The organism is Micromonospora sp. WMMA1949 (assembly GCF_027460145.1).
Lineage (GTDB): Bacteria > Actinomycetota > Actinomycetes > Mycobacteriales > Micromonosporaceae > Micromonospora.
In genome coordinates, this window is the sequence record NZ_JAPZBG010000001.1 from 4,967,621 (window position 1) to 5,428,993 (window position 461,373).

Sequence of the window (461,373 nt, forward strand, 5' to 3'; positions counted from 1 at the left end):
CCTGGGATCGTTCAGCAATTGCTTCACCTCCAGCGTCGGCCTGTCACCCGGCCGTTTCCGGCGTCTGTCGCAGATCGACGGCATCGAGCTGCCGGGCGCGTTGCCGACCCCGCACGGTCCCTCGGGCGCGGTCGCGGGGACGATCAGCCTGCCGGAGGGGCACGGGAACGCGCGCGTGTATCTGGGCGCCTTCCGGACGCAGACCGTGAAGCACCCGGCGGCCGCCGCGGTGATCGTCGACGTTCCCGGTGGCCGGCCGGCGTGCTACCGCCTGCCGCACGTTCCCGAGGGCACCTGGATCGTGCACGCGGTGGCGGTGGCCGACGGCGCCGGACTCGACGCGCGGCGGCCGCACGCCCCACTGGTCGGAATGCACCCGTCGGTGACGGTGACCGCAGGTGGAGTGACCAGCGCCGCGGTCCGTCTGCGTCGCCGCCGGCCGATCGACCCGCCGGTGCTGCTCGCCCTGCCCGACCTGGTGCCGCCGCCTGCGCCGGCACCGCTCACCGGGTGCCCGGCCGTCACGGCACGCCAGGCGCCGGCCGCGTGGCAGGAGGATCGACGTGGGCTGGCGCTGGCCGCGCCCCGTCCCGGGTTGTCGTAGCGTGCCCCGTCGGCACGAACACGGCGTAAGGTGCCGCTTTCAACTGCGAATATTGATGCAGTTGAACGTCACCGAGCCGGGACGGCGGTGCTCCCGGCCGGTCGGGACACGGCCCTCCCTCAGCGGAGAGGGCTCGCGCCGATCCGGCACCTCATCGAACCATGCTCGGCGCGGCCCGGTCCGTCAAGCCCGCGGCTTCCTCTGTCGGCGATCGAGTCCGGCAACCCGGGGGGCAACGTGGAGGATGCCGGCCGATCGCGGGCCACTGCACTATGGCCGAGACACAGACGGATTGCCCCATCGGGACTGTCTCTCCGCGGCCCGTCGCACAGCGGTGGGGAAAGGGCTGGGGCCACCACTGCCCAGCGGCCTTCGCATCGTCGGCACCGCCGCAAGCGGAACACGCGAGCCAGAAAGTGGTGATCGACCGTGACCTCAGCCGTACTGCTCAGACCTCGCTCCGGCACCGCCCTCACGGAACGGCTGGCGCGTTCGGCGGCAGCGACCGAGGGCGCCGGCATCAAGACGGCCGACGTGCCGGGCTGGCTGGCCGCCGAGACGGTGGCCTGCGGTACCAGGGTGCGCCGGATTCCCTTCGCTGAGCTGGACGGGTGGTCGTTCAGTCCGACCGGCGGGAACCTGCGACACCGCAGCGGACGCTTCTTCTCCGTCGAAGGCCTGCATGTCGCCCGGCCGGACATCGGCACCGAGTGGCAGCAGCCGATCATCGTGCAACCGGAGGTCGGCATCCTCGGCATTCTGGCCAAGGAGTTCGACGGGACGCTGCACTTCCTCATGCAGGCGAAGGTGGAGCCGGGCAACCCCAACCTGGTCCAGCTGTCGCCCACCGTGCAGGCGACACGTAGCAACTACACGAAGGCTCACGGCGGGGCGGCGGTGAAGTACCTGGAGTACTTTCTCCGTCCCGATCCCCGGATGGTGATCACCGACGTGCTGCAGTCGGAGCACGGTGCGTGGTTCTACCGCAAGCGCAACCGCAACATGATCGTCGAGGTCGAGGACGACGTGCCGGTCGACGAGAACTTCCGGTGGCTCACCCTGGGTCAGCTCGGACGGCTTCTCCAGCACGACAACGTCGTGAACATGGATGCGCGGACCGTGCTGGCTAGCGCACCGGTGATGTATCCCGAGCACCAGGCCCTCTCGTCCGACGTCGAGTTGCACTCCTGGATCACCGGTAAGCGGGCACTCCACGAGGTCCGGGCCCGCCGTATCCCCCTGACCGAGGTGGCGGGCTGGGTCCGGGACGAGTACACCATCCACCGGGAGGACCAGAGGTTCTTCCAGGTGCTGGCCGTCGCCGTGGAGGGAGCCAACCGGGAGGTCCCGAGTTGGAGTCAGCCGCTGTTCGAACCGGTGGCCCAGGGCGTCGTGGCCTTCGCGTACCGCGCGTTCGCCGGCGTACCGCACCTGCTCGTTCATGCCCGGGTCGAAGGCGGATTCCTCGACACCATGGAACTCGCGCCGACCGTTCAGTGCGTCCCGGCGAACTACCTCCACCTGCTGGCCTCGCAACGTCCGCCGTTCCTCGACGTGATGCTGGAGGCACCCCAGGACCGGATCCGGTACGCCGCGATCCACTCCGAGGAGGGCGGACGGTTCCTCAACGCCGAGAGCCGCTACCTGGTCGTCGCCACCGACGAGTCGACGACGCCGGCCGAGCCGCCGCCCGGCTACCACTGGATCACTCCGGGCCAGCTCGGATGGCTCGCAGGTCACAGCCGCTACGTCAACGTCCAGGCGAGGACGCTGCTCGCCGTCCTCACCAGTCGTGCCGTCGACATCGGTCAGGGCTGCTCGTGAACCGGCCCGCAACGGGTCGTACCGGTCGGTGAGGCAGAGCCGCGACTGGCTCTGCCTCACCGACCGGTACCGCCGTGTCTCAGCGGGCGGCGACAGGACCCTTGCCGTCGCCCACCTGCCGGATGGTCCGGCGCATCGACTCCCTGTCGTTGGCGCGCGGGAAGTCGTCCTCCGGCACCTTCACCCCGAGGAACGCGCACAGGGGCTCCCATCCCTGCTTGACGTCGTAGACGAGAAGGTTGTCCGGCTCGACGGAGTTGACGACCTCCTCGTTGTGCCTGCGGAAGACCTCGATGGCGTGGTCCTTGTCGGCGAACCGTCCACCGAACAGGCCGTCCCACACCATCGTGCTCACGAGGCGGTGCACCCGGGCCGGCATGGAACCGGCCGGCGGGCGGTTCTCACTGTTCCGCACGGCGAACTGGTACAGCGTGTCGTGGGTGCTGCGGTACCACTCCTCGCCGTCACGGATGGTGAGAACGACCTTGGCCTCCGGGAAGGCCCGCACGATCTGCTTGTAGTAGATGGAGCTGGGGCCGTCGACAGCTGAGGTGAAGCCGTCGAAGAGGGCCGGCCAGTCGGGCTGCTGCCCGTCACAGACGACCTTCTCCCACTGGCCCAGGCGGTGCGGATCGCTGACGACCTCGAACATGTGGTAGCAGGGCCCGTAACCGAGACGTTCCAACGCGACCTTCAGCGACGTGGTGCCGGTCCTGCCCAACCCGGTGTTGATGAGCCGCAACAAAGGAGTTCCCTTCTTCAGTGGTTCGGGTGCCGTGGCTCAGCGCCAGTCACCCGGCGCCTGCCGGGTGGACACGTTGACGCAGTTCCACATGTTGACGAGGCCGATGTGCAGGATCAGCGCACCGAGTTCCGGCTCGGTGAAGTGCCGGGCGGCGTCGTTCCAGACGGCGTCCGGCACCGGGTCCTCCTTGTCGTTGAGGCGCGTCGCGGCCTCGGCGAGCGCCAGGGCGGCGCGTTCGGATTCGGTGAAACAGTCGGCGTCGTGCCAGGCGTCCACCTTGTGCAGACGTTGATCGATCTGGGCCGCAGCGTCCGGATCGGTGGGCAGGATGTTGACCCGGCCGTTGATCTGGCTGACGCGCATGCGGACCAGATCGAGCGTCCGCACCGGCACGCCGATCTGGTTGATCGCCTTGGCGAGGTCGAGCAGCGGCAGCAGGGCGTCCGGCACGACCAGTGAAGGGTTGTTCATCCGCGGTGCCATGGCATTCTCCTGGGGATGGGGGCGGCTCTTTCGGGGAACGGGGAGAGAGATCCGGATCGCCCGGTGCGTCACGGATGCGAGGCGCGAGCGGGGAGCCGGCCTTCACGCTCTCGTGACGAGGCGGATCGGCCCTTGCGGGCGGCGCCGACGAGCGCATGGTGCAGCCGTTCGTCGTCGTCCTGCCCGGCTTCCCACTGCACCCCGAGGACGAACGGATGCGCTGCCGCCTCCACCACCTCGGCGACACCGTCCGGCGCCTCGGCCGTCACCGTGAGGCCCGTGCCGACCCGGTCGATTCCCTGATGGTGGTGGCAGCGAGCCTCGGGGACGTCGTTGCCCAGCACGCCGTCGATCGCGCTGCCGGCATGCAGGTCCAGGCGGGTCCGGCCGAGGGTGAAGGTCTCGGTCTCGGGACTGTGCCCGTCGTGGCCGACGAGTTCCGGCAGGTGCTGGTGCAGCGTGCCTCCGTGCAGCACGTTCAGGAGCTGCATGCCGCGGCAGATGGCCAGGACGGGCAGGCCGGCGTCGAGCGCGGCCTCGATCAGGGCCAGCTCGACCCGGTCCGCCTCCGGGCTGCCGCACCGGGTCCGGGGATGACGTTCCTGTCCGTACAGCGCCGGATCCACGTCGGGGCCGCCCGGCACCAGCAGTCCGTCGAGCTGGGGCACCGTGCGCTCGGCGCCGGACACCAGCGGCACCAGCAGCGGGATGCCGTCCGCCGAGGCGAGCATGTCCACGTGGGACTGGAGCGCGAGGCTGACGGTTGTCTGGAGGCCCTGCACGGTCACCGGAACCGTTCGTGCGCTGATTCCGATCACGGGACGCGCGGGGCCTTCCCGCCTCTGCGCATAATTGTTGAAGGATGAGTTCATGGACACCCTCATAACTTCCGGAAATCGCCGTTCCAGGCGGTTCCGCCGCACGGGACGATGGTGCGGCGAATGAGGTGGGGAATCATCGGACGATGGCGGGCCGGCGACCATCGCGGCCGACCGTACAACGGTTCCTCGGCCACTCGCAACCATCGCCGGCGGCTTCGCGGGAACGCTACGAAATGGGCCGTCGCCCGGTGGCGACCGAGCCGGACCGCCGTCGTCGCCGATCGTTCAACTGAGGCGGCACGCGGGCGGAAACCGCTGTTCAGCGGCGTGCTCGGCTCACCGCGGCGCCGTGGCGTCCATCGGTCCTTGACCGGGACTAAAGAGGCTTTCGTCAAACTGCGAGGCGTCCGTGCGGGTCCGGCGTAGCGGTTCGATGTCCGTCGCGACACCAGCGCGTCACGACCGGTACAGTCATCTTCCGGAAGGACGGCAATGGCAACAATCGAGGTCCCGGTTCTCATCGTCGGCGGCGGTGGATGCGGCTTGTCCGCATCTGTCTTCCTCTCCGACCACGGCGTAGGTCATCTGCTGGTGGAACGGCACTCGGAGACATCGAGAATGCCGAAGGCGCATTATCTGAACCAGCGCACCATGAGCATCTTCCGTCAGCACGGGCTCGACGGCGAGGTGGCCGAACTCGGGGCGTCGATCGAGGAGTTCGGAAAGCTCCGGTGGCTGACGTCGCTCGGCGGCGACCGGCCGCTCGACGGCATCGTCGTCCAGGAGATGGACGCCTTCGGCGGCGGTGAGCTGCGCGAGACCTACGAGGTGGCCGGGCCGGTCATGCCGGTCAAGCTGCCCCAGGTCCGGCTGGAGCCGATCCTGCGCCGGCACGCCGAGCAACGCAATCCGGGCCGGATTCTGTTCAGTCACGAGCTGGTCGGCTTCGCCGAGAAGGGCGACCGGGTCGTGGCCGAGGTCCGCAACGTCGACACCGGTGAGGTCACCACCGTCGTGGCGCGCTACCTCGTCGCGGCCGACGGCGGCCGCACGGTGGGCGCCGCGCTCGGCGTACGGATGGAAGGTCTTCCCGGTTTTCTCCAGGTCACGACCGCGTACTTCACCGCGGACCTGTCGCCGTGGTGGCAGGAGGGCACGCTCCTCACCCACTTCCTCAACCCCTACGACCCCGATCTGTCCAGCAACCTCATCGAGATGGGACCGACCTGGGGCAAGCACTGCGAGGAGTGGGTCCTGCACTTCCCGCCGGGCGACCCGGAGCGCTTCCCGCCGGAGACGATCGTGCCCAAGATCCGCGAGGTCCTCGGACTGCCCGAGCTGGAACTCACGCTGCACCACGTGACGAACTGGGCCGTGGAGTCCCTGGTCGCCGACCGCTACCGGGTGGGCCGGGTGCTGCTCGCCGGCGATGCCGTGCACCGGCAGCCGCCCACCGTCGGCCTGGGGCTGAACACCGGGATCCAGGACGCGCACAACCTCGCGTGGAAGCTCGCCGCGGTGCTCGGCGGCGGGGCGAACGACAGGCTGCTGGACACGTACGAGGCGGAGCGGCACCCGATCGGGCGGCACAACGTCGACTGGGCGGTGTCCGCGGCCCTGCACCACCACGCGATCCTCGAGGCCATCGGCCTCGGGCAGCACACGCCGCAGCCGCGCCGCGACAGGTCGTTCGCCGCGCTCGTCGACCCGTCTCCGCTCGCCGTCGCGGCGCGCGCCCGGTCGGCGGAGATCTTCGCCACCCACCGGGGTGGGTGCCAGGCGCACGACGTGGAGATCGGCTTCGCGTACGAGGAGGGAGCGGTCATCCCCGACGGCAGCCAGCCGCCGCCGCGGGAGCCCCTGCGGGACGTGTACCACCCGACGACGCGGCCCGGCCACGTGCTGCCGCACGCGTGGATCGAAGGTGGCGGCCGCGTCCTGTCCACCCAGGACCTCACCGGCACGTCGACCGGCTTCGTGCTCATCACCGGCCCGCAGGCGGCACCCTGGCAGGAGGCGGCCGCGGAGGTTGCCACCAAGTTCTCCGTCCCGATCGTCACCGCGTCGATCGGGGCCGGCGGGGAGTACGTGGGGACCGACGGCCGGTGGCAGGATGTCCGGGAGATCACGGATGAGGGCGCGATCCTGGTACGGCCCGACAACCACGTCGCGTGGCGCAGCATGGGCGCCGCCACGGATCCCGTCGGGGACCTGGCCGGTGCGATCGGGCGCCTCCTCGACAGCCAGCCGGGGCCGGCGCTCAGCTGACCTCTCTCTCTGCCACGCCCGGACCATCGGTCCGGGCGTGGGTCGTTGTGCCGGCCGACGTCAGCGAGCAGTGCGCACACAACCGGGCCGGGGTGGCAACCGCCACCCCGGCCCGGCCGGGGACTTCGGAGGAACGATCAGGAGGAGGCCGCTGTCGCGGCGGTCCTCGGGAGCACGGCGAGCACCTGGTCGACGGCCTTGCGCGCGTCGGCGATGCACGTGCCGACGCCGACCCCGTCGTACGCGGCGCCACACACGGCGAGCCCGCGATGAGCGGTCAGCGCGGCACGCAGCCGGGCCGTCCGGTCCAGATGACCGACTGTGTACTGCGGCAGTGCGCTGTCCCACCTGGTCACCCGCGTCGCCACCGGGGCACCCACGGCGCCCGTGGCCTCGGCCACCTCGGCGGCGGCCAGCGACGCGAGGTCGGCGTCGTCGCGCTGCAGCAGCGTCTCGTCGCCGACCCGTCCGATCGAGCACCGGAGGATCTCCACCTCGCCCGCCAGATGCGGCCACTTCACCGTCGAGAAGGTCACCTCGTTCACCGCCCGCCCGTCCACCGCCGGCACGCGGTACCCGCAGAACCCGCGTGCGGCGAGACCGCCGGGGAACGCTCCGCGCGGGTAGGCCAGCGTGACGATCCCGACGCTCGCGTACGGGATCTCCGCGAGCTCGGCGGCGGCCGGGGCGACACCGGGTACCCCGGCCAGGAGCCGGCCGGCGGGCCCGGCCGGGGCGGCGACGATCACCGCGTCCGCGGTCAGATGTTCCGTCCCGGCGGCGGAGGAGACGGTGAGCCGCCAGCCGTGTTCGCCGGGGGAGAGGGCGGTGACCTCCGCGCCGGTCCGCAAGGTCGCTGCCGTCGAGTCGGCGCGCACCGCCGCGGCCAGCACCGTGGCCAGGTTCCCGAGGCTGCCGGTCAGGGTGCCGATGCCGGTCGGAGGCTCCTGCCCGTCCGGGGGCGGCGGCGGGATGAGCGAGGCCGCCGCCCTGGTCAGTGACGGGTGCTTCCGGGACGCGTTGGCCAGGGGAGCCAGCATGGCCTCGAAGGACAGCTCGTCGGAGCGGCCGGCGCACACGTCGCTGAGGAAGGGATCGACGAGACGGTCCAGCACCTCGCGGCCGAGTCGCTCCGAGACGTACGCCGCGACGGAAACGTCGCCGTTCCGCTCGGTCGGGGGCAGATCGACGTCCCTGCGGGCCCGGGCCACGCCCTCCGCGGAGACGATGCCGGAGCGGGCGAGCGCGTCCATGTCCGACGGCACGCCCATGAACTGGCCGGCGGGCAGCGACCGGAGTGCGCCCCTCGTCCAGATCGCCGTGGCGGTGGCGCCGGCCAGGACCAGCTGGTCGCCGAGACCGGCTGCGGTGAGCAACCGGGTTGTCTTGGGACGCCGCGCGTACAGCCCCTCGGCCCCCTCGTCGACGGTGACACCGGCCACCTCGGACGCGGCCAGCTTCCCGCCGAGCCGCGACGACGCCTCGAGGAGGGTGATCCGTACCGATGCCTCGCGAAGGTAGAAGGCTGCGGTCAAACCCGCGACGCCGCCTCCCACGATGACCACGTGTGGCACCCCGTCTGCCCGTTCCGGTTGGTTGTCCACCATGTCGCCTGCTCTTTCGTCGGTGCGATGTCCGTGGCAGTTTCGCCGAGGCCCGGTGAATCCCGGTCGAGCGCGGGTGGACCCGGCGGTGTGCGGTGTGAACCGCGGCCGTTACTGTCCGGCTTCCTGCTTCCGCTTCAGCTGCTCGGCGAACAGGCTCCACTCCTTGCTGATGCTGTCCGCGATGGGAGCGATCACGCTCAGCCAGTGCGGCGGGATCGAGCCGGCGACGTCGCGCCACCGATCCGGGGCGCCCGCGTGCCATGCCATCCAGCGGATGAACGCCCGGCCGCCCTCGGTGTACCGGATCGACGGGTCGGTGGCCAGTTTCTCCGCCACCCCGGCCCAGGTGAGTGGGGCGTCCGAGCAGCCCTTGCGTCGTACCACCGCGCGGGGAGCCGCCGGCGAGGCGGCGGTCGCTGTCGCGGCTCTGTCGTCCGGCTCCCCGTCCGGGCGGTCCGCGGGCTGGCGGTGCCCGTTACGCTCGGGGCTGATGCCACGGCGGAGCCGGGCGCTCACGTCGTGCACGGTGCCGAGGGAGACGTCCGCCTCCCGGGCGACCTGCCGGAGCGGGGCGTTCGGGTGTGCGCTGAGGTACTCGGCGGCGCGCCGCCGGCCCTCCGCGGCGGTGACCGGGCGCCGCCTCCCGTCCCGGCCGATCCGCTTGCTCCCGGGATCGACGGCGCCCGCCGACCGGGCGCGCAGCGACGCGATGGTCTTCGCGCTCAGCCCGGTGATGCCGGCCAGGGCGCGATCGGACCAGTCGGGATGCTGGGCCAGGACCCGATCGGCGCCGGCCAGGCGGTCGGCCCGGGACAGGGGAAGCCCGTGGGCGATGTTGGCCTTCATCGCCAGGACGAGTGCCTCGGAGGCGGTGCAGTCCAGGAAGCGGGCCTTGATGACCTGGTCGCCGCGGAGCCGGGCGGCTTCCAGCCGGTGCAGGCCGTCGATGACGCACCAGCCGTCCTCCTGGACGAGGATCGGCGGAAGCTCCGCGGTGCCGGCCGCGTCGACGAGCAGTTGCACGTGGGCGGGGTTCGTCCCGCCCTGACGCAGACGAAGGTTGGGTGACAGCGCGTTGACGGGAACGTCCCGCGCCGGGAGCCTCTCGAAGTTCCTCAGATCGAATCCGTCCCCGTCAGTGGACCCGTCGTCGTCCGACACGGCGAGCGCGAGGCTCTCCCTAGCCAGAGCAGCCTGCCCGTTGCGGCGAGACATCCGGTGCGACCCCCCTCTGTTGCGGTTTGCGACGAGGTTGGCAGAGGGATCTTTAGCCGCAGTCGAGACGGGGTGGACAGGGCTAGCCGTCGGCCGGTCGTACCCCGGTGCTGGTGAGGGCGCTGCCGAACCAGTGGGTGAGGGTGTCGGTGAGGGTGTCGGTGCTGCCGGGTGAGGTCCAGGCGACGTAGCCGTCGGGTCGGATGAGGACGGTGTCGAGTGGGGTGTCGGGTTGGTGGGTCCAGGTTCCGGTGACGGTGTCGACGCGGTCGTGCCAGTGGTGGGTGGGTGGTGTGGTGGTGTCGGTGGTGACGAGGACGGCGCGGGCGGGGTGGAGGAGGTCGGCGATGCGGGTGTGGGTGCCGTCGGGCAGGGTGAGTTGGTCATCGGGTGGCATGCGTCGGCCGAGCAGGGGGTGGTCGCCGGGGCCGGTGTCGTAGCGGATGCCCAGCCCGCTGAGCATCCCGGCGAGATGTCCGGCCGAGTCCCGGTAGGTGGCCAGCTCGGCGAGCACACCGCGGACCGGGTCCATCTCCTCGCCGGTGAGCCGCAGCTCGATGGCGGCCCGGGCGTTGCGGGCCAGCTGCCGCCCGATCGGGAGGCGCTCGGTCTGGTAGGTGTCGAGCAGGCCGTCCGGCGCCCAGCCCCGCACCGCCGCCGCCAGCTTCCAACCGAGGTTCACCGCGTCCTGGACGCCCACGCTCAAACCCTGCGCCATTGCCGGTGGCTGCACGTGAGCGGCGTCGCCGGCCAGGAACACCCGGCCACGCCGGTACTCCGCGGCGACGCGCGAGGCGTCGGTGAAGCAGCTGATCCAGCGACACCGTCCGTGGTGGATGGACTCACCGGTGAGCCGCTGCCACGCGTCGGCGAGTTCCCGGTAGCTCAGCGAGTCGCGGTCCTTCGGGCGCATGCCCCGCTCGTGCACGACGACGCGGGTGACACCGTTCTCCAGGTCCATCGCCATCACCATGCTGCCGCCGGGCAGGTTCTCGCCGATGCGCCGGCGGCGGGTGTCGATCCCGGTGACGTCGGCGGTGTAGAACCCGCGGGTGGGTTCCGGGCCGGTGAAGTCGATGCCGGCGAACCGGCGGACGGCGCTGCGTCCGCCGTCGCAGCCCACCAGGTACCGAGCGGCGTCCCGGCCGCTGCCCTCCGGACCGTCGAAGGTGACGACGACGCCGTCCGCGCTCTCCTCGAAGCCCGTGACCTCGTATCCACGGCGCACCGGCACCCCGAGTTCGGCCACCCAGCCTTCCAGCATCCGCTCGGTGCGGAACTGGGAGATTCCCCGGAAGCCGGCGTGATTCTCCGGCAGCAGGCCGAGGTCGAGGGGCACGCCACCGAAGTGGCTGTCCGCCGGCTCCGTCGCGCCCAGCCTGCCCAGCAGCCCACGCTGGTCGAAGCACTCGGCCGTACGCCGGGTGAAGCTGGCGCCGCGCGACTCCGTCGGCCGCTCGGGCAGCTTCTCGTAGACGACGACATCGGCTCCGCCGAGGCGCAGTTCGCCGGCCATCATCAGACCGACGGGGCCGGCCCCGACCACGATCACGTCCCGGGTCATCGCGCTGCTCCGATCCGGCCGGCGTCGACGCTGCCGAACCAGTGGGTGAGGGTGTCGGTGAGGGTGTCGGTGCTGCCGGGTGAGGTCCAGGCGACGTAGCCGTCGGGTCGGATGAGGACGGTGTCGAGTGGGGTGTCGGGTTGGTGGGTCCAGGTTCCGGTGACGGTGTCGACGCGGTCGTGCCAGTGGTGGGTGGGTGGTGTGGTGGTGTCGGTGGTGACGAGGACGGCGCGGGCGGGGTGGAGGAGGTCGGCGATGCGGGTGTGGGTGCCGTCGGGCAGGGTGAGTTGGTCATCGGGTGGCATGCGTCGGCCGAGCAGGGGGTGGTCGCCGGGGCCGGTGTCGTAGCGGATGCCCAGCCCGCTGCCCAGACCGATGAGGTGTGCCGCCGCCGCCTTCGCGGTGGCCAGGTCGGACAGCACGCGACGCAGGGGTTCCACGCCGTCGTCGCCGAGGTACAGCATCGACGCGGCCTTGGCGTTGCTGATCAGCTGCCGTCCGATCGGGTGGCGTTCGGCCTGGTAGGTGTCGAGCAGGCCGTCCGGCGCCCAGCCCCGTACCGCCGCCGCCAGCTTCCAGCCCAGGTTCACCGCGTCCAGCAGGCCGGCGCTGAGCCCCCAGGCGGCAAGCGGTGGCATCTCGTGCGCGGCGTCGCCGGCGAGGAAGATCCGGCCGTGCCGGTACTCGTCGGCCACCGCTGAGGCGTTGCCGCTGGCCCACAACCACGGTGCCGCGCCGTGGTGGATGGATTCGCCGGTGAGCCGCTGCCACGCGTCGGCGACCTCGGTGAACGTCAGTGCCGCCGGATCGGGGTGCGGGCGCAGCGCCCGGTCGTGGATCACGATGCGGTAGCGGCCCTGGCCGACCGGAGTGCACACCACCATGTTGCCGCCGGGAAGGCGTTCACCGATCGGTCGCGGCCGCAGCGCCACCCCGGTGACCTCCGCGGTGTACATGCCCCGGGTGGCCGGCGTCGCGTCGGCCCCGATACCGGCCAGCGCACGGACGGTGCTTCCCGCGCCGTCGCACCCGACCAGGTAGGCGGCGGTCTCCTCGACGCGTCCCGCGGGCTCGTCGAAGGTCGCCACGACCCCGTGCTCCGTCTGCCGCAGGCCGACCAGCTCGTGGCGCCGGCGGACCGGTACGCCGAGTTCGTTCAGCCACCCCGCCAGCATCTCCTCGGTCCGGGACTGAGGCAGGCCCAGCACACCACTGTGGTCGTCGTCGAGCATGTCGAGAGCGATCCGCACGCCCCCGAAGTGGCCCATCGGGCCCCACCGGAAGGCGCCGAGCCGGGGGAGCAGACCGCGTTGGTCCAGCGACTCGGCGGCGCGCCTGTTGAAGCCGAGCGCGCGGGACTCACCGGTGGGCGCGGCGAGCCGGTCGTAGACGCGGACTCTCGCCCCACCCAGGTGCAGTTCGCCGGCGAGCATCAGGCCGACCGGGCCCGCGCCCACCACGATCACATCAGTTTGCATTGTTTCGGACCTCCACGCGCCGCGGCCAGAGAATCGCGACGCCAAAGTACACATCATTTCCGCGCGGCTCAACGTCGAACCATCGAAACGTGCTCAATTGTTCGACCGTGCATTCCTCCTGGTTGAACCGGTGGCCGCGCAGAGCAATTTCAGAGATGCCGGATGTCGTGCTGCCGATCAGGATGGACACAAAAGCACGAGGGAAGGATTCCAGACGTGCCGGTCGGCAGAATCGCGCTCATCACGGGCGCGAACAAGGGCATCGGGTACGAGATCGCACGCCAGATGGGGGAGCGGGGATACGTCGTCCTCGTCGGAGCCCGGGACGAGGTCCGCGGCAAGCAGGCGGTCGAGTCGCTGTCGGCCGGGGGCGTCGAGGCCGTCCGGCTGCGGATCGACGTGACGGACGAGACCTCCGTCGTCGACGCCGCGGCCGAGATCGAGCGGCGCTACGGCCGCCTGGACGTGCTGGTGAACAACGCCGGGATCGCCGGCGGCTCCACCGGTGCCCCCAGCACGGTGAGCGCGGCCGATCTCCGTCAGGTGTACGAGACGAACGTCCTCGGTGTCGTGTCGGTGACGAACGCGATGCTCCCGCTGCTGCGCCGCGCCGAGGCCGCGCGAATCGTCAACATGTCCAGCCACCTGGGCTCCCTCACCCTGAACTCGGCACCGGACTCGCCGTTCGCCGGCCTCAACATGGTCGCGTACCAGTCGTCGAAGACCGCGCTGAACGCCGTCACTGTCGCGTACGCCAAGGAGCTGCGGGACACGCCGATCAAGGTGAACGCGGCGAGCCCCGGAGTGGTGGCGACGGACCTCAACCACCACCGCGGAAACCGGACTCCGGCTCAGGGGGCGGCGATCGCGGTCCGGCTGGCGACGCTCGACGACACGGGACCGTCGGGCGCCTGCCTGGCGGAGGAAGGCGTCGTTCCCTGGTGACAGGCCCGGGGCGACGGATCGACGACTTGACGACAAGGGGGACAGGGATCGTGGCGGTAGATGGGCCGATTCTGGTGCTGGGCGGTACCGGCCGGCAGGGTGGTGCGACCGCTCGCGAGCTGCTGAGGCGAGGGCGGGTGGTGCACGCCCTGGTCCGCGACCCGCAGGCTCCCGCGGCGCGGGCGCTGGCCGACGCGGGCGCCGTGCTGGTGCACGGCGACTTCGACGACGAGGCCTCGTTGCGGGCGGCGATGACCGGCGTGCACGGGGTGTTCAGCGTCCAGACGTTCCGGACGCCCGGCGGGGTGGCCACCGAGGAGCGGCAGGGCAAGGCGGTGGCCGACGCGGCCGCCCGGACCGGCGTGGCACACCTCGTCTACAGCTCCGTCGGCGGCGCGGAACGGTCCAGCGGTGTCGACCACTTCGAGAGCAAGTGGCACGTCGAGCAGCACATCCAGAAGCTCGGTGTCCCGGCGACCGTCCTGCGGCCGACGATGTTCCACGAGGTCTTCCTGGACACCGGTCCCCGCCTCGTGGACGGCCGGCTGGTCCTCGGCCTGTGGCTGCGGCCCGACGTCCCGCTGCAGCTCATCGCGACCAGCGACATCGCCGGGTTCGCCGCGGACGCCTTCGAGGATCCGGACACCTGGCTGGGCCGGCAGGTGGAGATCGCCGGTGACGAACTCACCGGGCCGCAGATGGCCGAGGCGTTCGCGCGCGTGGCGGGCATTCCGGCGCGCTACCAGGAGCTGCCCATCGAACAGCTCCGAGCCGTTCGCCCGGACCTGGCGGCCATGTTCGACTTCTTCAACGACAGGGGCTACCGCGCCGACCTGCCGGCACTCCGGCGCATCCGGCAGGACCTGGTCAGCCTGGAGGACTTCCTGCGTACCAGCTGGACCGCCCCTGTGGCGGCCTGACCAGCCGGCGCGACAAATGTGCCCGCCCTCCCGATCCGGGGAGGGCGGGCACATCGCGCGGATCAGGTGACGACCGGGCCGCTGGTGCGGCTGCGCTTGAGCTCGAAAAACCCGTCGGTCCGGGCCAGCGCGAGCACGCCGTCCCAGAGCCGGAGCGCGGCGTCGCCACGCGGGACCGGTGACACCACCGGGCCGAAGAACGCGACGTCCCCCACCGCGATGACCGGTGTGCCCACGTCGGTGCCGACCCGGCTGATGCCGTCGTCGTGCGAGGCTCGAACGGCCTCGTCGAACTCGTCGGACCCGGCCGCCGCGGCCACCCCGGGATCCATGCCGGCGGCGACCAGCGCCGCCTCGTAGGTGGCCCGGTCCCGGGACGCCCGGTCGACGTGGAACCGGGTACCCAGTTCGGTGTAGAGCCGTCCCAGCGACTCCGGCCCGTACCGCTGCTCGGCGGCGACGCAGACCCGCACCGCCTCCAGCGAGGACCGCAGACCCGTCCGGTACCGCTCGGGCAGGTCGTCGCGCCCCTCGTTGAGCACCGCCAGACTCATGACGTGCCAGCACGGCCTGACCGGACGGTGTTCGGCGACTTCGAGAATCCACCGAGAGGTGATCCACGCCCATGGACACGTCGGGTCGAACCAGAAGTCCACAGTGGTACCGACACCGTCCGGCATCGCCGGCCTCCTCGCAGTGCTTGTGATCGGAACTCGTACGACTCGCGAGTGCGGCCGGCGGATCAGCCGAGCGGCTCCCAGTGGTAGAAGCGGGTGGCCATGGCGTCCGCGGGGGAGCGCCAGGTCGCCGGGTCGTACGGCTCGATGAACGGCTTCAGGTCCTCGCTGATCCTGATGAACCGGGGGTCGGTGCGGGCCTCGATGATCCGCTCGCCGCCGTACTCGCCGTCGAAGTCCTGCAGGTGGAAGTACAACCCTCGATAGCTGAAGAGCTCACGACGCCGGGTGCCCATGCGCTGTGGCATGTCGGTCCGGTCGAACGCGCCGAACAGTTCGGCCACCTCGGTCGACGACTGCGGTTGCATCCGACCGACGATCAGGGTGCTGTGCATGTCAAGCTCACCGCCTTCGTTGCGGGATCGGGGGTGGACGCGATCAGTAGTTCCCGAGGCCACCACAGACGTTCATCGCCTGCGCGGTCACCGGGGCGGCGGCATCACTGACCAGATAACCGACGAGGCCGGCGACCTCCTCGGGGGTGGAGTACCGGCCGAGGGGGATCTTCGCCTCGAACCGCTCGAGGATCGCCGCCTCGGTCGTCTCGAAGTGCGCGGCGTAGCCCTGCCGTACCCGCTGGGCCATGGGCGTCTCGACGTAGCCGGGACAGACGGCGTTCACCGTGACCCCGGTCTTCGCCAGTTCCAGTCCCAGCGCCTTCGTGAAGCCGACGACACCGTGCTTGGACGCGGAGTACGGGGCGCCCAGCACCACACCCTGCTTGCCGCCGGTCGACGCGATGTTGATGATCCGTCCCCAGCCGCGGTCGAGCGACCCGCCCGACCGGAGCACCTCCCGGGTCACCCGGAAGACGCCGTTCAGGTTGGTCTCGATGACGTCGTACCAGAGTTCGTCACTGATGTCGCTGGTCACCCCGCCGCCGCTGCGGCCGGCGCTGTTGACCAGGACGTCGACACGCCCGTACCTGCGCACGGCGGCAGCCACCAGCTGTTCGACGTCCTCACCGCGCCGGACGTCGGCGGTCACGCCGTCGGCGTCGTGACCGGCCGCGCGTAGCTTGCCGACCGTCTCCTCGACGGATTCGGGGTTCCGCGCACAGACGAAGACCTTGAGGCCGTCACGGGCGAGTCTTTCCGCCACCGCAAGGCCGATTCCGCTGGTTCCACCGGTGATCAGCGCAACTCGCTGTCCGTTGTCCGTCATTCGACCCGCCCCTCACCAATATCGTGTCGCGGCAGTATCTCAGCAATTTCAGAAATCTCACTCGAGCCTCGGTGGAAGCATTTGTTTCAACCGCTCCGGCTCTCCAGTTGAACGACCTCGGCGGAGCTTGCGATCGGAAAAGGCACCGATCTATCGTCTGGCAACCCCGCAATTTCCCATTCCTGGAGGAGAATCATGTCCGCATTGCCTACCGTGCCCGCAGTGCGGGACAACTCGGCGGCCTACGCGCTGCTCGATCTGATCCAGGGTTCGGTGATCACCCAGGCGATCTCCGTGGCAGCCAAGCTCGGCGTCGCCGACGTTCTCGCCGACGGGCCCCTGCCGGCCGAGGAGATCGCCAAGCGCGTCGGATCCGACAGCGAGGCGACGTACCGGCTGCTGCGTACTCTCTCCGGTTGCTCGGTGTTCGCGCTTCGGGCCGACGGCCGGTTCGAGCTCACGCCGATGGGTGACGCGCTGCGCGAGGGCGCCCCGGACTCGATGCGCGGCATCGCCATGCTGATGGGGCACCCGCTGCTCTGGGAGGAGTGGGCGCACCTCATCGAGTCGGTCCGCACCGGCGAGGCCAACATGCCCAAGCTGCGCGGCATGGGCGCCTACGAGTTCCTCATGTCGAACCCCGCGTACGCCGCCGAGTTCTTCCAGGGCATGGGCAGCATGTCCGACTCGGAGACCGACCCGGTCCTCGCGGCGTACGACTTCTCGAGCTTCGGCACCATCGTGGACGTCGTCGGCGGGCGCGGCCGGCTCCTGGCCGGCATCCTCGCCGGGGCAACCAAGACCCGGGGCATCCTGTACGACAACGAGGTCGCGACCGCTGACGCGCCGGCGACGCTCGAGGCCGCAGGCGTCGCCGACCGGGTCACGATCGAGAACGGTTCCCACTTCGACAAGCTGCCGGCCGGGGCCGACGCCTACGTGCTCAAGCACATCCTGCACGACTTCCCGGAGCAGGCATGCCTGCAGCTGCTGCAGAACGTCCGGGAGGCGATCGCTCCCGGCGGCCGGATGCTCGTGATCGAGTACGTGCTCGAGGAGAACAACAAGCGCCACATCGGAAACATCATCGACCTGTGGCTGCTGCTCCTCCTCGGCGCGAAGGAGCGCACCCTGCCGCAGTACACCGAGCTCTTCGCCAAGGCGGGCATGAAGGTCACCAGGGTGATCCCCACCGCCTCGCCGGTCTCGATCATCGAAGCCACTCCCGCCTGAGCCGCGGCGGGCACGCCCCGGCTGCGGGACTCCCACGAGAAGCGAGGTCAGATCATGGATACGGATGTCATCGTCATCGGTGCTGGTCCCACGGGACTGATGCTCGCTGCCGAACTTCGCCTCGGTGGCGCGGAGGTCACCGTCTTCGAACGGCGGAGCGAGCGGAGCTGGGAGTCACGCGGCATCGGCTTCACGGCGCGCGCGGCGGAGGTGTTCCAGCAGCGCGGCCTCCTCGAGAGGCTGGAGAACACCGAGATCACCCGGCAGGGGCACTTCGGCGGCATCCCGCTCGACTTCGGGGTGCTCGAGGACTCGCACTTCGGCGTGCGCGGCGCACCCCAGTTCGTGGTGGAGGAGATGCTGGAGAAGCGGGCGCTGGAACTCGGTGTGACTCTGCACCGCGGGCACGAGCTCACCGACCTGGCCGATTCGGGAGACGGCGTCACGGTGACCGTGCAGGGTCCCGACGGCCGTGCCGAGTACTCGGCCCGGTACCTCGTCGGGTGTGACGGCGGCCGGAGCACGGTGCGGAAGCTGGCCGCCTTCGACTTCCCGGGCCGGGACGCGACGTGCGAGATGTACCTGGCGGACGTCACCGGCTGTGACATCCGGCCCCGGATGATCGGCGAACTGCTCCCGAACGGCATGGTCATGGCGGGCCCGCTCGGCGAGGGCTACTTCCGCATCATCGTCTGCGAGACCGGTACGCCGCCGGACCGCAACCGCCAGGTCACCTTCGCCGACGTGGCGGACGCCTGGCAGCGGCTTACCGGCGACTCCATCCACGGCGGCGAGGCGCGATGGGTCAGCCGCTTCACCGACGCCACGCGGCAGGTCACCGAGTACCGGCGGGGCCGCGTCCTGCTGGCCGGCGACGCCGCGCACATCCACCTCCCCGCCGGCGGCCAGGGGATGAGCATCGGCCTGCAGGACGCGGTGAACCTCGGCTGGAAGCTCGCGGCCGCGGTCCGGGGGACGGGGGACGACGCCCTTCTCGACACGTATCACAGCGAGCGGCACCCGGTGGGCGCCCGGGTCCTGCGCAACACGCGGGCCCAGGGGACCCTGAACCTCAGCGGCAAGGCGACGGAGCCGCTGCGGGCCGTCGTGGCGGAGCTCATCGCGCTGCCCGTGGTGGCGCGACACCTGTCCGGCATGGTGAGCGGACTCGACATCCGGTACGACGTCGGCGCGGAGGGCCACCCGCTCCTCGGCGCGCGGATCCCGGACCGGGACGTGGACCTCGCGGACGGCGGCACCGACCGGATCGCGCGGCTGCTGCACACCGCGCGCGGCGTGCTGATCACCGCCGACGGCTCCGGGGAGACCAGCCGTCGCGCCGCGCCCTGGTCCGACCGGGTCGACGTGGTACGCGTCCGCAGCGTGCCGGTCGGGTCGCGCGAGGACGGGGCCGCGCCGGAATCGGTGCTGGTCCGCCCGGACGGGCACGTCGCCTGGGTCGCGCCGGACGGAGGCGACCTCGACGAGGCGCTGCGGCGCTGGTTCGGCGCGCCCCGGCCGGCCGGCGACACGGCGGACTCCCCGCAGCTCGCGTCCGCCCGATAGACGTCCCGTCGCCAGAGGAGGCAAACGTGACCACCGATACGGTCCACGAGACGGAGCACCTGATCGTCGTCGACGCTCCCGCCGAGCGGGTCTACGCCCTGATCGAGGATGTCGGCACCTGGCCGGAGGTGTTCCCGCCGACCGTGCACGCCGAGTGTCTCGAACGCGACGGCGACACCGAGCTGATCAGGATCTGGGCGACCGCCAACGGCGTCGCCAAGACGTGGACGTCCCGCCGCCGACACGACCCCGACCGCCTGAGCGTGTCGTTCCGGCAGGAGCGGTCGCAGCATCCGGTCGGCGGCATGGGCGGGGCGTGGGTGATCGAGCCGATCACCGACGCCACCTGCCGGGTACGGCTGCTGCACGACTTCTTCCCGGCCAGCGACGAGCCCGCCGACCTCGAGTGGATCAAGCAGGCGGTGGACCGCAACAGCGCGTCGGAGCTGCAGGCGCTGAAGTCCAGCGCCGAGCCGGCGGAGCCGGGCCAGTGCTTCACCTTCGCCGACACCGTGACGGTCGAGGGCAGCGCCGAGGACGTCTACGACTTCCTCAACAACGCCCAGCTGTGGCCGCAGCGGCTCCCGCACGTCGCCCGGGTCTCGCTCGAGGAGGATTCGCCGGGCCTCCAGGTGCTCGAGATGGACACCCGGACCAAGGACGGGTCGGTGCACACGACGCGCTCCGTCCGCGTGTGTGAACCCCACCGCAGCATCGTGTACAAGCAGACCGTCACGCCCGCACTGATGACGCTGCACACCGGCCGCTGGCTCATCGAGCCGCAGGGCGCCGGCCAGGTGGCGGTCACCTCGCGGCACACGGTCCGGATCAACACCGCGCGGATCACCGAGCTCCTGGGCCCGGAGGCCGATCTGGCCACGGCGCAGCAGCTGGTCCGCAACGCCCTCAGTGCCAACAGCCTGACGACCCTGCGGGCCGCGAAGGCGTACGCCGAGGGCGGCGGCGGCAGGCACCCGGTCCCGTGACCGTCTCCCCGGTCGTCGTCGTCGGTGCCGGCCCGGTCGGACTCATGCTGGCCTGCGAACTCGGACGGGCTCGCGTGCCGGTCGTCGTCGTGGAGCGTCTCGCCACGCCGATGACCGAGTCGCGGGCCAGCCAGCTCTCCACGTTGACCGCGGAGTTGCTGCACGAGCGCGGGTTCGACGAGCTGCTCGACGAGGCGGTGCACGAGCCGCGCGCGCACTTCGCGGGTCTCGCGTTCGACCTGTCGCAGCTGGACAGCGACTACCGGGGCGGCTGGAAGGTGCCCCAGTACCGGACCGAGGCCGTCCTCGGGCGGCAGGCCGAACGCCTCGGCGTGACAGTGCTGCGGGCGCAGGAGCTGACCGGGCTCACCGAGCGGCCGGACCACGTGGTGTGCCGGCTCCGGGGACCAGACGGTGATCGGACCGTCAGGGCCCGCTTCGTGGTCGGGTGCGACGGGGCGCACAGCACCGTACGCCGGCTGCACGGGTTCCCGGCGTCGGTCACGCCGGCGACGAAGGAGCTGCTGCGGGCGGACGTGACGGGTGTCCGGATCCGCGACCGCAGGTTCGAGCGGCTGGACGGCGGGTTCGCGGTGGCGGCGACCCGCGACGGTGTGACACGGGTGATGGTGCACCCGCGCGGCCGGCCGGTGACCCGGCGCAGCGGTCCTCCCGATTTCGGCGAGGTGATCCGGGCCTGGCGGGACGTCACCGGCGAGGACCTGTCCGGCGGGACCGCCGTCTGGCTCGACGCGTTCGACAACTCCAGAGGCCAGGCCGACGCGTACCGGCGTGGCCGGGTCCTGCTGGCCGGCGACGCCGCCCACTGGCACATGCCGATCGGCGGTCAGGCTCTCAACGTCGGGCTCCAGGACGCGGTCAACCTGGGCTGGAAGCTGGCCGCGACAGTGCACGGCCGGGCCGCTCCGGGGCTGCTGGACAGCTACCACGACGAGCGGCACCCCGTCGCGGCGCGCGTGCTCGACCACGTGGCGGCGCAGGAGATGTTGCTGCTGGGCGGCGCCGAGATCGATCCGCTGCGCGCGGTCCTCGCCGAACTCGTCGCACTCGGCCAGGTCCGCGCCCACCTGGCGGAGACGGCCGCCAACGTCGGCGACCGTTACGGCCCGCCGACATCGCCGCTGGTGGGGCGGCGGGTGGTGAACCTGCGGCTGCGCACGGACTCGGGACCGCTTCCGGTGGCGAACCCCGGGCCGGTCGTGGTCCGGCTCGCCCCCGGCCCGGACGCCGTCCGCCGCACTGTTCCCACGGTCCACGCACGTCCCGACAAGGGTTCCCTTCCGGGAACCACCGCCCTCCTCCTGCGGCCCGACGGCTACATCGCGTGGGCCGGCGACGACGAGGACGGCCTGAACCGGGCGATCGACAAGCTGCTACTCGCGGAAGGTAGGACGGACAATGCCAGAGTTTGACGCGGACGTCATCATCGTGGGGGCCGGCCCCACCGGGCTCATGCTCGCCGGGGAGCTTCGCCTGGCCGGCGTCGAGGCCCTCGTCCTGGACCGGCTCGCCGAGCCGACGAAGCAGTCCCGTGCGCTCGGCTTCTCGGCGCGCACCATCGAGGAGTTCGACCAGCGCGGGCTCCTGCCCCGCTTCGGCGAGCTGCAGACCATCCCCTTCGGTCACTTCGGCGGGCTCCCGCTGGACTACCGCGTCGTCGAGGGCGGCTCGTACGGCGCCCGGGGCAAGCCGCAGTCCCTCACCGAGGGCGTGCTGACCGGCTGGGCCGCCGAGCAGGGCGCCGCCGTCCTCCGCAGCCACGACGTGACAGGTGTGCGGGAGACCGACGACGGCGTCGAGCTGGACGTGGTCACCCCCGAGGGCCGCAAGCAGCTGCGTGCCCGCTACCTGGCCGGGTGCGACGGCGGCCGCAGCACCGTCCGCAAGCTGGTCGGCGTGGACTTCCCCGGCACCGACGCCACGATCGAGATGTGGTTCGCCGACGTGGCCGGCTGTGAACTGCGGCCCCGTTTCTCCGGCGAGCGGGTGCCGGGCGGGATGGTCATGGTGCTGCCGCTGGGCCCGGGGGTCAACCGCGTCGTCGTCTACGAGCGCGGCATGACCCGGCAGGGCGACGGCGCCCCGAGCTTCGCCGAGGTCGCCGCCGCGTGGAACCGGCTGACCGGCGAGGACATCAGCGGCGGGAAGCCGTTGTGGACGAGCTGGACGACCGACGCGAGCCGGCAGGCGGCGGAGTACCGGCGCGGACGTGTGTTCCTGCTCGGCGACGCCGCCCACATCCACCTGCCGGTGGGCGCGCAGGGGATGAGCGCGGGGGTCGGCGACGCCGTGAACCTCGGATGGAAGCTGGGCGCCGTGATCAACGGTCACGCCCCGGACGACCTGCTGGACACCTACCACGACGAGCGGCACCCGGTGGGCGCCCGGATCCTGACCAACACCCTCGCGCAGCGCATCCTGTACCTGGGCGGCGACGAGATGGACCCGATGCGGGCCGTCATGACGGAGCTGCTCGCGTACGAGGAGGTCCAGAAGCTGCTGGTGGGCATGGTCACCGGCCTGGACATCCGCTACGACGTCGGAGCGGGCAGCCACCCGCTGCTCGGCCGGCGGCTGCCCGACGTCGAGCTCACCGGCGACTTCGGCCCTTCCGGCACGACGCGCGCGTTCGAACTCCTGCACTCCGGCCGGGCCGTCGTCCTGGACCTGGCCGACGACGCGAAGCTGCGCGCCGCGGCCGAGCCGTGGAAGGACCGGGTCGACGTGGTGACCCCGGCGTCGCGGCCGTCCGGCGCGCTGGCCGACGTCGACGCCGTGCTGGTCCGCCCGGACGGCTATGTCGCGTGGGTCCGTCCCGACGCGGCGGACGGCACCGAGCTGCCCGACGCCCTGGCCCGGTGGTTCGGCCGAGCCTAGCCCTCTCGCGGCGGGCGCCGCCGCGATCACGTCCATCAGAGGATGCGAGGAGAAGCATGCCCTTCATCGACCCCGAGAACGGCTACCTGACGGTCATCAACCTGTTCAAGACCGACACCCCGGAGCGTGTGCACCGGCTCGTCGGCGAGATGCGGGCGATCGTCGACGTCGCCGACTACCCCGGCTGGATCTCGAGCACCGTGCACCAGGGGCAGGAGCGGCCCGGCACCGCCAACTTCATCCAGTGGCGAGGCAACCAGGACCTGGAGTCGCGGTACGCCGGCGACGAGTTCAAGCACCGGACGGTTCCGGTGTTCCACGAGATCGCCACGTACATCCGGCTGATGCAGACGGAGGTCGAGCTGAGTCAGCGCCACCCGGCACTGGGTGACGTCACGGAGATCTCACCGGACCGCGACGACTACACGGTCATCGAGATCCTCGGGGTGGCGCCCGCCGACCAGAGTGAGCTGATCCGCGTCCAGGGCGCCATGCACGAGTGGCTGGTGGACGTGCCGGGATACCGCTCCCAGACCGTCCTGCGCGGCATCCGGTCGCGCGGCGTCGGCGGCACCGACGGGGGTCTGACGGCCGTGGGCCAGGAGAAGGACTTCGTGGTGGTCTACTCGCAGTGGGACGGCAAGGAGTCCTACGACGCGTTCCGCGCCCTGCCCTCGGCGGATCAGCCCGCCGCGCGCCGCGCGTCGCTGGACAAGCGGGACTCGCTGGCGACCTCCGCCGAGTGGAACACCTACCGCGTCGTGCACTCCCGGTCCGCGGCGCAGACCACGCCCGCCTGACCCGGTCCACACACCGCCGGCGGCCCCTGGCGTTCTCGCCAGGGGCCGCTGACGGTTGCGGTGTCGTCCTATCGTGCGGTGATCGTCTCCCAGTGCCACCGGCTGTCGAACGCGGTGACGTCGAGGCCGGCGCCGTCGGCGACCAGCCGGGCGGCGCTGGTCGTCGCCCGGGCGATGAAGCCCGACGTGCGATGCGTGGCCAGCAGGTCCTGCTCGTCGAACGGCTTCCCTTCGCTGCGCAGCAGGCGCAGGTCGACGAAGCCGGTGAAGGTACGTCCCAGCACGACGACGGGCTGTGGACTGCGGATGCTGAAGCGCACCTTGGCGGCGACGTGGCCGTGATGGTGCTGATCGGAGTGGTAGGCGATGTCCGGCATCGTGGGCGGCACGAAGTAGTCCCGGTCCACCACCGCCGGCACCTTCGGCAGGTTGCCGACCAGGAAGTGCCACGAGTTGTACTGCATGCGCGCGGCGATGGACCACGCGGTGTCGGCCAGGTGGGCGGGGGAGTCCCCGAAGTACCGGCGGGCCTGCGGCGTGGGAACCACGCAGCAGAAGAAGTGCGGGATGTCCCACGCCGTGATCGTGGACCAGCTCTCCTCCCGGAGTGACGCGACGAGCCGGGTCAGCGAGCGCATGCCGCGGCTCATCGCGAAGTCGGCGTCGAACACCGTGGTCGCCGCGCACACCGTCTCGTACACCAGGGACTCCAGCCCCGTGCCGAAGTCGCCGTGCGGCTCGACCAGCCAGCCGGGTGACGCGTCGATGCCGGCACCGAGTTCCCCGAGTGTCGCTCCGGAGACGGGGAGCCGGTCACGCAGGCGGGCGCAGAGGTCCGCCTCGGCTCGTTCCACCCTGGCGGTGGCGGGTCCGGCGATCCGCTCGACCTTGTGCATCAACGGTCCGTGGATCTCCCGGTAGAGCTGAACCCGCCCGGCGATCTCGCGTCGGCGCCGCGCGACCGCCACCGCGAGCGCGTCGAGGGCCGCCACCCCGGCCGACGCGGCGGCCGGCACCGGGTCCCCGCCGGGGACCGCGTTGTACGCGACCCGCGTGCGTTCCAGGAGGTGGGCCACGTGGTCGAGCGTCAGCTGGGTGCCGTTGGCCTCCTCGATCCGGCCGTACCCGGCCGACCGGACCAGCAGCGTGAGGCAGACCACCATCAGGACATCGCTGTCCGACCACAGCTCCAGCGGTACGGCGACCAGGCTGCTCAACGCGCAGTCGGGGTGCCCGGGCCACAGCGTCTTGCCGGTCAGGGTGTTGTGGTCGCGGAAGTTGGTGTACTGCCGGTCGCCGCAGTAGAACACCACCGGCGCGGTCCGGCGGACCGCCTCGGTGAGCTCCTCCAGCACCTTCTCCCGGCCGTCCGGGCCGGCGTCGGCCAGCCAGCGGCGGCAGTCGGCGACCGAGTCGCGCAGGCGCTCGTCGGCTTCGGCGAGCCGCGTCCGGTAGTCCGCCAGGTCCTGCGCGGACCAGGGTACGCGCAGCACACCGCCGACGAGGTCGTCGGTACTGGTGAGCGGACCCCTCGACGGCACCCGGACGACCACCCGGCCGCCCGTGGTCAGCCCGACCTCGCCGAGGAAGGCCGCCTCGCTGCCACCGGCCGGCTGCGGCGCCACGCCGCCGCCGTCGTCGCGCCACGAGCGGCCGAACAGGATCCGCAGCGCGCACTCCTCTGCGGCGGGCAGGGCCCGGAGCTGGATGTCCGCCGGGACGTGCCCGTCGAGGGTGAGCAGCGTGTCCAGGGCCGCCGCCAGGTCCGGTTCGGTGGCCGCGCGCTGCCAGACCCGCTTCAGCAGACCGGGAAAACCGGCGTCCCCGGCGACCGGATAGTCGGGCCGGGCCGCGGCTCCGGCCTGCCGCCCGAGCCGGCTGGGCCGGCGGCTCTGCCGTGCCTTGGCCAGAGCGGCTCTGCGGGAGAGCCCGCTATCGGGCTCGACCGGCAAGGTCATGCTGCCCCTCCGCGGTGAGGTCGATGTGGTTCCAGAGGCTGTCGTCGGTGGCCGTCCACTGCTCGTCCACATAGATGCAGTCGACCGGGCAGACCATCACGCACACCGGGCACCCGGAGCACAGCTCCGGGATGATCACGACGTCCAGCCCCCGGTCGAAGATCGCCCCGAACTCGGGCGGGCAGCTGCGCAGGCACGTGTCGCACGTGATGCACTCGGAAGCCTCGATGCGGCGTGGCGGCTTCTTCCAGTCCTCGTTCCTGGTCCGCTGGGCGATCCGGGCGGCGCGCGCGGCGTCCGCTCCGGCAGCGGTCTCCTTTGCCCACGGCATGTCCTGTCCTCACCTCGTCTTCCTGGTGTCACCCGGGCACGCCGGCGGCCGCCCGGTACGAAGCGCACGGCCGATCAGCGGGAGCGCTCGGAGATCTCCGCGAGGATGCCGTCCCAGAGCCGGACCCGGGCCGCCAGCGCGGTGTTGATGGTGTCCTCGCACTGCTCCCACTTGCCGTTGTCGTCCCCGCACAGGTCGGCGAGCATCTGCATCGCCATCGGCGTGTGCTCCTCGCTGTCCACCTGGATGTGCCGCCGCAGGTAGTCGACGAAGGTGGAGAGCACGCCGACGCCGGCGTCGAGCGCGGCCACCTGGTCGAACATGTCGGGAATCAGGTCCTCGCGGCCGAACGCGAACGCGGCGGCCTGACAGTGCACGGGCGCGCCCTCGATGATCGTCCAGGTCGTACCGATGAACTCGGCCGAAGGCCCGGGCACGCCGGCCTTCTGGGCGGCGGCCCGCACCGGCTCGCCGGCGCGCAGCAGACCGATGAACTCGTCGATCCGGGTGGTGTCGGCGCCCGCCTGACGCATGCCGTTGACGTACAGCTCGAAGTGGCTGATGAAGCCGTCGCCGAGTTCGTCGCTCTCCTCGACGAGGGTGATGTCGTTGATGAGCCGGCTGCTGCCGGGATGCCCGGACGGCACCCAGGGCACCTCGACGCAGGTGAGCTGCCGCTGCAGCGACTTGAGCAGGGACATGAAGTCCCAGACCGCGAAGACGTGGTGCTCCATGAAGGTGACCACCGCGTCGACGGTGTTCAGCTGACCGTAGAGCGGGTGCCCGATCACCTTCTGCCGGGCGGGCTCGACGGCGTCCTTGAGCTTGTCGATGGCGGGGGTGGACCCTCCCCAGTCGTACCGTGACATGACCGTTCTCCTTTCGAGCGGGTGGGGCCGGCGTGGTCAGAAGACACCGAAGTACTCGCGGTGCTCCCATTCGGTGACGTGGTCGGCGGGCGGGTGTTCCGTCGCGCACCAGGCGCGGAAGCGGGACGCCTCGCTCTCCTTGAGCTTCGTCAGACAGGTCTTCAGCGGCGTGCCGAGCAGCTCCTCGGCTCGGCTGCTCGCCCGGAACGCGTCGATCGCCTCGTCCAGCGACGTCGGCAGCCCGTCGGGCTCACCGCCGCCCGGGGCGGCGCCGGCGTCCAGCCCGGCCAGGCCCGCGTACAGCTGCGAGGCGATGACCAGGTACGGATTCGCGCACGGTTCCCCGACCCGGTTCTCGACGTGCGTCGAGCTGCCGCCGCTCAGCACCCGGACCATGGCGCTGCGGTCCTCCTCGCGCCAGTCGGCGGCGGTGGGGGAGAGCGTGAACCGCGGCGCCAGCCGGTGGTAGCCGTTCACGGTCGGGACGGACAGCAGGCACAGCTCCCGCGCGTGGGCCAGCAGGCCCTGCACGTAGGCCTCGCCCGCGGGGGAGAGCGGACCCGCCGTGCCGGCGTCCGGCGCGAACAGGTTGCGGCTCGTCGCCGTGCTCGTCACCGACTGGTGCAGGTGCCAGCCGCTCGGGTCGAACCCGTCCAGCCGGGGCAGCGTCATGAACGACGCGTGGTAGCCGCGGCGCCTGCACTCCTGCTTGATCTGGGTGCGGAACAGCAGCATCGCGTCCGCCGCGTCCAGCGCCAGCATCGGGTCGAACGTCGTCTCGAGCTGCCCCGGACCGGACTCGTGCTCGATCGTGCGCAGCGGCAGGCCGAGTGCCATGAGCATCGCGGCCAACGGGTCGGCGACGTCGGCCACCGCGTCGTAGTAGCTGTCGAGGTTGAACTGGTACCCGGGGTTGACGGCCTCCACCGACGGGGCCGGGCCCTGCCGGCCGAATCCGTTGCCCTCGTTGCCCACCGGCCCGGCGGTCCGGCGCGTCAGGTACCACTCGACCTCGAGCCCGATCACCGGCACGAGGTGCCGGTCGGCGTACATGGCGCACACCCGGCGCAGGACCTCGCGGGACGCCAGCGGGTGCGGCGTGCCGTCGCGCAGGTATTCGTTGCCGAGGACCCAGGCGGTCCGTTGCTCGCGCACCGGCAGCACCTGGAACGTGCGCGGATCCGGGACCAGCACGAAGTCGCCCGCGCCGAGCAGCTCGCCGACGCCGACGCCGGAGTCGGCGAGGAAGTCCACGGCGACGGCATGGCCGGTGTCGAAGAGGAACGGTCCCGGACTGAAGTCCATGCCGTTGCGCAGCACCGTGCGGAAGACGTTCACCGGTACGGTCTTGGACCGGGCCAGGCCGTGCGGGTCGCAGAAGACGACCCGGACGAGATCCACGTCGTCGAGCTGCGCCTCGACCTTCTCGGCCGCGGCAGCCTGCTCGTCGTCCCACAGGCCGAACTCGGTCACGAACGAGGGGCGCCCGACGCCGCTGCCGTCGCCGAGCAGGGACCATCGCCTGGACATCGTCATCGTCCTCCTTGACTCTCGCAGCCGGACGGCAGCATCGTGTGGGCCAGTTCCGACTCGACCCGGGCGGCCAGCCGGAGCACCAGGTCGTCGTCGCCGGGCCGTCCCACGAGTTGCAGCCCGACCGGCAACCCGCGGGACGTCAGGCCGGCCGGCAGGGACAGCGCCGGCTGACCGGTGATGTTGAACGGGTACGTCGCCGGCGACCACGCGAGCCACAGCAGATCGGCCGGGTCGGCGGCCCAGGGCGGGGCGACGGCGTCGGCGTCGAACGGCTCGATCGGGACGGTCGCCATGGCCAGCAGGTCGTAGCGTTCCATCACGGCGGCGAGCGTCGCCCGCAGCGTCATCCGCACCTCCTCGGCCCGCATCACGGCCGCGCCGGTCAGCGACCGCCCGTACCGCACGACCGCCAGCCGGCCCTCGTCGCAGAGGTGCTCGTCCTCCGGCGCCGTACCGTCGGCCTCGGCGGCGGCGACGACATCCACCAGGGCCGCGTACGGGTCGGCGAACGGGACCTCGATGCGCTCGACGCGGTGGCCCAGGCCGGTCAGCACCGACGGGACGGCGTCGGTCACGCCGCGGACCTCGTCGGACGTTCCCGGGAACTCCAGCCAGCCGATCCGCAGCGACGCGGGCGCCGCCCGGGACGCCAAGGGGCCCGTGGACGAGTCCGGGTCCCGCTGGTCCGGCCCGGTCAGCACGGCCATCAGCTCGGCGACGTCGGCGACGCTGCGGGCCAGCGGTCCCACGTGCGCCAGGCGGTCGGCGCACGGCGGTACGTAGGGGATCCGGGCGAAGGACGGCTTGAACCCGACCACACCGCAGAACGCCGCGGGGATACGCACCGAGCCGGCCCCGTCCGTGCCGATCGACGCGGCGCACAGGCCCGCCGCCACCGCGGCGGCGGATCCGCCGCTCGAACCGCCGGCGGTCCGGTCCGGTGCCCAGGGGTTCCGCGTCGGCCCGGCGAGCCGGTTCACCGTGCTGGCGCTCCACCCGTACTCCGACGTCGTCGTCTTGCCCACGACGATCGCACCCGCCGCGCGCAGGCGCGCCACGGCGGGCGCGTCCGCCGCCGCCCGGCGGTTGGGCAGGAGCGAGCCCCGGCGGGTGGGAAGGTCTCGTGTCTGGATCAGGTCCTTGACGGAGACCGGGACGCCGAGCAGCGGCCGTTCCCGGAAGGCCGCCTCGCCGACGGTGCGGATCATCCGGTCGGCCGCGTCCGCCTCGCGCAGCGCGCCGTCGCCCGCCACCGCGACGAACGCCCCGATTTCCGGGTCGGTGTCGCGAATGGCGTCCAGGACGTTCCGTACGTGCGCCGCGACCGTCGAACGGCCCGTGAGAAACAGTTGTCTCGTCTCGTGGATGCTGCCGCAGACCGGCTGCCTGATACTGGAACCCGTGAATACCGGCACCGCACCACTACAGGTCATCGACGCGTATTCGTGCAAGTGTTCGCGTGCCGGTGGGAGCCGGTCGGAGCAATCGCGGAGAAGAAATGCCTCATCCTTCGGGGTGGGCTCTGTTCAACTGCTGAAAAATGGTCTACCAGGCGAAAGCACGCACGGATAAAACAGAAAACACGGCTGTACAGCACATCGACGGAATGACTATTCTGCACAGTCATGATTCCCCGTTATTCTCTGCCCGAGATGGCGGACATCTGGTCGGACCAGGCGCGCTACGCGACATGGACCGAGGTGGAGGTCCTGGCCACGCAGGCGCAGGCGATTCTGGGACGCGTACCGGAGAGCGCCCTCAACGACATCCGGAGCGCCCGTGTGCCTTCGGTGGCCCAGGTGGTCGCGCACGAGCGCGAGCGCGACCACGAGATCCTCGCCTTCCTCGCGGCCCTCTGCGAGGGCATCCCGGAGGACTCCGCCCGGTGGGTGCACCTCGGGATGACCAGCTACGACCTCGTCGACACCGCCCAGGGCTCCACCATGGCCCGGGCCTGCGACCTGCTGCTCGGTGCGGCGGTGCGGCTCCGCGCGGTACTGGCGGACCAGGCGGTCGCGCACTGGCACACGGTGTGCATCGGACGGACCCACGGGATGCACGCCGAGCCCACCACGCTGGGCCACAAGTTCGCCGGTTTCGCCTTCGCGATCGACCGGTCCGTGCGGCGGCTGCGGGCGGCACGCTCGGAGGTCGCGGTCGGGACGATCTCCGGGTCCGTCGGGACCTACGCGCTCATCGACCCGTTCGTCGAGGAGTACGTCTGCGCCGAGCTGGGCCTCGGCGTGGAACCCGCGCCGACCCAGGTCGTGGCGCGCGACCGGCACGCGCAACTCCTGCACGTGATCGCCCTCCTCGGCGGATGCGTCGAGCAGATCGCCACCGAGGTCCGCCTGCTCTCACGTACCGAGATCCGTGAGGTGGAGGAGCCCCGGCCGGCCGCCTACCAGGGGTCGAGCGCCATGCCGCACAAGCGCAACCCCACGAGCAGCGAGCGACTGGTGGGACTGGCGCGCCTGCTGCGCGGATACTCGGGGACGATGCTGGAGAACGTGGCGCTGTGGCACGAGCGGGACCTGTCGCACTCCTCGGTGGAGCGGGTCGTCCTGCCGGACGCGATGATCGTCGCGCACTACCAGGTGAGCGCGGCGACGGCGCTGGTGGCGGGGCTCCAGGTCTTTCCCGACCGCATGCGGGCGGCCGTCGACCTCACCAACGGCCTGGTCTACAGTTCCGCGGTCCTGGCCGACCTGCTGGAGCGCGGCACCGAGCGGGAACGTGCCTACCGGGCGGTTCAAGCCGCCGCCGACGGAGCCGGCTCCGGCGACGCCGACTTCGGGACCCTGCTCCGTGCCCAGGGGGTCGACGTCGGCCCGCTTCGGCCGGACCGTTTCCTCGTCCACCACGATGTCGTCCTCAAGCGATTGGAAAGCCTCCGTGAACTGGAAGATTGAACGCGAGACGGGCGCCGACCTGGATATGGAAGCGGTCCTGGGCGTCTACCGGTCCTCCGGGCTGGGCGAGCGCCGGCCCATTGCTGACGTCGCGCGAATGGCCACCATGGTGAGATCGGCGAACCTGATCGTGACCTGCCGAATCGAGGGTGAGCTGGTGGGCATCGCGAGGAGTGTTTCCGACTTCTCGTACGTGACCTACCTCTCGGACATCGCCGTCGCGCGTTCCCATCAGCGCTCCGGTATCGGCAAGGCCCTCATCGAGGCGACCCGGAACGAGGCGCCGATGGCCAAGATCGTGCTCCTGTCGGCGCCCGCCGCGAGCGACTACTACCCGCACATCGGTTTCACCCGGCACGATTCCGCCTGGGTGCTCAATCCGTAGCAAGGCAGGCCCGCGGTGCCGGACCCGCACGGCGAAACGGCCGGTGCGGGTACCGGCGTGCCGCGGGCCGGGCGCGTGATCCGCGCCCGGCTCGACCGGTGGCGGTCCCGTCAGCGGGTCTCGGCGGGAAGCTGGGCGTCGCGGCTGATCAGCATCGCGTAGTGGCCCCCCAGCGCCAGCAGCTCGTCGTGGGTACCGCGCTCGACGATCGTGCCGGCGTCCAACACGATGATCTCGTCGGCGTCCCGGATCGTCGACAGCCGGTGGGCGATCGTGACTGTGGTGCGGCCGGCGCTCGCCGCCTCGATGGCCTGGTGCACGGCCTGCTCGGTCTGGTTGTCCAAGGCGCTCGTGGCTTCGTCCAGCACGAGAATCGGCGGGTCGCGCAGGACCGCGCGGGCGATCGCCAGGCGCTGCCGCTCCCCGCCGGAGAACCGGAATCCGCGTTCGCCCACCACCGTGTCGTAGCCGTCGGGAAGAGACATCAGGTGGTCGTGGATGTGTGCGATCTTCGCGGCCGCGACGAGTTCGTCGTCGGTCGCCCCGGGCCGGGCGAACCGCAGGTTCTCGGCGACCGAGGTGTGGAACAGGTAGGTCTCCTGGAAGACCATCCCGACCGCCCCGGCGAGCGAGTCGGCGGACATGTCCCGCACGTCGACGCCGTCGATGGTCACCCGCCCGGACGTCACGTCGTACAGCCGCGGAATCAGGTAACTGAGGGTGGTCTTGCCGGATCCGGTCTCGCCGACGATGGCGAGCTTGCGCCCGGCGGGAACGGTGATGTCTATGGCGTTGAGCGTGGGCCGGGCGGCGCCCGGGTACGCGAAGCAGACCCCCTGCATCCGCAGTTCGCCGCGCGGCTTCACCGTGGTGGCGTGCCGGGGCTCGCTGATCTCCACCGGCAGGTCGAGGTACTCGAAGATCCGGTTGAACAGTTCGAGCGAGGTCTGCAGCTCCACGGCGACATCCAGCAGGGACACCGCCGGTCGCAGCAGGTTCTGTTGCAGCGTGGTGAAGGCGACCAACGTACCGATGGAGATCGCCATGCTGTCGCCCCGGCCGCTCTGCCCCGCCACCCAGTAGATCACCGCCGGCATCGACGCCATGACGACCCACGTCGTCGCCTGGCTCCACCGGCCCGCCGTCTGCGAGCGGATCTCCAGATCCGACAGGGTCCGGGACTCGGCGGTGAAGGCGTCGGTCAGCGAGCGGGAGCGTCCCATCGTCCGGGCCAGCAGCACGCCACTGACGGACAACGACTCCTGCACGATCGCGGCGATCGTCGCGTACTGGCGTTGCCGCTCCCGGGTGATGCGGCGCCGCTGGTTGCCCACCCGGCGGCCCACCCACACGAAGAACGGCACCATCACCAGCGACACGATGGTGAGACGCCAGTCGAGGATGGCCATCGCGACGACGGTGGCCACCACGACTGTCACGTCGGACACCAGGGTCGTCGCGGACGTGGTCACGGTGGCCTGCATGTCGCCGATGTCGTTGGTGATCCGCGACTGCACCTCGCCGGCGCGGGTCCGCGTGTAGAAGGCCAGCGGCATGCGCTGCAGGTGCGCGTAGACAGCCGATCGCAGGTCGTGCATGACCTGCTCGCCGACCTTCGTCGACACGTACGTCTGCCAGACGACGAAGGAGCTGTTCGCGACCGAGGCGAGGATCATGCCGAGGGCGAGGACGGTCAGCAGGCCCGTCCGTCCCTGGGGCAGGGCCACGTCCAGGATCTCGCGGATCAGGAACGGGTTGACGAGGAAGACCGCTGAGGTGGCGCAGACGAGAGCGGCGACGAGCAGCAGGCTCCATCCGTACGGGCGGAAGAGCCGGAGGATGCGCCGCAACGGCACATGGGGGTCAGCGGTGGTCACCAGGCCTCCTCAGCCGACGTGCGTCAGGCGCGGCGCGCCACCGGAGGAGTCGTCGCGCCCTCGGGCGCGACGGGGCGGCATGCTCCGGACGAGAACCATATGTCGTGCAAGCCCGCGGATCGCGGCGTCGGACGGCAGTGCGCACAGCCGGGGATCCGCTACCGCAGGCGCTGCTCCAGGGCCGCCCACTCGGCGCGTTCGGCCGCTGTCAGCGGCTCGTCCATGTGCATCGTCACGAATCCCGTCGGCACGCCGGCCCACATGGCTCCCGACCAGATCAGGCCCATCTTGAGGTGATGCAGCATGGAACGCAGCCCGGCCGGCAGCCGTGGGGTCTTCATGATGGGCTCTCCTCATGCGAGTCGATGGACGAGGGCGGCGCCGCCGCGCGACCGCTCCCCATCAGGGCTGCCGCTCGGCGGTCCGGGTGAGGGCGACGTAGACGTATCCGTCCTCCACCCGCACGGGGTAGGTGCCGATCGGCCGGGTCGCGGGTGGGTTGGTGGGCTCACCGGTCCGCAGGTCGAAGCAGGATCCGTGCAGCCAGCACTCGATCGTGCCGTCGTACACCTCGCCCTCGGAGAGCGAGACCTCGGCGTGCGAGCACAGGTCGTGGATCGCGTACACCTGCCCGCCGCTGCGGGCCAGGGCCACCGTGGTGCCCTCGATCTCCAGCGCGATCGCGCCCTCATCCGGGACGTCTGCCACCGGACACGCCTTGACGAAATCCATCGAGTCAGCCCTCTCCCGATCGCACCCGGACGGAAACGACCATCGCCACCTTGCGCCCGGGCCCTCAGGCAGGAACGGAGGGCGGGTCGAACCGCGCTGGAGGCGCCGCCGCCGGGGGCGGCGCGGGCTCGTTCGGGTGGTCCCTCGGGCGGCGGAGGAGCCCTCGTGGAACCGACGGAAAGGGACCAGAAGCGTCAGGAATCAAGAAGCACTGGTCGCGCGGCGGCCGCTAGCGTTTGCGGTATGAACATCACAATTCACTCAAGCTTCCTGCCGCACGAGGATGCGGACGCGTCGGTCACCTTCTATCGCGACGTGCTGGGGTTCGAGATCCGCAACGACGTGGGCTACGACGGCATGCGCTGGGTCACCGTGGGGCCGGCCGACCAGCCGCAGACGTCGATCGTGCTGCAGCCGCCGGCCGCCGACCCCGGCATCACCGACGAGGAGCGGCGCACCATCCAGGAGATGATGGCCAAGGGCACGTACGCCGGTGTGCTCCTGTCCGCTCCCGACCTCGACGGGGTCTTCGAGCGCGTCCAGGCCAGCGGGGCCGACGTGGTGCAGGAGCCGATCGAACAGGACTACGGCGTGCGGGACTGCGCGTTCCGCGACCCGGCCGGCAATTTGATCAGGATTCAGCAGGCACGCTGAGCCCCACCCTGGTTCTCTTCGTCAATCAGGGCCGGGAACCGGTCCCGGCCCGCATCGTCATCTCAGCCAGAGGAGGTCGTCACATGCTGTTGCCCGACGTGATCACGATCGGGGCGACGGACCCGCAAGCCGCCCATGCCTTCTACAAGTCCGTGTTCCTGCCCACCGGGGTCGAGCACCGGGACGAGCGGGTCGAGCTCGACCTGCACGGTGTCGCACAGCTGGCCGTGTGCCCGTCCGAGGCGCTGGCCGCGGAGGCGAACGTGGAGCCCAAGGCGCCCGGTTATCGCGGCTACGTCCTCACCTACATCGTCGACCAGCCCAGCGAGGTGAGGAGCATTCTCGACGCCGCCGCCCAGCACGGCGCGAGCGTCCTCAAGCCCGCGAAGAAGGCCATGTTCGCCGGCTTCTCCGGTGTGTTCCAGGCACCGGACGGCGCGGTGTGGAAGCTCGCGTCGTCCGAGAAGAAGGACACCGGCCCGGCGCAGGAGACGCCCGTGCCGAGCGAGGTCGGCGTGCTGCTCGGGGTGGCCGACACGAAGGCGTCCACGGCCTTCTACCAGGCCCTGGGCATGACCGTCGACCGCGACTACGGCAGCAAGTACATCGACTTCAAGCCGACCTCGGGCGGCTGCCGGCTGGGCCTGATGGACGGCGGCATGCTGGCGAAGGACGCCGGGGTCAAGGAGAGCGGCGGCGCTGGCTTCCGCGCGGCGGCCTTCGAGCGGGTCGCGGCGTCGCGCGACGAGGTCGACAGCCTTCTGGCCGCGGTGACTCCGGCCGGCGGCCACGTCGCCGCAGCCGGCGCGGAGACCTCGCCGGGGGTCTACTCGGGATACTTCGTCGACCCGGACGGCTTCCTGTGGAGGGCGACCAGCGCATAGCAGAGCGGGCCTCTGGCCGGGATGTCTCCCGGCCAGAGGCCCGGTGCCGTGCTCAGCCGTCAGCCGTCAGCCGGATCCGGCAACGGATTGGCGTTGCAGTGGGCGTCGACGCCGGCGACCGAGTTCGGCCGGGTGCCGTCCCTCAGGTAGGCGATGACGTGGTTGTTCAGGCACGCGTTGGCGTTGGCGGTGAGGGACGCGCCGTGGAAGACGCCGCCACGCTCCAGGACCAGCCGGGAGTTCGGGAACAACCGGTGTACCTCGACGGCGCCCTGCACCGGCGTGAGGGCGTCGTGTTCCGCCTGGATCAGCAGCATGTTCACGTTCCGGTCGCCGACCTTCGTCGGCTTGCCCGCCGGCACCGGCCAGAAGGCGCACGGCGCGTTGTACCACCCGTTGTTCCAGGTCATGAACTTGGTGCCCCTGCGGTGCTGCTGGGAGAGATCGGTCCGCCACTGGTTCCAGTTCCGGGGCCAGGGACCGTCGACGCACTGCACGGCGCGGTACATCGCGTGGGTGTTCTGGGCGGGGAAGTCGGGCTCGAGGAAGTTGTCCCGAAGCCCGGACGGGTCCCCGCGCAGCACCCAGTCGGCCAGCACCCCGGCGTGGTAGGTCCAGATGTAGCTGCGATACACGTTCACCGAGAAGATGTCGCTGTACTCGGCCGGCCCGATCTTGCCGTCGATCGGCGCCTTGCGGAGCATCGCCATGCCCTTGTAGTAGTTCGCCTCGACCTGTGCCGGCGTTCGTCCGAGGTGGTAGTACGAGTCGTGCTCGGCGATCCAGGCGAAGTAGATCTGGGCCCGCTTCTCGAAGGCTTCGTTCGTCTCCAGCAGGGATTTGTACCCGACGCTGCTCGGCCGCACCACGCTGTCCAGGACCATGCGCCGTACCCGGTTCGGGAACAGGGAGGCGTAGACGGAGCCGACGTAGGTGCCGTGGGAGTAGCCCAGGTAATTGATTTTCTCCTGGCCGAGGGCGATCCGCATGAGGTCCATGTCGCGGGCGGTGTCCGCCGTCCGGAAGTACTTGAGCGTGTCACCGTACTTCTGCCCGCAGCTCTCGGCGAATGTGCGCGCCCGGTTCACCCACACCGCTTCTTCGGCGTTGCCGGCCGGAACGTAGTCGGGCCGGGCCCCGCCCGGGTAGAGGTACGTGGGATCGCAGCTGATCGACGGCTCGCTCGCGCCGACGCCGCGCGGGTCGAAGCCGATCCAGTCGTACGTGGAGCCCACGGAGGTCAGCAGGCCGGTGGAGCCGTCCGCGAAGCGGGTCGGCAGATCCCGTCCGATGGTGCCCGGCCACTGGCCCCGGTTCAACAGGACGACGCCCTGGTACTGCGATTCGGGCGAGGTGTGCTTGGCCCGGGTCAGGGCCAGAGTGATCTTCTGGCCGTTCGGCCGGGAGTGGTCGAGTGGAACCTCGAGGGAACCGCACTCGAGCCCCACGAGATAGTCGTCCATCAGAGGGTCGTCGTCCGGACAAGGTGACCAGGCGATTCCGGCAATCGGCCGGTCGGCCGGCCGGGCCGCCGCCGCGGAGGGGACCACGGTGACCTGTGCCGTCAGACCCAGCGCAACCGCCGCCGCGCCGGCTAACAGTTTTCTCATCCATTCCCCCATTGCTCGAAAGCGAATGCATTCACAGATGCGTGGCCGCTGATTCGACAGGGCTCGACGCGCTTTGTCAAACCAGCTTCACAGGTCGAATCAATGAGTTCGTGCGGCGGCGATTCGGCGGGGGAATGCGGCACGTAACGCTGCAACAGCGCCTATTCGGGTCTTACCTCGCCAGTCCGGCCATTCGAATCGTCCCAGGCTGACGCCGGTGCGGAGGGAAGCGCTGTCGGAGGTCGTGGTGCGGCCATCGATCGGTCGGCCGACGGCGGGGTGCCCGGCCGGCCGACATGGCTGGCGGAAAATGCACAGTGATGGCGACGAGGAGCGGTTCGGCCTGCCGACCCGGTCGGTCGATCATGCGGATCGGGTCGATTCTTCAGTCCTTACGGCACGGGCGTCCGGAGGCGGTGACGGCCGAGGGGAATTCAAATAACTCGATGCCGGCGGATTCGGTCCACACGAAGGGACCCGGCCGAGGGCGACTGCCCCGGCCGGGTCCCTGTCGGACCGGTCACCCGGTGACCAGCGACTCCATCCGTCGGACCACATCGGCCGGCGTCGGGAGCGCGGCGATCTCGGCGGCCAGGGCTCGCGCCCGCCGGGAGTACCGCGGGTCGGCGAGGATCTCCCGGCTGTCCGCGGCCATGGCGTCAGCCAGGTCATGGCTCCCCTCCGGCAGCTCCGACCGGATCGTCCGCGCCGCGCCTGCGGCCGACAGGACGCCGGCGATCGCCCTGGTGTGCGTGTTCGGGGGAGTGATCAGCTGGGGGACCCCCGCCGTCATGATGGTCATCGCGGTGGTCGCCCCGCCGTGGTGCACCGTCAGGTCGCAGGTGGGGACGACGACGTCCAGCGGGATCCAGCCGACGCGGACGTCGTCCGTGTCCGCCCCGAACTCCGCGGCGACCTCCGCGTGCGCCGCGATCACCACCTCGGCTCCCGCGGAGGTGAGCTGCCGCACCAGGTGGTGCAGCGCGCTGCCGGCGAGCATGCGGTGGTGCGTCCCGGAGGTGATCAGCACCCGGGGCCGGTCCGTCGGCCGGGTGTACATCCATCGTTCGAGGCGGCGCTGAGGATTCGTCGCGACGAAACCCATGGGCTGCGCCCGCGCCGACGGCGACGGCCCGAGGGACGGCGGAGTGACGTCGATCAGCATCGCGGGATCCGGGAGCCCGCCCAGGCCCAGGTCCTTCAGCTGCGGCGCCAGCTCCTCCTCGGCCGCCGGATCGATCTCCGTCATCGGGATCTGGAGGTACTCGGCGTGCCGGACGAAGGGGACGCCCAGCCGGGTGGCGAGCAGGCCCGCCGCGTAGCTCATCGAACTCCCGAGGACCACGTCGGGAGCCCAGTCCTCCGCGAGGTCCCGCAGGGTGGGCGTCGCGGCGGCGGCCATCCTGGCCAGGCCGCGGCCGGCGACCACCATCTCGTCCGTCGAGCCGACGCCGGTCAGGAAGTGCCGGATCGGCTCCGGCATGATCGACACTCCGGGTACGCCGATGCCCTCCACCGCATCGATCAGCGGTTCGTTCGTGGCCACCAGGAGCTCGTGCCCCGCGTTGCGCACCGCCTTCGCCAGAGCGGCGGTCGCGTAGACGGTGACGTGGCTGCCGGTGGTGAGGAACAGGAATCTCATGCTCGGTCGCCGGCCTTCCGCGCGGGGCCGCCGGCCTCCGGGCGGCACTCGACCACGAACTGGCCGGACGGCGTGCGCCCGTACGCGGTGACCGCCAGGCCGGCCCGCGCCGCCAGGGTACGGAACTCGTCCAGCGTGCGGGGCTTGCCGCCGGTCTGCACCATCATCATCAGCCCGGCCCGGGCAGCCTCCCGCCCGGGGGAGACGCCACCGACCACGACGACGCGACCCCGTGGGGCTGCGGCCTCGGCGCACCGGGTGAGCAGGGCGGCGGCCTCCTCGTCGGGCCAGTCCAGCAGCAGGCGCTTGAGCAGGTACACGTCCGCTCCGGGCGGGAGCGGGTCGAAAAAGCTCTGCCCGCTGACCCCGGCCCGGTCGGCGACCCCGGCGGCGGCGAAGACCTCCGCGGCTCGGGCGACCGCACGGGGCAGGTCGACCAGGGTGCCGTGCACGTGCGGCCGGACCCGCAGGATCTCGGCCAGCGTCTCGCCGGTACCGCCGCCCACGTCGACGACGTGGTGGACGTCCGCCCAGTCGTCCTCGACGAGAACGGCGGGATCCGAGGCGTCGCCGGCCCGATGGCCCATCATGGCGTCGTAGCTCTCCGCGATCTCGGGATGAGCCTCGAGGTCCTCCCAGAACGAGCGTCCGAAGACGGTCTCGTAGCCCGGGCGGCCGGTGCGGACGGTCGCGAGCAGCCCGCTCCAGGCGGCGGCGCTGCGACCGCCGTGGCCGTCGAGGGTGAGCCCGCGCAGCGGACCGGGCTCCAGCAGGGTGCGGGCCGCCTCGTTCAACGCGAACTCGCCCTCGGCCGGCTCCTCGAAGACGCCCTTGCCCACCAGATGGCGCAGGACCCGCGCGAGCGCGTCGCGATCGCAGTCCGTCTTCCGGGCGAGCTCCCCGATCGTCGTGACGCCGGCTGCCACGTGCTCGGCGATGCCCAGTGTCACCACCACCCGCAGGCTCCACGGGGTCGCCAGATCACTGAGCGAATCGACATCCACCTTCTCCGACATTTGCCACCTCCAGTGGTCGACGCGGCTCGACAGCCCACGGCTGGGCCGCCTGGAATTCGCTGCCGGAATTTCCCCACCGGCCCTGGCCGAAGTCGGCCCACTGCCACGCCTGCGGGCGGGCGGCACCGGAGCGCCTCACGATAGCGGCATTCATCGATCCGCACAGCTCGTTCAGAACTGCGCGCGATGGTTCCGGATGCCGTTCGACCGGCGAGAACGTTCAGTTGAACACGGCCGACCGCAATCGCGAGGTTGTGGCGGGATCGGCCAGATGCCAAGCTCCGTCGAGGTCGAGTACGTCGGCGCTCACCGAGCGATTAAATCGGCATTTCCGGCTCCTCTCCTCTGGCGAAAGACGAATCGACATGGCAGACACGTACCAAGCCAGCCGGCAATGGGAACGCATCAGCAGGCACTGGGTGACCGAGGAAGCGGCCGTCGACCTCGCGAATTTCAAGTCGGGGCGGCCGAACCACAAGATCTCGCTGTGGAATCCCGAGGTGAACGGCGTCCGGTACCTGAAGACGCTCGTCCACAACCTGGCGACAGCGCTCGGGCCGGCCGACTGGGAGCGGCTGCGCAGGACCACCCACCGGGACGTGGGCAACCCCATCGCCGTCCGCGTGGGCGGCGAGAGCATCTGCCTCGACTATCTGCAGGCCACCCTCGAACTCGGTTTCATCGAGCAGAGCGTCGACCTGGCGGGTGCGAGCGTCCTCGAGATCGGTGCGGGCTACGGACGAACGTGTCACACCCTGCTGTCGAACCACGACATCGCCGCCTACTGCATCGTGGACCTGCGCAGCACCATGCACCTCAGCCGGCGGTATCTCCGGGAGGTCCTCGACGACGCCCGGTTCGCCAAGATCCGTTTCGTCCCGGTGGAGGACGAGGACGTGAACGCGGCGCTGCGCGAGAGCGAGTTCGATCTGTGCATCAACATCGACTCGTTCGCCGAGATGGCCCCGGAGACCGCACGGAGCTACCTCGACCTCATCGGCGAGCGGGGCACGGCCCTGTACGTGAAGAACCCGGTCGGCAAGTACTGGGACCAGAGCCTGGACGGGCACGTCGAGGGCGACGACGCCCTGCGCCGGGCGATGGAGACCGGCCTGCTGCGCGAGGTGCTCGACATCCACGACGACCGGGCGGTGCGCGCTGCCGTCCCGGAGTTCATCGCTGCCTACCGGCCCGGTGACGACTGGCGCTGCGTCGCCGACGCCTGGGCCGTGCCGTGGAGCTTCTACTGGCAGGCGATCTACCGCCGGGGGAGGCCGAGCACCGGCCCGCAGCGGTGACCGTGCCGGGGGACGGAAGCAGGCGAGTACCGAAGGTCGGAGGAACAGTGGGTCCACTGGTGAGCGTGCTGGGTGCGTCCGGATACCTGGGATCGGTCGTCACCGCCCGCCTCTCGCAGCTCCCGATCCGGCTGCGTGCCGTGTCGCGCCGGGTCAGCCCGATCCCGGACGAGGTGGTGGCCGACGTGGAGATCCGTACCGCCGACCTCACCGACCCGCGATGTCTCGCCGACGCCGTCGCGGACGCCGACGTGATCCTTCACCTCGGTAAGCACAGCGGCGGATGGCGTGACGCGGACACGCCGGAGGGCGATCGGGTGAACGTCGGCGTCGCGCGCGACCTCGTCGACATCCTCGGCCGGCGACGGCCGGCAGCGGCGCCTCCGGTGGTGGTGTTCGCCGCGACGACCTCGCAGGTCGGCCGTCCGCCCGAGCACCCTATGAACGGCAGCGAGCCGGACCGCCCGGAGACGGCGTACGACCGTCAGAAGCTCCGGGCCGAGGGCATCCTCAAGGCCGCGACCGAGGCGTCGGTGATCCGGGGCGTGAGCCTGCGGCTGCCGACGGTCTTCGGCCAGAGCGGGTTGTCCCGCGTACCCGACGTCGGCGTGGTCTCCGCGATGGCGCGTCAGGCGATCGCCGGCCGGCCGTTGACCATGTGGCACGACGGAACGGTCAAGCGCGACCTGGTGTACGTCGAGGACGCGGCGGACGCCTTCCTGGCAGCCATGCGGCGACCTGACGAACTGGCCGGCCGGCACTGGCTGGTGGGCACCGGCCGGCACGACACGGTCGGCTCGGTGTTCCGTGTGATCGCGGCGTCGGTCGCCGCGCACACGGGTCGGCCGCCGGTGCCGGTGACGTCCGTGCCGCCGCCCGCGCACGCGCCTGTGATCGATTTTCTGAGCGTCACGATTGATCCCGCACCCTTCCAGCTCGCTTCCGGCTGGCGGGCGCGGACGGCGCTCGACGATGCCGTGGACCGCACTGTCGCCGCTCTGCTGGATCGCGGTGAAGCTACCGGAGAGGAGCCCCATGTACGGACGTGACGTGGCCGAGATCCATGACGACCTCAACGAGAGCCGGGGAAAGGACTACCGGACCGAAGCGGAGTACATCACCGAGGTGGTCCGTAGCCGGTTCCCCGGAGCGCGTTCCCTGCTCGACATCGGGTGCGGCGCGGGCGGCCACCTCGTGCACTTCGCCGAGTTCTTCGACACCGTCGGAGGGATCGAGCTGTCGGAGGACATGCTGGCCGTGGCCCGGGGCAAGCTGCCCGGTGCCGGGCTGCACCAGGGCGACATGCGGGGGTTCGACCTCGGCCGCGAGTACGACGCCGTGGTGTGCCTGTTCGGGTCCGTCGGCCACACCCATGACGAGGACGAACTGCGGCAGACGCTGCGCTGCTTCGGGCGGCATCTCTCCGCCGGTGGCGTCGTCGTGGTCGAGCCGTGGTGGTTCCTGGAGAAGTCGGTGGACGGATTCATCTCCGGTGACGTCGTCCGGAGCGGCCGGTCGACCATCGCGCGGATGTCGCACACCGCGCGTTCCGGGCACCGGTCGACAATGGACGTGCACTTCCTGGTGGCCGACCCGGAGACCGGGGTGCGGCACTTCGCCGAGACGTACACCCACACGTTGTTCAGCCGGGCCCAGTACGAGGCGGCCTTCGCCGCGGCCGGCTTCGACGCCGACTACATCGAGGACGTCCAGGGCGGCCGGGGACTCTTCGTCGCCGTCGCCGCCGAGGAGCGGCCGTGACGATCCGGGTGTGGGACTACCTCGCCGAGTACGAGAGTGAGCGTCCGGACGTCCTCGACGCGGTGGAGACGGTGTTCCGGTCCGGCCAGCTGGTGCTCGGCGCGAGCGTCCAGGGCTTCGAGGAGGCGTTCGCCGCCTACCACGGCGTCCCGCACTGCGTCAGCGTGGACAACGGGACGAACGCCATCAAGCTGGGTCTGCAGGCGCTCGGCGTGGGACCCGGAGACGAGGTCGTCACCGTGTCCAACACCGCCGCACCGACCGTCGTGGCGATCGACGCGGTGGGCGCCACGCCGGTGTTCGTCGACATCCGGGCGGACGACTACCTGATGGACACCACGCAGGTGGAGGCGGTCCTCACCGAACGGACCCGCTGCCTGCTTCCGGTTCACCTGTACGGACAGTGCGTCGACATGCGGCCGCTGCGCGAGGTCGCCGACCGCCACGGCCTGCTGATCCTGGAGGACTGCGCCCAGGCGCACGGGGCACGCCACGGCGGTGTGCTCGCCGGCACGATGGGCGACGCCGCGGCGTTCTCGTTCTATCCGACGAAGGTGCTCGGCGCGTACGGTGACGGTGGCGCGACGATCACCGCGGACGACGCGGTGGCGGCCAACCTGCGGCGCCTGCGGTACTACGGCATGGAGAGCCGCTACTACGTGGTGCAGACGCCGGGGCACAACAGCCGGCTGGACGAGGTGCAGGCCGAGATCCTGCGTCGCAAGCTCACACGTCTCGACCGGTACATCGCGGACCGGCGCGCGGTGGCGCAGCGGTACGCGGAGGGCCTCAGGGACACCGACCTGGTCCTGCCCCGGGTGGCCGACGGGAACGACCACGTGTACTACCTCTACGTGGTGCGGCACCCCCGCCGGGACGAGATCCTGACGCGGCTGCGCGGCTACGGGATCGAGCTGAACGTCAGCTACCCCTGGCCGGTGCACACCATGACCGGGTTCGCCCACCTCGGCTACCGGGAGGGCTCGCTTCCGGTCACCGAGGCGCTGGCCGGGCAGATCTTCTCGCTGCCGATGTATCCGTCTCTCCCGGTCGACGTCCAGGAGAAGACGATCAGTGCCCTCCGAGACATCCTCAAGACGCTGTGAACGGCCGGTTCTAGGGAGATCAGGTGAAGGTCGAAGAGCTCGCGGTCACCGGTGCGTTCGTGTTCACGCCCGACGTCTACCCCGACCATCGTGGATCGTTCGTGTCGCCGTTCCAGCAACGGGCCTTCGCCTCGGCGAAGGGTGCGCCGTTCCTCCCCGTCACGCAGACGAATCACAGCGTCTCCCGCCGGGGCGTCGTGCGGGGCATCCACTACACCGTCACCCCGCCGGGCACGACGAAGTACGTCTACTGTGCGGCGGGTGAGGCCATCGACATCGTGGTCGACATCCGGGTCGGCTCGCCGACGTACGGCAAGTGGGACGCCGTGCGGGTGAACCCGCGGGACTTCCGCGCGGTGTATTTCCCGGTCGGGGTCGGGCACGCCTTCGTGGCGCTGGCCGACGACACGGTCATGTCGTACATGCTGACCAGCGCCTACGTGCCCGAGTACGAAAAGGCGATCTCCGTGTTCGACCCGGACCTGGGGCTGCCGATTCCCGGGGACATCGAGCCGATCGTCTCCGAGCGGGACAGCGTGGGCCCGCGGCTGGCGGAGGCGGCCGAGGCGGGCCTGCTACCGGACTACCAGGAGTGCCGGGCCATCGAGGAGCGGCTGCTCCGCTCCGCCTCGTGAGCCGCGCCGGGGCGTGGCGGAACCGCACCCGCGGGCCGGGTCCGCCCCACGACGAGCCGGCCCGGTGACCGGAGGTCCGGTCGCCGGGGTCCCGGCGCCGCCGCGCACCCGTTCGCCCCGCTCGCTGCCCACCCGGTTCCGGTGAAAGGACGCACCGCATGCCATCTGTGGTTCGCATGGGAGTCCTGGGGTGCGCGAGCATCGCGCTCCGCCGGGTCCTGCCGGCGATGATCGAGGCGGACGGCATGGAGCTGCGGGCCGTCGCGAGCCGTGATCCCGCCAAGGCGCACGCGATCGCCGAGCGTTTCGGCTGCGTGGCCGCCGAGGGGTACGACGACCTGCTGGACCGGCCCGACATCGACGCGGTCTACATCCCGCTGCCCACCGGCCTGCACGCGTACTGGGCGAGCCGCGCCCTCGCCGCCGGCAAGCACGTGCTCTCGGAGAAGCCGCTCACCAGTGACCACGCCACCGCCCGTGACCTCGTGAACCAGGCGAAGGGCGCGGGTCTGTGGCTGATCGAGAACTACATGTTCCTCCACCACCGCCAGCACGACATGGTCCGTGACCTCGTCGCGCAGGGCAGGATCGGCGAGCCCCGCGTCTTCACCGCGAGCTTCGGCATCCCCCCGCTCGACGCGGCGAACTGGCGGTACCACGTCGAGCTCGGTGGTGGGGCGCTGCTCGACGTGGGCGTCTACCCACTGCGCGCCGCCACCTACTTCCTCGGCGCCGACCTGGAGGTCGTCGGGTCGGTGCTGCGCATCCATCCGGTCCGGGGCGTCGACGTGGCCGGGCATGCCCTGCTCAGTACCCCGTCGGGCGTGACGGCCGAGCTGTCCTTCGGTTTCGAGCACGCGTACCGGTCCTGCTACTCGCTCTGGGGCGACCGGGCCCGCCTCACCCTGGACCGGGCCTTCACACCGCCGGTGACCCGGCAACCAGTGGTCCGGATCGAAGCGGAGGACCACGCCGAGGAGGTCGTTCTCCCCGCCGACCACCAGTTCAAGAACATCGCGGAGTTCTTCGCCCGGTCCCTGCTCGACGGCGGGGACTACACGCCGCACGCCGAAGCGATCTGCCAGCAGGCCGAGCTCGTCGACAAGGTGCGGTCCAGCGCGATCCGCATCACCGAGCCTCGCCGGGTGCAGTGGAGCGGGATCGCCGGATGACAGGGCCGGCGGTCCTCGACGGAGAGGAACCGCCGGCCCGCGCCGGACGTCCGGTCACCGGGACGGTCGCGCCCCGCCGGTTCTCGACGCCATGAACTCCGCGACCGTCGCCACGAACGTCGCCTTGTCGGCGTCCGGCAGGCGGAAGTACGGCGCGAGGACCTCGGACAACCCCGGCCGGACGAACGTCATCGGCTGGTCGCGCCGGTGCAGCGGTTCGATCACGCACACGTCCCCGGGCCCGGTGCCGCGGTACGCCATGTCCGTGGCGACCGTGAACCACTGCTGTTCCCCGGCGATCGTTCCGCGCGCGCGGGCCACCGACTGTTCCTTCAGGCAGCGCGGAGCATGACTGGCGGCGGCGATCTGCAGCACCGTGTCGACGCCGTGCGCGGCGAAGATGCCGGCGGCCGCCTCGATCTCGGCGACCGTGTTGTGCACCGGCTGCGTGATGACGATGTCGTGCAGGGCCTGGCGGAACGCCGCGCGCTCCGCGTCCGACAACCGGTCGAGCAGGGGCTTCAGGCGGCTGAACTCGTCCAGCCTGGAGAGGTTGTCCAGAAAGAACCTCTTGGTGTACTCGCCCTCACCGACGCCGTCCCGCCGGGAGAAGCCGCCGCCGATGACGATGCAGGCGAGTTCGTGATCGCCGCCCAGTGTCAGGACGGCTCGCGCCAGCGTGCCCAGGTCACCCAGACGGTCGTCCTCGGGCACGCCGACGACCAGTTCCGCCCACCCGTCGGTGGCCAGATGGCGGCTGTGCAGGAGCACTCCCACTCTCGTCGTCAACACGGAACTCCTCCCGGTGGGGGCACGACGGAGGCTCGCCCGATCCGGGCGGCGAGAAGGGTGAGGGCCGGCGGCTAGCCGGCGGCGGCCAGCTGCTCGATTGTGCCGACCATCTCGGCCGTCGTGGGCAGCTTACCGATCTCGGTGGCCAGGACCCGCGCGCGCTCGGCGAACCGGCGGTCCGAGAGGATCTGCCGGCAGGCCGCGGCGACGGCGTCGACCGCTTCCCGGTACGCCTCCTGGCCGGCCTGGCGGGGGGCCGGCGGCACGGCGAGGGCGGCACCGAAGTCGCCCAGGGCCTTCGCGATGGTCCTCGAGTAGTCGTTGTCCGGGGTGATCAGCTGCGGCACGCCGGCGTTCATGAGCGTCATCGCGGTGGCCGCGCCGCCGTGGTGCACCGCGAGGTCGCAGGTGGGAGCGACGACGTCGAGCGGCACCCAGCCGATGCGCACGTCGGAGAACTGTGCGCCGAACTCCTCGGCGGCGCGGTCCGGTGCCGCGATCACGACCTCCGCCCCGGCTGCCGTCAGCTGGTCGACCAGCTGACGCATGACGCCGGTGTGCGAGTGCAGCATGAGATTGCGCGTTCCCGCGGTGACCAGCACTCGTGGGCGCCCTGCGGGCCGGGTGTACATCCACGGGTCGAGTCGGCCCTGGCGGTTCCTCGGGATCCAGCGCATCGGTCGTGCGCCCGGGGTGGGCGACGGCCGCAGGCACGGCGGGCAGACGTCGATGAACAGGTCGGCCTCCGGCGGCCCGGTGAGGCCGAGACGCTCCAGGTCGGGCTCGATTCCCGGCTCCGGCCGCAGCGGGACGATGTCCCAGTAGTGGCGTACGTACAGCGCCTTCAGATGGGTGGCGAGGATGCCGGGGACGTGCGACAGGCCACCGACGACCACATCGGCCGGCCACTGCCGGGTCAGCTCCAGCAGCGCCTGCAGCCTGGCCGCGGGCATCCCCGGATGAGGTGAGGGGACCACCGGCAGTCCGATCGCCGTCGCCGTCTCCAGCAGCGGCTCGTCGGCGGTCACGAGGATCTCGTGCCCGGCGCTCCGGGCCGCCGTCGCGAGCGGGGCGATGGAGAACACGGTGGACTGGCTACCGCCTACGGTGAACAGGAATTTCATCGTGATCCGTCTTCTTCTCGACGACTGCGGACAGGTGCACCACGACGGACCGGCGTCCTCGCGGCGCGTTCGGGCACGTGCGGGGGTCCACGCGAGACGCGCGGGCGGCGGCGGACCGGCCCGGGAGCCGCGGCCGCCGGACGACGCGCAGGCGGGGCCGGGGCGACAGCGCGGCGGCCGGGGCCGGACGCCTCACGTCCCGCTCCCGGATGTGGAGGGCGGAGCCGCGCGGCGACGCAGCCGGTCGGTGAGTTCCGGCCCGTGGGAGATCGCGAGCCGCACGATGTGACAGATCCGGTCGATGTCCGTGGGGGAGACGGCCGGGCCGGTCGGCAGGGCGACCACCTGCTCGGCCAGGCGCTCGGTGTGCGGCAGCGAGGTCGGACGCTCCGAGCGGTAGGGCTCGAGCTGGTGGCAGGCGGGCGAGAAGTAGCGCCGCGCCCCGGCGTTCTCCGCCGTCAGCACCTCGATCATCAGGTCGCGGTGGATGCCGGTGACCGCTTCGTCGATCTTGAGGATCACGTACTGCCAGTTGGGATCCTCCTGCTCGTCGAAGTCGACTACGGAGAGCCCGCCCACCCCGCGCAACGCGGAGCGGTAGTGCGCGTGGTTGGCGCGATTGTGCCGTACGATCTCGCCGAAGGCGTCCAGCGAGGTCAGTCCCATGGCCGCGGAGGCCTCGGTCATCTTGGCGTTGGTGCCGATGCCCACGCTGCGGCCGTCGGCGGTGATGCCGAAGGTCCGCAGGACGCGGAGCTCCTGGGCCAGCCCGTCGTCGTCGGTGACGACGGCGCCGCCCTCGAAGCAGTTGACCACCTTCGTGGCGTGGAAGCTGAACACCTCGGCGGAGCCGAAGCCGCCCACGCGCCGGCCCTGGAAGCTGGACCCCAGCGCGTGTGCCGCGTCGAAGGTGAGCGTGAGGCCGTGCCGCGCGGCCACCTTCTCCAGCTCGTCGGCCCGGCCGGGGCGGCCCCACAGGTGGACGCCGACGATGCCGGAGGTCCGCGGCGTGACGGCCGCCTCCACCTGCTCCGGGTCGAGGCATCCGGTGACCGGATCGACGTCGCAGAAGACCGGTGTCAGGCCCAGCACCCGGGCGGCGTGCGGCGTGGCCACATAGGTCATCGCGGGCATGACGACCTCACCCGACAGCCCGGTGGCCATGTAGAGCAGTTGCAGCGCCAGGGTGCCGTTGCACGTCGCCACGCAGTGCCGGACGCCCGCCAGGTCCGCGATGCGCTCCTCGAACTCGCGGACCAGCGCGCCGTTGGTGAGCCATTCGTTGTCCATCGCCGTGTTCAGCCTGTCGAACAGACGCGACCGATCGCCGACGCTGGGCGTTCCCACCTGCAGGAACCGTGAGAACTCCGGGGTCCCGCCGAGCGCAGCGAGATCAGCGAGTGTGTCTTTCACGCGCGGGCCTCCATCATGCCGTGCGACGTGCCATGGGCCGGCGGTGTGCCGGAACGACAGCGTCCCGGACGGTGCTCGCACCTCGGTTGAGCGCAACTGGGGTGACGCCCGCCGGGGCTATCAGGCGGAACCGCTCCACCGCCCTTCCAGTGGACCTCCACCATGGGTCGGCCGTGCCCGGCGACGCTCGGAAACATGAAACTTCTCGTGACCGGGGGAGCCGGCTTCGTCGGCTCCGAGTACGTACGCAGCATGCTCGGCGGCGCCTACGAGGGTTACGAGAACGCGGAGATCACCGTCCTCGACAAGCTCACGTACGCGGGCAGTCTGACGAACATCCCGGTGGACGATCCGCGGCTCACCTTTGTCCGAGGCGACATCGTCGACCGCGAGCTGCTTCTCGACCTGCTGCCGGGACACGACGCGGTCGTCCACTTCGCGGCCGAGAGCCACGTGGACCGGTCGCTGCTCGACGCCTCGCCGTTCACGACGACGAATGTGCTGGGGACCCAGACGCTGCTGGACTGCTGCCTCCGGACAGGCATCAGCCGGGTGGTGCAGGTCTCGACCGACGAGGTGTACGGCACCATCGCCCACGGGTCGTGGACGGAGGATCACCCGCTCCTGCCGAATTCCCCGTACGCCGCCTCGAAAGCGGCGGCCGACCTGCTCGCGCGCTCGTACCACCGTTCGCACGGGCTGCCGGTGGTGATCACCCGCTGCTCGAACAACTACGGGCCGTACCAGCACGTCGAGAAGATGATCCCGCGCTTCGTCACCAACCTGCTCAGCGGCCGGCCGGTGCCCCTCTACGGCGACGGCCGCAACGTCCGGGAGTGGCTGCACGTCGCGGACCACTGCCGGGGCGTGCAGCTGGCGTTGGGGAAGGGTCGTGACGGCGAGGTCTACCACCTGGGCAGCGGCACCGAGCTGACCAACCGGGACCTGACCGCCGAGCTCCTGCGCCTGTGCGGGGCGGACTGGGACGCGGTGCGGCCGGTCGCCGACCGCAAGGGGCACGACCTCCGGTACTCCCTCGACGACAGCAAGGCCCGCCGCGAGCTCGGCTACGCCCCGCAGGTGCCCTTCGAGTCGGGCCTCGCCGAGGTCGTCGCCTGGTACCGGACCAACAGCGACCGGTGGGCCGACGAGTCGGAGCGGCACGACACGCAAGCCGCACCAGAGCCGGCAATGCCCGGTCCGGACACAGAGGAACAGGGGTCGATGAACATGAAGGCTGTCGGGACGACCGCGGCGGTGTCGCGGTGAGTGTTCGCAAAGTGGTGATCACCGGTCTCGGCGTCGTGGCGCCCGGCGGCGTGGGTACCAAGGCGTTCTGGCAACTGATCACCGCCGGTCGCACCGCGACCAGGCCGATCACCGCCTTCGACGCGTCCGCCTTCCGGTCCCGGATCGCTGCCGAGGTGGACTTCGAACCGGCTCAGGCCGAGCTGTCCCACCGGGAGATCAGCCGGCTGGACCGGGCGGCGCAGTTCGCCCTGGTCGCCACCAGGGAGGCGATGGCCGACAGCGGTCTGGAGACGGACCGGTCCGATCCCACCCGTGTCGGCGTGAGCCTCGGCACCGCCGTGGGTGCCACGTGCAACCTCGAGTCGGAGTACCTCGCTCTCAGCGACACCGGGCGGGAGTGGGTGCTCGACCACCACTACGCCGGCCCGCACCTGTACGACTACTTCATGCCCGGCTCCATGGCGGCGGAGGTCGCCTGGGACGTCAACGCCCAGGGCCCGGTCGCGGTGATCTCCGCGGGGTGCACCTCCGGACTGGACGCGGTCGGCCACGCGGTGGATCTGATCCGGGAGGGCGCGGTCGACGCGATGGTGACCGGTGGCACCGACGCGCCTATCTCACCGATCACCGTCGCCTGCTTCGACGCCATCCGGGCGACCTCGTCGAGCAACGACGACGCGGCCCACGCGCTACGCCCCTTCGACCGCACCCGCAACGGCTTCGTGCTGGGAGAGGGGGCCGCCGTGCTCGTCCTCGAGAGCGAGGAGCACGCCCGCGCCCGCGGTGCCCGGATCTACGCCGAGGTCACCGGATTCGCCTCCCGCAGCAACGCGTACCACATGACCGGCCTGCGGCCCGACGGCGCCGAGATGGCCGCGGCGATCACCGCCGCGCTGGCGGAGAGCAGGCTGTCACCGGAGGACGTCGACTACGTCAACGCGCATGGCACGGCGACGCAGCAGAACGACAGGCACGAGACGGCCGCGCTCAAGCGGGCGCTCGGCCACCACGCCTACTCGACACCGGTCAGTTCCATCAAGTCGATGGTGGGCCACTCCCTCGGTGCGATCGGCTCGATCGAGATCGCCGCCTGCGCGCTCGCCCTGGACCAGGGCGTGATCCCGCCGACCGCGAACCTCCACGAGCCGGACCCCGAGCTGGACCTGGACTACGTCCCGCTGCACGCGCGGGAGCAGAGGCTCGACACCGTCGTCAGCGTCGGCAGCGGCTTCGGAGGCTTCCAGAGCGCCATCGTGCTCGCCCGTCCCGGGCGGGGTGCGGCATGACCGCGGCGGTGATCACCGGGATCGGCGTCGCGGCGCCGAACGGCTTCGGGACCGAGAACTTCTGGGCCGCGACGTTGCGTGGCGAGTCCGCCATCCGCCCGGTCCGGCGCTTCGACGTGAGCGGGTACCCGGCCCGGCTGGGCGGCGAACTCGACGGATTCGATCCCGCCGACCACATTCCCAGCCGGCTTCTCCCGCAGACCGACCGGATGACCCAGTTCGCGCTGGCCGCGTCGGCCTGGGCGCTCGCCGACGCCCGCGTGGAACCCGGCGCCTACGAGGCGACCGAGACCGGCGTGGCGATGGCCGGGGCGTTCGGCGGCTTCGAGTACGGCCAGCGCGAGCTGGAGAACCTGTGGCGGTCCGGTCCCGAGCACGTCAGCGTGTACATGTCGTTCGCCTGGTTCTACGCCGTCAACACGGGGCAGACGTCGATCCGGCACGGCATGAGAGGCCCCGCCGGCGTCATCGTCAGCGACCAGGCGGGCGGGCTCGACGCGGTCGCGCAGGCCCGGCGGAACATCCGCAAGGGGTCCCGGCTCATGCTCTCCGGGGGCTTCGAGAGCTCCTTCTGCCCGTACGGCTGGGTGGCCCGGATGAGCGGCGGCACGCTGAGCACCGGCGACGATCCGCGAACCGCGTACGTGCCCTTCGACGTCGGCGCCCGTGGGTACGTCCCCGGTGAGGGTGGTGCCGTCCTGGTGGTCGAGGACGCCGCCGGCGCCCGCCGCCGGGGCGCGCACATCCACGGGGAGATCGCCGGGTACGCGGCGACGTTCGACGCCGCCGCGCGCCACGGTGGTGCGCGGGGACTGCGCCGCGCCGTGGAAGGCGCCCTGGCGGACGCGCAGATGACGGCCGCGGACATCGGCGTGGTCTTCGCCGACGGCTCCGGAACGCCGGACGAGGACCACGCCGAGGCCGAGGCGATCGCCGCCGTGTTCGGTCCGGGCGCGGTTCCCGTCACCGTCCCGAAGACCATGACCGGACGGATGAGCTCCGGCGGCGCGTCCGCCGACCTCGCGTGCGCCCTGCTCGCCATGCGCGACGGGCTCATTCCGCCGACGGTCAACGTGCGCACGGTCGCGGCCGGCGCGCAGATCGACCTCGTCACCGGCGGGCCCCGCCGGTGGGAACCCGGGGCCGCGCTGGTGATCGCCCGGGGCAGGGGCGGATTCAACTCCGCGATGGTGCTCCGGCGCGGCACCGCGTCCCCGGACGTCACCGCGGAAGCGACGAGCAACGACAGTGACATTCGAACCGGATCAGGAGGGGAGTAGTCGTGCAGCGGATAACTCTGCCGGACCTTGAGGAGATCATGCGCAGGTGCGCCGGGGACGACGAGTCGACGTCCTCGTTCCAGCAGGCTCCGGACCAGGCGTTCACCGACCTCGGATACGACTCGCTCGCGTTGCTCGAGACGCAGAGTGTCATCAAGCGGGACTACGGCGTCGAGATCTCCGAGCAGGCCCTGAGCGAGGCCACCACGCCGCGGCAGCTGGTGGACCTCGTGAACCGATGGCTGACCGCGGCCTGACCGGCGCCGGGGCGCCGGCCGGCCGGGACACGCCGGCCGAGGGCCCGCCGCAACCGCCACCTGCCCTGCTGATGCCGGGTCAGGGTTCCCAGTACCAGGGCATGGGCACGGGGCTGTACCGGGATGTCTCCGCCTTCGCGGCGATCATCGACGAGGTGTTCGAGCTCATGGGGAGGGCCGGGGAGCAGCTACGTTCCGACTGGCTCGCCGCCTCCCCGGAGCTTCCGGTCGACCATGCCAGCCGTTCGCAGCCGCTGCTGTTCGCCATCGACTACGCGCTCGGCAGGCTGCTGCTGGACCGCGGGCTGCGGCCGGCGGTCCTGCTGGGACACAGTGTCGGCGAGATGGCCGCCGCCACCCTCGCCGGCATCTTCGACCTGCCCGGCGCGACCCGCATCGTCGGGCAGCGGGTCGGCCAGTTCACCCTGGTGCCGCCGGGCGGAATGGCCGCCGTGGCGGCGTCCCGGGCCGAGGTCGAGCCGTACCTGCGGCCGGGTGTCGACGTCGGGGCGGTCAACACGCCCCGGCAGACGGTGATCGCCGGTGCGGACGAGCCGCTGCGGACCATAGTGGACGCCCTGCGCCAGGCCGGCTACACCTGTGCTGCGGTGCCGTCGACGGTTCCCTTCCACAGCGAGTGGCTGCGGCCGGCGGTCGACCCGGCCTGCTCCCTGCTGGCGAGCCTGCCGGCGAACCCGCCCCGGATCCCCGTGGTGTCCGGGTACACCGCCGGCTACCTGACCGAGGCCGAGGTGAAGGATCCACGGTACTGGGCCGAGCACCCGGTGAACCCGGTGCTGTTCTGGCCCGCCCTGGCGAGACTGGCGGAGGCCGGGCCCCACCTGCTGGTCGAGTGCGGCCCCGGCACCAGCCTGACCACCTTCGCCCGCCGGCACCCGGACGTCCGTTCCGGGCGGTGCGAGGTGCTGTCGCTGATCGGGCCGGCGGCGTCGGGCCCGGCCCGGGAGGCCGAGCACCTCGCCGCCGCGGCGGCCCGGCTGGGAGTCTCGCTGCCCTGATCCGCGGTGCCGCCCCCGGGTCAACCGCTGCTCGACCGGACCTGGTGAGGCCGGTGCCAGGCTGCGCAAGCACGATCCACCCAGGCGGTGGCCGTCCCCTAGGACCGCGGAGATGACATGGAGACCAACCAGCACGCCCTGTTTCCCCAGGTCGGTCGTCCGGCGCTGGTTCGACGCCCGGGTGACTGGCTCGAACGCGTCGAGCTGATCACCCCCGCGATGTGCGGCCCCAACTCGCTGTTCATCGGCCAGCTCGGCGACTGGACCTGGGACGCGGTCGGCGCCGCCTGCCACATCGATCCGTACTCCGCGGTGGATCCCGAGGGCAACCCCGTCTACCTGTCCTTCGCCTACTTCCGGGTCAAGGCCTGCAGCGATCTGTCCGTCGAGCAACTGACCTTCGGCGACCGGCTCCGCGTACGGTCGAAGGTGCTGTCCTGCGGCGGTGACTCGTTGCTCACCGTGCACCAGGTCAGCCGCTATCACGGGGACGCCGGTACGGAGGCCGCGTACGGCGACGGCCTCGCCATGGATGACTTCTTCCGCTACGACTCGCCCGGATGTGTGCACGTCGAGACGTTCAACCGCTGGATCCAGCGTTCCGGCGACGGCACGAACCACGGATTGCGGCGGGCGACGCCCATCGGCTTCCAGTCGCACCACCTGGACCCGATCGCCGACGAGCACACCCCCCGTCGCGTCGTGTCGATGGCGCGCCGGGCAGCCGGCTTCCGGAGCGAGGGGGAGCCGCCGCCGGAGGCCGGGCTCACGCTGACCTACCAGGTGAGCGCCAGTCGCGACCTCAACGGCGTCGGTCTGCTGTACTTCGCGTCGTACTTCTCGATCGTCGACTGGGCGGTCCTGACGTTGTGGCGCAGTCTCGGCCGGTCGTCCGACAGCTTCCTGCGCCGGCGGGTGCCGGACCGGCAGGTCTGCCTGTTCGCCAACGCGAACGCCGACGACGTCCTCGACGTCGCGGTCACGACATTCCCCGACGCCGGGGGTGAGGACGTGGTCGACGTGACGGTGCGCCGGCAGGACGGCAGCCTGCTCGCCGTGGCGCGTCAGCGCATCACCCAGAACCGGGCGGGATGAGCACGGCGCCCCGCCACCGGGCGGGGCGTCACGCCGGCTCCAGGCGGCTGTTGATGAACTCGACGAGTTCCCGGGGGGTCCGGACGAGGCCCAGGTCGTCCTCGGAGATCGGCACACCGTAGTCACGCTTGATGCGGCTGTGCGTCTCGAGCAGGGCGAGCGAGTCGTACCCCAGCTCGTCGAAGGGTTGGTCCGGGGCGTGCTCGAAGGACCGCCAGTCTCCGTCCCAGACGTACTGGCGCATGAGGTTCTCGAGCTCCCGCAACGTGATCGGCTGCACGACTGGCTCCTTGTCCTCGCAGATCGGGGCGCCGTCCGCCGCGCGGCCCCGCCACACGCGCTCGGCGCGGCGTCGCACCGCCGGACGTCTGGTCGAGTGTGCCGCCGTCCCCCGGAGGGCCGCTCAAATGTGAATGGAACACGAAAGGGGGAATCGCGAGAGCGTCGGCTGGACGGGCCGATCGAGTTTCGGCACGATAACCGCGTGCTCCCGCAGCAGCAGACGCCCGAGGAGGCCGCCGCCACGGCGCGCCTGCGCCGTCTCGCGCGGCTGCGCCGGGTGCGTGACCGGATCGACCGGGAGTACGCGCAGCCCCTGGACGTGCAGGCGCTGGCGCGCGGGGTGGCCATGTCGGCCGGTTATCTCAGCCGCGAGTTCCGGCTGGCGTACGGGGAGTCGCCGTACGCGTACCTGCTGACCCGGCGGGTGGAACGCGCGATGACCCTGCTGCGCCGCGGTGACATGACCGTCACGGAGGTCTGCTTCGCGGTCGGGTGTGCTTCTCTGGGCACGTTCAGCAGCCGGTTCACCGAGCTGGTCGGGGTGCCGCCCAGTGCGTACCGGCGTGCGGCGTCGCAGGCGACGGCCGGGATGCCGTCGTGCGTGTCGAAGCAGGTCACCCGGCCGATCCGGACCCGGGAGGAGCGGCAACCGGCCTGACGACGCGAGCTTGCCTTGAGCGCTGCGTGAGCGTTGCGGACGAAACTTCTGCCGCATCGCCAACAGAGGAGCCTCATCGTGGTTCTCGCCGCCGGTCCGACCCGGATCCAGGACAGTGACCGCCGGGATCCGGTGGTCCGTCTCCGCCAGCTGTTCGACCCGGGCACCCTCCGGCTCGTCCACGGGGACGACGACACCGGCGTCGCGGTCGTCCGCGGCCGCGTGGCCGGCGGACCGGTGATCGCGTACTGCACCGACGCCCGGATCATGGGCGGCGCCCTGGGCGCGGACGGCTGCCGCCGCGTCGTGGCCGCCATCCAGGCGGCGGTGGTCGAGCACTGTCCGGTCGTCGGGGTCTGGCACTCCGGCGGTGCCCGTCTGTCCGAGGGCGTGGCGGCACTCGACGGCGTCGGCCGGATGTTCGCCGCGATGGTGCACGCGTCCGGCCGCGTTCCGCAGATCTCCGTCGTGCTCGGCCCCGCCGCCGGTGGTGCGGCCTACGGCCCGGCGCTGACCGACGTGGTGGTGATGTCGTCCGAGGCGCGGGTGTTCGTCACCGGTCCCGAGGTGGTCCGCCGCGTCACCGGGGAGCAGGTCGACATGGAGAGCCTCGGCGGTCCGGACACCCACGGCCGCCGCTCCGGCGTCGCCCATGTGGTCGTCCCCACCGAGAGCGACGCGTTCGCGCGGGCGCGTGCCCTGACGACGCTGCTCGGGCAGCAGGGGACGTACGACGTGGCTGCCGTGCGGACGCCGTCGAACCTGTCGGCGCTGCTGCCGGAGAACCCCAATCGCGCCTACGACGTGCGTCCCCTGGTCCGGGCGATCCTCGATCCGGCGGAGGAGCACGGTTTCCTGGAGTTGCAGCCCCGCTGGGCGCCGAACGTCGTGGTCGGGCTGGGACGCCTGGCCGGTCGCACGATCGGGGTCGTGGCCAACAACCCGCTGCGCAAGGGCGGATGCCTGGATGCGCTCGGCGCGGAGAAGGCGGCCATGTTCGTCCGGCGGTGCGACTCCTTCGGCGTGCCCCTTCTCGTGCTCGTCGACGTGCCCGGTTACCTGCCCGGCCTCGACCAGGAGTGGACCGGTGTGGTGCGCCGTGGCGCGAAGCTGTTGCACGCGTTCGCCGAGGCGGTGGTGCCCCGGGTCACCCTCGTGACCCGGAAGTCCTACGGCGGCGCGTACATCGCGATGAACTCCCGCGCGCTGGGTGCGAGCGCGGTCCTGGCCTGGCCGCAGGCGGAACTGGCGGTGATGGGCGCGGAGGCCGCGGTGGCCGTCCTGCACCGCCGCACCCTGGCCGCCGCACCCGACGACGAGCGCGAGGCCCTGCGGACGCAGCTGATCAAGGAGTACGAGCAGGACTCGGGCGGGGTGCGACGCGCCCTGTCCATCGGTGTCGTCGACGAGGTCATCGATCCCTCGCTCACCCGGTCGAAGGTGGTGACGGCGCTGATCGCGGCACCGGCCCGCCGGGGAGCGCACAAGAACATCCCGCTGTGACCGCGCGGACCGTGACGCCCACGTACGGACCGACCCACAGCCACAGCTTGCGAGGAGGACTCGAGTGAAGGGCATCATCCTGGCCGGCGGTTCGGGAACGCGCCTGCACCCGGTGACGCTGGCGATGTCGAAGCAGCTCCTACCCGTCTACAACAAGCCGATGATCTACTACCCGCTCTCGGTGCTCATGCTCGCCGACATCCGGGACATCCTGATCATCTCCACCCCGCGTGACCTGCCGCTCTTCGAACGGCTCCTCGGCGACGGGTCGCAGTTCGGGCTGTCGTTGACCTACGCTCCCCAGCCGGCTCCCCGGGGTCTGGCCGACGCCTTCATCATCGGCGCGGAGCACGTCGGCGACGATCCGGTCGCCCTGATCCTCGGCGACAACATCTTCCACGGCTACGGCTTCTCCGAGGTGCTGCAGGCGGAGAGCCGCGACATCGACGGCTGCGTCCTCTTCGGCTATCCGGTGACCGACCCCGAGCGGTACGGCGTGGGCGAGACCGACGCGACGGGCCGGCTCATCTCCATCGAGGAGAAGCCGGAGAAGCCGCGGTCCAACCGCGCCATCACCGGGTTGTACTTCTACGACAACGACGTGGTGGACATCGCCAAGAACGTCCGCCCGTCCGCGCGCGGCGAAATCGAGATCACCAGGGTCAACCAGGTCTACCTGGAGCGCGGCAAGGCCCGGCTGGTCGACCTCGGGCGGGGCCTGGCCTGGTTGGACGCCGGCACCTACGACTCACTGCTGCAGGCCGGGCACTACCTGCAGACCCTGGAGCAGCGGCAGGGGATCCACATCGCCTGCCTGGAGGAGGTCGCCCTGCGGATGGGCTTCATCGACGCCGACGCCTGCCTCAGCCTCGGCGCCCAGCTGGCCCACACCGAGTACGGCAGGTACGTCATGAACGTGGCGGCGGGAGCCCGCTGACGGGAGTGCCGGACGGCCCGGCCGGTGCGATCCGGCCGGGCCGTCCGGCGGGTGACGCCGTCACACCACCTCGAACTGCGCCATCTGGCCGAGCTGCGAGTGCCGCAGGTAGTGGCAGTGGTAGACGTAGCGCCCCTTGAACCCGGTGAACGTGGCCTGGATGCGCACGGTGGAACCGGGCGGCACCGCGACGGTGTCCTTCAGGCCCGCCTCGCCCGGCGCCGGCGGGACGCCGTCGCGGTCCAGCACCCGGAACTGTACGAGGTGCAGATGCAGGCTGTGGTCGATCGGGAAGTCCACGTCCACGTTGGTGACCCGCCAGATCTCGGTCGTGCCGATCGGGATGCGGGCGTCGACGCGGGCGGCGTCGAAGACCTCGCCGTTGATGGTGAACGTCGCCTGGCCGGGCCGGCGGCTCAGCGTCACGTCGCGGACCGTGGTGGCCCGGGGCAGCGGCGGCAGCGGCCGGAGCTTCGCCGGGAGCCGGCTGTTGTCGGCGGCCGCGCCGACCACGTCGAACGCGAGCACCGGACCGGTGGTGTCCGCCAGGACCAGGCGGCTGCCGACCGGTGACCGGCGGAAGTCCACGACGATCTCGGCGCGCTCGCCCGGCGACAGGGCCAGTTCGGTACGGGGCACCGGCGCGGGAAGCAGGCCGCCGTCGGTGGCGACCTGGATCATGTCGGCGCCGGTCAGGCTCAGCTGGAAGTTCCGCTGGATGGCGCCGTTGAGCAGCCGCAGGCGGTATCGGCGGGCGGCCACCCGCAGGACCGGCTGTGGTTTGCCGTTCGCCAGGGTGGTCTGCTGGACGAAGGGATCCGCCGGGTCGAACGCCAGTGTGCCGTCGGCCGCGATCCGGGCGTCCCGCAACATGATCGGGATGTCGTACCGGCCCGTCGGCAACCCGAATCGCCGCTCGGCGTCGTCGTCGATCAGGTAGAACCCGTGCAGGCCGCGGTAGACGTGCTCGGCTTCCATGTGGTGGCTGTGGTCGTGGTACCACAGCGTCGCGCCCTGCTGCCGGTTCGGATAGTGGTAGGTGCGCAGGCGCCCCGGCTCGACCACGTCCATCGGGTGCCCGTCACTGGCCGCGGCGACCGATGCGCCGTGCAGGTGCACGTTCGTCGGGTGGTGCAGGCCGTTGTTCAGCCGGACGATCGCCGGCCGGCCGCGCCGGGCGCGGATGGTCGGGCCGACGAACCGGCCGTTGTAGCCGAGCACCGGTGTCCTCACCCCGGGCAGGATCTCCGTCGTGGTGGACCGGACCGACAGGTCGTAGACGTCGGTGCCGCCCACCACCGCGCTCGGGCGCAGTACCGGAGGAACCGGAAGCGGGACGGTGAAGGGGACGGGCGGGGTGCTGGGGTCGCCGGTGCCGCCGCCCGGGTGCGGGCCGTGTCCGGCATGGATCGCGGCGCTGCTCTCGTTGCAGGCCGAGAGGAGAGTCCCTCCCGCGGCCAGGCCCGCGAGACGGATGAGGTGTCGTCTGTCCATGTCTGCTCCCTGTGCCGTCGGGCGTGTGGCCCGCTGACCGACTGATCCCGCCGGTCCGGCCCGCCGGCGGTCGTGGCCCGAGCGGCCGGCCCCATGCAAGCAAGGGACGCTCGGCGCGTGCTCGGGCTGCGCTGGTTGTCGGAGCCACCGGCCGCGCCGTCGTCGAGCAGGACGGCGCTCCGGTCCGTCAGCGGCGGTGCAGCGCGAAGACGAAGCTGAGGGCGCGGCGTGGCGCGGCCGAGGTGTTCGGTGCCGAGCGGTGCACCATCAGCCCGTCGAAGACCGCACCGGCGCCGGGATCGAGTGGGGCGTGCACGGGCGTGCCGAGCGTCGCCACAGTGGCCGGCTCGACGTGCGGTTCCACCGCGCGCTCGCGCGGCGGATCCCCGTCGGCGCGCTCCGGGTCGCCGACGTGCGGGAGCACGCCGAGCCGGTGCGATCCCGGCACGAACTGCAGGCAGCCGTTCTCGGTGGTGGCGGGGTCGACGGCGATCCAGGCCGTGACGACGTTGGCGTACCGGTCGTGGAAGCCGTCCGGCGCGAACGCCATGTCCTGGTGCCACGGCTTCTCCGAGCCGACCTTCGCCGGTTTCGCCCAGAGGAAGGTGTTCACCACGTCCACGTCGGTGCCGGTCGCCGGCACGATGTGGGTCTTCGCCACGGTTTCGGCGATCCCCGTCAGCTCGGGGCAGTGCCGGTGGGCGCCGTCCACCGAGCGCAGGACGCCGGATGCCGGGGGCAGGCCCTGCTGCCAGGCCACCCAGCCGCCGACGTCCGGCGCCTCGAGAACGAAGCCGTCTCCGCTCGACCGGCGGCGGCCGGCCATGTCCTCCAGGCGGGCCACGCAGGCGCGCATGACGTCCAGGTCTGTCTCGTCGACGATGCCGTCGACAACGGCGTACCCGTTGATCCGCAGGTCGTCTCTCACGCTGGGCCCCTTCCGTTCGGTCGGAGTGCGAGCGCGGCACGTACGGTGACCGCCTCGATGTCGTCGTCGGTGTGCTGCCGGTGCACCACGAGCCGCACCGTGTCGTCCCCGACCGGCAGCACGAGCACCCCGTTCTCGGCGAGCCGGGTCGCGGTCACCTCGGCCGGGGTCCCCACGCGCCGGAGGAACACCATGTTCGTGGGCCGGTCGACCTCCACCACGTCGACGCCGTCGATCCCGCCCAGTCCTTTGCGCAGCCGGTCGGCCCGCTCGTGGTCGCGGGCCAGCTCGTGCCGCCGGCCGAGGGCGACCAGCCCGGCCGCGGCCAGCACCCCCGCCTGGTGCATCGTCCCGCCGAGCATCTGCCGCAGCTCGCGGGCTTCCGCGATCGCGCTCGCCGGGCCCGCGAGCAGGGCACCGGCCGGGGCGCCCAGGCCTTTGCTCAATGACAGGGCCACGGTGTCGGCCGGCGCGGCGAGATCGGCCAGCGACGACCCGGTGGCGACGGCGGCGTTCGTCAGCCGGGCGCCGTCGAGGTGCACCCGCGCACCACCGGCGCGGCCGGCCCGGGCCGACGTGGCCAGCTCGGCCGGGGTCTGTGCGTGCCCGCCGGCGAGGTTGGCGGTGTTCTCCAGCCAGAGCAGCGTACGGCCGGCCGGCCCGGGCAGTGCCGCCGTGACGTCCGCGGGGCTGAGGTGCCCCGCCGGGTCGGCCAGGGTGACCAGGCGGGCCCGGGCGAGGCGGCGTGCGCCGTCGTTCTCCAGCGTGACCACGTGGGCCCGGCGCCCGACGACCAGCACGCCCCCGTCGGTGCCCAGCCACAGCAGGACGGCGAGCAGGTTGCTCATGGTCGTGCTCGGTGTGAAGACGGCGGCGTCGGTGCCCAGAAGCCCGGCGGCGGTCTCCTCCAGCTCGGCCACCGTGGGATCGTCACCGTAGCTGTCGTCGCCGACCGCGGCGACGCTCATCGCCTTGCGCATCGCGTCGTCCGGCACGGTCCGGGTGTCGCTGCGCAGGTCGACGGGCGTCATTCGTGTCTCACGAACATCGCGCGGGTCGCCGTGTAGCCGTCGCGGGAATGGACTCCGAGTTCCCGGCCGTACCCGGACATCGCGAGTCCGCCGACGCTGACGTGCTCCTCGGTGTCGCCGTAGGTGTTCACCCAGACCATTCCCGCCCGCAGCCGCCGGGCGGACCGGTGTGCCCGGCCGAGGTCGCGGGTCCAGACGGAAGCGGCCAGCCCGTACCCGGTGTCGTTCGCCAGTGCCAGCGCCTCGGCCTCGGTGTCGAAGCCGGTCACCGTGAGAACCGGACCGAACACCTCCTTCCGGGCGGCGGCCGCTCCGGCCGGCACCGACTCCAGGATCACCGGCGCGACGTAGAAGCCCGCCGAGCCGGCGGGAATGTCGGCCGTCACCGTCGCCCGCGCGCCGGCGGCGACCGCCTCGCCGACGAGCCGCCGGACGCGGTCGCGGCCGGCGGCGTTCACCAGCGGGCCGAGCTGGGTGCCGGGGGCGAGCGGGGGACCGACCCGCAGCCGACTGAGTTCGGTCACCGCGGCCACGAACCGTTCCCGGACCCGGTGGTCGACGATCAACCGGCTCGCGGCGACGCACATCTGCCCGGTGTTGCCGGTGTACCCGTCGACCAGGGCGCGGGCCGCCGCGTCGAGGTCCGCGTCGGCGAACACCACGAACGGGCTCTTTCCGCCGAGCTCCAGCAGGATCGGCTTGATCCCGCACTCCGCGCGGATGAGGGCACCGGTCGCCGTCGATCCGGTGAACGACACCAGCGCCACGTCGGGGTGGGCGCAGAGGTGACGGCCGACGGCCGCCCCGCCCGTGACCACACCGAGCGCACCGGCGGGAAGGCCCGCGCCCGCGGCGATCTCGGCCAGCCGCAGCAGGGACAGCGGGGTGTCGTCGGCCGGCTTGACCACGACGGTGTTGCCGTGTGCGAGCGCCGCGGCGACCTTCCAGACCGCGAGCAGCAACGGGTAGTTCGACGGTGCGATCGCCGCGCAGACGCCGAGCGGAACCCGGTCGGTGATCGACAGGGTGCCCGCGCCGACCGGATTCACCTCGCCCGAGGGCTGCATCGCCAGCCCGGCGAAGTACCGCAGGGTACGCACGGCGAACCCGACCTCGCCCTGGGACCGGCCCGGTGGCTTGCCTCCGTTGAGCGTCTCCAGGGTCGCCAGCTCCGCGGCGTTGCGCTCGACGGCGTCCGCCAGGGCGAGCAGGGCGTCCTGCCGCTCCCGCGGGTGGGTCTGAGACCAGTGCCCGAACGCCTTGGCCGCGTGGGCGACAGCGAGGTCGACGTCGTCGGGGGAGGCGTCGGTCAACTCGGCCAGCGTCGTACCGTCGGCGGGGTCCACGAGCGTCCGCGCGGATCCGCGTCCGGGCGTCAGGTCGCCGCCGACCGCGACCCCGCCGAGTCGCTCCCGCAGCGGTGCGGGCAGGGCAGTCATCGCGTCAGCTCCCGGATCGCGCCGAGGAACGCGTCCCGGTCGAGGTGCACGGAGGTGCCGGCGAGGACCATCAGCTCCAGCGCGCCGGTGGCGAGGACGGCGTGGAAAGGGCCGTGGCGGGCGTCGATCCAGGCCAGTTGCACCGGTACGCCGTCCACGTCGACCTGGTCGAAGGTCCCCGGGTGCTTGTCCGGCTTCGCCGGCACCGATATGCCGCCCTGCTGCGGACGCTGGGCGATGACCCGGATCTCGCGGCCGCGCAGGCGGCCGCCGGAGTAGACGACCTCGGTCTCCTCCCGCCCGTCCGGGCGGGTGAAGGTGCCGACGCTGTCGACGGGGAGCCCGGCCAGGGTGTCCGGCAGACCGAGCGGCGCGGCGACGTCCGGCCGCCAAGCACGGCGATGGTCACTGGGCCGGTGGAAGGCCCACAGTCCGACCGGCACCCGTACCGCGCTCGCCTCCGGCTGGCGTGCCCAGTAGCTCAGTTCGGCCAGTGGCGTCGCGGCGATCTGCCGCGCCGCGTCGTCGTCCACCGGAGCGAGGGACCGGTAGACGGCGGCGATCTCGGCGTCCTCGAACTGCCCGTCGAGAACGGACAGCTCCACAGTGGTGCGGCCCAGCCTTGCCGACGCCGCCGCGTTGCCGATGTAGTCCACCCCCAGCCACAGGACGTGCTCGTCGTCGAGAGGCACCGCACGGGTCTCGCTCTGCCACAGACAGGGGTGGTCGAGGGCGGGGAACGCCCAGTCGTACAGGAACTGCTTGACCCGCAGCCGGCGGGTGCCGTCGGTGAGCTCGAAGCGGTGGGCCGCCGGGTTGTTCGCCGACCACGGGGTGCGCCCGGCGGTCGGGCGGGACGGTACGCCGGGCGGGGCCTCCTTGCGCAGCGTGCCCGGCGTGCTGCGCAGGCCGGGCACCGGCTCGTCCGGCCACCAGAGGATGAAGTTGCACCACGGCTGGGCGGCGTCAGGATCCAGCGACGGTGGCCACTGGTCCAGATCCTCCGCCGAGGCCAACGTCCGGTGTCGCCACGTCATGGTCTCCACTCCCGTGGGTCGGTCCCCCGTCCGCGCGGGGGAGTTGGCGCAGCCACATCTGGCTGGAATACAGGAACAGCAGTTCACCGGTTCCGGCGGCGGCGAGCAACTCACCGCTCAGCGGGGCGTCGGCCGGCAGGCCCACCGATTCGACGAGGCCACGCAGCCGGGCCAGGAAGGCGGTGTCACGCGGCGCCGGGAAGCCCTTCTTGGGCCGGTGCAGGACACTCGGCGGAAGGTACGGCGCCAGCGCCTGTTTGAGGAACGGCTTGGAACCGCCGAGCCCGCCCCGGTTCTTCCGCCACTCCGGCATCGAGAACGCCAGACCGGCCAGCGTCACGTCCTGGAAGACCGGCCGGTCCTCCAGCGAGTACGCCGACGAGCAGGCGTCGACCATCTCGTTGACGTACACCAGGAACCGCCGCATCAGGTGGTACCGGCCGCGCTTGTGCGGATCGAGGGTGGCCAGCTCGCGATACGGCCGCAGGGTACGACTCCAGACCCGGTCGGTGATGTCCTCCTCGGACACACCGACGTGCCGGCACAGCTCGTCGACCATCCGGTGCCACAGCGGTCGCTCGTCGCGGTAGAGCCGGGTGCGCAGGTAGTGCTCACCGTGGGTGTCGGGAGGGCGCGTCGGGTCGACGATCGGGAAGTAGGTGCCCTCCTGGTAGCCCCACAACTCGTCGGAGCCGTGCCCGGAGAACACCACCACCCGGCCGTCGGCGGCGATTCGCTGGTAGGTCCGGAGCAACGCCAGCTCGGCGCCGTGCAGGAACGGCCGTTGCAGGTGCCGGACGGCGACCGCGGTCAGGCCCTCGACGTCGGCGACGGCGACATCGCAGTGGACCGGCTCCACGCCGGCCGCCCGGGCGACCTCCAGAGCGTACGGCAGGTCCTCGTTCTGGCCCGCCTCGGTTCCCTCGTAGCGCACCACGTAGGGGGTGACGTCGCTGTGCAGGGCCCGCAGCGCGCCGAAGGCGGCGGAGGAGTCGACGCCGCCGCTGACCACCGCCGCCATCGGCACGTCGGCGGGGCGCCGGATGTCCACCGCGCGCCGGAACGCCTCGGCGACCTCGTCGACGGTCACCTCCCGTTCCGCCGGCGCCGGCATCCAGTAGCGCCGGTGGCTGACCCGGTCGCCGTCGATGACCATCAGGTGGCCCGGCTCGACGGAGTGGATCCCGGCGAGCCAGGTGCCGTCGTCGATCGCGTCCATCCGGACGTACGCCCGGTGGAGGAACGCCGTCCAGTCCACCCGGGGTTCCACCAGGCCGCCGGCGAGCAGCGTGGCCACCTCCGAGGCGAACAGGATCCCCCCGGCGACCCGGCACCAGACCAGCGGCTTGACGCCGAAGTGGTCCCGGGCGAGGACCGTCCGGCCGGTCCGCCGGTCGTACCAGGCCGCCGCGAACATGCCGTCCAGCTCGCCGACCACGGTCGGCGGGCCGGCGTGGACGGCCTGCAGGAACTGCTCGGTGTCGCACCGGCTGCGCGCCGGCCAGCCGCTGATCCGGGTCCGGCTGGCGTACAACTCGCCGTTGTAGGCCAGCGCCACCTCGCCGTCGGGGCTGACCATCGGCTGATGCCCCGACGGGCTGCGGTCCCGCACGGCCAGCCGGGTGGCCGCGAGCAGGACCCGGCCGTCGTCGGAGAGGTGCAGCCCGCTGTCGTCCGGCCCGCGGTGGTGCATGGCCCCGACGAGGCGGCGTCCCAGCCGGTCGAGCCACCATGCCGGCCGTGGGCCGTCCAGGCTGACGAAGCCGGCGATGCCGCACATCACGCGCTCCACTTCGCGCCGCAGGCGGCCAGCGACCGCTCCAGGCGGTGGTCGATGCCCTGATGCCCGTACGGGTGCTCGTCGTACTCGTGCGGCACCGAGGCGGCCGTCAGCTCGGCGTGCAGCGCCCGGGCGCCCCACTGCATGCCGTACTCGTCCTGCTCGCCGACGTCCAGGTAGAGCGTCTCCAGCGTGGCGAGCGCGGGGGCGGCGCCCGCGACCAGCCGGACCGGGTCCCGGTCGAGCCAGGTCTGCCACACGGCGTCCCGGAACCGTCCGGTGCGGGGGTCGCAGGGGAACCCGTCGGCGATGTCCGGCAGGACCTCCGGCGCGTAGCAGACGCCCATCGCGACGATGCTCATCGCCTCCATGAACGCACCGTCGACGGTGCCGGCGTACCCGGCTCGGCTGAGCGCGGCGATGCCGCCGCGGGCCCGCAGTGTGTTCAGGGCGCGGACCAGCAGCGACAGGTACGTGTGCTCGAACCCGCAGTCCGGCGTGTGCGCGGCGACGTGGCCGAAGACGCCGGGGCGCTGGATAGCGGCCATGAGGGCGCCGTATCCGCCGCTGGACTTGCCGACCACCGCCCGGCCGCCTGCCTCGGCGACGGTGGGCAGCCGCTCGTCGACCAGGGCGACCACCTCGTCGACGAGGTATCGCTGGTACGGACCGCACATGGCGGAGTCGAGGTACTGCGATCCGCCGTAGCGGGTGGCACAGTCGGGAAGCACGACGTGCACCGGCGGCAGCACCCCCTGCGCCACCAGCCGGGACAACCGGTCGGGAAGGCTCTCACCGAGCGGACGAACGCCCAGCAGGTCCCGGCCGCGCGAGCCGAAGCCGGCCAGCAGGTACACCACGGGCAGTGCCCGCCGCGGTGGATCCGCCGGGCTGAGGACGACCACCTCCCGCCGGCTCGGGTCGCCCAGCCGATTCCCGCGTAACACCGAGCTGTCATGGGTGAAGGCGTCGACCCGATACCTCATCGGCGCTGCTCCAGCAGAGCCCGGTCCACGTGCCGTACGTACCAGACGGGGTTGTGGAACACGGCGGAGAGCAGTGCGTTGTCACTGGTCCAGAGTCCGTACGAGCTGCCCATCAGCAGGTCCGCGTCGAACAGCGCCTGCAGCGTGCTGCCGGCGATCGCGGTGTGCGCGCCCCCGTCGCCCGCCTCGCTCGGCAGCGGCCGGACCCGCTCGCCGGTGAAGTCGAGGACGAAGCCACGCGCCTTGCCGCCGTCCTCGTACACCGTGATCGTCTGGTCGGCCCCACCGTCGATCTCCCGGTACCAGAAGTCGGTCCCGACCAGGTGGTCCATCAACCGCTGCACGAGCCGCTCGGTCGGTTCCCGCTGGCGTCCGACCTGATCCGTCTCCGGGTCGAACGCCGGCACGCCGGCCGCCGGGTCGAGGGTGACGGCGGCCGAGACGGCGGCGAAGTCGAAGTCCCCGGTGGACATCACACTGCCGTCGTGCGACACGTCGAGGATCTGACCGGGACCCCACAACGCCCCGGGACGCCCGACGGACTCCAGGTGCCGCAGCGCCTGCCAGGGGGTGAACGGGAACAGGGCGGTGTTGCACCACGCGAAGCTGTCGCGCACCCGCCAGCCGAAGGACGACGGGATCGTCAGGCCGGCGCCGACCACGTCGGTCCAGCGGTCGAAGTTGGCCGCGGAGCGCGCGACGAGGTCGTCCGGCGCGCCGACCTGCCGGCGCTGGGTGAGCACCCCCGGCGGAGCCAGGCTGTGCGCCGGGATCAGCGCGACGTCGACCGCCGGGGCGTCGGGCCGGGCGAAGAAGCTCTCCGTGTCGGGATGCAGCACCGAGTCACCGGCGATCATCACGGTGGCGTCGGGCGTCTCGAACAGCAGGCTCATCTCCGGGAACGGCACCCGGGAGGCCAGGGTTCGCAGCCGCGTCCGGCCGAGGTTGATGACGTCACCCGGCCGGACACCATGGCTCCGGCTGTACCCGAGGCGTCGCTGGGTCCAGGCGATGGCCTGGTGACCGAGGCCCGAGTAGGACAGCAACGGAAGACCGTCGCCGCGCGGCCACACCGTGACGGTGTCCGGCGCGCGCAGCGGCGCCTCGTCGAAGTCGACCTCACGCGCCTCGGCGAGCCGCACCAGGCTGGGGAAGTGGTGGTGGTCGTAGTGGTGGTGACTGAAGACGATGTAGTCGACTTCCTCGTCGAGCATCGACAGCAATTCCGGTGGCTGTGCCGGGAAATGCTCCCAGAATCGGTCGAGTTCAGGAGTCAGCCACGGATCGACGAGAATTCTTTCGGTGCCGGTTTCGATGAGAACGGTGGCGTGGCCGAAACTCGTCAGCCTCATCTCACCCTGCCGCCGGGTAGACGCAGCGGAAACCGATCTCGTTGTGCTTGTCGGTCAGCAGGTCCTTACCCCGGTAGTAGGTCGTGAGGCACACCGGCGGCGAGGTCCACGTGCCACCACGCAAGCTGTAGAACGCGTCTCGCCGATTCATGAACTCGACCGGCTGCCGGCCCTTGAAGAACGGGTCCAGGTCGGCCTTCGTGAAGAAGTTCGTCCGGGTCATCTCCCACACGTTCCCGGCCATGTGGAGCAGCCCGTACGGGCTGGCGCCCTCGGGCAGGCTGTCCGCCGGCATCACCGGCTCCGCGGGCGTCGACGGCCCGACAGTGACCAGCACGCTCTCCAGACTGCGCAGGTCGTGCACCGAGGTGCCGAACGACCGCTCGACGTAGTTGGCCCGGCTCGGATCCCAGTCGTTGCCCCACGGGTACCGCCGGCCGTCCGCGCCCCGGGCGGCCTTCTCCCACTCGTCTTCGCTCGGCAGTCGTCCGCCGGCCCAGCGGGCGAAGGCCCACGCGTCGTACCAGTCCATCCCGGTCGCCGGGTGCTCGGGCCGGTTGAAGCGGGGGTCCCGGCGGTGCGCCGAGGCGTGGTCGGGCCGGGGCGGCTGGTCCGGGTGGTCGAACTCGGTGGTTCCCGCGGTCTCCTCGACGAACCGGTTGTAACGCTCGTTCGTCACCGCGGTCCGGTCGATGTAGAAGGCGGGCAGGTCCACGACCCGCAGCGGGTTGTCCTGGTCGTTCATCTGGAACGGCCCGGGCACCGTTCCGGTCGCCCCGGCGATGAACGGACCGGCCGGCACCAGCACCGCGTCCGCCAGCTGGGCGGACCGCTTCTTGACGGCCGCCACCCGGTTGAGGACGTCGGCGAAGTGCTGGTCTTCCAGCCGCCGCAGCTCATCGGGATCCTCGCTGCCGAAGATCGCGATCAGGGCCCGTTTGGTCAGTGCCGCGCCACAGCCGACCGGCTTGCGCAGGTAGGCGGGGCGGGTGAAGTTGCTCGGCCAGCCGGAGATGCCGATCAGGTCGCGGGCCGCCAGCGCGATCCGGTGCTCACCGGCCACGGTGATGGCGGTGAAGGCGACGCTGTCGACAGTGTCGTGGGTGGCCGCGGCGATGGCCCGCTGGGCGGCCTCGCGATCGGCGAAGCTCGCGCCGAGGATGCGGACGCAGGCGGCGCGTACCGGCCACTCGGGATGGGTGGCGGAGAGCTCGCAGAGACGGTCCAGGTCGGCATGCCGCTCGAGGTCGGCGGTCACCTGCTGGATGGCCAGCCAGTACTGATCGTCTGCCGTGCCGTCGAAGACGGCAGGATCACTCGTGACGGTCATGGACCCTTCCCTTCCTGATCACGTGGTGGGTGCCCGGCCACCCTGGGGAGGTGGCCGGGCTGCGATCGATCAGCGATCGCGCGGGGGCACGGACGTCACCACTTGGTGACCTCCTCGTCCTCGCGGGTCTCGATGAAACGGTCGTCCGACATGTCAGCACCTCCTCCCGGGGGAGAACCGGAAATCGGATCCGCGGTTGCGGCCCGAAACTCGAGGATCAGCCCGGATGGCGAATTGCTGGTGTCGGGAACGGTGCGGATGTGCCACCGGGGATGCGACCGAATGCGGTCCTATTCCCGTCGGTGGACCCGGGCCTGCGATGTCGACGAGTCTATGGAGGGCCCGCGAGGATCACTCAAGCGCGACTCGAGGCGCCGCCCCGTGGGGACAAGAATGGCGTCTCTATTGCAGAACGGTTCATTCATTCCTGCCGTGTGACGGCGGTTCGGTTCCCTTTGTGCGCCTGGTGCGGGACCTGGTCCGGGTCCGCCGCCGGGGCCGGGCGGCCCGATCCCTGGGCCGGCGGTCTCCACATCAGGGTGCCGAGCGTGACGCCGACGGTGAGCACGACGACCAGTACGGTCGCGGTCACGGTGCTGGTCAGGTCCGCGGTCAGTCCGATGCCCATCGTCGACACCACGACCCCGAGGGGCAGCAGCGTGGCCCGCAACGTGGCCACCGTCGCCACCTCCTGCTCGGTGGCGGTCGCCACGACCAGGTTGTTGTACTGGACGAAGGCCACCTCGAAGAACAGCAGGAAGAACGCGTACGCGGTCAACGTCGGAATCTCGGCCCCGGCGAGGACCGCGGTGAGCAGGAAGGGCAGCGGCACCAGCGTCCAGATGAACGACGGCAGGCGATGGGCGTGACGCTGGACGGGAAGCGCCACGAACGAGCCCGCGAAGACGGCGAAGGCGGACACCGTGACAAAGGCGGCCACCAGGTCCGTGCCGCCTCCGAGCACGTCCCGGGGCACGGCGTTGACCGCGATGGTGTGGTAGCCCTGCAGGCACGCGACGAGGACGAACAGGACGAACAGGCGCCGCAGGTGGGGGTTGGCCAGGCGCAGCCGCGGTGGGCCGTCACCGCCCGCCGCCGGCGCGGGCACGGCCCCGGGGAGCGTGACGGCGAGCGCCGCCGAGAGCAGCAGGCTCGCCGCGTTCAGGGCCAGGATGGTCCGTACGCCCAGCGCCGGGTCGGCCAGCCCGGTGAGGACAGCGCCGATACTCGTTCCGCCCAGCTTGCCGATCTCGGCCAGGGTGTTGACCCGGCCGAGCCGGTCGGCCGGGATGGTCAGCTTGATCAGGACCGTCGCCGAGGACCGGGTCACCGCCTCCCCGAACCCCCGGACCATCAGTGCGACAGCGGCCACGAGGAAGAACGGGTTCCCGGACAGGGGCGTGGCGACGACGGCGAGCGTCAGCACCAGACTGGCGACCTCGGCGACGAGGATCAGGCGGGCCGGCGCGCGACCGGCGAGGAGCCGGTTGAGCGGCCGGACGAGGATCAGCGCCGGCAACCACGGCGCGGCGAGCACCAGGGCGGCCAGGAGGGTGGACCCGGTCACCTCGCTGACCTCGGTCGACAGGCGCAGGAGGACGAAGAAGCTGCCGGCGGTGTTCAGGAGCAACAGGGTCGGCACCACCGCGCCGACTCGATGCCTCAGGAGATCAGACACATGAATCCCTTACGGACAGTTGTGACTCGGAGGCGGGGCGTCGGCACTATGCTCGCCGCATGTCGCTCGATATCCCGGTAACCGGCGATGCCGAACGCGTCGTCGTCGTGGACGCGTACCTGCCCGTCCGTCCGCTGGTCACCGCGCTGCGCGATCGTGGCTACGCGTGCGTGCGGGTGCTCAGCACACCCGACGTACCGGAGGTGTACGCCGACGCGCCGTCGATCGCCGAGGACTTCGTGGCCGACATCGTGCACACCGGTGACTTCGACGCCACAGTGGCGGCGGTCGCCGCGCACGCCCCGGTCGCGGTCATGGCGGGCGGGGAGATCGGGGTGGAGTTCACGGACCAGCTGGCCGAGGCGCTCGGTCTGCTCACGAACGGCACCGCGACGAGCGCCGCCCGGCGGGACAAGTACCTGATGGTGGAGACGGTCCGAGCAGCCGGGTTGCGCGCCGCGGAGCAGGTCCGGGCCACCGACGAGGAGACGCTGCGCGAGTGGCACACCAAGCACGGCGGCCGGGTCGTGGTCAAGCCGTTGAGCAGCGCCGGCGGTGACGGCGTCTCCTTCTGCGACGACCCGGAGGAGTCGGTGGCCGCCTTCCGGCGGCTGGTCGGCAGCCGGAACATCTTCTCCGCCACGAACACCGGCGTGGTGGCCCAGGAGTATCTGGGCGGGCCGGAGTACATGGTGAACACGGTGAGCCGCGACGGCCGGCACTACGTGACGGACGTCTGGCGTACCACGCGGGTTCAGGCCAACGGGATGATCGACCTGGCCGATGCCCTCTGCCTGGTCGACTCGGGCAGCGAGGTGGTGCGGGCGTTGTCCCGCTATGCGTTCGGCGTGCTGGACGCGGTCGGCATCCGGCACGGCGCGGCCCACGTGGAGATCCGGCTGACCCCGTCCGGCCCCTGCCTGGTGGAGGTCGGCGCGCGTCTGCCCGGCGGCGGCATCGCCGTGCAGGCGGCCCGGGCCATCGGAGAGTCGCAGATGGACCTGGCGATCTCGGCGTACCTCGAGCCGGAGAGGTTCCTGGCGAAGGTCGGCACCGAGTACCAGGTGTCGCGCTTCTGTGCGATCGTCGGGATGGTCTCCCCGGTGGAGGGGGTGCTGCGCGCCTATCGTGGCCTCGACGAGATCCGCGCGTTGGAGGGTTTCGACAGCCTCACGTGTCTCGTCGCCCCGGGCGAGCGCATCAGCCGGACGGTGAACGACCTCGGCTACCCCGTGCTGGTGATCCTGTTCCACGAGAGCGAAGAGGTGGTGCAGACCGCCCTCAACAGCGTCCGGCTCATCAACGGCACGGGCTTCTACGAACTGGAGCCGAACTGAGCGGCAGCACCACCGGAGGCCGGCATCAGCCACGACTGGCCCGTCGGTGATGAACAGGATTCCTCCTCCTCGTGGCTGCGGGGCGCTCGCCCACCAGTCCGGCCACGGCGGAACCCCACGGCCGGGCCGGCCACGGCAGGCGGGGAACGGCCATGAGATGAGCAGTATCCCGAGCCCCGTGGGTCACGTCAACGACCGTCGATCACCCGTCCACTGTGGTGGCGCGCCGGGCTCCACCCGTTCCCGACCGAAACGCTGATCCGGTCTCCTACCGTCGGTGCCCACGATCGAGTCGTCCGTGTCGGTGTGCCGGCCCGGGCCCATCCCTACCGGAGGTCACGTGGCTTCCCGCCTGTTCACGTCCGAGTCGGTCACGGAGGGCCACCCGGACAAGATCGCCGATCAGATCAGCGACGGCATCCTCGACGCGCTGCTCGCCCAGGACCCGCACAGCCGGGTCGCCGTGGAAACCCTCATCACCACCGGTCAGGTTCACGTGGCCGGCGAGGTCACCACCAAGGCGTACGCCGACATTCCGACGATCGTCCGGGAGACCATCCTCGGGATCGGGTACGACTCGTCGAAGAAGGGTTTCGACGGGGCGTCCTGCGGAGTGAACATCGCGATCGGCGCCCAGTCCCCGGACATCGCGCAGGGCGTGGACAACGCCGTCGAGTCCCGCACCGGCGCGTCGGCGCACGCGCTGGACGCCCAGGGCGCGGGGGACCAGGGCATGATGTTCGGTTTCGCGTGCTCGGAGACGCCGGAGCTGATGCCGCTGCCGATCGCCCTGGCCCATCGGCTGGCCCGGCGGCTGTCCGGGGTACGCAAGGACGGGACGATTCCGTACCTGCGGCCGGACGGCAAGACGCAGGTGACCATCGAGTACGAGGGCCTGCGGCCGGTGCGGTTGAACACGGTGGTCGTGTCGTCGCAGCACGCGGCCGGCATCTCGCTGGAGTCGCTGCTCACCCCGGACATCCGCGACCACGTGATCGCGCCGGAGCTGGAGGGCCTCGGCCTTCAGACCGAGGGCTACCGGCTGCTGGTGAACCCGACGGGCCGGTTCGAGATCGGTGGGCCGATGGGTGACGCCGGTCTGACCGGCCGGAAGATCATCGTGGACACCTACGGCGGGTACGCCCGGCACGGTGGCGGCGCGTTCTCCGGCAAGGACCCGTCGAAGGTCGACCGGTCGGCGGCGTACGCGATGCGGTGGGTGGCGAAGAACGTCGTAGCCGCCGGGCTCGCGGAGCGGTGCGAGGCGCAGGTCGCGTACGCGATCGGCAAGGCGCACCCGGTGAGCCTGTTCATCGAGACGTTCGGCACCGAGACCGTGCCGGTCGAGGCGATCGAGAGGGCCGTTTCCGAGGTGTTCGACCTGCGGCCGGCCGCGATCATCCGGGACCTCGACCTCAAGCGCCCGATCTACGCGCAGACCGCCTCCTACGGGCACTTCGGCCGCGAGCTGCCGGACCTGACCTGGGAGAGCACCGACCGGGCCGGCGACCTGAAGGCGGCGGTGTGAGCGTCAACGAGGGCGACTACAAGGTGGCGGATCTGTCGCTTGCCGAGTTCGGGCGTAAGGAGATCCGGCTCGCCGAGCATGAGATGCCCGGTCTGATGGCGATTCGGCGTGAGTTCGCCGAGGTTCAGCCGTTGGCCGGTGCCCGTATCACTGGTTCGTTGCACATGACGGTGCAGACCGCTGTTCTGATCGAGACTCTGGTCGCGTTGGGCGCGCAGGTCCGGTGGGCGTCGTGCAACATTTTCTCCACCCAGGACCACGCGGCCGCGGCGATCGTGGTCGGCCCGGAGGGCACCCCGGAGGCGCCGGCGGGTGTGCCGGTGTACGCCTGGAAGGGTGAGACGCTGCCGGAGTACTGGTGGTGCACCGAAAAGGCTCTGACGTGGCCCGACGACTCGGCTGGCGGGGCCGGCGGAGCCGGCGGTGGCCCGAACATGATCCTCGATGACGGCGGTGACGCGACTCTGCTGGTGCATAAGGGCGTCGAGTTCGAGAAGGCGGGTGTCGTGCCGCCGGTGGAGTCGGCTGATTCGGAGGAGTACGCGGTCATCCTCGAGCTGCTGCACCGGTCGTTGGCCGAGGACGGTCAGCGGTGGACCCGGATCGCCGCGGGGATCAAGGGTGTGACCGAGGAGACGACCACGGGTGTGCACCGGCTCTACGAGATGCACCGCGCCGGGGCGTTGTTGTTCCCGGCGATCAACGTCAACGACTCGGTGACGAAGAGCAAGTTCGACAACAAGTACGGCTGCCGGCACTCGCTGATCGACGGCATCAACCGGGCCACCGATGTGCTGATCGGCGGGAAGATGGCCGTGGTGATGGGTTACGGCGATGTGGGTAAGGGCTGCGCGGAGTCGCTGCGCGGGCAGGGCGCCCGGGTGGTGGTGACGGAGGTCGACCCGATCTGCGCGTTGCAGGCGGCGATGGACGGCTACCAGGTCGCCACCCTGGATGACGTGGTGGAGCAGGCGGACATCTTCATCACCGCGACGGGCTGCTTCGATGTGATCACCAACGAGCACATGGCGCGGATGAAGCACCAGGCGATCGTGGGTAACATCGGGCACTTCGACAACGAGATCGACATGGCCGGTCTGGCCAAGCGCAGCGATGTGACGCGGGAGAACATCAAGCCGCAGGTCGACGTGTGGCGTTTCGACGACGGCCACGCGATCATCGTGTTGTCCGAGGGTCGTCTGCTGAACCTGGGCAACGCCACCGGTCACCCGAGCTTCGTGATGTCGAACTCGTTCGCCAACCAGACGATCGCCCAGATCGAGCTGTTCACCAAGACCGACGAGTACCCGATCGGTGTCTACGTGCTGCCCAAGCACCTGGACGAGAAGGTCGCCCGGCTGCACCTGGACGCCCTCGGCGCCAAGCTGACCACGCTGACCAAGGAACAGGCCTCCTACCTGGGCGTCTCCCCGGAAGGCCCGTTCAAGCCCGACCACTACCGCTACTGAGCGCGGCCCGAGATCGACGGGCGGCGGCGTCAGGACGGGTCGGCGCGTTCGGCGCTCGCGTCGGCCGCCCGCGCCGGAGTGGACGGGGCAGTGCCGGGCACCGGCCCGGTCCGGGCGGCCAGCGAACCCAGCAGGCGCAGGTTGTCGTGCGACGGGCTGCCCGGATCGGTGGTGTAGATGAACAACGTCTGGTCCGGGTCGCCGGGCAGGGCGAGGGCCTCGTAGCGAAGGGTGATCGGCCCGACCGCCGGGTGGTTCATCCGCTTGGTGCCGTGCGTGCGCTCGTGCACGTGGCGGCCGTTCCACCAGGTACGGAACTCGGCACTCTTGATGGTCAGCTCGCCGACCAACTCGCTGAGCTGCGGATCGTCGGGATGGCGGCCGGCGTAGAGGCGCAGCGTGCCGACCACGTCGGCCGCCACCGTCGGCCAGTCCAGGAAGGCGTCGCGGGCGTCCGGGTCAAGGAAGATCCACCGTACGTAGTTGCGGTGCCTCGGCGGCAGGAGCGTCCAGTCGGTGAGGAGCGCACGGGCGAGGGCGTTCGAGGCGAGCACGTCGGTGCGGCGCCCGAGGATGAGCGCGGGGTGCTCGGTCATCGAGGCGAGCAACTGGTGCATCGCCGCGCGTACCCGTTGGGCCGGCATCTGCCGGTCGCTGCGCCTCGCCGGCCGCGCGAGGTCGGCGAGGTGGGCGCGGGCGGCGGCGTCGAGCTGGAAGACCCGCGCCAGGGCGTCGACCACGGCGGGCGACGGGCTGGTGTGCCGGCCCTGTTCGAGCCGGGTGTAGTAGTCGACGCTCACGCCGGCGAGCATCGCCACCTCCTCGCGGCGCAGTCCGCGGACGCGGCGTCCCTGCGTCTCCGCGGCGATGCCGGACGCCTCCGGAGTCAGATCGGCCCGGCACTGACGAAGGAACCGGCCGAGGTCTGAGTGTCCCGCCATGCCCCAATGATCCGCCGCGAGGTCGTCCGGCGACACCGCCCGGGTGGGTACGCCGTTCCCCGGCAGCGCTGGGCCTGCCACGCCGTGTTCGCGGCCCTCCGTCGTCCGCAGCATGGGAGGTGTTCCCAGCCGGGGACGGCACGACATCGACACGTAGGAGCTCTCATGTCCTTCCCGACCGCCGGTCCGGCCACCTGGTTCGTCACCGGCACGTCCCGCGGTATCGGTCTGGAACTGGTCCGGCAGCTGCTGGAGCGGGGCGACAACGTCGCGGCGACGACCCGCTCGGCCGAGCGCCTCGGTGCGGCCCTCGGAGCCGTCGACCGCGAGCGGCTGCTTCCCCTCGAACTCGACCTGACCGACGAGGCGGCGGTGGCAGCGGCCGTCCGCGCCGCCACCGGCCGCTTCGGCGGGCTCGACGTCGTGGTCAACAACGCCGGGTACGGCTTCCTCGGCGCGGTCGAGGAAGCCGCCGACGCCGAGGTCCGGGCGATGTTCGAGGTGCAGATCTTCGGCGTCTGGAACGTGCTTCGCGCGGCCCTGCCCGGCATGCGCGCGGCCCGCAGCGGCCACGTCATCAACGTCTCCTCGATCCTGGGCCTGACCGCCTTCCCCGGCTGGGGCCTCTACTGCGCGGCGAAGTACGCCCTGGAGGGCCTGTCGGACTCCCTGGCGGCCGAGGTCGCGCACCTCGGCATCAAGGTCACCGTCGTGGAGCCCGGGTACACGCGTACCGACTTCCTGCGGCCGTCCTCCCTCGGCCTGCCGGCCGGCACCATCGACGGCTACCAGGCGATCCGCGAGATGACCGAGGCGCACCTGGCCATGCCCGGCACCCAGCTCGGCGACCCGGTCAAGGCGGCGGCCGCCATCATCGAGGTGGCCGTCCGCGGCGACGCCCCGCTGCACCAGGTGCTCGGTTCCGACTCCTACGACCTCGCGAAGGCCCGCGTGGCGGCGCTGCTCAGCGACATCGAAGCCGGCCGCGAGTTGGCGCTCACCACGGACGTCGACCAGGCCTGACCGCGATCGGGGCGCCCTCGCGCACGCGTCGGCCCGTCTCCCGAGGTGGAGGCGGGCCGCCCGGCGATCCGGACGATGTCGGGGCCCGTGGCTATCCTTTCGCGGTGCCGTACGCCGACCTCAGCTTCGCGCAGTGGAACGACCTCTCCGAGGGTGCCGCCGGCCGGTTGACCCGGGACATCGCCGCGCGGCACGAGCTGACGGTGGTCGGCCTGCGGGACACCGCGTACGCGGGGCGGTCGCACCGGACGGCGCTGTTCGACCGCGGCGGCATGCGGTTCGCCCTCGTACCCGGCGGCCGGCCGGCGCTCGGCTACGACGCGGGCCGGTTCCGGCCCGCCGCGCACCAGGCCGCCGACTACGCCGACAGCGCCGCCGAGATCGGGCTTCCGCCGCTGCCCGAGTTCGTCGACGCGATGACGTCGCCGGTACGCGACGTCGACATGCCGGCGATGCTGGTCGCGGTGGACGCCTTCGACCCGTGCGAGGTTCCGCTGGCGCCGGACGACCCTCGGGTGCGGGAGTTGGTCGCGTCGGCCGGGAACCGGTTCGGCGGGGTGCGCACCTTCCGGTCGGGTGACGGGCTCTCCGTGGAGTTCGACCGGGCGACCGGGCAGGTGGTGCGCGCCCGGGCGATCCGCGAGGTCTCGTACGACGAGGCGATGGCCGGCCTCGCCAGCCTCGGCGTGCGGACGACCACTCCGGACGAGTGGGAGTGGGCGTGTGGTGCCGGTGCGACGACGTTGTTCCGCTGGGGTGACGACTGCCCCGGCGACGGCTATCCGTACGACCACAGAACCGGCCCGCACCGGCGGGAGAACCTCTGGGGACTGGCGATCGGGCAGGATCCCTACCGGCACGAGGCGACGACCGAGCGCACCGTGGTGTGCGGTGGCGACGGCGGCGGTGCCACCTGCGGCGGGAGCGGCTTCTTCCTGGGCTGGCTCACCCTGGCGACCGCGTACCGCGACGAGGACTTCGGCCGGTGGTTCGCCTCCGACGACGGCTACGCCGACGAGATCCTGACCCGGCCGGTCGTCGAGCTGAGCTGAGGCCCGGATGGCGACCGGACCCGCGGGATTCGATCGTCCGCTGCTGTTCCTGGACGTCGACGGGACGCTCCTGCCCTTCGGCGGCTCCGCCGGGCCGTCGGAGGCCGGCGCCAACCCGCTGCTGGCCGGTCTGGAAGCCGGCCACGGCCCCCGGCTCGCCGCGTTGCCGTGCGATCTCGTGTGGGCCACCACCTGGATACACGACGCCAACGAGGTGCTCGCGCCGCGGCTCGGCCTGCCTCCGCTGCCCGTCGTCGACTGGCCGGACGACGACGAGGACGACGGTGGCCGACTGCACTGGAAGACGCGGCGGCTCGTCGAATGGGCCGCGGGACGCCGGTTCGTCTGGCTGGACGACGAGATCACCGACGCCGACCGGAGGTGGGTGGCGGGGAACCACGACGCGCCGGCGCTCCTGCACCGCGTCGAGGCGCGCCGCGGCCTCACCGACGCGGACCACCGGCTCGTCGCGCGATGGCTGAGCGGATAGACCGGTCATCCTGTCCCCAGCCCGCCTGTCATGCTCGAACCGATGACCACCGAGCGTCCCCACGGCCCGCGTCGCCGCCTCCCACGCGTCCTGCTGATCGTCGGCGCCCTCGCGGTGCTCGTCGCCGGCGCGGCGGTCGTGGTACCGCTGGTACGGCCACCGGGCCCACGACCGGACTTCCAGCTCCCGGTGGCCTGCGGCGAGACGTGGCGGCTGTCCACCTATCCGGGGCACGACGACTACGACGTCGACCTGTTCCCGACCTCCGGGGACGCGTGGGGACGCCCGGTGCTCGCCTCCGCCGCCGGCACCGTCACCGTCGCGGGGATCAACGGCTCGCTGGGCGGTCGTACCCCGGACGATCCCGACGGGCCGCGCGGTCGTGGCGGCGGCTACTGGGTCAAGATCGACCACGGTGGCAAGTGGGAGACGCAGTACCTGCACCTGCTCGAACCGCCGTCGGTGAAGGCCGGTCAGCGGGTGGCCCGGGGCGAGCGGATCGGGCGGGTCGGCAGCACCGGGAACTCCGGCGCACCGCACCTGCACTACGAGCAGCGCCGCGGCTGGGAGAAGGTGGAGGCCCACTTCGACGGCGTGCCGTCCGGGATCACGTCCGACGACCGCGAGTACTCGGTGCGGCTGACGAGCGCGAACTGCGACCCGGCGCGCCCGTGACCGGACGTCAGCGTGCGTCAGTAGCGGTCCGGGCGCGGCGGGCCTTCCCGATCAGGCCGAGGTGGGTGTGCTCGAACCCCTCGCCCGTCTTGAGCCCGTAGCCCAGCGCGCGGTCGACGGCGATGTGGAACGCCCACGCGACGGCCAGGACGCCGAGCCAGTCGATCCGTTCGCCGGACGCGGCCGCCGCCACGGCCACCGCGCCGAGCGCCGCCGGTAGCGCGTACGAGTGCGCCAGGTTGTAGCAGGCGGCGCCGACGCGCGGCCCGCGCAGGTAGCCGAGCATGGACAGGTCGAACACGAGGAACAGGGCGAGCAGCGACCACCACGGGTATCCGGCCGCGACGGTCACGACGACGGCGAGGACGGCGACGACGGCGGCCTCGACGCGCTGCGTCACGACCGGGTTGAGCTGCGGCATCTCCCACCTCGATGTCAGTGCGGGGACCGGCCGGCTCACGCCGCGACCGGCCCGGACAGCGTACGCAGGCGGCGGCCGGCCGGTGCGTCGAGGTCACGGACGTACCACGGGGACGCCACGGGCGGTTACCATCCCGAGTCATGGCCAGGTACGTCGCTCTGCTGCGGGGCGTGAACATCGGTGGCGCCAGTTCCATGGTGATGGCGGAGCTGAAGGAGGTCTTCGTCTCCTGCGGCTTCGACCGGGTGGCGACCTACATCCAGAGCGGCAACGTGGTGTTCGGCTGCCCGGAGACCGACGAGGCCGCGATCCTGGCCCAGATCGGCCGGGCCGTCACGCGGCGGTGGGGCCGGGACGTACCTGTGGTGCTGCGCAGCCTGGCCGAACTCGACGCGATGATCGCCGCGAATCCGTACCTCGACGTGCAGACCGATCTGACGAAGTTGCTCGTCACGATGCTCAGCAGCGACCCGGGGGCGGACAAGCAGGCGGCGCTCGCGTCCCCGCCCGGCGAGACCGGGACGCTGACGCTTGTCGGCCGGGACGTGTTCGTGCACGTTCCGGACGGGTACGGGCGCAGCAAGCTCGGCAACGCCTTCGTGGAGAAGAAGACGGGTGTGGTCGGGACGACCCGCAACTGGCGCTCGGTGCTGAAGTTGCGTGAGATGGCGGCGGCCTGACCCGGCCCGGGACACGACGGGTCGTTGCCGAGGTGACGGTGCAGTTCCGGGTGCTGGGCCCGCCGGAGGTCGTCCGGAACGGCCGGGTGGTGCCCCTCGGCGGGCCGAAGCAGCAGGCACTGCTGGCCCTGTTCCTGCTGCGGCCGAACCGGTTCGTCGCCGCCGACTGGCTGGTCGACGCGCTCTGGGACTCGCGACCGCCGGCCAGCGCCCGGACGACGCTGCGGACGTACGTCGCGGGGCTGCGCCGGGTGGTGGAAGCGGAACGGCCGCACGGCGAGCCGGCCCGCGTCCTGCGTAGCCACCCGCGAGGGTACGAACTGCGGGTCGCCGCCGACGCCGTGGATGCGATCCGGTTCGGTGCCCTGGTGGACCGGGCGGCTGACGCGCTCGCGGCCGGAGCGCCGGCAGCCGCCGAACAGTGCTACACCGAGGCGCTGGCGTTGTGGCGCGGTGAACCGCTGGCGGGCGTGGCCGACCTGGCCGCGGTGCGTCCGGAGGCGACCCGGCTGGCGGAGCTGCGGTTGAGCGCCGAGGAGGGACGGTTGACCGCCGCCGTCGCGGCCGGACGGCATGCCACGCTGCTGCCGGAGCTGCGCCGTTTCGTGTCGGCGAACCCGCTGCGCGAGGGCGCCCGGGCGCAGCTGATGCTGGCGCTGTACCGCTCGGGGCGGCAGACCGAGGCGCTCGCCGTCTTCGACGAGGGGCGCCGGATCCTGTCCGGCGAGTACGGGATCGACCCCGGTGAGCAGATCCGGGCGGTGCACCGGCTGATCCTGGACCAGGCCGTACCGCCGGATCGCGGCAGCCCCGCGGACGCGGGCGGCCCGGCGGCGGCCGGGACACCGCCGCAGCGGGACGGCGGACCGCTCGTGGGGCGGGACGCCGAGTTGGAGCGGCTGCGGGCGGCACTGGACGCGGCCACCGGGCACGGCGGGCGGGTGCTGACGCTGGTGGGGGAGGCCGGCATCGGCAAGACCAGCCTCGCCGCGGCGCTCGGCGAGCGGGCCGCCGCGACGGGCGTCCCGGTGGTCTGGGGTCGCTGTCCGGACGTCGGGCAGGCGCCGCCGTTCTGGCTGTGGAGCCGGGTGGTGCGCGCGCTGGTGGCGATGCCGCAGACCCGCGCCACCGGCTCGGCGGGCCGGCTGGACGGGTTCGCCGCGGGCACGCCGGGCGGACCGACGGACGGTCGCGGTCCGGACCCCACGGCGCGGTTCCAGGTGTACGAGGCGGTGGCGGACCTGGTGCACGGGGCGGCCCGGCAGCACGGACTGCTGATCGTCCTGGACGACCTGCACGCGGCCGACCCGGACTCGTTGCTGTTGTTGCGCTTCCTCGCCACCGCCCTGCCGGCGTCCCGGGCGCTGGTGGTCGCCACGCTGCGGCCGTACGACCAGGATCCGGCCCTGGTGGCGACGGTGGCCGAGCTGGCCCGCGGGCCGGGCTTCGGTCAGGTCCGGCTCGCCGGGCTGGACGCCGCGGCGGTCGCCGACCTGGTCCGGGACCGGACCGGCGTGGCGCCGCCGGAGCCGGTGGTGACCCGGCTCGTGACCCGTACCGGCGGGAATCCGTTCTTCCTCACCGAGCTGCTGCGCTCGCGGACCGACGCGGGCTCCGCCGGGGAGCTGCCACCGAGCATCCGCGACACGGTACGGCTGCGGCTCGACGGGCTGCCCGGTCCCACCCGGCGCTGCCTCGACCTGCTCAGCGTGGCCGGGCACGAGCTGGACCTGGCGGTGCTGGCGGCGGCGCTGCACCGCACCGCCGAGGCGGTCGCCGAGGACCTCGCCCCGGCGTACCCGGCGGCGCTGGTGGTCGAGACCGGGCCGGGCGCGCTCGCGTTCCGCCATCCGCTGATCGCCGAGGTCACCTACGCCGAGCTGGTCCCGCCGCGCCGGGCCGCGCTGCACGCCCGTCTGGCCGCCGCGTACGAGCGGACGGCCGGCACCGCACCGGCGGAGCTGGCGCACCACTACGGCGAGGCGGTCGGGCTCGGCCACGGCGAGGACCACCTGCGGTGGTCGCTGCGGGCCGCCGACGACGCCACCCGTCGGGTCGCCTACGAGGACGCGCTGGGCCACCTCGAACGCGCTGCGCGCCGGCTGGCCCCGGCCGCCCGCGCCACGCCCGGCGCGGCGCGCACCGAGCTGACCGTCCAGTTGCACCGGGCGGCCCTGCTCCAGATGACAGTGGGCGTCGGCAGCGACGCCGTCGACCGGGTCTGCGCCCGGGCCCGGGAGCTGCTGACGCTCGTCGGGCCGGACGCGGACATCCGCCACGCGCTCTGGGCGCTCGGTGAGCTGGCCGCCAACCGGGCCGAGTTCGCGATCTGCGCCGACCTCGCCGGACGGCTCGTCCGCGCACCCGACGACGGCAGCGGACTGATCGCCGTGGCCGGTGAGTACCTGCTGGGTGCGGTCGGCTACTTCACCGGCCGCCAGGGCGAGGGCGAACGGCGGCTCACCGCCGGGATCGACCGGCTGCGTACCGTCGACCGGGCGCTGCTGCGCCGCGAGGTCGGCCGGCGTCCGGTGCTGGCCTGCCACAACTTCCGGGCGCTCGTGCGCTCGATGCGCGGCGACCCGGCCGGCGCCCGGTCGGACATCGCGGCGGCCGAGGCCCTCGCCGAGGAGCTCGACGACCCGTACGGCCGGGCCAACGCGGCGCTCTACGCCGCCTGGCTGGCGATGCAGGAGCACGACGTCGCCGCGGCCGACGCGGCGGGACGGTGGTGCCGGGACATCGGCCGGGCCACCGGGCTGCCGCACATGACGGCGACCGGCGCGTACTTCCTCCACTGGGCCGCGGCGCGCGGCGGCGACCACGGCCGGCTCGACGCGATGCGCGCCGCCGCTGACGATTTCTACCGTCCCGGACTGCGGTCCACCCGGACCATCACGTGCGCCGCGATGGCCGAGGCGTACCTGACCGCCGGCCGCCCGGAGACCGCTGCCGCGCTGGCCGAGGAAGGGCTGGCCGTGGCGGACCGGACCGGCGAGCGCGTCGTCGTCGCGGAGCTGCACCGGATCCGCGGTGTCGCGCGCGGTGACCGCGCGGAGTGGGATCTCGGCGCCCGGATCGCCGCCGAGCAGGGCGCCAGGCTGCTGCTGCCCCGCTTCGCGGTCTTCTGACCGGTGTGGAGGCCCACCTCCACGCCTTCTCCACACCCCTTCCACGCCGCTGCGGTGCCCTGGTCGGTGTGGGACGGCCGGAGCCGTCCGGGACCACGTTCCGAAGGGGCACCACAATGGAATCAGTTCAGCCGCCGGATTCTCAGGCGGTCCAGGAGGTCGAGGTCGCCGTCATCGGCTGCGGGCCGGTGGGCGCGCTCACCGCCAACCTGCTCGGCGCCCGCGGCGTCACCACGCTGGTCGTGGAGCGCAGCGCGACACCGCACGGCCAGCCGCGGGCCTTCTCCTGCGACGACGAGGCGCTGCGCATCTACCAGGAGGCCGGCCTGCTCGACGAGATACGCGACGCGACGATCGCGCCGCCACTGGTCGAGTACGTCAACCGCGCCGGCCGGGTCTTCGCCCGCATGAAGCTGTCCGAGACCGACTTCGGTTACGGGCACGCGCCGCTGCGCTTCTTCGACCAGCCGCGACTGGAACACACGCTGCGCACCGGGCTGGACCGCTTCCCGCACGTCCAGCTCGCACTCGGCACCGAGCTGGTCGGCCTGACCCAGGACGACGACGGCGTGACGGTGCTGCTGTCCGACGTGGCCACCGGGCAGCGGCGGGCCGTCCGCGCCCGGTACGTGCTCGGCTGCGACGGCGCCCGCAGCGCCACCCGCGCCGCCATCCGGATCCCGCTGTCCGGGGCGAGCTACGCCGAACCGTGGCTGGCCGTCTCCGGCGACGTGCCGCCCGACGCGGTACGGGTGCCCGACACCACGTTCGTCTGCGACTGGCAGCGCCCGGCGTTCGTCTCTCCGGGCGCGGCCGGCAGCTACCGGATGGAGTTCATGCTGCGCCCGGGCGAGACCGAGGCCGAGATGCAGCGGCCGGAGACCATCGCCGCGCTCGTCTCGCCGTACGTCGACCCGGACCGGTTCACCGTCACCCGGGCGGTGGTCTACACCTTCCACCACCTCGTCGCGCAGCGGTGGCGGGAGGGGCGGGTGTTCCTGCTCGGCGACGCGGCCCACCAGATGCCCCCGTTCATGGGCCAGGGCCTGTGCAGCGGCCTGCGCGACGCGGCGAACCTGTCGTGGAAGCTGTCGCTGGTGCTGTCCGGCGCCGCCGGCACCGAGATGCTCGACACGTACGAGACGGAGCGGCGCCCGCACACTGTGGAGATGGCGCGGACGAGCGTCCGGCTGGGGCACGTCTTCCTGGCCCGCAACCGGGTCGCCGCCGGGCTGCGCGACGCCGCGCTGCGGGCGGTCCAGACGATCCCCCGGGTACGGCGGTTCGTGGAGCGGTTCGAGTTCAAGCCGGTCCCGGCGTACCGGCGGGGCCTGATGGCCGGCGGGCGGCGCGCCGGCGTGGTCGGGACGATGTTCCCCCAGCCGCGCGTCCTCGTCCCGGGCGCCCCCGGCGATCGCCTGCTCGACGAGGCGCTCGGCGACGGCTTCGTCGTGCTCGGCCGCGCCGGCGTGGACAACCCGCTCGAAGTGTGGCGGCCGGGGCTGCCGGTGCGGTTCGTCGCGGTCCATCCGTCCGGTACGCCGCTGGCCGACCTGCCGGACGTGTCCGGGGACGGTGGGTACGACCGGATCGACGTCGTCGACGCCGACGGGGTGCTCTGCGCCTGGCTGCGGCGGCACGGCGCCGACCTGGTGGTGCTGCGGCCGGACCGGTTCGTGTTCGCGCTGGTGCGGCCCGGCGGCGTCGAGCAGGCCGCCCAGGACCTGTCGGCCGCCCTCGGCGTGCCGCGGGACGGGCGGGACGACGACCGTCCTCGCTCACTGGGCGGAGCGCACCCCACAAGATGTTGATGCTCGCCTATGGTTGACGGTGTGGCGGACGACGTACGGGGCGCCGCACCTGACGGCGAGCCGGTAGAGGCGGTACGGCAGCTCCTGCTCGGCGAGATCCGGGACCGCAACAGCGCCGACGAGACCGGCCGGCTGCTGGGGTCGCCGCCCGAGGCGCGGTTGGCCGCGACTCACCAGATTCTCGCCGACCTGATGGACACGGCCGCGGACCACGAGTCCATCCACGGGGTGGGCACCTTCCTGGGCGGCTGTCAGGCGGCGCTCGCACGGTTGAGCCAGGCCGCGGATCCCCACGACCCGCCGGTGGCGGCGCTGCTGGCCTTCCTCTGCCTCAACGTCACCCTCCTCGACCGGCGCTTCGAGCCGCCGGAGCGCGCCAAGCAGGACGCCTCGGACGAATACTGCCGCGAACTGTTCCGGACCACGCCGGTGTCGGCGGCGATCCGGGCCCTCTACCGGCCGGGCGGGCGTCCGGGCGCGAGGCGGCCGATCTCCGAGATCGATCTGCGCCGGTGGCGCGAGATCGACTTCGACTCGCTCGTGTACCACCGCGCGGGGACCACCTCGTTCATCCTCAGGGCCACCACGCTCGAACCGGTTGACGAGTCCGGTCTGCATCCCGAGTTGGTACTCAAGTGCGTGCTCTTTCCGTGGAGCAAGCTGACGTCGGTGGCGCAGGCCACCGACGAGTACGCGGTCCGGTACGGCGCCGGCAACACACCGAGCGTAGTCGTGCACCCGCTCGCGTCGACCGACCAGTGGGTGCTGATGCCCTACCAGGAGGGCGAGACACTGGGCGACCACCTCATCGCCTTCGAGAGTTCCGGGCCGTCGCCGGGCGCCCGGGTCGCCAAGGCCCGCCAGGTCGGGCTTCTGCTCGCCGAGGCGCTGCACAAGCTGGCGCGGTCGGAGCCGGTCGACGTGAACCATCGGGAACGACAGCACCTGGATCTGTCGCCCGGGAACATCATCCTGTCCGACGGCCGGGTCCACTTCATCGATCTCGGTGTCAACCACCTGTACAGCCGCCAGGTCGGCATCGCCGAGCACGACGACGCCGTCTACATCGCGCCCGAGGTGAAGAACCGCGGCCAGTCCGAGGTGGCCGACGTCTACTCGTTGGGAATCATCCTCATCCAGGTGATGGTCGGCAGCGCTGCGCGCGACGGGCGGGTGCCGGACCGCGTCTACGCGATCAGCCCCACCATCGCCCGGATGCTCGACGACTTCATCGAGGAGCAGCCGAAGGACCGGTTGCTGCTCCTGCCGGACCGGCCGTTCCGGTTCGACGACCTGCACCGGCTGATGGTTCTCACCTTCGACCTGGCGGCGCAGGAGTCCGAGACCAGCCGGTCGGCGCTGCGACGCTGGGTCGCCCGGCTCGCGCCCGCCTCCCGGGAGGTCCGGACGCAGTACCGGCAGTTCCGGGTGGCCCGGGCGGCGAAGGTCACGCACGACACGTACCTGATGGGGTTCGCGCTCGTCGCGACCGCCTGCTGGTGGTTCATCTGCGCCAAGACGGCTTTGTGGAAGGTCGACGACGTGTTGACCTTCTCGGCCAAGCCGCTGCCTCCGGCCGACCTGAGAGCGGCCGTGATCATCGGGTTCGGCCAGGCGCTGGTCGGGGCGAAGTACTACCAGAGCGTGCTGGCGCGGCTCACCGCGCGGCACATTCCCGGCGCCCTGGCCCGCTGCACGGAGGTCGCGGTACGGGCGATGTGCGTCGTCGCGCTGCCGACCGTGCTGCTGTCGGTGTTCTGGAAACCCACCCTGTGGGCATGGGGCTGCGCGGCCGGGGCGGTGGCTGTCGCCGTCACGAATCTCCTGCTCCTGCTGCTCAGCCGACGGATCCTGCGGGCTGGGGAGGCCAGCGGGCTGTCGACAGTGCCGCCCGCCGGCGACGGGGTGGCGCGGGGCTTCGAACAATGGTGGTGGTCCATGTTGCTCTACGCGGCCGTCATTTGCGTCATCGCGGCCGGTCTCCAAGCCGGCTTCCTGCACGACCGCGACGCGTACGTCTTCGGTCTGGTCGTGATCAGCGTCGGCATCCACTACCTGTCGAAGTTCGTCACCGCCGGGTACGAGGTGCGCGGGGGTCTGTCGCGCGCGCTGTCGGTGGGGGAGCGTCTGTCCGTCCTGCACCGGGCCGATCCGTCCCGGGTCCGGAACTGGCCGCCCCGGCTCGTCGCACCCCGGCACCCCGCCGACTCGGCGATCGGGTGACGACCCGCGCCGGGCCGGCGGAGCGCCGGGACCCGCGTCATACCACGTCGGACACCCGGGTCAGGTTGGTGCGCTGCCAGTCGTGGTCGCCGAGCGAGCGGGACAGCAACTGGATGTTGCCGTTCGCCGCCGTGTAGGTGATCTGGAGCCGGCCCCCGGCCGGCCACACCGACAGCAGGCTGCGGCCGACCGGCGGCATGCCGTCGATCTGCACCCGCTCGGCCTGCCACGTGTCACCGTCGCCGGTCAGCTCCCACAGCCCGCCGTCGACGTCGGCGACGACCACCAGCCAGGTGTCGGCCGCGCCGTCCGGGCCGGGGAGCCGCTGCACCGCCGACGAGACGCACTCGGGCAGGCCGAGCTCGGCCGTCAGCGACCGGGTGTGCCAGGCGCCGTCGTCGCCGACGGCGTACATCCGGACGTCCTGCCGGTGGTCGACGCCGAACACCCGGTGCCGCTCGCCGGCCCGGTGCTCGCCCCACAGCGGCAACATGGTCAGCGGCAACGGGTTCTCCGCCTGGGTGGCCCAGGTCAGCGACATCTGCCCCCAGCCCTCGGGGCCCTCCCACAGCATCCGCAGGTGCTCCTCGGCGTCCCGGTAGACGATCACGTCGAGGCCGGTGACGCCGTCGACGTACCCGAAGGGGGTGCCGTCCGGCACGGCCGCGCCCTCCACCGACACGTCCTGCCAGACCCAGCCCTGCCCGGGGGCCTGGGACAGCCGGATCACCCGGCCGTCGGTCGCGCCGTACACCACCCGCTGGGTGTCGCCGTTGCGGTAGGCGTGGGTGCCGTAGCGCACGGCGGGCGGGCCGCCGCTGTCCTGCGTCAGGTCACCCCACCACCACTGGCCCTGGTCGTACCAGATCTGGTGGACGTGGCCGCCCTCGCCCGGGTAGACGTACGAGGGCACGCCGTCGTGGGCGAAGAACGCCGACGGGGCGATCCCGCGGGCCATCCGGGGCGCGCCCACGTCCGCGGTGAGCCGCGTCCACGTCCACCCGTCGCCCTCGGGGTAGTGCACCACGAGGTGCCGCTCACAGTCGGAGTAGGCGACGTGGTCCACAGCGGGCAGCACCCGGATGCCGACGCCGTCGGTGAACGGCAGCCGCCCGTACATGGCGAACAGGCCGTTGCGGTCGTCGGACTTGGGCACCCGGTACCAGCTCGCGTTGCGGTGCATCACGTTGCCGCTCTTGCCGTGGTTGAGCCCGAACGCGTGGCCGATCTCGTGCGTGGCGACGTGCCGGAAGTCGGGTCCGTGCAGGTCGACGTCGAAGTACCCGTGCGCATCCCAGTTGATCTTCCGGTTGAAGATGACCGGGAGCTGACCGGCCGCGTCGGGCCAGCCCGGGGCGGCCGACCACTTGGTCACCGCGTACACGGTCCGGAACCAGCCGGTGTCGTGGAAGACCGGATCGTCGCCGACGGAGAAGACGATGTCGGCCTGCGCCGGGTCGAAGACGCGGGTGAACTCGAACGGCCCGTTCCAGTTCTCACCCAGCACCTCGCGCCACACCTCGAGCGACACCTGGATCAGTTCGTGCTTGAGCGCGTCGGTGAAGTCGTCCCGGGCGTACGGCATCGTCATGTCACCGAGGTGGTAGGTCAGGTTCGTGTGCCGGAAGTGCCCGCCCTGAAGGACGAAACCGGCGGTGCCCGGCCGGTCCGGGGTGCCGCAGCCGGGCGCGGTCAGGTGGGCGGCGGTGACGGCGTCGGGCCGCCCGGTCACCGGCAGTTCGTGGAACGTCTGGTACGCCCGGATCGCGGCGCCCAGCCCGGTGGCCGGCGCGAAGCCCGCCTCGGTGAGCAGCGTGGCCACCGCGTCCAGGGGCAGGTCCGCGACGTCCGGCCGGATCAGCGACACCGTGCCGTCCGCCACGTCGCCCACGTACGCCGTGCCGTCGCCGGTGACCGCCACCGCGTACGGGCCGTGGCCGGTGGTGATCGGATCGAGCGTGCGCGGCGCGTACGGGTTGGTGGTGTCGACGAGCTGGACGCCCTTGTCCGTCGCCAGCCAGGCCCGGGACAGTCCCGGTACGGCCGCGAGATCGCGGACGCCGGCCGCGCTTCCCACCGCGCCGAGGCGCCGGCCGGTGTCCGGGTCGTGCACGCCGAACAGCGGGTGCACGGTGCCGCCACCGAGCGAGCCGAGGTAGACCATGCCGTCGTGCGCGACGGCCAGCTCGCCCGGCTGGAGGTGGGCGGGTTCGATCGGCGCCACGGTGAGCGTCCCGTCCGGGCGCAGCACGGCGAGCGCGTCGTCGGCCGGCACGAGGCCCTTGACGTACAGCGCCGCGTAGACGGTGCCGTCCGGGGCCACCGCGAGGCGGTTCGGCGCCGACGGCAGCGACACGAAGCGCCGCTGGGTGGTGTCCGCCAGCTCGATGACCTGCAGGCGTTTGTGCGCCCAGTCGGCGACGTACAGCAGGTCGGCCACCGGGTCCACGGCGATCGCGATCAGCCCGAAGCCGATCGGGATGTCGGTGACCGTTCCGGTGGCCAGGTCGCACCGGGAGACGCTGTAGCTCTGCACCCCCCGGTTCATCACGTACGCCTGCCCGCGTCCGGGGTGCCAGGCCACCGCGCGGGGCTCGTGGCCGACCGGCAGGGACGGCCGGACCGGGGCGAGGGTACGGGGGTCGAGGACGTGCAGCCGGCCGGCGCCGGACGCGGGGTAGTGGGCGACGAGCAGCGCCGTGCCGGTGTCGGTGATGGCGTGCACCGAGCCGGGGTCCCCGGGGGTGCCGAGGGCGACCTGGAGCTGAGGTGGTGGGGCGGGAGTGGGAGTGGTCATGACGTCCTCCACTGGACGTGAGTGCTTCGCCACCCACCGTAGGGCCGTGCGTCTGACCAGCGGATTCTTCGTCGTTGATCCGGCAGCGTCGATGTCCGGGCCCTTGCCGAGATCCCTTCACGAGCGTAGGAAGAACACCACCGTCCGATGTCGAAGGAGACGCCCGTGCCCACCCCCAGACGGCTCCGTCTCGCCGTGTCCGCGTTGGTGGCCGCGTCGGCAGTGCTGCTCGGCTCCGGCGCCGCCGCGGCGCCGTCCGCACCGCCCGCGCCGGCCGGTCAGCGGTCCTGCGACCCGATCGATCCGGCGGCCTGCCTGCTGCCGTTCCCCAACGACTACTTCACCGTGCCGGACCGCAGCACCCCGACCGGCAAGCGGGTCCGGTTCGCGGCCTCCGCGATGCCCGCCAACGTGCTCGGCGTGCCGATCGACCCGGCGGAGTGGAACCGGCAGGACGGATTCAGCCCCGGCTCGCCGATCCTGGCACGCGTGCCCGGCCTCGACGTCACGCGGACCCGGATCGCGCCGGTCACCGACGTGGGCCGCTCGCTGGCGCCGGACGCGCCGATCGTGCTGCTCGACGCCCGCACCGGCAAACGTACGCCGTACTGGGCCGAACTGGACGCGCACGCCGCGGGCAGCCCGGACCGGCAGGTGCTGATCATCCGGCCGGCGGTGGCGCTGACCGAGGGCACCCGGTACGTCGTCGGCCTGCGCGGCATGCGCGACGGCGACGGCGCGCTCATCCCGGCGCCGAAGGCGTTCCGCTCCTACGTCACCGGCGCCGGCCTGGACCGGCGTGACCCGCGCGCGCCGCAGATGAAGCGGATCCTCGCCGACCTGACCCGGGCCGGCGTCAAGCGGCACAGCCTCTACCTGGCCTGGGACTTCACGGTCGCGAGCCGGCACGGCCTGACCGGGCGGATGCTGGCGGTCCGGGACGGGGCGTTCGCCGCGCTCGGGCGCCGCGCCCCCGTGTTCACCGTCTCTCAGGTCACCGACTACGCGCCCGAACAGGACCCGCTGATCGCCCGGCAGGTGACCGGCACCGTCGCCGTGCCGTCCTACCTGACCGGTGACGGCGGACCGGGTTCCCGGCTGCACTACGGGCCGCCCGGCGGCGACGGCACCCCGCCGACGCCGAACGCGCTGCCCACACCGTCCGGCGCGACGGTGGCGGCCGACTTCGTCTGCAACATCCCGCGCAGCGCCTCCGCCGCGAAACCGGCCCATCTGTCGCTCTACGGCCACGGGCTGCTCGGCCGGCCGACCGAGATCAACGCGGGCAACGTCAAGACCATGTCGCAGACGTACGACTTCACCTTCTGCGCGACGAGCTGGATCGGCATGGCGGCCGCCGACGTCCCGTACGTCGCCGGTGCCTTCACCGACCTCAGCGCCTTCCCCGCGGTGGCCGACCGGCTCCAGCAGAGCTTCCTGAACTTCCTGTTCCTGGGCCGGACGATGATCCACCGCAGCGGCTTCGCCGCCCACCCGGCGTTCCGCGACGCCGCCGGGCGGCCGCTGATCGACGTGAAGGGCGGACTGCACTACGACGGCAACAGCCAGGGCGGCATCAACGGCGGCGCGCTGACCGCCATCGCCCAGGACTGGACCCGGTCGGTGCTCGGCGTGCCCGCGATGAACTACTCGACGCTGTTGCAGCGCAGCGTCGACTTCGCTCCGTTCCAGACCGTCCTGGACGGCTACTACCCCGACAAGGTGGACCAGCAGCTGATCTTCGCGCTGCTCCAGATGCTGTGGGACCGGTCCGAGGCCAACGGGTACGCCCAGCACATGACCGACCGGCCGCTGCCGCGTACCCCGGCGCACCGGGTGCTGATGCACGTCGCCTTCGCCGACCAGCAGGTCTCGACGGTCGCGGCGGAGGTGCAGGCCCGCACCATCGGCGCCCGCCTGCACACCCCGGCGCTCGCCGACGGCTGGTCGCCGGACGTGCGGCCGTTCCGGGGCATCGCGCCGATCCGCCGGTACCCGTACGCCGGCTCGGCCATGGTGGTGTGGAACAGCGGTGCCGCGTTCGCGCCGCCGCCGACGAACCTCGCCCCCGCCGGGCCGGAGTACGGCGAGGACTCGCACGAGTTCCCGCGCGCCCAGGCCGGCGCCCAGCGGCAGAAGGCGGTGTTCCTGCTCACCGGCAAGGTGATCGACGTCTGCGCGGGCGGCCCCTGCCCGTGACGTAGCGCTACGGGGCACGGCCGGCGCGCGGGCGCCGCGCCGGCCGTGCGCCCCGCTGTCGCCCGGCCCCGGGTCGGTACGCAACTCCGCCGCCGACCGGCTCGTTGGGGCCACGAGGGGCGGGCGGAGGAGGGCGATGGCGGCCGGACGGGGTGCGGAACTGCTGCGCCCACCGTCGAGTGCGGGCCGGGCCACGCTCCTGGAACTGTTCTTCGACCTGGCCTTCGTGGTGGCCCTCGCCCGGGCGGCGAGCGCGACGCCGAGGCGTGAGCCGTCGCCCGGGGGAGAACGATCGGTCTTGACGGCGGGTCGCCGCAGGGTCATGCTTGTGCGAGACAGAACGTTCGTTCTACCCGGGTGGCCCCGACGGCCGCCGAGAGGAAGTCATGACCTCCGTTACCGCCCCCCGAATCCCGGCCACGGCAGCCGGCCTGCGGCGGCTGTACGTCGTCCGGTTCGTCTTCGCCGCCGTCTGGGCCGCCGTGACGCTCCCGCTCGCCGGGCACCTCGACCCCGTGACGGTGGCGCTGCTGGTGATCTACCCGCTGTTCGACGTGGCCGCCGCCGTGGCCGACATCAGGGTCTCGCGGGCCACCGGATCGCCGGCCCTGCTGTACGTGAACGTCGCGGTCAGCCTGCTGGCCGCCGCCGGCCTGGCCGTCGCCGGGGCGTCCGGCGTCCCCGCGGTGCTGCGGGTGTGGGGCGCCTGGGCGGTCGTGGCCGGCCTCGTCCAGTTGGTCGTGGCCGTGCCGCGCCGCCGGCGGCGGCCAGTGGCCGATGATCCTCAGCGGCGGCATCTCGGTCCTCGCCGGGGTGTCGTTCCTCGCCGCCGCCTCCGGGCCGGATCCGGCCCTGGCGGGCGCGATCGGTTACGCCGTCCCCGGCGCCGTCTTCTTCCTCGTCTCGGCCGTCCGCCTCGGCCGTGCGGCGCGGGCGGGCGCGTCGCCCGAGAGGGGCTGAGCACCGGATCCGGCCGGACCGCGCTCGGTGTTGACGCGCAGGAGCCCTTCGACCCCGCGCAGGAACGTCTCCGACACCAGCGCGGGGTCGAAGAGGCATCCGGCCGCCATGGCGCCGTCGCGGAGCATGACGAAGTGGCGCGCGGCGGCGTCCGCCGTCGCCTCGTGGACCTGCGCCATCTGGGCGGTGAGCGTGTCCAGGAACCATTGGCGGTGGGCGATGATCTCCCGGTGCACCGGATGCTCGTCGTCCGGGTATTCCGCCGCGGCGTTCAGGAATGCGCATCCGCGGAATCCGGGGGAGCGGATGCCCGCGGCGATTCCCTCGGCGACGGCGAGCAGGCGATCGGCCGGTCCTGGATGGCCCGCGATCGCCGCCTCCACGGCGGTGCGGTCCATTTCGTGCACCCGGCGCAGATAGGCGAGAATGAGCTCGTCCTTGCCGGGGAAGTGCCGGTAAAAGGTGGCGCGGGTGACTTTCGCCTCGGCGATGATCCGGTCGACCCCGACGGAATGGATGCCCTCGGCGTAGAAGACCCGGGTCGCGGTGTCGAGAAGCCGGAGTCGTGCCTCCGAGGGCCGGGTGCCAGAGCTCTCACGCGCCATGAGCCCATGCTAACGAACAGAACGTTCGGTCCGGGACTGACCCGCCGACGGCCCTGGGCGGTACGGCTCCCAGCATTCTCTCAGCCGGGTGTTCGTGGGAATCGGTTGCGCGATTCGCGGCCGTCCGATACGCCCCGGAGCCATTCTCCGACGTTTCCGCAATCCGCTGACAGCGATTCCGCGCTTGCCCGATATTGGAGACTCCACCGGGACTGCCGAAAGGAATGTCAGATGGGCGCCGCAGCCATGCCGGAGACCGGAATGCCGACTGTCGTGCTCGTTCACGGGGCATTCGTGGACGGGTCGAGCTGGAACGACGTGATCGCCGATCTCCAGCGCCGGGGCTACCCGGTCGTCGCCCTCGCGAACCCGTTGCGCAGCGTGCAGCGGGACGCCGCCTACCTGCGCTCCCTCGTGGACAGCCTGCCCGGACCGGTGGTGCTGGCGGGCCACTCGTACGGCGGCGCTGTCATCACCGAGGCCGCGGAGGGCGCCGCCAACGTCCGGGCCCTGGTGTACGTCGCCAGCTTCAGCCCGGACGTCGGCGAATCGGTGGCCGACGTGAACGCGAAGTTCCCCGGCAGCCGGCTCGCGGACAACGTCCATGCTGTGCCGATCCCCGCCCAGGACGGCAGCGCGGACATGGACCAGTACGTCAAGCAGGAGACCTACCCGGACTTCTTCGCCCCCGACGTCCCCCGGGAGAAGGCGGCGGTGATGGCTGCCACGCAGCGCCCGACGGCGGCGAACACGCTGACCGACAGCGTGACGCGGGCTGCCTGGAAGAGCATCCCGTCCTGGACGCTGGTGACCACACAGGACCTGGCGATCCCGCCGGATCTGCAGCGCTTCATGGCCCAGCGGGCCGGGTCCACGACGGTCGAGGTCGACGCGTCGCACGCGGTGACGGTCTCGCAGCCGGGCGCCGTCGCGGATTTCATCGACACCGCGGCCCGAGCCACCGCGCAGTAGTCTCCGGCGGCCGGGCACACCAATGTCCTAGGACGGTCTAGCGGGTGTGCCGGCCGTCACGGTGGGGCGCCGTGTGCGCTCAGAGCAGCACCTCGACCGGCGCCGGATGGCCGAGAAAGTGCACCGGGCTGGCGGTCGGCCCGTACGCCCCGGACTGGTGCACCACCACCAGGTCGCCGACCTCGCACCGGGGCAGCTCCACCCGCCGGCCGAGCGTGTCCAGCGGCGTGCACAGCGGTCCGACCACGGTGACGGTCTCCCGCTCGTCGGCCGGCTTCGCGGTCACCGCCGACACCGGGTAGTTGCGACGTACCACCTGGCCGAAGTTGCCGGAGGCGGCGAGATGGTGGTGCATGCCGCCGTCGACCACCAGGAACGTCTCGCCGCGGGAGTGCTTGCGCTCGACCACTCGGCTGACGAAGACGCCCGCCTCGCCGACCAGGTACCGCCCCAGCTCCAGCACGACGGCCGTGTCCGGGTGGCGGCGGCGCCACCGCTCCACCTCCACGGCCAGGTGCCGGCCGTACGCGGCCAGGTCCAGCGCCTCGTCGCGGGGGAAGTACGGGATGCCGAGCCCGCCGCCGATGTTGACGTGGGCGAGGTCCAGCCGGTGCTCGCGTACCAGCCGGTCGGCCAGCGCGAACGTCTGGCTGACTCCGGTGGTCAGCGCGTCCAGGCGCAGGTTCTGCGACCCGGCGAAGATGTGCAGCCCGCACAGCCCGCGCCGGCCCGGTCCGCGCAGCACCTCGCCGACCGCCTCGGCGTCGATGCCGAACTGGGTCGCGCCGCCGCCCATCGTCATCCCGGAACCGGAGAGCTGGAAGTCCGGGTTGACCCGCAGCGCGAACCGGGCGGACCGTCCGACGGCCGTCTCGATCCGGCGCAGCCGGGCCAGCTCGTCGCCGGACTCGACGTTGACGACCACACCGGCGGCGATCGCGGCGGCCAGCTCGGGGTCACGCTTGCCCGGCCCGGCGAAGCTGATCTGCTCCCGGTCGACGGCGGTGCCGAGCGCGGTGAGCAGCTCACCGTGGCTGGCCACGTCGAGCCCGTCGACGAGCGGCGCGAGGCGCTGCACCAGGGCCGGCATCGGGTTGGCCTTGATCGCGTAGTGCAGCAGCACGCCGCCGGGCAGGGCGGCCCGCAGCTCGGCGACCCGGCGGCGGACCGCGGCGAAGTCGTACAGGTAGAAGGGGGTGCGGCCGGCGATGTCGGCGGCGAGGTTCAGGTCCATCAGGGCTCCACGCGGTAGAGGGTGAGGTCACGCAGCAGGTCCATGTCGTGGCCGAAGGCGGCCCGGTCGGCACCGAAGACCATGAACTCGGCCGACGGCGGCTCGACGATGTGCGCGCTGGCGCGCGCGACGGTCTCGCCGACCGACACGTGCACCCGCACGGTGTGCTCGCTGCGCAGCGCGGGCACGTCGACGGCGATGACCCGGCCGGCGCGACGGGGGGTGATCACCCAGGCCCCCAGCTCGCCGGTCGGCCGGGGCCGCACCGCGTACGGCTCGCCGGCCCGCAGCAGGTAGTGCGCGAGATCGATGTCGACGCCGTGGGTGCGCAGGTAGACGGCGCGCATCTCGCCGCCGGGCGGCCGGGCCGCGACCTCCAGGAAGACCAGCTCGCCGTCGGGCGTGCCGAACACCTCCATGTGCACGCCGCCGTCCGGTGGCCGCAGCGCGGCGAGTGCCCGGTGGCCGAACTCGGACACCCGCACGGCCGCCGGGTCGTCGGCGGGCAGCGTCCACACGCCGAGCGACCGCCCGGCGGCGAACTCCATGCAGGGGTTGAGGTTGGCGCAGACGTTGCTCCACACCACCCGGCCGTCCTGCACGAGGGCGTCGAAGTTGTAGAGCGTGCCGGAGACGAACTCGTCCACCTCGTAGCTGTTGCGGTCCTTGGGGGAGGACGCCCAGCTCGCCCAGGCGCGCAGCGCCGCCGGGCCGTCCAGCCGCCGCACGTCCATGCTGGCGTACCTGTCGACCGGCTTGACCACCATCGGGAAGCCGATCTCCGCGGCGATCCGCTCGCAGTAGCCGCGCGGGTCCGCGGCGTGCTCGTCCCGGTCGAAGCGCAGGTGCCGTGGCAGCCGCAGTCCGCTGCCCGCGAGCGCGGCCTTGCTGGCCATCTTGTCCACGAACGGCAGCAGGCGCGCGGCCGGCCAGCCGCCCGCGCCGAAGTGCTCGGCGAGCCGCGCGCAGAGCAGCTCGCAGGACTCGTCGTTGGTGAGGAACCGGAGCTGCTCCGGGCGGGGGCGGGGCAGCTCCCGGTCCAGCAACGCCACCAGGTCGGTCGTCTCCATGTCGTCGGGCACGACGACGCGGGCGTACGCGGCGCGCTGCTCGTCGGTGAGCCGGCGCGCGTAGTGCGGGCTGGAGACCAGCCAGAGTTCCGCGTCCGCCAGCCGGCCCAGATCGGCCAGGCCGGAGCGGATCACGTTGTCGTTGATGAGAACGACGTACAGCTTCTTCACGCGACTCTCCTCGCGGGTCAGTGTTCGAGCAGGACGGCGCCGAACGTGCCGCCGACCCCGACGGACGCCATCAGCGCCAGGTCACCCGGGCGCAGCCGGGGCCGGACGGTGTCCAGGTTCAGGAAGATGTCGGCGCCGAAGCAGTGGCCGTACCGGGGGACGTTGTCGAGCACGATCCGCTCGGCCGGTACGCCGATCACCCCGGCCGCCGCCCGCCACACGTTGACGTTGACGTTGTGCGGCAACAGGACGGTCAGCTCGTCGGGCCGGCGCCCGGCCCGCCGCAGTGTCCGGTCGACCACGTCGCCGAGGTGCTCCTGGAACCGGCGTTCGTATTCCTGGCGGCTCGGCGCGCCGGGCTCGGTGTAGATGCCGCCGGCGTAGCGGCCGTGCGTGGCGACCGCGTGGGCGAGCACCCGGTCGCGGGGTCCGTCCCGGCGCAGCAGCACCGCGCACGCCACGTCCCCGGCGATGCCGGTGTCCAGCACCCGCAGGTCCGGGCTGTCGGCGGTCTCGCCGATCAGCAGGACGCCGACCGCGTCGCCGGGCCGCCCGGCGAGCAGCCGGTCCATCAGGTCCAGCGCGGTGATGCTGGAGACGCACTTGTTGGACTGGGTGCCGAAGCACAGCGGGTCGCCGCCGAGCTGCCGGGCGACCAGCCGGGGCAGGCCGGCGCCGACCGGTCCGATGTACGGGCCGGTGTGCGCGTGCACCACGACCGCCACCCGCTCCGGCGTCACCCGTGCCTCGTCGAGCAGCCGCGCGACGGCGTCCAGGAGCATCGGGAACTCCTGCCCGGCGGCGGCCACCGGGATCCGGTCGTAGCCGTAGAGCCGGCCGTACACCCGGGCGCGGGCCGGGCTGAGGCCGAGCAGCGCGTGGTCGTCGGTGACCGACAGCCGCCGTTCCGGTTCCACGCGTACCACCGCGTCAATCGCGATCATCGGGTGTCCTCCGGGCGGGCGGCGCGGCGACGACGCGGCGGCCGGTGACCGGGCTGCACGACAGCACCCGGGCCGGCACCCGGACCAGGCGGGTGGCCCGGTAGCGGCGCAGCAGCTCGCGCCACTGCTCCGGATCACGGTCGTCGAGCGCGGCGAGCCGGTCGAGCTTGCGGTACTGGAGGAACCCGCGCGGGCGGGCCTGCGGGCGGGCCCGGCGGATGTACCCCCAGGCGTCCCACATCAGCGGTTCCCAGCCGGCGAGGGCGGCCAGGTCGTACAGGAACAGGTTGCGGGCCTGCCAGCGGCCGGCGTCGGCGTTCAGCATCAGGCCGCTGAGCCGCAGCGCCGCGCGTTCGCCCTCCTGGGCCCGGCGCCAGGCGCGGGCGCCGGTGAGGAACACCGACTCCGGTACGTCGTCGCGGTAGTGGTCGGGCAGCTGGAAGGTGTCCCGGGCGGTCCGGTACATCCGGCCGTCGGCGTACCGCCACCGGCCCTCGGCGGACGACCAGTACTCGACCACCACGTGGTCGTGCATCGGCCGGTAGGGCACGTACAGGTGGTGGGCGGTGCCGTACCGCAGCCGGGCCGGCACCCCCTGCTCGCGCAGCACGGCGCAGAGCAGCAGGCTGGCGTCGCGGCAGACGCCCAGCCAGCGGCGGTGCAGCGGCCGGGCCCGGGTCAGCGGCGCCGGATCGAGGGCGAGCACCCGGTCGAGCATCCGCCGGGTGGTCCGCAGGTCGACCTCGGCGAGCCGGTCTCCTCCGGGCTGCCAGCCGGCCGCCGGCGGGTCCAGCTCGTAGTGGGCGAACAGCCCGCCGATGACCTCCACGAGGGCCGGCACGTCGGCGGGCAGCCGGCGCAGCGCCTCGGCGTGCGGCCCGGGTTCGGTCATCGGGGTGTGCCGGCGGTAGGTGGCGAGCATCCGGTCCAGCCCGGCGGCGGGCGTACGCACGGCGGCGGTCACAGTCCCTCCTCGAGCCGGCGCCGCAGGTGCGGGTAGTCCACCTTGAGGCTGCGGTTCTGCGGCAGCGGACCGACGTGGATCTGGCTCGGCCACAGGTGCTCGGGCAGTTCCCGGCTGATCCGCCGGCGCATCTCGGGCACCGGTGTCGCGGTGTCCGCGACGAACGCGACGAGCCCCTGGACGAGGCCGCCGGGCGCCACCGGCCAGCCGACCACCGCCACGGCCTCGGTGCCGAGCACCTGCCGCAGCAGGGTCTCCACCTCCAGCCGTTCCACCCGGTGGCCGCGGACCTGCATCTGGTCGTCGCGGCGGCCCTTGAACACCAGCCCCCAGCGCGGGTCGTGGGCGACCAGGTCGCCGGTGCGGTACCAGCGTCCGGGCGCGTCCGGCAGCTCGACGAACCGGGCCGCGGTCTGCTCCGGGTCGCCGTGGTAGCCCGGGACGAGCTGGCTGCCGCGCAGCAGCAACTCGCCGGTCTGCCCGTCGGCCACCCCGGCCAGGTCGGCGCCGACGACGCGGACCTCCTGCCGGGGGTACGGCCACCCGATCGGTACGACGTCCGGCAGGTCCTGGTCCGGCCGCCAGCCGAAGGAGGTCACCGCGATGGTGCACTCGGTCGGTCCGTACACGTTGAACAGCTCCCCGTCGGGGTTGGCGGCGTGCCACGCCTGCGCGAGCCGCCGGGGCAGCGGTTCCCCGCAGAACAGCGTGCGGCGCAGGCTGGGCAGTGCACCCGGTCGGAGCAGGCCGAGGTCGAGCAGGCTGACCCCGGTGGTGGGCACGGACAGCCAGAACGTCAGCGCGTGCTCCCGGACCAGCGCGGGAAGCTTGTAGACGGCCTGGTCCGGCAGCGCGTACACGGCCGCGCCGACGGTCCACGGCAGCACGATGTCGTGCACCGACAGGTCGAACGTGAAGTTGTTGACCTGGGCGAACCGGTCGTCGCAGGTCGGGCCGAACAGCTCGATCGCGCCGTCCAGGTACGCGGTGAGATTGTCCAGCGTGACAAGGACCGCCTTGGGCACCCCGGTGCTGCCGGAGGTGAACATCAGGTACGCCCCGCCCTGCGGCCGCCGGGGCTCGCCCTCCCACCGCGGTCCGGGGCCGTGGTCGAGCACCGGCGCCGGCGGCGCCATCATGGTCCGCAGCCGGTCGTCCTGGTCCGGGTCGCCGCTGTCCAGGACCGCCACCACCTGTCCGTCGAGCCGCTTGAGCACCTTCTCGCAGTAGGCGGGCGGCGAGGTCGGGCACATCGGCACGAACGCCTTGCCGGCCAGCAGGCTCGCCAGGATCGCCACGTACCGGGTCAGGTTCCGGCCGCAGTACACCAGGCAGAACGGCTCGTCCCGCTCGTCGAGCCGGCCGGCCAGGGCGTCGGCGCGGGCGAACAACTCCCGGTACGTGTACGCGCGGTCCTCGACCCAGAGCGCCGTACGCTCCGGGTGCCGGCCGGCGGCGGCCAGCAGCCGGTCGCGCAGTTCGGCGCGGTATCCGATGGTCATGTCTGACTCCCGTATTCGAGCACCACGGCGGCGAAGACCGCGCCGAGCCCGACCGTGGCGAGCATCAGCCGGTCACCGGGCCGCAGCAGGCCCGCGCGGTCGGCGGCGGCGAGGTTGAGGAAGATGTCGGCGCCGAAGCAGTGCGCCGTGTGCGGCACCTGGTCCAGGTAGACCGACTCGATCGGAATGCCGGCGCGCGCCGCTACCTGCTTCCAGGAGAACGTGTTGACGTTGTGCGGCAGCACCAGGCGGACGTCCGGCCAGGTCAGCCCGGCGTCGTCGAGCGCGCGGCGCATCACGTCGGCGAGTCGCGCCGGATACTCGGCCTCGAACTCGGCGTTTGCCGCCTCGTCCTGCCACTGGCAGGCGGCGTGCCGGCCGTACGTGTCGATCCGGGCGGCGAGGACGCGGTGACCGGGGTCGCGGCGGCTGAACAGGCAGGCGACCCCGGCGTCGCCGGTGACCGAGCTGTTCGGGATCACCTGCATGATCGGGGTGAAGGCGACGTCGGCGGTGACCACGATCGCCGCGTCGGTGGCCGAGCCCCGGGCCAGCAGGCGGTCGACCACCCGCATGGCGGACACCGTCGACGCGCAGTTGTTCGTCGTCATCCCGAACGACTGCGCCCGGTCCAGTCCGAGCCGGCGGCAGATCCGGGCCAGGCCGGCGCGGCCCACCACGTCCTGGTGGGTGCCGGTGTGCGCGTGCACCAGCCAGCGGACCCGGCCGGCGTCCACACCGGATTCCTTGAGCAGGTTCGCCACCGTCTCCTCGACCAGGGCGGCGGTGTCGCCGGACCACACCGGTACCCGGTCGAGGCCGTAGATCCGGTGGAACACGGCCAGCTCGGCGCGCGGCATGTCGTACCGGTCGGCGAGGGTGAAGAGGCTGGGCCGGTGGTCCGGCACGACGGCCTGCACGGCGGTCAGTTTCAGCACGGCGCACCGGCCGGGGCGAGGGCCGCTGCGGGCACCGGGTGCCGGCGCAGCAGCTCGGGCTTGTCCACCTTGCCGTTGCTGTTGCGCGGCAGGGCGGCGAGCACCTCGTAGCGGGTGGGCCGCTGCCAGGTCTCCAGGCCGGACCGGCAGGCCGCCCGCAGCGCGGACGCGTCGACGGCGGCCGGGTCGGCGGCGACGAACGCGGCGATGTCGTGGTCGCCGTCGTCGAGGGCGGTGCAGACCACGCTCGCCTCGGTGACGCCCGGCACGGCCCGCAGGACCTCCTCGACGTCGCGGGGGATCAGCTTGCGTCCCCGGACCTTGATCACCTCGTCGATCCGGCCCTTGAAGAAGAAGTGCCCGTCCTCGTCGAGGTAGCCGTAGTCGCCGGTGTAGAGGCAGCGGCCACTGCGTACCGGGTGCTCGCGGATCTTGCGGGCGGTCTCGTCCGGCAGCCCCCAGTAGCCCTGCATGACGGTGCCGCCGCGCACCACGAGCTGCCCCACCTGGTAGGGCGGGCAGGGCCGGTCCTGTTCGTCCACCACCAGGATCTGGGTGTTCGGGATGGCCCTGCCGACGCTGCCCGGCTTGGCGTCGAGCAGCTCCGGCGGCAGATAGGTGCAGCGCTTGCACTCGGTGACGCCGTACATCGAGTAGATGTCCGCGTCGGGGAACAGCCGGCGGATCGCGGCGATGTGCCGGGGCAGCAGCGCGGCGCCGGTGTTGGTCAGGCAGCGGACGCTGCTGACGTCCGGCATGCCGAAGCGGCTGAACTGCTCCACCAGCTCGAACAGCACCGGCACCCCGGGCACGACGGTGCAGCGGTAGCGGGCGATGTCCTTGATGACCTGCAACGGCAGGCTCATGTCCCGCTCCAGGACCAGCGTCGCGCCCTGCGAGAACGCCATGATCATCTGGTAGAGCCCGTAGTCGAAGGCGAGCGGCAGGGCGCAGAGGAACACGTCCTCCGGGCCGTTGCGCAGGTACTCGTTGAGCGAGTCCAGCGCGGTCAGCATGTTCGCGTGGCTGAGCATCACGCCCTTGGCGTCGCCGGTGGAGCCGGACGTGTAGACCAGCGCGGCCAGGTCCTCGCTGATCACGTCCACCGGTGCCGGCGTACCGGCGAAGACGGTGTCCTCGGCGCCGACCGGCAGCACCGCCCGGACCGACGCCGGCAGGCCCAGGCCGGTCAGGGAACGCGCCGTCGGCTCCAGGGCGAGCAGGACGGTGGCGGCACAGTCGGCCAGCACGTGGCGGATCCGCTCGGGCCGCTGCTCGTGGCTGACCACCACCGCGACCCCGCCGGCGGCCAGCGCCGCCCAGAAGGCGGTCACCGTCTCGACCCGGTTCCCGGCGCAGATCACCACCCGGTCGCCGGGCCGTACACCGTCGGCCTGGAGGCGGCCGGCCAGGCCGGCCACCCGTGCGGCCAGGTCGCGGTAGGTCAGCCGGTGCCCTCCGGCGATCAGGGCGAGCTTGTCGGGATGGCGGTCCACGGTGGCGGTGAGGACGTCGTACAGGGTTCGGCGCATCGTGTTTCCTTCAGCTCGTGGGGATGGCGCTGACCCGATCGCCGAGGCGGCGGGCGCGGAGCAGCTCGTGGACGACGAAGCCGACGGCCGGCAGGTGGGCCACGGCCAGCGCGAGGTAGACGTGGGACACCGGATGCCCGGCGCGGGCCAGCCCGGCGGCCAGGGCGAGCTGGAGAGCGGTGAGCGTGGCGTTCACGACCAGCGCCCGGACACCGTTCCCGGTCTCCTCCAGGAAGATCGACAGGGTGAGCAGCGGACCGGCGACCAGATAGGCCGGTGCCAGGTACCCGAGGTAGTCGGCGGCGGCCCGGGCCACCGCCGGATCACCGGTGAGCAACCCGGTCGCGGGCCCGCGGACCAGCCAGACCAGGGCTGCCACGACCGCGAACACCGCCGCCGACAGCCCGACGGCGGCGACGACCGACGGCCCGACCCGCCCGCCCCGGCGTTGCGCGGCGAGCCGGTTGACGGTGATGCCGACGCCGACGCCGAGTGCGATGGCCGGCAGGAGCACGAGGTTCTGCACCCGGTACGCCACGCCGTACCCGGCCACTGTCAGCGGGGAGTAACCGGCGAGGATCCGGGTCAGCGCCAGCCCGCTGCCGAACAGCAGCAGGTAGCCCAGGCTCACCGGCACGCTGATCCGGCAGACCTCCCGCCAGGACCGGCGGACCGGTGCGCGCAGCCCGATCCGGGCCCAGGGCCGCACCCCGCACCGGGCCAGCCGGCGGGACGCCCAGACCGCGGTGGCGGCCGCGGTGGTGGCGGTGGCCACCGGCAGGGCGAACACGCCGAGCCAGCCGACGAGCACGGCGGTGAGCACCACCCCGGAGCCGAGGCTCACCAGGGTGCCGACGGTCACCGCGCGGACCTGCCGCAGCCCGTAGAGGCTCGACATCAGCGCCACACTCACCGCCAGCACCGCGCCGCTGAGCGTGTTGAGCTGGACGAACGCGTACACCAGGGTGCGCGAGCCGGCGGGCACCGCGTACAGGTCGAGAAAGAGCGGATGCGCCACCAGGAACAGCAGCGCCACGCCGAGGTTGACCGCCACGCCGAGCACGAGCACGGTCCGCTGCCGCCGGGCGTACGTGTCGAGGTCGCCGCTGCCCGACGCCTGGGCGGCGAACGCCACCGACGCGACACGCAGGCTCTCGTTCACCGAGTTCTGCAACAGGATCATCGGCAGCACCAGCGCCAGCGGGTACAGGTGGGCCGGGTCGTGCCGGCCGATCACCGCGGTGTTCAGCAGCGGCGCCACCAGGCTCGCCAGCGACGCGAGCAGCACCGGAAGGGCGATCGCCAGCACCGGAGCGAGCACCGGCGGCGCCGCGCTGTCCCCGGCCGGGCGCGACTGGTCGACGGCCGTCATACCGGCACCTCCTGGCGCAGGTAGCCGGCGTGCACGTTGGCGAGCTGGATGGGCGTGGTGCCCTCCATGAACTCGTACGCCACCACGTCGGTCAGGGACCGGGCGAGCCACGGGTGGTCGACGAGCGCCGCCACCGGCAGCTCCCGGGCGAGGACCTCGGCGACCTCCTCGGCCGCCGCGGTGGCCCGCTGCTTCGCCAGCGACACCAGCGCGCCGCGCAGCGGCTCCTCGTCGACCTCGCGGGCGGCGGCGGCGTTCAGCTCGCGCGACCGCTCCAGCATCTGGTCGAACCGGTCCAGCTCGGCACGGGCGGCGCCGACGTGGTCCCGGACGTAGTCGACGAGGGCCTGGGCGTGGCCGAGCGCCATCGCCGCCACCCCGGGCCGGAAGCGGTGGAACGTCTTGAGCATGCCCATCATGCCGCGCTCGGTGGCCTTGAGGTGGCTGCCGAGGACCGCCTCCGGCGGCACCCGCAGCCCGTCGACGCGCAGTTCGGACAGCTGCGCGCCGGGCAGGGCGAACATCGGGAGGACGCGTCGTCGTACCGCGCCGGACTCGATCAGCTCCGGCGTCAGCAGCACCGCCACCAGGTCCAGCGGGCCGTCGCCGGTGCGCGCGAGGACGGTGCCGACGGGCGCCACCGCCCCGTTGCCGAACAGCAGCTTCTCCCCGGTCAGCCGGCCGTCGCGCAGCGTGGTGTCCAGGTGGGCGGCGTCGGAGCCGCGTCCGGGCTCGGTGACCGCGAAGAACGTGCGGCACCGGGTGGTGGACACCAGCTCCCGGAACCAGGCTCGTTGCCGGGGCGTGCCCAGCGCGTCCAGCAGCACGCCGGACAGTGACGGGCCGGGGGTGGTGAGCAGGAAGCTCGCGCTGCCGTAGCTGAGCGCCTCGAACATCGCGGCCCGCCGCCGGGTGTCCGCCGTGAACTCGGCCTCGATCTTCTGCGCGACGGCCGGGTGGTCGAGGTGCCGCAGCACCAGGTCGGGGTCGTCCGGCACGGCCGGCGAGTTCTCGCGGTACCAGTCGGCCGCGGCGAGCCACTCCGGGCCGTAGCGGGCGGCGAAGCGGTCGGGATTCAGTCGGAACACGGGGCACCGTCCAGGTAGATCCGGTTGGCGTAGAGCAGGGCGGTGCGCATCTGCGCCATCTGCCCGGTGAGGACGGACCGGCCGCCGGCCATCCGGATCAGGTCGCGGGCCAGACCGTCGACCTCCCGGACCCACCAGGCCCGGCCGGCCGGCACGGCGAGCGCGGCGGCCGCGTCGGCCTGGCGCAGGGCGGCGGCCCGGGCCACCAGCCCGGCCATCTGGTAGGCCACCACCGGGTGGGCGCTGAGCCGCTGACCGGCCGAACGCCGGCCGGCGAGGAACCGCCGGCACCAGCGGACCGCCTCGCCGAGCGCGTCCCGCTCGGCGTCGGCGAGGGCCTGCCGGAACAGCCGCAGGGCCGGCGCGTCGGCCGGTCCGCCGGCCGCCCGGTACCGCAGCACCACCAGGTCCGCGCGGGTCAGCAGCTCATGGGGTACGACGGTGAGCCGTTCCGCCCCGAGGACGGCACCCGTGGTCAGGTCGAACGCCTCCACCGTCGCCGCGTCCCGGTCGGCGAGCACCAGTCCGGCGTACCCGGCCGCCGGGCCGCATCCGGCCGGCAGCGCGCCGGTCTCGCGGGCCCGGGCCACGACGGCGCCGACGGTGAACCGGACCGCGACCGGGTCGGCGCCCGGCTCCCCGGCGGCGGCCGTCCCGGCGGGCCGGGTGGGCAGTCGCAGCACGTTCGTCACGGCGTCACCGCCCGGGTCAGCACCACGGCGGCGGACAGGCTCTCCACGTCCTCCTCGACGTAGGCGACGTATCCGCCGGCCGGGGTGGTGGACTCGGCGCCGAGCCAGCGGAACAGCCCGGTGCAACTGCGCTCCGGCGGCACGAACTCGACCCGGCACGGCCACGAGTCCGGCCCGTACGCGTAGGCCCACCGCCGGTAGAGGAACGTGGCCCGGTTGACCCGCACTGTCAGCTCCGCCGGGTCCACGTCGTACTCCGCGCACCAGCGCGCGACCAGGCGGGACAGGTCCCCGTCGTCGCCCAGCACCGCCGGCTCGCCGAGCGCCGTAACGGTCAGGATCTCCGTCCCGGCCGGCCGGCGGCCGATCCGGACCGCCCCGGCGGTGGACCGGCTCGGGCCGGGGAAGTGGGCGCCCACCGGGGCCGGGACGGTTGTCTGCTCGACGCTGAGCAGCAGGCCGTCGCGGTCCGCCGGACCGGCCCGCAGGAAGTCGCAGAGCACCAGCAACGCGAGCGCCGGGGAGATGCTGCCCTGGTCGACCAGGTCGAACGAGGTGCAGTCGAGGCGGTGCCGGTGGTGCAGGTACGGGCCGAACGCGGACACGTCCGGGTCGAACTCCGGCGTCCAGTAGCTGGTGACGAGCACACCGAGGTCGCGGAAGAGACCGGGTCCGGTGCGCTCGGCCAGCGCGTCGGCCAGGTCGACGAACGTGTACTGGTCGCCCCGGGTGAGTGTGGCCTCGTCGAGGACCACGCCGGCCATCCGGTGCAGGTCCGCCTGGTACTCGACGAAGCGCGGCCGGGGCGGGTGCCGGTCGTCGCGGGTGGGCAGCACCGCGTGGTGCGCCGCCTGTACGTAGAGGCCGGTCATCGGTCAGGCGATCTTCGCGGCGCTCAGCTGCGTGCGGACGTACTCGTAGATGCTGCCGATGGTCTGGAAGTGCTCGGCCTCCAGCGTCGTCGCGTCCACGAAGAACCCGTCGACCGCGTCCTCCAGCGCCATGAGGAACGTCAACGACGTCATCGAGTCGATCCCGAGGTCCTCGCGGAGCTGGGTGTCGAGATCCATGTCGAGGACGGCGTCGTTGTGCGTCACGTCGGCGAGCACGCGCTTGACGGTGTCGATGAGCTCGGATTCCTGAACGGGCACGGAGATGCTCCTTCGTTCGGGTCGGAGACGGCCGGAACCGGCCCGCGAGCGGGCGGGCAATCGCCCGGACGGGCGCACGGTTGTCCACCGACGATGGTGATTCGGTGTGGAAAGGATTACGGGGATCGAGAAAGGCCGCCGGAAAGTGTCCTCCGGTTGCGGTCGGCGGAAGAAACTTTGCCGAACGACGATCCGGGGTGTCAATGCCTTTCCGACTCGCCGGGTGACGGCAGTACGACTGAGTGTGTCGGTCGGAAATGCGGCACCACGGCGATTCGTACGGGTGCCGCCGATTCGCCTTTCCGGTGTTCCCGGCCGACCCGGCCCGGATCGGCGATGTCGGACCTGGCCGTCCGTACCTGATCCGCGGTTTCTGTCCACCTTGCCGGGACGGACCGGCCGGCGGCCCAGCTCACCCGCGTGGACGTGTGGTGGTGGCATGTCTTCCCGGCCGGTGCGTGCCTCGTGGCTGCTACGTCATGAGGGCGTGAGGCGCTACCCGGTAGCCGACAGTCGTATCCGGCGGCGATCGCGTGTGACGAACCTCAACAACCGCCCTTCCGATGCGCTTTCGGCTGATCGCCGGGGGTCGAAAGGGCAATTCGGAGTGGGCTTTTCGCCCGGCTGTCGGAATCCGCATTGACCGCCGCGCGGTCCGCACGCACCTCGCTTTTGCGAGAATGTGTCGCGGTGGGAATTGCGTAACGCCGGGGCATGCGGGGGCGGCGTCGGCTCGGTAGACGGAAGCGGGTCGCGGTGACGCCGCGCCCGGATGATCCGGCGTCCCGTCGAGGGCGGGGGACCCGCGATGCTAGCCTGCCCGTCTGAAATGGACAGTCTTCTCGACCGGGTTCAAGAGTGGATCGATGACGGATGGTTCGCACGCCCGGCGTTCGCCGCACCACGCGACGTCCGGGACCACGCCCGTGACCGGCAACCGGGGCGGTCGCGGGTGACCCGGACCGTACGCGCAGCCGCCCGGGCCGCGCTCGCCGCCGTCGTCGCGTCGGCGGTGCTCGCGCTGACGCCGCTCCCGTCGGTGGCCCGCGCCGACGGCGAACCGGTCAAGTACTACACGGTCGAAGCCGCCCACCAGGGCGAGCCGGAGAACCTCACCGCGATCGCGGAGCGGTTCCTGGGCGACGGGTCCCGGGCCGCCGAGCTGTTCGCCCTCAACACCGGGCGGATCCAGCCGGACGGCGGCACACTCACCGACGGCTCCCGGCTGCGGGCCGGCTGGGTGCTCGTGCTGCCCTGGGACGCGCACGGCGGCGAGGTACGCCTCGGCGTCCCGCCGGCCGCGAAGCCGGCACCCGGCGCGTCCACGCCGGACGGGCGGCGACCCGCCGCCGCCGACGACGCGGCCGTCCGGGCGCCGAAGGGATGCCGCCCCGCCGCGACCTCGGGCACGCAGTCGCCGTGGGCCGGGCCGCGGGTCGCCGCCGACCGGGCGTGGCCGCACAGCCGGGGCCGGGACCAGCTCGTGGCCGTCGTCGACTCCGGTGTCGCCGGCAACCTGCCCCCGCTCGCCGGCCGCGTGACGACGGGCGTCGACCGGGCGACCGGCGGCGCCCGCGGGGACACCGACTGTCTCGGCACCGGTACGGCGATGGCCGCGCTGATCGTGGCCCGGCCGGCGAAGGGGTCGGCGGTGGCCGGGGTCGCGCCGGACGCGGCGGTGATGCCGATCCGGGTGGCGGGCCGGACCGCCGGCGCCTCGGCCGCGGCGAGCGTCGCGGGCATCCGCGCGGCAGTGGACTCCGGCGCCTCCGTCATCGCGATCGGGCCGCACGTGGACCTCGGCCGGGCCGAGGTGGTGACGGCCGTCAACGAGGCGGTCGACGAGGGCGTGGCGGTCGTGGTGGGCGCCGCCGATGAGCAGACGCCGGAGGACCCGGACGTGCTGCTGCGCGACGCGGTCCTGCGCGCCGGCGGGATCGGGCCGGACGGAGCCGCCGCCGGCAGCTACCGGGCCGGAGGCGTGGACGTGGTCGCACCCGGCGTCGACGTGGCGAGTCTCGGCATCACCGGCACGCGACCGGTCAGCGGCACCGGCACGCACCTCGCCGTCGCGTACGTGGCGGGCCAGGTGGCGCTGATCCGGTCGGCGTACCCCGATCTCGACCCGGCGCAGGTCCGCAACCGGGTGCTGAAGACCGCGAAGACGACCGGCGGTGTCGCACCGGAGATCGACCTGACCGCCTCCGTCACCGCCGTGCTGCCCGAGGAGGCGCCCCGCGAGCAGGCGGCCGAACGGACGTCCGGCTCCACCGGGATCGGCCGCCGGGGGGTGCTGCTCGCGCTCGCCGGGCTGGCGGCGCTCGCCGCCGTCCTGCTGGGCCTGCGCGCCCGCAGGTCGGCGCGGACGGGTGCGGACCGGCCGGAGGCGGTACCCGCCGGGGCCGTGACGGCATCTCCGTCCGCCCGCATCGTCATGGCGAACAGCGCCGCTGTGCCGGCCGCTCCCGCCGCCGATCCGGTCGTCACCGCCTCTCCCGACGCCGCTCCGGTCGGCGCCGCTCCGGGTGATGCCGATCCGGGCAGCGCCGCTTCGGATGGCACCGCTCCGGGTGACACCGGGCCGGCCGTGACGGCGGCGGTGGCGGAGCTGAGCCGTGACCCCGCGCTGCGGCACCTGGCCGCCGACGAGGCGGGGATGGCCTACCTGGCGGAGACTCGGCCGGAGGCGCGGGAGAAGGCACTCATCGGCCTGGTGCCGGGCATGGACGACGAGACGGTGGCCGCGTTGCCGGCCATGGTGACGGCGCTGCCCGGCACCGACGAGCAGGAGCAGTCGCTCACCGGCGTCCTGGTGGACGTCCGGCGGCACCTGCGCGGCGACCCGCTCGCGCTGGACCGGGCGCTGGTGCGGGCCGGGAAGGTCCGGTGGCAGTCCCAGTACGAGCTGGCCGAGCACGTCACGTCGTACGCGCGGCAGCACCCCGAGCTGGCCCGGCTCGCCACCGCGATCGCCGAGACCCGCTGGTCGAGCGGCACCGGCGAGCCGGCGCGGGGACACTGATCAGAGCAGTACGAGTTCCTGGGCCAGCATGTCGGTCCAGGTGCGCCGGGTGAAGTTGCAGCCGGTGTGCGCGACGAACTGCTCCAGGGTGCGTACCGGCCCGATGCCGAGCCGGTCCACCGGCGGCGTGTGCAGCATGTAGAGCACCCGCCGGCGGCTCAGCTCCTCGTAGCGGGCCCAGTCGGACTCGACGTGGTCGCTCCAGTGCCGCGGCCTGTCCTGCCGGATGTAGTAGTGCCAGGTCAGCACCTCGGTGGGGTGGAACAGGTCGTAGCCCCACGTGTAGGCGCGCAGCGCCAGGGTGATCTCCTCGCCGTGGAAGTAGATGCCCGGGTCGTAGGGCACCTCGGTGACGAACGAGCCGGGTGCGAAGAGGAACCCGGCGGCCAGGAACAGCGCCGGCTTGGGCGGTACGCCGGGCGCGGCCCCCTCGATCAAGCGCTGACCGAAGACCGGTACGCCGACATTCGTCCAGTCGCTGACGACGATCTCGGCGGGTGCGCCCGCGCCGGTGAACTCGTGATCGGGCTCGTAGCTCGGCGGGTACGCGGTCAGGACCGGCTTCGCCGCCCCCGTCTCCCGCGCCATCCGGATCATCCGTACGTCCCAGTCCGGCGCGAACCGGGTGTGGCTGTCCACCTGCAACAGCCACTCCTCGCCGCGGTACCGCTGGAACGTCCGGTCCCGGGCCCAGCAGGCGCCCCGGCTGTCGCGGGCGTCGTACTCCTGCACGTCCACCTGGGGCAGACCCTGGATGGCGGAGATGTCCTCGTCGCCGAGGTGCTGCCAGCACACCGCGATCCGGACGTCCTCCGGGTGCGCCGCCTTGGCCAGGCAGTCCAGCACCGTCGGCACCAGTTCCCGGTCCCGGTACGACGCGATCGCCACGAAGATCGTCATGCGCCCGCCTCCGCCGCCGCCGTCTCCGCCGGGACGAGGGCGTACGACTGGAACAGCAGCGCCAGCGCGCGGTGCTCGTCGGCCGGATCGGTGACCGGGAGCCGGTCGCCGCGCGACCGGATGTGGGCCAGGAGATCCGGCTCGGGCGCCAGGCCGTACGCCCGCAGGTAGTAGGTGACGGACTCGGGCCAGAGCCAGCGCCCGTCGGTGCGGTAGGTCATCGGCACGACCCGGCCCCGCGCGGGCTCCACCACGTCGGGCCCGCGCCCGGTGGTGGCGAGCACCGGCGTGCCCGCGTCGAGGTACGCCGCCGCCCACGCGAGATCCTCGCCGGACAGCCGTTCGCGGTCCGGCGCGAAGCGTGCCCGGTCGTCGTCCACCTCGTCGAACACGCGGGCGATCCGCAGCGGCCCGGTGTCCCGGCCGACCCAGAGCAGCGCGCCGCGGTGGCGGGCCGCCGCCGGGTACGGCGGAAGCTTCTCGCCGGAGCGGTACACCTCGACCAGCGGGGCCGAGATCCCGGCCGCGGCGAGCGCCCGCATCACCGCCGCCGCCGTCTCCGCCTGCGGCCCGTTGGCCTCCAGCACGTACACCGGCGCGGGCGGGATCACCGCGGCGGCCCACTCCGGGGCGATCCGCCATCCGCGCCACAGCGCCACCGCGCCGGGCTGGTGCCGCGCGGCGGCGACGGCGACCCGGTCGGTGTCGTCCATCAGGCCGTCGCGGCCGGTGAGGTCGGCCAGCGGCGGCACCCGTCCACCGAAGACACGCGGATTCGGTACGGCCGACGCGAACGTGAACGGCAGGTCGACCGGTCCGGGCGGCTCGGGAAGGGACACCGTGCCGGTGTCGGCGAGCCGCATCCGCGCGTCGGCGAGCGTCGCGTCCGGTACCCGGCCACCGAGGTGCAGCAGCGCGGTGTGCAGCTCGTCCTGCTCCGTCATGGCGGCCTCCTCGCGTCCTCGTCGGCGGTCGTCGGCGCATTCGACCACGCCGGCGCACGGGAGTGCCGCGCGGCGTCGGGGCTCGTGCCCGAAGGACACCGCGACCCGAGGCGTTCGTGCACGCGGTCAGAGCGCCCCCGCGCGTACCAGGGCGGCCAGGGCCCGGTGGACGGCTACCGCGCCGGCCGGCGCCGGCGGGTCGGCCCGGCACCGCCGCAGGTGCCGGAGCAGGCCCTCGTCGGCCAGCGCGCCCTCGTCGAGCAGCCGGTCCGCCAGGCCGGCCGGCCAGACCCAGGCGCCGTCGGTACGCAGGTGCGCGGTCAGGGCGGGCGCGGACCGCAGGTGGGTGACGAACGGCGCGACCTCGTCGTCGTCGACCGGCAGCCGCGCGTCCCCGTCCGTGGCCAGGCGCACCTCGCCGGGCGGCTGCGGCGCCCAGATCAGCGCCGACCGGGACCGGGCCGCCCACTGGTACGCGGGCAGCGGCAGGTCGGGCCGGTAGACCTCGACCGGCGTGGCGTGACCGGCGTCGGCGAGCGCACCCTGCCCCCGGTCGGCGATCGCGGCCAGCTCGTCGTCGGGCACCGTCGCCTCGACCAGGTAGATCCGCACCGCGTCCGGGGTGCCGGCCGGTCCGGGTGTGATCCGCCAGCAGCGCCACACCCCGGCGGTGTGCGCCGGATCCAGCACGTCGAGCAGCGCCCGGTCGAGGTCGTCCACGGTGCCGCCGGCGGTCTCGTCCACCACCGGCGGCGCGTTCGTCGCGTACCGCGGCAGGTCGGCCGGGGGGAACGGGACGAACCGGGCTGCCGGGTCGGCGTCCACGTCCTGGTCCGCCGCCGGGTCGGGCAGCAGCGGCGTCTCCGGGGGCAGCAGGGCGGTCAGCGCGGCGATCTCGGCCGCGGACTGCGGGAACGCACCGAGCAGCCGGGCCGCGCAGGCGCCGTGGTGGCCGTCGGCGAGCAGGGTACGCAGGCTGGCGACCTCCTCGTCCGGGATGCGGCCCGCGGCGCGCAGGCAGAGCAGGTGCAGCTGTCCGGTGCTCATCGCGTCGCCGCCGTCTCGCGCAGGAAGGCTGCGGCCAGCCGGGCGGGTGCCGAGCCACCGGGGTTGACCAGAGCGTCGCGCTCACCGGCCACAGCGGCCAGTTCCGCCAGGTCCAGCGGCCGCCAGCCGGGGGCCGGCACCCGCTCCCGGTGCGGCTCGCCGGTGGCGACCACCACGCACCGCTCGTCGTCGGGGGCGGGTACGACGAGGGGCCGCCCGTCGCCGTTCACCGCCAGGTGCAGGGTGGACGCGCGCAGCACCGCCCCCAGGTGCGCCGGCGGCGCGGCACCGGCGGCGATCAGGCGCAGCAGCGCGTCGACCGGGTCGGCGGGGGAGTCCGGGAAGTGCGGGCGGTAGTCCGGGTTGCTCCGGAACTCGCCCACCTCCCCGTCCTCGCCCACCTCCCCGTCCTCGCCGACCTGCCAGACCCCGAGGACCGCCTCGAACGGTGCGTCGTCGTTCTCGCCGGCCGGCCACGCCGGGTCGAGCAGGAACAGGAACTCCTCGTCGGTCATCCCACAGTGTCCTCGTCGGTGACGTGCAGCGCGGACCAGACGATCGCGGCGGCCAGCCGTACCGGCTCGGGACCGCCCGGGTCGACCAGGACGTCGATGCCGTCCGGGAGCAGCTCGGCCAGCTCGGCCGCCTCGACCCGGCGCCACTCGGGCGCGAAGGTGCGGTCGCGCTCGTCGGCCGAGGTGGCCACGACCACGCACCGCACGTCGTCGAAGGAGCGGACGACGAGAGGACGGCCGTCGCCGTTCATCGCGAGGTCGAGCGGGGAGCCGCGCAGCGCGGACTGCACCTGCTCGACCGTGGCGTCACCGCGCATCATCCCGCGCAGCAGCGCGTCGAGCGGCTCGGCGTCGGTGGTCATGGCTCTCCTCCAGGTGGCGGCGGCCCGCCGCGACGGTACGGTCGCGGCGGGCCGCCCGTCCGGGCTCAGGCGAACGGGTCCGGCGCGGCCGGTACCGGCACCGCCGGCAGCCCCTCCCGCGCGGCGTACTCGTTGAGCCAGCGCTCCAGCGGCGGGCCGGACGGCGCCACCCAGGGCTCGGCGCCGTTCTTGGGCACCACCAGCGGGCCCACCGCGAGCGTGTCCATGATGCTGCCGGTCTCGATGGCCCGGACCGTGTTGAACGGATACACCCAGCACCACTCGTACTCGGTCGGCGCATCCGGGGCGAGCAGCGTCAGCGGCTGCGCCGGGTTCTCCAGCCGGCGCAGCGCGTCCTGCGCCCGGGTGCGGGCGACGTCGGCGTTCATCGGGTAGTCCTTCTCTGTCGTGTGTCGTCTGACGGGGTGCCCGCCCCGGCCGCCGTGACGGCCGGGGCGGGCGGCGGGTCACCGCCGGGGTACCGGCGCGGTGCGCGGTTCCGGCAGAGGGCCACCGGACGAGGCGGACGCCGTGGCGCCGTTCACCGTCCCGGTGACCACCGGGCCGGAGGCGTCGCCGGTGCGCCGCTCCACCACCCGGCCGAGCAGGTCGTACGTGTAGCGCGTGACCTCGCCGGCCGCGTCGGTGTGCTCGACGAGCTGCCCGGCGGCGTCGTAGACGTACCGCTGGGTGCGGCCGTCGAAGTCGGTCTCGGACACCAACCGCCCGTTCGGGTCGTACGCGTAGGTCCGCGTCGCGCCCGCCGGGTTGGTGACCGAGACCAGCCGCAGCTCGGTGTCGTACGCGTACTCGGTGCGGTTGCCCTCGTCGTCGATCTCGGCCGTGACGAGGTCGAACGCGCCGTACTCGCGGATCGTCCGGCGACCCGTGGCGTCCACCCACTCGACCAGGTTGCCCTCGCCGTCGTAGAGGAACTCCTCGACCGAGCCGTCCGGGTTCTCCCGCCAGGCCAGGTCGCCCTCCAGCGTCCAGCCGAACTCGGTGAGACCGGTGTCGTCCCGCATGCTGAACAGGCGGCCGAGCGCGTCGTAGACGTACTCCGTCTCGCCCTTGCCGGTGCGCACCGAGGTGATCTGCCGGGCCGCGTCGCGGACGACGGCGGTCGGGCCGACGTGGGTGGTGACGCCCCGGCCGTCGGCGGCCGGCTGCTCGTACCGGACCACCTCACCGGAGGCGTCCACCTCGGCGATCAGCAGGCCGTCCGGCCCGAACTGGCGGTTGCGGGTGCTCCCGTCGAAGTCGGTCCAGGACACCGCGCGACCGAGTTCGTCGTACGTGGTGGTGGACCGGCTGCCGTCGGGCCGGGTGACCGAGACCAGCCGCCCGAGGGCGTCGTACTCACTGGACGTAATGCGGCCCAGCGGGTCGGTGGTGGACCGCAGGCGGTACGCCTCGTCCCACTCGTTGCGCGTGGTCGCGCCGAGCGCGTCGGTCTCCGCGACCACCTGGAAGCGGTCGTTGAGTTCGTAGACGCGCACCGCGCCGAGCGAGTCGGTCACCACGGTGCGGCCCGGCTCGTAGTCGAACCGGTAGCGCAGGTAGCCGCCCTTGCCGTCGGTGGCCACGCAGCGGCCGGCCTCGTCGTAGGTGTACGTGTACCACTCGCCGTTGCGGTCCTCCCAGCGCACCAGCCGCCCGTCGGCGTACGTGAAGCGCTCGGGGTCGCCCGAGGAGTTCGTCACCTCGACCAGGTTGAGGTCGCCGTCGTAGCCGAACTGCGACGCCGCCATCAGGTCACCCGACGCGTTCGGCAGCGAGACCATCGTGATCAGCCCGGTGGACGAGGTGATCGCGATCACCGCGCCGGTCGACGACAGCACCTGCGTCGGCGTACCCCGGCGGTCGCGCTGGATCGTCCAGCTGACACCGCCGTCGGTGACGTCGGTGAGCAGCGACTCGGTGCGCGACGCCGCGGCGAACAGCAGCCTGCGGCCGGACGCCGGATCGGTCAGCAGCCAGCCGCCACCCACCAGCCGGCGCAGCGGCAGCGTCCGGCCGGTCTCCGGCTGCGCCACCGCGCCCTCGGCGGGCAGCGGGTACGTGAGCAGCGAACCGTCGGCGGCCAGGTAGCGGACCTGCTCGCCGTCGACGACGATCCGCTGGTCGAGCGTGGAGGCCCAGGCCCGGCCGAACGACCGGCCCCACCGGTAGTCGGAGCGGTAGGTCCGCTCCAGGGTGAGCCCCGGCAGGACCGCGTCGGTGTGGGTGAGGATCATCCGGCCGGTGGTGACGTCGATCGGGTCACCCACGGTGGGCGTCTGCGCGGTGGTCTTCGCCACCGCCTCCGGCGCCACACCGGCGAACGTCTCGGTGGTCGGCGAGAAGTCCGCCATGTCGACGTCGCTGTCGGCGTCGCGGACGGAGGTCATGTCCACGTCGCTGTCCACGTCCCGGACGGAGGTCATGTCCACGTCGGAGTCGGCGTCGCGCACCGATGCCATGTCGACGTCGCTGCCGGGAGCCGGGTCGCTGGTCCGGATGACGAACACCGAGCCGTCGGGGGAGATCGCCGGGAGCGTGGCGAGCCCGGGGACCTGGGCGTCCTCGAAGGTGACCCGGCCCTGCCCGTCCTTCGACACGTTGATGACGTGTCCGACGGTTCCCGGGCCACCGGGCCGCAGGCCGACGATCGCGGTGGTGCCGTTCGGCATGGCGCCGAGGGCCTCCATCAGGCCGCGGATGCTGCCGACCTCGTCCACACTCCGGCCGGGGTGCCGCTTCATGACCTCGCCGATCTCCATCGGCTGGGTCTGCGCCGGCACCTGGGTGACCGCACCGGTCTGCCGGTACGCGTCGACGGCCAGGGTGAGCGGCACGCAGTCGACGTTGGCGGCGACGCTGCCGGCGTCCCGGTGGTCGTTGATCCAGCGCAGGTGCGCGCGGTCGGCGGCGTTCAGCGTGGCCAGGTCGGCGTCGGTGTTGGCGGTGTCGCCGTGCACGTTCGCGGCCAGCACCCGCAGCGTCGAGCCGTCGTTCAACGTGTACCCGTACGACAGCTGGTCCCGGAACGAGTCGAGAATCCGGGCCTGCGCAACCGGGTCGCCCTGCACCGCCGTCAACTGGTCGGCGAGCGGCGTACGGAACTGGTCGGTGACCGGCGCGGTGGCACCCCGGACGTCGGTGGTGCCGGTCTGCGGGCCCTGGAAGCCGAACTGGTGGCGGCCACGGCGACCGCCGCCGCCGCGGCGCTCCGGGCTTCGTGACCGGTGGCCGCGCTGCCGGCTCGGCCCGGCCTGGGCGTTCGAGGAACTCGCCGGCGGAGGCCTCTCGGTGATCTCGACCATGTTGTAGTACGAGCCGGTCCGGGTGACCCCGTCGGGCCGTTGCGGCGGCATGATGCTGGCCACCGGAGGCCGGTCCTCGCGCGGCACGAACTCGTCGCTGGCGTATCCCCGCGCCGCCGGGGGGAACCACGGCGGGATGTTCTGCCACATGGCGGCGACGTCCGCGTCGTTCGTCGCGTTGGCGAGGTGGTCCAGCGCGATCGGCAGCGTGCTGACCTCGGACTCGTAACCTCTGGCGTTCTCCGCGAAGAGCACGATCCGGGCGAAGTCCTGCCCGGCCACGGAGTCGATCTGGCCGTGGGTGATCTCGCCGCGCAGGAAACTGGCGATCTGACGTGCGGTCTCCCGGCCACCGTCGGCCTCGGTGGCGATCTGGTCACCGAGACCCTGGTGGGTCCTCGTCACGCCCCGGCGCCTGGTCGTGGCGGTGTTGTAGTAGTTGAGCCCGCCGACGAGCGGTTCGTTGAGGTGGCCGATCGCGTTCGACCGGAAGCCGGTGCGAGGCTGCGTCCCGATGTACGGCTGAACCGCCTCGCGGATCTCGTGGTAGGTCTGGTGCGCGGTGGAGTTCTCGTCGTCCAGCGCGGTCCTCGGCGCGGGCGCGACGTCGTCGAACCACTGGCGGGCCTGATATCCCACGGCGCCGGCCGCGGTGGTGACCGGCGGCGGCGACGGGGTGTCCCGCATGACGGTCTCGTACCCCAGGAACTGCCCGTACTCGTCCTCGACTCTGACCTGCAACTGGTACGGCATGCCGTAGAGCGCGGTCGGCGGTGGCGGCGCCGCGGTCGTGGGCAGGCTGCTCGGCGTCTGGTCGGACGGCGTGGCGAGCGTCTGCTCCACAGTGGCCAGCGGGTGCGGCGTCGTCGGGGCGGGCGTGCAACTGGTCAGGCCCAGCGGGTCCGCCACGGTGAGCGGGTCGGTGACGTACGCGGTCGGGTTCGGGCCGCCGGACAGACCGAGCGGGTCGGGGCTGACGTACCGGCCGGTGGCCGGGTCGTAGTAGCGGAACCGGTTGTAGTGCAGGCCGGTCTCGGCGTCGACGTACTGGCCGGGGAACGCCAGCGGCGTCGCGGTGCGGTCCGCGCCGCGCCCCCACAGGTCACCTCGCGACCACCAGCGCAGCCCGCCGCCCGGCTCGACCAGGTGGGTCGGGGTGCCGATGGTGTCGGTGACCACCGCGCGGACGGCGCCGTCGTCGGTCTGCGCGACCGGAACCGGCGCGTCCGGACGGTAGTCCCACGTGGTCGTGGTGGTGCCGGCGGCGTGGCGGTGCGTCTGCTCCAGCATCAGGTCGCCGGACCAGGCGAAGGAGACCTCCTCCAGCACCTGGTCGCCGTCGCCCAGGCGCTGCTTGGCGATGCGCCGGCCGAAGCCGTCGTAGCGGTACCGCCAGCGGTCGCCGCCGGGGGTGACGGCCAGGACCATCCGGTCCTCGGCGTCCCACTCGAACCGCCACGCGCCCGCCTCGTCGACCCGGCCGGTGAGGCGGCCCTTCGCGTCGTACGAGAACGTCGCGTCGTCGGAGCGCACGAGCATCGTGCCGGTGAACTCCCAGCGCCCGCCGCCGGCGCCGACCAGGTTGCCGGCCTCGTCGTAGTCGTACCGCTGCGGCGCGTCCCCGTCGACGGCCCGGATGCGGCCGGTGTCGTCGGCCGTGAACGCCAGGTCGCCGGCGAGCGAGTCGGCGATCGCGGTGACGCGGTCGGCGGCGTCGTACGTGTAGCGCCGCTCGGCGCCGTCGGCGATGTGCTGCCCGGTGAGCCGGCCGGCCGCGTCGAACGTCTGCCGCAGCGCGACCAGGCCGTCGATGGTCCGGCCGATCTCCCGGCCGGCGTCGTCGTGGCGGAAGCCGACCAGGTGCTCCCCGGCGGTCAGGCTCTCCGGGCGGCCGGCGGCGTCGAACGTCCAGCGGCTCGACCGGCCCGACGGCGTGGTGCGCGTCTCGACCGCGCCGGAGGTGGTGTACGAGGTGTGCACCGTCCGGCCGTTGATCGTCTCGGACAGCACCCGGCCCTCGGCGTCGCGGGTGAACCGCACCTGCGCGTCCGGGCTGAGCACGGCTGCCACGTGGCCGTCGGCGTCGTACTCGACGCGGGTGACGGCGTCGCCGACCCGGCGTTCGACCACCCGGCCCAGCGCGTCCCAGCGGTAGCGGGTGACGGTGCCGGCGGCGTCCGTGTGCGCGACCAGCCGGCCCGCGGCGTCGTGCTCGTAGCGCTGGGTGCGGCCGTCGAAGTCGGTCTGCCCGCACAGGCGGCCGGCCGCGTCGTACTCATAGCGCCACGTCTGACCCGCCGGGTTCGTCACCGCGGTCAGCCGTAGTTCCGTGTCGTACGTGAACTCGGTGCGGTTCCCCGCCTGATCCACCCGTGCCGTGGGCAGATCGAAGGGGCCGTACTCGAAGCTCACCGCCCTTCCTGATGCGTCGATGACGTCCACCAGATTCCCTTCACCGTCGTAGAACCACCGTTGCGTGGAGCCGTCCGGGCGGATCCGCCACGCGAGATCCCCCTCGGCGGTCCAGCCGTACGTCGTGACCGCGCCGTCCGGGCGCCGGGTCGCCCGGACCCGTCCGAGCGCGTCGAACTCGATGTCGCCCGCGGGCGCGGGCCGGCGCGGCGGGACCGGGCGGGTCGAGCCGTCCGGGAGCGTGAGCGTGCGCGCCTCGTGGTCGAACCGCAGGACGCGGCCGAGCGGGTCGGTGCGCGCCAGCAGCCGGTCCGCCGCGTCCCACTCCTGCCGGACGGTTCCGCCCAGCGGGTCGACGATCGCGGTGACCCGGCGGCGCTCGTCGAACTCGTACCGGGTCACCTGGCCCAGTGAGTTCGTCACGTGCGTGACGCCGTCGTCGTACCGCAGGCAGTAGCGCAGGACGTCACCGCCGCCGCCGGCCCGCACGCAGCGGCCCGCCTCGTCGTAGTCGTAGCCGAACCACTCGCCGTTGCGGTCCTGCCAGCGCACGAGCCGGCCCGCGTCGTCGTAGCGCAGCCGCGTCTCGTGGCCGGAGGAGTTGCGGACCTCCACCAGGCGCCGCCTGTCGTCGTAGCCGAAGGTGGGCAGGTGCACCGCGTCGCCGGCGGTGCCGTCGGCGGTGCGGACGTGCGCGCCGATCACCAGCCCGCCCGCCAGGTGCGGCACCACCACCAGGCCGGACGCGGAGAGCAGGAGTTCGGGCGTGCCGTCGCCGGAGCGTTCGACGCGCCACGCGGCGCCGTCGGTGACCACGTCGGTGAGCCAGGAGTCGCCGTCCGCGTCGGCCGGCGCGAACAGCAGCGACCGGCCCGGCTCGGTGAGCAGCCAGCCGCCGCCGGCCAGCCGGCGCAGCGGCCCGCCCGGGCCGACGACCGGCAGCGTCTCGTCGCCCTCGGCCGGCATCGGGTACGTCTGGATCGAGCCGTCGGCGGCCAGGAACCGGGCGTACGTGCCGTCGGTGACGACGCGCTGGTCCAGCGTGGACGCCCACGTCGGGCCGAAGCAGCGGCCCCACCGGTAGTCGGAGCGGTGGGTCCGTTCCACTGTGAGCCCGGGGAGCCGGGCGTCGACCTCGGTGTAGACGACCCGGCCGGTGGTGACGTCGACCGGGTCGCCGACCACCGGCGCCCGCGCGGTGGGCGTGGCCACCTCGGCGGCGGGCACCTCCACCGGCGGGGCCGGGGCCGGTGGCGGGGCCACCTGCTCCTCGTGCGCGTGGTAGGCGTCCCACCAGGCGTTCTCGGCGTCCGTCAGGGCCTGCTCGGCCTCGGCGACGGCGTCCGCGTTCGCGTCCGTCCGGGAGGCCAGCCCGTCCAGGCGGCCCGCCGCCTCCGACATCTTCTTCGCCGCGTCGGCGACGGCGAGCGCGGACGCGCGCAGACCCGGGGGGAGGTCCCGGCCGGTGACGTCCCGGGCCGCCGCCTCGTCCAGCCGTACGACGAAGCCGCCGGGCACCCGGACCTCCGTGCCGGCCCGGTGCTTGCCGGCGGTGTCGCGGGACCGCGCGACGAAACGGAACTCGACGTCGTACTCGACCGCGGCGGTGAGCGTGTCGTCCGGGTCGGTGCGCCGGGCCGGCTTGCCGGTCGTGCTGACGGCGACCTTGCCCTCGTCCTTGACCTGGGCGCCCGGGTCGGTCCGGTAGAGCTGCTGCTCGATCAGCGTGGCCGCGTTGACGGCGGCGAAGTCCTGCCGTTCGCCCACCTTGCTCGCGCCGCCGGGATGACCGGTGCCGCCGACGACGAGCGGCCCGGCCGTCTTCACCGCGAACGAACTGCCGCTGGTCTGCTCGTACTCGGTGTCGGCGGTGCGTTTCGCCGCGCCGCCGATCTTCACCGTGGCGTCCGCGCGCAGGAGCTTCGGGCGGGCCACCAGGCGGGCGTCGAGGAACAGGTCGCGGCCCAGCCCGGCCGGCATCGGCAGGGGGAACGCGCCGTCGAGCATCGCCGGCAGCGCCTTGATCCGGCTCACCGTCAGGGTGCTGCGCAGCGCCGTGTCGACGTCTCGGCCGGGTGTGGCTCCGGAGGCGACGAGCGCCTCCCGGGCCGCCGCGTGCAGGCCGGGCAGGTCGACCAGGACGTCCTCGACGGCGAAGCGGCCCGGCTCGGGCAGCCGGTCGAAGCCGGACTCCTCGCGCCACCGCCGCCGGCCCTCGTCGGTGGTCTGTTCGGCGGGAACCGGTGTGACCGGGCCGGACGTGGCCAGCGTCCGGCCCTCGGTCGCCGAGTACGTGGTGACGTCGTGGATCGCGTCGATCGACACCCCGCCCTCGGGCAGCCCGCGCCCGGTGACGGTGAGGGTCAGGCGGACCGGCCCGCGGTACGTGGGCACCGGGCCGGAGACGGTCAGCGACTGCTCGTACGTGCGGCCGGTGCGCTCGACCGCCTTGGTGGCCTGGTTGCCGAGGGCGGCGGTGCCGGCCAGGCCGGCGGCGACGGTGCCGGAGGCCGGGCCGTGCCCGGTGGTGCGGGTGGCGTCGTTCTCGACCCGGTCGGTCTCGGTGCCCTGTGCCCGGCCGGTCAGCGTGACCTGCGCCGCGGTCCGCGAGGTGGTGCGGGTCCGTGCCTCGCCGACGACAGTGCGGTCGGTGACGGACATCTCGTCGACCAGGTCGATGCCGGTGAAGCTCGGCGTGCCGGCCGGCTCGGCGGTCAGCGTCACGTGGTACGTCGAGCCCCGGAACCGCCGTTCCAGCCGTACCGTCTCGCTCCGGCCGCCGTTGAGGGCGTCGGCCAGGTGCACGTGGGCGGCACCGAGGAACGCGCTGCTGCCGAGCCCCCGGATCGGGTCGTCCGGGCCGCCGTCGCGGGTGGCCGGCAGGATCGCCTGGGCGAGGTCCTCGCTCGACGCCCGGGCCAGGGCACGCCGCAGGTGCGGGATGCGGTCGGTGAGGTCGATGTGGGTGGTGACGCCGCCGATGCCGAGCGACCGTTGCGGTCCGGCCCGGAACTCGCGTGGTGCCGGGGTGGGTGGCGTGCCGGGGCCGGCCGCGTCCTCGTTCTGCCGCTGCTGAGCCTCGCGTACCAGGTCGCGCTCCCGCTGCTGGTGCTCGGCCTGCTCGGCCCGCTCCCGCTCGTGGACCGCCCGCAGCGCGTCGGTGGCCGCCTCGTGCGCCGCCGCCAGGTCCTCGCGTTCGCGCCGGTGACGTACCTGAAGATCGGCCAGGTAGCGGTCGGCGAGCTGCCGGCCCGCCTGGCCGACGCGGCGGTCCCGGCGGACCCGGTCCACGTAGGCCCGGACGTCACGCAGGTCGGCGTGCTGCCGCCGCAGCAGGTTCCCGCGTTCGGTGGCCTGCTCGCGCGCCATCCGGGCGTCCTGCTCGCGCTGCTCGGCGCGGAGCGTCTCGGCGTTCTCGGCGTGCCGCAGTTGCAGCCGCACGTCGGCGGTGCCGTGCCGGCGGGCGCGGTCGCGGTCCTGGAGTCGCTTCAGTTCCGCCGGGGTCATCCGCATGACGACCGCGCCGGGCAGGGTGAGTCGCCGGCCGGCCCGCCGGGCCGGTGCGCCCGGCCAGCGGCCCAGCGGACGCAGGTTGCTGTCGTGGCGGGCCTCGGCGACCACCTCGGCCTCGACGTCCACCCGCACCAGCAGCTCGCGTTCGGCCCGGCCGCCGCCCAGGCGCAGCTTGGCGATCCCGGAGACGCTGCGCTCGCTGATCCGGCCCCACGCCCGCCGCCACGGCGTGACGGACAGGATGACCGCGCCCCCGGGCCGGCCGGTGCTGCCACCGTGGTCGGCGACCGGCCCGCTGCCCGACGCGACGCCGGTGGCGGAGACGCTCAGTTCGACGGCGCGCGTGTCGGTGGTCTTCCGGGCGGTGCCGCTGGCGAAGGTCCGCTTGATCCGGGCGAACTCGGCGCCGTCGAGCACCGTCGGGTTGGTCGGGCGCAGCCGTACCCGCACGTCGGCGCGGGCGTCAGCGGCCCGGCGGCCGTGCCACAGGTTGCTCAGCGCCAGCGGGCGGCTGAACAACTCGGCGTCGCCGGTGAGGCGCTCGGGCGACAGTTCGTCGGCGACGACTGTGGAGATCAGGCCGTCCTCGACGGCGTAGACGTCGTCCCGGCCGGCCTCGCGCAGTGTCTCGACCACCGCCTCCTGCAGCCGGTCGGCGCCGACGAACGACTCCACCCGGCGTCCGTCGAGGTCGTGCGGACCGCGGGTCATCCGGTTCAGCGGAGGCGGATACGCGATGGTCTCGACGTCGCGGGGGGCCGGGCTGGGCTCCGCGTCGGGACGCCGCCGGGAGACCCGTGACTCCGGGACGAGCATGCGCACGTCGAGGCGGTGCCGGCGGGGACGCAGCTCGGACGAGGCGACGACAGTCGGCACGTCCCGGCCGTACGCCCCGAGGGACAACTGCCGTCCCGCCTGGTTGACCCGTACGGTGGACGTGGCGGTGACGGTGAGGTCGAGGGTGGCGGCGAACTCGCGCAGCCGTACCCCGGTGGGCTTGCCCTCGTCGTCCAGCGCCGGTCCGTGGTCGCTCTCGGTGGACTGCCCCCCGGTGACGGCGTTCTCGTCGGTGGTGCCCCAGGTGAGCGCGGCGCGCGGCCCGCCGAGCAGCGTCGAGGCGGCCTGGCCGAGCGGGCCCAGGACGCGCGGTTCCAGGCTCACCTCGGCCGACCGGCTGTCGTCGCGGGCGCTGGTCACCGTGGACCGGGCGGTCCGCTTGTCTCCGGTGCCGATCGTGTCGTGGTCGAGCAGGTCGCCGTCGGACATCTCGCCGAGGCTGCCCCGGACGGTCACCACCGTGACGTGGTCGTGGAACGTGCCGGTGCGGATCAGCGGGATCTTCAGCCCGGGGCCGACGATCCGGTCCGCCAGGTGGCGGAGCTGGTCGGGGGAGAGTTGCGTCCGCAGGTCGGTGTCCCGGTTCAGGGCCGCCTGAAGCTCGGGGGTCAGCCCGTCGGCGAGCTGCGCGTCACCGAAGTGCCGCAGCATCTCCTCGCGGCTGGCCAGGCGGAACCGGTCGTGACCGGGCATCGACCGCACCGCCTCGGCGACGGTCTCGTACAGGCTCCGGTCGCCGACCCTCGTCAGGTACGCGCCGCCGAACGACTCGCCCCGCTCGATGCGCGCCGGCGCGAAGTGGGTCCGGCCGCTGCCGTGCCGCCCCCGCCATTCCCGGCGGTCCGGGTCGAGGGCGGTGCCGGGCAGCCGGTCCCGGGTGGTCCACTGGAGCGCGTCGACGGACCCGGACAGCATTCGCGGCGCGCGGCCCAGGACGCGCACCTGGACGCCGTACTCGACCCGGTACCGCACGCCTGGCGCGGTGCCGGTCACCGTCTGCTTGCCGCCGGTCCGCTCGGTGATCGTCCGGGTGGCGCCACGTTCCCGGCCGCCGCCGAGCCGCGGCCCGACGACCAGGCTCAGCGGCGCCGCGTCCACTCCGGCGCCGGCGAGGCCCCACAGCCCCCACTGTCGCTTGGTGGTGGCGCCGCCGGTGCTCTCGGCGGCGAGCGCCGACGTGTCGACGTGCGTGAGCCCGTCGACGCTCTCCACCTCCTCGACGTGCCGGGCGACCAGGCGGACCTCGACCTGCCGGGCGCGGCCCGGGAAGAAGCGCCGCCAGCCGGTGCGCGCGGCGCGCGGCAGGGAACCCGACCGGACCCAGCCGTCGTGGACGTTCGCCGGGTCGGTGACCACCATCTTCGGCAGGCTGCCGGAGAACGTCGCCTCGCTGAGCAGCTTCTGCATCACCGGGCGGCCGGGCGCGCCGATCCGGACGAGGTCGGCCATGCCGTCCTCGGCGAGGATCGCCTCCACCTGGTCGAAGAACGTGGCGCCCGGATCGGCGGGCCGGTTCCGGACGCTCTCCACACCGAACCGGGAGGGCACGGGCCCGCCGGGCGTGCGGTCCGCGGCAACCGGCGCTGTCGCGTCTGGCGTCCGCAACCCCGTGTGTACGGCGAGAGCGACGCGGCCCGAGGCCTCGACCGGTTCGACGGCGGGACGGCCGGGGCGCACGAGCCGGGCGACGAACCGGATCGGCACCGTCACCTCGGTGAGCCCGGTGACCTTGACCGTGGTGGTGGACGTGTACGTGTCCTTGTGGTCGGCGGAGTGCTCGGTGGCGGGCATCGTCGGCACCGATCCGCCGACGCCGACGACGACACCGGGTATCGCGGTGACCGTCACCTTCGGCTCGACCCGCCGGTCCCGGTTGTGGCGCAGCTTGTGGGTGAGGTCCTCCCGCGTCTTGGCGGTGACCTTGCGCGGGTCGTCGTGCACCCGGTCCACCGTCAGCGCGTCCCAGTCGAGGACGGCGGTGACCCGCAGCTCGGCGGGTTGCCCGTCGATCGTCACCGGGTACGGGCGGCCCTCGCCGAGGAACTGGTCCACGTCGTCGCGGCTGTCCGCCTCCACGGCGGCGACCACGTCGCCGGACAGGCCGGGGTCGAGGTTCCGCAGCGCCGCGCCGAGCGCCGCGTTCTCGGTGGCGCGCAACTGTTCGGCGAGGCCGAGGGTGCGGCTGTCCCGCAGGTACGACGGCAGGCTCCGGCGTACCTCGTCGGGCGACGGCGGCGTCGCGCTGGTCTCGGTGGCCGACGACGCGCCGGACCCGCCCGTGGTGTCCTCCCGGGCTGGGGTCTCCTCAGCGGAGCCCGCTTCCGCGCTGGCCGCTTCCGCGCTGGTCTCCTCCGCGGGGCGCCCGGGGGCGGTGGTCTCGCCCGTGGTGTCCTCGGCGGTGGTGGTCCCGTCCACGGTCGTGCCGTCGTCGCCGTGGTCGCTGTCGCCGTGGTCGCTGTCGCCGTGGTCGCCGTCGCTGTCCCGGGCGCCGCTGCCGTCGTCGAGGCCACCGAACCCGCCGAAGTCGCCGTCGCCGAAAAGGTCGAAGCCGCCGGACTCGCTGTCGCTGTCGCCGTCGGTGTCGCTCACCGGGGCCGGCTGCGGTGACTCCAGGCGTGCGTACGTGACGTGGCCCGACTCGTCGATCGTGCGGAGCAGCTCCAGCCGGGTCCGCGGCCGGGCGCCGACCACAGGATGGTCGCGCGGCGGGCCGGCCGGGTCGTCGTACACGAGCAGGTGCACCTGGGTGCCGCGGGCGGCGGCCAACTCGACGACGTCGTGCGCGTTGGCGATGCGCTGCCGTTCGGTGTCGTCGACCGGCGTCCGGCGGCTGCGCGGCCCGGGGTCGGGGGCGAGGGCGGCCCGGACGAAATGGCCGTTGTCGTACGGGTTGCGCTGCCGCATCTGTGCGGCGACGTCGAGGCTCATCGTGTCCCGCCCGGCGTGCAGCGTGCTGATCCGCAGGGCGTCCGCGTCGCTGCCGGGCAGAGCGGCGGCGATCGCGTCGTAGAGGGAGCCGGGTTGCCGGTCGAGGCCGCCGCGATCGGCGATGGTGGCGGCGGCGGCGAACTCCTGCTGGATGGTCCCGGAGTCGTCCGACGTCGCGACGAGGTGCGCGGCGGCGAGGCGCTGGCTGTCGGGCAGGCCCACGGTCCGGGCCGGCCGCGTCGGGTCCAGGTCCGGGTCGACCTCGGGTGTGACGTCCGGCGCCGGGGCGGTGCCCGGCGCCGGTAGCGAGACGGCGGTGACGTACCGGTTGTGCGGTTGCGCGCCGAGCTGCCGCAGCTGGCGCGGCGTGAGCGTCTGCTGCCACGTCCACGACGGGCCGGGCACCATGTCGGTCGGCGCGGCGAACGGCTTCGGGGCGGCGACGGCGGGCTTGCGCAGCTCCGCCCGGTACTCCTTGAAGCCGGTGCCCTCGGTGTAGAACAGCTGCCGGTTGACGTTCGTGGGCACGGCGTGCGACTGCGGCAGGAAGTTGCCGACGGCGAAGTCGGCGGCGAGCCGGGACAGGTCGGTGGGCGTGGCGGCGCCCACGAAGTCCGTCATGAACGCCAGGTCCCGGTCGGGATGCCTGTTGTTCTGCGACTCGACCTGGACGTCGACGGCGAGGACGTCCGCGGGGAGGTCGGCCGGCGTCGCCGCGCCGTGGGCGACGGCCAGTTCCGCGCCGTACGCCTGGTGCAGGCTCTCGGCCAGCAGGAGGAACTCCGCGCCCGCCTCGCCGAACCGGACCTCGGGCCGGCCCAGGACGAGCAGGCCGTCGACGAACAGGTTCGGCTCCGGCGAGTACGGGAGCATCGGGTGGACGGTCGCCTGCCGGTCCCGGGACCGCATGTCCTCGTTCACGGCGGTGGTGAAGTCCCGGACGAAGGCGTCCCGGCCGGCCTGCGTGTCGAGCTTGGCGAGCCCGTCCTGGACAGCCGTCAGCTTCTGCTCCTCGATCTCGCGGTCCTTGCGCGAGTCCGCGTCGCCCTGCGCGGTGAGGTCGTCGATCCTCGCCCGGTGGTCGCGTGCGCGTCGTTCCAGCCGCTCCCGGGTACGCCGGACCAACTCCTCGGTGTCGCCGACACGGTAGCCACCGGAGATCATCAAGGGGCGGGCCGGTGGCTCGTCCCGCGGCCCGGTCTCGTCGGGCTCGAAACGGGTCCGGCTGTCGATCCGGTCGAAGACGTGGGTGCCGTCGGGGGTCGTCCGGGCGCCCGTGTCGAAGTCCTGGATCGACACGTACGGGTAGCGCCGGGACTCGCCGTCCGGGCCGCCCTGCGCGAGACCCTGGATCGCGGCGACCGTGTCGGGGTCGCGGAGCACCTGGTTGCGGGTCCGGCCGTACGGGAACTTGCCGTTCTTCGTACCGACCGCGTAGCCGTTGACCGCGACCGGCACGTCGAGGTCCGCCGCGAGCCGGGCCGCCCGGGCGACCGCGTCCCGGAAGGCGGTGTCGGGCACCTCGGCGGTGGTGTTGACGCCGAAGACGAACGCGACTGTGGTGCCCGGGGCCAGGCCCTCGGTGACGGCGCGGACCACGTCGGGGATCTGGTCGACGTCGTCGGCGGGCAGCATCGAGTTGACGACGAACCCGATCGGCGCCCCGTCGTCCTTGAGGTCGGCCGTCTCCTGCCGGTAGTTGCCGGGGCCGACCTCGCGGGTGTGCCGGGTCAGCGCGTCGAACCGGGCGTTGCGGCCGCCGGGCACCCGCACCGGCTCGAACCGGACCGGTGCGGTCCGGGGCGGCAACCCGCCGCGGTCGGGCGAGAGCACGTCGTGCTGCTGGCCGGCGATCCGCTCGACACCGCGCGCCAGCAGCCGCGGATCGTTGCCGGGCTGCGGCGTGGTGGTCGCCATCACCGAGTTGTCGCCCTGGACGAAGGGCCGGTCCAGGACGCGGCCCGTCACCGGGTACTCGTCCCGCAGGCCGAGGAAGTGCCCGACCTCGTGTGCCAGGTCGAGGTCGGAGGAGTGCGTCGACCAGGCGGTCTGGGTGGTCGGCGACGGCGTGCCGTGCAGCGTGACGGTGGCGTGCGCCTCGCTGGGCCGGGCCGCGAACTCCACTGTGACGTTGAGCTGGTCGCCGCCGATCCGGTAGCCCTGGTTGTAGATCCGGTCGACCGCGTCGCGTACCCGGGACTCGACCTCCGGCCGGGCGGCCGCCGCCGTCGCGTCCCGGGCGTCCAGGAACACCTTGACCGTGAAGTCCTGCACCTTGCGGTCGCCGAGGTCCAGCACCCGATGGTCGTACGCGATGCGGTTGTCGACCGCGTCGAGGCGCGGACGGGGGCGGTCGACCGCCGGAACGGTCAGGCCGGCCTGCTCGTACGAGCGCGCGACCACGTCGGGCACCCGGGTGTCGGGATGGGGTCCGCCGTCGATGACGTCGTACGCGCTGGTGTTCGCGACCCGCCTGGGTGCGGTGTCGCGCTGCTCGGCGCGTGCCCGGGCGATCTCGTCGCGGGTCTTCGGTACGTCGAACCGGGGCGGCGGGGTCCCCACCGCGCGGGGTGCCGTGTCGACGGGGGGCGCGCCCGGCGCGGCCTCGGCGCGCGGGCGGACGTCCGGACCCAGTGCCTCCGGTGTGGACGGCACGCCGACACCAGGGTCAGTGGCCGGGGAGGTCACCGCGACCGGACCGTCGACCGAGATGCCGTCGACGGGCGCCGACGGTGGCGGGGGCGCCTCCGTCGTGCCGGCGGCGTCGCGCGGGGGAGCGGTCGGCTGGCCGGTGGTCGTCGAGGTCGTGCCCGTGGCCGATGTGCCGGTGGCCGTCGGCGTGCCGGTGCTCGCCGCGCCGGTGGCCGTCGGTGTGCCGGTGTTCGCCGTGCCGATGGTCGGCGCGGTGGCCGTCGGTACGGCTGGGCCGGGCGTGCCGGTGCCCGGGGTGAGGGTTGCCGGTGTGCCGGGCGTGGCGGTGGGCGGCGTGGCGGTCGTCGGTGTGCCGGTGGACGGTGAGGAGCCGGCCGGGCCAGGCGCCGGGCCGGCGGCGGCGGTGGCGGGCGGGGTCACGGGTGCCGGGGTGTCGCGAGCGGCCGGTCCGTTGCTGGACGTCGGAGTGTCGAAACCGGGAAGACCGCCGCCGTACGGTGCCGTGACGTCGGCGGCCCGGGCCGGGGCGCCGGTCGTGGGCGCGCCGGTGCTCGCCGGGATGCCGTTCGGCGTGCCCGTCGTGTCGGCGCGCGGTGCCGTGGCCTCGCCGCCCGCGGTCGGGCCCGGACCCGAGGCGGGAGCGCCGACCGCCCGTGGGTCGGCACCGACGCCCGCAGGGGCCGTGCCGTGCCCGCTCGGGTTCTGACCGCCATCGCCGTTCGTGCTTGCGCTGCCGTTCGGGCTCGCGCTGGCGTTCGGGCTTGCGCTGGCGTTCGGGCTTGCGCTGGCGTTCGTCGTGCCGCCCGGCGACCCGTCGCGGACCTGACCGCCGCCGGTCTGACCGTCCGAGGTCGGGCCGCTCGCGGTGTCACCGCTCGACACCGGGCCACCGGCAGTCTGGCCCGCCGAGGCCGGGCCGCCTGTGGTGTGCCCGCCCGAGGCCGGACCGCTTCCGGTCTGCCCGCCTGAGGTCTGGCCGCCCGAGTTCTGGCCACCCGGGGTGTGCACGCCGGGCGCCTGGCCGCCGGAGGCCTGCCCGCCTGTGGCCTGCCCGCCTGTGGCCTGCCCGCCTGTGGCCTGCCCGCCTGTGGCCTGCCCGCCTGTGGCCTGCCCGCCTGTGGTCTGTCCGCCCGAGGGCTGACTGCCCGGCGACTGACTGCCCGAGGGCTGGCCCCCGGAAGTCGGGTCGCCCGGACCGGTACCCCCGGCACTGCCCGAGCCGGCGCCCAGGTGGCCCGGGCCCCGGTCGCCGGAGCCCGGCTGCGCCGGCCCCTGGTTTCCGGCGCTGCTCTGGCCCGGTCCCGGACCTGCCACGTCCGGGCCGCCCGAGGGCTGCGGACCGGGGCCGCCGCTCCGACTCCCCGGGCCGGTGGGTGGCGGCACGGCCGGTCCGTCCACGGCCGTGGGTGGCGGCGTGGGCGGGGTGGTCGTGAGGTTGTTCGTCTCGATCGTGGGCGGTGGCGCCGTGGCGGCGGCGCCCGGACCGTAGCTCTGGCCGACCACTGTGGCGTAGTGGTGGGCCATTCCGCCGATCATCGACGAGGTCATGGTGGCCCACGGGTTGAAGCCGCCACCGCCGACCATCATGGTGAACAGGCCCTCGAACAGCGTCTCGGCGAGCGCCGACAGCCCTTCCCGCGACAGCACGTTGTTGTTGATCTTCGGGAAGAACTTGCCGCCGATCATCTGCACGCCGCTGACGCCGGCCCCGATGAAGGCGCCGCCGGCGAACGCGATCGCCAGGTCCTTGTAGTCGAGGGACTTGCGGTTGCCCTCGATGATCTGGGTGACCTGGGCGGCGGCGCTCTGCCAGAGTTCCTCCAGACCCTCCTGGAACGCCTCCCAGGCCAGCCGCATCAGCATGTTCCGCAGTCGCTGGCGGAACAGGCCGATCAGCGCGCCGACGATCTCCTGCCCGATCCGGATCAGAGCGGGCACCGCCGCCGCGCCGAAGCCGGAGGCCAGCGCGATGGCGATCTCCACGACCTGGGTGAAGGCCGCGATGACGATGTTGTACTGGGTGTTCTCCGAGTCCAGCGCGAAGTTGTAGGCCGAGCCGCCCAGCGCCAGCGCGATGTTGCCGCCCGCCGGCACGTTCTTGGTGATCCCGACCTGGTACTGCTGGAACGCGTCCATCGCCGGGCCGGACAGGCTCCCGGCCAGCCCGTAGCCGAGGTTGGCGGTGGCGCCCATCCCGTTGAGGATGGTGCTGCTGAGCGCGTACAGCTCGTCGCCCATGGCCCGCAGCGCGGCGGGGTCGGCCTTCGGGTACTCCTCGCCGACGGCGACGAGGATCAGGTCGTACGCCCACTGCCACTGCGGGTCGTTGGGGATGTGGAAGTCGGGCATGTCCTACCGGGGCGCGAGGTGGGTGGCTCAGGCGCCGGGGATGATCGGCGTGGGCGTGCCGTCGGGCGCGTAGCTCAGGTACAGCGGCTGGTAGCCGGGCGCGGTCGGGTCCACGGCCGGGTTCTCCCTGACGACGAAGAACCGGCCTTGCCCGGGATCGATCGCCCGGCCGTCCGGCGTGGTCACGGGTGTGCCGGCAAGTGGGGTGATCGAGTCGTAGAGGTTCGCGTCCACCCGGGTGGTGCCGTCCTCGAACGGGTTGAGCGCGATCAGCCGGTACCCCTCGGGCAGCGGCCGGCCGCCGACGTGCGCGGTCGCGTACTCCGGACCCGTGAAGTAGGACGAGATCGCCGGGTGGGCGGCGATGAGCGGGGTCGGCGCCTCGGCGGGCTCCAGCGGCAGCATCGGGGTGCCCTGCTGCTGCGGAAGGAGCCGGGCCCGTTCGCCGACCGGTTCGCCGACCGCCAGGCGGCGGGACAACAGATGTTGCCGGCGCGGCTCACCCTCCGCGGCGGGCTCCAGCGCCGGGTTCGTGACCGCCGCCCGCGTCGTGTACGGGGGGCGGTCCACGTCGTCGAAGTCCTTCGCCATCTTCCGGCTGACGTCCAGGGCGGCCTCGTCGGCCTCCCGGTACGCCCGGCCACTCTCGGTGAGGCCCTGGGCGGTGTAGCGCAGGGTGCCCTTGACGCCGCCGATGATCGCTTCGAGGTTGTCCATGCCCTCGAGGAACTTCGTGGAGAACTGCTCGCCCATGTCGTCGTCGCCCCAGGCGTTGGCGTACCGGGCGCGCAGGGCGGTCAGCTGGGCGAGGTAGGACTCGTAGAGCAGGACGTGCGCCTCGTACGCCTTGCCCAGCCCTTCCACGCCGTCCGGGTCGACCCACAGGCGCCCGCCGGGGTTGTTGCTGATCATTCGGGCCCCCGGGTCAGGAGTTCCCGCACGCTCGTGACCATGCGGGGCTCCTTGGGCAGGAACGCGTCGGCCCCGGCCTGGCCCCGGACCAGCTTGTGGGCGTCGAGGCCGTCCGGCAGCACCGGCGCCAGCACCTCGGCCGCCTGGTTCATGACCTGTTCCTTGGCGTCGGCGTAGGTGTCCAGGATGAGCCGGGTCAGGTCGGCGGTGGTGAGCCGCTTGTGGGCGCCGGAGGGGAACTGGATGTCGGTCAGCACGCCGTTCTGCCCGACGGTCACGCTCACCTCGCGCCGCGGTGACGTCGCGGTGGCCGAGAGGGCGCTCATCCGGGCCTGCATCTCGGCGAGGCTGTTGCGCTGTCGCTCGTACTCCTGGAACAGGCCTTCGATGCGCTCGCTGTAGTTCACGACGGACCACTCCCTCGACGTCGCCGTCCAGTGAAGACGCCGCCGCGGTCGCGCCGGAACTCCGGCCGGGGATCAGTGCATGAAAGTGCAACCACTCTTCCCGGGCTGTCGGCCGGTGCCGCCCGTTCCGGGGGCGCTGCCGTGCAATGTTGGGTGACGTTCGGACATGGTGGCGCAACCGGGTTGCCGCCGGGCACGGCCGCGGATCAACACTCTTCCCTGCCACCTTTCCCTGACACGAGGAGTCCGACCGTGACGATGCCGATCGTCAGCACCACCGAAGAGGGTATGCAGCGGGCTGCCCAGGAGTTCTCCGACAAGGCCACCGAATTCACCGGCCAGCTGCGCGCGGTCAACGGGCAGATGGCCATCCTGATCTCCTCCTGGACCGGCCAGGCGTCGCAGGGATTCAACCAGGCCATGGACAACTGGGAGAACGCCTTCCAGCGGGTGATCAACGAGCTGCTCAACATGCTCGAGGTCATGGGTGTCACCACCAAGGGCTACCAGACGGCCGAGGACGAGGCGTCGAGCGTGGCCAACTCCTTCGGCGCGGCCCTGCCGGGCATCTGAGCCGCACCCCGACCCCCGATCTCCCGAGAGGACCGACATGTCCAACTACACCTTCGACTTCGTGCAGGCAGACGCCGTGCTGACCGACATGAACCGCATCAACGGCCAGATCCAGTCGTCGCTGGAGGCGATGGAGCAGACGGTCGAGGCCAGCCTCGCCCAGTGGACCGGTGCCGCCCAGGAGCAGTACAAGGTCTCGAAGCTGGCCTGGAACCAGGCGGCCGACTCGATGGTCGCCTACCTGGAGCAGGCCCGCCAGACTCTGCTGCAGATCTCCGACAACTACGGCACCACCGAGCAGCGTCACGCCATGATCTGGAACGACGTCCGCGGCGGCTGACCCGCCGGACGGCCGCCGCGGACGCGGCGTGGCGGCCGGCGTCGTCCGTCCCCGGCCCGGTGCGCCAGACGACCCGGGCCGCTGGGGTCTGTGCCATCGTTCCGCCGTCGACACCCGAGTGGAGTGAGCTCCTTGGCCCGCATTGACTGGGGATACCCCAACGACAAAGCCATCAGCGCGATGAACGCCTACGGCATGGGCGACGCCGTGATCGGGAAGCCGGAGGGGACCACCCAGGCGGCGTACGACTCCTGGATGGCCTACTACCACGAGCACGGCAGGAACAGCCGGTACGGCACGGGTGTGAACCTGGAGGGGTGGAAGAACCAGGTCCGCGCCGAGCATCCGGAGTGGATCGAGGCCCGCGAGTGGTACGACAAGAACATCCTCGACACCGACGGCTGGAAGAACCTCGTCAAGACGTACAAGGACCGGATCACCGACCCGTCGAACGTGAAGCCGCCCGCGTTCACCGACCAGTCCGACTGGATCGACGAGTCGAAGACCCCGACGAACTCGGGCTTCAAACCGCCGGCGATCGACCCGACGTTCAAGGGTGACACCGCCTCGACCAGTGGCGTGGCGGTCAACACCGCCGCCCTGAAGTGGTTCGCGGAGGACGTGCTGGGCAGCATCACCGGCGCCGGGAACATCCTGCTCACCACGGCCGACAAGCTGAGCGCGATCGACCCGCGGCCCGGCGCCTTCGCCCGGGCCGAGGTGCTGCGGCAGGCGATCGTCGGGGCGACGGCCCAGGACGGCGGCGTCAAGGGCGACATGAAGGACATGCTCGTCAACATGAACACCGCCCTGCTCGCGGTGCAGACCGCCCTGCTGAAGATGGCCGCGGAGTACGAGAACCTCGAAGAGCTCAACGCGCTCACCACCGACAAGCTCAGCGAGATCATGGGTGACTCCTTCAATGGCCTGGACAACCTGAAGACCTACGGCCAGAAGGTCGTCAAGACCGACGGAAACTGACGCGGGCGAACAGGTCTCGCCGCTCGCGAAGAGGGACAGGGCATGGGCAACGGTCTCGGTGACAGCAAGCTCGACGGGTGGAACGACCCCGCGGAGGAGGCGGCCACCTTCCCACCGAAGACGGTCCCCGTCAGCGACCTGTACGACTACCAGACCTGGGCGAACGAGACCCGGGGCTGGCGGAAGCTCGAGGCCGCGGTGAACGGCGGCGCCGCGCTGACCACCCAGAGCGGGCGGGACCACGCCGAAACGCTGGTGAGTGTCCGGTCCGTCGTCGAGACCGCGCAGGCCTTCCAGGCGACCCAGGACCTGCTGATCTGGCTCGAACAGACCATCCGTACCGCTGTCACCTCGATGGTCGGCGACGACAAGGCGTGGAAGGGGCCGGCGGCCAACGGGTTCCGCGACAAGATGAACTACTACGCCGACCTGCTCGGCAAGCAGGCAGAGCACCTGGCCGGAGGCGCGGTTCCGGACTCCACCACGGTGTCCAACGACATCAACTCGTCGACGAACGTCACCTCGCTTCCGTCGCAGCTCTACGACGCCGCCAACCACCTCTCCTGGGCCCAGCAGACGATCGCCTACCTGGACGGCGCCTGGGCGACGATCGCCTCCCAGAACGGCGTCGGCAGCGGCGACGGCCCGGTGCCGATCAGCGGCACCGAGTACGAGAAGCCGATGGCCCGGCAGATGGCCGATGTCGTCCACACGGTCGCCGAGAAGTACCGGATGACCACCGACAAGGCGGCGACGTCCACGGTCAGCATGCCCACGCCCAGCATCAACGTGCCGACGGGCCCGCCGATCCCGTCGCCGACCTTCACGACGCCGACGTTCACGACCCCGCCGGGGCTCACCCCGCCGGGCTTCACCACGCCGCACATCGGCGGCATCACCACGCCGGCCGTCAGCGCGCCGTCGAACATCACGGTGCCCACGATCACCCCGCCGAACCTGGCCGGCATCGGTGGCCCGGGTCCCGGCCAGGGGCCGGGAGGAATCACCCCGCCGTCGTTCTCGGGTCCCGGTGAGATCGGTGGCCCCACGCCCGGCGGCGGGGGCGGTGGCAGCGGGCTGCCCGGCTTCGACGCCCCGGGCATCAACGGGCCGGGGGGAGCCGGTTTCCCGGGCGGTGGCGGCCTACCGGGTGGTGGCGGACTACCGGGCGGCTTCGTCCCTGGTGTCGTACCGCCGGGCATCAAGCCGCCGGGCTCGGCCAACCTCGGCGGGGGTGCGGGCGGCGCCGGTTCGGTCAAGCCGCCGTCGTTCTCCGGACCGGGCACCGTGGGCGGACTGAAACCCGGGGCGGGCGTGGGCGGCATCGGCACCCCCGGCGGCGGGTTCACCGCGCCCGGTGTCCCGGGCTTCGGCCCGCCCGGCGGCGCGAGTCCCGGTGCGGGCGGCAGTCCCGGGCTGCCGGAGAAGCCGGACGCGAACGGGCTGCTCGGCAACAGCGACGACTTCGTCCCCGGCGCCGTCGACGGTGTGGACATCCCGGCCGCCCCCGGCGGCGCCGTGCCCGGCGGCGGCGGCTTCCAGTCGCCGATGATGCCGGGCATGCCCGGCGCGGGCGCTCCCGGTGCCGGTGCCGGCGGCGGATCCGGTGTCCCCGAGGCCCCGGACGCCAAGGGCCTGGTGGAGGGCGACGAGGCGGACTGGCGGTCACCCGGGTTCGACGGCGTGCCGGTCCCCGGCGCGCCGGCCGGCGCCTCGTCCGGCGGCGCCGGGCTCGGTGCGGGCATGCCGCCCATGCCCGGCATGCCGGGGCCCGCGGGCGGCGCGAACAATCCCGGCGGGGCCGAGTCGCCCGACGCCCGGGGACTCGTCAGCGGCGACCCGGAGACCTGGGGACCGGTGGGCGTGGACGCGGGTGTACCGGACGGGTCGGGCGGTGCGCCGGCCGGTGGTGACGGGCTCGGCGTCGACGGCCCACAGATCCCCGCCGCCCCGCCCGTGGTTCCGGGCGTCGACTCGCCGGTGGCGACGCCGACCGGCCCCGCCATGCCGATGATGCCCGGAGCGCCGGGTGCGCCGGGTGCCGGTGCGGGCACGCCCGGCGGCGGTGTCCCGGACGCTCCCGACGCCTCCGGGCTGATCCAGGCCGACCTCGACGACTGGCGTCCGTCGACCCCCGATACCGGCACACCGCACGCGCCGACGGGGGCGGACACCGGCGGCGCCGGGCTGGGGGAGCCGACCCACTCCGCGCCTGCCGTGTCGCCGAGCACCGGTGCGACGCCGCCGACGGCCGGTGTGGTGCCGCCGATGGCCGGCCCGCCGGGCAGCAACGCACCCGCCGGCACCACACCCCGGACCGCGCCCGACGCGTCCGGCCTGATCCGGACGGACGGGGCCGACTGGACTCCGGCCGGACCGGGGGACGGCGGGCCGGAGACGGGCGGCGGCACGGCGGCCGGTGGCGCGGGACTCGACGGCTCCGCGCCGGTCACCGGCGTGCCCGGCTCGCAACCGGGCCCGGACGGTCCGCCCGCCGGCCCGGATCCGGGCGTGCCGGAGGCCGCCGCCGAGGAACCGGCCGCGCCGGAGGTTCCGGCCGCGCCCGTGTCCGGCATCGGCGGTACGTCGCCGGGTGCGCCCGTACCCGAGGTGATCGCACCGCCGACGGCGGTGGAGGTGCCGACCGTGGTCGACCTGTCCCCGGCGGTGGAACCGCCGCCGCGGGCCGAGCAGCCCGCGGCCGTCGCACCACCCACGGCTGTTGCGCCACCAACGGCTGTTGCGCCGCCTCCAGCCGTCGCGTCGCCTCCGGCGGAGCCGGTGATCGGCGGTGTCGTGGCGGCTCCGGTGATCGTGGGCCAGCCGGGCCTGCCCGGCCAGCCGGGCCTGCCCGGCCAGCCGGGCCTGCCCGCCCAACCCGGCCCGGTGGCGAACCCACCCGCCCAGGCAGCCGCGCCGAACCAGCCGGCACAGCCGAACCCGTCCGCGCAGGCGAACCAGCCGGCGTCGCCGGGAGGCGGCAGTCCGGAGGGGACGCACCGGAAGGCCGGCGTGGCCGCGGTCGTGGCCGAGGGCGAGGTGGCGGTCGCGGTCCCCGGCGCGCTCGGTCTGGCCGGTGCCGCCGCCGTGGCCGGACTCGCCGGTTCCGGACCGCAGACGTCCGGCCGCGCGACGGCCGGCGCGGACCCCGACGACCCGGCCCGGGCCGGCACGGTCCGGCGTCCCTCCGACCGCGACGACGACAGCGAACCCGGCGCCGGCCGGGAGCCCGCCGCCGGGCTGCGCGAGGACGACGCCGTCTGGGGCGGCGGCCGTACCGCGCCGGCGGCCGACGACCACGTTCCTCTCGTCCGCCCGGACGACGATCCGGACGACACGACGGGCTGGGACGACCTCAGCGACGCGGACTGGCTGACCGGCACGTCCACCGACGACGGCAGGGAAGGGTGACCATGTCGGAGACACCGCAGCGCCCGCGCGCCGTGTGGCGGCGGGTCGCGCCCGCGAAGGCGCCACGGCCGGCCGACGGCACGTTGGACTTCTTCAGCGTCGACCTGGAGAAGATGCGCCGCTGCGGCGAGCCCGGCGTCAGCGACGCGGAGTTCACCGCGTCGCTCGCCGAGGAGGAGAAGGAGGCGTCCGCCCGCGCCGAGGCGTTCTGGGCCGAGCAGGCGCGGCTCCGCAAGGACGAGGAGGAGCGGGCGAAGAAGGAGAAGAAACGCCAGGCCGAGGAGGACGACGACGTCAAGGTGGCCGAGCGCTACCGCAACGACCGCTACGCGGTGAAGCTGCTGCGCCAGGAGCGCACCGTCTGGGGCGGCGACGGCGCCGACGCGGGGACGCTCGGATGAGTACGGTCACCGTCAAGCGCCCGCCCCGCGCGGCGGGCCCGGAGGCGCCGGAAGGCTCGATCGAGCTGCAGGAGCCGCCGCTGATGGCGGAGGAGGCCCCGCTCGACTTCCGCTCGTTCGCGATGGTCGTGCCGATGGGCCTCGGCATGGGCGCGATGCTCGCCATGTTCGGCCTCTACAACCGCACCCCGATCATGTACGTGATGGGCGGCGCGATGGCCGGCGGCATGCTGCTCATGGGCGTGATGCAGATCGGCCGGGCGGCCGCCGAGCGCAAACGCAAGATGCGCGGCGAGCGGCGCGACTTCCTGCGCTACATCGGGCAGCTGCGCAAGCAGGCCCGCGAGGCCGCCGACCAGCAACGCCGGCACGTGCTGTGGAACAACCCGCAGCCGGGCTGGCTGTGGTCGATCGCGATGGGCAGCCGGCTGTGGGAACGCCGGCCCAGCCACGACGACTTCGGCCGGGTCCGCATCGGTCTCGGCCGGCAGACCGCGATGCTGAAGTTCAACCCGCCGTCCACCAAACCGATCGAGGACCTCGAACCGCTGTCGTCGATCTCGCTGCGGCGGTTCTCCGAGGCGTACCGGACGGTGTCCGGCATCCCCACCTCGGTCGGCCTGCCGAGCTTCACCAGCGTCGAGTTCGAGGGCGCGATCGACCCGGCGATCGACCTGGCCCGCGCCATGGTGGCGCAGCTGGCCACCTTCCACGCCCCGGACGAGCTGCGGATCGCGGTCCTCGCCGCCGAGGTGCACCGGGGCCCGTGGGAGTGGGTCAAGTGGCTGCCGCACAACGCGCACCCCACCGCGTACGACGCGGCCGGCCCGGTCCGGATGTTCGCCGGCAGCCACGACGCGCTGATGGACCTGCTGGGCCCCGAGATCACCGACCGGGGCGACCACGACCGGGCCGTCAAGCCGACCACCGGCGAGCCGTTCCTGGTGATCGTCGCGCACCTGGTGGACCTGCCGGACAGCTCCCGCCTGCTCGGCGCGGGCATCCGCAACGTGGTGCTGCTCGATCTCACCGGCGCGATGCCCGGCGGCCCCAAGGTGCTGCGGCTGACAGTCACCGACGACACCGTGGAGTTCCCGGCCGGCGCCACGACCGGGACGGCCCGGCGCGACGGTCTGGACCAGACCGAGTGCGAGGCCCTCGCCCGGATCATCGCGCCGAAGCGGACCAGCGGCACGCTCGATGTCTCCGACGAGCCGCTGGACACCAGCTTCGAGCTGACCACGCTGCTGGGCATCCGCGACGCGATGACCTTCGACGTGCAGGCCCTGTGGCGGACCCGGACGCCGCAGCGCAACCGCCTCATGGTGCCGATCGGCGTCACCGAGGAGGGTGAGGTCATCGAGCTGGACCTGAAGGAGTCCGCGCAGGGCGGCATGGGACCGCACGGCCTGCTCATCGGCGCCACCGGCTCGGGCAAGTCGGAGCTGCTGCGTACCCTCGTCTGCGGCCTGGCCGCGACGCACAGCTCGGAGATCCTCAACCTGGTGCTCGTCGACTTCAAGGGCGGCGCCACCTTCCTCGGCATGGACAAGCTGCCGCACACCTCGGCGGTGATCACCAACCTGGCCGACGAGCTGCCGCTCGTCGACCGGATGCAGGACGCGCTCAACGGCGAGATGACCCGGCGGCAGGAGATGCTGCGCGCCAGCGGCTACGCCTCGCTGTTCGACTACGAGAAGGCGCGCGGCAACGGCGCCCAGCTCGTGCCCTTCCCGGTGCTGCTGATCATCGTGGACGAGTTCAGCGAGTTGCTGTCCAGCAAGAGCGAGTTCATGGACCTGTTCGTGTCCATCGGCCGGCTCGGCCGGTCGCTCGGCGTGCACCTGCTGCTCGCCTCCCAGCGCCTGGACGAGGGCCGGATCAACCGGGTCGAGGGGCACCTGTCGTACCGGCTGGCGCTGCGCACGTTCTCCTCGATGGAGTCGCGGTCGGTGATCGGCGTGGGCGCCGCGTACGAGCTGCCGCCCGAGCCGGGCAACGGCTACCTCAAGGTGGACACCACGAACCTGGTGCGGTTCAAGGCGGCGTACGTCTCCGGCGCGTACACCGGAAGTGGACGCCGCGGCGGCGTCGCGGACGCCGGGGACGAGCCCACCGCGGACGTGGTGCCGTTCACCACCCGTCAGGTGGCGGTGCGCCACGACCCCGGGCCGGAGCGCCCTGCCGAGCAGGTCGAGGAGCCCGCCGCCGACGCGAACGGGCCGAGCCTGGTCGAGGTGCTGCTGGACCGGCTCGCCGGTTCGGGCCCGCCGGCCCGTCAGGTCTGGCTGCCGCCGCTGTCCAGCGCGCCGAGCCTGGACTCGCTCATGCCGAGCGTGCTGCCCGACCCGGTACGCGGCATGACCATCGACGACCCGGCCGTCCAGGGCGGCCTGCGGGTTCCGGTGGGTGTGGTGGACCGGCCCGCCGAGCAGCTCCGTGAGCTGCTGGTGGTCGACCTCGGCGGCGCCGACGGCCACGTCGGCATCGCGGGCGCCCCGCAGAGCGGCAAGTCGACGCTGCTGCGCAGCCTGATCCTGGCGCTGTCGCTGGCGAACACGCCACGCGAGGTGCAGTTCTACGGCCTCGACTTCGGCGGCGGTGGCCTCGCCTCGATCGCCGGTCTGCCGCACGTCGGCTCGATCGCCACCCGGATGGAACGCGACCGCGTCGTCCGGACGGTCGAGGAGGTCCTCCAGGTCATGGAGAAGCGCGAGGCCGAGTTCGCGCGGCACGGCCTCGACTCCATGTCCAGCTACCTCGCCAAGGTCGCGGACGGGGTGATCGACGACGGCTTCGGGCACGTCTTCCTGGTCATCGACGGCTGGTACACGATGAAGCAGGACTTCCAGGAGCTGGAGCAGAAGTTCCAGGAGCTCGCCTCGCGCGGCCTGTCCTTCGGCGTGCACGTGATCGTCACCGCGACCCGCTGGTCGGAGCTGCGTACCTGGATGCGGGACCTGCTGGGCACGAAGCTGGAGCTGCGGCTCGGCGACGCGATGGAGTCCGAGCACGGCTCCCGCAAGGCCGCCACCGTCCCCAACCAGGTCGGCCGCGGCCTCACCGACGGCGCGCTGCACTTCCTGGCCGCGCTGCCCCGGATGGACGGCAGCTCCGAGGTGAGCGACCTGGCCGAGGCGACCAAGTCGGTGGTCGAGGAGATCGGCACGTTCTGGCCCGGCCCGACCGCCCCACCGGTACGGATGCTCCCGGCGCACCTGATGGTCGAGACACTGCCGCCGCCCGAGTCCGACTTCAAGTTCGTCATCGGCCAGGACGAGCAGCGTCTCGCCCCGGTCTGGCACGACTTCATGACCACCCCGCACATGCTGGTCCTCGGCGACAGCGAGACCGGCAAGACCAACCTGCTCCGGCTCGTCCTGCGGTCCATCCAGCAGCACTACCCGCCGGAGCGGGCGAAGGTCGTGCTCGGCGACTCGCGCCGCGACCTGGACACCGCGATCGGCGCCGCGTACCAGGTGGGCTTCGCGTTCACCGGCGACAAGATGCACGAGCTGGCCGGCCAGGCGTCGGTCTCGATGAACCGGCGGATGCCCGGCGCGGACGTGTCGTCCGAGCGGATGCGCAAGCGCGACTGGTGGGAGGGGCCGGAGCTGTTCGTCATCGTCGACGACTACGACCTGATGACCAAGAGCACCGGGATGGGCTCGACGCTCGACCCGCTCCTGCCGTTGCTGGCCCAGGGCGCCTACATCGGCCTGCACGTGATCGTCGCGCGGAGCACCTCCGGCGCGATGCGGGCCATGATGGACCCGGTGATCCGGCGGATGTGGGAGCTGGGCACGCCCGCGACGCTCTTCTCCTACCCCAAGGAGGAGGGCAAGTTCCTCGGCGAGGCGAAGCCCCGCCAACTGCCGCCCGGACGCGCCCAGCTCGTCACCCGGCGCGGCGTACGCCTGATGCAGACCGGTTTCGTGTCGGACACGGCCCGATGAGAGAGGCTCGCTGGTGACCGCAGCGCTCAACGATCAACTGTGCCGCATCACGGTGATCGGCCCGGCGCGCCGGGCCGATCTGGCCGTGCCGGTACGGATGCCGGTGGCGAACCTGATGCCGTTGCTGGTGCGGCACACCACCGACCTGGCCCGGGTGCCCGACGGCGAGGTGCCCGACGAGTCGTTCGTGCTGCAACGCCTCGGCCAGGCGCCGTTCGAGCTGTCGGGCACGCCGGAGAGCCTGGACTGGCTGGAGGGGGAGGAACTGCACCTGCGCCCGGCGCAGGACCCGCTGCCCGAACTGGACTTCGACGACCTGGCCGAGGGCGTCGCCACGGTGGTCAACCGGCGCGCCGACAGGTGGCAGCCGGAGTACCGCCGGGTGCTGTTCCTCGTGCTCTGCACGGTGGCGATGGGCCTGATCGCCGCCGTACTCGTGGACCGGGGCCCGGTGCTGCCCCAGGTGATCGCCGGCGCGGTGCTCGCAGCCGGCCTGTTCACCGCGTCGGTCGTCAGCGCCCGCCAGCAGACCGACGGCGCGATCCCGCTGCTGTTCGGCGGCGGCGCGGCGTTCTTCGCGGCGGTCGCCGCGTCCAGCGCCGTCGACGGCGACCCGGACGGCGTGGCCTGGAACGCCGGCGCCGGGCTGGCCGCCGCCGTCGCGGTCGTCGCGGTGACCGTGTTCCTGCTGATCGCACAGCGCACCGTCACACCGGTCATGCCGTTCGCACCGCTGCTGATCGTCGCGCTGACCGCCGCGGTGGTGGTGCTCGTGCTGCTGGCCGGCGACGGCTTCGCGCTCACCGCGCCGAAGGTCTCCGCCGTGGCCGTGTCGGTGATCCTGGTGCTGATCGTGATCGCGCCCCGGGCAGCGGTGAAACTGGCCCGGCTGCGCGGGCCACAACTGCCCAAGACCGGCGCCGACATGTCGTACGACATCGAGCCGGAGGACTCCGACCTGGTCAAGTCGCGCGCCGACGAGGCGGACACCTACCTGACCGCCTGCATGACCGCCTCCGCCCTGGTCCTGCCGGTGCTGATGCACCACACCATGCGGGTGCCGGGCTGGTCCGGGTGGACGCTCGTGCTCGTGACATCGAGTGCAATCCTGTTGCGCTCGCGTACCTTCTTCGGGCTCTGGCAGCGGATCGCCCTGGTGGCGGCCGGTACCGTCGGCTACCTCATGGTGGCCCTGATGTTCTCCGACAAGCTCGCCCCGACCGGCCGGTACGTCCTGCTCGGCGGGCTCGTCGCCCTTCTGGTGCCGCTGGTGATGGCCGCGCTGCGGCCGTGGCCGCGGCGCATGCTGCCGTTCTGGGAGTACACCGCCGGTGGGCTGGACGTCGCCACCGGCCTGGCCGTGCTGCCGGTGCTCGCCCAGGTGCTGGGGCTCTACGCCTGGGCCCGCGGACTCTTCGGGTAGCCGGCGGTGCAGACCCAGCGCGACCACGTCCACGCCCACCAGTTCATGATGGGCCGGCTGAGTTCCGCCCTGGTTCAGGGCGACCCGTCCACGGCGGAGATACCCGGGCAGCGCGCCGTCACCGGCCTGGCCTTCGGCGTGCTCATCAGCGTCCTGGTCGTGGCCGGGTTCGCCGTCTACGGCTGGATCGTCCCGGGCGGCAGCAAGGCGTACACCCGCAGCGGCGTGATCCTCGTGGAGAAGGAGAGCGGCAACCGGTACGTCTACCTCGACGGCGTGCTGCGCCCGACGCCGAACCTGACCTCGGCCATGCTGATCCAGGGCGGCGGCGCCACCGTCAAGCTCATCTCGAAGGAGTCGATCAAGGACGTCCCGCGCGGACCGTCGATCGGCATCGACGGCGCCCCGCAGTCGGTCGCCACCGGGTCGATGGTCGCCGGTCCGTGGCTGGCCTGCCTGCCCGGCTCGGTCACCGACGAACCCGGCGACCGGCTCGGCCTCAACCTCGACCCGCGCGCCGAATCCGTCCCGCTGCCGGCCGACCGCTTCGCCGTCGTGCGCGGCGCCGACGGGCCGGCCTACCTGGTGACCGCCGGCCGCAAGCACCGGATCGCCGACCCCGCGGTGCTCGCCGCGCTCGGCGCCACCACCACCCGCAAGGTGCCCGCCCCGGGCGACTGGCTCGACTTCCTGCCCGACGGGCCGGACCTGGCACCGGCCACCATCCCCGGCGCGGGCCGCTCCGGCCGGGTCGGCGACAGGACGTACCCGGTCGGCACGCTGTTCCGCCAGCGGCCCGACACCGGCGCGGAGCAGTTCCTGGTGCTGCGCCGCGACGGCCTCGCGCCGCTGAGCCGGACCGAGTTCCTGCTGGCCACCGCCACCTCCGGAAAGGAGCCGGTGGAGCTGAGCGCCGCCGCCCTCGCCGCGGCCCGGATGTCGGCCGACCGGTCGCTGCTCACCCGGCTGCCCGACCTGACCGGCCTCACCCCGCAGGAACCCGGCCCGTACGCGCTCTGCCTGCGTCAGAGCGCGGTGGACGGGACGCGGTTCGACAGCACCGCGGTGCTCGTCCCGCTGGCCCGCTCCGGCGTCCGCCCCGACGGCCGCACGACGGTGCTCACCGCGCCCGGCAGCGGCATGGCGGTGCTCCCGGCACCGGTCGGCACCGGCGCGGCGCAGCCCCTGCCCACCTACATCGCGGAGGACGGAAAGGCGTACCCGATCGGCGACCAGGACGCGGTGCGGGCACTGAAGCTCGACCGGGTCGTGAACGTTCCCTTCCCGAGAGAACTGCTGGCGCTGATGCCCCAGGGGCCGGTGCTGAGCACGAGGGCCGTCGCGGCCGCAGAAGTGGGGTAGGTCGATCATGGCAACCCGGATCCGGGACCTGTTCGGTGGCGGCAAGGACCGTCCGGAGGGCGTCGTCCAGCACACCGTCGGCAACGCCCTCGTGGTGCACGCCGACGACGCCATCAGTCCCGAGGCCCAGTCGCTCGCCCTGTCCATGATCGAGGACGCGGAGAACGACGTGGTCGTGCTCGACCTCGGCGACGGGATGCCGATCAGCGCCTGGGAGTCGATGGCCGGGGTGCTGCCGCGCCGCCGCCGCGGCATCCGGCTCATCGCCTGCGGCCGGCACGGCAACTCCGCGGCGATGGCCGGTCAGTGGCTGGCCGAACGTCTCAACCGCACCGTCATCGCCCCGGACGGCGACCTGGTACGCGGCTCGGCCGGCACGCTGTTCGTCCACTCCGTCCCGGGCAGCGGCTGGGTGCGGTTCCGGCCCGGCCGCCCGCCGGCCTGGGACGCCAAGCGCTACCCGACGCCGCGGTGGGACCGGGCCGCGATCGACACCCGGCCGTCCAGCGCCACCGCCGAGATCGAACCGATCCCGGCCGGGGTCTGGATCCACAGCAACCGGGACCCGCAGGTGGTCGACCCGCAACGGCAACGGCTCACCGCGTACGTCCCCTGCCAGCCGGAGACCATGACCGTGCTGCTGGGGTGCCCCGGCACGCCGTCGCTGTCGCTCGACGACGTGGTGCGCTTCTGGCGCGGACTCGACGAGGAGAACCGGCAGCGGGTGCGCTTCGTGCAGTTCGGGGAGGTCCGCATCCCCGAGGGCGAGGCGTTCGGCCAGGCGCTCGCGGATCTGCTGAACACCGAGGTCACCTGCTACACCGGCGTGCCGATCGGCAGCCCGCACCGCTACGAGATCCGTACCGTCCTGCCGGACGGCGCGTTCGGCTGGGCGCCGTACGCGCTCGAACTGTCGTACTCGCCCCGTGCGCACCCCAACTCGCGGGCCCGCCGGCCCACAGTGCTCAGCCACCGCCCTCCGCTGACCGGCGCCGAGGAGGTCGCGCCCCGGGTCTACTGGTTCGCCCCCGGCGCTGTGGTCGAGGTGGTGCAGACCGGCCTCTGGGTACGCTCCACGGCCGAGCCGAAGAACGCCGAGCAGGTCCGGTCCGCGATGCTCGACGCGCGCAGCGGCACGCTCGTGTTCGACGACACCGTCCACTCCAGCACCCACCGGATGCGGGAACTGGCGCTCGACCTGGCCGCCCGGGTCGACGGCATGACCGGCACGGGCCGGGCGCTGGTGCCGGCGTCGGTGCTGGTGCCCGGCGCCAAACCGGCCAGCCGGGCGGAGATGGTCGTCGACCTCGAGGCCGAGATGCGCGCGGCGGGCACCGTCGCGCCGGTGCCCGTGTACGCGGAGACCGCCCCGCCCGCTCCGGTCGCGCCGCCCGCGGCCGACAGTGTGGTGGTCGCCGTGCCCGCCCCGGTCACCGGGCCCGCCGTCGGCGCGCCGGACGAGACGCGCGCCGCCGCGCCCCCGCTGCCGCCGCCCCCGGTGGCGCCGCTGGTGTCCGAGCTTCCGGCCCCACCCGCGGTCCCGCTGGTGCCGGGACCGCCGGATCCGCCCGCGGCGCGGGTCGTGCCCGAGCTTCCGGCTCCGCCCGCCGTGCCGCTGATCTCCGACCTGCCGGCCCCGCCCGCGATCCCGCTCCCGTCGGCGTCGCCTGCGGTCTCGGCCCCGCCGGCGTCGCAGTCCTCGCCGGCCTCGCCTGCGATCCCGCTCCCGTCGGCGCCGCCGGTCGTGGCCGTACCGCCCGTGGTGCCGCTCGCATCCGAGCAGCCCGCGTCGCCCGCGTCCGGGCTGCCGGCCCCGCCTGCCGTGCCGCTCGTGTCCGAGCTTCCGGAACCGCCCGCCGCACCGCTCGAGCCGGCGCCGCCCGTCGAACCCGCGCAGCCCGTCGAACCCGCCATGGTGGCCGCACCGACGCCGCCGGTCGGCGCCGTCGAGCCGGTGGCCCCCGCCGGCGAGCCGGCACCGCCGACCATGCCCGCCGGCTTCGGTCATGCGCTCGCGACCCCGCCGGTCGCCGCCGGACCGGTGGTGCCTCCTGCGCCGGCACCCGTCGTGGCAGTCGACCTGCCGCCCGCCCCGACCGGTCCGGCGGACGTGCCCCGAACGGTGGACGTGCCCGAGACGGAGAAGACCGAGGAGACCGCCGGGACGGCGAAGACCGTCGAGCCGTCCGAGGCCGACGAGCCGTCGGAGGTGGCCGCCGAGGCGCGGGTGCAGCCGGTGCCGTCGGCCGGCGCGGGCGCGCTGCTGTCGGAGAAGAAGGGGCTGGTCGACGAGCGCGCCTGGCTGCGCCGCACGCTCAGCCGCGAGTTCGACGTGATGGCCAGCTCGGTGTCCCGGATCATGTCCGAGCACCCGGGCATGCAGGGCTCCGGTGTGTCCACCGAGGACGTCCTCGCCGACTCGGTCGCCCTGCGGCTCTACCTGACCGGCCGTGGGCCGGGCGTCGACGCCGGCCTGCGCTCCGGCCGCAAGGGGCCGCACGTGCCGTTCGCGCGCTGCGTGGTCGCCGGGGTATCCCGGATGCCGTCGTTCCGGGGAACCACCGTCTACCGGTTGTCCCCGACCGCCGGGGAGTGGGCGCTGTACCAGGACCGGCGACTGGTCACCGACTGGAGCTTCGTCAACGCGCTCACCCAGCCGTGCGCGTCCGAGGACGGCGACACCGACGTGCTGATCTGGTCGATGACCGCCCGCCGGACCAGCCTGCTGGAGCCCGAGGGCGACGAGCGCGTCGAGGACCGGGTGCTGTTCCTGCCCGGCACGAACTTCAAGGTGCTGGACCTGCGCCGGCCGGCGGCGGGCGAGCGCGGCGCGGTCCTGCTTCGGGAGATCGGCGCCAACGAGATCGACGACACCGGCCGGGTCGACTCCAATCGGGTGTCGCTCGACGACCTGGCGATCACGTCGCTGCGGCGCAGCGTCGAGCGCTGGGCCACGGCCGAGCCCCGGGTACGCATCGGCGCGGCGGCCCGCGGTCGCCTGCGGGTGCTGCCCGGCCTGGACCGGAAGGGATGACGCGGTGAGTCGGCAGGTTCTTGTGGTGGGCGACCGGAAGCCCGGTTCCTATCCGACGATCGGTTCCGCGCTGTCCCGGGCCGAGCCCGGCGCCACGATCGACGTGCACCCCGGGCGGTACGTCGAGAAGCTCGTGGTCGGTGACCGGGTGACGATCAGCGCGGCCCAGCCCGGCACGGTCGAGGTGCACGTGGAGGAGGGCAGCGTCCTCGTCGTGCGCGGCGAGGGCGCCCAGCTGCGCGGCATCACGCTCAGCAGCGCCGACACCACGCTGGCGGCCGTCGACGTGTACGCGGGCGAGGTGGCGCTGGACGACTGCCGGGTCGGCGGCGCCTCCTGGGTGACGCTGCTGGCCCGTATGCAGGGCACCGTCGCGCTGCGCGGCTGCGACGTGACCAGCTCGGCCGGCGCGGGCGTGGTGGTGATGTCGGCCGGGTCGAGCACGATCGAGGACACCGACGTCCACGACGTCGCCACCAGCAGCGTCGTGGTCGGGGAGCAGAGCGCCCTGACGCTGCGCCGCTGCCGCCTGCGGACGGCGGGCGCGAACAGCGTGTGCGCCGGCGGCGACGCCCGGCTCACGATCGAGCAGTGCGAGATCACCGGGGCCGGCAAGCCCGCCCTGGTGGTCGAGCAGCGCGCCTGGGCCCGCATCCGGGGCCTGTCCGTCACCGGCAGCGGCAACGTCGACGTCTTCGTCCGTGGCGAGGCCGACGTGCAGATCAGCGACTCGACGTTCACCGGCGCCGCGGTGCAGTCGGCGCACATCGCCGAGGGCGCGTCGCCGTCGTTCCGCAACTGCACGTTCGGCGGTGCCGGGCACACCGCGATCCAGGTGCTCGGCGGCGGCCGGCCGACCTTCACCGACTGCACCGTCCAGGACGCGCCCGTCGGGGTCGCCGTCAGCGGTGGCTCACCCCGGTTCCTCGGCCTGACGGTGCGGGGCACCCGCGACAACGTCGCCGTGCTCGCCGGTGAGTCGGCTGTCGTGCTCCAGCGGCTGCGCGCCGAGATCACCACCGGCGACGGGGTGCTGGTCCAGGAGGGCGCCTCGCTGGAGGGCACCGATGTGGTGGTGGACGCGGGCGAGGCGACAGCGCTCGCGCTGACCGGGCCCGCGCGGGGCGTCGTCCACGAGGCCCGCCTCACCGGCACGGGCGCGGCCTGCGTGCGGGTGGGTGCCGGCGCCGACCTGACGCTGCGCGCGGCCCTGCTGCGCGGTTCCGGCGTGCTGGCCGAGGGCGCGCTCCAGCTGGGGGACAGCGAGATCGTCGGCGCGGCCCGCGACGGCCTGCGGGTCACCGGTTCGGCGAGCGTCACGCAGACCCGGGTGCGGGACGCCCGGGCCGACGGGATCGTCTTCGAGGCGGGCTCTCGGGGCTCGGTGAGCGACGGGGAGGTGCTGGGCAGCGGCGCGGCCGGCATCGGCGTGGACACCGTGGAGCCGGTCGCGCTCACCCGGTGCGTGGTGCGCGACAGCGGCGGCGAGGACGTCCGCCGTGCGCCCGGCGCCACGGTGACCACCGAGGCGTTGACGGTGGGCCGCCCGCAGGCCACCCCGGCGCCCGCCGGCCCGCCGGCCGCCGCGCCGGTCCCGGTGGCCGGCGACGAGGGTACGGCGGTGGAGAACGGCGCGGACGAGCTGAGCGAGCCGCTTCGCGAGCTGAACGGGCTAATCGGTCTGCGCGGTGTGAAGCAGGAGGTCACCGCGCTGATCAACCTGATCAAGATGTCGCAGGTCCGGCTCCAGATGGGCCTGCCGATGCCGCCGATGAGCCGGCACCTGGTCTTCGCCGGCCCGCCCGGCACCGGCAAGACCACCGTGGCCCGCCTGTACGGCTCGGTGCTCAAGGAACTGGGCATCCTGTCCAAGGGCCATATGGTCGAGGCGGCGCGGGCCGACCTGGTGGGCCAGTACATCGGCTCCACCGCGATCAAGACCACCGAGCTGGTCACCAAGGCGCTCGGCGGCGTGCTCTTCATCGACGAGGCGTACACGCTGTCCAGCGGCTCGGGCGGCTCCGGGCCGGACTTCGGCCAGGAGGCCATCGACGCCCTGATGAAGATGATGGAGGACCACCGCGACGAGCTGGTGGTGATCGTCGCGGGCTACTCCGAGCTGATGGAGCAGTTCCTCGCCTCCAACCCCGGTATGGCGTCCCGCTTCACCCGCACCATCGAGTTCCCCAACTACTCCGTCGAGGAACTCGTCACCATCACCTCGAACCTGGTCAGCAAGCACTACTACGAGCTGACCGACGACGCGGTGGAGGCGCTCACCGCGTACTTCACGCGGGTGCCGAAGAACGCGACGTTCGGCAACGGCCGGGTGGCCCGCAAACTGTTCGAGGCGCTGATCAACAACCAGGCGTCGCGGCTGGCGACCACGCCGCCCACGAAGGACAGCGAGCTCAACCGGCTCACCGCCGCCGACGTCGAACCCGAGCTGGCGCTGCTGGAGGACCTGCCGGTCGAGCAGGGCGAGCAACCCGACGCGGCGACCGACCCGACCGGCGCGATCAACGCGGCTCGCAGCTGGAAGCGGATCTGCGGCCTGGTCGGCGGGCAGCGGGTGAAGGAGGCGGCCGGGCAGACGCTGTTGCAGCTCTGCGAGGGACGCAACCGCCGGCGCGGGCCCGGCCGCACGGGCAACGTGCTGCTCGGCGGCCGGGCCGGGAGCGGCCGCAGCGAGTACGTCCGGCTGTACACCGCCTGCCTGTCCGAACTGGGCCTCGTGCCGGTCGGCCAGCTGGTGCGGGTGAGCACGAGCCGGGAACTGGCGCCGCAGTGGCCCGGCCAGGCCGGGAGCCTGGTGGACGCGGCCCTCGACGACGCGGCCGGCGGTGTGCTCCAGCTCGACTACGTCGACGACGGCTCCGGCGTGGCGCCGGAGATCGCCGAGGCGCTCGCCGGCCGGATGCGCTCCCGGCTCGGCGACCCGGTGGTGGTGCTGACCGGCGACGAGGCGGCGCTGGCGAGCCTGCGGGCCGCGGTGCCGGCGGTGAACGAGGTGTTCGGCCAGCAGTGGTCGGTGCCCGAGTTCAGCACCGACGAGCTGGCCACGATCGTGCTGCGGCACCTGGTACGGCGGGGCCACGAGGTGCCCGACGACGTCCGGGCGGCGCTGACGCAGATGGCCGCGCGGTTGCCCGAGCGCACCGTCCACGCCGCCCACCAGTTCTCGCTGGCCCTGACCCGGCGCACCGGCTCCCGTACCCTCGCGCTCGCAGACCTGGCCGCTCCCGGCCCGGCGGTGGGCGAGCGGCTCGGCGGCCTGGCCGCCGTCGGCTGACCGTCCGCCCCGAACAGAAAGGCCCGGCATGCAGCCCGAGTCCACGCCGATCCCACCGTCGTTCCAGGAGTTCATGGAGAACGCGCAGCGCCTGGAGGACCAGATGCGCAACGCGCAGTCGGAGCTGGAGCGGGCGATCGTCACCGGCCGCTCGCAGGACGCCACCGTCGTGGTCATGGCCAGCGGCCTCGGCAAGGTCCAGACCGTCCGGGTCGACCCCCGGGTGTACGAGCAGCGTGACGCAGCGTCGCTGCAGACCGCGATCATGGAGGCGATCCAAGCCGCTGCCGCGAACGCCGGGAAGCTCGCGACGGAGAAGATGGGCCCCGTCGAAATCAATCTTCACTGACTGAAAAAAGTCTGACCAGCGGTTACGTGCCGATCTTCACGGTTCGCGGCAGGCGCGGAGGCGAGTGTGGAGATTTCCTGAAGGACTCTCCATGAGACTGTCAGCCCCTACTGACAGTGATGGAGATGGCTGTGGAGCAAGTTGCCGTCTTTGTGCACGCGCCCGACCCGCTGACCCACACCGGCCTGACCGCCCACCTCCGGTCGCGCTCCGACATCACGCTGCTGGACAGCGCGGACCGGACGCGGGCGCAGGTGCTCGTCGTGGCCGCGGAACGGCTCACCACCGACGTGATCGCCATGCTGCGCCTCGCGGCGACCGAGATCGGCGCGCCGGTGGTCCTGATCACCACGGAGGTCACCGAGCAGGAACTGCTGACCGCCGTGGAGTGCCGGGTCGTGGCCGTCCTGCCGCGCGCGGCGGTCACCGCCGAACGCCTCGTGCACAGCGTCCGGGCGGCCGCCTCCGGCGGCGGCGTGCTGCCCCCGAACCTGGTGGGTGAGCTGCTCAAACACATCGAACGGCTCCAGCGCGACGTGCTCAACCCGAACGGTCTCAACGCCTCCGGCCTGACCGCCCGCGAGATCGACGTGCTCCGGCTGATGGCCGAGGGCTTCGACACCAACGAGATCGCCGACGAACTGCGCTACTCCGAACGCACGGTGAAGAACGTCATCTACGGCCTCAACCACCGGCTGAAGCTGCGCAACCGCTCGCACGCGGTGGCCTACGCCCTGCGCTCCGGCATGATCTGAGGTGATCACGCGCCACACCGTCGGCAACGCCCTGGTGCTGCACGCCCGCGAGCGGATCAGCACCGAGGCCCGTACGGTGGCGCTCTCGGTGGACGTGGATCCCGACAACGACATCGTGATCCTCGACCTGCAGCACGAGCTGCCGTTCGACATCTGGGACACCGTCGCCACCGAGCTGCGCCGCCAGCGCCTGCGCCGGGGCATCCGGCTGGTGGTCTGCGGCGCCCGCCCGGAGACCGGGGCGCTCGCCGGCCAGTGGCTCTCCGACCGGCTCGGCCGCCCGGTGATCGCCCCCTTCGGACGGATGATCCCGGGCGCGGCGGGACTGCTGTTCGTGCACGCCACGGATCTGGGCGGCTGGGTCTGCTACCGGCGCGGCCACACGCCGGTCTGGCAGTCGAAGCGCTATCCCGTACCGGCGTGGGACGGTGCCGCCGTCGACCACCTGACGGTCAGCTCGACCTGCGCCGCCGAGCCGCTACCCGGCGGCGTCTGGCTCCGGGAGAGCCGCGACGACGCCGCCGTCGCCGTACACGGAAGCCACCTCACCTCGACGATGCCGTGCCTGCCGGACGCGATGCCGGTCCTGGTGGGCTGCCCCGGGACGGCTCCGCTGCGCCTCGACGACATCGCCCGGTTCTGGCGCGGTCTGGCGCCCGAGGGCCGAGACCACGCCCGCTTCGTCCAGTACGGCCCGGTCGCGCTGCCCGACGGTGAGGAGTTCGGGCAGGCGCTGGCCGACCTGCTGCGTTGCCCGGTGCGTGTCTTCACCGGCGTGCCCACCGGCCGCCCGGGCGGTCCGGCCCTGTTCACGGTCGGCACCGACGGGCGGCCCGGCTGGCAGGTCTTCGCCGAGGAACTGGCCTACCGGCCCCGGGAGACGCTCGGGGCGAAAGCGGTGACGCCGCGCATCCTGCGGCACCGCGCACCGCCGGAACTCGGCGAGCCGGTCGGCCCCCGCGTCTACCAGTACGCCCACGACGCGGTGGTCGAGGTGATCCCGTCCGGCCTCTGGCTGCGCGCCCCGCAGCCGCCCCGGCACGCCGACCGGATCCGCGCCGTCCCGATGGACCCGAACCGCGTCCGGCTGGTCGTGGACGACCCGGCGCCGGCGGTGGCCGAGCGCCACCGGGAACTGGCCGGTGACCTGGCGGAGCGGCTGGACCCGGAGACCCGCAGGCGCGTGGCGGTGCAGCCGTCCTCGCTCGTGGCGCCGGGACGCCCGGGGCTCTCCGCCCGCGGGATCGAGGCCGGCACGTACCGGCACACGACGACTCCCGCCGCCGATCTGCCTCCCGCGCCGTCGGTGCCGGTGCCCGTCCCGAAACCGGTACCCGTCACCGTGGCCGGCCCGTCCGTGCCGGCGACCGAGGGGGCGGCCGACGGCGGCGCCGCTCTCGCGAGTGCCGCCTCCGCCGCCCCGCCGGACGGAGCCGGACCGGACATCGCCCGGATTCCCGGTGCCGGACCGGACCGGGACGTGCTTCGCGGGGCGGGGCTGGACGTTGCCGGGCTCCCCGAGGTCGCGTCGGGCGTGGCCGGGCTGCACGGGGCCGGGCCGGGCGTCGCCGGGATCGACGACGCGGGGCCGGACGCGGACGCGCCGGCTGTGGCGGCGACCGACGTGGCCGGGCCGGTGCCCGGCGGCGGCGCGGGCTGGGCGACCAGCCCGACGATGACGCTGCCGGTGCACCGCCCCACGCCGGCGCCCGTCCGCTTTCAGCGCACCCCCGGCGACGACGCGCGGGGCGTGCGCCCCGGCCCCGACCTGGACGAGGAGCGCACCTGGTTCCGGCGCGCGTTCCGCCGCGAGATCGCCGCCGTCTCCGCCGACGTGTCGGACGTGCTCGCCGCGCATCCGGCGCTCGCCGGCGGCGTCGACGCGGTGGAGTACGCGACAGCCGTCCGCCTCTACCTCTCCGCCGCGGGCGACGGTCTCGACCAGGCGCTGCGCTCGGCCGAGCCGGGCGGTCACGTGCCGTTCGCCAGGTGCGTGTCGGCGGGCGTACGCCGGTTGCCGGTGCACCGCGGCGTCGCGTACGCCCGGGCCGAGCTGACCACGGCGGACCTGCGGCGGATCGCGCAGCGGCGGGTGCTCACCGACTGGGGGTTCACCAACGCGCTCGCCGAGCCGCCCGCCGACCTGCCGGGCACCGTCGAGGTGCTGATCTGGTCGGCCACCGCGCGTCGCACGGCGGCGTTCGAGACCGGCGACGGCGTGCCGGCCCGGGTCCTGTTCCTTCCCGGTACGGCGTTCACGGTGCTCCAGGTGCAGGAGCCGGAGGCCGGCGCCCCCGCCCGGCTGCTGTTGCGGGAACTGGCGGTGGAGGAGCCGCCGGTCGACGGGCGGGTACGCTTCGACGCCCTCGCCCTGGCCGCCCTGTGCCAGCACCTCGCGCGCAGCGCCGGCCCGGGTACGCCGGTCCCGGCCGCCGCCGCACGCCGGTTCCTGGGCGTCCCCGGGCTGCGCTGAGGCCGCTACCGGTCCGGGCCGTCGAGGAGAGCGGCGAGCGTCGTCCGGTGCGCGGCCGGCACCCGGTGGCTCGCCAGGGCCCGGCGCACCAGCTCGCGGGCCGGTTCCGGGGCCTGCCGGTACAGCTCGGCGCCGTGCGCGACCAGCCATCGCACCAGCCACTCGTCCACCTCGGGCGGCCCGGCGAGCAGGTGGTCGGCGACCCGGGCGGCGGCGCCGCCGTCGTCCGCGAGCGCCTGCGCCGCGTGCCGGCGCAGGGTCGGCCGCAGCGCGGCGGGGATGCTGCCCGCGAGGGCCCGCCGCAGCACCGGTTGCCGGAATGCCAGCTCGCCGCCCGCGTCCACGAGGACGTCGGCGGCGAGCGCCTCCTCCAGGTCGGCCATCAGGTCGAACGGCGTCCGTCCGGTGACCGCCGCGACCTCGGCGACGGCGAACCGGTCGCCCAGCAGGGCGGCGTAGCGCAGCGCCTCCCGGGCACCGGGGGAGAGGTGGTCCAGGCTGGCCCGCACGGTGTCCAGAAGCGCGCGCGGCATGCCGTCGGCCCGCGCGTCGACCTCGGCGAGCCCGTCGACCACCCGTACCCCGTCCTCCGCCACGAGGCCGGTGACCAGCTCCCGGGCGTACAGCGGGTTGCCGGCGGCCAGCGGCGCCAGCGACCGCAGCGTCGCGCCGGGTGGTACGCCCACCGTCCTACCGAAGATCTGCTCGATGTCCGACGGGGGCAGGGGAGCCAGCCGGATCAGGTGCCCGTCGCGGGTGCTCACGCCGCGCCGCAGCCGGGCCAGGTCGGCGCGGCCGGGCTCGGGCCGGGCGGTCGCGACGAGCAGCAGCGGCAGCCACCGGGTCAGCGCGGCGAGCCGCTCCCAGGCCAGCAGGCTCACCTCGTCGGCCCACTGGAGATGGTCGACGGCCAGCACCAGCGGGCCTGCCGCGGTCAGCTCGCGGACGTGGTCGAGCACCCGGTCGACGGCCGCCGGCGGGTCGTCGTGCGCCGCGTCCTCCAGGCGCAGCGCCCGCCGCATCACGTGCAGCGGGATGCGGCCGCTGAGCTCCTCGGCGACGCCCCGCGCGACCCGGTGGCCCATCGCCCGCGCCTCGTGCAGTGCCGCGTCGAGCAGCGCCGACTTGCCGATGCCCGGCTCGCCCTCGATCCACACGATCGTGCTGCGGCCCTCGCCCAGCGCGCCCAGCAGGCCGCGCAGCAGCGCCAGCTCGCCGTCGCGCCCGACCAGGCGGCCCCGCCACGGTACGGCGGGCGCGGCCACCGCGTCCGGCGCCACGGGTACGGCCGGTGCGGCCGGTGCCGGCTCGGCGAGGATCTGTACCTGCAGCTCGCGCAGGGCCGGGCCGGGCTCGACCCCGAGTTCGTCCACGAGCACCCGGCGCGCCGTGTGGAAGACGTCGAGCGCCTCGGTGCCCCGGCCGGCCCGGTGCAGCGCGCGCATCAGCAGCTCGTGGAACGGCTCGTGCAGCGGGTGGTCGCGCACCAGGGCGGTCAGGTCGGCGATCAGCGTGTCGTCCCCGCCGCCGGCCAGGACCAGCCGGGCCCGCCGCTCCGCCGCGCCGATCCGCAGCTCGGTCAGGCGGTGCCGGTCGAGGTCGGCGAAGAGTCCGGTGACGTTCGCGTACGCCTCGCCCCGCCAGAGCGCGAGTGCCTCGTCGAGCAGTGCCACCGCCTGACCGGGCCGCCCGGCGGCGGCCTGCGCCCCGGCCGCCTCGCACAGCGTCTCGAACCGGTCGGCGTCCAGGGCACCCGGTTCGAGGCGCAGCGTGTATCCGGCCCGGCCGGAGCGCAGCAGCCCACCGGCCGCGCCGAGGCTGCGCCGCAGCCCGGAGACGTAGGTGTAGATGTTGCCCGCCGCGGCGCTCGGCGCCGACTCGCCCCACAGCGCCCGGATCAGCTCGGTGCGGGTGACCGGGCGGTTGGCGTTCGCGGCCAGCATCGCGAACAGGGCACGCCGCCGGGCCGGCCCGAGGTCGATTTCGGACTCGCCGTTCCAGGCCCGTACCGGGCCCAGCACGGTGACGCGCAGTCTCCTCACCGGTGCCCGACGACCGCCGGTCCGACGCTCGGGGACGGTCCGCCCGGGTCGGCGATCCGGTTCATCTCGGCGCGCGTCGCGGCGTCCGCGGTGTGCGCCGACACCCAGCTCGCCTCGGCGCCGGCGGGCAGCCCGCAGCGGTGCAGCACCCGGGCCAGGTGCGCGGTGAGCAGCTCGCGGGACGGCGCGGACAGGCCGGGCGAGGCGACGGCGTGCCGCAGCACCGCGATCGCGGGCGCGGGGGCGACGACGCTCAGCTGCGCGGCGTGCGCGGTCAGCCAGTCCTGCACCCACGTGTCGACAGGCACCGGACCGGCCAGCAGCTGGCCCGCGACCCGGCCGAGGTCGGCGCCGGCCTCGGCGAGCCGCTGGGCGAACTGCCTGTGCATCAGCACCCGCAGCGCGGTCGGGATCGCGCCGCGCAGGACCCGGCGGACGACCGGATGCCGGAACCGCAGGCGGCGCCCGTCCTCGACGAGGACCCCGGCGGCCAGCGCCTCCTCCACCGCGGGTACGAGCTCCGGCGCCGACCTGCCGGTGACCGCGGCCAGGTCGGCCACCAGGTAGTTGTCGCCGAGGAAGGCGATCGCCCGGAGCAACTGGCGGGTGTCGTCGGCGAGTGGTTGCAGGTGCCGGGAGACGGCGTCGGTCAGGTCCGGTCCGGGCGTGTCTGCGGTCCGTCCGTCCCGGTCGGCGAGCACGAGATGACGCAGGTAGTACGGGTTCCCGGCGGCCGCCGCGACGAAGGAGCGGGTGGCACCCGGGTTCGGGCCGGGCGGGCGGGACCAGGCGCGTACCAGGCCGGCGGCCGTTTCGTCGTCCAGCGGGCCGAGTTCGACGAGCGTGGTGCCGTCGCGGGGCAGCACCCGGCGCAGGAGCCGCACCTCGTATCCGGCCGGGACCGGGCGCGCGGCGGAGACGAGCAGCAGCGGCAGCCGCGTGGTGAGCTTGTGCAGCGCGTGCCAGACCAGAAGCGACATGTCGTCGGCCCACTGGAGGTCGTCCAGGACCAGCAGCAGCGGCCGCTCGGCGCACCGCGCGACCACGAACCGCTGGATCGTGTCGATCACGGTCATGGTCGGCGGCGCCCCACCGGTGCAGGCCTGCAGCGAGGCGGGCAGGCCGTCCGCGTCGTTGCCCAGGGAGAGGCACTCCAGCACGATGCTCAACGGCATCCGGTACGCCAGCTCGTCGCCGACCGCCCAGCCGACCTGTACGCCGAGCGGGGCGGCGCCGCTCAGCCCCTCGGCCAGCAGCGCCGACTTCCCGATGCCCGCCTCGCCGCTGATCCAGACGCTGCCACCGCGCCCTCCCGCGAGGCCGGTGACCGCCGTGCGCAGCCGGTCCAGCGCGGCGGCGCGGCCCCGGAAGCCGGGGTGCCGGTGCGGTACCGGACTGCGCACCGGTGCGGGAGCCGCGCCCAGCAACTGGTCGTGGATCTGCCGGACGGCGGCGGCGGGTTCGGTGCCCGACTCCTCCACCAGGCGGTCCCGCAGCGTGGCGTAGAGCGCGAGCGCCTCGGCGGCACGGCCCTGCGCGGCGAGCGCCCGCATCGCCAGCGCGTACAGGCTCTCTCGGGCCCGGTGGCGGCCGGCGAGCGCGAGCAGGCGGTCGACGACCTCGGCGCCGCGCCCGAGGCCCAGCATCAGCTCGGCCTGGCGTTCCACTGTGGTCAGGTACAGCTCGCCGAGCCGGATCCGGTGGCCGGCCGCCCGCGGTCCCGGTACGCCGACGAGCGCCTCGTCGCCCCGCCACTGCGCCAGCGCGGCGTCCAGCGCCGCCAGTTCACCGGCGGTGTCCCCGGCGGCGCGTGGCGCGCGGCTGCGGTCGCGCAGCCGCTCGAAGCGGTGCACGTCGACGGCGTCGGCGTCGAGGTGCAGCCGGTAGCTGCCGCCCTCGGAGGTGAGCACCCGGCCGGAGGACCACCGGTCCCGGTCCGGTTCGAGCATCCGGCGCAGGGCGGAGACGTACGTGTAGAGGTTGCCGGTTGCGCTGGCCGGTGGACGGTCACCCCAGACGGCGGTGATCAGCTCGTCCCGGGACAGGCCCCGCTCCGGGGTGAGCGCCAGCGCGCTGAAGACGGCCCGGCGCTGCGCCGAGCGCAGCGGCAGCTCCCGCCCGGCGTACGTGATCCGGAGATTGCCCAGCAAGCGGATGTCGAAGCCACTGCACTGTGCCGTCATGCCGTCCTCGTGGTGACCGGATACCTGCCTCGGTGACAACCGTTCGGCGGAACCCTAGCCCAACCATCTACCATGTCAACTTCGTGTGGATGGCGAAAAGGCTTACGGCGCAGGGCTTTCGAGTGCGTGCGGGGCTCGTCCCGAACCGCTACCGGTCGCGCCAGCAGGCAGTCTTCGCGAGGCCGGTCCGCACCGTCCACGACGGACCGGAGAGTGCCGGGCGTCCCCGGCGAGACGATACTCACCTCGGTGGGGCCGGCGTCCGGCGCCGGCCCCACCGCTGTGGTTCAGCTACCGGTGCAGGTGGCGGTGGCGCCGCCGCCGGTCCCGGTGCCCTGGAATCCGAAGGTGGTGCTCTGTCCCGCACCCAGGCGTCCGTTGTAGCTCTGGTTGGACACGGTGACGGTGCCGCTGGTGCCGCTGGGCACGCCGTTCCAGAGTGAGCTGATCGCGGCGCCGTCCGGCAGGGCGAGCGTCACCCGCCAGCCGGTCAGCGCGGCGCTCCCGGCGGTCACCGTCACGTTGGCGACGAAGCCACCGTTCCACTGGTCCTGGACGGTGTAGACGGCGGTGCAGGAGGCCCCGCCCGGCGGCGGAGTGGTCGGCGGGGGCGTGGTCGGCGGCGGGGTCGTGGGCGGCGGGGTCGTGGGCGGGGGAGTGGTGGGCGGCGGGCCGTCCAGCGTCAGGTTCTTCTGCTGGACGCTCCACTGGCTGCGGCACAGACCGCAGTCCGGGCCGACGAAGTTGGCGCCGGCGCTGACGTCGCCCTTCAGGCGCCACTTGAGGTAGAGCACCGCGACCCGGCCGAACTCGCCGCCGTTGGGCTGGTCGTACGTGCCGCCGTGCCCGACGTTCAGGTTGCCCATGAAGGCGGGCAGCCCGGACGGCAGCTTGCCCCAGTCGTCCATGGCGTTCGGGTAGGCGATGTCGCTGGGCCCGCCGACGAAGTACGCGATCGGCTTGGTGAGTCGCCGCAACTGGTAGTCGTCGGCGTCGTTGAGCAGGCCGCTGCTGAAGATGCCGGTGGTGGTGACGCGCGGGTCGTTCGAGACCGCGTACGCCTCCAGGCCACCGCAGGAGAACCCGGCCACGGCGATCTTCGTGGTGTCGATCCGGTTGTAGTACTTGCTGCCCGAGCGGGAGTTCTCCGCCACCGCCCAGTCGATCGACTGGGTGAGCATCTGGGAGTTCGTGGAGCCGGAGCCGTTCGGCGCGCCGTTGGCGATGGCGAGGAAGCCGTGCGAGGCGATCTCGCGCAGGAAGTTGCCCTGCGACAGCCCGTTGGCCGAGCACGCGCCGTTGCCCCAGACCAGGACGGGAAGGCGTTCGGACGGGAGCGTCTGGGGCCGGAAGATGGTGTGGTTGGGCAGGCTCGACGAGGTCTCGTAGTCGGCGGGGTAGGGGCCCGAGCCGCCGATCGCGGCGCCGGCCGGTGTCGCGCCGAGCGCCACGACCACTGTGGCGAGCGGGACGAGGGCGGCGGCCAGGCCCGCGTAGATCTTCGATCGTCTTCTCATGCGCCCTCCAGGGGACGTCGTGACGGCGCTCCCCGGATGGTGGTGGTGGCGGTGTGTCGGCCACGTCGGTGTGGCGCCGCCGCGATGCGTCCCCGCGGGGGGACCGGCGGGAGCTTTGCAGTTAATATCACCGCCGTAGCGGAATGTGTCAATACACGCTGGTCGATGTCTCCCGCCGGTCTCGCCGCCGCGGCCCTGACCGTCCCGCTGTTCGCCGCGCCCGCCGCCGCCGAGCCGGCGTCGATCCCGAACCCCGACACGGGTCTGGTCTTCTACTCCAGCAATCCGCTCGCCGTGGTCGCCCGGCAGGCCGCGCCGGACGGCTACGGCGCGGCGGCCGCCGAGTCGGCGTCGGCTTCCTTCGTATCGGCGCCGGCGGCCTCCGGGTGGGCGGCGTCGTGCGCGGCCATCTCATCCTGCCGGGCGGGCTCCTCGCGCAGGATCGCGGCGTGCAGCCACGCGTCGGGGATGGCGAAACCGTCCACGAGCGTGCGCATGAACGGTCGCAGCTCCTTGAGCAGCCCGTTCACCACGCCGGTGATCGCCTTCGAGCGGGCCGGGGTGAGCCGGCCGTGCTCCAGCAGCCAGCCCTTGTTGGCCTCGATGACGCTCAGCGCGTACAGGTCGCAGACCCGGGACAGCAGCTCCTTGACCGCCGGGTCGGCGGTGGCGTCGATGCCGGCGACGAACGCCTCCAGGGTCACCCGGTCGACGTGGGCGGCGGCGACGGCGAGGACGTGGTCCTGCACGTCGTTGAAGATGTCGAACGGGCGGTCCTTCTTGGTGGAGGCGCCGCCGCGCAGCCGGCGGACCGCGCTGTCGAGCAGGTGCTCCTCGCGGTCCTCGAACACCTTGAGCTGCCAGCCCCGGTCGGTGACGGCGACCTCCTCGTCGCGGCCGGGCACCGCGCCGACCAGCCGCGCGATCAGCGCCCGCGCGGCGGTGCGCTCCAGCACCATCTCGCGTACCTGCTCGGCGACGAACGACGCGCGCCCCCAGCCGTCGAGCGAGCCGAACTCGTCCCGGTAGCCGGTCAGCAGCCCCTTGGCGACCAGCTGCAGCAGCACCGTGTTGTCGCCCTCGAACGTGGTGAACACGTCGGTGTCGGCCTTGAGGCTGGGCAGCCGGTTCTCGGACAGGTAGCCGGCGCCGCCGCACGCCTCCCGGCAGGTCTGGATGGTGCGCGTCGCGTGCCAGGTCTGCGCCGCCTTCAGCCCGGCGGCCCGGGACTCCAGCTCCCGCTGCCGGTGCTCGTCGACCGGCCCGGCGCCGCCCTGGATCTCGTCGAGCGCGGCGACCAGCTCGGTCTGGGCGAAGTGCAGCGCGTACGTGGTGGCCAGCGCGGGCAGCAGCTTGCGCTGGTGGGCCAGGTAGTCGTTGAGCAGCACCTCACCGTCGCCGTCGGCGTCGGCGAACTGACGGCGGATGTCGCCGTAGCGCACCGCGATGGCGAGCGCCGCCTTGGTGGCCGCCGACGCGGCGCCGCCCACGCTGACCCGGCCCCGCACCAGCGTGCCGAGCATGGTGAAGAAGCGGCGGGAGTCGTTCTCGATCGGGCTGGAGTACGTGCCGTCCTCGGCCACCTGCGCGTACCGGTCCAGCAGCATGTCCCGGGGTACGCGTACGTGGTCGAAGCTGAGCCGCCCGTTGTCCACACCGAGCAGCCCGGCCTTGGGCCCGGCGTCGCCGATGGTCACCCCGGGCATCGGGTTGCCGTGCCCGTCGCGGATCGGCACCAGCCACGCGTGCACCCCGTGGCGGTGCCCGTCGATGATCAACTGGGCGAAGACCACAGCCATCCGCCCGTCTCGGGCCGCGTTGCCGATGTAGTCCTTGCGCGCCGCCTCGTGCGGCGTGTGCAGGTCGAAGGTCTGCGTCCGCGGGTCGTACACGCAGGTGGTGCGCAGCTGCTGCACGTCCGAGCCGTGGCCGGTCTCGGTCATCGCGAAGCAGCCGAAGATCCGGCCGGAGACGATGTCCCGGAGGTAGGCGTCGTGGTGCCGCTCGGTGCCGAGGGCGGCGACCGCGCCGCCGAACAGGCCCCACTGCACGCCGGCCTTCACCATGAGTGACAGGTCGACCTGCGCCAGCATCTCGGTGGCGACGATCGAGGCGCCGATGTCGGACCGGCCGCCGTACTCGGCGGGGAAGCCCGCGGCGATGCCCAGATCGACCGGGAGTTCGCCGAGCAGCCGGGTGATCCGCTCCCGCGCCTGGTCGCCGGTCTCCCCGTAGACCGGGAGAAACCGCTCGTCGAGGTGTTTGCGGTGAGCCTGGCGGACCTCGGCCCACGGTCCGTCGAGCGTCTCCTGAAGGCGGGCGATGTCGATGCGGCGGGACGCGTGATCGAGCATGGTCGCTCCTCGGGGCAGCGGGGCACGTGGGCGCACTCTCGGCCTGATCAACATTACCGGCGGTCACCATGGCCCGCTGGCGGAGCCCGTGGTGAGCCGTGCCACCCGGCTCGGCCACCCGAGACGCTGAGGTTAGGCTGTCCTCACTTCGATCCCTGGAGGCGTCCCCTCGTGTCCCCGCATCCCGCCGGCAGCGCCGTCACGGCCCGGTACGTGCTCCGTCAGGCGTTGCGCCGCCAGCGGCGACCGGTGCTGATCGGCGTGACGCTGCTCGGCCTGCACCAGGTCGCCGAGGCGCTCGTGCCGGTGGCGATCGGCGTCATCATCGACCGCGCCGTGGTGACCGGCGACCCGTGGGCGCTGGCGTACTCGGTCGCCGGCCTCGCGGCCCTGTTCGCCGTGCTCGCGTTCGCCTACCGCAACGGCGCCCGTCAGGCGTTCGCCGCCGTGGAGCGCGAGGCGCACCTGCTGCGGGTGGAGATCGCCGAGCGCGCGCTCGACCCGCGCGGGCACCGCTCCGGCCTGCGCGACGGTGAACTGCTCTCGGTCGCCGCCTCCGACGCCGAACTCGCCGCGTACGTGGTGCGGGTGGCCGGATTCGGCGTCGCCGCGGTGACCGCGTTGACCGTGGCGGCGACCGCCCTGCTGGTCATCGACATCCCCCTCGGGCTCGGCGTGCTCGTCGGCGTACCGGTGCTCGTGCTGGTGCTGCAACGGATGGCGCCGCTGCTGTCCCGCCGCAGTACCTCCCAGCAGGAGGCCCTCGCCGAGACCACCGCGCTCGCCGTCGACCTCGTGTCCGGCCTGCGGGTGCTGCGCGGCATCGGCGCCCAGCACCACGCCGCCGGCCGGTACGCCGCCGCCAGCCGCCACGCCCTCGCCGTGACGTTGCGCGCCGCCAACACCAAGGGGCTGCACCTCGGGCTCACCACCGCCGCCAACGGACTGTTCCTCGCGGCGGTAGCCGGTGTCGCCGGCTGGCTCGCCCTGCGCGGCCGGCTCACCATCGGAGAGCTGGTGACGGTGGTCGGCCTCGCGCAGTTCGTGGCCGAGCCGGTGCAGACCATGGGCTGGTGCGTGCAGCTGTTCGCGATGGCACGCGCCTCCGCCGCCCGGGTGGCGCGCGTGCTCGGCGCCGAGCCGCTCACCCGGCCCGGAGACGCGCCGGCCCCGGCGGACCCGGACGGGCCACGGCTGGCCCTCGACGACGTCGGGCACGCCGGACTGGACGGGGTGAACCTGCGTGTCGACCCCGGCGAACTGGTCGGTGTGCTCGCGTACGACCCGGCCGACGCCGAGGCGCTGGTGGCGCTGCTGTCCGGGCGGGTGCCGCCGGACGCGCGCCGGGGCACCGTACGTGTCGACGGCGTACCCGCCGACGAGCTGCACGTCGACGCGCTGCGCGGCACCGTGCTCGTCGAGCCGCACGACGTGACGCTCTTCGAGGGCACCATGGCCGACAACCTCGCCGCCGGCGCCCCCGCCGACCAGGCGCGGCTGCACGCCGCCGTCCGCGCGGCCGCGGCCCAGGACGTGGTGGACGCGCACCCCGGCGGCCTGGACCACCGCATCGTCGAGCGCGGCGCGAACCTCTCCGGCGGGCAGCGCCAGCGGCTCGGGCTGGCCCGGGCGCTGCACGCCGACCCGCCCGTGCTGGTGCTGCACGACCCCACCACCGCCGTCGACGCGGCCACCGAGGCGCAGCTCGCCGACGGACTGGCGCAGGCGCGCCGGGTCACGCCCCGGGGCACCCTGCTGATCACCAGCAGCCCGGCCCTGCTGCGGATCACCGACAGGGTGGTGGTGATCGCCGACGGCCGGGTGGCCGCCGAGGGACCGCACGAGCGCCTGCTCGCCTCCGACGTCCGCTACCGCGAGGAGACACTGCGGTGACAGCTGACCCGCGCACCGCCGACCGGCCGCTGCTGCCGATCGCGTCCGCCCGGCAGACCTGGGCCACGCTCGGCGCCCAGTTCCGCGCCCGGCCCGGCCTCAGCGCCGCCGCGGCGACGGTGCTCGTCGCCGCCGCGGCGGGCGGCCTGGTCGCGCCCTTCGTGCTCGGCCGCCTGGTCGACGACGTCATCGCCGACGCCCCGGTCTCCCGGATCGCCGGCCGGGTGGCGGTGATCGCCGCCGCCGCCGTGCTCACCGGCCTGCTCACCGCGCTCGGCGCCGCGCTGGCGTCCCGGCTCGGCGAGACGGTGCTGGCCCGGCTGCGCGAGCGCGTCCTCGATCGGGCGCTGCACCTGCCGTCCGCGACGCTGGAACGGGCCGGCACCGGTGACCTGCTGGCACGCGTCGGCGACGACGTGGCGGTGGTGACGAACGTGATCGCGGTGAGCGGCCCGTCGTTCGTCGGCGCGCTGCTGTCGGTCGTGCTCACCGTGTTCGGGCTGGTCGCGCTGGACTGGCGGCTCGGCCTCGCCGGGCTGGTCGCCGCGCCCGCGTACGCGCTGGCACTGCGGTGGTACCTGCGGCGCTCGATGCCGTACTACGCCCGCGAGCGGGTCGCCACCGGTGAGCGGACGCAGGCGATGGCCGGTGCGCTGCGCGGCGCGGCGACGGTGCGCGCGTACCGGACCGAGGACGCGCACGTGGCAGCCATCGCCGAGCGGTCCGGCCTGGCCCGCGACCTGTCGCTGGACATCTTCAACCTGCACACCCGCTTCGGGCTGCGGATCAACAGGTCGGAGTTCCTCGGCCTGGCCGCGGTGCTCGTCGCCGGTTTCTTCCTGGTCCGCGACGACCTGGTCACCGTCGGCGCGGCGACCACCGCCGCGCTCTACTTCCACCGGCTGTTCAACCCGATCGGCCTGCTGCTGATGGAGTCCGACTCGGTGCTGCAGGCCGGCGCGAGCCTCGCCCGCCTGGTCGGCGTGGCGGAGCTGCCCGACACCGCGCCGCCCGCCGCGTCCGGCCCGGCCGCCCGGCCCGCCGGCACCCGCGGCCCGGCGGCGCTGGACGTCACCGTGCGCCGGCACCACTACGACGACGGGCCGCTGGTGCTGGCCGACGTCGAGCTGCGCCTGGCACCGGGGGAGCGGGTCGCGCTCGTCGGCGCCAGCGGCGCCGGCAAGAGCACGCTCGCCGGCATCGCCGCCGGGATCATCGCGCCCACCGACGGGTCGGTACGCCTGGACGGCGCGCCGCTGACCGGGGCGGACGAGACCACCTCCCGGCGCGACGTGGCACTGGTCAGCCAGGAGGTGCACGTCTTCGCCGGCCCGCTCGCCGAGGACCTGCGCCTGGCCGCCCCGGACGCGACCGACGTCGAACTGCTCGACGCGCTGGACCGGGTCGGCGCCACCACCTGGCTGCGTACCCTGCCGGAGGGCCTGGCCACACCGGTGGGCGAGGGCGGTCACCGCCTCACCGCCGCGCAGGCCCAGCAGGTCGCCCTGGCCCGGCTGGTGCTCACCGCGCCCGCCGTGGCCGTCCTGGACGAGGCGACCGCCGAGGCCGGCAGCGCCGGTGCCCGCGACCTGGACCGGGCGGCCCGCGCGGCCACGGAGGGACGGACGACGCTGATCGTGGCGCACCGGCTCAGCCAGGCGGTCGACGCGGACCGGATCGTGGTGCTCGACCACGGCCGCGTCGTGGAGCAGGGCACGCACGAGGAGCTGCTGGCCGCCGACGGCCGGTACGGCCACCTGTGGCGCTCCTGGCGCGTCCCGGTATGATCACCGACCGCTCCACGGCCCAGGCGAGGTGCCCATGACCGACCTGCCGACCCGCTTCGTGCTGTTCCCCGGGCGGCACCACCTGCTGACCCGGTTCCAGGCTGACTACCTGAGCCGGCTCGCGGGCGACGAGGCCACAGTGGTCTGGGCGGTGACGTCGGCCAACCACGAGAACACCAGGCGCAACCCGGTCGCGTACCACAGGCGGGAGGCCGCGATCGAGCGGTTCAGCGTGCTGACCGGGTTGCGCTCGCTGGCCGTGCCGATCTTCGACACCGCGTACACCGACGCGTTCGCCGAGGTCACGCTGAAGTCCATCGCGGTGGCCACCGGAATCGAACTCACGCCCGCGGACACCGTGGTGGCCTGCTCCACGCCGGAGGTCGCCAAGCTGTACGAGCGGCTCGGCTTCGCGATCGCGCAGGTCGAAGCCGACCCGGACCTGCCCGGGACGCCCGAGCGGCCGTGGGACGTGCTGCTGCGCCTGGCCGCGGGCGACGACACCTGGCGGTCGCTCACCCACCCGGCGACGATCGACGTGTTCGAGCGCTACCGCCTGGTCGAGGCGATCCGGTCGGTGGTCAACGACCCGCTGGTCGGAGACGAGGGCGGCCTCACCGTGACCCGCGACTACCGGACCTACGTCGAGGCGTTCGCCTCGGCCGCGCACCGCAAGTGGGACTCGGTGCGCCGGTACGTGCAGCCCGGGCGCATCGTGGACATCGGCTGCGGCGCGGGCGCGGTCCTGGAACTGGCCGACCGGGAGCCCGCGCTGCGGGAGAGCGACCTGATCGGGGTGGAGGTGGCCCGCCACCTCTACCAGGAGTGCCTGCACAAGAAGGCGCAGGGCGTGTTCCGCAACGCCAACGTCTACTTCTTCCACCGCAACGTCCTCGGCGGCGCGGTGTTCAAGGACCGGTCGGTGGACACCACGCTCACCTTCGCGCTGACCCACGAGATCTGGTCGTACGGGCGGCAGCGGTCCTCGCTGCTCCAGTTCGCCCGCCGCATCCACGACCACACGGTGCCCGGCGGCGTCTGGATCAACAGCGACGTGTGCGGACCGGACGAGCCGGACCGGCAGGTGATCCTGCGGCTGTCCACCGACGACGGGGACAACCCGGCCGCGCCCCGCCGGGATCTCGCCGGCCTGACCTCGGCCGAGGTCCGGCGGTACGTCTCGGGCCTGTCGACGCGGGCGCGGCTGGACCAGTTCGCCGTGGACTTCGCGTTCGGCGTCGCGTACGAGCCGCTCGCCGACGGCGCGGTACGCATCGGCCTGGGCGCGGCGATGGACTTTCTGACCCGCAAGGACTACACGGACAACTGGCTGTCGGAGACGAAGGAGCAGTTCTGCGGGCTGAGCTTCGCCGACTGGACGGTCCTGCTGGCCGAGGTGGGCTTCGAGATCGGCCCCGTGTCGGCGCCGGTCCGCAACGACTGGGTGATCGACAACCGGATCGCACCCGTCGCGTCCCTCACCGACCTCGACGGCCGGCCGCTGGACTGGCCCACCACCCACGTCCTCACCGTCGCCCACCGCCCGCGCAACGCCTGACCCGTGGGCGCCCACCGGACCGGCGGGCGCCCACGGGATGCGGCTCAGTGGCTCAGCGCGATCCGTACCGCCAGGACGATCAGGATCAGCCCGGTCAGCCGTTCGATCACCAGCAGCACCGACGGCCGGGTCAGCCAGGGCTGCAACCGGTCGATGAGCAGGATGTAACAGGCCCACCAGAGTACGGCCAGGCCGATGAACGTGGCGGCCAGCACCGCCGTGCGGGCCGCCGCACCGTCGCCCGCCTTGACGAACTGCGGCACGAACGAGACGTAGAAGACGACCACCTTGACGTTCAGCAGCTGGCTGGTGACGCCCATGACGAACGAGCGGCGGGCCACGTGCGGCTCGTCGGCGGCCGCCGCCTCCCGGACCGGCGCGGCGGCCGGACCGGTGTCCGCCTCCGGCCCGGGGCCGCCCGCGCCGACCGGTACCGGCTGCGCGGCGGGTGCCGCCCGTCGCGGCCGGGTGGCCCAGAGGATGGTGCCGCCCAGGTAGAGCAGGTACAGCGCACCGGCGACGCGCAGCACCGTATAGAGCGTCGGTGAGGACACCAGCAGGGCGGACAGGCCGGCCGTGGCGAGCGAGGCGTGCACCAGGGCGGCGGCGAACAGCCCGGCCAGCACCACGAATCCGGCCCGCCGCCCGTACCGCACGGTCTGCCGGGTGACCAGGGCGAAGTCGACGCCCGGCACGATGATGATGAGCAGACTCGCCGCGACGAAGCTGACGATCTGGATGTCAGACACGCTGCTCCTCCCGCGCCTCGACGTGGGCCGGGGCGGCCTCCTCGATGACCGAGACGCCGCTGTCGCGGCGTGGCCCGTGCCGGCGCCACTGCTCGCGCAGCCGGATCCGGCCGTCCGGCAGCCGCTCGGGCCGCGACTCGCACTCGCCGACCACGATGCTGCCGTCGGTGAGCACCTCCACGTACGCGAAACGCACCACGCCCTGCGCGTCGCAGGTGCCGGCGAGCCGGCCGTGCCGGACCGGGCCGCCGGAGATCTCCGCCCAGACCAGGTCGCCGCGCTGGTGGTAGTGCCCCCGCAGCGGATCGGCGTCACGGGCGTGGTCGACGGAGACGAAGATCCGGTCGTCGTAGTCGAATGACGTCATCGCGCTCACGCCCATCGGGTGCTCAGGTAGTCGTCGCGGAACCGGCAGACCGTGCGGCCGGCGATCGAGTTGAGGATCATCGCGCTGCGGATCGGCAGGATGCTCAGGTTGGAGTCGACGAGCCCCTGGACGTACCGCCCCCGGTTCAGCACGAAGATCTTGTGGTCGTCGGCGTGCTTCCAGCGGATCGAGTAGTCCGACTCGATGACCGGCTCACCGCGCTCGTCCAGGTCGATCAGCGCGGTCAGCTCCGGATCGAAGGGCAGCGGCGCCTGCCGGCGTCCCGCCGCGACGATCACGTTCACCGCCCGGTGCCGTTCCTCGCCGCTGCCGGCGGTCAGGCACTCCAGCTCGACCTCCCCGTCGAGCTGCCGGGCGCCGGTCACGGTACGGCTCGGCATGATCGTGACCGGGAACCGGCCGGTACGCAGCCGCTCCTCGTAGTTGTGCTGGTAGATGCCGCGCAACGTGCCCGGGGAGATCCCGTCGCTGGTCAGGATCTGACCGGAGACGAGCCGTTCCCGCACGTCCCGGGAGAGGGTGAGGAACGCCTCCTGGTAGGCGGGCCGGTACAGGTCGTTGGCCGACGGGGAGTCCTCCAGCGGGGCGAACCACGACCGCCGCCCGATCCATTTGATGTCGCGGCATCCGCGGGCGAGCAGCGCAGCGACGCACTCCGCGCTGGTCTGGCCGCTGCCGATCACGATCCACGGCAGGTCCGGCTCGTCCGGCACCGTCGCGAGGCGCTGGTGCAGTTCATCGGCGACGAACAGGTGGCGCGGGTCGAGCGCGTCCAGGAACTCCGGTACGAAGGCGACGGTCCCGCTGCCGAGCACCAGGTGCCGGGAGCGGGCGACCTCCGCACCGCCGCTGCGGCTGACCAGCGCGCCGTCGAACTCGACCCGGTCGACGCGGGTGCCGTACGTGATGCGCGGCAGCTGACCCGCCGCCCACACCAGGTACTGCTGGTACTCGATCCGGGGGATGGTGTCGAACCCGGCGCCGAGCAGGGCGTACACCCGCCCGGTGGTGACCAGGTAGTTGAGGAACGACAGCGGGTGGGTCGGGTCGTAGAGCGAGACCAGGTCCTTGACCCAGCCGGTCTGCATGCGGACGCCGCTGTGCAGCATCCCGTCGTGCCAGCCCGGCCGGTCGCGGGCCTCGAACAGCGCGATGTCGTGCGGCGCGAGGGTGTCGTACATCGCCGCGAGGCTCAGGTTCGCCGGCCCGGCGCCGATTCCCACTGTGTGAAAGGTCTGCGTCATGAGTCTGCCTCTGTCTGGCCGTGGGGGACAGGGATCGCGGTTCGGGTGTTCAGCAGGGCGGTGGCGGCGAGCCGGCTGGCGGCCAGGACCGTCTTGGCGGCGCCGCCGCTGCCGCCGGTGAAGGTGTGCACGGCACCGGTCACGTGGCGCAGCGCCAGGCCGGCGGGTTCGCTGTAGCAGTCGGCGGCGCTCACCGGCGACCCGGCCGGCCGCGGGTCGAGCCCGGGCAGCCGCCGCGCCGCCACGGTCAGGACCCTTGCCGCCAGTGCGGCGTCCGGTTCCGGGGCCGGCGGGTCGACGTCCCACCTGTTGCTGGGCAGCCCGAGGAGGAGGCGTCCCGGACCAGCCGGCCGGCCGTAGAGGCCGCTCGACTCGTCCACGAAGCACGGCAGGTCGTCGCGCCCGGTGGCGTAGCGGGCGTACTGGATGTGCTTGGTCCGCAGCGTGGCCGGCATCCCGGCGGCGCGCAGCAGGCGCGGGGTCCAGGCCCCGGCGGCCACGACGACGAGGTCGCCGGTGAGCCGGCGGCCGTCGACCAGCTCGACCACCCCGTCGCCGAGGCGGGCCACCGGTGTCGGCTCGGTCCGGCCCAGGCCACGCAGGACGGTCCGGCGCAGCCGATCCGGCTCCAGGTAGCCGGCCCGGCCCTCCCAGATCCCCACCGTGCCGTCCGGGAGCCCGGCGAAACCGAACCGGCGGGCGACCTCGTCCCCGGTCAGCGTCTCGGCGCCGTCCACGCCGGCCGCCGACGCGGCGTCGAGGAGGTAGAGCGAGCCGGTCCGCCGCCACCCGGCTGCGGTCGCGAGGGACGAGTCGGCCAGCAGTTCGGCGAGGCTCGCGGCGGCGAGGGCCCGGGCGGCCGGGTCGGGCTCGAAGGCCCGCACCAGCCCGCCGGAGGCGGCCGTCGCGTCGGCGGGCCGCCCGTGCGGACCGCCGTCGTGCGGACCGATCAGGACCGCGTCGGCGCCCGCGTCCCGCAGCCGCCGGGCGAGCAGGACGCCGCTGATGCCCGCGCCGACGACGAGCACGCGCGGCTCACCCATCAAAGCCCGCCGGTTCCGCGCCGCCGACGACGCCGAGCAGCCGGGCCGCCCGCTGCGGCGCACCGGGGTACGCGGCCAGCGCCGCCCGCACCGCGGTGGCCGGGTCGAAGTGCTCCGGCCGCAGCGCCTGCTCGCCGCGCGTCAGTTCGGTGTCGGCCAGGACGCCGTCCAGGCCGGGGACGGTGCCGGCCAGTGTCGCGGCGTACCGGGCGGCGAACGCCTCGTACGCCTCCGGCCGGAAGTCCGACTCGTAGCTGTCCGGCCGGTCCCAGCTCAGGAACGCCCGGACCACCGCCGGGTCCTCGGTGGACAGGAACTCGTGCGCCCAGATCGCGTGCTCGCGGCTGGTGGAGAACTTGGCGCCGGTGAGGCGGTAGAACTCGTTGACCACCAGACCGGTCGGCCGGTCGGGCAGCCCGGCGGCCAGGTGCACCGCCGGGATGAGCAGCGCGTAGTAGAACGCGTTGTCGACCCCGAGGAAGATCCACTGCTCGTCCACGTCCCGCCACGCGTCCAGGTACCCGGCCAGCGTGTCCGCGTCCGGCCGCAGGTGGCGGGCGGGCAGCACCAGGTTGGCCAGGGCCATCTCGGCCCAGACGTCGATGCGCAGGCCGTCGTCCCACTCGATGCCCCAGTCCGTCGGGTACGCCAGCGGCACCTCCGGCAGCCCGCCGTCGAGGTACGACGCGACGAGACGCCGCAGCCGGGGCGGCAGCACCGCGCGGGACCAGAACTCGGCGAGTCGTTCCCGGTGGTCGTCGAGCCGGAGCACCGGGATCGTGTGCGTGACCGGCTCGGGTGCCGCGTCGCAGCAGGTCGACCGCGCGTCGACGAGGTTCGCGGCGGTGCAGAAGCCACCGCACCCCTCGCAGGTGCCGCCGTTCGCGCCCGCGCCGCAGACCGGGCAGCGCCCGGCGACCCGGACGTGGTGCAGGGTCCGACCGCAGGCCGCGCAGGCACGCAGCGACACCGGGGCGACCTCCACCACCTTTGCCTCGACCAGCTCGGTGAGCAGGCCGGCCACCGCCCGGCGGTAGCCCTCGTCGGCCAGCGGGTCGGCCATGACGTCGTACCGGATGCGGGCGGCGCGCAGCGCGGCGTGGATCGACGACCCGTATCGGGCGACGGTGTCCGCGGGGGTCTCGCCCAGCGCCTGCGCCCGGGCGAGCACGTAGTTCTGGTGCGCGTCCAGCCCGCACTGGGTCAGCACCGGCCGGCCGGCGGCGCGCAGCGCGCGGGCCGCGATGTCCCCGGCGACGTACGGACCGCTGAGGTGCCCGAGGTGCAGCGGCCCGTTCGGCGTCGGTGGCGGCGTCACCACCAGCACCACGCCGGAGGCGGCGTCAGTCACGGCCGGCTCCGTCGTCCGCGCGGGGCTGCGCCGCCTCGTCGGGCCGGGGCATCCAGTAGATGCTGAGGATGGTGAGCGGCTGCTCCGGCGAGGGGTTGTGGATGACGTGCCGTTGCTCGGGTTCGAGCAGGATCACCCCGCCGGTCGGCACCTCGACCTTCTCGCCGCCCGCCTCGTAGATGGCCGTGCCGCGGGTCACCACGGCGAACTCGACCTCGGGGTGGATGTCCTCGCTGCTGCTGCCACCGGGCGGGATCACGCACCACATGGCGTCGAACGGCAACGGGCCGAGATCGCGGTACTGGGTCCAGCGGCCGATCCGGATGCCGTACTCGTCGGTGAGTTCGGCGGTGTCGCTGACGTACCTTCGCATGTTCGTCCTCCTGGTCGGCGCGCTGCCCTCCGGGCCCACGCCGGACGGTTCTGAGGTTTGCGGAGAGTGACCGGAAGTGCTGCTTCTGCGACGCTGCACCGATGCCGGGAACGGCCCGTCTCGTCGACCGTCGATTCGACTCCGGTCGATAGCGTCGGACCCACTGTGGACTTAACCTCGCTTGGCCAACAGGAGCTTCACCGGCAGATCACCGGCAATGTCGCTGCTGACTGCCCGCTCAGCGGTCGCGGCGTCGGTGGTCCACGGTCACGAATCCACCAGAACCGGTACGGAGACGACGCTGTGATCGGCTACATGGATACGCTGGGTCATGAAATCGCTACCGCGCGGCGGCTGGCCAACCTCACCCAGGAGGAGCTGGCCGCCCGCACCGGGCTGAGCGTCCGGAGCATCCGCAACCTGGAGTCGTCGCGGGTGACACGTCCGCGGCCCGCGACCGTCCGGCTGCTCCGCGAGGTCCTCGGCCTGCCCGCCCACCCGGCGCCGTCGGCCCGGATCCGGCCCATGCAACTGCCGCTGGAGGTTCCCGGCTTCACCGGCCGTTCGACACAACTGCGGCAACTCGACCGGCTGCTCGACGGCGGGCCGAGGCGGATGTCGAACGTGGTGGTGTGCGTCCTGTCCGGCCGGTCCGGGATCGGCAAGACGGCGCTGGCGCTGCGCTGGGCGCACCGGTCGGCCGCCCGGTTCGCCGACGGGGTGCTGCACGTCCAGCTCGGCGGCAGCGACCCGGGCGGCCCGGCGGTGGCACCGGCGGAGGCACTCGGCGGTCTCATCGAGGCGCTCGACGTACCCGGTGGGGTCCCGTGCGGCCCGGCGGCGCGCACCGGCCTCTACCGCAGCGCGCTGGCCGGGCGCCGGATGCTCATCGTGCTCGACGACGCCCGCGACGCCGACCAGGTGCGGCCGCTGCTCCCCGGCGTACCCGGCTGCATGGTGGTGGTGACCAGCCGGAAACGCCTCACCGGTCTGGTCGTCGGCGAGGCCGCGTGCCCGGTCGTGGTCGACGAGCTGGCCGCCGGCGAGGCGTGGGACCTGCTGGCGGCCCGCCTCGGCGAGCGTCGCCTCACGGCCGAACGCGGGGCGGTACGGGAGATCATCGCGCACTGCGCGGGCGTGCCCCGGGCGCTGGCGGTGGTGGCCGCCCGCGCGGCGGTCCAGCCCCGGCTGCCGCTGGCGGAGGTGGCCCGTCAACTGCGGTAGGGGACCGGCGGATCGGGACGGTCGCGTGGCGGCGCGGCCGCCCCGGCGGTCAGGGGCGGTCGGCGCGGGTGCCGGCGCGCGCGGCGACGTGTGCCGGCACCGTCGCCTCCGGCGGCAGCGCCGGGTCGGTGAGCGGCTGTTCCCAGCGCGCGACCAGCGGAAGCTCGCCGGCCCAGAGCCCGAGGGCGGCGTCCGGGCTGTCGCCGTCGTCCGGCGGGCCGCTGCGCGTCTTCACCGACGCCTCGGCCAGCGGCAGCGCCAGCAGCGCGGTGGCCGCCAGTTCCCGCCGGTTCGGCCGGCGGGCGTGGTCCCACTGGCCGGGGGCGACGTGCTCGGTGAGCAGCCGCAGGCCGTGCAGCTTCTCCTCGGCGTCGGTCACCCACCGGGGCCGGCCGTAGATCATCGCGCTGCGGTAGTTGATCCCGTGCTCGAACACCGAGCGCGCCAGGACCAGGCCGTCCACCACTGTGACTGTCACGCAGACGTCGGTGTCGGTGGTGAGGCTCCGGCTGGCCACCGAGCCGTGCAGGTAGAGGTGCCGGTCGTCGAAACCGTAGACGGTCGGCACCACCATCGGAGCGTCGTCGACGAGCACGCCGAGGTGGCAGACGAAGGCGGCCCGGAGCACGTCGAACAGGGCGGCGCGGTCGCGGCGCCCCTTCTCCTTCATCCGGCGCAGGGTGGTGCGCGGTGTCGCGGACAACCGCCCGTCGGTATCGGTCATGGCTGATCTCCTGTCGGCCCCGCCGTTTCTACCGGGTCGGGGCGCGGTCCTCAAGGACCGTGGGGACGCTCCTATGGCGCGTCAAGTGGCTGGGGTGGGCTTTCGAGGCGTCGGTAGAGGTCTCTTGCGATGTATCGCTTGAGGCAGCGTTTGATCTCTCGGTCGGTTTTGCCTTGGGCGCGGCGGCGGTCGGCGTAGGCGCGGGTGGGTTCGTCGTAGCGCAGTCGGGACAGGGCGACGGTGTGCAGGGCGCGGTTGAGTTGCCGGTCGCCTGAGCGGTTGAGCCGGTAGCGGATGGTTTTGCCGGATGAAGCAGGGATCGGGACGGCGCCGGCGAGCATGGCGAACGCGGCGTCGTTGCGGCAGCGTCCGGGGTGGGACCAGGCGGTCAGGACGGTGGCGGCGACGATGGGTCCGACGCCAGTGAGGTCGAGCAGGTCGGGGCGCCAGGAGCGCACGATCATGCGGATGGCTGTCTCGTGGCTGGCTGCCTCCGTTTCCAAGGTCCGAATGCGTCGGGCGAGATCACGTAACACTGCCAGCGCGGTGGCGGCCTCGATGTCGCCACCGGCCGTGGTCGGTCGCAGCCGGCCAGCCGTGGTGATCATCGTTCGGGTGCGCTGCCCGCGAAAGCGGGTTCGCACCGCTTCGGGAGCGGTGATGACCATCGCGTGCAGCTGCCGCTGGGCGGCGGTGGCAGCCTCGACGGCCGCCCGGCGGGCGGTCAGCCGCATCTGCAGCGCTGCCCGCTGAGGCCCGGTCTTGGGCTGCGTCAGCCGGGTGCGGGCCAGGGCATCACGGGCGGCGCGTTCGGCGTCGATCGGGTCGGACTTCGCCCCGGCCCGGCGAGTCGGCCGCTTGGGGCGGTCCAGCTCGACAACCAGCTCACCGGCATCGGCCAGATAACGGTGAAGGCCGGCGCCGTAGCCGCCGGTGCCCTCCAGCGCCCAGGCCCGCAACCCTGACTGCTCATCGGCCAGGGCTACCAGCTCGGCGTAGCCGTCCGGGTCGGTGTTCACCCTGACCCGTGCCAGCACGGCACCGGTGCGGGCATCGAGGACCGCGGCGGTGTGGGTGTCTTTGTGCGTGTCGACGCCGATGACGACCTCGACCAGATCTGCCAGCATGGACATGCGTTCTCTCCTCACCGTGGGGGACGCGAGGTCCGGTCCGGCGCGGAGATGGCAGGACTGTGATGAGACACGCCAGCCGCTAACTGGCGGTCAAGCTCCTGATCAGGCCAAACGTCTCCCGCCGGGCCGGCGCTGGCAGCAGCAGACGGACAAGTCCCGCCAAGGGCACAAAGCCAGTCAGACGAAGGGTCACGCCTGCCACTGCCAGCCATCAGCTCATCACTACTGAACCGACCCCGCCATGCTCACAGTCAGCCGAGCAGCGTCCGCAGCGCCTCGGCCAGGCCGGAACCGGCGGTGACCGGGCGGGCGAAGGACAACCGGGTGTCGGCGTGACCGTCCGGCCGCTCCGTGCGCAGCACGATGCCCTCGGCGTCGAGCGCGACCGGGACGATCCGCGTCGCACCGGCGGCGTCGACGAGCGCGCCGAGCCGGTCGAGGACGTCGCGGTGGCACCGCGTCAGGTGCGCGAGGTGGGCCGCCTCGTCGGCGGCGATCGGATCCGGGCGGGCGGCACGGTACGTGTCGAGGTCCACCACGACGGGTTCGGTGGCCCGGTCGAGGACGATCTCGTCCGGCTCTATCGTCCACAGCGCCACCGGTGGCAGGTCGAGCAGCGACATCACGGTGGCCGGGTCGCAGGCGTCGAGCGCGGCCGGGTCGAAGCGGCGGGCGGTGCCCAGGATCCGCAGCCGGTCCCGCACCCGCGAGCGTACGGCGACCGGAGCGAGGTGGGTCACGTCGAGGCGTACCGCGCCGGTGTGGCCGCGCGCGGCGACGAGCAGGCCGCCGGTGCGGCTCATCGCGTCGACAGCGAGGACGACCGTGCCGTCGGGGAGGACGGCGTGGGCGGAGAGGAGGTCGGCGGTGGTGTCGCCGATCGTGAGCCGCAGCGAGGAGGCAGCGGTCAGCACGCACCGGGCGGTGACGGCGTCGCGGGGCGTGGAGGTGGCCGTACTGCCCGCCGACGGCCCGGCGGCGACCGGGACGACACCGGCCGCCGGGGCCGGGCGCCCCGCGGGGTGCAACGCCATGTCTGTCTCCTCGGCCGGGAAGGGGTGAAGTCGGCCCAGGTCAGACGGTAGTAGGTAAGGCTTACCTGCGCAACGGCGGGTCGGGTGCCGAAGACGCGGTACGGGTCACGACGGTGACTGTCGTGACCCGTACGGGCGTGGTGTCCGGGTTGTCAGGCGGGCTGGTAGGTGAGGCAGTCGCTGACCGTGGCGCCCGGACCGACCGTGATCGACTCGGCGGTGCAGGCGAGGTTGGTGTTGAACACGCACTCGGCCCGCGCGCACGCGCCAACCGCGCCGGTGACCTCCTTCATCCCGCCGCTGAGCGACGACTCGACGAACGTCGCGCAGGAGGCCGCGTCGGCGGTCGCCGCCACGGTGATCGCGGGAGCGTGACAGCCGCTGTCGTTGAAGCTGCACGCGGTGGCGGCGCATTCACGGACCGGCGGAGACTGCAACAGGGTCTTCATGGTGCCTCCAAGTCATGCGGGCCGGCGGACGGAAAGGCCGGCCTCGTGGTGCTCGAATGCCATCTCGTATTTGCCGTGCGGCCCGGTGCTCAAACCCGTCGGCCGCCAGTGAGGATCATGCTCACCTTAACAACAGAATGCGCGGTAGGCAGCCGTACGGAGCCGTTTACACGCCGAATTTCGTAGGGCGAAGATAAGGCTAACCTTTGTTAGGTGAGTCTTTCTTGACTCGCCGCCACGGCGAGTGCCGGCGCGCGTCAGCCACCCGTCCGACCCGGATTGAACTGCGCGGACGCCGCTGTCGCTCCGCTCGCGGTCGGTGCGCCGGTGACGGAGTGAGCGAGCGCGTGACGACGGCGATTCCGCCCACGGCCGGCGCCATTCGGGTCGCCGCCGGAATGAGCCCGGGAAATCAACGCAACGGCCGGGATTCGGGCCGGCCCGGTGGTCGGAATGCGAATCCGGTGGCCGGAGGCGCAGGCTCCGCATTCGCGATGTCCTCCGGGCGGGGGTCCCCCGTCGGCGTGGTCGTGGCACCCTGGGCGGATTGCAGGCCCGGCGGACGCGGGGCGGGACGGGTGGAGGCGGCGTGATCGAGGGGTGGCACGGCTGGTTCGGCACGATCAACGGGGTCGTGCTGCTCACGGTGGCCGCGTTGCCGGCGGCCGCGCTCGTGGTGTGGGTCCTGGCCCGGCGGCGCGGCGGCACGCGGCCGGCGTGGCGGCGGTCGCTGGCCGAGGTGGGCATCGTCTACGGGACCGTGCCGTGGGTCTGGATGATCATGTTGCCCGGGGACGGCGCCGGTGTGGTTCCCGGCCGGGTGAGCCTGGTGCCGCTGCGGGACCTGCTGACCGTTCTCGCGAGCGGGCCGCTGACGGTGACCGTCCAGATCGTCGGCAACCTGCTGGTGTTCGCGGCGCTCGGGTTCCTCGCCCCGACGCGGTTCGCGGCGCTGGCGTCGGTACCGCGGATCCTGGCGCTCGCGGCCGGCTGCTCGGTCCTGGTCGAGGTGGCGCAGTACGTCCTGCGGCTGGACCGGGTGTCCTCGGTGGACGACGTCCTGCTCAACACCGCCGGCGCCGGACTGGCCGCGCTGGCGTCGCGCCGCTGGTGGCGCGAGCCTGCCGGGGTGCAACCGGCCGCGACCGGTCCCGGGGCCGGCCCGCTGAGCGGGGCGCGGCCCGAGTAGCCGGGACGCACGATGGGCCGGGACGCACGATGGGCCGGACCTGCCGGCCCGGCCCATCGCGTGCGTCAGGTCGACGCGATCAGTGCCCGCTCAGCAGATCTTCTTCGCCAGAGCGGTGGTGGCGCCGCCGTGCTCGTACGAGACGAGCAGGGAGGTGCCGGCCGGGAGCGACCCGCTCAGCGGCAGGACGAGCGTGCCGTCCTTCCGCAGGCCGGCCTGGGTCTGCGCCACGACCTGGTTGCCGTCCCAGAGGAAGGCCCGGGCGGTGCCGGCCTTCTTCACCTGGAGCTGGACGGACACCTTGCTCGCGCTGCGGGTGACCTTCTTGATCTTCACGGTGTTGTCCGCCAGCTTGGCGTAACCACCCGGTGCGACCCCGTCCGACACGGACTGCAGCAGGGTCTGCGGCGAGTCCACGCTCAGCGCCGCGGTGTCGGGCATGATCGGAGCCTTCGGCGCCGACGGCTTCGCCGGCAGGTCCGGCAGCAGCGCGTTGCCCCAGCGCCACGGGTCGGCCCGCACGCCGCTCCAGGTCGACCAGCCGACCCGGGTCTGCGAGCTGAGGTCCTGCGTGTCCGAGTCGTTGACCAGGATGTTCAGGCCCATCCGGCTCGGGTCGATGGTGTCCGGCAGCACGCTGAACGGAATCTTGACCTCGATCCGGTACCCGGTGTACGGGTTGCTGGTCACCACGGAGGCGATCTCCACACCCGGCGCGGTCTCCGGGCCGCCTTGGTGGTTGTCCCGCTCCCGGGCGAAGCACGGCGGGTTCCCGTTGGCCGGGTCGTTCGTGGCCGGGAAGAGCGCCATGTTGAACACCGTGGACGTGTTCGCCGAGTTGCCGCGCGGGTCGATGCCGAACTCGATGTTGTCGTTGCGCCGCGGACGCTTGCAGTCCTCCGGCGGCAGGACGGTGCCGAGCACGTCATCGGTGATGTTGAAGATGGCGTACAGGGCGTCGTCGGTGTGGGTGAGCTGGGCGGTGCCGGAGATGTCCGACGCCGGGGCGGCGGTGCCCTCCCAGCGGGTGGAGATGTCGATGACCTCGCCGGTGTACTCGTGGTCGTGACCGTGACCGTCCACCGTCGGCGCGGTGGCGGCCTTCGGGATCGTGGTGGTCGGCACCAGGTTGAACGCGCCCGGCTCGTTCGCGCTGCCACCGGTGTAGCTGGTCTCGATCTGCACCCGGTAGGCGCCGTTGTCCGGGGCCCGGTTGGCCGTCGGCAGCGACGTGTCGGTGTTGGTGACGGTGAACGTCACCGAGGTGGTGGCGCCCGGCTGGAGCCCGCTGTACGGCACCTGCTGCTCGGCCACCGAGAAGCCGGCGGGGACGTTCAGCTTGACCGCGCCGGACTCGACCCGGGTGCCGTGGTTGGTCAGGTTGACCTTGACACTGCGGGTGCCGCCACTGGAGATGTTCAGCAGGGACTCGATGAGGGCGTCGAGCTGCTGGGTCTTGTTGCGTACGGTCCAGGCGCGGAAGTCGGCGATCTCCTCCAGCGGCTCCAGGGTGCCGCGCACCGGAGCGGTGCCCTGCACGCGGGCGCTGCTGGTGCCGCTGCCGTCCTTCTTGCTGGTCAGCGTGGCGTCGAGCTTGAAGCGGGTGCCCACCTCGACCTGCGCGGGCGGGGTGACCGTGAAGGTCTTCACGACCTCCTTGCCCGGCGTGAGCGTGCCGACGTTGCCGTTACCGGTCACCGTCCAGCCGGCGGGGACGTCCAGGGTGACCTTGGCGCCCGGGATGGCCTTCTCGGCGTAGAGGACGGTGTCCACCTTGATGGGCTGGCCGCCGACGGCCTCCCAGGTGCGCGGACGCACGTGGACCTCGGTGCCCAGCGGCAGGCCGCCCGGGGCACGCAGGGTGGCACCCTGCAGCGCGCCGGTGCCGGCGCCCACGTTCGGGTCCGGGTACGGGGTGCGGGTGTCGATCAGCGTCAGCCGGTTGCAGCCGATGGCGTCCGGGTTGGTCGTCGGGAAGGAGCTGTTGCCCCAGCCCTGCGACACGTACTCCCGGCGGGCCCAGGTCTGGACCGTGTTCCACCGGTTGCCGTCGTGGCGCGCCGACTCGTAGCCCTGCCAGGTGCCGAAGATGACGTTGCTGGCCTCGGCCGGCGTGAACGTGGTCTCGCAGGCGGGGCCGTTGGTGCCGGTGGTGCCGCTGCCACCGGTCTGGAAGATGCGGGAGACCCGCCAGGGCTCGAGCCCTTCCTTCTTGATCTGCTCCGGGAACGCCTTCGGGTCGGCCGCCGCGTAGAAGGCCTCCACGGCCAGCATGGCCGCCTTCTGGTGGTTGCCGTGGTTGCCCTGGGTCGCCGAGGGGTTCATCGTGAGGATGACCTCGGGCTTGGTGGTCCGCAGGACCCGCACGATCCGGGACAGCGTCTCCTGGTGGCCCCAGACCTCCTCGGTCAGGGGAGCGCTGGCGGTGTACCAGAAGTCCAGCGCGTCCAGGTTGTAGATGTGCTCGATGCCGGCCCAGCCGACGGCCTTGCGCTCCTCGGCCTCCCGCAGGATGCCGAGTTCCGGGCCCTCCTCGAGACCGGTGGCGTTGCCACCGCCCTCGCCGCGGGTGGTGGTGATGACGCCGGCCTTCATGCCGTGATACTCGTTCCAGTATCCGAGCATGCCGAGCTGGCCGGCCTCGTCGTCCGGGTGGGCGCCGATGAACATGATGTCCAGGTCGACCGGCTTGTCGGACTTCTTGGCCTGGGGCTTCGGTGCTGCTTGCTGGGGGTTGGCCTGGGCCGGAGTGGCCAGGCCCAACGACAGCAGACCGCACATGGCGATCGCTGCGCTGGTGCGCCATCTCATGGGCATACCTCTTCGTCTCGAAGCGAGAGTGCTGCGGCTGGGGACGGTCGGCCCGGCACGGGCCGGCTGACACGTGGCTCGTGCCGGGCCGTGATGCAGACAGCTGTCCACTGAGGACCGTCAGGTCCTCGGGGGTCGTGGTGCTCGACAACGGGATGGTGGTGCTCGCGCACCGTCACGGGGGTGAGCGGTTCGCACGGTGGTGACGTCGGTCCACCAGAAGGCCTTCGGGCCGTAACCTAGGGATCTTGCGGAGGCGTCGTCAATAGGCTCGGACGACTTTCTTCCTTATCCGAATAAACAATCGCCCCTGCTCAGCGCGATCACGGGGAGGTCGACAGTGACCTGTGGACAGTCTATGTCCCGGTTTGGGACCCCGATGTGGACCACAGGGCTCGTTTTTGCCTGCCATGTCGGGCTGGCCCCGGCCCGCCCCGCTTGTCGGCCGCAGAACTTTCCCTGGTCGGCGGACCGAGATCATCTCGTTACTTGACGGCAGAATTTTTTCTCACTAGGAAGAAAGTGTGTCTGACAAAGCCCCGACCAGCCCGGTCAGCCGTGAGCGGTCCCGTGAGATCAAGCGTCTCTCGGTGATCTTGGCCGCCCGGCAGGCCCGGCGGCTGTCCCGCGTGGACCTGGCCGAGATGACCGGCCTCTCGGCGGCCACGGTGACCGCGCTCGTGCGGGAACTCGTCGCCGAGGGCTACCTCATCGAACGTGGCCCCGGCGCGCCCACCACCGGCCGGCCCCGGGAGATGCTCGAGTTCAACCCCCGCGCCGAGCTCGTCGCGGCGGTGTCGCTGGAGCCGCCCCGGATCAGCTGCGAGATCGCCGACAGCGAGGGCGCGGTCATCGCGCACCGCGTCGCGCGGCTCGGCGCGAACGTGGTGGACACCGTCTGCGAGTTCGTCCTCGACCTGGTCGGCGACAACCTGCCCTCGCTGCGCGGCGTCGCGATCGCGGTGCCCGGCGTGTCCAGCAACGGCGCGGTACGCCTCGCGCCGTCGGTCGGACTGGTCGAGGCGTGGCCGATCGGCGAATCCGTGCAGCGGCGGCTCGGCGTACCGGTGGTCGTCGACAACGACGTCAACCTCATGGCTGCCGGCGAGTGCGTCGCCGGCGCCGGCGCGGACGTGGCGAACCTGCTGCTCATCCACGTGGCCGACGGCATCGGCGCGGGTCTCGTGCTCGACGGCAAGGTCCGCCGCGGTGCCAGCGGCGCCGCGGGCGAGGTCGGCTTCCTGCCGCTGGGCGGCACCGCCGAGCGCCGCTACCGCGGCGTCGGCGAGTTCGAGGCCCGGTGGTCGGTCAACGCCGTCGCGGAGCGGGTCGTCGCGCTCAACCCCGGCCGCCGGCCCGAGTCGCCGGTACGGGAGCTGAGCCGGCTCGCCGCGACGTCGGAGCCCGCCCGCGCCTACCTCGACGAGGTCCTCGGCGCCTGGGCCGGGCTCATCCTCTCCTGCGCCTGCGTGGTCGACCCGGGGCTGGTGCTGCTCAGCGGCGCCGCCGCGGAACTCGACGACGCGGCCCTCGACCAGCTCCAGAATCTCGTCTCCGCGCGGACCCCGGCACCCACCGAGGTGCGCCGGGCCACCCTCGGCGACCAGGCCGTGCTGCACGGAGCGATCAGCTACGCGCTCTCGGCCGCGGTGCCCCGACCCTCGCTTCCCTGACCGAAACCGCCCCCGACGCCCCCGACCCCGACACCCCCCACCCGCACCCACCACCCACCTCACCGACGCCGTCGCGGCGACCGCGTCCGTACCCACGGACGGCCGGTCGCGGCGCGATGCGTCGCGCCCCGCTCCGGGCGCGACGCGCTGATCTTTCTTCCCGCTTCCGATAGTTCCCCCGCACAGTGGAGGTACCAATGAAACGTCGTTTGGCCCTGGCCGTCGCGTTCAGCGCGCTGCTGGCCGTCAGCGCATGCGGCAGCAGCGACGACGACAAGGACGCCGGCTCCTCCGGCTCCGCGTCGGCCGAGAAGGTCGTCATCTACAGCGCCCGTGACAAGTCGGTCACCGACTACGTCGTCGAGCAGTTCACGACCAAGAACCCCGAGTACAAGGGCAAGGTCGAGGTGCTCAACATGGGCGCCCAGGAGGTGCTCGAGCGGGTCCGCGCCGAGAAGGCCAACCCGCAGGCGTCGGTCTGGTGGGGCGGCACCCAGCAGGGCCTCGCGGCCGGCGCGTCCGAGGGCCTGCTGGAGTCCTGGCAGCCGTCGTTCGCCTCGAAGATCGACGCGCGGTACAAGGACGCCGAGGGCCGCTGGTTCGGCGAGATCCTGCTGCCCGAGGTCATCATGTACAACAACAAGGCGCTGACCCCGGAGACCGCGCCGAAGGACTGGGACGACCTGGTCGACCCGAAGTGGAAAGACAAGATCATCATCCGGGACGTGGCCGCCTCCGGCACCATGCGCTCGATCTACGCCTCGATGATCCAGCGCTACACCCCGGACGGGTCGAACCCGCAGCCCGGCTACGACTGGCTGCGCAAGCTCGACGCCAACACCGTCGAGTACGCCGCCAACCCCAGCGACCTGTACCTGAAGATGTCGCGTGAGCAGGGTGTGGTCAGCGCCTGGAACCTCCAGGACATCCTGCTGCAGGCCAACGAGAAGATGCCGTTCGGCTACGTGATGCCGGCCTCGGGCGCCCCGGTGCTCGTCGACGGCGTGGCCGCGGTCAAGGGCGGCAACAGCGAGGGCGCGAAGAAGTTCCTCGAGTTCCTGTTCGACGACTCGCTGCGGGCCAGCCTGGCCAAGGACTACTTCCAGATCCCCGCTGTCGACATCGCCGAGAAGCCCGAGTGGCTGACCAAGCTCGACCTCAAGCCGATGAACGTCGACTGGGACGTGATCGGCAAGAACGAGACCGCCTGGATCACCCACTGGAACGCCCAGATCAAGGGCAAGGGCTAAGACGCTCGGAACCGGGTCGTGCTCCGGCACGGCCCGGCTTCGTCCTGGAAGGACCCACGAAATGATCGATGTCCGACTGACGGCGGTCAGTAAGCGCTTCGCCAAGTCGAGCGACTCCGCGGCGGTCGATGACGTCACCGTCACCATCGGCGCCGGCGAGTTCTTCACGCTGCTCGGACCGAGCGGTTGTGGCAAGACGACGACGCTGCGCATGGTGGCCGGCTTCTACTTCCCGACCTCCGGTCACATCCACTTCGGCGACGACGACGTCACGCACTGGACGCCCAACAAGCGGGACACCGGCATGGTGTTCCAGAACTACGCGCTGTTCCCGCACATGACAGTGGCGCAGAACGTCGCGTACGGGCTCAAGGTCCGCCGGGTCTCCCGCGCCGACCAGGCCCGCCGGGTGGAGGAGGCGCTCGCCCAGGTGCACCTCGCCGGGTACGGCGACCGGCGCATCGACGCGCTCTCCGGCGGCCAGCAGCAGCGCGTCGCGCTGGCGCGGGCCCTGGTGATCCGTCCCCGCACCATGCTGCTCGACGAGCCGCTGTCCAACCTCGACGCGAAGCTGCGCGAGGAGACCCGCGCCGAGATCCGGCGCATCCAGCGGGAGAGCGGCACCACCTCGATCTACGTCACGCACGACCAGGCCGAGGCGATGGCGATGTCGGACCGGATCGCGGTCATGGAGTCCGGCCGGGTCCAGCAGGTCGGCACCCCGCACGAGGTCTACTACCAGCCCGCGAACGCGTTCGTGGCCCGGTTCATCGGACGCAGCAACGTGCTGAGCCTGCCGGTGACCGGCGCGACGGAGCAGCGCGTCCAGGTACGCCTGCCCGGCGGCGCCACGATCGAGGTGGGTGCCCCCACCGGACACGGCCTCACCGAGGGCGACACCGCACTGGTCTCGGCCCGCCCCGAGCACATCGCGCTCGGCGGCGACGACGACACGGCGGCCATGCGCGGCCGGGTCAGCCACGTCGAGTTCACCGGCATGGCCACCCACGTCACCGTCGACGTCGACGGCGACGAGGTGATGGCCGCCCTGGTCGACGCGCCCGCCGGGATGGCGCTCGGCGACGTCGTGGGCCTGCGGCTCGTACCGGAGCGGCTCTGGGTGGTCAAGCCGTGACCGCGGCGACCCCGACCGCCCCCGGCTGGGCGGCGGCCCTCGGCCGGCGCCTGGCCGGCGGGGCGAACTCCCGATGGTTCCCCTACCTGCTGGTGCTGCCGCTGGTCCTGGTGCTGTGGGGCTTCGTCGTGCAGCCGATGTTCGCCACCTTCCGGGAGAGCGTCAGCGCCAACGGCACCGACAACTACCTCCAGTTCCTCTCCTCCTCCGGGGTGGCCCGCGAGTCGCTGTTCACCTCGCTGTTCATCTCCGCGGCGAGCGTGCTGCTCTGCGGCATCGTCGGCGTGGCGATGGCGTTCCTGCTCAAGCGGTTCCACTTCCGCGGCCGGCGGCTCATCGAGGCGTTCATCCTGGTGCCGGCGGCCCTGCCGCCGCTGATCGGCGCCGTGTCGTTCCAGCTGCTCTACAGCAACATCGGCATCGTGCCGCGCGGCCTGCAGGCGCTGCTCGGCACCGACAAGCCGGTCCTGGCCTTCGACGGCATCGCCGGTGTGCTCGTGGTGCACACGTTCACCATGTACCCGTTCTTCTACCTGGCCGCCTCCGCGGCGCTGGCCGGAATGGACCCGTCGGTCGAGGAGGCGGCGTACAACCTCGGCGCGGGCCGGGTACGCGTGTGGCGCACCGTCCTGCTGCCGATGCTCACCCCCGCGTTGATCTCGGCGTCGCTGCTGGTCTTCATGACGTCGCTGGCGTCCTACACCGCGCCACTGCTGTTCAACGTCAGCCAGACCATGACGATGCAGATCTACATCAACCGCACCAACGGCGACCTGCCGATGGCCTCGGCGTACGCCTCGGTGCTCGGCATCGTCTCGATCATCTTCCTGCTGGCCATGCGCTGGTACGAGGGGCGGCGCAACTACCAGTCGCAGTCCAAGGGCGTCTCGGCGGTGCGGCGGGAGATCACCAACCCGATCGGCCGCTGGCTCGCCCCGCTCGCCTCGGTGCTGGCCACGCTGGTCCTGCTCGCCCCGGTCGGCGCGATCGCGCTGGTCGCGTTCTCCGCGGACCGGTCCTGGACCACCGAGGTGCTGCCGCCGACGTACACGTTCGAGAACTTCGTGACCATCTTCACCGACCCCAAGGCGTTCCAGCCGATCCTCAACTCGGTGCAGATGAGCCTGCTCGCGGTCGTCGGCTGCGTGGTGATCGGTGTGCTCATCGCGTACGCGGTGCGGCGGCTGACGTTCGTCGGACGCGGCCTGCTCGACGTGGCCGTGATGATCGCCTGGGCGCTGCCCGGCACGGTCGTGGCGATCAACCTGATCTCGGCGTTCAGCACCGGCAACGCGTTCAGCTTCGGGCAGGTCCTGGTCGGCACGTTCTGGATCCTGCCGCTGGCCTACTTCGTGCGGTTCCTGCCGATCGTGTTCCGGTCCAGCTCGGCGACGCTGGCGCTGATCGACCCGTCGCTGGAGGACGCCGCGCGCAACCTCGGCGCGTCCTGGCTGCGCGCGTTCTACACGATCACCGTGCGGCTGATGCTGCCCGGTGTGCTCGCCGGCGCGCTGCTGGCGTTCGTGCACGGCGTCGGCGAGTTCGTCGCCTCGGTGCTCATCTACACCTCGTCGACGGTGCCGATCTCGGTGGCCATCAACAACCGCATGTACAGCTTCGAGCTGGGCACCGCGGCCGCCTACGGCATGCTCCAGGTGCTGCTCATCTTCGTGGTGATGTGGTTCTCCGGACGGCTGGAGAGCAGCCGGACCGCGACCCGGAGGGCCGAGCAGTGGACGAACTGATCGAGCGGTGGCGGACCGGGGGAGGGCTGCTCCCGGTCACCCGGGTGCCCGGGCACGCGTTCGCGGCCGTGACCGAGGCGGCCGACCTGGCGGTGCTGCCGGTCGGGGCGGTCGAGTGGCACGGTCCGCACCTGCCGATCGGCACGGACCTGATCCTGGCCGAGGGCTTCGCCGGGGAACTGGCCACCGGGTCCGCCCGGGCCGTGCTCTACCCGGCCGCGCCGTACGCCGCCTGCCCGGGCCAGACCCGGCCGTGGCCGGGCACCGTGGCGCTGCGGCCGGAGATCGCCGTCGGCTACCTCGCCGACGTGCTCGGCGGCATCGTCGAGGCGGGCTTCCCCCGGGTGCTCGTGGTCAACGGGCACGACGCCAACATGTCCACCGTCCGTGCGGCGATGGAGTGGGTGTCCGGCCGGCAGCGGGCCAGCATGATGCTGGTCAACTGGTTCCAGCTCCTCGGCCCGGACGAGACCGCCGACATGTTCGGCGAGCTGCCGGCCCGGGGGCACGGCGGCGCGTACGAGAGTTCCGCGGTGCTCGGCTTCGACCCGGCCGCGGTGCGCCTGGACGCGGCGCCGGACCTGCCGCCGAAGCCGAAACTTCCCACCCCGTACCCGTACGTGCTCGTCGAGTCCCGGCCCGACCCCTGGCAGGGCTGGTCGGGCCACATCTCGCTGGCCGGCGAGGAGGCCGGCGACCGGATCCGCGTCACCGCCGGCGCACGCCTGCGTGAGCTGGTCGAGGCGTGGCTCGCCGCGCCGCTGCCCGGGCCACCCGGCGCCGACGGCGAGGACCAGACGACCGGATGAACCACGTGCGGCACGCCGCACGACAACGCACCACCTCGGGAGGCCACCATGAGCTCGTCACTGACCGTCTACCAACAGCACCATCTCCGCGTCGTGTTCGACCACCACGTCGCAAACCTCTACCCGGCGATGGTCACGGCCAGCAAGGCCCACGTCGTCATGCTCGCCGAGCAGGGACTGATCTCCGACGAGGCCGCCGCGACGATGCTGCGCGGCCTGGTCGCCCTCACCGGTGACCGGCCCGAGGAACTGGAGTACGACGGCAGCGTCGAGGACGTCTACTACACGCTGGAGAAGCGGCTCGCCGCCGCGGCCGGCATCGAGGTGTCGCAGCTGAGCGTGCAACTCGCGCGCAGCCGCAACGACCTCGACGCCGGCGTCTTCCGGATGGTGCTGCGCGACCAGCTGCTCCAGGTGCTCGACGCCCTGCTGGCCACCGGCCGTACCGTGCTGGACCGCGCGGACCGGCACGCCGACGTGGTGATCATCGGGTACACGCACCGCCGCCCGGCCCAGCCGACAAGCATCGGGCACGTCTTCGCCGGCTACGCCGAGGCGCTCGCCGGCGAGGCGGCCGCGTACGCCGACCTGCTGGACGAGATGAACCGCTCGCCGCTGGGCTCGTGCGCCTTCGCGGGCACCGACCTGGACATCTCGCCCCGCCGGCTGGCCGACCTGCTCGGCTTCGACCAGCTCATCGTCAACTCGTACGAGGCGGTGGCCGGCGCCGACCACCTGGTCCGGGTCGCCACGCTCAACGCGCAGGCGCTCGCCACCGGCGCCCGGCTCGCCCGCACGCTGATGGACTGGCTGAGCTGGGGCTGGGTGGTCACGCCCGGCGAGTTCACCCAGGGCAGCAGCATCATGCCGCAGAAGCGCAACCCGGTGGTGCTGGAACACCTCGTCTCGATGGCCGGCGCCGCCGCGGCCGACGCCGCGAGTGTGCTCAACAACGTCGGCGCCGCCTGGTGGGAGGACTCGAACAACGCCACCACCGACGTGCAGGCCCGGCTCTGGGACGGCGACGACCGGGCGTACCGGTTCTTCTCCCTGCTCGGCGGCCTGATCGCGAAGCTGGACCCGCAGCGCCCGCCGTCCGGCGAGGAGATCGTCGCCTCCGGCGCGACCACCACCGCCGCGGCCGACGCGCTGGCCCGCCACGGCGTGCCGTTCCGGGGCGCCCACTCGCTGCTCGGCCGGCTGGTCCGCGGCGGCGCACCCGCCGGCTGGACCGAGGAGTCGGTCCGGTCCACCGCCGCCGACCTCGGTCTGGCGCTCGACGACGCCGCGGTACGGGACCTGCTGGCCGCCGCGGTCCGCCCCGAACTCGTGCTGCGCCGCGCCCAAGCCGACGGCCCCGGCGAGGCGGCCGTCCGGGACCAGGTCGGACGACTGTCTACAATGCTCGACGCGGTGCAGGAGCGGGCGCAGACGTTGCGCGAGCGGCTGACCCGTGCCGACGCGGCTCTCGCCGAGGCGGTCGCGGCGAGGGTAGGCCCGTGACAGGGCGGCAGACGCAGCTGGCCGTGGTCGCGGACGTCGTGTCGCGGCGACCACGTGATCTGGACCGACGGCCCGAAGGGCGATCTGACATCACCATGGAACGACCGGCAATTCCGCGCCTGCTCGGCATCGACTTCGGCGGCACCAAGATGGCCATCGGCGTGGGCGACACCGACGGCCGGCTGCTCGTCTCCGAGCGGCTGCCCACCAATGCCGAGCAGGGCGCGCAGCAGGCCCTCACCCGGGCGCTGGACCGGGCGCGCGAACTCGCCGAGCAGACCGGCGGCACGCTGGTCGCGGCCGGCGTCGCCTCGCCCGGCGTCGTCCACGACGACGGCATCGAACTGGCGCCGAACGTGCCCGGCTGGGAGCAGCTGCGGCTGGCCGACGCGGTCCGCGCCCACCTGAACCTGGCGCACGTGCGGGTCACGAACGACCTGAAGGCCGCCGCCTATGCCGAGCTGCGGCTCGGTGCGCTGCGCGACGCCGATCCGGGGCTCGTCGTCGGGCTGGGGACCGGGGTGGCCGCGGCGGTCACCGTCAACGGCGAGGTGCTTCCGGGCCGCCACGGCGCGTCCGGCGAGATCGCCTACGGACTGACCGATCTCAGCTGGCCGCCGCGCCTGGAACCGATGCTGGAGGCGACGTTCTCCGGCCGGGCCCTGGACGAGCTGGCGCAGCGGCTCGGCGTGGACGGCCGGGCGGCCGGCCTGTGCGCGGCGGCGGAGCAGCCCGGCCCGGTACGCGAGCAGCTCCGCCTGCGCGTCGACGAACTGGCCCGCCAGCTGGTCACCTGCTGCCTGCTGCTCGACCCGCAGCGGATCGTGCTGGTCGGCAGCGTCGCGGGCAACGACCTGGTGCGGGAGTTGCTGACCGAGCGGCTCACGCACACGCTGCCGTACCCGCCGGAGGTCGTGCTGTCGGACTTCGCGCAGGACGCCGCGCTGCTCGGCGCGCTCGCCCTGGCGACCGAGGCGCAGCCCGCGGTGGTCTGACCGCGACCACCGGGAGACGCCGCCGGGCGGGGCGCACGCAGCGCCCCGCCCGGTCCGGTTCCCGGCCGGCTCACCTGCGGAAGGCAGCCACCGCCTCCTGGATCGCCGGCCCGGTCGCCGAGGACGCCTGCGCCCACGACTCGAACTCCAGGGCGGCGGCGAAGTCGGCCGTCTCCGCGGTGCGCACCGACGTCTTGATGTCGCGGGCCAGCGCCGGGTCCAGCGCCGCCCACCGCCGGGCGCGCTCGTGCGCGGCGGCCAGCGGGTCGTCGGCGAGCGTCGCGGCGAGCCCGACGCGTACCGCCTCGGGTCCGTCCACGCTCCCGCCGTCGAGCAGCAGTTGCAGGGCGCGTTCCGGGCCCAGCGCCCGGGTGAGGAACCAGGTGCAGCCCCCGCCGGGGTGCAGGCCGAGCTTCGTGAACGAGGCGATCAGCTTCGCCTTCGGCCCGACGATCCGGGTGTCGCAGGCGAGCGCCAGGTTCAGCCCGGCGCCCACCGCCGGTCCCTGCACGGCGGCGATCGTCGGGATCGGCAGCGCCCGTACCCGCAGGAAGCTGTCGTACACGCGGTGCAGGTCGGCGCGGATCTCCGCGACGCCACGGCCGGGCTCGCCGAACAGGGCGGGCAGGTCGGCGCCCGCGCAGAACGCCGTGCCGGCGCCGGTGACCACGAGCGTCCGGGCGTGCCGGTCGGCCGCCACCTCACTGATCGCGTCGCCGAGCGCGTCGCGCATCTCGGCGCCGATGGCGTTGCGCCGGTCCGGGTCGTTGAGCGTGAGCGTCCAGCGCCCGTCCTCGTTGTGCAGTTCCACGGTGCTCATGACTTCGCCTCCTGCTCGGTCAGCCAGGACCAGACGGCCGCGCTGCCGCGCGGCACCAGCGCCGCGCCGAGCGAGGCGGCCCAGAACTGCTGGGTGCCGTTCTCGTCCCGCCAGGACCAGAGCCTGCGGGTGGACAGATGCAGCGGGTGCTCGCGGGTCACGCCCATCGCCCCGTGCAGTTGGTGTGCGCCGCGCGCCACCAGCGTCGCGGCCCGCCCGGTGAGCACCCGCGCGGCGGCGACCCGCAGCGGGTCCGGGCCGGTCAGCGCGGCGTCCAGCGCGGTGCCGGCCAGCAGCGTGTGCGCCGTCATCCGGGCCAGTGTCTGCCCGACCGCCTGGAACGCCAGCAGCGGCCGGCCGAACTGCTCCCGCGTCGTCACGTGCTGCCGGGTGTGCTCCACGGCGGCCTCGAGCGCGCCGGTCAGCGCGGCGGCGGTCAGCAGCGCCGCCTCGGCGCGTACCGTCGCGGCGGGCGCGACGCCGGTGAGCCGAACGCCGTCGGTGACCGGCACGTCGAGCGTCACGTCGTCGCGCGGCTCGGCGGCCAGGTTGCGGCCGGGCGTGACCCGGACGCCGGGGTGGTCGGCGGGTACCGCGAACGCCTCGTCGGCCGCGTACACCAGCAGCGTGCGCGCGGCGGCGGCCCACGGCACGCGGGCGGCCGTGCCGCGCAGCCGCCCGCCGGTCACCGCGATCCCGTCGCCGGTGACCACCGTGGCGACGCCGTCGGGCAGGCCACGGCCGGCGGTGGCGAGCTGCCGGGCGGCCAGCACGGTCTCGGCCAGTGGCAGGGAGACGCCGTGGCGGCCCAGCCCACGCACGAGCGCCACCAGGTCGGTGAGGGTGCCGCCGGAGCCGCCCGCGCCCTCCGGCACCGACACGCCGGTCCAGCCCAGCCCGTGCACTGTGGACCAGAGCGCGGGCAGGCCGTCCGGGTCGCCGCCGTGCCCGCCGAGCACGTCGTCGGCCAGCTCCCGCAGCTCGTCGCCGCCGTGCCGGGCCGCCCGGGCGGCGCCCTTGGCGATGATGGTGCGCAACACCTCGGTGGTGCCGCCGCGGATGGAGAAGCCCGGCGCGGCCAGCAGGCCCTGGGCGAGCAGCCCGGCCGGTCCGTCGCCGTCGGGGTCGGGCTCGACGTCGAGCACGGTACGGGCGATCTCGTTGACGTCGGCCTCGAACTCGGTGCCCAGGTCCTTCAGCACCGCCGCCGCGTGCACCGGGGCCTGCCCGGCGTCCAGCTCACCGGCGATCCGCCAGGCCAGCCCGCGCAGCCCGGCCAGCCGGGCCAGCGCCGTACCCAGCGCGGCGTCCGCGTCGCGCCGTGCGGCGCACGCGTCGACGGTGGCGGCCAGCAGCGGGTACGTGCTGAGCACCCGTTCCATCCCGCCGCGTTCGAAGGACAACTGCTCGGTGACCTGCGTCCAGCCGTTGCCGGCGGTGCCCAGCACGTGGTCGCCGGGCACCGGCACGTCGTCGAAGACGACCTCGTTGAAGTGGTGCTCGCCGCGCAGGTCGACGATCGGCCGGACGGTCACGCCGGGCGCGGACATGTCCACGATCAGCTCGGTCAGCCCGTCGTGCCGGTCGTCGCCGGTGCCGGTGCGGCACAGCACGTAGGCGTGCGTGGACCGGTGGGCGTGGCTGGTCCAGATCTTGCCGCCGGTGAGCCGCCAGCCGTCGCCGTCCGGGCGGGCCGTGGTACGCACCGAGGCGAGGTCGCTGCCGGACTCGGTCTCGCTCATGCCGAGGCAGAACGTCACCTCCCCGGCGGCGATCGCCGGCAGGTACCGCTCGCGCAGCGCGGGGGAGCCGTACCGCAGGACGGCCGGGCCGATCTGCCGGTCCGCGATCCAGTGCGCGGCCACCGGCGCCCCGGCGCGCAGCAGTTCCTCGGTGACCACCAGCCGCGCCCGGTTCGAGCGGGCCTGCCCGCCGTACTCGCGCGGCCAGGTCAGGCCGATCCAGCCCCGCTCCGCCAGCGCGCGGCTGAACTCCGTGTCGTACGAGCGCAGCCACGCGTCGCACACCGGCCGGAACCGGTCGCCGTCGCGCCACTCGCCGACCAGCTCCCGCACCTGCCGGCGCAGCTCACCGAGATCGTCGTCAGTCATCCTCTGTCCGTTCCCTTCGCCACTGAGTAGCCGCGCTCGGCGGCCCGCCGCAGCACGCCGACGGCCGCGGCGCGCTCGGTCGCCGCGACCGGCGGCCGGGGGACCGCGTCGTCGACGGGTACGCCGAGCGCGGTCAGGTGGGCGCGCAGCACGTCGCCGTCCGCGGTGACCTCCTCCAGCCGCGGATCCGCGCCGAGCCGCACCACGCCCCACCGGGTGTGCAGCCGCACCAGCGCGTCCGGTGCGGGCGCGGCGGTCACGTGCTCGACCGCGCGCACGATCCGGCGCGGGTCACGGGCGCCGTGCAGCAGCACCAGTTCCCGCGCCGCCGCCGCGATGTCGGCGGCGCCACCGCCACCGGGGAGCCGTACCGTGGGCCGCTCCCGGGGGCCCAGGTACGACGAGTTGATCCGGCCGCGCAGGTCGACGTTGCCGGCGTCGAGCACCACCCGGTCGAACCGGTGGCGCATCGCCAGCAGCACGTCGGCGGTGCCGCCCAGCCAGCCGAACCCGCCGGCGTACGCCGGGTAGTCGGTGGTGCTCGTGGGCACGTCGGCGCCGGCCCGGTGCGCGCTGGCGCCGGCCTCGAAGACCTGGCTGAACGGTTCGCCGGGCAGCGCGTACGCGCACTGGCCGGCCAGCACCGGCCAGTGGAAGCCGGTGAACACCCAGCCGCCGCGCCGGAACTCCCGCGCCGCCCGGACCAGGAAGTCCGCGGTGCTCACCGCACCTCCTCGGCCAGCCACCGCCGGAAACCGTCGGCGGTGGCCGAGCAGCGGGTGTACCGCTCGTACGCCCGCACGTCGCGCGGGTACCGGCCGACCGCGCCGTCGGGGCGTACCGCGCCGGGGTGTTCGACCACCGCGTCGACGAGCAGCCCGGGGATGCTGATCCCGGCGGCGCGTACCGTCTCGGCGTCGGTGACCTCCTCGGCGACGAGCACCGTGCGGCGGGCCGCCTGGGCGGCGACGAGCACCTCACCCAGCGGGCCCCGGATCACCCCGTTGCCGTCGGCGTCGGCCAGGTCGACGTGGACGAACGCCACATCGGGCCGCTCGGCCCGGACCACCCGCGCCGGCCCGAACGCCGAGTCCACCCGGGACAGCCGGCCCCGGCTCCAGTCCTCGTCCACGTAGCCGGTGCCGGGCAGGTCCGGCACCGGCATGAACGGCACCCGCCAGGCGCCCGCGGTGAGCGCGGCGGTGAGCAGCCCGAGGCTCAGCTCGTGCAGCGTCACGCGGGTGTCGCCGTCCTGCGCGGCCCGCCGGAAGTTCCAGGCCGGCGCCGGGCCGACCGGGCTCCAGCAGTGGCCGTACGTGGCCGAGCGCAGCACCCCCGCGCCGAGCAGCTGGTCCATCAGCAGCCCGCCGGAGGCGATCACCACGTCCACGTCCCGGATCCGCTGCCGGATCATCTCGTGCCCGACGGCGAACAGTTGCGCGCCGAAGTTGCCCAGGTAGACCCGCCGGCCGGGGCGTACGTGCTCGGCCACGACGTCGGCGAGGGCGCGGCTCACCGGTACGCCTCCGCCAGCATGTGCAGCCCCGGGCCCAGGTGCGCGCCGCCGTCGAGCTGGACGAGCTGGCCGGTCATCATGGCGGCGGCCGGGCCGGCCAGGAACGCCACCAGCTCGGCGACCTCCTCGGCGCGGGTCGGGCGGCGCAGCGGCGTGGCCCGGTCCACCAGGTTGTCCCGCACGTGCCGGTCCGCCTCCGCGTCGAGCGCGGCGGTGAGCACCGTACCCGGCCCGAGGCAGTTGAGCCGGATGCCGTCGGCGGCCCACTCCAGGGCCAGCGTGCGGGTCAGCCCGAGCACGCCGGCGCGGGCCGCGACGGCGTGCGCCATGCCCTGCCCGCCGCGTTCCACACCGGACAGCGACATGTTCACCACCGCACCGCGGCTGCGCCGCAGGTACGGGTACGCGGCGGTGGTGAGTTGGAAGACGCTGGTGAGGTTCAGGTCGACCACCGCGGCCCAGCCGCGCGCCGAGATTCGCGCGGCGGGGGCGAAGAACTGCCCGCCGGCGTTGTTCACCAGCAGGTCGATCCCGTGGGCGTCGCCCACCTCGGCGACGGTGGCGGCAGCACGGGCGTGGTCGCGGACGTCGCAGACCGCGTACGCGTATCGGCCGTCCCCGCCGTTGGCCAGCTCTCCGGTGGCGGCGAGCGTGTCGGCGTGCCGCCCCAGCCCGGTCACGTGGGCGCCCAGCTCGACCAGGCGTACCGCCACCGCCCGGCCGATGCCGCTGCCGGCGCCGGTGACCACCGCGTGCCGTCCGGCGAGCACACCCGGGCGCAGCACGCGCACGTCGCTGTCGTCCTCGCGCGTCACCGGGCGGCCCTCGCCTCGCCGATCGCCTGCCGCCGCAGCAGTTGCGCCGGCCGGTAGCGGGGGTCGCCGAACGCGTCGGCCATCGACCGCAGGGCCTCGTACACCGTCCCCGCCCCGGCGGACCGCAGCGTCTCGAACGGCCCGCGCGGATGGTTCATCGCCAGGCGCAACGCCACGTCCACGTCCTCGGCGGTGGCGGTGCCCTCCTCGACCACCATGGCCGCCTCGTTCACCAGGCAGTGGGCGAGCCGGTCGCCGACCAGGCCGGGCAGCGCCGGCACCCGCACCGACGGCGCGCCGAGGTGATCCAGCAGCCGGTCGACGAAGCCGGGCACGGTGATGCCCGCCACCGGGTCCTCGACGACCTCGGCGAACACGGCGTCGTCGGCGCGCCGGTGCAGCCGGATCCAGCCGACCTCCGGGGGAAGCACGTCGGCCCAGCCGGCGTCCGAGCTGTCCAGCACCACGTTCTGCCGGGCCGCCAGCCCGGCCAGCTCCGACACCCGCTGCGGGGTCGGCGCGCCGAGGCTGACCACGGGGGCCGCCGGGCCGTTCGGTTGCCCCGGCTGCCGGACCACCCGGGCGTTGGCGTCGCGTGGCGGCTCGGTGGCGTAGTCGTAGAAGCCGCGGCCGGCCGCCTTGCCGGTCAGGCCGGCCCGGACCAGGCCGCGCACCTGGGGGATGGGCCGGTACCGGGGGTCGCCGAACTCGCGCAGCGCGGTCTCCGAGGAGGCCAGGTGGGTGTGCAGCCCGGTGAAGTCGAGCAGTTGCAGCGGTCCCATCGGGTGCCCGAGCGCGCCCCGGGCGACCGCGTCCACCACCGCCGCCTCGACGCCCTGCGCGAGGAGGAGCTGCGCCTCGTAGTACAGCGGGCGGCAGACCCGGTTGACGATGAAGTTCGGCGAGTCCCGGCACACCACAGCGGTCTTGCCGAGCGACTCCACGAGCGCCAGCGCCCGCCGTACCGTCGCCTCGGCGGTGGCCGCGCCGACGATCACCTCCACCAGGCGCATCCGGGTGGGCGGATTGAAGAAGTGCAGGCCGAGCAGACGTTCCGGGGCGCCGAACGCGCGGCCCATCTCGTTGACGCTCAGCGACGAGGTGTTGGAGGCGACGAGCAGGTCCGGCCCGCCGGCCGCGGCGACCCGGGCGAGCAGGTCGCGCTTGGCGTCCATGTCCTCCACGATCGCCTCGATCAGAACGTCCGCGCCGGCGAGCGCGGTCTCGACGTCGGCGGCGGCCTCGAGGTCGCCGGTCGCGCCGTCGGCGCGGATCCGCTCCAGGCCCGCGCGGCCCAGCTCGGCGGTGGCGTCGACGACCCGGACGGTGAGCCCCGCCGCGGCGAGGACCTGCGCGATGCCCCGGCCCATCGGACCGAGGCCGACCACGACGGCGATCACCGGGTCACCCGCTCGATCACGGCGGCGATGCCCTGCCCGCCGCCGACGCACAGGCTCGCCACGCCGTACCGGCCGTCGCGGCGGGCCAGCTCGTGCAGCAGCGAGACGACCAGCCGGGCGCCGCTCTGGCCGGTCGGGTGACCGAGGGCGATCCCGCCGCCGTTGACGTTCACCCGCTCCTCGTCCAGGCCCAGCGCGCGCACGTTCTGCACGATCTGCGCGCCGAACGCCTCGTTGATCTCGAACAGGTCGATGTCGCCGACGGTCAGCCCGGCCCGGCGCAGGGCCATCGGGATCGCCTCGGCCGGCCCGACGCCCATCATCGTGGGATCCACGCCGACCGCCGCGAACCCGGCGATCCGGCCCAGTGGGGTCAGCCCGTACCGCCGTACCGCCTCGCCGCTCGCCACCACGACCGCCGCGGCGCCGTCGGCCATCTGGCTCGCGTTGCCCGCCGTGACCGTGCCGCCGTCGGTGAACGACGGACGCAGCCGGGCGAGCCGGTCCGGTGTGGTGTCGGGGCGTACCGTCTCGTCGCGGTCCAGCTCGTCCAGCGGCAGCACCTCCCGCGCCATCGCGCCGGACTCCCAGGCCCGGGCCAGCCGCTGGTGGCTGCGCGCCGACCAGGCGTCCTGGTCGGCGCGGGACACCCCGAACTCGCGGGCCACCTTCTCCGCCGTCTCGCCCATGCTCATGCCGCAGATCGGGTCGGTGCCGCCGTCGCGCCAGCCGTCCTGGAGCAGGACGTCGCCGCGCCGCACCCCGTCCCAGCGCAGCGTGTACGGCGCCAGGTACGGCATCGTGCTCATGCTCTCCGCGGCCACCGCCAGCGCCACGTCGGCCTCGCCGGACCGCACCGACCGGTGCGCGAGCTGCACCGCCTTGAGGCCGGAGGCGCACGCCATGTTGATCGTCTGTGCCGGCACCGGCACCGGTACGCCCGCCGCGAGCGAGACCTGCCGACCCGGGTTCGGGCCGTTGCCCGCCTGGCGGCAGTTGGCGACCACCGTCTCGTCCACCGCCTCGGCGGGCACCCCGGCCCGCGCCAGCGCCTCGGCGCCGGCCAGCCCGCCCAGGCGCACCACCCGTACGTCGCGCAGCGCGCCGCCGTACCGGCCGTGCGGGGTACGCACAGCGCCGACCAGGAACGCTTGCCTGTCCATCACGGAACCTTCCGCTCGGCGCGTACGACGCGCTTGCTCTTGTGGGTGCTGCGCGGCAGCGTGCCCTCGGCAACGGTCTCCACCACCGCCCGCACGGTCAGCTCGGCGCGCACGGCGTGCGCCAGCTCGCGGGCCACCCGCTGGTCGTCGCCGGTCACCTCGACGCGCAGCTTGATGCCGGTGAGGTAGCCGGTCGCCGGGTCGGTGACGTCGTCGTCGAGGACGATCAGGTACTCGCCGCAGGTGCCGGGGGTGGCGCGGACCACCTGCTCGACCGCGGACGGGAACAGGTTCACCCCGCGTACCACGAGCATGTCGTCGGCCCGGCCGACGACGCCGCCGGGCAGCCGGGCGAGCGTGCGCCCGCACGGGCAGGCCGTGCTGTCGCGGACCACCACGTCGCCGGTGGCCCACCGCACCAGCGGCGTCGCCCGCTTGTCCAGGTGGGTGAGCACCAGCAGGCCGGGGGTGCCGTCGGCCACCGGCTCGTGGGTGTACGGGTCGAGCACCTCGGCGTACGCGAAGTCCTCGGCCAGGTGGCCGCCGGCCTGTTCCTCGCACTCCCAGGCGATCGGCTGGAACTCCAGGCTGCCGTAGCCGTCGAAGCACTTCGCGCCCCACCGCTGCTCGATGTGCGCGCGGGTGGCCGGCACTCCGGCGCCCGGTTCGCCACCGACCTGGATCCGCCGCACCGGCGAGTCACGCAGCGGTGTGCCGGCACGTTCCGCGGTCTCGGCCAGGTGCAGCATGAACGACGGTGTCCCGCCGACGGCCGTGGTGCCGTACCGGAAGATGGTGTCGATCTGACGCTGGGTGTCGCCGGACCCGGCGGGCAGCAGCGTCACGCCGATGCGCTGGTAGCCGGCTGTCGCACCGAGCCCGCCGACGAACCAGGCGTAGCTGAACAGGCACTGGTACACGTCGGTGTCCCGGACGCCCTGGCTGTACGCGGCCCGCGCGTACAGGTCGGCCCAGCGGTCCAGGTCGTGCGCGGTCCACAGCACCGGGGTCGGGTTCGAGGTGGTGCCGGAGGAGAAGTGCACCCGGCGGCGGTCGGCCACCGGCGCGGCGACGGCGCTGCCCCACGGCGGGTGGGCGGCCAGGTCGGCCACGTAGTCGGCCTTGCCGACCAGCGGCAGGCGGCGCAGGTCGGCCAGGTCCCGGACGTCGCCCGGGTGGAAGCCGAGCGCGTCCCACCGGGTGCGGTAGAAGTCGCTGGCGGCGTACACATAGGACAGCTGTGCCTTCAGGCGGGTGAGCTGGTACGCGGCCAGCCGCTCGCGCGGCCACGTCTCGGCCTCGTGCCAGTGGCGCGCGGAGAACGGCCCGGTCATCGCGGGCTCCGGCGCAGCCCGCCGACGATGAAGTCCGCGTACTCGTCGGCGAGCCGCTGGCGGGTGTTGTAGTCGCCGCGCTGCGGGTCGTACCAGAGGCTGATCCAGTTCAGCGCGCCGAGCAGCGGCTTGGTGGCCAGCCGGCTGTCCACCTCGCGGAACACCCCGGCCTCGCGGCCCTCGTCGATGACGTCGGCGAAAATCTGCTCGTACCGGTCGCGCATGGCGATCACGGTCTCCAGGGCCTGCTGCTGCGCCGGCGCCTCGCCGAGGCGGCGCATCTCGACCGCGCGCATCGCCACCCGCTGGAACGAGTTGCGGGTCATCATCAGCCCGGCGTGGTGGTGCGCCATCCGCCAGAGCCGGGTGGCCGGGTCGAGACCACCGTTGCCGGCGATCGGCTCGATGCCGTCGATCAGCTCCTGCATCCCGGTGGTGACGATGTCCAGGAAGACGTCCGCCTTGGCGCGGTAGTAGTGGTAGACGCGCCCCTTGGTGGCGCCCATCTCGCGGGCGATGTCGTCGATGGTGGTGGCCGCGTACCCGTTGCGGGTGAACGCGGTGGCGGCCGCCTCCAGGATGTCCCGCCGGCCGGGGGCGGGCGGGCGCGTGGTGGTCTCGTCGTCGGCGCTCATGCGGCGGTCTCCGGTGCGGTGTCGGGTACGACGGCGAGCGGGCGGATCGGTGACCCGGTGCCGCCCCGGATGGACAGCGGGGCGGCGATGAAGAAGAAGTCCCAGACCTCCTCGGCGGCCAGCGGCGCGAGGTTCATCGCCTCCATGATCGGCACGCCGTGGTCGACGAGCAGGTGGCAGTGCACCGCCAGCGCGGGGCTGGGCATGTGCTCGAACGCGATGGTGTCCGCGCCGGCCGCCACCACGCCGTGGTCGGTGAGCCAGCGCGCGCCGCTGACGTCCACGCCGGGTGCGCCGGTGGCGACACCGAGGTACGCGGCGTTGTCCGTCCACTTCTCGTCCCAGCCGGTGCGCACCAGCACCACGGCACCGGGGCGGGGGCGGGGCCGGTCGGCGAACCAGCGCTCGAACAGCTCCGCGCCGACGCCGTCGGCGGGCGTCAGCGGCCGGCCGAGCGCTACTGTCGCGTCCACCAGGTGACCGGGCGCCAGCATGGGCGGCAGGTCGTGCACGGACACGTCCGGCACCCCGCCGGCGTACGACTGGCTCGCCGTGACGTCCACGCCGCCGTACACCTTGCCGAGCCGGGAGACGTGCGCGAGCCCGTCGACGTGGGTGCCCACGTGCCCGCCCGTGGTGATCATCTCGGCGGCGGCGGAGACGCCGTCCGGGTACATGATCTCGCCGTGCCGCTTGGTCAGCGTGAAGCTGTACGGCGGGTGGTTCGGGTGGTGCGGGATGCCGGTGTACATCTGCTGCGCCAGGTCGAACACCCGGCTGGCGCCGGACGCGGGCCAGTCGACGCTCAGCCGCCAGGGCGCGCTCATGCCGCCACCGAAGCCTTGATCGCCCGGCCCAGCACCAGCCGCTGGATCTCCGAGGTGCCCTCGTAGATCTCCAGGATCCGCTGGTCCCGGTAGAGCCGCTCGGCCGGGCAGGGCTTGCAGAAGCCGTCCCCGCCGAACACCTGCACGGCGGTGTCGACCGCCCGGTGCGCGACCTCGCTGGCGTACAGCTTGGCCATCGCGCCGAGGATGCCGACGTCGCCGCCCTCCTGGTGCGTCCGGGCCGCCTCGAAGGTGATCATCCGGGCGGCGGTGATGCCGGTGGCGACGTCCGCCAGCGGGAACGAGATGCCCTGGTTGTCGATGATCGGCCGGCCGAACGTCTCCCGCCGGACCGCCTCCCGCGACGCGACGTCGAAGCCGGCCAGGGCGACGCCGAGCGACTGGGCCGCGACGCTGATCCGCCCGGCGGACAGCGTCTGCATGGCCAGCCGCATTCCCCGGTTGAGGTCGCCGAGCACGTCGCCGTCGGGCACCCAGGTGTCCAGCTTGAGGTTGCTGGTGAGCGTCCCGCGGATGCCCATCTTGTCCTCGTACCTGTCGATGACCACGCCGTCGGCGTCCTTGTCCACCAGGAACGCGGTGATGCCGCGGGTGCCGGCCTGCGGGTCGGTGAGCGCGAAGACCACGTAGTACCGGGACGCGCCGCCGTTGCCGATGTAGATCTTCTCGCCGCGCAGCCGCCAGCCCGCTCCCTCGCGTTCGGCTGTGGTGCGGATGCGGGCGGCGTCGCTGCCGGCGCCCTCCTCGGTCAGCGCGAAGCTGATCGCCTCGCCCCGGGCCAGACCGCCGAGGTAGCGCTCGCGCTGCGCGGGCGTGCCGGCCAGCACCAGAGGGGTGGCGCCCAGCGCGTACGCGGTGAGGATCGCGCCGGTCGACGGGCAGGCGCGGGAGACCTCCTCGATGACCGCGCAGGCGGTGACGAACGACGCGCCCCGCCCGCCGTGCTCGCGCTCCACGAGCAGCCCGGCCAGCCCTTCGTCGACGAGCACCCGCACGCTCTCCCACGGGTAGCGCTGCTCCCTGTCGAGTTCCTCGGCCAGCGGCGCGAAGTGGCGCGCCGCCACGTCCCGGGCGAGGTCGCGCCAGTGGCGTCCCTCGTCGTCCAGGCGTGGCTCCCAGATCACGGACACGTGGTGCCTCCCGGTTCTCCGGCGCGGGCCGGTCGTTGCGCGCCGCGCCATACCGTTGCGTATGTCGAGATGTCTAGGCGGTGCTCGTTGTCGGTGTCAAGCGGATCCCGGATGCTGTTTCCCCTTGTGTGCGCGGCTTTCGGCGATGGTGGCTCGGATCTTGACGACATACCGATGGGTATGTTCGCCTGGTGCGGACGACAGGGAGGTGATCCGTGGAACCCGTCGGTTACGCGGTACACGACGCGGTGGCGGTCGCCACCATCGACCGGCCGCAGACCCGCAACGCGCTCAGCGCCGACGTCCTGCGCGCGCTCGCCGCGGCCATGGACCGGGCCGAGGCCGACCCGGAGGTACGGGTGCTGGTGCTGACCGGCGGCCCGCGGCTGTTCGCCTCGGGCGCGGACATCCGCGAGCTGCGCCGGACGTCCCCGGCCGACTACCTGCTCTCCGAGCGGCTGGAGTGCTGGAACCGGTTCGCCCGCTTCGGCAAGCCGGCCGTCGCCGCGGTCGCCGGATACGTCCTGGGTGGCGGGTGCGAGCTGGCCATGACGTGTGACGCGGTGGTCGCCGCCGACTCCGCCGTGTTCGGCCAGCCGGAGATCAACCTCGGCATCATCCCGGGCGCCGGCGGCACCCAGCGCTGGGCCCGCGTCGCCGGCCGGTTCCGGGCCGCCGAACTGGTGCTCGGCGGCCGCCTGGTGGACGCCTGGACCGCGCAGCGGATGGGCCTGGTCAGCCAGGTGGTACCTGCCGAACGGGTGGTCGAGGCGGGGATCGTGCTCGCCGCCTCGATCGCCGCCCGCAGCCCGGTCGCGGCCCGGCTCGGCAAGCAGGCGCTGCGGACCGCCGAGGAGGTCGGCCTGACCGCCGGCCTCGCCCACGAGCGTTCGCTGCTGCTGACGCTGCTGTCCACCGACGACCACATCGAGGGCATCGACGCGTTCCTGGAGAAGCGTCCGGCCCGATTCACCGGCCGATAGGAGAGAGACGTGACGCAGGTACACGAGGCCACCGACCCGGGCGCGGGCGAACGGCTCGGCCCGGCCGCCCGCGCCGCCCTGCTCGACGCGCTCAAGCGGCACGCCCGTACGCCGGGGGAGCCCCTGCTGATCCGCGTCCAGGGTGACGCGTGGCGGCACGAGCCGGACGACCTGGCCCAGCCGGTGGTGAGCGGGCAGTTGCACGAGCTGGTGCTGCGGGTGCACGCCGCGCCCGGCCCGGTGATCGTCCACGTCGACGGCGCCGTACGCGGCCTCGGGCTCGGCCTGGCGCTCGCCGCGGACCTGCGCGTCGCCGCGCCCACCGCCACGTTCGGCACCGGCTCGCCCGCGGCGTTCCTGGCCGGCGGTGCCGGACGGCTGCTCGCCGGTGTCGCCGGCACCGGCGTGCTGGCGCACCTGGCCTGGACCGGCGCCACGCTCGACGCCGAGGAGGCGCTGCGGCACGGCCTGGTCGGCTCGGTGTCCGCCGACCCGGACGCCGGGGCCGTGCTCGCCGCGCGGGTCGGCGCGATCGGCGCGGGCACGGCGTCCGCGCTGGCCCGCGCGCTGCGCGGCCGGGACCGGCCGGAGCTGACCGGCGCGCTGGACTACGAGTCCTGGCTGGCCGGCGTCGGGTGAGCCGGGGCGGGGGACCGCCGCTGCGGCGGTCCCCCGGGCCCGGTGCCGGAGCATCAGGCCACGGCCTCCAGGCCGGCGCGCGCGACCTCCATGTCCTGCGTGTAGTGCCCGCCGCTGACCCCGATGCCGCCGATCACCGCGCCGTCGGCGGTGATCGGGTAGCCGCCGCCGAAGACGACGAGCCGGTCGATGCCGGTGGTCGCGCCGGTGGCCAGGGGCGCGTCGTCCTTGATGAAGTCGTACCAGCCGTCGGTGGGCATGCCGAAGCCCGCCGCCGTGTACGCCTTGTCCTGCGCGACCTGCACCGACAGCAGCGCGGCGCCGTCCATCCGGGCGAACGCCTTCAGCACGCCGCTCTCGTCGACGACGGCGATGACGCAGGGCAGCGTCATCTGCTCGGCCTTGGCGATCGCGGCGGCGAGGATCCGCTGGGCGGCGCCGATCGTGACCGACGTCTTGGTGAAGTTGTCCATGAGGGGGTTCCTTCCGTGGTGGTGGGTGGGGTGGGACAGGGCTCAGACGACGCCCGCGGCGCGCAGGCGGGAGATCTCGTCGCCGTCGAGCCCGGCGACGTCGCGGAGCACCTCGTCGGTGTGCTCGCCCAGCTCGGGCCCGACGCGGCGGATGCCGCCGGGCGTCGCGGTCAGCTTCGGCACGACGTTCTGCATCGGGAACTCGCCGAGGTCCGGGTGCTCCAGCCGGACGATCGCCTCCCGGGCGGCGAAGTGCGGGTCGGTGAGCATCTCCTTGGCGGTGTAGATCCGGCCGGCGGGGACACCGTGGCGGTGCAGCAGCTCCAGCAGCTCGTCCCCGGCGTACCCGGCGCACCACTTGGCGATCAGCTCGTCCAGTTCGCGCTGGTGCCGGCCGCGGCCGGTGTGGCCGGCGAACCGCGGGTCGGCGGCCAGTTCCGGTTGCGCCATCGCCTCGGCCAGCCGCCGGAACACGGTGTCCTGGTTGGCCGCGATCACGACCATGCCGCCGTCGGAGGCGACGTAGACGTTGCTCGGCGCGATGTTCGGCAGGATCGAGCCGGTGCGTTCCCGGATGTAGCCGCCGATCGCGTACTCCGGCACCAGCGACTCCATCAGCGCGAGCACCGACTCGTAGATGGCGCTGTCGACGATCTGGCCCCGGCCGGTCGCCTCGGCCACCCGCAGCGCGCCCATCGCGCCGACGGCGGCGAACGTGCCGGCCAGCGAGTCGCCGATGCTGATGCCGACCCGGCTGGGCAGCGAGTCGGGATCACCCGTGGTGTAGCGGATGCCGCCCATCGCCTCACCGATCGAGCCGTACCCGGCGCGTTCGGCGTACGGTCCGGACTGCCCGTACGCCGACACCCGTACGATCACCAGCCGCGGGTTGATGTCCCACAGCACGTCCGGGCCGACGCCCCAGCGCTCCAGCGTGCCGGGCCGGAAGTTCTCCACCAGGACGTCGGCCTCGGCGGCGAGCCGGCGGAGCACCTCCTGCCCCTCCGGGACGCGCAGGTTGAGGGTGACCGAGCGCTTGTTTCGCCCGAGCACCGGGAACCACAGCGACTTGCCGTACGGGCGCTCGCGTCCCCACTCGCGCATCGGGTCGCCCCGGCCCGGCTCCTCCAGTTTGATCACGTCGGCGCCGAGGTCGCCGAGGATCTGGCCGCAGAACGGCCCGGCCAGCAGGACCCCGGCTTCGATCACGCGCAAGCCGGACAGTGGGCCGCGGGCATAGTCGTTCATGTCGTCCCTGTTCTCTCGTCGGTCGTTCCGGTGGTGCGGGTGGAGGTCAGGCCGGCACGGTGTGCGGCCGGGCCTCCGGCTCGGGTTCCGGCGCCGGGGAGTGCCGCTGCGTACGCTGGCGGATCCAGCCGAGCGACACCGCGCCGAGCAGCGTGACGCCGAGCAGGATGTCGCCCAGCGGCAACGGCATGCCGCGCAGCCGGAAGATGTTCAGCACGATGCTCAGCGAGAGCAGGCTCAGGAACGCCGTGATCGGGTTCCCGTGCCCGCCGCCGGCCAGCCGGAACCCGGCGATCAGCAGCGCGCCGTAGACGTACAGTTCGGTGCCCTCGCCGAGGGTGACGGCCGAGGCGCCGGTGCGCATCACCTGGATGCAGCCGGCGACCGCCGCGGCGGTGCTGGTCAGCACGAACAGCGCCAGCTGGACCCGGCCGGCCCGGATGCCGGCGCGGGCGGCGACCACCTCGTCGCCGCCGGTGGCGCGCAGGTGGGTTCCCCAGCGGGACCGGCGGACCAGCGCGCCGCACACCAGGGCGAGCCCCAGCACCACCAGGACCGGCACCGGCAGCGGCCCGATCGTGGTCTTCAGCGCGGTGCTGAGTTCCGGGGTGTACGCGGCCACCGAGCTGCCGTCGCTGATCACCTTCGCCAGGCCGCGGGCGGCGACGAGCATGCCCAGCGTGGCGATCAGTGGCCAGACGCCGAACACCAGCGCGAGGCCGCCGTTCGTGAGTCCGGCCAGCAGCCCGGTGCCGAGCGCGGCGAGCACGCCGATCTGCCACGAGCCGGAGGCGGTGTAGACGGTGGCGTAGACGACCGCGCCGAGGCCGAGGACCGAGCCGACGCTGAGGTCGGCGACGCCGCCGGTCATCGCCAGGCTCGCCGCGAGCAGGACGATCGCCGGGGCGAGCATGTCGCCGAGCATGCTGGAGATGTTGGCGCGGGTGGCGAAGTCGGGCGCGAAGCTCAGCGCGGCGGTCACGGCGACCACGAACAGCAGCACGCTCGTGGTGGACGGGCGGCTGAGCAGGGTGGCCCATCCGGGCCGGGTACCCGTTGTCGTCATGGGGTGCTCCTGACGCTGTTGACGGCGAGCGCGACCGCGAGCACGACTCCCTCGACGACCGGCTGCCAGCTGGACGAGACCCCCCAGGTGACGATCGCCGTGGGCAGCGTGTTGAGCAGCAGCAGCGCGACGGCGACGCCGACGAAGCTGCCCCGGCCGCCGGTGAGCGCCATCCCGCCGAGCAGCAGGATCGAGATCACCCGGAACTCGGTGCCGGGGGTCAGCGTGGACTGGACGATGTCGCCCTGGGACGCGAGGACCAGCCCGGCGAGGCCGGCGATCAGGCCGCAGAACACCAGCGCGCCGGCCTGGATCCGGTCCGGCCGCAGGCCGCGCACGAGCGCGGCCTGCCGGTTGCCGCCGACCGCGACGAGGTGCCGGCCCAGGCGGGTCCGGCCGGCCACGAACGCGACGGCGGCGAGCAGCACCAGCATGATCCAGAAGACCCGCGGTACGCCGAACAGGTCGCCGGCGACGTGCCGGCGCAGGAAGCTGTCGCGCGGGATCGGCACGAACTCGATGAACAGCCGGGTGGTGCCGCTGACCAGGAACATCGTGCCGAGCGTGGCGACGATGGGGTGGATGCGCACGCGCACGATCAGCGCCGCGTTGACGACGCCGATCAGCGTGCCGAACACCAGCACCGCGACAAGCACCAGGGCGAACGACGCGCCGTCGGTCAGCAGCTGGGCGGCGATCAGCGCGGCGGCCACCGCCGTCACGCCGACGGACAGGTCGAACTCGGCGCCGCTGAGCATCACCAGGCTGACGCCGACGACCAGGATGCCGATGAACGCCATGTTGAAGGCCACGGCGATGACGGTCTGGTGGGACAGGAAGGCCGGCGACTTCACGGCGGTGGCCAGCACCAGCGCCACCCAGAGCGCGGCCAGGGCGAGTGTGGCGCCGTGGCGGCGGAGCACGGGAAGACCCGTGCTCCGCCGGACGGCTGCCTGCGGGGCAGACACGGACATGGTCAGGTGCTCACTTGCCGAGCCCGTACGTCTCGGTACCCGCGGGACAGTACTGCTCGGCGGCAGACTTGGCCGGGGCGTCCTTGGCGTAGAGCGCGTCGATCCGCTCCTTGAGCGGCGGGATGGACGACACGGCGTCCTTCGGGAACGCGCAGACCGGGTTGAACAGCGCGTTCGGGTCCTTCGGCGAGTCGACCACGGGGATCTTCTCGCCGCCGACCATCCGGTCGAGGATCGTGTAGATCTGCTTGGCGTAGCCCTCGTACCAGAACGCGGTCGAGCCGCCGAGTCCCGGCGTGTCGACCCCGAACAGCATGAGATCGGCGCCGAGGCCGTAGCCGTAGATCTCACCGGCGCGGCTGAGCTGCTCCGCGGCGTTGATGGTGCCGATGATCATGTTGTCGTTGCCGCCGAGCGCGAGGATCTTCTTCGCGTCGGGCTTGGAGACCAGGATGTCGCGGGCGACGCCCTGGGCACCGTCCGGCGTGGTCGGCGAGTTGCGCCGGGTGATGACGCCGTCGATGTCCGGGCACACCTCCTTGAGTCCCTTGAGGATGCCCTCGGTGCGCAGCAGCGCCACGTCACCGGACTCCTCGTTCTCCAGCACCGTCACGAGGTCCGGCTTGCAGTCCCACTTCTCCTTCGCGTACGTCCCGCCGGCCCGGCCGGACAGCCGTCCCGACTCGACGTTGTTGATCCCGAAGAAGTGCGCGCCCGGGTGGGCGATGTCGATCGCGATGACCGGGATCCCGGCCTTGTTGAAGATGTCCATGATCTGCGGCGCGACCTTGCCGTCACCCTGGAACTCCACCACGTGGGTGACGCCGCGGGAGACCATGGTCTCGGCGTTCGCCACCGCGGTCGGCCCGTCCCGGTCGTTGTTGAGCACGAGAATCTCCCACCCGCGCTTCTCGGCCTCCTTGCGCATGCCGACGTCGATGGCCCCCAGCACGGGGCTGGCCGGCTCGGCGAAGTTGGCGAACCCGATCCGGACCTCCTTGGCCTCCATGGCCTTGCCCTCCGTGGGGGCCGCCGGGGCCGCCCCCTCGGTGGAACATGCCGCCGTCATGCCCAGCGCGACGACGAGCGCGGCGCTCGCGAACGATCTGCGTCTCACTCTGATCCCTTCTCTCGGGCTTGCTTCGGCCGGTGCGGCCGGTGTCAGGACTCGGTCACCGGTGTGGCGGGCGCGGCACCGGTGATCAGGGCGACGATGTCGCCGGAGGACGCCTCGGCGGTGGTCAGCTCGCCGACGGTGCGTCCCTGTCGCATGACCGTGACCCGGTCGGCGACGCGGAAGACGTGTTCGAGGTTGTGCGAGATCATCAGCACCGCGATGTCCTGCTGCTTGAGCGCGGTGATGATCTCCAGGACGTGCCCGGACTCGGTGACGCCGAGCGCCGCGGTCGGCTCGTCGAGCATCACGATGTTGCGGCCCCACATGGTGGCCCGAGCGACGGCGAGCGCCTGGCGCTGTCCGCCGGACATCGAGGACACGTGCGAGGACAGCGAGGGCAGCCGGGCGCCGATGCGGTCGACGGCCTTCTGCGTCCGCTCCGCCATCGCGCGGCGGTCCACCAGGCGCAGCAGCCGGGACATCGGGCCGCGGCCCAGCGGTTCCCGGCCCAGGAAGACGTTCTCCGCCGCGCTCATCGAGTCGATCAGCGACAGGTCCTGGTAGACGGTCTCGATGCCGGCGTCGAGCGCGTCGGCGGGGCCGGCGAAGCGGCGGGGCGCGCCGTCGACCAGGATCTCGCCGCGATCCGGCGTGACCACGCCGGCGAGCGTCTTCACCAGCGTCGACTTGCCGGCGCCGTTGTCGCCCATCAGCGCCATGACCTCACCCCGTCGCAAGGTCAGTGACGCGTCGCGCAGGGCCCGTACGGCGCCGAAGCTGCGGGCGATGCCGCGCGCCTGCAGGACCGGTGTGGTGGTGGGGGGTGGGACGTCGTCCCGGCGGCGCTCGACGTCCCCGGGACGAGGGACTGCCGCTGCCTGCTCTGTCATGGCGAGAGAGTCAAGCAATGTATGCAATCACTGTCAAGGATTCGCGGCGAACCAATGGTTCCGGTGCTCGCCGCCGGGTCTCATTCGACCCGACGTGTCGAGAAAATCGGGAAAACCACGAGGTGGCGACGCCGGTCGTGGCGTGTGCCGACGGCTCGAGTGGACGACGAGGGCATCTTGACCGCTCCGATCTGCGCCCCTATGTTGTGTACATTCTCGGGCCGATGGTGGCCGCGATCACATACCGCGCACTGCCGCGACGGGCGGCCGGCGCGGTGACCGGCCGCGCCCGTCCACCGCTCGTCACGCTCCCGTCGACAGGAGAACGGAGTTGACATGATCAATGGGATGGTCGTGGTGGACGGTGTCGTCCACGGGTACGACTTCCGGCCCGCGAACCGGGCGCCGCACTGCTCCCAGGCCGCGTACGACGGCATGGTGAACGCGCTGTACCGCATCGGCCACACCTCGGTCGAGTCGCCGGCGCCCGGCTACCTGATGACGCGGGACGAGTTCACCGCCGGCTGGACCGCCGAGGAGCTGGCGGACATCGTGTTCGTGGAGAGCGCCGTCGACGTGATGATCTACCACGGCGTGGAGATCGACGGCTTCTTCGACGGCGGCGCCTCGCCGTACGAGCTGGGCCGCGAGCTGAAGCGGCGGTACCCGGACCGGGTGCTGCTGTTCGCGCCGGTGGACCCGCTGCGCGGCCCCGCCGAGCTGGACCTGATGCAGCAGCGCGCCGAAGAGGACGACATCGACGGGTTCAAGTTCTATCCGACCAACGGGCTGATCGACCCGGAGGTGAACTCCTCGAAGCTGATGCTGCTGGACGACTGCGAGCTGGCGTTCCCCTACCTGCAGAAGGCGCTCGACCTCGGCGTCCGGCACATCGGCGCGCACAAGGCGGTGCCGGCCGGAGCCGGTCCGCGGGTGCTCAACCACGTCGACGACGTGACCTGCGCGGCGATCGCCTTCCCGGACCTGACGTTCGAGGTGGTGCACAGCGGCTGGGCGTTCCTGGAGGACTGCGCGCTGCAACTGCGGACGCACCCGAACATCTGGGCGACCATCGAGTCGGTGTCGAACATGATCGTGCGCAAGCCGCGCCGGTTCGCCGAGATCGTCGGCATGCTCATGATGCACGGCGGTACGGATCGCATCATGTTCGCCACCGGCGTGCCGTCCGCGCACCCGCAGCCGATCATCGAGGCGCTGACGACGTTCGAGATGCCCCGGGACCTGGTCGAGGGGTGGGGCTTCCCCGAGTTCACCCCGGACGTGCTCGCCAAGCTGATGGGCGGCAACGCGCTGCGCCTGCACGGCCTGGACGAGAGCGCGGCGCGCGCGGCGGTGGCGGGTGACGACCTGGCCCGGCGCCGCGAGGACTACCTCGCGCACGCGCCCCGCCCGTGGGCACTCCACCGGGAACGGCTGGCGGCATGAGCGGCGCGGACCCGGTCGCCGCCGACCTGCGGTCACGCCTGCTGACCGCGTGCAACACCGTGTACGACCCCTGCGGGCTGGGCGTCGGCCGGCGGGTGGGCATCGTCGACATGGGGCTGGTACGCGACGTGCGGGCGTACCGCGAGCCGGACGGCCGGCTGCGGGTGACACTCGACCTGATCACCACCGGTCCGTTCTGCATGTACACGCCGTTCTTCGAGCAGAGCGTGCGCCGGGAGATCGGACGGGTGGCGCCGGAGGTCGACGACGTCGAGGTCGAGTGGGGCGACAGCACCGACTGGTCCGAGGCGCTGATGACCGAGCACGGCCGCGCGATCCTGCGCATCGGGCGTTCCGCAGCACCCGTCCGCTGACGCGTACCCCGAGAGCTTCACGTCGGAAAAATACAATTTCTCCGCCCGGTCGGGGCGAACGCGCCTCCCTCGTGGGCTGGCGAAACGCTCGCCAACAGGGCTTATGTTTCGGCATTGTGAACTATTGACTGTCGATGTTGATCGTGTTGGACTGCGATTGCATGCAACCCGAAGCGCCCGTCACGCGCCGGGTTTGTTCTCGCCCCTCCCTGCGCCGACTCATCGACGTGCTTCTTTTCGACGCCTGCCACCCACCGAGGGAGTAGCACCGTGACACACACTTTCGGAGCCCGCCGGCTCCGCGCCGCCGCCGCCGCGTTCGGGGTGGCCGCCCTTCTGCTCACCACCGCCGCCTGCGGATCGGGTGAGGACAGCGCGGCCTCCGACACGCCCGCCGCGGTCAACGACGAGTACACCGAGATGGCCCGCAAGCTGATCGCCGCCGGCACCGGCGGGATGCTCTACTTCGAGGGCAAGGAAGCCGACATCACCCTCGACAAGATCAAAATCTACGAGGAGTGGTCCGGGCCGACGACCTCGGTGAAGCCGCCGGCGAACGGCAAGCTCAACATCATCGTCTGCAAGATCGGCACCTCCTGCGAGGAGGTCGGCAAGCGGGCCACCGCCATCGCCGAGAAGCTCGGCTGGAGCGCCGAGATCCTGGACGGCCAGGGCACCCCGGAGGGCTACCAGAAGGCACTGGCCACCGCCGCCGCCAACAAGCCTACCGCCGTCATCACCGTCGCCATCCCGGAGAACCAGGTCGCCGACGGCATCGCCGAGCTGCAGAAGGCGAAGATCCCGGTGGTGGGCGTCTCCGCCGTCGCCGAGGGCGGCGCGGTCGGCTACGACGCGCACGTGTCCAGCCGGGAGACGTTCCAGGCGGTGCTGGCCACGGCGAAGGCCGTCGCCGACTCCAACGGCAAGGCCAAAGTCGTCTTCCTCTGGGACGTCGGCTACCCGCACCTGGTCGAGGCGCTCAACGCCAGCAAGCGCGTGCTCGCCGGCTGCACCGGCTGCGAGCTGCTGGAGGTCCGCGAGCGCACGCTGGCGCAGGCGGTCGACCCGATCGAGATGCAGAACATCACCACCTCGCTGATCCAGAAGCACGGCGACAACCTGCAGTACATCCTCACGCCGTACGGCAACGGCGTGGAGTCCGTCATCGCCGCCATCCGGGCCGCCGGGCGCAACGACATCAAGGTGCTGTCCAAGAACGCCGAGCCGGAGCGGCTGGGCAGCGTGGCCGCCGGTGACCAGCTCGCCGACTTCGGCGCCATCCGCGGCTGGAACGCCTACGCCGCCATCGACCAGGTCGGCCGGCTCGCCGCCGGTCAGCCCGCGCTGCCCGACGCCGAGCAGGGCATCCCGGCCACCGTCTTCGACAAGTCGAACGCGCCCAAGGACGGCGCTGTCGACTGGAACAGCTACGTGAACTACGCCGAGCGCTACGAGAAGATGTGGAGCGAGGCCCGATGAGTGCCGCCCCGGTGCTGGAGGCGGTGGGCGTCAGCAAGTCCTACGGCCGGGTACGCGCCGTCACCGACGTCTCCTTCGACGTACGCCCGGGCGAGATCCTGGGCGTCGTCGGGGACAACGGCGCCGGCAAGTCCACGCTGATGAGCATGGTCAGCGGCGCGCTGGCGCCGGACTCCGGCCGCCTGCGGGTGGCCGGCCGGGACCTGACGCCGCACACCATCGGCGCGGCCCGTACCGCCGGAATCGAGATGATCTACCAGGACCTCGGGCTCTCCGACAACCTGAGCATCGTCGAGAACGTCTTCCTCGGCCGCGAGTGGACCGGCGGCGTACGCGGCCTGCCCGTGCTGCGCAAGCGGGCGATGCGCGAGCGCACCCGGGCGGTGCTGGAGGAGCTCGGCATCGACCTGCACGACATGAACGTGCTGGTCGAAGGGCTCTCCGGCGGGCAGCGGCAGATGGTCGCCATCGCCCGCGCGCTGGTCACCGAGAACGAGCCGCGCGTCATGGTGATGGACGAGCCGACGGCCGCGCTCGGCACCACCGAGTCCGACGGCGTCAACGCGCTGATCCGCCGGCTGCGCGACCGCGGCTACGCGGTCATCGTGATCAGCCACCGGATCCCGGAGATCCTGTCGATGGCCGACCGGCTGCTGGTGATGAAGGGCGGCCGCAACGTCTACCACGGCCCCACCGAGGGGCTCGACGTCGAGCGGTGCGTGCAGCTGATCGTCGCCGGCACGCTCGCCACGGCGGGGGAGGCGGTCCGATGACCGCCGCCACCACGAAGACGCCCCCGGGCGGCGGCCGCGCCGTCGTCAAGCAGAGCGCCGACCGGTCCCGTGCCGGGGCCGGGGAGCGCGCGGTCGAGGGGGTGAGCCGGTTCGGGCTGCTCGGCATGCTCGCCCTGGTGATCGCGGTCTTCTCCGTGCTCACCCCGGACACCTACTTCACCACCACGAACTTCCGGCTGATCCTGGTCAACCAGACCGTGACGGTGATCGTGGCGATGGCCGCCACGCTGCCGTTGCTGGCGCACTACCTGGACGCGTCGGTCGGCCCGATGCTGGGCCTGGCGCAGGGCGTGAGCATCTGGCTGATCGCGGTGCAGGGCGTACCGATCTGGCTGGCCCTGGTGGCGGTGCTCGCCGTCGGCGTCGCCGTGGGCCTGCTCAACAGCCTGCTGGTGCTGAAGTTCGGCATGAGTTCGATCATCGCGACCCTCGCCGTGGGCAGCCTGCTGATGGGTCTGCTCTACATGGTCACCGGTGGCCGGGTGCTGTACCAGAACGTGCCGCCGGCGTTCACCGAGATCGCCCGTGGCGACCTGGGCGGCATCCCGCTGCCGCTGATCTACCTCGTGGTGCTGGTGCTGGCGCTGGAGTTCATCGTCGTCTGGACACCGTTCGGGCAGCGGCTCTACGCGATGGACGGCAACCTGCGCGGCGCCGCCCGGGCCGGCATCGACGTCCGCAGCTACACCATCCGCGCGTTCGTCGGCGCGGCGGTGCTCGCCTCGCTCGCCGGGGTGCTGCTGGCCTCGCGGATCGGCTCGGCCCAGCCCACGGTCGGCGAGCAGTTCCTGCTGCCGGCCTTCGCCGCCGCCTTCCTCGGCGCCGCCGCGCTGCGACCCGGCCGGGTCAACATCCTCGGCACCGTGATCGCCGCGTACTTCATCACCTTCACCATCGCCGGCCTGCAACACCTCGGCGCCGCGACCTGGATCGAGCGCGTCTTCAACGGCCTCGCCGTCATCGCCGGCGTCTCGGTCGCCGCCTGGTCGGTACGGCGCCGCCGCCAGCTCGCGGTCCGGCACGTCGAACGCCTGGAGCACGACACCACCCCGAAGGGACGCCCCACCCCATGAAGAACGGCTTCTTCGTCCTCGACAACGCCATCCACATGTACAAGCTCACCGACGAGAACATCGACTTCAACCACGGCGGGAAGAAGTCGACGAACGCGCTCGTCGAGTACGCCCGCAAGTACTCCGCACCGGGCTACCCGTACGACGACATCTCCGGCCGCGAACTGTCCGTCGAGGACGCGTACCGGCTGATGTTCGAGGAGTCCGACACCGACATGGCGATGGCCCAGACGGTGCCCAGCCACGGCGGCTGGAAGCTGGGTTTCTCACCGGCGGAGAACAACTACAAGCTCAAGGAGGCGTACCCGGACCGGGTGCTGTTCTGCGGCGGCGTCGACCCGATCACCCACGGCCGCTACGGCGCGGTGACCGAGATGATCCGGCAGATCGAGGAGTGGGGCGCCACCAGCTTCAAGTTCTACCAGGCGCACTCCGGCGGCCTGTCCTGGAAGATCGACGACCGGCAGGTCGCGTACCCGCTGTGGGAGACCGCCCTGGAGCACGGCGTGACGAACGTGCAGTTCCACAAGGGGCTGGCGTTCAACACCCAGCACATCGCCGACCTGGCGCCGTACGACCTGGAACGCGCGGCGCAGGACTTCCCCGAGATGACGTTCATCGTGCACCACCTCGGTGAGCCGTTCATCAACGAGACGATCAACATCGCCGCCCGGTACGAGAACATCCACCTCGCGCTCACCGCCTGGATCAACCAGTACCCGGTCGCGCCCCGCGCCGCGCTGCACGCCATCGGCAAGTGCCTGCTGCACGTCGGCCCGGACCGGCTGCTGTGGGGCTCCGAGGCGTTCGTCTGGCCGAAGGTGCAGGCGTACATCGACCTGTTCGCCGAGATGCAGATGCCGGAGGACCTCCAGGACGGCTACGGCTACCCGGAGCTGACCGACGAGATCAAGGAGAAGATCTTCGGCCTGAACTTCGCCCGGGTGCTCGGCATCGACGTGAAGGCCAAGAAGAAGGAGCTGTACGGCAAGAGCGGCAAGAAGTCCGCGAAGAAGGGCCGCAAGGATGGGCGCTGACAAGACGGCGAAGGCCGCCGACCGCGCGCTCGACGGCAAGGTACGCCAGCTCGTCGAGGCGCACGGCGGCGGCGTCACCGTCGACGTGGACGCCGACGGCGACGCCCGGGTGACGTTCCACGGCCGCTGCGCGGCCTGCCCGTCGGCGCCGGTCACCATGGGCTCGCTGGTCCGCCCGGCGCTGCTGAAGATCGAGGGCATCCGCTCGGTGACCCGGGCGGGCGCGGTCTCCCGCTTCGCCGAGGCGCGCATCGAGAAGATGTTCGGACTGTCGGAGCCGGCCGGATGACCGGCGCCTTTCCCGACGGGCCGCTGACCGGCGTACGCGTGGTGGAGGCCGGCGTGCTGCTGGCCGGACCGTTCTGCGCGCAGCTGCTCGGTGACTTCGGCGCCGAGGTGATCAAGGTCGAGCAGCCGGACGGCGGCGACCCGATGCGGCAGTGGGGGCGGGAGAAGCCGCACGGCAAGTCGCTGTGGTTCCCGGTGGTGGCCCGCAACAAGAAGTCGGTCACCTGCAACCTGCGGGTGCCGGAGGGGCAGCAGCTCATGCGCGACCTGCTCGCCGGCGCCGACGTGTTCGTGGAGAACTTCCGCCCGGGCACGCTGGAACGCTGGGGGCTCGCGCCGGAGGAGCTGCACCGGATCAACCCGCGGCTGGTCGTCGTGCGGGTCACCGCGTTCGGGCAGGACGGCCCGTACGCGTCCCGCGCCGGCTACGGCTCGATCGGCGAGGCGATGGGCGGGATCCGGCACGTCACCGGCGACCCGTCCACGCCGCCGAGCCGCATCGGCGTCAGCCTCGGCGACTCGCTGGCCGGCACGTTCGCCGCGCTCGGCGCCATGATGGCGTTGCGGGTGGCGGGCAGCACCGGCCAGGGCCAGGTGGTGGACAGCGCAATCTACGAGTCGGTGCTGGCGCTGATGGAGTCGCTGGTGCCGGAGTACGCGCTCACCGGCTACGTCAGGGAGCGGACCGGCTCGATCCTGCCCAACGTGGCACCGAGCAACGCGTACCCGACGCGCGACGGCGCCACCGTCCTGATCGCCGCGAACCAGGACACGGTGTTCCGCCGCCTGGCGGCGGCGATGGGCCGCCCGGACCTGGCCGACGACCCCCGGTACGCCACCCACGCCGCCCGCGGCGCGCACCAGGCCGAACTCGACGACCTGATCGCGGCGTGGACCGTCACGTTCGAGCCGGCCGCGCTGCTGCGGCTGCTGCATCTGAGCGGCGTACCGGCCGGGTCGGTCTACACCGCCCGGGAGATGCTGGCCGACGAGCACTTCGCCGCGCGCGAGGCGATCGTCGAACTCGACCACCCGGAGATGGGCGCGTTCCCGATGCAGAACGTCGCGCCCCGGCTGTCCCGCACCCCGGGCCGGCTGCGTTCGGTGGGCCCCCGGCTGGGCGAGCACACCGACGAGGTCCTGCGCCAGGTCCTGTGCCTGGCCGACGACCGGATCACCGAACTGCGCGCCGCCGGCGCGATCTGAGGAGGCAGTCATGGCGAAGAACCCGCACGTGGTGAAGAAGCGCTCGATCTCCGCGCCGGCCGCGCGGGCGATGGTGGCCGCCGCCGTCGCCCGCGCCGAGGAGATGGGCTTCGCGGTCACCGTCGCGGTGTGCGACGAGAGCGGCGTGCTCAAGGCGTACGAGCGGATGGACGGCGCGCCGCTGGTGAGCGTCCAGCTGGCGCAGGACAAGGCGTACACGGCCGTCGGTTTCGGCCTCAGCAGCGACGGCTGGTACGACTTCATCAAGGACGACGGCCCGCTGGCCATGGGCGCCCCGCCCGCGATCGACCGGCTGGTGACCTTCGGCGGTGGCTATCCGGTGAAGGTCGACGACGTGCTGGTCGGCGGCATCGGGGTCAGCGGCGGCCACTACACGCAGGACATGGAGGTCGCGCAGGCCGGACTGAAGGCGCTGTCTTGAACGTCGAGATCGTCGAGGTCGGCCCCCGGGACGGCCTGCAGAACCACCCGGCGGAGCTGACCACCGGGCAGAAGGCCGAACTGGTACGCCGGGCGGTCGCGGCGGGAAGCCGGCGGGTCGAGGTGACGAGCTTCGTCAACCCGGCGAAGGTGCCGAAGCTCGCCGACGCCGACGCGCTGATGGCACTGGTCCGTGACGAGCCGGGCCTGGCCGCGATCGGCCTGGTGATGAACGGGCGCGGACTGGACCGGGCGGTCGCCGCAGGCGTCACCGAGGTCAACTTCGTGGTGGTCGCCACCGACACGTTCTGCCGGCGCAACCAGGGCACGACCACCGCGGAGGCGGTCGCGGAGGTGCGGCGGCTGCTGCCCCGGGCCCGGGAACAGGGGCTGCGCGCGTCGGTCACGGTCGGGGCCGCGTTCGGCTGCCCGTTCGAGGGGGAGACGCCGCCGGAGCGCGTGCTGCGCGTCGTCGACGACCTGGCACCGGTGGCGCCGGACGAGGTGGCGCTCGCCGACACCATCGGCGTGGCCGTGCCGTCCCAGGTGGAGCGGCTGTTCACGGCCGTGCGCGAGCGCACCGGCGCGAGCCTGCGCGGGCACTTCCACAACACCCGCAACCTGGGCCTGGCCAACGTCCTGGCCGCCGTCGGGGCCGGGGCGCGGGCGATCGACGCCAGCGTCGGCGGCATCGGCGGCTGCCCGTTCGCGCCGGCCGCCACCGGCAACGTGGCCACCGAAGACGTGGTGTACGCGCTGGAACGCTCCGGGACCCGGACCGGGGTGTCGCAGGAGGCGGCCATCGGCAACGCCAGGTGGCTGGGCGAGGTGTTCGGCGCCGAGCTGCCGGGCATGCTGAGCCGGGCCGGTGGGTTCCCGTGACCGGGCCGCTGGCCGGACTGCGGGTGCTGGACCTGACCAGCACGTTCTCCGGTCCGTACTGCACGCTGATGCTGGCCGACCTGGGCGCCGAGGTGATCAAGGTGGAGCCGCCGGGCGGCGACATCGCCCGCCAGCTCGGCGCCGCCCGCACCCCCGGCATGGCGGCGGTGTTCCTCAACATGAACCGGGGCAAGAAGAGCGTCCTGCTGGACCTCAAGGCGCCCGCCGACCGGGCCGCGTTCGACCGGCTCGTCCCGACGGTGGACGTGCTGGTGCACAACATGCGCCCGGCCGCCGTGGCCCGGCTCGCGCTCACCTACGACGACGTACGCGCGCTGCACCCGGCGATCGTCTACTGTGCGATCCCGGGGTTCCGGAGCACCGGCCGGCACGCCGACCGGCCCGCGTACGACGACGTGATCCAGGGCGCCTCCGGGATCGCCCGGCTGCAGAGCGTCAACCAGGACCAGCCCGGGTACGTCGTCACCCCGCTCGCCGACAAGATCACCGGACTCACCGCGTCCACCGCCGTGCTCGCCGCGTTGCGGCACCGCGACGCCACCGGCGAGGGGCAGCGCGTCGAGGTGCCGATGTTCGACACGATGGTCGCCTTCGGCCTGCTCGAACAGCTCGACGGCTGGACGTTCGACCCGCCCACCGGGCCGCCGCTCTACCCGCGTACCGCCGCGCCGAACCGCCGTCCGTACGCCACCGCCGACGGGCACCTGTGCGTGCTGATCTACACCGGCCGGCAGTGGGAACGGTTCCTCACCCTGGTCGGGCGCGCCGACCTGCTGCGCCACCCCGACTACGACACCGTCGGCAAGCGGATCGCCAACGCCGACGGGCTCTACCGGGTGGTCGCCGACGTGCTGCGCGGGCGTACCACCGCCGAGTGGCTGGCGGAGCTGTCGGCGATCGACGTGCCGTGCGCGCCGCTGGCGGGCTACGAGGAGATCCTGCGCGAGGAGGAACGGGCCGAAACGGGTCTGGTGTCGATCGTCGAGCACCCGGTGGCCGGGCGGCTGCGCAGCATCGCCCCGCCGATCGTCATGTCGGCCTCGCCGCTGCCGGCCGGTCGGCTCGCGCCGACGCTCGGCGAGCACACCGACGAGGTGCTCGCCGGCACTGAGGGGAGCAGCGGATGAGGGGCAGGGTCGCCGTCGTCACCGGCGCCGGATCGGGGATCGGGCTCGCCGTCGCCCGGCGGCTGGCCGACGAGGGCGCCGAGGTGGTCTCCGCCGACCTGGACGTGTCCGCGTGCGTGGGCGTCCCGGTCACCGCCGACCTGGGCACCCCGGCCGGCGTCGCCGCCGTCGTGCGGGAGGTGACCAGCCGGTACGGCGGCGCGGACGTGCTCGTCAACAACGTGGCGCTCGCGCCGTACCGGGACGCCTTCACCGACATCGACGACGCGGCCTGGCAGCGCACCTGGGACGTCAACGTGATGTCCTGCGTGCGGCTGTGCCGCGCGCTCGTGCCGCTCATGGTCGAGCGGGGCGGCGGCAGCGTGGTCACCATCGGCTCCGAGGCGGCGCGGCACCCGAAGCCGCACATGCTCGACTACGCGGTCAGCAAGGCCGCGCTGCTCAGCCTCGCCAAGGGCCTGGCCCTGGAGTACGGCTCCCGGGGCGTGCGGGTGAACACCGTCGCGCCCGGCCCGACGCGGACCGCGACCATGGACGCCTACCTGGAGTCGGTCGCGCTCCGGCTGGGCATCGACGTCTCCGCCGCCGCCGACCACGTGGTGCACGAGCTGCGCCGGCTGCCGCTGGGCCGGATGAACGAGCCGGAGGACGTCGCCGAGGTGGTGCTGTTCCTCGCCGGGGACCGGGCCCGGCAGGTGACCGGTTCGGAGTACGCCGTCAACGGCGGTTCCACCGCGTCGATGTAGGTTCACCATCGGTGAACAGAGGGGGACGCATGGGCCGGGCCACGCAGTCGGCGTACGAGTCGATCAAGACGCGCATCCTCGGCGGGGCGTACGAGCCGGGGAAGAAGCTGTCCGAGGAGGATCTCGCCGCCGCGGTGGGGGTGAGCCGCACCCCCGTACGGGAGGCGCTGCGCCGGCTGCACGCCGAGGGCCTGGTGGACTGGGAGGCCAACCGGGGCGCCACCGTACCGGCCTGGCGCGAGCAGGACCTGGAGGAGATCTTCGAGCTGCGCGCCCTGCTGGAGGGGTACGGCGCCGAGCTGGCCGCGACCCGGATCACGCCGGAGGAGATCGCCCGGCTGCGCGAGCTGTGCGCCGAGATGGAGGGCTACGCGGCCGGTCAGCGGCGGGACCGGGCGGACCGGATCGCGGTCTGCAACGCGCAGTTCCACGAGATCATCCTGGGCGCCGGGCGGAACCGCCGGTTGAGCGCGCTGCTCGGGGCGGTGGTGCAGACGCCGCTGGTGAACCGCACGTTCCGCCGGTACGACGAGGCGGCGATGGCGCGCAGCATGTCGCACCACCGGGAGCTGATCGACGCGTTCGAGGCACGCGACCGGGCCTGGGCCGGCTCGGTGATGCGGGCGCACATCCTGGCCGCGCGCGCCACCCTCGGCACGCCCTGACCCACGCCGGGCCGGGACACGTCGTAACCCTCGACGGTCCCGGCCCGGCGGCACGGGTCATTCGGCGGACGCCTCGGCGCGGCGCACCACCTCGGTGGCGGCACGCACCACCGCCCGGTCCAGCAACCGCCCGTCGGCGTCGGTGGCCACCCCGGAGCCGCCACGTTCGGCCCGCTCCAGCGCCGCCAGCACGGCCCGGGCGGAGGCCACCTCCTCGGCGGTCGGGGTGAACACCTCGTTGATGGTCGCGACCTGCCCGGGGTGGATGGCGCTGCGGGCCCGGAAGCCCTGCCGCAGCAGCGCCCGGGTGGTCCGCTCCAGCCGTTCCGGGTCGCGCAGCGTCGTCTCCACCGGCCCCACCGCGGGGGCGATGCCGGCGGCCGCCGACGCGACGACGACCTGGGAGCGGATCGGGGCGAACTCCGCCCGGTCCGGCCCGGGCTGCAACCCCAGCTCACCGGCGAGGTCCGCCTCGCCGAGGCCGAGCCGCAGCACCCGGGGCGCTTCGGCCACCCGCGGCGCGGTGAGCACGCCCCGGGCGGTCTCGATCAGCGCCACCACCCGGAACGCCGGGGCGTCCGGACCGAGCCGCCGCTGTACCCGGGTCAGCGCGGCGTCGACCTCGGCGAGCAGCTCCGGCTCGGCCTTCGGCACCCACACCCCGGCCGCGGCGGGGGAGAGGACCTCGACGTCCGCCTCGACCTGGTCGCTGTTGATCCGCACCCACAGCTCGGGTGCGGACGGCGCGGCGGCGCCCAGGAACCCGGCGACCGTCTCCCGGGCCTGCGCCTTGCGGGCCGGCGTGACCGCGTCCTCCAGGTCGAGCACGAGCGCGTCCGCGCCCCGCCCGGCCGCCTTGTCCAGCAGGTCCGCCCGGTCGCCCGGCACGTACAGGTAACTGCGCGCCACCGCCGCCATGTCGTTCCCCCTACCGCTGCGGGCGGGCGAGGTAGCGGCCGGCCGGCTCGCCGGTGACCTTGCCGTCGACGAGCACGTGCTGCCCGCGGACGAAGGTGTCGGTGACCCGGGCGGTCAGCTCGAAGCCCTCGAACGGCGTGTACTCCTGCGTCGACTCGGAGTCCTCCGCGCGCACCGTCCAGGTCGAGTTCGGGTCGACCAGGCAGATGTCGGCGTCGTAGCCCTGCAGCAGCGCGCCCTTGTTGCGCAGGCCGAAGCGCTGCGCCGGGTTCCACGAGGTCAGCTCCGCCACCCGCTGGTACGACAGACCGCGCCGGTTGCCCTCGGTGACCAGGCCGGGCAGCAGATACTCGGCGCCGCCGAAGCCGGACTTGGCGACGAAGATGTCGTCGCGCGGCTCACCGAACTTGACCTCGTCCTTGCAGCAGGCGTGGTCGCTGACCACCCAGTCGATCTTGCCGTCCAGGACGTACCCCCAGAGCGCCTCGACGTCGGCGCGCGGGCGCAGCGGCGGGTTGACCTTGCCGCCAAGGCCGTGCGCGGTGTCGATGTCGGCCACCAGGTGACCGATGGTCACCTCGCGACGGAAGTCGATGTGCGGGAACGCCCGCGCCATCCGCAGCGCCGCGTCGACAGCCTTCTCCGAGGTCAGGTGCAGCAGGTTGATCTTCGGCAGCCCGGTCTCGTGCGCCAGGTACGACGCGATCGACACGGCCAGTCCCTCGGAGTGCGGCGGCCGCGACGCGTGGTACGCCTCCAGCCCGCGCAGCGTGCCGTCCTGCTCGACCTGCTTGGTGTACGCGCTCATGATCTCGGCGGTCTCGCAGTGCAGCGACAGCGAGATCTCGTCGGCCAGCTCGGGGAAACGCTCCCGGGCCGCCTGGACGCCGCGCATCACGAACTCGAAGTGGGCGTAGTCGTACCGCTCGCCCTCCGGGATCATCAGGAACGAGTTCTGGTCGGTGGACCGGCCGTGCAGGCCGTGGCTGCCGTAGAACATGAAGATCTTGAACGAGGTGACCCCGTGCTCCTCCACCAGCGACGGCACCTCACCGATGTGCTCCCGCGACATCGGCGCCAGGTGGAAGCCGTAGTCGATGTAGGAGCGGCCCTCGGTCGCGGCCAGCACCTCGGGGAAGAAGTCCGCGTAGCGGCCACCGCGGTTGAGGTAGTACTGCCCGGTGCGCATGTAGTTCAGCGCCGTGGTGACGCCGCCCTGCACCGACGCGCGGCTCTCCGAGGCGGCGTCCTCGCTCAGCGGGTTGTAGATGCCCCAGTGCTGGTGGGCGTCGACCACGCCGGGGAAGGCGAGCCGGCCGCCGCCGTCGACGACCTGGGCGGCCTCCGCCCGGTCGATCTGCGGGGCGACGCGGCTGATCCGCCCGTCGGTGACGCCGATCTCCATCAGCTCGGGTTCGGGCCGGTCGTGCCGGACCACGCGGACGTTCGTCAGCAGCAGGTCGTAGGTGCTCATGGTGTTGCTCCTCGTGCTCGGTTCAGCGGCGGTTGATCAGGCCCATCAGGCCGTGGACGTCGGGGGCCCGGTCCAGCCGGTGGACCTCCTCGGTGATGCGGTCGGCGGTCGCCTCCGGCAGGGCGGCGGCGTTGGTGCGGAACTTGACCGCCAGTTCGGCGTCGCTGAGCGGACGCTGCGGCCCGCCCCGGTTGGCGAGCACCTCCTGCACCCATTCCCGCCCGTCGCGGGTGACCACCCGCAGCACGGCCGGGAACTGGTGCGGGAAGATCGCGTCGCACCGCTCGTCGCCCACCACGTCGACGCGCGCCATCAGCTCCCGCCGCTGCGGGTCGTGTGCCAGGGCGTCGGTGAAGTCGGCGAGGTCCACGCCGAGACCGCCGCCGCCGATCAGGCCGGCGACGACCGCGTACGGGCCGCTGAACTGCGCCTCGTAACCGGTCTGCGGTGCGCGCTTGCGCTCGATGGGCTGGCCGATGGTGCGTACCGTCGGCGTCGGCACGCCGAGCGTGATCGACTCGATCTTGTCCAGCGGCAGCCCGCGCTCGCGCAGCGCGATCGCCGCGTCGATGGCCGCGTGGGTGAAGTGGTTCGCCGGGTACGGCTTGAAGAAGATGCCCGGTACGGCCCAGTCGGTGCCGAGCCCGCGGACGATCTCGTCGCCGTCGAACTCGCCGCGCAGGAACGCCTGGAAGAAGCCGAAGCGCCCCTCCAGCACGGTCGGCGGCCCGGTCACGCCGTGCCGGGCCAGCTGCGCGGCGCTGACCGCCGCGTGCGCGGCCCAGCCGCAGTGGATCCGCTTGACCGTGCCGCCGTTGCGGTTGGACTCGATCAGCCCGGCTGCCATCGAGGCGGACACCCCGAGCGCGTCGAGCGCGCCGTCGGCGTCCAGCTTCAGCAGCCGGGCCGCGGCGACCGCGCCGCCGAGCGTGCCGCAGATCGAGGTGGCGTGCTGCCCGTGCTCGAAGAAGACGGAGTTGCCGGCGGCCGGGTCGTAGCCGGCCATGCCGAGCCGGACGCACACCTCCAGCCCGACGGCGATGGCCGCGACGGTCTCCTGCCCGGACGCCCCGGACGCCTCGGCGGCGGCCAGCGCGGCCGGCACCACCGACGCGCTGGGGTGCAGCACCGACGGCAGGTGCGTGTCGTCGTAGTCGAGCGAGTGCGCCAGCACGCCGTTGGCGAACGCGGCCAGCGCCGCCGGCGCCTTCTCGTCCAGGCCGACGACGGTTGCCTGGCCCCGGCCGCCCTGTTCGGCGACGTAGGCGAGGGCCGCCTGGCTGGTCGGCAGCGGCCGGGCCGCCACGCAGAGCCCGAGCACGTCCAGGACGCGGGCCCGGACGCTGGCGACCACCGCGTCGGGCAGCGTCTCGGCGGCGGTGTCGGCGGCGAAGGCGGCCAGGTGGCGACCCAGTGTCGGTTCAGCCACGGCTGATCACCGCCAGCGGGCGCACCGGGGAGCCGGTGGCGCCGTACAGCGGCAGCGGCGCCATCACGAAGGTGAACTCGTGCACCCCGTCGCGGGCCAGCTCCTCCAGCGCCATCGTCTCGATCAGGTAGATGCCGTGCTCCACCAGCAGGATCCGGTGCGCCGGCAGCGAGCTGTGGCCCTTGCCCGGGTGCAGGCACTCGAAGGCGATGGTGTCCGCGCCGGCGGCGTGCACCTGACGCTGCGCCAGCCAGGTCGCGCCGTCCGCGCCGACCCCCGGTACGCCGGAGTCCTTGCCGATGTACTGGTTGCGGTCCTCGTGGTCGAACAGCCGGCCCCACCCGCTGCGGATGAGCACCACGTCGCCGGCGCCCACCGGCGTGCCCTGCCGGGACTCCGCGGCGTCCAGGTCGGCCGGGGTGATCTCGTAACCGGGCTCGCAGGCCTCCACGCCCAGCGCGGCGGGCACGTCCAGCAGCACGCCCCGGCGGACCATCGGCGCGACGGTGTGCACGCCCAGCTCGTCGAACCGGCCGCCGACCTGCGCTTCGGCGGCGTCGGCGCCGCCGTGCAGCCGGCCGTCCTGGGAGACGTGCGCGAGCGCGTCGACGTGCGTGCCGACGTGCGTGCCCATCACCAGCAGGTCGTTGGCGGCGGAGCCGCCGTCGGCGCGCACCATGTCGCCGTGGCGGCGGGGCAGGGTGAGCCCGAACGCCGGGTGGTTCGGCGACTGCGGCATGCCGACGGTCAGCCGCCGGCCCAGGTCGTAGATCGTGACACCGGCCTGCACGGCGTCGAGCAGGCGGTCGGCGGTTCTGGCAGTGGTGCCCACGGGGTTCCTCGCGTTTCGGCTGTCGGCGTCGTCAGGCGACGACGCCACGGGCTTTCAGGTCGGCGATCTCGGCCGGGTCGCAGCCGAGTTCCTCGACGAGCAGGGCGTCGGTGTCGGCGCCGGGGGAGCGGCCGGTGAACCGGATCCGGCCCGGCGTCTCCGACATCCGCCACATGACGTTGTGCATCCGCATCGGGCCGAGGTCCGGATCGTCGACCGTGGTGATCATCTCGGTGGCCTGGACGTGCGGGTCCTCGACGATGTCCTTGGCGCTGTAGACCGGTGCGACGGCGGCGCCGGCCTCGGCGAACGCCGCGGCCACCTCGTCGCGGGTCCGCTCGGCGATCCACGACCCCACGTACTCGTCGAGCAGGTCCGCGTGCGCCACCCGGCCGACACCGGTACGGAACCACGGCTCGTCGATCACCTCGGGGTGGCCCACCAGCCGCAGCACCCGCTCGGCGATGGCCTGGGCGCTGGTGGAGATGGCCACCCACGACCCGTCCTTGGTCTGGTACGTGTTGCGCGGCGCGTTGTTCGTCGAGCGGTTGCCCTGCCGCTGCTCCACCACGCCGAGCTGGTCGTAGACAGTGGGACCGGGACCGACAGCGGTCATGATCGGCTCAAGCAGGCTCATGTCGACGACCTGGCCCCGGCCGCCGGAGCGCTCCCGGTGCCACAGCGCCATCATCACCGCCGACGAGGTGGCGATGCCGCAGATGCTGTCGGCCAGCCCGAACGCGGGCAGCGTGGGCGGGCCGTCGGCCGTACCGGTCAGGTGGGCGAACCCGCTCATCGCCTCGGCCAGCGTGCCGAACCCGGCGCGGGAGGCGTACGGGCCGGTCTGCCCGAAGCCGGTGATCCGGGCGATCACCAGACCGGGGTTGACCCGGTGCAGTTCCTCCGGGCCGACGCCCCAGCGCTCCAGCGTGCCCGGCCGGAAGTTCTCCACCAGCACGTCGGCGCGCTCGGCCAGCCGCAGCAGCAGCGCCGCGCCCTCCGGCGCGGACAGGTTCAGCCCGACCAGCCGCTTGTTGCGGGAGATCTCCTTCCACCACAGGGGATGGCCGTCCTTGGCCTTGCCGTGGCCGCGCATGCTGTCACCCATGGTCGGGTGCTCGATCTTGATCACGTCGGCGCCGTAGTCGCCGAGGATCTGACAGCACAGCGGCCCGGCGAGGATCGTCGAGACGTCCAGCACCCGCAGGCCCGTCAGCGGTCCGTCACTCACCTGTTCCACCTCCCCAGTTCTGTTCCTGACCCGTCCGGCCGGCGACACGCTGCGCCGGCGGCCGGAAACCCAGTTCGGCGGAGATCTCCGCCGCCGCCGCGGCGACCAGTGCCCCGTGCGCCGCGCACACCTCCGGGGTGAACCGGTTCTGCGGCCCGCACAGCGAGATCGAGCCGAAGACCTGCCCGGTCGCGTAGCGCACCGGAGCGGCCACGCTTCCCGCGCCGTTCTGCCGTTCGCCCATGCTCACCGCGTACCCCTGGCGCCGGACCCGGCCCAGTTCGGCCCGCAGCTTCGCGGTGGAGGTGATCGTGACCGGGGTGATCGCGTCCAGCGGATGGTGGCCGAGGTAGTCGTCGACCTCGGCGTCCGGCAGCGCCGCCAGGATCGCCTTCGACGACGACCCGGAGTGCAGCGGGTGGCTGGTGCCCAGGGACACCGACATCCGGACCTCGTGCGGCGAGAGCACCTGGTCGATGTAGACGCGCGACCAGCCCTGCCGTACCGACAACGTGGCGGTCTCGCCGCTGTCGCGGACCAGCCGGACCAGGTACCGGCGCGCGATGTCCGGCACGTCCAGGGCGCGCAGCGCGGCCAGGCCCACGGCGAGCGCGCCGGTGCCGAGCCGGTACCGCTTGGTCTCCTCGTTGAAGGTGAGGAAGTTGTCGGCCACCAGTTCCTTGAGGATCCGGTGCGCGACCGCCTTCGGCAGACCCAGTTCCCGCGCGATCGTCGACACGCCGAGGGTCTCCGGGGCCCGTTCGGCGATGATGTTGACGATGTCGAGGGCGCGTCCCAGACCGGAGCGGGTCCGGCCGGCGGTGCTCTCGACAACCGCTGTCGTGATCATCTCTCATCCTCCACAGTCGACGTGCGTGCGCGGGGTCGCCGGGCGTCAGGCGGGCGCGACGGGGGTCTTCCCGGGTGGCAGGCCGCCGGCCTGCCGGGGTCGCTCCCGCGCGATGACGAGCGCCACCGAGGCGAGCACCACGGCACCGGCGAGCACCTGTCGTCCGGACAACGATTCATCCAGCACCATCATGCCGAGCAGGACCGCCACCACCGGGTTGACGTACGCGTAGGTGGACGCGAGCTGGATCGGCGCGTTGCGCAGCAGCCACGTGTAGACGCTGAAGCCGACCACCGTGCACACCAGCATCAGGTAGGTCCACGCCAGCCAGGACCGGCCGGTCACGCCGGCCGGGTCGAACCGTCCCAGCTCACCGCTGACCACGCTCGCCACCGCCACCGCGACGCCGCCGACGAGCATCTGCCAGCCGGTGCCGACCAGGTGATCGGCCGGCATGTGCAGCCGCTGCGACAGCGTCGAGCCCAGCGCCCAGACCATCGTGGAGACCACCAGCAGCAGCATCCCGCCGAGGTGCCATCCCTTCGTCGGCACCGAGAACAGCAGCGCCAGCCCGGCCACACCGCCCAGTACGCCCACCGCCGCGAGTGCCGACGGCCGTGGGCCGACCGCCAGCCGCAGCACCAGCACCCACAGCGGCATGCCGGCCACCACCAGCGACGTCAGCCCGGTCGGCACGTACTGCTGGCCCAGGGCGAGCAGCGCGCTGCCGGCACCGACCATCAGCAGCCCGCTGGCGCCCACCCCGCCCCACTGCCGCCGGGGCAGCAGCAGCCCGGCCGGTCCCCGGCGCAGCGCCGCCACCGCGAACAGCAGCAGCGCCGCGGCCAGGAACCGGGCCGAGGTGGCGACCAGCGGCGGGATGCTGTCCAGGGCCACCCGATTGCCCAGGTAGGTCGAGCCCCAGATCAGGTAGACCGCGCCGAGCCCGACGGCCAGGGCCATCGGGCCGGCGGGCCGCGGCGGATCCGCCGGGTGGCGGACCGCTGCGGGCTCGGTCAGGTCAGCGGTGGCCATCGACCCGGATCGCCACCGCGGTGTTGCCCCGCAGGGCGTTCGAGTAGGGACACATCTGGTCGGCCAGCTCCACCGCGCGTTCCAGGTCGGCCTGCGGGCACTGCGGCGCGGACACGTCCAGCACCACCGCGATCGCGTACCGGCCGTCCTCGGTCTGCCCGAGGGAGACCGAGGCGGTCACCGTCGTCGGGCCGGGCTTGACGCCGGCCTGCCGGGCGGCGACGGCGAGCGCGCTGTCGAAGCAGGCCGCGTAGCCGGCCGCGAACAGCTCCTCCGGGTCGGTGCCGGGCGCGTCCGGACCCCGCTGCGCGGGGCGGGTCAGGTCGACCCGCAGCGACCCGGTCAGCGACCGGGCGCTGCCGCCCCGGCCGCCGGAGACCTCGACGGCGGCGGTGTAGAGCGTGTTCGCCGGTACGACCTTCGCCTCGGTGACCGGGGTGCCGGCGCTCACGCCGCCACCTCCCGTCCCAGGTCGGCGTGCACCTGCGCGGCGACCGCGTCGGCGAACGCCTCCGGCTGCTCGTCGGCCACGAAGTCGGTGCCGCCGGGGATGGTGACCAGCTCGGCGCCGGGCAGCGCGGCCCGCACCTGCGGCGTCATCCGGTCCAGCAGGTCGTCGGCGCCGTGCAGCAGCACGATGGGCAGCGCGTCCAGGGCGGCGGTGTCCACGTGGTGGTCGAACACCGCCCGGTACGCGGTGGCGTAGTCCGGACCGGTCAGCAGGTACTCGGTGACCTGGCGGTCCGCCTCCTCCGGGGTCAGGCGCGGGTACAGGCCGTACACCCGGTCCCAGATGACCTTCAGGTGCCCGCCGTCGCGGTCCGGGGAGTAGCCGGGCGCGTACGACCGCTTCTTCTCCGCCCGCTCCTGCTCGTCGTAGAGCGGGATGCCCTGCAGGATCAGCCGGTGCACCCGCTGCGGCGCCGACATCAGCGCCTGGGCGCCGACGATCGCGCCGGTGTGCTGCCCGAGCAGGTGCACCCGGGACAGCCCGAGGGCGTCGGCGAACTGCCACACCCCGGCCGCGTACTCCGGGATGGACCACGGGCGCGGCGGCGCGTCGGACATGCCGAACCCCGGCGTGTCCGGGGCGATCACCCGCAGGCCGCGGCGGGCCAGCGGCTCGATCACCGCGTCGTAGGTGGCCGAGGAGAGCGGGGACTGGTGCAGCATCAGCAGCACCGGGGCGTCGGCGTCGCCGCCGTGCCGGTAATGCACCTGGCCCCACGGTACGTCGACGTAGGCGCGGCGGGCCACGCCGCGGGCCCGGGTCACTCCGTCACCGCCAGGGCCGCCATGACCTCGATGACGTGCTTGATGCCGGCCTTGTAGTCGTCCAGCCGGATGTTCTCGTTCGGGCCGTCCACACCGGAGTCGGCGCGGGACACGCCGACGCCGACGATCGGCCGGTCGGCGATCACGCCCTGGTTGCCGATCCACTGCGTGTACGGCTCGATGACCGGCTCGGTCCCGTACACCCGGCGGGCCGCGTCGGCGACCAGCGCGACGAACGGGTCGCGGTGGTCGGTGAGGTTGGGCCGGCTGGTCGCCATCACCTCGATGCGCAGGTCACCGAAGCCGGTCGCGGCCAGGTGGTCGCGGATGCAGCCGAGCACCCGGTCCGGGTCCTGTCCGGGCACCAGCCGGATCTCCAGCTTGGCCGAGGCGGTCGACGGGATGCCGAGCGTCACGTCGTCGCGCATGTCGCCGCCGGCGAAGCCCGCGACGGTGAGCGTCGGCACGGTACGGATGGCGACCGCGGCGGCCTGGTCGTCCAGGTCACCGGTGAAGCGGTCGACCTGCGCCCGCTTGCGCAGGAAGTCCCCGTCGAACGCGACCTTCTCCAGCAGCGCCCGCTCCTCGTCCGTCGGCGGCCGGGCGTCGTCGGCGAAACCGGGGATCGTCACGGTGCCGTCGGGCTGCTGCAGCTGCGCCAGGGCGGCGGCCAGCCGGGCCGTGGCGGCCGGCAGCAGCGCGGTGTTCTGGCTGGTCAGGTCGCGCGGCAGGGTCTGCGCGGTGAGGCGCAGGTAGAGCACGCCCTTCTCGGCGAGCTTGAGCAGCAGCCGGTCCTCGCCGTCGAGCCAGGAGTTCTCCCACAGCGCCGCGTCGCTGGCGAGCCGGTCGGCGTGCGCCTGCACGAACGAGCCCAGACCCGGGCTGTGCAGCCACTTCTTGCCCTCGAAGATGATCCGGTTCGTCACCGGCGGGGTCAGCCCGGCCAGCTTCCAGGCCGCCGCCGCGTGGATGCGGGACATGACGACGCCCTTGTCGTCGGCCACGCCCCGGGCGTACAGCCGGCCGTCGTGGATCTCCGCCGCGTACGGCGGGCTGATCCAGTCGGCGTCGTCACCGGCCGGCTCGACCTCCACGTCGTAGTGGGTGAAGTGCAGCAGCGCCTTGTCACCCTCGCCCGGCACCTCGGCCAGCACGTACGGGTACGACTGCTCCCACGGGATGATCTCGGCTTCGCCGCCCCAGCGGCGGACCGACCCGGCGATGAACTCGGCGGTGGCCTCCATCTGCTCCGGCTCCTGGCGGCGGCTGCGGATGCGGCACAGCTGCTGGAGCTCCTCGACGAACTCGTCGAAGTGCTTGTCGACGGCCGCCAGAGCGGCCGCGGTATCCGGTTTGGGCATGGTGGTCCTCACAGAAGGGGTCGGAGAGGGGGAAGTTCAGTGGATGGTGACGCCGCCGTCGACGAAGATCGTCTGCCCGGTGGTCATGGCGGCGGCGTCACTGAGCAGGTAGGCGACCGCGTTCGCGACGTCCTGCGGCAGCGCCATCCGGCCCAGCGGGATCGAGGCCATCTTGTCGGCCAGGTACGCGTCGTCGCCGCGTACGTCGGCGGTCATGTCGGTGGGCACGATCGTGGGTCCGACGGCGTTGACCCGGATCCGGTCCGGCGCCCACTCCAGCGCCAGCACGCGCGCCATGTGCATCACGCCGGCCTTGCTGACGCAGTACCCGAGCGTGTTCAGCACCGCGATGTGCCCGTTCGTGGAGCCGATGTTCACCACCGCGCCGCCGGCCTGCCGCAGCGCCGGGTACGCGGCCTGGCACATCCGGAAGGTGCCGGTCAGGTTGACGTCCAGGACGGTGGTGAAGTCCTCCTCGGACATCGTCGCCGCCGGTCCGCGCCGGACGATCCCGGCGTTGTTCACCAGCAGGTCCAGCCGGCCGTGGGCGTCCAGGACCTCGGCCACCAGGCCGGCGCAGGAGGCGGCCGACCGGACGTCGACCCGGTGCCGGGTGTGCGGGCCGCCGGTCAGCTCGGCCTCGGTCCAGTCGTCGAGCAGGTCGGCCTGGGCCACCGTCGCGCCGCGCTGCGCCAGGGTCGCGGCGATGCGGGCGCCGATGCCGCGGGCCGCACCGGTGACCACTGCCACCCGCCCGTCGAACCGGTTCGGATCGGTGTTCATGTCTCGTGTCCTGCCTTTCCCGTCCGGCCACCGGCCGGGCGGGCGTGAACCACGCCCGGCCGGTGCTCCGCACGCGTGACGACGGTCCCGTCAGCTGTCGTCACGCGCCGATCACCTTCGTGTCCTCGGCCCAGAAGGCCAGCCGCTTCTGCAGCAGCCGGATCACGAAGTGCGCCACCAGACCCATCACCGACAGCACCACCAGGACGGCGAACATGCCGGCGATGTCGAAGTTGTAGTTGGTCTGCAGCAGCAGGTAGCCCAGGCCCTCCTTGGCGCCGATGAACTCGCCGACGACCGCGCCGAGGATGGCGAAGACGATGCCGATGTCCAGGCCGGCGAAGATGAACGGCAGCGCGCTGGGCAGCCGGACCATCCGGAAGATCTGGGTCTTGCTCGCGCCGAACACGGTCAGCATCTGGATCTTGTCGGCGTCGGCCGCCCGCAGGCCCTCGATGACGTTGACGAGCATCGGGAAGAACGAGATCACCGCGGCCATGACCACCTTGCTGGTCAGGCCGAAGCCGAACCAGACCACGAACAGCGGGGCCAAGGCGACCTTCGGCACGGTCTGGAAGGCCACGATGTACGGCATCAGGGTGGCTTCCACGATCTTGATCTGGGAGATGAACGTGCCGAGGACCAGCGCGGCCCCGACACCGATCACGAACCCGAGCAGCGCCTCCTGGGTGGTCACCCAGAAGTGGCCCCAGAACTGGTCGTCGCCGAGCTGCTGCCACAGCGACTCGACCACGCTCGACGGCAGCGGCAGGACGTACTCGTCGACGCCGATGAGCTGGACGCCGTACTCCCAGGCCAGGACGACCACGACGAAGACCGTCGGGACCAGCCAGAGCTGGGGCTTCTCGCGGAGGTCGAACTTGCGCCGGGCGGGCTTGGCGGGCCGGGCGGACGGCGCCGGTGGCTGGGCCGGCTCGCGGACCAGGTTGCTTGTTGCCATGGCTGTCCCTCGTCAGTCGATAACGCCGGCGGCGTTGAAGTGTCGGCGGATCCGCTCCACGTAGACCCCGGCCCGGTCGGACGACATGACGCCGAGGTCACGTGGCCGCTCCAGGTCGATGTCCAGGACCTCCGCGATGCGGCCCGGCCGGGGGCTGAGCACGACCACCCGGTCGGAGAGGAAGACCGCCTCCGGGATGGAGTGCGTGACCAGCACGATCGTCTGGTTGCTCTCCTGCCAGATGCGCAGCAGCTCCACGTTCATGTACTCGCGGGTCATCGCGTCGAGCGCGCCGAACGGCTCGTCCATCAGCAGAACCGCCGGGTCGTGCACCAGGGCCCGGCAGATGCCGGCCCGCTGCTGCATGCCGCCGCTGAGCTCATGCGGATACTTCTGCTCGAAGCCGTTGAGACCGACCATGTCGAGCAGTTGCTGGGCGCGTTCCCGGTGCCGGCGGGGATCCAGTCGCTGGATCTCCGCCGGCACCATCACGTTGTCGAAGATGGTGCGCCACGGCAGCAGCGTCGGTGCCTGGAACACCATCCCGACCTCGGGAAGGGGCTTCGTCACGTCCCGCCCGGCGATCCGTACCGCGCCGCCGGACTTCGGGCTGAGCCCGGCGAGGATCTTCAGCAAAGTGGTCTTGCCGCACCCGGACGGTCCCACGACCGAGATGAACTCGCCGCGACGTACCGTCAGGTTGATGTCGCTCAGCGCCTGGGTCGGTGCCGACTTACGGGGCCGGTACTCCTTGTCCAGCCCGTCGATCTCGATCCAGGAGTCTTCCGACACCGATGCCGGAGCCTGCGTCTGCGCCCGGCGGGCCGTCGCCTTGATGGCCATCGAAATCCCTTCCGCTGTCCGCTGCCTAGGCGGTGTAGTTCGCGGCCTTGCTCAGCACCGCGGCCTTGTCGAAGTTGTTCGCGCCGGAGAGCAGGCTCGGGTCCCAGAGCTTCTTCAGGTCGACGTCACCGGTGATCTGCCCGGCCTCCTTGGTGTACGCCTGGGTCTTCGCCCACTCCTCGTCGCTGATCGCGCCCCAGTCGCCGAACTGCTCCGGGTCGCCGCTGGCCGGGGTGGCCGTCTTCAGCCAGGCGGCGAGGCTCTCGGTGTCGGCCTTGAGGCGCTCGTCGGCGGACTTGCCGGCGAGGATCTGCGGGAAGACCTTGTAGCCGATCTTCATGGCGGCCTCGGGGTTCTTGGCCGAGAAGAGCATCGCCTTGTACGCCGCGCGCAGGAACCGCTCGTACGAGTCCTTCTTGGCGTCGAAGTCACGGGCGCCGACGCTGAAGGTCAGCGACCGGATGCCGCTGAACACGTCCGGGTTGGTCAGGTACTTCAGCTCGGTGCCGGCGTTCTCGATGACCGCGTACGCCTGGGTGTAGAGCGCCAGCATGTCGACCTTGCCGTCGTTGAGCGCGGCGGCGGCCTGCGCGCCGACGCCCACCGGCAGCAGCTCGACGTCCTTGGCCGGGTCGAGACCGGCGGCCTTGACGTAGGCGCGGGCGTACGGGGCCGAGCCGGAGGCCAGGCTGATCACGCCGATCTTCTTGCCGCGCAGGTCCGCGCCGCCGGTGATCGGGGAGTCCGGCTTGACCGCCATCACCCACGGCCAGTTCTGCACCAGGCCGCCGACGGCCTTGATCGGCACGTTCTTCTCCACCGCGCCGAGCGCCGAGCCGGCGTCGGCGGGGGTGATGTCACCGCTGCCGGACGCGACCGCCTGGAGGGCGGCGACCGAGCCGTCGGCGTTGATCGTCTCGACGGTCAGCTTCTCCTCGGCGAAGTAGCCGAGTTCCTTGGCGACCGCGTAGACGGCCACCTCCTCCTTCGGGCCGATCACGGCGGAGGCGATGGCCATGGTCAGCTTCGCCTCCTTGCCCTCGCCGCTGGCCTCGTCGTCGGAGCCGCCGCCGCACGCGGCCAGGACCAGCGTGGCGGCCAGCGCCGCCGGGAGCAGAGCCCACTTTCGTTTCATATGTACACACCTCGTCGTGAGTCGGGGGAGACCGCCTCCGCCGCCGTGACGGCGGAGGCGGGGGAATCAGCTGTCGCGCTGTTGCGCGACCAGGGCCAATCAGGCGTCGCGCAGCGACGCGACCAGGGCCAGATCGTTGTAGACGTGCTGCTCGACGATCAGTTCGCCGTCGAGCACGAACACATCCGCGTAGCGGATGTCCTCGAACGGAGTGCCGTCGAGCCATTCCCCGTACAGCCGCCCGAGCGAGGTCACCGTGACCCGCCCGTCGGTGTCACCCACCAGGTAGCGGTCCCGGTGCTTGCGCACCCACCGGTAGGTACCGGTGGACGCGGCCGCCATCTCCCGCAGCGAGGAGTACTCCCGGCCGCCCGGGAAGACCAACCGGGCCTGCGCGGCGAGAAAGCGTCCTGCTTCGTCCAGCTCGCGGTCCTCGCACAGTTGCAGGTACCTGTCGATCAGACCGGGCGCGTCCGGTGTGCCCATCAGCCGGTCTTCTCGCTCAGGGCCGCCTCCCACTGGTCCCGCAGCGGGTGCTCCGCGGGGCCGTGCTCGGTGAGGATGCGCATCAGGCGGGCCAGCAGCGCGTCCCGCTCCCGGTCGAGGACCTGCTGCTCCTCCTCGGTGGAGACGAACTCGTCGACGGCGCCCGCGGTGAGCGCGCCGGAGCGCGTCAGCAGCGCCTCGACGACGCGTACGCGCTGGCGGGTCACGTGCAGCTCGGTGGAGAGCTGCAGCACCAGGTCGAGCAGCTTGCCGACCTTGGGGTCTCCGAAGTAGTCGAACTCGGTGCTCATCACGCCTCCGGCTTGGTCGCGGCCAGTACGGCCCAGGGGAAGTGCCACTCGGGACGGTCGCCCCAGCCCTGCGGCTGGACGCCGTTGCGGCGCTCGTCGAACGGGGTCCACGACACGTCGGTCAGACCGGCCTCGGCGCAGACCTCGATCAGGTCCGAGCCGAACAGGTCGTGGAAGAACGGCTCGTTGTTGCGCTCGGCGTGCTCGTAGACGGTGGCGTCGCGCAGCGGGTCGCCGGTCAGCATGAACTCGAGGAAGCGCAGCGAGCCGCCCGGCTTGAGCAGGCGCGCGGCCTCCACGATCGTTTCCCGGATCGCGGCGGCCGGCATCTCGTGCAGCACCATCGTGCCGGTGACCACGTCGCAGCTGTCCGACTCGATGCCGGTGGCCCGGCCGTCGGCCTGCCGGTAGTCGATCGCGAGTCCGGTCGCCTCGGCCTCGGCGTGGGCCAGGCGCAGACCGGGTGCGGCCAGGTCCACGCCGATCACCTGCGCGGTCGGGTACTTGGCCGGCAGCGGGCGGGTGCTCTTGCCGAAACCGCACCCGATGTCGACGATCCGGGTCGCCGCGGGCAGCTCGGGCAGCGCGGTCTGGGCGAACAGCGTGTGGAACTTGTAGCCGTCGTTGTCGCGCAGCATGACGATGCGCGCGCCGAACTCGTACACGTAGGCCGACATGTCGTCGGAGAAGAAGCTGCCGGGCTGGATGTGGATGTCGTAGTCGGTGTACCAGTCGGGCAGTTCCAGGTCGGGGTTCAGCTCCAGCGAGCCCTTCGGCTGCTCGGGCAGCGAGGTGAGCTGGTCGGTCAGCTCCTCGCGGCGGCTGAGCACCGCGTCGCCGGCGACCTTCCACAGCATCTTCTGCTGCACCCGCTCCAGGTGGCTGAACCACGGGTAGAGCGGAAGACCACGCAGCACCTGACCGGCGTCGGCGATCGTCGTGGCCGACGCCCCGGTGGCGCCGTACTCGTCGCGCAGCGCCGGGTAGACGGTGTCCGCCCATCGCTTGCGCAGGCCGAGGACGAAGTCCACGGCGGAACGCTCATCCAGGGTGAGGCGCTCCTCGATGTCCAGCATGCTTGTCTCCTCTACAGGTGGGGGAGGTCCGGTCCGCGGTGCACCGCGACCGGGGTGGACGGGTCAGTGGGCGTACCGCACGCGCTGGGCGGACGCGGTGTCGTAGGCGCCGAGGAACGCGCCGGCCATCCGTCCCTCGTAGACGGCCTCGAAGGCGGTGCGGGGGGCGTTCGCGTCGCCGACGACGTGGATGCGGGGGCCGTCGGGCAGCGCGTCGAGCTGCCGGTACAACTCGTCCGCGGCCTGCGCCGAACCGCCGTCGACGACTGTGGTGACGTCCTCGACGATCGTGTCGCCGCCGGCGAGCGGGCCGCCGAGGGCCACCGTCGTGGCGCCCGCGGCGCGGGCGGTCCGCATCGGGTGGACCGCGATCCCCAGGTCCGCGAAGCGCTTGAGCAGCGCCAGCCGCGAGTACGTGGTGATCTTGGCGCTGACCGTGGCGGTGGGGGACACGACGTGGACGCGGGCGCCCCGGCGGGCTAGCGCCTCCGCGACCGACGCCGCCGACCAGGTGCCCTCGTCGTCCAGCACGACGACGGCACCGGCGGGCCGGTAGCCGGGGTCGGCCAGGTTGTCGACGGCCTGCCAGATGTCGATCACCGGCGGGCCGCCGGGCAGTTCCCGGCGGGCGGGCCGGGAGCCGGTGGCGAGGACGACGTCCTGGTAGCCACCGGCCAGCACGTCGTCGACGCCGGCGCGCCGGCCGAGCCGGACCGGGATGCCGGCGGCCTCGACGTCGCGGGCCAGGTCGCGGGTGAGCAGCCCGAGCCGCTCCCGTCCGGGTACGCGCGCGGCCACCTCCACCTGTCCGCCGAGGTGGTCCCGTGCCTCCACGACGGTCACCCGGTGCCCGGCCCGGTGCGCGGAGAGGGCGGCCTCGAGGCCGGCCGGTCCGCCGCCGACGACCAGGACGTTCCGTGCGCCGGACGGCCCGGGCAGTTCCGGCCAGGCGTCGGCCCACTCCTGCTCCGCGCCGACCTCCGGGTTCACCACGCAGGAGATCGGCAGGCTGGTCTCCAGCCGCCCGATGCAGCCCTGGTTGCAGGCCAGGCAGGCGCGCACCTCGTGCTGGCGGCCCTGCTCGGCCTTGCGGACCAGGTGCGGGTCGGCGATGTGCGGGCGGGCCAGGCCGACCAGGTCGGCCTCGCCCGCGGCGACGAGTTCGGCCGCCTCCGGCAGGCTGTCCAGCCGGCACACGGCGAGCACCGGCAGGTCCGGGAACTCCTGCTTGAACAGCGCCGCGTGGTGCCGGAACGGGGCGTGGCCGAAGCTCATGTCCGCCATCTGCGTCGCCAGCGACCAGCTGCCGTGGTAGGCGGAGTGGCTGACGTGCACGTAGGCGAGGGGGAACTCGGCGCGCAGCTTTCCGACGATCTCCAGCACCGCGGCCGGGTCGAGCCCGCCGGGCAGGAACTCGTCGGCGCTGACCCGCAGCCCGACGGGCAGGTCGGGGGCGGCGGCCAGCACCGCCGTCAGCACCTCGCGGGTCAGGCGCATCCGGTTGTCGAGGCTGCCGCCGTACGCGTCGTCGCGGGTGTTCGTGTGCGGTGAGAGGAACTGCTGGAGCAGGTGGCCGTGGCCGGCGTGCACCTCGAGGCCGTCGAAGCCGGCCTCGCGCATCCGCCGCCCGGCGGCGGCGAACGCGGCGACGACTGTCGCGATGTCCCGGCGTCCCATCGCGTGCGGGACGTGCGAGCCGGCCGCCCACGGCACCGGCGACGAGGACCAGGCGGCGGTGCGGGTCGCGTCGCCGTTGGCCTGCCGCCCGGCGTGCATGATCTGGGCGAACATGCGGGCGCCGTGCTCGTGCACGGCCTCGGTCACCGCCGCGTACGCCGGGATCGACGAGTCGTCGAAGCTGCCGAGGCTGATGCTGCGGCCCGCGCTGGTGGGGTGCACGCGGATCGCCTCGGTGATGATCAGGCCGGCTCCGCCGCGCGCCCGCTCCGCGTGGTAGGCGACGTGGCGGCGGGTGGGCACATTGTTCAGTCCGAAGTTGGTGGTGTGGCCGGGGACGAAGACCCGGTTCCGCAATGTGAGACGACCGAGCCGGGTGGGGGAGAGAAGGGCGAGGAGCTTGTCGTCGGGCATGCTCGGACTTCCTGTTTCGGGCCGCACTCGGCGAGGCCGAGGGCGTTCGGATGAACCGTACGCCGTTCGATTGAGTGGAACGGTAGGGCCGAGTTCAACATGCCGTCAACGGGTTACTGGTCAGTAATTTAGGCCGCCGAACCGCCTCTGAGCTGCTGTTCCACTAGGCGGAACGCTGACCGATGATGACCGTCGATGGCGCGGTCGATCGTTCGGATGCTCCTGATCGGACGACGGTGTCGGCCGCCGATCGACTGTCGGCGGTTCCTGCCCATCATTCGGACGGCCCGCCGGACCGTGCCGGTGGCCGTCCCGGGCGGCGGCGGTGCGTCCTCTCGGGCGGCGACACCGCGCCGGGTGCGCGGCGGCCCGGGCCGCCGCCGGGTTGCGCACGTGAGGTGCGGCGCCGGCGACGACCCGGGCCGTCGTTCGGTCTGCGGATGTGGTGGTGGACGGGACGCCGTCGGGCGTCCCGGTCGCGCGTGGTCAGCCGGTGTGCGGGCGCAGGTACGGCGTGAGCAACTCGCGGGCGAGCCCGGTGGCGGCCGGAAGGTCGAGACCGTTCTCGATCATCCGGCTGAGCGCGTAGACGACCGACTGGACGAGCTCCGCCATCCGGTCCGGGTCGCTCGCCCCGTGTTCGGTCAGCGCGGCGCGCAACGGCGCCTCGAGGCTGTCGTGCAGCAGCCGGCTGGACGTCGCCAGCACCTCGCTGTTGCCGGCCGACGCCAGCGCCCGGGCCAGCGCGTGGTCGCCCCGGGCAACCAGTTGCAGGTTGGCCTCGACGTACGCCAGGATCCGCGCGCCCGGCGTGCGGGCCTCGGCCATCTGCTCCTCGACGAAGGCCGACCACCGGGGGAAGGTGTCGGCGACCAGCACGTCGAACATGTCGGTGCGGGACTTGAAGTACGAGTACGCGCTGGACCGGGCCAGCCCGGCGTGCCGGGCCACGTCGGCCAGGCTCGGGATCTGCTCCGGATGCTCGGAGAGCAGGGCGCGGGCGGCGTCGAGCAACGCCGCCCGCTGTGCGGCCCGGTGTTCCGCGACGGTCGAGGCTTGGATCTTCGGCACCGCGACCTCCCCGTGTCTCCCGCCGTCCGTGTCCGGTCCGCGTCGCTCCCTGGTCGTCGGTCAGCTGCTGGTGGCGAGCTTGCCGTCGATCATCTCGTAGATGGTGTCACAGTATTGCAGGACGTCGTGATCGTGAGTGACCATCACGACGGCCACCGAGCGCTCCCGCGCCTCCTGGGCGAGCAGCTGGACGATGTCGTGGCTGCGGGCCCGGTCCAGCGCCGCGGTCGGCTCGTCCACCAGCAGGACCGACGGCTCGGTCATCAGCGCCCGGGCGATGCCGACGCGCTGGCGTTCGCCGCCGGAGAGCTGGTGCGGACGCCGGTCGGCCTTACCGGACAGGCCGACGTGCGCGAGCATCTCCAGCGGGTCGCGCCCGGACCGTTCCCGCCGCCCGCCCAGCCGCAGCGGCAGGCGCAGCTGGTCGGCGGCGGTCAGCGCGGGCAGCAGGTTGCCCGACTGGAACACGAATCCCACGTGCCGGCGGCGCAGCTCGGTGCGCGTCCGGCGGCTGGACACGGTCATGTCGTGCCCGGCCACGGTGACGGTGCCCTCGTCGGGGCGGGCCAGCCCGCCGGCGACCGCCAGCAGGCTGGACTTGCCCGCGCCGGACGGCCCGACGATCGCGGCCAGTTCGCCCCGGGCGACGGTCAGGTCAACCGCGTCCAGCGCGTGCACCGTCTCCGCGCCGTCGCCGTGCCGCAGGTGCACGCCGCGCATGACCAGGCCGAGGTCGTCCCGGGCGGTGCCCGGTGCCGAGGGGGACGGGGTGGTCCGGCTGCTCATCGGTTGCCTCCCAGGGCGGTCGCCGGGTCGATGGACGTGAGGCGGACGACGGCGGCTGCCGCGCCGACCAGGCCGAGCACGAGCAGTCCGGCCGCGGCGGCGGCGATGCTCTGCGGGTGCAGCGCGAACGGAACGTTGCCGCCGGAGATCAGCGCGCCGAGGCCCAGGCCGATCCCCATGCCGACGGCGATGGCGACGGCCAGCAGGATCAGCGCCTGGGTGAGGGCGTCACGCAGCACCCACCGGGTCGAGGCGCCGAGCGCCCGCAGCACCGCGACCTCCTGCTTGCGCTGGATCGCCCAGACCGCGAAGAACGCGCCGGCCACCAGCGCCGAGATCGCGTAGAGGAAGCCCTGGATCAGCTGGAGCGTGGTCGTCTCGGCGGTGTAGCCCGGCGAGGCGCCGTAGGACTCCTCGAGCGTCATGCTCTCGGTGCCCGCAGCCTTGTCGCCCGCGGCGAGGTCCACCGAGTCGCCGTCGGCCGCGCGGACCGCGACGGCGGTGATCTCCTGAGCCGCCTGGGCCGGCACCTGCGCGCCGGCCGGGGTGCCGGACTTGATCGCCTGCCACGTGGCCAGCGGCACGTACGCCACGTCGACGTGGCCGAAGGTGTCCTGCTGCTCGGTGACGCCGACGACGCGCAGCCGCGTACCCAGCCGGTCCACCGTCACGGTGTCGCCGACGCGCAGGCCCGCGTCGATCGCGGTGGGGCTCACCACGATCCCGTCGGCCGGACCGAGCCGGTCGCCCTCGCTGGCGGCGGGCGACAGGAACGAGTCGGTCTCGACGCCGAACAGCGCCAGGTCGACCTCGGTGCCACCGTCGGTACGCCCGTTGATGAGCGTGTTGCCGAACGGGGTCGCCTCCGCCACGCCCGGCTGGTCGCGCCAGGTGTCCACCGCCGAGGCGTCCACCACGCTGCGCGAGAACGCCGAGTCGTGCTGCACGCCGTGCGCGAACGCGAACGAGGTGACCGGCAGGTTCTGCAGGCCGGAGACGCCGTCACGGACCAGCCCGACGGACAGGCCGGACAGCATCACCATCAGCACCGAGATCAGTGCGATCACGGCCCCCATCAGGGCGAATCGCAGCCGCGCGAACCCCAGCTCGCGAATGGCCAGGAACATCAGCCGCCACCTCTCAAACTTGTCGACACCATGTCGCCATGTTAACAACGCGGTGTCGGTAAGATGGTGGTGGTTGTCTACCCGGTCGCATTCCGTGACGGGGCCGGTGATGCGCGGCCTGCCGCGCCGGCGTCAGGCGGCGACCGGGCCCGCGGCGGCGCGGCGTGCGCGCCGGCCGAGGGCGGTCACCGCGACCACGATGATCGGGGCGAGTGTGAGGTGACAGACCGCCAGCGTGATCGTGCTGGTGGTGTCGAGGTCGGCGGGCAGCGTCATGGTGGCGATCGTGAGGACCGCGAGCGCCGGGCCGATGATCAGCGCCGCCCGGACCGCCCACGCGAATCGGGGCGCCAGCACGGCGACGGCGGTGAGCCCGAGCGCCAGCGGCAGCGCGCTGAAGCCCGCGACGGTCACCGCGTCGACCTCGACCCGCCGGTCGTCGGCGGTGAACAGGAAGCTGCCGCCGGCCGCGCGGCCGATCGCGTACACGATGAGGTTGACGACCACCGCGACGGCGGTGGCGAGCGCGACGACGGCGGTACGGGACAGGTCAGCCACGGGAGATCTCCTCCGTCTGCTCTCGGATCAGGTACGCCTCGATGCGGGCGAACGCCCCCACCCAGACCTCGCCGGCGAAGAAGTCGCGCAGTTGCGGGGCCGGGAAGCCGCTCTGCACCACGGTCATCAGCGTGCCGCCGTCGCGCGCCTCGAACGTCACCTCGATGCGCGTGGTCATGGTGGTGCCGTCCGGACCGCTGCCGATCGACTCGGTGACCAGCCGGTGCGGCCGGTCGATCTCCAGGAACGTCTGCGTCTCCCGGAACAGCGCGTCGGGCGAGGGACCCCAGACCGCGGTCTGCGTCCCGCCGACCCGCAGGTCGACGTCGATCTCCACGATGCCGGGCTCCTCGTCGAGGATGCCGAACCAGATTTTCTGCTTCCCGGCGTCGGTGTAGGCGTCGAAAACCTGCTCAGGTGTGCCCGGGAGGTGTCGTGTCACGCGCAGGTCGAGTGTCATGGTCGCGGTCCTCCGTGGTGAGTGTGAGGTAGGCGTCGAGCCCGTCGAGGCGGCGCGCCCAGAGCCGTTGGTAGAAGGCGATCCAGGCCATGGCCGAGTCCAGCGGGGCCTCGCTGAGCCGGCACTGCCGGGACCGGCCGACCTTGCGCGTCACCACGAGACCCGCGTCCTCCAGCGCGCGGACGTGCTTGCGCATGCCGGTGAGGCTCATCCCGGTGGGCTCGGTGAGCTCGCTGAGGGTGGCCGGGCCGGTGCCGAGGCGGATCAGGATGGCGCGTCGTGTCGGGTCGGCCAGGCTGGCGAACACCCGGTCGAGCGTCTGTTGCTGAACCACGTGGTTCACCGTACGACACTGAACCATTCGGTTCAACGTTATCCGGAGGCCGGCGTGGCGTACGCGCGAAACGGCCCCGCGACCTCGAGGATCGCGGGGCCGTCTCCGGCGCCGTGGGAAGGAACGCCGGAGTGTGGGGTGCCGGTCAGGCGAGCGTGCAGGACGCGCCGTTGAGGCTGAACGCGCTGGGCCGGGCGGTGTTGCCGGTGTGCGTGGCCTGGAAGCCGATGGTGGTCGAGCCGCCGGCCGGGATGGCCGCGTTGTAGGAGACGTTACGCGCCGTCACCTGGCCCGAGGAGGGGGAGTACGAGGCGTTCCAGCCGGAGGTGATGGTCTGGCCGCCGGGCAGCGTGAACGCCAGCGACCAGCCGTTCACCGCGGCGGTGCCGGTGTTGCTGATGGTGATGTTCTCGGTCAGGCCGTTGTTCCAGGCGTTCAGCTCGATGCGCACCGAGCAGGCGCCGGTGCCGGGCGGCGGGGTGGTCGGTCCCGGCGGCGGCGTGGTCGGGCCGGGCGGGGGAGTGGTCGGTCCCGGCGGGGGCGTGGTGGGGCCGGGCGGGGGAGTGGTCGGTCCCGGCGTGGTGGTGAGGCCGAAGAAGGCCACGGCGGCCGCGGCCATGCCGGCGGACGGCAGGCTGTGCCCGGCGCCCTGGATGCTGTACGCCTCGACCTGGACAGTGCCGGAGGTGTCGGCGTAGCGGCGCCGGTTCCAGCCGGACTGCGGCGTGTCGGTGGACGTGGGCGTCTGGCTCAGGCCGAACACGTTCGTCCACTGCTCGATCGTCTCCTGGAGCAGCGAGTACGGCACCAGCGTGTCGTTGGTGCCGTGCCACAACTGCACCCGGGGCCGGGGCCCGGTGTAACCGGGGTACGCCTGGCGGACCGCGTCACCCCACTGCTGCGGGGTGCGGTTCATGTTCCCGCCGGTGCACTGGCTGGAGCCGGGCGGATAGTCGGCGGCGCCGGCGAAGCAGTTGAACGGAACGCCCATGAACGCCGCGCCGGCCTTGAAGACGTCCGGGTAGAGCGCCAGCATGTGGTTGGTCATCATGCCGCCGGACGAACTGCCGGTGGCGTACACCCGGTCCGGGTCGGCGCCGTACTGCTGCTGGACGTAGCGGACCATCGAGATGAGCGACACCGGGTCGCTGCCGCCGCCGCGCCGCTTGGCCGCGTCGGACCAGGTGTCGAAGCAGTTGCCGAAGCCGGCCTGCTGGGTGGCGCTGGGGTAGATGACGATGAAGCCGTACCGGTCGGCCAGCCCGGCGAACTCACTGCCGGAGTAGAAGCCGGGGCCGGAGCCGCCGCAGCCGTGCATGGCCACCACTGTGGCCGGCCGGGCCGGGCGGGCGTCCGGCACGTAGACGTGCATGCGCATCCGGCCGGGGTTGTCGCCGAAGCTGGTCACCTCGGTCAGCGACGCCGCGTACGCGGGTTGGACGGTGGGGATCACCAGGCCGGCCGCCGCCAGCGACGCGGCCAGGGCCACCACCATCTTGGCTCTGATTCTCACGGAATCTCCTTCGATCGCCCTGTGCGGGCGGTGACGGGCGGGTGCGCGCCGCGTCGGCGGCCCGGACCGCCGCGGTGTCGCGTCTCGCCCACTGACGTGTCTCGCCCGGCCTGGCTCCGTCGTGTGGCACATAGTGTTCCCGCCGGGCGCCGAAGTGTCAATCGATGCGCTCCGATGGGCTGCGGCGGCGTTCGTCTACAGTCGGTGCACCGTCCCTGAGCCGAGCCCGGAGCGCGTGTGGCAAACCCGTTCGACATCGAGGAGATCTACCCGGACGAGGGGCCCGCGGCGCGGCTGCCCCGACGGCAGGCCGGCACGTCGCCGCAGAGCGTCGCGGTGACCGTGCTCGCCGACTACACGCTGCGTACCCGATCCGCCCTGCCGTCCGCGGCGATCGTCGCCCTGCTCGGCGAGGCCGGGGTGACCAGCGCCGGAGCCCGTACCGCGATCAGCCGGCTGGCCCGCCGTGGGGTGCTGGAGGGCAGCCGGCAGGGCCGCAACAGCTTCTACCGGCTCAGCCGCGCCGCCGCCGAGTACCTGTCCGCCGGCGGGAACTGGATCATCGCCTCCACGACCGACGTCCAGACGTGGGACGGGTGCTGGACCATCGTGGCCTTCTCGCTGCCGCAGGACCACGGCGCGCAACGCCGGGCGCTGCGCGGCCAGTTGCGCTGGCTCGGCTTCGCGCCGCTCTACGACGGACTGTGGATCTCGCCGTACGAGCTCGCCGCGCCGGGGCGGGCCCGGCTCGCCCCGCTCGCCCTCGGCGCGGTCACGGTGTTCCGGGGGCGGCAGGACGCGCTGGACGCGATCGGCCAGCGCGCCCCCGTCGACGCCTGGGACGTCGACGCGATCAGCGGGCACTACGAGGCGTTCCTGCGCCGGTGGACCCCGCTGGTGTCGCGGCTCGGCTCGGTCGACGGTGCCGCCGCCGTGCGGGCCCGTACCGAGGTGATGGACACGTACCGGCGGTTCCCCACGCTCGACCCGCGGCTGCCGCTGGAACTGCTCCCGGCCGGGTGGCCGCGCCGGGCGGCCCGGGACGTGTTCGCGGCCGTCTACGACGGCCTGGCCGAGGCCGCCGAGACGCACGTCCGGGCGGTCGTCGCGCGGTTCGCCGACCCGGTGCCGCCCGGCATCCGGGCGCACACCACCGCCGACATGCTCGCCGGCGTGGGCGAGGACGGGTGCGGCGCCGCGGGCTGACCGCGACCGTCACCCGCCGACGGCGCAGCGGCGCTCGACCGTGTACGGCCCGGTGCCGGCCAGTGCGACAGCCAGCGCGACCCCGGCGGGCGCGGGCAGGTCGGCGAGCCGGTGCGGGCCGGCCGGCCGGACGCACTCGACCGTGTCACCCCGGTGCACCGGCATGCCGAGGTTGGGCCACAGCGGGCCCCCGGCCGCTTTGACGGCGGCCTCCTTGCGGGCCCACAGCCGGGTGAACCGCAGCGCCCGGTCGGCGTGGCCGGCCCCGGCGGCGACGTGCCGTGCCTCCTGCGGATGGAAGAGACGCACGGACGCGGCCACCGGGTCCCCGCCCGGCGCGACGTGCTGGATGTCCACCCCCACCGGCCGGTCCTCGCTCAACGCGACCGCCACGAGATCGCCGGAGTAGGACAGGCTCGTGTGCAGGCCGGCCCACGGGCCGGTCAGCGCCGGTTTGCCGTACCGGCCGGGCCGCCAGGCCAGCGCCGCCGGTGACGCGCCGGTGGCCTGCCCGGCCAGCAGACGCAGCGCGCCGTGTGCCACGGTGAACCGGTCCCGCAGCGTCTCGGCGCCCAGCCGTGCCGCCCGGCGCCGCTCGTCCGCGTCGAGCACCGCCCGGTAGCGGGCCAGCTCGTCCGCCGGCACCGCGGCGGCGACGATCCAGACCCGGACGGTGTCCCGCATGGACGGCAGCGTAACCGCGCCCGTCACGCCGGCACCCGCCTGCGGCGCCGCGGGCTGACCGGCGAAGATCGACGGTTGGCGGAGCCGTGCCAGAATCTGGCCGTGTCCTACCTCCCCTCGCAGCCGTATCCGCCGATGCCGGGCGGCGTCAGCCCGCTGATCGCCTACCCGCACCCGATCTCCCCGCCGCCGGGCTGCGGGGTGCTCGTCGTCTCGGTGAACCGCGGGCCGTACCTGATTCCCGTGCCGGTGACCAGCCGCTTCAAGATCGACCGCCAGGTGGTCGCGATCCCCGGCGAGGGGACGTGGCACGTCGCGGTGCCGGCCGGCACGCACGACGTCCGGTACACCGACTTCCTGGGTGTCCCGATCGTCACCACGGCGCTCGCGGTGCAGCCGGGCGCCGCGCACCACCTCGCGTTCCGCTTCGGCGGGTGGCGCAACCGGGTCTACGACGGGTACGGCACCGACGTCACCCGGTTCGGCCTGTGGTCCAACTACAGCATCATGCTGATCGTGCTGGCCGTCTTCGGCCTGGCCTGCTGCGGGGTGTTCGGGCTGGCCCTGGGCTCGAACCCCTGATCCGTCCGGCCGGCGGGCCTGGTCGCGCGGTCAGCGCAGCGACCAGGTCTGCTTCACGTTGAACACACAGGTCCAGGCGTTCAGCGGAGCACCCGCCGCGTGCCCGTCGACGTCCAGGCAGCGGTCGGTCGCCCGGTTGAACAGCGACCGCCGGCCCTGGCTCTCGATCCACTCCCACTTCTGCGCCGGGTTGCCGCTGCACCACGCGGTCTGCACCGGCACGCCGTCGCGCTTCTCGCCCCAGGCCACGTCCAGGCAGAGGCCGCCGTCGACCCGGACGCTGCCGTCGGACGCGAACGTCCACCACTGGGAACGCTCCTCCCGGCAGGTCCGCAGCACGACGCGTACGCCGTCCCCGCTGCCGCCGCTCGCGCACAGACCGGTCTCCTTGCCGACGAGTTGCTTCGCGCCGGCCGGACGGACCGGTGCGGACGGCTTCTCCGACCGGTCCGGCTCGCCGGACGCCAGTGGCGGCGTGGACGGCCGCGCGGCCGACGAGGCCGTCGGCTTCGGCGAGCGCGTGGTGGCCGGGGGCGAGCCGGAACTCGCCGGCGTGCCGCGCAACCGGCCGTCGAGGGCGTAGAAGTCGGTGAACTCCCGGACCGTGCGCAGGAACGCCTGCGTGCCGGCGTCGAAGTCGCCGCCGGTGTGGCGCACGGCGTCGGTCCCGTTGCGGTACGCCGCCAGCGCCAGCAGATCCGGGTCGCCGTCGAGCGCGGCCAGTTCCCGTCGCAGCGCGCAGAGCGCGGCCCCGGTCGCCGGTACGGCCGCCTGCGGCTCCCACGGCGAGGCGCCGGACGGGCCGTACGCACGCCACAGCTCCGGCCGGAACTGGGCGATGCCCTTGCGACCACCGTCGCCGAGCAGGTTCGGGTCGAAGCCGGACAGGGTCATCAGCTGCGCGGCCACCGCGGCCGGCGGCACCTGCGGGCACACCGAGCCGGCCCGTACCACCAGGCGGACGTACGCGGCGGGGACCGCCTTGGGCTGCCGGCGCTCGCCCTCGGCACCGGCCGCGACGGCGTCGGTGAAGCCGTCCTGCCGCCCGTAGTAGGCGGCGTACCGGTTCACCTCGTCGACGTACGGGACCGCCGCCGAGGGCACCCCTGCGGCGCCGCGGACCTCGTCGAATCCGGTGTGGAAGGCAGCGAGCGACAGCCGCCACGGGTCGCCGGGGACTTCCGCCGTGCGCAGTTGCCCGGCCAGGTCGCACATGTGGTGGGCCAGCGCGAGGATGTTGGCGGCGGCGTCCGTGCGCGGCGCGTCCGGCCACGGCGCCCAGGTCCGCCATCGCTCGTCGTCCAGTCCGGCCAGGCCCCGGCCGCCGGACGCGGTCCGCTCGGCCCGTCCGTCCAGACCCGACTCGGTCATCAGCTGCCCGGCCAGCCGCGCCGGGGTCAGCGTGGGGCACGACCGGGCCGCGGTCCGGATGGCGGCGAGCTGCTCGGCGGAGACGGTCCGGCCGGCCGACTCACCGTCGCGGGCGGTGGCGACGCTCCCGCTGAGGGCGGCGACCACCAGGCTGAGCGCCGCCAGTCCGGCGGCACCGGCGGCGACGACTCCGCGCGGGATCCGGCGCGGGCGGGTGTCCGGGCCGGGGACATCGGGTGTCACAGGGCGGTCCTTCCGGTGATGACGTACGCCGGACGGGTGCGCGACGTCCTCGGTTCACCCGGCCGGAGCCGGGTCCGACTCCGGTCCGGCCGCCATTGAACCGATCGACCGGCGAGCAGTCAAATGTGGACGGTCCGGCCGGGACCGCCCGTGCGGGCGGAGCGGCGGTGCCGGTGTTGATCCGGAACGGGACCGAAAAGTTTCGGAATCTCGTTGCCTCCGTCGGCGACAGTGCACCGGTGGCCGAGCCGTCCACGCTGATCGGAGGCCCTTTCCGGCAGCCGTAACGCCCGTTTAGGGCCCCGCTGCGGTTACCACAACATTTCCGGAACTTGTTGACAGGATGAACCGGGGCTCCAATACTGTGGCCATCGGCGCATCTCGATTGACGTCGATGTCCGACCACCACCGTGGCGCGGCTGTCGCCCCGGTCCCGCCGTCCGCGGGCGGGCGAGCACCCGCGGCTCGCGCCACCCGGTTGGCCGCCCGCCAGCCGTCACAGGGAGGAAACCCGTCCATGAAAGACGCCCCCGTCCGCACGGGCATCCGCAGGCGCGGACGCCTCAGGATGGTCCTCGGCGGCGCCTGTGCCGTGGCGCTGATCACCGCCGGGGCGACGGCGGTCACGTCAGCTCCGGCTTACGCCCAGACCGTCACGTCGAACTCGACCGGCACGCACAACGGCTACTTCTATTCCTTCTGGAAAGACAGTGGCAACGTCTCCATGACCATGGGCAACGGTGGTCAGTACAGCACCCAGTGGAGCAACATCAACAACTTCGTGGCCGGCAAGGGCTGGAACCCGGGCTCACGCCGGACGGTCAGCTACTCCGGCAGCTTCAACCCGTCCGGCAACGCGTACCTGACGCTCTACGGCTGGACGCGCAACCCGCTCGTCGAGTACTACATCGTCGACAGCTGGGGCAGCTGGCGCCCGCCGGGCAGCGGCTACATGGGCTCGGTGACCACCGACGGCGGCACGTACGACGTCTACCGCACCCAGCGCGTCAACGCCCCCTCGATCGAGGGCACCCGGACGTTCTACCAGTACTGGAGCGTCCGCCAGCAGAAGCGCGTCGGCGGCACCATCACCTCCGGCAATCACTTCGACGCCTGGTCGCGCTACGGCATGAACCTCGGCACCCACGACTACCAGATCATGGCCACCGAGGGCTTCCAGAGCAGCGGCAACTCCAACATCACGGTCGGCGGCACCAGCGGTGGCAACCCGACCACCCCGCCGCCGAACAACGGTGGCTGCACGGTCAGCGTCAGCCGGGCCGAGGAGTGGGGCGACCGGTTCAACGTGACCTTCTCGGTCAGCGGCACGAGCAACTGGGTGGTCAGCATCCAGACCCAGGGCGGGCAGAGCCTGCAGAACAGCTGGAACGCGTCGGTCAGCGGCACCAGCGGCACGCTCACCGCACGTCCGAACGGCAACGGCAACAACTTCGGCATCACGCTCTACAAGAACGGCAACAGCAACACACCGACGGCGACCTGTTCCGCCGCCTGAGCCCTTTTCCGGGGAGGGGGTGCCGCGCCTGGCGCGGCACCCCCGTTTCGTGTGCCCGGACGGTCATGATGTGACGGCCGACACACCTGGGCGAAAACTTGATTGATTCCAGAAGACCGGACTAAGGTCGTCGCATGACGGCCGACTTCGAGACGCAGCTCCGGGCGGTCTCGTTGCGGGTGACCCGGCCCCGCCTGGCGGTGCTGGCCGCGCTGCGCGACCATCCGCACGTCGACACCGACACGGTGATCGCCCTGGTCCGCGCCGAGCAGCCCACCGTGTCCCACCAGGCGGTTTACGATGTGCTCCGGGCACTCACCGACGCCGGGCTGATCCGGCGCATCCAGCCGGCCGGCGCGACGGCCCGCTACGAGTCGCGGGTGGGAGACAACCACCACCACGTCGTGTGCCGTTCCTGCGGCGCCATCGCCGACGTCGAGTGCGCCGTCGGCCGCGCCCCCTGTCTCACCGCCTCCGACGACCACGGCTTCGTGGTGGACGAGGCGGAGGTCGTCTACTGGGGCACCTGCCCCGGCTGTGCGGCCGACCGTACCGCCCAGCGATCCGCCAGTTCGGAAGGAAACAGATGAGCGACACCCAGGACAACCGGCCCGTCAGCCCGCAGGGCGTGGACGCCAAGGAGGCGGCCGGCTGCCCGGTCGCGCACGACTCCGTGACCGCGCACGGCAGCGAGAGCGAGAACCCGGCGATCGACTCGCCGACCCCGAAGACCGGCGGTCGTCCGCGCAGCAACCGCGACTGGTGGCCCAACCAGCTCGATCTGTCGGTGCTGCACGCCCACTCGCACAAGGGCAACCCGCTGGGCCCGGAGTTCAGCTACGCCAAGGAGTTCGCCAAGCTCGACGTCGAGGCGCTCAAGCGGGACATCACCGAGGTGCTCACCACCTCGCAGGACTGGTGGCCGGCCGACTTCGGTCACTACGGCGGCCTGATGATCCGGATGAGCTGGCACGCCGCGGGCACCTACCGCATCGAGGACGGCCGCGGTGGCGCCGGTGACGGCGGGCAGCGGTTCGCCCCGCTGAACAGCTGGCCGGACAACGCCAACCTGGACAAGGCCCGCCGCCTGCTCTGGCCGGTCAAGCAGAAGTACGGCCAGAAGATCTCCTGGGCCGACCTGCTGGTGCTCGCCGGCAACGTGGCCCTGGAGTCGATGGGCTTCAAGACCTTCGGCTTCGGCTTCGGCCGGGAGGACGTCTGGGAGCCGGAGGAGATCTTCTGGGGTCCCGAGGACGCCTGGCTGGGCGACGAGCGCTACGCCTCTGAGAAGGAGATGGTGGCCGGCGTCGGCGCGACCGAGATGGGTCTGATCTACGTCAACCCGGAGGGCCCGCGCGGCAACGCCGACCCGCTCGCGGCGGCGCACTTCATCCGTGAGACGTTCCGCCGGATGGCGATGAACGACGAGGAGACCGTCGCGCTGATCGCCGGCGGCCACACGTTCGGCAAGACCCACGGCGCGGGCCCCGCCGACGCGCACGTCGGCCCCGAGCCGGAGGCGGCGCCGCTGGAGGCGCAGGGCCTGGGCTGGCTGAGCACCTATGGCGAGGGCAAGGGCGGCGACACGATCACCAGCGGTCTCGAGGTGACCTGGACCGACAAGCCGACGCAGTGGAGCAACCGGTTCTTCGAGATCCTCTTCGGCTACGAGTGGGAGCTGACCACCAGCCCCGGTGGCGCCAAGCAGTGGGTCGCCAAGGACGCCGAGGCGATCATCCCGGATGCCCACGACCCGTCGAAGAAGCACAAGCCCACGATGCTCACGACCGACCTGTCGCTGCGCGTCGACCCGGCGTACGAGAAGATCTCCCGCCGCTTCCTGGAGAACCCGGACGAGTTCGCCCTGGCGTTCGCCAAGGCCTGGTACAAGCTGCTGCACCGTGACATGGGCCCGGTCAGCCGCTTCCTCGGTCCGTGGGTGCCGGAGGCCCAGCTCTGGCAGGACCCGGTGCCGGCCGTCGCGCACGAGCTGGTGAACGACGCCGACGTCGCCGCGCTCAAGGCGAAGGTGCTGGAGTCCGGCCTCACCACCGCCCAGCTGGTCTCCACCGCGTGGGCCTCGGCCGCGAGCTACCGCTCCACCGACAAGCGCGGTGGCGCCAACGGCGCGCGCATCCGGCTGGAGCCGCAGCGCAACTGGGAGGTCAACCAGCCGGAGCAGCTCGCCACCGTGCTGAGCACCCTCGAGGGCATCCAGCAGGAGTTCAACGCCGCCGGCGGCGCCCAGATCTCGCTCGCGGACCTGATCGTGCTGGCCGGCTCGGCCGCGGTCGAGCAGGCGGCGCGGGACGCCGGCGTCGAGGTGACGGTGCCGTTCCACCCGGGTCGTACCGACGCCACGCAGGAGCAGACCGACGTCGAGTCGTTCCGGGTGATGGAGCCGCGCGCCGACGGTTTCCGCAACTACCTGCGGCCGGGCGAGAAGACCCAGCCGGAGGTGCTGCTCGTCGACCGCGCGTACATGCTGAACCTGACCGCGCCGGAGATGACCGTCCTGGTCGGCGGCCTGCGCGCGCTCGGCAACAACGTCGGCGGCGCCGCGCACGGCGTGCTCACCGACCGGCCCGGCGTGCTCACCAACGACTTCTTCGTCAACCTGCTCTCCCCGGGCACCCGGTGGAAGGCGGCGGAGTCCGAGGAGCACGTGTACGAGATCCGGGACCTGGCGACCGACCAGGTGAAGTGGACCGCCACCGCGGTCGACCTCATCTTCGGCTCCAACTCGCAGCTGCGGGCGCTGGCCGAGGTCTACGCCAGCGACGACGCGCGGGAGAAGTTCGTCCGCGACTTCGTCGCCGCCTGGACGAAGGTCATGGAGCTGGACCGCTTCGACCTGGCCTGATCCGCCGTACCTCCCCGGGCCCCGGTCCGTCGCGCCGCGACGGGCCGGGGCCCGCCCCGTTCGCGGGCCGGGCCGTTCCGGTCAGCCGTGCAGCGTACGGCTCGGTGGGATGCCGAACACGGACCGGTAGTGGGCGGTGAACCTGCTGTGGCTCAGGAAGCCCCATCGGGTGGCGATCCGGCTGACGGTCTCGCGCCTCGGGTCGCCCATTCGCAGCTCCTGGTGTGCCCGTTCCAGCCGGATTCGCCGCAGGTGGGCCGCCGGTGTGCTGTCCAGATGGCGCCGGAAGGCCAGTTGCAGGGATCGCAGGGACACGGCGGCGGCGACTGCCACGTCCGCCGGGCTGATGTCCCGGTGTGCGTTCTCCTCCATGAAGGCGATGGCCCGGCGGAGCGTCGACGCCGAGGCGTCGCGCCGGTCCTGGCGCCCCGGGTCGGTCAGGGCGGTGTTGGGGAAGACGGCGAGCGCGGCCGCCGCGAGGATGCGCGCCGCCGTGCCGAGCACCAGCGGGTGGCGGCTCGCCTCGGGATTGCCCAGCACGGCGTGGCGGACGTAGCGGGCCGTCGACCGCCAGTGCTCGGCCAGGACCGGCGAGGCCGGCTGGAGGCCGGTGAACCGGACCGGCACGGGCCGCCGCCCGGGAACGGGGGAGACGACCTGGTGGAGCAGGTCCGCGTCCAACTGGACCAGGAGCACCTCGCCGCGGCGCCACCGGAGCCGGTACGGATGGCCCGGGTGCGCGTTCAGGAATACGTCGCCGGGGCCGAAGGAATGCGGTTCGCCGTCGACGACGCGGCTCACCATGCTGCTCGCGCTCTGGCAGACGACAACGGAATCGAGCTGCTCGACGTCGATGCGCAGATCGCCGGACTGCGCGACCCGGTCCATCCGGAAGGCGCCGGCGTTGAGCCGGCGGTGACTGAGCCGGTACCCGCCATTGCCGCGCAGGCGCATGCCTCGCGTGCCGTAGGCCTCGGTGAGGTAATGGTGAATGAGGTCGGGCCGACGGCTCCGGAAGTGATGACTGACGATGGGGCTGTGCCTCACGTCGTCCCCCTGCCGTATTCGTCCGGGGAGTGGAGCGGAAGTTGTCACCGCGGGGAGCGAAGGAATCTCACCTCTCCGAATGCTATTGCCCGATGGGATTCCTGCATATCCCGAATCCCATCAATGGCTTTTGCGCTAAGCGATCAATGGCATGCCTTCCGTGCGCTTACGGGACTAGCCCGGCGTCCGCCGGTGCGGAAAAGTCGACGCCGGCTTGCTGCGGTGGTCGAGGGGGCGCAGGTGGACATGGCGAATGCACGGGAGGTGGCCCGGAAGGCGGCGGCGGCGTCGCTCCGGCAGCTCACAGCGGATCATCGGGTGGCCGGTCGGCTCCGGGGACACGAGCCGACCCTGGCAACGGCGGTGCGGGAGACGATCGAGGAGGCCCTGGGGCATCCGTCCGACGCCGACGGCGGTGCGCTGCACGAGTTCTGCCGTCGGCGGAAGTGGACGCTGGACGAGTTCGACGCGTTGGGGCATCACCTGCTCACCGCCGTGCTGGCCCAGCGTGTGGGGGTGGAGGCGCTGGTGCGGGTCGGCGCGGCGCTGACCCGGGTCCGCCGGCGACTCGCGGGGCCGGCTGCCCTCACCGCACCGGCCCGCCCGGACCGGCGGAGCCGCAACAGCGCGTCCCGCCGTTACGCCCCGCCCGCGCACCTGCCGCTCGCGCCGAGCTGGCAGTGCAGCGGCTGCGCCGCCGCCTGGCCGTGTCCCACCAAGCAGAGTCAGCTGCTCGTCGAGTTCGGCGGTACGACAGCGGGGCTCGCCGTCTATCTCGGCGCCTGCCTCGTCGCCGCCACCAAGGACCTTCCGGCCCTGCCGCCCGCCCAGGCCAGGGCTCGCTTCCTGGGGTGGCTGCCGCGCCGGCGCTTCTGACCCGGCCGCCGGTCGCGCCCGCAAACGTTGGAAAATTTGTTCGGAAGTTGCGGTCGTCCCGCGCAGCGGGTCCGCTCGTCCCGAGCGGCGGGAACTGCCCTCGGCGCTCGATCGCAGGTCCAGCGTGGATCGTCGCTGGTGGAGCGGATTATGGGTCCGTTCGTGTTGCCTGCGGGTTTCAAAAACTTTGCCGCAAGCTCTTGCAAAGACTTTCATGGATGGCGCATGGTGTTCGCTACCCGGGACGGCCGCCCCACCCCCGCTCACCCTTTCGAACCCACGGAAGAGGTCCCCCGACCATGCCATCCGCCAGGCCACACCCCCGTGGCCGCGCCGGTCGCCTGCTGCTCGCCGCCGCGCTCGTCGCGGCCGGCGGCACAGTGGCCGTCGCCGCTGCCACCACCGCCCCCACCCCCGCCCGCGCCGCCGTCGTCCTCAACGACAGCGAGGTGACCGCCAACCTCTGGGAATGGAACTGGGCCTCGGTCGCCGCCGCCTGCACCGACCACCTCGGACCGGCCGGCTACGGCGCGGTGCAGGTGGCACCGCCGCAGGAGTCGGTGCAGCTGCCCACCAGCGCCGACGGCGCGTACCCCTGGTACGAGGTGTACCAGCCGGTGTCGTACAAGCTGGACAGCCGGTTCGGCAACCGTCAGCAGTTCGCCGCCATGGTCACCGCGTGCCACAACGCCGGTGTGCGCGTCTACGTCGACGCGGTGGTCAACCACATGGCCGGCACCAACAACCCCGCCGGTACGCGCGGCTACGCCGGCACCGAGTTCTCCGGCTACAGCTACCCGGCCGTGCCGTACGGCGCCGGGGACTTCCACCGCCCCGGGGACAACTGCCCGACCGGCGGCGCGATCAGCGACTGGAACAACGAGTCCCAGGTGACCAGCTGCGAGCTGCTGTCGCTGTCGGACCTCTACACCGAGAAGGAGGCGGTCCGCAACAAGATCGCGGCGTACCTCAACGATCTGATCGGGCTCGGTGTGGACGGCTTCCGGGTCGACGCGGTCAAGCACATCCGCAAGGACGACTTCGCGGCCATTCTCGGCAAGCTGAACAACACCGTCGCCGAGGGCCGGCGGCCCTACGTCGCGCAGGAGATCTTCGACGGGGCGAGCAACCCGGCGTTGCAGGCGCGCGCGTACATCGGCAACGGCGACGTGCTCGACTTCGCGTACGCCAAGGGCATCCGCTCGGCGTTCCAGGGCTCGATCTCGGCGCTGGCGAACGTGCCGAACTGGAACCTCGACGCGCCCGGCGCCAACGTCTTCTCCATGGTCACCAACCACGACCTGGAGCGCGACGGTGTGGTGCTGTCGTACAAGAACGGCACCGACTACGTGCTGGCCAACTACTTCGCGCTGGCCTACCCGCACGGCAAGCCGTCGGTATACGACAGCTTCACCTGGTCCAACCGCAACCAGTCCCCGCCGCACGACGGCACCGGACGGGTCACCGACACGGTCTGCGGCGCCGCCTGGACGTGCCTGAGCCGCACCACCGGCGTCAAGGGCATGGTCGGCTGGGCCAACGCCGCCCGCCCGGTGAAGACCGTATCGGACTTCACCACAGTGAACAGCAACGTGATCGGCTTCCACCGGGGCGACCGGGCGTGGATCGGCATCAACGACTCCGGCTCCGCCACCACCGCCACCTTCGTCACCGGGCTGGCCGACGGCCGGTACTGCGACGTCATCTCCGGCGCCGCCACCGGCAGCGGCTGCACCGGCGGTACGGTGACCGTGTCCGGCGGCCGGGCCACCGTGACCATCCCGGCCAACGACGCGGTCGCCGTCCACGTGAACGCCCGGCCGGGCGCGAGCCCGTCCCCGAGCGCCTCCCCGACGGTCTCGCCGAGCGCCTCTCCGACGGTCTCGCCGAGCGCGTCGCCCACGGTCAGCCCGAGCGACCGGATCGCCACCACGTTCACCGTCACCGCGAACCTGGCCGCCGGGCAGGACGTCCGCGTCGTCGGCAACGTACCCGCGCTGGGGTCGTGGACGCCCGCGAACGGCGTCACGCTCGCCGCGCAGGGCGGCGGCGTCTACCGCGCCACCGTCGACCTGCCCCGGTCGACGGCCGTGGAGTACAAGTTCGTCAAGCTGACCGCCGCGGGCGCCGCCACCTGGGAGTCCGGCGCGAACCGGACCCTCACCACCCCGGCCGGCGGCACGTACGCGGTGACCGAGACGTTCCGCGGCGACACCGTCACCACGGCGGTCGCCACCACCTTCTCCGTCACCGCGACCACCGTCTACGGGCAGAACGTGTTCGTCGTCGGCAACATCCCGGCGCTCGGTGGCTGGAACCCGGCCGCCGCCGTCGCGCTCTCGCCGGCCGCGTACCCGGTCTGGCGGGCCACCGTCGACCTGCCGCCGAACACGGCGGTCGAGTACAAATACGTCAGGAAGAACCCGGACGGCTCGGTGACCTGGGAGTCCGGCGCGAACCGGACGCTCACCACGCCGGCCGGCGGCACCCGTGCCGTCACCGACACCTGGCGCTGACGATCGTGCGGCCCGTCCCCGTCACCCCCGGGGACGGGCCGCATCCGGTCCGGCCCGCACCCGGACCCGGCCGGACTCCGCCCCGGCGGCGGGCCCGCCCCGGCGAGGTGCGCCGACGGTCGTCCCCAGCGCGACGCTCAGGCACACCACGGCGGCGACCACCAGCGGCGGACGGCCGCCCACGGCGACCGCCGCCGACCCGAGCGGGATGGCCGGCGTGATCGGGCCGAACATCGCCGTGTTCGCCGTCCCGGCCACCCGCCCGAGCATCGCCTGCGGCGTGTACGCCTGCACGGCGGTGACCGCCGCCACGAGCGTCCAGGGCAGACCCACGCCGGCCACCACCGAGGCGGCCACGGTGCCCGGCCACCACGGCAGGCAGCGCCCGAGACAGCCGGCGGCGAACAGGACCGCACCCGCGGCACCGACCGCGATCTCACCACGGCGACGGACGAGCCGGCCGACGACCAGCCCGGCGACCAGCGACCCGGCGCCCTGCGCGCTCGCCAGCACGCCGAGGAACGTCGACGGCATGGCCAGGCCGGTCACCACCACGTCGTACAGCGCCGCGGTGGTGAAGCCGGACATCGCGATGGACACCGCCGCGAGCGCCACGGGTACGCGTACCGCCCGCCGGGCCAGGAGCGCGGCGAGGCCGTCCCGCACTCCCGCCGGACGTGCGGCCGGGGGAGCGGGGACGGCCCGCGTCAGGCGCAACGCGCCGTACAGGGCGGCCGCGAGCACCGGTACGACGGCGGCGAGCACCGCGACGACGTGCCCGCCCCGCCACGCGTACAGGCCCGCCCCGGCCAGCGGCGCCACCAGCTTCATGCCCTCCTGCGCGCTCGACCGCCAGCCGTTGACGTCGGCCAGGCGGGCCGGGGGGGAGCGCGGCGGGCAGCAGCGCGGTCTCGCCCGCGTGGACGAGCACGTAGCCGACGCCGTACGCGAGCGACACGGCGTAGATCAGCCACGCGTCGCCGGGGCCGCGAACCGCCAGCAGGCTCAGCAGCGCGGCGGCGAGCGCGAGGTCGACGCCGATCACCAGGGAACGCCGGGGCACCCGGTCGAGCAGGCCGCCGAGCCACGGGCCGGCCAGGGTCGGGGCGTAGACGCACATGCCGGCCAGGGCGGCGAGGCCGGTGGAGCCGGTCAGGTCCAGGATCCAGATGCCGGACACCAGGGCCATGGCGCTGCCGCCGAGGCCGGACAGCAGCGAGACGGCCACGAACAGGAAGGCGTTGCGGCGCATGGGTCCCCCGAGAGTTGAGCCTGGAGGACTCATCCTCGGGATGTGAGCCTGGGCGGGGCAAGGCTTCGAACGTGCGTCAATGCCCCGTTGACAGCGCTGTCGCGATCCGCCGGGCGGCGTCGCGTACCGGAGCGGGCAGCCTGCGACCGGCCCCGGCCAGGTCGTCGGCGAGGTGCGCGGCCAGCGCGTACAGCGGCCCGGCGGTGGCGTCGAGGGCGAGCGCGCAGGTGCGGCGCGTCAACGCCGCGCGGGGGAAGCGGCCGTCCCACGAACGGTCCGCCTCGATCCAGCGGTGCAGGTCGGCGACGGCGGCCCGGAGCGCCGGCACGTCGGGGGAGCCGGCCGGGTCGAGCCGGGTCAGGCGGACCCGCCGGGCCGCCACGAGGCGCTGCCGACGCTGCTCGGCGGCCTGCCGGCTGCGCAGGCCCAGCGCCCGCGCGATCTCGGCCCAGGTGGCGCCGTCATGCCGGGCCCGGTCGATCAGATCCAGTTCCCGGTCCTCAAGCCGGACCCGCGCCGCGGCGATCTCGGACAGGCCGGCCAGGGCCACCCGTCAACGCTACATTGACAACCGGGCCCGAAGTCTCAGTCCTCCGAGACGCCCGGGCCCACCTCGCCACGCGCCAGGTGCTCGGCGTTGCGGTCGGCCTCACTCTCCGCGTTCTCCGCGCCGGCGCCCGGGTCCCGGGTACGCCGCCCCTCGGCGTCCTGGAAGACCTGCCCGCGCTCGAGCGCGCCCTCCTGCTGCCGCTGGAACTGCTCCGGATCAGTCATGACCGTCAGGTGCCCCGGCCGCCGCGCGGCAAACCGGTCCGTCAGCGCGGCGGCGCCACGTAGAGGGCGGTCCGGCAGCCGGTCTCGCCCGGCTCCAGCCAGATCCGGTCGTACCCGGGGGACTCGATCTTCCCGGCCGGTGTGCGGACGAGCAGCAGGCAGTCCCGTTCGGCCGGTACGCCGACGGCGGCGACGAGCGCGCCCTCGTGCACCGTCGTGTCGACGGTGATCCAGTCCTGCGGGAAGGCGGCCCGCACCGCGCCCGCCAGCGTCTCCGGGGTGGCGGTGCGCAGCACGGCGGTGAGCCGCTGCCGCCCGTCCTCGGGCACCCTCGGCACCGGCGCCGCCGTCGGTGGCGAGGGCGCGGCGCCGCTCGGACAGTCGATCTCGTGGTACGTCGTGTAGCGGTAGAGCGTGAACTCGTAGCGGTAGCAGCGAGTGGCCTCACCGGCGGTGTTGCTCGCGCCGCCGATCGACACCGGCGGCCGTTCCGGCACCGTCACCACGAACCGCACGTCGACGGTGGCCCGCTCGTCCCCGGCGGTGCGGCCGGACCACGCCAGCGCCTCCCGCCGGACCGTACCGCCGCCCGACGCGGCGTCCGTCGGCTCCTGGACGATCTCGGCCGCCGCGATCGACCCGGCGTCCCGCACCCGGTTGCGGTGCCCCAGCTGCGTGTTGAGCTGCTTCGCCTCCACCGCCGCGGTGTCGCGCGCCAGCGCGTCGCCGCTCTCCTCTCCGAGTCCCCTCCCGCACCCCGCCGACGCGAGCAGGAGCACCGCGAGCGTCCACCGCACCCACCGGTGACGGGACGGAGGTCTCGGCCCGGTGGCGCTGCGTGTCCGGTTCACCGCGCGGACGTTACCGGCGAGCCGGGCGCCGCGCTGCCCCGTAACGCCGGGGGGCCGTTGGTCCCGGGTCCGACAGGCCCTCGGCCCTGCGACCCACGTAGGGTCGCGCGGCATGCTGGGACTGCCCGGCGCGGGCGGCGACGACATGGAGGACGATGTGGTGATCAACGGCGGGCCCGCTGCGGCGACGACGCCCACCGAGATCTCTCCTGCCCCCGCGACCGGGCTCGGCTCGGCCGAGGCGGCCGCCCGGCTGCGCGCCGACGGGCCGAACACCGTGGCCGCCCCGCGCAAGCGAGGGCTGGCCGGCCGGGTGTTCCGCCAGCTCACCGACCCGCTGGTGGCGCTCCTGCTGGCCGCCGCCGTGGTGACCACACTGCTGCGCGACTACCCGGACACCGCGGTGATCGTGCTGGTCGTCCTGATCAACACGGCGATCGGCGTGGTGCAGGAGGTCCGCGCCGACCGAGCCGTCGCCGCGCTGGACCGGCTCGCCGCACCCACCGCGCGTGTGGTCCGCGACGGCCGTGACCTCGTGCTGCCCGCCGCCGACCTCGTTCGCGGCGACCTGGTCCGGCTGGAGGCCGGCGACGTGGTGCCCGCCGACCTGGACCTCACCGACGCGGTACGCCTCAGCCTGGACGAGTCGGCGTTGACCGGCGAGTCGGTGCCGGTGACCCGGGTCGCGGGGGAGGAGGCGAATGCGGGCACCGTGGTCACCACCGGCCGCGCCACCGGGACCGTGGCGCGTACCGGCGCGGCGAGCGCGCTGGGCCGGATCAGCGCCCTGGTCGCGGCGACCCGCCCCGCGCCCACGCCGCTGCAGCGTCGCCTGTCCTCGCTCGGCCGGGTGCTCGGCCTGACCGCCGTGGTGCTCTCCGGGCTGGTCTTCGCGATCGGCGTGCTCGACGGGCAGCCGGTGACGCAGATGGCGGTCACCGCCGTCAGCCTCGTGGTGGCGGCCGTGCCGGAGTCGCTGCCCGCCGTCGTCACGCTGGCGCTCGCCCTGGGCGCGCGCCGGATGGCCGGCAGCCGCGCCATTCCCCGCCGGTTGCACGCGGTGGAGACCCTCGGGTCGGTCACCGTGATCGCCTCCGACAAGACCGGCACCCTCACCGAGGGCCGGATGGCGGTGCAGCACGCGGTCGTCCCCGGCCGCGACCGCTACGCCGTCACCGGCACCGGCTACGCGCCCGACGGCGAGGTGCACCACCGGGGCGAGCCGGTGAGCGCGCCGGACGAGCTGCGCGCCCTCGCCCGCGCCGGGCTGCTCTGCAACGACGCCACGGTGACGCCGCCGACCGACGAGCGGCCGGAGTGGACAGCGATTGGTGATCCGCTGGAGGCGGCGCTCGTCACGTTCGCCGCCCGGTGCGGCCTGGATCCGGAGGCCACCCGCGACGCCTGGCCCCGGGTGGCGGAGGCGCCCTTCGACCAGGACCTGCGCCGGATGACCACGGTGCACCGCCGCTGCGACGGGCGCTACCTGGTCGTCTGCAAGGGCGCGCCGGAGAACCTGCTGGCCGCGCCGCTGGTCGACGCCGACGCCGGGGAACTGGCCGAGCTGACCGACGCCGCGCACCGGCTCGCCGCCGAAGGGCTGCGGGTGCTGGCGGTGGCCTCGGCCGTGGTGCACACCCTGCCGGACCCGGCCCGGCCGGCCGGCCTGCGCCCGCTGGGCCTGGTCGCGGTCGGCGACCCGCTGCGCGCGGCGGCGCCCGGCATCGCCGCGGGCTTCGAGGAAGCAGGCATCCGGCTGGTCCTCATCACCGGCGACCACCCGGCGACGGCCGCCGCGATCGGCGGGCGGCTCGGGCTCTGGCGCGACGGCGACCCGCTCGCCAACGGCGACGACGGCGACCCGGGCCGCGCCCACCCCGAGACCCGGGTGTACGCGCGGACCCAACCGGAACAGAAGCTCGACATCATCGCCGGCCTCCAGACCCGGGGGCACGTGGTGGCGATGACCGGCGACGGCGTCAACGACGCCCCCGCGTTGCGCCGCGCGGACATCGGGGTGGCGATGGGCGGCGGCACCGAGGTGGCCCGGCAGGCCTCCGACCTGGTGCTCGTCGACGACGACCTGACCACTGTGGCGACCGCCATCGGCGAGGGCCGCCGGATCTACGACAACATCCGCCGGTTCCTGCGCTACGCGCTCGCGGGTGGTGTGGCCGAGATCGCGGTGATGCTGCTCGGCCCGCTGTTCGGCCTGCCGGTGCCGCTGCTGCCGGCGCAGATCCTCTGGATCAACCTGCTCACCCACGGTGTTCCCGGTGTGGCGCTCGGCGCGGAGCCGGCCGAGCCGGGCACGCTGCGCCGGCCGCCCCGCTCCCCGCAGGAGTCGGTGCTCGGCGCCGGCCTGGGCCGGGACGTGCTGGTCACCGGCGCGCTGATCGCGGCGGCGACGCTCGGCGCGGGCGTGTGGGCCGCCGCGTCGGACCGGCCGTGGCAGTCCGTGGTGTTCGTGGTGCTCGGCCTGGCCCAGCTCGGTGTGGCGCTGGCGGTCCGCGCGATCCGTACCCCGGGCTCCCGTGAGCGCAACCTCGCGCTGCCGGTGGCGGTCGCGATCTCCGCGGCCCTCCAGATGGCCGGCGTGCTGCTGCCGCCGCTGCGCGAGCTGCTCGGCACGTCCCCGCTCAGCGCGCTCGACCTGCTCGCGTGCGCCGCGATCGGCGTGCTGCCCGGGCTGGTGCTGCGGCTGACCCGTCGCTTCCGCGGGACCAACGGCCCTTCGGCCGGGACCTCGGACCCTGCCGGGCCGGCCGCCTGACGGGCAGGCTGAGCACGAGTGAAGGAGGACGACATGACGATCCACTCGCAGGCACCCGTCGTGGTGGGCGTGGACGGCTCCGCCGCCTCGCTGGACGCGGTCCGGGTGGCCGCCCGCGAGGCCGCCGCCCGGAACCGGCCGCTGCAGGTCGTCCACGCGTTCATCTGGCCGCTGACCCGCGCGCCGCTCACCCCGGCCCCGGGGGCGCCCGCCGGCGCCGGCCTGCGCAACCAGGCCGAACGGTGCGTCGCCGAGGCGGTCGCCGAGGCCGGCAAGGTCGCGCCGGACGTACCGGTCACCGGCGTGGTGGTCGACGGCGCCGCGGCGGCGGTGCTGGTCGCCGAGTCCCGCGAGGCGGCGCTGATCGTGCTCGGCCACCGAGGCCTGGGCGGGTTCGCCGGCCTGCTGATCGGCTCGGTCACGCTCCAGGTGTCGGCCCGCGCGCACTGCCCGGTCCTGGTGACGCGCGGCGAGGCGCGCGCCGACGGGCCCGTCGTGGTCGGTGTGGACGGCTCCGAGCTGTCCACCGCGGCGGTCGGATTCGCGTACGAGGAGGCCGCCCGCCGGGACGCGCCGCTGATCGTGGTGCACGCCTGGCTGTACCCCACGCCGATCGGCCCCGGCGACATCCTGCCCCTGGTGTACGACCCGGAGGCGCTCGCCGAGGAGTCCCGGCGGGTCGTCGCCGAGTCGGTCGCCGGCTGGGCCGAGCGCTACCCGGACGTGCCGGTACGGCAGCGGTCGCTGCGCGGTGCCCCGGCCCGGGTGCTGGTGGAGGAGTCGAAGGACGCCCAGCTGGTGGTGGTCGGCGCGCACGGCCGCGGCGCGCTGGGCGGGCTGCTGCTCGGCTCGGTCAGCCACGCGGTGCTGCACCACGCCCACTCGCCGCTGGTGATCGTGCGCAACGCCTGACCCCGCGAACGCGCCCGGTCCCGCGACAGCGCCTGACGCCGCTACGGCGTCAGGCGCTGTGGACCGTGGTGAGGTCGGCCAGCCCGGAGATGGTCAGCAGCGGCTCCAGCAGCGGACCGGCGATCAGCGCGATCCGGTCGGCGTGCGGGAACAGCGCGGCCAGCCCGGCGCTGTCCAGGTACTCCACCTTCGTCAGATCCACGACCAGCGGTTCGCCGTCGGGCCGGACGGCTTCGGCGAGCGCGTCGGCGAAGGCGGACGCGTTGCTCATGTCGATCTCACCGACGGCGGCCAGCACGCGGCCGCCGTCGGGTCGGTCGCTCGTGGTGAGCGTCAGGGACGTGCTCATGGCCTGATCCTCGCCTGCATGTCGACTGTGGTGCCGGTGGCCCCCGGGGTGACGCTGATGCTGTCCATCAGCGCGCGCATGAGCACGAGCCCCCGGCCGCGGTGCGGGTCGGACGGCTGGTCGCGGTGCCGCCAGTGGCCGCTGTCGGTGACGCTCAAGCGCAGGTCCCCGGCGGTGGCGGCGGCACGCAGGCGGATCCGGCCGCCCGGATCGTCGCGGTGCCCGTGCTCGATGGCGTTGGCGCATGCCTCCCCGGCCGCCACCAGGATGTTGTAGGCGTGGGCCGGGGCCAGCCCGCAGCGGTCCAGCCATCCCCGCAGCGCGCTGCGGACCTCGGCCAGCCGGGTCGACTCCGCGGGGAACTCCAGCTCCAGCGGCCCGGGGTGGCGGTAGAGCAGCAGGGCCACGTCGTCGTGGTAGCCGCCGTCGGGAGCGAGCCGGTCCATGATCTCGGTCGCCAGGACCTCGACCGGCGCGTGGTGTCCCTGCTGGATGGCGTCGGTGGCGCGGGCGATGCCGGCGGTGATCGGCTGGCGGCGGCGTTCCACCAGGCCGTCGGTGTAGAGCATCAGGGTGGCGCGCGGCTGCACTGTCGCCTCCGCCTCCGGGCGCTCCTCCCCGGGACGGACGGCGAGCGGCCGGGACCGGCCGTGCCGCAGGAGTTCCGGAGTGCCGTCCGCGCGGACCACGATGGCCGGCGGGTGGCCGGCGCTGGAGTAGCGCATCAGGCCGGTGGCCGGGTCGAGGACGCCGCAGAAGACGGTGGCGCAGGACGCGCCCGGCAGCAGCGCGGCGAAGCGGTCCAGGGCCACCAGCGTCCGGGCCGGGCTCGGGTCCTGCAACAGCAGGGCACGGCAGGCGCTGCGCAGCTGCCCCATCACCGTGGCGGCCTGCAGGCCGTGCCCCACGCAGTCGCCGACCACGATGCCGATGCGCCCGTCCGGCAGCTCCACTGTGTCGTACCAGTCGCCGCCGACCTTGAGCGGCATCGCGGCGGGGGAGTACCGCACGGCGAAACCGGCGGGCAGTTGCGCCGGACCGAGGATCGCCCGTTGCAGGGCCAGCGCGGTCTCCCGCTGCTGGTCGATCTGGTGCACCCGGTGCAGCCCCTGACCGATGTGGCCGGCCAGCAGCGCCAGCAGGGTCTGGTCCTGTTCGGTGAACGGCCGCTTCTCGCCCAGGTCGATCCAGACCGCCATCGTGCCGTGCGGGTGCTCGACGGCGATGCCGGCGCCGTGCGTACGCGCCGCCACCGGGGTCAGCAGCGGAGTGTCCCGCAGCGCGAGCAACGCCTGCCGGCGCTCCGGCGGCAACGTGTCCCAGCGCGCCTCCGGGTCGGTGGCGGTTACGGCGGGGGTGGGCTGGTCACCGAAGACGGCGGTGAGCACGCCGGCGGCCCGCCACAGCTTGCGCAACTCGTCCAGCACCCCGGACAGCGCGTCGGTGAGGTCGTCCGCCTGGGACAGCCGCATGCTGAGCCCGGCCAGGGCAGTCTCCCGCTGCACCGCGTAGTGCTCGGCGGTGACGTCACGGAACGTGCCGACGATCATCCGCCGGCCGCTGTCCGGGTCGTCGACCTGGTTGAACGCGGCCGAGATCCAGATCCGGTGCCCGTCGCGGTGGGTCACCGGCACGGTGTACGTGCCCCGGGTCTGCCCCACGAGCGTCGAGAACGCGGCCGCCACCTGGCGGTGCGCGTCGGGCTCGGCCTCCCGGTCCGGCCACCACGGGTGCACCGCCGGGTAGGGCAGGCCCTCGGTCCCGTAGCCGAGGATGCCGGTGAACGCCGCGTTGATCTCGACCACCGCGCCGTCCTCGTCGCAGACGAAGAACGCCTCCTGCAACGAGTCGACGAGCGCGGTACGCCAGCGGGCGTGGTGGTTGCGCAGCCGGGCCAGTTCCACGTTCGCGCGGACGCGGGCCAGCAGTTCGGCGGCCGGGAACGGCTTGACCAGGTAGTCGTCGGCGCCTGCCTCCAGCCCTTCGATCGAGGCCTCCTGCCCGGCGCGGGCGGACAGCAGCAGCACCGGGGTGCCGGCCGTACGCTGGTCGGCGCGCAGCGCGGCCACCAGTTGCAGGCCGTCGAGCCGGGGCATCATCACGTCGCTGACCACCAGGTCGGGGGTCTGCGCGCGGGCGGCGTCCAGCGCGGCCTGCCCGTCGGTTACCGCCCGCACCTCGTGCCCGGCCGAGCGCAGCAGCCGGGTGAGGTACTCACGCATGTCGGCGTTGTCGTCGGCCACCAGGACGCGGGCCGCCGCCCCGCCGGGCACCGGCTGGACCGGTTCGCCGGCCGGGTCGTCCCCGCCGACGGCGGCTTCCGGGTCGGCGGGCAGCCAGCGCAGCGCCTCCTGCACGAACGGCTCGGCCGACGCCGGCGTCCGGCCGGTGCCCGCCGGAGCGAGCGCGTCGGCGGGAAGGTGCCCGGTGCCGAACGGCAGCCGGATCGTGAAGGTGGTGCCCCGGCCCACCGTGCTCTCGGCGTCGATCTGGCCGCCGTGGAGCGTGACCAGCTCCTTTACCAGGGCGAGGCCGATCCCGCTGCCCTCGCCGGAGCGGGAGCGGGCGTTCTCGATGCGGTGGAACCGCTCGAACAGGCGCGGCATCTCGTCGGCGGGTACGCCGATGCCGGTGTCGGAGATCCGCAGCACCGCCGTGTCGCCCTCGCCGCGCAACTCGACCCGGATGGTGCCCTCGAAGGTGAACTTCAACGCGTTGCTGAGCAGGTTCAGCACCACCTTCTCCCACATGCCGCGGTCCAGGTACGCGGGCTCGGGCAGGGGCGGGCAGTCGACCTCGAAGGACAGACCGGCCCGTTCGATCGCCGACCGGAAGACGCTGGCCAGGTCGGCGGTCACCGCGGCCAGGTCCACCGGCTCGTAGCGGGCCTGCATCCGCCCGGCCTCGATCCGGGAGAAGTCGAGCAGGCTGTTGACCAGCTTGCCCAGGCGCAGCCCGTTGCGGCGGATGACGTCCAGCTCGGCGCGGACCTGCTCGTCGGCGTCCGGCAACCGGCCGCGCAGCTCGTCCAGCGGTCCCATGATCAACGTCAGCGGGGTGCGGAACTCGTGGCTGATGTTGGAGAAGAACGCGGTCTTCGCGCGGTCCAGCTCGGCGAGTTCCTCGGCCCGGCGCTGCTGCGCCTGGTAGCTGCGGGCGCTAGCAATGCCGGTCGCCAGGTGCCCGGCGGTCAGCTCCACAAAGCCGTGGTACCCGTCGTCCAGCGCCCGGTAGCGGTTCAGCCCGGCGACCAGGAACCCGTACGGCGCACCGCCCTGCTGCCGCAGCGGCACCAGCAGCGCCTCGGCCGGCGCGGCGGGCCAGACGCCCGCCGGCAGGTCCGCGAAGGCCGGGCCGTCGAGCGTGACCCGCACCGACTCGCCCTCGCCGACGGCGCCGGCCGGCCACGGGGCAGCGGGGTCGTCGAGGGACAGCGTGGCCGGGGCCGCCGGGTGCCCGGCCGCCAACCCGGTCGCCTCCACCAGCCGGGCGCCGCCGTCGCCGTCGTACAGGTAGGTGAGCGTGAACGGCAGGTCCCGCGGGTTGCGGGCCAGCTGGCGGCTGACGAAGGCGAGCGTCTCCCGCTCGGTGCGGATGACGCTCGGGTCCGACCCGAGGTCGCGCAGCGTGGCCATCCGCCGCTCACCGATGACCCGCTCGGTGTCCTCGCTGACCACGCAGAGCATCCCGACCAGGCTGCCGTCGTCGGCGCGCAGCGGGCTGTAGGAGAACGTGTGGTACGTCTCCTCGCGGTAGCCGGCCCGCTCCAGGAACAGCAGCAGACCCTCGTCCCAGGTCGCCTCGCCGGTGCGCAGCACGGTGTCCACGCGGGGGCCGATGTCGTCCCAGATCTCCGCCCACACCTCGTTCGCCGGGCGTCCCAGCGCCCACGGGTACTTGCGGCCGAGCGTGTCCCGCCGGTAGGCGGCGTTGCAGAAGAAGGTGAGCTGCGGCCCCCAGGCCATCCACATCGGGAACCGGGAGGACAGCAGGATCCGCACCGCGGTCCGCAGGCTCTGCGGCCAGGTGTCCGGCGGGCCCAGGGGGTGCGCCGACCAGTCGATCCGCGCCAGGTCCGGCCCGATCTCACCGTCGACGGCGAAGACGTCGGCGCGCGTACGCGGGTCGGTGTCAGCGCCGCTCATCGCCCGAGTCTCCCCCACCCCGTCCGGTCCCGCTCGTTCAGGCCGGCGTCGCGGCCTCGTGGTCGCTTCTTGCCCCGTCGCGCCCCCGGCACTCCACCCGGGGCGGGGAGATCTGACTCACGTGAGCGCAGCGGGCCAGGGCAGGGGGTTGTGGTGCGGCAAAACGAAAGACTGCGGCAAAACGAAAGGCAAGGAGACCGATCTCCTCGCCACTACAAACGTATATCGCACCCCGGGTCTTGCCGCAAGGCCCCGGTGATGCCGCAGAATCAACGGCCGATGCGGATTGAGCTGCGAAAACGGGGGCACGGCATGACCGGACGGTACGTGTGGCAACTGCACGAGGTGGACGAGACGCGGATCGCCGCCGTCGGCGGCAAGGGCGCGCACCTGGGCGCGTTGACGCGGATCGACGGGGTGCGCGTACCCGGTGGTTTCTGCGTCGCGACCGACGCCTTCCGGCTGGTGGCGCGGACGCCGGCCCTCGCCGGACCGCTGGACCGGCTCGCCCGCGCGGACGCGGACGACCCGGCGGCGCTCCGGACGGCCGCCGCCGAGGTCCGCCGCGCCGTCGAGCGGACCGCGCTGCCGGGTGAGGTCGCGGCGGCGGTCACCGGCGCGCTGTCGGAGTTCGGCGCGGACGCCGCGTACGCCGTGCGGTCGAGCGCCACCGCCGAGGACCTGCCGACCGCGTCGTTCGCGGGCCAGCAGGACACCTACCTGAACGTGGTGGGCGCGGCCGAGGTGCTGCGGCACGTCAGCCGCTGCTGGGCCTCGCTGTTCACCGAGCGGGCGGTGACCTACCGGCGGAGGCACGGCATCGAGGACCGGGCCGTGGACATGGCGGTGGTGGTGCAGCTGATGGTCGTCCCGGACGCGGCCGGGATCATGTTCACCGCCGACCCGGTCAGCGGGGACCGGACGGTGGTCTCGGTCGAGGCCGGCTTCGGTCTCGGTGAGGCACTGGTCTCCGGCCTGGTGAACCCGGACGTCTTCACGGTCCGCGACGGCTCGGTGGTCGGCCGGACGATCGGCAAGAAGGCGCGGGCGGTGCGCGCGGTGCCCGGCGGCGGCACCCGGGAGACGCCCGTCGACCCGGCGCGGCAGGCGTCTCCCGCGCTGACCGACGCGCAGGCGGTACGACTCGCCGCGCTGGGGCGGCGGATCGAGGCGCGCTTCGGGTGCCCGCAGGACATCGAGTGGGCGCTGACCGGCGACGACGTCCACATCCTGCAGAGCCGGCCGATCACCACGCTGTTCCCGGTGCCGGCAGCCGCCGCCGACGGGCGGTTCCACGTCTACCTGTCCGTGGGCCACCAGCAGATGATGACCGACGCCATGAGGCCGCTGGGCCTGTCGATGTGGCGGCGCACCGCCATGGCGCCGATGCACGAGGCGGGCGGCCGGCTGTTCGTCGACGCCACGCCGCACCTGTCCACCCCGGCGGGCCGGACCGCGTTCCTGGGCATGATCGGCCGGGCCGACCCACTCACCCGGGACGCGCTGGAGACGGTCCTCGCCCGGGACGTGGTGCCGGCCGCGCCGGACCCCGCACCGGCCGCGCCGGACCCCGCACCGGCCGGCCCGCCCGCGAGCGGGCCGCCGCCCTCGATCGACACCGACCCGGCGATCGTCACCGCGCTGGTCGAGCGCAGCCGGGAGTCGGTCGCCGCCCTGCGCCGCGACATCCGGGGCCGGTCCGGGTCCGGGCTGTTCGACTTCCTGGACGAGGCGTTCGCCGAGCACAAGCGGGTGCTCACCGATCCGGTGAGCGCTCAGGTGATCATGGCGGGGATGCAGGCCGCCTGGTGGCTCAACGACAAGCTGGGGGAGTGGCTCGGCGAACGCGACGCGGCCGACACGCTTACGCTGTCCGCGCCCGGCAACGTCACCGCCGAGATGGGGCTGGCGCTGCTCGACGTGGCCGACGTGATCCGCGCGTACCCCGAGGTGGTGGTGTTCCTGCGGGACGGCGCCGACGACGGGTTCCTGGACGAACTGCCGAAGCTGCCGGGCGGCGTCGAGGCACGCGCGGCCGTCGAGGGCTACCTCGACCGGTACGGCATGCGCTGCGTCGGCGAGATCGACATCACCCGGCCACGGTGGAGCGAGCGCCCGGCCACGCTCGTGCCGCTGATCCTCGACCACGTCCGTACCTTCGCCCCGGGCGCCGCCGCGCGCCGCTTCGCCGACGGCCGGGAGCGGGCGCGGGCGAAGGCCCGGGAGGTGCTCGACCGCCTGCGCGCCCTGCCGGACGGCGAGCGCAAGGCCGCCGAGACGCAGGCGATGATCGATCGGGTACGGACGTTCGCCGGCTACCGGGAGTACCCGAAGTACGACATCGTCAGCCGTTACGCCGTGTACAAGCAGGCGCTCATGGTGGAGGCCGACCGGCTGGCCCGCGCCGGTGTGCTCGCCGATCCGGAGGACGTCTTCTACCTCACCTTCGACGAGTTCCGCGAGGTCGCGGCCACCGGCCGGGCCGACGCCGCGCTGATCCGCGGACGCCGGGACGAGTTCCGGGCGCATCAGGCGCTCACCCCGCCCCGGGTGCTCACCTCGGACGGCGAGGCGCTGAACGGCTCGTACCGGCGCGCCGACGTGCCGCCGGGCGCCCTGACCGGGCTGGCGGTCTCGGCCGGCGTCGTCGAGGGGCGGGCGCGGGTGGTGACGGACCTGACCGGTGCCGACCTTCAGCCGGGCGACATCCTCGTCACCGCGCACACCGATCCGAGCTGGACGCCGCTGTTCGTGGCCGTCGCGGGCCTGGTGACGGAGGTGGGCGGACTGATGACGCACGGCGCGGTGATCGCCCGCGAGTACGGCCTGCCCGCCGTGGTGGCGGTGCCGGACGCGACCCGGCTGATCCCCGACGGCGGGCGGATCCGCGTGCACGGCACCGACGGGTACGTCGAGCTGCTGTCCTGACCGGCGCGGCATGCTCGATGATGGACGTGCGACGAGCGGGGAGGCGTGATGCGGATCGGGGAGTTGTCGGCGCGTACCGGGGTCAGCGCCCGGTCCATCCGGTACTACGAGCAGCAGGGCCTGCTCGCCGCCGTGCGCACCGCGAGCGGGCAGCGGGTCTTCGCCGAATCGGCGGTGGACCGGGTCCGGCTCATCCAGCGGCTGTTCGACGCCGGGCTGAGCAGCCGCCGGATGGCCGAGCTGCTGCCCTGCGTGACCGATCCGGAGATCCGTACCTCGTGGCTGACCGACCGGCTGCGCGAGGAACGGGCCCGGATGACCGCCGAGATGGCACGGCTCGCGCACGCCGTCGCGGTGCTCGACGACGTGGTGTCCGACATGAGCGTGACCGAGGACACCCGGGATCCGGCCGCCTGAGCGCTTGCCCTTGACACCGGTGTCAACTTCTAGCTTCGGGTCATGAACACGACCCTGGACACCGCATCGTTGGTGGCGCCGCTGCTGGAACCCGCCACCGTCGCCGGACTGCCGCTGCCGTCCCGTTTCGTGATGGCGCCGATGACCCGTAACCGCGCGCCGGGTGGCGTGCCGACGCCGGAGATGGCCGAGTACTACCGGCGCCGTGCCGCGGCCGGCGTCGGCCTGATCGTCACCGAGGGAGTGCTGGTGGACCACCCCAGCGCCGGCCACGAGGACACCGTGCCGCGGATGACTCCCGGCGCGGCCGAGGCCGGCTGGCGCGGCGTGGTCGAGGCCGTGCACGCCGCCGGCGGCCGGATCGCCGCGCAGCTGTGGCACCTGGGCAGCCTGCGCGAACCGGTGGACGGCGCTCCGGCGTGGACCCCCTCGGGGGTACGCGAGCCGGGCCGCCCGGCGCCGCGCGCGATGACCGCCGCCGACGTCGACGTGCTGCTGGCGGCGTACGCGGACGCGGCCCGGGTGGCGGTCCGGGCCGGGTTCGACGCGGTCGAGATCCACGCCGCGCACGGCTACCTGCTCGACGAGTTCCTGTGGCCGTACACGAATCGCCGGACCGACGTGTTCGGTGGCTCCCCGGCGCGCCGGGCGGCGTTCCCGGCCGCGGTGGTGCGCGCGGTCCGCGCGCAGGTGCCGGTGGGCCGCCCGGTGATCGTGCGGTTCTCCCAGTTCAAGGAGCGGGCGTTCGACGCGCGGATCGCGGACACCCCGGCCGAGCTGGGGCAGATCCTCACCGCGTTCGCCGAGGCCGGCGCGGACGTCCTGCACGCCTCGCAGCGTCGCTTCTGGCAGCCGGCGTTCGCCGGCTCGGCGCTGAACCTGGCCGGCTGGGCGAAGCGCCTCACCGGCCTGCCGTCGATCACCGTGGGCTCGGTCGGACTGCGGCGTGAGTTCCTGCGCCCGGACGGCCCGGAGTCGGTGGCGGGCCTGGCCGCGCGGCTGGCGGACGGGGAGTTCGACCTGGTCGCTCTCGGCCGGGCGCTGCTGGGCAACCCGGCCTGGGTGCGGCACGCCGCCGCGGGGCGGCCGGACGAGATCGTCGACTACCGGAAGGCGCACGAGGACGTCTATCCCTAGCCGGAAAGGGTTGACGCCGGGGGATGTTATCGCTCACAGTCGATGGCAGGGCATGAGCGCCGCAAGGCTCACCGGGCGAGCCGCGCTGGTCGTACCCCGACACCGCCACCGGACGCGGAGTCGGGACGTCGCACCACCACCATCGCGTGACCCCCGGAAGAGGAATCCGCATGAGACGAACGAGAGCCTTGCTCACCACCGGCATCCTGGCCGGCGCGCTCGCCGCCGGGATGGCGGTGGCCCTGGCGCCGACCGCGAGCGCCGGCACCACGCTGCGCGCGGCGGCGGCCGAGAAGGGCCGATACTTCGGCGCCGCGGTCGCCACCAACAAGCTGTCCGACAACACGTACGCCACGGTGCTGAACCGCGAGTTCAACTCCGTGGTGGCCGAGAACGAGATGAAGTGGGACGCCACCGAGCCGCAGCAGGGGCGGTTCACCTACACCGGCGGCGACCGGCTGGTCAGCCACGCCCGGGCGAACGGGATGTCGGTGCGCGGGCACGCGTTGCTCTGGCACCAGCAGCAGCCGTCGTGGGCGCAGGGTCTGTCCGGCAGCGCGCTGCGCAACGCCGCGATCAACCACGTCACCCAGGTCGCCACCCACTTCCGCGGGCAGATCTACGCCTGGGACGTGGTGAACGAGGCGTTCGCCGACGGCGGCAGCGGCGGTCGCCGCGACTCGAACCTGCAGCGCACCGGCAACGACTGGATCGAGGCCGCGTTCCGCGCGGCCCGTGCCGCGGACCCGGGCGCGAAGCTCTGCTACAACGACTACAACACCGACGGCATCAACGCGAAGTCGACGGGCATCTACAACATGGTGCGCGACTTCAAGTCGCGTGGCGTGCCGATCGACTGCGTCGGCTTCCAGTCGCACCTGGGCACCACGCTTCCCGGTGACTACCAGGCCAACCTCCAGCGCTTCGCCGACCTGGGCGTGGAGGTGCAGATCACCGAGCTGGACGTGATGACCGGCGGCAACCAGGCGAACATCTACGCCGCCGTCACCCGGGCCTGCCTGGCGGTGTCGCGCTGCACCGGCATCACGGTGTGGGGCGTGCGGGACTGCGACTCGTGGCGCGGCTCGGACAACGCGCTGCTGTTCGACTGCTCCGGCAACAAGAAGGCGGCGTACAACGCGGTGCTCGACGCGCTGAACTCCGGCACCAACAACCCGCCGCCGACCACCACCCCGCCGCCGAACAACCCGACCACCCCGCCGCCCAACAATCCGACCACGCCACCGCCCGGCCAGGGCGGGTGCACGGCCTCGGTGACGCTGAACTCCTGGACCGGTGGCTTCGTCGCCAACGTGAAGGTGACAGCGGGCTCGTCGGGCACCCGGGGATGGACCGTCACCATGACGCTGCCGGCCGGCGCGAGCGTCACCAACACCTGGAGCGCCACCGCGAGCGGCAACAGCGGCACGGTGCGGTTCACGAACGTCGACTACAACGGCCAGCTCGGCGCCGGCCAGAGCGCCGAGTTCGGGTTCCAGGGCAACGGAAGCGGATCGGGCATGACGCCCACCTGCTCCGCCTCCTGAGCGCAGGCGTCGCCGGGGCGGCACGACGTGCCGCCCCGGCGACGTCCGGTCGCGTCCTACCTGGAGCGCCGTCTCTGTTACAAGAAAGAGACATGCACATTTCGCGCGATTGGTTGACGGGGCAACTTGTGAGCGTTAACACTCGCCGTGACGGTTACCTGTGTCACAGGGGCCCACGGAGGGGAGAGGACGCTCGTGCGCAGACGAATCCTGGCCGCAGTCAGCGGCGCCGCGCTCGCGATCAGCCTGGCCGCGTGCAGCGGCGAGGGCGCCGGAGGCGGCTCGGACACCAGCTCCGCCAAGCCCGGCGACCTGACGATCGGCGTCTCGATGCCGACCCAGACCTCGGAACGGTGGATCGCCGACGGCAACTCGGTGAAGGAGAAGTTGCAGGCCAAGGGCTACAAGGTCGACCTGCAGTACGCCGGGGACGACATCCCGACCCAGTCGCAGCAGATCGACCAGATGATCACCCAGGGCGCGGACGTGCTGGTCATCGCCCCGATCGACGGCACCGCGCTCAGCGGCCAGCTCCAGGCCGCCGCCGCCGCGAACATCCCGGTCATCTCCTACGACCGGCTCATCCGCAACAGCCCCAACGTCAGCTTCTACGTCAGCTTCGACAACTACAAGGTGGGCGTGGCGCAGGCCAACGCGCTCCTGGTCGGCCTCGGGCTGCTCACCAAGGACGGCGCCAAGGGCACCGCCACGGGTCCGTTCAACGTGGAGCTGTTCGCCGGCTCGCTCGACGACAACAACGCCGGGTTCTTCTTCAACGGCGCGATGGACACGCTAAAGCCGTACTTCGACGCGGGGACGCTGAAGGTCAAGTCGGGGCAGACCAAGATCGAGCAGGCCGCCATCCTGCGCTGGCAGCAGGAGACCGCGCAGAAGCGGATGGAGGACCTGCTCACCTCCAGCTACAACGACGGCAGCAAGGTCGACGGCGTGCTGTCGCCCTTCGACGGCCTGTCCCGGGGCATCATCACCGCCCTGCAGAACGCCGGTTACCGCGGCGGCGCCAAGAAGATGCCGGTGGTGACCGGTCAGGACGCCGAGGTCGCGTCGGTCAAGCTCATCAACGACGGCGTGCAGAGCTCGACCGTGTTCAAGGACACCCGGCTGCTGGCCGAGCAGGCGGTGATCGCCGCCGAGGCGTTCCTGCGCAAGGAGGAGCCGAAGGCCAACGAGACCAAGGCGTACAACAATGGCGTCAAGGTCGTGCCCGCCTTCCTGCTGCCGGTGCAGACCGTCTACAAGGAAGACATCAAGTCCGTCCTCATCGACTCCGGCTACCTGACCGAGCAGGAGGTGGCCGCCGGCCGGGCCGGCTGACCCGCGGCGACGGGCCCGGCGGCCACCCGCGCCACCGGGCCCGACCGCTCCGGACACCACGACCACGAGCAGGACGGATACATGAGCGATCACATCCTCGAGATGCGTGGCATCACGAAGACCTTCCCCGGGGTGACCGCGCTCCAGGACGTCTCGCTCGCCGTACGGCGCGGCGAGATCCACGCGATCTGCGGTGAGAACGGCGCCGGGAAGTCCACCCTGATGAAAGTGCTGTCCGGGGTCTACCCGGCGGGCAGCTACGACGGCCAGATCGTCTTCGACGGCGAGCCGGTCGGCTTCCGGGGCATCCAGGACAGCGAAGCGCGCGGCATCGTCATCATCCACCAGGAACTCGCGCTGGTGCCGTACCTGTCGATCGCCGAGAACATCTTCCTCGGCAACGAGCGCCGCGGCCGCGGCGGGCTCATCGACTGGCACCGCACCAACGCGGAGGCCGCGGCGCTGCTGCGGTCGGTCGGGCTGCACGAGAACCCGGTCACCCCCGTCATCCAGCTCGGCGTCGGCAAGCAGCAACTCGTGGAGATCGCCAAGGCGCTGTCCAAGAAGGTGCGGCTGCTGATCCTCGACGAGCCGACCGCGGCCCTGAACGACGTCGACTCGGCGCACCTGCTGGACCTGATGCGCCGGCTGCGTGACCAGGGCATCACCTGCATCATGATCTCGCACAAGCTCGGCGAGATCACCGCCGTCGCCGACTCGACCACGGTCATCCGCGACGGCCGTACCGTCGAGACGCTGGACATGTCCGACGGCGCCGTCACCCAGGACCGGATCATCCGCGGCATGGTCGGGCGCGACCTGGCCGCCTTCTACCCGACCCGCAGCGTGACGCCCGGCGACGAGGTGCTGCGCATCGAGGACTGGTCGGTGCGCCATCCGACCCAGGACCGCCTGGTCGTCGACCGGGCGTCGCTGCACGTGCGGGCCGGGGAGGTCGTCGGCATCGCCGGGCTGATGGGCGCCGGACGCACCGAGCTGGCGATGAGCGTCTTCGGCCGGGCGTACGGCCGGGACATCCGCGGCCGGATCTTCGTCCGGGGCCGCGAGGTACGGACGCGCACGGTGGCCGAGGCCATCGCGAACGGCATCGCGTACGCCACCGAGGACCGCAAGCACTACGGCCTCAACCTCATCGACGACGTCCGGGGCAACATCTCGGCCGCCGCGCTCGACAAGCTCGCCCGCAACGGCTGGATCGACGGCAACCGGGAGATCCAGGTCGCCGAGCGGGGACGGCGCGACATGAACATCAAGGCGCCGACGGTGATGTCGGTGGTGGGCAAGCTCTCCGGCGGCAACCAGCAGAAGGTCGTGCTGGCGAAGTGGCTGTTCACCGACCCGGACGTGCTGATCCTCGACGAGCCGACGAGGGGCATCGACGTCGGCGCGAAGTTCGAGATCTACACGATCGTCAACCGGCTGGTGGCCGAGGGCAAGGCGGTGGTCCTCATCTCCTCCGAACTGCCCGAGCTGCTCGGCATGTGCGACCGCGTATACACCCTCGCGGCCGGCCGGATCACCGGGGAGATGCCGGTGAGCGAGGCCACCCAGGAGAACCTGATGGAACTCATGACCAAGGACAGGGATCTCGTCCGATGACCAGCACCAAGCCTCCCCCCGCCACGAAGATCGCCACCCCGGACACCGGCGCGGCGGCGACCCTGCACACCGGCACCAGCGATCCGCGCACGCTGATCCTCGGCAACCTGCGGCAGAGCGGCATCTACATCGCTCTGGTAGTGATCGTCGCGCTGTTCGCGGTCCTCACCGACGGCGTCTCGCTCAGCCCCGGCAACCTCACCAACATCGTGCTCCAGTACTCGTACATCCTGGTGCTCGCGATCGGCATGGTCATCGTGATCATCGGCGGGCACATCGACCTGTCCGTGGGATCGGTGGTGGCGCTCACCGGAGCGGTCTCCGCGGTGCTCGTCATCCGCGAGGGCATGCCCTGGTGGGCCGGCGTGCTGGCCGCGCTCGCGGTGGGCGTCGCGGTCGGCGCGTGGCACGGGCTCTGGGTCGCGTACGCCGGGATCCCGGCCTTCATCGTCACCCTGGCCGGCATGCTCCTGTTCCGCGGCCTCACGCTGCGGGTGCTGGACAACATCTCGCTGTCGCCGTTCCCCGAGGAGTACCAGCGGGTCGCCGCCGGTTTCCTCAACGGACTGCTGGGCGGTGAGGGCTACGACGCCTTCACGCTGTTCATCGGCGCGTTCGCCGTCGTCGGGTACGCGGTGGCCGTGTTCCGGACCCGGGTCGCCCGGGTGCGCCACGAGCAGCCGGTGGAGTCGTTCCCGCTGTTCGTCCTGCGGATCGTGGTGGTCGGCGCCGTGGTCATGTGGTTCGCCTGGCAGCTCGCCAACGCCCGCGGCCTGCCGATCGTGCTCATCGTGCTGGCCGTTCTGGTGCTGATCTACGGCCTGCTCACCCGCCGTACCGTGTTCGGCCGGCAGGTGTACGCGATCGGCGGCAACCTGCCCGCGGCGATGCTGTCCGGCGTGCGGGTGAAGCGGGTCAACTTCTGGATCTTCGTCAACATGGGCTTCCTGTCCGCCGTGGCGGGCGTGATCTACTCGTCCCGGTCCAACGGCGCCCAGCCGGCCGCCGGCAACATGTTCGAGCTGGACGCGATCGCGGCGGCCTTCATCGGCGGCGCGGCGGTCACCGGCGGGGTCGGCACCGTGGTCGGCGCCATGGTGGGTGGCCTGATCATGGCGGTGATGAGCAACGGGATGCAGCTCATGGGCATCGACCAGTCCGTCCAGTCGGTGGTGAAGGGTCTCGTCCTGCTCGTGGCGGTGGCGTTCGACATCTGGAACAAGCGCCGGGCGGCCGGCGCCCGGTGACGGCCGGCCGGACGCTCGCCCCTTCGTCCGGCCGACCGCCGTTCACCGGCCGCAGCCGCTCACGCCCGGCTCCACCGCTGGTTGGTGTTGCCGTGGCAGGTCCAGACGATCACCCGGGTGCCGTTGGCGGTACCCGCGTTGTCGACGTCCAGGCACAGCGACGGGAAGCGCACGTTGCTCACCGTGCCGTTGCCGTTGATGGTCCACTGCTGGTTGGTGCCGCCGTTGCAGTCCCAGATCTGTACCCGGGTCCCGGCCGTCGCGCTGGTCGGCACGTCCAGGCACTTGCCGAGCACCTGCAACGCCTGCCCGTTGGCGGTGAACTGCTGGTTGGCGTTGCCGTGGCAGTCCCAGATCAGCGTTCCGGTGCCGTTGGCGGTGCCGGCGTTGTCGACGTCGAGGCATCGGCCGGACGACTCGCTGCGCAGCCGGAACGTGGTGGGGACCGGCGGCGGGGTGGTGGTGCCGCCTCCGCTGACCCGGTAGACCACCGTGCCGTGCGCGGGCACGCTGGCGGAGATCGTGCCGGTGCTGGTGAAGGTGGCGTCGGTCCACGCGTCGCGCAACGTGAACGAGCTGCCGCTCTTGCCGATCGCGGCCGCCGTGGTGGAGACGGTGGTGGTCGAGCCGCCCTGGTTGAACAGCGCCACCGCCACGTCGCCGTTGGCCAGCGGCTTGGCCAGCACCCGCCGGGTGCCGTCGAAGGAGACCTGGACCGCCTGGCGGCCGAGCGTGTCCTGGTTGATGGCGACCAGGTTGGCGTTGCGCAGGATGGCCAGGGTGGCCGCGCTCGCCGAGCGTACGTCGTTGCCCATCATCAGCGGCGCGGCCAGCATGGACCAGAGCGCGAAGTGGCTGCGCATCTCGGTGTCGTTCATGCCGCCGTTGCCGACCTCGAGCATGTCCGGGTCGTTGAACCCGCCGGGCGCGGCGTATCCGGCCAGCGGCACCGTGACGTCGACGATGTTCTGGATGCCCATCGGATACCCGTTGGTCTGGCCGGTGTTCCACGCGTTGGTGATGTCCTCGGTGGTCCGCCAGAGGTTCGCCACGTCGCTCCAGTTGCGCAGCGGCCCGGTCTTGGCGTGGTAGCTGTTGGGGTTGATGCTGTAGACGATCGGCCGGCCGGTGGACGCCAGCGCGTCGCGCATGATGCCGAACCGCGCCACCTGGTCGTTTATCGTCCCGGTGCCGGAGCACCAGTCGTACTTGAGGTAGTCCACGCCCCAGGCGGCGAACTGCCGCGCGTCCTGGTACTCGTGGTTGAGGCTGCCGGTGGCGCCGGGGAACGTGCCGCCGACCTGGGCGCAGGTCTTGTCCAGTGGCACCTGGTAGATGCCGAACAGCAGGCCCCGGGCGTGCAGGTAGTCACCGAGCGCCTTCATCCCGCTGGGGAACCGCTGGGGGTGCGCCTGGAGGTTGCCCTGCGCGTCCCGGTTCGGGTTGAACCAGCAGTCGTCCACGACGACGTACTTGTAGCCGAGGTCGCGCAGGCCGTTGGCGACGATCGCGTCGGCGGTCTGGCGGATGAGGGTCTCGTTGATGTTGCAGCCGAAGGTGTTCCAGGTGTTCCACCCCATCGGCGGGGTGCGGGCGACGCCGTTGTCCAGCGCCCGGGCCGGGCGTGGGGCCATGGCCTGGTCGGTGACGGTGGCGGCGAGCGCCACCGCCGCGACGCCCAGGACGGCCAGCGTCCGTCGGGTCCATTTGCGCACGGGTCCTCCTCGGTGGCCGGGCGCCGTCCGTGCCGGTGCCCGGAAGGGAGCGGCCCGCCGGTCGCACGGCGTCGCCCGTGGTCCACGGGGACGGACGCGGCACGGCAGTTCCAGCGGCCGGTCGGTGCCGGCGGGCGCTCGTGGGTGGTGGGGGTTCCGGCGGTCGACGGGGTCGCCGTCCGTCGCCGCCCGGCTGCGGCGCCGGGGTTTCCCGGACAGCGGCGCCACAGTGTGGGGATGGCGAAATGTTATCGCTGACATCAAACACTGTAAATAGGCTGACGACCCCCGGGCGGCCCGCGGCCGCCGGTCGCCGCGGGCGTCGCGGGGAGAAAAAGAGCCGCTGAGCGGCCCTCTGAGCGGCTCGGCGGCGGTGTCTGGACGCCTGGGCCCGGGGCGGCGGGAGCGCCGAGAGAATTTCCGGAAGTTCCATCGATTGTTGTCGTTAACAGGTCGCCGGCCCGCAGTCCGGCCGCGCCGTCGGCGTGGATCTCCCGGCCGGCGGCAGGGCCGGTCCGCGCGGGGCGGCGGACGCCGGTTCCGGGTGCCGCCGCTCGTTACGCAGCTGTTGCCCGGAGGTGTCTTGACGGATGTATATGTGAGCGCTAACACTAACCCCGTGACACGGCGGAGGTGCAAATGAGCGAAGTGGACGCGTCGGATCGGTACGTGATCGGGGTCGATTTCGGCACACTGTCCGGGCGGGCGCTCGTGGTCCGGGTCCGTGACGGCGCCGAACTCGGTACGGCGGTGCACGAATACCGGCGCGGGGTCATCGAGACCGCGCTTCCCGACGGCGGCCCGGCTCTGCCCCCGGACTGGGCCCTCCAGGACCCGGACGACTACCGCGACGTGCTGCGCCACGCGGTGCCGGCCGCGCTCGCCGAGGCCGGCGTGGACCCGTCCCGGGTGGTGGGCATCGGCACCGACTTCACCGCCTGCACCGTGCTCCCGACCCTCGCCGACGGCACGCCGCTGTGCGAGATCCCGGACCTGCGCGACCGGCCGCACGCCTGGGTGAAGCTCTGGAAGCACCACGCCGCGCAGCCGCACGCCGACCGGATCAACGCGCTGGCGGCCGAACGCGGCGAGTCGTGGCTCGGCCGCTACGGCGGCAAGATCTCCGCGGAGTGGCAGTTCGCCAAGGGCCTGCAGATCCTGGAGGAGGATCCGGAGGTCTACCGGCGCGCCGAGCGTTTCGTCGAGGCCGCCGACTGGATCGTCTGGCAGCTGTGCGGCGCCGAGACGCGCAACGTCTGCACCGCCGGCTACAAGGGCATCCGGCAGGACGGCCGGTACCCGTCGCCGGACTACCTGGCCGCGCTCGCCCCCGGCTTCGCCGACTTCGTGACCAAGCTGGACGGTCCGCTGCTGCCGCTGGGCGCGCGGGCCGGCACCCTCAGCGCCCGCGCCGCCGCCTGGACCGGTCTGCCCGAGGGCATCGCGGTCGCGGTCGGCAACGTCGACGCGCACGTCACCGCCGCCGCGGCCCAGGCGCTGCGGCCGGGCCGGCTGGTCGCCATCATGGGCACCTCCACCTGCCACGTGCTCAACGGCACCCACCCGGCCGAGGTGCCGGGCATGTGCGGCGTGGTCGACGGCGGCATCAGCCCCGGCGCCTGGGGCTTCGAGGCCGGGCAGAGCGGCGTGGGGGACATCTTCGGCTGGTTCGTGCGGCACGCCGCCCCGGCCGGGTTCGACTCGCACGAGCGGCTCACCGAGGCCGCCGCCGCCCAGCCGGTCGGCGCGCACGGCCTGGTGGCGCTGGACTGGTGGAACGGCAACCGGTCCCTGCTGGTCAACCACGACCTGAGCGGGATGATCGTCGGGCTGACGCTCGCCACCCGGCCGCCGGACGTCTACCGGGCGCTGCTGGAGTCCACCGCGTACGGCACCCGGATGATCGTCGAGGCGTTCGCGCAGGCCGGGGTGCCGGTCGACGACCTGGTGGTGGCCGGTGGGCTCACCTCCAACCGGCTGCTCATGCAGATCTACGCCGACGTGACGAACCGGCCGCTGAGCATCATCGGCTCCGCCCAGGGCCCGGCGCTCGGCTCGGCCATCCACGCGGCGGTGGCCGCCGGGACGTACCCGACGATCCACGAGGCGTCCGCCGCGATGGGACGCATCGACGAGGCCGTCTACCGGCCCGTCCCGGAGAACGTGCGGGCCTACGACGCCCTCTACGCCGAGTACCGCGCCCTGCACGACCACTTCGGTCGCGGCGCGAACGACGTCATGCTCCGCCTGCGGGCGATCCGCAACGCGGCAGCCGACGCCGCCGCGGACCGCACCGCCGCGACCCTGGAGGTGGTCGGATGAACAGCCAGGTGACCGCGCTGCGCGAAACCGTGGCCCGCCTGCACCGCGAACTGACGCGCTACGACCTGGTGGCCTGGACCGCCGGCAACGTGTCGGCCCGCGTACCCGGTCAGGACCTGATGGTCATCAAGCCGAGTGGTGTCGACTACGACGACCTGACCGCCGAGGCCATGGTGGTCTGCGACCTCAACGGCGCGGTGGTCGACGGCGACGGCGCCCCCTCCAGCGACACCGCCGCGCACGCCTACGTGTACCGCGCGATGCCCGAGGTCGGCGGCGTCGTGCACACCCACAGTGGATACGCCACCGCCTGGGCGGCCCGCGGTGAGGCGATCCCGTGCTGGCTGACCGCGCAGGCCGACGAGTTCGGCGGGGAGATCCCGATCGGGCCGTTCGCGCTGATCGGCGGCGACGACATCGGCAAGGGCATCGTCAGCACGCTGGCCGGGCACCGCTCGCCCGCGGTGCTCATGCGCAACCACGGCGTCTTCACCATCGGCCGCGACGCGCGGGCGGCGGTCAAGGCCGCGGTGATGTGCGAGGACGTCGCCCGGACCGCACACCTGGCCCGGGCGCTCGGCCAGCCGGTGCCGATCGCGCCGGCCGACATCGACTCGCTCTACGACCGCTACCAGAACGTCTACGGCCAACGTCCGCCGGCGCCCTGACCCCGGACCGGGCGCCGCGCATCCACCCCACCACCACACCCGGCCGCACCGGCTCCCCGCCGCGCGTCCGGAACTTCCAACCCCGGAGGAGAACCGATGAGTACCAGGAGCACGGCCCGCAGGGCCATCGCCGCGCTCGCCGGCGTGCTGCTCGCCGGCAGCATGGCGGCCTGCGGCAACAGCGACACCGGCGGTGACGCCGGTGGCGGCAACGACAAGATAGTCCTGGGTTTCTCCCAGGTGGGCGCCGAGAGCGGCTGGCGCACCGCGAACACCACCTCGATCAAGGAAGCGGCCGCCGAGGCCGGGATCGAGCTGAAGTTCGACGACGCGCAGCAGAAGCAGGAAAACCAGATCAAGGCGATCCGCAACTTCATCCAGCAGAAGGTCGACGTGATCGCCTTCTCGCCGGTGGTGGAGTCGGGCTGGGACACCGTGCTCAAGGAGGCCAAGGACGCGAAGATCCCGGTCATCCTGACCGACCGCGCGGTCGACTCGGCCGACAAGTCGCTCTACAAGACGTTCCTCGGCTCGGACTTCGTCAAGGAGGGCCGCCTCGCCGGCGAGTGGCTGGTGGAGCAGAAGAAGGCGGCGTCCGGCCCGGTCACCATCGTGGAGCTGCAGGGCACGACCGGCTCGGCGCCGGCCAACGACCGGAAGAAGGGCTTCGCCGAGGCGATCGCCGCCAACCCGAACCTGAAGATCGTCGCCTCGCAGTCCGGTGACTTCACCCGCGCCGGTGGCAAGCAGGTCATGGAGCAGTTCCTCAAGGCCAACCCGAAGATCGACGTGCTGTTCGCGCACAACGACGACATGGGCCTGGGCGCGCTCGAGGCGATCACCGCGGCGGGCAAGACGCCCGGCAAGGACATCACCATCATCACCGTCGACGCGGTGAAGGACGGCATGCAGGCCCTCGCGGACGGCAAGTTCAACTTCATCGCCGAGTGCAGCCCGCTGCTCGGCCCGCAGCTGATGGAGCTGGTCAAGAAGGTCAAGGCCGGCGAGGAGGTGCCCGCCCGGATCGAGACCGAGGAGACCACGTTCACCCAGGAGCAGGCCAAGGAGGCACTGCCCAACCGCAAGTACTGAGTCACCCGGGGGTCGCCGTCGCAACCGACGGCGGCCCCCGCACCACCACCGCAAAAGAAGAGGTCCGATGGGATGACGGGTAGCCGTCCGGTCCTGACCATGACCGGTATCAGCAAGACCTTCCCCGGGGTCCGCGCGCTGCACGACGTGGACTTCCGGCTGTTCCCGGGCGAGGTCCACGCCCTGATGGGCGAGAACGGCGCCGGCAAGTCCACCCTGATCAAGGTGCTGACCGGCGTCTACGGGACCGACGCGGGCGTCGTCACGCTCGGCGGCGAGCAGGTCTCGTTCAGCGGCCCGATGCAGGCCGCCGCGGCCGGTGTCAGCACCGTGTACCAGGAGGTCAACCTCTGCACCAACCTGTCGGTGGCGGAGAACGTCTTCATCGGCCGGGAGCCTCGCCGGTTCGGTGCGGTGCGCTGGGGCGAGATGCGCCGCCGGGCCCGTGGCCTGCTGGCCCGCCTCGACCTGGACCTCGACGTGAGCGCGCCGCTCGGCTCGTACTCGCTTGCGGTGCAGCAGATGGTCGCCATCGCCCGGGCGATCGACGTGCAGGCCCGGGTGCTGATCCTGGACGAACCGACGTCCAGCCTGGACGCCGGCGAGGTCGCCCAGCTGTTCCGGATCATGCGGCAGCTGCGCGACGAGGGGATCGCGATCCTGTTCGTCACCCACTTCCTCGACCAGGTCTACGGCATCGCCGACCGGATCACGGTGCTGCGCAACGGCCGGCTCGTGGGGGAGTACCGCACCGAGGAGCTGCCGCAGTTCAGCCTGGTCGAGAAGATGATCGGGCAGGAGCTGGACGTGCTGGAGCGGCTCGACGAGCAGCAGAAGCGCGCCACCGTCGACACCGCGGACAAGGCCCCGCTCGCGGACGCCGCCGAACTGGGCCGGCGCGGCGCGGTCGCCCCGTTCAGCCTGCGCATCCACGCCGGTGAGGTGGTCGGCCTGGCCGGCCTGCTCGGCTCCGGCCGTACCGAGGTGGCGCGGCTGATCTTCGGCGCGGACCGGGCCGACCACGGCCAGGTCCGGCTCGACGGCGGCCGGACGCCGGTGCGCAACCCGATCCAGGCCATCGGCCAGGGCGTCGGGTTCTGCTCGGAGAACCGCCGGGCCGAGGGCATCGTCCCGGAACTCACGGTCCGGGAGAACATGATCCTGGCGATGCAGGCCGCGCGCGGTTGGCTGCGGCCGATCCCGCGCCGCCGCCAGGACGAGCTGGTCCGCAGGTACGTCGAGGCGCTGAGCATCCGTCCGGCCAACCCGGAACTGCCGGTGCGCAACCTGTCCGGCGGCAACCAGCAGAAGGTGCTGCTGGCCCGCTGGCTGATCACCGAGCCCCGCCTGCTGATCCTCGACGAGCCGACCCGCGGTATCGACGTCGGCGCCAAGGCCGAGATCCAGAAGCTGGTGGTGCAGCTCTCCGACGGCGGCATGGCGGTGCTGTTCATCTCCGCCGAGCTGGAGGAGGTGCTGCGCCTGAGCCACCGGGTCGCGGTCATGCGCGACCGCGAGATGGTCGCCCAGCTCGACAACGACGACACGCTCGACGCCGACCGCGTCATGCGCACCATCGCCAGTGGAACACCCCGGGAGGAGGTGACCCGATGACCGCCGTCGCCGACCGCCTCCGCCCGCTGACCGGCCACCGCCTGTTCTGGCCGGCGCTCGTGCTCGTGGTCATGATCGCCGCGAACACCGTCTACCGTCCCGGCTTCCTCGCCGTCGAGGTCAAGAGCGGCCACCTGTACGGCACGCCCATCGACATCCTCCGGCTGAGCGCGCCGCTGATCCTGGTCGCGCTCGGGATGACGCTGGTCATCGCCACCGGCGGCATCGACCTGTCGGTCGGCTCGCTCTGCGCGATCAGCGGCGCGATCGCCTGCCTGCACATCAGCGGGGCAGCCGACCAGAACAGCCCGGCCACGGTGGCCACCGCGCTGGCCCTGGCGTTCGGCGCCGCGCTCGTGCTCGGCGCCTGGAACGGGATACTCGTGGCGGTCATCGGCATCCAGCCGATCATCGCCACGCTCATCCTCATGGTCGCCGGGCGGGGCATCGCCCAGCTGGTCACCGAGGGCCAGATCATCACGATCAACTCCGGTCCGTACCGGGCGATCGGGCTCGGGCACTTCCTGACGCTGCCGCTGGCCATCCTGATCGCGCTCGCCGCCGCGCTGCTCGTGGCCGCGTTCACCCGGCGGACCGCGCTCGGCCTGATCGTCGAGTCGGTCGGCGGCAACGCCGAGGCCAGCCGGCTCGCCGGCATCCGGTCGCGGCGCATCGTCTTCCTGGTCTACGTGATCAGCGCCGTCTGCGCCGCGCTCGCCGGTTTCATGGTCACCGCGAACGTCTCCAGCGCCGACGGCAACGCCGCCGGCCTGTGGATCGAACTCGACGCGATCCTGGCGGTCGTGATCGGCGGCACCTCGCTGGCCGGCGGCCGGTTCTCCCTCGGCGGCACCGTCCTCGGCGCGCTGATCATCCAGACCCTGACCACCACGGTGTACGCGATGAACATCTCGCCGCAGACGTCGCTGCTGTTCAAGGCGGTCGTCGTCATCGCCGTCTGCCTCGTGCAGGCCCCGGCGTTCCGGGCCCGGCTGCGCCGGCGACGGCGCGGTGCCGAACCCGGCCCGGCGGCCCCGCAGCGGGAGAAGGAGCAGGTACCGGCATGAGCAGCACGTCGTTGACCACCGGCCGCTCCTGGCGGCCCAGCCTGCCCCGGCGGCACGTGCCGGTGCTGGCCACGCTCGCCCTGCTGCTGGTCATGTACGGCATCGGCGTGTCCCAGTACCGCGCCTTCTCCAACGTCCAGGTCGTCTTCAACGTCTTCATCGACAACGGCTTCCTGCTCGTCGTCGCGGTGGGCATGACGTTCGTGATCCTGACCGGCGGCATCGACCTGTCCGTCGGCTCGGTGGTGGCGATGACCGCGATGGTGTCGGCGTCGTTGCTGCGCGACGGCCTGCCCGCGGCCCTGGTGCTGGTGATCGCGCTGCTGATCGGCCCGACGCTCGGTTTCCTGATGGGCTGCGCGATCCACTTCTTTGAGATCCAGCCGTTCATCGTGACACTCGCCGGGATGTTCTTCGCCCGGGGCATGTGCACGTTCATCAGCGACTCCTCGATCTCCATCACCGACGGTTTCTGGACCTCGATGTCGCAGCAGCGCATCGGTGACCCGGCCGGCAACTTCGTGTCGATCAGCGTGCTGATCGCGTTCGCGGTGGTGCTGATCGCGGCGTACGTGCTGGCGTACACCAGGTTCGGCCGCAACGTGTACGCGGTCGGCGGCAACGCGCAGTCGGCGCTGCTGATGGGCCTGCCGGTGGCGCGGACCCGGATCGCCGTCTACACGATCAGCGGGCTCTGCTCGGCGATCGGCGGGATTCTGCTGTCGTTCTACACGCTCTCCGGCGCGCCGCTGATCGCCGTCGGGATGGAACTGGACGTGATCGCCGCCGTCGTGATCGGTGGCACCGTGCTCACCGGCGGTTCCGGGTACGTCTTCGGCACCGTGCTCGGCGTGCTGGTGCTGGGCGTGATCCAGACCCTGATCACGTTCGACGGCAGCCTCAACTCCTGGTGGACCAAGATCGTGATCGGCGGCCTGCTCTTCGCGTTCATCCTCCTCCAGCGCCTCATCGGCATCCGGTTCAAGTGACGGTTCCTAGCGCGGAAGGCAACAACATGGCAACTCACCCCCAGCCCGAGGTCTGGTTCCTCACCGGCAGCCAGGGCCTCTACGGCGAGGACACCCTGCGGCAGGTCGCCGAGCAGTCCCGGCAGATCGCCGCGCGCCTGGACGAGTCGCCGGACATCCCCGTACGCGTGGTCTGGAAGCCGGTCCTCACCTCCAGCGCGGACATCCTGGCCGTGTGCCGGGACGCCGCGGTGCAGGGCGCGGTCGGGGTGATCGCCTGGATGCACACGTTCTCCCCGGCGAAGATGTGGATCTCCGGGCTGGACGCGCTGCGGACGCCGCTGCTGCACCTGCACACGCAGGCGAACGTGGCGCTGCCGTGGGACGAGATCGACATGGACTTCATGAACCTCAACCAGGCCGCGCACGGCGACCGGGAGTTCGGGTTCGTCCAGACCCGGCTCGGTGTCGCCCGCAAGACCGTCGCCGGCCACGTCACCGACCCGCGGGTCGTCGGCCGGGTCGCGGCCTGGGCCCGGGCCGCCGTCGGCTGGTCGGCGCTGCGGACGCTGCGGCTGGCGCGCTTCGGCGACAACATGCGCGACGTAGCGGTCACCGAGGGGGACAAGGTCGAGGCGGAGCTGCGCTTCGGCGTCTCGGTGAACACCTACGGCGTCAACGACCTGGTCGCGGCCGTCGACCAGGTGGCGGACGCGCAGGTGGACGACCTGGTCAAGGAGTACGACGACACCTTCCGAGTGGCGCCGGAGCTGCGGCCCGGCGGGGACCGGCACGACTCGCTGCGGTACGCGGCACGTCAGGAGCTGGGCCTGCGCGCGTTTCTGGAGGCCGGCGGGTTCCGGGCGTTCACCACGAACTTCGAGGACCTCGGCGGGCTGCGCCAGCTTCCCGGGATCGCGGTGCAGCGCCTGATGGCCGACGGCTACGGCTTCGGCGGCGAGGGCGACTGGAAGACCTCGGTGCTGGTGCACACGCTCAAGGCGATGGCCGTCGGCGTGCCGGGCGGCACCTCGTTCATGGAGGACTACACGTACGACCTGACGTTCGGCCAGGAGCTGATCCTCGGCGCGCACATGCTGGAGGTGTGCCCGAGCATCGCCGCCGACGTGCCGAGCGCAGAGGTGCACCCGCTGAGTATCGGCGGGCGGGAGGACCCGGTCCGCCTGGTCTTCGACGCGGCGCCCGGCCCGGCCGTCGTGCTGGGCATGGCGGACATGGGGGAGCGGTTCCGGCTGGTCGCCAACACGGTGGACGTGGTGCCGCCGCCGCACCCGCTGCGCCGCCTGCCGGTGGCGCGCGCGGTCTGGCGTCCGCAGCCCGACCTGGCCGGCTCGGCGGAGGCGTGGATCACCGCGGGTGCCCCGCACCACACCGTGCTGTCCCAGGCCGTCGGCGTGGAGGAACTGCGCGACCTGGCCGCGATGGCCCGGACCGAGCTGGTGGTCATCGACGCCGAGACGCGCCCGCACCGCTTCGCCGACGAGCTGCGCTGGAACCAGGCGTACTACCGGCTCGCCCGGGGTTTCTGAACCCGTTCGCCGCCCGCCACGCCGACCCGCGCGGCGGGCGGCGTGTTACGCCTTGACGAACGCCATGTTATCGCTCACAGTCGATGGATAGGGTCACCGGCACCGCTCGCGGGCCGTTCCGGGCGCGATCTGCGCCGCAGTTGCCAGGGATCCGACTCCCGCCTGGGTGGGCATCGCTGTTAGCGATAACGCCGACGTCGTCGGCCGTGCCGCCGTGCCCGGGCTCCGGTCGACGAAGGAGGATCGTGGTGACGGCTCGACTGTCCCGTGGACGTGGGCGCCTGTCCCGGCTGCTGGCCGGGGTGGTGGCGCTGCTGGTCGGTGGCGTGGTGGTGGGCGCCGTGCCCGCGCCGGTGTCCGCCGCCACAGTGGACACCAGCGCGTACTACGTGCTGGTGAACCGCAACAGCGGCAAGGCGCTGGACCTGTACAACCAGGCGACGAACGACGGTGCGCGGATCACCCAGTGGACGCGCAACGACGGCGCCTGGCAGCAGTGGCAGTTCGTGGACTCCGGTGGCGGCTACTACCGGCTGCGGTCCCGGCACTCCGGCAAGGTGCTCGACGTGACCGGCGCGTCCACCGCCAACGGCGCGGCGGTGGTGCAGTGGACGGACCACGGCGGCACCAACCAGCAGTTCCGGCTGGCCGACTCCGACAGCGGGTACGTCCGGCTGATCAACCGCAACTCGAACAAGGTGATGGAGGTGCAGAACGCCTCCACCGCCGACGGCGGCAACATCGTCCAGTACGACGACTGGAACGGCGCGAACCAGCAGTGGCAGCTCGTCCGCGTCGGCGACAACCCGGGCACCCCGGGCGGTAACTTCACCAATCCGGCCGTCTGGCAGGACTTCGCCGACGTCGACATCATCCGGGTCGGCGACGTCTACTACATGTCGGCCTCCACCATGCACTACTCGCCCGGCGCGCCGGTGCTGCGCTCCTGGGACCTGGTGAACTGGGAGTTCGCCGGGCACTCCGTGCCGCGGCTGGACTTCGGCTCCAAGTACGACCTCAGCGCCAACGAGCACGCGTACGTGGACGGCATCTGGGCGTCGACGCTGAACTACCGGCCGAGCAACCGCACGTTCTACTGGGCCGGGTGCATCGACTTCGCGCAGACCCACATCTACACCGCCGGCGCCGTCGACGGCGCGTGGAGCCGGCTCGCCACCATCCCCAACTGCTACTACGACGCCGGCATGCTGATCGACGACAACGACACCATGTACGTCGCGTACGGCAACGGCACGATCAGCGTGGCTCAACTGTCCGCGGACGGGCGCAGCCAGGTGCGGGCCCAGCAGGTCTACCAGACGCCGTCGAGCATCGGCACGCTGGAGGGCGCGCGCTTCTACAAGCGCAACGGCGCGTACTACATCTGGCTGACCCGGCCGGCCAACGGCCAGTACGTGCTGAAGTCCACGAACGGCCCGTTCGGCCCGTACGAGCAGCGGCAGGTGCTGCTCAACATGCCCGGCCCGATCTCCGGTGGCGGCGTGCCGCACCAGGGCGGGCTCGTGCAGACGCAGACCGGCGCCTGGTACTACATGGCCTTCACCGACGCCTACCCGGGCGGGCGGATGCCGACGCTGGCGCCGATCACCTGGACCTCCGACGGCTGGCCGCAGGTGCAGACCGTCAACGGGGCCTGGGGCGCGAGCTACCCGAACCCGCTGCCGACCCGCCCGGTCAAGCCGCTCACCGGCACCGACACGTTCTCCGGCACCACGCTCGGCGTGCAGTACGAGTGGAACCACAACCCGGACAACAGCAGGTGGTCGGTGAACAACGGCCTGCGCCTGCAGACCGCCAGCGTCACGAACGACCTGTACCGGGCCCGCAACACGCTCACCCACCGCATCCAGGGTCCGACCTCCACCGGCACCATCGAGCTGGACTACTCGACCATGCGCGACGGTGACCGGGCCGGCCTGGCGATGCTGCGGGACAGCTCGGCCTGGATCGGCGTACGGCGGGACAACGGCACCACCCGGGTGGTGATGACGAACGGCCTGACCATGGGCTCGAACAACTGGAACACCACGAGCACCGGTACGGAGATCGCCAGTGCGGCGGTGTCCGGCGGGCGGATCTGGCTGCGGGCCAACGCCGACATCCGGCCCGGCTCGGGGCGACAGGCGCGCTTCTCGTACAGCACCGACGGGGTCAACTTCGTGTCGCTGGGCAACGCACTGACGCTGAACAACGCGTGGCAGTTCTTCATGGGATACCGGTTCGGCTTCTTCAACTACGCCACCCAATCGCTCGGCGGCGCGGTGACGGTGCGGCAGTTCTCGCTGACGACGCCGTGACAACGGTCACCATTCGCGACCGTTGACACATCTTCAATAGCCCGGGGTGCGGCCCGGCAATCGCCGGAAATGCCGCACCCCGGGTCCAATTCCACCCGCTCCGAGCTGCCTGTTCGTGCCACTGCGTAACGGAAGGGAATGAGCCGCCTGTCGATTCCGCGATATCGGCGCGCCACGGTGGGAACGGTCGATCGGCGGTACCGATACCGCTGGGACGGCTGGCGTAGACTGTCGCCACCCGGGCCGGTCCGGCGAGATCGACCGGGCATGGCCGCGGGCAGTGGCGAAAGTGAGGTGGCCGTGCGCGGTCCTGCGATGACGGATGTGGCTCGCCTCGCCGGAGTCTCGCACCAGACGGTCTCCCGGGTCCTCAACGGGCATCCCAACGTGCGTGAGCAGACCCGGCTGCGGGTGCAGGCCGCCATCACCGAACTCGGCTACCGGCCCAACCGCGCGGCCCGCGCGCTGGTCACCGGCCGGTCGCAGGTGATCGGCGTGGTCGCGCAGAACACCACGCTCTACGGTCCGGCGTCGCTGCTGGCCGCGCTGGAGCAGACCGCCGCGGAGGCCGGTTTCGCGGTGAGCATCGGCAGCGTCCGCGACCTCGACCACCGCTCCATCTCGGCGGCGGTGGAGCGGCACCTGGCGCACCGGGTCGCCGGCATCGTGGTGATCGCACCGGTCGAGTCCGCCGGGGAAGCGCTGGAACGGCTGCCCCAGGACGTGCCCCTGGTCACCGTCGACGGCGATCCGCGGCGACCCATCCCACTGGTCACCGTGGACCAGGTCGCCGGCGCCAAGGCAGCCACCGAGCACCTCCTCGCCGCCGGGCACCGCACCGTCTGGCACGTGTCCGGCCCGTCGGACTGGTTCGACAGCGCCGGCCGGATAGAGGGGTGGCGCGAGGCGCTGCGGCAGGCCGGCGCCGAGATCCCGCCACTGGTCCCGGCCGACTGGTCGGCGGCGGCGGGCTACCGATGCGGGCAGATGCTCGCCCGGATGCCCGAGGTCACTGCCGTCTTCACCGCCAACGACCATCTGGCGCTGGGCGTGCTGCGGGCGCTGTACGAGCACGGCCGCCGGGTGCCCGACGACATCAGCGTGGTCGGCTTCGACGACGTGCCCGAGGCGGCGTACTTCATCCCGCCGCTGACCACGGTGCGGCCGGACTTCGGCGCGGTCGCCGCGGCGAGTCTCGACCTGCTCCTGGCCCAGATCGAGTCGTCGAGCGTCGGGCCGTTGCGGCAGACGATCGCGCCGACGCTGGTCCCGCGCAGCAGCGTGGGCCCGCCGCCCCTGCGCTGAGGCGGCCGGGCCCGCCCGGTCGTCAGCGATCCGGGCGACGATCGCGCGCCCGGCGCGCGACGAGCAGCACGACCCCGGCGACCACGACCAGACCGGCGACCGCCCCGCCGGCCAGCAGCGCGACCTGCGGGCCGTCGTCACCGGACCGTGCACCGGAGGCATCCGGTTCCCCCGTGTTCGCCGGGCTGCCCGACGCGTTGTCCGCGCCGGTCGACGCGGGAGCCGGCGAGACGGGAGCCGACGGTCCGGGCGCGGCCGGATCGGCGACGGTGAAGCGGTACGACCCCTGGACCGGGTGGCCGTCGCGGGACACCACCCGGTACGCGACCGTGTAGGTGCCGTTGCCCAGCGGCTCGTCGATCGTCACCGTTCCGGTGGCACCGTTCACCGCCGGTGCGGAGGTGGGGACCTTGCGCTGACCGGCATCGCTGACCGTGATCGTGGTGAAGGAGGGGTTCAGTCCCTGCATGAACCGCAGCGTGACCTGCGTCGGCGCGCTGGTGAGCCGGGCGTCGCGCGCCGGGGTGGCCTCCTGCAGCGAGTTGTGTGCCGCCGCGGGCGTGGCCGGTACCAGCAGCATCGTGGTGAGGACCGCGGCGAGCAGCGCGGTGACGGAACGGGTACGCATGACGCGCCTTCCTGTGGTGGTCAGCCGAGCAGTTGCCGGCCGATCCAGCCGCCCTCGGGGCAGCCGGGCGGTACGGCGAACACGGCGGAGCCGATCGGGGTGGTCCACTCGTTGAGCAGGTCGCGCTCGGCCAGCCGCCGTTGGACGGGCAGGAACTGCCGGGCGATGTCGGCCTGGTACGAGGCGAAGACGAGCCCGCTGTCCGCGTTCCCCTCCGGGGTCGGCACGCCGTCGTAGTTGTAGGGCCGGCGCAGGATCTTCTGCCGGTCGTCGGTGACGCGGGCCCGGGTCAGGTGCGAGAAGTCGGGGATGACAGTGAGCCCGTCCGGGCCGAGCGCGGCGAAGTCCGGCTCGTCGTGTTCGGCCCGGCCGGTCAGCGGCGCGCCGGTGTCGAGGCGCCGCCCGACGGCGAGTTCCCGGTCGGTGCGGCCCAGCAGGTCCCAGGTCTCCAGGTTCATGCTGATCCGCCGCACCACGAGCGTGGTCGAGTCCCGCAGCCAGTCCGGTCCGTCGGTCACCCACACCGCGGTGTCCGCGGGCGTGCCCGGCTTCGGGTTGGCGGTGCCGTCGAGTTGCCCGAACAGGTTGCGCTGGGTACGCCCCGGCTCGGCGCCGGCCGCCCGGCGGAAGCCCTGCTGCACCCAGCGGACGACGGCGAACGGACGGCTGTCCTTGACCAGGACCCGCTGGGCGTGGGCGACGGTGAGCGGGTCGTCGGCGCAGATCTGCAGCAGCAGGTCGCCGCCGGACCAGCGGGGCTGCAGCCGGTCGATGCCGAACGCGGGCAGGTCGGCGACCGAGGCGGGCCGCCGGTCGTCGAGCCCGGCGGCGGCGTAGAGCCCGGGACCGAAGCCGAACGTGACTGTCAGCCGGGCCGGCAGCAGGCTCAGTTCCGGTTCAGTGTCGGCCAGTGCCGGGCGGCCCTGGGTGAGCCGGGCCGCGTCGTCGGAGAGCAGCCGCAGCATCCGCCCGAGCGCCGCCCGATCGGTGCCGGGCCGCAGCGTGAACGCGACGAACGCCGCGTGCGCCTGCGGGTCGGTGGTGACACCGGACTGCCGGGTGCCGTGGAACGGCTCGACCGCGTCGCCCACCTGGGCCACCGGGACGGCGTCGCCGGGGCGTACCGCCGGGGTGCCGGACCGGGCGGCGGCGAGGGCGCCGGCGCCGGCCAGCGCGCCCCCGGTGGCCATCGCGCCGCCGGTGAGCAGGCCGCGCCGGCTGACCCGGCGCGCGGGTGCGCCGGCGCCGGTCATGACGCGGGGCTCGCGCCGTGCCCGGGGGCGTAGCTCTCCTGGGCGCCGGTGAACGGCTTCGCCACCGCGGTGAACGTCTGGGTCCGGCCGTCGGCGAAGGTCAGCGTGATGTCGAGCTGGTCGCCGGGGCGCACCGGGCGGGTCAGGTCCATCAGCATGAGGTGGTCGCCGCCGGGTTCCAGGGCGGCCTGCGACCGGGCGGCCACCACGACGCCGCCCTGCTTCTGCCGCATCGCCATCTTCCCGTCGGTCATGGCCATCTCGTGGATCTCGGCCCGGGACACGTCGGTGGTCACCCCGGTGATCGTGACGTCGGTGTCGCCGTCGTTGGCGAGCGTGGCGAACGCCGCGGTCATGCCCTTGTCGGCGGCCTTCACCCACGGGTCGCGGACGGTGAGCACGCCCGCCGCCGCGCTCGCCGGGGCCGAGGCCGACGCCGAGCCGGACGCCGACGGGGCGGCGGACGGCGTGTCCGCGGACCCGCAGGCGGTGACCGACGCGGCGAGCACGGCGGCGCCGATCAGGGCCGCCGGGCGCAGGAACCGGCGGCTGGTGGTGCTGGGCATGACGTCGTCCCCTCGATGATCCGGTGTTCGTACCGTTTGTCGGCGGGGTACGGCGGAAAGTTCCGGCCGGGGTGGTCGGTCACGTCACACCCCGGCCCGGTGGACCGGGCCGACCGGGGATCGGCGGTGCGCCCGGAAGGCATAATGGTTCCGGGTGTCAGTGGCGCGCCGGGCACGGCCGGGCCGGACGAGGGTGCCGGGCGGGCGCCCGGACGAGGGAGGCGACGGTGAGCCAGGTGACGACCGGGGCGACCCGCAACACCCGTCAGCGCGCCGAGGTGCTGGCGCTGCTGCGGGAGCTGGACGGCTTCCACAGCGCGCAGCAGCTGCACCAGATGCTTCTCCAGCGGCAGGCGAAGGTCGGCCTCACCACGGTGTACCGGACGCTGCAGATGCTCGTCGACAACGGCGAGATCGACTCGGCCCGGCTACCCGGTGGCGAGCACCTCTACCGCCGCTGCAGCCAGAGCCGCCATCACCACCACCTGGTCTGCCGCCGCTGCGGCCGGGCCGTGGAGGTGGCCGGCCCGGCCGTGGAGCGGTGGGCCGACCAGGTCGCCGCGCAGCACGGGTTCACCGACGTCGGGCACACCCTGGAGATCTTCGGCACCTGCGACCGCTGCGCCGCCTGACCCGCCGGGCGCCGTCAGCAGTTGCGCAGCGTGGGGGACTGGTTGAGCACCTGACCCCGGCTGGAGGTGAACCGGCGGTACGCCTCGGAGCCGGCCGCGCCGCGGCGGAACGCCGCCACCCGGTGGCAGTTCTGGAACGCCAGCGTCACCCCGAAGTGCCGTTCCAGACCGGCGCGGATCGCGTCGCTGGCCAGCGCGCGCAGCAGTTGCCCGCGCTCGGCGTCGCCGGGCGGGGGCACGACGTTGTCGGCGAACTCGGCGTCGGACGCGGCCAGGTCGGCGGCCACCCGGCTGACCGTCTCCCAGGCGTACGGCAGGGAGTCACGGACGCAGGCGACGAACGCCTCCTCGTCCACGGGACCGGTCTCGGCGGCGTGCAGCAGGGCGGGCGGAACGGTGAGCGACATGGGTCCTCCGTCATCGCTAACGAACACGGTTTCCATTACCGATTGAGCACACCATGCCACCGAGGGTCCGTCAAGGACCGGCGCACGCGAAACGGCGGGCGGACCCGAAGGCCCGCCCGCCGCCCGGCGGTGCGATGTGTCAGCGCAGGTGCGCCTCGATCGCCTCGATGACGCGGGGACGCAGCTCGGCGGCACGGATCACCGCGTCGACCGAGCCGACCTCGACCGCGCGCTGGATGCTGTGCACCCGGTCGAACTCGGCGGCCACCTCGCCCAGCTTCTCCGCCCGCACCGAGGCGCGCAGCTCGTCCAGCTCGGCGGTGAGCGTCGCCCGCTCGGTGCCGGCCGCGGCGGTGACCCGGGCCTCCAGGTCGCGTACCCGGGCGTCGGCGGCGGTGCGGGCGGCGACCTCGCCGGCGAACACCACGGCGGCGGCGGGCGCGCCACCGAGCACCGAGGCGAACGACCCCTCGATCGCCAGCACCGTCATGTCCGGGTTGAGCGCCTTGGAGAAGACCACGAACGCGCCGCCGTGGTAGCGCGAGATCACGCAGAACACGATCGGGCCGCGGAAGTTCACGATCGCCCGGCCGATCTCCGCGCCGTACTCCAGTTGCAGCTTGCGCATCGACTCGGGTGAGCCGTCGAAGCCGGACAGGTTGGCGAGCACGACCAGCGGCCGGTTGCCGCTTGCCGCGTTGATCGCCCGCGCGGCCTTCTTCGACGAACGCGGGAACAGCGTGCCCGCGGTGTACGTGTCCGGGCCGTCGGTGGGCGGGAAGCCGTGCCGGGGCACCGAGCGCGACTCGATGCCGAGCAGGCACACCGGGATGCCGCCGAGGTGCACGTCCTGCACCACCGCCGTCTCCGCGTCGGCCATGCCGGCCCACCGCTCCAGCACCGGGTGGTCCTGGTCGGCGAGGGCCCGCATCACGGTACGGATGTCGAACGGCTTCTTGCGGTCCGGGTTGGCGGTGGCGGAGAAGATCTCGCCCACAGTGGCGAAGTCGCTGCCGGCCACCGCGTGCGGGTAACCGCAGATGTCCCGGTCCACCGGGTCCATCGTGACGGCCCGGCGCGGGGCGTGCTCGCCGGGCGCGACGTACGTGTGGTCGTAGTGCGCCATCAGCACGTCCCGTGCGGCCGGCAGGTCCGGCGCCCAGTACTGCGCCTGCCCGTTCGGCCCCATCACCCGGTCGTAGCCGCCGATGCCGAAGTTGTCCTCGGCGGAGACGCCGCCGGAGAAGTCGAGCGACTGCTTGCCGGTGAGCACCATCGCCGAATCCGGCGTCATGACCAGCACGCCCTTGGTGTGCATGAGCATCGTCGCCTCGGCGTTCCAGTACGGCTGCGCGCCGACGTTGATGCCCGCGACCACGATGTTGATCTCGCCGCCGTCCTGGGTGAACTCGACGATGCGCTTGAGCGCCGCGGCCACCCAGTCCATGTTCTCCGTGCCGGAGGTCATCGAGATCCTGGCGCCGGCGCTCAACGCGTACCACTCCAGCGGCACGCCCATCCGCTGCGCCAGGTCCAGCGCGGCGATCACCCGCCGGCACTCCGGCTCGGACAGCGCGCCCAGCGCCTTGGTCGGGTCGCCGAGCAGCACCACCCGGGTCACGCCCTGCGGGTGCCGCGGCGTCGGGGTGGTCACCACGCCGGCCACGATCGCCGCGGTGTTGCGGCCCTTCGGCCGGTCCACCGGCACCAGCTGGTGGTCGGCGTCCAGGTCGTGCTCGACGAAGTCACCGAGCAGACCGGTCAGCTCGTACGGGTAGACCGTGTTGCGGCCGGCCGCGCGCAGCACCTTCAGCCGGTAGTCGTCCAGCGGCTCGACCGGCTCGACCGGCGGCTCGCCCACCGTCAGCTGCGCGTGCCCGCTCACGTCGAAGGTGATCCGCACGCCCACCTTGGTCAGCTCGCCGGTACGCCGGTCGCGCTGCCGCGCGATGAACAGGATCTCCTCCAGCTCGGCGCCCACAGTGGTCGGGCGTACCCGCCCGGCGATCAGCTCCATCTCCTCGCGGGTCAGCTCGCTCGGCGGCCACACGTAGATGACGATCCGGTTGGTCGGGAACCGCGACTTCGACGGCCGCCTCGACTGCGCCCGGCGGATCGAGTCGATGCAGGCCGCCACCGTGTCCTCGGTGGTCGGCAGCGCCACCAGCCGGCCGTCCTGTTCCCGCAGCTCGGTCAGGTCACGCACCTGCGCGAACGCGACCAGCCGCTGGTCGGACGGGTTCTGCCGGGCGACCGCCTGGAACAGGTAGACCTCCTCGTCCAGCGACGGCAGCCGGGTCAGGTCGAACTCGCGCAGCCGTTCCAGGTGCATCCGCTGCGCGATGTACGGGTGCAGGCCGCGGATCAGCCGCTCCTCGACCATCCCGCCGCCCTCGGCGGGGCGGAACGTGACGTGGTGGTGCATCACCGCGCCCGCGCGCCCGGCGACGGTGGTGGTGAGGCGGCGCACCTGCTGCGGCAGCGGGTGCGCGTTGACGACCTCCAGCAGCGCGGCGGCGGTGGCGCCCAGGTCCTCGGGCTGGTTCTCCCAGGCCAGGTAGACGTCCGCGTCGACGGCCTCGCAGTCCCGGGCCACCTGGGCCAGCCCGCGCAGCGCGTCGCCGAGGGCGTCGAAGCGTACGGCGGCCGAGACCACGCTCGACCCGTCGCGCCCGGCCACCACGAACGTGCAGCCGCCGGCGGCGCGGGTGCTGACCTCGGTGAGCGCCTTGTTGCCGTAGTACCGGCGGGTCAGCACCTCCAGCATGGCCGCGTTGTCCAGGTCGTTGCGGACCAGGCGCTGGCCGAGCAGCCGCACCAGCGGCTCGGTGCTGCGGACCATCTCGGCGATCCGTTCGGCGCGGTCCGGCGAGTCCGGCTGCGCGTCGAGGTGTCGCAGGTGGGTGCGGACCTGGGCGTAGACCCGGGCCCGGTTGCGGCGCAGCAGCGGCTGGGCGAACCAGGCGAACACCACGCCGCGGGCCAGGTCGGCGACCACCGGGAAGCGGACCTGGGTGGCCGCGACGAGCCGCTCCAGCGTGAGACCGGCCGGCTCGCGCAGCGCCTCGTCCGGCGGCGGCTCGCGCAGCCAGGAGCGCAGCAGCGCGGCGATCACCGTGGCGTCCGCGGCGGCCCGCTGCTGGGCCAGGAAGATCCGGAAGACCGCGGCCTCCAGGTCGGGGGAGCGGTCCAGCTCGGTGACGCCGTAGTGGGCGAGCGCCTTGGCCAGGCGGGTCCGGAACGACTCCGGGGAACCGGCCCGCTCGACGTCGAGGCTCTGCAGGTAGGTGTGGAAGTACTCGCGGGCGCTGTGCACGTGCCCGCCCGGCCCGTCGTCGCCGCCGGGCCGGTTACGGCTCAGCTCGGCCAGGTCGGCGAAGACGTTCACCAGTTCCAGTTCCTCGGCCAGCGGCCGGTGCCCGGCCTCGGTGGCCGCGCGCCGCGCGTCCAGGTAGTCGTCGAGCACGCGGCGCTCGTCGTGCGGGTCGACGTCGTAGCCGAGCAGAAGCGAGCACAGGTCCTCCTGGCCGCGTTCGGCCCGCGACCGCGCCGGCACGTCGGCGGGCGCGGTGGGCAGGTCCAGCTCGACCGCCGGTCCGGCCGGGCCGGCGGCCGCCTCGTCGCCGGACTCCGCGAGCGGTTCCAGGCGCAGCAGCGGTGCCCCGGCCTCCACCTGGGTGCCGACCGCCACCGACGACTCCTTGAGGCGGGCCCGGAACGGTGCCCGCAGCACCGTCTCCATCTTCATCGCCTCCAGCACCAGCACCGGCGCGCCGGCCTCGACCTCCGCGCCGACCGCGAGTGGCGTGGCGACCACCAGCGCCGGCATGGGCGAGCGCAGCACGCCGCCCTCGTCGCGGCTGATCCGGTGCGTCACGCCGTCCACCTCGACCAGATGGACCGGGCCGTGGGTGTCGGTGAGCAGGCGGAACCGGGCGCCGTTCACCGCGATCTGGCCGGTGTGCCGGTCGAAGCGGTCCAACTCGACGTCGGCGGTGCGCACGTCGCCGCCGGCCTCGACGCCGACCCGGAACCGGTGCGCGCCGACTCGGGCCACCCGCATCCGGTAGGTCACGCCGCGCAACTTCAGGTCCAGCGGCCGGCCGCTGCGGTGCTGCACCTGCGGGCGTCCACCGGCCGCCGTGGACAGCAGACGCTGCCGTTCGGCGGTCTCGTCCTCCTCGTACGCCTCGATCGCGGCGGCGGCGAGCGCCACGGCGGAGTGCCGGTGCGCGACCAGCCGGCCCTCGCCGCGTACCCGGTCGATCCAGCCGGTGTCCGCGCTGGCGTCGATCACCTCGGGCTGGTCGAGCAGGTCGAGCACGAAGCTCTTGTTCGTCGCGCCGCCGGCGATGACCACTGTGGTGTTCGCCATCGCCCGGCGCAGGCGGCCCAGCGCCTCGTCCCGGTCCCGGCCGTACGCGATGATCTTGGCGATCATGGAGTCGAAGTCGGCCGGGATGGTGTCGCCCTCGCTGACGCCGGTGTCGACCCGGATGCCGGGCCCGGCGGGCAGGTCCAGCCGGGTGATCCGGCCGGGGGAGGGGGCGAAGTCGCGGTCCGGGTCCTCGGCGTTGAGCCGCGCCTCGATCGCGTGCCCGCGCTCGACCGGCGGCTCACCGGTGAGCTGGCCGCCGCCGGCCACATGCAGCTGCGCCTTGACCAGATCGAACCCGGTGGTCGACTCGGTGATCGGGTGCTCGACCTGCAGGCGCGTGTTGACCTCCAGGAACGCGAACAGCCGGTCGCCCGGGTGGTAGAGGAACTCGACAGTGGCCGCGCCCCGGTAGCCGACGGCGACCGCCAGCCGCTCGGCCGACGCCTTCAGTTCCGCGGTCTGCTCCGGGCTCAGCACCGGCGACGCGGACTCCTCGATCACCTTCTGGTTGCGCCGCTGCACCGAGCAGTCCCGCACGCCGAGCGCCCACGCGGTGCCCTGACCGTCGGCGATCACCTGGACCTCGACGTGGCGGGCGCCGGTGACCAGGCGCTCCAGGAAGACCACGCCGCTGCCGAACGCCCGCGCCGCCTCCTGGCTGGTGCGCTCGTAGGCGTCGGCCAGCTCGGCGTCGCTGCGGATCACCCGGATGCCGCGCCCGCCGCCACCGGCTGTGGCCTTGAGCATCAGCGGGTAGCCGATCGAGGCCGCCGCGCGCAGCGCGTCCTCGAGGCTCTCCACCGCGCCGCGGCTCCACGGCGCGACCGGCACGCCGACCTCCTCGGCGATCAGCTTCGCGCCGATCTTGTCGCCGAGCTTGCGCATGGCATCAGGGCTCGGCCCGACGAACGTCACGCCGATCTTCTCGCACAGCTCGGCGAACGCCGGGTCCTCCGCCACGAAACCCCAGCCCACCCACGCGGCGTCCGCGCCGGTCTCGACCAGCGCGCGCTCCAGGGTCTTCAGGTCGAGGTACGGGCGGGCGGACGCGGGGCCGAGGTCGTAGGCGATGTCCGCCTCGCGGACGAACGTGGCGGTACGGTCGACGTCGGTGTACAGCGCGACGGTCTCGATCCGGCTGCCGGTCTCCGCGGCCAGTTCCCGGACCGCGTGGATGAGCCGCATCGCGGCCTCACCACGGTTGACGATGGCGACACGGGTGAACACGTGACCGTCCCCTTCGGTTGACCCACTCCTGCGCGCCGGGCGCGGCGATGCCCCCGGCTTGCCTCACCCTTCCGGCTGTGCGCGGGCGGCGCCATGTCGTAACGGCCGAAGCCTGAGCGGGGACCGTTGTAGGAATCGAACAAAAGTTTTTAGCCAGCCACTCACTACCAGCCGGTACGCGATACGGCGCCGGACCCGTGCGGGTCCGGCGCCGTGACGTGCCTGCGGTGCGGGCTCAGCCCGGGATGTCCCGGGGGTCGCGCTCGCGGGGGTACGTGTTCTTCTCGCCGATCGTGCCGTCCTGCTTCTTGATCACGTGCTCGGTGCCGCGGTCGGCCGCCATCTCCCGGCCGGCCGCTTCGGCCTCCGCCTTGGTGTCGTGGCGGCTGCTCGCGCGCTCGTTGCCCTCCGGGCGGTTCTTCCACTGCCCGTCCTGCTGGTAGGTGTCGATGTCGCCCTTCGCCATGCCGTCGTCTCCCTCGTTCGCGTGTCCGATGACAAATGTCTGCCCACGGGCGCGGTGCGTTAATCCTGCGGTAGCTCAGCCGTTTGCCGGAACAGCAAGCTTCCTTGCTGTCCGGTCCGGGGCGACGCACGATGGCGGGGCCGGTCGGCAGACGACCGGCGGCGAGGAGGCAGATATGACGGGGCACCACCACCACGAGCACCCGGCGGACACCGACCCGGCCCGGTTCTGGGACGAGCGGTACGGCCAGCGCGACCGGATCTGGAGCGGCCGGGTCAATCCGGTCCTGGCAGAGGTGGCCGGCACGCTGCCCCCGGGCACCGCGCTCGACCTGGGCAGCGGTGAGGGCGGCGACGCGGTGTGGCTCGCGTCGCACGGCTGGCGGGTCACCGCCGTGGACATCTCGTCAGTCGCGCTGGACCGCCTCGCCGTGGAGGCCGAGCGGGCCGGGGTGGCCGACCGGATCACCACCGTCCGGCACGACCTCACCCAGGGCTTCCCGCCCGGCCGGTACGACCTGGTGTCCGCGCAGTTCTTCCAGTCGCCGCTGGTCCTGCCCCGGGAGGAGGTGCTGCCCCCGGCGGCCGAGGCGGTCGCGCCCGGCGGCCGGCTGCTCGTCGTCGAACACGGCGCGCCGCCGCCCTGGGCCGGGCCCGACACCGGCCACCACCGGTTCGCCGAACCGGAGGAGATCCTGGCCGCGATGAGCCTCGACCCGGACGCCTGGGACACCGAGCGGCTGGGCGCGGCGCGCCGTACGGCCACCGGCCCGGACGGCCAGACCGGCGAGCTGATCGACCACGTGGTGCTGGTGCGGCGCCGCTGACCGCGCGGCGGGACAGGAGCGCCGTCGGGCACCTTGTTGCACTATGTTGGCAACAGCAATGATGCGGCAACAAAAGTGGAGGATCGATGTCGCTCTACACCCTGCCCGACATGCCCTACGACTACGGCGCCCTGGAGCCCGCCATGTCCGGCGAGATCCTGGAACTGCACCACAGCAAGCACCACGCGGCGTACGTCAAGGGCGCCAACGACGGGCTGGAGCAGCTCGCGGAGGCGCGTGCGAAGGGCGACTTCGGCCGGCTGGTCGGGCTGGAGAAGACGTTCGCGTTCAACCTGTCCGGGCACGTGCTGCACACCATCTTCTGGGGGAACCTGTCGCCGGACGGCGGTGACCGCCCGGACGGCGAGCTGGCCGCGGCGATCGACGAGCACTTCGGCTCGTTCGACGCGTTCGCCGGCCAGCTGTCGGCGGCCACGAAGAGCGTGCAGGGCTCCGGGTGGGGCGTACTCGCCTGGGAGCCGCTGGGACAGCGATTGATCGTCGAGCAGGTCTACGACCACCACGGCAACGTCGGCCAGGGCACCACGCCGCTGCTGGTCTTCGACGCCTGGGAGCACGCCTACTACCTGCAGTACCGCAACGTGCGTCCGGACTATGTGGACCGGCTGTGGAACCTGGTGAACTGGTCGGACGTGATCGCACGCTTCGACGCCGCCCGCGCCGCGACGCCGAAGATCTGATCCGGTGAGCGGGCCCACCCCCGAGGCGGCGGAACTGGTGCAGCGCGCCGCCGGGGTGATCGCGGCCAAGCACCGGGGTGACCTCGCCGGTGCCGAGGATCTGCTCGCCGCGTTCCCCGGCGAGCAGGCCCGGACCCTCGGCTTCTACCTGCTCGCCGACCTGGCTCTCGGCCTGGTGCGGGCGAGCAGTGGGCAGAGCATGGACGACCTCGTCCGGGAGTTGTCCCTGCTGATCGCGGCCACCGCCGGCCGCCCGCCCGCCCCGAGCTGATCCCGGTGCCCGTGGGTCACCCGCCCACGGGCACCGACCCGGCCGCCCGCGCGGGCGGCCGGGTCAGCAGCAGCACCAGCAGCCCGGTCGCGCACAGCGCGGTGCTCATGCCGTACGCCCATCGGTAGCCGACCTGCGCGGAGAGCCCGAGCAGCGGCCCGGCGAGCATCGCGCCGATCGGAAACGTGTTGGTGAACAGCGTGGTGGCCCGGCCCGGCTCGCCCGGCAGCAGATCCTGCACGTAGGCGATGCCGACGCCGGACACGGCGGCGATGAACAGCGCGTTCACCGGCTGCGTGAACAGCAGGACCGGCACGCTCGGCGCCAGCGCGGCGGTCGCGTAGTAGGCGACCCCGCAGGCGCCGCCGACCAGGACCAGCAGTCGCAGCCGGACCCGCGCGGTCAGCGCGCCCAGCCCGAGCATCAGCGGGATCTCCAGCGCCGCGCACAGGCCCAGCACCAGCCCGGCGCGGGAGGGGTCGCCGTTCAGTTCGGTGTCGATGAACAGCGGCAGCGCCTGCACGCCGACCGTCAGCGGGCACTGGAGCAGGACGAACGCGAGCACCGTCAGCGCCAGCCGCAGCCGGGACGCGCCGGGCGGGCCGGCCGCGGCGCCGTCCGGGTCACCCGCGACCGGCCGCGCCGGCAGCGGCAGCTCCTCCAGCCGGAACGCGGCCACCAGCGCGGCCAGCGCGTACATGACGGCGGCCATGCCGTAGACCAGGCGGAAGCCGCCGACGTCGAGCAGCACCGCGGCCAGCGCCGGCCCGGCCACCCAGGCCAGCGAGAACACGGTACGCATGAGGCTGACGCCGAACGCGGCCCGCGCCGGATCGTCCCTGTCGAACAGCGCCCGGGTGTACGCGAACGACTGCGGGAACAGCGAGTTCGCCAGCGCGGTGGCGGTGGCGGTCAGCCCCAGCAGGATCCAGTAGTCGCGGACGTACGCGGTCAGGCCCGCGCCCACCACGCCGGCCAGCGCGGCGCCGACCAGCAGCGCGCGCCGGATCGGCAGGCGGTCCGACAGCCGGCCGATCAGCGCGGAGGCGACCACCCCGGACAGCGGGGCGACGACCAGGAACACGGTCACCCGTACCGGACTGGCGTGGACCTCCCGGTCGAGGAACAGCGACAGGAACGGCAGCACCACGGCGGTGGACAGACCGACGGTCAGGAAGACCACACCCAGCGGGAGCAGCCGGAATCGGCCGGCGCGCACCGCCGGCCTGGTGTCCACAGCCATGCGGCGGACTGTACGCCGCGGCGGCGCGGCGGCCGACCGGGTTTCCCACCGTCCGGGTCAGCCGACGGCGGTGGGGGAGGGCGGCGCGCTGCCGCCCTGCGGCGCCTCCGCCGTCATCAGCCGGACGATCTCCGCCCGGTCGGCGGCCGACGGCATCCCCCACTCCGGCCGGTAGCCGAACGCCCGGTCCAGCGGGATCGACGAGGTGCGGCCGTCGAGGATCTCCACCGCGTCGGTGCCGATCAGTCCGGGGTGCTCGACGCCGCACGCCTCGGCCACCTTGACCAGGTCGCGGCGCAGCGTACGGATGTAGTTCGCGGCCCGCACCGACTTGCGGGCCGGGTCCAGGCCCCGGGCCAGCCAGGCGTTCTGCGTGGCGACGCCGGTCGGGCAGGTGTCGGTGTGGCACTTCTGCGCCTGGATGCAGCCGATCGCCAGCATCGCCTCCCGCCCGACGTTGACCATGTCGGCGCCGAGCGCGAACGCCACCACCGCGTTGTCCGGCAGGCCGAGCTTGCCCGCGCCGACGAACACCACGCTCTCGTGCAGGTCGCGCTCGGCGAACGTCCGGTAGACCCGGGAGAAGCCCTGCTGGAAGGGCAGCGAGACCGAGTCGCTGAAGATCAGCGGTGCCGCGCCGGTCCCGCCCTCGCCGCCGTCGACGGTCACGAAGTCCACCCCGCGGCCGGTGTCGCGCATCAGCGTGGTCAGCTCCTCCCAGAACCCCAGGTCGCCGACGGCGGACTTGATGCCGACCGGCAGGCCGGTCTCGGCGGCGAGCAGTTCCACCCAGTCCAGCAGGCTGTCGCAGTCGGAGAACTCGGCGTGCCGGGACGGGCTGACGCAGTCGCGTCCGGCCGGGATGCCCCGGGTGGCGGCGATCTCGGCGGACACCTTCGCCGCCGGCAGCAGCCCGCCGAGGCTCGGCTTGGCGCCCTGACTGAGCTTGATCTCCAGCGCGCGGACCGGTGCCGACGCCACCAGGTCCTTGAGCCGCTCCAGGCTGAACCGGCCCTGCTCGTCCCGGCAGCCGAAATACGCGGTGCCGAGCTGGAAGACCAGCTCACCGCCGTTGCGGTGGTACGGCGACAGCCCGCCCTCACCGGTGTTGTGCAGGCATCCGGCCAGCGCGGCGCCCCGGTTGAGCGCCTCGACCGCGTTGCCGGACAGGGAACCGAAGCTCATCCCGGAGATGTTCACCACCGACTGGGGGCGGAACGCGTGCGCCCGGCCGCGCGCCGCGCCGAGCACCTTGGCGCAGGGCAGCGTCACGTCGTGCCCGGCGGTCGGCGCCGACGGCGGGACCGTCCGGCCGAACGTGCGGTGCTTGATGATCGGATAGCCGGAGGTGTGCTCAATGTCGTTGTCGGTGCCGAACCCGAAGTAGTTGTTCTCCTGCTTGGCCGAGGCGTACACCCAGCGCCGCTGGTCGCGGGTGAACGGCCGTTCCTCGTCGTTGCCGGCCACGATGTACTGCCGCAGCTCCGGTCCGATCGACTCGATCAGGTACCGGGCCCGGCCCAGCACGGGGAAGTTGCGGCGCAGCGCGTGGTCGCGTTGCAGCAGGTCCCGCGCCGCCAGCGCGGCGACGGCGGCGACGGCTGCGGGTACGGATCTTCTCGCCCAGCTCATCCCGCCACTCTTTCCGGCCCGGCACCCGGTCAAACGCCTGATGGAACCCGGCCGCCCCGGGCGGTGTCATGAGAGCGGACGACGGTGGAGGCTGCCCTGGACGACGACGACCTCGTCACCCGCGTACGCGCCGGCGACCGGGAGGCGTACGACGCCCTGGTCGCCCGGCACACCGCGTCCGCGTACCGGACGGCGGTGCTGCTCGGCGCCGGGCCGGACGCCGAGGACGTGGTCCAGGAGGCGTTCGTCAAGGCGTACCGGAAACTGTCCCGCTACCGGGCCGAGGCGTCGTTCCGGTCCTGGCTGCTCGCGATCGTCGCCAACGAGACCCGGAACCTGCACCGGACGCGTACCCGGCGGGACGGGCTGACGCTGCGCGCGGCGGCGGTGGACCCGGTCGCGGCGGTCACCGCCGAGGACGGGCTCGACGCGGTGCTGGCGGCCGAGCGCCGGGCCGCGCTGGTGGCGGCGCTGCGCCGGCTGCCCGCCCGGGACCGCGAGGTGATCGTCTGCCGCTATCTGCTCGACCTCGGCGAGGAGGAGACGGTGACGGTGCTGGGGGTGGCCCGGGGAACCGTGAAGTCCCGGACCCACCGGGCGCTGACGAAGCTGCGCGCCCTGCTGGACCGGGAGGTGGCACACCGTGGATGACCTGGAACGGGAGCTGCGGGAGCTGACCGGCTGGCTGGAGCCGGCGCGGACGCCGGACGTCACCGCGCGGGTCCGCGCCCGGCTCGACGCGCCCGCACCTCGTCGCCGCCGGCGGTACGTGCTGGCCGCCGCGCTCGCCGCCCTGCTCGTGGCGGTGCTGCCGCCGGGGCGGGCCGCGCTCGCCGACGCGGTGACCGGGCTGCTGCGGTTCTCCGGGGTCGTCGTCGACAGCGCACCCGCGCCGCCCCCGACGGGTACGCCGTCGCCGCTGCCCGCGCAGCACGAGGTAGCCCTCGCCGAGGCGCAGCGGCAGGTCCGCTTCCCGATCCGGGTGCCGGCCCGGCTCGGCGCACCGGAACGGGTGCTCGTCGCCGATCCGGACGGCACCGGCGCGCACCGGGTCGCGAGCCTGCTCTACCGGGGCGGGACGGTCCGGCTGGACGCCTTCGACGGTTCGCTCGACATTGTGTTCCACAAGCGGTCCCTCGGTGCGGACGTGACGCTCACCCACGTCGGCGGCGAGTTCGCCATCTGGGTCGGGGGTCCGCACGCGCTCGCGTACGTGGACCGCTCGGGCACGGAACGGGTCGCCACCGCGCGGTTGTCCGCCGCCACGCTGATCTGGGAGCGGGCCGGGGTGAGCTACCGGCTGGAGGGCGACCTGACCCGTGAGCAGGCGCTGGACGTCGCGTCCTCGGTCCAGTGAGCGGCGGGAACCTCGGGGCGCCGGGCGGTGTCCTGGTGACGAGAGTCGTCGACGGGGGAGGCCGGATGTCCGTTCCGAGAAGAGTTCTGCTGGTGCCGGTGCTGCTGCTGGCCGGGTGCACCGGCCCGGCCACGCAACCGGCCGGCGGGCCGGCCACGGGCACCGTGCCCGCCACCGGACCGTCCACGCCGGCGACCTGTGCCGAGCGGGTGGAGACCGGCCGGCTGCCGGACTGGGCGGACGCCGGGTTCACCGGCGACACCCGGATCCGGCACGTCTTCGGCACCCGGGGCGACATCGTGGCGATCCTGTTCGCGTACCCGCTGGTGCACGCGCGCGGCGACGGCGCGAACAACAAGATCCTCTGGGTGTCCCGCCCCGAGCCCGGCCGGTCCGAGCCGGCGCCGCGGACGCCGCTGGTGATCACCGCGACGCGGGACGGGACGGACACCCCGGTCGTCCGGGAGGTGGCGGGCGGGCCCGGGCCGTCCATCGTCGACCTGCCGGCCGCCGGGTGCTGGCGGCTGCGGCTGGACTGGTCCGGCCGCAGCGACACGATGGATCTGGTCTACCGGCCGTCGTCCCGCTGACCGGCATGGCCGCTGCCGGTCCGGGTAACGCTGCGTCATGGCGAAGTACACCGAGCCGGAACTGCGGGAGCGCCTCAAGGCGGAGATCCGCGCCTCCGACAAGGGCGGACGGCCGGGGCAGTGGTCGGCCCGCAAGTCGCAGCTGCTGACGAACGAGTACAAGAAGGCCGGCGGGGGATTCGAGGGCCCGAAGGACGCACGGCAGCGCTCGCTGCAACGCTGGGGTGGCGAGAAGTGGCAGACCCGCAGCGGCGACACACGCGCCCGCAACGGCGGCGAAACCCGCCGCTACCTGCCCAAACGGGCGTGGGAGGAGCTGTCGGAGACCGAACGCCGGGCCACCGACACCCGCAAGCGCCGCGCGTCGCGCTCCGGCCGCCAGTACGTGCCGAACACCGGCCCGGCGAAGCGGGCCCGGCGGGACGCGACCGCCGTCCAGCAGATCAGCGAGTTGCCGGTGACCGAGGCGGTCAAGCTGGTCCGCGACCTGGACACCCGTCAGCTCGACGCGGCGCTGCGCCGGGAACGCGGCGGCAAGGCCCGCAAGACACTCATCGGACGGCTGGAGTCGGAACTGGGCCGGCGCCGGGCGGCGTGAGCGCGGACCGGCCGGACACAGGCGGCGGGGCCGGTCACCGGACCGGCCCCGCCGTGGTGCGCTCGCCGCCTAGCGGCGCGGGTGCTGCGGGATGCGCGGCAGCACGTAGGGCGGACCCGAGAAGATCAGGTCGGCCTTCAGCTCGTGGTACGCGAGCTTCGGCTGGTAGTTCTCGTCGTACACGGTGGCCAGGCCCTCCGGCGGGTCGGAGAACGCGCCGGGCACCCAGGAGTGCTTGTCGGTGAAGCCCCAGAGGGTGAACGACAGGCAGTGCCGCTCGGCCAGGCAGGCCTGCATCAGCACGCTGAAGCCCGCCGCGGACGCCTGCAGGCGCGGGTTGATCTCCGCGGAGTCGCCGGCCTCCACCCCCTCGGTGATCTGGCTGCGCACGTCCACCTCGGTGAGGGCCGTGGCCAGCCCGAGCCCGGCGAACTTGCGCAGCGCCGCGACCACCTGGAGCGTGCTGAAGTTGCCGTACTGGGTGCCCAGGTGGCCCTGTGCGCCCACGCCGTCGATCGGCACGCCCTTGGCCCGCAGGTCACGGGCCATGTTGTAGACGAACTGCGTCTTGTCGTCGGCCGGGTTGCCGGAGCCGAACGCCTCGATGTTGTAGTCGTTGTAGAACAGCAGCGCCTTCGGGTCGGCGGCGCGGGCCCAGCGGAACGCGTCGGCGATGTAGCCGGGGCCGAGGTTCTGCGCCCAGAACCCCTTGTAGTGCAGGGTGGACGGGGTGTCCCAGGGGTCGCTGACCGCCTCGTTCACCACGTCCCACTGCCAGATCTTGCCCTTGAAGTGGGTGACCACGGCGGTGATGTGGTTGCGCAGGATCTGGCGCAGCTCGGCCTTGCTGATCGAGCCGTCCGCGACTCCGCTGGTCAGCCACGCGGGCAACTGGTTGTGCCAGACCAGCACGTGGCCGCGGACCCGCTGGTTGTTCTTACGGGCGAACTCGATCAGCTCGTCGGCCGGGCCCCAGTTGTAGGTGCCCCGGGTGGGCTCGAGGCTCTCCCACTTCATCACGTTCTCGGCGGTGACTGTGGAGAACTCCGACGCGGCCAGCTCGCGGTACCGCGGCTCGGAGGCGTCGTTGAGTGCGGCCATGTCCACCGCGGTGCCCACGTACAGGCCGTGGCGCTTGGCCAGCTCACGCAGGCTCTGCGCGGCCGGGTCGTACGGGCGTCCGGCCGTCGCGGGGACGACGTTGAGGGCGGTGGCGGTCGCGACGGCGACGGCGCCGGCGGCGAGCCATCGTCTCAGCTTCATGGTCGTTCCTTTCGGGAGGGTGCGCGCGGCCGAGGGCCGGCGGTGGCGGTGCCGGAGACGCCGCGCCGTGGAACGGATCGGCGGGCGCCAGGATGGACTGACGATGCGGCTTCCGAAACTTCCGGACCAGCTTCCGGAAGTAGCCCGAAACATTACGGACGCCGATAGCCGTCCGTCAATCACCGGGGCGGGAGGGTGTGGCGGCGCATCAGCGCAGCGGGTGGCAGGAGGCGCGGACGACCAGCTCGGTGGGGAGCTGGATGTGCGTGTCCCGCTCGACGCCGGCGATGAGGTCGATCAGCAGGCGCAGCGACTCGGCGCCCATGCGTTGCAGCGGCTGCCGGATCGTGGTGAGCGGCGGGTCGACGAGCGCCGACTCGGGGATGTTGTCGAAGCCGATGACCGACAGGTCCTCCGGTACGCGCAGGCCGAGGCCGCGGGCGACATCCACAGTGGAGATGGCGGAGAGGTCGTTGCCGGCGAAGATCGCGGTCGGCCGGTCGGCGAGCGCGAGCAGGTCGGCCGCCGTGCTGGCGGCGGTCTCGGTGCGGAAACCGCCCACCCGCACGAGCCGCTCGTCCACCGGCACGCCCGCGTCGGCCATCGCCTTGCGGAACCCCGCCTCGCGCAGCCGGGCCGACTCCAGGTCGGGGCGGCCGCTGATGTGCGCGATCCGCCGGTGCCCGAGCGACAGCAGGTGGTCGGTGGCCAGCACCGCGCCGGCGAAGTTGTCGGAGTCGACCGTGGGCAGGCCGGACGGGCCGGTGTGCGGGTCGACGGCCACCACGTGGAAACCGTGCTTGGTCTCGACCACCGTCGGCGTCACGATCACGGCGCCGTCGATGAGCGTGCCGGACAGCCGCGCCAGGGAGCGCCGCTCCCACCCTATGGCCGCGCCCTCGCCGTCCCCGCTGGAGTAGGCGAGCAGTTGGTAGCCGCTGCCGGCGACCTCGCGGGACGCGCCCTTGAGCAACTCCGTGGAGAACGGCTCGAACTCGGCGACCAGGATGCCCAGCACGTTCGTCCGGTGGCTGCGCAGGCTCTGCGCCCCCAGGCTGGCCTCGTACCCCAGCTCGTGGATGACCTGCTGGACGCGTTCGACGGTGGCCTGCGCGACGCCGTACCGGCCATTGACAACCTTCGATACAGTTGCCACCGAGACGCCGGCCGTACGTGCCACGTCCGACATCTTGACGCGCTCCTGGAAGACCACGCCGACGATGATAGAGGGCTCTCCCGGGCGGATCGAAGACGATGTCGAAAACGTTATCGATACCGATTGACTTCACGTTACGGCCCTGTAAAACTCCCCGGCAGGTAACCCGGCTATGTGGTCGAGGAGACATCTATGGCGATGAAGCGCCGTGCTGGTGCCGTCCTGGCACTGTTTGTGACAAGCGCCCTGCTGGCCTCCGCGTGCAGTGGTGGTGGCGAGGAGGAGAAGGCCGCCGAGAGCGAGCTGTACAAGAACCCGGTGACGCTGACCTGGTGGCACAACGCCTCGCAGGACGGCCCCGGCAAGACGTACTGGGAGAAGGTCGCCAAGGACTTCTCCGCGGCCCACCCGACCGTCAAGATCGAGATCGAGGCGATCGAGACGAACCAGCTCCAGCGCACCCGGCTCCCCGCCGCGCTGCTGAGCAACGACCCGCCGGACATCTTCCAGGCCTGGGGTGGCGGCGAGATGCGCGAGCAGGTCGAGGCCGACTACCTCAAGGACATCACCGACCAGGTGAAGGGTGAGGTGGCCGACATCGGCAGCCCCGCCGAGATCTGGCAGGTGGAGGGCAAGCAGTACGGCCTGCCGTTCCGGATGGGCATCGAGGGCATCTGGTACAACAAGGACATGTTCGCGAAGGCGGGCATCTCGGCGCCGCCGACCACCTTCGAGGAGCTCAACGCCGCTGTCACCAAGCTCAAGGCCATCAACGTCATCCCGATCGCCCTGGGCGCCGGTGACAAGTGGCCGGCCGCGCACTGGTGGTACAACTTCGCGCTGCGCGCCTGCTCGGTCGACACGCTGAAGAAGGCCTCCAAGGACCGGACCTTCGACGACCCGTGCTTCGTCAAGGCCGGTCAGGACCTGAAGACCTTCATCGACACCAAGCCGTTCCAGAACAACTTCATCGCCACGCCGGGCCAGAACGACCCGACCAGCGCCAACGGCCTGCTCGCCAACGGCAAGGCCGCGATGGAGCTGATGGGCGAGTGGAACCGCGGCACGCTGGACACCGTCGCCACCGACAAGGCGGCCCTGGGCAAGTTCCTCGGCTGGTTCCCGGTGCCGGCGATCTCCGGCTCCGCCGGTGACCCGAAGGCGGCCCTCGGCGGCGGCGACGGCTTCGCCTGCTCCAAGAACGCACCGGCCGAGTGCGTCGAGTTCCTCAAGTACATCGTCAGCCCCGAGGTGCAGAAGGGCTACGCGGCCACCGGCACCGGCCTGCCGGCAGTCAAGAGTGCTGCCGACGGCGTGACCGACCCGGCGCTGAAGTCCATCCTGGAGTCGACCGCGTCGGCCACCTACATCCAGCTCTGGCTGGACACGGCCTTCGGCAGCACCGTCGGCACCGCGATGAACGACGCGATCGTCGCGATCTTCGCCGGCAACGGGACACCTGAGAAGGTCGTCTCGGCCATGAAGGCGGCCGCAAGCAAGTGACGTCCGCATCGCAGACCCGTACGCCCGCCGTCGGCGCGCAAGCGCCGCCGGCGGGCCTCCGGCCCGGCGGCGCACGGGCCGCCTCCCGCCGTGCCGAGACCCGTCGCAAGTGGTACGAGATCATCGGTCTGACCACGCCCGCGATCGTCATCTACGTGATGTTCGTGCTGGTGCCGATGGGCTTCGCGTTCTACTACAGCCTGTTCCGCTGGCGCGGCGTCGGCCCGCCCACCGAGTACGTCGGCTTCCGCAACTACACGCTCGCCTTCCAGGACCCGATCTTCCTCGACGCGCTGCGCAACAACGCGATCATCGTGTTCGGGTCGCTGCTGATCCAGGGCCCGGTCGCGCTGGGCATCGCCCTCCTGCTCAACCGCCGCTTCCGCGGGCGCTCGGCGTTCCGCCTGCTGGTGTTCGTGCCGTACGTGCTGGCCGAGGTCACCGTCGGCATCATGTGGAAGCTGATCCTGACCGAGAAAGGCACGCTCGACGCGCTGCTCCAGTCGATCGGCATGGGCGGCCTGGTACAGGCGTGGCTGGCCGACCTGGACGTGGTGATCTGGACGCTGCTGTTCGTCCTCACCTGGAAGTACGTCGGCTTCGCCATCATCCTGCTGCTCGCCGGCCTGTCGAACGTGCCGCCGGAGCTGAACGAGGCCGCCGAGATCGACGGCGCGAGCTGGTGGCAGATCCAGCGCCACGTCACGCTGCCGCTGCTCGGCCCCACCATCCGGATCTGGATGTTCCTGTCGATGATCGGCTCGTTGCAGGTCTTCGACATGATCTGGGTGACCTCGGTGCCGGCGGTACGGTCCCTCGGCGCCTCGGCCACCATGGCGACGTACATGGTGGACAACGGCTTCTTCGCCCGCCTCTGGGGCTACGGCAACGCGGTGGCCGTGATCCTGTTCGCCATCTCGTTCGTCGCGGCGTTGCTGTTCCAGCGGTTCCTGCTCCGCCGGGACATCGAGGGCGCCATCACCCGGAAGGGGAAGTGACAGTGGCCGTGAACTCCGTATCCGCCCCCTCGGCCGGGCGCCGGCCGGTGCAGTGGAGCTCCCCGCTGACGTACGCGATCGCGCTCGCGGTCGCGGCCGTGTCGATCGCACCCGTCGTGTACGTCGTCGTCGGCGGTTTCCGGACCACGCCGCAGATCGTGAACGACCCGGCCGGCCTGCCGGACCCGTGGGTCTGGGACAACTACTACCGGGTGCTGACCCAGAGCGACTTCTGGAAGCAGGCGTTCAACAGCGCCGTGGTCGCCCTCGGCACCACGCTCGGCGTGGTGGTGCTCGGCATGGCCGCCGCGTTCGTGCTCGCCCGCTACACGTTCCGGGGCCGCGAAGGTCTCTACACCTTCTTCACCCTCGGCCTGCTGTTCCCGGCCGGCGCGGCGATCCTGCCGCTGTACCTCATGCTGCGCGACCTGAACCTGATCAACTCCTACTACGCGGTGATCCTTCCGCAGGTGGCCTTCTCGTTGCCGCTGACGATCGTCATTCTGCGGCCTTTCCTGTCGGCCATTCCGCGGGAGCTGGAGGACGCGGCCGCCATCGACGGCGCCGGCCGGCTCGGCTTCCTCTGGCGGATCGTGCTGCCGCTCTCGCGGCCCGCGATCGTCACCGTCGGCATCCTCGCGTTCGTGGCGAGCTGGAACGCGTTCCTCCTGCCGCTGCTCGTCCTCGGGGACGTCAACCTGCACACGCTGCCGCTGGGCGTGCAGAACTTCTCCAGCCAGTACACCACCGACACCGCGGGCGTCCTCGCCTTCACGTCGCTGGCGATGTTGCCGGCGCTGCTGTTCTTCACCCTGGCGGAGAAGCAGATCGTGGGCGGTCTCCAGGGCGCGGTCAAGGGCTGAGCGGCAGCGGCACCAGCACAACCAGTGGAAAGGCACACCATGACAGAGGTCCACGCGGTGGTGGACGGGCCGGTACCGGCTCAGGCAGGGTCGGACCACGACCGGCCGGACGGGCACGGCGCCGAGGCGCGCGTACGGGAACTGCTCGCTCGCATGACGATCGAGGAGAAGGTCGCGCAGCTCGTCGGGTTCTGGGAGAAGGAGGACGGTGAGGCGGTCGCGCCCCTGCAGGGCGAGTTCGCCTCCACCGGCCGGCTCGAGGACTTCTCCCGGCACGGGCTGGGTCACCTCACCCGCGCCTACGGCACCCGCCCGGTCGACGCCGCGGCCCGCGCGGCCTGGCTGTGGAAGTTCCAGCGGGACCTGGTGACCGGTACCCGGCTGGGCATCCCGGCGATCGTGCACGAGGAGTGCCTGACCGGCCTGTCGGCGTGGAAGGCGGCCACCTTCCCGACGCCGCTGGCCTGGGGTGCCGCGTTCGATCCCGACCTGGTCGCCGAGATGGCGGCGGCGATCGGGGCCTCGATGCGCGCGCTCGGCATCCACCAGGGACTGTCCCCGGTGCTGGACGTGATCCGGGATCCGCGCTGGGGCCGGGTCGACGAGTGCATCGCCGAGGATCCCTACCTCGTCGGCACCATCGGGACCTCGTACGTGCGCGGGCTCCAGTCACAGGGCGTGCTCGCGACGCTGAAGCACTTCGCCGGCTACTCCGGCTCGCGGGCCGGGCGCAACTTCGGCCCGGTGCACGCCGGTCCCCGGGAACTCGCCGACGTGCTGCTGCCGCCGTTCGAGATGGCGATCCTCGACGGCGACGCGCGCAGCGTCATGCACTCGTACGCGGAGATCGACGGCGTGCCGGTCGCGGCCGACCCGACGATGCTCACCGACCTGCTGCGGGACCGGTGGGGCTTCGACGGCACGGTGGTGGCCGACTACTACGGCGTCGCCTTCCTCAGCCTGCTGCACCACGTCGCGGCGGACAACGCGGAGGCGGCCGTGCAGGCGCTGAGCGCCGGCCTCGACATCGAGCTGCCCACCGGCGACGCCTACCTGACCCTGACCGAGTCGGTGCGGGCCGGGGCGGTCGACGAGGCGCTGGTCGACCGGGCGGTGCTGCGGGTCCTGCGCCAGAAGCAGGAACTCGGGTTGCTCGACGCCACGTTCGACGACGAGCCGCCGGGCGCGATCGACCTCGACTCGCCGGAGCACCGGTCGATCGCCCGCCGGCTCGCCGAGGAGTCGGTCGTCCTGGTCGCCAACGAGGGGGTGCTGCCGCTGCCGGCGGGCCGCCGGGTGGCGGTCGTCGGCCCGAACGCCGACCGGCAGGGCGCGCTGTTCGGCTGCTACTCCTTCCTCAACCACGTGCTGGCCCACCACCCGGGCGTGGAGACCGGCTTCGAGGTGCCGACGGTGCTGGAGGCGGTGCGCGCCGAGTTCGGCGCCGACCGGGTCACCTTCGCGGCCGGCTGCGAGGTGGACTCGGCGGACCGGTCCGGGTTCGACGAGGCGGTCGCCGCCGCGTCCGCCGCCGACGTGGCGGTCCTCGTGATGGGCGACCACGCCAGCCTGTTCGGGCGCGGCACCGTCGGCGAGGGCTGCGACCGGGACGACCTGGAGCTGCCCGGCGTGCAGCGCCAGCTCGTCGAGGCGGTGCTGGACACCGGCACCCCCGTCGTCCTGGTGCTGCTCACCGGCCGCCCGTACACGCTCGGCTGGGCGCTGTCCCGGTGCGCGGCGGTGGTGCAGACGTTCTTCCCGGGTGAGGAGGGCGCCGGGGCGATCGCGGGCGTGCTGTCCGGGCGGGTCAACCCGTCCGGCCGGCTGCCGGTCACGCTGCCCGGCTCGGCCGGCGCGCAGCCGTACTCGTACCTGCACCCGGAGCTGGGTGAGGGCATGAACGGCACCAACCTGCCGGCGACGCCGGTGGCGCCGTTCGGGCACGGCCTGTCCTACACCACGTTCGCGTACACCGACCTGACCGTGCCGGCCGAGGTGCCGACCGACGGGTCGCTGCGGGTGTCGGTGCGGGTGACGAACACCGGCCCGGTCGCCGGTGACGACGTGGTGCAGCTCTACGGCCGCGATCTGGTCGCCTCGGTGACCCGGCCGGTCGCGCAGCTGCTCGGCTACCGGCGGGTGAGTCTGGAGCCCGGCGCTTCGGTGACCGTCGAGCTGACCGTCCCCACCACGCGGCTGGCGTTCACCGGCCGCTCGTTCACCCGGGTGGTGGAGCCCGGGGAGGTCGACGTCTGGGTGGGCACGAGCGCCCGGCGCGACGCCCAGGCGCGGACGACGCTGACCGGGGACACCGCCGAGATCACCGCCGCCTCGCCCCGGTGGACGACGACCGACGTTCGCTGAGCCGGGTCCGCCGGTCGTCCACGGGGCGGCCGGCGGACCCTTTCACCTGATATCGGCGTTATGTCGTTTTTGGCTCACTAGGCTCCAGGATGTCATCCAGCTACGGCTGGATCCCGGTCGCCGGCACCCACAGGGATGCGTGAGTCACGATGATGGACGCGGACACCATGGTCCTGCCCCGGCTCGGGGACGCCGCGGTCGAGGACCCGTGGGGTGAGGACCGGCCGCGTCGGGCCGCCGCACGCACCGCGACCGGTGTGCCGGCGCGGTGGCGGATCGCGGCGTGGCTGGTGCCGGCGGTGCTGGCGGGTGCCCTCGGCGCCGCCCGGATCACCGCGTCGGGGCTGAGCACCGGAGAACTGGCGACCCGCCAGGCGGTCACGTCGCGGTGGCACGGGCTCGGCGCCGCGCTGACCGGCGACGAGGTCGCGCTCGGGCCGTACCATCTGCTGCTGCGCGGCTGGGCGGCGCTGTTCGGCGCGGCGGACCTCGCGCTGCGCGTACCGTCCCTGCTGGCCGTGGTCGGCGCCGCGGCCCTGGTTGGCGCGCTCGCCGCCCGGATCGCCACGCCCGCCGCCGGCCTGGCGGCCGGCGTGATCCTCGCGGTGCTGCCGACCTCGATCCGGTACGCGCAGGAAGCGCAGCCGTACGCCCTGGCGGTGTTCGCCGCCGTGCTCGCCACCTGGCTGCTGGTGCCGGTGCTGGACCGGCCGCGACCGCGGCGGCTCGTGCCCTACGCCGGCGCGGTGCTGCTGCTGGGCCTGTGCCAGCCGGTGGCGTTGCTGCTGCTCGCCGGCCACGGCTGGGTCGTGCTGGCGTTCCGTCGCCGCGACGCCGTCAGGTGGCTGGCCGCAGTGGCCCTCGGGCTGCTCCCGGTCGCCGCCTGGTACGCGGCCGGCCTGCGCGACGGCGGGCATCTGGCGTCCGGCGCGTCGCCCGGTGCTGCCGTGCTGGCGGCCACGCCGGGGGACCTGTTCGGCGTCGCCGCGCTCGGCGGCGTGCTGGCCGGGCTGGCCTTGTTCAGTCTTCCGCTGCGGTACCCCGCCGCGATCTGCACCGCCTGGGCGCTGGTGCCGGCGCTCGGGCTGCTGGCGCTGGCGCAGGTCGTGCCGGTCTGGTCGGCGGGGAACCTGCTGTTCACGGTGCCGGCCTGGGCGGTGCTCGGCGGGGTCGCGCTGACCCGGGCGCGTGCCGTCGGTGCGCTCGCCGTACCGGCGCTCGTCGCGCTGCTCGCGGCGGCCGGCCAGCTTCCGTGGTGACCGGCGACGATCGGGCGACCTCTGCCTGATTCGCCCCTTTTGCGGTTGATTGTCGGCTTAGCATTCGGGCGGCTCCTGAGCCGGATGCAGACCATGGGGGAAACGTGGCCGTCGCCGCCGATACACGCCCGTCCCGCGCCACGACGGCCGGGACGCCGGGCGCCCGCCCGACCGCGCCCGTGCCGCCGGAGGCGCCGGGAGACCCGGACCGCCGGCAGCGCAACGTCCGCGCCCGCCTCGCGTACGCCCGCTGCGGCGCCACCGCCGGGCCGCTGCGGCCGCCCCGGCGCCCCGACGCGGCGGTCGAGTTCCGCCCCACCGCCTCGGTCGCCGCGCGGCTGGTCCTGACGCTGCTGGTGCTCGTCAACAGCGCCGCCGGGCTGATCTTCGTCGGCTGGCTGCTGCTGCCCCAGCACGTGCCCGGCCCCGGCGTCGTCGGGCTCGGCGGGTGGCAGACAGTCGCCGCCCGGCTCGCGTTCTGCGTGGTCGTCGGCGTGGAGCTGATCCGCCTGGCGCAGAACGTGGTGGTCTGGGTCTTCGCCTTCCACGCCCGGGACCCGGTGCCCGTCGACCCGCCGGTCGGCCTGCGCGTCGCCCTGCTCACCACGATCGTGCCGAGCAAGGAGCCGATCGAGGTGGCGGAGCGGACGCTGCGCCGGCTCCGGGAGATCGTCTACTGCGGGCACGTCGACGTGTGGATCCTCGACGAGGGCGACGACCCGGCGGTCCGGGCGATGGCCGCGCGGCTCGGCGTCCGCCACTTCACCCGCAAGGGCCGCCCCGAGTACAACCGGCCCGGCGGTGAGTTCCGGGCCCGGACCAAGTCCGGCAACCACAACGCCTGGCGGGCCGAGCACGAGCACCGCTACGACGTGGTCGCGAACGTCGACCCGGACCACGTGCCGTTGCCGAACTTCCTGGAACGCACGCTGGGCTACTTCCGCGACCCGGACGTCGCGTTCGTGGTGACCCCCCAGGTGTACGGGAACATGCACCAGAACTTCGTCGCCCACGGCGCCTCGGTGCAGCAGTATCTCTACAACGGGCTGATCGCGCGCGGTGGCAACGGCCTGGACGCGCCGCTGCTGACCGGCACCGGGCACCTCTACCGCCCGGCGGCCTGGCGGACCATCGGCGGCTACCAGGACTCGATCATCGAGGACCACCTCACCAGCATCCGCGTGCACGCCGCCGTCAACCCGGCCACGGGCAACCGGTGGAAGGGCGTCTATACGCCGGACGTGGTGGCGCTCGGCGAGGGACCGACCTCCTGGGCGGACTACTTCAACCAGCAGAAGCGCTGGGCGGCCGGGATCTGCGAGATCCTGCTCCGCCGCGAGCTGCGCACGCCGCGCGACCTGCCGTCGCGCCGCCGCTGGCAGTACCGGCTGCTCCAGTTCTACTACCCGAGCGTGGCGGTGAGCCTGCTGCTCGGTAACGCCGCCACCGCCCTGTACCTGCTGACCGGCGTCGACGCGGGCCGGCTCGACCCGCAGGTCTGGGCGACGCTGTGGGGTTCCACCATCGGCACGTGGTTCCTGCTCTGGCTCTGGCTGCGCCGCTTCAACATCGCCCCGCACGAGCGGGAGGAGGTGGGCATGACCGGCATGGCGCTCGCGCTGTTCGCCGGTCCGGTGTACGTGGCCGCGGCGGTGGGCGCCCTGCTGCGCCGCAAGCTCGGCTTCGTGGTCACCGCCAAGGGCGCGCTGCGCACGGTGGAGTCGCCGCGCACGTTCCGGCTGCACCTGGGCTGGGCGCTCGCCGCCGCCGGACTGCTCGCGGCGAGCTTCGCGCTCGACCATGACTATCCGCTGCTGCGGGTCTGGCCGGCGCTGACGCTGCTGACCGGGCTCGCGCCGCCGCTGATCTCCTGGGTGGAGAGCTTGCGGGCGCGCCGGGAGCGGACCGCAGAACCGGCCCGGGAACCCCAGGTGGTGCCCCGGCCCGTGACGGACGGCGGTGTGCCGTGCTGAGGCCGACGCTGCCCCGGACAGGCCTGGCGCTGGCCGGGCTGCTGCTGCTCGCGTACGCCTTCGTGGTGGCGCCGGGCGCGTGGCGCGACCCGGGCACCGACGCCGCGGCGCGACGGCCCGCCCCGGCCACGCCGCAGGCGAGCACCGACGTGCCGGCGGCGGCCACGCCGAGCCCGCGCGGCGGTCCGTTCCCGCCGGCCGGGCAGGCGTTCTTCGGCGTGATGACGGACAAGGGACCGTACGACTTCGCGCCGGTCGACAGCTTCGCCGAGGCGGCCGGGCGGTCGCCGCAGGTGATGCTCTTCGGTGCCGACTGGGCGTCGGCGGCATTCGACCGGAGCCTGTTCGACCGGATCGCCGAGCGGGGCATGATGCCGATGCTCGGCTGGGAGCCGTGGGACCACACAGTCGACCGGGAGGCCCGGCGCACCGACCTGACCGACAGGCAGATCGACCGGCTGCGCGCCACCCAGCCGGACTACCGGCTGGCCCGCGTCGCGCGCGGCGACTTCGACACCTACCTGCGCTCCTGGGCGCAGGGGGTACGGTCGCTCGGCTACCCGGTGGCGATCCGCTTCGCGCACGAGATGAACGGCGACTGGTACCCCTGGTGCGAGCGGGCCAACGGCAACCGCCCCGGCGACTACGTCCGGGCCTGGCGGCACGTGCACGACATCTTCACCGAGGCCGGCGCCACGAACGTCACCTGGGTGTGGAGCCCGAACGCCCGCTGGGACAAGACGACCGCCGGGGTCACCGGGCTCTACCCGGGCGACGAGTACGTCGACTGGGTGGGCGTCACCGGCTACTACGGCAGCGGCGCGTTCACCAAGACGTACTGGTCGTTCGACCAGATCTTCGGCCCGACGATCGCCGAGATCCGCAAGGTCACCGGCAAGCCGCTCGTGGTCACCGAGACCGGCGCCGCCGACGCCGCCGGGCACAAGGCGCGGTGGATCCGGGACACGTTCCGCGCGCTGCCCCGCTATCCGAACCTGATCGGGCTGATCTGGTTCGAGGTGGACAAGGAGAAGGACTGGCGCATCGCCGGCTCGCCGGCTGCCGCGACCGCGTTCGCCGAGGCGGTGGCCGCCGAGCGCTACGACGTCACCTGGTCGCCGGCGGTGCGGCCGCGTACCGGGACCTGACCCCGGTCCACACTCCATGTCGGACGGTGCGGCTACCCTCCACGACCATGAACGAGAGAGATCAATTCCGGCGGGCGGCGATCGCGCAGGGTGTGCCCGAGGACGAGGTGGCCCGCTTCGCGGAGCTGATCCGGTTCCGGATCCACGCCTGGCAGCGCGAGGAGGGCGTGCACGCCGGGCGGCGGGGCGGGCGGCCGCGGCTGCCGGTGGGCATGCCGTGGCCCACGTGCCCGAAGGGCTTCCCGTTGCCGTTCCTGCTCCGGCTCGACTGCGCGGCGCTGCCCCGGGTTCCGGACCTCGCCCTGCCGGCCGACGGCACGCTGCTGTTCTTCCTCGACCAGGAGGGCGCACAGGACGCCTGCGGCATCGAGAACGAGAAGGCGTACTCGCGGGTCGTGTACGTCCCGGCCGGCGCCGAGACGGCCGACGGCGAGTACGTCCTACCCGCCGGGACCGCCCGGGAGTCCTTCCTCGCCCCCGAACACGAGATGTACGCCGCCGTCCAGGCGGAGCTGCCGGACTGGCTCGACCGCGCGGAGGAGTGGCTGTGCGACACCCAGATCCAGCTCCTGCGCGACATGCCGCACCGCAAGGAGATGAGCGCGCTGGTCGAACAGCTCTGGCCGGAGCGGGACTGGTGGATTGAGCGCGACGTCTTCGTCGGCGGCTACACCATCTCCGCGCAGGACCCGCCCGAGGTGATCATGATGGACCCGGAGCGGGTTCAGCAGGGATGGTCCCTGCCCCGCGCGGAGCGAATGGTGGCCCGGTACGAGGAAGAACAGCGGGTGATGCGCGAATGGGTGCCGCTGGCCCAGTTCGGCGTACCGGACGAGGAGTACGTCAACGCGCGGTTCCTGATCCGCCACCACGACCTCGCCGCCCGGCGGTTCGACAGGATGCTGTCCTTCTGCGAGTTCACCGAGTGACAGCCGCAGCGGCTCAGACCAGCGTGCGGACCGCCCGCAGCGCCGCCTCCACATCCTGCTCGCCGTTGGCGATCGTCGCGCCGAAGCGCAGGTACGACGGCCGGTAGGGGGTGCTGCTGGCGATCACGCCGGCCGACCGCAGCCGGTTCACCGCCCTCTCCGGCGGCACGCCCGGCACCTCGCAGCAGACCACCCCGGCGGACAGGTCGGCGGCGCGCGGCGTGACCAGCCGGACGCCCCGGATCCCGGCCAGCCCCTCCTTCAGGCGGTCGGCGAGTTCCCGGGTGCGCTCGGCGACCCGGGCCGGACCGATCCGCCGGTGGAACGCGAACGCGTCGGCGAGCGCCCACCGGTGCTCGAAGCTGTGGTAGCCACCGGGCGTGTGCGCCGGCCCGGGCGGCGCGGGCGGCCCGCCGGTGGCGCCGGTGAGCCAGCGGCCGATGACCCGTCTGTCGAAGCTGGGGATCACCGGCGTCATCCGGGCCCACGCCCGCTCGGCGGCCCAGACCAGACCGGTGCCACGCGGCCCGAGCAGCCACTTGTGGCAGCCGGAGACCAGCACGTCGCAGCCGAGTTGCTCCGGTGTGGACGCGTCGGCGCCGAAGCCGTGCACCGCGTCGAGACAGAGCAACGCCTCCGGGCTGCGCTCGCGGACCACCTCGGCCAGCCGGCGTACCGGCAGCTTCACCCCGGTGCTGGAGTGCACCCAGGTCAGCGCCACCACACGGGTGCGGGGCGTGAGCGCCGCGGTCAGGCCCGCGACCATCTCGTCCACGCCGGCCGTGGCGGCGTCCCGGTAGAGGCGGGCCCGGCGCACTGTCACCCCGTCGCGTTCGGCGCGCAACCGCAGCGACTCGTGCGTGGCGTAGAAGTCGTGCTCGGTGGTCAGCACCTCGTCGCCGGGCCGCAGTCGGACCGCGCTGTAGACCAGGCCGAGGCCCATGGTGGTGGAGTCGGTGAGCGCGATCTGGTCCGGCCGGGTGCCGAGGTGCCCGGCCGCCGCGTCGAGCACCGCGCGGTCCAGCCGTTCCTCGTGGAGCCCCAGATAACCAGCGGCGTCCCGGTCGAGGCCGGCGCGGTGGATCGCCACGGCGGCCCGTACCGGGGCCGGGTGCGGGGCGAACACGAACGTGGCCAGGTGCGCCCGGGAACGGTCGAGCGCGAACTGGGCGCGGACACTGTCCCAGCTGGCCGGATCCAGGGCGGGCGCGTCGTCGGGGGCCGCGGTCCCGCCCGCCGGGCGGTCCGGCTCGCAACCGGTGGCCAAACCGGTCACGCCGGCCGCCGCGGTCGCGCCGAGCAGGTGCCGCCGGGTCAGCTGCCGCCGGGTGAGGTGCCGCCGGGTCGGGTGCATGAGGCAATCGTCCGCCGCGCATGTCACGGCCGGGTCACCGTCGGTGCCGGGGGACCGGTGATTTCACCGATGCGCGCCGGTGGCCCGGGCACGGATGCTGACGCATGTCGATGTAATTCCGGCGCAAGGAGTGACCGACGTGCCCACCACCATCCGTTCCCGTACCCCCGTCCGTGCCCTCGCCCGCTTCGCCGTGGCGGCTCTGCTCGCCACCGGCGGCGCCCTCGCCGTCCCGGCCGCGGCGAGCGCCGAAAGCCCCTACGAGCGCGGTCCGGCTCCCACGAGCGCCATCCTGGAGGCCAGCCGCGGCCCGTTCGCCACCTCGTCGATCAACGTCTCCTCGTTGAGCGTGACCGGCTTCGGCGGCGGCGTCATCTACTACCCGACCAGCACCGCCGAGGGCACCTTCGGCGCGGTCGCCATCTCGCCGGGCTACACCGCCTCCTGGTCCAGCCTCAGCTGGCTCGGGCCGCGGATCGCCTCGCACGGCTTCGTGGTGATCGGCATCGAGACCAACACCCGGCTGGACCAGCCGGACAGCCGGGGGCGCCAGCTCCTGGCCGCGCTGGACTACCTGACCCAGCGCAGTTCGGTGCGGGGCCGGATCGACTCCTCCCGGCTCGCCGTGGCCGGACACTCGATGGGTGGCGGCGGCAGCCTGGAGGCCGCGGCGGCCCGGCCGTCGTTGCAGGCCGCCGTCCCGCTCGCGCCGTGGAACCTGGACAAGAGCTGGTCCGAGGTGCGGGTGCCGACGCTCATCATCGGCGGCGAGACCGACAGCGTGGCGCCGGTCGCGACCCACTCGATCCCGTTCTACAACAGCATCCCGGCGTCCTCGGAGAAGGCGTACCTGGAGCTGGACGGCGCGAGCCACTTCTTCCCGCAGACGACGAACACGCCGACGGCGAAGCAGATGGTGGCCTGGCTGAAGCGGTTCGTCGACGACGACACGCGCTACGAGCAGTTCCTCTGCCCGGGCCCGAGCGGGTCGGCGATCCAGGAGTACCGCAACACCTGCCCCAGCTCCTGATCCCCGCCGCTCCCGGGGTGGCCGCCACGGCGGTCACCCCGGGAGCGTGTCCGCCTCTTTTCCGACGGGTTGCCCATCTGTGACACTGCATGCATGGTTTCTGCATCGACAGTGCATATAGCCCTCTGGGGCCGGGACGACGAGTGCGACGCGATCCGCCGGCTCCTCGACCGCGACGACGGCGGCGCGCTGCTGTTCCACGGGCCGCCCGGCTCGGGGCGCACCGCCCTGCTGGCGTACGCCCGCCAGTCGGCGGGCCGGCGCGCGGTGCTCAGCGGCGCCGGCGTGGCCGACGAGGCGACACTGCCCTACGCCGGGCTGCACCGCCTGCTCGACCCGGTGCTCGACGCGGACACCGCGCTCCCGGTGCGGCAGCGCCGGCTGCTGCGCCGCGCACTCGGTGGCGACGGGTGCCCGGCCGAGCAGCGGCTGGCCCTCGCCGCGGCGGTGCGGTCCCTGCTCGCCGCCGCCGCGGCGGACCGGCCGCTGCTGTGCACCGTGGACGACCTCGACGCCGGCGATCCGCAGAGCGCCTGGACCCTGGCGGTGGTGGCGCGCCGGCTGCGCCGGCTGCCGGTGGCGATGCTGCTGACCGCGACCGCACCCGCCACCGTCGACGGCGTACCGGCCCACCGGCTTCTTCCGCTGCACGCCCACGAGTGCCACGCCATGCTGGCCGGGCTGCGGGAGCGGCCGTCCGCGCCGGTGGCCGCCGCGCTGGCCGCGCTCAGCCGGGGCAGCCCGGCCGCGCTCGCCGACCTGGCCGGCACGCTCACCCCCGCCCAGTGGCGAGGCGAGGCGCCGCTGCCCGACACGCCGCCGGTGGACGGCGCGCTCGCCGCCGCGTACCGGGCCCGACTGGACCGGCTGCCGGTCCCGACCCGGCGCATGGTCCTGCTCGCCGCGCTCGACCCCGGCGACGACCCGGGCATCCTGGTCCGCGCCGCCTGGGCGGCCGGCCTGACCGTCGAGACGCTCGCGCCCGCCGAGGCCGCCGGCCTGCTGCGCACCGGGCCCGGCGGCGTGACGTTCCCGCACCCGCTCGCCCGCACGATGATCACCGCCGTCGCGCCGCTCGCCGACCTGCGCGCGGCCCACCTGCTGCTGGCCGGCACGCTCGCCGAGGGCACGCTGGGCCGGGCGCTGCGCCACGCCATCGCCGCCGACTGTCCGGCCGACACGCTCGCCGCCGAGTTGAGCGCGGCGGTCGACGAGGTGCCGGACCGCGCCGCCGCGGCGGTCGTGCTGCGCCGCGCCGCCGAACTGAGCCCCGACCCCGGCCGCGCCGCCGAGCTGACCGTCGCGGCGGCGCGGTGCGCCTGGACCGCCGGCGACCCGGACGAGGCCCGCGGGCTGCTGCGAGGCTTGACCGGCGCGTCGCCCGCCGAGCGTCGCGCCGACCTGCTCCGCGGCGAGATGCAGCTGCGCTGCGACGCGCCCGCCGCCGCGGTCGCCACGCTGCTGGCCGCCGCCGACGCGGTCGCGCCGGCCGACCGGCGGGCCGCGTTGCTGGCGCTGGTCCGGGCCGGCGAGGCCATCTGCGTCACCGGCGACCAGTTCCGGTACGCCGAGGTGGCCCGCCGGGCCGAGGCGCTGCGGCGTCCCGGCGACCCGCCCGAGCTCGATCTGCTGGCCACGTTCGCCTCGGGGGTCGGGGCGACACTGCGCGGCGACCACGCGCGTGGCGGTCCGGCGCTGCGCCGGGTCGTCGTTCTCGGCGGCCGGCTGACCGGGCTCGCGCTCACCCCCGGCGCGCTCGTCTGCGCCGCCGCGGCCGCACTGCTGGTGGCAGTGGACGGTCCCGCGCACCGGCTCGCCGGCCGGGCGGTCGAGGTGGCCCGCTCGCGCGGCGAGCTGTCCCTGCTGCCCCGGGCACTGGAGCTGCGGGCCGTCGCCGAGTACTGGCTGGGCCGGCACGAGGCCGCGGCGGAGACCGCCCGCGAGGGCGTGCGCGCCGCCCGCGCCACCGGCCAGCACGTCTGCGCCCAGGTGCACCTCGGCATCCTCGCCGTGCTGGCCGCGGTCCGCGCCGACCGGGACGCCGCGCTGGCCCGGATCGCCGAGATCGGTGACGGGGCCGCGCCGGGGAGCCGGCCGGACGCGTACGCCCGCTGGGCGCTGGGCGTGCTGGACCTCATCGACGGCCGCTACGCCGACGCGGTGGCCCGGCTGTCCGCGCTGGCCCGTACCGGCACCGGGCGAGGTCAGGTGCTGGTCCAGGTGATGGCCACGCCGTACCTGGTGGAGGCCGCCGCCCACGACGGCGGGCGGCCGGCCGCCGCGCTGGCCGTGTTCGACCACTGGGCCAGCAGTACGGCGAGCCCGTCGCGGCGGGCGCTCGCCGCGCGCTGCCGGGCGCTGCTCGCACCCCGGGGTGGCCCGGAGGCCGAGCGGGAGTTCCACGCGGCGCTGCGGCTGCATCCGGCCGACACCGACCGGTTCGAGCGCGCCCGCACCGAGCTGCTCTTCGGCCGCGAGCTGCGTCGCCGGCGCCGCCCCCGGGACGCCCGGGCGCACCTGCACCGGGCGCGGGAGGCGTTCACGCTGCTCGGCGCCACCGTGTGGGCCGACCGGGCGGGGGAGGAGCTGCGCGCGGCGGGGGAGTCGGTCGGGCCGGTGCGGCACGGCCCGGAGCAGTTGCTGACCGGGCAGCAGCTGCACATCGCCCGGCTGGTCGCGGAAGGGGCGACCAACCGGGAGATCGCCACCCGGATGTGCCTGTCCACCCGGACCGTCGACCACCACCTGCGCAACGTCTTCCACCGCCTCGGCGTGCGCTCCCGCACCGAACTGGCCCGCCTGTTCGCCTGAGCGCCGGACCGGGCCGGGGCCGGGTTCGGCCCGCCGGCCGGGGTCAGCGCAGCGCGGCCACCGCGGCGTCCGCGCCGCCGCGCCAGAGCACGCCGGCCTCGGTGAAGCCGGCCGCGCGCAGCGCGTCCAGGTGCCACGCCGCGGGCGGGGTCCACTCCGGGCTGTGCCCGGTCGGGTAGATCTGCCGGCGCTTCTCCACCAGCGGCCCGAGCACCGGGTCGTCGGCGGCCTGCGACCACCAGCCCGACCAGGACAACGCCGCGCCCGCGCGCTGCCGGGCGGCCCGTAGCTCGCGGGCGCGGGCGGACAGCCGCTCGCCGAGGACCGGCATCGCGTCGTCGGGCATGTGGTCGGCGTTGACGAACACGCCGCCGGGGCGGAGCACGTCGCGGATCTCGCCGTACAGCTGCGCGAGGCGCGGACCGTCCACCCAGTGCAGCGCGGTGGCCGTGAGCACCGCGTCGTAGTCCCGGTGCGGGAGCGCGGCGGTCCAGTCGGACCGGTTGAGGTCGGCGGTCACCACGGTGGCCCGACCGGCGAGCGCCGCCTCGGCGAGGGTGAGCAGCACCGGGTCGAGGTCGAGCACCGTCACCTCGGCGTCGGGCCGGCGGGCCAGCGTCCGCAGGCTGATCGAGCCGGTGCCGCCGGCCAGGTCGAGCACGCGCGGCGGCCGGTCGCCGACGACCGCCTCGACCGCGTCGAGCATCGCCGCGAAGCGGTGCTCCCGGTCCGGCATGAACGTCTCCTGCTGCCGGTCCCAGCTCTCCTGCCAGGCGCGCACATCCAAGTCGTAAGGAGTCATGCCGCTGACGATAGTTACCGGTCGGCGTTCCTGTCGAGGCTTGTTGCCAACTTTTTGCAATAAGCGGGAGCGTCCCGGCGGCGTCACCGGCAACGGACGTCCGGCGGGGCGACGGTGACGAGGCGGTGACGCGCGCTGCGGCAGGGTCGCGGCACGACGACGGCACCGTACGAGGGGGCTGCATGATCAGGACGATGCTCCGGCTGCGCGCGCGCCCCGGCTGCGAGCCCGCGGTCGGACCAGCGTTCGAGACGGTCGCCGGTCAGCTCGGCGCGCTGGCCGGGAACCTGCGGCACGAGCTGCTGCGGGACGCCCTCGACCCGCGCGGCTTCGTCGTCGTCACCGAGTGGGCCGACGAGGCGGCGCTGCGCGCGTACCGGCGGGGGCCGGTCGCGGCCCGCCTGGCCGGCCTGCTCCGGCCGCTGACCGAGCCGGCGGACGGCCCCGGCTACCCGCTGCTGCGGGAGACCGGGGACGGAACGGGTCCGGTCTACGTGGACGTCGAGCTGACCGTGCCGCGCGACCGGCTCGCCGAGTTCCACAGCGGCTACCCCGAGGTGGTCCGGCGGATGGCCGCGATACCCGGCTACCGCCGCGAGCAGCTGCTGCGCGAACCCGGCTCGGACATCCACCACATCTTCGCCGAGTGGGACGGCGCCGCGCCGTTCCTCGCCTGGATCGGCGACCCGGCCCACGCCTCGGCGCAGGCCGGACCGATCGCACCGTTCCTTCTCGACATCCGGCGCCGGCTGTTCCACGTCGTGCCCGACGCGGACGACCGCCGACACCCCACCACGGGCTGGGAGGCCGACGTGCACAGGACAACAGACGTACTCGTCGTCGGGGCGGGGCCCACCGGGCTGACCGCCGCCGTCGAACTGGCCCGCCGGGGCATCGACTGCCTGGTGATCGACAAACAGGTCACCCCGCCCGGCCACGCCGACAAGGCGATCGGCGTGCACTGCCGCACCATGGAGATCTGGGAGGAGCAGGGCGTCGTCCGGGACGCCATGGACGCCGGCATCTGGCTCACCGGCAACATGGTCTTCGTCAACGGCGAGCAGACCCACCGGATGAGCTGGGAACTGCCCGGCCTGCCGTACGCCCACCTCGGCCTGCCCCAGTACGAGACCGAGCGGATCCTCACCGACAGGCTGGCCACGCTCGGGGTGCGCCCGCAGCGCGGCGCCGAACTCGTCGACTTCACCCAGGACGCCGACGGCGTGACCGCCACCGTCCGCACCGCCGACGGCGGCACCGAGACGGTACGCGCGGCGTACCTGATCGGCGCCGACGGCGCGCACAGCCGGGTACGGGAGCGGCTGGGGCTCACCTTCACCGGCGGACTGGGCCGGTTCCCGCAGCTGTTCATGCTGGTGGACGTCGACGTCGACTGGGACATGCCGGACGGGCACCTGCTGCGGTTCCTGCACATGACCGACGGGCAGATGGACGGGATGCTGGTCTGCGTACCGCTGCGCGGCGAGCACCGCTACCGCATCGCCACCCTCGCGCCGCCCCGCTTCTTCGCCCAGACCGGCGGGCGCGACGCCCCGCCCGGCTTCAGCGAGGAACTCGACGAGCCGACCATCGCCGACGTGCAGGCCGCGCTGGACCGCCTCGCGCCGCCCGGCACCCGGGCGACCAACCTTCGCTGGTCCTCGGTGTTCCGGATCAGCCATGGCATCGTCGACCGCTACCGCGACGGGCGCGTGTTCGTCGCCGGGGACGCCGCCCACCTGCATCCGCCCGCCGGCGGGCAGGGCATGAACACCGGCATCCAGGACACCTGGAACCTGGCGTGGAAGCTGGCGCTGGCGGTACGCGGGCTCGCCGCGCCCGGCCTGCTGGACAGCTACGAGACCGAGCGGCGCCCGGAGGGCGAGGAGATCGTCGGCCGCGCGGTCCGGATGGCCGGCACCGAGGAGGTGGACCGCGCCGACCTGGAACGCCAGTTCCTCCAGGAGATGTCCATGCTGCTCAGCTACGCCGGCAGCCCGCTGGTCGGGGAGACCGTCGCCGATCCGGCCGCGCTCGGTGACGCGCCCCGCCCCGGCGACATCGCGCCCGACGTGGACGGGCTGCGCCGGCGCGGCGTCGGCCACCCGCTGCGGCTGCGCGACCTCACCCGGGGCACGCGGCACACGCTGCTGCTCTACGCCGACGCGACCGCCGGCGCGGGGGAACTGGCCGCGCTGACCGGGCTGTGCGCCGACGCGCGCCGGCTCACCGGCGGTGAACTCGAGGCGTACCTGCTGCTCGACCCGGACGCGGACGAACCGCGACTGCTCGACCCGCCGGTGGTGCGCGACGCCGAGCGTCGCTTCCGCGCCGGGTACGGGCTGACCGGCACCGGCCTGTACCTGATCCGCCCGGACGGACACGTCGGGTTCCGGGGCGCGCCGGTCGACCCGGACGCGCTGCGCAAGCACCTGCACCTGGTGTTCGGGAGCGCGCGGTGAGCCGGGTCCGGACCGTGCTGTCGATGCGGACCCGGGCGGGCTGCGAGGAACGCTTCGAGGCCGAGTGGCTCACCGCCGCCGAAGAGATCCGCACGCTGGACGGCTGCCTGCACCAGGACCTGGTCCGCGACGCCGACGACCCGCGCAGCTACCTGATCATCAGCGACTGGGCCGACCGTGAGCGGCTGGACGCGTTCGGCCGCAGCGCGCACCGGGACCGGCTGCTGAGCATCATCCGCGAGCTGCGCGAATCCGCCGACCGGCACACCTACCAGGTGCTGCACAGCGTGGCCGGCGAACCGGGGGAGAGGCGATGACCGACGACGTGATGCCCGCGAGCGAGCTGTACACCGACGCGTTCGCGGCCGACCCGTACCCCGCGCTGGCCCGGCTGCGCGCGGACCGGCCGGTCTGCCCGGTCGGCTCGCCGCGCTTCGACTCCTGGCTGATCACCCGCTTCGACGACGCGCGCACCGCGCTGACCGACCCGCGCCTGTCCAAGGACCTGTACGGCCCGGAGCAGCACTACCTGAAGATCTTCGGCCCGAACTCCGAGGGCCTGAACCGCAACATGCTCAACTCCGACCCGCCGGAGCACACCCGCCTGCGCCGGGTGGTGTCGCAGGCGTTCGCGCCCCGGCGGATCGAGGCGCTGCGCCCCCGGGTGGCGTCGATCGTCGACCAGCTCATCGACAAGATGGCGCCGCACGGCGAGGCGGACCTGATGCACGAGTTCGCCATCCCGCTGCCGATGACAGTCATCTGCGAACTGCTCGGCGTGCCGCCGGCCGACCACGACCGGGTGCTCGACTGGACCCAGGTCATCCGCACCTCCGGCTCCACCAGCCGGCCCCCGGCGCAGGAACGGGCCGCGGTGCAGGAGGCCCAGCTCCGGCTGCACCAGTACCTGGCCGGGCTGGTCCGCGCCAAGCGTGACGACCCGGCCGACGACATCATCGGCGCGCTGATCAAGGCGGTCGACGGGGACGGGACGCTGTCCGAGGCGGAACTGGTCACCACCACGTTCCTGCTCCTGTTCGCCGGGCACCAGACCACCGCCGACTTCCTCGGCAACGCCGTGCTGGCCCTGCTCACCCACCCCGAGCAGATGGAACTGCTGCGCACCACGCCGCGGCTGCTGCCGGCCGCGATCGAGGAACTGCTCCGGTTCGACGGACCGCTGCCGGTGGCCAGCCCGCGCATCGCCACCGAGGACGTCGACTACCAGGGCGTCCGCATCCCGCGCGGCGCGATCGTCGGGGTGGCGATCAACGCGGCCAACCACGACCCGGCGCACTTCGCCGACCCGGACCGGCTGGACCTGCGCCGGGTCCGGGGCCCGCACCTCGGGTTCGGGCACGGCGTCCACTACTGCCTGGGCGTCTCGCTGGCCCGGATGGAGGCCGAACTCGCGCTCGGGGCGCTGCTGCGCCGGCTGCCCGGACTGCGCCTCGGCGTGCCGCTCGCGCAGGTGCGCCGGCTCCCGGCCGCCTCGCCGTTCCGCGGCCTGCTGGAACTGCCCGTCACCTTCACCGCCTGACGGCGCCGCCGTCGCGCGCCCCCGTCCTCGTCGCAATCATCAAGGAGCAGTCATGGTCTTCCGCAACGTGATCGTCTGTCACATGGTCCCCGGCAGCGAGCAGATCGTCGGCGGCGTGTTCGGCCACTACGACCAGGCCACCCGCCCGCAGGACCTGGGCGTCATCGGCCGGTACCTGCTGTCGCACCACGACCTCTACATCCACGTGATCGAGCGGGAGCAGGACCCGCGGATCTCCGGGCAGACCCGTGGCCTGCCCGCCTTCCAGAAGATCGCCGAGGAGATCGGGCCGTACGTCACCCCGTACCCGCGCTACTGGAAGAACCCGTCGGACTCGGTGGCGAAGGAGTTCTACCACTGGGCGCCCGAGGGCGAGCCGCCCGCCGACACCACGCTCACCGTGATCGTCGGGCGGATCAAGCCGGGCGCCGAGCCGGACGTCGCACGGGTCTTCGGCGAGTCCGACGCCGGGTCGCTCCCGGCCGACCTCGGCGTCACCGGGCGCTGGCTCTACTCGATCGACGACGTCTACGTGCACCTGCTCGAACAGGAGTCGTCGGTGGCCGAGGCCACCCGCGACCGGCACGGCGACAAGCCGGCCTTCGGCAAGGTGATGCAGGACCTGGGCCCGTACATCGAGCCGTACCGGCCGGAGAAGTGGCAGGGCCCGCAGGACTCCGTCGCCACCGTCTTCTACCGCTGGCAGGCCCAGGACTGACCCGATCCACGCTCCCGTGCACCGGGAGCGCGGAAACGCCGCCCCCCGCCACCGGCCGTACGCCAGGCTGGTGCGGGGGTGCCCGGTGTCGACGAAGGAGATCGTCCAGCACGTCGGGGCGCTGCTGGACCTGGCCGGGGTGCTCGTCATCGCGGTCGGCGTCGCAGTCGCCACGGCGGTGTTCGCGGTGCGCTGCGCCCGGACCCGGCAGGTGGTCGCGCACTACCGGGCGTACCGGCAGGGGGTCGGCCGGGCCATCCTGCTCGGCCTGGAGTTCCTGGTCGGTGGCGACATCATCCGTACGGTCGCGGTGTCGCCCACGTTCACCAGCGTCGGCGTGCTGGCGCTGATCGTGCTGGTCCGCACGTTCCTCAGCTTCTCCCTCGAGGTGGAACTGGACGGCCGGTGGCCCTGGCAGGGCCGGACCCCCGCCGACCGGCCGAGCGTGGGCGCCCGCCCGCAGCGCTGAACGCCGGCCGACATGTCGGCCGGCGCGGGATGCGCCGGACAGTACCCCCAGGGGGTATGGTGGGCGGCATGGAGCACGGATCCGGTCACGACACCGCCCACCACGGCGACCACGGCGGCGGGCACGGCGCGCACGCGGGGCACGACCCGGAGCAGTTCCGCCGCCGGTTCTGGCTGAGCCTCGCGCTCACAGTGCCGATCGTCGCCACCAGCCACATGGTGATGGACTGGTTCGGCTACTCCCTCGAGTTCCCGGGCGTGCGCTGGGTCGGCCCGGTGCTGGGCACCGTCGTGTTCGCGTACGGCGGCTGGCCGTTCCTTACCGGCGGGCTGCGTGAGCTGCGCGAGCGTGCCCCCGGGATGATGCTGCTGATCTCGATGGCGATCGTGGTCGCGTACCTCGCCTCGGCCGCCACCAGCCTCGGCCTGTTCGACCTGGACTTCTGGTGGGAGCTCGCCGCGCTGGTCACCATCATGCTGCTCGGCCACTGGCAGGAGATGCGGGCGGTCGGGCAGGCGCGTGGTGCGCTCGGCGCCCTCGCGGCGCTGCTGCCCGACGACGCCGAGCGCCTGGACGACGCCGGGCAGCCGCATCCGGTGCCCGTCGGCGAGCTGCGGGTGGACGACCTGGTGCTGGTGCGCCCCGGCGGGCGGGTGCCGGCCGATGGGCGGATCGTCGAGGGCGCCGCCGAGCTGGACGAGTCGATGATCACCGGCGAGTCGCGGCCGGTGGCGCGTGCCGCCGGTGACCGGGTGGTCGCCGGCACCGTCGCCACCGACTCCACCCTCCGGGTACGCGTCGAGGCCGTCGGCGCGGACACCGCGCTGGCCGGTATCGGGCGGCTCGTCGCGCAGGCGCAGGCCTCCGGCGGGCGCGCGCAGGTGCTCGCCGACCGGTTCGCCGCGCTGCTGTTCTACCTGGCGGCGTTCGCCGGCCTGGCGACGTTCGCGGTGTGGGCGCTGCTCGGCGACAGCGACCAGGCGGTGGTACGCACCGTGACCGTGCTGGTGATCGCCTGCCCGCACGCGCTCGGCCTGGCGATCCCGCTGGTGGTGGCGCTGTCCACCGCGCTGTCGGCCCGCGCCGGCATCCTGGTCAAGGACCGGCTCGCGCTGGAGCGGATGCGCACCGTCGACACCGTCCTGTTCGACAAGACCGGCACGCTCACCACCGGCCGGCACACGGTCACCGGCGTGGCCGCGACAGGCGGGCTCGACGAGGCGGCCGCCCTGGCGCTGGCCGGCGCGGTCGAGGCGGACAGCGAGCACCCGCTGGCCCGGGCGCTCGTGACCGCCGCCGACGCCCGTGGCGCCCGCCCGGCCGCGCGCGGCTTTCGTGCGCTCACCGGCCGGGGCGTGCGCGCCACGGTGGACGGCGTCGACTGGGCGGTCGGCGGGCCTGCGCTGCTGCGCGAACTCGGCGCCCCGGTGCCGGGCGACCTGGCCCGGGCCGCGCAGGAGTGGTCGGGTCGCGGTGCCGCGGTCCTGCACCTGGTCCGGCTGCCCGAGGGCGGAGCGCCGGAGGTGGTTGCCGCGTTCGGGCTGGAGGACCAGGTCCGCCCGGAGGCGCGGGCCGCCGTGGTCGAGCTGCGCGACCTCGGCGTACGCAAGATCGTGATGATCACCGGCGACGCGCGTCCGGTGGCCGAGGCGGTCGCCGCCGACCTCGGGTTCCGGCCCGGCGTCGACGAGGTCTTCGCCGAGGTGCTCCCGGCCGACAAGGACAAGGCGGTGGCCGAGCTGCGCGACCGGGGACTGACCGTGGCGATGGTGGGCGACGGCGTGAACGACGCACCGGCGCTTGCGCGCGCCGACGTCGGGCTGGCCATCGGTGCCGGCACCGATGTGGCGATCGAGTCCGCCGGGGTGGTGCTCGCCGGCTCCGACCCGCGCGGCGTCGGCGGCGTGATCCGGCTGTCCCGCGCCACGTACCGGAAGATGCGGCAGAACCTCGCCTGGGCGGCCGGCTACAACGTGGTCGCGATCCCGCTCGCCGCCGGTGTGCTGGCCTGGGCCGGGATCGCGCTCAGCCCGGCCCTGGGCGCGGTGCTGATGTCCGCCTCCACCATCGTCGTGGCGCTCAACGCCCAACTGCTGCGCCGGGTCCGGATCGCGCCGGCCGACTGAGTCGCAGCTCCGGCTCCCGAACGGCAGGAAGGCTTGCGGCTGCGAGCGAACATGCCCCTTCCGGCCCGCACCTGCGGGCCGCTAGGGTGGGCGCGTGACGGTGTTCCGGATCGGCGAGGCGGCCGAGCTGCTCGGGGTCAGCGCGGACACGGTCCGCCGCTGGATCGACGCCGGCAAGCTGCCGGCCACCCGCGACGAGCACGGCCACCGGGTGCTCGACGGCGCCGACATCGCCGCGTTCGTCCGCGCCCCCGGCCACCCCGAGCTGTCCTCGGCCCGTAACCGGCTGCGCGGCATCGTCACCGCCGTCGTCAAGGACACCGTGATGGCCCAGGTGGACATCCAGGCCGGGCCGTTCCGGGTGGTGTCGCTGATGAGCCGCGAGGCCGTCGACGACCTCGACCTCCAGGTCGGCTCCGTCGCCGTCGCGGTGATCAAGTCGACCACCGTCGTGGTCGAGCGGGCCACCACCCCCAGGGGAAGGACCAGTCCGTGACCGTACGGTGGATCCGCGCCGCGCTCGCCGCCGCGCTGGTGACGACGCTCGGCCTGACCGGCTGCGGCGGTACCGACGAGCCGGCCGGGTCCGACGGCGCCGGCCCGGTGACCGTGTTCGCCGCCGCCTCGCTCACCGAGTCGTTCACCAAACTCGGCAAGGACTACGAGGCCGCGCACCCGGGCCGCACCGTCACGTTCAACTTCGGCGGCAGCTCCGGGCTCGCCACCCAGATCACCCAGGGCGCGCCCGCCGACGTGTTCGCGGCCGCCTCCCCGGCCACCATGAAGACGGTCACCGACGCCGGTGACGCCGCCGGCGAACCGGCCGTGCTGGTGCGCAACCAGCTCGTCGTCGCCGTACCCCCCGGCAACCCGGCCCGGGTCGGCGGCCTGGCCGACCTCGCCCGACCCGGCGTCAAGGTGGCGCTCTGCGCGGAGCAGGTGCCCTGCGGCGCCGCCGCGCGCACCGCGCTCGACGCCGCCGGTGTCCGGCTCACCCCCGCCACGCTCGAACGGGACGTCAAGGGCGCGCTGGCCAAGCTGCGCCTCGGCGAGGTCGACGCCGCGCTGGTCTACCGCACCGACGTCCGCGCCGTACCCGGGCTCGACGCGGTCGAGTTTCCCGAGTCGGCGCGCGCGGTGAACGACTACCCGATCGTGGTGCTGCGCGCCGCCGGCAACCCGGCCGGCGCCCGCGCCTTCGTCGACTTCGTCCGCTCCGACGCCGGGCTCGCCGTGCTCACCGCCGCCGGGTTCCAGGCGCCGCCCGGCGCATGAGCCGCGGCGTACGCCGGCAGCGGGTGCCGATCGCCCTGCTCGTGCCCGCCGGGCTGGGCCTGACCTTCCTCGTCCTGCCGCTCGCCGGTCTGCTGCTCCGGGCGCCCTGGACCACGCTGCCCCGGCGGCTGACCGAACCGGGTGTGCTCACCGCGCTGCGGCTGTCACTCGAGACCGCCACCGTCGCCACGCTGCTCTGCGTGGCGCTCGGCGTACCCCTGGCCTGGCTGCTGGCCCGCGTCGAGTTCCCCGGCCGGCGGCTGGTCCGGGCGCTGGTCACGGTGCCGCTGGTGCTGCCGCCGGTGGTCGGCGGCGTGGCGCTGCTGCTGGTCTTCGGCCGGCGCGGGCTGATCGGGTCGTGGCTGGACGAGACGTTCGGCGTGACGCTGCCGTTCACCACCGCCGGGGTGGTGCTGGCCGAGGCGTTCGTGGCGATGCCGTTCCTGGTCATCGCCGTCGAGGGCGCGTTACGCGGTGCCGACCCCCGGTACGAGGAGGCCGCCGCCACGCTCGGCGCCGGACGCTTCACCACCTTCACCCGGGTCACGCTGCCGCTGGTCGCCCCGGGCGTGGCGGCCGGTGCGGTGCTCTGCTGGGCCCGGGCCCTCGGCGAGTTCGGCGCCACCATCACGTTCGCCGGCAACTATCCCGGCCGCACCCAGACCATGCCGCTGGCGGTCTACCTGGCGCTGGAGACCGACCTGCAGGCCGCGATCGTGCTGAGCCTGATCCTGCTCACCGTCTCCGTGGTCATCCTCGCCGCGCTGCGCGACAAATGGGTCGGCAGCGCATGACAGCGCTGCTGGACGCGCACCTCGTCGCCGAGCGGGACGGCTTCACCCTCGACGTGCGGCTGCGTATCGCCGCCGGTGAGGTGGTGGCGCTGCTCGGCCCGAACGGCGCCGGCAAGACCACGGCGCTGCGGGTGCTCGCCGGGCTGCACCCGCTGGACGGCGGGCACCTCACGCTCGACGGCGCCGACCTGGACCGCCCGGACCGCCGGGTGTGGACGCCACCGGAACGGCGGCCGGTCGGCGTGGTGTTCCAGGACTACCTGCTGTTCCCGCACCTGAGCGCGCTGGACAACGTGGCGTTCGGGCCACGCCGCCGGGGCGCCGACAAGCGTGCCGCGCGCGCCCGGGCCCAGGAGTGGCTGGACCGGGTCGGCCTCGGCGACCAGGCCCGCCGGCGGCCGCGGCAGCTCTCCGGCGGGCAGGCGCAACGGGTCGCGCTGGCCCGCGCGCTCGCCGTCGACCCGGCGCTGCTGCTGCTCGACGAGCCGCTCGCCGCGCTCGACGCGCGGACCCGCCTGGACACCCGCGCCGAACTCCAGCGCCACCTCGGCGCGCATCCCGGTGCGACGCTGCTGGTCACCCACGACCCCCTCGACGCCCTGGTGCTCGCCGACCGACTGGTCATCGTGGAGCACGGCCGGGTCGTGCAGGAGGGCGACGCCACAGCCGTCACGGCCCGGCCGCGCACCGACTACGTGGCCCGGCTGGTCGGCCTCAACCTGCACCGCGGCCACGCCGACGGCCATGCCGTCACAGTTGGTGAGCTGACGCTCACCACCGCCGACGCGGTTGAGGGTGAGGCGTTCGTCGCGTACCCGCCTTCGGCTGTCGCGCTGCACCCGTCCCGGCCGGAGGGCAGCCCGCGCAACGTGTGGGCGGCCACCGTGAGCGGAGTGCAACGCCACGGCGACAACCTGCGCGTGCTACTGGCCGGGCCGGTCGAGGTCGCCGCCGACGTCACGCCCGCCGCCGCGGCCCATCTCGGACTGATCCCCGGCCGCCCGGTGTGGGCGGCGGTCAAGGGAGCCGAGACGCGCGCGTATCCGGCGTGACAAACACCGCTGGTCAGGGCATGTGCGCAGGTGAGAGGTTTGATCTGCGCTCAACCGGTCACTGGGACGGTAGCGACGACGCAAAGGGGGACACGGTGCCCGACACGATCCGCAACAGGTCCAGTCTGGACGCCGACCTGCCACGGGGAGTCACCGACCCGTTGCTCTGGCGGGCCGCGTACGACGTTGCCGTCGCCCACCGGCCCGACGAGTCCGGCCGGTGCGAGAGCCTGCTGTGTGACGGTCGGGTCGCGCCGTGTGACGCGCTGACCGCCGCCCACCGGGCCATGGAACTGGCCGGGGACCGGCACGCCGACCGGGCCGAGCCCGAGACCTGGCGTACGGAGCAGCGCCGGCGCGCCGCCTGAGCATCGGGTCGCGGGCGGTTCGAACCGTGGACGCCCCGCTTCCGTGTTTATGATCGACAACTCGGTCGGAATGCGGGGAAGAGGAGAGTTCGTGACGGTCGACGCCCACGCGTTCTGGCTCCGCGCCCCCGGCGAGGGCGAGATCCGGCCGGTCCGCCTCTCCCCACCCGGCCCGGGTGAGGTGCTGGTCCGCACCCGTTTCTCCGGCGTCAGCCGCGGCACCGAGACGCTGGTGTTCACCGGTCGCGTCCCGGCCGACCAGCACGACGCGATGCGCGCGCCGTTCCAGGAAGGCGACTTCCCGGCGCCGGTCAAGTACGGCTACCTCAGCGTCGGCACCGTCGAGGCCGGCGACGAGCGGCTGCTCGGTCGTACCGTCTTCTGCCTGTACCCGCACCAGAGCGCGTACGTGGTCCCGGCCGACGCCGTGACCGTCGTGCCGGACGCCGTGCCGGCGCAGCGCGCGGTGCTGGCCGGCACCGTGGAGACCGCGGTCAACGCGCTCTGGGACGCCGCGCCGCTGGTCGGCGACCGGGTCACGGTGATCGGCGGCGGGATGGTCGGCTGCGCGGTCACCGCGCTGCTGGCCCGCTTCCCCGGCGTACGCGTGGAACTGGTCGACGCCGACCCGGCCCGGGCCGAGGTGGCCGCCGCGCTCGGCGCCGACTTCGCCGTGCCCGCCGACGCGAGCGGCGAGCGTGACCTGGTGGTGCACGCCAGCGCCACCTCCGACGGACTGCAACGCGGCCTGGAGCTGCTGCGCCCGGAGGGCACCGTGCTGGAGCTGAGCTGGTACGGCGACCGGCCGGTCACGCTGGCGCTGGGCGGCGCGTTCCACTCCCGACGGCTGGGCATCCGCAGCAGCCAGGTCGGCACCGTGTCGCCCCGGCGGGCCGACCGCAGTTACGCCGACCGGCTCGCGCTGGCCCTGGACCTGCTGGCCGACCCGGCGTTCGAAGCGCTGCTCACCGGCCGGTCCCGTTTCGACGACCTGCCCGACGTGCTGGACCGGCTCGCCTCGGGCGAGCTGCCGGCGCTGTGTCATCTCATCACCTACGGCGAGGAGTGAACGTGTTCAGCGTGACCGTCCGGGACCACATGATGGTCGCCCACAGTTTCCGCGGCGAGGTGTTCGGTCCGGCGCAGCGGCTGCACGGGGCGACGTTCGTCGTCGACGCCACGTTCCGCCGCGCCGAGCTGGACGACGACGGCATCGTGGTCGACATCGGGCTGGCCACCGAGCAGCTCAAGACCGTGCTCGCCGAGCTGAACTACCGCAACCTGGACGACGAGCCGGCCTTCGCCGGGGTGAACACCACCACCGAGGTGCTGGCGCGGACGATCGCCGACCGGCTCGCCGACGCGGTGGCGGCCGGCCGGCTGGGGGAGGGCGCGCGGGGCCTGGCCGGGATCACCGTCACGCTGCACGAGTCGCACATCGCCTGGGCGAGCTACGAGCGGTCGCTCTGACCGGATGACAGTCGTCCACGTGGTGCTGCCGGGCGACATCGACGACCCGGCGAACCCCAGCGGCGGCAACGCCTACGACCGCCAGGTGTGCCGGGGGCTGGCCGCGCGTGGCTGGACGGTACGCGAGCACCAGGTGCCGGGCGGCTGGCCGCACCCGGGGGCACGGGAACGCGCCGACCTGGCCGGACTGCTCGGCGGGCTGCCCGACGGCGTGCCGGTGCTGCTCGACGGCCTGGTCGCCTCGACCGTCCCGGACGTGCTCGCCCCGCACGCGGCGCGGCTGCGCCTGGTGATCCTGGTGCACCTGCCGATCGAGGGCGAGACGGAGGCGCGGGCGCTGGCGGCGGCCGCCGCCGTGGTCGCCACGAGCGAGTGGACCCGGGACCGGCTGCTCGACCGCTACCGGCTGCGCCCGCAACGGGTGACTGTCGCCCCGCCCGGCGTCGACCCGGCGCCCGTCGCCTCCGGCACGCCCGGCGGGGGACGGCTGCTCTGCGTCGCCGCCGTCACCGCGGTCAAGGGCCACGACGTGCTCGTCGCCGCGCTCGCCGAGGTGGCGGACCTGGACTGGACGTGCGACTGGGTGGGACCGCCGGACCGGGATCGGGCGTTCGCCGACCGGCTGCGGGGACGGCTCGCCGCGACCGGTCTGGCCGGCCGGGTCCGGCTGACCGGGCCACGTACCGGTGCCGACCTGGCCGCCACGTACGCCGCCGCCGATCTGCTGGTTGCGCCCTCCCGGCGGGAGACGTACGGGATGGTGGTCACCGAGGCGCTGGCCCGGGGCGTACCGGTGCTGGCGAGCGACACCGGCGGCCTGCCGGACACGCTCGGGCACGCCCCCGGCGGCGACCGGCCCGGCCTGCTGGTGCCGCCGGGCGACCCGGGCGCGACCGCCGCGGCGCTGCGCCGCTGGCTCACCGACCCGGGCCTGCGGGACCGGCTGCGCCGCGCCGCCCGGCAGCGGCGGCACACCCTCACCGGCTGGCCGGTCACAGTGGACCGGCTGGCGACGGCGCTGAAGGAGGCGACAGCGGCATGACCACCTCACTCCCGCCCGGCTTCGCGGACTGGCTGCGACTGCGCGAACCCGCCGACGCGGCGGCCCGCAGCGCCGAGCTGGCCGACGCGGTCCGCGACCGGCTGCCCACCGGGCGGCCGATCGTCGTGCACGACCTGGGCAGCGGCACCGGCTCGATGGCCCGCTGGCTGGCCCCCCGGCTGCCCGGCCCGCAGCACTGGGTGCTGCACGAACGCGACGCGGACCTGCTGGCGCTGGCCCGGGCCGGACGGCTCACCGCCGCCGACGGCGCCGAGGTCACGGTGACCACCCGCGGCTCCGACGTCACCCGGCTGACCCCCGCCGACCTGGCCGACGCCCACCTGGTCACCGCGTCCGCGCTGCTGGACATGCTCACCGCCGACGAGGTGGAGCGGATGGTGGCGGCCTGCGCCTGCCACCCGACGCTGTTCGCGCTCACCGTGACCGGGCGGACCGAGTTCACCCCGCCGGACCCGCTGGACGCCGAGCTGACCGCCGCGTTCAACGCCCACCAGCGCCGCACCGTCGACGGCCGGAGGCTGCTCGGACCGGACGCGGTGGACGTCGCGGTGGCCGCGTTCCGCCGCCACGGCGTCGAGACGCTGGTGCGATCCACCCCCTGGCGGCTCGGGCCCGAGCAGGCCGAGCTGGCCGCCGAGTGGCTCACCGGCTGGGTCGACGCCGCCGTCGAGGAACGACCGCATCTGTCCGGGCCCGCCGGGACGTATCAGAAGTGGCGGCTCGCCGAGGCCGCCGCCGGCCGGCTCGGCGTGGTGCTGCACCACGCCGACCTGCTCGCCGGCTGAACCGTACCGGCTGCCGGCACGTGACAACCGGTGAGAGCCAGGGAGGACCGTTTGTCACACGTCGCCGTAGCCGGACCCGTACCCGCAGTCACGCCCGCGCCGCCGCGCCGGACCCGGGTGGGCCGCGCCTGGACGGGCCGTGCCTGGGTACGACCGCTGCTCGGGCTCGCGGTGCTCGCCGTGCTCGTCGCCTCGGTGGGCACCGGCCCGTTCCTGGCCGGGCTGCGGCTGATCGACGCGCCGGCGCTGGCCGCCGCGCTCGGCATCGGCGTCATCACCACCGTCTGCTGCGCCTGGCGCTGGTCGCTCGTCGCCGGCGGTCTGGGCGTACGGCTGCCGATGCGCGCCGCGGTGGCGCACTGCTACCGGGCGGTCTTCCTCAACTCGACGCTCCCCGGCGGCGTGCTCGGCGACGTGCACCGGGCGGTACGGCACGGCCGCGACGCCGGGGACGTCGCCCGCGGCGTCCGGGCGGTGGTGTGGGAGCGCACCGCCGGGCAGGTGGTGCAGGTGGTCATCGCGGTGGCGCTGCTGGCCGCGTTCCCGTCGCCGGTGCGCCGGTACCTGCCGGCGCTGGCGGCCGGGCTCGCCGTGATCGCGCTGGCGCTGGTGCTGGCCGCCCGCGCGGTGCCCCGCTCCGGGGCGTCCCGGTTCGCCCGGGCGGCCCGCACCGCGCTGACCGACGTGCGCTCCGGGGTGCTGGGCCGCCGGACCTGGGCCGGTGTGGTGATCGCCTCGACAGTGGTGTTCGCCGGTCACCTGGCCACGTTCGTGGTGGCCGCCCGCACGGCCGGCGCGGACGCCCCGTTGTCGCACCTGCTGCCGCTGACGCTGCTCGCGCTGCTGGCCATGGCGGTGCCGCTGAACGTGGGCGGGTTCGGGCCGCGCGAGGGGGTGGCCGCGTGGGCCTTCGCCTCGGCCGGGCTGACCGCCGCGCAGGGTGTGGCGACCGGCACTGTGTACGGCGCGCTGGTGCTGGTGGCCAGCCTGCCCGGCGCCGCGGTGCTGCTCGCACGGCGGCTGCCCCGGCGCGAGCCCGGCAACTGTCGGTGATCCCGCCTACGGTGGGGGAGCGAGGTGTGCGTCGCCGGGTCCGCCCGGCGACCGGACGACAGGAGAACCATGGACGAAACCCTGCCCACCGCGACGGTCCGGACCCGCGTGACGGTTCCGCTGCGGTTCCCCGACGGGTACGTGACCACGGCCCGCGTGCACACCTTCCACGGTCTCGTCGACGGTCGCGAGCACCTGGCGTTCGGGCTCGGTGAGCACGCCGACGCCGACCCGCCGCTGGTCCGCCCGCACTCCGAGTGCCTCACCGGGGACGTGTTCGGCAGTCAGCGCTGCGACTGCGGACCGCAGTTGCGCGAGGCGGTCGAGCGGATCGCCGAGTCGGGTGGCTACCTGCTCTACCTGCGGCAGGAGGGGCGTGGCATCGGCCTGTACGCCAAGCTCGACGCGTACGCCCTGCAGGACGGCGGCCTCGACACGTACGAGGCGAACCTGGCGCTCGGGCGCGGCGCGGACGAGCGCGACTACACGGTGGCCGCGCAGATGCTCGGCGCGCTGGGCGTGGACGAGGTGGCCCTGCTCAGCAACAACCCGGACAAGGCGGCCCAGCTCGAACGGCTGGGCGTGACGGTGGCCGACCGGGTGTCCACCGGCGTGCACCTGTCGCCGGCGAACGCCGGCTACCTGGCGGCCAAGGTGACCCGCGCCGACCACGCCCTCGACCTGCCGTTCGTGCCGTGACCACCCGTCCGTACGTGCTGCTCAGCTGCGCGATGTCGATCGACGGCTACATCGACGACGCGACCACCGATCGGCTGCTGCTGTCGAACGACGACGACCTGGACCGGGTGGACGCGATCCGGGCCGGGTGCGACGCGATCATGGTGGGCGCGGCCACTGTGCGCCGCGACGACCCCCGCCTGCTGGTGCGCAGCGAGCGCCGCCGCGCCGAGCGGGTGGCGCGCGGCCTGCCCCCGTCGCCGGTGAAGGTGACTGTCACCGGCAGCGGCGACCTCGATCCGGAGGCCCGGTTCTTCACCATGGGTGACGGGCTCAAGCTGGTGTACTGCCCGAGCGGGGTGGTGGACAAGGCCCGTGAGCAGGTCGGCGCCGTGTCGACTGTGGTCGACGCGGGGGATCCGGCCACCCCGGAGGCGGTGGTGGCCGACCTGGCCGGGCGCGGGGTGACGCGCCTGATGGTGGAGGGCGGCGGCTCGATGCACCGCCAGTTCCTCACGGCCGGCCTGGCCGACGAGTTGCACCTGGTGGTCGCGCCGTTCTTCGTGGGGGACGGGCGGGCGCCGCGCTTCGTCGGGGACGGCCGCTTCCCGTGGCACCCGGGCCGTCGGGCCCGGGTGGTCGAGGTACGCCAGATCGGCGACGTGGTCCTCACCCGCTACGCGCTGTCCGACCGCTGCCCGGCCTGACCCGTCCCGCCCGGTCCGCTCTTGTGCAAGCTCACGCTCGTGATTAGTTTGTTGACCATCCATACGAACTAATCCACTGCGCTTCCCTTCCCGAAGGGGGACCGATGACCGCGCACCACCCCGACCCGGGCTCCTCCCGCCGCCGCTTCCTCGGGCTGGTCGGCCTCGGCGTGGCCGCCACCACCACCGGCCCGCTGCTCGCCGGCTGCTCGGAAAAACCGGCCGGCTCCGGCGCCGCCCAGAACCTCGACGCCGTCTCCGGCCTGCTGCCCACCCGCAAGGACCTGCCCGGCGGCATCACGCCCGACATCACGGGTACGCGCCCGGTGCCCGACGGCTACACCCGCTACCCGGCGAATCTGATCGACGCCGTCACCGACAAGCCCGGCACCAGTGGTAAGCAGGTCACCGCCATGACCCCCGCCTGGGGCCCGGCGCCGCCCGGCGCCGCGCAGAGCGCCTACCTCCAGGCCGTGAACGCCGAGCTGGGCACGCCCGTCAACTTCACCATCCAGGACGGCAACACCTACGCCGACAAGCTCAACGCGATGCTCGGCGCGCGGGACGTACCGGACCTGCTGTGCGTACCGGGGTGGGAGGTGGAGAAGATCCCGCGCTTCGCCGAGGCGATCAAGGTGCTCTTCGAGGACCTGACCGACCACCTGAAGGGCGACGCCGCAGCCGCGTACCCGATGCTGGCGAGCTTCCCCACCGGGGCCTGGCGGCGGGCGGTGTGGAACGAGCGGATCATGTCCGTGCCCAACCCCACGGACGGGCCGTTCCCGTGGGCGCTGTTCACCCGCAAGGACGTGCTCGACGCCCGCGGCCTGGGCGTGCCGGCGAACCTGGACGACCTGCTCGCCGCGGCCAAGCAGGTCACCGACCCGGCGCGCAAGGTGTGGGCGTTCAACGACGTGTTCGCCATGATCCAGATGTTCCACAAGGTGCCGGGCCACAAGGGCGGATGGCGGGTCACGTCCGACGGCACGCCCGAGTTCAAGTACGAGACCCCGGAGTTCCGCCGCGCGCTTGAGGTCATGGCCAAGATCTACGCGGACGGCCTGGTCCACCCGGACATCGTGGCCAGCAAGGGCGCGGACGCCAAGCAGCTGTTCGCCAAGAACGGCGCGATCGTGTTCCTCCAGGACGGCGTCGGTTTCTGGCAGGGCGCCCAGGCCGAGCACCAGAAGACCAACCCCAAGCTGAACATCCAGCCGGTGCCGGTCTTCTCCGCCACCGGCGGCGACCCGCTGGTCTGGGGCGACGACGAGCCGATCTCCTACACGTTCGTCAAGAAGGGCCTCGGCAAGGACCGGGTCCAGGAGCTGCTGCGGATCATCAACTGGTGCTCCGCGCCGCTGGGCAGCCAGGAGGCGCAGCTGCGGGACTTCGGCGTCGCGGGCAAGCACCACACCCCGTCGCCGAACGGGCCGGTCAAGACCGACCTGGCGTTCAAGGAGATCGCCAACCAGTACTTCTTCATCAGCGGCCGCAACCCCACCATCGGGCCGTTCCCCGACACCCCGCGCTTCGTGCCGGACGTGCTCGCGTACTCCAACGAGATGGTCAAGCACATGGAGCCCAACCCGTGGGCCGGGGTGAAGCTGGAGATGCCCGCCGCCTACAAGGCCAACCAGGTGCCCACCGAGGACAAGTTCACCGACGTGCTGCGCGGCCGCCGACCGCTGAGCGACGTGGACGCCATCGTCAAGGAGTGGAAGGCCGCCGGCGGCGAGGAGGCCCGGAAGCTGCTCGCCGACGCGCTGCCCAAGGCGGGCCGATGAGCGAGCCGGCCGTCCTGGCCGGGCCCGAACAGGCCCGGCCGGACGCGCCGGCCCCACCGGGCCGCCCGCCCCGCCGTCGCCCGTCCCGCCGCCGGGTGCCGCTGCGCACCCGGCTGTGCCGGGACTGGCAACTGCTCGCCATGGTGGCGCCCGGCTTCGGAATCCTGCTGATCTTCAGCTACCTGCCGATCGCCGGCAACGTGATCGCGTTCCAGGACTACAACCCCTACCTCGGCGACAACCCCTGGCAGGCGTTCCTGCACAGCGACTGGATCGGCTTCGGGCAGTTCCAGCTGCTGTTCTCCGACCCGGCGTTCTGGGACGCGTTCCGCAACACGCTGGCGATCACCGCGTTCCAGCTCGTGTTCTTCTTCCCGCTGCCGATCCTGCTGGCCATCGCGCTGCACAACCTGCTGTCCAGCCGGCTGCGCGGACTGATCCAGACGATCGTCTACCTGCCGCACTTCTTCAGCTGGGTGCTGGTGGTCACGTTCTTCGTCGCGATGCTCGGCGGCGCCGGGCTGCTCGCCCAGAGCATGCGCGAGGCCGGGATGCAGCCGTGGAACGTGATGACCAACCCGGACACGTTCATCGTGCTGGTCACCGTCGAGGCGGTGTGGAAGGACGTCGGCTGGGGCACCATCGTCTTCCTCGCCGCGCTGTCCACCATCGACCAGAACCTCTACGAGGCCGCCGCCGCCGACGGCGCCGGCCGATGGCGGCGACTGTGGCACATCACGCTGCCCGGCCTGCGCCCGGTGATCGTGCTGCTGCTCATCCTGCGCCTGGGCGACGCGCTGTCGGTCGGCTTCGAGCAGTTCCTGCTGCAACGCGACGCCGTCGGCCGGCAGGCCGCCGAGGTGCTCGACACCTTCGTCTACCACTTCTCCATCGCCACCGGGAACTACGGCTACGGCGCGGCGGCCGGACTGTTCAAGGCCGTCATCGGGCTGGTCCTCATCCTGGCCGCCAACCGGGTGGCGCACATGCTCGGCGAACGAGGGATCTACTCGAAGTCATGACCACGCTCATCCGCCGGGCCGCCGGCGACCGATCCCGCCGGCCGGTGTGGCAGGAACCGCCCACCCCGGTCGGGCAGGGACTCAAGGCCGTCCTGCTCACCGTGCTGGTGGCGGGTGTGCTCTTCCCGCTCTGGGTGATCCTGGTGACCAGCCTCTCCTCCCGGGAGACCATCGCCCGGGCCGGCGGGCTGGTGGTCGTGCCCCGGGGCATCGACACCTCCGCGTACGAGACGATCTTCGCCGGTGGCGCTGTCACCCGGGCGCTGTGGATCAGCACGCTGGTCACCGTCTTCGGCACCGCCATCGCGCTGACGGTCACCGTGCTCGCCGCGTACGGGCTGTCCCGCCCCGGCTCGCTGGGACACCGCTGGCTGCTGGCGTACTTCCTGATCCCGTTCCTGGTCTACCCGCCGCTCGTGCCGCGCTACCTGGTGGTCACCGGGCTGGGGCTGAAGGACACCATCTGGGCGCTGGTCCTGCCGCCGGCGATCAGCGTGTTCAACCTGGTCGTGGTGCGCGGGTTCTTCCAGGGCATCCCGTCGGAACTGCTGGACAGCGCCCGCATCGACGGCGCGAGCGACTTCCGGACGCTCGCGCGCATCGTGCTGCCGCTGTCCCGCGCGGTCATCGCGGTGGTCGGCCTGTTCTACGCGGTCAGCTACTGGAACGTCTGGTTCGACGCGCTGCTGTTCATCGACCGCAACGACATGTACCCGATCCAGCGGGTGCTGCAGAGCTACCTGCTGGCCGGGCAGGCCCCGCACACCTCCGGCGGCAGCAGCGGGGTGACCATGCCGCCGACCGAGGCGGTCAAGATGGCGGTGGTGGTGCTGACCGTCGCGCCGATCGTCGCTGTCTACCCGTTCATCCAGCGGCACTTCGTCAAGGGCGTGCTGATCGGTGCGGTGAAGGGCTGAGGCCGCAGGTCTGTCAGAGCACCTGGGACAGGAAGCGCCGCAACCGAGGATGCTCGGGTGCCTCGAACACCGCCTCCGGTGGCCCGGCCTCCAGCACCACGCCCGCGTCCATGAACGCCACCGTGTCGGCGACGCTGCGCGCGAACCCCATCTCGTGGGTGACCACGACCATCGTCATCCCGGCGGCGGCCAGGTCCGCCATCACCGCGAGCACCCCCTTGACCAGCTCCGGGTCCAGCGCGCTGGTCGCCTCGTCGAACAGCATCACCTGCGGGCGCAGCGCGAGCGCCCGCGCGATGGCGACGCGCTGCTGCTGGCCGCCGGAGAGCTGCGCCGGCCGCGCGTCCGCCTTGCCGGCCAGGCCCACCAGGTCGAGCTGGGCGCGGGCCAGCGCCACCGCCTCGTCCTCGCCGAGCTTCTTGAGCTTGCGCAGCGCCAGCGTGATGTTGCGCAGCACGCTCAGGTGCGGGAACAGGTTGAACTGCTGGAACACCATGCCGATGCGCTGACGCAGTGCGTCCGGGTCGTCGCGCAGCACGCTGCGCCCGTCCAGCAGCACGTCGCCCCGGTCCGGCTCGATCAGCCGGTTGATGGTGCGCAGCAGCGTCGACTTGCCGGAGCCGGACGGGCCGATGACGCAGGCCGCCCGGCCCCGGGCCACGTCCAGGTCCGCGCCGCGCAGTACCCGGTGCGCGCCGAAGGCCAGGTGCACGTCGCGGACGGCCAGGCTGACCGAGGTCGTGGTGGTGGTCATCGCGGGTCCTTTCCGGACGGCGTGAGGTCGATCGGCTCGGCATCCGGCTCCGGCTCGGGCGGCGCGGCCGGGCGGCCCTGCCGCAGGCGCCGGTCCAGCCAGTTCACCGCGTGGGTCAGCGGCACGGTCAGCAACAGGTAGAACAACCCGGCCAGCAGCAGCGCGGACTGGTTACCGGTGTTGGCCGCGTAGTCCTGCCCGATCCGGAACAGCTCCCGCTGGCTGGCCAGCAGGCCGAGGAAGTAGACCAGGCTGGAGTCCTTGATCAGCGCGATGAGCTGGTTGACCCAGGCGGGCAGCACCCGGCGTACGCCCTGCGGGATGATCACCAGGCGCATCGCCTCACCCCAGGAGAAGCCGAGCGCCCGCGCACCCTCCAGCTGGGCGGCCTCCACACTCAGGATGCCGGCCCGGAAGATCTCACCGAGGTAGGCGGCGGCGATCAGCGACAGCGCCAGCACGCCCAGCGGGTACGGGTTCGGGCCCCACACCTGCATGCCGAGCGGTGCCAGGCCCACGCCGATCAGGAGGATGGTCGCCGCGGCCGGCAGGCCACGGAACACGTCGGTGTAGACCCGCGCCGGCCACCGCAACCATCGGGTACGCGAGATGCCGGCGACGGCCAGCAGCATGCCCAGCACCGAGCCGAGCAGGGCGGCGGAGACCGCCAGGGTGAGCGTGTTGGGCAGCCCGACGGTGAGCATCTCGGGCAGCGCCTCGCGCATCGAGTCCCAGTCGAAGAACGTCTCCCACAGCGTGCTCAGTGGATCCATGTCCGCTCCGTCCGCCCCGCTCGTGCTCGGTTACCGGTTCAGGAAGCCGCCGACGGCGACGGCACGGCCACCGAGCCGCTGCCCGGCTTGAAGTCGGCCGGGATCGGCCGCCCCGGGTAGTACTCGGCCTGCAGACGGCTCCACGTGCCGTCGGCGATCACCTCGTCCAGGCCCTTGTTCAGCGCCTCGCGCAGCTTGTCGTCGCCCTTCGCCACCGCGTACGCGGTCGGGGTGGGGCTGAGCTGCTTCGCCGCGACCTTGATCTTGCCGTTGCTGTCGGCGGCGGACTTGTCGCCGATCTCGGCCGGGGCGATCCAGGCGTCGGCCGTGCCGGCCTTGAGCTGGTTGATCGCGCTGTTGTAGTCCGGCACCCGCACCGGGTCGAGGTTCTGCTTGGTGGCGTAGTCGTCCTGCACGGTGCCCTGGACGACCACCACCCGCTTGCCGGCGAGCTGGTCGAAACCGGTGATCGAGGAGCCGGCCGGCACGTCCAGGCCGAAGTAGCCGAAGTCGTAGCCGTTGCCGAAGTCCACAGTCTTCTTCCGCGCCTCGGTGATCGTGATCGAGGAGCTGCCCACGTCGAACTTGCCGCTGTTGACCTGGGCGAGCAGGCCGGAGAAGTCGGTGCCGACGAACTCCACCTTCAGGCCGATCTTGCCGGCCACGGCACGCAGCAGCTCGTTGTCGAAGCCGGTGAACTTGCCGTCCTTGAGGAACACGTTCGGCGGGGCGTCGGTGAGCGTGCCGGCGCGGATCACGCCAGGCTGGAGCAGGCCGTACGGATTGTCGGCCGCGTCGGTCTCGTCGCTGCCGCAGGCGGTGAGCGCGGTGACGGCGAGCAGGGCGGCCGCGCCGACGGCGGCGGCACGGGTCAGGACGGTACGGAAACGCACGATGTCTCTCCAGAGTGGATGGACGCGCGGAGGTGCGCGTCGACGCCGGCCCGCCGGGCAGACGGCCGGGCCGGAGAAGGGTGGATCGGGGAAAAGGAGGTGGCGTTCGCTCAGCGCGCGAGGCGACAGGCGTCGCTGCACACCCGCATCAGGTCGACGTGGCGGCGCTTGACCAGCGCGAAGCGGGCCGGGTACGCGGCGACGTCGCCGGAGGGGGTGGAGGGTGGTGCGGACATCGGTCTCCCTGGTCTGTTGCTGACCTGGGTGCCAGGCCACGCTTGCACCGGCGGCTGCCGGTGCCTGGTCTTCACCCGGGGCACCCCACCGCGGAGGAGGGTTGCCGGCCAGCGAGCCGGGGCTTCGCGCTGGCGCTCATGACCTGCCCAGAAGGCTAGCAGCACCGCCGTGGCGGTCGTCCAGCGGTTATGACCACCCTCACGCGCGGCGCCTTACCGACGGGCCGGGACGACCGGCGCGTCGCGGCCGGTGCCGTGCCGTGACGGGCTGTGCTGCTCGTGGTAGTCCTGTTCGACGTTGACGGTCCAGACGTCGTGCTCCGCGCCGTGCGCGATGTTCTCCGCGGTCAGCATCGCCGTCAGCATGGAGTGGTCGGCGTTGTTGTACCGGTGCATGCCGTTGCGCCCGACCGGGTGCACGTTCGGCACGTTCGCGGCCAGCCAGCCCCGGATCACGTCGACGTTGTGCTGGTACCGCTCGTCGTAGACCGGGTACGCCTTCGGCATCCGGACCACGTAGCCCGCCTCCACACACCCGGGCTTGACCAGGCCCAGCCGCTCCAGCTCGGCGGTGGCGAACGCGATCAGCTCGGCGTCCGGCGTCCGCCACATCTCGTCGCCCTCGAACACGAAGTACTCCAGCCCCAGGCAGGTCCGCCCGTCCTTGACCAGGTACGGCGACCACGAGCCGAAGTTCTGGATCCGGCCCACCCGGGCTGCCGGGTCGTGCACGTAGATCCAGTTGTCCGGGAACGAGAACTCCTCCGGCACCACGAGCGCCACGGTCAGGAAGTCCCGGTACCGCAGGTCGTCGGCGGCGGCCCGCACCTCCGGCGGCGCCTCCGGGCGCATGGCCCGCACCAGCGCGGAGATCGGCATCGAGGAGATCACGTGCGCGGCCCGCTCGGTCCACTCCCCGCCCGCGTCGGCCACCGTCACGGCGGTGGCCCGCCGCGCGGCCGGATCCCGGTGCACCTCGGTCACCCACGTGCCGGTGCGTACCGTGCCGCCCCGCTTGGCGACCTCCTCGGCGCAGCGCTCCCACATCATCCCCGGGCCGTGCTTCGGGTACTGGAACTCCTCGATCAGGCTGGTCACGTCCGTACGGTTGCGCCGGGGCAGCAACGCATTCCGCATCGCCGTCGCCAGCGACAGGTTCTTGATCCGCTGGGCGGCCCAGCCGGCCTGCAACCGGTCCGCTGGCATGCCCCAGACCTTCTCCGTGTACGTCTTGAAGAAGATCGAGTAGAGCCGCCAGCCGAACCGCGCCGACACCCACCCCTCGAAGTGCGACTGGTCCTTCGGCGGGCGCAACCGGGCCCGGCCGTACGAGCCCAGACAGCGCACCGCCTCCAGCACCCCGAGGTTGCGCAGCGCGTTGCCGGCGCTCAGCGGGTAGTCGAACAGCGCGCCCCGGTAGTAGATCCGGCTCATCCGCGGCCGGAGCAGGAAGTCCTCGTCCGGCAGGATCTCGTGCCAGAAGTCCTCGACCCGGGCCACCTTCGTGAAGAAGCGGTGCCCCCCGATGTCGAAGCGCCAGCCGTCGCGCTCCACCGTCCGGCTGATCCCGCCCACCACGTCGTCGGCCTCGTAGACCCGGGCCGGCTCGCCGTGCCGCAGCAGCTCGTACGCGGCGGTCAGCCCGGCCGGCCCCGCCCCGATGACCACGGTCCCGTCGCCGTCACCCATGCCGTCCGCGCCCCCCGCCATCAGCCTCACGATGCGGCGCCGCGCTTACCCGCCCAGCCGACAACCTCACCTGCCCGCCCTGGGCTCGCCCTCGCCCGCCCACCCCGCCCTCGCCCGCCCACCCCGCCCTCGCCCGCCCACCCCGCCCTCGCCCGGCCCGGCTCGCCCCGTCGATCATGAAGTTGACGGCGTTCGGTGTCCGATTCGTCACCGCCAAGTTCATGATCGACAGGGCGGGGCCGGGGCCGGGGCGGAGCCAGACGGGTGTGGGCGGGGCCGGACGGGGAATGCGGGCCGGGTTTTCCGGCCGGGCACGTCGGCCAGGGGCCGACCGGTGGGAGCGCGATGGTGGAGGAGCGGCGGGTCGAACCCGGCGGCGCGGCCGAACCCAACCGCGCGGCCGAACCCAACCGCGCGGCCGAACCCAACCGCGTGGTCGAGCCCGACCTCGCGGCGGAACGCGACCGCGCGGCCGGACCTTCCGGCGGGGCGCGGTCCGGGCGTACCCGATGGTGGTCGCGCAGGGCTCCGGTCGTCCGGCGACTGCCCGAGCCGTGGGGATTCGTGCTCGCCGTCTTCGCCGGCTCGAAGCTCGTGCTCAGCCTGCTCGGCGTACTGGTGCTCGCCGCGTGGGACGGCGTGCCGGGGGCGCCGCCGCCCGACGAGACCGGGATGCGGGCCCAGCAGGACGCGATCTCGTCGCACCGCTGGTTCTCGCTCTGGTTCGCCTGGGACTCGTTCCTCTATGAGCACCTGGCCCGGCTGCCGCTGGACCGGCCGTGGCCGGACTTCGGCTTCCCGCTGCTCTACCCGTTCCTGGCCCGGCCGCTCGCGCCGCTGCTCGGCGGGCACACCGCATGGGCGCTGCTGCTCGTGAGCAACGTGGCGCTGGTGTTCCAGCTCTACTACGCGTACCGGCTGGGGGGCCGGCTGCTCGGCGGCGCGGGACCGGACGACGGCCGGCGGGCGGTCCGGTACCTGCTGCTCCTGCCGACGGCGTTCCTCTTCCAGGCGGCGCTCACCGAGTCGCTGTTCGTCTGCCTCGCGCTCGCCGCCTTCTGGTACGCCGAGCGCGGCCGCTGGCTGCTCGTCGGCGTGGTCGGCTACTTCCTGGCGATGAGTCGCTCAGTCGGCTTCCTCGTGGTGGTGCCGCTGGCGCTGGTGCTGCTGCGCGAGCACGGCTGGCGGGCGGGACCCCGCCGGTGGCCGCGCCTGCTGCGGAAGGGCTGGCCGTTGGTGCTGGTCCCGGCGGGCTGGCTGACGTTCATGGCGTTCTGCCGCTGGCAGAGCGGGGACTGGTTCGCCTACCAGCACACGCAGGAGACCGGCTGGGGGATCCGGCTGCAGAACCCGCTCGCGACGGTCGCGTCTGCGCTGTTCGGCGGCAACTCGGTCGACGCCCTGCGGGTCTGGATCGCGGTGGCGATGCTGGCGGTGGCGGTCGTCGGGCTGCGCCGGCGGGCCGACTGGCCGTACCTGATCTACACGATCGTCGTGGTGCTCGTGCCGCTGTCGATGGGGCCGCCGGTGTACAAGAGCCTCCTGCGCTACCTGCTCGCCGCCTTCCCGGTGGCGTTCGTGCTGGCCCGGTGGGCGCGGCGGCCCGGTCGCGACGGCTGGCTCACCGCCGCGCTGGCGCTGCTGCAGGGCGCGTTGTTCGCGGTGTGGCTCACCTACTGGACCCACCTGATCATCTGACCGCTGCCGCTGCCGCTGCCGCTGCGGCCGTCCGGCGGGACGGCCGGGCGGGCCGCAGAATGGGCGGATGACCGACCGGCGGGTGACAGTCGACGACCTCGGTGCGTGGTTGATCAAGGGGAACGCGGACGCGGTGGACCTGACGGCCCGCTTCTCCGCCGACCCGCGCGTCACCGGCTGGTGCGTCCGCCCGGGTTACCGGGTACGGCTGATGCGCGCCGGCCAGCCGGTCGTGTTCTGGGCCAGCGGCAGCCGGGGCCGGGCGCCGTACGGCGTCTGGGGCGTCGGCCGGATCGCCGCTGCTCCCGAGCCCGGGGCACCGGGGGAGGCGTGGACCGCGCCGCTGGACCTGACGATCCTGGACGAGCCGCTGCGGATACGCCGCGAGGTGCTGCGCGCCGACCCGCGGCTGGCCGGCGCGGAGGTGCTCCGGCAGCCGCAGGCGGCGAACCCGTCCTACCTGACCGTGGCGCAGTTCGAGGCGCTGCGCGGATACCTGCCCGCCCGGCTGAGCCGCTGATCTCGATCCGGGGATCCAGACGGATTCCGCTCGCCGGCCGCCGTCGACGCGGAAGACTTTCGCCAACGGAGGTGTCAGTCATGGCCGGTTCATCCCGGGTCTCCCGCACGGCGCACGCGTCCCCGGTACGCCGGGCCGCCCTGGTGGTCGGCATCGTCTTCCTGGTGGTGGGTGTGCTGGGGTTCATCCCCGGCATCACCACGAACTACGACACGATGATGTTCGCCGGGCACGAGTCCCGGGCGAAGCTGCTGGGCCTTTTCCAGGTGTCGGTCCTGCACAACATCGTGCACCTGCTCTTCGGCGTGGCCGGGCTGGCGCTGTCCCGGACGGTCTCCGGCGCCCGCGCGTACCTGATCGGCGGCGGCGCCATCTACCTGGTGCTCTGGCTCTACGGCCTGGTGATCGACCACGACAGCGGCGCCAACTTCGTACCGCTCAACGGCGCCGACAACTGGCTGCACCTGTTCCTGGGCGTCGGCATGATCGCCCTCGGGGTGGCGCTCACCCGCCGCCCGGCGCGCCGCGCCTGACTGGTCCGTCCGGCGGACCGCGCCTGACGGCCGGGCTGGGGTGCCGCGCCTGACGGCCGGGCCGGCGCGCGTCCGCGTGCCGGCCCGTTGCCTGCCCGGGGTTACGAGGCGCCGGTTCAGGCGGCCAGGGCACCGGCGAGCCGCCGGGCCTCGGCGACGAGTCGGCTGCCCCCGCCCCGCGCCACCACGTCGGCCAGTCCGGGTACCTCGATCCGGACGCCCGTCGCGGTCGCCGCCTCGGCCGCCACCGCCAGCAGGTCCGGCGTGCCCCGGGGCGGCGTCGGCGCGGTCAGCAACGGCGGCAACGCCGCGGCGAGCAGCCGCCACACGCTCAGCCGGGCACCCGCCGCCAGCGCGTCGCGCAGCGGCGTGACGGCTCGGGTGAGGATCACCTGTCCCTGCGCCCCCATTTCGCCCAGATGCCCGCCGACCGCCGGCGCGTCCAGGTCACCGGCAGCGGCCAGGAGCAGCAGCGCGTCGAGCGCGGCGACCCGGTCCGCCTCGTGCCGGGCGCACAGCCCGTACGCCACGGCCAGGTCCAGCGCGGGCCCGCCCGCACCTGTGCACTCGGCGAGCGCCAGCAGGACCGGCCATCGTCCGCCGAGATCCTCCTGGGCGGCCATCGCCAGCTCGGGGAGGACATGGGCGGCGACCACGCCCCGGTGCCCGGGCAGGACGGCCGGCCACAGGTCGTCGGTGCCGAAGGTGCGGGTGCCGATCGCCGGGGGCGTCAGGGTGATCAGGCCGAACCGGTCGTCCACGTCGGCCGACGGGGTGAGCGCGACCAGCCGGCGTCGTTCCGGCAGCGAGTCGTAGCTCCAGTCGTGCGTGCGGGAGCGTTCCCGCCGGCCCACCGTCACCACCTCCTGCGCCGGCACCGGCAGGATCTCGCCGCGCAGCCAGGCCGCCAGTTCGATCCCGGCGGTCGTGCCGAGCGCTTCCGCGCGTGCCGCCAGCGGCTCGTCGACGACGGCGGGCAGGCGCAGGAACGCCTGCCCGCAGTCCCACAGCCAGTACGGCCGGTCGCCGAGCGCGGCCAGCCGCTCGTAGAGCACCACCGGTTCGATCGCTCCGGTGGCCGAGGTGGGCGCGGACAACAGCCCGGGATCGTCGTGACCGTCCAGCCGTTGCCCGGCCTCGGCCAGGCGCAACCGGTAGAGCCATCTCGGCGCGGGACGCCCCGACGCCGCCTGGGCGGACCGGGACGTCGCCAGCACCGAGGCCCAGTGGTCCCGGCGGCGGGTGGCGTCACCGATCCCGGCGGCGGCCAGCAGCAGCCCGTTCATCTGCGCCGCCGGGAGGAACCGGGTCCAGGTTTCGTGGTACTCGGTCACCTGGCCCCGGCGCAGCACCGGGCCCAGCGCTGCCGCGACCCCGTCGCGCTCGCGGGTGCCCAGCCGTACCAGGCCGTCCATGATCCGTTCGAGAACCGCTGCCGGCCACTGCCCGCGCAGCGCCGCGGCGACCTCCTCCACCAGTTCGTCCACGTCGTCGATCGGCGGCGGCGCGGCCCCTGCCGGCAGTGGCGGCGGCAGGTCGTCGCGGGCCTCGACCACCGTGGCGACAGCCGCCGGCCGGTGACCGTGCCGCGCCGCCAGCGCCAGCGCGCGCTCGCGCAGGCCGGCGTCCGGGTGGTCGGCCGCCACGGCGAGCACGGCACCGATCTCCGGGGCCAGGTCCGGGTGCTGTCGGGCCAGCCGGTCGAGCCAGGACACCTGCGCCCGGACCAGCGCCTTCTCCGGCCGGGCCAGGACCGTCCGGGCGGCCTCGCACAGCGCCTCCGGCTCGGCGGCGTCGCCTGCCTCCCGCAGCGCCCGCTGGGCGGTGCGGGCCACCGGCCCGGGACCGTCGGTGAGCAGCCGCAGATAGGCGTTCGACCGCACCGCCACCTCGTCTGGGGTCGGCGCGAGCAGATCGTGCAGGGCCAGGAACGGGCGCAGCGCGCCCGGCCGGTCGCCGCGAAGCAGCCGGCCGAGCACCCCGTTGAGCAGGACCGCGCGGTCGAGCCGGCCCTCCGCCGCCAGCGCCACCAGCGCCCGGGGCAGCGCATCCGAGTCCGTGCCCGCGCCGTCGCCGCGGGCCAGTTCGGTGCCCACACCGTCCACCTCGAACAGGCGCGGCAGCAGCGCGTCGAGGAACGGGTCCGCGCGGAGCCGGTCCACGGTGGGCAGGCGCGTCCCGCGCGGGACCGGCCAGCCCTGCGCGGCGGCCCAGCCGCGTACGAAGTCGTCACCGGTCGGCGGCGGCGCCTTCTCCGCCAGCAGGAGACCGGCGACGAACCGCCAGCCCGCGAGCATCCGGTCCCGGGGGAGCCGGTCGGCCAGCTGGTACGCCACGTCCGCCAGCCAGGTCACCCCGCGTTCCCGGGCGACGTCGACCACCGGCGCGGCGTCGACGCCGCTCAGCCAAACCGAGCGGCGGCCGAGCAGCGCGGCCACCTTCGTCGGCGTGCTCAGCGTCCCGGCCGCGGCCACCGCCAGCGTCGCCGCCTCGCCCTGCCACCACCAGGCGTCCCGCCGGCGGCGCACCTCGGCGACCAACTCGTCGCCGAGCACCCGCCGGGCCGGCTCGTCCAGCCCGGCCAGAGCCGACCGGACCTCCGACATCCTGCCGCTCACCACCGCCTCGACGAAGCCGCTCACGACAGCGCCTCCACCGGCGCCGCGACCATCGACACGGCCAGCGCGTGTCGGCACGGCCCCCGCTGCCCGCGGTGCCGGGCCCACCAGCGGCACGTGCAGGAGTACGCGCCGTCCGGGTGGCGGCGTACCCGGTAGACCTCGGCGTCGGTGCGTACCGTCGCGTCCTCGCCGTCCCGCTCGACCGCGCCGCGCTCGACCAGCGCCCGCGCGCCGACCAGCCGCGGGTTGTCCCGCTCCGCGCGGCCCGCGTCGTAGGGCATCACCCGGTGGAAGTACGCCCCGTCCGCCACGTCGTATCCGACCCGCCCGGCGGTCCCCAACTGGGCGAGCGCGGCACGGACCCGCTCGTCGGGCAGCGCCGCGGCGTCGGCCAGCGCGGCCACGTCGATCGTCGGATCCCAGTTGAGCAGCGCGCCGACCAGCTCCGCGTCGTCGACCACGTCGTCGCCGGCGAGCGCCGCCAGGGCCGCGCCTTCGCCCGAGAACCCCCGGTACGGCTCGGGGGAGAGCGTCAGCGACACCCGCAGCGCCCCGGTGTCCAGCTCCCACGTGCTCGGCACGGCGGGCGAACCGGCGCGCACCGCCGGGCCGTACACCCGCAGGGAGCGCGCGTGCCGCAGCACGCCGCGCAGCGCCGCGAGCCGGCCCGCGCCGGCCAGGCAGACCGCGCCCGGCACCGGGCGGGAGGTCAGCCGCAGCGTACGCCCGGCGGGCACCGCCCACAGCACGCTCCGGTCGTTCGCGGCGGGCAGCCGGCGCAGGAACGCCGCCGCCTCGGCCGCCGGGATCTCGGCGCGTGGCTCGAAGCCGGCGGTGAGCACGTGCACCTCGGCGAAGCCGCGCAGCCAGCGGCCGGGCAGCGGAACCTTCCGCTCGACCACGGAGCCGTCCATGGTGGAGACCGTCAGGTCGTCCGGGCCGACCGCCACGTGCAGCGGCTCGATGCCGCCCACCCGGGCCAGCGCCTCCCGCAGCGGCGGGTTCACGTCCACGTTCGTGGTGCCGTGGCCGCTGATCTCCCCGTCCAGCCCGGCGGGCAGGACGTCCATCCGCGCGTACACCCCGCAGCAGCCGGAGAACGACTCGAACCGCAGGCGGCCGCGGCTGCCGGTCACCACCGGGTCCAGGCTGGCCGGGTTGACCGGCTGGTGGTAGCGGGTGCGGGCCACCTCGGCGACGGCGAGCAGCCCGGCCGCCGCGGCGGCCGGGGCGGTGAGGAAACCGGCGAAGAAGCGCGGGTTGGCCGCCGGGCCGCCGCAGGTCTGCAGATCGAGACCGGCGGCGCGCAGCGCGGACGGCTGAAGGTATCGGTACGTCTGGACGGCGTTCACGGCGCAGACCGTAGAGCGACCGACCGACAAAACCGCGACGGTCCTGCTAGCGTCCTCGGATGTTCGCCCACGCCCTCACCGACGACGCGGAGCTGCGTCCACTGTCGCCCTGGCACGCCGACGAGTTCCTGGCCAACCTCGACCGCTGCCGCGACCACATCGCACCCTGGGTCGGCGCGTCCTTCGTCGCCACCGACGCCGCGTCGGCACGCAAGGTCCTCCAGGCGTACGCCGACAGGTGGGCCCGCGACGACGGCGGCATCTGGGGCATCTGGCAGCGCGGCACGCTCGTCGGCGGCGTGCTGTTCGTGTCGCTGAGCACCGATCGCGGCGTGTGCGAGGCCGGTTGCTGGCTGGAACCGGGCGCCGAGGGGCAGGGGCTGGTCACCCGCGCGGCCCGTTACGTCATCGACTGGGCGGTGCGGGAGCGCGGCATCCACCGCGTCGAGTGGATCACGAAGGCGGGTAACGAGCGCAGTGTCGCCGTCGCACGGCGGCTCGGCATGCGCCGCGACGGCGTCATGCGCGGGGCAGCGCCGACGCCCGACGGCCGCGCCGACCTGGAGGTCTGGTCCGTTCTGGCGCCGGAGTGGACGGCCTGACCGCCGAAACTGTCGTACCCGGACGTGAACATGTGTCCATGGCTGTCCCCGCACTGGCCGACCGGTCCCCCCAGCCGCGCGCCCTGCCGCTGCGCGAGGTCCGCACTCGGCTCACCCAGCTCGTCTCCCTGGCCGAGCTGACCGACACCGTCACGCTCGTCACCCGCGACGGCGATCCGCGGCCGGTCGCCGCGATCGTGCCCGCGTCCGCCGCCCGCACCGGCGCCCAGGCGCGCGCCGACGCCGAACGCGTCGCCGCGATCAGCGCCGGATGGGCCCGCCGCCTGGAGGAGTTGCACCGGCAGTCCAGCCGGCGGCACGCCGCCGAGCTGCGGGCGCTGGCCGACGCGCTCGCCGAGGCGTGGGCCGAGCTGGACCGCCGTGCCCCGGCCGGCGACGCCTCGCTGACCCGGCTGCGCGCGGCGCACGCCGACCTGCTGCGCCGCTGACCCGTGGCGTCCCGCCCGGTCTGCGCGGGACGCCACGGGCAGGCGGTCAGCCGCGGCCGCGCTCAGCCCGGTAGCGGCGGATCAGCTCGGCTGTCGACGTGTCCACATCGGCCAGGTCCGGGTCCGGCCCGGTGAGTTTCGGCGCGAGCTGATTGGCCATGACCTTGCCCAGCTCCACACCCCACTGGTCGAAGGCGTTGATGTCCCAGATCGCCGCCTCGGTGAACGTGATGTGCTCGTAGAGCGCGATCAGCTGGCCCAGCGTCGCCGGGGTGAGCTTCGGCGCCAGGATCGACGTGGTCGGGTGGTTGCCCGCCATCACCCGGTGCGGCACCACCTCGGGCGCGGTGCCCTCGGCCTCCACCTGCTCCCGGGTCCGCCCGAACGCCAGCGCGGCGGTCTGGGCGAAGAAGTTCGACATGAACAGGTCGTGCATGTCGCCCAGGTCGTGGTTGGGCCGGCTGAACGCGATGAAGTCCGCCGGGATCAGCCGGGTGCCCTGGTGGATGAGCTGGTAGAAGGCGTGCTGGCCGTTGGTGCCCGGCTCACCCCAGAAGATCTCCCCGGTCGGGTACGTCACGGGCGAGCCGTCGACGCGTACCGACTTGCCGTTGCTCTCCATGGTGAGCTGCTGCAGGTAGGCGGGGAACCGGTGCAGGTACTGCGAGTAGGGCAGCACCGCATGGGTCTCCGCGCCGAGGAAGTCGGTGTACCAGATGTTGAGCAGGCCGAGCAGCGCCGGCACGTTGCGCTCGACCGGGGCGGACCGGAAGTGCTCGTCGACCGCGTGGTAGCCGGCCAGCATCTCGCGGAACCGGTCCGGGCCGATCGCCAGCATCACCGACAGGCCGACCGCCGACGGCAGCGAGTAGCGTCCGCCCACCCAGTCCCAGAAGCCGAACATGTTGTCCGGGTCGATGCCGAAGTCCCGGACCCGCTGCTCGTTGGTGCTGACCGCGACGAAGTGCCGCGCCACCGCGTCGTCGTCGGCGTCCAGCCCGGCGAGCAGCCAGCGCCGCGCCTGGTCGGCGTTGGCGAGCGTCTCCTGCGTGGAGAACGTCTTGGACACCACGACGAACAGGGTGCTCGCCGGGTCCAGGTCGGCGGTCTTGTCGTGGATGTCGGTCGGGTCGATGTTCGACACGAACCGGCAGCTGATGCCCGCGTCCCGGTACGCCTTCAGCGCCTCGTACGCCATCACCGGCCCGAGGTCGGAGCCGCCGATGCCGATGTTCACCACTGTGGTGATCCGCTCGCCGGTGTGGCCGCGCCACGAGCCGGAGCGCACCCGCTGCGCGAACGCCGACATGCGGTCCAGCACGGCGTGCACGTCGGCGACCACGTCCTGGCCGTCCACGGTGAGCGACGCGTCCGCCGGCAGGCGCAGCGCGGTGTGCAGCACGGCCCGGTCCTCGGTGACGTTGATGTGCCGGCCGGCGAACATGGCCGCGATCCGGTCGGTCAGCCCGACCCGCTCGGCCAGCGCGCCGAGCAGCGCGATCGTCTCGTCGGTGACCAGGTGCTTGCTGTAGTCCACGTGCAGGTCGGCGACCTCACCGGTGAGCCGCTCACCCCGCTGCCCGTCGGCGGCGAACAGGTCGCGCAGGTGCGTGCCGCGCATCGCCTCGGCGTGCTTGCGCAGCGCCTGCCATTCGTCGGTGGTGGTGACGTCCACAGCCATCGGGTCGATCTTCTCCTTCACGACGGGCGGTCGGCCGGCCTGCGCCGGCGAACCCCACAAGCCTGCCACCCGGACCGGTCGCGCGCGACGCGACCCGGCGGTGAGCACCGTGCGGGCCGGACTTTCCGGCCGCCGCGGCGGGACACGCCCTTGGGACATCTGTACGACACGCCGGTCACTGAGTGACATGTATCGATTGCGGAACGTAAGCTCCGGAATCGTCGGCTTACCGGAGGAGGCACGGATGGCAGCGGTTTCGGTCCTCGGCGCCCCTCGGACGAGCACCCGCCGGACGAGCCCGCCACGGCCGGGAGCGCGGCGGGCGACGAGTCACCGCTGCCGGAGTTGGCGGACGGGCACTGGATGAACCGCGCCACCGAGTTCGCCCACACCAGCTTCTGGTCGGTGGCGCGCCGGCTGCCCGCCCTCGTGCGCGAGGCCATCGGCCTGGCCTGGGCGACCAGCCGCCGGGACACGCTCGCCTCGATCGGGCTCAACGTGGTCGCCGGCCTGCTCACCACCTTCGGACTGCTCGCCACCACCGGCGTGCTCCAGCAGCTCTTCGCCGCCGGGCCGACACCGGACCGGATCCGGGCGGCCCTGCCCGCGTTGCTGCTCGCGGCCGCCGCCGTGACGGCCCGGGGAGCGCTGACCGTCGCCGCCGGTTGGGCGCAGGCGCGGCTCATCCCGCAAATCAACTACCAGGTGGAACTCCGGCTGTTCGAGGCGACCACCGCTGTGGAACTCGCCGCGTTCGACGACGCCGGTTTCGCCGAGGAGATGGATCGTGCCCGGGACCGGGGCATGGCCGAGGCCGCGTCGATCGTGGACCACACCGTGAACCTGGTGACCGGTGTCGTGGGTGTGCTGGCCACCGCCGCCGCGGTCACCGTCATCCAGCCCGTCCTGCTGCCGTGCCTGCTGCTCGCCGCGGTGCCCGAGGCCGTCACCGCGGTCAAGCTGGCGCGGCGGCAGTACCTGGCGCTGCTGGCCTGGATCACCCGTCGCCGCCGGATGTTCATGCTGGCCCGGTTGATGGCCGACCGGCACACGGCCGCCGAGATCCGTGCCTACCAGATGCGGGACTTCCTGCTCGCCGAGTACCACCGGATGATGACCGTGGAGACACAGGCCCAGCTCCGGCTGGCCCGTTCGCAGACCGTCACCCGAGGACTCGGCCTGTCGGTGACCGGGGTGGCCGCGTTCGCGGTCTACGCCGTACTGGGCGGGCTGCTGATGGGCGGCGTGGTGGCGCTGGCGGCGGCGGCCACCGCGCTGCTCGCGCTCCAGTCCGCGCGGACGAGCCTGCGCACGGCGGTCTTCGCCACCAACTCGCTCTACGAGGACGCCCTCTACTACCAGGACTACCGCGACTTCCTCGACCGGGCGGCGCGGCGGATCCCGGCCGGCGGGCACCTGCGCGTCGACGGGTTCGAGCGCATCGACGTCGACCGGGTCAGCCTGCGCTACCCGGACACCGAGAGCGCGGCGGTCGACGACGTCAGCCTGACGGTACGGCGGGGTGAGGTGATCGCGCTGGTGGGGGAGAACGGCTCCGGCAAGACCACGCTCGCCAAGCTGATCGCCGGCCTCTACCGGCCCACCGGCGGCACGATTCGCTGGGACGGCGTGGACGCCGCCGACCTGGACCCACGGCAGACCGCCGCCCAGGTCGCGGTGATGAGCCAGGACTGGTGGAAGTTCCCGTTCACCGCCCGACAGAACATCCGCGTCGGCCGCCACGACCGCGCCGGCGGGGCCGGCCCCAGCGTGGAGACCGCCGCCCGGGACGCCGCCGCGCACGACATGATCAGCGAGTTGCCGTTCGGGTACGACACGCTGCTGGACCGGCAGTTCAAGAACGGGCAGGACCTGTCCGGCGGGCAGTGGCAGCGGCTGGTGGCCGCCCGTGGTCTCTACCGCGACGCCCGGCTGCTGATCTGCGACGAGCCGTCCGCCGCCCTGGACGCGCGTGCCGAGCACGCCCTCTTCCAGCACCTGCGGCGGCACCCCGACCGGGCCGTCGTGCTGATCACCCATCGGCTCGCGAACGTCCGGCACGCCGACCGGATCTTCGTCATGGACCACGGCCGGCTCGTGCAGTCGGGCGACCACGACACGTTGATGGCCCAGGGCGGGCTCTACCGGGAACTGTTCGAGTTGCAGGCCGCCGGCTACCTCGCGGGCAGCGCGGAGCCTGCCGACGGTTGACCTCCAGCGCACTCGAACTCCTACCGTGACCGGACCGCGCGCCACCCGGCCGGCGCGGTGCACACCAGGGAGTTCACATGCGCTATCGCGTCCTCGGCGGCACCGGCATCGAGGTCAGCGTCCACTGCCTCGGCACCATGATGTTCGGCGCGGTCGGCAACCCCGACCACGACGACTGCGCCCGGATCCTCCACGCCGCCCTCGACCGTGGAGTCAACTTTGTGGACACCGCCGACATGTACTCGGCCGGCGAGTCGGAGGAGATCGTCGGCAAGGCCCTGCGCGGCCGGCGCGACGACGTGGTGCTCGCCACGAAGGTCCACTTCCCGATGGGGGAGGGGCCCAACCGGGGCGGCAACTCGCGACGCTGGATCGTCCGGGCGGTCGAGGACAGCCTGCGCCGGCTGGGCACCGACTGGATCGATCTCTACCAGGTGCACCGTCCCGACCACACCACCGACGTCGAGGAGACGCTCGGCGCGCTCACCGACCTGGTCCGGGCCGGGAAGATCCGCGCGTTCGGCTGCTCGACCTTCCCGGCCGAGGAGATCGTGGAGGCGCACCACGTCGCCGAGCGGCGTGCGCTGGGCCGCTTCCGCACCGAGCAGCCGCCGTACTCGATCCTGGCGCGCGGCATCGAGGCGTCGGTGCTGCCGGTGTGCCGCCGCTACCGGATGGGTGTGCTGGTGTGGAGCCCGCTGGCCTCCGGGTTCCTGTCCGGCCGGTACCGGCAGGGCCGGCCCGTCGACCTCGGCGCCGGCCGCCCGGCGCTGACCCCGGCCCGGTTTGACCCGGCGCTGCCGGGCAACACCGCGAAGTACGCCGCCGTCGAGGAACTGGTCGCGCTCGCCGACGAGGTGGGCTGCACGCTGCCGCAGCTCGCCGTGGCGTTCACCGCCGTGCACCCGGCGGTCACGTCGACCATCATCGGACCGCGCACGATGGACCAGTTGGACGCGTTGCTCGCCGGGGCGGAGCTGACACTCGACGACGCGGTGCTGGACCGTATCGACGAGATCGTCCCGCCCGGTACGAACCTCTACCAGCCCGACGGCGCCTGGTCCCCGCCCACCCTGACCGACCCGTCCCGCCGCCGCCGTCCCCTGCCAGCCCGAGCCGCCGCCTGACCCGTCCCGCCCACCCACCCCCGTCGCGCTCCCTCCCCGCCCTCAGCTCCCCGCCCTCAGCTCCCCACCCGCACCCCTCGCCGTCGATCATGGAGTTCCGGCCCCGGCAAACAGCGCAATCCGGACACCCGAGGGGCAGAAACCGCAAGATCGACGGGGCGCGGGGCAGGGCCGGGGCAGGCGGGGAGGGGCGGGTGGGAACTGCGTCGACACAAGAAGTGTGCGGCTCCACACTGGGCGGGTGGAACATCGGGATCTTGTCCGGGTGAGCAAGCGGCTGTCGCTGGCGTTGCGGCACCGGCCCGACGCGTTCGGGTTGCGGCTCGACCGGGCGGGCTGGGTGCCCGTGGCCGATGTGCTCGCCGGGCTGGGGATCAGCCGCGCCCAGCTGGACGCCGTGGTCGCCAGCAACGACAAGCAGCGCTTCGCGGTCGAGGCCGGCCCGGACGGGGCCGACCGGATCCGCGCCAACCAGGGGCACTCCGTCCCGGTCGACCTGGGCCTCACCCCGGCCGCGCCGCCGCCCCGGCTGTTCCACGGCACCGGCGAGGCCGTGCTGGACGCGATCCGGGCGCAGGGGCTGCGCCGGGGCGGGCGGCACCACGTACACCTGTCGCCGGATGTGGCGACGGCCCGGCGCGTCGGCGCGCGCCGCGGCGACGCGGTGGTGGTGCTGACGGTGGACGCGGCGGCGATGGCCGAGGCCGGGTACCTGTTCTACCGCTCGGCGAACGGGGTGTGGCTCACCGACACGGTGCCGCCGCCCTACCTCGGCACCACCTGAGCGGCGGTCAGCAGGCGGTCACCGGGTGGGCGACCACGGCGTCGAACAGGTACGCGAGGTCGTTCGGCGCGGCCCGGTCGGGCTGGACGGCGCCGGTGCTGTCGGTGGCGCGGGCGCGCAGGACGTGCCGCCCGGCGGTCGCCGGGCACCAGCGGACGGTCCAGCGCTGCCAGGCGCCGCCCCGGTCGGCGGCGACCAGGTCGGCCGGGCGCCATCCGTCGCCGGTGTCCACCTCGACGTGCGCGATCGGGCCGTTGCCGGACCAGGAACGACCGGTCAGCAGCACCTCCTCGCCGGCCGGCACCCGCGCGTCCCAGGGCAGCTCGAACGCGCTGCGCACCGGCTGGGCGGTGAGCACGGTGCCGTCGGCCGGGTGGCCGGGGCCGAACATCCGGTAGAACTGGGTGTTCCACGGCGAGAACAGCGGCGTGGTGGAGACCTCGATCGCGCCCACCCACTTGATCGAGGAGATGCCGACCCAGCCGGGCACCACGACCCGCACCGGGAAGCCGTGGTCGGCTGGGAGCGGCTCGCCGTTCATCTCGTACGCCAGCAGCACGTCGTCGAGCGCCTTGGCGACCGGCATCGGACGGCGTACCCGGCCGAGGTTGACCCCGCCGGAGACGTAGTCCGGGTCGAGGCCCTCGGGCATCACGTCGACCGCCTCGTCGCGCAGCCCGGCCAGGCGCAGCACCGTGCCGAGCCGCACGCCCCGCCACCGGGCGACGCCGACGCTGCCGAGTCCCCACGCTACGCCCGGGGTGGGCTCGTCCTGCTGCTCGGCGAAGTAGCGGCGCCCGTTGCCGGCGCACTCCAGCAGCGCCGCGTGCTCCTCGGCGGGCAGCCGGCGCAGCTCGTCGAGGTCGAACTCGACCGGATTGTCGCGGGTCGGCGCGCCGCGCAGGCCGTCGCCGAACAGGCGCAGCCGCCAGGTGGCCGCGTCCAGGTGCGGGGTGACCGTGTGGTTGCGGACGAAGAAGCGGTCGGTCGGGACCACGTACCCCTGGCCGGCCATCGACGGCCAGCGCATCTCGGCGTTGGTGTCCAGCGGGCGCAGCAGCTCCGGCGGCAGCGGCTTGACGATCGGCGCGCCGGGGTCGACGCCGACCGGCGCGGGTGCCACCGCGACCGGCTCGCGCTCCGCGGCGGCGGCGGTCACCGCGGCCATCGCCGCGCCCACCTCCAGCAGCCGCTCGCGGTCGACGCCCGGCCCGTGCGCCTGCCCGGCGAGCCACTGCCGGCTCCGGTCGGCGTCGTGGACGGCTTCGGCGGGGGACGGGGACTGAGTCACGGCTGACCTCCGGGGTGGGCGACGCTGCCTTTCCTATTCAACCAGTAGGACTTCTCATCGATCCATCCCAGGTGGGCGGCAACGTCACGCCGCACCGATCAGCGTCACCACACCGGCCGCCACGAGCACCCCGGCCCAGAGCCGGTCGACGTTGAACCAGGCGCGGCGCAGCACACCGACGCCGAGCACCTCGTACACAGCCACGGCCACGGCCAGCGCGACGCCGAGCATGGCGGCGGTGTGCACGGCCGCGGCGAGCAGGCCGGTCAGCGCCCCGGCCGGCGCGGCGGCGAGGTGCCCGGCGTGCGGGCCTCCGCCGGCCGCCGGTTCGGCGAGCAGCACCGGCAGCAGCATCAGGCCCGCGCCGTGCGCCGCCGACATCAGGAACGACCAGGCGGTGAGCTGCGCCGCCGACAGCCGCATCCCGGCCCACCGGAAGTGCCGCTCGGACAGCAGCCGCCACAGCCCGAACCCGACCAGCAGCACCCCGCCGGTCACCGCGACCAGGGTGCTCGCGGTGACCGACCGGGTGGCGCTCACCAGCGCGGCGACCACCGCCACCGACGCCAGGTGACCGGCGGCGATCGGCGGCAGGGCCGCCAGCAGCGCCGCCCGGCGGCGCTCCTGCAGGCCCCGGGCCACCGCGAACAGCCACCCCATCGCCGGGTTCAGGCCGTGGAACGCGCCGAGGCCGGCCAGCGCCGCCCAGGTCGCGCCGGTCACGGGAAGCAGTACGAGTCGGACGAGGCGTCGCCGCCCTGCAACCGGGTCTGGTGCACGCGCAGGCCGCGGAACTCCTCGCCGCGCGGGAAGAACCGCGGGTCCGGTACGAGGCCGCCGCTGTCCGGGTCGACGTCCAGCTTCGCCACCCAGGCGCCCACGCCGTCGGGGTAGAACTGGTCGTCCCAGGCGCCGTAGAGGGAGTTGCTGACGTAGACGCGCCGGCCGTCGCGGCTGATCTCGACCATCTGCGGGCCGCCGGCCAGGGGCTCGTCCGGGTACGCCGGGTGCGGGGTGCGGTTGACGATGCCGCCCAGGCGCACCGAGCCGACGCGTACCGGGTGGAACGGGTCGCTGACGTCGTAGCGGATCAGTTCGCCGGTGCCCCAGCAGGAGACGTGCAGGAACCTGTCGTCCACCGACAGGTCGATGTCGGTGACCAGCGGCGGTACCGCCCCGAACGGTTTGAGCAGGTCCGGCAGGTCGGCCGGGTCGGCCGGTTCGGCCGGGATGTCGATCACCTTGGTGACAGCCCAGGTGCCGCCGTCGCGGTGCCACAGCCAGATTGAGGCGGACAGGTCCTCGACGCTGATCACCACGCCGACGAAGCCGTACGACTTCGTCGGGTCGTGCGCGGGGCGCAGCTCCAGCGGCATCTGGTACTGGTCGCCGAGGTCGACGCGCTGCACGTGCCGGCGCCTCGCCAGGTCCCAGAAGTGGATCGCGTGCCCGTACCGGCGCCCCAGCAGCAGCTCACCGACGATGCCGTCCTCGATCATCGACGGCGTGCCCCACTCGCTGGTGACCAGCACGTCCTGCGTGTAGTGCCACCAGAAGTCGTACGCCAGGAACTGCGGCCCCCGGTCGGCCTCCCACGCGCCGCGTACCTCGAACGTGGTGTGGTCGAGCACGGCGATGCCGCCGGGCCCCTCCTGCCCGTCCGCGCCGCCGAGCGCGGAGACGTAGATACCGTCCGGCCCGCAGTGCACGGTGTGCGGGCGGGAGTACCCGGCGCGCTTGCCGAGTTCCTCCGGGCCGATCACCTTCACCAGTTCGGGGCGGCGCGGGTCGGGCTTGGTGTCCAGCACGTGGATCCGGGACGAGCGCAGGCCCGGCACGATCAGGTAGCGGCGTTCCACGTGCGGGTGCGGCGCGGTCGGGCAGAGCGCGCTGCTGCACGCGTTCCACCCGAAGTGGTGCAGTTCGTCGCCGGTGTTCGGCAGCTCGGTCCAGCCCACCACCCGGCCGTACGAGTCGGAGTCCGGGTCGGTGTCGAGCACCGCGATGGCGTCGGGGCGCTGCCCGGCGCGGTCGAACGCGGCGACGTACGCGAGCTTCTCGGCCGGCGCGGCGGCGGCGAGCGCGGGGGAGGGGTAGAAGGTCGGGTCGGGTGTCCAGCGGGTCATCTGTTCTCCCTCGCGGTCAGCCGGCGGGTACGCCGAGGCGGTCGAGCAGGTGGCGGCGCAACGCGCCGAGGGCCGGGTCGTCGGGGCTCGGGGACGGGCCGAGGCGTACCGGCACCTCCTCGGCGATCACGCCGTCGTCGAGGAGCAGGACGCGGTCGGCGAGCAGCAGCGCCTCCTCCACGTCGTGGGTGACGAGCAGCGCGGCGAAGCCGTGCTGGGCACGCAGCCGCCGCAGCAGCCCCTGCATGCGCAACCGGGTCAGCGCGTCGAGCGCGCCGAACGGCTCGTCCAGCAGCAGCAGGTCCGGTTCGCGGACCAGCGCGCGGGCCACCGCGACGCGCTGCGCCTGCCCGCCGGACAGCTCGGCCGGCCAGGCCCGGCCCCGGTCGGCGAGCCCGACCTCGGCCAGCGCGCGGCCGACCCGGCCGGTCACGTCCGGCCCGGCCAGGCCGAGCGCCACGTTGTCCGCCACCCGCTTCCACGGCAGCAGCCGGTGCTCCTGGAAGACCACGGCCGCCGTGCCGTGCACCGCGTGCTCGCCACCGGCGTCGCCGTCGAGCCCGGCGAGCACGCGCAGCAGTGTGCTCTTGCCGGAGCCGCTGCCGCCGAGCAGCGCCACCGTCTCCCCGGCGGCGATGGTCAGGTCCACCCCGGCCAGCACCACCGCCGGGCCGAAGGAGCGGGTCACCGCGCGTGCGGTGAGCACCGGCCCGGTCAGGTCGCCCGCAGTCCGCGTCGCCACGCCAGCGTCCTCCTCTCCGCGTATCGGATGAGCAGGTCGGAGGCCAGCCCCAGCAACGCGTAGATGAGCAGGCCGAGCACCACCACGTCGGTCTGGCTGAACTCGCGCGCCTCCATCATCAGGAAGCCGACGCCGGTCTGCGCGTTCACCTGCTCGCCGACGACCAGGCTGAGCCAGGCCGCGCCGATGGCCAGCCGCAGCCCGAGGAACAGCGCGGGCAGCGCGCCGGGCAGCACCACGTGCCGCAGCCGGGCCGCCGCGCCGAGACCACAGGTGCGCGCCGCCTCCACCAGGCGTTCGTCGATGTCGCGGATGCCGGCGTACGTGTTGAAGTAGATCGGGAAGAACGCGCCGAGCGCGACCAGCGTGACCTTCAGCGACTCGCCGATGCCGACCCAGATGATCAGCAGCGGGACCAGGCCCAGGTGCGGCAGCATCCGGGCCATCTGCACCGGCGGGTCGACCAGGTCGTCACCGAGGCGCAGCAGCCCGGCCGCCGCGCCGAGCACCAGCGCCAGGCCGCCGCCGATGAGCAGGCCGAGCGCGGCGCGGGTGAGGGAGTCGAGCAGGTGCACGCCGAGCGTGCCGTCGCGCGCCAGCCGCCACCCGGTCGCCAGCACCGCGCTGAGTGCCGGCAGCTTCTCCGGGGCGAGCAGCCCGGTCCGCGCGGCGACCTCCCAGCCGAGCACCAGCACGACCGGGCTCACCGCGCGCCGCCACCGCCGCGAGGCGCGGGCCCGCGACCGCCGCGGCGTCGCCCGATCGGGTACGACCGCCGGGGCGGCCTCGGCCAGCGCCGGACCGCTCACTGGAACGCCTCGTTGAACCGGCCGTCCACCCGCCCGGCGATGTCGACCGGTCCGGGTACGAGCTTCAGCTCCACGAAACTGTCCGCGATGGCCTGCAGCTCGGCGCCGATCTCCGGGGTGACCGGGGCGAGCGGCTTGGCGCTGCGGTTCAGCGCGCGGGTGGTCACGTCGAGCGGGATCTTCAGCTCCGGTGCGAGGACGGCGGCCCGCTCGGCCGGGTTGGCGATGCCCCAGTCGGTGGTCTGCCGGTACGTGTTCAGGAACGCCCGTACGTCGTCGGTGCGGTTCTTGACCGCGTCCGGGGCGGCCAGCACGTACTCGCGGTTGCCGGCCAGGCCGGTGGCGTCGGCCAGTACCCGTACGCCCGGCTGTTCGGCCAGCGCGAAGTAGGGATCCCAGATGATCCACGCGTCGACCTGCCCGTTGTCGAACGCGGGCCGCCCCTCGGCGGGCTTGAGGTATTTCACGTTGATGTCGGCGAGCGTCATCCTGTTGGCCTCCAGCAGCTTCACCAGCAGCCAGTGCACGTTGGAGCCCTTGTTCAGCGCGACCGTCTTCCCGCGCAGGTCGGCGAATCCACGGTACGGGCTGCCCGCCTTGACCAGAACCGCCTCGCCCTGCGGAATCGGCGCCGACGTGCCGATCACGGAGAACGGAATCTTCCCGGCGGCGGCGAACACCGGCGGCGCCTCGCCGACCTGGCCGATGTCGATCGAGCCGGCCTTGAGCGCCTCGGTCAGGGCCGGGCCGCTCTCGAACAGCGACCAGGTGACGTTCTTCGCGTCGCCGCGTGCCTTGACCAGGCTGAGCCCGCCGAAGCGCTGGTAGCCGATCCGCAGCGGACCGTCGCCGCCGCCGCTGGCGTCGGCCGCCTCGCCGCCGCAGGCCGTCAGCGCCGTCGCGGCGAGCAGCGCGAGGGTGGTGAGCAGCGCGGCCACCGGCCGGCGGCGCGATCTGGGGGTACGCATGACGACTCCTCGGGGAGGGGATGGGCCCGGCATCGACGGGCGACAGCAACCTACCAACCCGATAGGTTTTATGGGTAGTGTGTCGGCGTGGTCGTCCCACCACTCAGGAGGCGACCCGGCCGATCCCGCACCGGAGGTACACGATGTCGCTCACCTTCCACTGGTTCCTGCCGACCTACGGCGACAGCCGGGACATCGTGGGCGGCGGCCACGGCGTACCGGTCGGCACCGCCGGTGGCGCCCGGCCCGCGAGCGTCGCGTACCTGGGACAGATCGCCCGCACCGCCGAGCAGCTCGGCTTCGCCGGTGCGCTCACCCCCACCGGCGCCTGGTGCGAGGACGCCTGGCTGACCACCGCCATGCTCACCGAGGTGACCGAGCGGCTGAAGTTCCTCGTCGCGTTCCGGCCCGGCCTGCTCTCACCCACCCTCGCCGCGCAGATGGCGTCCACGTTCCAGCGCCTGTCCGGCGGGCGGCTGCTGCTCAACGTGGTCACCGGCGGCGAGTCCGCCGAGCAGCGGGCGTACGGCGACTTCCTGGACAAGGACGCCCGCTACGCGCGTACCGACGAGTTCCTGCACGTGGTGCGGGCGCTGTGGCGCGGCGAGACGGTCGACCACGACGGCGCCCACGTGCGGGTCGAGGGCGCCCGGCTCAGCCGGGTGCCCGACCCGGTGCCGCCCGTCTACTTCGGCGGGTCCTCCGGCGCGGCCGGTCCGGTGGCGGTCCGGCACAGCGACGTGTACCTGACCTGGGGCGAGCCGCCCGCGCAGGTGGCCGGCAAGCTGGACTGGATCCGCGGGCTCGCCGCCGAGGCCGGTCGCGAACTGCGCTACGGCATCCGGCTGCACGTGATTAGCCGCGACACCGCCGAGGAGGCGTGGGCCCAGGCCCGCAAGCTGCTCGACGGCATCCCCGAGGCCGACGTACGCGCGGTGCAGGACGGGCTGCGGCGCAGCGAGTCCGAGGGGCAGCGGCGGATGCTCGACCTGCACGGCGGCTCCCGCGACGGGCTGGAGGTCTCACCGAACCTGTGGGCCGGATTCGGGCTGGTACGCGGCGGCGCGGGCACCGCACTCGTGGGCAGCCACACCGAGGTCGCCGACCGGATCGCCGAGTACCACGCGCTCGGCCTGGACGAGTTCATCCTCTCCGGCCACCCGCACCTGGAGGAGGCGTACTGGTTCGGCGAGGGCGTCCTGCCGATCCTGCGGCGGCGCGGGCTGTGGCGGCACCCGGCGGGTGAGCCCGGAGTCGAGGCACCGGCCGCCGTGCCGTTCTCACCCCAGCCCGTCCCGGCCCGCGGCTGACCGTCGCCGCGTCGTGGCCGCCGCTGTGGTGCCGGCGGCCACTGCCGTGCTCCGGTCAGAGTGGGCGTTGACCGGCGAGGAAGTCGGCGAGCACCCGGGTGTGGGTGGAGAAGGCCAGCTCGACCGGATCGGTGAGCACCAGCCACTCGGTGGCCTCCTCGGTCGGCGCCGACGGCGGCAGGTCACCGACCGGCCGCTCGGGCAGCACGCCGAAGACCATCATGGTGCCGCCCGCCGGGGCGCCGTGCACCGCGAACAGCCGCGCCTCCCCGGCCTCCGCCAGCAGCCCGGTCTCCTCGCGCAGCTCACGCACGAGCGCCTCGGACCACTCCTCGCCGTACTCGATGAAGCCGCCCGGCAACGCGAGCTGCCCCCGAGCCGGTTCGATGTCGCGGCGCACGACCACCACGCCGACACCCTGGGGCGTACGGACCGGCAGCACCGCCACCGCCACCGGCAACGGATTGCGCCACACCGTCTCGCCGCAGGAGGAGCAGACGCGCGGCCACCCGGCACCCGCCGGGTAGGCCGCGCCGCAGAACGAGCAGTGCGAGTACGCGGTCACGCCGCAGCACGTTACCCGCATCGCCGGCTCGATCCAGGCGTCACCCCCTCGGGCGGGCGAGCCGGGCGCGGGCCTCCATCAGGGCGAACCCGAGCAGGTTGCCGCCCCGCCAGGTCGCCGGGTCGGCGGTGCGCGGGTCGTCGGCGGTCAGGCCGATGCCCCAGACCCGGTCGGTCGGGCTGGCCTCCACCAGCACCCGGTCGCCGGTGCCGAGCAGGAATCGCCGCAGCGCCTCGTCCTGCGAGAACTTGGCGACGCTGCCGGCCACCACGATCTCGTAGCGGCGGGCCACCCAGGTCGCCTCGTCGAAGTCGCGGACCTGCCGGCCGAGCGCCTTGGCCCGGTGCGGATGCCCGGCGCCCAGCACCCGCTCGGCGATCGCGTGGTCGCCGAAGAGGGTGGCCTTGTGCCACATCATCCAGTGTTCGGCGGTGGCGAACTCGCGCGCGTCCACTGTGAACGCCGACGGCCACCACTGGCTCAGGCAACTCGCGCCGACGCTGCCGTCACGCCGTGGCCGGTGCCCCCAGAAGTGCAGGTACGTGAACGTCTGACCGGCCTGGAGGGCGGCAGTCAGGTCGGCGACGGTACGGATCGACATGCCCCGCAGTCTGCCCCACCCCACCGACATCTCACCGCCGCTTTTCGCCCCGGACAAGGCACCTGCGCCCCCGACAACGCGCCACTCTGCCGCCTCTCGTCACCGACGTTGCCCGAAGCCCGTCTCCTGCCCGCCGCGCAGGGGCGGTATCCCACGTTGAAGGAAGCGCGTTCCGCATCCCGGGACCGAGGGAGATCTTGGTAGCAACAGGCCCCTATGAGGGCCCTTTGCTACCAAGATCTCAAAGAGCCCGGCGGGGAGCCGCCAGGGCGGCCGGTCAAGCGTGTCATGGGACGCCCCGCGGCCCTTGTCGATCTTGCACTTTGGTGCCCCGCAATCCAGGTGAAAACGGCCATCGCAGGGGCTCGAACTGCAAGATCGGCGAGGAGGGGCGGGGGCGGCAGGGCGGGGTCAGGGCGTGGGGGAGCCGGTGTAGAAAGCCTGTACGCGGGCGCCTGCGGCGTGCGCCTCCTCGGCGGGAGTGCCGGCGGCGATGCTTGCCTCGGTCCAGCTCCCGCTGGACTCGGTGACGAAACGACGGCCCTCGTCCGAAGCCATCCAGTCGGCTGCGGCGGCCGGGTCGACGCCCTCGCCGGCGGCGGCGAAGTGGGAGGTCAGCCCGACCAGGGCCAGGTCCCAGCCGATGCCGACAGCGCCCGGGCCGTACTCGGCCCACCGCTGGTCGTCGACGTGCGCGACATGTTCCAGCTCGAAGCGGGTACGCCCCGGACCGGCCTCGCGCAGCCGCACCTCGATCCAGCTCACCTCGTCGCCGAACTCCCAGGTGGCGGCGAAGCCGTACGGCGGGTCGCAGCGTTCGACGGTGCCGCCGGCGTTGCCCTCCAGTTGGTACCGGCCGCCGAGCCTCAGGTCACCGGAGACCGGCAGGAACCAGCGGGGTATCCGTTCCGGGTTGGTGCAGGCGTCGAAGACGTCGGCGACGGGCGCGTCGTACGTCTGGGCGATGGTGAGCACCCGCGCCTGCCCGGCGGGCAGCGTACGGTCGCCGATGCGGCGCTCGACGGCGCTGATCTGTCCGGTCACGTCGATCACGGTTCGGTCCTCTCGTCGTCTGTGGTGTTCTCGCGCAGCCGTCGTTCGCGGCGGCCCCGGGCCAGTTCGGTGGCGAGCGCCGCCAGGGGCGGGGTCCAGAAGCGGCGGAACCCGTCCAGCCACGCGTCGATGTCGCGCAGCGGGGCGGGGTCCACGGCGTAGAGGCGGCGGGTGCCCTCGGCGCGCACGGTGGTGAAGCCGTGCTCGCGCAGCACCTTGAGGTGCTGGGAGACGGCCGGCTGGCTGATGCCGAACTCGCGGCGCACGGTCTCGCCGAGCACGCCGGCCGGTTGCTCGCCGTCGGCGAGCAGTTCCAGGATCCGGCGGCGGACCGGGTCGCCGAGGACGTCGAAGGCGTGCACCACACCTTTGTATCAGACCGGACTTATATAAGCCAGCACTGACGTACGCGGGGCGCCCGTCGCACCCGGGCGCCCCGCGTACCCCCGTTTGTCAGCCGCCCAGGCGGGCGGCGACGGTACGGCGCAGCTCGGGCAGGCGGTCGTGCAGCAGCCCCGGGCACTGCGTGTTGTTGAAGTCCTTGTGCCCGTAGATCTCGGTGGGCGCGATGCCGTACTGCTGGCAGGTGAACGCGCAGAACGTCACCAGGCTGTTCCAGAGCGCCTGCGGCGGCTGCACGTCCACGTAGATGCCGTCGTTCTCGATGCCGATCGCCTGGCTGTTCTGCCCGACGCAGTGCGCGCCCTGCACCATGGTCTGGCCGTGCAGCAGCGCGTAGAGGCTGCCGTGCCGGCCCTCGGTCAGGTAGCCGCCCCGGCTGTTGGTGAAGTGCTGCCCGGAGTCGAGCCAGCCGTTGCCGTCCATGTGCAGGTTCTGGATGTCGCGGGAGTTGCGGTACGCCTGGGCGAGGCTGTAGTCGGTCGTGTTCGGGAACGCCGTGTGGTGCACGATGATCTTGTTGGGACGGCTGGCCACCACGCTCACCGGCGACGAGGGCGGGCGGGCGCCCCAGGTCGCGCAGTTGGCGATGGTCGGCTGATCGACCCGGGTGGCGGCGGCCCGCGCGTCGGGGCCGGAGCCGATCTGGGTCAGCGCGCCGACGCCGGCGGCTGCGCCGAGCAGGACCGCGCCGCGCAGCACGGCCCGCCGGGGGACAGGAACAGACATCGCAGCTCCTCGGGAGAGAGAGGCGGCCGGGCGTGGCGGGACCGGCACCGCCCGCCACGCCCGGGCCGGGGTCAGCAGGGTCCGTTGCAGGCCAGGACGCGCAGCCGGTCGAGCGAGCCGTTCCACACGTTCTGGTCACCGGGGAAGACGCCGGAGGAGGACCACTGCCAGAACGAGTACGTGCCCCAGCCCGCAGGCAGCGTGCCGACGCTGCTCGAATAGCGGGCGATCCACAGCGGGTTGTTCGCGGCGAACTGTGCGGTGTTGCCGGTGCAGGTGCTCCACCAGTCGGTGGTGGTGTAGATGGTGGCCCACCGGCCGGTGCGGGCGTAGTACTGGTTGACGAACGAGGCGATCCAGCTGCGCATCGACGCCTGGCTCAGCCCGTAGCAGGTCGCGCCGTACGGGTTGTACTCGATGTCCAGCGCGCCGGGCAGCGTCCGCCCGTCCTTGGACCAGCCGCCGCCGTGGTCGACGAAGTAGTTGGCCTGGACGGCGCCGCTGGTCGTGTCGGGGCGGGCGAAGTGGTACGAGCCGCGGATCATCCCGACGTTGTACGAGCCGTTGTACTGCTGGGCGAAGTACGGGTTGGTGTAGTACGTGCCCTCGGTCGCCTTGACGTAGGCGAACCGGGCGCCGTTGGCCCACGCGCCGGACCAGTTCACGTTGCCCTGGTAGCTGGAGACGTCCATGCCGGGCAGTCCGGCCGGGGCGGCGGAGGCGGGAGCCGTCCCGGACAGGGTCGCCGCGGCGACGGTGACGGTGGCGAGCAGCGCGGCTCCGGCCGCGCGCAGCGCCGATCGGATCGACCTGTGCATCTGTCCTCCCTGGGGGTTGCCGCGCTCCGGCGGCGGGAGTATGACGAAAGGAACTGTCGTCATTAGGGCACAGGGCGGAGAAACTTTTCAATAGACTGCATCGAAGAATCTCACTGGATCAGGTGCTCAGCCGAGCTGGGCGAGCACCTCGGCGGCGGCGCGCTCGCCGGCGGTCACCGCGCCCTCCAGGTAGCCGCTCCACCGGGTCGCGGTCTCGGTTCCGGCCCAGTGCAGCCGGCCCACAGGCGTCCGCAGTTCCGGGCCGTACGCGCACCACGCGCCGGGCGGCAGGACGCCGCAGAAGCAGCCGCGCGTCCACTCGTCGGCCGACCAGTCGTACTCGACGAGGTCGTCGGGGTGCGCGGCGGCCGGGCCGAAGATCGCGGCGAGCGCCTCGCGCAGCGCGTCCCGGCGCGCGTCCTCCGGCAGCCGGCGCAACGCCCGGGCCTGCGCGCCGTAGCTGAACGCGGTGAGCACCCCGCCCGGCACGCCCGGCAGCGAGTTGTCCACCGTCTCGGTGAGCGGCCCGGTGTCGGTGCTGGACACCCCGGAGCGGCCGTCGGCGCGCCAGAACGGTTCCGGGTAGAGCGCGTGGACCTTGAGCGCCACGCCCATCGGCGTCCGCTGGGTCAGCCCGTCGCGCAGCGGGGGCAGCGGCGGGTCGTACCGGATGCGCCCGGCCAGCGCCGGTGCCAGCGCGACCACCACGGCGTCGCCGCGGTACGTCTCGCCGCCGGCGCGGAGCCGCACGCCGTCGCGGTCCTGCGCGACGCCGTCCACCGGGGTGCGCAGGCACAGGCTCCCCGACGGCAGCGCGGCGGCCATCCGCTCGGCCAGCGCGGCCGGACCACCGGCGATCCGGTCCTGCTGGGCGCCTCCGGCCATGCGCAGCAGCGACCGGGTGCCGCCGCCGCTGCGCAGGTAGAACAGCATGTGTAGCAGCGACACCTCGTCCGCCGAGGCGGCCAGCAGTCCACCGGCGAGCATGCGTGCGGCGTAGCGGGAGGTGACCGGCTCGGCCCCGCTCGCGTCGAGCCAGCCGCCGAACGTGGTCCGGTCCCACCGCGCCGCCTCCTGCGCCCGCCACGGCGCGGCCGGGTCGAGCCCGGCCGCCATCTCGTCGAGCGTGCCCAGCAGCGCGGACAGCCCCGGCGGCTCGCCGGTGGCCGGACGTCCGCCGAGCAGCAGCGTCGGCGCGCCGTGCGCGGGGGAGGGAAACGTGGTCAGGCCGTACGCGGCGACGAGCGCGTACATCCGGTCCTGGGTCGGGCCGATCCACTGCGCGCCGAGATCCAGCCAGCCGCCGCCGGGTAGCGGGCGGCTGCGCGTCCGGCCGCCCACCCGGTCCCGGGCCTCCAGCACCCGCACCTGCGCGCCGGCGGCGTCCAGCGCGAGCGCGCAGGCCAGACCGGAGAACCTGGCGCCCACGACGACGACCCGGTGGCGGCGCACGCGACGGCGTACCCCGCTCCCGGCCGGATTCACCCGGCCCGGCGTGTCGAAACGGGCGTCAGTCGTTCGTGTGGAGGGTGAGAGGACGGCGCGGGGCCGTCCGGCGGTGACGAGGAGAAGCCGATGAAGCAGTACCTGATCAGCATGTACCAGCCGGCCGGCGAGGGCCGCCCGGACCCGGAGTTCCTGGCCGGGGTGATGCGCGAGGTCGAGGCCATCGGCCGGGACCTGCGGGAGGCGGGCTGCTGGGTGTTCGGCAACGGCCTGCACGACCCGCAGACCGCCACCGTGCTGCGCCCGGCCGGCGACGAGGTGCTGGTCACCGACGGGCCGTTCGCCGAGGGCAAGGAGTACCTGGGCGGCGTCACGATCATCCGGGCGCCCGACCTGGACGCGGCGCTGGACTGGGGCCGCCGCTACGCGCTGGCCACCACGCTGCCGATCGAGGTCCGCCCGTTCCAGGGCGAGGGATGACCGCTGTCGAACGGGTCTTCCGGGCCGAGTACGGCCGCGCGGTAGCCGTCCTGGTCCGTCTCCTCGGCGACATCGACCTCGCCGAGGAGGCGGTTCAGGAGGCGTTCACGATCGCGGTGACGCGCTGGGCCGCCGACGGGCCGCCGCCCAGCCCGGCCGGCTGGATCATCACCACCGCCCGGAACCGGGCGATCGACAGGTTGCGCCGTGAGGCCACCCGGGCCGCCCGGCACGCCGAGGCCGCCCTGCTGCACGCCGCCGACCCGCCCGCCGAGGAGGGGCCCGTGCCCGACGACCGCCTGCGCCTGATCTTCACCTGCTGCCACCCGGCGCTCGCCGCGCCCGCCCGGGTGGCGTTGACGCTGCGCCTGCTCGGCGGCCTGAGCACCGCCGAGATCGCGCGGGCCTTCCTGGTGCCGGAGCCGACCATGGCGCAGCGCCTGGTCCGGGCCAAGGCGAAGATCCGTGACGCCGGCATCCCGTACCGGGTGCCACGCGACGCCGACCTGCCGGACCGGCTGCGCGGGGTCCTCGCCGTGGTGTACCTGATCTTCAACGAGGGGCACACCGCGAGCGTGGGGGAGCGACTGGGCCGCGCCGAGCTGGGTGCCGAGGCGATCCGGCTGGGCCGGCTGCTGGTGAGGCTGATGCCGGACGAGCCGGAGGCGCTCGGCCTGCTCGCGCTGATGCTGCTCACCGAGGCCCGCCGCGCCGCCCGTACCGGCCCGGACGGGGTGCCGGTGTCGCTGTCCGAGCAGGACCGCGGCAGGTGGGACCGGGAGCTGATCGCCGAGGGGCAGGACCTGGTCCGCCGGTGTCTGCGGCGGGGCCGGCCCGGCCCGTACCAGATCCAGGCCGCGATCGGCGCGGTGCACGCGGACGCGCCCACCGCCGCGGCCACCGACTGGGCCCAGATCCTCGCGCTCTACGACCAGTTGGCCGCCGTCGCGCCCGGGCCGGTGGTGGCGCTGAACCGGGCGGTCGCGCTGGCCGAGGTACGCGGACCGGAGGCGGGACTGGTCGAAGTGGACCGCCTGGACCTGGACGGCTACCACGTGTGGCACGCGATCCGGGCCGACCTGCTGCGCCGCCTCGATCGTCCGGCGCAGGCCCGGGCCGCGTACGACGCGGCGATCGCCGGCACCGGCAACGCGGCGGAGCAGACGTTCCTGCGTCACGCCCGCGACCGCATGCCGGGATGATCACACAGACAGTGCACGTTGGAGGCCGGCAACCCCGGTAGGCGAACCGTGATCGTCGGGGCCATTGACGCGGCGGCAGAGAAAAGTACACTCCCGGTGTAATTAGTTTTCCCGTGCTCCCACGACCGGCACGAGGTGACGATGAGCCCACCGGCCGCCCCCGCCGACGAACCGGGCCTGGCGCTGCACCACGTCGGCGTACGCTTCGGCGGCCTGGTCGCCCTCGACGACGTCTCGCTGCGCGTACCGCCCGGCCGGGTGGTCGGCGTGATCGGGCCCAACGGCGCCGGCAAGACCACGCTGTTCAACGTGGTCTGCGGCTTCGTCCGGCCCACCGAGGGTTCCCTCACCCTGGACGGCCGGCCGTTCCGGCCCCGCCCGCACCAGCTCACCGGGCTCGGCATCGCCCGTACGCTCCAGGGCGTCGGGCTGTTCGGCGGGCTCACCGTGCGGGAGAACGTGGTCGCCGGGGCCACCCACACGGCCCGCGCCGGTTTCGCCGCCGCGCTGTTCGGCCTGCCCCGCAGCGACCGGGACGAGCGCCGGCTGCACGCCCGCGCCATGGACCTGCTCGCCGAACTGGGCATCGAGAAGTACGCCGACGCCGCCCCGGCCACCCTGCCCTATCCGGTCCGCAAGCGGGTCGCGCTGGCCCGCGCGCTGATCGCCCGCCCCCGGCTGCTGCTGCTCGACGAGCCGGCCGGCGGCCTCGGGGCCGACGACGTGGCCGAGCTGGCCGACCTGGTCCGCGGGCTGCCCGACCGGGAGGACGGCTGCGCCGTGCTGCTCGTCGAGCACCACATGGACCTGGTGATGTCCGTCTGCCACGACCTCGTGGTGCTCGACTTCGGCAAGGTGATCGCCGCCGGGTCCCCGGAGAGCATCCGCGACGACCCCCGGGTGACCGAGGCGTACCTGGGCGCCGACGTGCCCGCCGAGCCGACCGAGCCCGCCGGGAGCGCATCGTGACCGCCGTGCTCGAGGTCGAGGAGCTCAGCTGCGGCTACGGTCCGGTGCCGGTGCTGCGCGACGTCGCGTTCACCGTCCCGGCCGGGACCGTCACCGCCGTGCTCGGCGCCAACGGCGCGGGGAAGACCACGCTGCTGCGTACCCTCTCGGGTCTGCTGCGGCCCACCGGCGGCCGGGTCCGGTACGCGGGGGAGGACCTGCGCGGCGTCCGGGTCGAACACCTGGTCCGGCGCGGTCTGGCGCACGTGCCGGAGGGCCGCGGCGTGGTGACCGAGCTGACCGTGGCGGAGAACCTGCGCCTCGGCGGGCTGTGGCGGCGCGACCGGGCCGACGCCCGGCGCGCGCAGGACGAGGTGTACGAGCTGTTCCCCGCGCTGGCCCGCCGCCGCGACCACGCCGGGCACCAGCTCTCCGGCGGGGAACGGCAGATGCTCGCGATCGGCCGCGCGCTGATCGCCCGGCCCCGCCTGCTGCTGCTCGACGAGCCGTCGCTGGGCCTGGCGCCCAAGGTGGCCGCGCAGATCATGGCGCTGCTGCGGCGGCTGCGCGACGAGCGGGGGCTCACCGTGCTGCTCGTCGAGCAGAACGTGCGCTCCGCGCTGTCCGTCGCCGACCAGGGCATCGTCATGTCGCTCGGCCGGGTGGTGACGGCCGCGCCGGCCGCCCGGCTGCGCGACGACGACCAGCTCCGGCACGCGTACCTCGGATTCTAGGAAGGGGGTCGCGGATGGAGCGGTTCTGGTTCCTCACCTTCGACGGGTTCGCCTCCGGGGCGGTGTACGCGGCGTTCGCGCTCGCGCTGGTGCTCATCTGGCGGGCCGCCCGGGTGGTCAACTTCGCCCAGGGCGCGATGGCGGTGGCCACCGCCTACGTCGGGTACGCGGTCGTCTCCGCCACCGGCTCGTACTGGCTCGGCCTGGCCGCCGCGATCCTGTCCGGACTGGCCCTGGGCGCGCTCGTGGAGCGGGTGCTGATGCGGTTCGCCGGTCCCGGCGGCCCGCTCAACCAGGTGATCGTCGCGCTCGGGCTGGTGCTCGTCATCCAGGCCGTGCTCGGCATGGTCTTCGGCAACGACTACCGGCCCGCCCCGGCGCCGTTCGACACCGACGCGCTCACCATCGCCGGCGTGGCCGCGCTGTCCCCGTACGACCTGTGGGTGCTCGGCGCGGCGCTGACTGTGGTGGCGCTGCTCGCGGTGCTGTTCACCCGTACCCCAGTGGGGTTGCGGATGCGGGCCGCCGCGTTCGCGCCCGAGGTGTCCCGGCTGCTCGGCGTCAGCGTCGGCCGGATGCTCACGCTGGGCTGGGCGCTGGCGGCGGGCGTCGGCGCGCTCGCCGGGATGCTGGTCGTCCCCACCGGACTCGGCCTGCACTCGCACGCCATGGACCTGGTCTTCGTGGTCGCGTTCACCGCCGCCGTGGTCGGTGGCCTGGACAGCCCGGTGGGCGCGGTGGTCGGCGGCCTGCTGGTCGGGCTGATCCTGTCCTACGTCACCGGCTACCTGGGACCGGACACCACACCGCTGGCCGTTCTGGTGCTGCTGCTGGCCGTCCTGCTGGTCCGCCCCGGCGGGCTCTTCTCCGCGGCGAGAGCGAGGCACGTGTGACGAGCACCCCCACCAAGATCGCGGCTGCGGCGCCGTCCCCGCTGCGCCGCCTGCTCCCCGGCGCACCGGCCGGACGCGAGGCGCGCGGCTCCACGCTGCTGCGCCACCTCGCCGTGGCCGTGTTCGCCGGCACGCTCGTCGTGCTGGTCACCAACCAGCTCGCGCCGTACCAGAATCTCCAGGTGGCGCGCGTGTGCGCGTTCCTCTGCGTCACCGCCGGGCACACCGTGCTGGTCGGGCTCAACGGCCAGCTCTCGCTCGGGCACGGCGCGCTGATGGCCACCGGCGCGTACACGACGGCCCTGACCCAGCGGGCCCTGGACGAGCGGGGCGTGTCCGGCTGGTGGACGCTGCCCGCGTCGCTGCTGGTCGCCGTCGCGGTGACAGCGCTCGGCGGGCTCGTCGTCGGGCTGGCGGCGGCCCGGCTGCGCGGCCCCTACCTGGCCGGCGTGACGCTCGCCGTGGCGACGCTCGTCCCGGCGGTCACCACGATCTTCACCGGCGTGTTCAACGGCGAACAGGGTCTGTCGTTCCCGGCGCAGACGCCACCGGCCGCGCTCGGCGCCTACTTCCAGCCGGAACGCTGGCTGGCCTGGATCGCGCTGGCCGCCGCGCTGCTCACCATGCTGCTGCTGGCCAACCTGGTCCGCAGCCGCTTCGGCCGGTCCCTGCGGGCGGTCCGCGACGACGAGGTCGCGGCCCGGCTCGCCGGCATCCCGGTGGCCCGCACGCAGGTGCTCGCCTTCGTGGTGAGCGCCGCCTGCGCCGGGCTGGGCGGCGGCGTGTACGCCCTGCTCACCGCCACCGTCGCGCCCGGCAAGTTCCCGCTGGACCTGTCGCTGTTCCTGCTGATGGCGATCGTGATCGGCGGGCTGGGCAGCCTCGCCGGCGCGGTCTGGGGAGCGGTGCTGCTGGTCGCCCTCCAGGACCTGCCCGGCCTGCTCACCGAGCACCTCAGTCTGTCCGCCGGGCTGGCCCAGCGGCTCGAGGGCAACCTCGCGCTGGCCGTGTTCGGCCTGATCCTCATCGTCGTCATGCTCGCCGCACCGGGCGGCCTCCAGGGCGGGGTGCGTGCCGTCGGCACCCGGCTGCGCGCGGTGCTCCGCCGCCGCCGTACCCCCCGCCGGTCGCCGGACCGCTGACCTCACCGGTTCCACCCACACCGTTCGCACCGTCGCACCGGAATGGAGAACCATGCGCCCCACCACCCGCCGCGTTCTCGCGGCCGCCGCCGGCCTGGCCCTGCTGGCCGCGTTGCCTGCCTGCGCCGACGACGAGAAGCAGGCCGCCGAGAACGTCCCCGGCGTCAGCGACTCCGAGGTCGTCATCGGCACCCACCAACCGCTCACCGGACCGGCCGCCCCCGGCTACTCGAAGATCTCCGCCGCCACCAAGGCGTACTTCGAGCACGTCAACGCCAAGGGCGGCGTGCACGGCCGGAAGATCGTCTACAAGGTCATGGACGACGGCTACAACCCGGCCAACACCGAGAACGTGGTCCGCAAGCTGGTGCTCGACGACAAGGTCTTCGCGCTGCTCGGCGGCCTCGGCACGCCCACGCACACGAACGTGCTGGAGTTCGTCAAGACGCAGAAGGTGCCGGACCTGTTCGTCGCCTCCGGCAGCCGCAACTGGAACCAGCCGGACAAGTACCCGACCACGTTCGGCTGGCAGCCCGACTACACGGTCGAGGGCAAGATCCTGGCCACCTACGTCAAGAAGGAGTTCCCCGGCGCGAAGGTCTGCCACTTCGGGCAGAACGACGACTTCGGGCGGGACTCCCTGGCCGGCGTCGAGCAGATCCTCGGCCCGGTCGCGGCGAAGCAGACGTACACCACCACCAACCAGCAGGTCGGCCCGGCGATCGGCGCGCTGCGCGCGGCCGGCTGCCAGGTGGTCATCTCGGCGACCATCCCCGGCTTCACCGCGCTCGCCATGGGCCAGGCCGCCGGGCAGGGCTTCAAGGCGCAGTGGGTGGTGTCCAACGTGGGCGCCGACTACACCACGCTGTCCGCGCAGCTCGGCGACAAGAAGGTGATCCTCGAGGGCATGGTCGCCGACAACTACCTGCCGAACGTGAGTGACACCGCGAACCCGTGGATCCAGGAGTTCACCAAGATCCACCAGAAGTACAACGCGGGCAACCCGGTCGACGGCAACGCGATCTACGGCTACTCGATGGCGTACACGTTCGTGCAGGCCATGCTCGCCGCCGGGCCCGACCCCACCCGGGAGAAGCTGGTCGAGGCCGTGCGCAAGGGCGGCTTCCGCGGGCCCGGCCTGGTCCCCTTCCGGTACGCCGACGGCGTGCACGCCGGCTACGGCGGCGTCCGGCTCACCAAGGTGAGCAACGGCGCGCAGGCGTACTTCGGCCCCGCGTACACCACCGACGACGGTGACGGCGCCGTCACCGAGTTCACCGAGCCGCCGACGAACCCGCCGGCGGACGCCGTTCCGACGTCCTGACCGCGGTGCTGTCGCCGGGTGGCCGGGTGCCGGCCGCCCGGCGACACGCACGTAGAGTGGCCGCCGGCAGACGAGCAACAGGAGATCCCGTACCCATGATCGAGCTGGAGACCGACCCGCCGGAGCGGGTGGACGGCCGAGCGGCGCGGGCCGAGCGGACCCGGGCCGCGATCGTGGAGGCGCACCTGGCCCTGATCGACTCCGGTGACCTGCGGCCCACCGGGGAACGGATCGCCGAGCGGGCCGGGGTGTCGCTGCGCACGCTCTGGACCAACTTCAAGGACATGGAGACGCTGTTCGCCGCGACCGGGCGGCGGGTCGGCGAACGGCAGGCCGCGCTCTGGCAGCCGGTGCCGCCGGAGCTGCCGCTGACCGCCCGGATCGCCGCGTTCTGCGACCAGCGCGCCCGGCTGCTGGAGGTGCTGGCGCCCTCGGCTCGCGCGTCGGCGCTGCGGGAGCCGTTCTCCCCACAGCTGCGGCGCAACCGGGAGGCGGCGGTCACCCGGGTCCGGCAGGAGATCGAGGCGGTGTTCGCCCCGGAGCTGGCGCAGGCCGGGCCGGGGCAGGCGCAGTTGCTGGACGCGTTGACGGTGGCCGGCACCTGGTCTTCGTGGTCGATGATGCGCGACTCGATGGGGCTCGACGTGGAGACCGCCCGCGCCGTGATGGCGCGAATGCTGGGCGCGCTGCTGGTCGACGCGATCGCCGCCGGCCTGCGCTGAGCGCCCCGCCGGCCTGCGCTGAGCGCCCCGGCGGCCGGTCAGGCGACCTCGCCGGTGGTGGCCACCTCGCCCAGCTGGCCCAGCGTGCTCAGGTAGGCGTCGTGCAGCTCGTCGGTGGCCGCCGTGCACGCGTCGGAGACGGTGACGATACGGTACCCGTGGTCGACCGCCTGGTAGGCGGTGGAGGCGACGGCCAGGTTCGTCGCGACACCGGTGAACACCACGGTCCGCACGCCCCGGCCGCGCAGGATCACGTCCAGGTCGGTGCCGGAGAATCCGCCGAGCCGGGTGGAGGTGACGACGACGTCGCCGGGCTGTCGCCCGACCTCGTCGACGATCCGGGTCTTCGGGTCGCCCTCCAGAAACGCCCCGCGCTCGGCGATCATGTCGAAGCTCGGGGTGTTGGCGATCAGGTCGGGATAGCCGGGCCGGTAGGCGACGCGGGTGAAGACCACGAGGCCGCCCGCTGCCCGCGCGGCGGCGGCGACCCGGGCCGCGTTCGCCGCCACGCCGTGCCGGGTCACCTGGCCGGCGAAGAACGGGCCGAAGACGCCGTCCGGGCTGACCACCTCGTGTTGCCAGTGGACGCCCACCACAGCGGTGTGTGCCCAGTCGATGCGCTGCATGTCGGTCCCGTCACGGTGCGGAGAGCTGCTGCGGCGCCAGCTCGTAGCGGCTCAGGCCGCCGGCGGCGGTGCTCCTGCCGAAGGCGTCCCGGCGTCCCCAGCGGCCGGGGACATCGAGCAAGGCCACGTAGTCGAGGCTAGCAGGCAGGGCGGGCCGGGCCACGAGATCGTCGCCGACCGGCCGGAGGCCGAGCATCGTCCGCAGGAGCAGCAGCGGGGCCCCGGCCGACCAGGCCTGCGGGCTGCACGCGGTCGGGTACCGGATCGGGTAGCGGGTCTCGGACCGGGCGTGCCCGGCGAACGCCTCCGGCAGCCGGCCGTCGTAGAAGGCCGCCGCGTCCAGGATGCCGGCCGCGATGCGGGCCGCCTCCTCGGCATACCCGTAGCGCCGCAGGCCCCAGGCGATGAACGAGTTGTCGAACGGCCAGATGGTCCCGACGTGGTAGCCCACCGGGTTGTAGCGGGCCTCGCCCTCGGCCAGCGTGCGGACACCCCAGCCGCTGAACATCGCCGGTGACATCAGGTGCCGCACCAGGGCCTCGGCCTTCGGCTCCTCGACGATGCCGCTCCACAGCAGGTGGCCGATGTTCGACGACAGGGCGTCCACCTTGCTGCCGTCGCCGTCGAGCGCCAGCGCCATGTACTCGCCGTCGTCGATCCAGAAGTCGTGGTTGAAGCGGCGCTTGAGGTCGGCGGCGTCCCGCTCCAGCCGGTCCGCGTACGCCGGGTCGTGCCAGATCTCGCGGGCCAGCCGGGCGGTGCGCACCTTCGCGTCGTACGCGTACCCCTGGAGTTCGCAGGTGGCGCGCGGGAAGCCCGGCAGTCGGCCGTCGCGGTGGGAGATGCTGTCCCACGAGTCCTTCCAGCACTGGTTCTCCAGACCGTTCACCGGGTTGCGCCGCTCGTAGGAGACGTAGCCGTTGCCGGCCCGGTCGGCGTAGTGGTCGATCCAGTCGACGGCCGCCCGCGCCTCCTGCTCCACCGCGCGTACGAGGGCGGCGTCGCCGGTCCACCGCTCGTACTCGTCGAGCAGCACGAGGAACAGGGGAGTGGCGTCCGCGCTGCCGAAGTAGGGGCTGTGCGGTGTCTCGTCGAAGACGGTCAGCTCGCCGTAGCGCATCTCGTGCAGGATCCGACCCGGCTCCTCCTCCCGGAAGTCGTCGATCCGGCTGCCCTGGCGGAAGGCGAGCACGGTGAGCGTGGTGGCGGCGAGTTCGGGTGCGAACGGCAGCGCCTGGAGGCTGGTGAGGATGCTGTCGCGGCCGAACAGGCACATGAACCAGGGCAGCCCGGCGGCCAGCACACACCCGGTCCCGGCGAGGAACGGGCTGAACCGCAGCGCGGCCAGGTCGATGAGGGCTCTGCCGGTAGGTGTTCTGCAACGGTCCCCAGCTGGTCTCCAGTCGCGGCGCCCGGTCCAGCCACTCCCGTAGTTCGCCTGCCTTGTTCCGCTCGGCGCCGGCGGCCCGTCCCGGCAGGCGCAGCCGCTCCAGACCGCGGGGCAGGGGGAGATCCGGCTCGGCGGTCAGCCGGGTCTGCCACCGGCCGTGCGGTTCGATGTGCACGCGCAGCGTCAGGCCGTTCTCGTCCACCTCCGCCGGTGCCGTCGCGGACACGATCGTCTCGCGGCGGTAGCGTTCGCGCTGGTAACCCAGGACGAGTCGCGGGCCGTCGACCCGTCGGTAGTGCCGCCCCTCGCGGTTCGTCGTGCCCTCCTTGACCGCGAAGAGGTCCGCGAAGTCCGCGTCCACCTCGATCCGTACGGTCAGGTCGACGGGCAGCCGGTCGTTGTTGACGAGGAGCAGGTCCTCCTGGAGCCCGGTGTCGAGCCTGTGGGTCCGGCGCACCTCCAGCGTGCTGTTGACGTAGACGTCCTGACTGCCCGGAACCAGGTAGAACCGGTTCTCGAAGTACTGGATGTCGTCGATGGACAGCGTGCTGAGCGGCTCGCCGTCGATGGTGAGCTGCCACCGGGACAGCAAGCGGGTGTCGTGGGCGAACAGGCCGTGGGTGGCGTCGGCCGCCGGGACGATGTCACCCGCCCGGTCACAGACCAGGAAGATCGTCCCGTCGAAGATGCCGACGTGGTCGTCACCCATCGTCGTCTCCCCGGTGTCGTTCCGGGCGCGAGCCGGGCGGGGAGGGGAACAGCCGGCGCACGGTCGCGAACAGCCGCGGGCTGCCCTCCACCTCGGCCTCGCCGCGCAGGACCGTGGTCAGGAAGTACGACTCGCCCCGCGCGATCCGGTCGAAGACGGCCCGGTCCGCCCGGACGACCGCGTCCCCACCGGTGGCCTGCCGCGCCGCGGTGACCTCGCCCCGGGCGATGGAGACCAGCCAGTGGTCGACCGACCCGTCATCGGCGAGGTCGAACCGGACGGTGCCCTCGTGGAGCGCGGTCAGCCCGCGCTGCCGGCGCTGCCCCAGGCCCCGGAAGAACTCTTCGGTGGCGTCGACCATCGGCCCTCCTTCCGATGGCGCTATTCCCCGCTACGGGGCCTGTCGCCTCACCCGGAACGGGTGAAATCGGGGAGGCCGGAGACCTAGTCCTCGCGCAGGCGGCGCAGGATCCGGGCCAGCTCGGCCCGGTCGTCGGGCGTGAGCACGCCGAAGAACCGTTCCGCCTCGGTGGCCCGCGCCTGCCGGATCGCCGTGCCCACCCGCTCGCCCTCGGCGGTCGGGGCGACCAGCGTGGCCCGCCGGTCGGCCGGGTCGGGCCGGCGCTCGACCAGGCCGCGCTCCTGCAACCCGTCCACCACCTCGGTGGCCGAGCGCGGGGCGATGCGCAGGTGCTCGGCGAGCGCGCCGGGCCGCAGCGCGCCGTGGCGCATCAGCACGCCCAGTGCCCGCGCCTGCCCGGGGCTGATCTCCCACGGTTCGAGCGCGCCCTTGGTCTGGTGCCGCAGCCGGCGGGTCACCGCCCAGAACGTCTCGGCCAGGCTCTCGTCGCTGCCGCTCACGGGGAATACGGTAGCAGGCTTTCGTGTTGTTCCCTCATGTTGAGGTAACCTCAGCATCGTCCCCCGCCCCCCGCATGAGGAGCACCCTTGGATCGCATCCCCGACGGCCGCCGTGACGGCCGGACCGTTTCCCCCGCCGAGAAGGCCCAGGCCCGCTCGGTGTCCCTGCGCCGCATCGGCGGTCTGTTCACCGCCCACCGCGGCCCGCTCGCCACCGTGGTGGCGATCATCGTGGCGTCCTCGATCATCGCGATGGCGACGCCGTTCCTGCTGCGTACCGTGATCGACAGGGCCCTGCCCGAGCGTGACCTGACGCTGCTGGCCTGGCTGGTCGCAGGCATGGTCGCGGTCGCCGCGGTCACCGCCGTGCTCGGCGTCGCGCAGACCTGGATCTCCACCCGCGTCGGCCAGCAGGTCATGCACCGGCTGCGCACCGACGTCTTCGCCCACCTCCAGCGGCAGTCGATCGGCTTCTTCGTGCGCACCCGCACCGGCGAGGTCCAGTCGCGCATCACCAACGACATCGGCGGCATGCAGGCGGTGGTCACCTCCACCGCCACCTCGATCGCCGCCAACCTCACCACAGTGGTCGCCACCACGATCGCCATGCTGGCGCTGAGCTGGCGGCTCACGCTCGTCTCGGCGGTCGTGCTGCCGCCCGCACTCTGGCTCACCCGCCGGGTCGCCCGGCTGCGCCGGGAGATCACCGCCCAGCGCCAGCGCGAACTCGCCGACCTCACCGTGACGATCGAGGAAGGGCTGTCCGTGAGCGGCGTCCGGCTGGCCAAGACGCTCGGCACCGGCCCGGCCCTGGTCGACCGGTTCACCGCCTCCTCGGCCCGCCTGGTCGACCTGGAACTGCGCTCCGAGCTTGCCGGCCGCTGGCGGATGGCCGCCATGAGCATCGTCTTCGCCGCCATCCCCGCGGTGATCTACCTCGGCGCCGGGCTGCCCGGCACCGCCGGCACGCTCACCATCGGCACGCTCGTCGCGTTCACCGCGCTGCAGGGCAACCTGTTCCGGCCGCTGATGGGGCTGCTCAACGTGGGCGTCACGCTCACCGCGTCCCTCGCCCTGTTCGCCCGCATCTTCGAATACCTCGACCTGCCCGTCGAGGTCGCCGAGCCGGACCGCCCGGTCCCGCTCGACCCGGCCACCGCCCGCGGCCACCTGCGGATCGAGGACGTCACCTTCAGCTACCCGGGCAGCGACACCGCCGCCCTGGCCGGCGTCAGCCTGGACGTCCCGGCCGGCACCAGCCTCGCCCTGGTGGGGGAGACCGGGTCCGGCAAGAGCACGCTCGCCGCGCTGATCAGCCGCCTGCACGACCCGGACGCCGGCCGTATCACCATCGACGGGATCGACCTGCGCGACCTGCGCCCGGCCGACCTGGCCGCCGTCGTCGGCGTGGTCAGCCAGGAGACGTACCTGCTGCACGGCACCGTGCGGGACAACCTCCGGTACGCGCGCCCGGACGCCACCGACGCCGACATCGAGGCCGCCGCCCGCGCCGCCCGCATCCACGACCTCGTCAGCGCGCTGCCCGACGGGTACGACACCATGGTCGGCTCACGCGGCCACCGGTTCTCCGGCGGCGAGCAGCAGCGCCTCGCGATCGCCCGGACCCTGCTGCGCGACCCGCGGATCCTGGTGCTGGACGAGGCGACGAGCGCGCTGGACACCGAGACCGAGCGCGCGGTCCAGCGGGCGCTGGACGAGCTGGCCCGGGGCCGGACCGTGGTGACCATCGCGCACCGGCTCTCCACGGTCCGCGACGCCGACCGCATCGCCGTGCTCGACCACGGCCGGATCGTCGAGTCCGGCACCCACGACGCGCTGCTGGACCGGCGCGGCCGCTACGCCGCCCTGGTCGGCTGACCGTAGGAAAGTTTTGGCCGGGCATTCATCCGTGTAGCTATTTACCCGACGTCCGCGCGGCCCATAGCATCGACCCAGATCACTCGATGCGAGGAGGGGAACGATGTCGCTGATGACCACCGCCGCCCGGTGGCGCGTGCCGGCGCTGCTCACGACCGCAGTCGTCGCCGGGGCGATGCTCGGTGTGCAGCCCGCGCAGGCCGCCCGGCCGGGCTTCCGGATGCCGTTCCTGTGCGGCCAGACCTGGCAGGGCAACAACTGGAACGGGCACAGCCCGGCCCACGCCATCGACTGGAACCACTACGATGCCAACGGCAGCCCGGACGACCTCAACCGCCGGACGGTCGCCAGCGCCGCCGGCACCGTGCTGGAGTCGTACTACTCCACCACCTCCGGCTACGGGAACACCATCGTCATCGGGCATGGCGACGGCTGGCGTACCCGGTACGCCCACCTGAACTCGCGTGCGGTGGCCAAGGGCGACACCGTGAAGCGCGGCGACGTCATCGGCCGGGTCGGCGCGACGTCGGCGAAGTACGACCTCAGCCCGCACCTGCACTACGAGCAGATCCACAACGGCAGCGTCGTGGTGGCCGTCGTGCAGGGCGTGACCTGGTCAGACGGGCTGAAGCGCAACCAGAAGAGCACCAACGGCTGCTGAGCCGGGGCGTCAGTCGCCGGGCCGAAAACCCGATCTGCAACACGTGATTCGCGGAGCGTCAATGGGTAGAGTGGCGCGGTGCGCGGTGGGGTGCAGGCTCAGGTGCCGGTGCTGTACGTCGACGACGTCGACGCGGCCGGCCGGTTCTACGCGTTGTTCGGCTACACCGGGCGGCCCGGGGCGGCCGGCCGGACGCCCCTGCGCTGCGGCGACCTGACGCTGCTGCTCGTCGAGGGCACCCCGGTCCCGGCCGCGCTGTACCTCCATGTCGACGACGTCGCCGCCACCGCCGAGCGCCTGGCAGCAGCCGGTCACCCCGTCGACCACGTGCCGGAAGGGGAGTGCCGCACCGTCGATCCCGACGGCAACACGATCCTGTTCACCAGGCCGTGCGTCGTGCCCGCCCCGCCCGCCGACCCGGACGGGCGGCCCGCGCCGGTTCGCCGGGCCGCCCAGGTCGCGGCCCGGCGTGACGGCGCCCCCGGGCACTGCCAGATCGGCGGGCCGCGGGGCGAGCCCTGTGTCGAGCCGGCCGAGGTCAAGCTCGCCGACTCGTGGGGCGACACGGCGTGGGGCTGCCTGACCCACGCCGACGAGACCCTGGTCAACGCGCGCGGCGCGTTCCTGGCCACCGAGGACGCCACCGGGCTCGCCGCGTACCTGGCCGCCCGCCGGACCCGCCCCGACGAGGCCGCCGTCGCGGGCTGACCGTCCGGGCTCAGACCCGGGGCGGCTCCGGGCCGTCCGGCCGGGGTGGCCGCTGTCCCGGGGCCGGGCGCGGCGCGGGTGGGGGGAGCAGCGGCTCCAGCGGGGTGAACGACTCCACCGGCCCGTCCGGCCGCGACCCACGCCGCGCCCGTCCCGCCGGCTCACTCCCGTCGGCCGGCGCGGTCGTGGCTGCCGGCCCGCTCGTGCCGGCCCCTCGTGTCGCGGGCGGCCCATCCGGCGGGCGGTCGCGCCGCTCACGTTCCTCGGCGTACTCGGCGCGGCGGCGGGCCAGGTCACGCTCGCACTCCAGCGCGATGCGCTGCTCCCAGTACGGCTGGAGCAGCTTGCGCACCCGCTCGTCCAGGTGCACCGTGACGTCCGGCTCGCAGGCGAACGTCACCTCGCCGCGCGCGTACGTCCAGGGTGGTGGGTCGTCCTCGGCGAGCGCGGCGGTCAACGCGGCGTGCAGGTCGCGCGGACGGTGCGGTGGCACCTCTGCCGCGCACCGCACCGCCAGCCGGTGCAGGCGCTGCGCGGCCTGTTGCTGGAAGTAGTCCACGTACCAGCCGAACAGCTCCGGCCGGGCCGAGTCCGACGACCAGGTGTAGGTGGCGCGGACCAGGAACACGTACACCTGCCCCTGCGCCGGCACCGTGAGCGGCTCCGGGGTGCGCCTGTCGACGGTGGTCACCGGCGTCGGTGGTTCCTCGGTCCACCACAGTTGCCGCAGCGTCGGCTGCGCGCCGTCCCAGAACCGCCGGGTCCGCACCCGCGCCGCCTCGCCGAGCGCCCGCGCCCGTCCGGCCCAGCGCCGCCGCCGGCTGTCCACCGGCGCGCCGGGCTTCGGCCGGCCGTCGCCCGCCCCGGGTTCCTCCGGCACCGCGGTCATCGCACCCCCTCCATGCCGGACGGCAGCACCGCGTCCCGCGGAGTCACCGGGACGCGCGGGCCGTCGTGCGAGGGGTGGCCGGATCGCCGTGGCGGTCCGCGAACCACGCTAACAACCCCGGCCGGTGTACGCGCGCAGCCGCGCGCACGGCGCCTCCGCCCGGCCTGCTGACCGATCGGACGAGCCGCCTCGTAGTCCTATCCGTGGGACTCGACCAGCGTCGGTCCCGTTCACGGGACCGACCATCCAGACTCGATCGGCACACCTTGATCCGTGTTCGAAGCGCTTCGTAGCGTGAGACTCCGCGAATCCTTCGGGGGAGGGCCAGACCGCATGGGCGTAGACGCTCGCCACACCGCCGGCCGCACCGTGCACTACCTGCGGTCCCTCGCCGAGCGGCAGTACGACCGGGTCTGGACCCCGGACTTCCTGCACCTCACCCCGGACGTGCAGGGCTTCGCCGTGTTCCACCGCGGCGGCCTGGTGCTGGTCTACGGCGCGGTGTCGCCGAACGACCCGGCCCGCTGGGTCTTCCGGATGGCGTGCGTGGCCGGCGCCGACGTGCCGGACATCTCCGGGGCGATGGCCTGGGCGAACATCAGAAACCGGCTGGCCGAGGCCGGGCGCTACTACTGCGTCGTGAAGGCCGACCAGAGCGCCTGCCACGTGGTGTTCGCGCTCGACCTGCGCAGTCCACTGCTCGACGACGTCACGGCCCCGGACGCGCAGGCGGCGCGGGAACTGCTGCACTTCTCGCTCGCGGTGTGCGTGCACAACGCCGTGGCAGACTTCCGCGACCTGGCGTCGTATCTACCGGCGCGGCCCCTCGCCCCGACCGAGATCGACGCCTGGACGCTGTTCGCCGGCACCCAAGACTGATGGTCTACGTGCGGTTGGAAGCGCTTGGCGTGATCCGGCGGCACCGAGGCAAGGGCATCTTCATCACCGATCCGAGAGTTTGGGCCGCAGCCATTGGGGGTCGATTCCGTCCGACCGGCATCCACACTTCGCAGTCGCCGGTCGTGTCGAGCTCAATACGAGCCGCCAACCCGCGATAGCGTGGTGATCCACAGAATTCAGGCGGGATGGCGGTTGGTGAACGTGCTGGAGATCCTGGCGACGCAGTTACCCGCTCTGCTCGGTGTCCTGGTCGGTACTGTGGGCACGATGCTCGCCACGGGCCTGAACGAGCGAACCCGGTGGCGCCGGACGCAGACGGTCAGGTGGGACGAGCGGCGTCTAGACGCATATGTGGAATTGACGAAAGCGGTCAAAGAGATCCACGCCGTGGCCACCCGAATGCTCGGAGAGCATCGGCCTAACGCGAGGCGACCGGCGATGGACCGGAACGAAGGACTGGCTCGGCTGGCGGAGGCGGACGTCCGGCATACCCTGGCCTGGGAGGCGGTGCTGCTCCTTGGTGATGAGATCACCGTCCGCGCTGCTGCTGAGTGGCGGCACGCCGTGCGCGACATCGAGTCGGCGGCGCGTGCGCTTCCCCTTCCCCCAACGGACGTATCGGGGATGATTCATCGGGCCGACGTCGGTCGTGACGGCTTCTACCGGGCAGCGCGGCAGAGCCTCGGTGTCCGCGGGGGGTCGGTGGAGCAGGTGAGGCGCCTACTCCCGAAGTCCGGCAGAGCGACCCCTGCGGTGCTGTTGCACCGCCAGTCCTCGGCCCTGGATGCAAGCGACGATCGGCTATCCGGTTAGGACGTTTCCGGGATGGAGATTGCGTCTCGGTGCCCCGTACCGTTGCAGTTTCGGTGACCGTGGGGAGATCCGTATGCCGACGCGCAAAGGCGTCTTCTGTGTTGAGGGCGAATGGCACCCAGACATGACCAAGCGCTGGTCTGTGCGGCCGATGCTGGAGCTGCTAGAAGGGCTGGGTAGCCTCCGAGCTATTCATCGGAGCGCCGTCACCCGCGATCAACTGCGGTACCTTCTCGGTCAGTGGTCCTTGGCCAGGTACGCCTCGTTCGAGGTCGGGTTCTTCGCGTTGCATGGCTCCCCCCGTGAGCTATGGCTGTCGCAAAAAGAGTCAACGAGCCTCGCCGAGCTGGCGGAGTGGGCGGCGGGTGCGTGGAGCGGCAAGCGAATCTACATCGGGGCTTGTTCGGTCCTTCGAGGGTCTCACGCCGACATGGTCGAGTTCCTGAGCCAGACCGGCGCCGCGATGATGTGCGGCTTCACAAAACAGGTCAACTGGATCGAAGCGGCAGCCTTCGAGACGGTGCTCTTGGACAGGCTCGTCAATAGCGGGAAGGTCAACAGCGTTCAGCAGCTCGTTGCCTCCGCGCGATGGGCGCCGCTGGCGCACCATCTCGGGTTCCGCGTGGTTTACGCAACTGGCGAGAGCTTCAAGATCCCGGCCATGCGGGTAGGGGGATCGGCGGCCTCTGTCGGAAGGGATTGAGAAGGACGTTCGACAGCGGTCCGACGAGGACTCGGTGCAGAGCATTCGGTGGCCCCGCTCTACGTGCCGGGTGGGTGGCACATCTCTGTTGACGGGGGAAGAAATCGACGCAGCAACATTTATGGATGTTCGGATGGTGTCGGCGCGTCGATCGTCCTGGTCGGATGGCGGAACGGACATCGCTGTTCGACGATGACAGGAGGGACCGTGCGCACACCATCCCGTGCGTTGACGGGGACCACCGCGCTGCTGCTGGCAGCCGGTCTGGTCCTGACCGCCGCCGGCGGCGGCCAGGCGGCACCCCGGGAACAGACCCGTACCCAGGCGCCACCCGACCACCTGCCGGGCGACCGGCACGACACCAAGGCCCAGGACAACCGCAAGGGCCGCGTCGCCGCCAGCGACCGGCAGCGGGACCGGGCCGCCGCGCTCGGCGCGCGCGTGCGCTGGACCGACTTCGGTACGCCCGCCACGCTCACCTCGACCGGCAAGCCGCTCGCCACCGGTCTGCCCGCCGACCCGGCCGCCGCCGCGCGCGCGTACGTGGCCGCCAACCGGGACGTGCTGGGGCTGACCGCCGAGGGCGCCGCCGCGCTGGAACTGCTCACCGTGGCGCCGATGGGGCAGGGCGCGACGGTGCTGCTCCGGCAGCGCTTCGGCGACCTGCCGGCCGCCGTCGACGGCATGCTCTCGATCGGCGTACGCGACGGAGCGGTGTGGCACGTCAGCTCCTCACTGGCCCGCGACGCCGGTACGCCGGCCCCGGCGACGATCAGCGCCGAGCAGGCCCGTACGGCTGCCATCGCCGACGCCGGCCGCGCCGACGCGCAGGTCGTGCGTACCTCGTTGGTCGCGGTGCCCACCGCGGACCGTGGGCCGCGCGCGGCGTGGGAGGTGGTCCTCGGCGCGGACACCACCGGCGCGGACCCGGCCGCCTACTCCACCTACGTCGACGCCCGCGACGGCGCCGTGCTGGTACGCGAGGACCTGATCGACCACGCCGCGGACCACCCGTCCTGGGAGGTCTTCCCGAACTCGCCGCGTGTCGACAGGTCCTCGGTCGACACCCGCAAGCGGTGGTGCGCCGTCCCGGCGCGCGGCTGCGCCGAGGTGGTGGGCGTGCCCGGGCACCCGGCCTGGGACGTGGACCCGGCGACCGGTGAGTCCACCACCACGACCAAGGGCAACAACGCGATCGCCGTGCAGAACTGGTTCAGCAACGACCCGTTCAGCGTCGGCACCGAGACCGCCACGCCCCGCCCGGACCGCAGGTACGACTACCCGTGGACGAACCAGTGGCAGGAGCAGCGCTGCAACCCGGAGGTGTTCACCTCGCCGCGCGCCAACGACATCGACGCGGCGCGGGCGAACCTGTTCGCGATGCACAACCGGATGCACGACTGGACGTACCACCTCGGGTTCACCGAGGAGACCTGGAACATGCAGCAGGACAACCTCGGCCGCGGCGGGCTCGGTAACGACCCCGAGCAGGGCAACGCCCAGGCCGGTGGCGTCAGCGGCGGCCCGCCGACGTTCCCGGCCCGCAACAACGCCAACCAGATCACCCCGCCGGACGGCGTCGCGCCGACCACCAACATGTACCTGTGGCAGCCCACCGCCGGCTCGTTCTACGCACCCTGCGTCGACGGCGACTTCGACATGTCGGTGATCGCCCACGAGTACGGCCACGCGGTCACCAACCGCATGATCGCCGGCCCGAGCGCCGGGGTCAGCACGCCGCAGGGCATGAGCGAGAGCTGGTCGGACCAGCTCGCGGTGGAGTACCTGTTCGAGCACGGGTACGCCGCGCCCGGCCGGCGCGGCTTCACCATCGGCGAGTACACCACGCAGGACCCGAACGCCGGCATCCGCAACTACAACATGAGCGACAGCCCGCTGAACTACAGCTCGCTCGACTACGACTTCGTCGGCCTCCAGGTGCACGCCTCCGGCGAGGTGTGGAGCGCCACCAACACCGACATCCGCGCGGCCATGATGCGCCGCTGGGGCAGCGGCACCCCAGCGATCCAGAAGGCGTGCGCGACCGGTGCCCGCGACGTGACCGCCTGCCCCGGCAACCGGCGCTGGATCCAGCTGGTCTTCGACTCGTTCCTGCTGATGTCGGTCAGCCAGGTCAGCATGGTCGACGCCCGGGACGCGATGCTCGCCGCCGACCGGATCCGCTTCGGCGGCGCCAACCAGGACCTGCTCTGGAACGCGTTCGCCAAGCGCGGCCTGGGGGAGGGCGCGGCCAGCGTCGGCCACACCGACCCCGACCCCACCCCGGGCTTCACCTCCCCGTACGCCCGGGAGGGCTCGCTGCGGCTCCTGCCGATCGGTGAGCGCGGGCCGGTGGCCGGTGCGCAGCTGTTCGTCGGGCGCTACCAGGCGCGGGCCGTGCCGGTCGCGGACACCGACGCGGCGACCCCGCTGACCGACCGGGTCGACCTGGTGCCCGGCACGTACGAGTTCGTGGTGCGGGCCCCCGGCTACGGGCACACCCGGATCGGCCCGGTGACGGTCAAGGCGGGCCAGAACCGGACGCTGCCGGTGACGCTGCGACCCAACCTGGCCTCGGCGGCCACCGGCGCGACGGTCGCCGGCGACGGGATCAACCTGCCGCAGATCGCCGACGACGACGAGGCCACCAACTGGGCCTCACTCGGCGCGCCGGTGGCCGGCCGGCAGGTCACAGTCGACCTGGCCGGCGGCGTGCAGCAGGTACGCCGGGTGCATGTCAGCGCGATGCTGCGCCCGCCCGTCACCGGTGACGCGGACGCCGGCACCCAGAGCCGGTACTCCGCGCTGCGGCAGTTCCGGGTCCTGGCCTGCACCGCGCAGGGACCGGTGACGTGCGCCGACGCGGCGGACTTCCGGCCGGTCTACACCAGCAAGCCGGACGCCTTCCCGTCGGTGGCGCCGCGCCCCCGGGCACCCGAGCTGATCATGCGGTCCTTCGACATCCCGCGCACCACCGCCACGCACCTGCGTGTCGAGGTGCTGACCAACCAGTGCACCGGCGCGCCGGACTACGCCGGTGAGCAGGACGACGACCCGCGGGCGGCGACGGACTGCGCCACCGCCAGCCCGCAGGCGCAGAACGTGCGGATCGCCGAGCTCCAGGCGTACACGCGCTAGCTCCCACGCGGCGGGTGCGGACGGGCGGCTCGGGTCGTCCTTCCGCATCCGCCGTCGTGTGTTCACGCGGGATTCGGGATGCCGTCGCCGGATCGGGGCTGTACCGCGGGCAGGATCCTCGACAGACTGAACATCGATCGGCCATCAATGTCGATCGATGCGCTGTCGTCCCGTTCAAGGAGGATCCCTTGACCCCGTTCCGCGCCGCCGTCACCCGCGTACGCCGCGCCCTCGCCGCGTCCGCCCTGGTCACCGCCGTGGCCGCCGCCGCCCTCGTCGCCCCGTCCACCGTGTCCACCCGGCTCGCCGAACCCGCGGCGGCAGCCGTGTACGGCTCCTGCACGCAGTCCCGCTGCGCGGACGCGCGCACCGCCCGGTCCGGCTGGTCGGCCAAGAGCTTCCCGACCAGCCGCGGCTGGTACTCGTGGAGCGGCGGCACCTGCAACTTCGCCGGCGGCCGGTTCTACAACTACGAGGGGCAACTCCCCACCGGCGCCACCTACTACGAGTACGACGTCTACCCGCGCGCCTGCAACGCCTCCCGGGACGCGTACCGGATCGTGGTCAACAAGAGCACCGGGGCGACCTGGTTCTCACCCGACCACTACGCCAACTTCTACCGGCTCTGAGCAGCCTCGACGCCGGCCGGGGTCACCCCGGCCGGCGCCGTCGGGAAAGGACGGAAACATGGGCGCGGCGTCCCCGCATGCACCGGCCTGGCTCGTGTACGACGCCGCGCCGCCCGAGCCGGACGGCGGCGCGGCCGTACCCGGCTCGGGCGGTGACCCGCAGTCGGGTGGCGGGGCGCTGCCGGGCGGCGGGGCGCTGCCGGGTGGCGGGGCGCTGCCGGGTGGCGGGGCGCTGCCGGGTGGCGTGCTGATGTCCGGCGAGCAGGCCCGCACCCGCGCCGGGTTGCACGAGGCGCTGGCCGGGGCGCTGGCGCTGCCCGGCTGGTACGGCCGCAACTGGGACGCCCTGGCCGACGCGCTCGCCGACCGCCTCGACGCCGGTCCGCTGACGGTGGTCGTCTCCGACTCGGCGGACCTGCTCGCCGACGAGCCGCCCGCCCATCTCGGCACGCTGCTCGACGTGCTCGGCGCGGTCGCCGCCGGTGGTCACGAGACGCTCCGGGTGGTGCTGCGCGACGACACGGAACGGCTGTCCGCTCTGCGCGCCCGCGTCGCCGCGGTGCTGGGCGGACGGGTGGGCGGCCCACCCGCCACCGGCTGACCCGGCGACCCCCGCGCCGACCTCGAACGTGCCGCCCAGACGCCTGAAATCAGCGAGCGATCAAGGAGTTTGCGTCCGGATCCGGCCCCCACAGTGACCCAAACTCCTTGATCAACGCCGAGCGGGCCGGGCGGTGATCATGAAGTTGGCCGGGGTGGGGAGCGCTCTCCGGGCGGTCAACTTCATGATCAGCGGGGTGGGGCCGGGCGGGGAGGGTGCGGGGGCGTCAGCCCGGGGGGTCGAGGATGGCGCTGAAGCGCTCCTCGGCCAGGTCGAGCTGGGCGAGGATGTGTTGCTTGACCGACGCCGACAACGGCGTGTCCGGCCGGGCGACCAGGTCGCGGAAGACCGGCACCAGCGGGCGGTACTTCGTGGCGGCGCGGGCCACCTTCGGCCCGACCGTGTGGATCACGCCCACGCCGTTGTCGGTGAAGTCGGACACCTTGATCACCCGGGCCCAGGGCTCCCGTTCGAGACTGGCCGCCACGTGTTCCCGGTACTGCTCGTCGCGGTCGCGGTCCGGGTCGTACGCCGGGTTGGTGACCGCCGCGACCAGCCGGGCGACCCGTGCCCCGAACCGGTCGGACAGCGCGGCGAGCGCCGCCGGGGTCGCGTCCGCGCCGGAATCGGGGTCGAGCCCGGCGAGTTCGGCGGGGTGGTCCTCGACCGCGTCGTGCAGCAACCCGGCGACGATCACGTCCACGTCCCGCACCTGGTAGTGGTGCATCAGCCGGATCGACACCCGCAGCAGGTGGTTGAGGTACGGCTCGCGTACCCGCCGGTCGTCGCGGTGCAGGTCGGCGGCCAGGTCGAGGGCCTCGGTCAACCGCCCGCGGTCGGCCTCGTCGAACGCCTCGATCTCCAGCCGGAACCGGGCCAGCAGGCCGGGCTCACCGTGGATCTCGGTGATCGCGTGCATCGGCATGGTGGCGAGGTACGCGGGGAACTCCATGCGTCCCTTATAGCTGATCTTCGCTAGGTTGGGGGACCGCCGGGCCGCTCACGTCGCGGGTGAGGTGCTTGACCAGGCGTACGCAGGTGCCCTCCGGCGTGCCGACGATGGTGGCCTCGTCCATCACCCGCGCCATGATCAGCCGCCCGCGGCCCCGGTCGCCGGTGTCGTCGCCGTCGGCCGGGCGCCAGCCGCCGTGGTCGCGTACCTCGATCTCCAGCCGGTCGCCGCGCAGCTCGGCCCGCAGCGTGGTGATCCCCTCCGGGGCGAAGCGGTAGCCGTGCTCGATGGCGTTGGCGCACGCCTCGCCGGTGGCGATGAGGACGGTGTCGACGTCCCAGTCGCCGACGCCCTGGGCGTGCAACCAGGCGCGCAGCCGGTCCCGCGTGCCGGCGAGCCGGGCCGGGTCGGCCGGCAGATCGATGGTGAGGACCGGGCCGACGTCGCCGGATGTCTCACCCGTCACGTCCGGCCCTCCGTCCCGTGCCCGTCCCCGGACCTGGGCGCCCACTCGCGCTGTCACCGCCTGATTCTCACCCTGTTGTCCCCGGTGGCCGCCGATTCATTCCCCCGGCGGCGATGTCCGTCAAAGGTGATCATTGCGCATCGGCGGCGGTGTGTCAGCCGGCGGCCCGGCGCGGCGCATCGGTCCCGGGCCGGCGAACCCTTCAGGGGACGCCGGCCCGGGACGAGCGGGCGGTCACCCCGACGGCGTCGGGGCGGTACGCGTGCGGGCCCGGGGGCAGGTCAGAGCGGCAGCCGCCCGGCACCGGCGAAGGCGTCGACGGCGAGGGGGACCAGTGGGGCCGGCAGCGGCCGGGCGGCGCGCAGCGTGGGCGTCCATCCGGCGTCGCCGCCGAGGTCCGGGTCGTGGGCGGCGTTGTACGCGGCGAGCAGGCTCACCGGCCGGGGCAGGCGGTCGCCCTGGCGCACCCAGGTGCCCCGCTCGGTGAGCGCGGTGCCGCCCCAGTCGTAGAGCAGGTCGGCGGGGATGGCGTCGCCGGTGAGCGTGAAGAAGTTGTTCTCCGCGTACAGGGCGGACTGCACGCCGACGCCGAGGGCGTACGCGAAGCCGGGCCCGCCGAGCCGGTAGTGGTTCTCGTGCACGTCGACCCGGCCGAACCGCACCCGGGGCAGCCGTTGCAGCGTGCCGTCGAACAGGTTGTGCCGCACGGTGACGTCGAGCCGGCCCACGTCCGGCCCGACGGTGTTCGACGAGCCGATGAGCATGACCTTGTCCCGGCCGGTGAACCGGTTCCAGGAGACGGTGACCAGGCTGGCGGTGTGCGTGACGTCCACCGAGCCGTCGTGCACCTGCCAGGGCCGCCCGAAGTAGACGGGCTGGGCGCTGTCCGGGTTGTCGCCGTCGGTGAACGTGTTGTGGTCGATCCAGACGTGTTCGCTGCGCCGCACCGAGATCTGGTCGTACTGGGAGTTCCAGTTGCCGGTGTCGCCGTCGGTGGGGGACCAGGCGGGGAAGCAGTCGCGGGCGTCGGTGAACTCGATGTTGCGCACGATGACGTTGTCGACCCGGTCGATCATCAGCGTCAGGCCGGTGAGCCGGGCGCCGCGCAGGCCGACGATCGTCGTGTTGGAGCCGACGTTGATCTGGGTCTGCCGGGTCTGGGCGGCCACCGACCGCACCCGGGCGGCCTCCAGCGGCCCGCTCGGGCTCACCCGCCCCCAGGTCGCCGGGTCGTACGCGGCCAGGTAGGCGGGCAGCGAGTACTCCGGGTCGGCCAGGTCGGCGCAGTCCAGCGGCGTGCCGTCCGGGCCTTCGAAGCCGTCGATTGTTCCGGCCACGTACACGATCTTGGCGGTGGTGTCGGCGGCGTTCGTGGCGTTGTCGCCGCCGAGCGCGGCGACCAGCTCGGCCCGGGTACGCACGACGTGCACCCGGTCCGGCGCGGCGGCCGACCCGCCGGTGGTGCCGGTGCCGGCGGCGGCCCAGCCGTCGTTCGCGGCGAGGGCCTGGCGGCCGATCAGCTCGGCGGCCCGGGACGGCTTGCCGGGCGCGGCCGGTGCGGGCGCGGCGGTGGTGAGGACGAGCGCGGCGGTCAGCGCCGCGACGACTGAGGTTCGGGTACGCATGACTCGTTCCGTTCTCCTGGAGGGACATTCACTGCGCGGCCAGGTCCACCACGTACGGCGTGACCGCCCACGGCACGCCCGCCTCGGACGGCAGCGCGCCGCTCTCCGCGGCGGCCCGCAGCACCGCGCCGACGCCCCGCACCATCCGCACCCGCTGCGGGCCGTCGCCCGCCACGCGCACCAGGTCCCCGCCGAGCAGCGTGGGTCGGGGGGCGTCCCGCAGCGCGTCCAGCACCGCGGTGAACGGCTCGGTACGCGCCGGCGGCGCGATCAGCGGCGTGCCGTCGGCGCGGTGGTCGAGCAGGTTCGCCAGCAGCCCGCGGCGGCCGGGCACCGGGCGCGGGACGTCGTCGCCTGGTAGCCGCAGCCGGTCGGTCGGGTACTCCAGCACCGCCCGTCCCCGTTCCCCGGTGACGAGCACCTCCCCGGGGACGTGTTCCTCGGCGGCGAGAGTGAGCGCGGCCAGCACCGGCGGCCCGGCGTGCGGGGTCAGCCGCAGCACGGCGGTGTCGTCCACCTCGATCGGGCGGACCCGGTAGCGCTCCACAGCGATCCGGGCCGGGCGGACGGGTGCGCCGGTGACCGATTCGGCGACGGCCAGGCACTGCATGAGCGCGTGTGCGAGCGGGTTGGCGAGCGCGCCGTCCAGCGCCGGGCGGCCGTCGACGGTGCGCCGCCCGGCCCAGGGGGAGCGGGCGTAGTAGGCGTCCGGGCGTTGCCAGGCGGCGAGCGTGGAGATGCCGGTGACCGGGCCGAGCCGGCCGAGCGCGCCGGTCAGCTCGGTCAGCGCGGCGGAGCCGAGCGCCTGGAAGTTGACCTGCACGGCGCGGCCGGCGGCGTGCGCGGCGGCGGTGAGCCTCCGATGTTCGGCGAGGTCGAGCACCGGCGGCTTCTCCAGCAGCAGGTCGGCCCCGGCGGCGAGGGAGTCGAGCGCGATCGGCAGGTGGGTGTGCGGCGGCGTGCATATCACCACCACGTCCGGCCGGGACTCGGCGAGCATGGCCCAGTGGTCGGTGAACACGCCGGCCCCCGGTGGGACCGGTGCCTCCGGTTCGTCCTCCAGCGGGCGCACGTCGACCAGCGCGACCAGGCGCGCCCGCCCGGCCGCGTGCAGCCCGGCGATGGTCCGGCGGTGCCAGCGGCCGTGGCCGTTCGCCCCGATCAGCGCCACCCGCGGCGGGTCGTTGCCGCTCACCGGTTACTCCCGGCCGGTCGCGGCGCGCCGCCGGTCACCGGGCGTCCGCCAGGGTCGCCCGGACGCCGTGGCGTTCCAGCGCGGTGAGCCAGCCGGACACGTCGGCGCGGAACTCGTCGTCGCCGGCCAGATCGGCCGGGAACACCTCGCGGAGTGCGAAGACCGCGTCCACCACCCCGGCCGGGGTGTGCGCGCCGGCGGTCAGCGCGGCGCGCAGCCGGTCGGCGAGCGGGTCGTCCAGCGGCAGCGGCCGGCCGTCGTCGGCGTACCCGAGCAGGAACCGCAGCCAGGCGGCCACCACGAGCGCGCTCCACCGCGCCGACCGGCCGGCCGCCCGCAGGTCGGCGACGGTGTGCAGGACCCGCTGCGGCAGCTTCTGCGAGCCGTCCATGGCGACCTGTGTCGTCCGGTACCGGATCGCGGGGTTGGCGAAGCGGGCGAGCACCTGCTCGCCGTAGGCGGTCACGTCGACGCCGGGCGGCGGGGTGAAGCTCGGCGTGATCTCCTCGGCGACCAGCCGGCGCAGCACCGCCTCCAGGTGCGGCAGCGCCAGCGCCTCGGCCACCGTCTCCGCGCCGGCCAGCGCCCCCAGGTATGCGGTGGCCGAGTGCACGCCGTTGAGCGCCCGCAGTTTCAGCCGCTCCCACGGCCCGGCGTCGCCGGTGAGGATCGCGCCGGAGTGCTCCCAGGCCGGGCGCCCGCCGGGGAAGTCGTCCTCGATCACCCACTGCGACCACGGTTCGGCGGCGACCGCCGCCAGGTCGGCCACGCCCAGCGCCCGCCGCGCGGTGTCCCGGGTCTCGTCGGTGCTGGCCGGCACGATCCGGTCGACCATGGTGCCGGGGCAGGTGACAGCCGCCAGCACCCGTTCGGTTGTGGCGTCGGGGACCCGGGCCAGCGCGAGGCACTGCTCCACCAGGCCGCGCAGCCGGCGCCCGTTCGCGGGCAGGTTGTCGCAGCTCACCAGCGCGATCGGCCCGGCGTCGGCGGCGGCGCGGGCGAGCAGCCCGCGCACCAGCAGACCGGGCACGGTACGCGGGGGACGGCCGGTGGTGAGGTCGGCGGTCAGGTCCGCGTCCACAGTCAGCGCGGCGGTCACCGGGTCCAGCCGGTACGCCTTCTCGGTCACCGTCAGCGTGACCACCCGGATCGCCGGGTCGGCGAGCAGGCCGACCACCGCGTCCGGGTCACTCGCGGCGTGCCGTACCCCGGCGAGCGCGCCGACCACCCGGGTGGCCGCGTCGTCGGCGGCGAGCGTGGTGACGCTGAACAGGCAGTCCTGCGCGGCCAGGGCGTCGACCACGCCGGTGCTGCGCGGCGCGACGCCGATGATGCCCCAGTCGCCGCCGGCCGCGCCGACCGCCGCCTCGGTGTGCACCGCCTGGTGGGCGCGGTGGAACGCGCCGACGCCGAGGTGGACGATGCCGGCCGGCACGGTGCCGGGGCGCAGCAGCGGCCGGGACTCCGGCGGCAGGTGGCGTAGCGTGGCCAGGCCGAGCCGGTCGGTGGTCAGCGCCATGCCGGGCCGTCCGGGAAGCGGTACCGCGCGATCGACTCCTGACGCATGGTGGCGCTGTAGCCGGGCGCGGTGGGCAGCAGGTAGCGCCCGCCCCGGGTGCGTACCGGGTCGGTGAAGTGCTCGTGCAGGTGGTCGACGTACTCGATCATGCGGCCGTCCAGGCTCGTGCCGACCCGCAGGTGGTCGAAGATCGCGAGGTGCTGCACGTACTCGCACAGGCCCACGCCGCCCGCATGCGGGCAGACCGGCACGCCGAACTTCGCCGCCAGCAGCAGCTCGGCGAGCACCTCGTCCACGCCGCCGACGCGGCAGGCGTCGACCTGCATCACGCCGATCGCCTCGGCCTGGAGCAGCTGCTTGAAGATGACCTTGTTGGCGGCGACCTCGCCGGTGGCGACCCGGCAGCGGCCGCCGGTCAGCTCGGTGACCGCGCGGGCGATCCGGGCGTGCCCGAGCACGTCGTCGGCGTGCGTGGGCTCCTCGATCCAGTACGGGTCGACCTCGGCGAGCACGCCCATCGCGGCGATCGCCTCGTCCACGTCCCACACCTGGTTGGCGTCCATCATGAGCAGCGCGTCCGGGCCGATCTCCGCCCGGATGATCCGGGCCCGCCGCAGGTCGTCCTCGATCCGTCCGCCGACCTTCATCTTCATCGCGCGCCACCCCTGCGCGTACGCGTCGCGGGTCAGCGCGCGCACCTGGTCGTCCGGGTAGCCGAGCCAGCCCACCGAGGTGGTGTACGAGGGGAACCCGTCGCGTTCCAGCCCGGCGAGCCGGTCGGCCAGGCCGTCGCGTCCCTTGTCGAGGATGGCCGCCGCCTCGTCGGGGGTGAGCGCGTCGGTGATGTGGTGGAAGTCGACTGTCGCGACCAGCTCGTCGGTGGGCATCTCGGCGAGGAGGCGCCACATCGGCTTGCCGGCGAGCTTGGCGCGCAGGTCCCAGACCGCGTTGACGAGCGCGCCGGTGGCCATGTGGATGACGCCCTTCTCCGGCCCGAGCCAGCGCAGTTGCACGTCGGCGGCCAGGGAGCGCCAGAACGCGACGGGTTCGGCGGCGATCTCGGCGACGGTGCGTCCGCGGACGTGGTGGGCGAGCGCGCGGACCGCCGCGCAGGTGATCTCGTTGCCGCGCCCGTTGGTGAACGTGAACCCGGTGCCGGTGGGCCCGCCGTCGGTGGTCAGCTCCACGTACGTGGCCGAGTAGTCGCCCCTGTTTATGGCGTCCGAGCCGTCGCCGCTGGCGGCGGTGGGGAAGCGCACGTCGTGCACCTCGACGTCGACGATCGTGGTCATGAAGGCCCACCTCCGAACTTGAAGACCTGCTTCGGCAGCCGGTACGCCAGGTCGACGATGGTCTCGGCGGCGTCGTCCGCGGTCATCCGGTGCTCGGCGACGAGGCGGGCGAGGAAACCGGCGTCGACCCGGCGGGCCACGTCGTGGCGTACCGGGATGGAACAGAACGCGCGGGTGTCGTCGACGAACCCGGCGGTGTTGTAGAAGCCGGCCGTCTCGGTGACCGCCTCGCGGAACCGGCGCAGCACCTCGGGGGAGTCCAGGAACCACCATGGCGCGCCGAGGCGCAGCGCCGCGTAGCCGCCGGCGAGCGGGGCGAGTTCCCTGGTGAACGTGTCCTCGTCGAGCGTGTAGAGCACCACTGTGAGCCGCGGGTCGTTGCCGTGCGCGTCGAGCAGCGGGGCGAGGCCGTGCACGTACTCGGTGGCCTGCGGCACGTCCCCGCCCACGTCGCGGCCGTGCCGGGCGTGCAGCCACCGGTTGTGGTTGCGCACCGCGCCCGGGTGCAGCTGCATGACCAGGCCGTCGTCGAGCGACATCCGGGCGAACTCCAGCAGCATGTGCGCCCGGAACGCCTCGGCGTCGCCCGTGTCGGCAAGGCCGCGCCGCCCCTTGTCGTACAGCGCCGCGGCCTGCGCCGGACCGAGATCGAGGGTACGGGCGGTCGGGTGCCCGTGGTCGGACGAGGTGGCCCCGGCGGCGGCGAACGCCTCCCGCCGGGCCCGCAGCGCGGCCAGGTAGCCGGCGTACGTGCCGGTGTCCTCGCCGGAGACCTCGGCGAGCCGGTCCACGTTGGCCGACCAGTTGCCGAACTCCATGTCCACCACGTCGTCGGGGCGGAACGTGGTGACCACCCGCCCGCCCGGCCCGCCCCAGCCGTCGGCGGCGAGCTTGGCGTGCCGGCCCAGGTCGTCCAGCGGCGACTCCGTGGTGGCGAGCACCTCGATGCCGAAGCGTTCGAACAGCGCCCGGGGCCGGAACCCCGGTTCGGCCAGGCGCGCGGCGAGCGCGTCGTAGACGGTGTCGGCGGTGTCCGGGCTCAGCGGCGTGTCGACGCCGAACACGTTCCGGAACGTCTGCTCCAGCCACAGCCGGGACGGGGTGCCGCGGAACAGGTGCCAGTGCGCGGCGAAGCGCCGCCAGATGGTCCGCCCGTCGGTCTCCACCGGGCTGCCGTCGACGCTCGGCACACCCAGATCGGCCGGGGGTACGCCCTGGCTGAACAGCATCCGGGTCAGGTAGTGGTCGGGTACGACGAGCAGCCGGGCCGGGTCGGGGAACGGCTGGTCCTCGGCCAGCAGCCCGGGGTCGACGTGCCCGTGCGGGGAGATGATCGGCTGCTGCGCGGCGAGCGCGTACAGCTCGCGCGCGACGGCGCGCAGGCCGGGCTCGGCGGGCAGCAGCAGATCGCTGGGGGAGATGATCGGCACGGGTACGGGCTCCTCGGTCAGGGCAGGGTGAGCAGGTCGGCGACCCGGACGGGCGCGCCGGTCTCCAGCGAGCGGTTGGCGGCCAGGCCGGTGAGCAGGGCGAGCGCGCCGTCGCGGGCGGTGGCGGCCCGGCCGAGCGGGTCGGGTTCGCCGCCGAGCAGCACCCGGGTCATCCGGGCATCAGCGCCGCCGTGCCCGCGCCGGGTCCAGCCCTCGACCGGGATCTCCTGCGGCGGCGCCCAGAACGGCCGCAGCGTGAGCCGGGCCGCGCCCTGCTCCACCGCCGCCTCGTCGCCGTGCAGCGCCGCGCCTTTGAGCGCTCCGGCGACGGCCGGGCTGACGTGGTCGCTCTCGGTCACCTCCAGTTCGAGGCGGCCCCGGCTGCCGTTGACCATGACCCGGTAGCCCTCCCAGGGGGCGTACGCGGTCAGGTGGTAGGTCATCGTCGCGCCGGTGTCGTAGCGGGCCAGCACGGCGAGGTCGTCCTCGATGGTCACGCCGGGGGCGAAGACGTTGCGGTCGCGGTGGTAGCCGTCCTCGGCCTCGGCGTCGAGGTACAGCTCGCGCAGGCGCGGGTGGTCGGCCAGGCGCAGCGCGAACGGGTCGCCGTCGGCGGCCGGGGAACCGTGCGCGCGGTCGTAGTCGCGGGCGTAGCCGTGTCGGCGCCCGTCCGCGCCGTAGAAGAACAACCTGCCGTACGCGTGCACGTCGACCGGACGGGCGTCGAGCCACCAGTTGACCAGGTCGAAGTGGTGGCCGGACTTGTGCACCAGCAGGCCGCCGGAGACGGACTTGTCGCGGTGCCAGCGGCGGAAGTAGTCGGCGCCGTGGCGCACGTCGAGCAGCCACTCGAAGTGCACCGACCCGATCTCGCCCACCGCGCCGTCGGCCAGCAGCCGCCGGACCTGCTCGTGCAGCGGGTTGTAGCGGTAGTTGAACGCGACCGTGACGCGCCGGCCGGTCTCGGCGACCGCGTCCAGGATGCGGCGGCACCGTTCTGCGTCCACTGTCATGGGCTTCTCCACCACCACGTCGCAGCCGGCGCGCAGCGCGGCCGTCACGTACTCGTCGTGGGTGGCGTCCACGCTGGTCACCAGCACCACGTCGACGCGCTCCTTCGCGAGCATGGCGGCGAAGTCACCGGCGGCGTACGTGGGCACCGGCGGCCGGCCCAGCTCGGCCAGCCAGCGGTTGTGGGCGTCCATCCGGGTGTGGTTGACGTCGGCGAGCGCTACCAGCTCGGCGGTGTCGGCGTGGTCGAGCGCGAGGGCGCGGACGAACATCTCGGCGCGCGCCCCGGCACCCACCAGGGCGTGGCGGACCCGTTCCCGGGCCGGTGGTGACATGACGTCGGCCTCCCCGGCAGTCGGCTGCAAAGGTTTGCAGCCGAAGAAACCACGACGATGGATACGTCGTCAACGGATGGCGGCCAAGCCGTCCTATCCATCCGCATTGATGAGGTTTCGCGCGCCCACCGTGACCGTGGCCGCAATCGAGCCGCAACAATGGACCGTTGACACGGGAGCAACCGTTTGCATTAATGGGCGGCACCCGTGACCCCCACCACATCGGACGAGGGAGCCCGCCGTGCCAGCCACCATCCGGGACGTCGCCCGCGCCTCCGGTGTGCACATCTCCACCGTGTCCCGGACGTTCTCGGCCCCGCACCTGGTCAACCCGGAGACCCGGGTCCGGGTGCTGGCCTGCGCGGAGGACCTCGGCTACCGGCCCAACCGGGCCGCCCGGGCCCTCATCACCGGCCGTACGCACAACATCGGCCTGATCGTGGCCGACATCGCCAACCCGTTCTTCCCGCCGCTGATCAAGGCGGCGGAGGGGCAGGCCCGGCACCGTGACTACCACGTGTTCGTGGCCGACACCAACGAGGACCCGGTCGCCGAGGAGGACCTGGTCCACGCCCTGGCCAAGCAGGTCGACGGCGTGCTGCTGTGCAGCCCCCGGATGAGCAACAGCCTGATCGAGCAGGTCAGCCGCGAGGTCCCGGTGGTGGTGATAAACCGCCAGGTCGCCGGCCTGCCCTGCGTGATGATGGACGTCGGGCAGGGCGCCCGGGCCGCGATCGAGCACCTGCTCGGGCTCGGCCACCGCCGGATCGCGCTGCTCGGCGGCCCGCGCGGCTCCTGGACCGCCCGGGAGATGCGCCGCGCCGCGACCGCCGCCGCCCGGGGCGGGGGAGCGGACCTGACCGTTCTCGGACCCAACCAGCCCACCGAGACCGGCGGCGGCGCCCTGGCCGAACAGGTACGCCGCAGCGGCGTCACCGCCGTGCTCGCCTACAACGACCTGATGGCGATCGGCCTGATCGAAGGGCTGGACGCGATCGGGGCGCGAGTGCCGCACGACGTGAGCGTCGTCGGCGTCGACGACATCGCGCTGAGCCGGCTCACCCGCCCCAAGTTGACGACGGTGGCCACGCCGACCGCGGCCGCCGGCCGGACGGCCGTCGACATGCTCCTGCAACTCGACTCCGACGCGCCGCGTGGCGCCCGGGGCCGGGGCGCGGCGGCCGGCGACCGTCGCACCACCGCACAGGTAATGCTCCAGACCGAACTGGTCGTCCGCGACTCGACCGGGCCCGTCCCCGCGCCCGGCCGGGACGGCACCGGGGCCTGAGCAGGTGGCCCGGGCCCGCACAGCACTGCGGACCCGGGCGGCCCGTGGACGGCCGCCGGTGACGTCGTCGCCTCCCAAAGCCGAGGAGTGAGCGCAGATGCACCCCGCAACGTCCCCCACCGCCGGCGTACCCGCCGGGCGGGATCACCGTACCCCCCTGACCCGACGCCGACTCGTGCGCGGCCTGGCCGCCGTCGCGCTCGCCGTGCCCCTCGCCCTGGGCGCGGCCGGCTGCGGCGACGACGACGCCGGCGGCGACGGCGGCCCGGTCAAACTCTCCGTCTTCTGGTGGGGCGGTGAGGCCCGGGCGAAGCTCACCGAGGACGCCCTGGCCCTCTACACCAAGAAGAACCCGGACGTGACGTTCGAGAAGACCTGGCAGGCCAACCAGGGCTACTTCGACAAGCTCGCCACGCTGACCGCCGGCGGCAACCCGCCGGACCTGTTCCAGATCGACGACAACTACCTGGCCGAGTACGCCGGCCGCAGCACCACGCTCGACCTGGGCAGCTACCGCGACTCCGGCAAGCTCGACGTGTCGAAGTTCCCCAAGAGCCTGCTGGAGTACGGCGTGGTCGACGGCAAGCTCGCCGGTGTGGCCGCCGGGGAGAACACCCAGGGCCTCGTCTACAACAAGACGCTGCTGACGAAGAACGGGCTGCCCGAGCCGACCACCGGGATGAGCTGGGAGGAGCACATCGCCTGGGCCGAGCAGGTGGCGAAGAAGACGAAGGTCCCCGGTACGCAGGACCCGAGCGCCGACTACAAGGCGCTCTGGGTGTGGCTGCGCCAGCAGGGCAAGGACCTGTACAACGGCAAGGAACTCGGGTTCACCGCCGAGGACGTGACGAAGTGGTTCGAGCTGTGGAAGGGCGCGCGGGACCGGGGCGCCACCCCGACGCCCGACGTGATCCACGAGGGCAACTCCAGCGACATCACCAAGCAGCTCGTGGTCACCGGCAAGTCGGCCACCTCCTGGGTGTGGGTCAACCAGATGCCGGACCTGAAGAAGAACACCAAGGACGAGCTGGGCGTGGTCGCGTACCCGGGTGACCCGAGCGCCCAGTGGGCGCGCGCCTCGATGTACTGGTCGGTGTTCAAGGGCAGCAAGCACAAGGACGTCGCCGTCGACGTGATCAACTTCCTGAACAACGACCCGGAGGCGGTGGCGCTGCTCGGCACCGACCGTGGTCTGCCGTCCAACATGGACTTGCGCGCCAAGGTCAGCGAGACCGCCACCGACCCGGCCATGAAGCAGTCCATCCAGGTCGAGTCCGAGCTGGCGCAGAAGTTCGGCGCCTCGCCCCAGGTGCCGATCAAGGGCCACAGCAAGGTCAAGTCCGAGCTGGTCAAGGCCGCCGAGAACGCCCAGTACGGCCGGGCCACCCCGGCTCAGGCGGCGGAGCAGTTCGTCACCGCCTGCAAAGCCGCGATCGCCTGACCCCACGAAAGGACCGGTCCCGTGGCTCTCACCACGGCGCCCGGCCGGACCCCGCGTACCGGACCGGCCGGCCCCCGCCCCACGCGGCGTCGGGCCGGCCGGGCCCGGCTCGGCGAGGGCCTGGCGGGGTACGTCTTCCTCTCGCCCTGGCTCATCGGACTGATGGGCGTCACGGCGATCCCGATGCTGCTGTCGCTCTGGCTGAGCTTCACCGACTACGACATCCTCACGCCGCTGTCCGAGGTGCGGTGGGTGGGGCTGGCCAACTACGAGCGGATGTTCACCGCCGACCCGTCGTACTGGCACGCGGTGCGGGTCACGCTGACGTTCGCGCTGGTCGCCGTACCGCTGAAGCTGGCCGCCGCGCTCGGCGTGGCGCTGCTGCTCAACCGGGCCTGGCGCGGTGTCGGGCTGTTCCGCAGCCTGTTCTACCTGCCGTCGCTGCTCGGCGGCAGCGTCGCGCTGGCGATCGTCTGGGTCAACATGTTCAACCGGGACGGCGCGTTCAACTCGTTCCTCGCCCTGTTCGGCGTCGAGGGGCTGCCCTGGGTCAGCGACCCGGACTGGGCGCTGGAGACACTGATGGTGCTGGCGATCTGGCAGTTCGGCGCGCCCATGGTGATCTTCCTGGCCGGGCTCAAGCAGGTGCCCACCGAGCTGTACGAGGCGGCGGCGGTGGACGGCGCCGGGGCGTGGCGGCGCTTCCGCGCGGTCACCCTGCCCATGCTCTCCCCGGTGATCTTCTTCAACCTGGTGCTGGAGACCATCAACGGCTTCCAGGGCTTCACCGCCGCGTTCGTGCTCAGCAACGGCACCGGCGGCCCGGTCGACTCCACCCTGATGTACACGCTGAAGCTCTACATCTCCGGCTTCACCGACCTGGAGATGGGCTACGCGTCGGCGATGGCGTGGGTGTTCCTGGTGGCGATCGGCCTGATCACCGCCGTGTTCTTCAGCACCGGCCGGTTCTGGGTGCACTACTCGGACGGAGACGACTCATGACGGCGCTCGCTGCCACCCGCCGGCCGGGCAGTGGCCGGAACGTGCTGCGGCTCGTCGTGCTCGTGGCGATCGTCGCGGTGGTGCTCTACCCGCTGTTCTGGATGCTCGGCACGTCGGTCAAGTCGCAGGCCGAGATCGTCAACAACGTCGGCCTGCTGCCGGAGGAGTTCACCCCCGGCAACTACCTCGACGGCTGGACCAACTTCGACATCAGCTTCGGCCGGTTCTTCCTCAACAGCGTGCTGGTCAGCGGGCTCACCGTCGTCGGCAACGCGCTGTCCTGCCTGCTCGCCGCGTACGCCCTGGGTCGGCTGCGGTTCCGGCTGCGCAAGCTCTGGTTCACCGTCATGATCGGGACGCTGCTGCTACCCGGGCACGTGCTGATCGTGCCGCAGTACATCCTGTTCCGCAGCCTCGGCCTGGTCGGCGGCGACTGGCCGTACCTGCCGCTGCTGGTGCCGCAGTTCCTGGCCACCGAGGCGTTCTTCGTCTTCCTCATGGTGCAGTTCATGCGCGGCATTCCACGCGAGCTGGACGAGGCGGCCACCATCGACGGCGCGTCCCCGTACGGCGTGTTCCGGCACGTCATCCTGCCGCTGAGCCGCCCGGCACTGGTCACCACGGCCATCTTCTCGTTCATCTGGACCTGGAACGACTTCTTCCGCCAGCTGGTGTTCCTGTCCAGCCTGGAGGACTACACGGTCCCGGTGGCGCTGACCCTGTTCATCGACTCGACCAGCCAGAGCGCCGTCGGCCCGATGTTCGCCATGTCGGTGCTGTCGCTGCTGCCGGTGTTCCTGTTCTTCCTGGCCTTCCAGCGGATGCTCGTCGAGGGCATCAACACCAGCGGGCTGAAGGGATGACCGCCGTGCCTGCCTCCACCGACGCCGTACCCGCCCACCCCGTGCCGGCCCGTGGCGACTGGCGGGACACGGCGCGCGAGGCGACCGACCTGGCGCTGCTCGGCTTCGTCGTGGCGCTCGCCGCGCTGCCGGTGCTCACGCTCGCCCCGGCGCTCGCCACCGCCGGTGCCGCGCTGCACGACAGGTCGGTCACCGGCGCCTGGCCCGACGCGCGGACCAGCCTGGCCCGGTTCGGCCGCGCGCTACCAGCCGGGCTCGCGGTCAGCGCCGTCGCGCTCGCCGCCGCCGCGCTGCTCGCCGCCGACCTAGTCGCGCTCACCACCGGCCGGGTACCCGGCGGCGGGCCCGCGCTCGCGCTCACCGCCGTCGTGGTGGCAGCAGTGCTCGGGTACGCGGGCCTGGTCACCGTCGCGGTCGGGCGCACCGGCGGCCGGGGCTGGCGGGCCGCCGCCCGCCGGGTGGCGCGTTCCTGCCCGGAGCGCCCCGGCGTGTGGGCCGCCGCCTCCGGCGTCTGCGCGCTGGCGGTGCTGCTGGGCATGCTGGTCACGCCGGTCGCGGTGCCGATCCTCGGCGGGTACGCCCTCGCGGCGCTGCACGCGCTGGACGCCCGCCGCCCGGTCCCCGCCCCGGAACCGTCGTGACCGCCGAACCTCGTTCCGCCGCTGCCGAGCCGCGCCGCGCCGGGCCCGAGCCGCGCCCTGCCGCGGCCGACGCCGAGCCCCGGCTGGTCGTGGACGGCGTCGAGGTGGCCCGGTACGTGGTCCGGCCCGACCTGGACCCGCGCCACGGGCCCCGGCCCTACCTGCATCCGGTGCGGACCCGGGCCGGCACCCCGGTCACCGACGCGCTCCCGGCCGACCACGTCTGGCACCTCGGCGCGTCACTGGCGGTGCAGGACGTGGACGGCGTCAACCTGTGGGGCGGCCGGACGTACGTTCGCGGCACCGGCTACACCTGGCGCGACGACCACGGCGTCATCGCGCACACCGGCTGGCGGGAGCGGACCGCCGGCCGGCTCGACCACGACCTGGAGTGGCGGGACCGGCACGGCCGGGTGCTGCTGCGCGAGCACCGGCGGATCAGCGCCACGTCCGCCGGGGAGGACGCCTGGTGGCTGGACCTGTCCGCCACGCTCACCTCCGCGACCGGCGTCGACGTGCGCCTGGGCAGCCCGGCCACGAACGGCCGCCCGGGCGGCGCCGGGTACGGCGGCTTCTTCTGGCGGGCCGTGGCCGACGGGGAACCGCTTGTGCGCACCGCCGCCGCCATCGGTGAGGACGACGTGAACGGCTCGGCCGCGCCCTGGCTGGCGTTGTCCGCCACCGCGCCCGGCGGTGGCGCGTACACGCTGGTGTTCACCGGTCTGGGGCCCGGTGACAGGTGGTTCGTACGCACCGCGATGTACCCGGGCGTCTGCGTCGCGTACGCGTTCGACAGCCCGGCGGTGGTCGCGGCCGGGCAGCCCCGGCACAACCGGCACCGGGTGCTCGTCGCCGACGGCCACCTCGACCCGGCCGACGTCGCGGCCCGGATGGACGCGGCGGTCCTCCGGTGAGCGAGCCGCACACCTCCGGCACCACGGTCGCGGGCGGGAGCGGGCCGGAGGTGGTCTGCGTGGGCGAGACGATGGTGGTGCTCACCCCGGATGACGGCGGGACGCTGGAGCACGCCGCGCGGCTGACTGTCGGCGTCGGCGGCGCCGAGTCGAACGTGGCGGCCGGCCTGGCCCGGCTCGGGCACCGCGCGGCGTGGGTCAGCCGGGTCGGCGACGACCCGTTCGGGCGGCGGGTGGTGGCCGAGGTCGCCGCCGCAGGCGTGGACGTCAGCCTGGTCACAGTGGATCCGGACGCGCCGACCGGGCTCTACCTGAAGGATCCGGGGCCGGACGGCACCCGCGTGCACTACCACCGCGCCGGGTCGGCCGCGAGCCGCCTCGGCGCCGCCGACCTCGCGCGGCCCGCGCTGGCCGGGGCACGCCTGCTGCACCTGTCCGGCATCACCGCAGCGCTCTCCGGCACCTGCCGTGACCTGCTCGTATCAGCGCTGGACGGGCGCGCGCTGCCGGGCGCGCGGGTCAGCTTCGACGTGAACCACCGCCCGGCGCTCTGGCCCGCCGACCGGGCCGGACCGGTCCTGCGTGACCTGGCCGACCGCGCCGGCGTGGTGCTGGTCGGGCTGGACGAGGCAGCGGTGCTCTGGTCGGCGGACGATCCGGCCGCGGTTCGCGCGCTGCTGCCCGGCCCGGAGCTGGTGGTGGTCAAGGACGGGCCGGTCGGCGCGGCGGCGCTGCCGCGTACCGGGCCGGCGGTGTTCGTGCCGGCGCTGCCGGTGGACGTGGTGGAGCCGGTCGGCGCGGGTGACGCGTTCGCCGCCGGGTTCCTCTCCGGGCTGCTGCGCGGCCTCGACCTGCGAGCCTGCCTGCGGCTGGGGCACCTGACCGCGGCGCCGGTGCTGGCCGTGCCGGGCGACACCGCCCCGCCGCCGGACCCGGAGACGATCGCGCGGGCGCTGGCGCTGCCGGAGACGATGTGGACCGCGCAGGTCCGGGGAGGGAGTGGACGATGAGCGGGCACGACTTCGAGACCCTGTTCGGCGACGCGCGGGTGATGGTGATCCTGCGCGATCTGCCCGCCGACGAGACGGTACGGCTGGCGGAACTGGCCTGGGATCTCGGCATCGCCGTGGTGGAGGTGCCCATCCGTACCCCGGAAGCGGTGCCGGCGCTGCGCGCCGCCGTGACGGCCGGGCGGCGGCGGGACCGGATCGTCGGCGCGGGCACGGTGCGTACCCCGGCGCAGGTCCACGACGCGGTGGCCGCCGGGGCGGCGTTCACAGTGGCGCCGGGCCTGGACCTGGCGGTGGCCGACGCGGCGGCCGGGCACGGCGTGCCGCACCTGCCCGGCGTGGCCACCCCGACCGAGGCGCAGCGGGCACTCGACCACGGCCTGGTGTGGCTCAAGGCGTTCCCGGCGGTCAGCCTCGGCCCGGCGTGGTTCCGGGCGGTGGCCGGGCCGCTGCCGGAGGCCCGGTTCGTGGCCACCGGCGGTGTCGACGCCGGCAACGCGGGCGACTTCCTCGCCGCCGGGGCGCGCGTGGTGGCGGTCGGGTCGGCGCTCACCGACCCGGCGCAACTGCCGCGCCTGGCCACGCTCGCAACCGGCGGCGCGGTCACCTGACAGTACGGCCGGACGTCGTCGCGGTGGTCCGGATCGCCTTGACGATCGCCGGGATCGACCCGATCAGCAGCACCAGCGCCCAGATCAGCCCCACCACGGCGAACACCACGGCGCCCAGGTCGTCCAGGATGCTCACCAGGATCACCGGCACCAGGCCGTGCAGGAACTGCAGCACCACTGTGCACAGCAGCGTGGTCAGCGCCAGCACGACGAGACCCTTGTTGCGCAGGAACCGGGGCTGGGCGGCGAGCAGCAGCGCGACCCAGACCAGTTTGAGCAGCAGCGCCAGCCCGAGCAGCACCGCCGCGTCGTCGACCGGGAAGAACCCCCACACCGCCAGGTACGCCAGGGTGCCGAACGGCGGCGCCAGGAACAGCGACACCATCACCGTCAGCTCGACGAACGCGACGATCAGCAGGACCAGCGACACCAGCAGCAGCACGATCGAGAAGACGAGCGTGGCCACGCCCTGCACCCGGCCCTGCAACCGGTCCGGCAGCACCAGGCTCAGGCAGAACAGCCCGGTCGTCCAGAGCGCCACCACGTCGATCAGCGCCAGGGAGCCGATGCCCCGACCGGACGGCTCGGACACCGCGCCGACGTCGCCCAGCTCGACGCCGAGCTGACCGGCGCGCTCCCGCAGCGCGCCGCTCGCGTCGCCGCCACCGGTCAGCGCCGCCGCACCCAGCTCCACACCGACGACCAGCGCCACCGCGAGCAGGGCGAGCAGCAGGAACGGCTTGCGCAACTCACCCATGCCGCGTCTCCGTCCCGGTCAGGACCGGGCCAGCGTGACCGAACATCCGCCACCTCCCGGACAACGCAGGAGCACCTCGGTCTCCCGGTCCACCGCCACCTTCGCGACCGCCGGTCCGTCCGCGTCCGGCGCCACCTCGTCGGTCACAGTCACGTCCGCGTCGCCGGGTGCGCGGGCTGTCACCTCGAACGGCGTCGTGCCGCGCAGCACCAGCGTGCGCAGCGCGCCCGGATCGGCCACCCGCAGCCGGCACACCGTGCCGAAGGCGAGCGTCACCCCGTCGGCGGTGGCGGCCGGTTCGGCGGCCGGCGGCAGGCACGTCACCGCCACCGTCGCCGGGTCCACCGTCCCGGACCCGCGCCCGAGCCGGGCCAGCGCGCCCGGCCCGGCCGCCGGGTCGCCCCTGTCGTCGCGACGCCCGGCCACCGCCACCACGTACAGCGCCACCAGCAGCACCGCCACCGCCACCAGCAGCACCTTCTGCCTGGTTGTCATGGCCGGACGACGGGCGTGAAGCGGATCTCGTCCACCCCGGCGAAGTACCTGTCGGTGCCCTGGGTCTTGCTCACCGCCACGAGCGTCAGCGTGTGCGGCCCGCGGGTCAGCTCCACGGTGCCCACGTCCACCTCGTCGGTGCGGACCACCGTCGGGCTGAACCCGAAGAACGTGTCGCCGACCTGCCGGCCGTCGACCAGCCAGATCGTGTTCGCGTAGTCGAACGACGTGGTCCGCACTGTGGAGAACCGCCAGGTGCCGTCGGACGGCAGATCCACCCGCACCGTCACCCGGTCGCCCACACCCCGGCCCAGGAAGAACAGTTGCGCGTCGCCGGACCACACCACGTCGCAGCAGTTCTCCTGCGCCACCACCTCCGCCTTCGTGCCGGTGGGGGACTGCACCGTGGCGCCGGAGACGAGCGTCTCCGCCTCCACCGTCACCGCATTCGCCTGCGGCGGGGCCGGGGTGTCCGGGCCGCGGGTCACCAGCCAGGCCACCACCCCGGCCACGACCAGCACCAGCGCCGCGGCGGCGGCGATCCACGGCCACGGCGCGCGCTTCGGGGGTACGACGGCCCGCACGTCGTACGTGACCCGGCCGCTGGAGCGGGAACTCTCCTCCGGCGCGGTGTTCGCCGAGTACGCGAACCCGGTCATGTCGTAACGCCGGGGCGGCGTGCCGGGCGGTACGGCCAGGCGCACCAGGAACGACACCGAGCCCTGCCCGGGCACCACCCGCTGCGGCTCGGCCACCGTGAACCAGGCCCGCTGGCTGCCCTCGCCGGGCGCGACGTCGAAGACGACGGTGTCCGGCGCGGCACCCGGGTTCGACACGGTGAACGTCAGCTCACCGGCGTTGCGGGCGTCCAGGGTGAACTGTTCGGCGGCGGCGACGACTGTCCATTCGGTGGTCATGACGGCTCCTCGGGCGGATCGTGGGGCAGGGGTGCGGGGACGTGCGCCCGGCCGACCGCGCGCACCGTCGCCACCCCGGCGGCGGGCTCGGCGTCGTCCGGCTCGGGCGTGGGCGGCGGGCCCGGGTCCGGCGGCGTCGGGTCGGAGGGCGGGTCGGCCGGGTCCCCGGCGACGACCTCGACGGTGACCGCCGCCGGTTTCTCCGCCTCGACGATGCGGGTGACCAGTGCCAGCCGGTCGGCGGCGGCCGGTGGCACCCGCACCACCAGGTGGAACGGCCGCTCGGGCGGCTCGTCCAGCACGAACCCGGTCACGCCGGTGGCCAGCTCCAGCGCGGTCCGCATCCCGTACGGGGTGCCGCGCCACCGGGCCAGCAGCGCGCCGTGCGCGACGAGGTCCCGCAGCCGGCCGGCCGGCAACGGCAGCGGCGCGTCGGCGCGGGGCGCGGCGACCACGTGGTCCATCGCCACCCAGCGGGTCAGGTACGCCACGAACCCGTCCGGCGTCCGGTACGGGTCGAACAGCGCGTCGACGTCGGCGAGCACCGCCTCGTCCGGCGCGTGCAGCGCCTCCATCACGTCCAGCAGCGCGCCCAGCACGCTGCCCGGGCCGGCGGCCCGCTGGTACGCGGCCGACAGCAGCCGCTCAATCGCCGCTCGGCGCATCCTGCCGCACCACCTCGATGTCGTGCTCGCCGGAGCAGAGCAGCCAGGTGCCGGGGACGGTGACCACGTCGGCGGTGGCCTGGTTGGCGCTGGGCGTCCAGTCCTCGCCGTCGCCGCTGCGGAACACGCCGCGCTCACCCCCGGCGAGCACCAGCCGCCCGGCGCCGGACGTGCCGGTGGGCGCGGTGGCGGCGATGGCGTCGACCGGGACGAACCGGGTGCGGTCCCGCAGCGGCAGACCGCAGTTGACCATCACCGGCGACCACTGCGGCTGCCCGGCGAGCGTGTCCAGGCGGACCACGCCGCCGCTCTGCGTCGCGGCCAGCGCGAGCGGACCGCTGAACGCCAGGTCCCGGCAGGTGCCGCCGATCCAGCCGGCCGCCATCGACTGCCACTTCACGTCCGACTCGAACAGCCGGGTGCGGTGGCAGCCCTGGCCGGGCTTCTTCGGGTCCGGCTCGCCCGCGCCGCACCACAGCAGCGTGGCCGGGCCGTCGTACTGCACGGCGAGGACCCGGTTGTCCACGTTGGCGAGACCGACGTGGGCGAACGTGCCGGGCCGTCCGGCGGCGGTCGACAGGTAGACCCCGAATCCGGCCTGCGCGGCCACCGCCACCCCGGGTGCGCCGCGCTCGGAGACGAACGCGCGGACCGCGTAGAAGCCCCGGTCGGCGTCGGCCGGGTCGACAAGGATCTGCAGCGGCACCGCGCCGGGTAGCAGCGGCACCTCGTACAGACCGGTGTCGGTGGCCAGCAGCAGCGCACCGGTGCCGTCCCGGTCGATCCAGGCCAGGTCGCGGACGCCGGAGTCGAGGTCGGTCAGCAGCGTCCACGTCTCACCCAGGTCGGTGCTCAGCCGCACCCGGGAGCCACCGGCGTCGCGGGTGGTCACCACCGCCACCGAACCGGCCCGGGGGACCACGCCGGGGCGTACCGGGGCGGGCGCGGGGACCACCCGCACCACCGTCTCGTCGTCGAACCGGCCGGCCGGTTCCCAGCCGGCACCGGCGTTGGTGGAGCGGAACAGCACCGGGCCGCCGCCGGCGTACCAGGTGTCGGCCTGGTACTGGTCCACCGCCACGGTCCGTACCTGCGCGTCGGGCGCCTCGTCGACCACGAACCGCACCGACTCGACGTAGCGCACGCCCGGCTCGGCGTGCTCCAGCATCCGGTACACGTTGGAGGCGCGTAGCGGCTCGCCGAACGCCCAGCCGGCCGGGTTCAGCGGCGTGGGCAGCGGGCTGAGCGTCTGGTGCAGCCGGTCGTGGATGCGACGGCGCACCGCGTCCACGTCCTCCTCGCGGCGCACCACCACCCGCGCCTGGATGGACACCGCCTTGTACCGGGCCCAGCCCGCGCGCACCGCCGTACCCAGGGCGCGGCGCCGCTCCAGGTCGGCCTCGACCCGGCGGCGGGCCTCCTCCACCTCGTGCTCACGCAGCACCGCCACCGGCAGCCGCCCGCCGGGGCGGGCCGCCTCCGGCACGTACGGCACCAGCACCACCTCGACCTCGCCGGGCCGGGCGAAGCTGTAGACGGAGGCCCTGGTGAACGCCCGCGCCCGCGCCACCGCGCCGGAGCCGGTGGCGAGGATCTCGAAGTCCCGGGCGGTCACCGCGCGCTGCTGGGCGAAGAACTCGTACGGCCCGCGCGCCAGCACCGACTCCAGCGACTCCAGGTCCCGGCCGCCGGTGGCCGGCTCCGGGTTGTCCACCTTCACCCCCGGCAGCGGATCACGCAGGCTGGTCAGCACGCCCGCCGCCACGTTGCCGGCCGGTCCGCCGCCGCAGCGGTACCAGAGCCGCACCTGCCGCCCGGCCGGCGGCACCGCCGCCACAGTGGTCGCCCCGGCCGCCCCCTCGACGGCCGGGGCGCTCACGTCCGGGCGCAGGTCCAGCGCCGGGGCGAACGTGACCACCCCGGAGGCCCGGTCCACCAGGTAGACCTTCGCCTGCGCCCCGACACCGGCGAAGCTGTCCACCGGCCGCCAGATCTCGTACGTGCGCCCCTCGTGCTCGCGGGCGGCGGCGCCCAGCTCCACCGAGCCCGCCGGCACCTCCACTCCGAGCAGCAGGTCCAGCGCCTCGGTGGTACGGGTCAGCGGCGCGCGGGCGGCCCGCAACACCTGACCGGGCTGCCCGGTGCCGGTGCCCAGCAGCTCCGCCTCCACCGGCTCGCAGTGGTGCACACGTACCGTCGTCGTGGTCTCCCCGGCGGGCAGCACCGCCGGTTCGGTGGTCACGAAGACGACCGGCCGGGGGTCCGCCCCGCGGGCCGCGGCGACGCGGGTGCCGGCCGGCACCCGCACCGGGCCGCGGTCCGGGCCGGTACGGGTCAGGCGCACGTCCGCCCAGGCCGCCGCCGGTGGGTGCCGGGTGACGCCGAGCAGGTTCAGGAACGCGACGTACGCCTTCTCCGGCAACTGGTTCAGCCGGTAGATCATCACCTCGGTCAGGTAGGCGAACGCCTCCACCAGCGCCATGCCCGGGTCGTGCGCGGACAGGTCGGTCCAGTCCGGGCAGGACCGGGCGATGCGTTCCCGCGCCTCGGTGACCAGGTCGAGGAAGGCGCGGTCGTCCAGGTGCGGCACCGGCAGCGTCATGGCGTGCCCTCCTCGTCTCCGGTTTCCTCGTCGGCGGGCAGCAGGTCGACGGAGGACACCAGGTGGCCGGGGGAGAGGCTGGCCCGCACCCGGTAGTCGAGCCGGATCACCAGGCGCCACGGGTCGTCCGGGTCCGGGCCGGCGTCCACGTCGAGCACCTCGACCCGAGGCTCCCAGCGCCGGATCGCCTGGCGCACGTAGTGGATCGCCAGCCCGGCGGTGGTGTCGTCGTTCGGGGCGAAGACGAGCCGGTGCAGCCGCGACCCGTACCCGGGACGCATCAGCCGCTCCCCGGGCGTGGTGGACAGCAGCAGGTACAGCGCCTGGCGTACCGTCTCGTCGCCGTCGGTCATGGCGAGCCCGCCGGCGGCGGTGAGCGCGAGACCACCGGCGCGGCCGGCGTCGAAGCCGGCGCCGACGAAGCGGAAGGCCCTCATGCGTCCGCCCCCAGGAAACCCTGCCGCACGTCGCGGACCTGGTGGTGCACGGTGCCCGGTGGGGTGCCGTCGGTGAGCCCGTCGAGGTGCGACAGCACCACCGGCTGCCGGTCCACCCGCACCCACGTGCTGTAACCCACAGTGACGGTCAGCGTGTGCAGGCACGGTTTGATCGTCGGGCCGTAGTTCGGGCAGGCGGTGATGTCGCGTCCCTCCGGATCGGGGCGGATCAGCACCGGCACGGCCTGGACCGTCACCCACTCCTGGGACGGTCGGTTGCTCACCCGCCCGTCGTGTCCGCAGGTGATCAGCGAGTCGCGGTGGATCCAGCGCATCAGCCACCTCCGGCGGAACGGGCGAGCGTACGGGCCTGGGCGGCGGCGGTCTCGGCGTCCTCGGCCGCCGGGGCGTGCAGGAAGTCGACGGTGCGGCCGCGCACCACGACGGCCCGGCCGGGCGCGGAGAGCACCAGGTCACCGGCGGCGTGCACGGTGGTCAGCTCGGGACGCAGCTCGACGAAGCTGCCCGCGTCGGTGGCCAGGCGCAGCGTGCGCCCGTCGTCGTCGATCACGATGGACTGCCCGGTGCCGGTCCGCATCGACCAGCGCCGCGAGCGCCCGGACACGATCCCCGCGTCGTACGGCTCGACCGCGCCGAACAGCGAACCGAGCACCACGCCCGAGGCCGGTTCGCCGCCGGGCAGCGCCACCAGCACTGTGTCGTCCGGGTCGGGCAGCGCGACGATCCCCTTGCCCCGGCCCGCGCCCGGGCAGAGCACCGCGAGCCAGCCGGCGTCCAGATCGCCGTACGCCGGGAGCGTCACCCGGGCCCGGCCCAGCCCGTCCGGGTCGTCGACGTCGGTGACGGTGCCGAGCGTGACAGTGGCCGCCGGGGGCGCGGCGGACGGCGGCGGGCCGGGCGGTGCGGTGGAGAACCGGCTCAGGTGCCCGTCCGCGTCCACCGTGTGCACCACCTCGGTGAGCACGTACACCCCGGCCAGCGGGTCGGGGACGCCGGCCAGGGCGATCCGCCGGCCGGGGCGCAGCGCCGGGTCGCCCTCCGCGGTGCCCTCGGCGGTGACCAGCGCCGCCACCCGGGTGTCCAGCCCGGCCTGGGCCAGCGCGGCCAGCTCGTCGTCGCTGCGGCCCGGCTGGTCGACAGCCGTGCGGACACCGTCCGCGCCGACGTCGCCCGGATCCGGGCGCAGCGGGATACGCCGCCCGCTGCGCGCCTCGTCCGCCCGCTGGCTCAGCGGCTCGGCGCGCTGCGGATGCCAGCCGAGCACAGCGCACTCCGCGCCCGCCCGGTCCAGGTTCTCGGTGACCCGCAGCGCGTACACCGTCTCGCCGAGCGTCAACGGCAGCGGCTCCCCGTACCCGTCCAGCGTGAACAGCCGCAACCGGTCCCCGTCGACGCCCAGGTGCAGCCCGGCCCGGCCGGCCACCTCGCACAGCAGGTCCAGGTCGGTGTGCCGGTGCTGGAGCAGCCGGTCCAGGCGCGGCCCGTCGTCCTCGGCCGCCACGCTCAACCCCAGCCCGGCGCACAGGTCGGCGGCCAGCTCGGCGGCCGTCACCGACTCGAACACCCGCAGCTCCTGCCGCTTGCGCAGCCGGTGCAGCGGGTCGTACGCCCGGATCCGGGCCAGCGCGGCGCCGTCACCCGCGTACTCCCGCTCGACAGCTGTCACCTCGCCGGTGAACAGCGCCTCCGCCTGCCCGTCGAGGCGCACGTCGACTGTGGCGCCGGGGCGTACCGGCGGGTCGAGCGGGCCCGCACCGGGGGCGGCGGTGAGCGTCAGCTCGCACTGCGCGGGCCGGTCCAGCCGGGCGGCGACGCGGATGCCGCGCAGCCGGGCCGGGTCGGCCAGCGGCCGGCCGTCGACTGTGACCAGGGCGGCCCGGCTCACGGCGCACCCCCGGCGGTCGCAGGCCGCGCGGCGCTTCTTGTCGCGTCGCCGCTCCGGGGAGTCGTGCTCGCGGGGGCGGGGCGGCGCGAGGCGCCGGTCGCGTTGCCGCTCACGGGGTGCCTCCCGTGGTGACGGTGTCCGGCGCGACGGTGGCGGCGCCGACCGGCGGGACGGCGAGCGCGGTGCCGGCGGGCACGGTGAGCGGGTCGGTGATCCGGTTGTGCTCGGCGAGCAGCCGCCACCGCAGCGGCGAACCCAGCGCGTCGTGGGCGAGCAGGTCGAAGCGCACCCCGGACCAGCCCGGCTCGGCCGCGCCGTCGGCGGCGGCGACCACCGCAGACCCGGGTGCGACAGCGGGTGTGCTCGCGGCGGCCAGTTCCTCCTCGAACCCGGCGCGCGCCGCCTCCGCGCCCTCCGCGACGCGGACCAGCCTCAACCGCAGCCAGGACCGCCGGGGCGTACCGGTGAGGGTGAACGCGTCGAAACGTTCCGCGATCGCGGTGATCACGCCCGGTACGTTCCACGTCTTGCCCCAGACCAGGCGGACCAGCGGCGGGCGCAGCCAGCCGTGCTCGACCGCCGAGTTCTCGGCGAGCATCCACAGCGGCCGGGTCAGCGCGCGCACGTCCTCGGGGCGGGCCGGGGACTCCACGAAGTCGACGTCGAAGAGCAGATCGAGGACCAGTTCGGTACGTCCGCCGCCGGTGAAGACCAGCGGGTCGTCGGCCAGCCCGGCGCCGGTGAGCGGCCCGTCCGGTCCGCCGCGCGGCCGTACCCCGGCCAGCCGCGTCACCTGCACGGTCTCCGGGTTGAGCAGGCAGTCGACGCGGGTGCCGGACTCGTCCACGAGGAAGGCGACGCGCTCCATCAGTCACCCGCCTGTTCCCGGTCCAGACGGGCCGTGTCGCTCCACGGTGTGGTCCGCTCGGGAACCCACGCCGGTTCGGCCGGGAGCGCCGGCCACGGGTCCGGGTGCGCGGCGCCGTCGCCGGTCACCCGGCCGGTCGACGCCGGGTTCGTCGCGCGGGCCGCGCCGGCGTCGTCCGGGAGGGAGGGCCAGGGCCCTTCGGCTGCGGGCCGTTGCCACCGTCGCGTCCGGAACTCGCCGCCCGGCGCCGGGCCGAGCCCTCGGGGGTACGGCGAGCCGGCGACCCGCCCCGGGTAGTGGTCGACGGATCCGCCCTCGTCGCGACGAACCGCCGATCCGGTTCGGCTGCCCCCGGTGCGCGCGGCCGGTCCGCGCGGCGACGACGGGGGCGCGGCCGCGAAGGCGAGCGGGAACACGCCCCCTCGCTCGGGCGACAGGTCCGCTCCGGCGGCGTCATGCCGATGCCGTACCCGGCTCCGGTCGACCGGCGGGAGGTGCCGGAGTTCCTCCATCCGATCCGCGCCGAGGCCGGGTCGTTGCTCGGGCGGTGACGGCCGGGCCGGGTCGCCGGAGGGGACGGGGCTCTGCGATCCGCGCGCGTCACGGCCGCCGTCCGGGCCGGTGCGCCGGTGAGCGCCGGCGGGCGTGCCGGTGCCGGTGGACGTGCCGCGGCGATCCTTGCTGCCGGTGCTGCCGGTGCTGCCGGTGCTGCCGGTGCTGCCGGTGCTCGCGCTGCGGTTCCCTGTCGCTGTCGACCGTCTGGTGCCGGCCACTCCTGCGGAGGTTGTGTCCGTGGTGCCGGTGCCGGCGCCGGTGGACGTGCCGGTGTTGATGCCGGTGCCGGTGCTGGTGCTGGTGCTGGTGCCTCCGCCGGTGTTGATGCTGGTGCTGGTCTCGGTGCCTCTGCCGGTGGCGGGTGTGCTGCGGGTGCCCGGCCCGCCGACGTTGTCTCGCGATCCGGACCGGTCGGCGATGCACGCTGAACCCGCCCCGCCCGGCGAGCCGGCCGGACCGCCTGACGTGACGCAACCGTGTGACGTGACGCAACCGCCCGATGTGACGCAACCGCCTGACGTGACGCACCGGCAGGCGGGAGAACCCGCGAGCGACCCGGCGCCGCCCGGCCGCCCTGCGTCGCCCGAGTGGCATCGGTCCTCCACCGTCGACGGTGAGGTCCCCGGCCCCGCCATGCCCTCCCCACCATCTGCCCGCGTGGACGCCGTCCCCGTCCCGGACCGTGCCGCACCCCGCGCGTTCCACCCCGAGTGCGCCGATCTCCCACCTCCTGAGATCCCCGTCTCGCCTCCCGAGAGCCGCGGAAGATCTTGGTAGGAAGTGGCCCCTATGGGGGCCCTTTCGTACCAAGATCTCGACGGGTCGTTGCGGGAGACGGCGAGTCGGTTGATCAACTGGGCCTTCCATGTCCGCCACAGGCCCTTCCGGCGCCGCTCGGCGGGGGGCGGGGGAGGGGCGGCGGGTGGGGGAAGGTCGCGGAGCAGGCCGGGGGCGTGCGCCGCCACCAGGCGCCGCCAGTGCTCGGGCGGCTGGCCGGCCGTGCGCGGCACGTCGGCCGGAAAACCCGCGAAGCCCGTGGAGCCCGCGAAGCCCGTGGAGCCCGTGGAGCCCGCAAAGCCCGTGGAGCCCGCGAAGCCCGAGGAGCCCGCGGGTTCCGGTGAGCCCGCGGAGAACGGGAGGTCCGCAGAGCCCGGAAAGTCCGGGGAGCCCGGAAAGTCCGGGAAGTCCGGGAAGTCCGGGAAGGATGGTGAGAGCGGTGTGCCCGGTCCGGAGAGGCGATCGGCGGTGGCCCGCAGGGCGCGGGCCAGCCGGTCACGTGGTCGCCGGGGCGGCGGCACCGCCGGCCTCCAGTTCCAGGCCCTCGTACGCCAAGGTCAGCGCCTCGATGGCGATCTCCTGCGACAGGGTGTTCAGGTGCGCGCCCCGCCACCGGGTCGGCCACGCGTTGATCATGTTCCAGCGCAGCACCTCGGCGGTGCCGGCCGGGTCCAGCAGCACCACCGACACGTTGCGCCGGTTCACGGTGCCCTTGGCCGCCGCGTTCACCCAGTCCCACAGCTCGCGGGAGCTGGTCAGGCCGAAGTGGAGGGTGACCGGGGCGTACTCGACCTGGCCGGGCACGGCCCGGATGCGCTCGTTGCCCGCCTCCCGGTACGACAGCGCCGGTATCGCCACCTCGAAGCCGCTGACCTCGGTGAAGTGCCCGTTGGTGATGCCGTTGATGAGCAGCTTGAAGTGGTACGCCCGGTACGGGTCGACCGGTGCGCCCGGCTGCGGCGTGGCAGTGGTGGGCATGTCAGCCTCCGATCGTCTCGGTCTCGGTGCCGCCGGCCCACTGGCTCAGCTTGAACACCACGAACTCCGCGGGCTTGACCACCGCGATGCCGATGTGGGCCACCACCATTCCGGCGTCACGGACGTCGGCCGGGTTGGTCTCCTCGTCGCACTTGACGAAGAACGCCTCCTCGGGCGTCCGGCCGAGCAGCGCGCCGTCGCGCCACACCCGGGTGAGGAACGCGCCGATGTCCCGGCGGATCGAGCGCCACAGCGTGAAGTCGTTCGGCTCGAACACCATCCACCGGGTGCCGTTGGCGATGGCCTGCTCGATGGAGATGGACAGCCGCCGCACGTTCAGGTAGCGCCACTCGCTGGCCTCGGCGGCGAGCGTCCGGGCCCCCCACAGCCGGATGCCCTCACCGGCGAAGAACCGGATCACGTTGACGCCCTTGGGGTTGAGCACGTCGTGCTCCGGCCGGGTCACCCGGTACGCGAGGTCGACGGCGCCGCGTACCGGCTCGTTGGCGGGCGCCTTGTGCACGCCCCGCAGCGCGTCGGTGCGGGCCCAGATGCCGGCGACGTGCCCGCTCGGCGGGGTGAGCACGAGGTCGCCACTGAGCGGGTCGCGGACCCGGATCCAGGGGAAGTAGAAGGCGGCGAAGTCCGACTGCCGGGGCCGGTCACCGCCGGTGCCGGGCGGTTCGTCGTCGGCGTCGCCCGGCGTACCCTCGGCGGGTTTGTCGGGCGACCCGGACGACGCGGGCTTGGGCGGCTTGCCCGGCGTGGCGACGCGGGTGAGCCGCGAGACGTCGGTGACCTCCGGCGGCGGGTCGCAGATCGCGACCATGGTGCGCAGCCGCTCGGCCATGCTGATCAGGGCCTCGTGCGAGACCGGGTCGTGGTAGCCGGGCGCGGCCAGGATGGAGATCTCGTCGATCGCCTCCAGCAGTTCCAGGCCGCCGCGCCGCCCGCCGGTGCCGGTGAGCCGGCCGCCCTCGCCGACGTTGACGACCCAGCAGCGGGTGCCGCCGTTGTCCAGGAAACCGAACACGGCCCGGGCCAGCGGCGTGCTCTCCAGGTGCTCGCCGTCGGCGTACAGCCGCAGGAACTCGGTCCAGCTGTTCACCGCCAGCGCCTCGCCGACGTGGGCGCCGCGGTCGGGCGCGATCCCGACGAACGCGGCGGTGCTCATGCCGACCGGCCCGATCGGGCGGGCCCCGCTGGGCACCTCCTCGACGTAGATGCCGGGGGAGAAGTAGGTGGGCATCGGTCCTCCTCGGACGTCAGTCGGGCGCGCGGACGACGATCAGGTGGTCGCCGTCCGGATCGAGTTCGGCGGTGTGGACGCGTCCCGCGCCGACCAGCCGGATCCGCACCGGGGCGTCCGGCGCGTCGGGGTCGTGCGGCACGCCGGCCAGCCGGAACCGGCCGGCGGCGTCGGTCTCGGTGGCCTGGGCGGTGCCCACCAGCTCCACCCGGACGGCGGCGAGCGGCTGGTCCTGCGGGCCGACCACCCGGCCGTCGAGCGTGCGCATGCCGAGCTGCCGCAGTCGCAGCGGCCGGCGTACCGGTGGAGCGACCGGGACCGGCCGTTCCACCCGGGCCGGCGCGTCGAGCAGCAGCGCGGGCCGGGGCGCCACGCCCAGCGCCCGCCACAGCGCCGGGTCGCCGGCGGCCAGCACCAGCTCCGGCCGGCCCGCCGCGGTGGCGGCGGCGAGCACCCGGTCCAGCGCGGGCAGCGCCGCCGGCCCGCCGCCCGCGACCAGCAGGCGAACCACGAACCGGTACGGCTCGCGCGTCGCGCCGCCGGTGGCGGTCTGCCGGGCCGGTCGCAGCTCCAGCGGCCAGAGGGTGAGACCGCCGTCGGGATCGTCGCGCGGCGGACCGACCGGTACGGGCTCACCCGCGGCCCCGGCCAGCCAGCTCGCGACGTCCGCGACGGCCGCCTCGATCGCGCCGGTCATCGCGGTGGCGTCCCCTGGATGCGGTACGCGATGGCCTCGTTCCACACGTGCGGGTAGACGCCGATCTCGAAGTAGCGGGTGAACCGGTTGATCGGCGCGTTGGTGTGGTCGTGCCAGAGCAGCCACACCGGAGCGATGGTGAACAGCACGTAGTTGAGCGCCACCAGCGGCAGGTAGAACGGGCCGAGCAGCCGGGCCTGGAACACGTGCACGTCCTCGTGCCGCTGGATGCCCGGGCTGGACCCGGCGCAGACGGTGCCGATGGTGGTGGCGTACCGGGGGGAGACGCCTTCGATCACGTTGACCCGGCCGCTGCCGGCCGAGACGATCCGGTCGAGCTGGTGGCCGAAGACCAGGTGCAGGGCCAGGAAGAGCGCCCCGGCGAACGTGTTGAGCAGGCTCCAGGTGTGGTCGACGACGAAGAGGAAGATCCCCTTCGGGTCGGCGCCGTACGTCCCGGCGGAGGCGGACGCCCAGCCGAAGGGCGCGCCGAGGAGCAGTCCGACGACCGCGCCGACCAGCAGCCCGACGGTGCCGGCGGCGAGTTGCCCGAGTACGGCGCCGAAGACGACCTGGACGGCGGCGCTGAGGATGCCGAAGATCATGGGGTCACCTCTCTCAGACCCAGGAGCGGACGTAGCGGGGCTCGCGGCCCTGGGCGAGCTGGCTCGGCGACGCCTGCGTCGGCTGCCGGTTGCCAGGGGGGAGCTGGTTGATGCCGAGCGCGGCGGAGAAGATCACCAGACCGTTGAAGAACGCGATGATCCACTTCTCCGGGCCGGCGTCGGTGGCGAACGCGGCGGTGAGGTAGGACAGCAGGAGCGCGAAGCCCAGCGCGATCCACTTGCGCGCCTTGTCGCCGCTCGGGCCGATCAGCCCGCCGATGACGTTCGTGGCGAGCAGGGTGGCGGCGCTGGCGCCGGTGAGGCTGCCCAGGGCGGCCCAGGTGAAGAGATCGTTCACGGCGATCCCCCTCTTGTCACGGTGCGGTGGTGCGGTCGGGGTGGGATGGTGCGGCGGCGTCCGGATCACTGACTCCAGGTTCCGCCCGGTGTGCTCGTGGGCCGCCGGCGCGGGCGCCGTCGGTGGTCGGTGGGTCCGGCCCGGCTCAGGCCGGTGGACCGGCGGGTGGTGCGGGTGCGGGCGGGGCGCCGGTGCCGGCCGGGGCCGGGCCGGTGGCCGCCGTCGCGGTGGGGGCGGCCGCCGGATCGGGGACGCCACGGGAGCGCCGTCGCCGCAGCAGCAGGACGAGCACCACGCCGGCGACCAGCAGCAGGACGACCACGGCGGCGGCGACCGGCAGCCAGGGGAAGGAACCGTTCCCGGTCACCACGGCGGCCGGGCTGGTGGCGGGCGGCGGGGGCGCCTGGGCGACGGCGCGCAACTCGGCCGGCTTGGGCTGGTTGGCGATCACCTTCCAGCTGACCGAGCGTCCGGTGACCGTGCCGTTGGTGTCGAGCACCCGGCCGGGGAACGTCACCGAGATCTCGAACGCCATCAAGGTCATGAACGCCTGTTGCTGGCGCGGATCCTGCTGCCCGAACTTGCCGCCGTATTTCTGCGGGTCCAGCGGGAGCGAGAAGCGAATGAGATCCTCGTCCCGGACAAGATTCACACTTTCGCTCGTGAATTGTGCCAGTGGCGTTTTCCGGTACGTGATCTGAATGCCGTACGAGGTGGCGTCCTCGTACCGGGTCTCCGCTCCGGGCGGAAGTGAGGGAATGTTCGGCCGCAGTTCGGCGAACGCCACCGCCGGATCCGGGTTCCGCTGCTTGAGCACGGACTTCGGTGCGGTGAGCAGGAGCTGGCCGGAGACCGTGTCGTCGTCGTTCACGGTCAGCCCGAGGTTGAGCTGCATGCAGCCGCTCATGATCGCCACGAGGGCGAGACACACCGCGAGGCCGAATGCGCGGCTGCGGCGGAGTCTCGTATTCATGCGCTCAGTGTGAGCCGGTGCCGGTCGTCGGGCAGTCCGTGATCGGTCGCCGTTCTGTCGCCGATCTTACCGGCTCCCTCTCCCGTTCGGACGACCTCGAAAACGCGAGCGATCGATATTCTGAAGGATTGTCGCGACGCAGATGTCGACGGCCTTCCTCGCCGGAGCGTGAGCCGGCGTCACCGCTCCGGGGAATCCGCCGCGACGATCCGGAAGACCGGGATGCCGGCGGCGACCCGGGCGAACTCGGCCAGCGGGGCGTGCCGGTCCACCGGTACGTGCGGGCGCGCACCCGGGGCGAGCGCGAGGTGCCGGCGCAGGATCGGCGGCCGCTGCGCCACCGGCACCTCGACCAGCCGGACCGGCTCCCGGCGGCGACGGCGCAGCACCACCCGGCCGCCCGCGGCGCGCACGTTCGCCACCCAGTTGGCCCGCTCGCCCAGCATGGACACGACGTACCGCTCGCCGTCGTGATCGGCCACCACGATCGGCACCGAGACGGTCCGCCCGGTACGGCGGCCGGGCACCTCCATGGTCATCCAGTGCGCCGGGGCGAGACCGGCGCCGTACTGCCACGCCGCCAGCGCGTTCATCATCCGGGCCAGCCGGTTCGGCCGGCCGCCCCGGTACATCCACGTCATGGCTCCGCCCATCGGGATCCCTCCTTCTCCCGTATCCATTGACGGGCGGGCGCGCCACGGCGGCCAGGGCCGACCGGCCCGTACCGGCTCAGGCGCTGTCGCGGGTGACGAGCGTCGACGGGAACGGGGTGCTCGGGGCGACCGGCTCACGCGTCAGCACGGCAGTGGCCGCGGCGGCGGCGATCCGGTCGACCGGGTGGGTCGCCGTGGTCAGCGGCGGGCTGCTGATCGCCGCGTACGGCAGGTCGTCGAACCCGGCCACCGCCACGTCGTGCGGTACGCGGATGCCGCGCCCGCGCAGCGCCGCGATCACGCCGAAGGCGGTGGCGTCGCTGGCCGCGTAGACCGCGTCGGCGTCCCGCCACCGGCGCAGTGCCTCCAGCGCCGCCCGGCCGCCCCGCGCCGCGGTGAAGTCGCCGGTGACCAGCCGCTCCGGCGCCCCCGCCTCCCGCATCAGCTCCCGGTACGTGGTCACCGAGCGCTCGGCGCAGCTCAGCCAGCGCGGCCCGGTGACCATGACGATGCGGCGGCGGCCGGTGGCGTACAGGTGACGCAGCACCTCGCCGGCGCCGCCGGCGTTGTCGACGTCGAACGACGGCACCGCCGGCGAGCCCTGACCGATCGAGACGATCGGGCCGCGCAGCCTCGGCGGCACCGCGTCCAGCGCGGCCTGGGTCGTGTTGACCAGGATCACGCCGCAGACGCCCCGGTCCGCGCCGAGCCGGGCCAGCCCGGACGGGTCGGCCAGTGGCAGCCACTCCAGCGCCACGCCGATGCCGTGCGGCGCGCACACCCGCGACGCCGCGCTCACCACCCGGTGCACGTACGGGTCGTCCAGGACCGTGTCGTCGCGGCCCACCACGGCCACCACCAGGCGTACGCCTGCTCCGCGCACCAGCGAGCGGGCCGCGAGGTCCGGCACGTAGCCGAGGCGGTCGGCGGCGGCGTGCACCCGCGCGCGAGCCTGCGCCGAGGTGAAGCCGTAGCTGCCGAGGACCCGGGAGGCGGTGGCCCGGGAGACCCCGGCGTCGCGGGCCACGTCGTCGAGGGTGGCGGGGCGTGCGGTCGGCGTACCCATGTCCGCATCATGCCTGCTCCCGCCCGGATGGGCGATGCCATAACAGCGCTTGTGGTGGAAGCGCTCTCAGGTGTGCGATTGTCGTCGGGAACCAGACGGGGGAAGGGACCACAGCACCGTGAGCAGCACCATCGACGCACCGGCCGGGAAGCGGCCACCGGCGCCCCGGGCGGTGCGCAGCGCCCGCAACGGCGTCGCCGTCGTCTTCGCCCTCAACGGGCTCGCGGTGGCGAGCTGGTTCTCCCGGGTCCCGGCGGCCCAGGACGCGCTCGACCTCAACCCGGGTGGGCTCGGCCTGCTGCTGCTCTGCGCCTCGGCGGGCTCGCTGCTGGCGATGCCGACCGCCGGCCTGGTCACCCAGCGGCTCGGGCCGGCGCGCACGGTGGCCGTGTCGGTGGTGCTGGTCTCGCTCGGCCTGACCGTGGCGGGTCTGTCCGCCAGCCTGGCCGGCTCGGTCGCCGGGGTGGGGCTCGGCCTCGCCGCGTTCGGCTTCGGCTCCGGCCTGTGCGACGTGGCGATGAACGTCGAGGGCGCGGCCGTGGAGAAGCGCCTCGGCTACACCATCCTGCCCCGGTTCCACGCCGCCTGGAGTCTCGGCTCGGTGGCCGGGGCCGGGCTCGGCGCCGGCGCCGCGCACTTCGGCGTACCCGTCGGCGTACACCTGCCGGTCCTGTCCGTGCTGATCCTGGCCGGCACGCTGGTCGGCGCCCGGGCGTTCCTCGCGGCCACCGCCGAGGCGGCCGGGGCCGGGGAGCCGGCGGCCCGGCGCCAGGCGCTGCTGGCCGCCTGGCGCGAGCCCCGCACGCTGCTGATCGGGCTGCTCGTGCTGGTCATGGCGTTCACCGAGGGCAGCGCCAACGACTGGCTCGCGGTGGCGTTCGTCGACGGGTACGGGGTCGACGAGGCCGTCGGCGCCGCCGTGTTCGGCGTGTTCGTGGTGGGCATGACGATCGGCCGCACCGTCGGCACCGTCGCCATCGACAGGTGGGGCCGGGTGCCGGTGCTGTTCACCACCATCGCGATGGCGTCGGCCGGCGCCGCGCTCGCCGTGCTGGCCGGGAACGGCCCCCTCGCGGTGGCCGGCGTCGCGCTGTGGGGACTCGGCGCCTCGCTCGGCTTCCCGGTCGGGATGAGCGCCGTCGCCGACGACGAGGACAAGGCCCCGGCCCGGGTGAGCGTGGTCGCCGTGATCGGCTACACCGCCTTCCTGGCCGGCCCGCCGCTGCTCGGCTTCCTCGGCGACCACTTCGGCGTGCTGTCCGCGCTCGTCGTGGTGCCGCTGCTCCTGCTGCCCACGCTCGCGCTGGTGCCGGTGCTGCGGGAACGCCCCGCAGCCCCGGACGCGCAGGCCGGCACCCCGGCGGCGAAGGTCGGCTGAGCCGCTCCAGCCGACTCCCACCGTGCTCCCAGCCGCCTGCCAGGCGGGCGTGCTGCACTGGAGCGAACGCCGAGGAGAGGAGGCGGGCATGGGCTGGTTCAGCCGCCGGGCCGCCGACCCGACGACGCCCACGAAGCTCGACCGCGAGGCGACCAAGGAGGACCTGGCGCAGCTGGAGGCGTTCGTCACCAGCCGGCGCGGGGTCGAGTTCTACCTGGAACCGGAGACCACCGCCACCGACACGACGGTGGTCGCCATCGCGCACGACGGCGAGTGGATCCGCCGCCGTACCGGTTCGCCCCGTGCCGCCGGCAAGATCGCCCAGAAGCACGCGGTGCCGCTGTACGAGGCGGCCCGCACCGGCTACCCGGAGCGGATGCGGGCGTGGAACCGGGCCCACCCGGAGCGCCGGGCCCGCTGACGGTCCGCCACGCCGACCGGCTGGCCGGAGCGGTCAGCCGGTCAGCGCGGCGACCAGCGCGTAGCCGAGGAACGCCGCGCCCAGGCCCGCGGCCACACTGAGCGCCACATTCGCGTACGCGAGGCGGCGCCCGCCCGCACGGGCCAGGCGCAGCGTCTCGTAGCTGAGCGTGGACCAGGTGGTCAGCGCGCCGCAGAAGCCGGTGCCGGCCAGCGCCGTCACGCCCGGGTCGACGGGTGCCGCGAGCAGGCCGCCGAGCAGCAGCGACCCGGCCACGTTGACGGTCAGCGTGCCCCACGGGAACGGCGAGCGGTGCCGGGCCTGCACCGCCCGGTCGGTCAGGTAGCGCAGTGGGGCGCCGATCGCGGCGCCGATCGCGACGAGCAGGACGGTCATCGGGCCGCCACCGTCCCGGCGGTCACGAGGTCCGCCCGTGCCGGGCGGCCAGCAGCCGTGCGGTCACCGTGTCCCCGGCGGCGACCGCCGCCAGCGCGCCGAGCACCGTGGCGGCCAGGTAGACGCCCGCCGTTCCGGGCGCGCCGTCGGTCAGCAGCCGCTGCGCGTCGACCGCGTACGCGGAGAAGGTGGTGAACCCGCCGAGCACGCCGACCCCGAGGAACGGCCGGGTCAGCGGGTGGACCGGCCGGGCGGCGAGCACCGCCATCAGCACGCCGATGAGCAGGCATCCGGTGACGTTGACGGCGAACGTGGCCCAGGGAAAGTCGCCGGGCTGGTGCGGCAGGGCGGCCTGGGCACCCGCCCGCGCGAGCGCGCCGAGCACGCCTCCGGCAGCGATCACGCCGAGCACCGCCGCCGGGTGCGCGGACAGTTCCGTCCGGTCCGCCGGTACGCGCAGGTCGACGTCAGGATCGACCCGGGGATCCGACACGACACCTCCCACCAGCACCCGCGAGCATAACCCCGCCCTCCCGCCCCGCCCCCGCCCCGCTCCCGGCGATCTTGCGGTTTCGGCCCCGGCGAAGGGCGCGAACCGGACACCCGAGGGGCGGCAAGTGCAAGATCGCGGGGGAGGGGGTGGGGGCGGCCGGGGAGGGTGGGGGCGGGCGTACGGTGGGCGGGATCGCCCCGGGGCGGCGGCGTCCGGGGTCCCTCGTACCAGGAGGTCACCGTGGAGGAGCGCACGCCCCGTCCGGAGGAGCTGGATCCCGTCGAGCGGATCGGCGTCGACGAGCTGCGCGCGCTGCAACGGGACCGGCTGCGGCACTCGCTGCGGCACGCGTACGACAACGTGCCCCACTACCGGCGCGCGTTCGACGCCCTCGGCGCGCACCCCGACGACCTGCGTGACCTGGCCGACCTGGCCCGCTTCCCGTTCACCACGAAGGCGGAGCTGCGGGAGAACTACCCGTTCGGCATGTTCGCGGTGCCGCGCGAGCGGATCGCCCGGCTGCACGCCTCCTCCGGCACCACCGGGCGTCCCACGGTGGTCGGCTATACCCGCGCCGACCTGGACACCTGGGCGAAGCTCATGGCCCGCTCGATCCGGGCCGCCGGGGGCCGCCGCGGCGACCGGGTGCACGTCGCGTACGGCTACGGGCTGTTCACCGGCGGCCTCGGCGCGCACTACGGCGCCGAGGAGCTGGGCTGCACCGTCGTGCCGGTCTCCGGCGGCATGACCGAGCGTCAGGTCACGCTGATCCGCGACCTCGAGCCGGAGGTCGTCATGGTGACCCCGAGCTACATGCTCGCCATCGTCGACGAGATGGAACGCCAGGGGATCGACCCGCGCGCCACCTCGCTGCGGGTGGGGATCTTCGGTGCCGAGCCGTGGACCGAGGACATGCGCCGTGAGCTGGAGCAGCGCCTGGACATGCACGCGCTCGACATCTACGGCCTGTCCGAGGTGATGGGCCCGGGTGTGGCGGTCGAGTGCGTGGAGACCAAGGACGGCCTGCACCTGTGGGAGGACCACTTCTACCCGGAGATCATCGACCCGGTCACCGGAGAGGTGCTGCCCGACGGACAGCGGGGTGAGCTGGTGCTGACCTCGCTGACCAAGGAGGCCATGCCGGTCGTCCGCTACCGCACCCGCGACCTGACCCGGCTGCTGCCCGGCACCGCCCGCCCGATGCGGCGCATCGAGAAGATCACCGGGCGGACCGACGACATGATGATCGTCCGCGGGGTGAACGTCTTCCCGACCCAGATCGAGGAGCTGATCCTGCGTACCCCGGCGTTGTCGCCGCACTTCCAGTGCGTGCTCGACCGGCGGGGCCGGCTCGACACGCTCACCGTGCACGTGGAGCGGCGCGCGGGCGCCGCCGCCGACGAGGCCGAGCGGGCCGGCGCCGCCCTCGTCGAGCAGGTGAAGAACACGATCGGGGTGTCGGTGGCGGTACGGGTGATCGAACCGGACGGGGTGGAGCGTTCGATGGGCAAGATGCGCCGCATCGTCGACCAGCGGCGGGAGTCCTGAGATGGCCGGTGACGGCGGCCGTACCGCGGCGCACGACATGTTCGACGCCGACGTGGCGTCCAAGGGTCTCGGCATCGAGCTCGTCTCGGCCGGCGACGGCGCGGCGGTGGCCCGGATGCGGGTCACCCCGGCGATGCTCAACGGGCACGCGATCGGGCACGGCGGCTTCGTGTTCCTGCTCGCCGACACCGCCTTCGCGCTGGCCTGCAACAGCCACGGCCCGGCGACGGTGGCGGCCGGCGGCGAGATCAGCTTCCTGCGCCCGGTGCGCGAGGGCGACCTGCTGGAGGCGTACGCCACCGAGCGGGTCCGGCACGGCCGCAGCGGCATCTACGACGTGACGGTGCGGCGCGGCGACGAGGTGGTGGCCGAGTTCCGGGGACGCAGCCGCACCATCGCCCGCGACTGACCCGCCCGGCCCGGCCGCCGGGTGACGTCCCGGCCGGAGTGGCCCCGTGCCCGCTCCGACCCGGACGTCACGCTCATGCGGCCAGCCCGAGCGTGCGCCCGCCGGGCTCGGTTCTTCGCCGGCCCACCCGCCCGGGCCGTCCGGGCCACCGCGTGGCGCCCGGTCCGGCCCGCACCGGCTGCCCCGGCCGTCCGGGCACCACCCGCAGCGGGTCGGAGCGATCGAGCCGGTCCGGCGGGACGGGCGCCGGTCGGGCCCCTCCACCCGACCGGCGCGACCGTCCCGCCCCGAGCGGGCACACGTCCCGCTCGTCGGCGTCCCGGACCGGGACGCCGGTTCCCGCTCCCGGCACGCGGCCGGCAGCGGTGTCCTTCGCGGTACGCAGGCGGCGGGCGAAGTCGGCGCGTACCGCACGCGACAGCCGCAGCGCGGCCACCCGGGCCACCAGCGCGTCGACCGTCCAGGCGCCGGCGGCGAGCGGGTGTACCAGCCCCGCCGCGGCCAGCGCCCGCAGCACCGGCTCGGCCCGGCCGGCGGGCCAGCCGAGCATCGCCTCCACCGCGGCGGCCACGACCGGGCCGCCCCGGGCGGCCCCGGCCAGCAGCGCCGCCCGGTGCGTACCGTCGAGCCGGTCCAGCCGGGCGTCCACCAGGCGGCGCGCGAACGCCGGCACGCCACCGGGCTCGCCGGCCGGATCGGCCGACGCGTACGCGGTCGCGACGGCCGGATTGCCGCCGACCAGCGCGACCAGCCGGCCGGCGAGCGCGGCGGGCCGCCCGGCCCGGTCGAGCAGGTGCCGCAGCAGCCGCCCGCTGTCCGACGCATCCAGCGGCTCCAGCGGGATCCGCCGCGCCGGGGCGGGCAGCGGGTCGGCCGAGCCGGCGCCGCACGTGGTGACCACCGCCAGCGGCAGTCCCCGCTGGTCCGCCGCCACGTGGAGCTGGTGCAGGAAGCGGCGCAACGCCGGGGCGGCCCGGTCCAGGTCGTCCACCGCGACCACCAGCGGCGCGTCGGCGGCCAGGCCGAGCAGCGCTTCCCGGCAGGCGACCACGGCGCGGGCCGCCACCGTGTCGTCGTCCGGCGCGGCGAGGAACGCGGCGAGCGCACCGCCGCCCGGACCGTCCGCGGCCGGACCGCCCGGCCGGTGCCGGACCAGGCCGGCCAGCGGCGCCAGTTCCCCGCACGGGTACGGCGGGCAGGCAGTCACCCGCACGCGCACCGGCACACCGTCCACGCTCGACACGGCGCGGGTCACCTCGTGCAGCAGCCGGCTGCGGCCGCTGCCCGGCGGACCGACCAGGGAGATCCACCGGGGACGCCGCTCCCGCAGGGCCCGGCTCACCTCGTCGGCGGCGCTCGCCACCTCGCGGCGACGGCCGACGAGCGGCGTACGATGCCGGGCCGGCCTGCTCCCGGCCGCCCCCGTGACCCGCCACACGTCCAGCGGAAGCGCCTTGCCGGCGAGCGTCAGCGTGGCGAGTGGACGCTGCTCGACCAGGCCGGCCACCGCGCCCCGGGTGACCGGGCAGACGACGACCCCGCCCGGCGGCGCGTGCTCCTGGAGGCGGGCCGCCGTGGTGATGACCGCGCCGCTGGCCGCGCCGTGGCCGCCGTCCCGGACCCCGGCCAGGTCCAGCAGCACCTCGCCGGTCGCCACGCCCACCCGCACGCGCAGCCGGACACCGGCCGGCCGCCGCCGCGCCAGCGCGGCCTGGATGTCCAGCCCGGCCCGCACCGCCCGGTACGCGTCCAGACCGTCCGAACCGGACGCGCCGAACAATGCCATCACGGCGTCGCCGACGTACTTCTCCACCACGCCCCGCCAGCGGCGCAGCACGGAGGCGACGGTGCCGAAGTAGGCGCGCTGCAGCGCCCGTACGTCTTCCGGGTCGAGCCGCTCCACCAGACGGGTCGAGCCGACGATGTCGACGAAGAGGACGGTCACGACACGTCGTTCCTCGGGCACCGGCCGGCACGCCGCGATGACGGCTTTCCGACTCCCCACGGGCGTGGTGATCAACATCGCACCCACCCTTTCCCTGTTGTGGTGCCCGACGACCTCAGCAGACTTCCACCACCGGGTTCTCGGGGGATCTGTAGGACGACGTATGTCGGGCACCCGCAACCATTAGTCGTGTAGTCGACGCGAGGAGTACGAGTCCGGCCCGAAGGCCGTAGAACGGTGCGGGGACCTGTGACTAGGCTGCGTCCCATGGCCAGCGACGTGGACACCGCACCGCTCGTCGGCCGGTCCGCCACCATGGCGACGCTGCGGTCGGCGCTCTACGACGACCTGCGGCCCGGGCAGACCGGCGCGGTGTTCCTCACCGGAGAGAGCGGAGTGGGCAAGACCCGCCTGCTGACCGAGGCCGGCGAGCAGTTGCGACGCGGCGGCGCGCTGGTGCTCACCGGCACCTGCCTCGACATCGGAGACGCCTCGCCGTTGCACCCGGTCCGGCAGGCGCTGCGCCGGCTCGACGCCGAGCAGGCCGACGCGCGCACCACATCGGCCGTCCGCGGGGTCCTGCAGGTCTTCGACGAGGAGACCCCCGGCCCGGACGGCGCCGGGGCGCTGCTGGAGCGGGTCGCCCAGGGCCTGCACCTGGTGGCCGGCGGGCGTCCGCTGGTGCTCGTCCTCGACGATCTGCAGTGGGTCGACCGCAGCACCCGACAGCTCCTGCTCTACCTCCTCGCCGGGCTGGGCGACCTCCAGCTCTCCGTGCTGGCCGCGATCCGGGCCGAGTCGCTGCGCGGCGCGCACCCGCTGCGCCGGGTGCTCACCGAGCTGCGCCGGCTGCGTTCGGTACGGGTGATCGACCTGCTGCCGCTGGACCGGTCCGCCACCGACGAGCTGGCGGCCGCGGTGGTCGGCGCGCCGTTGCCGCCGGAGGCCGCCGACCAGGTCTGGCAGCGCAGCGGCGGCAACCCGTTCGTGGTGGAGGAACTGGCCCGGGACCGGCGCGACGGCCGCGACGGCCTCTCCGACACGCTGCGCGAGGTGTTCCTCGACCGGGTCGACGCGCTGCCCCAGCCGGCGCACGCGGTGGTGCACGCGGTGGCGGCGGGCGTCGAACCGGTCGAGCACTGGCTGCTGGCCCAGGTGGTGCGGCTGCCCGAGGAGGAGCTGCTCGACGCGGTCCGCGAGGCGGTCGCGCACCGCCTGCTGGTCGGCGCCGACGACGGCTACCGGCTGCGGCACCGGCTGGTCGCCGAGGTCCTGGCCCACGAACTGCTGCCCGCCGAACGGGCCGCGCTGCACCGCCGCTACGCCGAGGCGCTCACCGCCGTACCGGCCGAACTGCACCAGGCCCGGCTCGCGCACCACTGGCGGCAGGCCGGCGAACCGGCCCGGGCGCTGCCCGCCGCGATGGCCGCGGCCCGCGAGGCGGAGCGACTGCACGGGTACGCCGAGGCGCACCGCCACTGGTCCGCCGCGCTGACCCTGGCCACCGAGCCGGCCGCCGTCCTGCCCGACGGGGGACTGCCGGAGCCGGTGGACGTGGACCGGGCCGAGCTGCTCAGTCACGCCGCCGAGGCCGCGCACCACAGCGGCGAGCACGCCCGCGCCCTCACGCTGCTCGAGGAACTGGCCGACGACCCGTCCGGCCCGCCGGTCTGCGGGTTGCGCATCCGCCGGGCCCGCTACCTGGCCGCGGCCGGCCGGTCGGCACCCGCGGAGCAGGAGTACCGGCGGGTGCTGGACTCGCCCGACTGCACGCCGCAGGAGCGGTGCACCGCCGCGGCCCGGCTGGCCGAGCTGCTGCTGCACCTGGGCCGCTACGCCGAGGCCGGCGACCAGGCCCGGGAGGCCCTCGCGCTCGCCGCCGACGTTCCCGGCACCACCTCCGAGGTGGTGATGGCCAGCGCCGCGCTCGGGTTCAGCGAGGCGTTCCTGGAGGATCCGGCCGCCGGGCTGGCGGTGATGCGCCAGGCGCTGGACACCGCCGAGCGGGCCGGGCGCCCGGAGGACGTGGCCTGCGCGTACCTGCACCTGGCCGAGCTGCTCACCGGGCCGCTGAACATCCTCGAGGAGGGGGTGGTGGTGGCCCGCCGGGGTGCCGACCGGGTCGCCGAGCTGGGGCTCGGCCGCACCTGGGAGACCCGGCTGCTGGCGGTGGCGACGAACGGACTGTTCCGGGTGGGGCAGTGGGCCGAGGCGGAGAAGGTCGTCGCCGCCGCGCTGCGGCACCGCCCGTCCGGGGCCGACGCGGTCGAGCTGCTACTGGCCCGGTGCCGGCTGTCCGTCGGGTACGGCGACGTCGAGGCGTCCGACCGCGACCTGGAGGCGGTGGCGACGGTGCTGGCCGGTGGCGGCGCCCGGCACGTGCTGCCGATGCTCATCCTGCGCGCCGGCCTGGCCATGTGGCAGGGCCGGCACGACCTGGCCCGGCAGGCGGTGCAGCGGGGCCTGACCGAGAGCCGCTCCGACGACGTGATCGTGCTGGCCACGCTGGCCTGGCACGGGCTGCGCGCGGAGGCCGAGGCGACGGCCAGCCGCACGATCGAGGTCGACCCGAACGCGGTACGCCGACTGCGCGAGGTGGTCGACCGGGTGACCGGCAAGAGCGCCAAGGCGGGCGCCCCGGTGCGCTACGTGGCCGAGGGGTTCCTGGCGCTCTGCGAGGCCGAGCTGAGCCGGCTCGAGGACGGCCGCGGCGACCCCGCGCTGTGGGAGCGTTCCGCCGCCGAGTGGGACCGGCGCAACCACCCCTACCCGGCCGCGTACTCGCGGTTGCGGCAGGCCGAGGCGCTGCTGGGCCGCCGCAGCCGGGTGGCCACCGCCGGCAAGCTGCTGCGCCGGGCGCACGAGATGGCCCAGTCGCTCGGCGCGGTGCCGCTGACCGCGGAGATCCGTACCATCGCCGCGCGGGCCCGGGTGACTGTGGACGCCGCGCCGGAGGCCGCGCCGGTGCCCCGGCAGCGGGCGGCGGCGCCCGCCGGACCGGCGGTGGACGAGCTGGCGACGCTCACCGCGCGGGAGCGGGAGGTGCTCGCCGCGGTCGCCGAAGGGCTGACCAACCGGGAGATCGGCCAGCGGCTGTTCATCAGCGAGCGGACCATCGGCGTCCACGTCTCGCACATCTTCGACAAGCTCCAGGTCCGCACGCGGGTGCAGGCCAGCGCCATCTTCCTGCGCAACGGCGCGGAATAGGCGTACGTCGGCAATACGTCGTTCGACGGATCCCTGTGTGGACGGTGACTGGCAGGCTGTCCCGCGGAACAGGGGTGGCGTCGTGGGGGCGCCGGCCGGCTGATGGAGGAGAGATGACCGAACCGGTCTGGGGTCCTGTGCACCAGGACATCGTCGGCCTTCTCGCCGACCATCCCGCCGACGTGCCGGCGGTCGTGGACCATCTGACCAAGCTGCAGGACCTGCTGGTCCGGCTGCCGCCGCTGGAGGAGAGCTGCCCGCTCGCCGACTTCAACAAGCTCTACCTGATCATCACCAGCACCGTGCTCGACGGCCTGTACGACGACCGGTTCTGCGACCCGGCCTTCCTGGCCCGGCTGGACGTGGAGTTCGCGGCCCGCTACTTCGAGGCGCTGCGGTTCTGGACCGACTCCAGCCCGAGCACCCCGAAGGCGTGGTCGTGCCTGTTCAAGCGCATGCGCGGCCCGGACGCCCGGCCGCTGCCGTCCGCCGCCGCGGGCGTCAACGCGCACATCAACTACGACCTGCCGTTCGCGCTGGTGACCACGTTCGACAGCCTGGAGTCCGAGCCGATCGACGGCAGCGACCAGCACCGCGACTACCTGGAGATCAACAAGATCTTCGCCGAGCGGATCCCGGAGCTGCGCCGTGGCTACCTGGACAACTGGCAACTCATGATCGACATGGTGAACGGCGACATCGACGACTGGTACCAGGGCGAACTGGTGGGGTACACCCGGAACGTGGCCTGGCGCAACGCGCAGAAGATCTGGCGCTGCCGGCACGACCCGGACGCCCGCGAGTGTGAGCGGACGCGGCTGGACGACAACGCCGCGCTGCTCGGCCGGCTGCTGCTGTCGCCCCTCGGGGCGTTCCTGCAGTAGCCGGGACGGGGGGTTCCCGCGTCCCGCCGTCCGGGCGCGGGACGCGGGAACGCCCCCCGGGGTGTCGAGCCCGCCGCACCGGGTACCTCGCCGCCGTGCCGCGAGACGAACCAGCCGGCCCCGGGGCGCTCCCGCCGGGCCCGGTCCGCCGCTTCCCGTTCCGCTTCGACCCGGCGTTCCGGCTGCCGCTGGCCCTGCTCGGGGTCCGGCCCGCCACGGCCTGGCTGGACTGGGGACCGGACGCGCTCGTCGTCCGGTTCGGTCCCTGGCTGCTGCGCACCACGCCGGACAACGTCACCGGGGCGGAGCTGAGCGGACCGTACCGCTGGTGGCGGGCGATCGGCCCGCACCTGTCGGCGGCCGACGGCGGGGTGACCTTCGGCGCGAGCGTGGCCGGCGGCGTCTGCCTGCGCTTCGCCGAGCCGGTTGCGGCGCTGGTGCCCGGCCCTTGGCTGCGGCACCCGGCGGTGACCGTCACCGTGGCCGACCCGGCGGCGGTGCGCGCGCTGGCCCGCTGACCGGATCTTTGACCGGTTCGGCCGAGCCGCGCCCGGGACAAGCCCTACCGTCTTTGCCAGGGGGACGAAGGGGAGCAGATGGGGCAGGCGGGGGACGCGGAGCAGCCCAGGCGTGCGCGGGAGCGGCGCCGGGAGGCGCACGCGGCCGCGGCGGCCCGCGCCGGGCGGCACGGCGACCACGCCGAACGGTCCGGCCGTACGGCGCCGGAACTGCCGGAACGGGTGGCGGCCCCGGCACGGCCGGCCGCGCCGGCGGGCCGGCTGCACCGGTGGCTGTTCGCGCACCGGGTCGAGCCGGTCGGCCCGGAGGTCCGCGAGCACCAGACCCGGTCCCACCCGTGGTGGCAGGTGATGTGCCTGACCGGCGTCGACTACTTCTCCACGCTGTCCTACCTGCCCGGCATCGCCGCCGTGGCGGCCGGCGCGCTCAGCCCGCTGGCCACGCTGCTGATCGTGGCGCTGACGCTGCTCGGGATGCTGCCGATGTACCGCCGGGTGGCCCGGGAGAGCCCGCACGGGCAGGGCTCGGTGGCCATGCTGGAACGGCTGCTGCCGTTCTGGCGGGGCAAGGTCTTCGTGCTGGTGCTGCTCGGCTTCGTCGCCACCTCGTGGATCATCACGATCACGCTCTCCGCCGCCGACGCCAGCGTGCACCTGCTGGAGAACCCGGTCCTGCCCGCGTCGTTCCCGCACGGGCAGACGGCGGCGGTGCTGGTCACCGTGGCACTGCTGCTCGTGCTCGGCGGCGTGTTCCTGCTCGGGTTCAGCGAGGCCGTGCAGGTCGCCATCCCGCTCGTGGCGGTGTTCCTGGCGCTGAACGCGGTGGTGGTGGTCGCCGGCGTGGCCGAGGTCGCCGCCGACCCGGGTCTGCTCGACGACTGGACCGGGCGGCTGGCCGACGCCGGCGGGCCCGGCGACATCGTGGTCACGAGCGTGCTCGCGTTCCCGCTGCTGGTGCTCGGCCTGTCCGGTTTCGAGACCGGGGTGAGCATGATGCCGCTGGTGCGCGGCGAGGGCGACGACGCGCAGCGGCGGCTGGACGCCCGGATCCGCAACACCCGGCGGCTGCTCACCACGGCCGCGCTGATCATGTCGGTCTACCTGATCGCCACCACGTTCGTCACCACCGTGCTGATCCCGCCGGAGGCGTTCGACCCCGGCGGGCCGGCCAACGGCCGGGCGCTCGCCTTCCTCGCCCACGAGCACCTCGGGGAGGGGTTCGGCACCGTCTACGACATCAGCAGCGTGCTCATCCTCTGGTTCGCCGGCGCGTCGGCGATGGCCGGGCTGATCAACATCGTGCCCCGTTATCTGCCCTCGTACGGCATGGCGCCGGAGTGGGGGCGGGCGGTGCGCCCGGTGGTGCTCGTCTACACCGCGATCAGCATCGCCATCACGATCGCGTTCGGCGCCGACGTGAACGCCCAGGCCGGCGCGTACGCCACGGGCATCCTCGCGATGATGGTCTCCGGCGCGATAGCGGTGACCATCGCGGCGTTGCGCGCCCGCAGCCGCGCCGCCGCGGCCGGCTTCGCGCTGCTCACCGCCGTGCTGCTGTACGCGCTGGTGGAGAACGTGGTGGCCAAGCCCGACGGGATCACCATCTCCGGGTTCTTCATCGCCGGGATCATCGCGGTGTCGCTGATCTCCCGGGTCACCCGGACCACCGAGCTGCGCGCCGAGCGGATCGAGTTCGACGAGCCGGCCCGACGCTTCGTCGACGAGTCCGTCGCCCGGGACGGGCGGCTGCACCTGATCGCCAACAAGCGGCAGCGCGGGTCGGTCAAGGAGTACCGGGTCAAGGAGCGGGCGCAACGGTCGATGAACCCGGTGCCGGGCGCCGCCGACGTGCTGTTCCTGGAGATCGACGTGAGCGACCCGTCCCAGTTCAGCCAGGTGCTGCGGGTGCACGGGGTGGAGTCCGGTGGCTTCCGGATCCTGCGCGCCAGCAGCCCGGCCGCGCCGAACGCGATAGCCGCGATCCTGCTGGCGCTGCGCGACGCCACGGGCGTGCGCCCGCACTGCCACTTCGAGTGGTCGGAGGGGAACCCGATCGCGCACCTGCTGCGCTACCTCATCCTCGGCCGGGGCGACACCCCGCCAGTGGTGCGGGAGATCATCCGCAAGTCCGAGCCGGACCCGACCCGCCGTCCCGGCATCCACGTCGGCGGGTGAGGAACGGCCGGGACACGGGACCGGCCGAGGCGCGGTGGGCTAGCCGAGCGCGCGTACCCGGGCGAGCAGGTCGCGGGCGCAGAAGTCCAGGAAGCCGTCCGGGTCCGGGCCGGCGTTCTGGAACACGATGTGGTCGAAGCCGGCCTCGACGTACGTCCGCGCCTTCTCCACGTGCGGCGTCGCGTCCGGGCCCACGGAGAACTGCCGCCGGATGTGGTGGTCCTCGACCCAGGAGGTGGCGGCGTCGAAGTTCACCGGGTTGGGCAGCTCGCTCATCACCTTCCAGCCGGTGACCGCCCAGCGGCTGGTCTCCTTCGCCGCGCGTACCGCCGACTCCTCGTCGGCGGCCCAGGCCATCGGCACCTCGGCGTAGCGGGGGCCCTGGCCGCCGGCGTTGCGGTACTGGTCGACGATCGACGCCTTCGGCTCGGTGGCGAACAGTCCGGTGCCCAGCTCGGCCGCGAGACCTGCCGACTCCCGGCCGCTGGCGGCCACGGCGAGGACCGGCGGCTGGTCGGGCAGGTCCCAGATCCGGGCGTCCTCCAGCTGCAGGTGCCGGCCGTCGTACGAGCGGTATCCGCCCTGCCAGAGCAGCCGGATGATCTCCAGCGCCTCGCGCAGCCGCTCGTGCCGCCCCCGGACGCTCGGGAATCCCTGCCCGACGACGTGTTCGTTGAGCCGCTCGCCGGCGCCCACCCCGAGCGTGAACCGCCCGTCGGAGATCAGCGCCATGGTGGCGGCGGCCTGCGCGACGATCGCCGGGTGGTAGCGGACCGAGGGGCAGGTGACCCCGGTGGCGAGGCCGATGCGGGTGGTACGCGCGGCGATGGCGCCGAGCGCGCTCCAGGTGAAGCAGGAGTGCCCCTGCACCTCCAGCCAGGGATGGTAGTGGTCGCTCATCTCGACGAAGTCGAAGCCGGCCTCCTCGGCCCGGACCGCCTGCCGGATGAGTTCCTGGGGCCCGAACGCCTCCGAGGCGAGCTTGTAGCCGATCCGCATGCCCGGTTCTCCGTTCCCGTCGTCGGCGAACCGCTGCCGTTCCCACCCGTTCCGCCCGCAAACCCGGCCGGACCCAGCCTCCTAGGATGCCGTAGGGGTGGTGACCCGGCGGACACGAAACGGCCCGCGCTCGACGGGCGGGCGCGGGCCGGGAGGGGAGTACGGGAGCGGCGGCCTACTTCGACGGCTCGGGGAGCTTGCAGTCCACCTTCGGGTTGGCGCCGATGTAGTTCAGCGGGCCGGCCACGATGGTGACCAGGATCGTGCCCGCCTCCGCACAGTTGGTTTCGTCGTTGCCGTAGTAGCCGCGCTGACCGGCGGCGATGGCGCCGATGATGAGCCAGATGACGACCAGGACGCCGACTATCGAGGTGCCGCGCATCAGTTGCCTCCACTGGGGTTGTGGTGGATTCGAGGTGGAGGCCTTGTACCCCGTCCGGGTGATCCGCCAAACGGCGCGCAGGTGCCGGCACGGCCGATTCCGATTACCTCAGTGCGGCGGCATCGGCTCCTCCGGCGGGCGGCCCCGGCTGCGGCGGTAGTCGGCGAACGCCACTCCGGCCAGGACCAGCATCGCCCCGGCCGAGGCGTAGACCGGCGCGAGGAACAACCCGGCCGGCGCGATCGACAGCAGCGCCAGCACCCCGCCCGGCCGCGACGGCGAGACCCGGCTGAACACCTCGTACTCGAAGGCGGCCCGCCCGGCCAGGAACAGCGCCGGCCCGCCGAGGATCACCGCCAGCCAGGCCGGCGGCGTGTGGCCGGTCGGCTCCAGCAGGACCAGGTCGAACCCCGCCGCGGTGGTCACCACCCCGGCCACCATCAGCAGATGGGTGTACGGCGCGGTGTTGAGAAACCGGCTCGGCTGGGCGGCCCGGGCGATGGCGTGCGGCAGCAGCTCACCGGACTTGTGTACGTAGATGCGCCAGAGCAACAGCGTGGTGGCGAACGCGGTGGCGAACGCGACCAGGTTCTCCGCCTCGGAGTGGTGCAGGCTGAACACGGTGCCGGCGACCAGCACGGCGTCGCCCAGCGCGATGATGAAGAACTGCTGGTACCGCTCGGACAGGTGCTCGGCGGTCACGTTGCGCTGGGCCTCCGGCACCGCGCCCAGACCGGGCACCGGGTACGCCAGACGGAACCCCAGGTAGTCGATGGCCAGGGCGGCGGCCCAGAACCACAGGCGGGCGGTGCCGTGCGCGGCCAGCGCGCCGACCAGCCAGGGCACCGCCGACACGGCGAACCAGACGAAGATACGCAGTGCCCGGCGGTTGCTCTGCGGGTGCCGCCGGACGGCGGGCATGAGGAACAGGCCGCGTCCGAGATGGATCGCCACGTACGTGCCGCCGAACACCAGCCCTCGGGCGCCGAACGCCTCCGGGATGGCGGTGGTCATCAGCAGGGCGCCGAACATCACCGCCACGATCAGCAGCTTGATCTCGGTACGCTGCGGGTCGTAGATGTCGGTGACCAGCGTGGTGATCGCCCAGGTCCACCAGATCGCCATCAGCATGACCAGGGACTCGGCGGCCCGTTCCCAGGTCACCGACCCGACCAGGTTGCGCGAGATCAACGCGAGCGCGACCACGTACACCAGGTCGAAGAAGAGTTCGAGCAGCGTCACCCGGCGCGGCGCCTCCGGGTCGCGGACCGGCGGTCGCCGGCCTGCGGGCTCCGGCGCTGCGGTGGGCACGAGACGCTCCTGCGGGTGGCGGTACGCGCGGCGGGCCGTCGCGGCCCCTCACCGACCGTAGCGACGCCCGTCCCCGCCCGGTCCGTTTTCCGGCATACCGCTCCGGGTGGGGGTGATGGGGTGGTGATGTGGCCAGTCCGGCGTGCTGGCGGATGGCGGAACGCGCCGGGCCGGTGGCGACCATCGTCACCACCGGCCCGGAACGCGCAGGACCGTCTACTCGGCGCCGGCCGGGAGCACCCGGTCGGCATCCGCGCCGATACCCGCCAGCACCTTCGCCTGCTGCGGCCAGGTGGCCAGACCCGGCGCGGAGCGCAGGCCGGCGGCCTTCACGGTCTGCCGCAGCGCGGCCTCGTCCAGCTCGGCGAGCTGCCGGTAGGTGCGGATCCCGGCGTCCTGCAGGGCGGCGGCCAGCTTCGGCCCGATGCCCTGGATCCGCCGGAAGTCGTCCGGCGCGTCGCTGTCCGCCGCGGCCGGGGCGCCGTTCTCGACCGAGGTACGCGGCGCGGGCACGGCGACCGGCTCGGCGGCCTCGACCGGCTCGGTGGCCTCGACCGGCGCGGCCTCGGTGGCCGGCGCGTCGACGGCCGCGCCGACCGCGGGCTGCTTCTCCGTGACGGGCTCGTCCTCGGCGAGGGTGGCCGGAGCCGCCACCGGCTCGGCGTCGGCGGTGGCCGGAACCGTCACCGGGTGGGCGTCGGCGGTGGCCGGAGCCGGCTCGGCGTCGGCCACGGGCGCGGCAACCTGCTCGGGCTCGGGCTCGGGCTCGGGCTCGGCCGAGGGCGACACCGGCTCGGCGGCGACGGGCTCGGACACGACGGGCTCGGCGGTGACCGGCTCGGTGGCGACGGGCTCGGACACGACCGGCTCGGACACGACCGACTCGGCGGCGACCGGCTCGGACACGGCGGGCTCGGCGGCGACGGCCTCGGCGGCGGCGGGGGAGGACTCGGCTGGCTCGTCGGCGGTGCGGGCGGCGGTGGCGACGGCCGGTTCGGCGGTCGCGGACTCGGTGGGCGCGGGCTGCTCGGCCAGCGTGGCGGCCGCCGGGGGCTCGTCGACCACGGCGACCGGGCGCGGCTCGTCGACGGTGGCGGTCACCGCGGGGGTGGTCTCCACCGTGGGCGTCGCCGGGGTGCCGGACCGGCGGCGGCCGACCAGGAACCAACCGGCGCCGAATCCGATGAGCAGGGCCAGTATCACGAAAAGCCACTGCCCGAAGCTCGACGGCATGGCCAACCTCCTTCTATATGTACGTGCACGACGGTGCCGAAAGACTCGGGGCAGCTTCGCACACGCGCGCGGCGCACGACAGGCAGGCCGGGGCCGGGCCACGACGGTGGGACCGGCGGTGTCGGCCGGTGGCCGGAGCATGACCGAGCGTGTGCCGTACGGCCGCGTCGAACGGCGTCGGAGGGCGGGGAGACGCCCCGGAACCCGGTGCCGTGCGTGGTTCCGGGGCGTCCCGTCCGTCGCCCGTGGCCGGTCAGTGGATCCGGTCGGGCGCAGGGGTGTCGGAGGCGTCCCAGCTGTAGAAGCAGCCGGCCACGGCGTCGCGGGGGGAGTTCCAGGTCGGCAGGTACGGCGAGGTGTGCGCGGAGAGCCGCTTGTTCACCTGTTCGTAGAGCGGGTGGTCGCGCAGTTCCGCGGTCAGCCCGGGGTCGACGTCGACGGTCTCCATCAGATGGACGCACAGGTCGTGCAGGTAGTACAGCGACCGGTGCCGCACGCCGGTGAGGTGGGGGAGTTCGGTCGCGTCGGCCTCGGCGAAGATCTGCGCCACCCGTCCCTGCGCGCCCGGCACGATCCGGCTGACCACCAACAGTCGACTCATCGTGACCCCTCTCGCCGCGGCGGTGCTGGGTTCACGGTGCCGGTCGCGCTGTCACCTGGCCGTCACCGCGTACCCCGGGGCATTGATGGTGGTGGCGGCGCGGCGGGGGCGCGCGGCGCCGGCTTGGCGGTCCGGTCGGTGCGGCGCGGCGGCGGCTCCGGGCGGCTGGCCCGGCGGATCGGCGCGAGGGTGTCGTCGAGCAGCGCGGTCATCGCCGGGGACGGTTCCAGGCGCAGCTCGCGCAGGAGCAGGTCCCGGTAGACGTAGAAGGAGTGGACCGCCTCGAACGCGTTGCCCTCGGCCAGGTGGATGCGGACCACCAGTCGGTGCGGGGTCTCCCGCAGCGGCTCGGCGGCCATCGCCTCCAGCGCGGCCTCCAGCGCCTCGCCGTGCCGTCCGGCGGCGAGGTGGTTGCCGGCGAGTTCCTCCAGCATGTGCAGGCGCAGCTGGCGCAGCCGTTCGCGTTCCAGCAGCACCCAGTCGTCGTACCAGCCGGGGAGCAGGTCGTGGCGTCCGGCGCCGGCGGCGCCGCGCGGGACGGCGCCCTCGCGGACCAGCGCGGCGGTCTCCACCAGGTCGTCCACGTCGAGGCGGACGGTCGGTCCGAGGCGGACGGTGTCGCCGTCGGTGCGCAGCGGGCAGCACGGGTCCTGCCGCAGCCGCCACAGGGCGGTCCGCAGCGACGACAGCGCCCGCTCCTCCGGCGTCTCGGGCCACAGCAGCCCGGCGAGGTGGCTGCGGGTCGCGGCCGGCCGCAGGCCGATCAGGGCGATGACGCGCTGCAACCCCCGGGGTACGACCACCGGCGCGTCGTCGTGCAGCAGCTGGAATCCGCCGAGCAGGTGCAGTGACACCCGTGGGGCGGGTTCGCCCGCCGTCGGCATTCTCGATCCACCCGACACGGCGCACCCCCCAGCACCGGAACCCTCGTCCCGACGTATCGCGTTGCCCGGACCGCCGCCCGCGACGCCGGTGTCGGAACGCCTCCGCCACGGCCGGAAGCTCCACCGTGGCCGGGCTGACCGAGACGCAGAATATCAACGCCTGTTACTCTCAGTCAACGATCCGTCGGTCACCTGACTGTCCGCAGCGGACCGGTAATACGCCTGTGATCTGCGAAGAAGTGTCGTCACCCGGAGAGCGGAAGGCGATCTTCCCATAGCTCGCGCACAGCTTGCGTCAACGCAGCGTCACCATGTTTGTGGCGCGATGGGGCCCGGTTGACGCCCGGTAGACGCCTGCGGCGCGACCGTGTGCCCATCCGTGCGGCGCGACCGGTTCGCCGCGCACCGGGACGTACGCAGGAGGCGCGAATGGACCGTTCGCTCATCGTCGCCAAGGTGGTGCCCACAGCCGAGGACCGGGTCGCCGAGATCTTCGCCGAGTCCGACGCGACCGAGCTGCCCGGCCTGGTCGGCGTCCGGCACCGCTCGCTGTACCGGCTGCACGACCTCTACGTGCATCTGCTGGAGACGGAGACGCCGGCGCAGGGCGCCGTGGAGGACAACCGCGGCCATCCGGAGTTCGTCCGGATCAGCGAGCGGCTGCGGCCGTACATCTCGCCGTACCTGCCGACCTGGCGTTCGCCCCGCGACGCGATGGCGCACTGCTTCTACCGCTACGACGCGCCGGCCCATCGGTACGACGCGGCCGGGCGGCCACGGTGACCACGACCGCCCCGCGCGACGAGCAGCTCTGGTCGAGGTGCGACGGGTGCGCGTCGCTGCTCTACCGCAAGCGGCTGCGCCGCAACCTGGACGTCTGCCCGGAGTGCGGCTCGCACGCGCGGCTGGACGCGCCGGACCGGGTGGCGCAGCTGGCCGACCCGGACTCGTTCGTCCCGCTGCCGGACCGGGCGGTACGCATCGACCCGATCGAGTTCGTCGACGAGCTGCCGTACCCGCACCGGCTCGGCGCGGCCCGCGCGGCGACCGGCCTGGACGAGGCGGTGCTCTGCGGCACCGCCCGGCTGGGCGGGCACCCGGTCGCGCTGGCGGTGATGGACTTCCGCTTCCTCGGCGGCAGCCTCGGCTGCGCGGTCGGTGAGCTGATCACCCGGACCGCCGAGCGGGCGCTCGCCGACGGTGTCCCGCTGGTGCTGGTGACCGCGTCCGGCGGTGCCCGGATGCAGGAGGGCGCGCTGTCGCTGATGCAGATGGCCACCGTCAGCCAGGCGCTCGCCGGGATGCGGGAGGCGGGCCTGCTGACGGTCAGCGTGGTCACCGATCCCACGTACGGCGGGGTGGCCGCCTCCTTCGCCACGAACACCGACCTGGTGCTGGCCGAGAGCGGCGCCCGACTGGGCTTCGCCGGGCCCCGGGTGATCCGGCAGGTCACCGGCGCGAAGCTGCCGGAGGGCTTCCAGACCGCGGAGTACCTGCTGCGGCACGGCCAGGTGGACATGGTGGTGCCCCGGCACGCGTTGCGGGGCCGGCTCGCCGCGCTGCTCGCCGCCGCCGAGGCGGGCCGCCGCGCCCCGGAGACCGCGCCCGCCCCGCGCCCGCCGGCCACCGCACCGACCGCGGCGGCGCGGCCGGACCGCGACCCCTGGGAGACGGTACGCACGGCGCGGCACCCGGGCCGGCCGACCACACTGGACTACCTGGAGACGGCGTTCGATGGCTTCGTCGAGCTGCACGGGGACCGGCTCGGCGCGGACTGCCCGGCTGTCGTCGGCGGCATCGCCCGCCTCGACGGCCGTCCGGTGATGGTGATCGGCCACCAGAAGGGACACACCACCGCCGAACTGGTGACCCGCAACTTCGGCATGGCCAGCCCGGCCGGGCACCGCAAGGCGCTGCGGCTGATGCGTCTCG

Annotated in this window: 391 protein-coding genes, 3 pseudogenes and 1 riboswitch (2 of these 395 only partly in view); of the genes and pseudogenes, 193 read left to right on the top strand and 201 right to left on the bottom strand. The window is 73.2% G+C overall.

The window, feature by feature from the left end; genetic code table 11:
* Both O7607_RS23350 and O7607_RS23355 read left to right on the top strand, forming a co-directional pair.
* Positions 1 to 604: the 3' portion of a helix-turn-helix domain-containing protein gene (locus tag O7607_RS23350; protein ID WP_269705318.1), read on the top strand. It extends 311 nt beyond the left edge of the window; the window shows 604 of its 915 coding nt (coding positions 312-915); the start codon falls outside the window, past its left edge; its stop codon occupies positions 602 to 604.
* 429 nt (positions 605 to 1,033) lie between these two features.
* Positions 1,034 to 2,428: an NDP-hexose 2,3-dehydratase family protein gene (locus tag O7607_RS23355; RefSeq protein ID WP_269705320.1), complete on the top strand. Its 1,395-nt coding sequence runs from the start codon at positions 1,034 to 1,036 to the stop codon at positions 2,426 to 2,428.
* A 79-nt stretch (positions 2,429 to 2,507) separates the two neighbouring features.
* Here O7607_RS23355 and O7607_RS23360 read toward each other — a convergent pair whose 3' ends face one another.
* The 3 genes from O7607_RS23360 to O7607_RS23370 form a co-directional block, all read right to left on the bottom strand.
* Positions 2,508 to 3,173, bottom strand: coding sequence for a sulfotransferase family protein (locus tag O7607_RS23360; protein WP_332367318.1), 666 nt, complete (start codon positions 3,171 to 3,173; stop codon positions 2,508 to 2,510).
* Positions 3,174 to 3,209: 36 nt separating this feature from the next.
* Entirely contained in the window at positions 3,210 to 3,656 is a 447-nt protein-coding gene (locus tag O7607_RS23365) for a carboxymuconolactone decarboxylase family protein (protein WP_269705324.1), read from the bottom strand.
* A gap of 68 nt (positions 3,657 to 3,724) precedes the next feature.
* Positions 3,725 to 4,444, bottom strand: coding sequence for a gamma-glutamyl-gamma-aminobutyrate hydrolase family protein (locus O7607_RS23370; RefSeq protein WP_269705325.1), 720 nt, complete (start codon positions 4,442 to 4,444; stop codon positions 3,725 to 3,727).
* Positions 4,445 to 4,969: 525 nt separating this feature from the next.
* Between O7607_RS23370 and O7607_RS23375 the strand changes: the two genes are divergently transcribed.
* On the top strand, positions 4,970 to 6,745 hold the full coding sequence (locus O7607_RS23375; RefSeq protein WP_269705326.1) for an FAD-dependent monooxygenase: 1,776 nt from the start codon (positions 4,970 to 4,972) through the stop codon (positions 6,743 to 6,745).
* 137 nt (positions 6,746 to 6,882) lie between these two features.
* Here the strand turns inward: O7607_RS23375 and hemG are convergent.
* From hemG to O7607_RS23400, 5 genes and pseudogenes are all read right to left on the bottom strand, one after another.
* Positions 6,883 to 8,421 (bottom strand): annotated as a pseudogene (hemG, locus tag O7607_RS23380) (protoporphyrinogen oxidase); the annotation flags it as partial.
* 39 nt (positions 8,422 to 8,460) lie between these two features.
* A complete protein-coding gene (locus O7607_RS23385) occupies positions 8,461 to 9,567 on the bottom strand; it encodes a ParB/RepB/Spo0J family partition protein (protein WP_332367319.1) in 1,107 nt (368 codons plus the stop codon).
* Between the two features lie 82 nt (positions 9,568 to 9,649).
* Complete coding sequence (locus tag O7607_RS23390) at positions 9,650 to 11,131, bottom strand: FAD-dependent monooxygenase (protein WP_269705329.1); 1,482 nt, start codon at positions 11,129 to 11,131, stop codon at positions 9,650 to 9,652.
* Positions 11,128 to 12,609: an FAD-dependent monooxygenase gene (locus O7607_RS23395; protein WP_269705330.1), complete on the bottom strand. Its 1,482-nt coding sequence runs from the start codon at positions 12,607 to 12,609 to the stop codon at positions 11,128 to 11,130. The genes O7607_RS23390 and O7607_RS23395 overlap by 4 nt, the downstream gene beginning before the upstream one ends.
* The gene (locus O7607_RS23400; protein WP_269705332.1) at positions 12,599 to 12,799 is read right to left on the bottom strand and encodes a hypothetical protein; all 201 of its coding nucleotides are present in this window, start codon (positions 12,797 to 12,799) and stop codon (positions 12,599 to 12,601) included. The genes O7607_RS23395 and O7607_RS23400 overlap by 11 nt, the downstream gene beginning before the upstream one ends.
* Before the next feature lie 26 nt (positions 12,800 to 12,825).
* Here O7607_RS23400 and O7607_RS23405 point away from each other — a divergent pair, with 26 nt between their 5' ends.
* Positions 12,826 to 13,554 (top strand): SDR family oxidoreductase, encoded by a 729-nt coding sequence (locus O7607_RS23405; RefSeq protein ID WP_269705333.1) that lies wholly within the window; start codon positions 12,826 to 12,828, stop codon positions 13,552 to 13,554.
* A 50-nt stretch (positions 13,555 to 13,604) separates the two neighbouring features.
* Positions 13,605 to 14,474 carry an NmrA/HSCARG family protein gene (locus O7607_RS23410; RefSeq protein WP_269705334.1) on the top strand — a complete coding sequence of 290 codons (870 nt, stop codon included), beginning with the start codon at positions 13,605 to 13,607 and terminating at the stop codon, positions 14,472 to 14,474.
* A gap of 62 nt (positions 14,475 to 14,536) precedes the next feature.
* Here O7607_RS23410 and O7607_RS23415 read toward each other — a convergent pair whose 3' ends face one another.
* The 3 genes from O7607_RS23415 to O7607_RS23425 form a co-directional block, all read right to left on the bottom strand.
* On the bottom strand, positions 14,537 to 15,154 hold the full coding sequence (locus O7607_RS23415; protein ID WP_269705335.1) for a mycothiol-dependent nitroreductase Rv2466c family protein: 618 nt from the start codon (positions 15,152 to 15,154) through the stop codon (positions 14,537 to 14,539).
* Between the two features lie 62 nt (positions 15,155 to 15,216).
* Positions 15,217 to 15,546 carry a TcmI family type II polyketide cyclase gene (locus tag O7607_RS23420; RefSeq protein WP_269705336.1) on the bottom strand — a complete coding sequence of 110 codons (330 nt, stop codon included), beginning with the start codon at positions 15,544 to 15,546 and terminating at the stop codon, positions 15,217 to 15,219.
* 43 nt (positions 15,547 to 15,589) lie between these two features.
* The gene (locus O7607_RS23425) at positions 15,590 to 16,375 is read right to left on the bottom strand and encodes an SDR family NAD(P)-dependent oxidoreductase (protein ID WP_269705338.1); all 786 of its coding nucleotides are present in this window, start codon (positions 16,373 to 16,375) and stop codon (positions 15,590 to 15,592) included.
* A gap of 195 nt (positions 16,376 to 16,570) precedes the next feature.
* On the opposite strand from O7607_RS23425, the gene O7607_RS23430 reads away from it, so the two are divergent.
* The 6 genes from O7607_RS23430 to O7607_RS23455 are packed head-to-tail and all read left to right on the top strand — an operon-like array spanning position 16,571 to position 23,858.
* Positions 16,571 to 17,608, top strand: coding sequence for a methyltransferase (locus O7607_RS23430; RefSeq protein ID WP_269705339.1), 1,038 nt, complete (start codon positions 16,571 to 16,573; stop codon positions 17,606 to 17,608).
* Positions 17,609 to 17,662: 54 nt separating this feature from the next.
* Positions 17,663 to 19,174, top strand: coding sequence for an FAD-dependent monooxygenase (locus O7607_RS23435; protein WP_269705340.1), 1,512 nt, complete (start codon positions 17,663 to 17,665; stop codon positions 19,172 to 19,174).
* 26 nt (positions 19,175 to 19,200) lie between these two features.
* Positions 19,201 to 20,160 (top strand): aromatase/cyclase, encoded by a 960-nt coding sequence (locus O7607_RS23440; protein WP_269705341.1) that lies wholly within the window; start codon positions 19,201 to 19,203, stop codon positions 20,158 to 20,160.
* Positions 20,157 to 21,593, top strand: a complete 1,437-nt coding sequence (locus O7607_RS23445; protein ID WP_269705342.1) for an FAD-dependent monooxygenase — start codon at positions 20,157 to 20,159, stop codon at positions 21,591 to 21,593. Before O7607_RS23440 ends, O7607_RS23445 begins: the two co-directional genes overlap by 4 nt.
* A complete protein-coding gene (locus tag O7607_RS23450; protein WP_269705343.1) occupies positions 21,580 to 23,058 on the top strand; it encodes an FAD-dependent monooxygenase in 1,479 nt (492 codons plus the stop codon). The genes O7607_RS23445 and O7607_RS23450 overlap by 14 nt, the downstream gene beginning before the upstream one ends.
* 56 nt (positions 23,059 to 23,114) lie before the next feature.
* Positions 23,115 to 23,858 (top strand): antibiotic biosynthesis monooxygenase family protein, encoded by a 744-nt coding sequence (locus O7607_RS23455; protein WP_269705344.1) that lies wholly within the window; start codon positions 23,115 to 23,117, stop codon positions 23,856 to 23,858.
* A 68-nt stretch (positions 23,859 to 23,926) separates the two neighbouring features.
* Here O7607_RS23455 and O7607_RS23460 read toward each other — a convergent pair whose 3' ends face one another.
* The 5 genes from O7607_RS23460 to O7607_RS23480 all read right to left on the bottom strand — a co-directional run bounded on the left by O7607_RS23460 (position 23,927) and on the right by O7607_RS23480 (position 29,985).
* Positions 23,927 to 25,816 carry a hypothetical protein gene (locus O7607_RS23460; protein WP_269705345.1) on the bottom strand — a complete coding sequence of 630 codons (1,890 nt, stop codon included), beginning with the start codon at positions 25,814 to 25,816 and terminating at the stop codon, positions 23,927 to 23,929.
* On the bottom strand, positions 25,791 to 26,147 hold the full coding sequence (locus O7607_RS23465; RefSeq protein ID WP_269705346.1) for a 4Fe-4S dicluster-binding protein: 357 nt from the start codon (positions 26,145 to 26,147) through the stop codon (positions 25,791 to 25,793). The genes O7607_RS23460 and O7607_RS23465 overlap by 26 nt, the downstream gene beginning before the upstream one ends.
* A gap of 74 nt (positions 26,148 to 26,221) precedes the next feature.
* Positions 26,222 to 27,016 carry a DUF3050 domain-containing protein gene (locus O7607_RS23470; RefSeq protein WP_269705347.1) on the bottom strand — a complete coding sequence of 265 codons (795 nt, stop codon included), beginning with the start codon at positions 27,014 to 27,016 and terminating at the stop codon, positions 26,222 to 26,224.
* Between the two features lie 36 nt (positions 27,017 to 27,052).
* Complete coding sequence (locus O7607_RS23475) at positions 27,053 to 28,552, bottom strand: glutamine synthetase family protein (protein WP_332367320.1); 1,500 nt, start codon at positions 28,550 to 28,552, stop codon at positions 27,053 to 27,055.
* Positions 28,549 to 29,985, bottom strand: a complete 1,437-nt coding sequence (locus O7607_RS23480) for an amidase (protein ID WP_269705349.1) — start codon at positions 29,983 to 29,985, stop codon at positions 28,549 to 28,551. The genes O7607_RS23475 and O7607_RS23480 overlap by 4 nt, the downstream gene beginning before the upstream one ends.
* Before the next feature lie 192 nt (positions 29,986 to 30,177).
* On the opposite strand from O7607_RS23480, the gene purB reads away from it, so the two are divergent.
* A complete protein-coding gene (gene purB, locus O7607_RS23485; protein ID WP_269705350.1) occupies positions 30,178 to 31,464 on the top strand; it encodes an adenylosuccinate lyase in 1,287 nt (428 codons plus the stop codon).
* Entirely contained in the window at positions 31,448 to 31,849 is a 402-nt protein-coding gene (locus tag O7607_RS23490; RefSeq protein WP_269705351.1) for a GNAT family N-acetyltransferase, read from the top strand. Before purB ends, O7607_RS23490 begins: the two co-directional genes overlap by 17 nt.
* 110 nt (positions 31,850 to 31,959) lie before the next feature.
* On the opposite strand, the gene O7607_RS23495 is transcribed toward O7607_RS23490, so the two are convergent.
* The 3 genes from O7607_RS23495 to O7607_RS23505 all read right to left on the bottom strand — a co-directional run bounded on the left by O7607_RS23495 (position 31,960) and on the right by O7607_RS23505 (position 34,458).
* Positions 31,960 to 33,726: an ABC transporter ATP-binding protein gene (locus tag O7607_RS23495; protein WP_269705352.1), complete on the bottom strand. Its 1,767-nt coding sequence runs from the start codon at positions 33,724 to 33,726 to the stop codon at positions 31,960 to 31,962.
* A 158-nt stretch (positions 33,727 to 33,884) separates the two neighbouring features.
* Entirely contained in the window at positions 33,885 to 34,067 is a 183-nt protein-coding gene (locus O7607_RS23500) for a hypothetical protein (RefSeq protein WP_269705353.1), read from the bottom strand.
* Between the two features lie 61 nt (positions 34,068 to 34,128).
* Positions 34,129 to 34,458, bottom strand: coding sequence for a non-heme iron oxygenase ferredoxin subunit (locus tag O7607_RS23505; RefSeq protein WP_269705354.1), 330 nt, complete (start codon positions 34,456 to 34,458; stop codon positions 34,129 to 34,131).
* Between the two features lie 243 nt (positions 34,459 to 34,701).
* Between O7607_RS23505 and O7607_RS23510 the strand changes: the two genes are divergently transcribed.
* Both O7607_RS23510 and O7607_RS23515 read left to right on the top strand, forming a co-directional pair.
* Complete coding sequence (locus O7607_RS23510) at positions 34,702 to 35,112, top strand: VOC family protein (RefSeq protein ID WP_269705355.1); 411 nt, start codon at positions 34,702 to 34,704, stop codon at positions 35,110 to 35,112.
* 83 nt (positions 35,113 to 35,195) lie between these two features.
* Positions 35,196 to 35,996: a VOC family protein gene (locus tag O7607_RS23515; protein WP_269705356.1), complete on the top strand. Its 801-nt coding sequence runs from the start codon at positions 35,196 to 35,198 to the stop codon at positions 35,994 to 35,996.
* 59 nt (positions 35,997 to 36,055) lie between these two features.
* On the opposite strand, the gene O7607_RS23520 is transcribed toward O7607_RS23515, so the two are convergent.
* From O7607_RS23520 to O7607_RS23530, 3 genes are all read right to left on the bottom strand, one after another.
* Positions 36,056 to 37,606 carry an alpha/beta hydrolase gene (locus O7607_RS23520; protein ID WP_332367321.1) on the bottom strand — a complete coding sequence of 517 codons (1,551 nt, stop codon included), beginning with the start codon at positions 37,604 to 37,606 and terminating at the stop codon, positions 36,056 to 36,058.
* Between the two features lie 520 nt (positions 37,607 to 38,126).
* Positions 38,127 to 39,248 (bottom strand): glycosyltransferase, encoded by a 1,122-nt coding sequence (locus tag O7607_RS23525; protein ID WP_269705358.1) that lies wholly within the window; start codon positions 39,246 to 39,248, stop codon positions 38,127 to 38,129.
* The gene (locus O7607_RS23530) at positions 39,245 to 40,252 is read right to left on the bottom strand and encodes a methyltransferase (RefSeq protein ID WP_332367333.1); all 1,008 of its coding nucleotides are present in this window, start codon (positions 40,250 to 40,252) and stop codon (positions 39,245 to 39,247) included. Before O7607_RS23530 ends, O7607_RS23525 begins: the two co-directional genes overlap by 4 nt.
* Positions 40,253 to 40,629: 377 nt before the next feature.
* On the opposite strand from O7607_RS23530, the gene O7607_RS23535 reads away from it, so the two are divergent.
* The 6 genes from O7607_RS23535 (at position 40,630) to O7607_RS23560 (ending at position 46,236) form a co-directional block, all read left to right on the top strand.
* Positions 40,630 to 41,562 carry a putative sugar O-methyltransferase gene (locus O7607_RS23535; protein ID WP_269705360.1) on the top strand — a complete coding sequence of 311 codons (933 nt, stop codon included), beginning with the start codon at positions 40,630 to 40,632 and terminating at the stop codon, positions 41,560 to 41,562.
* Positions 41,563 to 41,609: 47 nt separating this feature from the next.
* A complete protein-coding gene (locus tag O7607_RS23540) occupies positions 41,610 to 42,611 on the top strand; it encodes an NAD-dependent epimerase/dehydratase (protein WP_269705361.1) in 1,002 nt (333 codons plus the stop codon).
* A gap of 1 nt (position 42,612) precedes the next feature.
* Positions 42,613 to 43,323 (top strand): class I SAM-dependent DNA methyltransferase, encoded by a 711-nt coding sequence (locus tag O7607_RS23545; protein WP_269705362.1) that lies wholly within the window; start codon positions 42,613 to 42,615, stop codon positions 43,321 to 43,323.
* The gene (locus O7607_RS23550; protein WP_269705363.1) at positions 43,320 to 44,429 is read left to right on the top strand and encodes a DegT/DnrJ/EryC1/StrS family aminotransferase; all 1,110 of its coding nucleotides are present in this window, start codon (positions 43,320 to 43,322) and stop codon (positions 44,427 to 44,429) included. Before O7607_RS23545 ends, O7607_RS23550 begins: the two co-directional genes overlap by 4 nt.
* Positions 44,430 to 44,452: 23 nt before the next feature.
* Entirely contained in the window at positions 44,453 to 45,064 is a 612-nt protein-coding gene (locus O7607_RS23555) for a dTDP-4-dehydrorhamnose 3,5-epimerase family protein (RefSeq protein WP_269705364.1), read from the top strand.
* Between the two features lie 158 nt (positions 45,065 to 45,222).
* The gene (locus O7607_RS23560) at positions 45,223 to 46,236 is read left to right on the top strand and encodes a Gfo/Idh/MocA family protein (protein WP_269705365.1); all 1,014 of its coding nucleotides are present in this window, start codon (positions 45,223 to 45,225) and stop codon (positions 46,234 to 46,236) included.
* Positions 46,237 to 46,290: 54 nt separating this feature from the next.
* On the opposite strand, the gene O7607_RS23565 is transcribed toward O7607_RS23560, so the two are convergent.
* From O7607_RS23565 to O7607_RS23575, 3 genes are all read right to left on the bottom strand, one after another.
* Entirely contained in the window at positions 46,291 to 47,025 is a 735-nt protein-coding gene (locus O7607_RS23565; protein ID WP_269705366.1) for a hypothetical protein, read from the bottom strand.
* A gap of 74 nt (positions 47,026 to 47,099) precedes the next feature.
* Positions 47,100 to 48,143, bottom strand: coding sequence for a glycosyltransferase (locus O7607_RS23570; protein ID WP_269707072.1), 1,044 nt, complete (start codon positions 48,141 to 48,143; stop codon positions 47,100 to 47,102).
* 201 nt (positions 48,144 to 48,344) lie between these two features.
* On the bottom strand, positions 48,345 to 49,565 hold the full coding sequence (locus O7607_RS23575; protein WP_269705367.1) for a DegT/DnrJ/EryC1/StrS family aminotransferase: 1,221 nt from the start codon (positions 49,563 to 49,565) through the stop codon (positions 48,345 to 48,347).
* 195 nt (positions 49,566 to 49,760) lie between these two features.
* Here O7607_RS23575 and rfbB point away from each other — a divergent pair, with 195 nt between their 5' ends.
* From rfbB to O7607_RS23605, 6 genes are all read left to right on the top strand, one after another.
* Positions 49,761 to 50,834, top strand: coding sequence for a dTDP-glucose 4,6-dehydratase (gene rfbB / locus O7607_RS23580; protein ID WP_269705368.1), 1,074 nt, complete (start codon positions 49,761 to 49,763; stop codon positions 50,832 to 50,834).
* Entirely contained in the window at positions 50,831 to 52,102 is a 1,272-nt protein-coding gene (locus tag O7607_RS23585) for a beta-ketoacyl-[acyl-carrier-protein] synthase family protein (protein WP_269705369.1), read from the top strand. The genes rfbB and O7607_RS23585 overlap by 4 nt, the downstream gene beginning before the upstream one ends.
* Entirely contained in the window at positions 52,099 to 53,382 is a 1,284-nt protein-coding gene (locus O7607_RS23590; RefSeq protein WP_269705370.1) for a ketosynthase chain-length factor, read from the top strand. The genes O7607_RS23585 and O7607_RS23590 overlap by 4 nt, the downstream gene beginning before the upstream one ends.
* An 11-nt stretch (positions 53,383 to 53,393) precedes the next feature.
* Entirely contained in the window at positions 53,394 to 53,639 is a 246-nt protein-coding gene (locus tag O7607_RS23595; RefSeq protein ID WP_269707073.1) for an acyl carrier protein, read from the top strand.
* A gap of 71 nt (positions 53,640 to 53,710) precedes the next feature.
* Entirely contained in the window at positions 53,711 to 54,658 is a 948-nt protein-coding gene (locus O7607_RS23600) for an acyltransferase domain-containing protein (RefSeq protein WP_332367334.1), read from the top strand.
* Positions 54,659 to 54,775: 117 nt separating this feature from the next.
* The gene (locus tag O7607_RS23605; protein ID WP_269705372.1) at positions 54,776 to 55,753 is read left to right on the top strand and encodes an LnmK family bifunctional acyltransferase/decarboxylase; all 978 of its coding nucleotides are present in this window, start codon (positions 54,776 to 54,778) and stop codon (positions 55,751 to 55,753) included.
* Between the two features lie 28 nt (positions 55,754 to 55,781).
* Here O7607_RS23605 and O7607_RS23610 read toward each other — a convergent pair whose 3' ends face one another.
* Complete coding sequence (locus tag O7607_RS23610; protein ID WP_269705373.1) at positions 55,782 to 56,033, bottom strand: acyl carrier protein; 252 nt, start codon at positions 56,031 to 56,033, stop codon at positions 55,782 to 55,784.
* 204 nt (positions 56,034 to 56,237) lie between these two features.
* On the opposite strand from O7607_RS23610, the gene O7607_RS23615 reads away from it, so the two are divergent.
* The 3 genes from O7607_RS23615 to rfbA all read left to right on the top strand — a co-directional run bounded on the left by O7607_RS23615 (position 56,238) and on the right by rfbA (position 59,133).
* Positions 56,238 to 56,693 carry a helix-turn-helix transcriptional regulator gene (locus O7607_RS23615; RefSeq protein ID WP_269705374.1) on the top strand — a complete coding sequence of 152 codons (456 nt, stop codon included), beginning with the start codon at positions 56,238 to 56,240 and terminating at the stop codon, positions 56,691 to 56,693.
* 78 nt (positions 56,694 to 56,771) lie between these two features.
* Positions 56,772 to 58,196, top strand: a complete 1,425-nt coding sequence (locus O7607_RS23620) for an acyl-CoA carboxylase subunit beta (protein WP_269705375.1) — start codon at positions 56,772 to 56,774, stop codon at positions 58,194 to 58,196.
* Positions 58,197 to 58,260: 64 nt separating this feature from the next.
* Complete coding sequence (gene rfbA, locus O7607_RS23625; RefSeq protein WP_269705376.1) at positions 58,261 to 59,133, top strand: glucose-1-phosphate thymidylyltransferase RfbA; 873 nt, start codon at positions 58,261 to 58,263, stop codon at positions 59,131 to 59,133.
* Positions 59,134 to 59,193: 60 nt separating this feature from the next.
* On the opposite strand, the gene O7607_RS23630 is transcribed toward rfbA, so the two are convergent.
* The 10 genes from O7607_RS23630 to O7607_RS23675 all read right to left on the bottom strand — a co-directional run bounded on the left by O7607_RS23630 (position 59,194) and on the right by O7607_RS23675 (position 72,188).
* Positions 59,194 to 60,627 carry a multicopper oxidase family protein gene (locus O7607_RS23630; RefSeq protein ID WP_269705377.1) on the bottom strand — a complete coding sequence of 478 codons (1,434 nt, stop codon included), beginning with the start codon at positions 60,625 to 60,627 and terminating at the stop codon, positions 59,194 to 59,196.
* 187 nt (positions 60,628 to 60,814) lie between these two features.
* Positions 60,815 to 61,555: a phytanoyl-CoA dioxygenase family protein gene (locus tag O7607_RS23635; RefSeq protein ID WP_269705378.1), complete on the bottom strand. Its 741-nt coding sequence runs from the start codon at positions 61,553 to 61,555 to the stop codon at positions 60,815 to 60,817.
* Complete coding sequence (locus O7607_RS23640) at positions 61,552 to 62,586, bottom strand: threonine aldolase family protein (RefSeq protein WP_269705379.1); 1,035 nt, start codon at positions 62,584 to 62,586, stop codon at positions 61,552 to 61,554. Before O7607_RS23640 ends, O7607_RS23635 begins: the two co-directional genes overlap by 4 nt.
* The gene (locus O7607_RS23645) at positions 62,583 to 64,025 is read right to left on the bottom strand and encodes an aldehyde dehydrogenase family protein (protein WP_269705380.1); all 1,443 of its coding nucleotides are present in this window, start codon (positions 64,023 to 64,025) and stop codon (positions 62,583 to 62,585) included. Before O7607_RS23645 ends, O7607_RS23640 begins: the two co-directional genes overlap by 4 nt.
* On the bottom strand, positions 64,022 to 65,062 hold the full coding sequence (locus tag O7607_RS23650; RefSeq protein WP_269705381.1) for a hypothetical protein: 1,041 nt from the start codon (positions 65,060 to 65,062) through the stop codon (positions 64,022 to 64,024). The genes O7607_RS23645 and O7607_RS23650 overlap by 4 nt, the downstream gene beginning before the upstream one ends.
* Positions 64,992 to 66,842, bottom strand: a complete 1,851-nt coding sequence (locus O7607_RS23655; RefSeq protein WP_269705382.1) for an asparagine synthetase B family protein — start codon at positions 66,840 to 66,842, stop codon at positions 64,992 to 64,994. The genes O7607_RS23650 and O7607_RS23655 overlap by 71 nt, the downstream gene beginning before the upstream one ends.
* Positions 66,842 to 67,828, bottom strand: a complete 987-nt coding sequence (locus tag O7607_RS23660; RefSeq protein WP_269705384.1) for an alpha/beta hydrolase — start codon at positions 67,826 to 67,828, stop codon at positions 66,842 to 66,844. The genes O7607_RS23655 and O7607_RS23660 overlap by 1 nt, the downstream gene beginning before the upstream one ends.
* A complete protein-coding gene (locus O7607_RS23665; RefSeq protein WP_269705385.1) occupies positions 67,825 to 69,180 on the bottom strand; it encodes an MBL fold metallo-hydrolase in 1,356 nt (451 codons plus the stop codon). Before O7607_RS23665 ends, O7607_RS23660 begins: the two co-directional genes overlap by 4 nt.
* A gap of 1 nt (position 69,181) precedes the next feature.
* Positions 69,182 to 70,510, bottom strand: coding sequence for a formylglycine-generating enzyme family protein (locus O7607_RS23670; RefSeq protein ID WP_269705386.1), 1,329 nt, complete (start codon positions 70,508 to 70,510; stop codon positions 69,182 to 69,184).
* A gap of 421 nt (positions 70,511 to 70,931) precedes the next feature.
* Complete coding sequence (locus tag O7607_RS23675; protein WP_269705387.1) at positions 70,932 to 72,188, bottom strand: MFS transporter; 1,257 nt, start codon at positions 72,186 to 72,188, stop codon at positions 70,932 to 70,934.
* A 59-nt stretch (positions 72,189 to 72,247) separates the two neighbouring features.
* Between O7607_RS23675 and O7607_RS23680 the strand changes: the two genes are divergently transcribed.
* The 3 genes from O7607_RS23680 to ahcY all read left to right on the top strand — a co-directional run bounded on the left by O7607_RS23680 (position 72,248) and on the right by ahcY (position 76,522).
* Positions 72,248 to 73,525, top strand: a complete 1,278-nt coding sequence (locus O7607_RS23680) for an ATP-grasp domain-containing protein (RefSeq protein WP_269705388.1) — start codon at positions 72,248 to 72,250, stop codon at positions 73,523 to 73,525.
* Between the two features lie 340 nt (positions 73,526 to 73,865).
* Positions 73,866 to 75,053 carry a methionine adenosyltransferase gene (metK, locus tag O7607_RS23685; RefSeq protein ID WP_269705389.1) on the top strand — a complete coding sequence of 396 codons (1,188 nt, stop codon included), beginning with the start codon at positions 73,866 to 73,868 and terminating at the stop codon, positions 75,051 to 75,053.
* Complete coding sequence (gene ahcY / locus O7607_RS23690) at positions 75,050 to 76,522, top strand: adenosylhomocysteinase (RefSeq protein ID WP_442929501.1); 1,473 nt, start codon at positions 75,050 to 75,052, stop codon at positions 76,520 to 76,522. Before metK ends, ahcY begins: the two co-directional genes overlap by 4 nt.
* A 29-nt stretch (positions 76,523 to 76,551) precedes the next feature.
* Here the strand turns inward: ahcY and O7607_RS23695 are convergent, their stop codons facing one another.
* Positions 76,552 to 77,463 carry a helix-turn-helix transcriptional regulator gene (locus O7607_RS23695; protein WP_269705390.1) on the bottom strand — a complete coding sequence of 304 codons (912 nt, stop codon included), beginning with the start codon at positions 77,461 to 77,463 and terminating at the stop codon, positions 76,552 to 76,554.
* A gap of 165 nt (positions 77,464 to 77,628) precedes the next feature.
* On the opposite strand from O7607_RS23695, the gene O7607_RS23700 reads away from it, so the two are divergent.
* From O7607_RS23700 to O7607_RS23715, 4 genes are all read left to right on the top strand, one after another.
* Positions 77,629 to 78,486: an SDR family NAD(P)-dependent oxidoreductase gene (locus O7607_RS23700; protein WP_269705391.1), complete on the top strand. Its 858-nt coding sequence runs from the start codon at positions 77,629 to 77,631 to the stop codon at positions 78,484 to 78,486.
* 104 nt (positions 78,487 to 78,590) lie between these two features.
* Positions 78,591 to 79,538 carry a hypothetical protein gene (locus O7607_RS23705; RefSeq protein WP_269705392.1) on the top strand — a complete coding sequence of 316 codons (948 nt, stop codon included), beginning with the start codon at positions 78,591 to 78,593 and terminating at the stop codon, positions 79,536 to 79,538.
* Between the two features lie 7 nt (positions 79,539 to 79,545).
* Positions 79,546 to 80,028, top strand: a complete 483-nt coding sequence (locus O7607_RS23710) for an HAD domain-containing protein (protein WP_269705393.1) — start codon at positions 79,546 to 79,548, stop codon at positions 80,026 to 80,028.
* Between the two features lie 42 nt (positions 80,029 to 80,070).
* Positions 80,071 to 80,703: a M23 family metallopeptidase gene (locus O7607_RS23715; protein WP_269705394.1), complete on the top strand. Its 633-nt coding sequence runs from the start codon at positions 80,071 to 80,073 to the stop codon at positions 80,701 to 80,703.
* Positions 80,704 to 80,710: 7 nt separating this feature from the next.
* Here the strand turns inward: O7607_RS23715 and O7607_RS23720 are convergent, their stop codons facing one another.
* Complete coding sequence (locus O7607_RS23720; RefSeq protein WP_269705395.1) at positions 80,711 to 81,124, bottom strand: DUF4260 domain-containing protein; 414 nt, start codon at positions 81,122 to 81,124, stop codon at positions 80,711 to 80,713.
* A 140-nt stretch (positions 81,125 to 81,264) separates the two neighbouring features.
* Between O7607_RS23720 and O7607_RS23725 the strand changes: the two genes are divergently transcribed.
* The 4 genes from O7607_RS23725 (at position 81,265) to O7607_RS23740 (ending at position 88,969) form a co-directional block, all read left to right on the top strand.
* On the top strand, positions 81,265 to 81,804 hold the full coding sequence (locus O7607_RS23725) for a DUF1697 domain-containing protein (RefSeq protein ID WP_269705396.1): 540 nt from the start codon (positions 81,265 to 81,267) through the stop codon (positions 81,802 to 81,804).
* 32 nt (positions 81,805 to 81,836) lie between these two features.
* Positions 81,837 to 84,935: a BTAD domain-containing putative transcriptional regulator gene (locus tag O7607_RS23730; protein ID WP_269705397.1), complete on the top strand. Its 3,099-nt coding sequence runs from the start codon at positions 81,837 to 81,839 to the stop codon at positions 84,933 to 84,935.
* A 116-nt stretch (positions 84,936 to 85,051) separates the two neighbouring features.
* Positions 85,052 to 86,746, top strand: coding sequence for a bifunctional 3-(3-hydroxy-phenyl)propionate/3-hydroxycinnamic acid hydroxylase MhpA (mhpA, locus tag O7607_RS23735; RefSeq protein WP_269705398.1), 1,695 nt, complete (start codon positions 85,052 to 85,054; stop codon positions 86,744 to 86,746).
* 21 nt (positions 86,747 to 86,767) lie between these two features.
* Positions 86,768 to 88,969, top strand: coding sequence for a protein kinase domain-containing protein (locus tag O7607_RS23740; protein WP_269705399.1), 2,202 nt, complete (start codon positions 86,768 to 86,770; stop codon positions 88,967 to 88,969).
* Positions 88,970 to 89,006: 37 nt separating this feature from the next.
* Here O7607_RS23740 and O7607_RS23745 read toward each other — a convergent pair whose 3' ends face one another.
* Positions 89,007 to 91,766 carry a matrixin family metalloprotease gene (locus O7607_RS23745; RefSeq protein ID WP_269705400.1) on the bottom strand — a complete coding sequence of 920 codons (2,760 nt, stop codon included), beginning with the start codon at positions 91,764 to 91,766 and terminating at the stop codon, positions 89,007 to 89,009.
* 165 nt (positions 91,767 to 91,931) lie between these two features.
* On the opposite strand from O7607_RS23745, the gene O7607_RS23750 reads away from it, so the two are divergent.
* Entirely contained in the window at positions 91,932 to 93,965 is a 2,034-nt protein-coding gene (locus O7607_RS23750) for a hypothetical protein (RefSeq protein ID WP_269705401.1), read from the top strand.
* Between the two features lie 869 nt (positions 93,966 to 94,834).
* Here the strand turns inward: O7607_RS23750 and O7607_RS23755 are convergent.
* Positions 94,835 to 95,530 carry a TetR/AcrR family transcriptional regulator gene (locus O7607_RS23755; RefSeq protein ID WP_269705402.1) on the bottom strand — a complete coding sequence of 232 codons (696 nt, stop codon included), beginning with the start codon at positions 95,528 to 95,530 and terminating at the stop codon, positions 94,835 to 94,837.
* Between the two features lie 231 nt (positions 95,531 to 95,761).
* Here O7607_RS23755 and O7607_RS23760 point away from each other — a divergent pair, with 231 nt between their 5' ends.
* Positions 95,762 to 96,502 (top strand): alpha/beta fold hydrolase, encoded by a 741-nt coding sequence (locus O7607_RS23760; RefSeq protein WP_269705403.1) that lies wholly within the window; start codon positions 95,762 to 95,764, stop codon positions 96,500 to 96,502.
* Between the two features lie 79 nt (positions 96,503 to 96,581).
* On the opposite strand, the gene O7607_RS23765 is transcribed toward O7607_RS23760, so the two are convergent.
* Genes O7607_RS23765 through O7607_RS23820 form a run of 12 tightly spaced genes read right to left on the bottom strand, consistent with a single transcriptional unit; the run spans position 96,582 to position 109,160 of the window.
* A complete protein-coding gene (locus tag O7607_RS23765) occupies positions 96,582 to 97,736 on the bottom strand; it encodes a pyridoxal-dependent decarboxylase, exosortase A system-associated (RefSeq protein WP_269705404.1) in 1,155 nt (384 codons plus the stop codon).
* Positions 97,736 to 98,977, bottom strand: coding sequence for an ATP-grasp domain-containing protein (locus O7607_RS23770; protein ID WP_269705405.1), 1,242 nt, complete (start codon positions 98,975 to 98,977; stop codon positions 97,736 to 97,738). Before O7607_RS23770 ends, O7607_RS23765 begins: the two co-directional genes overlap by 1 nt.
* Positions 98,978 to 98,994: 17 nt before the next feature.
* The gene (locus tag O7607_RS23775; RefSeq protein WP_269705406.1) at positions 98,995 to 99,921 is read right to left on the bottom strand and encodes a 3-oxoacyl-[acyl-carrier-protein] synthase III C-terminal domain-containing protein; all 927 of its coding nucleotides are present in this window, start codon (positions 99,919 to 99,921) and stop codon (positions 98,995 to 98,997) included.
* Positions 99,908 to 100,885: a transglutaminase domain-containing protein gene (locus O7607_RS23780; protein ID WP_269705407.1), complete on the bottom strand. Its 978-nt coding sequence runs from the start codon at positions 100,883 to 100,885 to the stop codon at positions 99,908 to 99,910. The genes O7607_RS23775 and O7607_RS23780 overlap by 14 nt, the downstream gene beginning before the upstream one ends.
* Positions 100,882 to 102,387, bottom strand: coding sequence for an AMP-binding protein (locus O7607_RS23785; protein WP_269705408.1), 1,506 nt, complete (start codon positions 102,385 to 102,387; stop codon positions 100,882 to 100,884). Before O7607_RS23785 ends, O7607_RS23780 begins: the two co-directional genes overlap by 4 nt.
* Positions 102,384 to 103,325 (bottom strand): ketoacyl-ACP synthase III family protein, encoded by a 942-nt coding sequence (locus O7607_RS23790; protein WP_269705409.1) that lies wholly within the window; start codon positions 103,323 to 103,325, stop codon positions 102,384 to 102,386. Before O7607_RS23790 ends, O7607_RS23785 begins: the two co-directional genes overlap by 4 nt.
* Entirely contained in the window at positions 103,319 to 104,857 is a 1,539-nt protein-coding gene (locus O7607_RS23795; protein ID WP_269705410.1) for a class I adenylate-forming enzyme family protein, read from the bottom strand. Before O7607_RS23795 ends, O7607_RS23790 begins: the two co-directional genes overlap by 7 nt.
* Positions 104,858 to 104,867: 10 nt before the next feature.
* Positions 104,868 to 106,229: an MATE family efflux transporter gene (locus O7607_RS23800; RefSeq protein WP_269705411.1), complete on the bottom strand. Its 1,362-nt coding sequence runs from the start codon at positions 106,227 to 106,229 to the stop codon at positions 104,868 to 104,870.
* Positions 106,226 to 107,317 (bottom strand): acyl-CoA dehydrogenase family protein, encoded by a 1,092-nt coding sequence (locus O7607_RS23805; RefSeq protein ID WP_269705412.1) that lies wholly within the window; start codon positions 107,315 to 107,317, stop codon positions 106,226 to 106,228. The genes O7607_RS23800 and O7607_RS23805 overlap by 4 nt, the downstream gene beginning before the upstream one ends.
* Positions 107,305 to 108,009, bottom strand: a complete 705-nt coding sequence (locus O7607_RS23810) for a hypothetical protein (protein ID WP_269705413.1) — start codon at positions 108,007 to 108,009, stop codon at positions 107,305 to 107,307. The genes O7607_RS23805 and O7607_RS23810 overlap by 13 nt, the downstream gene beginning before the upstream one ends.
* Positions 108,006 to 108,881 (bottom strand): hypothetical protein, encoded by an 876-nt coding sequence (locus tag O7607_RS23815; RefSeq protein ID WP_269705414.1) that lies wholly within the window; start codon positions 108,879 to 108,881, stop codon positions 108,006 to 108,008. Before O7607_RS23815 ends, O7607_RS23810 begins: the two co-directional genes overlap by 4 nt.
* Before the next feature lie 3 nt (positions 108,882 to 108,884).
* Complete coding sequence (locus O7607_RS23820; protein WP_269705415.1) at positions 108,885 to 109,160, bottom strand: acyl carrier protein; 276 nt, start codon at positions 109,158 to 109,160, stop codon at positions 108,885 to 108,887.
* A gap of 952 nt (positions 109,161 to 110,112) precedes the next feature.
* On the opposite strand from O7607_RS23820, the gene O7607_RS23825 reads away from it, so the two are divergent.
* The gene (locus O7607_RS23825) at positions 110,113 to 112,182 is read left to right on the top strand and encodes a S8 family serine peptidase (RefSeq protein ID WP_269705416.1); all 2,070 of its coding nucleotides are present in this window, start codon (positions 110,113 to 110,115) and stop codon (positions 112,180 to 112,182) included.
* Here O7607_RS23825 and O7607_RS23830 read toward each other — a convergent pair whose 3' ends face one another.
* The 9 genes from O7607_RS23830 to O7607_RS23870 form a co-directional block, all read right to left on the bottom strand.
* Entirely contained in the window at positions 112,183 to 113,082 is a 900-nt protein-coding gene (locus O7607_RS23830) for a GlcNAc-transferase family protein (protein WP_269705417.1), read from the bottom strand. It lies immediately after the preceding gene.
* A complete protein-coding gene (locus O7607_RS23835) occupies positions 113,079 to 114,026 on the bottom strand; it encodes a hypothetical protein (RefSeq protein ID WP_269705418.1) in 948 nt (315 codons plus the stop codon). Before O7607_RS23835 ends, O7607_RS23830 begins: the two co-directional genes overlap by 4 nt.
* Before the next feature lie 126 nt (positions 114,027 to 114,152).
* On the bottom strand, positions 114,153 to 115,073 hold the full coding sequence (locus tag O7607_RS23840; RefSeq protein WP_269705420.1) for a hypothetical protein: 921 nt from the start codon (positions 115,071 to 115,073) through the stop codon (positions 114,153 to 114,155).
* Complete coding sequence (locus O7607_RS23845; protein ID WP_269705421.1) at positions 115,070 to 115,588, bottom strand: type VII secretion system-associated protein; 519 nt, start codon at positions 115,586 to 115,588, stop codon at positions 115,070 to 115,072. Before O7607_RS23845 ends, O7607_RS23840 begins: the two co-directional genes overlap by 4 nt.
* On the bottom strand, positions 115,585 to 115,950 hold the full coding sequence (locus O7607_RS23850) for a type VII secretion system-associated protein (RefSeq protein WP_269705422.1): 366 nt from the start codon (positions 115,948 to 115,950) through the stop codon (positions 115,585 to 115,587). Before O7607_RS23850 ends, O7607_RS23845 begins: the two co-directional genes overlap by 4 nt.
* Before the next feature lie 65 nt (positions 115,951 to 116,015).
* A complete protein-coding gene (locus tag O7607_RS23855) occupies positions 116,016 to 116,339 on the bottom strand; it encodes a YrhB family protein (RefSeq protein ID WP_269705423.1) in 324 nt (107 codons plus the stop codon).
* 78 nt (positions 116,340 to 116,417) lie between these two features.
* On the bottom strand, positions 116,418 to 133,946 hold the full coding sequence (locus tag O7607_RS23860; RefSeq protein WP_269705424.1) for a DUF6531 domain-containing protein: 17,529 nt from the start codon (positions 133,944 to 133,946) through the stop codon (positions 116,418 to 116,420).
* A gap of 27 nt (positions 133,947 to 133,973) precedes the next feature.
* The gene (locus O7607_RS23865; protein ID WP_269705425.1) at positions 133,974 to 134,858 is read right to left on the bottom strand and encodes a WXG100 family type VII secretion target; all 885 of its coding nucleotides are present in this window, start codon (positions 134,856 to 134,858) and stop codon (positions 133,974 to 133,976) included.
* A complete protein-coding gene (locus O7607_RS23870) occupies positions 134,855 to 135,265 on the bottom strand; it encodes a YbaB/EbfC family nucleoid-associated protein (protein ID WP_262015029.1) in 411 nt (136 codons plus the stop codon). Before O7607_RS23870 ends, O7607_RS23865 begins: the two co-directional genes overlap by 4 nt.
* A 252-nt stretch (positions 135,266 to 135,517) precedes the next feature.
* Between O7607_RS23870 and O7607_RS23875 the strand changes: the two genes are divergently transcribed.
* From O7607_RS23875 to O7607_RS23935, 13 genes are all read left to right on the top strand, one after another.
* Positions 135,518 to 135,838: a WXG100 family type VII secretion target gene (locus O7607_RS23875; protein ID WP_091416604.1), complete on the top strand. Its 321-nt coding sequence runs from the start codon at positions 135,518 to 135,520 to the stop codon at positions 135,836 to 135,838.
* A 37-nt stretch (positions 135,839 to 135,875) separates the two neighbouring features.
* The gene (locus O7607_RS23880) at positions 135,876 to 136,178 is read left to right on the top strand and encodes a WXG100 family type VII secretion target (RefSeq protein WP_269705427.1); all 303 of its coding nucleotides are present in this window, start codon (positions 135,876 to 135,878) and stop codon (positions 136,176 to 136,178) included.
* Positions 136,179 to 136,301: 123 nt separating this feature from the next.
* Complete coding sequence (locus O7607_RS23885) at positions 136,302 to 137,159, top strand: hypothetical protein (protein ID WP_269705428.1); 858 nt, start codon at positions 136,302 to 136,304, stop codon at positions 137,157 to 137,159.
* 42 nt (positions 137,160 to 137,201) lie between these two features.
* Positions 137,202 to 140,570 (top strand): hypothetical protein, encoded by a 3,369-nt coding sequence (locus O7607_RS23890; protein ID WP_269705429.1) that lies wholly within the window; start codon positions 137,202 to 137,204, stop codon positions 140,568 to 140,570.
* A gap of 2 nt (positions 140,571 to 140,572) precedes the next feature.
* Positions 140,573 to 140,971, top strand: a complete 399-nt coding sequence (locus O7607_RS23895) for a hypothetical protein (protein ID WP_269705430.1) — start codon at positions 140,573 to 140,575, stop codon at positions 140,969 to 140,971.
* A complete protein-coding gene (eccCa, locus tag O7607_RS23900) occupies positions 140,968 to 144,927 on the top strand; it encodes a type VII secretion protein EccCa (protein WP_269705431.1) in 3,960 nt (1,319 codons plus the stop codon). Before O7607_RS23895 ends, eccCa begins: the two co-directional genes overlap by 4 nt.
* Positions 144,928 to 144,940: 13 nt before the next feature.
* Positions 144,941 to 146,350: a type VII secretion integral membrane protein EccD gene (gene eccD, locus O7607_RS23905; RefSeq protein WP_269705432.1), complete on the top strand. Its 1,410-nt coding sequence runs from the start codon at positions 144,941 to 144,943 to the stop codon at positions 146,348 to 146,350.
* 6 nt (positions 146,351 to 146,356) lie between these two features.
* Positions 146,357 to 147,712: a type VII secretion protein EccB gene (gene eccB / locus O7607_RS23910; protein WP_269705433.1), complete on the top strand. Its 1,356-nt coding sequence runs from the start codon at positions 146,357 to 146,359 to the stop codon at positions 147,710 to 147,712.
* A gap of 7 nt (positions 147,713 to 147,719) precedes the next feature.
* Positions 147,720 to 150,746 carry a hypothetical protein gene (locus O7607_RS23915; protein WP_269705434.1) on the top strand — a complete coding sequence of 1,009 codons (3,027 nt, stop codon included), beginning with the start codon at positions 147,720 to 147,722 and terminating at the stop codon, positions 150,744 to 150,746.
* A 4-nt stretch (positions 150,747 to 150,750) separates the two neighbouring features.
* Complete coding sequence (locus O7607_RS23920) at positions 150,751 to 154,038, top strand: right-handed parallel beta-helix repeat-containing protein (RefSeq protein ID WP_269705435.1); 3,288 nt, start codon at positions 150,751 to 150,753, stop codon at positions 154,036 to 154,038.
* A 49-nt stretch (positions 154,039 to 154,087) separates the two neighbouring features.
* Positions 154,088 to 154,387 carry a YbaB/EbfC family nucleoid-associated protein gene (locus tag O7607_RS23925; RefSeq protein WP_433496160.1) on the top strand — a complete coding sequence of 100 codons (300 nt, stop codon included), beginning with the start codon at positions 154,088 to 154,090 and terminating at the stop codon, positions 154,385 to 154,387.
* A 119-nt stretch (positions 154,388 to 154,506) separates the two neighbouring features.
* Positions 154,507 to 155,142, top strand: coding sequence for a helix-turn-helix transcriptional regulator (locus O7607_RS23930; protein WP_269705437.1), 636 nt, complete (start codon positions 154,507 to 154,509; stop codon positions 155,140 to 155,142).
* A 1-nt stretch (position 155,143) separates the two neighbouring features.
* A complete protein-coding gene (locus O7607_RS23935; protein ID WP_269705438.1) occupies positions 155,144 to 157,615 on the top strand; it encodes a hypothetical protein in 2,472 nt (823 codons plus the stop codon).
* A gap of 5 nt (positions 157,616 to 157,620) precedes the next feature.
* On the opposite strand, the gene O7607_RS23940 is transcribed toward O7607_RS23935, so the two are convergent.
* The 4 genes from O7607_RS23940 to O7607_RS23955 form a co-directional block, all read right to left on the bottom strand.
* Positions 157,621 to 159,657 (bottom strand): BTAD domain-containing putative transcriptional regulator, encoded by a 2,037-nt coding sequence (locus O7607_RS23940; RefSeq protein WP_269705439.1) that lies wholly within the window; start codon positions 159,655 to 159,657, stop codon positions 157,621 to 157,623.
* Positions 159,654 to 161,840, bottom strand: a complete 2,187-nt coding sequence (locus O7607_RS23945) for a BTAD domain-containing putative transcriptional regulator (protein WP_269705440.1) — start codon at positions 161,838 to 161,840, stop codon at positions 159,654 to 159,656. Before O7607_RS23945 ends, O7607_RS23940 begins: the two co-directional genes overlap by 4 nt.
* Positions 161,841 to 162,127: 287 nt before the next feature.
* The gene (locus tag O7607_RS23950; RefSeq protein WP_269705441.1) at positions 162,128 to 163,357 is read right to left on the bottom strand and encodes a cellulose binding domain-containing protein; all 1,230 of its coding nucleotides are present in this window, start codon (positions 163,355 to 163,357) and stop codon (positions 162,128 to 162,130) included.
* Positions 163,358 to 163,680: 323 nt separating this feature from the next.
* On the bottom strand, positions 163,681 to 165,711 hold the full coding sequence (locus O7607_RS23955) for an acyl-CoA dehydrogenase family protein (RefSeq protein WP_269705442.1): 2,031 nt from the start codon (positions 165,709 to 165,711) through the stop codon (positions 163,681 to 163,683).
* Between the two features lie 171 nt (positions 165,712 to 165,882).
* Here O7607_RS23955 and O7607_RS23960 point away from each other — a divergent pair, with 171 nt between their 5' ends.
* Genes O7607_RS23960 through O7607_RS23970 form a run of 3 tightly spaced genes read left to right on the top strand, consistent with a single transcriptional unit; the run spans position 165,883 to position 170,949 of the window.
* Complete coding sequence (locus tag O7607_RS23960) at positions 165,883 to 167,604, top strand: ABC transporter ATP-binding protein (protein ID WP_269705443.1); 1,722 nt, start codon at positions 165,883 to 165,885, stop codon at positions 167,602 to 167,604.
* Positions 167,601 to 169,391 (top strand): ABC transporter ATP-binding protein, encoded by a 1,791-nt coding sequence (locus O7607_RS23965; protein ID WP_269705444.1) that lies wholly within the window; start codon positions 167,601 to 167,603, stop codon positions 169,389 to 169,391. Before O7607_RS23960 ends, O7607_RS23965 begins: the two co-directional genes overlap by 4 nt.
* A gap of 34 nt (positions 169,392 to 169,425) precedes the next feature.
* Positions 169,426 to 170,949: a class I SAM-dependent methyltransferase gene (locus tag O7607_RS23970; protein WP_269705445.1), complete on the top strand. Its 1,524-nt coding sequence runs from the start codon at positions 169,426 to 169,428 to the stop codon at positions 170,947 to 170,949.
* A gap of 44 nt (positions 170,950 to 170,993) precedes the next feature.
* Here O7607_RS23970 and O7607_RS23975 read toward each other — a convergent pair whose 3' ends face one another.
* From O7607_RS23975 to O7607_RS24000, 6 genes are read right to left on the bottom strand one after another with little or no spacing between them, the layout of a single operon-like run.
* The gene (locus O7607_RS23975) at positions 170,994 to 171,698 is read right to left on the bottom strand and encodes a LysE family translocator (RefSeq protein ID WP_269705446.1); all 705 of its coding nucleotides are present in this window, start codon (positions 171,696 to 171,698) and stop codon (positions 170,994 to 170,996) included.
* Complete coding sequence (locus O7607_RS23980) at positions 171,691 to 172,065, bottom strand: hypothetical protein (protein ID WP_269705448.1); 375 nt, start codon at positions 172,063 to 172,065, stop codon at positions 171,691 to 171,693. The genes O7607_RS23975 and O7607_RS23980 overlap by 8 nt, the downstream gene beginning before the upstream one ends.
* A 5-nt stretch (positions 172,066 to 172,070) precedes the next feature.
* Positions 172,071 to 173,330 carry a lysine N(6)-hydroxylase/L-ornithine N(5)-oxygenase family protein gene (locus O7607_RS23985; protein WP_269705449.1) on the bottom strand — a complete coding sequence of 420 codons (1,260 nt, stop codon included), beginning with the start codon at positions 173,328 to 173,330 and terminating at the stop codon, positions 172,071 to 172,073.
* Positions 173,327 to 174,373 (bottom strand): NAD(P)/FAD-dependent oxidoreductase, encoded by a 1,047-nt coding sequence (locus O7607_RS23990; protein ID WP_269705450.1) that lies wholly within the window; start codon positions 174,371 to 174,373, stop codon positions 173,327 to 173,329. Before O7607_RS23990 ends, O7607_RS23985 begins: the two co-directional genes overlap by 4 nt.
* Positions 174,366 to 175,724 carry a class I tRNA ligase family protein gene (locus O7607_RS23995; RefSeq protein WP_269705451.1) on the bottom strand — a complete coding sequence of 453 codons (1,359 nt, stop codon included), beginning with the start codon at positions 175,722 to 175,724 and terminating at the stop codon, positions 174,366 to 174,368. The genes O7607_RS23990 and O7607_RS23995 overlap by 8 nt, the downstream gene beginning before the upstream one ends.
* Positions 175,717 to 176,097 (bottom strand): cupin domain-containing protein, encoded by a 381-nt coding sequence (locus O7607_RS24000; RefSeq protein ID WP_269705452.1) that lies wholly within the window; start codon positions 176,095 to 176,097, stop codon positions 175,717 to 175,719. Before O7607_RS24000 ends, O7607_RS23995 begins: the two co-directional genes overlap by 8 nt.
* Positions 176,098 to 176,412: 315 nt before the next feature.
* Here O7607_RS24000 and O7607_RS24005 point away from each other — a divergent pair, with 315 nt between their 5' ends.
* Positions 176,413 to 177,321 carry an NB-ARC domain-containing protein gene (locus tag O7607_RS24005; RefSeq protein ID WP_269705453.1) on the top strand — a complete coding sequence of 303 codons (909 nt, stop codon included), beginning with the start codon at positions 176,413 to 176,415 and terminating at the stop codon, positions 177,319 to 177,321.
* 49 nt (positions 177,322 to 177,370) lie between these two features.
* Here the strand turns inward: O7607_RS24005 and O7607_RS24010 are convergent, their stop codons facing one another.
* The 4 genes from O7607_RS24010 to O7607_RS24025 all read right to left on the bottom strand — a co-directional run bounded on the left by O7607_RS24010 (position 177,371) and on the right by O7607_RS24025 (position 180,661).
* A complete protein-coding gene (locus O7607_RS24010; RefSeq protein ID WP_269705454.1) occupies positions 177,371 to 178,045 on the bottom strand; it encodes a pyridoxamine 5'-phosphate oxidase family protein in 675 nt (224 codons plus the stop codon).
* A gap of 71 nt (positions 178,046 to 178,116) precedes the next feature.
* Complete coding sequence (locus tag O7607_RS24015; RefSeq protein WP_269705455.1) at positions 178,117 to 179,178, bottom strand: IS110 family transposase; 1,062 nt, start codon at positions 179,176 to 179,178, stop codon at positions 178,117 to 178,119.
* A 251-nt stretch (positions 179,179 to 179,429) separates the two neighbouring features.
* The gene (locus tag O7607_RS24020) at positions 179,430 to 180,212 is read right to left on the bottom strand and encodes a DUF2470 domain-containing protein (RefSeq protein WP_269705456.1); all 783 of its coding nucleotides are present in this window, start codon (positions 180,210 to 180,212) and stop codon (positions 179,430 to 179,432) included.
* Between the two features lie 152 nt (positions 180,213 to 180,364).
* A complete protein-coding gene (locus tag O7607_RS24025; RefSeq protein ID WP_269705457.1) occupies positions 180,365 to 180,661 on the bottom strand; it encodes a DUF1540 domain-containing protein in 297 nt (98 codons plus the stop codon).
* A 589-nt stretch (positions 180,662 to 181,250) separates the two neighbouring features.
* Between O7607_RS24025 and O7607_RS24030 the strand changes: the two genes are divergently transcribed.
* Positions 181,251 to 181,850, top strand: a complete 600-nt coding sequence (locus O7607_RS24030) for a VanZ family protein (RefSeq protein ID WP_269705458.1) — start codon at positions 181,251 to 181,253, stop codon at positions 181,848 to 181,850.
* Positions 181,851 to 181,940: 90 nt separating this feature from the next.
* On the opposite strand, the gene O7607_RS24035 is transcribed toward O7607_RS24030, so the two are convergent.
* Complete coding sequence (locus O7607_RS24035) at positions 181,941 to 184,661, bottom strand: sugar-binding protein (RefSeq protein WP_269705460.1); 2,721 nt, start codon at positions 184,659 to 184,661, stop codon at positions 181,941 to 181,943.
* 524 nt (positions 184,662 to 185,185) lie between these two features.
* Between O7607_RS24035 and O7607_RS24040 the strand changes: the two genes are divergently transcribed.
* The 7 genes from O7607_RS24040 (at position 185,186) to O7607_RS24070 (ending at position 193,771) form a co-directional block, all read left to right on the top strand.
* Positions 185,186 to 186,334, top strand: a complete 1,149-nt coding sequence (locus tag O7607_RS24040; RefSeq protein ID WP_269705461.1) for an ROK family transcriptional regulator — start codon at positions 185,186 to 185,188, stop codon at positions 186,332 to 186,334.
* Positions 186,335 to 186,531: 197 nt separating this feature from the next.
* Entirely contained in the window at positions 186,532 to 187,584 is a 1,053-nt protein-coding gene (locus O7607_RS24045; RefSeq protein WP_269705462.1) for an extracellular solute-binding protein, read from the top strand.
* 61 nt (positions 187,585 to 187,645) lie between these two features.
* A complete protein-coding gene (locus tag O7607_RS24050; protein WP_269705463.1) occupies positions 187,646 to 188,719 on the top strand; it encodes an ABC transporter ATP-binding protein in 1,074 nt (357 codons plus the stop codon).
* Complete coding sequence (locus O7607_RS24055; RefSeq protein WP_269705464.1) at positions 188,716 to 190,464, top strand: ABC transporter permease; 1,749 nt, start codon at positions 188,716 to 188,718, stop codon at positions 190,462 to 190,464. The genes O7607_RS24050 and O7607_RS24055 overlap by 4 nt, the downstream gene beginning before the upstream one ends.
* Positions 190,452 to 191,273, top strand: coding sequence for a creatininase family protein (locus tag O7607_RS24060; RefSeq protein ID WP_269705465.1), 822 nt, complete (start codon positions 190,452 to 190,454; stop codon positions 191,271 to 191,273). Before O7607_RS24055 ends, O7607_RS24060 begins: the two co-directional genes overlap by 13 nt.
* Positions 191,274 to 191,321: 48 nt before the next feature.
* Entirely contained in the window at positions 191,322 to 192,776 is a 1,455-nt protein-coding gene (locus O7607_RS24065; RefSeq protein WP_269705466.1) for an argininosuccinate lyase, read from the top strand.
* Between the two features lie 95 nt (positions 192,777 to 192,871).
* The gene (locus O7607_RS24070) at positions 192,872 to 193,771 is read left to right on the top strand and encodes an ROK family protein (RefSeq protein ID WP_269705467.1); all 900 of its coding nucleotides are present in this window, start codon (positions 192,872 to 192,874) and stop codon (positions 193,769 to 193,771) included.
* A gap of 70 nt (positions 193,772 to 193,841) precedes the next feature.
* Here the strand turns inward: O7607_RS24070 and O7607_RS24075 are convergent, their stop codons facing one another.
* From O7607_RS24075 to O7607_RS24125, 11 genes are read right to left on the bottom strand one after another with little or no spacing between them, the layout of a single operon-like run.
* The gene (locus tag O7607_RS24075; protein WP_269705468.1) at positions 193,842 to 194,591 is read right to left on the bottom strand and encodes an enoyl-CoA hydratase; all 750 of its coding nucleotides are present in this window, start codon (positions 194,589 to 194,591) and stop codon (positions 193,842 to 193,844) included.
* The gene (locus tag O7607_RS24080) at positions 194,588 to 196,702 is read right to left on the bottom strand and encodes an acyl-CoA dehydrogenase family protein (protein WP_269705469.1); all 2,115 of its coding nucleotides are present in this window, start codon (positions 196,700 to 196,702) and stop codon (positions 194,588 to 194,590) included. Before O7607_RS24080 ends, O7607_RS24075 begins: the two co-directional genes overlap by 4 nt.
* Complete coding sequence (locus O7607_RS24085) at positions 196,699 to 197,427, bottom strand: co-chaperone HscB (RefSeq protein WP_269705470.1); 729 nt, start codon at positions 197,425 to 197,427, stop codon at positions 196,699 to 196,701. The genes O7607_RS24080 and O7607_RS24085 overlap by 4 nt, the downstream gene beginning before the upstream one ends.
* On the bottom strand, positions 197,424 to 198,218 hold the full coding sequence (locus tag O7607_RS24090; RefSeq protein WP_269705471.1) for a CoA transferase subunit A: 795 nt from the start codon (positions 198,216 to 198,218) through the stop codon (positions 197,424 to 197,426). Before O7607_RS24090 ends, O7607_RS24085 begins: the two co-directional genes overlap by 4 nt.
* Entirely contained in the window at positions 198,215 to 199,033 is an 819-nt protein-coding gene (locus O7607_RS24095; protein ID WP_269705472.1) for an SDR family oxidoreductase, read from the bottom strand. The genes O7607_RS24090 and O7607_RS24095 overlap by 4 nt, the downstream gene beginning before the upstream one ends.
* Entirely contained in the window at positions 199,030 to 200,433 is a 1,404-nt protein-coding gene (locus O7607_RS24100; protein WP_269705473.1) for a 3-hydroxyacyl-CoA dehydrogenase NAD-binding domain-containing protein, read from the bottom strand. Before O7607_RS24100 ends, O7607_RS24095 begins: the two co-directional genes overlap by 4 nt.
* Complete coding sequence (locus O7607_RS24105) at positions 200,430 to 201,596, bottom strand: thiolase family protein (RefSeq protein WP_269705474.1); 1,167 nt, start codon at positions 201,594 to 201,596, stop codon at positions 200,430 to 200,432. Before O7607_RS24105 ends, O7607_RS24100 begins: the two co-directional genes overlap by 4 nt.
* On the bottom strand, positions 201,596 to 202,930 hold the full coding sequence (locus O7607_RS24110) for a phenylacetate--CoA ligase family protein (protein WP_269705475.1): 1,335 nt from the start codon (positions 202,928 to 202,930) through the stop codon (positions 201,596 to 201,598). Before O7607_RS24110 ends, O7607_RS24105 begins: the two co-directional genes overlap by 1 nt.
* Positions 202,927 to 203,565 (bottom strand): TetR/AcrR family transcriptional regulator, encoded by a 639-nt coding sequence (locus tag O7607_RS24115; protein WP_269705476.1) that lies wholly within the window; start codon positions 203,563 to 203,565, stop codon positions 202,927 to 202,929. The genes O7607_RS24110 and O7607_RS24115 overlap by 4 nt, the downstream gene beginning before the upstream one ends.
* A complete protein-coding gene (locus tag O7607_RS24120; RefSeq protein WP_269705477.1) occupies positions 203,562 to 204,392 on the bottom strand; it encodes a cyclase family protein in 831 nt (276 codons plus the stop codon). Before O7607_RS24120 ends, O7607_RS24115 begins: the two co-directional genes overlap by 4 nt.
* Positions 204,389 to 205,543 (bottom strand): acyl-CoA dehydrogenase family protein, encoded by a 1,155-nt coding sequence (locus O7607_RS24125; protein WP_269705478.1) that lies wholly within the window; start codon positions 205,541 to 205,543, stop codon positions 204,389 to 204,391. Before O7607_RS24125 ends, O7607_RS24120 begins: the two co-directional genes overlap by 4 nt.
* A 215-nt stretch (positions 205,544 to 205,758) precedes the next feature.
* Between O7607_RS24125 and O7607_RS24130 the strand changes: the two genes are divergently transcribed.
* Entirely contained in the window at positions 205,759 to 206,526 is a 768-nt protein-coding gene (locus O7607_RS24130; RefSeq protein ID WP_269705479.1) for an enoyl-CoA hydratase-related protein, read from the top strand.
* A gap of 9 nt (positions 206,527 to 206,535) precedes the next feature.
* A complete protein-coding gene (locus tag O7607_RS24135; RefSeq protein ID WP_269705480.1) occupies positions 206,536 to 207,165 on the top strand; it encodes an enoyl-CoA hydratase/isomerase family protein in 630 nt (209 codons plus the stop codon).
* Between the two features lie 53 nt (positions 207,166 to 207,218).
* Here the strand turns inward: O7607_RS24135 and O7607_RS24140 are convergent, their stop codons facing one another.
* The 6 genes from O7607_RS24140 to O7607_RS24165 all read right to left on the bottom strand — a co-directional run bounded on the left by O7607_RS24140 (position 207,219) and on the right by O7607_RS24165 (position 212,933).
* A complete protein-coding gene (locus O7607_RS24140; RefSeq protein WP_194799006.1) occupies positions 207,219 to 207,638 on the bottom strand; it encodes a GlcG/HbpS family heme-binding protein in 420 nt (139 codons plus the stop codon).
* 42 nt (positions 207,639 to 207,680) lie between these two features.
* Positions 207,681 to 208,886 (bottom strand): CaiB/BaiF CoA transferase family protein, encoded by a 1,206-nt coding sequence (locus O7607_RS24145; RefSeq protein WP_269705481.1) that lies wholly within the window; start codon positions 208,884 to 208,886, stop codon positions 207,681 to 207,683.
* A 46-nt stretch (positions 208,887 to 208,932) separates the two neighbouring features.
* Positions 208,933 to 209,952: an ABC transporter permease gene (locus O7607_RS24150; protein ID WP_269705482.1), complete on the bottom strand. Its 1,020-nt coding sequence runs from the start codon at positions 209,950 to 209,952 to the stop codon at positions 208,933 to 208,935.
* Entirely contained in the window at positions 209,949 to 210,875 is a 927-nt protein-coding gene (locus O7607_RS24155; RefSeq protein ID WP_269705483.1) for an ABC transporter permease, read from the bottom strand. Before O7607_RS24155 ends, O7607_RS24150 begins: the two co-directional genes overlap by 4 nt.
* 61 nt (positions 210,876 to 210,936) lie before the next feature.
* On the bottom strand, positions 210,937 to 212,043 hold the full coding sequence (locus tag O7607_RS24160; RefSeq protein ID WP_269705484.1) for a sugar ABC transporter substrate-binding protein: 1,107 nt from the start codon (positions 212,041 to 212,043) through the stop codon (positions 210,937 to 210,939).
* A 44-nt stretch (positions 212,044 to 212,087) separates the two neighbouring features.
* Positions 212,088 to 212,933, bottom strand: coding sequence for an ATP-binding cassette domain-containing protein (locus O7607_RS24165; RefSeq protein WP_269705486.1), 846 nt, complete (start codon positions 212,931 to 212,933; stop codon positions 212,088 to 212,090).
* 336 nt (positions 212,934 to 213,269) lie between these two features.
* Between O7607_RS24165 and O7607_RS24170 the strand changes: the two genes are divergently transcribed.
* The 13 genes from O7607_RS24170 to O7607_RS24230 all read left to right on the top strand — a co-directional run bounded on the left by O7607_RS24170 (position 213,270) and on the right by O7607_RS24230 (position 224,512).
* Positions 213,270 to 214,379, top strand: coding sequence for an amidohydrolase family protein (locus O7607_RS24170; protein ID WP_269705487.1), 1,110 nt, complete (start codon positions 213,270 to 213,272; stop codon positions 214,377 to 214,379).
* Positions 214,376 to 214,753: a metal-sulfur cluster assembly factor gene (locus O7607_RS24175; RefSeq protein ID WP_269705488.1), complete on the top strand. Its 378-nt coding sequence runs from the start codon at positions 214,376 to 214,378 to the stop codon at positions 214,751 to 214,753. The genes O7607_RS24170 and O7607_RS24175 overlap by 4 nt, the downstream gene beginning before the upstream one ends.
* Positions 214,754 to 215,023: 270 nt before the next feature.
* Positions 215,024 to 216,232, top strand: a complete 1,209-nt coding sequence (locus O7607_RS24180; protein ID WP_269705489.1) for a substrate-binding domain-containing protein — start codon at positions 215,024 to 215,026, stop codon at positions 216,230 to 216,232.
* Positions 216,229 to 217,005, top strand: a complete 777-nt coding sequence (locus O7607_RS24185) for an ATP-binding cassette domain-containing protein (protein WP_269705490.1) — start codon at positions 216,229 to 216,231, stop codon at positions 217,003 to 217,005. Before O7607_RS24180 ends, O7607_RS24185 begins: the two co-directional genes overlap by 4 nt.
* Entirely contained in the window at positions 217,002 to 218,099 is a 1,098-nt protein-coding gene (locus tag O7607_RS24190) for an ABC transporter permease (protein WP_269705491.1), read from the top strand. The genes O7607_RS24185 and O7607_RS24190 overlap by 4 nt, the downstream gene beginning before the upstream one ends.
* Positions 218,096 to 219,136: an amidohydrolase family protein gene (locus O7607_RS24195; protein ID WP_151498808.1), complete on the top strand. Its 1,041-nt coding sequence runs from the start codon at positions 218,096 to 218,098 to the stop codon at positions 219,134 to 219,136. The genes O7607_RS24190 and O7607_RS24195 overlap by 4 nt, the downstream gene beginning before the upstream one ends.
* Positions 219,126 to 219,425, top strand: a complete 300-nt coding sequence (locus tag O7607_RS24200) for a NifU family protein (RefSeq protein ID WP_269705492.1) — start codon at positions 219,126 to 219,128, stop codon at positions 219,423 to 219,425. Before O7607_RS24195 ends, O7607_RS24200 begins: the two co-directional genes overlap by 11 nt.
* Entirely contained in the window at positions 219,422 to 220,630 is a 1,209-nt protein-coding gene (locus tag O7607_RS24205; RefSeq protein WP_269705493.1) for a CaiB/BaiF CoA transferase family protein, read from the top strand. Before O7607_RS24200 ends, O7607_RS24205 begins: the two co-directional genes overlap by 4 nt.
* Positions 220,631 to 220,640: 10 nt before the next feature.
* Positions 220,641 to 221,072, top strand: coding sequence for a GlcG/HbpS family heme-binding protein (locus O7607_RS24210; protein ID WP_135240666.1), 432 nt, complete (start codon positions 220,641 to 220,643; stop codon positions 221,070 to 221,072).
* On the top strand, positions 221,069 to 221,953 hold the full coding sequence (locus O7607_RS24215; RefSeq protein WP_269705494.1) for a hydroxymethylglutaryl-CoA lyase: 885 nt from the start codon (positions 221,069 to 221,071) through the stop codon (positions 221,951 to 221,953). Before O7607_RS24210 ends, O7607_RS24215 begins: the two co-directional genes overlap by 4 nt.
* Positions 221,950 to 223,101, top strand: a complete 1,152-nt coding sequence (locus O7607_RS24220; RefSeq protein ID WP_269705495.1) for a CaiB/BaiF CoA transferase family protein — start codon at positions 221,950 to 221,952, stop codon at positions 223,099 to 223,101. Before O7607_RS24215 ends, O7607_RS24220 begins: the two co-directional genes overlap by 4 nt.
* Positions 223,098 to 223,847, top strand: a complete 750-nt coding sequence (locus O7607_RS24225) for an SDR family NAD(P)-dependent oxidoreductase (RefSeq protein WP_269705496.1) — start codon at positions 223,098 to 223,100, stop codon at positions 223,845 to 223,847. The genes O7607_RS24220 and O7607_RS24225 overlap by 4 nt, the downstream gene beginning before the upstream one ends.
* Positions 223,848 to 223,876: 29 nt before the next feature.
* Entirely contained in the window at positions 223,877 to 224,512 is a 636-nt protein-coding gene (locus tag O7607_RS24230; protein ID WP_013286904.1) for a GntR family transcriptional regulator, read from the top strand.
* A 57-nt stretch (positions 224,513 to 224,569) separates the two neighbouring features.
* Here O7607_RS24230 and O7607_RS24235 read toward each other — a convergent pair whose 3' ends face one another.
* The 25 genes from O7607_RS24235 to O7607_RS24355 form a co-directional block, all read right to left on the bottom strand.
* Positions 224,570 to 225,430, bottom strand: coding sequence for an HpcH/HpaI aldolase/citrate lyase family protein (locus tag O7607_RS24235; protein WP_269705497.1), 861 nt, complete (start codon positions 225,428 to 225,430; stop codon positions 224,570 to 224,572).
* Between the two features lie 10 nt (positions 225,431 to 225,440).
* Positions 225,441 to 226,904, bottom strand: a complete 1,464-nt coding sequence (locus O7607_RS24240; RefSeq protein ID WP_269705498.1) for a dihydroorotase — start codon at positions 226,902 to 226,904, stop codon at positions 225,441 to 225,443.
* A gap of 22 nt (positions 226,905 to 226,926) precedes the next feature.
* Positions 226,927 to 228,333, bottom strand: coding sequence for an MmgE/PrpD family protein (locus O7607_RS24245; protein WP_269705499.1), 1,407 nt, complete (start codon positions 228,331 to 228,333; stop codon positions 226,927 to 226,929).
* Positions 228,326 to 229,165, bottom strand: coding sequence for a cyclase family protein (locus tag O7607_RS24250; RefSeq protein WP_269705500.1), 840 nt, complete (start codon positions 229,163 to 229,165; stop codon positions 228,326 to 228,328). Before O7607_RS24250 ends, O7607_RS24245 begins: the two co-directional genes overlap by 8 nt.
* A 31-nt stretch (positions 229,166 to 229,196) precedes the next feature.
* Positions 229,197 to 230,396 carry a CaiB/BaiF CoA transferase family protein gene (locus O7607_RS24255; protein ID WP_252448003.1) on the bottom strand — a complete coding sequence of 400 codons (1,200 nt, stop codon included), beginning with the start codon at positions 230,394 to 230,396 and terminating at the stop codon, positions 229,197 to 229,199.
* Entirely contained in the window at positions 230,389 to 231,246 is an 858-nt protein-coding gene (locus O7607_RS24260) for an IclR family transcriptional regulator (RefSeq protein ID WP_269705501.1), read from the bottom strand. Before O7607_RS24260 ends, O7607_RS24255 begins: the two co-directional genes overlap by 8 nt.
* A gap of 45 nt (positions 231,247 to 231,291) precedes the next feature.
* On the bottom strand, positions 231,292 to 232,281 hold the full coding sequence (locus O7607_RS24265; RefSeq protein ID WP_269705502.1) for an EamA family transporter: 990 nt from the start codon (positions 232,279 to 232,281) through the stop codon (positions 231,292 to 231,294).
* On the bottom strand, positions 232,268 to 232,732 hold the full coding sequence (locus O7607_RS24270; RefSeq protein ID WP_269705503.1) for an Ohr family peroxiredoxin: 465 nt from the start codon (positions 232,730 to 232,732) through the stop codon (positions 232,268 to 232,270). The genes O7607_RS24265 and O7607_RS24270 overlap by 14 nt, the downstream gene beginning before the upstream one ends.
* On the bottom strand, positions 232,729 to 233,556 hold the full coding sequence (locus tag O7607_RS24275) for an alpha/beta fold hydrolase (RefSeq protein ID WP_269705504.1): 828 nt from the start codon (positions 233,554 to 233,556) through the stop codon (positions 232,729 to 232,731). Before O7607_RS24275 ends, O7607_RS24270 begins: the two co-directional genes overlap by 4 nt.
* Positions 233,553 to 234,917, bottom strand: coding sequence for a M20/M25/M40 family metallo-hydrolase (locus O7607_RS24280; RefSeq protein ID WP_269705505.1), 1,365 nt, complete (start codon positions 234,915 to 234,917; stop codon positions 233,553 to 233,555). Before O7607_RS24280 ends, O7607_RS24275 begins: the two co-directional genes overlap by 4 nt.
* A 36-nt stretch (positions 234,918 to 234,953) precedes the next feature.
* Positions 234,954 to 235,700, bottom strand: coding sequence for an SDR family NAD(P)-dependent oxidoreductase (locus O7607_RS24285; protein ID WP_269705506.1), 747 nt, complete (start codon positions 235,698 to 235,700; stop codon positions 234,954 to 234,956).
* A 100-nt stretch (positions 235,701 to 235,800) separates the two neighbouring features.
* Positions 235,801 to 236,661 (bottom strand): ABC transporter permease, encoded by an 861-nt coding sequence (locus O7607_RS24290; protein ID WP_013286892.1) that lies wholly within the window; start codon positions 236,659 to 236,661, stop codon positions 235,801 to 235,803.
* A 12-nt stretch (positions 236,662 to 236,673) separates the two neighbouring features.
* Positions 236,674 to 237,453, bottom strand: coding sequence for an ABC transporter ATP-binding protein (locus O7607_RS24295; RefSeq protein ID WP_269705507.1), 780 nt, complete (start codon positions 237,451 to 237,453; stop codon positions 236,674 to 236,676).
* Between the two features lie 76 nt (positions 237,454 to 237,529).
* Positions 237,530 to 238,639, bottom strand: a complete 1,110-nt coding sequence (locus O7607_RS24300) for an ABC transporter substrate-binding protein (protein WP_269705508.1) — start codon at positions 238,637 to 238,639, stop codon at positions 237,530 to 237,532.
* Between the two features lie 99 nt (positions 238,640 to 238,738).
* Complete coding sequence (locus O7607_RS24305; RefSeq protein ID WP_269705510.1) at positions 238,739 to 239,125, bottom strand: hypothetical protein; 387 nt, start codon at positions 239,123 to 239,125, stop codon at positions 238,739 to 238,741.
* Positions 239,125 to 239,436 carry a hypothetical protein gene (locus O7607_RS24310; RefSeq protein WP_091417013.1) on the bottom strand — a complete coding sequence of 104 codons (312 nt, stop codon included), beginning with the start codon at positions 239,434 to 239,436 and terminating at the stop codon, positions 239,125 to 239,127. Before O7607_RS24310 ends, O7607_RS24305 begins: the two co-directional genes overlap by 1 nt.
* A complete protein-coding gene (locus O7607_RS24315; RefSeq protein ID WP_269705511.1) occupies positions 239,436 to 240,512 on the bottom strand; it encodes a class I SAM-dependent methyltransferase in 1,077 nt (358 codons plus the stop codon). Before O7607_RS24315 ends, O7607_RS24310 begins: the two co-directional genes overlap by 1 nt.
* A gap of 63 nt (positions 240,513 to 240,575) precedes the next feature.
* Entirely contained in the window at positions 240,576 to 242,603 is a 2,028-nt protein-coding gene (locus tag O7607_RS24320) for an oxidoreductase (RefSeq protein ID WP_269705512.1), read from the bottom strand.
* 486 nt (positions 242,604 to 243,089) lie between these two features.
* Positions 243,090 to 243,674: a TetR/AcrR family transcriptional regulator gene (locus O7607_RS24325; protein ID WP_269705513.1), complete on the bottom strand. Its 585-nt coding sequence runs from the start codon at positions 243,672 to 243,674 to the stop codon at positions 243,090 to 243,092.
* A 60-nt stretch (positions 243,675 to 243,734) separates the two neighbouring features.
* On the bottom strand, positions 243,735 to 244,460 hold the full coding sequence (locus O7607_RS24330) for an ABC transporter ATP-binding protein (RefSeq protein ID WP_269705514.1): 726 nt from the start codon (positions 244,458 to 244,460) through the stop codon (positions 243,735 to 243,737).
* Positions 244,457 to 245,587, bottom strand: a complete 1,131-nt coding sequence (locus tag O7607_RS24335; RefSeq protein WP_269705515.1) for an ABC transporter permease — start codon at positions 245,585 to 245,587, stop codon at positions 244,457 to 244,459. Before O7607_RS24335 ends, O7607_RS24330 begins: the two co-directional genes overlap by 4 nt.
* A 132-nt stretch (positions 245,588 to 245,719) precedes the next feature.
* Positions 245,720 to 246,145 (bottom strand): DUF6069 family protein, encoded by a 426-nt coding sequence (locus O7607_RS24340; protein ID WP_269705516.1) that lies wholly within the window; start codon positions 246,143 to 246,145, stop codon positions 245,720 to 245,722.
* A complete protein-coding gene (locus O7607_RS24345) occupies positions 246,138 to 246,605 on the bottom strand; it encodes an SRPBCC family protein (protein ID WP_269705517.1) in 468 nt (155 codons plus the stop codon). Before O7607_RS24345 ends, O7607_RS24340 begins: the two co-directional genes overlap by 8 nt.
* A complete protein-coding gene (locus tag O7607_RS24350) occupies positions 246,559 to 246,939 on the bottom strand; it encodes an ArsR/SmtB family transcription factor (RefSeq protein ID WP_269705518.1) in 381 nt (126 codons plus the stop codon). The genes O7607_RS24345 and O7607_RS24350 overlap by 47 nt, the downstream gene beginning before the upstream one ends.
* Before the next feature lie 145 nt (positions 246,940 to 247,084).
* Positions 247,085 to 248,452: an extracellular catalytic domain type 1 short-chain-length polyhydroxyalkanoate depolymerase gene (locus tag O7607_RS24355; RefSeq protein ID WP_269705519.1), complete on the bottom strand. Its 1,368-nt coding sequence runs from the start codon at positions 248,450 to 248,452 to the stop codon at positions 247,085 to 247,087.
* Positions 248,453 to 248,689: 237 nt separating this feature from the next.
* Here O7607_RS24355 and O7607_RS24360 point away from each other — a divergent pair, with 237 nt between their 5' ends.
* Entirely contained in the window at positions 248,690 to 249,658 is a 969-nt protein-coding gene (locus tag O7607_RS24360; RefSeq protein ID WP_269705520.1) for a PaaX family transcriptional regulator, read from the top strand.
* A gap of 9 nt (positions 249,659 to 249,667) precedes the next feature.
* On the opposite strand, the gene O7607_RS24365 is transcribed toward O7607_RS24360, so the two are convergent.
* Positions 249,668 to 250,342, bottom strand: coding sequence for a 4'-phosphopantetheinyl transferase family protein (locus tag O7607_RS24365; protein WP_269705521.1), 675 nt, complete (start codon positions 250,340 to 250,342; stop codon positions 249,668 to 249,670).
* 102 nt (positions 250,343 to 250,444) lie between these two features.
* Here O7607_RS24365 and O7607_RS24370 point away from each other — a divergent pair, with 102 nt between their 5' ends.
* Positions 250,445 to 250,924, top strand: coding sequence for a hypothetical protein (locus O7607_RS24370; RefSeq protein ID WP_269705522.1), 480 nt, complete (start codon positions 250,445 to 250,447; stop codon positions 250,922 to 250,924).
* 30 nt (positions 250,925 to 250,954) lie between these two features.
* Here O7607_RS24370 and O7607_RS24375 read toward each other — a convergent pair whose 3' ends face one another.
* Positions 250,955 to 252,538: a ricin-type beta-trefoil lectin domain protein gene (locus tag O7607_RS24375; RefSeq protein ID WP_269705523.1), complete on the bottom strand. Its 1,584-nt coding sequence runs from the start codon at positions 252,536 to 252,538 to the stop codon at positions 250,955 to 250,957.
* A gap of 517 nt (positions 252,539 to 253,055) precedes the next feature.
* Here O7607_RS24375 and O7607_RS24380 point away from each other — a divergent pair.
* From O7607_RS24380 to katG, 3 genes are all read left to right on the top strand, one after another.
* On the top strand, positions 253,056 to 254,054 hold the full coding sequence (locus tag O7607_RS24380; protein WP_269705524.1) for a glycoside hydrolase family 11 protein: 999 nt from the start codon (positions 253,056 to 253,058) through the stop codon (positions 254,052 to 254,054).
* Between the two features lie 134 nt (positions 254,055 to 254,188).
* Positions 254,189 to 254,644, top strand: a complete 456-nt coding sequence (locus O7607_RS24385; protein ID WP_269705525.1) for a Fur family transcriptional regulator — start codon at positions 254,189 to 254,191, stop codon at positions 254,642 to 254,644.
* Positions 254,641 to 256,917, top strand: coding sequence for a catalase/peroxidase HPI (gene katG, locus O7607_RS24390; RefSeq protein WP_269705526.1), 2,277 nt, complete (start codon positions 254,641 to 254,643; stop codon positions 256,915 to 256,917). The genes O7607_RS24385 and katG overlap by 4 nt, the downstream gene beginning before the upstream one ends.
* 81 nt (positions 256,918 to 256,998) lie before the next feature.
* On the opposite strand, the gene O7607_RS24395 is transcribed toward katG, so the two are convergent.
* Complete coding sequence (locus tag O7607_RS24395) at positions 256,999 to 258,012, bottom strand: helix-turn-helix transcriptional regulator (RefSeq protein ID WP_332367322.1); 1,014 nt, start codon at positions 258,010 to 258,012, stop codon at positions 256,999 to 257,001.
* Positions 258,013 to 258,210: 198 nt separating this feature from the next.
* Between O7607_RS24395 and O7607_RS24400 the strand changes: the two genes are divergently transcribed.
* Both O7607_RS24400 and O7607_RS24405 read left to right on the top strand, forming a co-directional pair.
* On the top strand, positions 258,211 to 258,840 hold the full coding sequence (locus tag O7607_RS24400) for a hypothetical protein (protein WP_269705528.1): 630 nt from the start codon (positions 258,211 to 258,213) through the stop codon (positions 258,838 to 258,840).
* A gap of 299 nt (positions 258,841 to 259,139) precedes the next feature.
* A complete protein-coding gene (locus O7607_RS24405) occupies positions 259,140 to 261,356 on the top strand; it encodes a carbohydrate-binding module family 20 domain-containing protein (protein ID WP_269705529.1) in 2,217 nt (738 codons plus the stop codon).
* 21 nt (positions 261,357 to 261,377) lie between these two features.
* Here O7607_RS24405 and O7607_RS24410 read toward each other — a convergent pair.
* The 4 genes and pseudogenes from O7607_RS24410 to O7607_RS24425 all read right to left on the bottom strand — a co-directional run bounded on the left by O7607_RS24410 (position 261,378) and on the right by O7607_RS24425 (position 264,233).
* Positions 261,378 to 262,608 (bottom strand): annotated as a pseudogene (locus tag O7607_RS24410) (MFS transporter).
* 76 nt (positions 262,609 to 262,684) lie between these two features.
* Complete coding sequence (locus O7607_RS24415; RefSeq protein ID WP_269705530.1) at positions 262,685 to 263,158, bottom strand: hypothetical protein; 474 nt, start codon at positions 263,156 to 263,158, stop codon at positions 262,685 to 262,687.
* Between the two features lie 35 nt (positions 263,159 to 263,193).
* Positions 263,194 to 263,382, bottom strand: a complete 189-nt coding sequence (locus O7607_RS24420; RefSeq protein WP_269705532.1) for a ribonuclease — start codon at positions 263,380 to 263,382, stop codon at positions 263,194 to 263,196.
* Between the two features lie 41 nt (positions 263,383 to 263,423).
* On the bottom strand, positions 263,424 to 264,233 hold the full coding sequence (locus O7607_RS24425; protein WP_269705533.1) for a hypothetical protein: 810 nt from the start codon (positions 264,231 to 264,233) through the stop codon (positions 263,424 to 263,426).
* A gap of 112 nt (positions 264,234 to 264,345) precedes the next feature.
* On the opposite strand from O7607_RS24425, the gene O7607_RS24430 reads away from it, so the two are divergent.
* The gene (locus O7607_RS24430; protein WP_269705534.1) at positions 264,346 to 267,006 is read left to right on the top strand and encodes a cation-translocating P-type ATPase; all 2,661 of its coding nucleotides are present in this window, start codon (positions 264,346 to 264,348) and stop codon (positions 267,004 to 267,006) included.
* 33 nt (positions 267,007 to 267,039) lie between these two features.
* Entirely contained in the window at positions 267,040 to 267,918 is an 879-nt protein-coding gene (locus O7607_RS24435) for a universal stress protein (RefSeq protein ID WP_269705535.1), read from the top strand.
* A gap of 49 nt (positions 267,919 to 267,967) precedes the next feature.
* Here the strand turns inward: O7607_RS24435 and O7607_RS24440 are convergent, their stop codons facing one another.
* Both O7607_RS24440 and O7607_RS24445 read right to left on the bottom strand, forming a co-directional pair.
* Positions 267,968 to 268,267: an STAS domain-containing protein gene (locus O7607_RS24440; protein WP_269705536.1), complete on the bottom strand. Its 300-nt coding sequence runs from the start codon at positions 268,265 to 268,267 to the stop codon at positions 267,968 to 267,970.
* Positions 268,264 to 272,412: a SpoIIE family protein phosphatase gene (locus O7607_RS24445; protein ID WP_269705537.1), complete on the bottom strand. Its 4,149-nt coding sequence runs from the start codon at positions 272,410 to 272,412 to the stop codon at positions 268,264 to 268,266. The genes O7607_RS24440 and O7607_RS24445 overlap by 4 nt, the downstream gene beginning before the upstream one ends.
* Before the next feature lie 312 nt (positions 272,413 to 272,724).
* Between O7607_RS24445 and rph the strand changes: the two genes are divergently transcribed.
* The 7 genes from rph to mmsB all read left to right on the top strand — a co-directional run bounded on the left by rph (position 272,725) and on the right by mmsB (position 282,643).
* Positions 272,725 to 275,340, top strand: a complete 2,616-nt coding sequence (gene rph, locus O7607_RS24450; RefSeq protein ID WP_269705538.1) for a rifamycin-inactivating phosphotransferase — start codon at positions 272,725 to 272,727, stop codon at positions 275,338 to 275,340.
* A 48-nt stretch (positions 275,341 to 275,388) separates the two neighbouring features.
* Complete coding sequence (locus O7607_RS24455) at positions 275,389 to 275,757, top strand: MerR family transcriptional regulator (RefSeq protein ID WP_269705539.1); 369 nt, start codon at positions 275,389 to 275,391, stop codon at positions 275,755 to 275,757.
* 42 nt (positions 275,758 to 275,799) lie between these two features.
* Complete coding sequence (locus O7607_RS24460) at positions 275,800 to 276,894, top strand: oxidoreductase (RefSeq protein WP_269705540.1); 1,095 nt, start codon at positions 275,800 to 275,802, stop codon at positions 276,892 to 276,894.
* A gap of 170 nt (positions 276,895 to 277,064) precedes the next feature.
* Entirely contained in the window at positions 277,065 to 278,441 is a 1,377-nt protein-coding gene (locus O7607_RS24465; protein ID WP_269705541.1) for an endo-1,4-beta-xylanase, read from the top strand.
* 195 nt (positions 278,442 to 278,636) lie between these two features.
* The gene (gene chvE / locus O7607_RS24470; RefSeq protein WP_269705542.1) at positions 278,637 to 279,776 is read left to right on the top strand and encodes a multiple monosaccharide ABC transporter substrate-binding protein; all 1,140 of its coding nucleotides are present in this window, start codon (positions 278,637 to 278,639) and stop codon (positions 279,774 to 279,776) included.
* Between the two features lie 81 nt (positions 279,777 to 279,857).
* A complete protein-coding gene (gene mmsA, locus O7607_RS24475) occupies positions 279,858 to 281,396 on the top strand; it encodes a multiple monosaccharide ABC transporter ATP-binding protein (protein WP_269705543.1) in 1,539 nt (512 codons plus the stop codon).
* Complete coding sequence (gene mmsB / locus O7607_RS24480; RefSeq protein WP_269705544.1) at positions 281,393 to 282,643, top strand: multiple monosaccharide ABC transporter permease; 1,251 nt, start codon at positions 281,393 to 281,395, stop codon at positions 282,641 to 282,643. The genes mmsA and mmsB overlap by 4 nt, the downstream gene beginning before the upstream one ends.
* A 59-nt stretch (positions 282,644 to 282,702) precedes the next feature.
* Here the strand turns inward: mmsB and O7607_RS24485 are convergent, their stop codons facing one another.
* Positions 282,703 to 284,358 (bottom strand): glycoside hydrolase family 27 protein, encoded by a 1,656-nt coding sequence (locus O7607_RS24485; protein ID WP_269705545.1) that lies wholly within the window; start codon positions 284,356 to 284,358, stop codon positions 282,703 to 282,705.
* Between the two features lie 639 nt (positions 284,359 to 284,997).
* On the opposite strand from O7607_RS24485, the gene araB reads away from it, so the two are divergent.
* The 9 genes from araB (at position 284,998) to O7607_RS24530 (ending at position 297,262) form a co-directional block, all read left to right on the top strand.
* Positions 284,998 to 286,680 carry a ribulokinase gene (araB, locus tag O7607_RS24490; protein WP_269705546.1) on the top strand — a complete coding sequence of 561 codons (1,683 nt, stop codon included), beginning with the start codon at positions 284,998 to 285,000 and terminating at the stop codon, positions 286,678 to 286,680.
* A complete protein-coding gene (locus tag O7607_RS24495; protein WP_269705547.1) occupies positions 286,677 to 287,348 on the top strand; it encodes an L-ribulose-5-phosphate 4-epimerase in 672 nt (223 codons plus the stop codon). Before araB ends, O7607_RS24495 begins: the two co-directional genes overlap by 4 nt.
* Before the next feature lie 96 nt (positions 287,349 to 287,444).
* A complete protein-coding gene (locus tag O7607_RS24500; protein WP_269705548.1) occupies positions 287,445 to 288,440 on the top strand; it encodes an ABC transporter substrate-binding protein in 996 nt (331 codons plus the stop codon).
* Positions 288,441 to 288,512: 72 nt separating this feature from the next.
* On the top strand, positions 288,513 to 290,054 hold the full coding sequence (locus tag O7607_RS24505) for a sugar ABC transporter ATP-binding protein (RefSeq protein WP_269705549.1): 1,542 nt from the start codon (positions 288,513 to 288,515) through the stop codon (positions 290,052 to 290,054).
* On the top strand, positions 290,051 to 291,121 hold the full coding sequence (locus O7607_RS24510; RefSeq protein ID WP_269705550.1) for an ABC transporter permease: 1,071 nt from the start codon (positions 290,051 to 290,053) through the stop codon (positions 291,119 to 291,121). The genes O7607_RS24505 and O7607_RS24510 overlap by 4 nt, the downstream gene beginning before the upstream one ends.
* The gene (gene yjfF / locus O7607_RS24515) at positions 291,118 to 292,110 is read left to right on the top strand and encodes a galactofuranose ABC transporter, permease protein YjfF (RefSeq protein WP_091417258.1); all 993 of its coding nucleotides are present in this window, start codon (positions 291,118 to 291,120) and stop codon (positions 292,108 to 292,110) included. Before O7607_RS24510 ends, yjfF begins: the two co-directional genes overlap by 4 nt.
* A 26-nt stretch (positions 292,111 to 292,136) precedes the next feature.
* On the top strand, positions 292,137 to 293,639 hold the full coding sequence (araA, locus tag O7607_RS24520) for an L-arabinose isomerase (protein ID WP_269705551.1): 1,503 nt from the start codon (positions 292,137 to 292,139) through the stop codon (positions 293,637 to 293,639).
* Between the two features lie 248 nt (positions 293,640 to 293,887).
* Positions 293,888 to 295,957 carry an RICIN domain-containing protein gene (locus O7607_RS24525; RefSeq protein ID WP_269705552.1) on the top strand — a complete coding sequence of 690 codons (2,070 nt, stop codon included), beginning with the start codon at positions 293,888 to 293,890 and terminating at the stop codon, positions 295,955 to 295,957.
* A gap of 315 nt (positions 295,958 to 296,272) precedes the next feature.
* Positions 296,273 to 297,262 (top strand): LacI family DNA-binding transcriptional regulator, encoded by a 990-nt coding sequence (locus O7607_RS24530; RefSeq protein WP_269705553.1) that lies wholly within the window; start codon positions 296,273 to 296,275, stop codon positions 297,260 to 297,262.
* A 22-nt stretch (positions 297,263 to 297,284) separates the two neighbouring features.
* Here the strand turns inward: O7607_RS24530 and O7607_RS24535 are convergent, their stop codons facing one another.
* From O7607_RS24535 to O7607_RS24545, 3 genes are read right to left on the bottom strand one after another with little or no spacing between them, the layout of a single operon-like run.
* A complete protein-coding gene (locus O7607_RS24535) occupies positions 297,285 to 297,890 on the bottom strand; it encodes a copper resistance CopC family protein (RefSeq protein WP_269705554.1) in 606 nt (201 codons plus the stop codon).
* A gap of 20 nt (positions 297,891 to 297,910) precedes the next feature.
* On the bottom strand, positions 297,911 to 299,143 hold the full coding sequence (locus O7607_RS24540; RefSeq protein ID WP_269705555.1) for a Dyp-type peroxidase: 1,233 nt from the start codon (positions 299,141 to 299,143) through the stop codon (positions 297,911 to 297,913).
* On the bottom strand, positions 299,140 to 299,709 hold the full coding sequence (locus O7607_RS24545; RefSeq protein ID WP_269705556.1) for a copper chaperone PCu(A)C: 570 nt from the start codon (positions 299,707 to 299,709) through the stop codon (positions 299,140 to 299,142). The genes O7607_RS24540 and O7607_RS24545 overlap by 4 nt, the downstream gene beginning before the upstream one ends.
* Before the next feature lie 227 nt (positions 299,710 to 299,936).
* Here O7607_RS24545 and O7607_RS24550 point away from each other — a divergent pair, with 227 nt between their 5' ends.
* On the top strand, positions 299,937 to 300,341 hold the full coding sequence (locus tag O7607_RS24550; RefSeq protein WP_269705558.1) for a Fur family transcriptional regulator: 405 nt from the start codon (positions 299,937 to 299,939) through the stop codon (positions 300,339 to 300,341).
* A 14-nt stretch (positions 300,342 to 300,355) separates the two neighbouring features.
* Here O7607_RS24550 and O7607_RS24555 read toward each other — a convergent pair whose 3' ends face one another.
* From O7607_RS24555 to O7607_RS24565, 3 genes are all read right to left on the bottom strand, one after another.
* Complete coding sequence (locus O7607_RS24555; protein WP_269705560.1) at positions 300,356 to 300,748, bottom strand: SCO5389 family protein; 393 nt, start codon at positions 300,746 to 300,748, stop codon at positions 300,356 to 300,358.
* A 139-nt stretch (positions 300,749 to 300,887) separates the two neighbouring features.
* Positions 300,888 to 306,353: an ATP-binding protein gene (locus O7607_RS24560; RefSeq protein ID WP_269705561.1), complete on the bottom strand. Its 5,466-nt coding sequence runs from the start codon at positions 306,351 to 306,353 to the stop codon at positions 300,888 to 300,890.
* Between the two features lie 235 nt (positions 306,354 to 306,588).
* Positions 306,589 to 306,819, bottom strand: coding sequence for a DUF2188 domain-containing protein (locus O7607_RS24565; protein ID WP_269705562.1), 231 nt, complete (start codon positions 306,817 to 306,819; stop codon positions 306,589 to 306,591).
* Positions 306,820 to 306,994: 175 nt separating this feature from the next.
* On the opposite strand from O7607_RS24565, the gene O7607_RS24570 reads away from it, so the two are divergent.
* The 3 genes from O7607_RS24570 (at position 306,995) to O7607_RS24580 (ending at position 308,617) form a co-directional block, all read left to right on the top strand.
* Positions 306,995 to 307,645 (top strand): class I SAM-dependent methyltransferase, encoded by a 651-nt coding sequence (locus O7607_RS24570; protein WP_269705563.1) that lies wholly within the window; start codon positions 306,995 to 306,997, stop codon positions 307,643 to 307,645.
* An 86-nt stretch (positions 307,646 to 307,731) separates the two neighbouring features.
* Complete coding sequence (locus O7607_RS24575; RefSeq protein WP_269705564.1) at positions 307,732 to 308,346, top strand: superoxide dismutase; 615 nt, start codon at positions 307,732 to 307,734, stop codon at positions 308,344 to 308,346.
* Between the two features lie 4 nt (positions 308,347 to 308,350).
* On the top strand, positions 308,351 to 308,617 hold the full coding sequence (locus O7607_RS24580; protein ID WP_064445659.1) for a hypothetical protein: 267 nt from the start codon (positions 308,351 to 308,353) through the stop codon (positions 308,615 to 308,617).
* Positions 308,618 to 308,633: 16 nt separating this feature from the next.
* On the opposite strand, the gene O7607_RS24585 is transcribed toward O7607_RS24580, so the two are convergent.
* Entirely contained in the window at positions 308,634 to 309,860 is a 1,227-nt protein-coding gene (locus tag O7607_RS24585; protein WP_269705565.1) for a sugar efflux transporter, read from the bottom strand.
* A gap of 57 nt (positions 309,861 to 309,917) precedes the next feature.
* Positions 309,918 to 311,492: an FMN-binding glutamate synthase family protein gene (locus tag O7607_RS24590; protein WP_269705566.1), complete on the bottom strand. Its 1,575-nt coding sequence runs from the start codon at positions 311,490 to 311,492 to the stop codon at positions 309,918 to 309,920.
* Between the two features lie 84 nt (positions 311,493 to 311,576).
* Here O7607_RS24590 and O7607_RS24595 point away from each other — a divergent pair, with 84 nt between their 5' ends.
* The 4 genes from O7607_RS24595 to O7607_RS24610 all read left to right on the top strand — a co-directional run bounded on the left by O7607_RS24595 (position 311,577) and on the right by O7607_RS24610 (position 314,037).
* Positions 311,577 to 312,143 carry an RNA polymerase sigma factor gene (locus O7607_RS24595; protein ID WP_269705567.1) on the top strand — a complete coding sequence of 189 codons (567 nt, stop codon included), beginning with the start codon at positions 311,577 to 311,579 and terminating at the stop codon, positions 312,141 to 312,143.
* Positions 312,136 to 312,849 (top strand): hypothetical protein, encoded by a 714-nt coding sequence (locus O7607_RS24600; protein WP_269705568.1) that lies wholly within the window; start codon positions 312,136 to 312,138, stop codon positions 312,847 to 312,849. Before O7607_RS24595 ends, O7607_RS24600 begins: the two co-directional genes overlap by 8 nt.
* Positions 312,850 to 312,914: 65 nt before the next feature.
* Positions 312,915 to 313,439: a hypothetical protein gene (locus O7607_RS24605; protein WP_269705569.1), complete on the top strand. Its 525-nt coding sequence runs from the start codon at positions 312,915 to 312,917 to the stop codon at positions 313,437 to 313,439.
* Between the two features lie 37 nt (positions 313,440 to 313,476).
* The gene (locus O7607_RS24610) at positions 313,477 to 314,037 is read left to right on the top strand and encodes a DUF5872 domain-containing protein (RefSeq protein ID WP_269705570.1); all 561 of its coding nucleotides are present in this window, start codon (positions 313,477 to 313,479) and stop codon (positions 314,035 to 314,037) included.
* A 69-nt stretch (positions 314,038 to 314,106) separates the two neighbouring features.
* Here the strand turns inward: O7607_RS24610 and O7607_RS24615 are convergent, their stop codons facing one another.
* The gene (locus tag O7607_RS24615) at positions 314,107 to 315,300 is read right to left on the bottom strand and encodes an endo-1,4-beta-xylanase (RefSeq protein ID WP_269705571.1); all 1,194 of its coding nucleotides are present in this window, start codon (positions 315,298 to 315,300) and stop codon (positions 314,107 to 314,109) included.
* A gap of 208 nt (positions 315,301 to 315,508) precedes the next feature.
* Positions 315,509 to 316,513, bottom strand: a complete 1,005-nt coding sequence (locus tag O7607_RS24620) for a LacI family DNA-binding transcriptional regulator (RefSeq protein WP_269705572.1) — start codon at positions 316,511 to 316,513, stop codon at positions 315,509 to 315,511.
* 135 nt (positions 316,514 to 316,648) lie between these two features.
* Between O7607_RS24620 and O7607_RS24625 the strand changes: the two genes are divergently transcribed.
* The 8 genes from O7607_RS24625 to O7607_RS24660 all read left to right on the top strand — a co-directional run bounded on the left by O7607_RS24625 (position 316,649) and on the right by O7607_RS24660 (position 327,493).
* Positions 316,649 to 317,959 carry an ABC transporter substrate-binding protein gene (locus O7607_RS24625; RefSeq protein ID WP_269705573.1) on the top strand — a complete coding sequence of 437 codons (1,311 nt, stop codon included), beginning with the start codon at positions 316,649 to 316,651 and terminating at the stop codon, positions 317,957 to 317,959.
* Complete coding sequence (locus O7607_RS24630; protein WP_269705574.1) at positions 317,956 to 318,957, top strand: carbohydrate ABC transporter permease; 1,002 nt, start codon at positions 317,956 to 317,958, stop codon at positions 318,955 to 318,957. Before O7607_RS24625 ends, O7607_RS24630 begins: the two co-directional genes overlap by 4 nt.
* Positions 318,954 to 319,820, top strand: a complete 867-nt coding sequence (locus O7607_RS24635) for a carbohydrate ABC transporter permease (protein WP_269705576.1) — start codon at positions 318,954 to 318,956, stop codon at positions 319,818 to 319,820. The genes O7607_RS24630 and O7607_RS24635 overlap by 4 nt, the downstream gene beginning before the upstream one ends.
* A gap of 39 nt (positions 319,821 to 319,859) precedes the next feature.
* Entirely contained in the window at positions 319,860 to 322,184 is a 2,325-nt protein-coding gene (locus O7607_RS24640) for a glycoside hydrolase family 3 N-terminal domain-containing protein (RefSeq protein WP_269705577.1), read from the top strand.
* A gap of 149 nt (positions 322,185 to 322,333) precedes the next feature.
* Positions 322,334 to 323,443, top strand: a complete 1,110-nt coding sequence (locus tag O7607_RS24645; protein WP_269705578.1) for a glycosyltransferase family 39 protein — start codon at positions 322,334 to 322,336, stop codon at positions 323,441 to 323,443.
* Between the two features lie 104 nt (positions 323,444 to 323,547).
* Positions 323,548 to 325,416, top strand: a complete 1,869-nt coding sequence (locus tag O7607_RS24650) for a glycosyltransferase family 2 protein (protein ID WP_269705579.1) — start codon at positions 323,548 to 323,550, stop codon at positions 325,414 to 325,416.
* Positions 325,410 to 326,564, top strand: a complete 1,155-nt coding sequence (locus O7607_RS24655) for a glycoside hydrolase family 26 protein (RefSeq protein ID WP_269705580.1) — start codon at positions 325,410 to 325,412, stop codon at positions 326,562 to 326,564. The genes O7607_RS24650 and O7607_RS24655 overlap by 7 nt, the downstream gene beginning before the upstream one ends.
* Before the next feature lie 47 nt (positions 326,565 to 326,611).
* The gene (locus O7607_RS24660; RefSeq protein WP_269705581.1) at positions 326,612 to 327,493 is read left to right on the top strand and encodes a DUF1963 domain-containing protein; all 882 of its coding nucleotides are present in this window, start codon (positions 326,612 to 326,614) and stop codon (positions 327,491 to 327,493) included.
* A 13-nt stretch (positions 327,494 to 327,506) separates the two neighbouring features.
* On the opposite strand, the gene O7607_RS24665 is transcribed toward O7607_RS24660, so the two are convergent.
* Complete coding sequence (locus tag O7607_RS24665) at positions 327,507 to 328,847, bottom strand: aminotransferase class V-fold PLP-dependent enzyme (protein WP_269705582.1); 1,341 nt, start codon at positions 328,845 to 328,847, stop codon at positions 327,507 to 327,509.
* Positions 328,848 to 328,986: 139 nt separating this feature from the next.
* Between O7607_RS24665 and O7607_RS24670 the strand changes: the two genes are divergently transcribed.
* Together O7607_RS24670 and O7607_RS24675 are read left to right on the top strand one after the other, a co-directional pair.
* Positions 328,987 to 329,877, top strand: coding sequence for an alpha/beta hydrolase family protein (locus O7607_RS24670; RefSeq protein WP_269705583.1), 891 nt, complete (start codon positions 328,987 to 328,989; stop codon positions 329,875 to 329,877).
* Between the two features lie 93 nt (positions 329,878 to 329,970).
* Positions 329,971 to 332,688, top strand: coding sequence for a helix-turn-helix transcriptional regulator (locus O7607_RS24675; RefSeq protein ID WP_269705584.1), 2,718 nt, complete (start codon positions 329,971 to 329,973; stop codon positions 332,686 to 332,688).
* A 43-nt stretch (positions 332,689 to 332,731) separates the two neighbouring features.
* Here O7607_RS24675 and O7607_RS24680 read toward each other — a convergent pair whose 3' ends face one another.
* The gene (locus O7607_RS24680; protein ID WP_269705585.1) at positions 332,732 to 333,490 is read right to left on the bottom strand and encodes a class I SAM-dependent methyltransferase; all 759 of its coding nucleotides are present in this window, start codon (positions 333,488 to 333,490) and stop codon (positions 332,732 to 332,734) included.
* 194 nt (positions 333,491 to 333,684) lie between these two features.
* Here O7607_RS24680 and O7607_RS24685 point away from each other — a divergent pair, with 194 nt between their 5' ends.
* The 21 genes from O7607_RS24685 (at position 333,685) to O7607_RS24785 (ending at position 353,773) form a co-directional block, all read left to right on the top strand.
* Positions 333,685 to 335,952, top strand: a complete 2,268-nt coding sequence (locus O7607_RS24685; RefSeq protein WP_269705586.1) for an FAD-dependent oxidoreductase — start codon at positions 333,685 to 333,687, stop codon at positions 335,950 to 335,952.
* Positions 335,949 to 336,269, top strand: a complete 321-nt coding sequence (locus tag O7607_RS24690) for a putative quinol monooxygenase (protein WP_269705587.1) — start codon at positions 335,949 to 335,951, stop codon at positions 336,267 to 336,269. The genes O7607_RS24685 and O7607_RS24690 overlap by 4 nt, the downstream gene beginning before the upstream one ends.
* On the top strand, positions 336,266 to 337,492 hold the full coding sequence (locus O7607_RS24695; protein WP_269705588.1) for a cytochrome P450 family protein: 1,227 nt from the start codon (positions 336,266 to 336,268) through the stop codon (positions 337,490 to 337,492). The genes O7607_RS24690 and O7607_RS24695 overlap by 4 nt, the downstream gene beginning before the upstream one ends.
* 52 nt (positions 337,493 to 337,544) lie before the next feature.
* Positions 337,545 to 338,210, top strand: coding sequence for a TcmI family type II polyketide cyclase (locus tag O7607_RS24700; RefSeq protein WP_269705589.1), 666 nt, complete (start codon positions 337,545 to 337,547; stop codon positions 338,208 to 338,210).
* Between the two features lie 85 nt (positions 338,211 to 338,295).
* Positions 338,296 to 338,679, top strand: coding sequence for a DUF1622 domain-containing protein (locus O7607_RS24705; protein ID WP_128138377.1), 384 nt, complete (start codon positions 338,296 to 338,298; stop codon positions 338,677 to 338,679).
* 68 nt (positions 338,680 to 338,747) lie between these two features.
* Positions 338,748 to 340,805: a heavy metal translocating P-type ATPase gene (locus tag O7607_RS24710; protein ID WP_269705590.1), complete on the top strand. Its 2,058-nt coding sequence runs from the start codon at positions 338,748 to 338,750 to the stop codon at positions 340,803 to 340,805.
* A gap of 94 nt (positions 340,806 to 340,899) precedes the next feature.
* Positions 340,900 to 341,301, top strand: a complete 402-nt coding sequence (locus O7607_RS24715; RefSeq protein ID WP_269705591.1) for a TOBE domain-containing protein — start codon at positions 340,900 to 340,902, stop codon at positions 341,299 to 341,301.
* The gene (gene modA / locus O7607_RS24720) at positions 341,298 to 342,080 is read left to right on the top strand and encodes a molybdate ABC transporter substrate-binding protein (protein ID WP_269705592.1); all 783 of its coding nucleotides are present in this window, start codon (positions 341,298 to 341,300) and stop codon (positions 342,078 to 342,080) included. The genes O7607_RS24715 and modA overlap by 4 nt, the downstream gene beginning before the upstream one ends.
* Positions 342,077 to 342,874 (top strand): ABC transporter permease, encoded by a 798-nt coding sequence (locus O7607_RS24725; RefSeq protein WP_269705593.1) that lies wholly within the window; start codon positions 342,077 to 342,079, stop codon positions 342,872 to 342,874. Before modA ends, O7607_RS24725 begins: the two co-directional genes overlap by 4 nt.
* Positions 342,856 to 343,926 (top strand): ABC transporter ATP-binding protein, encoded by a 1,071-nt coding sequence (locus O7607_RS24730; RefSeq protein ID WP_269705594.1) that lies wholly within the window; start codon positions 342,856 to 342,858, stop codon positions 343,924 to 343,926. The genes O7607_RS24725 and O7607_RS24730 overlap by 19 nt, the downstream gene beginning before the upstream one ends.
* Positions 343,927 to 344,021: 95 nt before the next feature.
* Complete coding sequence (locus O7607_RS24735) at positions 344,022 to 344,294, top strand: hypothetical protein (RefSeq protein WP_269705595.1); 273 nt, start codon at positions 344,022 to 344,024, stop codon at positions 344,292 to 344,294.
* Positions 344,295 to 344,343: 49 nt separating this feature from the next.
* A complete protein-coding gene (locus O7607_RS24740) occupies positions 344,344 to 345,363 on the top strand; it encodes a zinc-dependent alcohol dehydrogenase (RefSeq protein ID WP_442929541.1) in 1,020 nt (339 codons plus the stop codon).
* Between the two features lie 2 nt (positions 345,364 to 345,365).
* Entirely contained in the window at positions 345,366 to 345,764 is a 399-nt protein-coding gene (locus O7607_RS24745) for a 6-pyruvoyl trahydropterin synthase family protein (protein WP_269705597.1), read from the top strand.
* 4 nt (positions 345,765 to 345,768) lie between these two features.
* Positions 345,769 to 346,806, top strand: a complete 1,038-nt coding sequence (locus tag O7607_RS24750; RefSeq protein WP_269705598.1) for a glycosyltransferase family 4 protein — start codon at positions 345,769 to 345,771, stop codon at positions 346,804 to 346,806.
* The gene (locus O7607_RS24755; RefSeq protein WP_269705599.1) at positions 346,803 to 347,612 is read left to right on the top strand and encodes a class I SAM-dependent methyltransferase; all 810 of its coding nucleotides are present in this window, start codon (positions 346,803 to 346,805) and stop codon (positions 347,610 to 347,612) included. The genes O7607_RS24750 and O7607_RS24755 overlap by 4 nt, the downstream gene beginning before the upstream one ends.
* Positions 347,613 to 347,729: 117 nt before the next feature.
* Positions 347,730 to 348,665, top strand: coding sequence for a lysylphosphatidylglycerol synthase transmembrane domain-containing protein (locus O7607_RS24760; protein WP_269707075.1), 936 nt, complete (start codon positions 347,730 to 347,732; stop codon positions 348,663 to 348,665).
* Between the two features lie 69 nt (positions 348,666 to 348,734).
* The gene (locus O7607_RS24765; RefSeq protein WP_269705600.1) at positions 348,735 to 349,364 is read left to right on the top strand and encodes a GTP cyclohydrolase II; all 630 of its coding nucleotides are present in this window, start codon (positions 348,735 to 348,737) and stop codon (positions 349,362 to 349,364) included.
* Entirely contained in the window at positions 349,361 to 350,050 is a 690-nt protein-coding gene (locus O7607_RS24770; RefSeq protein ID WP_269705601.1) for a RibD family protein, read from the top strand. The genes O7607_RS24765 and O7607_RS24770 overlap by 4 nt, the downstream gene beginning before the upstream one ends.
* 104 nt (positions 350,051 to 350,154) lie before the next feature.
* Positions 350,155 to 351,834: an extracellular solute-binding protein gene (locus O7607_RS24775; protein ID WP_269705602.1), complete on the top strand. Its 1,680-nt coding sequence runs from the start codon at positions 350,155 to 350,157 to the stop codon at positions 351,832 to 351,834.
* Positions 351,831 to 352,856: an ABC transporter permease gene (locus O7607_RS24780; RefSeq protein WP_269705603.1), complete on the top strand. Its 1,026-nt coding sequence runs from the start codon at positions 351,831 to 351,833 to the stop codon at positions 352,854 to 352,856. Before O7607_RS24775 ends, O7607_RS24780 begins: the two co-directional genes overlap by 4 nt.
* Positions 352,853 to 353,773 carry a carbohydrate ABC transporter permease gene (locus O7607_RS24785; RefSeq protein ID WP_262011844.1) on the top strand — a complete coding sequence of 307 codons (921 nt, stop codon included), beginning with the start codon at positions 352,853 to 352,855 and terminating at the stop codon, positions 353,771 to 353,773. Before O7607_RS24780 ends, O7607_RS24785 begins: the two co-directional genes overlap by 4 nt.
* Positions 353,774 to 353,786: 13 nt before the next feature.
* Here the strand turns inward: O7607_RS24785 and O7607_RS24790 are convergent, their stop codons facing one another.
* The 5 genes from O7607_RS24790 to O7607_RS24810 all read right to left on the bottom strand — a co-directional run bounded on the left by O7607_RS24790 (position 353,787) and on the right by O7607_RS24810 (position 358,118).
* Positions 353,787 to 354,527: an amino acid ABC transporter ATP-binding protein gene (locus O7607_RS24790; protein WP_091417412.1), complete on the bottom strand. Its 741-nt coding sequence runs from the start codon at positions 354,525 to 354,527 to the stop codon at positions 353,787 to 353,789.
* A complete protein-coding gene (locus O7607_RS24795; protein ID WP_269705604.1) occupies positions 354,524 to 355,300 on the bottom strand; it encodes an amino acid ABC transporter permease in 777 nt (258 codons plus the stop codon). Before O7607_RS24795 ends, O7607_RS24790 begins: the two co-directional genes overlap by 4 nt.
* Positions 355,301 to 355,338: 38 nt before the next feature.
* Positions 355,339 to 356,193, bottom strand: a complete 855-nt coding sequence (locus O7607_RS24800) for an ABC transporter substrate-binding protein (protein ID WP_269705606.1) — start codon at positions 356,191 to 356,193, stop codon at positions 355,339 to 355,341.
* A gap of 110 nt (positions 356,194 to 356,303) precedes the next feature.
* Positions 356,304 to 356,429: a hypothetical protein gene (locus tag O7607_RS24805; protein ID WP_013286752.1), complete on the bottom strand. Its 126-nt coding sequence runs from the start codon at positions 356,427 to 356,429 to the stop codon at positions 356,304 to 356,306.
* A 33-nt stretch (positions 356,430 to 356,462) separates the two neighbouring features.
* A riboswitch (SAM riboswitch) is annotated at positions 356,463 to 356,573 on the bottom strand.
* 69 nt (positions 356,574 to 356,642) lie between these two features.
* A complete protein-coding gene (locus O7607_RS24810) occupies positions 356,643 to 358,118 on the bottom strand; it encodes an NAD(P)/FAD-dependent oxidoreductase (protein ID WP_332367335.1) in 1,476 nt (491 codons plus the stop codon).
* A gap of 345 nt (positions 358,119 to 358,463) precedes the next feature.
* Between O7607_RS24810 and O7607_RS24815 the strand changes: the two genes are divergently transcribed.
* From O7607_RS24815 to O7607_RS24825, 3 genes are all read left to right on the top strand, one after another.
* A complete protein-coding gene (locus tag O7607_RS24815) occupies positions 358,464 to 359,816 on the top strand; it encodes a hypothetical protein (protein ID WP_269705609.1) in 1,353 nt (450 codons plus the stop codon).
* 67 nt (positions 359,817 to 359,883) lie between these two features.
* The gene (locus O7607_RS24820) at positions 359,884 to 360,336 is read left to right on the top strand and encodes a hypothetical protein (RefSeq protein WP_269705610.1); all 453 of its coding nucleotides are present in this window, start codon (positions 359,884 to 359,886) and stop codon (positions 360,334 to 360,336) included.
* An 80-nt stretch (positions 360,337 to 360,416) separates the two neighbouring features.
* A complete protein-coding gene (locus O7607_RS24825) occupies positions 360,417 to 360,869 on the top strand; it encodes a DUF4383 domain-containing protein (protein ID WP_269705612.1) in 453 nt (150 codons plus the stop codon).
* A gap of 116 nt (positions 360,870 to 360,985) precedes the next feature.
* Here O7607_RS24825 and O7607_RS24830 read toward each other — a convergent pair whose 3' ends face one another.
* Together O7607_RS24830 and O7607_RS24835 are read right to left on the bottom strand one after the other, a co-directional pair.
* On the bottom strand, positions 360,986 to 363,511 hold the full coding sequence (locus O7607_RS24830) for a DUF6493 family protein (RefSeq protein ID WP_269705613.1): 2,526 nt from the start codon (positions 363,509 to 363,511) through the stop codon (positions 360,986 to 360,988).
* Complete coding sequence (locus tag O7607_RS24835) at positions 363,508 to 364,842, bottom strand: SWIM zinc finger family protein (protein WP_269705614.1); 1,335 nt, start codon at positions 364,840 to 364,842, stop codon at positions 363,508 to 363,510. Before O7607_RS24835 ends, O7607_RS24830 begins: the two co-directional genes overlap by 4 nt.
* Before the next feature lie 59 nt (positions 364,843 to 364,901).
* On the opposite strand from O7607_RS24835, the gene O7607_RS24840 reads away from it, so the two are divergent.
* Both O7607_RS24840 and O7607_RS24845 read left to right on the top strand, forming a co-directional pair.
* On the top strand, positions 364,902 to 365,444 hold the full coding sequence (locus O7607_RS24840) for a GNAT family N-acetyltransferase (protein WP_269705615.1): 543 nt from the start codon (positions 364,902 to 364,904) through the stop codon (positions 365,442 to 365,444).
* A gap of 38 nt (positions 365,445 to 365,482) precedes the next feature.
* A complete protein-coding gene (locus O7607_RS24845) occupies positions 365,483 to 365,893 on the top strand; it encodes a type II toxin-antitoxin system Phd/YefM family antitoxin (RefSeq protein ID WP_269705616.1) in 411 nt (136 codons plus the stop codon).
* A 46-nt stretch (positions 365,894 to 365,939) separates the two neighbouring features.
* On the opposite strand, the gene pgi is transcribed toward O7607_RS24845, so the two are convergent.
* On the bottom strand, positions 365,940 to 367,574 hold the full coding sequence (pgi, locus tag O7607_RS24850) for a glucose-6-phosphate isomerase (protein ID WP_269705617.1): 1,635 nt from the start codon (positions 367,572 to 367,574) through the stop codon (positions 365,940 to 365,942).
* Between the two features lie 363 nt (positions 367,575 to 367,937).
* On the opposite strand from pgi, the gene O7607_RS24855 reads away from it, so the two are divergent.
* The 3 genes from O7607_RS24855 (at position 367,938) to O7607_RS24865 (ending at position 371,696) form a co-directional block, all read left to right on the top strand.
* The gene (locus O7607_RS24855) at positions 367,938 to 369,785 is read left to right on the top strand and encodes an ABC transporter ATP-binding protein (RefSeq protein WP_269705618.1); all 1,848 of its coding nucleotides are present in this window, start codon (positions 367,938 to 367,940) and stop codon (positions 369,783 to 369,785) included.
* 77 nt (positions 369,786 to 369,862) lie between these two features.
* Positions 369,863 to 370,912: an aldo/keto reductase gene (locus O7607_RS24860; protein ID WP_269705619.1), complete on the top strand. Its 1,050-nt coding sequence runs from the start codon at positions 369,863 to 369,865 to the stop codon at positions 370,910 to 370,912.
* Between the two features lie 241 nt (positions 370,913 to 371,153).
* Positions 371,154 to 371,696, top strand: a complete 543-nt coding sequence (locus O7607_RS24865; protein ID WP_269705620.1) for an RNA 2'-phosphotransferase — start codon at positions 371,154 to 371,156, stop codon at positions 371,694 to 371,696.
* Between the two features lie 7 nt (positions 371,697 to 371,703).
* On the opposite strand, the gene O7607_RS24870 is transcribed toward O7607_RS24865, so the two are convergent.
* The 6 genes from O7607_RS24870 to O7607_RS24895 all read right to left on the bottom strand — a co-directional run bounded on the left by O7607_RS24870 (position 371,704) and on the right by O7607_RS24895 (position 377,632).
* Positions 371,704 to 372,987, bottom strand: a complete 1,284-nt coding sequence (locus O7607_RS24870) for a sulfite oxidase (RefSeq protein WP_269705621.1) — start codon at positions 372,985 to 372,987, stop codon at positions 371,704 to 371,706.
* Between the two features lie 84 nt (positions 372,988 to 373,071).
* Positions 373,072 to 373,710, bottom strand: a complete 639-nt coding sequence (locus O7607_RS24875; RefSeq protein ID WP_269705622.1) for a hypothetical protein — start codon at positions 373,708 to 373,710, stop codon at positions 373,072 to 373,074.
* Positions 373,707 to 375,113: a selenium-binding protein SBP56-related protein gene (locus tag O7607_RS24880; RefSeq protein WP_269705624.1), complete on the bottom strand. Its 1,407-nt coding sequence runs from the start codon at positions 375,111 to 375,113 to the stop codon at positions 373,707 to 373,709. The genes O7607_RS24875 and O7607_RS24880 overlap by 4 nt, the downstream gene beginning before the upstream one ends.
* A 16-nt stretch (positions 375,114 to 375,129) precedes the next feature.
* The gene (locus O7607_RS24885; RefSeq protein ID WP_269705625.1) at positions 375,130 to 375,855 is read right to left on the bottom strand and encodes an ABC transporter ATP-binding protein; all 726 of its coding nucleotides are present in this window, start codon (positions 375,853 to 375,855) and stop codon (positions 375,130 to 375,132) included.
* Positions 375,828 to 376,664, bottom strand: a complete 837-nt coding sequence (locus O7607_RS24890; RefSeq protein WP_269705626.1) for an ABC transporter permease — start codon at positions 376,662 to 376,664, stop codon at positions 375,828 to 375,830. Before O7607_RS24890 ends, O7607_RS24885 begins: the two co-directional genes overlap by 28 nt.
* Complete coding sequence (locus tag O7607_RS24895) at positions 376,661 to 377,632, bottom strand: sulfonate ABC transporter substrate-binding protein (protein WP_269705627.1); 972 nt, start codon at positions 377,630 to 377,632, stop codon at positions 376,661 to 376,663. The genes O7607_RS24890 and O7607_RS24895 overlap by 4 nt, the downstream gene beginning before the upstream one ends.
* Positions 377,633 to 377,775: 143 nt before the next feature.
* Between O7607_RS24895 and O7607_RS24900 the strand changes: the two genes are divergently transcribed.
* Positions 377,776 to 378,942 (top strand): LLM class flavin-dependent oxidoreductase, encoded by a 1,167-nt coding sequence (locus tag O7607_RS24900; protein WP_269705628.1) that lies wholly within the window; start codon positions 377,776 to 377,778, stop codon positions 378,940 to 378,942.
* A gap of 55 nt (positions 378,943 to 378,997) precedes the next feature.
* Here O7607_RS24900 and O7607_RS24905 read toward each other — a convergent pair whose 3' ends face one another.
* From O7607_RS24905 to O7607_RS24935, 7 genes are all read right to left on the bottom strand, one after another.
* Complete coding sequence (locus tag O7607_RS24905) at positions 378,998 to 379,507, bottom strand: NUDIX domain-containing protein (RefSeq protein ID WP_269705629.1); 510 nt, start codon at positions 379,505 to 379,507, stop codon at positions 378,998 to 379,000.
* A gap of 40 nt (positions 379,508 to 379,547) precedes the next feature.
* Entirely contained in the window at positions 379,548 to 380,108 is a 561-nt protein-coding gene (locus O7607_RS24910; RefSeq protein WP_269705630.1) for an NADAR family protein, read from the bottom strand.
* Positions 380,109 to 380,519: 411 nt separating this feature from the next.
* Positions 380,520 to 381,161 carry an SRPBCC family protein gene (locus O7607_RS24915; RefSeq protein WP_269705631.1) on the bottom strand — a complete coding sequence of 214 codons (642 nt, stop codon included), beginning with the start codon at positions 381,159 to 381,161 and terminating at the stop codon, positions 380,520 to 380,522.
* On the bottom strand, positions 381,158 to 381,523 hold the full coding sequence (locus tag O7607_RS24920) for an ArsR/SmtB family transcription factor (RefSeq protein ID WP_269705632.1): 366 nt from the start codon (positions 381,521 to 381,523) through the stop codon (positions 381,158 to 381,160). Before O7607_RS24920 ends, O7607_RS24915 begins: the two co-directional genes overlap by 4 nt.
* 91 nt (positions 381,524 to 381,614) lie before the next feature.
* The gene (locus O7607_RS24925; RefSeq protein ID WP_269705633.1) at positions 381,615 to 382,289 is read right to left on the bottom strand and encodes a peptidoglycan recognition protein family protein; all 675 of its coding nucleotides are present in this window, start codon (positions 382,287 to 382,289) and stop codon (positions 381,615 to 381,617) included.
* A gap of 71 nt (positions 382,290 to 382,360) precedes the next feature.
* Entirely contained in the window at positions 382,361 to 383,107 is a 747-nt protein-coding gene (locus O7607_RS24930) for a lysozyme (protein ID WP_269705634.1), read from the bottom strand.
* Between the two features lie 126 nt (positions 383,108 to 383,233).
* Positions 383,234 to 384,535: a flavin monoamine oxidase family protein gene (locus tag O7607_RS24935; protein WP_269705635.1), complete on the bottom strand. Its 1,302-nt coding sequence runs from the start codon at positions 384,533 to 384,535 to the stop codon at positions 383,234 to 383,236.
* A 147-nt stretch (positions 384,536 to 384,682) separates the two neighbouring features.
* On the opposite strand from O7607_RS24935, the gene O7607_RS24940 reads away from it, so the two are divergent.
* From O7607_RS24940 to O7607_RS24975, 8 genes are all read left to right on the top strand, one after another.
* Positions 384,683 to 385,033, top strand: coding sequence for a YciI family protein (locus O7607_RS24940; RefSeq protein WP_013286726.1), 351 nt, complete (start codon positions 384,683 to 384,685; stop codon positions 385,031 to 385,033).
* Positions 385,030 to 386,235, top strand: a complete 1,206-nt coding sequence (locus O7607_RS24945; RefSeq protein WP_269705636.1) for an RNA polymerase sigma factor — start codon at positions 385,030 to 385,032, stop codon at positions 386,233 to 386,235. The genes O7607_RS24940 and O7607_RS24945 overlap by 4 nt, the downstream gene beginning before the upstream one ends.
* A gap of 141 nt (positions 386,236 to 386,376) precedes the next feature.
* On the top strand, positions 386,377 to 387,204 hold the full coding sequence (locus tag O7607_RS24950; protein ID WP_269705637.1) for an ABC transporter ATP-binding protein: 828 nt from the start codon (positions 386,377 to 386,379) through the stop codon (positions 387,202 to 387,204).
* A complete protein-coding gene (locus O7607_RS24955) occupies positions 387,201 to 387,917 on the top strand; it encodes an ABC transporter ATP-binding protein (RefSeq protein WP_269705638.1) in 717 nt (238 codons plus the stop codon). Before O7607_RS24950 ends, O7607_RS24955 begins: the two co-directional genes overlap by 4 nt.
* A 14-nt stretch (positions 387,918 to 387,931) precedes the next feature.
* Positions 387,932 to 388,810: a branched-chain amino acid ABC transporter permease gene (locus O7607_RS24960; RefSeq protein WP_269705639.1), complete on the top strand. Its 879-nt coding sequence runs from the start codon at positions 387,932 to 387,934 to the stop codon at positions 388,808 to 388,810.
* Positions 388,807 to 389,952 (top strand): branched-chain amino acid ABC transporter permease, encoded by a 1,146-nt coding sequence (locus O7607_RS24965; protein WP_269705640.1) that lies wholly within the window; start codon positions 388,807 to 388,809, stop codon positions 389,950 to 389,952. The genes O7607_RS24960 and O7607_RS24965 overlap by 4 nt, the downstream gene beginning before the upstream one ends.
* Positions 389,953 to 390,004: 52 nt before the next feature.
* Positions 390,005 to 391,276 (top strand): ABC transporter substrate-binding protein, encoded by a 1,272-nt coding sequence (locus O7607_RS24970; RefSeq protein ID WP_269705641.1) that lies wholly within the window; start codon positions 390,005 to 390,007, stop codon positions 391,274 to 391,276.
* A 95-nt stretch (positions 391,277 to 391,371) separates the two neighbouring features.
* Positions 391,372 to 391,998, top strand: coding sequence for a TetR/AcrR family transcriptional regulator (locus tag O7607_RS24975; protein WP_269705643.1), 627 nt, complete (start codon positions 391,372 to 391,374; stop codon positions 391,996 to 391,998).
* A gap of 38 nt (positions 391,999 to 392,036) precedes the next feature.
* On the opposite strand, the gene O7607_RS24980 is transcribed toward O7607_RS24975, so the two are convergent.
* The 4 genes and pseudogenes from O7607_RS24980 to O7607_RS24995 all read right to left on the bottom strand — a co-directional run bounded on the left by O7607_RS24980 (position 392,037) and on the right by O7607_RS24995 (position 395,584).
* Positions 392,037 to 392,624 (bottom strand): cysteine hydrolase family protein, encoded by a 588-nt coding sequence (locus tag O7607_RS24980; RefSeq protein WP_269705644.1) that lies wholly within the window; start codon positions 392,622 to 392,624, stop codon positions 392,037 to 392,039.
* Between the two features lie 10 nt (positions 392,625 to 392,634).
* Positions 392,635 to 394,723 (bottom strand): annotated as a pseudogene (locus O7607_RS24985) (amylo-alpha-1,6-glucosidase).
* Positions 394,716 to 395,084 carry an SCP2 sterol-binding domain-containing protein gene (locus tag O7607_RS24990; protein WP_269705645.1) on the bottom strand — a complete coding sequence of 123 codons (369 nt, stop codon included), beginning with the start codon at positions 395,082 to 395,084 and terminating at the stop codon, positions 394,716 to 394,718. The pseudogene O7607_RS24985 and the gene O7607_RS24990 overlap by 8 nt, the downstream one beginning before the upstream one ends.
* An 83-nt stretch (positions 395,085 to 395,167) precedes the next feature.
* Positions 395,168 to 395,584 carry a MarR family winged helix-turn-helix transcriptional regulator gene (locus O7607_RS24995; RefSeq protein ID WP_269705646.1) on the bottom strand — a complete coding sequence of 139 codons (417 nt, stop codon included), beginning with the start codon at positions 395,582 to 395,584 and terminating at the stop codon, positions 395,168 to 395,170.
* A gap of 96 nt (positions 395,585 to 395,680) precedes the next feature.
* Here O7607_RS24995 and O7607_RS25000 point away from each other — a divergent pair, with 96 nt between their 5' ends.
* From O7607_RS25000 to O7607_RS25010, 3 genes are all read left to right on the top strand, one after another.
* Entirely contained in the window at positions 395,681 to 397,462 is a 1,782-nt protein-coding gene (locus O7607_RS25000) for an ABC transporter ATP-binding protein (protein WP_442929542.1), read from the top strand.
* A gap of 103 nt (positions 397,463 to 397,565) precedes the next feature.
* Complete coding sequence (locus O7607_RS25005) at positions 397,566 to 398,123, top strand: M23 family metallopeptidase (protein WP_104114101.1); 558 nt, start codon at positions 397,566 to 397,568, stop codon at positions 398,121 to 398,123.
* Between the two features lie 78 nt (positions 398,124 to 398,201).
* Positions 398,202 to 398,831, top strand: coding sequence for a VOC family protein (locus O7607_RS25010; protein ID WP_269705648.1), 630 nt, complete (start codon positions 398,202 to 398,204; stop codon positions 398,829 to 398,831).
* A gap of 10 nt (positions 398,832 to 398,841) precedes the next feature.
* Here the strand turns inward: O7607_RS25010 and O7607_RS25015 are convergent, their stop codons facing one another.
* The gene (locus tag O7607_RS25015; RefSeq protein ID WP_269705649.1) at positions 398,842 to 399,720 is read right to left on the bottom strand and encodes a hypothetical protein; all 879 of its coding nucleotides are present in this window, start codon (positions 399,718 to 399,720) and stop codon (positions 398,842 to 398,844) included.
* A 333-nt stretch (positions 399,721 to 400,053) separates the two neighbouring features.
* Here O7607_RS25015 and O7607_RS25020 point away from each other — a divergent pair, with 333 nt between their 5' ends.
* The 6 genes from O7607_RS25020 to O7607_RS25045 all read left to right on the top strand — a co-directional run bounded on the left by O7607_RS25020 (position 400,054) and on the right by O7607_RS25045 (position 406,504).
* Entirely contained in the window at positions 400,054 to 400,599 is a 546-nt protein-coding gene (locus tag O7607_RS25020) for a hypothetical protein (protein ID WP_269705650.1), read from the top strand.
* Between the two features lie 216 nt (positions 400,600 to 400,815).
* A complete protein-coding gene (locus tag O7607_RS25025; protein WP_269705651.1) occupies positions 400,816 to 401,433 on the top strand; it encodes a hypothetical protein in 618 nt (205 codons plus the stop codon).
* A gap of 73 nt (positions 401,434 to 401,506) precedes the next feature.
* Entirely contained in the window at positions 401,507 to 402,136 is a 630-nt protein-coding gene (locus O7607_RS25030; protein WP_269705652.1) for a DUF6642 family protein, read from the top strand.
* A gap of 228 nt (positions 402,137 to 402,364) precedes the next feature.
* A complete protein-coding gene (locus tag O7607_RS25035) occupies positions 402,365 to 405,274 on the top strand; it encodes a M36 family metallopeptidase (protein WP_269705654.1) in 2,910 nt (969 codons plus the stop codon).
* A 188-nt stretch (positions 405,275 to 405,462) separates the two neighbouring features.
* Positions 405,463 to 405,903, top strand: a complete 441-nt coding sequence (locus O7607_RS25040) for a ribonuclease domain-containing protein (protein ID WP_269705656.1) — start codon at positions 405,463 to 405,465, stop codon at positions 405,901 to 405,903.
* Between the two features lie 58 nt (positions 405,904 to 405,961).
* Positions 405,962 to 406,504, top strand: coding sequence for a barstar family protein (locus tag O7607_RS25045; RefSeq protein ID WP_269705657.1), 543 nt, complete (start codon positions 405,962 to 405,964; stop codon positions 406,502 to 406,504).
* A gap of 226 nt (positions 406,505 to 406,730) precedes the next feature.
* On the opposite strand, the gene O7607_RS25050 is transcribed toward O7607_RS25045, so the two are convergent.
* From O7607_RS25050 to O7607_RS25085, 8 genes are all read right to left on the bottom strand, one after another.
* On the bottom strand, positions 406,731 to 407,456 hold the full coding sequence (locus O7607_RS25050) for an HD domain-containing protein (protein WP_269705658.1): 726 nt from the start codon (positions 407,454 to 407,456) through the stop codon (positions 406,731 to 406,733).
* A gap of 7 nt (positions 407,457 to 407,463) precedes the next feature.
* Positions 407,464 to 407,922, bottom strand: a complete 459-nt coding sequence (locus tag O7607_RS25055) for an ATP-binding protein (protein ID WP_269705659.1) — start codon at positions 407,920 to 407,922, stop codon at positions 407,464 to 407,466.
* A 281-nt stretch (positions 407,923 to 408,203) separates the two neighbouring features.
* Positions 408,204 to 409,547, bottom strand: coding sequence for a pectate lyase family protein (locus O7607_RS25060; protein ID WP_269705660.1), 1,344 nt, complete (start codon positions 409,545 to 409,547; stop codon positions 408,204 to 408,206).
* 28 nt (positions 409,548 to 409,575) lie between these two features.
* Entirely contained in the window at positions 409,576 to 410,742 is a 1,167-nt protein-coding gene (locus tag O7607_RS25065) for a Gfo/Idh/MocA family protein (RefSeq protein WP_269705661.1), read from the bottom strand.
* A 34-nt stretch (positions 410,743 to 410,776) separates the two neighbouring features.
* On the bottom strand, positions 410,777 to 412,261 hold the full coding sequence (locus O7607_RS25070) for a mannitol dehydrogenase family protein (protein WP_269705662.1): 1,485 nt from the start codon (positions 412,259 to 412,261) through the stop codon (positions 410,777 to 410,779).
* On the bottom strand, positions 412,252 to 413,553 hold the full coding sequence (locus tag O7607_RS25075; protein ID WP_269705663.1) for an enolase C-terminal domain-like protein: 1,302 nt from the start codon (positions 413,551 to 413,553) through the stop codon (positions 412,252 to 412,254). The genes O7607_RS25070 and O7607_RS25075 overlap by 10 nt, the downstream gene beginning before the upstream one ends.
* On the bottom strand, positions 413,550 to 414,983 hold the full coding sequence (uxaC, locus tag O7607_RS25080) for a glucuronate isomerase (RefSeq protein ID WP_269705664.1): 1,434 nt from the start codon (positions 414,981 to 414,983) through the stop codon (positions 413,550 to 413,552). Before uxaC ends, O7607_RS25075 begins: the two co-directional genes overlap by 4 nt.
* Before the next feature lie 17 nt (positions 414,984 to 415,000).
* Positions 415,001 to 416,329: a Gfo/Idh/MocA family protein gene (locus O7607_RS25085; RefSeq protein ID WP_269705665.1), complete on the bottom strand. Its 1,329-nt coding sequence runs from the start codon at positions 416,327 to 416,329 to the stop codon at positions 415,001 to 415,003.
* Between the two features lie 241 nt (positions 416,330 to 416,570).
* Here O7607_RS25085 and O7607_RS25090 point away from each other — a divergent pair, with 241 nt between their 5' ends.
* From O7607_RS25090 to O7607_RS25125, 8 genes are all read left to right on the top strand, one after another.
* Positions 416,571 to 417,617, top strand: coding sequence for a LacI family DNA-binding transcriptional regulator (locus O7607_RS25090; RefSeq protein WP_120569588.1), 1,047 nt, complete (start codon positions 416,571 to 416,573; stop codon positions 417,615 to 417,617).
* 97 nt (positions 417,618 to 417,714) lie between these two features.
* Positions 417,715 to 419,058 (top strand): ABC transporter substrate-binding protein, encoded by a 1,344-nt coding sequence (locus O7607_RS25095; RefSeq protein WP_269705666.1) that lies wholly within the window; start codon positions 417,715 to 417,717, stop codon positions 419,056 to 419,058.
* A 21-nt stretch (positions 419,059 to 419,079) separates the two neighbouring features.
* Positions 419,080 to 420,060 carry a carbohydrate ABC transporter permease gene (locus O7607_RS25100; RefSeq protein ID WP_269705667.1) on the top strand — a complete coding sequence of 327 codons (981 nt, stop codon included), beginning with the start codon at positions 419,080 to 419,082 and terminating at the stop codon, positions 420,058 to 420,060.
* A complete protein-coding gene (locus tag O7607_RS25105) occupies positions 420,057 to 420,923 on the top strand; it encodes a carbohydrate ABC transporter permease (protein WP_269705668.1) in 867 nt (288 codons plus the stop codon). Before O7607_RS25100 ends, O7607_RS25105 begins: the two co-directional genes overlap by 4 nt.
* A complete protein-coding gene (locus O7607_RS25110) occupies positions 420,920 to 421,564 on the top strand; it encodes a hypothetical protein (protein ID WP_269705669.1) in 645 nt (214 codons plus the stop codon). The genes O7607_RS25105 and O7607_RS25110 overlap by 4 nt, the downstream gene beginning before the upstream one ends.
* Positions 421,561 to 422,478 carry a PmoA family protein gene (locus O7607_RS25115; protein WP_269705670.1) on the top strand — a complete coding sequence of 306 codons (918 nt, stop codon included), beginning with the start codon at positions 421,561 to 421,563 and terminating at the stop codon, positions 422,476 to 422,478. Before O7607_RS25110 ends, O7607_RS25115 begins: the two co-directional genes overlap by 4 nt.
* Positions 422,475 to 423,488, top strand: coding sequence for a sugar kinase (locus tag O7607_RS25120; RefSeq protein ID WP_269705672.1), 1,014 nt, complete (start codon positions 422,475 to 422,477; stop codon positions 423,486 to 423,488). Before O7607_RS25115 ends, O7607_RS25120 begins: the two co-directional genes overlap by 4 nt.
* Positions 423,485 to 424,099, top strand: a complete 615-nt coding sequence (locus tag O7607_RS25125; RefSeq protein ID WP_269705673.1) for a bifunctional 4-hydroxy-2-oxoglutarate aldolase/2-dehydro-3-deoxy-phosphogluconate aldolase — start codon at positions 423,485 to 423,487, stop codon at positions 424,097 to 424,099. Before O7607_RS25120 ends, O7607_RS25125 begins: the two co-directional genes overlap by 4 nt.
* On the opposite strand, the gene O7607_RS25130 is transcribed toward O7607_RS25125, so the two are convergent.
* From O7607_RS25130 to O7607_RS25175, 10 genes are all read right to left on the bottom strand, one after another.
* Positions 424,092 to 424,856, bottom strand: coding sequence for a hypothetical protein (locus O7607_RS25130; RefSeq protein WP_269705674.1), 765 nt, complete (start codon positions 424,854 to 424,856; stop codon positions 424,092 to 424,094). The two genes, O7607_RS25125 and O7607_RS25130, sit on opposite strands and share 8 nt — an antisense overlap.
* A gap of 18 nt (positions 424,857 to 424,874) precedes the next feature.
* Positions 424,875 to 425,351, bottom strand: coding sequence for a hypothetical protein (locus O7607_RS25135; RefSeq protein ID WP_269705675.1), 477 nt, complete (start codon positions 425,349 to 425,351; stop codon positions 424,875 to 424,877).
* Positions 425,348 to 426,268, bottom strand: coding sequence for a hypothetical protein (locus O7607_RS25140; RefSeq protein ID WP_269705676.1), 921 nt, complete (start codon positions 426,266 to 426,268; stop codon positions 425,348 to 425,350). The genes O7607_RS25135 and O7607_RS25140 overlap by 4 nt, the downstream gene beginning before the upstream one ends.
* Entirely contained in the window at positions 426,265 to 426,933 is a 669-nt protein-coding gene (locus O7607_RS25145) for a phage tail protein (RefSeq protein ID WP_269705677.1), read from the bottom strand. The genes O7607_RS25140 and O7607_RS25145 overlap by 4 nt, the downstream gene beginning before the upstream one ends.
* Positions 426,914 to 429,535 (bottom strand): putative baseplate assembly protein, encoded by a 2,622-nt coding sequence (locus tag O7607_RS25150; protein ID WP_269705678.1) that lies wholly within the window; start codon positions 429,533 to 429,535, stop codon positions 426,914 to 426,916. Before O7607_RS25150 ends, O7607_RS25145 begins: the two co-directional genes overlap by 20 nt.
* Positions 429,532 to 429,972: a GPW/gp25 family protein gene (locus O7607_RS25155; protein WP_269705679.1), complete on the bottom strand. Its 441-nt coding sequence runs from the start codon at positions 429,970 to 429,972 to the stop codon at positions 429,532 to 429,534. Before O7607_RS25155 ends, O7607_RS25150 begins: the two co-directional genes overlap by 4 nt.
* Positions 429,969 to 430,307, bottom strand: a complete 339-nt coding sequence (locus tag O7607_RS25160) for a hypothetical protein (RefSeq protein WP_269705680.1) — start codon at positions 430,305 to 430,307, stop codon at positions 429,969 to 429,971. Before O7607_RS25160 ends, O7607_RS25155 begins: the two co-directional genes overlap by 4 nt.
* Complete coding sequence (locus O7607_RS25165) at positions 430,307 to 431,878, bottom strand: phage baseplate assembly protein V (protein WP_269705681.1); 1,572 nt, start codon at positions 431,876 to 431,878, stop codon at positions 430,307 to 430,309. Before O7607_RS25165 ends, O7607_RS25160 begins: the two co-directional genes overlap by 1 nt.
* 109 nt (positions 431,879 to 431,987) lie before the next feature.
* On the bottom strand, positions 431,988 to 432,746 hold the full coding sequence (locus tag O7607_RS25170; protein ID WP_269705682.1) for a CIS tube protein: 759 nt from the start codon (positions 432,744 to 432,746) through the stop codon (positions 431,988 to 431,990).
* Positions 432,746 to 433,162: a hypothetical protein gene (locus O7607_RS25175; protein ID WP_269705683.1), complete on the bottom strand. Its 417-nt coding sequence runs from the start codon at positions 433,160 to 433,162 to the stop codon at positions 432,746 to 432,748. The genes O7607_RS25170 and O7607_RS25175 overlap by 1 nt, the downstream gene beginning before the upstream one ends.
* 235 nt (positions 433,163 to 433,397) lie before the next feature.
* Here O7607_RS25175 and O7607_RS25180 point away from each other — a divergent pair, with 235 nt between their 5' ends.
* The gene (locus O7607_RS25180; protein WP_269705684.1) at positions 433,398 to 434,078 is read left to right on the top strand and encodes a hypothetical protein; all 681 of its coding nucleotides are present in this window, start codon (positions 433,398 to 433,400) and stop codon (positions 434,076 to 434,078) included.
* Positions 434,079 to 434,573: 495 nt separating this feature from the next.
* On the opposite strand, the gene O7607_RS25185 is transcribed toward O7607_RS25180, so the two are convergent.
* The 8 genes from O7607_RS25185 to O7607_RS25220 form a co-directional block, all read right to left on the bottom strand.
* Complete coding sequence (locus O7607_RS25185; protein WP_269705685.1) at positions 434,574 to 435,056, bottom strand: phage tail protein; 483 nt, start codon at positions 435,054 to 435,056, stop codon at positions 434,574 to 434,576.
* A gap of 1 nt (position 435,057) precedes the next feature.
* Positions 435,058 to 436,305: a phage tail sheath family protein gene (locus O7607_RS25190; protein WP_269705686.1), complete on the bottom strand. Its 1,248-nt coding sequence runs from the start codon at positions 436,303 to 436,305 to the stop codon at positions 435,058 to 435,060.
* A 16-nt stretch (positions 436,306 to 436,321) separates the two neighbouring features.
* The gene (locus O7607_RS25195; protein WP_269705687.1) at positions 436,322 to 437,002 is read right to left on the bottom strand and encodes a carboxypeptidase-like regulatory domain-containing protein; all 681 of its coding nucleotides are present in this window, start codon (positions 437,000 to 437,002) and stop codon (positions 436,322 to 436,324) included.
* The gene (locus O7607_RS25200; protein ID WP_269705688.1) at positions 436,999 to 437,607 is read right to left on the bottom strand and encodes a glycine zipper family protein; all 609 of its coding nucleotides are present in this window, start codon (positions 437,605 to 437,607) and stop codon (positions 436,999 to 437,001) included. The genes O7607_RS25195 and O7607_RS25200 overlap by 4 nt, the downstream gene beginning before the upstream one ends.
* 13 nt (positions 437,608 to 437,620) lie before the next feature.
* Positions 437,621 to 437,965 carry a hypothetical protein gene (locus tag O7607_RS25205; RefSeq protein WP_194799225.1) on the bottom strand — a complete coding sequence of 115 codons (345 nt, stop codon included), beginning with the start codon at positions 437,963 to 437,965 and terminating at the stop codon, positions 437,621 to 437,623.
* Positions 437,966 to 438,110: 145 nt separating this feature from the next.
* Positions 438,111 to 438,938 (bottom strand): LppM family (lipo)protein, encoded by an 828-nt coding sequence (locus O7607_RS25210; protein WP_269705689.1) that lies wholly within the window; start codon positions 438,936 to 438,938, stop codon positions 438,111 to 438,113.
* Between the two features lie 179 nt (positions 438,939 to 439,117).
* Complete coding sequence (locus O7607_RS25215; RefSeq protein WP_269705690.1) at positions 439,118 to 439,591, bottom strand: nitroreductase/quinone reductase family protein; 474 nt, start codon at positions 439,589 to 439,591, stop codon at positions 439,118 to 439,120.
* Between the two features lie 76 nt (positions 439,592 to 439,667).
* A complete protein-coding gene (locus O7607_RS25220; protein ID WP_269705691.1) occupies positions 439,668 to 440,657 on the bottom strand; it encodes a LacI family DNA-binding transcriptional regulator in 990 nt (329 codons plus the stop codon).
* Between the two features lie 118 nt (positions 440,658 to 440,775).
* On the opposite strand from O7607_RS25220, the gene O7607_RS25225 reads away from it, so the two are divergent.
* Positions 440,776 to 442,035 carry an MFS transporter gene (locus tag O7607_RS25225; RefSeq protein ID WP_269705692.1) on the top strand — a complete coding sequence of 420 codons (1,260 nt, stop codon included), beginning with the start codon at positions 440,776 to 440,778 and terminating at the stop codon, positions 442,033 to 442,035.
* Positions 442,036 to 442,123: 88 nt separating this feature from the next.
* Positions 442,124 to 442,456 carry a hypothetical protein gene (locus O7607_RS25230; RefSeq protein ID WP_030499339.1) on the top strand — a complete coding sequence of 111 codons (333 nt, stop codon included), beginning with the start codon at positions 442,124 to 442,126 and terminating at the stop codon, positions 442,454 to 442,456.
* Between the two features lie 33 nt (positions 442,457 to 442,489).
* On the opposite strand, the gene O7607_RS25235 is transcribed toward O7607_RS25230, so the two are convergent.
* A complete protein-coding gene (locus O7607_RS25235) occupies positions 442,490 to 442,852 on the bottom strand; it encodes a fluoride efflux transporter FluC (RefSeq protein WP_269705693.1) in 363 nt (120 codons plus the stop codon).
* Positions 442,853 to 442,874: 22 nt separating this feature from the next.
* On the bottom strand, positions 442,875 to 443,357 hold the full coding sequence (locus O7607_RS25240; RefSeq protein WP_269705694.1) for a FluC/FEX family fluoride channel: 483 nt from the start codon (positions 443,355 to 443,357) through the stop codon (positions 442,875 to 442,877).
* 228 nt (positions 443,358 to 443,585) lie between these two features.
* Here O7607_RS25240 and paaK point away from each other — a divergent pair, with 228 nt between their 5' ends.
* On the top strand, positions 443,586 to 444,893 hold the full coding sequence (gene paaK / locus O7607_RS25245) for a phenylacetate--CoA ligase PaaK (protein ID WP_269705695.1): 1,308 nt from the start codon (positions 443,586 to 443,588) through the stop codon (positions 444,891 to 444,893).
* Position 444,894: 1 nt separating this feature from the next.
* Positions 444,895 to 445,302: a hydroxyphenylacetyl-CoA thioesterase PaaI gene (gene paaI / locus O7607_RS25250; RefSeq protein WP_091417677.1), complete on the top strand. Its 408-nt coding sequence runs from the start codon at positions 444,895 to 444,897 to the stop codon at positions 445,300 to 445,302.
* A 73-nt stretch (positions 445,303 to 445,375) separates the two neighbouring features.
* Here the strand turns inward: paaI and O7607_RS25255 are convergent, their stop codons facing one another.
* Positions 445,376 to 447,247 carry an adenylate/guanylate cyclase domain-containing protein gene (locus tag O7607_RS25255; protein WP_269705696.1) on the bottom strand — a complete coding sequence of 624 codons (1,872 nt, stop codon included), beginning with the start codon at positions 447,245 to 447,247 and terminating at the stop codon, positions 445,376 to 445,378.
* A gap of 267 nt (positions 447,248 to 447,514) precedes the next feature.
* On the opposite strand from O7607_RS25255, the gene O7607_RS25260 reads away from it, so the two are divergent.
* From O7607_RS25260 to O7607_RS25275, 4 genes are all read left to right on the top strand, one after another.
* The gene (locus O7607_RS25260; RefSeq protein WP_269705697.1) at positions 447,515 to 450,454 is read left to right on the top strand and encodes a helix-turn-helix transcriptional regulator; all 2,940 of its coding nucleotides are present in this window, start codon (positions 447,515 to 447,517) and stop codon (positions 450,452 to 450,454) included.
* 113 nt (positions 450,455 to 450,567) lie between these two features.
* Positions 450,568 to 451,338, top strand: a complete 771-nt coding sequence (locus O7607_RS25265; RefSeq protein WP_269705698.1) for a DUF5995 family protein — start codon at positions 450,568 to 450,570, stop codon at positions 451,336 to 451,338.
* Between the two features lie 95 nt (positions 451,339 to 451,433).
* Entirely contained in the window at positions 451,434 to 451,856 is a 423-nt protein-coding gene (locus O7607_RS25270; RefSeq protein WP_269705699.1) for a hypothetical protein, read from the top strand.
* A 78-nt stretch (positions 451,857 to 451,934) separates the two neighbouring features.
* Entirely contained in the window at positions 451,935 to 454,031 is a 2,097-nt protein-coding gene (locus tag O7607_RS25275) for an amino acid transporter (RefSeq protein WP_269705700.1), read from the top strand.
* A gap of 39 nt (positions 454,032 to 454,070) precedes the next feature.
* Here the strand turns inward: O7607_RS25275 and O7607_RS25280 are convergent, their stop codons facing one another.
* The 6 genes from O7607_RS25280 to O7607_RS25305 all read right to left on the bottom strand — a co-directional run bounded on the left by O7607_RS25280 (position 454,071) and on the right by O7607_RS25305 (position 459,459).
* A complete protein-coding gene (locus O7607_RS25280) occupies positions 454,071 to 455,030 on the bottom strand; it encodes a TIGR03557 family F420-dependent LLM class oxidoreductase (protein ID WP_269705701.1) in 960 nt (319 codons plus the stop codon).
* A 175-nt stretch (positions 455,031 to 455,205) separates the two neighbouring features.
* Positions 455,206 to 455,412, bottom strand: a complete 207-nt coding sequence (locus tag O7607_RS25285; RefSeq protein WP_013286658.1) for a hypothetical protein — start codon at positions 455,410 to 455,412, stop codon at positions 455,206 to 455,208.
* A gap of 108 nt (positions 455,413 to 455,520) precedes the next feature.
* Entirely contained in the window at positions 455,521 to 456,723 is a 1,203-nt protein-coding gene (locus tag O7607_RS25290) for a low temperature requirement protein A (protein WP_269705702.1), read from the bottom strand.
* A gap of 216 nt (positions 456,724 to 456,939) precedes the next feature.
* Positions 456,940 to 457,956 (bottom strand): helix-hairpin-helix domain-containing protein, encoded by a 1,017-nt coding sequence (locus O7607_RS25295; protein ID WP_269705703.1) that lies wholly within the window; start codon positions 457,954 to 457,956, stop codon positions 456,940 to 456,942.
* Positions 457,957 to 458,209: 253 nt separating this feature from the next.
* A complete protein-coding gene (locus O7607_RS25300; RefSeq protein WP_269705704.1) occupies positions 458,210 to 458,557 on the bottom strand; it encodes a TcmI family type II polyketide cyclase in 348 nt (115 codons plus the stop codon).
* A gap of 62 nt (positions 458,558 to 458,619) precedes the next feature.
* Entirely contained in the window at positions 458,620 to 459,459 is an 840-nt protein-coding gene (locus O7607_RS25305) for an AfsR/SARP family transcriptional regulator (protein WP_269705705.1), read from the bottom strand.
* Positions 459,460 to 459,870: 411 nt separating this feature from the next.
* Between O7607_RS25305 and O7607_RS25310 the strand changes: the two genes are divergently transcribed.
* Together O7607_RS25310 and O7607_RS25315 are read left to right on the top strand one after the other, a co-directional pair.
* Positions 459,871 to 460,224 (top strand): TcmI family type II polyketide cyclase, encoded by a 354-nt coding sequence (locus O7607_RS25310; protein ID WP_269705706.1) that lies wholly within the window; start codon positions 459,871 to 459,873, stop codon positions 460,222 to 460,224.
* A protein-coding gene (locus O7607_RS25315) for an acetyl-CoA carboxylase carboxyltransferase subunit alpha (protein ID WP_269705707.1) crosses the window boundary here: on the top strand, positions 460,221 to 461,373 show its 5' portion. 569 nt of this gene lie beyond the right edge of the window; the window shows 1,153 of its 1,722 coding nt (coding positions 1-1,153); its start codon is at positions 460,221 to 460,223; its stop codon lies off the right edge, out of view. The genes O7607_RS25310 and O7607_RS25315 overlap by 4 nt, the downstream gene beginning before the upstream one ends.

Excerpts from the sequence above, each read along its gene's own strand:
- O7607_RS24945 (WP_269705636.1), top strand. The coding sequence starts at position 385,030 with ATGACCGCTGTCGAACGGGTCTTCCGGGCCGAGTACGGCCGCGCGGTA.
- O7607_RS24455 (WP_269705539.1), top strand. The coding sequence starts at position 275,389 with ATGCGGATCGGGGAGTTGTCGGCGCGTACCGGGGTCAGCGCCCGGTCC.
- O7607_RS23450 (WP_269705343.1), top strand. The coding sequence starts at position 21,580 with ATGCCAGAGTTTGACGCGGACGTCATCATCGTGGGGGCCGGCCCCACC.
- O7607_RS25310 (WP_269705706.1), top strand. The coding sequence starts at position 459,871 with ATGGACCGTTCGCTCATCGTCGCCAAGGTGGTGCCCACAGCCGAGGAC.
- O7607_RS24235 (WP_269705497.1), bottom strand. The coding sequence starts at position 225,430 with ATGGCGGCGGTGGCGCGCAGTTACCTGTACGTGCCGGGCGACCGGGCG.
- O7607_RS24050 (WP_269705463.1), top strand. The coding sequence starts at position 187,646 with ATGATCGATGTCCGACTGACGGCGGTCAGTAAGCGCTTCGCCAAGTCG.
- O7607_RS24435 (WP_269705535.1), top strand. The coding sequence starts at position 267,040 with ATGACGATCCACTCGCAGGCACCCGTCGTGGTGGGCGTGGACGGCTCC.
- O7607_RS24320 (WP_269705512.1), bottom strand. The coding sequence starts at position 242,603 with ATGCCCGACGACAAGCTCCTCGCCCTTCTCTCCCCCACCCGGCTCGGT.
- O7607_RS23415 (WP_269705335.1), bottom strand. The coding sequence starts at position 15,154 with ATGCCGGACGGTGTCGGTACCACTGTGGACTTCTGGTTCGACCCGACG.
- O7607_RS24780 (WP_269705603.1), top strand. The coding sequence starts at position 351,831 with ATGAGCGAGCCGGCCGTCCTGGCCGGGCCCGAACAGGCCCGGCCGGAC.
- O7607_RS24545 (WP_269705556.1), bottom strand. The coding sequence starts at position 299,709 with ATGCCCAGCACCACCAGCCGCCGGTTCCTGCGCCCGGCGGCCCTGATC.
- O7607_RS23715 (WP_269705394.1), top strand. The coding sequence starts at position 80,071 with ATGACCACCGAGCGTCCCCACGGCCCGCGTCGCCGCCTCCCACGCGTC.
- O7607_RS24345 (WP_269705517.1), bottom strand. The coding sequence starts at position 246,605 with ATGACACTCGACCTGCGCGTGACACGACACCTCCCGGGCACACCTGAG.
- O7607_RS25110 (WP_269705669.1), top strand. The coding sequence starts at position 420,920 with ATGACCGCCGTGCCTGCCTCCACCGACGCCGTACCCGCCCACCCCGTG.
- O7607_RS24900 (WP_269705628.1), top strand. The coding sequence starts at position 377,776 with ATGTCGCTCACCTTCCACTGGTTCCTGCCGACCTACGGCGACAGCCGG.
- O7607_RS24615 (WP_269705571.1), bottom strand. The coding sequence starts at position 315,300 with ATGAAGCTGAGACGATGGCTCGCCGCCGGCGCCGTCGCCGTCGCGACC.
- O7607_RS24825 (WP_269705612.1), top strand. The coding sequence starts at position 360,417 with ATGGCCGGTTCATCCCGGGTCTCCCGCACGGCGCACGCGTCCCCGGTA.
- O7607_RS23945 (WP_269705440.1), bottom strand. The coding sequence starts at position 161,840 with ATGACGGCACAGTGCAGTGGCTTCGACATCCGCTTGCTGGGCAATCTC.
- O7607_RS24640 (WP_269705577.1), top strand. The coding sequence starts at position 319,860 with ATGACAGAGGTCCACGCGGTGGTGGACGGGCCGGTACCGGCTCAGGCA.
- O7607_RS23955 (WP_269705442.1), bottom strand. The coding sequence starts at position 165,711 with ATGCTCGATCACGCGTCCCGCCGCATCGACATCGCCCGCCTTCAGGAG.
- O7607_RS23800 (WP_269705411.1), bottom strand. The coding sequence starts at position 106,229 with ATGACGGCCGTCGACCAGTCGCGCCCGGCCGGGGACAGCGCGGCGCCG.
- O7607_RS24605 (WP_269705569.1), top strand. The coding sequence starts at position 312,915 with ATGTCCGTTCCGAGAAGAGTTCTGCTGGTGCCGGTGCTGCTGCTGGCC.
- O7607_RS24785 (WP_262011844.1), top strand. The coding sequence starts at position 352,853 with ATGACCACGCTCATCCGCCGGGCCGCCGGCGACCGATCCCGCCGGCCG.
- O7607_RS25085 (WP_269705665.1), bottom strand. The coding sequence starts at position 416,329 with ATGTCACCACCGGCCCGGGAACGGGTCCGCCACGCCCTGGTGGGTGCC.
- O7607_RS23760 (WP_269705403.1), top strand. The coding sequence starts at position 95,762 with ATGGGCGCCGCAGCCATGCCGGAGACCGGAATGCCGACTGTCGTGCTC.
- mmsB (WP_269705544.1), top strand. The coding sequence starts at position 281,393 with ATGACCAGCACCAAGCCTCCCCCCGCCACGAAGATCGCCACCCCGGAC.
- O7607_RS24000 (WP_269705452.1), bottom strand. The coding sequence starts at position 176,097 with ATGCGAAGGTACGTCAGCGACACCGCCGAACTCACCGACGAGTACGGC.
- O7607_RS24440 (WP_269705536.1), bottom strand. The coding sequence starts at position 268,267 with ATGAGCACGTCCCTGACGCTCACCACGAGCGACCGACCCGACGGCGGC.
- katG (WP_269705526.1), top strand. The coding sequence starts at position 254,641 with ATGAGCGACACCCAGGACAACCGGCCCGTCAGCCCGCAGGGCGTGGAC.
- O7607_RS24505 (WP_269705549.1), top strand. The coding sequence starts at position 288,513 with ATGACGGGTAGCCGTCCGGTCCTGACCATGACCGGTATCAGCAAGACC.
- O7607_RS24660 (WP_269705581.1), top strand. The coding sequence starts at position 326,612 with ATGAACGAGAGAGATCAATTCCGGCGGGCGGCGATCGCGCAGGGTGTG.
- O7607_RS24680 (WP_269705585.1), bottom strand. The coding sequence starts at position 333,490 with ATGACTCCTTACGACTTGGATGTGCGCGCCTGGCAGGAGAGCTGGGAC.
- O7607_RS25220 (WP_269705691.1), bottom strand. The coding sequence starts at position 440,657 with ATGGGTACGCCGACCGCACGCCCCGCCACCCTCGACGACGTGGCCCGC.
- O7607_RS23725 (WP_269705396.1), top strand. The coding sequence starts at position 81,265 with ATGGCCAGGTACGTCGCTCTGCTGCGGGGCGTGAACATCGGTGGCGCC.
- O7607_RS23835 (WP_269705418.1), bottom strand. The coding sequence starts at position 114,026 with ATGACGGAGCAGGACGAGCTGCACACCGCGCTGCTGCACCTCGGTGGC.
- O7607_RS23455 (WP_269705344.1), top strand. The coding sequence starts at position 23,115 with ATGCCCTTCATCGACCCCGAGAACGGCTACCTGACGGTCATCAACCTG.
- purB (WP_269705350.1), top strand. The coding sequence starts at position 30,178 with ATGATTCCCCGTTATTCTCTGCCCGAGATGGCGGACATCTGGTCGGAC.
- O7607_RS23430 (WP_269705339.1), top strand. The coding sequence starts at position 16,571 with ATGTCCGCATTGCCTACCGTGCCCGCAGTGCGGGACAACTCGGCGGCC.
- O7607_RS24145 (WP_269705481.1), bottom strand. The coding sequence starts at position 208,886 with ATGAACGACTATGCCCGCGGCCCACTGTCCGGCTTGCGCGTGATCGAA.
- O7607_RS25160 (WP_269705680.1), bottom strand. The coding sequence starts at position 430,307 with ATGCGCTGGATCCACCGCGACTCGCTGATCACCTGCGGACACGACGGG.
- O7607_RS23470 (WP_269705347.1), bottom strand. The coding sequence starts at position 27,016 with ATGTCACGGTACGACTGGGGAGGGTCCACCCCCGCCATCGACAAGCTC.
- O7607_RS23395 (WP_269705330.1), bottom strand. The coding sequence starts at position 12,609 with ATGCAAACTGATGTGATCGTGGTGGGCGCGGGCCCGGTCGGCCTGATG.
- O7607_RS25215 (WP_269705690.1), bottom strand. The coding sequence starts at position 439,591 with ATGGGCGGAGCCATGACGTGGATGTACCGGGGCGGCCGGCCGAACCGG.
- O7607_RS25075 (WP_269705663.1), bottom strand. The coding sequence starts at position 413,553 with ATGACCACGATCGTCGACGTCGAGGTGCACGACGTGCGCTTCCCCACC.
- O7607_RS24665 (WP_269705582.1), bottom strand. The coding sequence starts at position 328,847 with ATGCACCCGACCCGGCGGCACCTCACCCGGCGGCAGCTGACCCGGCGG.
- O7607_RS24590 (WP_269705566.1), bottom strand. The coding sequence starts at position 311,492 with ATGAGCTGGGCGAGAAGATCCGTACCCGCAGCCGTCGCCGCCGTCGCC.
- O7607_RS25095 (WP_269705666.1), top strand. The coding sequence starts at position 417,715 with ATGCACCCCGCAACGTCCCCCACCGCCGGCGTACCCGCCGGGCGGGAT.
- O7607_RS23765 (WP_269705404.1), bottom strand. The coding sequence starts at position 97,736 with ATGGACCTGAACCTCGCCGCCGACATCGCCGGCCGCACCCCCTTCTAC.
- O7607_RS24280 (WP_269705505.1), bottom strand. The coding sequence starts at position 234,917 with ATGCCCAAACCGGATACCGCGGCCGCTCTGGCGGCCGTCGACAAGCAC.
- O7607_RS23600 (WP_332367334.1), top strand. The coding sequence starts at position 53,711 with ATGCCGGGTCAGGGTTCCCAGTACCAGGGCATGGGCACGGGGCTGTAC.
- O7607_RS24205 (WP_269705493.1), top strand. The coding sequence starts at position 219,422 with ATGACCGGCGCCTTTCCCGACGGGCCGCTGACCGGCGTACGCGTGGTG.
- O7607_RS23425 (WP_269705338.1), bottom strand. The coding sequence starts at position 16,375 with ATGACGGACAACGGACAGCGAGTTGCGCTGATCACCGGTGGAACCAGC.
- O7607_RS24685 (WP_269705586.1), top strand. The coding sequence starts at position 333,685 with ATGCTCCGGCTGCGCGCGCGCCCCGGCTGCGAGCCCGCGGTCGGACCA.
- O7607_RS25190 (WP_269705686.1), bottom strand. The coding sequence starts at position 436,305 with ATGCCCACCTACTTCTCCCCCGGCATCTACGTCGAGGAGGTGCCCAGC.
- O7607_RS23505 (WP_269705354.1), bottom strand. The coding sequence starts at position 34,458 with ATGGATTTCGTCAAGGCGTGTCCGGTGGCAGACGTCCCGGATGAGGGC.
- O7607_RS24805 (WP_013286752.1), bottom strand. The coding sequence starts at position 356,429 with ATGTCCGCACCACCCTCCACCCCCTCCGGCGACGTCGCCGCGTACCCG.
- O7607_RS24700 (WP_269705589.1), top strand. The coding sequence starts at position 337,545 with ATGGTCTTCCGCAACGTGATCGTCTGTCACATGGTCCCCGGCAGCGAG.
- O7607_RS24200 (WP_269705492.1), top strand. The coding sequence starts at position 219,126 with ATGGGCGCTGACAAGACGGCGAAGGCCGCCGACCGCGCGCTCGACGGC.
- O7607_RS24695 (WP_269705588.1), top strand. The coding sequence starts at position 336,266 with ATGACCGACGACGTGATGCCCGCGAGCGAGCTGTACACCGACGCGTTC.
- O7607_RS23480 (WP_269705349.1), bottom strand. The coding sequence starts at position 29,985 with ATGACCTGTAGTGGTGCGGTGCCGGTATTCACGGGTTCCAGTATCAGG.
- O7607_RS24285 (WP_269705506.1), bottom strand. The coding sequence starts at position 235,700 with ATGAACACCGATCCGAACCGGTTCGACGGGCGGGTGGCAGTGGTCACC.
- O7607_RS24195 (WP_151498808.1), top strand. The coding sequence starts at position 218,096 with ATGAAGAACGGCTTCTTCGTCCTCGACAACGCCATCCACATGTACAAG.
- O7607_RS25045 (WP_269705657.1), top strand. The coding sequence starts at position 405,962 with ATGGGCGCGGCGTCCCCGCATGCACCGGCCTGGCTCGTGTACGACGCC.
- O7607_RS24070 (WP_269705467.1), top strand. The coding sequence starts at position 192,872 with ATGGAACGACCGGCAATTCCGCGCCTGCTCGGCATCGACTTCGGCGGC.
- O7607_RS23815 (WP_269705414.1), bottom strand. The coding sequence starts at position 108,881 with ATGACCGGCCTCTACGTACAGGCGGCGCACCACGCGGTGCTGCCCACC.
- O7607_RS23775 (WP_269705406.1), bottom strand. The coding sequence starts at position 99,921 with ATGATCGCGATTGACGCGGTGGTACGCGTGGAACCGGAACGGCGGCTG.
- O7607_RS24290 (WP_013286892.1), bottom strand. The coding sequence starts at position 236,661 with ATGGCAACAAGCAACCTGGTCCGCGAGCCGGCCCAGCCACCGGCGCCG.
- O7607_RS24025 (WP_269705457.1), bottom strand. The coding sequence starts at position 180,661 with ATGAAGACCCTGTTGCAGTCTCCGCCGGTCCGTGAATGCGCCGCCACC.
- O7607_RS24970 (WP_269705641.1), top strand. The coding sequence starts at position 390,005 with ATGCGCCCCACCACCCGCCGCGTTCTCGCGGCCGCCGCCGGCCTGGCC.
- O7607_RS23720 (WP_269705395.1), bottom strand. The coding sequence starts at position 81,124 with ATGCCGCAGCTCAACCCGGTCGTGACGCAGCGCGTCGAGGCCGCCGTC.
- O7607_RS24420 (WP_269705532.1), bottom strand. The coding sequence starts at position 263,382 with ATGACTGATCCGGAGCAGTTCCAGCGGCAGCAGGAGGGCGCGCTCGAG.
- O7607_RS23560 (WP_269705365.1), top strand. The coding sequence starts at position 45,223 with ATGCCATCTGTGGTTCGCATGGGAGTCCTGGGGTGCGCGAGCATCGCG.
- O7607_RS23845 (WP_269705421.1), bottom strand. The coding sequence starts at position 115,588 with ATGACCGACGAGGAGTTCCTGTTCCTGCTCGACCCGGCGTGGCCGGCC.
- O7607_RS23420 (WP_269705336.1), bottom strand. The coding sequence starts at position 15,546 with ATGCACAGCACCCTGATCGTCGGTCGGATGCAACCGCAGTCGTCGACC.
- O7607_RS24815 (WP_269705609.1), top strand. The coding sequence starts at position 358,464 with ATGGTGGAGGAGCGGCGGGTCGAACCCGGCGGCGCGGCCGAACCCAAC.
- O7607_RS24810 (WP_332367335.1), bottom strand. The coding sequence starts at position 358,118 with ATGGGTGACGGCGACGGGACCGTGGTCATCGGGGCGGGGCCGGCCGGG.
- O7607_RS25155 (WP_269705679.1), bottom strand. The coding sequence starts at position 429,972 with ATGAGGGCCTTCCGCTTCGTCGGCGCCGGCTTCGACGCCGGCCGCGCC.
- O7607_RS25185 (WP_269705685.1), bottom strand. The coding sequence starts at position 435,056 with ATGCCCACCACTGCCACGCCGCAGCCGGGCGCACCGGTCGACCCGTAC.
- O7607_RS23525 (WP_269705358.1), bottom strand. The coding sequence starts at position 39,248 with ATGAGATTCCTGTTCCTCACCACCGGCAGCCACGTCACCGTCTACGCG.
- O7607_RS23860 (WP_269705424.1), bottom strand. The coding sequence starts at position 133,946 with ATGCCCGACTTCCACATCCCCAACGACCCGCAGTGGCAGTGGGCGTAC.
- O7607_RS24175 (WP_269705488.1), top strand. The coding sequence starts at position 214,376 with ATGAGCGGCGCGGACCCGGTCGCCGCCGACCTGCGGTCACGCCTGCTG.
- O7607_RS24330 (WP_269705514.1), bottom strand. The coding sequence starts at position 244,460 with ATGAGCAGCCGGACCACCCCGTCCCCCTCGGCACCGGGCACCGCCCGG.
- O7607_RS24185 (WP_269705490.1), top strand. The coding sequence starts at position 216,229 with ATGAGTGCCGCCCCGGTGCTGGAGGCGGTGGGCGTCAGCAAGTCCTAC.
- O7607_RS23970 (WP_269705445.1), top strand. The coding sequence starts at position 169,426 with ATGACCGACCTGCCGACCCGCTTCGTGCTGTTCCCCGGGCGGCACCAC.
- O7607_RS23630 (WP_269705377.1), bottom strand. The coding sequence starts at position 60,627 with ATGGACAGACGACACCTCATCCGTCTCGCGGGCCTGGCCGCGGGAGGG.
- O7607_RS23640 (WP_269705379.1), bottom strand. The coding sequence starts at position 62,586 with ATGACGCCCGTCGACCTGCGCAGCGACACCCGGACCGTGCCGGACGAC.
- O7607_RS24765 (WP_269705600.1), top strand. The coding sequence starts at position 348,735 with ATGGACGAAACCCTGCCCACCGCGACGGTCCGGACCCGCGTGACGGTT.
- O7607_RS24940 (WP_013286726.1), top strand. The coding sequence starts at position 384,683 with ATGAAGCAGTACCTGATCAGCATGTACCAGCCGGCCGGCGAGGGCCGC.
- O7607_RS24080 (WP_269705469.1), bottom strand. The coding sequence starts at position 196,702 with ATGACTGACGACGATCTCGGTGAGCTGCGCCGGCAGGTGCGGGAGCTG.
- O7607_RS24975 (WP_269705643.1), top strand. The coding sequence starts at position 391,372 with ATGATCGAGCTGGAGACCGACCCGCCGGAGCGGGTGGACGGCCGAGCG.
- O7607_RS25020 (WP_269705650.1), top strand. The coding sequence starts at position 400,054 with ATGGGCGTAGACGCTCGCCACACCGCCGGCCGCACCGTGCACTACCTG.
- O7607_RS23650 (WP_269705381.1), bottom strand. The coding sequence starts at position 65,062 with ATGACGTGGCGACACCGGACGTTGGCCTCGGCGGAGGATCTGGACCAG.
- O7607_RS24465 (WP_269705541.1), top strand. The coding sequence starts at position 277,065 with ATGAGACGAACGAGAGCCTTGCTCACCACCGGCATCCTGGCCGGCGCG.
- O7607_RS24895 (WP_269705627.1), bottom strand. The coding sequence starts at position 377,632 with ATGCGTACCCCCAGATCGCGCCGCCGGCCGGTGGCCGCGCTGCTCACC.
- O7607_RS25140 (WP_269705676.1), bottom strand. The coding sequence starts at position 426,268 with ATGACCACCGAATGGACAGTCGTCGCCGCCGCCGAACAGTTCACCCTG.
- yjfF (WP_091417258.1), top strand. The coding sequence starts at position 291,118 with ATGAGCAGCACGTCGTTGACCACCGGCCGCTCCTGGCGGCCCAGCCTG.
- O7607_RS24585 (WP_269705565.1), bottom strand. The coding sequence starts at position 309,860 with ATGGCTGTGGACACCAGGCCGGCGGTGCGCGCCGGCCGATTCCGGCTG.
- O7607_RS24790 (WP_091417412.1), bottom strand. The coding sequence starts at position 354,527 with ATGACCACCACCACGACCTCGGTCAGCCTGGCCGTCCGCGACGTGCAC.
- O7607_RS24150 (WP_269705482.1), bottom strand. The coding sequence starts at position 209,952 with ATGACGACAACGGGTACCCGGCCCGGATGGGCCACCCTGCTCAGCCGC.
- O7607_RS23465 (WP_269705346.1), bottom strand. The coding sequence starts at position 26,147 with ATGCCGTGGGCAAAGGAGACCGCTGCCGGAGCGGACGCCGCGCGCGCC.
- O7607_RS25135 (WP_269705675.1), bottom strand. The coding sequence starts at position 425,351 with ATGACAACCAGGCAGAAGGTGCTGCTGGTGGCGGTGGCGGTGCTGCTG.
- O7607_RS24310 (WP_091417013.1), bottom strand. The coding sequence starts at position 239,436 with ATGAGCACCGAGTTCGACTACTTCGGAGACCCCAAGGTCGGCAAGCTG.
- O7607_RS24010 (WP_269705454.1), bottom strand. The coding sequence starts at position 178,045 with ATGACCGATACCGACGGGCGGTTGTCCGCGACACCGCGCACCACCCTG.
- O7607_RS23385 (WP_332367319.1), bottom strand. The coding sequence starts at position 9,567 with ATGTCTCGCCGCAACGGGCAGGCTGCTCTGGCTAGGGAGAGCCTCGCG.
- O7607_RS23670 (WP_269705386.1), bottom strand. The coding sequence starts at position 70,510 with ATGACCGTCACGAGTGATCCTGCCGTCTTCGACGGCACGGCAGACGAT.
- O7607_RS23680 (WP_269705388.1), top strand. The coding sequence starts at position 72,248 with ATGTCGCTCGATATCCCGGTAACCGGCGATGCCGAACGCGTCGTCGTC.
- O7607_RS23510 (WP_269705355.1), top strand. The coding sequence starts at position 34,702 with ATGAACATCACAATTCACTCAAGCTTCCTGCCGCACGAGGATGCGGAC.
- O7607_RS24225 (WP_269705496.1), top strand. The coding sequence starts at position 223,098 with ATGAGGGGCAGGGTCGCCGTCGTCACCGGCGCCGGATCGGGGATCGGG.
- O7607_RS24960 (WP_269705639.1), top strand. The coding sequence starts at position 387,932 with ATGGAGCGGTTCTGGTTCCTCACCTTCGACGGGTTCGCCTCCGGGGCG.
- O7607_RS24495 (WP_269705547.1), top strand. The coding sequence starts at position 286,677 with ATGAACAGCCAGGTGACCGCGCTGCGCGAAACCGTGGCCCGCCTGCAC.
- mhpA (WP_269705398.1), top strand. The coding sequence starts at position 85,052 with ATGGAATCAGTTCAGCCGCCGGATTCTCAGGCGGTCCAGGAGGTCGAG.
- O7607_RS24315 (WP_269705511.1), bottom strand. The coding sequence starts at position 240,512 with ATGCTGGACATCGAGGAGCGCCTCACCCTGGATGAGCGTTCCGCCGTG.
- O7607_RS23475 (WP_332367320.1), bottom strand. The coding sequence starts at position 28,552 with ATGACGATGTCCAGGCGATGGTCCCTGCTCGGCGACGGCAGCGGCGTC.
- O7607_RS23840 (WP_269705420.1), bottom strand. The coding sequence starts at position 115,073 with ATGAGCACCGGACAGCTGCACCTGCTCTGCCTGCGCGCCGCGGGCCGC.
- O7607_RS25130 (WP_269705674.1), bottom strand. The coding sequence starts at position 424,856 with ATGGGTGAGTTGCGCAAGCCGTTCCTGCTGCTCGCCCTGCTCGCGGTG.
- O7607_RS25015 (WP_269705649.1), bottom strand. The coding sequence starts at position 399,720 with ATGACCGCGGTGCCGGAGGAACCCGGGGCGGGCGACGGCCGGCCGAAG.
- mmsA (WP_269705543.1), top strand. The coding sequence starts at position 279,858 with ATGAGCGATCACATCCTCGAGATGCGTGGCATCACGAAGACCTTCCCC.
- O7607_RS24540 (WP_269705555.1), bottom strand. The coding sequence starts at position 299,143 with ATGACCGGCGCCGGCGCACCCGCGCGCCGGGTCAGCCGGCGCGGCCTG.
- O7607_RS24445 (WP_269705537.1), bottom strand. The coding sequence starts at position 272,412 with ATGAGCGGCGCTGACACCGACCCGCGTACGCGCGCCGACGTCTTCGCC.
- O7607_RS24625 (WP_269705573.1), top strand. The coding sequence starts at position 316,649 with ATGGCGATGAAGCGCCGTGCTGGTGCCGTCCTGGCACTGTTTGTGACA.
- O7607_RS23590 (WP_269705370.1), top strand. The coding sequence starts at position 52,099 with ATGACCGCGGCGGTGATCACCGGGATCGGCGTCGCGGCGCCGAACGGC.
- O7607_RS24575 (WP_269705564.1), top strand. The coding sequence starts at position 307,732 with ATGTCGCTCTACACCCTGCCCGACATGCCCTACGACTACGGCGCCCTG.
- O7607_RS23830 (WP_269705417.1), bottom strand. The coding sequence starts at position 113,082 with ATGACGATCTTCGTGGCGATCGCGTCGTACCGGGACCGGGAACTGGTG.
- O7607_RS24675 (WP_269705584.1), top strand. The coding sequence starts at position 329,971 with ATGGTTTCTGCATCGACAGTGCATATAGCCCTCTGGGGCCGGGACGAC.
- O7607_RS24005 (WP_269705453.1), top strand. The coding sequence starts at position 176,413 with ATGGATACGCTGGGTCATGAAATCGCTACCGCGCGGCGGCTGGCCAAC.
- O7607_RS25195 (WP_269705687.1), bottom strand. The coding sequence starts at position 437,002 with ATGACCGGCGCGATCGAGGCGGCCGTCGCGGACGTCGCGAGCTGGCTG.
- O7607_RS23745 (WP_269705400.1), bottom strand. The coding sequence starts at position 91,766 with ATGACCACTCCCACTCCCGCCCCACCACCTCAGCTCCAGGTCGCCCTC.
- O7607_RS25280 (WP_269705701.1), bottom strand. The coding sequence starts at position 455,030 with ATGCGGATCGGCTACAAGCTCGCCTCGGAGGCGTTCGGGCCCCAGGAA.
- O7607_RS24820 (WP_269705610.1), top strand. The coding sequence starts at position 359,884 with ATGACCGACCGGCGGGTGACAGTCGACGACCTCGGTGCGTGGTTGATC.
- pgi (WP_269705617.1), bottom strand. The coding sequence starts at position 367,574 with ATGGCTGTGGACGTCACCACCACCGACGAATGGCAGGCGCTGCGCAAG.
- O7607_RS23500 (WP_269705353.1), bottom strand. The coding sequence starts at position 34,067 with ATGAAGACCCCACGGCTGCCGGCCGGGCTGCGTTCCATGCTGCATCAC.
- araA (WP_269705551.1), top strand. The coding sequence starts at position 292,137 with ATGGCAACTCACCCCCAGCCCGAGGTCTGGTTCCTCACCGGCAGCCAG.
- O7607_RS25125 (WP_269705673.1), top strand. The coding sequence starts at position 423,485 with ATGAGCGGGCACGACTTCGAGACCCTGTTCGGCGACGCGCGGGTGATG.
- O7607_RS24065 (WP_269705466.1), top strand. The coding sequence starts at position 191,322 with ATGAGCTCGTCACTGACCGTCTACCAACAGCACCATCTCCGCGTCGTG.
- O7607_RS24990 (WP_269705645.1), bottom strand. The coding sequence starts at position 395,084 with ATGGTCGACGCCACCGAAGAGTTCTTCCGGGGCCTGGGGCAGCGCCGG.
- O7607_RS23655 (WP_269705382.1), bottom strand. The coding sequence starts at position 66,842 with ATGTGCGGCATCGCCGGCTTCGTCAGCCTGGACGGCCCACGGCCGGCA.
- O7607_RS24430 (WP_269705534.1), top strand. The coding sequence starts at position 264,346 with ATGCTGGGACTGCCCGGCGCGGGCGGCGACGACATGGAGGACGATGTG.
- O7607_RS23375 (WP_269705326.1), top strand. The coding sequence starts at position 4,970 with ATGGCAACAATCGAGGTCCCGGTTCTCATCGTCGGCGGCGGTGGATGC.
- O7607_RS23980 (WP_269705448.1), bottom strand. The coding sequence starts at position 172,065 with ATGACGTCATTCGACTACGACGACCGGATCTTCGTCTCCGTCGACCAC.
- O7607_RS25170 (WP_269705682.1), bottom strand. The coding sequence starts at position 432,746 with ATGGAGCGCGTCGCCTTCCTCGTGGACGAGTCCGGCACCCGCGTCGAC.
- O7607_RS25060 (WP_269705660.1), bottom strand. The coding sequence starts at position 409,547 with ATGCGTACCCGAACCTCAGTCGTCGCGGCGCTGACCGCCGCGCTCGTC.
- O7607_RS24855 (WP_269705618.1), top strand. The coding sequence starts at position 367,938 with ATGAACCGCGCCACCGAGTTCGCCCACACCAGCTTCTGGTCGGTGGCG.
- O7607_RS23535 (WP_269705360.1), top strand. The coding sequence starts at position 40,630 with ATGGCAGACACGTACCAAGCCAGCCGGCAATGGGAACGCATCAGCAGG.
- O7607_RS23985 (WP_269705449.1), bottom strand. The coding sequence starts at position 173,330 with ATGACGCAGACCTTTCACACAGTGGGAATCGGCGCCGGGCCGGCGAAC.
- rfbB (WP_269705368.1), top strand. The coding sequence starts at position 49,761 with ATGAAACTTCTCGTGACCGGGGGAGCCGGCTTCGTCGGCTCCGAGTAC.
- O7607_RS24840 (WP_269705615.1), top strand. The coding sequence starts at position 364,902 with ATGTTCGCCCACGCCCTCACCGACGACGCGGAGCTGCGTCCACTGTCG.
- O7607_RS24795 (WP_269705604.1), bottom strand. The coding sequence starts at position 355,300 with ATGGATCCACTGAGCACGCTGTGGGAGACGTTCTTCGACTGGGACTCG.
- O7607_RS24265 (WP_269705502.1), bottom strand. The coding sequence starts at position 232,281 with ATGGCCACCGCTGACCTGACCGAGCCCGCAGCGGTCCGCCACCCGGCG.
- O7607_RS23520 (WP_332367321.1), bottom strand. The coding sequence starts at position 37,606 with ATGAGAAAACTGTTAGCCGGCGCGGCGGCGGTTGCGCTGGGTCTGACG.
- O7607_RS24500 (WP_269705548.1), top strand. The coding sequence starts at position 287,445 with ATGAGTACCAGGAGCACGGCCCGCAGGGCCATCGCCGCGCTCGCCGGC.
- O7607_RS23950 (WP_269705441.1), bottom strand. The coding sequence starts at position 163,357 with ATGAGAAGACGATCGAAGATCTACGCGGGCCTGGCCGCCGCCCTCGTC.
- O7607_RS24755 (WP_269705599.1), top strand. The coding sequence starts at position 346,803 with ATGACCACCTCACTCCCGCCCGGCTTCGCGGACTGGCTGCGACTGCGC.
- O7607_RS24925 (WP_269705633.1), bottom strand. The coding sequence starts at position 382,289 with ATGTCTGTTCCTGTCCCCCGGCGGGCCGTGCTGCGCGGCGCGGTCCTG.
- O7607_RS24460 (WP_269705540.1), top strand. The coding sequence starts at position 275,800 with ATGAACACGACCCTGGACACCGCATCGTTGGTGGCGCCGCTGCTGGAA.
- O7607_RS23365 (WP_269705324.1), bottom strand. The coding sequence starts at position 3,656 with ATGGCACCGCGGATGAACAACCCTTCACTGGTCGTGCCGGACGCCCTG.
- O7607_RS24140 (WP_194799006.1), bottom strand. The coding sequence starts at position 207,638 with ATGGACAACTTCACCAAGACGTCGGTCACGATCGGCGCCGCCCAGCGG.
- O7607_RS23460 (WP_269705345.1), bottom strand. The coding sequence starts at position 25,816 with ATGACCTTGCCGGTCGAGCCCGATAGCGGGCTCTCCCGCAGAGCCGCT.
- O7607_RS24120 (WP_269705477.1), bottom strand. The coding sequence starts at position 204,392 with ATGAGCGCGCCCTGGCGGCTGAGCGTCGACTGGCCCGCGTCCGGCGCC.
- O7607_RS24980 (WP_269705644.1), bottom strand. The coding sequence starts at position 392,624 with ATGCAGCGCATCGACTGGGCACACACCGCTGTGGTGGGCGTCCACTGG.
- O7607_RS23755 (WP_269705402.1), bottom strand. The coding sequence starts at position 95,530 with ATGGCGCGTGAGAGCTCTGGCACCCGGCCCTCGGAGGCACGACTCCGG.
- O7607_RS23605 (WP_269705372.1), top strand. The coding sequence starts at position 54,776 with ATGGAGACCAACCAGCACGCCCTGTTTCCCCAGGTCGGTCGTCCGGCG.
- O7607_RS23390 (WP_269705329.1), bottom strand. The coding sequence starts at position 11,131 with ATGACCCGGGACGTGATCGTGGTCGGGGCCGGCCCCGTCGGTCTGATG.
- O7607_RS24570 (WP_269705563.1), top strand. The coding sequence starts at position 306,995 with ATGACGGGGCACCACCACCACGAGCACCCGGCGGACACCGACCCGGCC.
- O7607_RS24950 (WP_269705637.1), top strand. The coding sequence starts at position 386,377 with ATGAGCCCACCGGCCGCCCCCGCCGACGAACCGGGCCTGGCGCTGCAC.
- O7607_RS24610 (WP_269705570.1), top strand. The coding sequence starts at position 313,477 with ATGGCGAAGTACACCGAGCCGGAACTGCGGGAGCGCCTCAAGGCGGAG.
- O7607_RS24565 (WP_269705562.1), bottom strand. The coding sequence starts at position 306,819 with ATGGCGAAGGGCGACATCGACACCTACCAGCAGGACGGGCAGTGGAAG.
- O7607_RS24405 (WP_269705529.1), top strand. The coding sequence starts at position 259,140 with ATGCCATCCGCCAGGCCACACCCCCGTGGCCGCGCCGGTCGCCTGCTG.
- O7607_RS25260 (WP_269705697.1), top strand. The coding sequence starts at position 447,515 with ATGGCCAGCGACGTGGACACCGCACCGCTCGTCGGCCGGTCCGCCACC.
- O7607_RS25150 (WP_269705678.1), bottom strand. The coding sequence starts at position 429,535 with ATGACGCTGCCGGTGCCGCACCTGGACGACCGCGCCTTCCTCGACCTG.
- O7607_RS23895 (WP_269705430.1), top strand. The coding sequence starts at position 140,573 with ATGTCGGAGACACCGCAGCGCCCGCGCGCCGTGTGGCGGCGGGTCGCG.
- O7607_RS24045 (WP_269705462.1), top strand. The coding sequence starts at position 186,532 with ATGAAACGTCGTTTGGCCCTGGCCGTCGCGTTCAGCGCGCTGCTGGCC.
- O7607_RS24535 (WP_269705554.1), bottom strand. The coding sequence starts at position 297,890 with ATGCGTACCCGTTCCGTCACCGCGCTGCTCGCCGCGGTCCTCACCACG.
- O7607_RS24530 (WP_269705553.1), top strand. The coding sequence starts at position 296,273 with ATGACGGATGTGGCTCGCCTCGCCGGAGTCTCGCACCAGACGGTCTCC.
- paaI (WP_091417677.1), top strand. The coding sequence starts at position 444,895 with ATGGCCGGTGACGGCGGCCGTACCGCGGCGCACGACATGTTCGACGCC.
- O7607_RS24300 (WP_269705508.1), bottom strand. The coding sequence starts at position 238,639 with ATGAAACGAAAGTGGGCTCTGCTCCCGGCGGCGCTGGCCGCCACGCTG.
- O7607_RS24845 (WP_269705616.1), top strand. The coding sequence starts at position 365,483 with ATGGCTGTCCCCGCACTGGCCGACCGGTCCCCCCAGCCGCGCGCCCTG.
- O7607_RS25200 (WP_269705688.1), bottom strand. The coding sequence starts at position 437,607 with ATGATCTTCGGCATCCTCAGCGCCGCCGTCCAGGTCGTCTTCGGCGCC.
- O7607_RS24860 (WP_269705619.1), top strand. The coding sequence starts at position 369,863 with ATGCGCTATCGCGTCCTCGGCGGCACCGGCATCGAGGTCAGCGTCCAC.
- O7607_RS25285 (WP_013286658.1), bottom strand. The coding sequence starts at position 455,412 with ATGCGCGGCACCTCGATAGTCGGCGTCCTGGTCGTCATCTGGCTCATC.
- O7607_RS24075 (WP_269705468.1), bottom strand. The coding sequence starts at position 194,591 with ATGAGCACCGTGGAACTGCACAACGAGGACGGGCGCTGGACGCTCACG.
- O7607_RS25265 (WP_269705698.1), top strand. The coding sequence starts at position 450,568 with ATGACCGAACCGGTCTGGGGTCCTGTGCACCAGGACATCGTCGGCCTT.
- O7607_RS23855 (WP_269705423.1), bottom strand. The coding sequence starts at position 116,339 with ATGAACGCCGACGTCGCCCGCACCCGGGCGCAGGACGCGCTGCGCCGG.
- O7607_RS25105 (WP_269705668.1), top strand. The coding sequence starts at position 420,057 with ATGACGGCGCTCGCTGCCACCCGCCGGCCGGGCAGTGGCCGGAACGTG.
- O7607_RS25050 (WP_269705658.1), bottom strand. The coding sequence starts at position 407,456 with ATGGAGTTCCCCGCGTACCTCGCCACCATGCCGATGCACGCGATCACC.
- O7607_RS24750 (WP_269705598.1), top strand. The coding sequence starts at position 345,769 with ATGACAGTCGTCCACGTGGTGCTGCCGGGCGACATCGACGACCCGGCG.
- O7607_RS24740 (WP_442929541.1), top strand. The coding sequence starts at position 344,344 with ATGATCGACAACTCGGTCGGAATGCGGGGAAGAGGAGAGTTCGTGACG.
- O7607_RS24115 (WP_269705476.1), bottom strand. The coding sequence starts at position 203,565 with ATGAGCGCCGACGACGAGACCACCACGCGCCCGCCCGCCCCCGGCCGG.
- O7607_RS24210 (WP_135240666.1), top strand. The coding sequence starts at position 220,641 with ATGGCGAAGAACCCGCACGTGGTGAAGAAGCGCTCGATCTCCGCGCCG.
- O7607_RS24910 (WP_269705630.1), bottom strand. The coding sequence starts at position 380,108 with ATGTCGATCCGTACCGTCGCCGACCTGACTGCCGCCCTCCAGGCCGGT.
- O7607_RS24190 (WP_269705491.1), top strand. The coding sequence starts at position 217,002 with ATGACCGCCGCCACCACGAAGACGCCCCCGGGCGGCGGCCGCGCCGTC.
- O7607_RS25275 (WP_269705700.1), top strand. The coding sequence starts at position 451,935 with ATGGGGCAGGCGGGGGACGCGGAGCAGCCCAGGCGTGCGCGGGAGCGG.
- rph (WP_269705538.1), top strand. The coding sequence starts at position 272,725 with ATGACCGGACGGTACGTGTGGCAACTGCACGAGGTGGACGAGACGCGG.
- O7607_RS24170 (WP_269705487.1), top strand. The coding sequence starts at position 213,270 with ATGATCAATGGGATGGTCGTGGTGGACGGTGTCGTCCACGGGTACGAC.
- O7607_RS25295 (WP_269705703.1), bottom strand. The coding sequence starts at position 457,956 with ATGCCGTCGAGCTTCGGGCAGTGGCTTTTCGTGATACTGGCCCTGCTC.
- O7607_RS24165 (WP_269705486.1), bottom strand. The coding sequence starts at position 212,933 with ATGACAGAGCAGGCAGCGGCAGTCCCTCGTCCCGGGGACGTCGAGCGC.
- O7607_RS25300 (WP_269705704.1), bottom strand. The coding sequence starts at position 458,557 with ATGAGTCGACTGTTGGTGGTCAGCCGGATCGTGCCGGGCGCGCAGGGA.
- O7607_RS23710 (WP_269705393.1), top strand. The coding sequence starts at position 79,546 with ATGGCGACCGGACCCGCGGGATTCGATCGTCCGCTGCTGTTCCTGGAC.
- araB (WP_269705546.1), top strand. The coding sequence starts at position 284,998 with ATGAGCGAAGTGGACGCGTCGGATCGGTACGTGATCGGGGTCGATTTC.
- O7607_RS23695 (WP_269705390.1), bottom strand. The coding sequence starts at position 77,463 with ATGGCGGGACACTCAGACCTCGGCCGGTTCCTTCGTCAGTGCCGGGCC.
- O7607_RS23890 (WP_269705429.1), top strand. The coding sequence starts at position 137,202 with ATGGGCAACGGTCTCGGTGACAGCAAGCTCGACGGGTGGAACGACCCC.
- O7607_RS24105 (WP_269705474.1), bottom strand. The coding sequence starts at position 201,596 with ATGGACAGGCAAGCGTTCCTGGTCGGCGCTGTGCGTACCCCGCACGGC.
- O7607_RS25030 (WP_269705652.1), top strand. The coding sequence starts at position 401,507 with ATGCCGACGCGCAAAGGCGTCTTCTGTGTTGAGGGCGAATGGCACCCA.
- O7607_RS23700 (WP_269705391.1), top strand. The coding sequence starts at position 77,629 with ATGTCCTTCCCGACCGCCGGTCCGGCCACCTGGTTCGTCACCGGCACG.
- O7607_RS24930 (WP_269705634.1), bottom strand. The coding sequence starts at position 383,107 with ATGCACAGGTCGATCCGATCGGCGCTGCGCGCGGCCGGAGCCGCGCTG.
- O7607_RS24710 (WP_269705590.1), top strand. The coding sequence starts at position 338,748 with ATGGAGCACGGATCCGGTCACGACACCGCCCACCACGGCGACCACGGC.
- O7607_RS24365 (WP_269705521.1), bottom strand. The coding sequence starts at position 250,342 with ATGCGGGACACCGTCCGGGTCTGGATCGTCGCCGCCGCGGTGCCGGCG.
- O7607_RS23660 (WP_269705384.1), bottom strand. The coding sequence starts at position 67,828 with ATGAGGTATCGGGTCGACGCCTTCACCCATGACAGCTCGGTGTTACGC.
- O7607_RS24110 (WP_269705475.1), bottom strand. The coding sequence starts at position 202,930 with ATGACCGGGCCGTTCTCCGCGCGCCACTGGCACGAGGCCGAGACGTGG.
- O7607_RS24775 (WP_269705602.1), top strand. The coding sequence starts at position 350,155 with ATGACCGCGCACCACCCCGACCCGGGCTCCTCCCGCCGCCGCTTCCTC.
- O7607_RS23990 (WP_269705450.1), bottom strand. The coding sequence starts at position 174,373 with ATGGGTGAGCCGCGCGTGCTCGTCGTCGGCGCGGGCATCAGCGGCGTC.
- O7607_RS24020 (WP_269705456.1), bottom strand. The coding sequence starts at position 180,212 with ATGGCGTTGCACCCCGCGGGGCGCCCGGCCCCGGCGGCCGGTGTCGTC.
- O7607_RS24880 (WP_269705624.1), bottom strand. The coding sequence starts at position 375,113 with ATGACCCGCTGGACACCCGACCCGACCTTCTACCCCTCCCCCGCGCTC.
- O7607_RS23645 (WP_269705380.1), bottom strand. The coding sequence starts at position 64,025 with ATGACTGCCCTGCCCGCACCGCTGCGGGAGCGACTCGGCGGGGTCGCG.
- O7607_RS25230 (WP_030499339.1), top strand. The coding sequence starts at position 442,124 with ATGGGCTGGTTCAGCCGCCGGGCCGCCGACCCGACGACGCCCACGAAG.
- O7607_RS23850 (WP_269705422.1), bottom strand. The coding sequence starts at position 115,950 with ATGACCACCGACGCCGAGCCGCTCGACGCGCTGCTGCGCGGGATGATG.
- O7607_RS24645 (WP_269705578.1), top strand. The coding sequence starts at position 322,334 with ATGATGGACGCGGACACCATGGTCCTGCCCCGGCTCGGGGACGCCGCG.
- O7607_RS23865 (WP_269705425.1), bottom strand. The coding sequence starts at position 134,858 with ATGATCAGCAACAACCCCGGCGGGCGCCTGTGGGTCGACCCGGACGGC.
- O7607_RS25070 (WP_269705662.1), bottom strand. The coding sequence starts at position 412,261 with ATGGCGCTGACCACCGACCGGCTCGGCCTGGCCACGCTACGCCACCTG.
- O7607_RS23665 (WP_269705385.1), bottom strand. The coding sequence starts at position 69,180 with ATGAGGCTGACGAGTTTCGGCCACGCCACCGTTCTCATCGAAACCGGC.
- O7607_RS24555 (WP_269705560.1), bottom strand. The coding sequence starts at position 300,748 with ATGTCGCTCACCGTTCCGCCCGCCCTGCTGCACGCCGCCGAGACCGGT.
- O7607_RS23795 (WP_269705410.1), bottom strand. The coding sequence starts at position 104,857 with ATGCGCCGAACCCTGTACGACGTCCTCACCGCCACCGTGGACCGCCAT.
- O7607_RS24305 (WP_269705510.1), bottom strand. The coding sequence starts at position 239,125 with ATGGGCACACCGGACGCGCCCGGTCTGATCGACAGGTACCTGCAACTG.
- O7607_RS25145 (WP_269705677.1), bottom strand. The coding sequence starts at position 426,933 with ATGCGCCGAGCGGCGATTGAGCGGCTGCTGTCGGCCGCGTACCAGCGG.
- O7607_RS25005 (WP_104114101.1), top strand. The coding sequence starts at position 397,566 with ATGTCGCTGATGACCACCGCCGCCCGGTGGCGCGTGCCGGCGCTGCTC.
- O7607_RS25235 (WP_269705693.1), bottom strand. The coding sequence starts at position 442,852 with ATGACCGTCCTGCTCGTCGCGATCGGCGCCGCGATCGGCGCCCCACTG.
- O7607_RS23515 (WP_269705356.1), top strand. The coding sequence starts at position 35,196 with ATGCTGTTGCCCGACGTGATCACGATCGGGGCGACGGACCCGCAAGCC.
- O7607_RS23930 (WP_269705437.1), top strand. The coding sequence starts at position 154,507 with ATGGAGATGGCTGTGGAGCAAGTTGCCGTCTTTGTGCACGCGCCCGAC.
- O7607_RS24725 (WP_269705593.1), top strand. The coding sequence starts at position 342,077 with ATGAGCCGCGGCGTACGCCGGCAGCGGGTGCCGATCGCCCTGCTCGTG.
- O7607_RS24730 (WP_269705594.1), top strand. The coding sequence starts at position 342,856 with ATGGGTCGGCAGCGCATGACAGCGCTGCTGGACGCGCACCTCGTCGCC.
- eccCa (WP_269705431.1), top strand. The coding sequence starts at position 140,968 with ATGAGTACGGTCACCGTCAAGCGCCCGCCCCGCGCGGCGGGCCCGGAG.
- O7607_RS24385 (WP_269705525.1), top strand. The coding sequence starts at position 254,189 with ATGACGGCCGACTTCGAGACGCAGCTCCGGGCGGTCTCGTTGCGGGTG.
- O7607_RS23915 (WP_269705434.1), top strand. The coding sequence starts at position 147,720 with ATGGCAACCCGGATCCGGGACCTGTTCGGTGGCGGCAAGGACCGTCCG.
- O7607_RS25210 (WP_269705689.1), bottom strand. The coding sequence starts at position 438,938 with ATGAATACGAGACTCCGCCGCAGCCGCGCATTCGGCCTCGCGGTGTGT.
- O7607_RS24510 (WP_269705550.1), top strand. The coding sequence starts at position 290,051 with ATGACCGCCGTCGCCGACCGCCTCCGCCCGCTGACCGGCCACCGCCTG.
- O7607_RS23880 (WP_269705427.1), top strand. The coding sequence starts at position 135,876 with ATGTCCAACTACACCTTCGACTTCGTGCAGGCAGACGCCGTGCTGACC.
- O7607_RS24035 (WP_269705460.1), bottom strand. The coding sequence starts at position 184,661 with ATGAGATGGCGCACCAGCGCAGCGATCGCCATGTGCGGTCTGCTGTCG.
- O7607_RS23435 (WP_269705340.1), top strand. The coding sequence starts at position 17,663 with ATGGATACGGATGTCATCGTCATCGGTGCTGGTCCCACGGGACTGATG.
- O7607_RS24260 (WP_269705501.1), bottom strand. The coding sequence starts at position 231,246 with ATGATCACGACAGCGGTTGTCGAGAGCACCGCCGGCCGGACCCGCTCC.
- O7607_RS24380 (WP_269705524.1), top strand. The coding sequence starts at position 253,056 with ATGAAAGACGCCCCCGTCCGCACGGGCATCCGCAGGCGCGGACGCCTC.
- O7607_RS24015 (WP_269705455.1), bottom strand. The coding sequence starts at position 179,178 with ATGTCCATGCTGGCAGATCTGGTCGAGGTCGTCATCGGCGTCGACACG.
- O7607_RS23785 (WP_269705408.1), bottom strand. The coding sequence starts at position 102,387 with ATGACCATCGGATACCGCGCCGAACTGCGCGACCGGCTGCTGGCCGCC.
- O7607_RS24230 (WP_013286904.1), top strand. The coding sequence starts at position 223,877 with ATGGGCCGGGCCACGCAGTCGGCGTACGAGTCGATCAAGACGCGCATC.
- O7607_RS24335 (WP_269705515.1), bottom strand. The coding sequence starts at position 245,587 with ATGTTCCTGGCCATTCGCGAGCTGGGGTTCGCGCGGCTGCGATTCGCC.
- O7607_RS24240 (WP_269705498.1), bottom strand. The coding sequence starts at position 226,904 with ATGAGCACCTACGACCTGCTGCTGACGAACGTCCGCGTGGTCCGGCAC.
- O7607_RS24400 (WP_269705528.1), top strand. The coding sequence starts at position 258,211 with ATGGCGAATGCACGGGAGGTGGCCCGGAAGGCGGCGGCGGCGTCGCTC.